General features: G+C 61.6%; 434 protein-coding genes, 3 tRNA genes and 7 pseudogenes (2 of these 444 cut by a window edge). 201 read left to right on the top strand and 243 right to left on the bottom strand.

Annotation, left to right across the window (positions count from 1 at the left end; translation table 11 throughout):
* The 3 genes from BUA38_RS33790 to BUA38_RS37330 all read right to left on the bottom strand — a co-directional run.
* Positions 1 to 211: the 5' portion of a hypothetical protein gene (locus BUA38_RS33790; RefSeq protein ID WP_072824960.1), read on the bottom strand. 122 nt of this gene lie to the left of the window's left edge; the window shows 211 of its 333 coding nt (coding positions 1-211); its start codon is at positions 209 to 211; the stop codon falls past the left edge of the window.
* 361 nt (positions 212 to 572) lie between these two features.
* Positions 573 to 926, bottom strand: a complete 354-nt coding sequence (locus tag BUA38_RS33795; protein ID WP_156898854.1) for a hypothetical protein — start codon at positions 924 to 926, stop codon at positions 573 to 575.
* Positions 927 to 1143: 217 nt separating this feature from the next.
* On the bottom strand, positions 1144 to 2142 hold the full coding sequence (locus BUA38_RS37330; protein WP_156898855.1) for a hypothetical protein: 999 nt from the start codon (positions 2140 to 2142) through the stop codon (positions 1144 to 1146).
* Between the two features lie 234 nt (positions 2143 to 2376).
* On the opposite strand from BUA38_RS37330, the pseudogene BUA38_RS38385 reads away from it, so the two are divergent.
* Positions 2377 to 2788 (top strand): annotated as a pseudogene (locus BUA38_RS38385) (hypothetical protein).
* Positions 2789 to 3011: 223 nt separating this feature from the next.
* Here the strand turns inward: BUA38_RS38385 and BUA38_RS33810 are convergent.
* Positions 3012 to 3290, bottom strand: a complete 279-nt coding sequence (locus BUA38_RS33810) for a hypothetical protein (RefSeq protein WP_172806133.1) — start codon at positions 3288 to 3290, stop codon at positions 3012 to 3014.
* Between the two features lie 901 nt (positions 3291 to 4191).
* On the opposite strand from BUA38_RS33810, the gene BUA38_RS33825 reads away from it, so the two are divergent.
* Positions 4192 to 4743, top strand: a complete 552-nt coding sequence (locus BUA38_RS33825; protein ID WP_338076305.1) for a hypothetical protein — start codon at positions 4192 to 4194, stop codon at positions 4741 to 4743.
* A 165-nt stretch (positions 4744 to 4908) separates the two neighbouring features.
* Here BUA38_RS33825 and BUA38_RS33830 read toward each other — a convergent pair whose 3' ends face one another.
* The 10 genes from BUA38_RS33830 to BUA38_RS33875 all read right to left on the bottom strand — a co-directional run bounded on the left by BUA38_RS33830 (position 4909) and on the right by BUA38_RS33875 (position 16101).
* On the bottom strand, positions 4909 to 6144 hold the full coding sequence (locus tag BUA38_RS33830; RefSeq protein ID WP_072824970.1) for an ABC transporter substrate-binding protein: 1236 nt from the start codon (positions 6142 to 6144) through the stop codon (positions 4909 to 4911).
* Between the two features lie 17 nt (positions 6145 to 6161).
* Positions 6162 to 6713 carry a carboxymuconolactone decarboxylase family protein gene (locus tag BUA38_RS33835; RefSeq protein WP_072824973.1) on the bottom strand — a complete coding sequence of 184 codons (552 nt, stop codon included), beginning with the start codon at positions 6711 to 6713 and terminating at the stop codon, positions 6162 to 6164.
* A 15-nt stretch (positions 6714 to 6728) separates the two neighbouring features.
* Positions 6729 to 7649, bottom strand: a complete 921-nt coding sequence (locus BUA38_RS33840) for a branched-chain amino acid ABC transporter permease (RefSeq protein WP_072824975.1) — start codon at positions 7647 to 7649, stop codon at positions 6729 to 6731.
* Positions 7646 to 8503, bottom strand: a complete 858-nt coding sequence (locus BUA38_RS33845; RefSeq protein ID WP_197685892.1) for a branched-chain amino acid ABC transporter permease — start codon at positions 8501 to 8503, stop codon at positions 7646 to 7648. The genes BUA38_RS33840 and BUA38_RS33845 overlap by 4 nt, the downstream gene beginning before the upstream one ends.
* A complete protein-coding gene (locus BUA38_RS33850) occupies positions 8487 to 9278 on the bottom strand; it encodes an ABC transporter ATP-binding protein (RefSeq protein WP_072824979.1) in 792 nt (263 codons plus the stop codon). Before BUA38_RS33850 ends, BUA38_RS33845 begins: the two co-directional genes overlap by 17 nt.
* Complete coding sequence (locus BUA38_RS33855) at positions 9275 to 10150, bottom strand: ABC transporter ATP-binding protein (RefSeq protein WP_083587873.1); 876 nt, start codon at positions 10148 to 10150, stop codon at positions 9275 to 9277. Before BUA38_RS33855 ends, BUA38_RS33850 begins: the two co-directional genes overlap by 4 nt.
* Before the next feature lie 195 nt (positions 10151 to 10345).
* Positions 10346 to 11659 carry an LLM class flavin-dependent oxidoreductase gene (locus tag BUA38_RS33860; protein ID WP_197685893.1) on the bottom strand — a complete coding sequence of 438 codons (1314 nt, stop codon included), beginning with the start codon at positions 11657 to 11659 and terminating at the stop codon, positions 10346 to 10348.
* A gap of 249 nt (positions 11660 to 11908) precedes the next feature.
* Complete coding sequence (locus BUA38_RS33865) at positions 11909 to 12883, bottom strand: Bug family tripartite tricarboxylate transporter substrate binding protein (RefSeq protein ID WP_072824983.1); 975 nt, start codon at positions 12881 to 12883, stop codon at positions 11909 to 11911.
* A 25-nt stretch (positions 12884 to 12908) separates the two neighbouring features.
* The gene (locus BUA38_RS33870) at positions 12909 to 13688 is read right to left on the bottom strand and encodes an SDR family oxidoreductase (protein WP_072824984.1); all 780 of its coding nucleotides are present in this window, start codon (positions 13686 to 13688) and stop codon (positions 12909 to 12911) included.
* A gap of 118 nt (positions 13689 to 13806) precedes the next feature.
* Complete coding sequence (locus tag BUA38_RS33875) at positions 13807 to 16101, bottom strand: molybdopterin guanine dinucleotide-containing S/N-oxide reductase (RefSeq protein WP_072824986.1); 2295 nt, start codon at positions 16099 to 16101, stop codon at positions 13807 to 13809.
* A gap of 850 nt (positions 16102 to 16951) precedes the next feature.
* Between BUA38_RS33875 and BUA38_RS37335 the strand changes: the two genes are divergently transcribed.
* Entirely contained in the window at positions 16952 to 17113 is a 162-nt protein-coding gene (locus BUA38_RS37335) for a hypothetical protein (RefSeq protein ID WP_156898857.1), read from the top strand.
* A 443-nt stretch (positions 17114 to 17556) separates the two neighbouring features.
* Here the strand turns inward: BUA38_RS37335 and BUA38_RS33890 are convergent, their stop codons facing one another.
* Complete coding sequence (locus BUA38_RS33890; RefSeq protein WP_072824991.1) at positions 17557 to 17784, bottom strand: pentapeptide MXKDX repeat protein; 228 nt, start codon at positions 17782 to 17784, stop codon at positions 17557 to 17559.
* Between the two features lie 343 nt (positions 17785 to 18127).
* On the opposite strand from BUA38_RS33890, the gene dctP reads away from it, so the two are divergent.
* Genes dctP through BUA38_RS33905 form a run of 3 tightly spaced genes read left to right on the top strand, consistent with a single transcriptional unit; the run spans position 18128 to position 21056 of the window.
* On the top strand, positions 18128 to 19150 hold the full coding sequence (gene dctP / locus BUA38_RS33895) for a TRAP transporter substrate-binding protein DctP (protein WP_072824993.1): 1023 nt from the start codon (positions 18128 to 18130) through the stop codon (positions 19148 to 19150).
* Positions 19147 to 19701 (top strand): TRAP transporter small permease, encoded by a 555-nt coding sequence (locus BUA38_RS33900; RefSeq protein WP_072824995.1) that lies wholly within the window; start codon positions 19147 to 19149, stop codon positions 19699 to 19701. The genes dctP and BUA38_RS33900 overlap by 4 nt, the downstream gene beginning before the upstream one ends.
* Positions 19698 to 21056 (top strand): TRAP transporter large permease, encoded by a 1359-nt coding sequence (locus BUA38_RS33905; protein ID WP_072824997.1) that lies wholly within the window; start codon positions 19698 to 19700, stop codon positions 21054 to 21056. The genes BUA38_RS33900 and BUA38_RS33905 overlap by 4 nt, the downstream gene beginning before the upstream one ends.
* A gap of 14 nt (positions 21057 to 21070) precedes the next feature.
* Here the strand turns inward: BUA38_RS33905 and BUA38_RS33910 are convergent, their stop codons facing one another.
* The 5 genes from BUA38_RS33910 to BUA38_RS33930 all read right to left on the bottom strand — a co-directional run bounded on the left by BUA38_RS33910 (position 21071) and on the right by BUA38_RS33930 (position 26516).
* Complete coding sequence (locus tag BUA38_RS33910) at positions 21071 to 21442, bottom strand: hypothetical protein (protein ID WP_072824999.1); 372 nt, start codon at positions 21440 to 21442, stop codon at positions 21071 to 21073.
* A gap of 28 nt (positions 21443 to 21470) precedes the next feature.
* Entirely contained in the window at positions 21471 to 22376 is a 906-nt protein-coding gene (locus BUA38_RS33915; protein ID WP_072825001.1) for a hydroxymethylglutaryl-CoA lyase, read from the bottom strand.
* The gene (locus BUA38_RS33920; protein WP_072825003.1) at positions 22373 to 24385 is read right to left on the bottom strand and encodes an acetyl-CoA carboxylase biotin carboxylase subunit; all 2013 of its coding nucleotides are present in this window, start codon (positions 24383 to 24385) and stop codon (positions 22373 to 22375) included. The genes BUA38_RS33915 and BUA38_RS33920 overlap by 4 nt, the downstream gene beginning before the upstream one ends.
* A 2-nt stretch (positions 24386 to 24387) precedes the next feature.
* Positions 24388 to 25992 (bottom strand): carboxyl transferase domain-containing protein, encoded by a 1605-nt coding sequence (locus tag BUA38_RS33925; protein ID WP_072825005.1) that lies wholly within the window; start codon positions 25990 to 25992, stop codon positions 24388 to 24390.
* 218 nt (positions 25993 to 26210) lie between these two features.
* Entirely contained in the window at positions 26211 to 26516 is a 306-nt protein-coding gene (locus BUA38_RS33930) for an ETC complex I subunit (protein WP_072825007.1), read from the bottom strand.
* Positions 26517 to 26702: 186 nt separating this feature from the next.
* Between BUA38_RS33930 and BUA38_RS33935 the strand changes: the two genes are divergently transcribed.
* Positions 26703 to 27854: an OpgC domain-containing protein gene (locus BUA38_RS33935; RefSeq protein WP_072825010.1), complete on the top strand. Its 1152-nt coding sequence runs from the start codon at positions 26703 to 26705 to the stop codon at positions 27852 to 27854.
* A 19-nt stretch (positions 27855 to 27873) separates the two neighbouring features.
* On the opposite strand, the gene BUA38_RS33940 is transcribed toward BUA38_RS33935, so the two are convergent.
* Complete coding sequence (locus BUA38_RS33940) at positions 27874 to 28725, bottom strand: VOC family protein (protein ID WP_072825012.1); 852 nt, start codon at positions 28723 to 28725, stop codon at positions 27874 to 27876.
* Between the two features lie 359 nt (positions 28726 to 29084).
* Here BUA38_RS33940 and BUA38_RS37750 point away from each other — a divergent pair, with 359 nt between their 5' ends.
* The 9 genes from BUA38_RS37750 to garD all read left to right on the top strand — a co-directional run bounded on the left by BUA38_RS37750 (position 29085) and on the right by garD (position 40145).
* Positions 29085 to 29477 (top strand): hypothetical protein, encoded by a 393-nt coding sequence (locus BUA38_RS37750; RefSeq protein WP_072825014.1) that lies wholly within the window; start codon positions 29085 to 29087, stop codon positions 29475 to 29477.
* A 243-nt stretch (positions 29478 to 29720) separates the two neighbouring features.
* A complete protein-coding gene (locus tag BUA38_RS33950) occupies positions 29721 to 32012 on the top strand; it encodes a TOMM precursor leader peptide-binding protein (protein WP_072825016.1) in 2292 nt (763 codons plus the stop codon).
* A gap of 15 nt (positions 32013 to 32027) precedes the next feature.
* Complete coding sequence (locus BUA38_RS33955; RefSeq protein ID WP_156898858.1) at positions 32028 to 33512, top strand: SagB/ThcOx family dehydrogenase; 1485 nt, start codon at positions 32028 to 32030, stop codon at positions 33510 to 33512.
* Positions 33513 to 33666: 154 nt separating this feature from the next.
* Positions 33667 to 34659, top strand: coding sequence for an ABC transporter substrate-binding protein (locus tag BUA38_RS33960; RefSeq protein ID WP_072825018.1), 993 nt, complete (start codon positions 33667 to 33669; stop codon positions 34657 to 34659).
* A gap of 162 nt (positions 34660 to 34821) precedes the next feature.
* The gene (locus BUA38_RS33965) at positions 34822 to 35625 is read left to right on the top strand and encodes an ABC transporter ATP-binding protein (RefSeq protein ID WP_244553131.1); all 804 of its coding nucleotides are present in this window, start codon (positions 34822 to 34824) and stop codon (positions 35623 to 35625) included.
* Position 35626: 1 nt separating this feature from the next.
* Positions 35627 to 36376: an ABC transporter permease gene (locus BUA38_RS33970; RefSeq protein WP_072825022.1), complete on the top strand. Its 750-nt coding sequence runs from the start codon at positions 35627 to 35629 to the stop codon at positions 36374 to 36376.
* A complete protein-coding gene (locus tag BUA38_RS33975) occupies positions 36376 to 37122 on the top strand; it encodes an ABC transporter permease (RefSeq protein ID WP_072826642.1) in 747 nt (248 codons plus the stop codon). The genes BUA38_RS33970 and BUA38_RS33975 overlap by 1 nt, the downstream gene beginning before the upstream one ends.
* A gap of 72 nt (positions 37123 to 37194) precedes the next feature.
* The gene (locus BUA38_RS33980; RefSeq protein ID WP_072825024.1) at positions 37195 to 38535 is read left to right on the top strand and encodes an MFS transporter; all 1341 of its coding nucleotides are present in this window, start codon (positions 37195 to 37197) and stop codon (positions 38533 to 38535) included.
* Positions 38536 to 38603: 68 nt separating this feature from the next.
* Positions 38604 to 40145, top strand: a complete 1542-nt coding sequence (gene garD, locus BUA38_RS33985; protein ID WP_072825025.1) for a galactarate dehydratase — start codon at positions 38604 to 38606, stop codon at positions 40143 to 40145.
* Positions 40146 to 40155: 10 nt separating this feature from the next.
* Here garD and BUA38_RS33990 read toward each other — a convergent pair whose 3' ends face one another.
* The 5 genes from BUA38_RS33990 to BUA38_RS34010 are packed head-to-tail and all read right to left on the bottom strand — an operon-like array spanning position 40156 to position 44668.
* On the bottom strand, positions 40156 to 41106 hold the full coding sequence (locus BUA38_RS33990; RefSeq protein WP_072825027.1) for an arginase family protein: 951 nt from the start codon (positions 41104 to 41106) through the stop codon (positions 40156 to 40158).
* 17 nt (positions 41107 to 41123) lie between these two features.
* Positions 41124 to 42389, bottom strand: a complete 1266-nt coding sequence (locus tag BUA38_RS33995; protein ID WP_244553132.1) for a M20/M25/M40 family metallo-hydrolase — start codon at positions 42387 to 42389, stop codon at positions 41124 to 41126.
* Positions 42376 to 43041 carry an amino acid ABC transporter permease gene (locus BUA38_RS34000; RefSeq protein WP_083587876.1) on the bottom strand — a complete coding sequence of 222 codons (666 nt, stop codon included), beginning with the start codon at positions 43039 to 43041 and terminating at the stop codon, positions 42376 to 42378. The genes BUA38_RS33995 and BUA38_RS34000 overlap by 14 nt, the downstream gene beginning before the upstream one ends.
* Before the next feature lie 16 nt (positions 43042 to 43057).
* Positions 43058 to 43873: an ABC transporter substrate-binding protein gene (locus tag BUA38_RS34005; RefSeq protein WP_072825029.1), complete on the bottom strand. Its 816-nt coding sequence runs from the start codon at positions 43871 to 43873 to the stop codon at positions 43058 to 43060.
* A gap of 39 nt (positions 43874 to 43912) precedes the next feature.
* Entirely contained in the window at positions 43913 to 44668 is a 756-nt protein-coding gene (locus tag BUA38_RS34010) for an amino acid ABC transporter ATP-binding protein (protein WP_276328151.1), read from the bottom strand.
* A 112-nt stretch (positions 44669 to 44780) separates the two neighbouring features.
* Here BUA38_RS34010 and BUA38_RS34015 point away from each other — a divergent pair, with 112 nt between their 5' ends.
* Both BUA38_RS34015 and BUA38_RS34020 read left to right on the top strand, forming a co-directional pair.
* Complete coding sequence (locus BUA38_RS34015) at positions 44781 to 45689, top strand: LysR family transcriptional regulator (protein WP_072825031.1); 909 nt, start codon at positions 44781 to 44783, stop codon at positions 45687 to 45689.
* Entirely contained in the window at positions 45689 to 46966 is a 1278-nt protein-coding gene (locus BUA38_RS34020) for a M28 family metallopeptidase (RefSeq protein ID WP_083587877.1), read from the top strand. Before BUA38_RS34015 ends, BUA38_RS34020 begins: the two co-directional genes overlap by 1 nt.
* 15 nt (positions 46967 to 46981) lie before the next feature.
* Here BUA38_RS34020 and BUA38_RS34025 read toward each other — a convergent pair whose 3' ends face one another.
* The 10 genes from BUA38_RS34025 to BUA38_RS34070 form a co-directional block, all read right to left on the bottom strand.
* Positions 46982 to 47728 (bottom strand): SGNH/GDSL hydrolase family protein, encoded by a 747-nt coding sequence (locus BUA38_RS34025; protein WP_072825034.1) that lies wholly within the window; start codon positions 47726 to 47728, stop codon positions 46982 to 46984.
* 119 nt (positions 47729 to 47847) lie between these two features.
* Positions 47848 to 48636, bottom strand: a complete 789-nt coding sequence (locus tag BUA38_RS34030; protein ID WP_072825036.1) for an SDR family oxidoreductase — start codon at positions 48634 to 48636, stop codon at positions 47848 to 47850.
* A 7-nt stretch (positions 48637 to 48643) separates the two neighbouring features.
* Positions 48644 to 49108: a RidA family protein gene (locus tag BUA38_RS34035; RefSeq protein ID WP_072825038.1), complete on the bottom strand. Its 465-nt coding sequence runs from the start codon at positions 49106 to 49108 to the stop codon at positions 48644 to 48646.
* Positions 49109 to 49123: 15 nt separating this feature from the next.
* The gene (locus BUA38_RS34040) at positions 49124 to 49684 is read right to left on the bottom strand and encodes an amino acid synthesis family protein (RefSeq protein WP_072825040.1); all 561 of its coding nucleotides are present in this window, start codon (positions 49682 to 49684) and stop codon (positions 49124 to 49126) included.
* A 1-nt stretch (position 49685) separates the two neighbouring features.
* On the bottom strand, positions 49686 to 50663 hold the full coding sequence (locus BUA38_RS34045) for an amidohydrolase family protein (RefSeq protein ID WP_072825042.1): 978 nt from the start codon (positions 50661 to 50663) through the stop codon (positions 49686 to 49688).
* A 169-nt stretch (positions 50664 to 50832) separates the two neighbouring features.
* Positions 50833 to 51537, bottom strand: coding sequence for an ABC transporter ATP-binding protein (locus BUA38_RS34050; protein ID WP_197685894.1), 705 nt, complete (start codon positions 51535 to 51537; stop codon positions 50833 to 50835).
* On the bottom strand, positions 51530 to 52258 hold the full coding sequence (locus tag BUA38_RS34055) for an ABC transporter ATP-binding protein (RefSeq protein ID WP_072825044.1): 729 nt from the start codon (positions 52256 to 52258) through the stop codon (positions 51530 to 51532). The genes BUA38_RS34050 and BUA38_RS34055 overlap by 8 nt, the downstream gene beginning before the upstream one ends.
* Entirely contained in the window at positions 52255 to 53268 is a 1014-nt protein-coding gene (locus BUA38_RS34060; RefSeq protein ID WP_072825046.1) for a branched-chain amino acid ABC transporter permease, read from the bottom strand. Before BUA38_RS34060 ends, BUA38_RS34055 begins: the two co-directional genes overlap by 4 nt.
* Positions 53269 to 53274: 6 nt before the next feature.
* Entirely contained in the window at positions 53275 to 54159 is an 885-nt protein-coding gene (locus BUA38_RS34065; RefSeq protein ID WP_072825048.1) for a branched-chain amino acid ABC transporter permease, read from the bottom strand.
* Between the two features lie 49 nt (positions 54160 to 54208).
* Entirely contained in the window at positions 54209 to 55480 is a 1272-nt protein-coding gene (locus tag BUA38_RS34070; protein ID WP_072826647.1) for an ABC transporter substrate-binding protein, read from the bottom strand.
* A gap of 125 nt (positions 55481 to 55605) precedes the next feature.
* On the opposite strand from BUA38_RS34070, the gene BUA38_RS34075 reads away from it, so the two are divergent.
* On the top strand, positions 55606 to 56517 hold the full coding sequence (locus tag BUA38_RS34075; protein ID WP_072825050.1) for a LysR family transcriptional regulator: 912 nt from the start codon (positions 55606 to 55608) through the stop codon (positions 56515 to 56517).
* A gap of 9 nt (positions 56518 to 56526) precedes the next feature.
* On the opposite strand, the gene BUA38_RS34080 is transcribed toward BUA38_RS34075, so the two are convergent.
* The 3 genes from BUA38_RS34080 to BUA38_RS37345 form a co-directional block, all read right to left on the bottom strand.
* Positions 56527 to 57450, bottom strand: a complete 924-nt coding sequence (locus BUA38_RS34080) for an SMP-30/gluconolactonase/LRE family protein (RefSeq protein WP_072826648.1) — start codon at positions 57448 to 57450, stop codon at positions 56527 to 56529.
* A 10-nt stretch (positions 57451 to 57460) separates the two neighbouring features.
* Positions 57461 to 58753, bottom strand: coding sequence for an MFS transporter (locus BUA38_RS34085; protein ID WP_072825052.1), 1293 nt, complete (start codon positions 58751 to 58753; stop codon positions 57461 to 57463).
* A gap of 402 nt (positions 58754 to 59155) precedes the next feature.
* Entirely contained in the window at positions 59156 to 59308 is a 153-nt protein-coding gene (locus BUA38_RS37345) for a hypothetical protein (RefSeq protein ID WP_156898860.1), read from the bottom strand.
* A gap of 297 nt (positions 59309 to 59605) precedes the next feature.
* Between BUA38_RS37345 and BUA38_RS34090 the strand changes: the two genes are divergently transcribed.
* Complete coding sequence (locus tag BUA38_RS34090) at positions 59606 to 59848, top strand: hypothetical protein (protein WP_072825054.1); 243 nt, start codon at positions 59606 to 59608, stop codon at positions 59846 to 59848.
* 131 nt (positions 59849 to 59979) lie between these two features.
* Complete coding sequence (locus BUA38_RS34095) at positions 59980 to 60615, top strand: hypothetical protein (protein WP_072825056.1); 636 nt, start codon at positions 59980 to 59982, stop codon at positions 60613 to 60615.
* A gap of 38 nt (positions 60616 to 60653) precedes the next feature.
* Here the strand turns inward: BUA38_RS34095 and BUA38_RS34100 are convergent.
* From BUA38_RS34100 to BUA38_RS34115, 4 genes are all read right to left on the bottom strand, one after another.
* A tRNA-Pro gene (locus BUA38_RS34100) sits at positions 60654 to 60730 on the bottom strand.
* Between the two features lie 317 nt (positions 60731 to 61047).
* Positions 61048 to 61548: a DUF192 domain-containing protein gene (locus tag BUA38_RS34105; RefSeq protein WP_083587879.1), complete on the bottom strand. Its 501-nt coding sequence runs from the start codon at positions 61546 to 61548 to the stop codon at positions 61048 to 61050.
* A gap of 191 nt (positions 61549 to 61739) precedes the next feature.
* Positions 61740 to 62405, bottom strand: coding sequence for a cold-shock protein (locus tag BUA38_RS34110; protein ID WP_072825058.1), 666 nt, complete (start codon positions 62403 to 62405; stop codon positions 61740 to 61742).
* A 197-nt stretch (positions 62406 to 62602) separates the two neighbouring features.
* Positions 62603 to 63364 (bottom strand): SIR2 family NAD-dependent protein deacylase, encoded by a 762-nt coding sequence (locus tag BUA38_RS34115; protein ID WP_072825060.1) that lies wholly within the window; start codon positions 63362 to 63364, stop codon positions 62603 to 62605.
* 264 nt (positions 63365 to 63628) lie between these two features.
* On the opposite strand from BUA38_RS34115, the gene BUA38_RS34120 reads away from it, so the two are divergent.
* The gene (locus BUA38_RS34120) at positions 63629 to 63814 is read left to right on the top strand and encodes a hypothetical protein (RefSeq protein ID WP_072826650.1); all 186 of its coding nucleotides are present in this window, start codon (positions 63629 to 63631) and stop codon (positions 63812 to 63814) included.
* A gap of 102 nt (positions 63815 to 63916) precedes the next feature.
* Here BUA38_RS34120 and BUA38_RS34125 read toward each other — a convergent pair whose 3' ends face one another.
* From BUA38_RS34125 to BUA38_RS37350, 3 genes are all read right to left on the bottom strand, one after another.
* Positions 63917 to 64219, bottom strand: coding sequence for a hypothetical protein (locus BUA38_RS34125; RefSeq protein WP_072826651.1), 303 nt, complete (start codon positions 64217 to 64219; stop codon positions 63917 to 63919).
* A gap of 149 nt (positions 64220 to 64368) precedes the next feature.
* A complete protein-coding gene (locus BUA38_RS34130; RefSeq protein ID WP_072825062.1) occupies positions 64369 to 65007 on the bottom strand; it encodes a BA14K family protein in 639 nt (212 codons plus the stop codon).
* A 91-nt stretch (positions 65008 to 65098) separates the two neighbouring features.
* A complete protein-coding gene (locus BUA38_RS37350) occupies positions 65099 to 65221 on the bottom strand; it encodes a peptide ABC transporter permease (RefSeq protein ID WP_156898862.1) in 123 nt (40 codons plus the stop codon).
* Between the two features lie 116 nt (positions 65222 to 65337).
* On the opposite strand from BUA38_RS37350, the gene BUA38_RS34135 reads away from it, so the two are divergent.
* Complete coding sequence (locus BUA38_RS34135) at positions 65338 to 65787, top strand: VOC family protein (RefSeq protein ID WP_072825064.1); 450 nt, start codon at positions 65338 to 65340, stop codon at positions 65785 to 65787.
* Between the two features lie 349 nt (positions 65788 to 66136).
* A complete protein-coding gene (locus BUA38_RS34140) occupies positions 66137 to 66784 on the top strand; it encodes a glutathione S-transferase family protein (RefSeq protein ID WP_072825066.1) in 648 nt (215 codons plus the stop codon).
* A gap of 27 nt (positions 66785 to 66811) precedes the next feature.
* Here the strand turns inward: BUA38_RS34140 and BUA38_RS34145 are convergent, their stop codons facing one another.
* Positions 66812 to 67066 carry a PilZ domain-containing protein gene (locus BUA38_RS34145; protein ID WP_072825068.1) on the bottom strand — a complete coding sequence of 85 codons (255 nt, stop codon included), beginning with the start codon at positions 67064 to 67066 and terminating at the stop codon, positions 66812 to 66814.
* A gap of 339 nt (positions 67067 to 67405) precedes the next feature.
* Here BUA38_RS34145 and BUA38_RS34150 point away from each other — a divergent pair.
* Positions 67406 to 67480: transfer RNA gene (locus tag BUA38_RS34150), tRNA-Glu, on the top strand.
* Between the two features lie 117 nt (positions 67481 to 67597).
* Positions 67598 to 68923 (top strand): hypothetical protein, encoded by a 1326-nt coding sequence (locus BUA38_RS34155; RefSeq protein ID WP_072825070.1) that lies wholly within the window; start codon positions 67598 to 67600, stop codon positions 68921 to 68923.
* Here BUA38_RS34155 and BUA38_RS34160 read toward each other — a convergent pair.
* Together BUA38_RS34160 and BUA38_RS34165 are read right to left on the bottom strand one after the other, a co-directional pair.
* The gene (locus BUA38_RS34160; RefSeq protein ID WP_072825072.1) at positions 68881 to 69120 is read right to left on the bottom strand and encodes a hypothetical protein; all 240 of its coding nucleotides are present in this window, start codon (positions 69118 to 69120) and stop codon (positions 68881 to 68883) included. The genes BUA38_RS34155 and BUA38_RS34160 overlap by 43 nt on opposite strands.
* A 216-nt stretch (positions 69121 to 69336) precedes the next feature.
* Positions 69337 to 69555 (bottom strand): hypothetical protein, encoded by a 219-nt coding sequence (locus BUA38_RS34165; RefSeq protein ID WP_172806134.1) that lies wholly within the window; start codon positions 69553 to 69555, stop codon positions 69337 to 69339.
* 415 nt (positions 69556 to 69970) lie between these two features.
* Here BUA38_RS34165 and BUA38_RS37360 point away from each other — a divergent pair, with 415 nt between their 5' ends.
* Positions 69971 to 70147 carry a hypothetical protein gene (locus BUA38_RS37360; protein WP_156898864.1) on the top strand — a complete coding sequence of 59 codons (177 nt, stop codon included), beginning with the start codon at positions 69971 to 69973 and terminating at the stop codon, positions 70145 to 70147.
* A 212-nt stretch (positions 70148 to 70359) separates the two neighbouring features.
* Here the strand turns inward: BUA38_RS37360 and BUA38_RS34170 are convergent, their stop codons facing one another.
* The 4 genes from BUA38_RS34170 to BUA38_RS34185 all read right to left on the bottom strand — a co-directional run bounded on the left by BUA38_RS34170 (position 70360) and on the right by BUA38_RS34185 (position 75331).
* On the bottom strand, positions 70360 to 71121 hold the full coding sequence (locus BUA38_RS34170; protein WP_072825076.1) for a DUF4239 domain-containing protein: 762 nt from the start codon (positions 71119 to 71121) through the stop codon (positions 70360 to 70362).
* A 35-nt stretch (positions 71122 to 71156) separates the two neighbouring features.
* Positions 71157 to 72482, bottom strand: a complete 1326-nt coding sequence (locus BUA38_RS34175) for a TAXI family TRAP transporter solute-binding subunit (protein ID WP_072826652.1) — start codon at positions 72480 to 72482, stop codon at positions 71157 to 71159.
* 181 nt (positions 72483 to 72663) lie between these two features.
* The gene (locus tag BUA38_RS34180; protein ID WP_172806176.1) at positions 72664 to 74349 is read right to left on the bottom strand and encodes an arylsulfatase; all 1686 of its coding nucleotides are present in this window, start codon (positions 74347 to 74349) and stop codon (positions 72664 to 72666) included.
* The gene (locus BUA38_RS34185) at positions 74333 to 75331 is read right to left on the bottom strand and encodes a formylglycine-generating enzyme family protein (RefSeq protein WP_072825078.1); all 999 of its coding nucleotides are present in this window, start codon (positions 75329 to 75331) and stop codon (positions 74333 to 74335) included. The genes BUA38_RS34180 and BUA38_RS34185 overlap by 17 nt, the downstream gene beginning before the upstream one ends.
* A gap of 447 nt (positions 75332 to 75778) precedes the next feature.
* On the opposite strand from BUA38_RS34185, the gene BUA38_RS34195 reads away from it, so the two are divergent.
* On the top strand, positions 75779 to 76315 hold the full coding sequence (locus BUA38_RS34195) for a hypothetical protein (RefSeq protein ID WP_244553134.1): 537 nt from the start codon (positions 75779 to 75781) through the stop codon (positions 76313 to 76315).
* Positions 76316 to 76452: 137 nt separating this feature from the next.
* Here BUA38_RS34195 and BUA38_RS34200 read toward each other — a convergent pair whose 3' ends face one another.
* The 8 genes and pseudogenes from BUA38_RS34200 to BUA38_RS34230 all read right to left on the bottom strand — a co-directional run bounded on the left by BUA38_RS34200 (position 76453) and on the right by BUA38_RS34230 (position 85927).
* A complete protein-coding gene (locus BUA38_RS34200; protein WP_156898866.1) occupies positions 76453 to 77265 on the bottom strand; it encodes a hypothetical protein in 813 nt (270 codons plus the stop codon).
* 38 nt (positions 77266 to 77303) lie between these two features.
* Positions 77304 to 78539: a PAS domain-containing sensor histidine kinase gene (locus BUA38_RS34205; RefSeq protein WP_072826654.1), complete on the bottom strand. Its 1236-nt coding sequence runs from the start codon at positions 78537 to 78539 to the stop codon at positions 77304 to 77306.
* 113 nt (positions 78540 to 78652) lie between these two features.
* Positions 78653 to 78760: pseudogene (locus BUA38_RS37370) on the bottom strand (efflux transporter periplasmic adaptor subunit); the annotation flags it as partial.
* A gap of 26 nt (positions 78761 to 78786) precedes the next feature.
* Positions 78787 to 80274, bottom strand: coding sequence for an arylsulfatase (locus BUA38_RS34210; RefSeq protein ID WP_244553135.1), 1488 nt, complete (start codon positions 80272 to 80274; stop codon positions 78787 to 78789).
* A gap of 15 nt (positions 80275 to 80289) precedes the next feature.
* The gene (locus BUA38_RS34215; protein WP_083587881.1) at positions 80290 to 81807 is read right to left on the bottom strand and encodes a DUF1254 domain-containing protein; all 1518 of its coding nucleotides are present in this window, start codon (positions 81805 to 81807) and stop codon (positions 80290 to 80292) included.
* Between the two features lie 10 nt (positions 81808 to 81817).
* Positions 81818 to 83230 (bottom strand): DUF1254 domain-containing protein, encoded by a 1413-nt coding sequence (locus BUA38_RS34220; protein ID WP_072825086.1) that lies wholly within the window; start codon positions 83228 to 83230, stop codon positions 81818 to 81820.
* Between the two features lie 24 nt (positions 83231 to 83254).
* Entirely contained in the window at positions 83255 to 84970 is a 1716-nt protein-coding gene (locus BUA38_RS34225) for an arylsulfatase (RefSeq protein WP_083587882.1), read from the bottom strand.
* Between the two features lie 33 nt (positions 84971 to 85003).
* Positions 85004 to 85927: a formylglycine-generating enzyme family protein gene (locus BUA38_RS34230; RefSeq protein ID WP_072825090.1), complete on the bottom strand. Its 924-nt coding sequence runs from the start codon at positions 85925 to 85927 to the stop codon at positions 85004 to 85006.
* Positions 85928 to 86495: 568 nt separating this feature from the next.
* On the opposite strand from BUA38_RS34230, the gene BUA38_RS34235 reads away from it, so the two are divergent.
* Positions 86496 to 87566 carry a SphA family protein gene (locus BUA38_RS34235; protein ID WP_072825092.1) on the top strand — a complete coding sequence of 357 codons (1071 nt, stop codon included), beginning with the start codon at positions 86496 to 86498 and terminating at the stop codon, positions 87564 to 87566.
* 155 nt (positions 87567 to 87721) lie between these two features.
* On the opposite strand, the gene BUA38_RS34240 is transcribed toward BUA38_RS34235, so the two are convergent.
* The 4 genes from BUA38_RS34240 to BUA38_RS34255 form a co-directional block, all read right to left on the bottom strand.
* Positions 87722 to 88738 (bottom strand): HupE/UreJ family protein, encoded by a 1017-nt coding sequence (locus BUA38_RS34240; protein WP_072825094.1) that lies wholly within the window; start codon positions 88736 to 88738, stop codon positions 87722 to 87724.
* An 11-nt stretch (positions 88739 to 88749) separates the two neighbouring features.
* Complete coding sequence (locus tag BUA38_RS34245; protein WP_338076307.1) at positions 88750 to 89643, bottom strand: peptidylprolyl isomerase; 894 nt, start codon at positions 89641 to 89643, stop codon at positions 88750 to 88752.
* Positions 89644 to 89773: 130 nt separating this feature from the next.
* Positions 89774 to 90781, bottom strand: a complete 1008-nt coding sequence (locus BUA38_RS34250; protein WP_156898868.1) for a hypothetical protein — start codon at positions 90779 to 90781, stop codon at positions 89774 to 89776.
* A 136-nt stretch (positions 90782 to 90917) separates the two neighbouring features.
* The gene (locus BUA38_RS34255; RefSeq protein WP_425304994.1) at positions 90918 to 93251 is read right to left on the bottom strand and encodes a DUF3604 domain-containing protein; all 2334 of its coding nucleotides are present in this window, start codon (positions 93249 to 93251) and stop codon (positions 90918 to 90920) included.
* Between the two features lie 1095 nt (positions 93252 to 94346).
* Here BUA38_RS34255 and BUA38_RS34260 point away from each other — a divergent pair.
* Positions 94347 to 95792 (top strand): DUF1254 domain-containing protein, encoded by a 1446-nt coding sequence (locus tag BUA38_RS34260; protein ID WP_072825098.1) that lies wholly within the window; start codon positions 94347 to 94349, stop codon positions 95790 to 95792.
* A gap of 1530 nt (positions 95793 to 97322) precedes the next feature.
* Positions 97323 to 97478, top strand: coding sequence for a hypothetical protein (locus BUA38_RS37375; protein ID WP_156898869.1), 156 nt, complete (start codon positions 97323 to 97325; stop codon positions 97476 to 97478).
* 238 nt (positions 97479 to 97716) lie between these two features.
* Here BUA38_RS37375 and BUA38_RS34265 read toward each other — a convergent pair whose 3' ends face one another.
* The 10 genes from BUA38_RS34265 to BUA38_RS34310 all read right to left on the bottom strand — a co-directional run bounded on the left by BUA38_RS34265 (position 97717) and on the right by BUA38_RS34310 (position 102531).
* Entirely contained in the window at positions 97717 to 98382 is a 666-nt protein-coding gene (locus BUA38_RS34265) for a recombinase family protein (protein WP_244553136.1), read from the bottom strand.
* Positions 98383 to 98478: 96 nt separating this feature from the next.
* Positions 98479 to 98778: a hypothetical protein gene (locus tag BUA38_RS34270; RefSeq protein ID WP_072825102.1), complete on the bottom strand. Its 300-nt coding sequence runs from the start codon at positions 98776 to 98778 to the stop codon at positions 98479 to 98481.
* Positions 98768 to 99145, bottom strand: coding sequence for a DUF5681 domain-containing protein (locus BUA38_RS34275; protein WP_156898870.1), 378 nt, complete (start codon positions 99143 to 99145; stop codon positions 98768 to 98770). The genes BUA38_RS34270 and BUA38_RS34275 overlap by 11 nt, the downstream gene beginning before the upstream one ends.
* Positions 99146 to 99225: 80 nt before the next feature.
* Positions 99226 to 100005 (bottom strand): hypothetical protein, encoded by a 780-nt coding sequence (locus tag BUA38_RS34280; protein ID WP_156898871.1) that lies wholly within the window; start codon positions 100003 to 100005, stop codon positions 99226 to 99228.
* 328 nt (positions 100006 to 100333) lie between these two features.
* On the bottom strand, positions 100334 to 100642 hold the full coding sequence (locus tag BUA38_RS34290) for a hypothetical protein (RefSeq protein ID WP_072825110.1): 309 nt from the start codon (positions 100640 to 100642) through the stop codon (positions 100334 to 100336).
* Positions 100643 to 100847: 205 nt separating this feature from the next.
* A complete protein-coding gene (locus BUA38_RS34295; protein WP_156898872.1) occupies positions 100848 to 101087 on the bottom strand; it encodes a hypothetical protein in 240 nt (79 codons plus the stop codon).
* Positions 101088 to 101133: 46 nt separating this feature from the next.
* On the bottom strand, positions 101134 to 101394 hold the full coding sequence (locus BUA38_RS34300) for a hypothetical protein (protein WP_156898873.1): 261 nt from the start codon (positions 101392 to 101394) through the stop codon (positions 101134 to 101136).
* A gap of 10 nt (positions 101395 to 101404) precedes the next feature.
* A complete protein-coding gene (locus BUA38_RS38570; protein WP_276328152.1) occupies positions 101405 to 101536 on the bottom strand; it encodes a hypothetical protein in 132 nt (43 codons plus the stop codon).
* Between the two features lie 114 nt (positions 101537 to 101650).
* A complete protein-coding gene (locus BUA38_RS34305) occupies positions 101651 to 102229 on the bottom strand; it encodes a hypothetical protein (RefSeq protein ID WP_072825116.1) in 579 nt (192 codons plus the stop codon).
* Complete coding sequence (locus BUA38_RS34310) at positions 102220 to 102531, bottom strand: PadR family transcriptional regulator (protein ID WP_072825118.1); 312 nt, start codon at positions 102529 to 102531, stop codon at positions 102220 to 102222. The genes BUA38_RS34305 and BUA38_RS34310 overlap by 10 nt, the downstream gene beginning before the upstream one ends.
* Positions 102532 to 102924: 393 nt before the next feature.
* Between BUA38_RS34310 and BUA38_RS34315 the strand changes: the two genes are divergently transcribed.
* Positions 102925 to 104040, top strand: coding sequence for a molybdopterin-binding protein (locus BUA38_RS34315; protein WP_072826659.1), 1116 nt, complete (start codon positions 102925 to 102927; stop codon positions 104038 to 104040).
* A 16-nt stretch (positions 104041 to 104056) separates the two neighbouring features.
* Positions 104057 to 106006: a molybdopterin biosynthesis protein gene (locus BUA38_RS34320; protein WP_072825121.1), complete on the top strand. Its 1950-nt coding sequence runs from the start codon at positions 104057 to 104059 to the stop codon at positions 106004 to 106006.
* A 33-nt stretch (positions 106007 to 106039) separates the two neighbouring features.
* Here the strand turns inward: BUA38_RS34320 and BUA38_RS34325 are convergent, their stop codons facing one another.
* Complete coding sequence (locus tag BUA38_RS34325; protein ID WP_072825123.1) at positions 106040 to 108331, bottom strand: TonB-dependent receptor; 2292 nt, start codon at positions 108329 to 108331, stop codon at positions 106040 to 106042.
* Between the two features lie 102 nt (positions 108332 to 108433).
* Here BUA38_RS34325 and BUA38_RS34330 point away from each other — a divergent pair, with 102 nt between their 5' ends.
* Complete coding sequence (locus tag BUA38_RS34330) at positions 108434 to 109348, top strand: substrate-binding domain-containing protein (protein ID WP_083587885.1); 915 nt, start codon at positions 108434 to 108436, stop codon at positions 109346 to 109348.
* Positions 109349 to 109450: 102 nt separating this feature from the next.
* Here the strand turns inward: BUA38_RS34330 and fdhF are convergent, their stop codons facing one another.
* The 4 genes from fdhF to glp form a co-directional block, all read right to left on the bottom strand.
* Positions 109451 to 112216 carry a formate dehydrogenase subunit alpha gene (gene fdhF, locus BUA38_RS34335; protein ID WP_072825127.1) on the bottom strand — a complete coding sequence of 922 codons (2766 nt, stop codon included), beginning with the start codon at positions 112214 to 112216 and terminating at the stop codon, positions 109451 to 109453.
* A complete protein-coding gene (locus BUA38_RS34340) occupies positions 112213 to 113922 on the bottom strand; it encodes an NAD(P)H-dependent oxidoreductase subunit E (protein WP_072825129.1) in 1710 nt (569 codons plus the stop codon). The genes fdhF and BUA38_RS34340 overlap by 4 nt, the downstream gene beginning before the upstream one ends.
* A 140-nt stretch (positions 113923 to 114062) precedes the next feature.
* Positions 114063 to 114308: a sulfurtransferase TusA family protein gene (locus BUA38_RS34345; protein WP_072825130.1), complete on the bottom strand. Its 246-nt coding sequence runs from the start codon at positions 114306 to 114308 to the stop codon at positions 114063 to 114065.
* Positions 114309 to 114318: 10 nt separating this feature from the next.
* Entirely contained in the window at positions 114319 to 115572 is a 1254-nt protein-coding gene (glp, locus tag BUA38_RS34350; protein WP_072825132.1) for a gephyrin-like molybdotransferase Glp, read from the bottom strand.
* Positions 115573 to 115831: 259 nt separating this feature from the next.
* On the opposite strand from glp, the gene fdhD reads away from it, so the two are divergent.
* The 6 genes from fdhD (at position 115832) to BUA38_RS34380 (ending at position 121256) form a co-directional block, all read left to right on the top strand.
* Positions 115832 to 116716: a formate dehydrogenase accessory sulfurtransferase FdhD gene (fdhD, locus tag BUA38_RS34355; RefSeq protein ID WP_425304936.1), complete on the top strand. Its 885-nt coding sequence runs from the start codon at positions 115832 to 115834 to the stop codon at positions 116714 to 116716.
* Positions 116709 to 117326 (top strand): molybdenum cofactor guanylyltransferase MobA, encoded by a 618-nt coding sequence (mobA, locus tag BUA38_RS34360; protein ID WP_072825136.1) that lies wholly within the window; start codon positions 116709 to 116711, stop codon positions 117324 to 117326. The genes fdhD and mobA overlap by 8 nt, the downstream gene beginning before the upstream one ends.
* Before the next feature lie 96 nt (positions 117327 to 117422).
* Positions 117423 to 118142: a DUF2061 domain-containing protein gene (locus BUA38_RS34365; RefSeq protein ID WP_072825137.1), complete on the top strand. Its 720-nt coding sequence runs from the start codon at positions 117423 to 117425 to the stop codon at positions 118140 to 118142.
* Positions 118143 to 118247: 105 nt separating this feature from the next.
* A complete protein-coding gene (locus tag BUA38_RS34370) occupies positions 118248 to 119567 on the top strand; it encodes an SAM-dependent methyltransferase (RefSeq protein WP_072825139.1) in 1320 nt (439 codons plus the stop codon).
* Positions 119568 to 119668: 101 nt separating this feature from the next.
* A complete protein-coding gene (locus BUA38_RS34375; RefSeq protein ID WP_072825141.1) occupies positions 119669 to 120004 on the top strand; it encodes a hypothetical protein in 336 nt (111 codons plus the stop codon).
* A gap of 19 nt (positions 120005 to 120023) precedes the next feature.
* A complete protein-coding gene (locus tag BUA38_RS34380) occupies positions 120024 to 121256 on the top strand; it encodes a Zn-dependent hydrolase (RefSeq protein WP_072825143.1) in 1233 nt (410 codons plus the stop codon).
* Between the two features lie 37 nt (positions 121257 to 121293).
* Here the strand turns inward: BUA38_RS34380 and BUA38_RS34385 are convergent, their stop codons facing one another.
* From BUA38_RS34385 to BUA38_RS34395, 3 genes are all read right to left on the bottom strand, one after another.
* Positions 121294 to 122073, bottom strand: coding sequence for an enoyl-CoA hydratase-related protein (locus BUA38_RS34385; protein ID WP_072825145.1), 780 nt, complete (start codon positions 122071 to 122073; stop codon positions 121294 to 121296).
* A gap of 108 nt (positions 122074 to 122181) precedes the next feature.
* The gene (locus tag BUA38_RS34390) at positions 122182 to 122442 is read right to left on the bottom strand and encodes a hypothetical protein (protein WP_072825147.1); all 261 of its coding nucleotides are present in this window, start codon (positions 122440 to 122442) and stop codon (positions 122182 to 122184) included.
* 31 nt (positions 122443 to 122473) lie between these two features.
* Positions 122474 to 122701 carry a DUF2061 domain-containing protein gene (locus tag BUA38_RS34395; RefSeq protein WP_072825149.1) on the bottom strand — a complete coding sequence of 76 codons (228 nt, stop codon included), beginning with the start codon at positions 122699 to 122701 and terminating at the stop codon, positions 122474 to 122476.
* Positions 122702 to 123150: 449 nt separating this feature from the next.
* On the opposite strand from BUA38_RS34395, the gene BUA38_RS34400 reads away from it, so the two are divergent.
* Together BUA38_RS34400 and BUA38_RS34405 are read left to right on the top strand one after the other, a co-directional pair.
* Entirely contained in the window at positions 123151 to 124158 is a 1008-nt protein-coding gene (locus BUA38_RS34400) for a PrsW family glutamic-type intramembrane protease (protein WP_072825151.1), read from the top strand.
* 142 nt (positions 124159 to 124300) lie between these two features.
* Positions 124301 to 124867 (top strand): HdeD family acid-resistance protein, encoded by a 567-nt coding sequence (locus tag BUA38_RS34405; protein WP_072825153.1) that lies wholly within the window; start codon positions 124301 to 124303, stop codon positions 124865 to 124867.
* A 5-nt stretch (positions 124868 to 124872) separates the two neighbouring features.
* Here BUA38_RS34405 and BUA38_RS34410 read toward each other — a convergent pair whose 3' ends face one another.
* Genes BUA38_RS34410 through epmA form a run of 3 tightly spaced genes read right to left on the bottom strand, consistent with a single transcriptional unit; the run spans position 124873 to position 127307 of the window.
* Positions 124873 to 125100: a hypothetical protein gene (locus tag BUA38_RS34410; RefSeq protein ID WP_072825155.1), complete on the bottom strand. Its 228-nt coding sequence runs from the start codon at positions 125098 to 125100 to the stop codon at positions 124873 to 124875.
* A gap of 57 nt (positions 125101 to 125157) precedes the next feature.
* Entirely contained in the window at positions 125158 to 126258 is a 1101-nt protein-coding gene (locus BUA38_RS34415; protein ID WP_072825157.1) for a lysine-2,3-aminomutase-like protein, read from the bottom strand.
* Between the two features lie 5 nt (positions 126259 to 126263).
* Complete coding sequence (epmA, locus tag BUA38_RS34420; protein ID WP_072825159.1) at positions 126264 to 127307, bottom strand: EF-P lysine aminoacylase EpmA; 1044 nt, start codon at positions 127305 to 127307, stop codon at positions 126264 to 126266.
* A 142-nt stretch (positions 127308 to 127449) separates the two neighbouring features.
* On the opposite strand from epmA, the gene efp reads away from it, so the two are divergent.
* Positions 127450 to 128016 (top strand): elongation factor P, encoded by a 567-nt coding sequence (efp, locus tag BUA38_RS34425; RefSeq protein ID WP_072825161.1) that lies wholly within the window; start codon positions 127450 to 127452, stop codon positions 128014 to 128016.
* A gap of 38 nt (positions 128017 to 128054) precedes the next feature.
* Positions 128055 to 129668 (top strand): peptidoglycan DD-metalloendopeptidase family protein, encoded by a 1614-nt coding sequence (locus BUA38_RS34430; RefSeq protein ID WP_072825163.1) that lies wholly within the window; start codon positions 128055 to 128057, stop codon positions 129666 to 129668.
* 19 nt (positions 129669 to 129687) lie between these two features.
* Here the strand turns inward: BUA38_RS34430 and BUA38_RS38915 are convergent.
* Positions 129688 to 129792 (bottom strand): annotated as a pseudogene (locus tag BUA38_RS38915) (cupin domain-containing protein); the annotation flags it as partial.
* A 107-nt stretch (positions 129793 to 129899) separates the two neighbouring features.
* On the opposite strand from BUA38_RS38915, the gene BUA38_RS34435 reads away from it, so the two are divergent.
* Together BUA38_RS34435 and pcaB are read left to right on the top strand one after the other, a co-directional pair.
* Complete coding sequence (locus BUA38_RS34435) at positions 129900 to 131144, top strand: lytic murein transglycosylase (RefSeq protein WP_072825165.1); 1245 nt, start codon at positions 129900 to 129902, stop codon at positions 131142 to 131144.
* A 63-nt stretch (positions 131145 to 131207) separates the two neighbouring features.
* Positions 131208 to 132572, top strand: a complete 1365-nt coding sequence (gene pcaB / locus BUA38_RS34440) for a 3-carboxy-cis,cis-muconate cycloisomerase (RefSeq protein WP_156898875.1) — start codon at positions 131208 to 131210, stop codon at positions 132570 to 132572.
* A gap of 5 nt (positions 132573 to 132577) precedes the next feature.
* On the opposite strand, the gene recJ is transcribed toward pcaB, so the two are convergent.
* Complete coding sequence (recJ, locus tag BUA38_RS34445) at positions 132578 to 134419, bottom strand: single-stranded-DNA-specific exonuclease RecJ (RefSeq protein ID WP_072825169.1); 1842 nt, start codon at positions 134417 to 134419, stop codon at positions 132578 to 132580.
* Between the two features lie 691 nt (positions 134420 to 135110).
* Entirely contained in the window at positions 135111 to 136022 is a 912-nt protein-coding gene (locus BUA38_RS34450; protein WP_072825171.1) for a LysR family transcriptional regulator, read from the bottom strand.
* A gap of 160 nt (positions 136023 to 136182) precedes the next feature.
* Here BUA38_RS34450 and BUA38_RS34455 point away from each other — a divergent pair, with 160 nt between their 5' ends.
* From BUA38_RS34455 to guaD, 5 genes are all read left to right on the top strand, one after another.
* Positions 136183 to 137133 carry a dihydrodipicolinate synthase family protein gene (locus BUA38_RS34455; protein ID WP_072825173.1) on the top strand — a complete coding sequence of 317 codons (951 nt, stop codon included), beginning with the start codon at positions 136183 to 136185 and terminating at the stop codon, positions 137131 to 137133.
* 90 nt (positions 137134 to 137223) lie between these two features.
* The gene (locus BUA38_RS34460) at positions 137224 to 138606 is read left to right on the top strand and encodes an MFS transporter (RefSeq protein WP_072826660.1); all 1383 of its coding nucleotides are present in this window, start codon (positions 137224 to 137226) and stop codon (positions 138604 to 138606) included.
* 207 nt (positions 138607 to 138813) lie between these two features.
* Positions 138814 to 140250 carry a xanthine dehydrogenase small subunit gene (xdhA, locus tag BUA38_RS34465; protein WP_072826661.1) on the top strand — a complete coding sequence of 479 codons (1437 nt, stop codon included), beginning with the start codon at positions 138814 to 138816 and terminating at the stop codon, positions 140248 to 140250.
* Positions 140247 to 142571 carry a xanthine dehydrogenase molybdopterin binding subunit gene (gene xdhB / locus BUA38_RS34470; RefSeq protein WP_072825175.1) on the top strand — a complete coding sequence of 775 codons (2325 nt, stop codon included), beginning with the start codon at positions 140247 to 140249 and terminating at the stop codon, positions 142569 to 142571. The genes xdhA and xdhB overlap by 4 nt, the downstream gene beginning before the upstream one ends.
* An 18-nt stretch (positions 142572 to 142589) precedes the next feature.
* Positions 142590 to 143942, top strand: coding sequence for a guanine deaminase (gene guaD, locus BUA38_RS34475; RefSeq protein ID WP_072825177.1), 1353 nt, complete (start codon positions 142590 to 142592; stop codon positions 143940 to 143942).
* A 34-nt stretch (positions 143943 to 143976) separates the two neighbouring features.
* Here the strand turns inward: guaD and BUA38_RS34480 are convergent, their stop codons facing one another.
* The 5 genes from BUA38_RS34480 to BUA38_RS38395 form a co-directional block, all read right to left on the bottom strand.
* A complete protein-coding gene (locus tag BUA38_RS34480) occupies positions 143977 to 144696 on the bottom strand; it encodes a haloacid dehalogenase type II (RefSeq protein ID WP_072825179.1) in 720 nt (239 codons plus the stop codon).
* 123 nt (positions 144697 to 144819) lie between these two features.
* Positions 144820 to 145818, bottom strand: a complete 999-nt coding sequence (glpX, locus tag BUA38_RS34485) for a class II fructose-bisphosphatase (RefSeq protein ID WP_072825181.1) — start codon at positions 145816 to 145818, stop codon at positions 144820 to 144822.
* A gap of 80 nt (positions 145819 to 145898) precedes the next feature.
* A complete protein-coding gene (locus BUA38_RS34490) occupies positions 145899 to 147218 on the bottom strand; it encodes a homoserine dehydrogenase (protein ID WP_072825183.1) in 1320 nt (439 codons plus the stop codon).
* A gap of 79 nt (positions 147219 to 147297) precedes the next feature.
* Complete coding sequence (locus tag BUA38_RS34495) at positions 147298 to 148518, bottom strand: LL-diaminopimelate aminotransferase (protein ID WP_072826662.1); 1221 nt, start codon at positions 148516 to 148518, stop codon at positions 147298 to 147300.
* 225 nt (positions 148519 to 148743) lie between these two features.
* Positions 148744 to 149259: a hypothetical protein gene (locus BUA38_RS38395; protein ID WP_244553138.1), complete on the bottom strand. Its 516-nt coding sequence runs from the start codon at positions 149257 to 149259 to the stop codon at positions 148744 to 148746.
* 53 nt (positions 149260 to 149312) lie between these two features.
* Here BUA38_RS38395 and BUA38_RS34505 point away from each other — a divergent pair, with 53 nt between their 5' ends.
* Complete coding sequence (locus BUA38_RS34505) at positions 149313 to 151118, top strand: PHA/PHB synthase family protein (RefSeq protein WP_072825185.1); 1806 nt, start codon at positions 149313 to 149315, stop codon at positions 151116 to 151118.
* 115 nt (positions 151119 to 151233) lie between these two features.
* Entirely contained in the window at positions 151234 to 151632 is a 399-nt protein-coding gene (locus tag BUA38_RS34510) for an MAPEG family protein (RefSeq protein WP_072826664.1), read from the top strand.
* Between the two features lie 40 nt (positions 151633 to 151672).
* Here BUA38_RS34510 and BUA38_RS34515 read toward each other — a convergent pair whose 3' ends face one another.
* The 5 genes from BUA38_RS34515 to BUA38_RS34535 all read right to left on the bottom strand — a co-directional run bounded on the left by BUA38_RS34515 (position 151673) and on the right by BUA38_RS34535 (position 155880).
* A complete protein-coding gene (locus BUA38_RS34515; protein WP_083588147.1) occupies positions 151673 to 152260 on the bottom strand; it encodes a class I SAM-dependent methyltransferase in 588 nt (195 codons plus the stop codon).
* A gap of 11 nt (positions 152261 to 152271) precedes the next feature.
* Positions 152272 to 153321 carry an N-acetyl-gamma-glutamyl-phosphate reductase gene (gene argC, locus BUA38_RS34520; protein WP_172806136.1) on the bottom strand — a complete coding sequence of 350 codons (1050 nt, stop codon included), beginning with the start codon at positions 153319 to 153321 and terminating at the stop codon, positions 152272 to 152274.
* A 144-nt stretch (positions 153322 to 153465) separates the two neighbouring features.
* Entirely contained in the window at positions 153466 to 154446 is a 981-nt protein-coding gene (argC, locus tag BUA38_RS34525; protein WP_072825189.1) for an N-acetyl-gamma-glutamyl-phosphate reductase, read from the bottom strand.
* On the bottom strand, positions 154443 to 155111 hold the full coding sequence (locus BUA38_RS34530) for an FMN-binding negative transcriptional regulator (RefSeq protein ID WP_072825191.1): 669 nt from the start codon (positions 155109 to 155111) through the stop codon (positions 154443 to 154445). Before BUA38_RS34530 ends, argC (BUA38_RS34525) begins: the two co-directional genes overlap by 4 nt.
* A 238-nt stretch (positions 155112 to 155349) precedes the next feature.
* Positions 155350 to 155880 carry a DedA family protein gene (locus BUA38_RS34535; protein WP_072825193.1) on the bottom strand — a complete coding sequence of 177 codons (531 nt, stop codon included), beginning with the start codon at positions 155878 to 155880 and terminating at the stop codon, positions 155350 to 155352.
* Positions 155881 to 156014: 134 nt separating this feature from the next.
* Between BUA38_RS34535 and BUA38_RS34540 the strand changes: the two genes are divergently transcribed.
* From BUA38_RS34540 to BUA38_RS34560, 5 genes are all read left to right on the top strand, one after another.
* Positions 156015 to 156383, top strand: a complete 369-nt coding sequence (locus tag BUA38_RS34540; RefSeq protein ID WP_072825195.1) for a hypothetical protein — start codon at positions 156015 to 156017, stop codon at positions 156381 to 156383.
* A 106-nt stretch (positions 156384 to 156489) separates the two neighbouring features.
* Positions 156490 to 158544 carry a DNA topoisomerase IV subunit B gene (gene parE, locus BUA38_RS34545; protein WP_072825197.1) on the top strand — a complete coding sequence of 685 codons (2055 nt, stop codon included), beginning with the start codon at positions 156490 to 156492 and terminating at the stop codon, positions 158542 to 158544.
* Between the two features lie 224 nt (positions 158545 to 158768).
* On the top strand, positions 158769 to 159563 hold the full coding sequence (locus BUA38_RS34550; RefSeq protein ID WP_072825199.1) for an outer membrane protein: 795 nt from the start codon (positions 158769 to 158771) through the stop codon (positions 159561 to 159563).
* A 151-nt stretch (positions 159564 to 159714) separates the two neighbouring features.
* Positions 159715 to 159900 carry a hypothetical protein gene (locus tag BUA38_RS34555; protein WP_072826666.1) on the top strand — a complete coding sequence of 62 codons (186 nt, stop codon included), beginning with the start codon at positions 159715 to 159717 and terminating at the stop codon, positions 159898 to 159900.
* Positions 159901 to 159934: 34 nt separating this feature from the next.
* Positions 159935 to 160705, top strand: coding sequence for an SDR family NAD(P)-dependent oxidoreductase (locus tag BUA38_RS34560; RefSeq protein WP_072825201.1), 771 nt, complete (start codon positions 159935 to 159937; stop codon positions 160703 to 160705).
* Positions 160706 to 160836: 131 nt separating this feature from the next.
* On the opposite strand, the gene BUA38_RS34565 is transcribed toward BUA38_RS34560, so the two are convergent.
* Positions 160837 to 162072 carry an FAD-dependent oxidoreductase gene (locus tag BUA38_RS34565; protein ID WP_072825202.1) on the bottom strand — a complete coding sequence of 412 codons (1236 nt, stop codon included), beginning with the start codon at positions 162070 to 162072 and terminating at the stop codon, positions 160837 to 160839.
* Positions 162073 to 162123: 51 nt separating this feature from the next.
* The gene (locus tag BUA38_RS34570) at positions 162124 to 163590 is read right to left on the bottom strand and encodes a caspase family protein (RefSeq protein WP_425304995.1); all 1467 of its coding nucleotides are present in this window, start codon (positions 163588 to 163590) and stop codon (positions 162124 to 162126) included.
* 405 nt (positions 163591 to 163995) lie between these two features.
* On the opposite strand from BUA38_RS34570, the gene BUA38_RS34575 reads away from it, so the two are divergent.
* Positions 163996 to 165438 (top strand): DEAD/DEAH box helicase, encoded by a 1443-nt coding sequence (locus tag BUA38_RS34575; RefSeq protein WP_072825207.1) that lies wholly within the window; start codon positions 163996 to 163998, stop codon positions 165436 to 165438.
* Between the two features lie 160 nt (positions 165439 to 165598).
* Complete coding sequence (locus BUA38_RS34580; protein WP_072825209.1) at positions 165599 to 166633, top strand: GGDEF domain-containing protein; 1035 nt, start codon at positions 165599 to 165601, stop codon at positions 166631 to 166633.
* Here BUA38_RS34580 and BUA38_RS34585 read toward each other — a convergent pair.
* The 8 genes from BUA38_RS34585 to BUA38_RS34620 form a co-directional block, all read right to left on the bottom strand.
* Positions 166630 to 167094, bottom strand: a complete 465-nt coding sequence (locus BUA38_RS34585; RefSeq protein ID WP_072825211.1) for a TfoX/Sxy family protein — start codon at positions 167092 to 167094, stop codon at positions 166630 to 166632. The genes BUA38_RS34580 and BUA38_RS34585 overlap by 4 nt on opposite strands.
* Positions 167095 to 167220: 126 nt before the next feature.
* Positions 167221 to 167622, bottom strand: a complete 402-nt coding sequence (locus tag BUA38_RS34590) for a HesB/IscA family protein (protein ID WP_072825213.1) — start codon at positions 167620 to 167622, stop codon at positions 167221 to 167223.
* 51 nt (positions 167623 to 167673) lie between these two features.
* Positions 167674 to 168075: an SUF system Fe-S cluster assembly protein gene (locus BUA38_RS34595; RefSeq protein WP_072825215.1), complete on the bottom strand. Its 402-nt coding sequence runs from the start codon at positions 168073 to 168075 to the stop codon at positions 167674 to 167676.
* Positions 168072 to 169313 carry a cysteine desulfurase gene (locus tag BUA38_RS34600; protein WP_425304996.1) on the bottom strand — a complete coding sequence of 414 codons (1242 nt, stop codon included), beginning with the start codon at positions 169311 to 169313 and terminating at the stop codon, positions 168072 to 168074. Before BUA38_RS34600 ends, BUA38_RS34595 begins: the two co-directional genes overlap by 4 nt.
* A 2-nt stretch (positions 169314 to 169315) precedes the next feature.
* On the bottom strand, positions 169316 to 170641 hold the full coding sequence (sufD, locus tag BUA38_RS34605) for a Fe-S cluster assembly protein SufD (RefSeq protein ID WP_072825218.1): 1326 nt from the start codon (positions 170639 to 170641) through the stop codon (positions 169316 to 169318).
* 28 nt (positions 170642 to 170669) lie between these two features.
* Positions 170670 to 171422: a Fe-S cluster assembly ATPase SufC gene (gene sufC, locus BUA38_RS34610; RefSeq protein WP_072825220.1), complete on the bottom strand. Its 753-nt coding sequence runs from the start codon at positions 171420 to 171422 to the stop codon at positions 170670 to 170672.
* Between the two features lie 132 nt (positions 171423 to 171554).
* Positions 171555 to 173051: a Fe-S cluster assembly protein SufB gene (gene sufB / locus BUA38_RS34615; protein WP_072825222.1), complete on the bottom strand. Its 1497-nt coding sequence runs from the start codon at positions 173049 to 173051 to the stop codon at positions 171555 to 171557.
* 96 nt (positions 173052 to 173147) lie between these two features.
* Positions 173148 to 174305: a cysteine desulfurase family protein gene (locus tag BUA38_RS34620; protein ID WP_072825224.1), complete on the bottom strand. Its 1158-nt coding sequence runs from the start codon at positions 174303 to 174305 to the stop codon at positions 173148 to 173150.
* A gap of 308 nt (positions 174306 to 174613) precedes the next feature.
* Here BUA38_RS34620 and BUA38_RS34625 point away from each other — a divergent pair, with 308 nt between their 5' ends.
* Both BUA38_RS34625 and BUA38_RS34630 read left to right on the top strand, forming a co-directional pair.
* Positions 174614 to 175261 (top strand): alpha/beta hydrolase, encoded by a 648-nt coding sequence (locus BUA38_RS34625; RefSeq protein ID WP_072825226.1) that lies wholly within the window; start codon positions 174614 to 174616, stop codon positions 175259 to 175261.
* Between the two features lie 70 nt (positions 175262 to 175331).
* Positions 175332 to 175844: a DUF1697 domain-containing protein gene (locus tag BUA38_RS34630; protein WP_072825227.1), complete on the top strand. Its 513-nt coding sequence runs from the start codon at positions 175332 to 175334 to the stop codon at positions 175842 to 175844.
* 6 nt (positions 175845 to 175850) lie between these two features.
* On the opposite strand, the gene BUA38_RS34635 is transcribed toward BUA38_RS34630, so the two are convergent.
* Positions 175851 to 176525 (bottom strand): glutathione S-transferase family protein, encoded by a 675-nt coding sequence (locus tag BUA38_RS34635; protein ID WP_072826667.1) that lies wholly within the window; start codon positions 176523 to 176525, stop codon positions 175851 to 175853.
* A gap of 82 nt (positions 176526 to 176607) precedes the next feature.
* A complete protein-coding gene (locus tag BUA38_RS34640) occupies positions 176608 to 177708 on the bottom strand; it encodes an anhydro-N-acetylmuramic acid kinase (protein WP_072825229.1) in 1101 nt (366 codons plus the stop codon).
* Between the two features lie 170 nt (positions 177709 to 177878).
* Here BUA38_RS34640 and tyrS point away from each other — a divergent pair, with 170 nt between their 5' ends.
* Together tyrS and BUA38_RS34650 are read left to right on the top strand one after the other, a co-directional pair.
* Positions 177879 to 179132: a tyrosine--tRNA ligase gene (gene tyrS / locus BUA38_RS34645; protein ID WP_072825231.1), complete on the top strand. Its 1254-nt coding sequence runs from the start codon at positions 177879 to 177881 to the stop codon at positions 179130 to 179132.
* 57 nt (positions 179133 to 179189) lie between these two features.
* Positions 179190 to 180437 (top strand): MFS transporter, encoded by a 1248-nt coding sequence (locus BUA38_RS34650; RefSeq protein ID WP_072825233.1) that lies wholly within the window; start codon positions 179190 to 179192, stop codon positions 180435 to 180437.
* Positions 180438 to 180452: 15 nt separating this feature from the next.
* On the opposite strand, the gene BUA38_RS34655 is transcribed toward BUA38_RS34650, so the two are convergent.
* Positions 180453 to 184070, bottom strand: a complete 3618-nt coding sequence (locus tag BUA38_RS34655) for a DUF3971 domain-containing protein (protein WP_072825235.1) — start codon at positions 184068 to 184070, stop codon at positions 180453 to 180455.
* 376 nt (positions 184071 to 184446) lie between these two features.
* Between BUA38_RS34655 and BUA38_RS38920 the strand changes: the two genes are divergently transcribed.
* Together BUA38_RS38920 and BUA38_RS34665 are read left to right on the top strand one after the other, a co-directional pair.
* Entirely contained in the window at positions 184447 to 185145 is a 699-nt protein-coding gene (locus BUA38_RS38920) for a peroxiredoxin (protein WP_072826668.1), read from the top strand.
* Positions 185146 to 185239: 94 nt separating this feature from the next.
* A complete protein-coding gene (locus tag BUA38_RS34665) occupies positions 185240 to 186586 on the top strand; it encodes a M23 family metallopeptidase (protein ID WP_083587887.1) in 1347 nt (448 codons plus the stop codon).
* A 14-nt stretch (positions 186587 to 186600) separates the two neighbouring features.
* Here BUA38_RS34665 and prfB read toward each other — a convergent pair.
* The 3 genes from prfB to BUA38_RS34680 all read right to left on the bottom strand — a co-directional run bounded on the left by prfB (position 186601) and on the right by BUA38_RS34680 (position 191853).
* Positions 186601 to 187732 (bottom strand): peptide chain release factor 2 gene (gene prfB / locus BUA38_RS34670; RefSeq protein ID WP_156898877.1). Its coding sequence is split into 2 segments (ribosomal slippage): positions 186601 to 187662 and positions 187664 to 187732, totalling 1131 coding nucleotides; the frame shifts between segments, so codons are not numbered across the junction.
* Between the two features lie 102 nt (positions 187733 to 187834).
* Positions 187835 to 190333 carry a penicillin-binding protein 1A gene (locus BUA38_RS34675; RefSeq protein ID WP_072825241.1) on the bottom strand — a complete coding sequence of 833 codons (2499 nt, stop codon included), beginning with the start codon at positions 190331 to 190333 and terminating at the stop codon, positions 187835 to 187837.
* Positions 190334 to 190539: 206 nt separating this feature from the next.
* A complete protein-coding gene (locus BUA38_RS34680) occupies positions 190540 to 191853 on the bottom strand; it encodes an N-acetylmuramoyl-L-alanine amidase (protein WP_072825243.1) in 1314 nt (437 codons plus the stop codon).
* Positions 191854 to 192550: 697 nt separating this feature from the next.
* On the opposite strand from BUA38_RS34680, the gene BUA38_RS34685 reads away from it, so the two are divergent.
* On the top strand, positions 192551 to 195613 hold the full coding sequence (locus BUA38_RS34685; protein ID WP_072826669.1) for an Rne/Rng family ribonuclease: 3063 nt from the start codon (positions 192551 to 192553) through the stop codon (positions 195611 to 195613).
* A gap of 78 nt (positions 195614 to 195691) precedes the next feature.
* On the opposite strand, the gene BUA38_RS34690 is transcribed toward BUA38_RS34685, so the two are convergent.
* Entirely contained in the window at positions 195692 to 197023 is a 1332-nt protein-coding gene (locus BUA38_RS34690; protein ID WP_072825245.1) for a dicarboxylate/amino acid:cation symporter, read from the bottom strand.
* A 253-nt stretch (positions 197024 to 197276) separates the two neighbouring features.
* Positions 197277 to 198467: a pyridoxal phosphate-dependent aminotransferase gene (locus tag BUA38_RS34695; RefSeq protein WP_072825247.1), complete on the bottom strand. Its 1191-nt coding sequence runs from the start codon at positions 198465 to 198467 to the stop codon at positions 197277 to 197279.
* A gap of 115 nt (positions 198468 to 198582) precedes the next feature.
* Here BUA38_RS34695 and BUA38_RS34700 point away from each other — a divergent pair, with 115 nt between their 5' ends.
* The 10 genes from BUA38_RS34700 (at position 198583) to aat (ending at position 208540) form a co-directional block, all read left to right on the top strand.
* On the top strand, positions 198583 to 200073 hold the full coding sequence (locus BUA38_RS34700; protein ID WP_083587888.1) for a M48 family metalloprotease: 1491 nt from the start codon (positions 198583 to 198585) through the stop codon (positions 200071 to 200073).
* A 34-nt stretch (positions 200074 to 200107) separates the two neighbouring features.
* Positions 200108 to 200869 carry a DsbA family protein gene (locus BUA38_RS34705; protein ID WP_072825249.1) on the top strand — a complete coding sequence of 254 codons (762 nt, stop codon included), beginning with the start codon at positions 200108 to 200110 and terminating at the stop codon, positions 200867 to 200869.
* Between the two features lie 230 nt (positions 200870 to 201099).
* Positions 201100 to 201879, top strand: a complete 780-nt coding sequence (locus BUA38_RS34710; protein WP_072825251.1) for a DUF1236 domain-containing protein — start codon at positions 201100 to 201102, stop codon at positions 201877 to 201879.
* A gap of 254 nt (positions 201880 to 202133) precedes the next feature.
* Positions 202134 to 202601 (top strand): type II 3-dehydroquinate dehydratase, encoded by a 468-nt coding sequence (aroQ, locus tag BUA38_RS34715; RefSeq protein ID WP_072826670.1) that lies wholly within the window; start codon positions 202134 to 202136, stop codon positions 202599 to 202601.
* A gap of 71 nt (positions 202602 to 202672) precedes the next feature.
* Positions 202673 to 203164 carry an acetyl-CoA carboxylase biotin carboxyl carrier protein gene (gene accB, locus BUA38_RS34720; protein ID WP_072825253.1) on the top strand — a complete coding sequence of 164 codons (492 nt, stop codon included), beginning with the start codon at positions 202673 to 202675 and terminating at the stop codon, positions 203162 to 203164.
* Positions 203165 to 203241: 77 nt separating this feature from the next.
* Complete coding sequence (accC, locus tag BUA38_RS34725; protein WP_072825255.1) at positions 203242 to 204591, top strand: acetyl-CoA carboxylase biotin carboxylase subunit; 1350 nt, start codon at positions 203242 to 203244, stop codon at positions 204589 to 204591.
* Positions 204592 to 204780: 189 nt separating this feature from the next.
* Positions 204781 to 206268 carry a sensor histidine kinase gene (locus tag BUA38_RS34730; RefSeq protein ID WP_244553139.1) on the top strand — a complete coding sequence of 496 codons (1488 nt, stop codon included), beginning with the start codon at positions 204781 to 204783 and terminating at the stop codon, positions 206266 to 206268.
* A complete protein-coding gene (locus BUA38_RS34735; protein WP_072825257.1) occupies positions 206265 to 206705 on the top strand; it encodes a response regulator in 441 nt (146 codons plus the stop codon). The genes BUA38_RS34730 and BUA38_RS34735 overlap by 4 nt, the downstream gene beginning before the upstream one ends.
* Entirely contained in the window at positions 206702 to 207805 is a 1104-nt protein-coding gene (locus tag BUA38_RS34740) for a sensor histidine kinase (protein WP_072825259.1), read from the top strand. The genes BUA38_RS34735 and BUA38_RS34740 overlap by 4 nt, the downstream gene beginning before the upstream one ends.
* Before the next feature lie 57 nt (positions 207806 to 207862).
* Complete coding sequence (gene aat, locus BUA38_RS34745; protein WP_072825261.1) at positions 207863 to 208540, top strand: leucyl/phenylalanyl-tRNA--protein transferase; 678 nt, start codon at positions 207863 to 207865, stop codon at positions 208538 to 208540.
* Between the two features lie 172 nt (positions 208541 to 208712).
* On the opposite strand, the gene BUA38_RS34750 is transcribed toward aat, so the two are convergent.
* Positions 208713 to 209702 carry a DUF2155 domain-containing protein gene (locus tag BUA38_RS34750; RefSeq protein WP_072826672.1) on the bottom strand — a complete coding sequence of 330 codons (990 nt, stop codon included), beginning with the start codon at positions 209700 to 209702 and terminating at the stop codon, positions 208713 to 208715.
* A gap of 194 nt (positions 209703 to 209896) precedes the next feature.
* Here BUA38_RS34750 and BUA38_RS34755 point away from each other — a divergent pair, with 194 nt between their 5' ends.
* A complete protein-coding gene (locus BUA38_RS34755; RefSeq protein WP_072825263.1) occupies positions 209897 to 210844 on the top strand; it encodes an alpha/beta hydrolase in 948 nt (315 codons plus the stop codon).
* Positions 210845 to 211026: 182 nt separating this feature from the next.
* Positions 211027 to 211431, top strand: a complete 405-nt coding sequence (locus BUA38_RS34760) for a hypothetical protein (RefSeq protein WP_072825265.1) — start codon at positions 211027 to 211029, stop codon at positions 211429 to 211431.
* Here the strand turns inward: BUA38_RS34760 and BUA38_RS34765 are convergent.
* A complete protein-coding gene (locus tag BUA38_RS34765) occupies positions 211373 to 212029 on the bottom strand; it encodes a TetR/AcrR family transcriptional regulator (RefSeq protein ID WP_244553140.1) in 657 nt (218 codons plus the stop codon). The genes BUA38_RS34760 and BUA38_RS34765 overlap by 59 nt on opposite strands.
* A gap of 492 nt (positions 212030 to 212521) precedes the next feature.
* Between BUA38_RS34765 and BUA38_RS34770 the strand changes: the two genes are divergently transcribed.
* The 5 genes from BUA38_RS34770 (at position 212522) to BUA38_RS34790 (ending at position 217957) form a co-directional block, all read left to right on the top strand.
* Entirely contained in the window at positions 212522 to 213325 is an 804-nt protein-coding gene (locus BUA38_RS34770; RefSeq protein WP_072825269.1) for an SDR family NAD(P)-dependent oxidoreductase, read from the top strand.
* A 38-nt stretch (positions 213326 to 213363) separates the two neighbouring features.
* Positions 213364 to 214494, top strand: a complete 1131-nt coding sequence (locus BUA38_RS34775; protein WP_072825271.1) for a DUF5938 domain-containing protein — start codon at positions 213364 to 213366, stop codon at positions 214492 to 214494.
* A gap of 58 nt (positions 214495 to 214552) precedes the next feature.
* Positions 214553 to 216079: an acyl-CoA synthetase gene (locus tag BUA38_RS34780; protein WP_072825273.1), complete on the top strand. Its 1527-nt coding sequence runs from the start codon at positions 214553 to 214555 to the stop codon at positions 216077 to 216079.
* A 195-nt stretch (positions 216080 to 216274) separates the two neighbouring features.
* Positions 216275 to 216946 carry a hypothetical protein gene (locus BUA38_RS34785; protein ID WP_072825275.1) on the top strand — a complete coding sequence of 224 codons (672 nt, stop codon included), beginning with the start codon at positions 216275 to 216277 and terminating at the stop codon, positions 216944 to 216946.
* Positions 216947 to 217267: 321 nt separating this feature from the next.
* Positions 217268 to 217957 (top strand): DJ-1/PfpI family protein, encoded by a 690-nt coding sequence (locus BUA38_RS34790; RefSeq protein WP_072825277.1) that lies wholly within the window; start codon positions 217268 to 217270, stop codon positions 217955 to 217957.
* A 41-nt stretch (positions 217958 to 217998) separates the two neighbouring features.
* On the opposite strand, the gene BUA38_RS34795 is transcribed toward BUA38_RS34790, so the two are convergent.
* Positions 217999 to 219417, bottom strand: a complete 1419-nt coding sequence (locus BUA38_RS34795) for a DHA2 family efflux MFS transporter permease subunit (protein WP_072825278.1) — start codon at positions 219415 to 219417, stop codon at positions 217999 to 218001.
* A 146-nt stretch (positions 219418 to 219563) separates the two neighbouring features.
* Between BUA38_RS34795 and BUA38_RS37380 the strand changes: the two genes are divergently transcribed.
* Positions 219564 to 220622: a medium chain dehydrogenase/reductase family protein gene (locus tag BUA38_RS37380; protein WP_072825280.1), complete on the top strand. Its 1059-nt coding sequence runs from the start codon at positions 219564 to 219566 to the stop codon at positions 220620 to 220622.
* A 92-nt stretch (positions 220623 to 220714) separates the two neighbouring features.
* On the opposite strand, the gene BUA38_RS34805 is transcribed toward BUA38_RS37380, so the two are convergent.
* Positions 220715 to 221611: a LysR family transcriptional regulator gene (locus BUA38_RS34805; RefSeq protein WP_072825281.1), complete on the bottom strand. Its 897-nt coding sequence runs from the start codon at positions 221609 to 221611 to the stop codon at positions 220715 to 220717.
* 262 nt (positions 221612 to 221873) lie between these two features.
* Here BUA38_RS34805 and BUA38_RS34810 point away from each other — a divergent pair, with 262 nt between their 5' ends.
* From BUA38_RS34810 to BUA38_RS34835, 6 genes and pseudogenes are all read left to right on the top strand, one after another.
* Complete coding sequence (locus BUA38_RS34810) at positions 221874 to 222608, top strand: SDR family NAD(P)-dependent oxidoreductase (RefSeq protein ID WP_072825282.1); 735 nt, start codon at positions 221874 to 221876, stop codon at positions 222606 to 222608.
* A 133-nt stretch (positions 222609 to 222741) separates the two neighbouring features.
* A complete protein-coding gene (locus BUA38_RS34815) occupies positions 222742 to 223350 on the top strand; it encodes an NADPH-dependent F420 reductase (protein WP_072825283.1) in 609 nt (202 codons plus the stop codon).
* A gap of 52 nt (positions 223351 to 223402) precedes the next feature.
* Entirely contained in the window at positions 223403 to 223996 is a 594-nt protein-coding gene (locus tag BUA38_RS34820; RefSeq protein ID WP_072825284.1) for a malonic semialdehyde reductase, read from the top strand.
* Positions 223997 to 224003: 7 nt separating this feature from the next.
* Positions 224004 to 224219, top strand: a pseudogene (locus BUA38_RS34825) (SDR family oxidoreductase); the annotation flags it as partial.
* Positions 224215 to 224364 (top strand): annotated as a pseudogene (locus BUA38_RS38400) (nuclear transport factor 2 family protein); the annotation flags it as partial. The pseudogenes BUA38_RS34825 and BUA38_RS38400, both read left to right, overlap by 5 nt.
* A 124-nt stretch (positions 224365 to 224488) precedes the next feature.
* Positions 224489 to 224779 carry a hypothetical protein gene (locus BUA38_RS34835; protein ID WP_072825285.1) on the top strand — a complete coding sequence of 97 codons (291 nt, stop codon included), beginning with the start codon at positions 224489 to 224491 and terminating at the stop codon, positions 224777 to 224779.
* Positions 224780 to 224874: 95 nt separating this feature from the next.
* Here BUA38_RS34835 and BUA38_RS34840 read toward each other — a convergent pair whose 3' ends face one another.
* Positions 224875 to 226287: an IS1182 family transposase gene (locus BUA38_RS34840; RefSeq protein WP_072816060.1), complete on the bottom strand. Its 1413-nt coding sequence runs from the start codon at positions 226285 to 226287 to the stop codon at positions 224875 to 224877.
* Here BUA38_RS34840 and BUA38_RS37385 point away from each other — a divergent pair.
* Together BUA38_RS37385 and BUA38_RS34845 are read left to right on the top strand one after the other, a co-directional pair.
* Positions 226286 to 226495, top strand: a complete 210-nt coding sequence (locus tag BUA38_RS37385; protein ID WP_156898879.1) for a hypothetical protein — start codon at positions 226286 to 226288, stop codon at positions 226493 to 226495. The two genes, BUA38_RS34840 and BUA38_RS37385, sit on opposite strands and share 2 nt — an antisense overlap.
* 114 nt (positions 226496 to 226609) lie before the next feature.
* Complete coding sequence (locus BUA38_RS34845) at positions 226610 to 227074, top strand: DUF992 domain-containing protein (RefSeq protein WP_244553349.1); 465 nt, start codon at positions 226610 to 226612, stop codon at positions 227072 to 227074.
* Positions 227075 to 227384: 310 nt separating this feature from the next.
* Here the strand turns inward: BUA38_RS34845 and BUA38_RS34850 are convergent, their stop codons facing one another.
* The 4 genes from BUA38_RS34850 to BUA38_RS34865 all read right to left on the bottom strand — a co-directional run bounded on the left by BUA38_RS34850 (position 227385) and on the right by BUA38_RS34865 (position 230878).
* On the bottom strand, positions 227385 to 228089 hold the full coding sequence (locus BUA38_RS34850; RefSeq protein WP_276328176.1) for an HAD family hydrolase: 705 nt from the start codon (positions 228087 to 228089) through the stop codon (positions 227385 to 227387).
* Positions 228071 to 228481: an NADH:ubiquinone oxidoreductase subunit NDUFA12 gene (locus tag BUA38_RS34855; RefSeq protein ID WP_072825286.1), complete on the bottom strand. Its 411-nt coding sequence runs from the start codon at positions 228479 to 228481 to the stop codon at positions 228071 to 228073. Before BUA38_RS34855 ends, BUA38_RS34850 begins: the two co-directional genes overlap by 19 nt.
* A gap of 106 nt (positions 228482 to 228587) precedes the next feature.
* The gene (locus BUA38_RS34860) at positions 228588 to 229430 is read right to left on the bottom strand and encodes a helix-turn-helix domain-containing protein (RefSeq protein WP_072825287.1); all 843 of its coding nucleotides are present in this window, start codon (positions 229428 to 229430) and stop codon (positions 228588 to 228590) included.
* 548 nt (positions 229431 to 229978) lie between these two features.
* Positions 229979 to 230878, bottom strand: a complete 900-nt coding sequence (locus tag BUA38_RS34865; RefSeq protein WP_072825288.1) for a DMT family transporter — start codon at positions 230876 to 230878, stop codon at positions 229979 to 229981.
* A 797-nt stretch (positions 230879 to 231675) separates the two neighbouring features.
* On the opposite strand from BUA38_RS34865, the gene BUA38_RS34870 reads away from it, so the two are divergent.
* Together BUA38_RS34870 and BUA38_RS34875 are read left to right on the top strand one after the other, a co-directional pair.
* A complete protein-coding gene (locus BUA38_RS34870; protein WP_072825289.1) occupies positions 231676 to 235446 on the top strand; it encodes a vitamin B12-dependent ribonucleotide reductase in 3771 nt (1256 codons plus the stop codon).
* A gap of 127 nt (positions 235447 to 235573) precedes the next feature.
* Positions 235574 to 235825, top strand: a complete 252-nt coding sequence (locus BUA38_RS34875; protein WP_072825290.1) for a DUF4062 domain-containing protein — start codon at positions 235574 to 235576, stop codon at positions 235823 to 235825.
* A 39-nt stretch (positions 235826 to 235864) separates the two neighbouring features.
* Here the strand turns inward: BUA38_RS34875 and BUA38_RS34880 are convergent, their stop codons facing one another.
* On the bottom strand, positions 235865 to 236299 hold the full coding sequence (locus BUA38_RS34880; RefSeq protein ID WP_072825291.1) for a nucleoside 2-deoxyribosyltransferase: 435 nt from the start codon (positions 236297 to 236299) through the stop codon (positions 235865 to 235867).
* A 67-nt stretch (positions 236300 to 236366) separates the two neighbouring features.
* On the opposite strand from BUA38_RS34880, the gene BUA38_RS34885 reads away from it, so the two are divergent.
* The 4 genes from BUA38_RS34885 (at position 236367) to BUA38_RS34900 (ending at position 239182) form a co-directional block, all read left to right on the top strand.
* On the top strand, positions 236367 to 237164 hold the full coding sequence (locus BUA38_RS34885; protein ID WP_072825292.1) for a transglycosylase SLT domain-containing protein: 798 nt from the start codon (positions 236367 to 236369) through the stop codon (positions 237162 to 237164).
* A 252-nt stretch (positions 237165 to 237416) separates the two neighbouring features.
* A complete protein-coding gene (locus BUA38_RS34890) occupies positions 237417 to 238055 on the top strand; it encodes a hypothetical protein (RefSeq protein WP_244553141.1) in 639 nt (212 codons plus the stop codon).
* Between the two features lie 283 nt (positions 238056 to 238338).
* Positions 238339 to 238527, top strand: coding sequence for a hypothetical protein (locus BUA38_RS34895; protein WP_083587890.1), 189 nt, complete (start codon positions 238339 to 238341; stop codon positions 238525 to 238527).
* A 19-nt stretch (positions 238528 to 238546) separates the two neighbouring features.
* Entirely contained in the window at positions 238547 to 239182 is a 636-nt protein-coding gene (locus BUA38_RS34900; protein WP_072825295.1) for a hypothetical protein, read from the top strand.
* Between the two features lie 191 nt (positions 239183 to 239373).
* Here the strand turns inward: BUA38_RS34900 and BUA38_RS34905 are convergent, their stop codons facing one another.
* Positions 239374 to 239934, bottom strand: coding sequence for a dihydrofolate reductase family protein (locus BUA38_RS34905; RefSeq protein WP_072825296.1), 561 nt, complete (start codon positions 239932 to 239934; stop codon positions 239374 to 239376).
* Between the two features lie 343 nt (positions 239935 to 240277).
* Between BUA38_RS34905 and BUA38_RS34910 the strand changes: the two genes are divergently transcribed.
* The 11 genes from BUA38_RS34910 (at position 240278) to upp (ending at position 247815) form a co-directional block, all read left to right on the top strand.
* On the top strand, positions 240278 to 240874 hold the full coding sequence (locus BUA38_RS34910) for a hypothetical protein (protein ID WP_072825297.1): 597 nt from the start codon (positions 240278 to 240280) through the stop codon (positions 240872 to 240874).
* A gap of 15 nt (positions 240875 to 240889) precedes the next feature.
* Positions 240890 to 241159 carry a hypothetical protein gene (locus tag BUA38_RS34915; protein ID WP_072825298.1) on the top strand — a complete coding sequence of 90 codons (270 nt, stop codon included), beginning with the start codon at positions 240890 to 240892 and terminating at the stop codon, positions 241157 to 241159.
* A gap of 990 nt (positions 241160 to 242149) precedes the next feature.
* Positions 242150 to 242917, top strand: coding sequence for a hypothetical protein (locus tag BUA38_RS34920; RefSeq protein ID WP_244553143.1), 768 nt, complete (start codon positions 242150 to 242152; stop codon positions 242915 to 242917).
* Between the two features lie 117 nt (positions 242918 to 243034).
* On the top strand, positions 243035 to 243232 hold the full coding sequence (locus BUA38_RS34925) for a hypothetical protein (RefSeq protein ID WP_072825299.1): 198 nt from the start codon (positions 243035 to 243037) through the stop codon (positions 243230 to 243232).
* Positions 243233 to 243341: 109 nt separating this feature from the next.
* Positions 243342 to 243770 (top strand): COG4315 family predicted lipoprotein, encoded by a 429-nt coding sequence (locus tag BUA38_RS34930; protein WP_072825300.1) that lies wholly within the window; start codon positions 243342 to 243344, stop codon positions 243768 to 243770.
* A gap of 217 nt (positions 243771 to 243987) precedes the next feature.
* Entirely contained in the window at positions 243988 to 244431 is a 444-nt protein-coding gene (locus BUA38_RS37845; RefSeq protein WP_197685895.1) for a hypothetical protein, read from the top strand.
* Complete coding sequence (locus BUA38_RS34935) at positions 244377 to 245321, top strand: alkaline phosphatase family protein (protein ID WP_197685896.1); 945 nt, start codon at positions 244377 to 244379, stop codon at positions 245319 to 245321. The genes BUA38_RS37845 and BUA38_RS34935 overlap by 55 nt, the downstream gene beginning before the upstream one ends.
* 658 nt (positions 245322 to 245979) lie before the next feature.
* The gene (locus BUA38_RS34940; protein WP_072825302.1) at positions 245980 to 246213 is read left to right on the top strand and encodes a DUF6894 family protein; all 234 of its coding nucleotides are present in this window, start codon (positions 245980 to 245982) and stop codon (positions 246211 to 246213) included.
* An 8-nt stretch (positions 246214 to 246221) separates the two neighbouring features.
* Positions 246222 to 246395: a hypothetical protein gene (locus BUA38_RS37760; RefSeq protein WP_172806138.1), complete on the top strand. Its 174-nt coding sequence runs from the start codon at positions 246222 to 246224 to the stop codon at positions 246393 to 246395.
* Positions 246396 to 246578: 183 nt separating this feature from the next.
* On the top strand, positions 246579 to 246863 hold the full coding sequence (locus tag BUA38_RS34945) for a hypothetical protein (protein WP_072825303.1): 285 nt from the start codon (positions 246579 to 246581) through the stop codon (positions 246861 to 246863).
* A gap of 313 nt (positions 246864 to 247176) precedes the next feature.
* On the top strand, positions 247177 to 247815 hold the full coding sequence (gene upp, locus BUA38_RS34950) for a uracil phosphoribosyltransferase (protein WP_072825304.1): 639 nt from the start codon (positions 247177 to 247179) through the stop codon (positions 247813 to 247815).
* A 9-nt stretch (positions 247816 to 247824) separates the two neighbouring features.
* Here upp and BUA38_RS34955 read toward each other — a convergent pair whose 3' ends face one another.
* A complete protein-coding gene (locus BUA38_RS34955) occupies positions 247825 to 248517 on the bottom strand; it encodes a substrate-binding domain-containing protein (RefSeq protein ID WP_072825305.1) in 693 nt (230 codons plus the stop codon).
* A 147-nt stretch (positions 248518 to 248664) separates the two neighbouring features.
* Positions 248665 to 249702, bottom strand: a complete 1038-nt coding sequence (locus BUA38_RS34960; RefSeq protein ID WP_072825306.1) for a glutamine synthetase beta-grasp domain-containing protein — start codon at positions 249700 to 249702, stop codon at positions 248665 to 248667.
* A 548-nt stretch (positions 249703 to 250250) separates the two neighbouring features.
* Between BUA38_RS34960 and BUA38_RS34965 the strand changes: the two genes are divergently transcribed.
* Positions 250251 to 250457, top strand: coding sequence for a DUF2735 domain-containing protein (locus BUA38_RS34965; RefSeq protein ID WP_072826676.1), 207 nt, complete (start codon positions 250251 to 250253; stop codon positions 250455 to 250457).
* A gap of 55 nt (positions 250458 to 250512) precedes the next feature.
* Here the strand turns inward: BUA38_RS34965 and BUA38_RS34970 are convergent, their stop codons facing one another.
* Entirely contained in the window at positions 250513 to 250821 is a 309-nt protein-coding gene (locus tag BUA38_RS34970; protein WP_072825307.1) for an MliC family protein, read from the bottom strand.
* Between the two features lie 88 nt (positions 250822 to 250909).
* Positions 250910 to 251116, bottom strand: coding sequence for a hypothetical protein (locus tag BUA38_RS34975; RefSeq protein ID WP_072825308.1), 207 nt, complete (start codon positions 251114 to 251116; stop codon positions 250910 to 250912).
* A gap of 217 nt (positions 251117 to 251333) precedes the next feature.
* On the opposite strand from BUA38_RS34975, the gene fabG (BUA38_RS34980) reads away from it, so the two are divergent.
* The 3 genes from fabG (BUA38_RS34980) (at position 251334) to BUA38_RS34990 (ending at position 253216) form a co-directional block, all read left to right on the top strand.
* Entirely contained in the window at positions 251334 to 252014 is a 681-nt protein-coding gene (gene fabG / locus BUA38_RS34980; protein WP_072825309.1) for a 3-oxoacyl-ACP reductase FabG, read from the top strand.
* A 102-nt stretch (positions 252015 to 252116) separates the two neighbouring features.
* Positions 252117 to 252833, top strand: a complete 717-nt coding sequence (locus tag BUA38_RS34985) for a DUF2161 domain-containing phosphodiesterase (protein WP_072825310.1) — start codon at positions 252117 to 252119, stop codon at positions 252831 to 252833.
* 80 nt (positions 252834 to 252913) lie between these two features.
* Entirely contained in the window at positions 252914 to 253216 is a 303-nt protein-coding gene (locus BUA38_RS34990) for a hypothetical protein (RefSeq protein WP_072825311.1), read from the top strand.
* Between the two features lie 32 nt (positions 253217 to 253248).
* Here the strand turns inward: BUA38_RS34990 and BUA38_RS34995 are convergent, their stop codons facing one another.
* Positions 253249 to 253872: a GNAT family N-acetyltransferase gene (locus BUA38_RS34995; protein ID WP_072825312.1), complete on the bottom strand. Its 624-nt coding sequence runs from the start codon at positions 253870 to 253872 to the stop codon at positions 253249 to 253251.
* Between the two features lie 136 nt (positions 253873 to 254008).
* Positions 254009 to 254407 carry a PaaI family thioesterase gene (locus BUA38_RS35000; protein WP_072826677.1) on the bottom strand — a complete coding sequence of 133 codons (399 nt, stop codon included), beginning with the start codon at positions 254405 to 254407 and terminating at the stop codon, positions 254009 to 254011.
* A 92-nt stretch (positions 254408 to 254499) separates the two neighbouring features.
* On the opposite strand from BUA38_RS35000, the gene BUA38_RS35005 reads away from it, so the two are divergent.
* A complete protein-coding gene (locus BUA38_RS35005) occupies positions 254500 to 255285 on the top strand; it encodes a cobalamin-binding protein (protein ID WP_072825313.1) in 786 nt (261 codons plus the stop codon).
* A 57-nt stretch (positions 255286 to 255342) separates the two neighbouring features.
* On the top strand, positions 255343 to 255639 hold the full coding sequence (locus BUA38_RS35010; RefSeq protein WP_244553144.1) for a DUF6719 family protein: 297 nt from the start codon (positions 255343 to 255345) through the stop codon (positions 255637 to 255639).
* 552 nt (positions 255640 to 256191) lie between these two features.
* Here BUA38_RS35010 and BUA38_RS35020 read toward each other — a convergent pair.
* Positions 256192 to 256707 (bottom strand): CreA family protein, encoded by a 516-nt coding sequence (locus BUA38_RS35020; protein ID WP_172806178.1) that lies wholly within the window; start codon positions 256705 to 256707, stop codon positions 256192 to 256194.
* 388 nt (positions 256708 to 257095) lie between these two features.
* On the opposite strand from BUA38_RS35020, the gene BUA38_RS35025 reads away from it, so the two are divergent.
* From BUA38_RS35025 to BUA38_RS35040, 4 genes are all read left to right on the top strand, one after another.
* A complete protein-coding gene (locus tag BUA38_RS35025) occupies positions 257096 to 258868 on the top strand; it encodes a L,D-transpeptidase (protein WP_338076311.1) in 1773 nt (590 codons plus the stop codon).
* Between the two features lie 70 nt (positions 258869 to 258938).
* Positions 258939 to 260567, top strand: a complete 1629-nt coding sequence (locus BUA38_RS35030; protein WP_072825317.1) for a hypothetical protein — start codon at positions 258939 to 258941, stop codon at positions 260565 to 260567.
* A 164-nt stretch (positions 260568 to 260731) separates the two neighbouring features.
* Complete coding sequence (locus BUA38_RS35035) at positions 260732 to 261670, top strand: polysaccharide deacetylase family protein (protein ID WP_072825318.1); 939 nt, start codon at positions 260732 to 260734, stop codon at positions 261668 to 261670.
* A gap of 70 nt (positions 261671 to 261740) precedes the next feature.
* Positions 261741 to 262253 (top strand): dihydrofolate reductase, encoded by a 513-nt coding sequence (locus BUA38_RS35040; protein WP_072826679.1) that lies wholly within the window; start codon positions 261741 to 261743, stop codon positions 262251 to 262253.
* Here BUA38_RS35040 and BUA38_RS35045 read toward each other — a convergent pair.
* From BUA38_RS35045 to aspS, 3 genes are all read right to left on the bottom strand, one after another.
* A complete protein-coding gene (locus BUA38_RS35045; protein WP_072825319.1) occupies positions 262250 to 262696 on the bottom strand; it encodes a DoxX family protein in 447 nt (148 codons plus the stop codon). The two genes, BUA38_RS35040 and BUA38_RS35045, sit on opposite strands and share 4 nt — an antisense overlap.
* 119 nt (positions 262697 to 262815) lie before the next feature.
* A complete protein-coding gene (locus BUA38_RS35050; RefSeq protein ID WP_072825320.1) occupies positions 262816 to 265122 on the bottom strand; it encodes an NADP-dependent malic enzyme in 2307 nt (768 codons plus the stop codon).
* 59 nt (positions 265123 to 265181) lie between these two features.
* Positions 265182 to 266972 (bottom strand): aspartate--tRNA ligase, encoded by a 1791-nt coding sequence (gene aspS / locus BUA38_RS35055; RefSeq protein ID WP_072825321.1) that lies wholly within the window; start codon positions 266970 to 266972, stop codon positions 265182 to 265184.
* Between the two features lie 196 nt (positions 266973 to 267168).
* Between aspS and BUA38_RS35060 the strand changes: the two genes are divergently transcribed.
* Both BUA38_RS35060 and rnd read left to right on the top strand, forming a co-directional pair.
* Complete coding sequence (locus BUA38_RS35060; RefSeq protein WP_072825322.1) at positions 267169 to 268647, top strand: protein adenylyltransferase SelO; 1479 nt, start codon at positions 267169 to 267171, stop codon at positions 268645 to 268647.
* A gap of 392 nt (positions 268648 to 269039) precedes the next feature.
* Positions 269040 to 270188: a ribonuclease D gene (rnd, locus tag BUA38_RS35065; protein WP_072825323.1), complete on the top strand. Its 1149-nt coding sequence runs from the start codon at positions 269040 to 269042 to the stop codon at positions 270186 to 270188.
* 18 nt (positions 270189 to 270206) lie between these two features.
* On the opposite strand, the gene BUA38_RS37765 is transcribed toward rnd, so the two are convergent.
* Positions 270207 to 270383: a hypothetical protein gene (locus BUA38_RS37765; RefSeq protein WP_172806139.1), complete on the bottom strand. Its 177-nt coding sequence runs from the start codon at positions 270381 to 270383 to the stop codon at positions 270207 to 270209.
* 26 nt (positions 270384 to 270409) lie between these two features.
* On the opposite strand from BUA38_RS37765, the gene BUA38_RS37770 reads away from it, so the two are divergent.
* Positions 270410 to 270583: a hypothetical protein gene (locus BUA38_RS37770; protein ID WP_172806140.1), complete on the top strand. Its 174-nt coding sequence runs from the start codon at positions 270410 to 270412 to the stop codon at positions 270581 to 270583.
* Between the two features lie 257 nt (positions 270584 to 270840).
* On the opposite strand, the gene BUA38_RS35070 is transcribed toward BUA38_RS37770, so the two are convergent.
* On the bottom strand, positions 270841 to 271881 hold the full coding sequence (locus tag BUA38_RS35070) for an autotransporter outer membrane beta-barrel domain-containing protein (RefSeq protein WP_244553145.1): 1041 nt from the start codon (positions 271879 to 271881) through the stop codon (positions 270841 to 270843).
* A 422-nt stretch (positions 271882 to 272303) separates the two neighbouring features.
* Here BUA38_RS35070 and BUA38_RS35075 point away from each other — a divergent pair, with 422 nt between their 5' ends.
* Positions 272304 to 272507 carry a cold-shock protein gene (locus BUA38_RS35075; protein ID WP_072825325.1) on the top strand — a complete coding sequence of 68 codons (204 nt, stop codon included), beginning with the start codon at positions 272304 to 272306 and terminating at the stop codon, positions 272505 to 272507.
* Positions 272508 to 272744: 237 nt separating this feature from the next.
* On the opposite strand, the gene purN is transcribed toward BUA38_RS35075, so the two are convergent.
* Positions 272745 to 273431: a phosphoribosylglycinamide formyltransferase gene (gene purN, locus BUA38_RS35080; RefSeq protein WP_072825326.1), complete on the bottom strand. Its 687-nt coding sequence runs from the start codon at positions 273429 to 273431 to the stop codon at positions 272745 to 272747.
* Positions 273425 to 274498 carry a phosphoribosylformylglycinamidine cyclo-ligase gene (gene purM, locus BUA38_RS35085; RefSeq protein ID WP_072825327.1) on the bottom strand — a complete coding sequence of 358 codons (1074 nt, stop codon included), beginning with the start codon at positions 274496 to 274498 and terminating at the stop codon, positions 273425 to 273427. The genes purN and purM overlap by 7 nt, the downstream gene beginning before the upstream one ends.
* Before the next feature lie 181 nt (positions 274499 to 274679).
* Here purM and BUA38_RS35090 point away from each other — a divergent pair, with 181 nt between their 5' ends.
* From BUA38_RS35090 to ppx, 4 genes are all read left to right on the top strand, one after another.
* Positions 274680 to 275222 carry a CDP-alcohol phosphatidyltransferase family protein gene (locus tag BUA38_RS35090; RefSeq protein WP_072825328.1) on the top strand — a complete coding sequence of 181 codons (543 nt, stop codon included), beginning with the start codon at positions 274680 to 274682 and terminating at the stop codon, positions 275220 to 275222.
* A 69-nt stretch (positions 275223 to 275291) separates the two neighbouring features.
* The gene (locus BUA38_RS35095; RefSeq protein WP_072826680.1) at positions 275292 to 275966 is read left to right on the top strand and encodes a DnaA ATPase domain-containing protein; all 675 of its coding nucleotides are present in this window, start codon (positions 275292 to 275294) and stop codon (positions 275964 to 275966) included.
* Between the two features lie 126 nt (positions 275967 to 276092).
* Positions 276093 to 278291: an RNA degradosome polyphosphate kinase gene (locus tag BUA38_RS35100; RefSeq protein ID WP_072826681.1), complete on the top strand. Its 2199-nt coding sequence runs from the start codon at positions 276093 to 276095 to the stop codon at positions 278289 to 278291.
* Positions 278292 to 278303: 12 nt separating this feature from the next.
* Entirely contained in the window at positions 278304 to 279806 is a 1503-nt protein-coding gene (gene ppx / locus BUA38_RS35105; RefSeq protein WP_072825329.1) for an exopolyphosphatase, read from the top strand.
* On the opposite strand, the gene BUA38_RS35110 is transcribed toward ppx, so the two are convergent.
* Positions 279807 to 280640: a YjbE family putative metal transport protein gene (locus BUA38_RS35110; protein ID WP_072825330.1), complete on the bottom strand. Its 834-nt coding sequence runs from the start codon at positions 280638 to 280640 to the stop codon at positions 279807 to 279809. It abuts the gene before it with no gap.
* Between the two features lie 62 nt (positions 280641 to 280702).
* On the bottom strand, positions 280703 to 281125 hold the full coding sequence (ndk, locus tag BUA38_RS35115; RefSeq protein ID WP_072825331.1) for a nucleoside-diphosphate kinase: 423 nt from the start codon (positions 281123 to 281125) through the stop codon (positions 280703 to 280705).
* Between the two features lie 249 nt (positions 281126 to 281374).
* Here ndk and BUA38_RS35120 point away from each other — a divergent pair, with 249 nt between their 5' ends.
* The 3 genes from BUA38_RS35120 (at position 281375) to BUA38_RS35130 (ending at position 284310) form a co-directional block, all read left to right on the top strand.
* Positions 281375 to 281638 carry a sulfur globule protein precursor gene (locus BUA38_RS35120; RefSeq protein ID WP_072825332.1) on the top strand — a complete coding sequence of 88 codons (264 nt, stop codon included), beginning with the start codon at positions 281375 to 281377 and terminating at the stop codon, positions 281636 to 281638.
* A gap of 349 nt (positions 281639 to 281987) precedes the next feature.
* Complete coding sequence (locus BUA38_RS35125; RefSeq protein WP_072825333.1) at positions 281988 to 282167, top strand: hypothetical protein; 180 nt, start codon at positions 281988 to 281990, stop codon at positions 282165 to 282167.
* A 262-nt stretch (positions 282168 to 282429) separates the two neighbouring features.
* On the top strand, positions 282430 to 284310 hold the full coding sequence (locus tag BUA38_RS35130) for an ABC-F family ATP-binding cassette domain-containing protein (RefSeq protein WP_072825334.1): 1881 nt from the start codon (positions 282430 to 282432) through the stop codon (positions 284308 to 284310).
* A 181-nt stretch (positions 284311 to 284491) separates the two neighbouring features.
* Here the strand turns inward: BUA38_RS35130 and BUA38_RS35135 are convergent, their stop codons facing one another.
* The 3 genes from BUA38_RS35135 to BUA38_RS35145 form a co-directional block, all read right to left on the bottom strand.
* Positions 284492 to 285028 (bottom strand): hypothetical protein, encoded by a 537-nt coding sequence (locus BUA38_RS35135; RefSeq protein WP_156899026.1) that lies wholly within the window; start codon positions 285026 to 285028, stop codon positions 284492 to 284494.
* A 152-nt stretch (positions 285029 to 285180) separates the two neighbouring features.
* Positions 285181 to 285633 (bottom strand): DNA polymerase III subunit chi, encoded by a 453-nt coding sequence (locus BUA38_RS35140; RefSeq protein WP_072825335.1) that lies wholly within the window; start codon positions 285631 to 285633, stop codon positions 285181 to 285183.
* Positions 285630 to 287132 carry a leucyl aminopeptidase gene (locus BUA38_RS35145; RefSeq protein ID WP_072825336.1) on the bottom strand — a complete coding sequence of 501 codons (1503 nt, stop codon included), beginning with the start codon at positions 287130 to 287132 and terminating at the stop codon, positions 285630 to 285632. Before BUA38_RS35145 ends, BUA38_RS35140 begins: the two co-directional genes overlap by 4 nt.
* A 735-nt stretch (positions 287133 to 287867) precedes the next feature.
* Between BUA38_RS35145 and lptF the strand changes: the two genes are divergently transcribed.
* From lptF to BUA38_RS35185, 8 genes are all read left to right on the top strand, one after another.
* Positions 287868 to 289034: an LPS export ABC transporter permease LptF gene (lptF, locus tag BUA38_RS35150; RefSeq protein ID WP_072825337.1), complete on the top strand. Its 1167-nt coding sequence runs from the start codon at positions 287868 to 287870 to the stop codon at positions 289032 to 289034.
* Positions 289031 to 290128 (top strand): LPS export ABC transporter permease LptG, encoded by a 1098-nt coding sequence (lptG, locus tag BUA38_RS35155; RefSeq protein ID WP_072825338.1) that lies wholly within the window; start codon positions 289031 to 289033, stop codon positions 290126 to 290128. The genes lptF and lptG overlap by 4 nt, the downstream gene beginning before the upstream one ends.
* A complete protein-coding gene (locus BUA38_RS35160) occupies positions 290074 to 292581 on the top strand; it encodes an LPS-assembly protein LptD (RefSeq protein ID WP_083587892.1) in 2508 nt (835 codons plus the stop codon). Before lptG ends, BUA38_RS35160 begins: the two co-directional genes overlap by 55 nt.
* A 208-nt stretch (positions 292582 to 292789) precedes the next feature.
* Positions 292790 to 293728 carry a peptidylprolyl isomerase gene (locus tag BUA38_RS35165; protein ID WP_072826683.1) on the top strand — a complete coding sequence of 313 codons (939 nt, stop codon included), beginning with the start codon at positions 292790 to 292792 and terminating at the stop codon, positions 293726 to 293728.
* Positions 293729 to 293745: 17 nt separating this feature from the next.
* The gene (gene pdxA, locus BUA38_RS35170) at positions 293746 to 294741 is read left to right on the top strand and encodes a 4-hydroxythreonine-4-phosphate dehydrogenase PdxA (RefSeq protein WP_072825340.1); all 996 of its coding nucleotides are present in this window, start codon (positions 293746 to 293748) and stop codon (positions 294739 to 294741) included.
* Between the two features lie 171 nt (positions 294742 to 294912).
* Positions 294913 to 295764 (top strand): 16S rRNA (adenine(1518)-N(6)/adenine(1519)-N(6))-dimethyltransferase RsmA, encoded by an 852-nt coding sequence (rsmA, locus tag BUA38_RS35175; RefSeq protein ID WP_072825341.1) that lies wholly within the window; start codon positions 294913 to 294915, stop codon positions 295762 to 295764.
* A 25-nt stretch (positions 295765 to 295789) separates the two neighbouring features.
* Entirely contained in the window at positions 295790 to 296848 is a 1059-nt protein-coding gene (locus BUA38_RS35180; RefSeq protein ID WP_072825342.1) for an alcohol dehydrogenase, read from the top strand.
* Between the two features lie 179 nt (positions 296849 to 297027).
* The gene (locus BUA38_RS35185; RefSeq protein ID WP_156898881.1) at positions 297028 to 297924 is read left to right on the top strand and encodes a hypothetical protein; all 897 of its coding nucleotides are present in this window, start codon (positions 297028 to 297030) and stop codon (positions 297922 to 297924) included.
* A gap of 5 nt (positions 297925 to 297929) precedes the next feature.
* On the opposite strand, the gene gmk is transcribed toward BUA38_RS35185, so the two are convergent.
* The 7 genes from gmk to fabD form a co-directional block, all read right to left on the bottom strand.
* A complete protein-coding gene (gene gmk / locus BUA38_RS35190) occupies positions 297930 to 298565 on the bottom strand; it encodes a guanylate kinase (RefSeq protein ID WP_072825344.1) in 636 nt (211 codons plus the stop codon).
* Positions 298566 to 298590: 25 nt separating this feature from the next.
* Complete coding sequence (locus BUA38_RS35195; protein WP_072826684.1) at positions 298591 to 299478, bottom strand: YicC/YloC family endoribonuclease; 888 nt, start codon at positions 299476 to 299478, stop codon at positions 298591 to 298593.
* Positions 299479 to 299618: 140 nt separating this feature from the next.
* Positions 299619 to 300881: an endolytic transglycosylase MltG gene (mltG, locus tag BUA38_RS35200; protein WP_072825345.1), complete on the bottom strand. Its 1263-nt coding sequence runs from the start codon at positions 300879 to 300881 to the stop codon at positions 299619 to 299621.
* A 176-nt stretch (positions 300882 to 301057) separates the two neighbouring features.
* Complete coding sequence (gene fabF, locus BUA38_RS35205; RefSeq protein ID WP_072825346.1) at positions 301058 to 302326, bottom strand: beta-ketoacyl-ACP synthase II; 1269 nt, start codon at positions 302324 to 302326, stop codon at positions 301058 to 301060.
* Between the two features lie 98 nt (positions 302327 to 302424).
* A complete protein-coding gene (locus BUA38_RS35210) occupies positions 302425 to 302664 on the bottom strand; it encodes an acyl carrier protein (RefSeq protein WP_006610957.1) in 240 nt (79 codons plus the stop codon).
* Between the two features lie 417 nt (positions 302665 to 303081).
* On the bottom strand, positions 303082 to 303819 hold the full coding sequence (gene fabG / locus BUA38_RS35215) for a 3-oxoacyl-[acyl-carrier-protein] reductase (protein ID WP_072826685.1): 738 nt from the start codon (positions 303817 to 303819) through the stop codon (positions 303082 to 303084).
* 187 nt (positions 303820 to 304006) lie between these two features.
* The gene (gene fabD, locus BUA38_RS35220; protein ID WP_072825348.1) at positions 304007 to 304954 is read right to left on the bottom strand and encodes an ACP S-malonyltransferase; all 948 of its coding nucleotides are present in this window, start codon (positions 304952 to 304954) and stop codon (positions 304007 to 304009) included.
* Positions 304955 to 305394: 440 nt separating this feature from the next.
* Between fabD and rpsF the strand changes: the two genes are divergently transcribed.
* The 4 genes from rpsF to rplI all read left to right on the top strand — a co-directional run bounded on the left by rpsF (position 305395) and on the right by rplI (position 307833).
* Entirely contained in the window at positions 305395 to 305862 is a 468-nt protein-coding gene (rpsF, locus tag BUA38_RS35225) for a 30S ribosomal protein S6 (RefSeq protein WP_072825350.1), read from the top strand.
* Positions 305863 to 305867: 5 nt separating this feature from the next.
* Positions 305868 to 306107: a 30S ribosomal protein S18 gene (gene rpsR / locus BUA38_RS35230; protein WP_002711478.1), complete on the top strand. Its 240-nt coding sequence runs from the start codon at positions 305868 to 305870 to the stop codon at positions 306105 to 306107.
* A gap of 130 nt (positions 306108 to 306237) precedes the next feature.
* On the top strand, positions 306238 to 307188 hold the full coding sequence (locus BUA38_RS35235) for a hypothetical protein (protein WP_072826687.1): 951 nt from the start codon (positions 306238 to 306240) through the stop codon (positions 307186 to 307188).
* 42 nt (positions 307189 to 307230) lie between these two features.
* Positions 307231 to 307833: a 50S ribosomal protein L9 gene (gene rplI / locus BUA38_RS35240; RefSeq protein ID WP_072825352.1), complete on the top strand. Its 603-nt coding sequence runs from the start codon at positions 307231 to 307233 to the stop codon at positions 307831 to 307833.
* A gap of 104 nt (positions 307834 to 307937) precedes the next feature.
* On the opposite strand, the gene BUA38_RS35245 is transcribed toward rplI, so the two are convergent.
* A complete protein-coding gene (locus BUA38_RS35245) occupies positions 307938 to 309350 on the bottom strand; it encodes an IS1182 family transposase (protein WP_072816799.1) in 1413 nt (470 codons plus the stop codon).
* Positions 309351 to 309455: 105 nt separating this feature from the next.
* Positions 309456 to 310469: a hypothetical protein gene (locus tag BUA38_RS35250; RefSeq protein ID WP_072825354.1), complete on the bottom strand. Its 1014-nt coding sequence runs from the start codon at positions 310467 to 310469 to the stop codon at positions 309456 to 309458.
* Positions 310470 to 310737: 268 nt separating this feature from the next.
* On the opposite strand from BUA38_RS35250, the gene BUA38_RS35255 reads away from it, so the two are divergent.
* Positions 310738 to 311988 (top strand): SAM-dependent methyltransferase, encoded by a 1251-nt coding sequence (locus BUA38_RS35255; protein ID WP_072825356.1) that lies wholly within the window; start codon positions 310738 to 310740, stop codon positions 311986 to 311988.
* Between the two features lie 36 nt (positions 311989 to 312024).
* Here BUA38_RS35255 and BUA38_RS37390 read toward each other — a convergent pair whose 3' ends face one another.
* The gene (locus BUA38_RS37390; RefSeq protein WP_244553146.1) at positions 312025 to 312342 is read right to left on the bottom strand and encodes a hypothetical protein; all 318 of its coding nucleotides are present in this window, start codon (positions 312340 to 312342) and stop codon (positions 312025 to 312027) included.
* Positions 312343 to 312376: 34 nt separating this feature from the next.
* On the opposite strand from BUA38_RS37390, the gene BUA38_RS38575 reads away from it, so the two are divergent.
* The 5 genes from BUA38_RS38575 to BUA38_RS35275 all read left to right on the top strand — a co-directional run bounded on the left by BUA38_RS38575 (position 312377) and on the right by BUA38_RS35275 (position 317587).
* The gene (locus BUA38_RS38575) at positions 312377 to 312499 is read left to right on the top strand and encodes a hypothetical protein (RefSeq protein WP_276328153.1); all 123 of its coding nucleotides are present in this window, start codon (positions 312377 to 312379) and stop codon (positions 312497 to 312499) included.
* Between the two features lie 264 nt (positions 312500 to 312763).
* The gene (locus tag BUA38_RS35260) at positions 312764 to 314263 is read left to right on the top strand and encodes a replicative DNA helicase (protein WP_072825358.1); all 1500 of its coding nucleotides are present in this window, start codon (positions 312764 to 312766) and stop codon (positions 314261 to 314263) included.
* 51 nt (positions 314264 to 314314) lie between these two features.
* Complete coding sequence (alr, locus tag BUA38_RS35265) at positions 314315 to 315505, top strand: alanine racemase (RefSeq protein ID WP_072825360.1); 1191 nt, start codon at positions 314315 to 314317, stop codon at positions 315503 to 315505.
* 102 nt (positions 315506 to 315607) lie between these two features.
* The gene (locus tag BUA38_RS35270) at positions 315608 to 316378 is read left to right on the top strand and encodes an exodeoxyribonuclease III (protein ID WP_072825362.1); all 771 of its coding nucleotides are present in this window, start codon (positions 315608 to 315610) and stop codon (positions 316376 to 316378) included.
* Positions 316379 to 316594: 216 nt separating this feature from the next.
* Positions 316595 to 317587 carry an HD-GYP domain-containing protein gene (locus BUA38_RS35275; RefSeq protein WP_172806141.1) on the top strand — a complete coding sequence of 331 codons (993 nt, stop codon included), beginning with the start codon at positions 316595 to 316597 and terminating at the stop codon, positions 317585 to 317587.
* A 24-nt stretch (positions 317588 to 317611) separates the two neighbouring features.
* On the opposite strand, the gene BUA38_RS35280 is transcribed toward BUA38_RS35275, so the two are convergent.
* Together BUA38_RS35280 and soxC are read right to left on the bottom strand one after the other, a co-directional pair.
* Positions 317612 to 318148 carry a c-type cytochrome gene (locus BUA38_RS35280; RefSeq protein ID WP_072825365.1) on the bottom strand — a complete coding sequence of 179 codons (537 nt, stop codon included), beginning with the start codon at positions 318146 to 318148 and terminating at the stop codon, positions 317612 to 317614.
* On the bottom strand, positions 318135 to 319460 hold the full coding sequence (gene soxC / locus BUA38_RS35285; RefSeq protein ID WP_083587893.1) for a sulfite dehydrogenase: 1326 nt from the start codon (positions 319458 to 319460) through the stop codon (positions 318135 to 318137). Before soxC ends, BUA38_RS35280 begins: the two co-directional genes overlap by 14 nt.
* 155 nt (positions 319461 to 319615) lie before the next feature.
* Here soxC and BUA38_RS35290 point away from each other — a divergent pair, with 155 nt between their 5' ends.
* The 6 genes from BUA38_RS35290 to BUA38_RS35315 all read left to right on the top strand — a co-directional run bounded on the left by BUA38_RS35290 (position 319616) and on the right by BUA38_RS35315 (position 326290).
* Positions 319616 to 320338, top strand: a complete 723-nt coding sequence (locus BUA38_RS35290; RefSeq protein WP_072825367.1) for a sulfite exporter TauE/SafE family protein — start codon at positions 319616 to 319618, stop codon at positions 320336 to 320338.
* A gap of 82 nt (positions 320339 to 320420) precedes the next feature.
* Positions 320421 to 321875 (top strand): DNA repair protein RadA, encoded by a 1455-nt coding sequence (radA, locus tag BUA38_RS35295; protein WP_072825369.1) that lies wholly within the window; start codon positions 320421 to 320423, stop codon positions 321873 to 321875.
* A gap of 150 nt (positions 321876 to 322025) precedes the next feature.
* Positions 322026 to 322655, top strand: a complete 630-nt coding sequence (locus BUA38_RS35300) for a CvpA family protein (RefSeq protein ID WP_072825371.1) — start codon at positions 322026 to 322028, stop codon at positions 322653 to 322655.
* Between the two features lie 23 nt (positions 322656 to 322678).
* Positions 322679 to 324199: an amidophosphoribosyltransferase gene (purF, locus tag BUA38_RS35305; protein ID WP_072825373.1), complete on the top strand. Its 1521-nt coding sequence runs from the start codon at positions 322679 to 322681 to the stop codon at positions 324197 to 324199.
* 115 nt (positions 324200 to 324314) lie between these two features.
* Positions 324315 to 325055, top strand: a complete 741-nt coding sequence (locus BUA38_RS35310; RefSeq protein WP_072825375.1) for an SDR family NAD(P)-dependent oxidoreductase — start codon at positions 324315 to 324317, stop codon at positions 325053 to 325055.
* Between the two features lie 182 nt (positions 325056 to 325237).
* Positions 325238 to 326290, top strand: a complete 1053-nt coding sequence (locus tag BUA38_RS35315; RefSeq protein ID WP_244553350.1) for a hypothetical protein — start codon at positions 325238 to 325240, stop codon at positions 326288 to 326290.
* Here the strand turns inward: BUA38_RS35315 and BUA38_RS35320 are convergent.
* The 15 genes from BUA38_RS35320 to BUA38_RS35390 form a co-directional block, all read right to left on the bottom strand.
* Positions 326282 to 327541: a TCR/Tet family MFS transporter gene (locus BUA38_RS35320; protein ID WP_244553147.1), complete on the bottom strand. Its 1260-nt coding sequence runs from the start codon at positions 327539 to 327541 to the stop codon at positions 326282 to 326284. The genes BUA38_RS35315 and BUA38_RS35320 overlap by 9 nt on opposite strands.
* 157 nt (positions 327542 to 327698) lie before the next feature.
* On the bottom strand, positions 327699 to 329081 hold the full coding sequence (der, locus tag BUA38_RS35325) for a ribosome biogenesis GTPase Der (protein WP_072825380.1): 1383 nt from the start codon (positions 329079 to 329081) through the stop codon (positions 327699 to 327701).
* An 84-nt stretch (positions 329082 to 329165) separates the two neighbouring features.
* The gene (locus BUA38_RS35330) at positions 329166 to 329699 is read right to left on the bottom strand and encodes a hypothetical protein (protein ID WP_072825382.1); all 534 of its coding nucleotides are present in this window, start codon (positions 329697 to 329699) and stop codon (positions 329166 to 329168) included.
* Positions 329700 to 329730: 31 nt separating this feature from the next.
* Positions 329731 to 330384 carry a tetratricopeptide repeat protein gene (locus BUA38_RS35335; RefSeq protein ID WP_072825384.1) on the bottom strand — a complete coding sequence of 218 codons (654 nt, stop codon included), beginning with the start codon at positions 330382 to 330384 and terminating at the stop codon, positions 329731 to 329733.
* 189 nt (positions 330385 to 330573) lie between these two features.
* Positions 330574 to 331398, bottom strand: a complete 825-nt coding sequence (panB, locus tag BUA38_RS35340) for a 3-methyl-2-oxobutanoate hydroxymethyltransferase (RefSeq protein WP_072825386.1) — start codon at positions 331396 to 331398, stop codon at positions 330574 to 330576.
* Between the two features lie 4 nt (positions 331399 to 331402).
* Positions 331403 to 332005: an NnrU family protein gene (locus tag BUA38_RS35345; protein ID WP_072825388.1), complete on the bottom strand. Its 603-nt coding sequence runs from the start codon at positions 332003 to 332005 to the stop codon at positions 331403 to 331405.
* A gap of 109 nt (positions 332006 to 332114) precedes the next feature.
* Positions 332115 to 332726, bottom strand: a complete 612-nt coding sequence (locus tag BUA38_RS35350) for a hypothetical protein (protein ID WP_072825390.1) — start codon at positions 332724 to 332726, stop codon at positions 332115 to 332117.
* Between the two features lie 119 nt (positions 332727 to 332845).
* Positions 332846 to 334465, bottom strand: a complete 1620-nt coding sequence (locus BUA38_RS35355) for a peptide chain release factor 3 (RefSeq protein WP_072825392.1) — start codon at positions 334463 to 334465, stop codon at positions 332846 to 332848.
* A gap of 113 nt (positions 334466 to 334578) precedes the next feature.
* Complete coding sequence (locus BUA38_RS35360; protein ID WP_072825394.1) at positions 334579 to 335583, bottom strand: inorganic phosphate transporter; 1005 nt, start codon at positions 335581 to 335583, stop codon at positions 334579 to 334581.
* Between the two features lie 16 nt (positions 335584 to 335599).
* Positions 335600 to 336244 carry a DUF47 domain-containing protein gene (locus tag BUA38_RS35365; RefSeq protein ID WP_072826691.1) on the bottom strand — a complete coding sequence of 215 codons (645 nt, stop codon included), beginning with the start codon at positions 336242 to 336244 and terminating at the stop codon, positions 335600 to 335602.
* Between the two features lie 155 nt (positions 336245 to 336399).
* Positions 336400 to 337368, bottom strand: coding sequence for a branched-chain amino acid ABC transporter permease (locus tag BUA38_RS35370; protein WP_072825396.1), 969 nt, complete (start codon positions 337366 to 337368; stop codon positions 336400 to 336402).
* A 45-nt stretch (positions 337369 to 337413) separates the two neighbouring features.
* Positions 337414 to 338277, bottom strand: a complete 864-nt coding sequence (locus tag BUA38_RS35375; RefSeq protein ID WP_072825398.1) for a branched-chain amino acid ABC transporter permease — start codon at positions 338275 to 338277, stop codon at positions 337414 to 337416.
* Between the two features lie 64 nt (positions 338278 to 338341).
* A complete protein-coding gene (locus tag BUA38_RS35380; RefSeq protein WP_072825400.1) occupies positions 338342 to 339565 on the bottom strand; it encodes an ABC transporter substrate-binding protein in 1224 nt (407 codons plus the stop codon).
* Between the two features lie 30 nt (positions 339566 to 339595).
* Entirely contained in the window at positions 339596 to 340330 is a 735-nt protein-coding gene (locus BUA38_RS35385) for an ABC transporter ATP-binding protein (protein ID WP_425304997.1), read from the bottom strand.
* Positions 340331 to 340337: 7 nt separating this feature from the next.
* Positions 340338 to 341093, bottom strand: a complete 756-nt coding sequence (locus BUA38_RS35390) for an ABC transporter ATP-binding protein (RefSeq protein WP_072825404.1) — start codon at positions 341091 to 341093, stop codon at positions 340338 to 340340.
* A 370-nt stretch (positions 341094 to 341463) separates the two neighbouring features.
* On the opposite strand from BUA38_RS35390, the gene BUA38_RS35395 reads away from it, so the two are divergent.
* Positions 341464 to 342063 carry a PAS domain-containing protein gene (locus BUA38_RS35395; RefSeq protein WP_072826693.1) on the top strand — a complete coding sequence of 200 codons (600 nt, stop codon included), beginning with the start codon at positions 341464 to 341466 and terminating at the stop codon, positions 342061 to 342063.
* A gap of 19 nt (positions 342064 to 342082) precedes the next feature.
* Here BUA38_RS35395 and BUA38_RS35400 read toward each other — a convergent pair whose 3' ends face one another.
* A complete protein-coding gene (locus BUA38_RS35400) occupies positions 342083 to 342460 on the bottom strand; it encodes an ArsC family reductase (RefSeq protein ID WP_072825406.1) in 378 nt (125 codons plus the stop codon).
* Positions 342457 to 343809 carry an amidohydrolase gene (locus tag BUA38_RS35405; RefSeq protein ID WP_072825408.1) on the bottom strand — a complete coding sequence of 451 codons (1353 nt, stop codon included), beginning with the start codon at positions 343807 to 343809 and terminating at the stop codon, positions 342457 to 342459. Before BUA38_RS35405 ends, BUA38_RS35400 begins: the two co-directional genes overlap by 4 nt.
* 367 nt (positions 343810 to 344176) lie before the next feature.
* On the opposite strand from BUA38_RS35405, the gene BUA38_RS35410 reads away from it, so the two are divergent.
* On the top strand, positions 344177 to 346093 hold the full coding sequence (locus BUA38_RS35410) for a right-handed parallel beta-helix repeat-containing protein (protein WP_072825410.1): 1917 nt from the start codon (positions 344177 to 344179) through the stop codon (positions 346091 to 346093).
* A gap of 65 nt (positions 346094 to 346158) precedes the next feature.
* On the opposite strand, the gene BUA38_RS35415 is transcribed toward BUA38_RS35410, so the two are convergent.
* From BUA38_RS35415 to BUA38_RS35475, 13 genes and pseudogenes are all read right to left on the bottom strand, one after another.
* Positions 346159 to 346863: a glutathione S-transferase family protein gene (locus BUA38_RS35415; protein WP_072825413.1), complete on the bottom strand. Its 705-nt coding sequence runs from the start codon at positions 346861 to 346863 to the stop codon at positions 346159 to 346161.
* Positions 346864 to 346865: 2 nt separating this feature from the next.
* On the bottom strand, positions 346866 to 347210 hold the full coding sequence (locus tag BUA38_RS35420; protein WP_072825415.1) for a Lin0512 family protein: 345 nt from the start codon (positions 347208 to 347210) through the stop codon (positions 346866 to 346868).
* A gap of 85 nt (positions 347211 to 347295) precedes the next feature.
* Positions 347296 to 348231 carry a sigma-70 family RNA polymerase sigma factor gene (locus BUA38_RS35425; protein ID WP_425304937.1) on the bottom strand — a complete coding sequence of 312 codons (936 nt, stop codon included), beginning with the start codon at positions 348229 to 348231 and terminating at the stop codon, positions 347296 to 347298.
* Positions 348228 to 348986: an SDR family NAD(P)-dependent oxidoreductase gene (locus BUA38_RS35430; RefSeq protein ID WP_072825419.1), complete on the bottom strand. Its 759-nt coding sequence runs from the start codon at positions 348984 to 348986 to the stop codon at positions 348228 to 348230. The genes BUA38_RS35425 and BUA38_RS35430 overlap by 4 nt, the downstream gene beginning before the upstream one ends.
* A gap of 70 nt (positions 348987 to 349056) precedes the next feature.
* Complete coding sequence (locus tag BUA38_RS35435; protein WP_072825420.1) at positions 349057 to 349326, bottom strand: hypothetical protein; 270 nt, start codon at positions 349324 to 349326, stop codon at positions 349057 to 349059.
* On the bottom strand, positions 349323 to 350108 hold the full coding sequence (locus BUA38_RS35440; RefSeq protein WP_425304998.1) for a DUF899 domain-containing protein: 786 nt from the start codon (positions 350106 to 350108) through the stop codon (positions 349323 to 349325). Before BUA38_RS35440 ends, BUA38_RS35435 begins: the two co-directional genes overlap by 4 nt.
* Before the next feature lie 126 nt (positions 350109 to 350234).
* A pseudogene (locus BUA38_RS35445) lies at positions 350235 to 351448 on the bottom strand (MFS transporter).
* 150 nt (positions 351449 to 351598) lie between these two features.
* Positions 351599 to 352027, bottom strand: a complete 429-nt coding sequence (locus BUA38_RS35450) for a DUF1801 domain-containing protein (protein WP_072825424.1) — start codon at positions 352025 to 352027, stop codon at positions 351599 to 351601.
* Positions 352024 to 352236: a hypothetical protein gene (locus tag BUA38_RS35455; protein WP_072825425.1), complete on the bottom strand. Its 213-nt coding sequence runs from the start codon at positions 352234 to 352236 to the stop codon at positions 352024 to 352026. Before BUA38_RS35455 ends, BUA38_RS35450 begins: the two co-directional genes overlap by 4 nt.
* A 49-nt stretch (positions 352237 to 352285) precedes the next feature.
* On the bottom strand, positions 352286 to 352714 hold the full coding sequence (locus BUA38_RS35460) for an SRPBCC family protein (RefSeq protein ID WP_072825427.1): 429 nt from the start codon (positions 352712 to 352714) through the stop codon (positions 352286 to 352288).
* Positions 352711 to 353034, bottom strand: a complete 324-nt coding sequence (locus BUA38_RS35465; RefSeq protein ID WP_072825429.1) for an ArsR/SmtB family transcription factor — start codon at positions 353032 to 353034, stop codon at positions 352711 to 352713. The genes BUA38_RS35460 and BUA38_RS35465 overlap by 4 nt, the downstream gene beginning before the upstream one ends.
* Positions 353035 to 353172: 138 nt before the next feature.
* Positions 353173 to 353784 carry a glutathione S-transferase family protein gene (locus BUA38_RS35470; RefSeq protein ID WP_072825431.1) on the bottom strand — a complete coding sequence of 204 codons (612 nt, stop codon included), beginning with the start codon at positions 353782 to 353784 and terminating at the stop codon, positions 353173 to 353175.
* Positions 353785 to 354015: 231 nt separating this feature from the next.
* The gene (locus BUA38_RS35475; RefSeq protein WP_072825433.1) at positions 354016 to 354813 is read right to left on the bottom strand and encodes a CPBP family glutamic-type intramembrane protease; all 798 of its coding nucleotides are present in this window, start codon (positions 354811 to 354813) and stop codon (positions 354016 to 354018) included.
* Positions 354814 to 354903: 90 nt separating this feature from the next.
* On the opposite strand from BUA38_RS35475, the gene BUA38_RS35480 reads away from it, so the two are divergent.
* The gene (locus tag BUA38_RS35480) at positions 354904 to 355308 is read left to right on the top strand and encodes a GFA family protein (protein WP_072825435.1); all 405 of its coding nucleotides are present in this window, start codon (positions 354904 to 354906) and stop codon (positions 355306 to 355308) included.
* A gap of 595 nt (positions 355309 to 355903) precedes the next feature.
* On the opposite strand, the gene BUA38_RS35485 is transcribed toward BUA38_RS35480, so the two are convergent.
* The 4 genes from BUA38_RS35485 to BUA38_RS35495 all read right to left on the bottom strand — a co-directional run bounded on the left by BUA38_RS35485 (position 355904) and on the right by BUA38_RS35495 (position 357978).
* Complete coding sequence (locus BUA38_RS35485) at positions 355904 to 356341, bottom strand: hypothetical protein (RefSeq protein WP_072825437.1); 438 nt, start codon at positions 356339 to 356341, stop codon at positions 355904 to 355906.
* Between the two features lie 115 nt (positions 356342 to 356456).
* Entirely contained in the window at positions 356457 to 356681 is a 225-nt protein-coding gene (locus tag BUA38_RS38405) for an alpha/beta fold hydrolase (RefSeq protein WP_244553148.1), read from the bottom strand.
* Positions 356651 to 357565: an alpha/beta fold hydrolase gene (locus BUA38_RS35490; protein WP_244553149.1), complete on the bottom strand. Its 915-nt coding sequence runs from the start codon at positions 357563 to 357565 to the stop codon at positions 356651 to 356653. The genes BUA38_RS38405 and BUA38_RS35490 overlap by 31 nt, the downstream gene beginning before the upstream one ends.
* A 44-nt stretch (positions 357566 to 357609) precedes the next feature.
* A complete protein-coding gene (locus tag BUA38_RS35495; RefSeq protein ID WP_244553150.1) occupies positions 357610 to 357978 on the bottom strand; it encodes a hypothetical protein in 369 nt (122 codons plus the stop codon).
* Positions 357979 to 358207: 229 nt separating this feature from the next.
* Between BUA38_RS35495 and BUA38_RS35500 the strand changes: the two genes are divergently transcribed.
* On the top strand, positions 358208 to 359161 hold the full coding sequence (locus BUA38_RS35500) for a LysR family transcriptional regulator (RefSeq protein ID WP_072825439.1): 954 nt from the start codon (positions 358208 to 358210) through the stop codon (positions 359159 to 359161).
* A gap of 92 nt (positions 359162 to 359253) precedes the next feature.
* Here the strand turns inward: BUA38_RS35500 and BUA38_RS35505 are convergent, their stop codons facing one another.
* From BUA38_RS35505 to BUA38_RS35515, 3 genes are read right to left on the bottom strand one after another with little or no spacing between them, the layout of a single operon-like run.
* Positions 359254 to 359634 carry a VOC family protein gene (locus BUA38_RS35505; RefSeq protein WP_072825441.1) on the bottom strand — a complete coding sequence of 127 codons (381 nt, stop codon included), beginning with the start codon at positions 359632 to 359634 and terminating at the stop codon, positions 359254 to 359256.
* 45 nt (positions 359635 to 359679) lie between these two features.
* Positions 359680 to 360177, bottom strand: coding sequence for an SRPBCC family protein (locus tag BUA38_RS35510; RefSeq protein ID WP_072825443.1), 498 nt, complete (start codon positions 360175 to 360177; stop codon positions 359680 to 359682).
* Complete coding sequence (locus BUA38_RS35515) at positions 360174 to 360524, bottom strand: ArsR/SmtB family transcription factor (RefSeq protein WP_172806142.1); 351 nt, start codon at positions 360522 to 360524, stop codon at positions 360174 to 360176. Before BUA38_RS35515 ends, BUA38_RS35510 begins: the two co-directional genes overlap by 4 nt.
* 328 nt (positions 360525 to 360852) lie before the next feature.
* On the opposite strand from BUA38_RS35515, the gene BUA38_RS35520 reads away from it, so the two are divergent.
* On the top strand, positions 360853 to 362052 hold the full coding sequence (locus BUA38_RS35520; RefSeq protein WP_072825445.1) for an adenylate/guanylate cyclase domain-containing protein: 1200 nt from the start codon (positions 360853 to 360855) through the stop codon (positions 362050 to 362052).
* 52 nt (positions 362053 to 362104) lie between these two features.
* Here BUA38_RS35520 and BUA38_RS35525 read toward each other — a convergent pair whose 3' ends face one another.
* Entirely contained in the window at positions 362105 to 362347 is a 243-nt protein-coding gene (locus BUA38_RS35525; RefSeq protein WP_072825447.1) for a hypothetical protein, read from the bottom strand.
* 166 nt (positions 362348 to 362513) lie between these two features.
* Between BUA38_RS35525 and BUA38_RS35530 the strand changes: the two genes are divergently transcribed.
* Both BUA38_RS35530 and BUA38_RS35535 read left to right on the top strand, forming a co-directional pair.
* Positions 362514 to 363323, top strand: coding sequence for an MBL fold metallo-hydrolase (locus BUA38_RS35530; protein ID WP_072825449.1), 810 nt, complete (start codon positions 362514 to 362516; stop codon positions 363321 to 363323).
* A gap of 780 nt (positions 363324 to 364103) precedes the next feature.
* Positions 364104 to 365075 (top strand): zinc-dependent alcohol dehydrogenase family protein, encoded by a 972-nt coding sequence (locus BUA38_RS35535; RefSeq protein ID WP_072825451.1) that lies wholly within the window; start codon positions 364104 to 364106, stop codon positions 365073 to 365075.
* Between the two features lie 106 nt (positions 365076 to 365181).
* Here BUA38_RS35535 and BUA38_RS38580 read toward each other — a convergent pair.
* From BUA38_RS38580 to guaA, 5 genes and pseudogenes are all read right to left on the bottom strand, one after another.
* Positions 365182 to 365268, bottom strand: a pseudogene (locus tag BUA38_RS38580) (hypothetical protein); the annotation flags it as partial.
* Positions 365269 to 365301: 33 nt separating this feature from the next.
* Complete coding sequence (locus tag BUA38_RS35545; RefSeq protein ID WP_072825453.1) at positions 365302 to 365595, bottom strand: BrnA antitoxin family protein; 294 nt, start codon at positions 365593 to 365595, stop codon at positions 365302 to 365304.
* Positions 365582 to 365842, bottom strand: a complete 261-nt coding sequence (locus BUA38_RS35550) for a BrnT family toxin (protein WP_156898882.1) — start codon at positions 365840 to 365842, stop codon at positions 365582 to 365584. The genes BUA38_RS35545 and BUA38_RS35550 overlap by 14 nt, the downstream gene beginning before the upstream one ends.
* A 314-nt stretch (positions 365843 to 366156) precedes the next feature.
* The gene (locus tag BUA38_RS37395) at positions 366157 to 366630 is read right to left on the bottom strand and encodes an HNH endonuclease (protein ID WP_156898883.1); all 474 of its coding nucleotides are present in this window, start codon (positions 366628 to 366630) and stop codon (positions 366157 to 366159) included.
* Between the two features lie 3 nt (positions 366631 to 366633).
* The gene (gene guaA / locus BUA38_RS35560) at positions 366634 to 368229 is read right to left on the bottom strand and encodes a glutamine-hydrolyzing GMP synthase (protein WP_072825458.1); all 1596 of its coding nucleotides are present in this window, start codon (positions 368227 to 368229) and stop codon (positions 366634 to 366636) included.
* Between the two features lie 276 nt (positions 368230 to 368505).
* On the opposite strand from guaA, the gene BUA38_RS35565 reads away from it, so the two are divergent.
* Positions 368506 to 368880 carry a nuclear transport factor 2 family protein gene (locus BUA38_RS35565; protein ID WP_072825460.1) on the top strand — a complete coding sequence of 125 codons (375 nt, stop codon included), beginning with the start codon at positions 368506 to 368508 and terminating at the stop codon, positions 368878 to 368880.
* An 82-nt stretch (positions 368881 to 368962) separates the two neighbouring features.
* Positions 368963 to 369166, top strand: coding sequence for a hypothetical protein (locus BUA38_RS35570; RefSeq protein WP_083587896.1), 204 nt, complete (start codon positions 368963 to 368965; stop codon positions 369164 to 369166).
* A 124-nt stretch (positions 369167 to 369290) separates the two neighbouring features.
* On the opposite strand, the gene BUA38_RS35575 is transcribed toward BUA38_RS35570, so the two are convergent.
* Together BUA38_RS35575 and BUA38_RS35580 are read right to left on the bottom strand one after the other, a co-directional pair.
* Positions 369291 to 370589, bottom strand: a complete 1299-nt coding sequence (locus BUA38_RS35575) for an RsmB/NOP family class I SAM-dependent RNA methyltransferase (RefSeq protein ID WP_072825462.1) — start codon at positions 370587 to 370589, stop codon at positions 369291 to 369293.
* 30 nt (positions 370590 to 370619) lie between these two features.
* Positions 370620 to 371042 (bottom strand): MAPEG family protein, encoded by a 423-nt coding sequence (locus BUA38_RS35580; protein WP_072825464.1) that lies wholly within the window; start codon positions 371040 to 371042, stop codon positions 370620 to 370622.
* 145 nt (positions 371043 to 371187) lie between these two features.
* On the opposite strand from BUA38_RS35580, the gene BUA38_RS35585 reads away from it, so the two are divergent.
* The 3 genes from BUA38_RS35585 (at position 371188) to BUA38_RS35595 (ending at position 373529) form a co-directional block, all read left to right on the top strand.
* Complete coding sequence (locus tag BUA38_RS35585) at positions 371188 to 371583, top strand: hypothetical protein (protein ID WP_072825466.1); 396 nt, start codon at positions 371188 to 371190, stop codon at positions 371581 to 371583.
* Between the two features lie 75 nt (positions 371584 to 371658).
* The gene (locus BUA38_RS35590; protein WP_072825468.1) at positions 371659 to 372459 is read left to right on the top strand and encodes an SDR family NAD(P)-dependent oxidoreductase; all 801 of its coding nucleotides are present in this window, start codon (positions 371659 to 371661) and stop codon (positions 372457 to 372459) included.
* Between the two features lie 242 nt (positions 372460 to 372701).
* Complete coding sequence (locus BUA38_RS35595) at positions 372702 to 373529, top strand: metallophosphoesterase family protein (protein WP_072825470.1); 828 nt, start codon at positions 372702 to 372704, stop codon at positions 373527 to 373529.
* 15 nt (positions 373530 to 373544) lie between these two features.
* On the opposite strand, the gene BUA38_RS35600 is transcribed toward BUA38_RS35595, so the two are convergent.
* The 3 genes from BUA38_RS35600 to BUA38_RS35610 all read right to left on the bottom strand — a co-directional run bounded on the left by BUA38_RS35600 (position 373545) and on the right by BUA38_RS35610 (position 377207).
* Positions 373545 to 374939, bottom strand: coding sequence for an MFS transporter (locus tag BUA38_RS35600; RefSeq protein WP_072825472.1), 1395 nt, complete (start codon positions 374937 to 374939; stop codon positions 373545 to 373547).
* A 271-nt stretch (positions 374940 to 375210) separates the two neighbouring features.
* Positions 375211 to 376707 carry an IMP dehydrogenase gene (gene guaB / locus BUA38_RS35605; RefSeq protein WP_072825474.1) on the bottom strand — a complete coding sequence of 499 codons (1497 nt, stop codon included), beginning with the start codon at positions 376705 to 376707 and terminating at the stop codon, positions 375211 to 375213.
* Between the two features lie 254 nt (positions 376708 to 376961).
* Positions 376962 to 377207: a hypothetical protein gene (locus BUA38_RS35610; protein WP_156898884.1), complete on the bottom strand. Its 246-nt coding sequence runs from the start codon at positions 377205 to 377207 to the stop codon at positions 376962 to 376964.
* Positions 377208 to 377526: 319 nt separating this feature from the next.
* Here BUA38_RS35610 and BUA38_RS35615 point away from each other — a divergent pair, with 319 nt between their 5' ends.
* The gene (locus BUA38_RS35615; RefSeq protein WP_072825476.1) at positions 377527 to 379002 is read left to right on the top strand and encodes an MFS transporter; all 1476 of its coding nucleotides are present in this window, start codon (positions 377527 to 377529) and stop codon (positions 379000 to 379002) included.
* Between the two features lie 90 nt (positions 379003 to 379092).
* On the opposite strand, the gene BUA38_RS35620 is transcribed toward BUA38_RS35615, so the two are convergent.
* Together BUA38_RS35620 and BUA38_RS35625 are read right to left on the bottom strand one after the other, a co-directional pair.
* Positions 379093 to 379776: an RlmE family RNA methyltransferase gene (locus BUA38_RS35620; protein ID WP_072825478.1), complete on the bottom strand. Its 684-nt coding sequence runs from the start codon at positions 379774 to 379776 to the stop codon at positions 379093 to 379095.
* A 17-nt stretch (positions 379777 to 379793) separates the two neighbouring features.
* Positions 379794 to 380867: a Ppx/GppA phosphatase family protein gene (locus tag BUA38_RS35625; RefSeq protein ID WP_072825480.1), complete on the bottom strand. Its 1074-nt coding sequence runs from the start codon at positions 380865 to 380867 to the stop codon at positions 379794 to 379796.
* Positions 380868 to 381072: 205 nt separating this feature from the next.
* Here BUA38_RS35625 and BUA38_RS35630 point away from each other — a divergent pair, with 205 nt between their 5' ends.
* A complete protein-coding gene (locus tag BUA38_RS35630) occupies positions 381073 to 383448 on the top strand; it encodes a xanthine dehydrogenase family protein molybdopterin-binding subunit (RefSeq protein ID WP_072825482.1) in 2376 nt (791 codons plus the stop codon).
* A gap of 159 nt (positions 383449 to 383607) precedes the next feature.
* Here the strand turns inward: BUA38_RS35630 and BUA38_RS35635 are convergent, their stop codons facing one another.
* On the bottom strand, positions 383608 to 384408 hold the full coding sequence (locus tag BUA38_RS35635) for a MaoC family dehydratase N-terminal domain-containing protein (RefSeq protein WP_072825484.1): 801 nt from the start codon (positions 384406 to 384408) through the stop codon (positions 383608 to 383610).
* Positions 384409 to 384550: 142 nt separating this feature from the next.
* Between BUA38_RS35635 and BUA38_RS35640 the strand changes: the two genes are divergently transcribed.
* From BUA38_RS35640 to bfr, 5 genes are all read left to right on the top strand, one after another.
* Positions 384551 to 385048 (top strand): YaiI/YqxD family protein, encoded by a 498-nt coding sequence (locus tag BUA38_RS35640; protein ID WP_072825486.1) that lies wholly within the window; start codon positions 384551 to 384553, stop codon positions 385046 to 385048.
* 8 nt (positions 385049 to 385056) lie between these two features.
* A complete protein-coding gene (locus BUA38_RS35645) occupies positions 385057 to 386880 on the top strand; it encodes an ABC-F family ATP-binding cassette domain-containing protein (protein ID WP_072825488.1) in 1824 nt (607 codons plus the stop codon).
* A gap of 19 nt (positions 386881 to 386899) precedes the next feature.
* Positions 386900 to 387982, top strand: a complete 1083-nt coding sequence (locus tag BUA38_RS35650) for a D-TA family PLP-dependent enzyme (RefSeq protein WP_072825490.1) — start codon at positions 386900 to 386902, stop codon at positions 387980 to 387982.
* A gap of 232 nt (positions 387983 to 388214) precedes the next feature.
* Complete coding sequence (locus BUA38_RS35655; protein ID WP_072825492.1) at positions 388215 to 388442, top strand: dodecin; 228 nt, start codon at positions 388215 to 388217, stop codon at positions 388440 to 388442.
* 142 nt (positions 388443 to 388584) lie between these two features.
* Positions 388585 to 389064 (top strand): bacterioferritin, encoded by a 480-nt coding sequence (gene bfr / locus BUA38_RS35660; RefSeq protein ID WP_072825494.1) that lies wholly within the window; start codon positions 388585 to 388587, stop codon positions 389062 to 389064.
* Between the two features lie 68 nt (positions 389065 to 389132).
* Here bfr and BUA38_RS35665 read toward each other — a convergent pair whose 3' ends face one another.
* Together BUA38_RS35665 and BUA38_RS35670 are read right to left on the bottom strand one after the other, a co-directional pair.
* Positions 389133 to 389399, bottom strand: coding sequence for a cupin domain-containing protein (locus BUA38_RS35665; protein ID WP_072825496.1), 267 nt, complete (start codon positions 389397 to 389399; stop codon positions 389133 to 389135).
* 148 nt (positions 389400 to 389547) lie between these two features.
* Positions 389548 to 389946 (bottom strand): hypothetical protein, encoded by a 399-nt coding sequence (locus BUA38_RS35670; RefSeq protein WP_156898885.1) that lies wholly within the window; start codon positions 389944 to 389946, stop codon positions 389548 to 389550.
* A gap of 138 nt (positions 389947 to 390084) precedes the next feature.
* Here BUA38_RS35670 and BUA38_RS35675 point away from each other — a divergent pair, with 138 nt between their 5' ends.
* Positions 390085 to 390957 carry a LysR substrate-binding domain-containing protein gene (locus BUA38_RS35675; RefSeq protein WP_072825500.1) on the top strand — a complete coding sequence of 291 codons (873 nt, stop codon included), beginning with the start codon at positions 390085 to 390087 and terminating at the stop codon, positions 390955 to 390957.
* Positions 390958 to 391070: 113 nt separating this feature from the next.
* On the opposite strand, the gene BUA38_RS35680 is transcribed toward BUA38_RS35675, so the two are convergent.
* Positions 391071 to 391976, bottom strand: coding sequence for a LysR family transcriptional regulator (locus BUA38_RS35680; RefSeq protein WP_072825502.1), 906 nt, complete (start codon positions 391974 to 391976; stop codon positions 391071 to 391073).
* A gap of 94 nt (positions 391977 to 392070) precedes the next feature.
* Here BUA38_RS35680 and BUA38_RS35685 point away from each other — a divergent pair, with 94 nt between their 5' ends.
* Positions 392071 to 393288: an MFS transporter gene (locus tag BUA38_RS35685; RefSeq protein ID WP_072825505.1), complete on the top strand. Its 1218-nt coding sequence runs from the start codon at positions 392071 to 392073 to the stop codon at positions 393286 to 393288.
* On the opposite strand, the gene BUA38_RS35690 is transcribed toward BUA38_RS35685, so the two are convergent.
* From BUA38_RS35690 to BUA38_RS35735, 10 genes are all read right to left on the bottom strand, one after another.
* The gene (locus tag BUA38_RS35690) at positions 393283 to 394518 is read right to left on the bottom strand and encodes an NAD(P)/FAD-dependent oxidoreductase (RefSeq protein WP_072825507.1); all 1236 of its coding nucleotides are present in this window, start codon (positions 394516 to 394518) and stop codon (positions 393283 to 393285) included. The genes BUA38_RS35685 and BUA38_RS35690 overlap by 6 nt on opposite strands.
* Complete coding sequence (locus tag BUA38_RS35695) at positions 394518 to 395435, bottom strand: SDR family NAD(P)-dependent oxidoreductase (protein ID WP_072825509.1); 918 nt, start codon at positions 395433 to 395435, stop codon at positions 394518 to 394520. Before BUA38_RS35695 ends, BUA38_RS35690 begins: the two co-directional genes overlap by 1 nt.
* An 18-nt stretch (positions 395436 to 395453) precedes the next feature.
* Positions 395454 to 395933, bottom strand: coding sequence for a MaoC family dehydratase (locus tag BUA38_RS35700; RefSeq protein ID WP_072825511.1), 480 nt, complete (start codon positions 395931 to 395933; stop codon positions 395454 to 395456).
* 3 nt (positions 395934 to 395936) lie between these two features.
* Positions 395937 to 397661, bottom strand: coding sequence for an AMP-binding protein (locus tag BUA38_RS35705; protein ID WP_072825513.1), 1725 nt, complete (start codon positions 397659 to 397661; stop codon positions 395937 to 395939).
* 7 nt (positions 397662 to 397668) lie between these two features.
* Entirely contained in the window at positions 397669 to 398556 is an 888-nt protein-coding gene (gene mmsB, locus BUA38_RS35710) for a 3-hydroxyisobutyrate dehydrogenase (RefSeq protein ID WP_072825515.1), read from the bottom strand.
* Positions 398557 to 398585: 29 nt separating this feature from the next.
* Complete coding sequence (locus BUA38_RS35715; protein WP_072825517.1) at positions 398586 to 399665, bottom strand: enoyl-CoA hydratase/isomerase family protein; 1080 nt, start codon at positions 399663 to 399665, stop codon at positions 398586 to 398588.
* Complete coding sequence (locus tag BUA38_RS35720) at positions 399662 to 400033, bottom strand: endonuclease domain-containing protein (RefSeq protein ID WP_244553151.1); 372 nt, start codon at positions 400031 to 400033, stop codon at positions 399662 to 399664. Before BUA38_RS35720 ends, BUA38_RS35715 begins: the two co-directional genes overlap by 4 nt.
* A gap of 116 nt (positions 400034 to 400149) precedes the next feature.
* On the bottom strand, positions 400150 to 401295 hold the full coding sequence (locus BUA38_RS35725) for an isobutyryl-CoA dehydrogenase (protein ID WP_072825521.1): 1146 nt from the start codon (positions 401293 to 401295) through the stop codon (positions 400150 to 400152).
* A gap of 37 nt (positions 401296 to 401332) precedes the next feature.
* Positions 401333 to 402829: a CoA-acylating methylmalonate-semialdehyde dehydrogenase gene (locus BUA38_RS35730; RefSeq protein WP_072825523.1), complete on the bottom strand. Its 1497-nt coding sequence runs from the start codon at positions 402827 to 402829 to the stop codon at positions 401333 to 401335.
* Positions 402830 to 403212: 383 nt separating this feature from the next.
* A complete protein-coding gene (locus BUA38_RS35735) occupies positions 403213 to 403827 on the bottom strand; it encodes a TetR/AcrR family transcriptional regulator (protein ID WP_072825525.1) in 615 nt (204 codons plus the stop codon).
* A 158-nt stretch (positions 403828 to 403985) separates the two neighbouring features.
* Here BUA38_RS35735 and BUA38_RS35740 point away from each other — a divergent pair, with 158 nt between their 5' ends.
* From BUA38_RS35740 to BUA38_RS35750, 3 genes are all read left to right on the top strand, one after another.
* Entirely contained in the window at positions 403986 to 404756 is a 771-nt protein-coding gene (locus BUA38_RS35740) for an enoyl-CoA hydratase (RefSeq protein WP_072826699.1), read from the top strand.
* Positions 404757 to 404892: 136 nt separating this feature from the next.
* Positions 404893 to 406089, top strand: coding sequence for an acetyl-CoA C-acyltransferase (locus BUA38_RS35745; protein WP_072825528.1), 1197 nt, complete (start codon positions 404893 to 404895; stop codon positions 406087 to 406089).
* Positions 406090 to 406188: 99 nt separating this feature from the next.
* Positions 406189 to 407478, top strand: coding sequence for an MFS transporter (locus tag BUA38_RS35750; protein WP_072825529.1), 1290 nt, complete (start codon positions 406189 to 406191; stop codon positions 407476 to 407478).
* An 88-nt stretch (positions 407479 to 407566) separates the two neighbouring features.
* Here the strand turns inward: BUA38_RS35750 and BUA38_RS35755 are convergent, their stop codons facing one another.
* From BUA38_RS35755 to BUA38_RS35780, 6 genes are all read right to left on the bottom strand, one after another.
* Entirely contained in the window at positions 407567 to 409126 is a 1560-nt protein-coding gene (locus tag BUA38_RS35755; RefSeq protein ID WP_072825531.1) for an acyl-CoA carboxylase subunit beta, read from the bottom strand.
* 12 nt (positions 409127 to 409138) lie between these two features.
* Positions 409139 to 409999: an IclR family transcriptional regulator gene (locus tag BUA38_RS35760; protein WP_172806143.1), complete on the bottom strand. Its 861-nt coding sequence runs from the start codon at positions 409997 to 409999 to the stop codon at positions 409139 to 409141.
* 189 nt (positions 410000 to 410188) lie between these two features.
* A complete protein-coding gene (locus BUA38_RS35765) occupies positions 410189 to 410713 on the bottom strand; it encodes a carboxymuconolactone decarboxylase family protein (protein WP_072825533.1) in 525 nt (174 codons plus the stop codon).
* Between the two features lie 549 nt (positions 410714 to 411262).
* Positions 411263 to 413353, bottom strand: a complete 2091-nt coding sequence (locus BUA38_RS35770; RefSeq protein WP_072825534.1) for an acetate--CoA ligase family protein — start codon at positions 413351 to 413353, stop codon at positions 411263 to 411265.
* 46 nt (positions 413354 to 413399) lie between these two features.
* Positions 413400 to 414566: an acyl-CoA dehydrogenase family protein gene (locus BUA38_RS35775; protein ID WP_072825536.1), complete on the bottom strand. Its 1167-nt coding sequence runs from the start codon at positions 414564 to 414566 to the stop codon at positions 413400 to 413402.
* Positions 414567 to 414570: 4 nt separating this feature from the next.
* Complete coding sequence (locus BUA38_RS35780) at positions 414571 to 415782, bottom strand: CaiB/BaiF CoA transferase family protein (protein ID WP_072825538.1); 1212 nt, start codon at positions 415780 to 415782, stop codon at positions 414571 to 414573.
* Here BUA38_RS35780 and BUA38_RS37400 point away from each other — a divergent pair.
* Together BUA38_RS37400 and BUA38_RS35785 are read left to right on the top strand one after the other, a co-directional pair.
* Positions 415781 to 416053, top strand: coding sequence for a hypothetical protein (locus BUA38_RS37400; RefSeq protein ID WP_156898886.1), 273 nt, complete (start codon positions 415781 to 415783; stop codon positions 416051 to 416053). The genes BUA38_RS35780 and BUA38_RS37400 overlap by 2 nt on opposite strands.
* 480 nt (positions 416054 to 416533) lie before the next feature.
* Complete coding sequence (locus tag BUA38_RS35785; RefSeq protein WP_156898887.1) at positions 416534 to 418720, top strand: hypothetical protein; 2187 nt, start codon at positions 416534 to 416536, stop codon at positions 418718 to 418720.
* A gap of 403 nt (positions 418721 to 419123) precedes the next feature.
* On the opposite strand, the gene BUA38_RS35790 is transcribed toward BUA38_RS35785, so the two are convergent.
* The 7 genes from BUA38_RS35790 to BUA38_RS35820 all read right to left on the bottom strand — a co-directional run bounded on the left by BUA38_RS35790 (position 419124) and on the right by BUA38_RS35820 (position 427460).
* Complete coding sequence (locus BUA38_RS35790; RefSeq protein ID WP_072825540.1) at positions 419124 to 420653, bottom strand: class I adenylate-forming enzyme family protein; 1530 nt, start codon at positions 420651 to 420653, stop codon at positions 419124 to 419126.
* 179 nt (positions 420654 to 420832) lie between these two features.
* A complete protein-coding gene (locus tag BUA38_RS35795) occupies positions 420833 to 422002 on the bottom strand; it encodes an acetyl-CoA acetyltransferase (RefSeq protein ID WP_072825543.1) in 1170 nt (389 codons plus the stop codon).
* 28 nt (positions 422003 to 422030) lie between these two features.
* Positions 422031 to 423017, bottom strand: a complete 987-nt coding sequence (gene denD / locus BUA38_RS35800; protein WP_072825545.1) for a D-erythronate dehydrogenase — start codon at positions 423015 to 423017, stop codon at positions 422031 to 422033.
* 61 nt (positions 423018 to 423078) lie between these two features.
* Positions 423079 to 423984, bottom strand: coding sequence for a carbohydrate ABC transporter permease (locus BUA38_RS35805; RefSeq protein ID WP_072825547.1), 906 nt, complete (start codon positions 423982 to 423984; stop codon positions 423079 to 423081).
* The gene (locus tag BUA38_RS35810; RefSeq protein WP_072825549.1) at positions 423977 to 424936 is read right to left on the bottom strand and encodes a carbohydrate ABC transporter permease; all 960 of its coding nucleotides are present in this window, start codon (positions 424934 to 424936) and stop codon (positions 423977 to 423979) included. Before BUA38_RS35810 ends, BUA38_RS35805 begins: the two co-directional genes overlap by 8 nt.
* 89 nt (positions 424937 to 425025) lie before the next feature.
* Entirely contained in the window at positions 425026 to 426348 is a 1323-nt protein-coding gene (locus BUA38_RS35815) for an ABC transporter substrate-binding protein (RefSeq protein ID WP_072825551.1), read from the bottom strand.
* Positions 426349 to 426398: 50 nt separating this feature from the next.
* Entirely contained in the window at positions 426399 to 427460 is a 1062-nt protein-coding gene (locus tag BUA38_RS35820; protein ID WP_072825553.1) for an ABC transporter ATP-binding protein, read from the bottom strand.
* A 217-nt stretch (positions 427461 to 427677) separates the two neighbouring features.
* Between BUA38_RS35820 and BUA38_RS35825 the strand changes: the two genes are divergently transcribed.
* The 6 genes from BUA38_RS35825 (at position 427678) to BUA38_RS35850 (ending at position 432725) form a co-directional block, all read left to right on the top strand.
* On the top strand, positions 427678 to 429486 hold the full coding sequence (locus BUA38_RS35825) for an IlvD/Edd family dehydratase (RefSeq protein WP_072825555.1): 1809 nt from the start codon (positions 427678 to 427680) through the stop codon (positions 429484 to 429486).
* A 111-nt stretch (positions 429487 to 429597) separates the two neighbouring features.
* On the top strand, positions 429598 to 430332 hold the full coding sequence (locus BUA38_RS35830; protein WP_072825556.1) for an SDR family oxidoreductase: 735 nt from the start codon (positions 429598 to 429600) through the stop codon (positions 430330 to 430332).
* Positions 430333 to 430347: 15 nt separating this feature from the next.
* Positions 430348 to 431094 carry an SDR family NAD(P)-dependent oxidoreductase gene (locus tag BUA38_RS35835; RefSeq protein ID WP_072825558.1) on the top strand — a complete coding sequence of 249 codons (747 nt, stop codon included), beginning with the start codon at positions 430348 to 430350 and terminating at the stop codon, positions 431092 to 431094.
* A gap of 8 nt (positions 431095 to 431102) precedes the next feature.
* Positions 431103 to 431492, top strand: a complete 390-nt coding sequence (locus tag BUA38_RS35840) for a GFA family protein (protein WP_072825560.1) — start codon at positions 431103 to 431105, stop codon at positions 431490 to 431492.
* Positions 431493 to 431569: 77 nt separating this feature from the next.
* Entirely contained in the window at positions 431570 to 432250 is a 681-nt protein-coding gene (locus BUA38_RS35845; protein WP_072825562.1) for a site-2 protease family protein, read from the top strand.
* A gap of 49 nt (positions 432251 to 432299) precedes the next feature.
* Positions 432300 to 432725, top strand: a complete 426-nt coding sequence (locus BUA38_RS35850; RefSeq protein ID WP_072825564.1) for a hypothetical protein — start codon at positions 432300 to 432302, stop codon at positions 432723 to 432725.
* A gap of 45 nt (positions 432726 to 432770) precedes the next feature.
* On the opposite strand, the gene BUA38_RS35855 is transcribed toward BUA38_RS35850, so the two are convergent.
* The 4 genes from BUA38_RS35855 to BUA38_RS35870 form a co-directional block, all read right to left on the bottom strand.
* Positions 432771 to 433559 (bottom strand): TonB family protein, encoded by a 789-nt coding sequence (locus tag BUA38_RS35855; protein ID WP_072825566.1) that lies wholly within the window; start codon positions 433557 to 433559, stop codon positions 432771 to 432773.
* A gap of 4 nt (positions 433560 to 433563) precedes the next feature.
* On the bottom strand, positions 433564 to 434028 hold the full coding sequence (gene exbD / locus BUA38_RS35860; protein ID WP_072825568.1) for a TonB system transport protein ExbD: 465 nt from the start codon (positions 434026 to 434028) through the stop codon (positions 433564 to 433566).
* 3 nt (positions 434029 to 434031) lie between these two features.
* A complete protein-coding gene (exbB, locus tag BUA38_RS35865; protein ID WP_083587897.1) occupies positions 434032 to 434937 on the bottom strand; it encodes a tonB-system energizer ExbB in 906 nt (301 codons plus the stop codon).
* A 185-nt stretch (positions 434938 to 435122) separates the two neighbouring features.
* Entirely contained in the window at positions 435123 to 435584 is a 462-nt protein-coding gene (locus tag BUA38_RS35870) for a MarR family winged helix-turn-helix transcriptional regulator (RefSeq protein ID WP_072825570.1), read from the bottom strand.
* Between the two features lie 153 nt (positions 435585 to 435737).
* On the opposite strand from BUA38_RS35870, the gene BUA38_RS35875 reads away from it, so the two are divergent.
* From BUA38_RS35875 to BUA38_RS35890, 4 genes are all read left to right on the top strand, one after another.
* Positions 435738 to 436910, top strand: a complete 1173-nt coding sequence (locus BUA38_RS35875; RefSeq protein ID WP_072826701.1) for an efflux RND transporter periplasmic adaptor subunit — start codon at positions 435738 to 435740, stop codon at positions 436908 to 436910.
* A complete protein-coding gene (locus tag BUA38_RS35880) occupies positions 436907 to 440065 on the top strand; it encodes a multidrug efflux RND transporter permease subunit (protein ID WP_072825572.1) in 3159 nt (1052 codons plus the stop codon). The genes BUA38_RS35875 and BUA38_RS35880 overlap by 4 nt, the downstream gene beginning before the upstream one ends.
* Before the next feature lie 77 nt (positions 440066 to 440142).
* On the top strand, positions 440143 to 440685 hold the full coding sequence (locus BUA38_RS35885) for an invasion associated locus B family protein (RefSeq protein ID WP_072826702.1): 543 nt from the start codon (positions 440143 to 440145) through the stop codon (positions 440683 to 440685).
* A 157-nt stretch (positions 440686 to 440842) separates the two neighbouring features.
* Positions 440843 to 440916 (top strand) — tRNA-Gln (locus BUA38_RS35890).
* A gap of 187 nt (positions 440917 to 441103) precedes the next feature.
* Here the strand turns inward: BUA38_RS35890 and BUA38_RS35895 are convergent.
* A complete protein-coding gene (locus BUA38_RS35895) occupies positions 441104 to 441355 on the bottom strand; it encodes a hypothetical protein (protein ID WP_072825575.1) in 252 nt (83 codons plus the stop codon).
* A gap of 1505 nt (positions 441356 to 442860) precedes the next feature.
* Here BUA38_RS35895 and BUA38_RS37775 point away from each other — a divergent pair.
* Together BUA38_RS37775 and BUA38_RS35905 are read left to right on the top strand one after the other, a co-directional pair.
* A complete protein-coding gene (locus BUA38_RS37775) occupies positions 442861 to 443172 on the top strand; it encodes a hypothetical protein (RefSeq protein ID WP_172806144.1) in 312 nt (103 codons plus the stop codon).
* 61 nt (positions 443173 to 443233) lie between these two features.
* Positions 443234 to 443476 (top strand): hypothetical protein, encoded by a 243-nt coding sequence (locus BUA38_RS35905; protein WP_156898888.1) that lies wholly within the window; start codon positions 443234 to 443236, stop codon positions 443474 to 443476.
* A gap of 62 nt (positions 443477 to 443538) precedes the next feature.
* Here BUA38_RS35905 and BUA38_RS35910 read toward each other — a convergent pair whose 3' ends face one another.
* On the bottom strand, positions 443539 to 443859 hold the full coding sequence (locus BUA38_RS35910; RefSeq protein WP_072825581.1) for a DUF1488 family protein: 321 nt from the start codon (positions 443857 to 443859) through the stop codon (positions 443539 to 443541).
* A gap of 678 nt (positions 443860 to 444537) precedes the next feature.
* Between BUA38_RS35910 and BUA38_RS35915 the strand changes: the two genes are divergently transcribed.
* The 8 genes from BUA38_RS35915 (at position 444538) to BUA38_RS37415 (ending at position 452630) form a co-directional block, all read left to right on the top strand.
* On the top strand, positions 444538 to 446001 hold the full coding sequence (locus tag BUA38_RS35915) for a site-specific DNA-methyltransferase (RefSeq protein ID WP_083587898.1): 1464 nt from the start codon (positions 444538 to 444540) through the stop codon (positions 445999 to 446001).
* A gap of 18 nt (positions 446002 to 446019) precedes the next feature.
* A complete protein-coding gene (locus tag BUA38_RS37405) occupies positions 446020 to 446484 on the top strand; it encodes a DUF5681 domain-containing protein (protein WP_156898889.1) in 465 nt (154 codons plus the stop codon).
* A 620-nt stretch (positions 446485 to 447104) separates the two neighbouring features.
* Positions 447105 to 447908, top strand: a complete 804-nt coding sequence (locus BUA38_RS35925; RefSeq protein ID WP_072826704.1) for a YqaJ viral recombinase family protein — start codon at positions 447105 to 447107, stop codon at positions 447906 to 447908.
* The gene (locus tag BUA38_RS35930) at positions 447901 to 449142 is read left to right on the top strand and encodes an ERF family protein (RefSeq protein ID WP_072825585.1); all 1242 of its coding nucleotides are present in this window, start codon (positions 447901 to 447903) and stop codon (positions 449140 to 449142) included. Before BUA38_RS35925 ends, BUA38_RS35930 begins: the two co-directional genes overlap by 8 nt.
* The gene (locus tag BUA38_RS35935; RefSeq protein ID WP_072825587.1) at positions 449139 to 449780 is read left to right on the top strand and encodes a hypothetical protein; all 642 of its coding nucleotides are present in this window, start codon (positions 449139 to 449141) and stop codon (positions 449778 to 449780) included. The genes BUA38_RS35930 and BUA38_RS35935 overlap by 4 nt, the downstream gene beginning before the upstream one ends.
* Before the next feature lie 482 nt (positions 449781 to 450262).
* The gene (locus tag BUA38_RS37410; RefSeq protein WP_156898890.1) at positions 450263 to 450550 is read left to right on the top strand and encodes a hypothetical protein; all 288 of its coding nucleotides are present in this window, start codon (positions 450263 to 450265) and stop codon (positions 450548 to 450550) included.
* Between the two features lie 175 nt (positions 450551 to 450725).
* Positions 450726 to 451373 (top strand): hypothetical protein, encoded by a 648-nt coding sequence (locus BUA38_RS35945; RefSeq protein ID WP_156898891.1) that lies wholly within the window; start codon positions 450726 to 450728, stop codon positions 451371 to 451373.
* Positions 451374 to 452171: 798 nt separating this feature from the next.
* The gene (locus BUA38_RS37415) at positions 452172 to 452630 is read left to right on the top strand and encodes a hypothetical protein (protein WP_156898892.1); all 459 of its coding nucleotides are present in this window, start codon (positions 452172 to 452174) and stop codon (positions 452628 to 452630) included.
* A gap of 641 nt (positions 452631 to 453271) precedes the next feature.
* Here the strand turns inward: BUA38_RS37415 and BUA38_RS35955 are convergent.
* Positions 453272 to 453744, bottom strand: partial view of a methyltransferase family protein gene (locus BUA38_RS35955; RefSeq protein WP_072825595.1) — the 3' portion only. It continues 244 nt past the right edge of the window; the window shows 473 of its 717 coding nt (coding positions 245-717); the start codon falls outside the window, past its right edge; it ends in the stop codon at positions 453272 to 453274.

The raw sequence follows: 453744 nt of genomic DNA on the forward strand, positions 1-453744 counted from the left end.
ACATCACCCATTGCTCATACAGAGCGTTTGCGGTCATGCCTGGCTTCAACATATGAGTTAGGCATCCATCGACGATCTGCTTGCACGCCGCGACAGCCTCATCAGCGGTGCCGAACGCGCCATGTTCGTACCGATGTTCTTCGTCCATATAGTGGAAATTGTCGTCGATTAAGACCTTGTATCTATTTCCAGTCGTCGTTTCCTTCGTCATCGTCCTCCTTGATCCGAGGCCCTTTGGCCTCCCCCCATTCATTATAGCACACTGCTATTTCCAGCCGGCCAACTTCGCCAATCGTTGAGTTGAAAGACAGGCAAGCCCGTAGCGAGGCTCAGGACTCGTCTGCCGGCCGCCCTACCTTGCCCCTGCCCATAGGAAACAAGCGCACCACGGATTCGCGCTAGGTCATGAGGGACATAGCGAGCCGCGACGATAGGATTGAAAAACCTGTCACACCAATGCAGATCGGCCGATCCATGCAACGCTGGTGGTTGATGAAGCCGTCAAACATGCTCTCGCCAAGGTGGCGATATTACACCTATACGAAAGGTGCCAGTGATGCGGCTGGACATTATTACGGCGTGACGGATGGCGCCTTTATTTCTGGAAGCAAAAACAGTGGCGCCGTTGCAATCTGATAAGCCAAATTGGCGGCGTGCTCAAAATTGGCTGCCTGCGCCTGCGTTAATACCTCGCACCGTTCCTTGGCATAGTCCAAAGCAGAGAATTTGTGGGTGGGAATAAACGGCTCATCATCTCCGACTATCGCATATAGATCAAAATCGTCCTCGCACATCGCATATAGGTTAAACAGAGCCTCTGCGGTCATGCCGGGTTTCAACAGACGTTCTAGACGTTCATCGACGATCAGCTTGCCGACCGCGACATTGGGGTCGTCCAACCCACCATTCGTACCAACCTTCGCCATGTCCCTCCTTGATCCGAGGCCCTTGGCCTCAACCCATACATTGTAGCACACTGCCATTTCCAGCCGGCCGGCTTCGCCAGATGATGGAGTTGAATGACGAGCAAGCCCCTAGCAAGGCTCAGGATTCGTCGGCTGGCCCGGGGCTACCTGGATAAGGGATAAGGAAATGAATGCACCACGGATTCGCGCTAGGTCATGGCGGCCCGTTGGCGCAGACTTAGAAGAATAAGTCCTTGATCGCTTCAAACACAGATTGAAGGGCAGAAAAAACAGACTGAACCCACGAAGCGTGCAGGAGTTGTTGAGCGATTTCCTTGCCGGCCTGAATTGCAGCACCTTTTATAACGTTCGTCACGAACGTATCGACTCGTTCTTGCCATTTGTTGATGCTTGGATCAGCAACCTTGGCAGCCTCGGCGAGTTTTTCCAAATCAGATGGCGCGGTCGCGCGTGGCGCTTTCAACAAGGCGATCAGGTTTTGAATACTCGCTTCGTCAACGTTCAGATCTTCGTCGAGATAGATTCCACTATTATGACCTATGCCAGGTGGTCGCGGCGCTAGAGCCACGCCAGCGGGTCGAGCGGTAAGCGTTGCTTCCAAGACAGCAACACGCGCCTCTAGTGTTTCGAATTTTGATCGCTCGGCAATCAGATCGGCTGGTTCACCACCGTTAACGAATGCGCCCTCCCTCGCATTGATCGCGGCGCGGCCCGTCGCCATAGCCATCGATCTGGCCGAGAGCGCAACGTGGTTGGGAGGGGCTTTCAGTGGAAGAGGTGTAGAGCCGGCCACTGCTGCCGTGAATTCGAGGGGGGCGCCAAAGTCGGCAACCACTTTTGTCGTCGGAACCACTCCGGGGTTAAACGGCGGCGGTTGTCGCAGCGGTTGCGGTACATCCCACCATTGCGAAAGGTACGTTGCGGGATCAACTGTGCGCAGCGGGAGCGGCGTGCTTGAGACTTGGGTCACAGCACCATCGGTCATAGACCGAAGCGACGGATTTCCATTGAGAATGGTATGAGAGCTGACCACCGGCGGTAGCTCATCCGACTTGGTGGTGCCGGCTGCCTCATCGAGCTGAAATTGCTCCGGCGGAGACGTTGGAGGCTGAACGATTGGACGTGAATCCAACACACCAACGCTCGGTCCCGCTGGGGCGAGCGGAGTTGGGATTATTGGCGGATTAGGCGAACTCGGATCATCGATAGAAGACATCGCTCTGTCCCTCGCATGACAACACGCACTTGGGTGACTATGAGCGCGTTTTCCAGAGCCTCTCGCCAGGAACGCACAGGTATTTATCTTATATCGGATTCGCTGAATGTTCTTATCGGTCGGTACAACCGTACACGCGGGTGATTTCGTGAACATGCGGTGGCGCGGTACTGCTTTCCGCCCAACATCTAGGGCGATTGCACAACGCCGCGCGCCGCGCTCAAATGCCACCCCATGGCCCGCAAATCTCACCACATGCCGCTATCCGGCGGCGACCGAAAGGCGCTGACGAAAGAACTCGGCAAGAGCCGGGCCATGACGCGCATCTTTTGCCGAGCGGTCGGCGGAGAAGCGACGCGAGGGCGAGGCTCTGATTCGCGAGGCAGACAGCTTTGCCTGCCAGTCCTGGAATGAACGCATGTGGAGCGACGGCGGTCCTATCGATCCCAGCCAGACCGTCGATCAGGCCATTAACGGGTCCTACCCATGGCTTGAGATCGAATGCTCGCGATGCAAGGCCCGGCGGGATGTCGATCTAGCCGCCCTGCCCCACGTTTCGACTACGTTCGTTCATGACCTCGCGTCCCGGCTGGTTTGTCAGAAGTGCAGGAAGGCCGGCAAACGTCCGGCTGCGATTTTGCAGTGAGGCGCCCTTACTTCATCGGCTGGAGTGCATGGCTTGCTCAACTTCGTCGGCGAGCCGATTGAGATGCTCATGCAATCTGCCGAACATTTCACGTTTGGTCTCATCTGTAGCTTGGTCGCGGATTGACGCGGCCTCAATGGCATCCCTTCGAAGCTTTTCAATTGAGGCTTGACAGTCTTGCACCGCCGTCCACCTAGATTTTAGGCCACCCACCCAGGCGGCCTTACTGCGATTCCTCAACAGTATGAGTGCTTAGCCACGCCTTGTTTTTATAAAGCCTGCGCAGTGAATTGGCTGTTTGGCGGCGGTCATTCCGCTTTGGGCCACGCGGTAATGACCGGGCGAACAGGAGCATCTGGCGGCGCAGGTCGATAAGCTCCTGAATGGTGTAAAGGCCCGATGAGGCGATCTTTCGGTTGGCTTGGGGCATGATGCTCCCCCCGAATTGAGATACAGCCATCATGCGCGTCGCATCACCGATGAGATGGTCAATTTTGCTCACTTCACAAAAATTTAACAAATAGGACCGCTCAGGCCGCCTTGCTTTGTCAACTCGCGGACTTCGCTGGGTTTGAGATTTAGAATTGCCTCTTGTTCTGGCGTCAAGCTTTCGGCCGCGACTGTGGCCGTCCAGCCTACTGGTACAGCGCAGAGTACCAGAGTTACTGCTTGGTCTGGTTTGGCTGCGGCGACCCAAAGCTGCCTTTTCGGAAGGCCCCTTATGGAGCTATCCGTCGAGACTTCAACCAAAGTGGTTTGGTTTCCGTACGACTGGGCCATCAGGCGCCTATAAGGAGCCGACGCTAAACCGGCGCTCGCAGACCGGAGGCCATCCATTTCGTTGACGCGGTCGCAGTTTCTAATTTGTAGACGTGATCACAGTTGATGCCCTGAAAGGTGCGTACCTCGAATCCGATCTGCGAAGGCTTGATTTGTGTGAGGACCAACCGTTCCAGGCATTTCGGACAGGGATGGGATTGAGTTGCTGTGCGGCTGTGGTCGAACAAGACTGCTAATGAGGGCATGATGTAGTCCCTTACATCAGGCGGGAGCACAACACTCTCGGTCACCGATAGATGCCGTTACTGGGGCGGTGATCGAGACACCTTGCGGCAGAATGAACCTCCGCCACTGGTCAATATTGCTCACTTCATAAATAATTCACGAATGGGGCAACTGAGGCGGCATTACCCCTTATCCTCGGACCAAGTTTGCTCCCCGCACCCGCACTTGAACCTGCGAACGGTGCGGCCGTTTCGTGGATTGAGCATTTTCAGAATGAGCTTCGGCTTCTCGCCACAAAGGCTGCACCTTTGGACCGGGTTGGGATCAAAGCTGGAAAAGACTTCGTTTTTGAAGTCGTTATTCATCGGATCACTCGCCGTTGAGGGCGAGCTTCTAAGTTGCAAAGTGAACATTCGTTCCAAATTACCTTACCAGCCCTGCATTTGGGCATGGAACAACGGTCAGATGTTCCGCACCGTTTGCAGCGCCCCTTCTGCGGCTTGCACAAATGTTCTCCTTTTGTTCTAATTGCTGATCACCTTGCCATTCAGGCCAGCACCATGACCAACGACCACCCCGCATCCTGGCGAATGCCAACCCGTGAACAGATGGAGAAGCTGGCATCTCAGCGCCCTCTCACAACGCCAGAGCCGGCACCTGACGAGTCGCCGGCTGGTTGGTGGGATGCGGTCCTCTCCGACCCGCGCGCCGCTGGCAAGCCTTGGTTGCCAATCCAGCAGCGTCGGCTGTCCGAGATCGCCCGGCACCTGCTTCGCGTGGAGTGCCGGCGCTGCTTGCGCATCGTCGAAATTCAGAAGGTCGATGCTCTCCGGCTCTATGGCCCGCACGCTGTATGGAAAGACGTAGGCGTGCGCCTGTTGGACAATACTTGCCAGTACCGCACCGGGCGGCACGAGGAAGATGGTTGCTGGCCGGGTTGGGATAGCTGAGAGGCGTGGTTGGCAGTGACGGGTTCGAACCGCCGACATCCTGCGTTTACGTTAGTCACTCTATCGAGAAGCCCTAGAAACACGTAATAGGCTTTAAGCGCCGTTAGTCACTCTAACTGATTGACCTTCTTGGGTTGTAGCTCTCCTGCTGGGATCGCCATGCCGTCAGGCCGCTCCCCCGACAGTTCCCAGGATCACGTCTTTTCCGTCACGAATGACCTGGTGCAGAAACGGGCGGCCAATCAGTTCACCGCGTTCATCGAATTTGATGTCCTGGCCGGCGCCGGTGAAATCGACCGCCTCACCCTTACGCACGAGGGCAAGCGCCTCGACGCCGGTCGCCACCTTCGTGCCGGGTCCGTTGGTGATTTGGATGACCTGCTTGGCGAAGTCGACCGGATTCGCCGACTTGGCCTTCTCGATCGAAGCGGCAAGAACGTTGATGGCATCGAACTGAAGCGCGGCGAATGGAAACACCGTGCCTTCGGGCGCGCCCATCGCCTTGACGAACGCCTTGTACTCCGGCCGATCCAGCGGACTGATCGGTTGGACATGTTCAATTCCCTCGGCGACTTCCTTGCCGACATTCTTGATGAAGGGGCTGCTGCCATCGATACCCGCCGCGGCCGCGATCGTCAGCGAGACCACCTTGCCCTTGTAGCCGCCGCGATAGATCTCCTTGGCAATCGATGTGAACTGATTGACGTAGCCGGGCACGAAGACGGCCTCGGGCCCGGCGGCATAGACCTTTTCGATTTCCGCTCGGTAAGATGGCTGATCGGGCTTGAACTCAACGTTTGAAATGACCTTCGCACCACCCTTCTCGATGGTCTCGACGAAAGACGGGATCATGGCGGCGACAAACGGGTTTTGTAGCTGAAGCAGGCCTATTTTCTTGTATCGACCTTTCAGGATGGCGAGCGCGGCCGGTTCACCCCAACTCGACGCACGCGCCTGAAAACGCCAGACGAGGCCTTTGGTGTCGCCTTCCGTCACTTCGTCGGCAGACCCGAGCGCTGTCAGCACGACGTTCTTTTCCAGCGTCAGCGGGCGAACGGCCAGAATCGGTGCCGAGCCCCAAACCGCCGTGATGGCCACGACCTTGTCGATATCGAGCAGCTTCCGCGCGGCCTTGACCGCGGCGGTCGCATTGGTCTCGTCGTCCTCGACGAACAGCTCGATCTTGCGGCCGCCCAGCACGCCTCCAGCAGCGTTGATCTGGTCTGCCGCAAGCTTTGAAGCCTTGACGATGTCGGCGCCATAGGGGCCACCGCCGCCGGTGAGCGGCGCCAGCACACCGATGCGGACCGGTTCGCTCGTCTGTGCAAACGCAAGGCGGCTTGCGAACGGTAGACCACTGATACCTGCCAGCAGCGAACGGCGCGAAATAACGGAAATCATCGTCTGTCCTCTTTGTACTATTCGGCCGCGTCGCGAACGACCACGCCCTGCTCGATGTCAAACTGCAATATGTCGTTGAAGCGATTGAACGCGCCGCAAAGCGCAGTTCGCCAGGTCAGTTCCACGATTTGCGCTTCCGAAAAATGCTCGCGCAGCCGCACGAAGATCTCGTCGCGGGTCCTGTTCCAGTTATTGGTGACGGCGATGGCGTATTCGACGACGAGTTTGTCGTCGTCGGTCAGTTCGGGATGGTCCTTGTAGTCGAGGAGCCGTTCCGCGCCCTCTTCGGAAACGCCCTGTATCGCGAGCTTTGGCGCGTGGTGCGAAACGCAATAGGTGCATTTGTTCAGAAGCGACACCGTGACCAGCGCCAGCTCCAGATAGCGCTTCGACAAAACAGCTTCATCTGAAAGATCGACCAGCATCGACCAGATGTGCTTGAAGATCGGCGGCCGATGCGCCATGACGCCCGCCTGATTTTCGAACGCGCCATAGGTCGTCATCTTGTCCCATAGCGGCTGAAGTTCTGCAGGCAAGTCCTCTCTGGTTTTGACACTGACGCGGGACACGAGTTTCTCCTTGAATTACGAATTCACATCGGGACGCGGCGATTGACCGATCGAGAGCCGGTATTCCGATGCGATGCCTTGGGGACGGAAAATCAATATTGCAACGAGGCCTGCCCCGATCAAGGCAAGACGTAGAGACGCCGACTGCTGCGCCGAAAGGACCGGCACGAAATCCTTCAGGAATCTCGTCCCCTCCAGGAGGACCATCACTGTGCAAGCGCCGAGCAGAAGGCCGCGATTGGAACCCCTTCCACCGACAATCACCGCCATGAACGCGTAGACGGTCACGAAGCCGGCAAACTCGGTCGGATCGATGTAGGTGAAGTAATATGCATGAAGTGCGCCCGCGAGGCCGATGACGGCTCCGCCGATCGCAAACGCCTGCACCCGTAGCGCGAGCACATTCTTTCCAAGCGTCGCGGCAACAACATCATCCTCCCGGACGGCGCGAAGCGCCCGGCCGAACGGTGAACGGATGATCCGGTCCAGCAGAAGATAGCTAACTGTTACGAGCGCCAGACACAGCAGCAGGAAAAACAACTCGTAGCGTTCACCGCCGACGAGGCCGATCAAAGGTCGCGGAATATCACGAATGCCATTGGTGCCTCCCGTCAGCCACGTTTCATTCGTGAGCACGAGCCGAACGAGCTCGGCAAAAGCCAGCGTGGTGATCGCAAGATAATCCTCGCGCAGCTTGAGCGTCGCCAGCGATACCAGCGCCGAAAGCGCCGCCGTCACCGCGATGGCCGCGACCGTCGCCGTCAGCCCGTCGACGCCCCCCTTCGACAAGATGGCGGCGGTATAGGCGCCGACCCCATAGAAGCCGGCGAGCCCAAAATTAAGCATTCCCGCCTGGCCCCACTGCATATTGAGCGCGAAGCCAAGCAGCACGGCGAGAGACACGAAGGTCAGGATCGCGATGAAATAGCCGATCATCGGCGGATCCTCGCGACGCCAAAGAGCCCTTGCGGACGCAGCAGGAGCACCAGCACGAGCACCACGAAGCTGACGCCCTGGCGATAGGTCGTGGATATGGCCAGAGCCGAGGTTTCCTCCACCAGGCCAATGATCAGCGCGCCAGCGACCGCGCCAAATGGGTTCCCGATGCCGCCGATCACGGCGGCTGCAAAAACCGACACGAGATAGTTCATGCCAATCGTTGGATCGACGACCCCATCCAGCGCAATCATGACCCCGGCGAGCGCCGTCAGCACGCCCGAGATCGCCCAGGTCCAGTCAACGGTGCGATTGCGGCGGATGCCTCGCACCTCCGCCAAGTCGGGATCATCGGAAATGGCCCGCATCGCGCGGCCGAGCCGCGTGGCTCTCAGGATGAAAGCGACGACCGCCATCGCCGAGAGTGCTACGATGGCAATTGTCAGCTGTTCATGGTTCAGCCGCAGACCGTTCCACAGCAGGGGGCGCGCCACTGGAACGTCCAACGTTCGGACGTCCGCGCCATAGAAGAAGCGAAGGACGTTCTCCAGCACGAAGGCGACGCCCATCGACGCCACCAGCAGCGTGACGTGGTCGGCATTTCGAACCCGCCGATACACGCCGTGCTGGATGACGATGGCCAAGAGCGCCAGAACGATCGCGGCTACCGGCGCCGCGATCGCGATGGGCGCGCCGAAGGAAGCGTTCGCGATATAAGCGAGATAGGCCCCGGTCGTGATCATCGCGCCGATCGAGAAGTTGGCGAAGTTCAGGATCCCGTAGGTCAGCGACAGGGCGATCGCCGGAAGCGCGATCAAAAGCCCCGAGACGAGCCCGTTAAGCAGCGCTTGCATCATCTGTCATCCTGCGATGATCCGCCTTCGTCGACGCGGCCTTGGCGCCGCCCAGAAACAGCTCCCTGACAAGCGGGTCGGACAGGAACGCGTCGGAAACCCATCTGCCCTTGATCTCGCCGGCAACCAGCAAGATGGCATCGTGGGTAATCCGCATGGCCTCGATCAGATTCTGCTCGATCATCGCGACGGTCACGCCGGACCGGTTCACCGCGGCCACAGCGTCCAGCATGGTCGTGACATAGCGGGGTGAAAGCCCTGCCGACGGCTCATCCAGCAAGAGCGTCGTTGGCCCGGGAGCCAGGGCACACCCCATCGCGAGCATCTGGCGCTGGCCGCCGCTTAGCGTACCGGCGACGTGTTTTAATCGTCCGGACAAATCAGGAAAAAGATCGATGATCCGGTCACGCGCGGCAGTGTATTCGCTCGTGGACGCCTTCCGACGAATGAATTCGAATCCAATGCGCAAGTTTTCGTCGACCGTCAGATTTCGGAAAACATTGCGTTCCTGCGGAACGTAGCCGAGCCCGGCCAACGCCCGCTGCGGCGGCGGCAACCGTGTCACGTCGCGGCCATCGATCAATATCTGGCCCACGCGCGGACGCAGCAGGCCTGCGAGCGTCTTCATCAATGTCGACTTGCCGGCGCCGTTGGGACCCGCAATAGTCGTAATGCGGCCTCTGGCTGCGGCAAGCGTCACGGACCTGATAATATCGGACGCGTTGTAGCCGGCCGATACGGCGCGCAGTTCGAGCGGATCAGGCAACGCCGTCATGTCTTCAGCCCAAGATAGGCTTCAACCACGCGCGCATCACTGACGACTTCCGCGAACGGCCCTTCGGTCAGAACCTTTCCAGCCGCCATCACGTAGACATGGTCACACAGCGCCGCGACGACATCGAGATCGTGTTCGACGATCAGAAAATTCACGCCCTCGCCCGCGAGCCTGCGGATCGTCGCGACGAGCACCTCTTCCATCGCCGGCGCGACACCCGCCGCAGGTTCATCCAGCAGGATGAGCCTTGGCTTGAGCATCAACGCGCGGCTCAGTTCGAGCAGTTTCTTTTGCCCGCCGGAAAGATTGGCGGCCGGCTCGTCGGCGAGCCGCCACATATTGACTCTTTGCAACGCTGAACGGGCGACCTCGATCGCCGCCTCTTCCTCGCGCCGGATCCTTCCCGGTCGCGCGAATACGCTGATCAGGCCCTCGCCGGTTTGCGAAGCGCGGGCAAGCAGCAGGTTCTCAAGGACCGTGAGTTGGCCCAACTCACGCGATATCTGAAACGTCCTTACCAGACCTCGTGCTGCAAGGCGGTGTTGCGGCAGAGAGCCAATTTCATCGCCAAGGAATTGAATTCGTCCAGCCGTCGCCCGCTCGACGCCCGAGATGACATTCAGCAGCGTCGTCTTGCCGGCACCGTTAGGCCCAATGAGGCCGGTGATCCGCCCCTCGATCAGGCCGAGGTCGACTCCCGAAACGGCCTCGAGGCCGCCATAGGCCTTGCGGACTCCCTGTACCTGGAGGAGCGGCGCGTCCTGTCCGTTGGTCACAACGGCAGCCGGCGATGCGGCGGACTGGAATTGCGGGGGATCCGACACAATGCGAAATTCAACGCTGTCTTGGAGGGTGATGGCGGATGAATTCATTAGCGGTACTTTGCAAGCTTCAGGCCACGCGCGAGGCGGCCGAGCACCGGATGATGCGGTAGGAGCGCTACATTAGTTTGCCCTGCAACATATTGGTCAACCTTGAAAAAATAAGAAAATCGTTCTTCTTGGTGATCGACTGGTAGATCAAATGACCTAAGACCGCTCCGGCTGCGACACCGGCGTTTCGTGAATTCAGGTGTGGAGGTGGCCGCGCAGCGTGGCGGCGGTGTAGTCCTTCCGGAACACACCGAGCCGTTGCAGTTCCGGGACCACACCGTCGGCAAACTCGGCAAAGGAATCCGGCAGGAACGCCGGGGATACGACAAAACCGTCCGCATCGCCCGAGGTAAAGATATCGGCAAGTTCATCGGCGATTTGCCCGGCGGTGCCGCAGAGTTGCGGCACCAGCACGCTCTCGCCGTACTTGCGGCCGATCTCGCGCAAGCTCAGCGAGTTGTCCTTGGCGATCCGGGACGCCATTGCAATCAGGCTCTGCGTGCCGCTGCTCTGCAATTGCTCGACCGGCGCGTCGAGATCGAGCATTGAGAGATCCACGTTGGAATGTGCCGCGAGCGTCGATAGCCCGACCATTGGATCAACGAGCGAGTTGGCAAGATCGCGCTTCTCTTGCGCCTCCTCCCGTGTGCGGCCGACAAAAGGCATGATCGCCGTCAACGACTTGCAGCTGCCGGCCGGCCGCTTGAGCCGCTCCGTCTCTTCGCGAACTCCCAGCGTCGAACGCTTCATGTGTTCGCGGGTCGGCGAGATGTTGAAAATGACCTCCGCCCATTTCACCGCGAAAGCACGTCCGCGGTCAGACGCACCCGCCTGGATAATGACCGGCCGTCCCTGCGGCCCCGCGGGAATATTGAGTGGCCCGCGCGATTTGAAATAAGCGCCGTCGTGATTGACGTAATGAACCTTCGCCGGATCGGCATAGATGCCTTTGCCGCGATCGAGGCGAAGCGCCCCCTCTTCCCAGCTGTCCCACAGCTTGAAAATCAGCTCCATGAATTCCTCGGCACGATCGTAGCGCTGATCATGGCTGAGATGACTTTCGACACCGAAATTCATGGCCTCGCCGTCATTCATTGAGGTCACGACATTCCAGGCGGCGCGACCGTTCGATAAATGATCGATCGTCCGAAATTCCCGCGCCAGATGATAGGGCTGGTCGTAGGTGGTGGAACGCGTCGCACCAAGGCCGATATGCCGCGTCGTCGCCGCCAGCGCACCGAGAATCGGCACCGGATCCATGCGCGTGGAATCCTGATCGCCATGGCGTATTCCGACTTCCTTGTCGTTGCCATATCGGTCGGCGATCGCTAGGCGATCCGCGAAAAAGATGAGATCGAACTTCCCCTGCTCGAGCTTGCGCGCAACCTCGACGTAATACTCCGTCGTCAGGAAAGGCACCTCGTGGGAGGGATTTCGCCAGAGCGCGTGGCTATGCGCCACGGGGCCTGCAATCAGGAAGCCGGCGAGATTCATGTGACGGGACGACAATGGCGCGCTCCCCAAGGGCGGTTTCATGCAGGCCGATATGAGGGAGAAATTCCAGCCGAGGCAACCTCAGAACGTTCCTTTAATGGCAAAACCACGAAAACCATCTTCTCGGTTCAAGGCTCACGAGAGAAATAATGACTATCTCAACGCGAGAACCCGCAATTTTGCCTACAAAACTCGCACCACCGGCGCGCATCTTATGCGTGGTCTCGCGCAACAAGACCGTAAGGCAGGTAATAGCCGCCACTGTCATTCGGCCTGGATATTTGCGTCCTTGATGATCCGCTCGTATTTCGTCATCTCTTCTCCGATATAATTCGCGAAATAATCCGGGGTCGAGCCGATTGGCTCAAAGCCGAGCAGCGCAAACTGTTCCTTGACGTCCGGACGCTCCGCGATCTTGGTGACTTCGGTCTGGATCTTCGTCACGAGATCCGCCGGCAGTCCCTTCGGCGCCCAAATCCCGTACCAGGAGGCAAAATCGAGAGCCTTCATGCCGGATTCGGCGACGGTCGGAATTTCGGGTGCGATGGCGATGCGCTTCAGGCTCGTGATAGCGAGCGCCTTGATATTTCCGGCCTTCGCCAACGGCAACGAAGACACCATGGGGTCGGCAATTAGCTGCACCGTGCCACTCATCAGATCAGTCAGTGCGGGCCCCCCACCCTTGTAAGCGACAACCAGGGTCTTGACGCCGGCATCGCGCTTGAGCAATTCGATCGCCAGATGGCCGGCCGAACCGAAACTCGAGGTCGCGAACGTATATTTTTCCGGATTCTTGCGTACCAGATCGAAGAACTCCCCGAGTGTCTTCGCGGGTACCGTCGGCGTTGTGCTGACGAGAAGCGGTCCAGAGGCAACGAGCGTGATCGGCGTAAAATCCGCAACGACATCATAGGGCACCGTCTTGTGCAGAAACGGCGTCACCACGTGGATCGAAGCTGTCAGCATCAAGGTGTAACCGTCGGGATTGGCCCTGGCCACGTAGCTTGCGCCGACGATGCCGCCGACGCCACCGGCGCGATTTTCGACGATGAAGCTTTGGCCCAACGATTCCGTCAGCTTCTGCGCGACGATACGCGCCACGCCATCGACAGAGCCACCGGCGGGATACGGTACGACAATCGTGACCGTACGGTTTGGATAGCTCTCCGCGATGGCCGACGCCGATCCGAATCCGAAAAAAACGACGCACAGCGCCACCAGGACACGCAAACACTTCATTGAAGGATCCTCATCCGCTCTCGCATTAGAAGGTCCCTGGATAGCTTCCCCCGTCGATTAGAAGATTTTGGCCGGTGATGTAACCAGCATGTGCAGAACAAAGAAACGCGAAATATGCCCCGAACTCGGCCGGGTGGCCAAAGCGCTTGGCCGGATTGGCGGCCGCACGTTCGTGCCAGATTTCGTCGAATGACTTGCCGCCCGGTTCAAGCATCCCCCTGATATGCCGGACCTGTGCATCGCTATCAAAAATGCCAGGTAGCAGGTTGTTGATGGTGACGTTTCGCGCCACCGTCTGCCGTGACAGTCCGGCGACAAAGCCGACCAGGCCCGTGCGTGCGCCGTTCGACAGACCAAGTTCTACTTGCGGATTTTTCACGCTGCGCGAGACAATGTTGACGATCCGGCCAAAACCCCGCGCCATCATGCCGTCGACCGTTAGCCGCATCATTTCGATCGGGCTCAGCATCATGGCATCGAGCGCAGCGATCCAGTCCTCGCGTGTCCAGTGCCGGAAATCGCCTGGAAGCGGACCATCGGCATTGTTGAGCAGAATATCCGGCTCCGGACAGGCCGCAAGCGCATCAGCCCGGCCTTTCGCGGTGGTGATATCGCCCAACACAGGCGTCGCATTGACGCCGGTCGCCGCGCGAACTTCTGCGCAAGTATTTTCCAAAACTTCGCGGGTTCGCGCGATAATCGTAACGTCGACGCCCTCTCTGGCGAGAGCCATCGCACACGCTTTACCCAGACCACGGCTGGCGCCGCTCAGAAGAGCTTTCCGGCCGCGGATGTCGAGGTCCATATCTCTCGCTTTTCAGCACGCGGTACAGGCCGCAATTGCCGATTACGATTGAGCTTGTAGCCGCATCACTTGTCAAGACCACGGTCTTGACCGATGCGTGCGAGCTATAGCGGTTCGACTATCTATCCGCGCAGAACGCCGGCGGCGTCCACGCATTGACCGGTGGCAGCGGACCGCTCCAGCGTTCGATATCCACGAGAGCACTGAGGGCGCTCGGGCCCTGGGTCAGCCGGGACGTGCCAATATCGAGCGTCAGCACATTCGGATTGCCATGCCGTTCGAGATCGTCTGGCGCGTTGGCCGGGTCATACCATGCGCCAGTCGCCATCATCACGACGTGCGACGAGAGTGCGGCATCGACATGCGCGGCGGCAAGACAGGCCCCGCGATCGTTGAATACACGAACCACATCGCCTGTTTTGATGTTGCGCTGTTCGGCATCCCTCGGATGGATTCGGATCTGCTCGCGACCATGCACTTTATGGCCACGCGACACGGATGCCGGGTCCATCTGGCTATGCAACCGGTCCCCGGGCTGGTGCGTGACCAGATGCAGCGGCCAGCGCGCCGCCGACGCTCCGCCGAGCCACTCCGCTGGCGCAAGCCATGCTGGGTGCGGCGGGCAGTCCGCATAGCCGAAGCCGGCGATCGTCTCGGAGGCGATCTCGATCCTGCCCGACGGGGTCCCTAATCGATGACGCACTGGGTCGCGCCGAAACTCGTCAAACAGGACGAAGTCGTCGGCAGGTAGCGGCAAGTCGGCAAAGCCTTCGGCCCAGAATGAATCGAAGTCCGGCAGCGCCACGTTCTTTTCGGCGCCTGCCGAGCGCATGCGGTGATAGATCGAGCGGCACCAGGCCATCTCGTCACGGCCCTCGGTGAAAGCTTCCTCATAGCCGCAACGAGAAGCGAGATCGCGAAAGATATCGAAATCGTTGCGGGATTGGCCGACGGGCGCGATCGCGCGATGCATCGCGAACACGAAGGGATCGCGCGACGATCCACCGACATCGTTGCGTTCCAGCGACGTCGTTGCAGGCAGTACGATATCGGCATGCCGTGCGGTCGGTGTCCACCAACTATCATGGACGATAATTGTTTCCGGCCTCTGCCAAGCCCGGCGCAGACGATTAAGATCCTGATGATGATGGAACGGATTGCCGCCGGCCCAGTACACCAGCCGGATATCCGGATAAGCCGCCGTGCGACCATTGAACTCGTAGGAGCCGCCGGGATCCAGCAGCATGTCCGCAACACGCGCGACCGGGATAGCGCTGTTTGCCGGATTGCGGGGAGTAGAGATTTCGGGACCGGGCAAATCCATCCGCGGGACACCAACACCGTTGAGCGAACCGTGGCCGAAAGCAAATCCACCACCCGGCAAACCGATGCCGCCGAGCATCGCCGCGAGCGCGATCGCAGCCCAATAAGGCTGTTCGCCGTGATGCGCCCGCTGCAGCGACCAGCTACAGGTAATCAGGCTGCGCGTTCCGGAGGCGCGCCGCGCGAGATCGCGGATTGTTCCAGCATCGATGTTGCAAATAGCGGCGGCCCAGTCCGCGCTCTTTGGCGTTCCGTCGTTATCGCCCATGAGATAGCGGCGTAGCACATCAAATCCGGTGCAGTAGCGATCGAGAAACGCTGTATGGTGGCGGCCTTCGACGACAAGCGTATGAGCCATTGCGAGCATGAGCGCCGTATCGGTATTTGGACGAATCGAAAGCCACTGAGCGCCAAGAAAGGCGGGTGCGTCGGAACGGGTCGGACTGACGACGACGAATTCGACCCCCGCCGCCTTGGCCCGATCGAGCCACGCCTTGAGAACGTGCGAACCAGTGCCTCCTGACGTGACCTGGCTGTTTTCAAGGCGTAGCCCGCCAAATGCGAGGACCAGCCGGGTATGTTTGACGACTGAATTCCAGTCAGTCACCCGGCCCGTCACCGGCTGATACGTGCCGATGACATGAGGCAGCAGAAACTGGGCCGCGCCCCAGCTATAGTTTCCGACCTGATCGACACAACCGCCGCCCTGAAACAGAAAGCGGCGAACCAGCGTGCGGGCATGATGCACCCTGCCCGCAGACGACCAGCCGTAAGAGCCGCCGAAAATGGCGGTGTCGCCAAAGGCACCGCGCACCCGCGTCAATTCACCAGCAACAAGATCGAGAGCCTCGTCCCAGTCCACCTCCCGAAAACGATCCGCCCCGCTGCGCGGCCGTCCCTCTCGCCAGCCTTCGCGGATCGCCGGGCGGGAAATTCTCAAGGGAGAGTGAACCATCTCAGGGATGGCGGCGAGCATGGGAGACGGCGCAGCGTCGCGCGCGAAAGGCTCACACTTGATGACGCGCCCGTTCTCCACCAGGGCGCTGAATGCGCCCCAATGAGCCAACGAGGGGTATCGGGTGATCGTCATCGGTCGGTGTTCCACGATAGCGAATTAGGTTGGTGCCGGAAATACCCTGGCTGCGCCAGGCCGGCTATTCTGAACGTTCGACAACAACCATTTCGTTCCCCTTAAAATCTGTTTTTCTGGTCTGGCGTTCCGGCCTGTTGAGCACAAGCTGTTAGCCAACAGCGCGCGGCCCGACACTTCAATCGCCATGGCTTCCATCACTGATGGGTCCGCCGGTTGCGTGCTCACTCAACTCAAACAGGGAGTAGCGCAATGGCAGAACGACGTCGCGCGAAACAAACATTGTCCCTGAAAGATCGCCTCGCGGTGTTCGCGCATGAAGCCCGTAGCAAGGCCTCGCAGCTTGGCCCGGGTCGCGAGAGGGACGATCTGCTGAAGAGGGCCCGGCAGGCGGATACTGCCGCACACCTCGACGATTGGGCCAATTCGCCGGGATTACGGCCGCCCGAATAGGCCGACCTGACCGCCAAACGAATTTTGCATATATAAAGGAGGATCTGATGCCAAAACCGATTGCAATTGCCTTCTGGTCGATGGTGGCCGCATGCGTGTTTTCGTTCGGCATGGCCGCTTTTGTCGCACACTTCGCCACCTGAGCGCGGGGAACGACCGTCGTTCGCCGGTGTTATCCCGGCGTATTAGTCCCCCCTGATACACCCCACAATGGCCCCGGCGTTCCCCCCACGCTGGGGCCAGTTCCTTGTCGGAACTCGCATCGATCTCGGATTTCGTTGCCTTGCCTGCAGCGGAAACAAGCCGGAAAATAGCCGCTCGCCTGCCACGAACTTGCCCAGCGACTCGGTGACGCAGTTAGTCGCTGCCCTGGGGAGGATCACAGCGTGAGCGTTCTATGTACAAAGCGTCGAAAACTTACCTCGCGGCAAGCGTCAGCGCATTGGCCCTTGCAACCCTGCTGATGATAGTCGTGATAGCGGCCTGGAGCGTCGCGCCAGAAGTTGTGGCCGACACCTCCGGGATCAAGCTGGAATTGAAGAAGTCGCTGCCCCCTTGAGGCTGCCTCAACGAGAGCGTGACGACCGGTTTCGCGAGGACCGCGAATTGATCAGTCGCGCCTTGCTCACGTCTCGGTCTCGCTCTTGTTGATACGCCGCCTGTCCGTCGGATGCTGGTTTGCGCAGCAACGAGTCCCTGAACGCCGTGTCGAGCTGCATCGCGTCTTGCGCCGATGCGGGTACCGGCCCCAGCAAAAGGACGGTCGCGAAAAGCTGTAGCGCGAAAGGCAAGCGCACGGTCATTGCTCCGAAGATCATTTCGGGGAATCAGGCCATCCATGCATTGGACGCTCTCGGGCCGATCGCCGTTACGGCGCCCCCGCGAGATAGACCGGTGGTGCGTCATCGGGCCACACGGACGCGTGCGCAGCGGCGGGCTTTCAGGAAACGCGGCAGGCCCACCCTGCTCGGGCGAGCCTGCCGGCAGGCGAGACGCCCGAAGTTACTTGTCCTTCTTCATCATGCCGTCATCTTTCTTCATGCCGTCCTTGGACATCGTGTCCTTTTTCATCATGCCGTCATCTTTCTTCATGCCGTCCTTGGACATCGTGTCCTTCTTCATGCCGTCGTCCTTCTTCATGTCGTCCGCGGCGAAGGCGGGGGCAAGCGCCAGGCTGAGCGACAGCGCCGCAGCGGAAAGTCCAAGCGCAATACGGGTGTTGATGGTCATAGTGGGATTCCTTCTTGGAAGACCTGGAAAACGGTTAATCGGCGACATAGGCCGCCATTGTAACGACGCTGCCGTACCGGCCTTCGTTACGCGGCATTGAAAAAAGTTTTGCGCTGTGACACGCATTCGGGCGTGGCGTCGGCTGTTTCTTTCGTAAAATTTGAAATAAGCAGACGGCCCCAGCAATTTTGCCACAGTTTGCAGCGCACCAATATGCACGCCTGCTCTTCTCATACTTTTCGACAAGATTCGCCGGGAAAGAGACGAGTTAGGATGCCCTACGCCTCAGCTCCGTCCGAAAGATTCCGAGAAATCGCCCCAGCACCGCCCAGGGAGGGTTAACATGTACACGCGTCGCCACATCCTTGCATCCACGCTTGCAGCGCCTGCCGTCCTGCGCTTCGGGATCGGCACGGCACACGCCGCCACGACCTTGAAGATTTCGCATCAGTTTCCGGGCGGCTCCATCGACAGTGGCGACTTCCGCGACCGGCTTTGCCGCAAATTTGGTGCCGAACTGGCTAAGCGGACTGGTGGCGAGATTACCGCCGAGGTCTATCCGAATTCCTCGCTGATAAAGACCAACGCGCAGTTCTCCGCTATGCGCAAGGGCGCGCTCGACATCAGCCTTTACCCCTTGCCCTATGCCGGCGGCGAACTGCCGGAGACCAATATCGCGCTGATGCCGGGCCTGGTCTCAACCTATGACCAGGGCATGAACTGGAAGAAGAACGCGGTCGGCAAGGCGCTTTCGGATTTCCTCGCCGACAAGGGCATCATCATCCTGAGTTGGGTCTGGCAGGCCGGCGGTGTAGCCAGCCGTTCGCGGGCGATCGTGGCGCCGGAAGACGCCAAGGGCCTCAAGGTCCGCGGTGGCTCGCGCGAGATGGACATGGTGTTGCAGACGGCGGGCGCCGCGGTGCTATCGGTGCCCTCGAACGAACTCTACGCCGCGATGCAGACCGGCGCCTGCGACGCCGGCATCACATCCTCCACCAGCCTGATTTCGTTCCGGCTCGAAGAGGTCGCGAAATCACTGACCTCGGGCGCGAAGGCTTCCTACTGGTTCATGCTTGAGCCGCTCTTGATGTCGAAGTCGATTTTCGATGGCCTGCCGAAAAACCATCAGGATACTATCGTGGCGCTGGGCCAGGAGATGGAAGTCTTCGGCCGCAATGGCGCGCAGGAGGACGATACGGAGGTGGCCAAGGTCTACGCCAAGGCCGGAGCCAAGGTCAGCGAGCTCGACGCCGCCACGGTGAACAAGTGGCGCGACATTGCCCGCGACACCGCGTGGAAGGACTACGGCGCCAAGACCGCGACCGCCGCCAAGCTGCTGAAACTCGCTTCCGACGTCTCAGCATGATGCACGGTCCGCTACCGGATCGAACCAGTCCGATCGCCGCCGCGACCAGCGCTCCGCTGGTTGCGGCGCTCGAATATGCGCTCGCCTTGTGCAACCGCATCATTCTCGTTCTCGCCTCTCTTGCGCTGATCGGGGCCTGCGGCGTCCTCAGCTACAGCGTGCTTGGGCGCGCGCTGTTTCAATCTCCGAATTACTGGCAGGACGAGGCCGCCGTCTTCCTTTTGGTGGGCGCCACCTTCATGACCTCGGCCTGGGTCCAGCACCAGCGCGGCCATATCGGCATCGAGGCCTTTGTCGGGCTGATGTCGCCATTCGCCAACCGCATCCGGCTGTGGCTGGTCGATCTCGCAAGCCTGGCTTTCTGCGCGTTCTTTGCCTGGAAGTCGTGGACGCTGACCTATGAGGCCTGGGACGATGGTCAGGTTTCGAATTCGATGTGGTCGCCGCCGCTCGACATTCCCTATGGTCTGATGGCCCTCGGCATGACGCTTCTGTGCGTGCAAATCCTGTTGCAGCTCATCGCACCGATTGCGGGAGCCGCCCGCCGATGACGGTTTTCGGAATTGGTATTTCCTACGGCCTCGCGACGCTGTTTGCGATGTTTTCCGGCATGCCGATCGCTTTCGCGCTCGGCGCCGTGGCGCTGGTGTTCATGGGTATCTACATGCCCGCCGCCTCGCTCGATACCGTAACGCAGAACGTGTACGAGGAAATGGCTTCGATTACGCTGTTGTCGATCCCGCTGTTCATCCTCAAGGGCGCTGCGATCGGCAAGTCCCGCGCGGGTCAAGACCTCTATTCGGCGCTCCATGCCTGGCTGCATCGCGTCCCCGGTGGCCTCGGCGTCGCCAACGTATTTGCCTGCGCCTTGTTCGCTGCCATGGCCGGCTCCTCGCCCGCGACCTGTTCGGCGATCGGCTCGGCCGGCATTCCCGAAATGCGCAAGCGCGGTTATTCCGGCGGCTTCGCGGCCGGAATCATCGCCGCCGGCGGCACGCTCGGGATTCTGCTGCCGCCCTCGATCACCATGATCCTGTTTGCGGTCGCTTCGGAAAAATCGCTCGGGCGGCTGTTCCTGGCCGGTATCGGGCCCGGCCTGCTCCTGGTGAGCCTGTTCGGCGTCTATGCGGTGATGCGCTTCCGCAAGGAATACGCTGCTGCCAGCGCAGCCTACGACAAGAGCGGCGTGGAATCTGCAATCCTGGTCCATGACGAATTCACCATGGCAGAACGCTTCAGCTCATTGCCGCGCGTTCTGCCGTTTGTGCTGCTGCTGACCGGCGTGATGATCGCGCTTTACGGCGGCTATGCCACGCCGTCGGAAACCGCCGGCCTCGGCGGCCTGCTCGCGCTGGGGCTGATCGCCGTCATCTATAGCGTGTGGCGGCCTTCGGATCTCGCGCCGATCCTGACCTCGACGATCCGCGAATCCACCATGCTGATGATGATCATCGGCATGTCGTTGCTCTATTCCTACGTGATGAGCTATCTTCACATCTCGCAGTCGGCGGCCGAATCCATCGTCGCGATGCATCTGCCGCGTTGGGAGTTGCTGTTGGCGATCCTGGTCATGGTCGTCGTACTCGGCTTCTTCCTGCCGCCGGTGTCGATCATCCTGATGACGGCGCCGATCATCCTGCCACCGCTTCGTGCCGCCAATTTCGACATCATCTGGTTCGGCATCATCATGACCATCGTGATGGAGATGGGGCTCATTCACCCGCCGGTCGGGCTGAATATTTTCGTCATCCGCAACGTTGCACCCGACATTCCGCTGCGCGACGTCATTTTCGGCACGCTGCCTTTCGTGCTATTGATGATGCTGGCGGTCCTGATCCTGTGCTTCGTGCCGGGAATCTCGACCTGGCTGCCCGATCTTGTGATGGGGCCGGACGGAAGCAAGTGACGACGATCTGAGCCTTACCCGACTTGCCAGGTCGCCGCGTCGTATCGCGCACCATTGTTGACGAAGAAGTACGCGATAGCCTTGTAGCATTGCTCCAAGCTGATGCACAGCGATAGGGGATACTCGTCGATCTGTCCGTTCGAGAGCTTGTACGTGCAGGTCCCCTGCCCGCCCTGACTACCCTTCGTCACCAGACCCCGGTCGCCGCAAAAGTGAAGGTACATGAGCCAACCATGCTCTCCGTTGCGGAGCATGCACATCGATGGGCCAGCCTCGGCCCAGATCCAAAATTCGAACTGCGCTTCGCGATCAAGGCAATCAAGAGCGCTATTGAGCTCTTCTACCGAGCCGATCGACAAGTTAGCCCCATTGAATGTGATTTTCATCGAACACCAACGAAAATCGGTCCTAGCCCTATCGGCCGCGCTTCCTCGCATTCAGCGCAGCCGCGACCCGGCTTAGCGGCGGCCGGCCAATTAACTTGCTGATCTCGTTGGTCGCTTCCACCAGCTTCGCCATATCGACGCCGGTAGCGATACCCATGCCTTCCAGCATGTAGACGACGTCCTCGGTCGCAACGTTGCCGGTGGCGCCCGGCGCATAGGGGCACCCGCCAAGACCGCCGGCCGCGGAATCGATCACGCGCGCACCCTCTTCCATCCCGGCGTAAAGATTGGCGAGCGCCTGGCCGTAGGTGTCGTGAAAGTGCATCGCGAGGCTCGCCATCGGCACATGGCCAGCTACGGCACGCAGCAGTTCGCGCGCCTTCATCGGCGTACCGACGCCGATGGTGTCGCCGAGCGAAATCTCATAGCAGCCGAGATCCCAGAGGATTTTTGCGACGTCGATCACCGCCTGCGGCTTGATCTCGCCGTCATAGGGACAGCCGAGAACGCAGGAGACATAGCCGCGCACCTCGATGCCGTCCGACTTCGCGCGCGCCACGACCGGCTTGAAGCGCTCGATCGATTCGGCAACCGAGCAATTGATATTGGCGCGTGAAAAGCCTTCGGAGGCCGAAGCGAACACCGCAATGACCTTGGCGCTAGCGGCGCGCGCGGCCTCATAACCCTTCTCGTTGGGCACCAACACGTGAAATTCGCCATCGGTGCGGGAACTGAAGCGCCGCAGCACCTCGTCCGAGCCGACCATTTGCGGAATCGCCTTCGGCGAAACGAAGGCCCCGATCTCGACCGTGTGAAGGCCCGCGGCAAGCAGCGCCTCGATAAAGGCGACGCGCTCTTCCACGCCGACCGGCGTCTTCTCGTTCTGAAGGCCGTCACGCGGGCCGACTTCGACGATGCGCACCTGCTCGCTCATGGCCGTTCACCCGCCGGCTCGATCTCGGCCAGTTCGACGCCCTCTCCGACGATATCGCCGACCTTGCACTTGATCGCTTTCAGAACGCCCGCAAACGGCGCGCGCAACGTCTGCTCCATCTTCATGACTTCCAGCGTCAGGATTGGCGCGCCCTTCTCGAGTTTCGCGCCGACCTCCGCCAGGATCGCCACGACCGTTCCCGGCAACGGCGCCACGATCCGGTCCTCGCCGACCTGTTCCTCGTCGTCACCGCCAAATGGATCGACCCAATGTAGCTCAAACCGACCGTTGCGTGTTCGAACGTAGAGTTCGTGACCCTCCACGATCGCCTGAACGTGGGATTTGATCCCGTCCAGCGTGACATCGATCCCCCGAGTCAGGCCGGGCGCGACAGCAAAGCCGATCTCGCGACCGCCAACCGAGAGCGTCACGGGCCCCTTGCCGTAGTGCAAACCGACCTTTTGCTCGCCTCCCTGGCCTTGCCGGAACGTAAACACCCGCTGACGGCGGCCAACCGGCATCCAGCCAGCCGCTCCCCAGGGAGATCTTGCAACACCACCGGCGGCTGTGGCTTCCTGTTGAAGGACCGCGGCAACGGCCGCCGCGAATTCGAGATCGCCCGGCGGTTTCGGGGCGGCCGTGAGATGATCGAGTTCTCGCTCGATAAAGCCGGTATCGATTACGTTGGCGCGCACCGCGGGATGGCCGACCAGCGCGGTCAAGAACGGGATGTTGGTGACGACACCCCGCACGTCGGATTCGGAAAGCGCATGCGTAAGCCGGTCGATCGCGCCATCACGCGTCGGCGCCCACGCGATCAACTTGGCCAGCATGGCATCGTAATGCGGCGAGACGGTATCGCCCGCGCGATAGCCGGCATCGATCCGCAAGCCCGCGGCTTGTTCGGGGATGTTCCAGCTCCGGATCGTGCCGACCGACGGCATGAAATTCTTGCCCGGATTTTCCGCATAAACCCGCGCCTCGATAGCGTGGCCGTGAAGCGTGATTTGATCTTGGGTCATCGGCAGCTTTTCGCCCGAGGCGATCAGCAACTGCCATTCGACCAGGTCGACACCCGTGATCAGTTCGGTCACGGGATGTTCGACTTGCAGCCGCGTGTTCATTTCGATGAAGAACACGTCCTTGCCGTCGGAGACAAACTCGATCGTGCCCGCGCCGACATAACTGACGGCGCCTGCCGCCTTGCGTGCGGCCGCGCAGACCGCATCACGCTGGGCTGCGTTCAGCGTCGGCGACGGCGCCTCCTCGATCACCTTCTGGTGCCGGCGCTGAAGCGTACATTCGCGCTCGAACAGCGACAGCAGATTACCGTGGCTGTCACCAATCACCTGGACCTCGATGTGGCGCGGATTCTGGACCAGTTTTTCGATCAACAGGCGGTCGTCGCCGAAGGCTGCCTTGGCCTCCCGCTTGGCGCTTTCGACCGATGCCGGGAGTTCATCGGCCTTGCGCACGATGCGCATCCCGCGCCCGCCGCCGCCGGCCGATGCCTTCACCAGAACCGGGAAGCCAATTTTTGCCGCCGCCTTGGCGAGCGTCGCATCGTCCTGCGCCTCGCCGTGATAGCCGGGTACCAGCGGCACGCCGGCTTTTTCCATCAGCAGCTTTGAACCCGACTTCGAGCCCATTGCCTGCATCATCTCGGCAGTGGGTCCGACAAAAATCAACCCGGCATCGAGGCACGCCTTGGCGAAATCGGCATTCTCCGACAGAAACCCATAGCCGGGATGGATGGCTTCCGCGCCGCTTCGGCGCGCGGCTTCAATTACCCGCTCGATGTTGAGATAGCTGTCGCGCGCCCGCGACGGCCCGAGCAGCACCGCTTCGTCCGCCATCGCGACATGCAACGCACCACGGTCGGCTTCCGAATAGACAGCGACGGTGCGCAGACCCATTGCCTTGGCGGTGCGGATCACGCGCACCGCAATCTCGCCGCGATTGGCGATCAGAAGCGTATGAAATCGCCGGTAAAGCTTCGACCGGTCCATCATCACATCCTGAACAGGCCGAACTTCGTCGGCTCGATCGGCGCGTTGGTCGAGGCTGAAAGGCCGAGCCCCAGCACCAGCCTGGTATCGGCGGGATCGATCACGCCGTCGTCCCAAAGGCGCGCGGTCGCGTAATACGGGCTACCCTGCTTCTCATATTGCGCGCGGATCGGCGCCTGAAATTTCGCCTCTTCCTCCGCCGACCAGCTCTCGCCCTTGGCCTCGATATTGTCGCGCCGGACCTGGCTCAGGACCATTGAGGCCTGCTCGCCGCCCATGACCGAGATGCGCGCATTGGGCCACATCCAGAGGAAGCGCGGGCTATAGGCGCGGCCGCACATGCCGTAATTTCCTGCGCCATAAGAACCGCCGATGACAACGGTGAATTTCGGAACGCCCGCTGTAGCAACCGCCGTCACCAGCTTGGCGCCGTCACGCGCGATGCCGCCAGCCTCGTACTTCTTGCCGACCATGAATCCTGTGATGTTTTGCAGGAACACCAGCGGAATGTTTCGCTGGCAACACAGCTCGATGAAGTGCGCGCCCTTCAGCGAACTCTCGCTAAAGAGGATGCCGTTATTGGCGATGATGCCGACCGGATAACCCCAGATATGCGCGAAGCCGCAAACCAATGTCTGGCCATAGAGCTTCTTGAACTCGTCGAATTCTGAACCATCGACCAGCCTGGCAATGATGTCGCGCACGTCGAATGGCTTGCGGCCGTCGGCGGAGACCACGCCGTAAATCTCCTCTGCCGCAAACAGCGGCTCGCGCGCCTCACGCATGTTGAGTTGCGCCCTCGCCGGCGGCTTCAGTGTGGCGACGATCCGACGCGCGATCCCGATCGCATGTGAGTCGTTCTGGGCGTAGTGATCGGTCACACCCGATTGGCGCGAATGAACATCCGCACCGCCGAGTTCTTCCGCCGTCACGACCTCGCCGGTGGCGGCCTTCACCAGTGGCGGGCCGCCGAGGAAAATCGTGCCTTGGTTGCGCACGATGATGCTCTCATCCGACATCGCCGGAACGTAGGCGCCGCCGGCCGTGCACGAACCCATCACGATCGCGATCTGCGGAATACCGAGCGACGACATTTGCGCCTGGTTGTAGAAGATGCGGCCGAAATGCCGTTCGTCGGGAAAAATCTCGTCCTGCTGCGGCAGAAACGCGCCACCGGAATCGACCATGTAGACGCAGGGAAGATTGTTCTGCCGGGCGACATCCTGCGCCCGCAGGTGCTTCTTCACGGTCATTGGATAGTAGGTGCCGCCCTTGATGGTGGCATCGTTGGCGACAACGACACATTCGCGCCCCGAGATCCGCCCCACCCCCGTGACGATGCTCGCCGAATGCACGTCACCGCCGTAGAGATCGTGGGCCGCCAGCGGCGACAGTTCGAGAAAGGCCGTGCCGGGATCGATCAGGAGATCGACGCGCTCACGTGCCAGCATCTTGCCGCGGGCCGTGTGGCGCTTTCGCGCAGCCTCACCGCCGCCACCGGCCACAGAAGCGAGCTTGTCGCGAAGCTCGGCGACCAGCGTCCGCATCACCTCGGTATTGCGAGCAAAGTCGGATGAGGCGGGATCGATACTGGAATGGAGCGGCATGGCTTTCGGTCAAGTGAGGGCGCCGCGATCTGCGCCGCAGGAGCCTGACATCGTGTCATCGTGCTGGCGGCTTGTGCAACCAGCAAAACGGCCTATTCGCACGATTTACCAGAAATTATCGCCAAATCAGGTAGTTAACATGCCACATTGATGCGCTTGTTGATGCGCGGCGATGGCAGGGCCGCGCCTCTCTGTTTTTGCCTGCCGATCCGATGTCTCTAGTGAGTCCAAGGCTCGCCGCGGCGGAACGCAAAATTGTCCGCGTAGGCCACCTGCCGATGCATCGACTCCTTCGGTTCGAGCACCTGGTACGGGATGCCCTCGCGCTCGCAGTAGGCCACCGCCTCTTCCTTGGTCTCAAAGCGCAGCGTGACCTGCTGCTTCATATCGCCCGAGCTGGTCCAGCCCATCAAAGGCTCGACGACACGCGGCTGCTCCGGCTCGTAGTCGAGCTGCCAATCCCTGGTCTTGGCCTTGCCGGATTGCATCGCATTTTTGGCGGGCTTAAAAATGTGGGCGGTCATTGACGGTCGGACCCTTTCGCGAAGTAGATTGAGCAATCGGAACAGCCGGGAGTCGCTGATTCTCCGGCCTTTGATGTAAAGATCTGCCGGAATGGTATATTCATTATGTCGTCCGGTGACAATCTAGCCGCGCTATAGATCGATTTCCCGCCACCCCTTTGAACCGATGCACCGAAGACGGCACCCATGAAAATCAACGCCACCTTGCCGGAAAAAGGACGCGACCTTCGTCTCGATCTGTTCCGCGGAGTCGCCAACTGGGCGATTTTTCTCGATCACATTCCGGACAATGTCGTGAATTGGGTCACGACGCGGAATTACGGCTTCAGCGATGCCGCCGACCTCTTCGTCTTCATTTCGGGTTACACGGCTTCGTTCGTCTACGCACGGATGATGCTGGAGCGCGGCTTTATCGTCGGCGCCACCCGTTTGACCAAGCGGGTCTGGCAGCTCTACGTCGCCCACATCATTTTGTTCGTCATCTACATCGCCGCGATCAGCTATCTGGCGCTGCGCTTCGGCGATTCCGAGATCATCAATGAGTTCAACGTCGCGGGCCTTGTCGACCAGGCGACCGAGACGCTGCGCCAGGGGTTGATCCTCAAGTTCAAGCCGGTGAATCTGGACGTGCTGCCGCTCTACATCGTCCTGATGGGATTCTTTCCGCCGGTTCTCTGGATGATGTTGAGGCAGCCGAACCTGACGATGATCGCCTCGATCGTGCTGTGGCTGGTCGCCCGCCATTTCAGCTGGAATTTTCAGGCCTATCCCGCCGGGACATGGTACTTCAATCCGTATTGCTGGCAGGTGCTTTTCGTGTTCGGCTCGTGGTGCGCACTCGGCGGGACCAGGACCGAACGAGCGCGCTGGCTGATCAATTCCAGCATCGCGCTCTATCTGTGCATCGCCTATTTGCTGTTTGCACTCGTGATGACCATGGCCGGAAAATTTCCAGACTTTGGCGCGGTGCTTCCTGACTGGCTCTATTCCGCTTTCAACCCCAACGACAAGACTAACCTCGCGCCCTACCGCTTCGTGCATTTCATCGTCATCGTTGTCCTCGTGGTCCGCTTTCTGCCCAAGGATTGGCCCGGGCTGGAGTGGAAGGTATTTGATCCGGTGATCGTGTGCGGACAACAATCGCTCGCGGTATTCTGCGTCGGGGTCTTCCTGTCCTTTGTCGGACATTTCGAGCTGATGATGAGTTCGGGGTCGTTCTTCGCGCAGCTCTTCGTCAGCGTGACCGGCATCGCGATCATGACGGTGGTCGCCTATTACATCTCCTGGTCGAAACGGCAGGACAAGCCGATCAAGGCGCCGGCGCCGAAACCGGCCTGATGGCTGGTCGCCCCGCGCCCTACTTTTTCGCAGGCGACTTCGGCGCGACCAGCTGGCCGCGCGAAGAAAATTCCTGCCATTCCGTGGTCCAGCCGACCTGTTGCTTGTGGCTTCGTTTGCCCTGAAGGGCAAATGTCGCGCCTTGCGGATCGCTGCAATAGGCGATCCTTACCCCGCCGGGTAACTCCGCGTCGTTGTATCCAGCCCGGCCGCCTGCCGCGCTCACACGCTCGACCGCGGCATCGATGTCCTCAACGTTAACGTAGAACAGCCAGAACGGAGGCGTTGGGTCGCTGTTCTTGAGTGCGCCGGCGACGATTTGTCCGCCCGCCGAGAAAGTCAGATAGGCGTTGGCGAAACGATCCTCGGTGTCGTCTCGCTGCCAGGCTAAAACCTCGCGGTAGAAAGTGCTTTGCTTCTGCAAATCGGTTGCGAAAAGCTCGTTCCAGCCGAAGCGGCCTGGCTTTGCTGAATCCTCCGGTTGTTGCACTGCGACCTGCGGCTGACCAATCACCGCAAACAAAGCGCCTTCTGAGTCAGTGACAACCGAAATGCGGCCGATATTACTGTCGGTGGGCGGCACGTAGACCGCACCGCCGAGCCGCCTGATTTGATCGGCCGCGGCATCGACGTGCTTTACGCCGACATAGCCCATCCATCTTGGCCGCGCGCCCATTTTCAGGCCCTCCGGCGGCAGCTCCAGCAGACCTGCCGTGGCGTGATCACCGGCCTTGAACAGCGTGTAGGGCACCCGCGACGTCGACGAGGGCAGCGCACTCCAGCCGACCACATCGCGGTAGAATTTAGTAGCCGCGGCCATATCGGTGGTGAGCAGCTCGTACCAGGTGAAATATGCAGGATCGATGTTCAAATCGGCGTCTCCTTCGCTCCTGCAAAAACCATAACAGTTCAGCCCTACCGGCCCCTCGACGTCGATGCAAGATCAGGGATGACCAACGTCCGATTGTGGACATAACGCAGCGAGGAGGCGCTGATGTTGCTCTGCACGCAGCTCGGGTTTTCTGAAAGCCGGAGAAGGTTTTTCCAACATTGCAGATGATGAACGAAGCCTGAATAAACAGCCATTCAAGCACGGTTCATAAACGTGAAATCTTTGCAAGAACAGGGACTCTGAGGTTCTCGTGAACCTTCCTCAGCTTGCGGGCGACCAACCCATGCAGTAAAGTTATTCTACTCGAACCGCTAGCGAGAAAATGGAGGATTTGAATAATGGCAACGAAGAAGCGTGTTAAGGCCGCTTTGCCCGCGCTGGGCGCAGCTGGCTTGACGTTTTCGATGGTGGGCGGTGCGTCGGCGGCAGCAGTGCCCGCCAACGATGCGACGCAAGCAACAAACTATTCTCCCAATCAACAGATCACGCTCGGCGAAGAAGAAATCGCCGATGTGAGCCTCGCCACGTTCTACGTCTTCGACAAGGAAAGCACTGCTGCCGCAAAGGACGGTAACATTCAGCTCGCGCGCGGCTGCGGATGCGGTCGTGGTTGCGGTGGTCGTGGTTGCGGTGGTCGTGGTTGCGGTCGTGGATGCCGTGGATGCGGCGGCTGCGGCGGCTGCGGCGGCGGCTGGTGTCTCTCCTGGGGCGGTTGCCGGCCCTGGTGCTAACCGAGGTCACTCTCGTCGCGTGATCAACGCGAATAATCGTGGCCGGGTTCGACAATGTCGACCCGGCCTATTCATGTGTACGTCAGGTGAGCGTCGCCGCGCCCGTGCTCGCTCACAAATGACGATGACGCCGAATTCCCGCCTCGCTAAAAGACCTCCTGACGCCGGCTGGATCAAGGGATGCTCCCGATCCGCGAGAAACTCCGCAGGCCGGCCTGGCAGGCAAGCTCCGTGTGCTGATTCATGAAAGCCAAACGCAAGACCGTTCCATCCAAGCCAAAGCGCAAGGCCGCTTCCAGCCGCCGCGCCGCGAAAGACATCGCGCAGTTCGCTCCCAATTTCACGGTCTACGTACTACCGCCCGATCAGGTTTGCTTCTATTCCGAAGACCGCAAATTCTTCCTGCATGGTGAGCTTTATTGCGAGCTGGCCACGGCGATCGGCAAGGGTGGAAAAAGCCTGCAACAGCTTGCGGTCGAGTTCGGAAAACGTTTTCCGCCCGAGAAGGTCGAAGAAGCCCTCAAGCGCCTGATCGAACGCCGCTATATCGTCGAAGCTTCTCCCACATCGAACACGGTTCAGGCCGCCTATTGGGCGAGCCTTGGCCTGCCGCCGGGCATGGCCGAACAGAACCTCGCCAACTGCCGCGTGCGCGTCGAGGCCGTCGACGTTCAGGGCGCCAAGGAATTCACCAAGGCACTTGCCGAATTGGGAGTCCATGTCGTTATCGGCCGCGGCGCGGCCGACCTGACGATCACACTCGCCAACGATTATCTCGAACCAAGACTTGCCGAACTGAACAAGCAGCATGTGTCGGACGGCACGCCATGGCTGCTGGCTCAGCCGTCCGGCGCCTTTCCCCTGGTCGGACCGGCCTTCAATCCGGGCAAGGGTCCGTGCTGGACATGTTTGTTCGACCGCATGATCCGAAATCGCGAGATCAAGGGATTCCTCGACCGCACCGACGCACAAGCTGTCGCCTCGTCGCCGCTGATGCACAGTCCGCTCGGTCAGGGTGCGATTCCGTTCGCTGCGCTCGAAGTCGCCAAGGCGATCGCCAGCGGTTTTCGCACCGACCTGAACAACCACATCATCAGTCACGATTTGCTGGGTTCGACTACGGTCAAACACTACGTCGCGCATCGCCCGCAGTGCCCGACCTGCGGCAACAAGAAGCTGCGGGATCCGCGACGCCGGCCGACCCCGATCGAACTTGGCGCCGGGCTCAAGCTGACGATGACCAGTGGCGGATTCCGCTCGGTGTCGCCGCGCGCGACGGTAGCGCGCTTTCGCAAGCATGTCAGTCCGCTGACCGGCGTCGTCAAAAAACTGGAGCGGATCGAGGCCGACCTTCCTCTGAATACGAATTTTTTTGCGAACCACAACTTCTCCGGACCGGCGATGAATGTCGACATGCTCAGGGAGGGACTCGCCGGCGGAAGCTTCGGCAAGGGTTCGACCGCCGAGCAGGCGGAGGCCAGCGCGCTGATGGAGGCGATCGAACGCTATTCCGGTATTTTCCAGAGCGACGAAGTCCGGATCAGCAAACGCTTCACCGATTTTGAAGCCGGGGAAGCCCTTAATCCCGAAGATGTGCTGCTCTTCAGCGACGCGCAATATCGATCGCCCGAGGCAGAGCCTGACGACTCTCATCCTGTCCCTGACCGCTTTGACCCGTCGGCTAAGATGGAGTGGTCACCCGCCTGGTCGCTGCGCGACCAGCGTTTCCGCTATCTGCCGACTAGCATGCTGTACTTTTTCTACGGTGGCGGTCCGGGGCACTACGCCGCGGATTCTAACGGCTGCGCCGCCGGCAACACCCTTCAGGAGGCGATCGTCCAGGGCTTCCTCGAGCTCGTGGAGCGCGATGCCTATGCTATCTGGTGGTACAACCGCTCGCCGCGCGAGGAACTGGACCTCAGCCAGTTCGACGATTCCTACGTTCAGGACTTGCGAAGCCAGTTGAACGACCGCGGCCGCAAGCTTTGGGTGCTCGATATCACCAGCGATCTCGGCGTCCCGACCTACGTCGCGATGGTGCACTGGATGCAGGACGGGCACGAAAACATCGAGTTCGGCTCCGGCGCGCATTTCGACAGCCGTATCGCATTGTTGCGTACCTTGACTGAACTCAACCAGTTTCTTTCGATTGGGCTGATGAACGGTGGGACAGGCGAAAAGCCGAGCCTCGACAACGTCACGCCGCTGGAGTTGAAAAATTATCCGTTCCTGGTGCCAAACGGTCGTCCTGCCGCGCCGATCATCAAGGGTTCTAAATTCGGGCTTCTCGACGACACCCGCAAACAGGTCGATGCTTGTGTCGAGATCGCCCGGCGCGCGGGCCTCGATTTTCTCGTCCTCGACCAGACGAGGCCGGACGTCGAAACATCCGTCGTACGTGTGATCGTTCCCGGCTTACGACACTTCTATCGCCGCTTTGGGCCGGGGCGCCTCTATGATGTTCCCGTCAAGCTCGGCCTGCGCGACACGCCGATAACGGAAAGTGAACTGACGCAATACCTGCCTCACAGCTAGCGGGACGCATTCGCCTTGGCCACGCCGAAGAAAAAAGCCAGCGGCCGCAAGACGGCGACGCCGGTCCTCACCGCCCACGTGGTTAAACACGTCGTGCTAGAGGCACAGGCGGACGGCAACGTCGTTGTGCGTTTTGAAGGGTATACGCAAGGTCTGGGCAAGTTCGCGCCGGCTATTTCGAAGCGTATCGCCGAGCTCCGTACCGGGCTGCCGCTGGCTTCGATTGCGAGCAGCCGCGCCGCCGACACGGAGATCAACCTCCTGGTCCGGCGATTGGCACGAAGCGGTCTTCTGGAATACCGCCTCGGACCAGCGCGCTGCGGTCAGGCCAGCGTCGTGATCGAGCCGCAGATTGCAGATTACCGGCCGCAAATCTCGAAAGTCGCCAACACCGATACGATCGCGCTGTCGCGATTTGCCTATCTGCGACGGCGCGGCAAGGAGATGGTGCTGGAATCGCCGCGAGCCAGCGCCCTGTTCAGGATTGCCGATCCGAAAATAGCTGCGGCGCTTGCCGCACTCTCGCAACCGCAGAAGATCGGCCAGTATCGAAAGGAACGCGACTTTCCGGGGCTGGAGGTTTTGGGACTGCTTGTAGACTGCCAGATCCTGTTCAAGCTGAAGGCCGCCGATATCGATGGCGCACGCCCATCGGAAGGCGATCCGAACCTCGTGCTGTGGGATTTTCACGATCTTCTGTTTCACACCCGCAGCACCGAGGGACGTCAGGCCAATCCGTTGGGAGGCCTCTACACTTATTCCCGTCTCATGACGCCGCTGCCCGCCGTGCGGCCGCCATGGCCGGGACAGGCGATCGAACTGAATAGCCCGGGCTCGCCGCCGCCCTCTCCCTTTGCAGCGCTGCTCAACGCCCGACAATCTGTGCGCGACTTTGACGACGAGCATCCTATCACCTTGGCCGAACTGGGAGCTTTTCTGCAGTCCGCTGGGCGGGTTCGCGGCAAGTGGACGGCGCCCGCCGATATAGAAGACGGGCAAGGCCCGGACGTTTCGTACGCTTCCCGCCCCTATCCTTCGGCGGGCGCAGCCTATGAGTTGGAGCTCTATCTTGCGGTCCACAAATGCGAGGGACTATCTCGCGGATTCTACCACTACGACGCGGATCGACATGCATTGACGCCGATCGAAGCCCGCCCAGCCGACCTTGAGGCGCAGCTTTACGACGCGGAATTTGCCATTGGCGCCTCAAACGCACCGCAAGTCTTGATCGTCATTGCGGCGCGGTTCGGCCGCGTCACCTGGAAATACAGTTCGGTCGCCTATTCGCTGATCCTCAAGGACGTCGGCGTGCTGACGCAAACCCTCTATCTGGCGGCGACGGACCTCGGCCTCGGCGGCTGCGCGATCGGCACCAACAATATCGACCGGTTCGCGCGGATGACCGGATTGGACTTCGCCATCGAAGGGCCCGTTGGTCAATTTGCCCTCGGCCGCGCCGCCGGGCGGCGCCCGGATGGCGATTCATTCGAGCCAAAGTAGATATCCGGAAATTGAGGTCTGCGCCTCGTCAGCCCTTGCAGTTCCGGTTACGCGTGACGAAAATGCCCTGAAATAACGGACGGACGGGCGCGGACAACAACCGCGCCCGTCACAAAGATAAGGCCGCCATAGACGGCCAGCAGGGAGGCGCGCCATGATGAGGATGCGACGAGGCCTGACGTTTGGCGCGGCCTTTGCCGCCCTCGTTTTCGCAAGTAATGTCCGGGCAGAGCAGATCGTCGTCAGCAATTATGGCGTCGCCGCCAACGGCATGCCGTATGCGGTCGCCATGGAGAAAGGATTCTTCAAGGAGGAAGGCGCCGACGTCACCGGCATTCTCTCGTCCAATGGCGGCGGCACCACGATCCGCAACCTGCTAGGTGGCAATTTGAGCTATGGCGAGGTCGACCTCGCCGGTACAGTGACGGCGATCGAGCAAGGCAACGACCTTCATATCATCAGCGACAACGTGCTGACCGTCGGCGAATTCGTCTGGGCGGTGAAACCGAAATCGCCGATCAAGGCGCTTGCGGACTTCAAGGGCCACAAGATCGGCTACACCAATCCACGCTCGACCAGCCAAGCGCTCAATGTGCTGCTCATGCAGACCATTGGTCTCACCCAGGCCGACGTGACCCCGACCAAGGTCGGCGGCTTTGGCGAACAGGTCGTCGCCCTCGATATCGGCGCCATCGACGTTGCAACGCTTGCCGATCCAGTCTGGTCGAAGAACAGCGCCAAGCTACGCATCGTCGTTCGCGCGACCGACACGCTGCCTCCGCTATGCAACGTGATCGGGGTTGCGACCGGCAAAGCCATTGCCGAACACGGTGACTTCCTGCGCGCGGTGTTGCGGGCCCGGCGCAAGGCTGTCGAATTCATGTATTCCCATCCCGACGAGGCCGGTGACATCGTCGCCAAGGTCTACGACCTCGACCCGACCATCGCACGCCAGGCCGTGCACAACCTCACCGCCATGGCACCCGGCACCACCATTCCATATTGGGGAACCGGTCGCTTCGACATCAAGGGGATGGACGGCATGATCGCGGCCCAGCGCAGTGTCGGCGCCTATTCGGGTGCACCGAATTGGGAAAAGATGATCGACCGCAGTTTCCTCGCCGACGATCTGAGGAAAGACTACTAGTGCGGCAAATTTGAAGTTCCTATCGGGATCGCGGCAATTACGTCATAGGAACTTCAAATTTACGGCCGCACTAGAATCAGTAAGTTGCTAGAGCTCCTTTGATTCTGAAGTTCGCATCAGAGGTCGCCGCAATCGCTTGCGAACTTCAGAATCGGAGCTCTAGTGGCCGATCCGCATCCGATCCACGTCGCGTTGCGTGACGTCACCAAGACCTTCCAATCCAAGCTCGGGTCGATCGATGCGCTCGGTCCTGTCGACCTCGAACTTCGTCAGGGTGAGTTCTTTGCCGTGGTAGGCCCATCGGGCTGCGGCAAGTCAACCCTGCTCGACATCATGGCCGCGCTTGCCCCGCCTTCCAGTGGCACGGTGATCTTCGAAAATCGGCCGATCGGGGCCAGCGTCCCCGATGGCATCGGCGTCGTGTTTCAGGAGAATGCCTGCTTTCCCTGGCTCAATGTGGCCGACAACATCACGTTCGGCCTTCGCCGGCAGCCGATCGAGCAGACGGAGATCGAACGGCGATTGCAATACGCGCTGCAACTGATGGGCCTGAACGATTTCGCGCGCGCATTTCCGGCTCAATTGTCCGGCGGCATGCGCCAGCGCGTTTGCATCGCGCGGACGCTGGTGATGCAGCCGCGCCTGATCCTGCTCGATGAACCCTTCGGCGCATTGGATCAACAGACCCGGCTCTTGATGGGGGATGAACTACTCCGCATCTGGCGGGCGACCAATGCAACGGTTCTATTGATCACCCACGCGCTGGATGAAGCGGCCATGCTGGCGGACCGTGTCGCCGTGATGTCGGCGCGGCCAGGCCGGATCATGGAAGTCATTGAAACCGGTTGGGCGCGCGACCGCGACAGCCGAATCGTATCTGCCCCCGAATTCGGCGCGATCACCGGCCGCTTGTGGGCTCTGTTGCGCACGCAATCGCTGCAGGCGCTGCGGCCGGATCCGGCCTGACATGCGCATTCTCTTCTACAGGTGTCTCGCGATCACGCTGCCCATGGCATCGCTCGAAATACTTTGCCGAAGCCATGTTATTCCGCCGCTGACCTTGCCGGCCCCAAGCCTGATCGCGCTGGGTCTATGGGGAGTTCTTACGCACGGGACTTTCAACGCGGCGATCGTCAAGACGCTGACCAATGTCGGCCTCGCAATCGCGCTGGCGGTAACGGTCGGAACCATCGCCGGCGCTGCGCTTCATCGCGCCGGCACGCTACGCACGCTGCTGGAGCCCCTGTTCTCCACCTACTACGCCATTCCGATCTATGCGTTCTACCCGCTGTTTATCGTGGTGTTCGGCCTCGGTGACGCGCCGCAGGTGACCATCGGCTTCATGCTGGCAGTGGTATCGATGATCGTCAGCACGTTGGCCGGGCTCGACAGCGTTCCTCCCGTGCTCGGCAAGACCGCCCGCGTCTTGCAGCTCGGGCCAATCGCAACCGTCCGCAGCGTCACGCTGCCCTACGCCGCGCCTTATTTATTCACCGGCGTCAAACTGGCGATCGCCTATGCCTTTATCGGCGTCATCGGTGCCGAGTTCATCATGTCCAACACCGGCCTCGGCTACGAGATCCGCTTCGCCTACGACAACCTCGACAACAACGTCATGTATCCGCTGATCTTGTTGATCCTTCTGATCGCCGTTGTCGTCAACATGAGCCTGGACCATTGGGAGCGCGTCTTGCGGTCGCGCCGGGAGCGCGCCTGATGCGCCGCGCCATCGCTCGCTATCCATCCTTGTCTCTGGTCGTGGCGCTGCTCATCCTCTGGCAGATCGTCTTCTGGCTGGTTGGCCGCAATGCGCTATTGCCGCCTGTCGAAACCGGCCTGTACCTCGCCAGGCTGCTCCAGACCACCCGCTTCTGGGGTCATATCGCGGAAACCGGCATAGCCTTCATCATCGCGCTCTCGATAGCCATCGTGGCAGGGCTCGCAATCGGCCTGATACTCGGGATGAATCGGACGGCCGCCGAAGTGTTCGAACCGTTTCTGCTGGCGGGCAATTCCATACCCAAAATCGCGCTATACCCGATCGTGCTGTTGATTTTCGGCATCGGCATGCCGTCCAAGATCGCGTTTGGCGCCATTCATGGCGTGGTGCCGATCGCGATCTTCACGCTCACCGCGTGCGGGAACGTCCCGCCGATCCTCATCCGCACAGCAAACGCGATGCGGCTGACGCGCTGGGATACCGTCCGCTCGGTGCTGTTACCAGCCGCTTTGCCGGACATCTTCTCCGGGATTCGCATCGGCTTTTCGCTGACCCTGATCGGCACCATTCTCGGTGAAATGTTCGGCTCCCAGCGTGGCCTCGGCTATCTCCTGATGACAGCCATCGGCTTGCAAAATATCGAGGTCATCATGTCCGTCACGCTGCTGCTGGTGTTGGTCGCCGCAACGGTAAATACGCTATTGCTGATACAGGACCGCCGGCTGCGCGATCCGGCTGGCTAAGGTCCTCGGGACCGGCTAACACGGGCCGCAAAGGTCCTACGATCCGACTAGAAGAAACGCCGGGAGGTAAACATGAGCAGCACGACAGCGTCGGCGGTCGACGCCAAGAGGTCTCGCGTCAGGCTCTTGATCGTGACCATGCTGTTCCTGGTGACGACCGTGAACTATGCGGATCGCGCCACGCTTTCGATCGCGGGCACGGCGCTCTCAAAGGAATTGAACCTCGATCCCGTCGCCATGGGCTATATCTTCTCGGCCTTCGGCTGGTCCTACGTGGCGGCCCAGGTCCCCGGCGGTTGGCTCCTCGATCGTTTCGGCTCGAAGTGGGTCTATGCCTTCAGCATCCTGATCTGGTCGTTGTTCACGCTGATGCAGGGACTGGTCGGGTTCCTTACCGGCGCTACCGCAGTCACGGTACTGTTTCTGCTGCGGCTCCTGGTCGGGCTTGCCGAGGCCCCGTCCTTCCCCGCCAACGCGCGTATCGTGGCGGCGTGGTTTCCCGGCAACGAGCGCGGCACCGCGTCTGCATTCTTCAATTCCGGCCAATATTTCGCAACCGTGATCTTTGCGCCGCTGATGGGTTGGATCGCGCATGATTTCGGCTGGCGTTATGTCTTTTACGTCATGGGTTCACTCGGCATTCTCGTCGGATTCGTCTGGATCAAGACGATGTATGGACCGAAGGATCACCCCGGCGTCAACGAAGCTGAACTCGACTACATCCGGCAAGGCGGCGCGCTCGTTGAGCTTGACGCGCCAAAAGACGAACGCGTGCCCGACAGCGGACCGAAATGGAGTTATATCAGTCAGCTTCTGTGCAATCGCATGATGCTGGGTGTCTATATCGGTCAGTTCTGCATCAACACGCTGACTTATTTCTTCCTGACCTGGTTTCCGGTCTATCTGGTCAAGGAACGCGGGCTGAACATCCTGCAAGCCGGTTTCGTCGCCACCCTGCCCGCGCTGTGCGGCTTTATCGGCGGCGTGCTTGGCGGCGTCATCTCTGACGCCATCCTGCACAAGACCAATTCGCTGACGCTGGCCCGCAAGATTCCGATCGTCGGCGGCATGCTGCTGTCGATGACGATCATCGCCTGCAACTACGTCGACGGACAGGCGCTTGTGATCGGATTCATGGCGCTCGCCTTCTTCGGAAAAGGTATCGGCGCGCTGGGCTGGGCCGTCGTTTCCGATACCTCGCCGAAAGAAGCCGGTGGCGTTTCCGGCGGCCTGTTCAACACCTTCGGCAACCTGTCGAGCATTACGACCCCGATCATCATCGGCTATATCCTGGCGGCAACCGGCTCTTTTGCCGGCGCGCTGGTTTTCGTCGGCGCCAATGCCCTGGTGGCGGCCTTCGCCTATCTCGTGATCGTCGGCAAGATCGAACGCGTGAAGCTGCGGACGGCGTGAAAACGGGATAAAACGGCGTCTGCACACCACCTATGGTACCGGCCAAATTGGCCCGGCAGGAGTTGACGATGGGCAAGAGAGAACTCGTTACCGAACAGCCCCGTTACATCAAGCTCAACGAGCGCGACAACGTCGCAATCGTCGTCAACGATTTTGGCCTTCCGGCCGGCTCCCGTTTTGCCTGCGGCCTCGAGCTTCGCGTCTTTGTCCCGCAAGGGCACAAGACCGCGCTGGTCGATATCGCGGAAGGCGCGCCTATCCTGCGCTATGGCGAAGTCATCGGCTATGCCGTTTCTCCCATCCTTGCCGGCGAATGGGTCGACGAAGCGCGCATTCACATGCCCGACGCGCCCGCGCTCGATAAACTCGAAATCTCGACCGCCGTGCCTGAGCCGTTGCCGCCGCTCGAAGGCTACACCTTCGAAGGTTATCGCAACCCGGACGGCTCGGTCGGCACCAAGAACATTCTCGGCATCTCGACCTCGGTCCAGTGCGTCAAGGGAACGCTGGAATATGCCGTCAAGCGCATCCGTGCCGAACTGCTGCCGAAATACGCGAACGTCGATGACGTCATCCCGGTGACCCACGCCTATGGCTGCGGGGTTGCGATCTCGGCGCCCGACGCCGTGGTACCGATCCGGACATTGCAAAACATCGCGCTGAACCCGAATTTCGGCGGCGAGGTGATGGTCGTCGGCCTCGGCTGCGAAAAGCTCGCGCCAGAGCGGCTGGTCCCCGAAGGCCTCGGCGATGCCATCGTGCGGATGCAGGACGAAGCCTTCGACAGTTTTGGCGCGATCGTCGAGCGCATCGTGACCATGGCCGAGGCACGATTGGCCGTGCTGAACCAGCGCCGCCGCGAGACCTGCCCGGCGTCAGACCTCGTCATCGGCTTGCAATGCGGCGGCAGCGACGCTTTCTCAGGCGTCACCGCCAATCCGGCCGTCGGCTTCGCCGCCGATCTGCTGGTGCGTGCGGGCGCAACCGTGATGTTCTCCGAAGTCACGGAGGTGCGTGACGCTATCCAGTTGCTCACGCGCCGCGCCGTGAACAAAGACGTGGGCCAGGCGCTGATCCGCGAGATGGCCTGGTACGACGACTATCTGGCCCGCGGCGGCGCCGATCGCAGCGCCAATACCACCCCCGGCAACAAGAAGGGTGGGCTCGCCAATATCGTCGAAAAATCACTCGGCTCGATCGTCAAATCAGGTTCAAGCCCGATCGCGGGCGTGCTCGCACCGGGCGAGAAGGCGCGCCAGAAGGGCATGTTGTTTGCGGCCACACCGGCGTCCGATTTCATCTGCGGCACGCTCCAGCTCGCCTCCGGCATGACCTTGCAGGTTTTCACGACCGGCCGCGGCACACCCTACGGGCTTGCGGCAGCGCCCGTCATCAAGGTCGCAACCCGCAGCGAACTGGCGCGGCGCTGGAAAGACCTGATCGATTTCGATGCCGGCCGCATTGCCACCGGCGAGATGACGATCGAAGAGACCGGCTGGGAGCTGTTCCGCCTCATCCTCGATGTCGCCAGCGGCCGCACCAAGGTCTGGTCGGACCATTGGGGCATCCACAACGATCTCACGCTGTTCAATCCCGCACCGGTGACCTGACGCGGCCCGCTCAAGACGGCCGCGTGCCACCTTTTTCGTTGATCAACAGCAGCGATTCATAGGCCATGTAAGCGGCGAGATGCGCCGACATGCCTTGAACATCGTGTGGCGGGCTCACCGTATTGATATCGACCGCGACAATGTCGAGCCCTTCCAGCCCGCGCAGCAGTTGCAGACCCTCGCGGGCGGTAAAGCCACCCCAGGTCGGCGTGCAGACGCCCGGCGCCACGGACGGGTCGAAAGAATCCATGTCCCACGACAGATAGACCGGACGCCCCTTCATGGCGGCGTGTAGCTCGGCCAGCACATCCGCCTCCCCCCGGCGCATGTAGTCGCGCATGGTGATGACATTATAGCCGAGGCTCTTGGTGTGGGCCGCAACGCCCTCACGATAGGTCGGGCCACGGATTCCCACATGGTACGATGCGCCCGCCGACACCCGCTGCTCCAGCGCCACATGACTGAACTGACTGGCGGCGTCGTAGGGGTGGTCGGGATTGACCGGATGACAATCGGTATGGCTGTCGACGTGAAGCACACAAAGGTTCGGCCATTTGCGCGAGGCGGCGCGGACCAGCGGCACGGAGATCGATCCGTCGCCGCCGAACCCCACCACCGTCGCGCCGTCAGACGCAATGCGCCAGGCGGCCTCTTCTATCCGATCGAACGCCACCTCGATACGACTCGGCGTAACCTCGACATCACCACAATCGACGAGCTTCAGCGCAGCACGAATGTCGTAGTCGGCACGTTCAGACTCAAAAGCGCGCACCAGACGCGACTGTTCGCGGATCGAGCGCGGCCCGTCACGCGAGCCGATGCGGAACGCATGTGTCCCGCAATCAAAGGGCACGCCAAGGATCGCGGCTTTCGAACCCTTGGCGGAGGAAGCCCAGGGCACGCCCATGAAGCCCACACCGGTGCGATAAAGATCCACTGTTGAGAGTTCCGAAGCTTTCATTGTTCGTCTTTCCGAATTCACGCTTCGCTCAAAAATCCGAAAGCCGCGAGCGTGTGGACTTTCGCAACCGCGATCAACTCCTCGACGAGGATGTATTCGTCCGGCGCGCCCATGTTGAAGGGCGTGCAGCCGAACACGACGCTCGGCACGCCGAACATCCGATAGAGCCGCGCATCGGAGGCGCCAACGCGCATATTGGAAACCGGCGCCTTGCCGAACACCTTTGTGGCCGCCGCAACCGTGCGCTGGACAATTTCATGGTCCGGTGGCGTGAAGGTCGGCGGATAGGCACGGATGATGCGCCAGGTTACGCCCTCGCAAACATCGAGCTCGCGATGCAGGGCCGCCTCTATTGTTTCCAAGTTCACCCCGACCGGAAGCCGGATGTCGGCAGCGGCGCGCGCCTGAGCCGGCACAAGATTGGGCGATATTCCGCCTTCGATCGTGCCGATATTGACCGTCACCCGCTGAAGCGTCTCGGCCTCGCCCTCGCCTGACAGGGGTTCCGAGACCGTCTTCGCCGCGGCGACGGCGGACGAAACCGACGCTGGTGCCTCGACCGGAAGGTCCTCCAGCCGTTTCAGGCCGTCCAGGGCACGGCGGAGGCGGTCGATGGCGTTGTGCCCCTTGTGGACATGCGCGCCATGGGCCGGCTGCCCTACGGCTTCGAGTTCGACCCAGCACAGCCCTTTCTCACCGAAGCGCACAACCATGGGCGAACCGACGTCGCCGCAAAGCATGGCATCGCCCTTGGCTTCAGGAACATTCTCAAGAAGCCAGCGCGAACCCAGTGAACCCATGTTCTCCTCGTCGCCGGCCAGCGTCACCACCAGTTCGCCACGCCAGCGATCACGCAACCGAGCCAAAATTCGCACAGCCGTGAGCGTCGCCGCAATGCCTGCCTTCATGTCGGAAACGCCGCGGCCATAAATCCGCCCGTCCTTTAACGTCCCGCCCAACGGCGGCACCGTCCATTGCCCCTCGCCGACCGGAAACGTATCGAGATGGCCGTTGAAGACGAGCCTGCGTCCGGGCCCCGCACCCGGAATGACCGCCACCAGATTGACGATGCCAGGCGCGGTCTCGTAGCGCGCGATGCGAATGCCCTCGATCGTTTGCAAAAGGCCCGCCGCCATTTCCGCAACCGCCGTCACGTCGCCGGGCGGGTTGGGCGATGCGACTGCGACCAGCTTTTGCGTGGTCTCGATCAGAAACGCGCGTTGCGCCTCGACTTCGGCTTCAAGCGCAGCGGACAAGGGCATGGTGTCATCAGCGACGGGCAAGGCGGGATTCCCAGATACGGATCGCCATCGCGAGCGGCCAACAGATGAAGAAATAGACCACCGCGATGAAGGTGAAGATTTCCAGCGGCCTGAACGTGGACGAGGATAATTCCATACCTCGCCGGGTGATCTCGCTGACCGAGATCACTGCACCAAGCGAGGAAAACTTGATGAGCTGGACGAAATTCGAAGCCAGCGGCGGCAACGTCATGCGGATGGCCTGCGGCAGTACGATCCGCATGAAGCTCTGCGCCGGCGTCAGGCCGAGTACCTGCGCCGCCTCTCGATGGCCCTTGGGGACAGCCTGGATGCCGGCCCGATATACCTCGGAGATGAAGGCCGCCATATAGAGCGAAAGCCCGATCACGATGCCGGCCAGTGCGGAGACGCGGATGCTGAAGACGATGGGCAGCACGTAGTACACCCACAACAGCTGCACCAGGATCGGCGTATTGCGGATGATTTCGCCGAGCGCAAGGCTGAAACCACGCAGCACGGCGAACTTCGAGAGATCGAACAGCGCCAGGATCAGGCCGCCGACGAGCGCAAACACCAGCGATATTGCCGAGATGAACAACGTCATCTGGAACCCCGACATCAGGAAGTCGAGATTGTTCCAAATGACGTCCCATCGGAATGAATAGGTGACCACAGCGCCTCACCAGCCGTTAGGGCGCGACAATCGGCCCGAGCTTGTTCTTCTCGGCATATTTCTTCAGGCGGCCGTCGAGCTTGATGGTGTCGATGAACAGGTTGATGAAGTTGAGCCAGACCTGATCGCCCTGCGGCACGGCATAGGCGTAAGGGGTCACGGCAAGCTTCTCCGGCGGCTCGATGCTCTTGGCCCAATCGAACTCGTCCGTCACTTTCACCGCAGTCGGGAAGTCCGTCATGATGACATCGACGCGGCCGGCCACCAGTTCGCCTTCGCGCGTATTCGGCGGTGCGACCGATATCAATTCGGCTTTCTTCAGGTAGCCCTTCATGAAAGGCTCGATGTAGCTGCCAAGCGTCACGGCTGCCTTGATGCCGGGCTTGTCGACGTCCTCCCAGCTCTTGATCGGCCCATCCTTGCGGGTCACGGCGTAGACATTGGTGATGAGATACGGTTTTGAGAACTCCACCGCCTGCGCACGCTGGAGCGAGGCACCAAGCGCAAACATCCCGATATCGCACTTGTTGGCCTGAAGATCGGCGATGAAGGTACCAAAACTGCTTTCGACGATCTCGAGCTGCGCACCCAGATCCTTGGCGAGTTCCTTGGCGAGATCAGCATCGATGCCTTCGATCACGCCGGTCTTCGGATTGCGGAAGGAGATCGAGTAGTACAACGGGAACTGGCAGACGCGGAGCTTCTTGGATCTAGTAATCTCGTTCAGCCGGGAATTCACTTCAGCGGCGCCCGCTGGCGCGGATGCAAATAGGATGGCGGCGAAGCCAAAGACGGCCGCGTGAAGCAAGAATGGGCGCAGATTGAGTTTCATCCTGATGTCCTCTCGCTGGCGTTGGTCCTGATCGCTGAACTAATTCTGGAGCTGGGAGATAAATCGCTTCGCGCGCTCACTCGACGGCGCGGTAAAAAACGTCTTAGGTGCCGCTTCCTCGACGATTTCGCCCGCATCCATAAACACGACACGCGTGCCGACCTGGCGCGCGAAACCCATTTCGTGGGTGACGACGAGCATGGTCATGCCCTCGCCCGCCAGTTGGCGCATCACCATCAGGACTTCCTGACGCAACTCCGGATCGAGCGCGGAGGTCGGCTCGTCGAACAACAACACCTTGGGCGACATCGCGAGCGCCCGCGCGATCGCAACGCGCTGCTGCTGTCCGCCGGACAACCGGTTCGGGTAGACGTCGCGCTTGTCGGAAAGCCCCACCTTGGCAAGCAACGCCTCAGCCTTCTGGATGGCTTCAGAGCGCGCCGTGCCTTTCACCCGTAATGGCGCCTCGATCACGTTGCCGAGCACCGTCATGTGCGGCCACAGATTGAAATGCTGGAACACCATGCCGATGTCCGGCCGCACCTCGCGCGCGGCGCGGCGCTGTTCCGAACTATCGCGCGCGGAAGCGATGGTGACGCCGTTCATTGTCACCGCCCCAGCCGAAGGCTGCTCGAGAAGCGCGAGACAGCGCAGCAAGGTAGTCTTGCCCGAACCGGACGGGCCGATGACGCAAACCACATCCTTGGCCGCAACAGCCAGGCTGACATGCCGGAGCACTTCGGTCAGGCCGAAGCTCTTGGACACCCCGTCCGCGGCAATCAACGGCACAGCCAAGCACCCTCCATTGCGGCACCACTACAAAAAATACTGATGCTACTTTTTGCCAAACCCCATAATGTCACTTAAGCTAAAGCAACTACAGCCGAAATAGCAATAACCAAATTTTATGCAGATTGACCCTCGTCTCCTCGAAGCGTTCCGCAGCGTTCTGGATAGCGGCTCCATCACGCAGGCTGCGGCATCGCTTGGCCTGACCCAGCCGGCCGTAAGCGCGCAGATCGCACGCCTGGAGTCGGATGTCGGCTTCGCGCTCTTTGTGCGTTCGGGCAACCGCGTGCGGCCTACGGCGGAAGCGATGGCGTTCCGCGAAGAGGTCGAGCAGACGCTGACGAAAATCAGCGATCTCAGCCGCGTAGCCGAGCAAATCCGCGCTGGCGAAGTCGGTTCTTTGACCATCGCGAGCCACCCAATGGCCGGGGTAACGTTGTTGCCTCCCGTCGTGTCGGCGTTCGCGAGAGAGCGACCGAACATCAAGGTCGAGCTGTTCGTTCGCAATTCCGACATGGTGCGCGGGATGTTTCCGTCACGCAGCTACGACATCGGAATCGCGGAGTTACCCGTCGACCCCTCCGGGCTGACGATCACGCGATACCGGATCGGCTGCGTAGCGATCATGCCCAAAAATGACCCGCTCGCTGCTTACGACATCATCACGCCAGAACTGATGTCAGGTCGGCCATTTGTCAGCATGTCGCGGCTATGGACGGCCTATCATCTGGTCGAAAAGGTATTTTCGGACGCGCACGCCCATCTGAACGTCGTTGCGAGTTCCGAACTCTTTGCTGCCATCTGCGCGATGGTCGCAAGCGGGCTCGGCGTTTCCATCGTCGATCGCGCCTCCGCACTTCAGTTCGGCGCCGCGGGACTCGAGATCCGCCCGTTCCAGCCGGCGGTTCTCTATGACATCGCGGTGTTCCATAGCGCCGATCCGAACCTCTCGACGATCGCGCGCGGCTTCCTGGATGCGTTCGACGCCCACATGCGCACCTTCCTCGCACCATCAGGAGAAAGCTGATGCGCCTGCCACCGGACCTACCCGGAACAATAGCCACCGACCCTCTACTCCCGGAAGAGTTCGCCGCGATTTGTGATTTCGGTGGACGCCTCGCCGGGACCGAAAGCGAACGTCGAGCGATGGCCTATGTCGCTGATCGTGGCAGCCTCGCAAGCAGCGCGCCTTGCGTAAAAGTCCCGGTCAGCTATGGCGGCTGGCGGGCACGGAAGGCCGAGTTACGCCTGTCGGACGGAACATCCGTTCCCTGTCACCCGCTGGTCCGCTCGATGCCGACGCCGGCGGATGGTCTCACGGCCGAGGTGATCGATCTTGGCCGAGGCACGCCGGAGGAGTTCGAAGCCCATCGTCTGGAGATCGCCGGCCGCATCGTGCTGGTGCGTCATGAGCTGATGTTCGTTGCCGGCACCATCCACCGCCGCCGCAAATACAACATGGCGCTTGAGGCAGGCGCTCTTGGCTTTTTGATCGCAGGCCCCATGGCGGGCGAGTTAGTCGCGGGCTCTTCCGGCCGCAACGAAGGCGATGCCGGCATTCCTGCCGCCGGTATCACGCCTGAAACCGTCTCGCTACTGGCTCGAACGGCCGCGGGATGGCCGCGCGTGAAACTCGTCGTCGCTGCAGAAGAATATCCGGCGCAAACCTCGACGCTGCTGTTCGACTTACCCGGCCAAACCGGCGAGGTGGTCGTCCTCAGCGCCCATGTCGACGGCCACGACGTCAACGAAAGCGCCATGGACAATGCCTCGGGCGTTGCAACCGCGCTTGCGGTGATCCGCGCCGTCGCACCGCATGTACACAGCTGGCGGCGCGGCGTGCGATTGGCGTTCTTCAGCGCCGAGGAATGGGCGCTCACAGGTTCAGCGCGGTATGTCGCCGGTCTGTCCGACGACGAGCGAAAGCGTATCGCGCTCAACATCAATCTCGATACGGTAGCGGGCGGCAAGCGCCTGACCGCGCTGACCAGCGGTTTTGCCGGCGTCGAATCTTTCCTGCTGCATGCCACCGAAGCCAACGGACAGAAACTGCGTTGCGTGCGTCCGCTGCAAACCAATTCCGACCATGCGAACTTTGCGCTGGCCGGCATCCCCGCCTTTCGGCTGGTGGCGGGCTATGACGATCCCGATGCGAATGTCCGGTTCGTTCTGACGCCCGGCGACCGCAGGGACAAGGTCGCGTTGACTGAACTTGTCGCCGCCGCACAGCTCACGGCAGGCCTTCTGGCAGCCGCATGCAACGCCTCCTTTCCCGAAGCCGCGCAATGGCGACGTCAGGCATAAAGGTCGTCCCGTTCGCTACATGACGGTTTTGTCAACGGCCTTGAAAATGAGCTGGCTCAGGTTCCACGCCAGTCTTTGCGTCGACCAATCGCTGTCGTGAAGACGGTCGGTGTCGGTTGGATCAACCATTGTGTCGAAGGAAACGTCCTCGAGTTCATGCCATGCCTTCATGAACTCAAAGCGCCTAAACAGGTCAACCTTCATTCCCGACGCGACGTCAGCGATAGCCGACACCATCGCTTCCGTCTGCTTGAGGGTCGCCGGCGTCAACACTGCCGGAACGTACTGCAGATCCATCAGAATAATGTCGATACTGCCCGCGTTGCGAACCTGTTCGATGCCGTCGCGGAGCGCATTGATCGTCTGTTCAAGCGTGGGCGGATTGTCCTTGGGCTCCTGCCAGACGGAATTGGTGCCGATCTGCCAGACCACGAGTTGAGGGTTTTCCGCGATCACGTCGTCCTGCATCCGGTCGCGTTCCTTCGGAGCCTCCTGGCCTCCGAGGCCGCGATTGATGACATCGATCATGCGCTTTTGGTCTTTCGGATCCTTCAGATCCTTGTGCCGCTCGAAATATTCCTGCCGTAGCGCTGCTTCCAGCCGATAGGGGAAGGCGACGATGCCGCCCTCGCCTTCCATGGTCGACGACCCCAGCGCGACGATCTTGACCGCGGCGGTGCCGGCAAGGCGTCTTGCGAAGTTAGGCAGGCCGTATTGGAGTGCGGCCGGCTGAGCAGGAATTTGCCGAGGCGAGCTGTTCATCGGGGTCTCATTCCGCAGAGCGTATCGGGAGAGATCGCGGGCGATCGAAAGCGAAGGGTCAGGCAGGGTTACTTTCCATTACACTACAGAGGGCAACTTATCTACCTCTGGTAGAGCCTTCAGACTGCCGACCATCCGCCGTCAATCGGGACCACCGTGCCGGTGATGTCGCGGCCAGCCGGGCTGCACAGAAAGGCGACCATCGCGCCGACGTCCTCGGGGCGAACAAAACGGCCGCTCGGCTGGCGCTCTTTCATATATTGCCGGGTCGCCTCCTCCCGCGAGATGCCGTGCGAGGATGCCATCGCATCGATCCGGCCCATGATTGCGGGCGTCGGCAGCGTGCCGGGGCCAACCGCATTGCAGGTAATGCCGGTGCCGACGGTCTCCATCGCCACCGCACGGGTCAGGCCGATAATGCCGGTTTTGGTCGTTACGTAGTCGACCCGATTAAGCGCGCCGCGCTGGCCGTAGTGCGAGGTCAGGTTGATGATGCGGCCGAAGTCTTTCGCCCGCATCGCTGGCAACACCGTTCGAATGATACGAAACGGCGCCGTCAGGTTGACGGCCAGCGACCGCTGCCAGTCGGCGTCCGAAAATTGCTCGACCGGCGCAAAATGCCTGACCACAGCGTTATTGACGACAACGTCCGGATCGCCGGCCGCCTCACGCGCAAACGTCGTCAACCGCTCGACGCCCGCGAGTTCGGACAAGTCCGCCTGGCAATACGCCACCTTGCCGCCGTGGCGGCCTTGCAGCGCAGCTCGCGCTGGCTCGACCTGTTCCGGCTCGTCAATGCCGTGCAGCACGATATCGTGGCCAGCCGCCGCAAGACTCTCGGCGATGGCATAGCCGAGGCCGCCGCTAGACCCGGTGATGAGTGCCGAACAGCGCGGTGGGGCCGGCATCAAATGCTCATTTCCCAGGCGGATAGGCGGCGATCATGTCGAGTTCGATGCGGGCGCCGGGTGTCGAGAGCTGATTGATGCAGATCGTCGTGCTCGCCGGCGTCCATGATCCGAAATATTCCTTCATCACGGCCACCATGCCGTCCTGGTCGCGAATATCCGTCAGGTATTTTGTCACTTTGACCACGTCGGTCCAGGTCAGGCCCTCGTGCTCCAGAATCGTCTTGATGGTCTCCATGGCTCGCCGGGTCTGATCCTCGATCCGGTTCGGATGATCATGCTCGGCAATCACATGCGGATGCTTGTGATAGAGCGGCGACGGTGTCGCGCCGGAGATAAACAACAGTCCGCAGGGGCTTTCGACCCGCATCGCCGGCGCATAGGGCATATCGACCCGCCGTTCCGGCTCGGTCTGGATTTCCTGGATGTTGGGATTGCTGGGCGACGCCTGATAGGCGGGTTTTTTGTTCATGAGAGCTCCATCACATCAAACGGCCGTCGCCGGCGGCACGGCGCCCGATTTCGCAACGCGCGGACGCGGCCGGCCGCCATCCGCAAGCGCCACGATCACCACGATCTCGTCGGGCCGCGGCGCATTGGGAACCATCACGCCGAGCGTGTCAATTTGATCGAACGACCAGACATCGTCCTTATGGCCGAGAGGCACATCGATCGCCGAGCCGACGGCGCCGATCTTCACGTTCGACGGGATAATCGCTTGTCCGCCGCCGATCGCGTCCCGCATCGGCTTGCCCATGCGGGGATGCAGGATCGCAGCCGCATGCTCGATATCGCCAGACGTGCCCACGATGGCCGCTTTGCCGTAGGAGATGGCCGGCCCCGGCAGCAGCGCCTTGGCTTCCTTGACCAGGAGCTCGCCGAGTTCGGCGCCAAAGCCGATGAGCTCGGAAAGATCGTCCTGCGCCTCGCCAGCAAACGGATTCGCGATGACCGCGCAGGCCGCAACCCGCGTCACCGGCTTCAGAGCTGGCAGGCCGCCTTCGGCGAACACAACGTCCTTGCAAGTCCAAACGCGCTTGATTTCCATCTCACCCTCCGAACAACCGCTCGAAATTGCTTTCGAGCACAAGTTTTGCCTGCATCGCCGGCAGCGCGCTTTGCACAAACGTCACCGGGTGCGGCTCGCCGAGCGGGAACGGCGCGTCACTTCCGAGCAGGATCTGTTCAACCGGTATCACGTCGGCGACGTATCGCAACATCGCGGGTTCGAAGCAGATGGAATCGACATAGAGCTGGCGCAGATAATCGCCGACCGGTTTGGTCAGCGTGCGCTTGAGCTGCGGATTGGTATCGACTTCGCGCTGCATGCGGGCGCGCAGCGCCGGGCTGAACGCACCGCCATGGGCGCAAACCAGCTTAAGCGTGGGCCAACGGTCGAGAAAGCCCGAACAGATCATCTTCAGGATGTTGATGGTGCTGTCAAACAGATAACCCGCGACGATCGTGAGCTCATAGTCGCTGGTCCTGTCTTTCCCTAACGGATCAGCCGGATGCACGAACAGGGGAACATCGAGATCGATGGCGGCCTGAACGATTGGCTCGAAGCTGGCATCGTTCAGATAGAGGCCGCGGACGTTGGAGGCGATATGTCCCCCGATAAAGCGATGATCGCGGACACAGCGGCGCAATTCTTTCGCCGCCGCTTCGGGATCCTGCATCGGCAACAACGCCCAGCCGCCAAATCGCTTCCGATCCGGCGCAATCGCCGCCGCCAATCCGTCGTTGAAGACGGTGGCGGCTTCCACGGCGAGCGAGGCTTCGAGATGATAGTCGATAAAGGGCGTCGCCTGCGACAGCATGGCGCGCTCGACGCCGTCACGATGCATCCGCTCGAGCTGCTTTTCCATCTGGAAGAAGGTTGTGTTCAGGCCGAAATGCATGCCGCGAATATCGAGGTCGACCGCGTCGCCTTGCTGCCGCTTCGTGACAATCGCAAATTCCGGACGCGAGCGCGCGAACTTGAAGAACTGCTCCGGAACGTAATGGCAGTGAATATCGGTGATCATGACTAGTGGTCCGATTCTAACATTCGCATCCCTTCTCAGCGGTCCCTTTTGCGAATGTTAGAATCAAAAAGGACCACTAGCGAAATATATGTTTCTAGTGGAGTTTGGGATTTGACATTCGCTTTCGGAGTTCGCGGCTTGGGGGGCAGCGAATGTCAAATCCACTCCACTAGAGTCCCAAATAGGCCGTTTTCAGCCGCTCGTCGTTGAGCAGTGCGGGGCCTTCGCCTTCCATGACGATCCGCCCGTTTTCGAGCACGTAGGCGCGGTCCGCCGTCCGCAGCACGTGGTGGACATTTTGCTCGACGATCAGAATGGTGAGACCCTTCCGGCGCAGGTCGGCGATCAGGTCGAACAGAAGCTTGACGTAGATCGGCGCAAGCCCTTCGGTCGGCTCATCCAGTAACAGCACCTGCGGCCGCGCCATCAGCGCCCGGCCGATCGCGAGCATCTGTTGTTCGCCGCCGCTCATCGAGCCCGCGACCTGGCTGCGCCGCTCCGACAACGTCGGCAGCAAAGCGAAGACCTCGTCGAGCGATTGCGAAATCACCGCGCGCGCCGCCGGCGCATAGGCCCCGACTTCGAGATTTTCGAGCACCGTCATGAATGGAAACAGCCGCCGCCGTTCCGGTACCAGCACCAGACCCCTGGATGGACGCTCCCAAGGGGCCAGGTCCTGGATGGGCGCGCCATCCAGCAGCACCTCGCCGCGGCATTCGGCCCGCAGGCCTGCCAGCGAGAACATCAGCGAGCTCTTGCCGGCGGCGTTAGCCCCGACAAGGCCGACAATCTCGCCGGCGCCCACGGCGATGTTGACGCCGTGCAACACCTGCATGGCCCCATAGAATGCGTCGAGGTTTTTGACCTCAAGCAAGCTGCATCTCCTCGCCGAGATAGGCCTTGACCACCAGAGGATCGCGGGCGACGACGGCCGGAGCGCCTTCTGCGATCACGTGACCGCGATTGATCACGACCATCCGCGTCGCTGTTTTCATGATCGCGTAGAGCACGTGCTCGACCCAGATCACCGTGACGCCGCGTGCCGGCAGCCCAGCAACGATCTCCGTCATCGCGCCGACCTCCGTCGGCGTCAGTCCCGCCATGATTTCGTCAAACAACACGAGCTTCGGCCGCATCGCCAGCGCACGGGCAACCTCCAGCCGCTTCAGCAAGCCAACCGTCAGCTCGCTGGCGGGCCGATCGCGATACGGCGCAAGCCCAAGATCGGTCAGCGTGGCGTCGGCGAGGTCCCGCGCCGCCGTCACCGACCGCTCGCGCAGGAACGCGCTGATCATCACGTTTTCGATGACGGACAATTGCCGATAGGGTTTTGGGATCTGAAAGGTGCGGGCGACGCCGGCGCGAGCCATCTCATGGGATTTCCACCCCGTCACGTCCGCTCCATCAAGCCTGATCTGTCCCCCCGACGGCCGCATCACCCCCGCGACCAGATTGAACAGCGTGCTCTTGCCAGCACCATTCGGCCCGATCAGCCCGAGCAACTCGCCCGGCTGCACTTTGAATGAGACGTTATCGACGGCGCGGGTGGCCCCGAACGTCCGGCTGACGTCTTGCACCTCGAGGAGCGTGCTCATGGCTGCGGCCCTCGCGACTTGAGCTTATCGAGTGCGCCTGCAATGCCCGACGGAAAATACAGCATCACGACGATCAGGCCGACGCTGTAGATCACAAGATGCAAACCGGCCGCGGCGTTGCCGAGATTGGCGCGCAGAAGTTCCGACAGGGGCGTGATCAGAAACGAGCCGAAGATCGGACCGATGGCGGTCCCGAGGCCACCGACCGCAGGCAACAACGCAAACTGGAACGACAGTTCGGGGGAGATCACGTAAGTCGGATCGAGGTAGAGAAAATACTGCGCGAACAGCGTGCCCCCTGCTCCCGTCAACGCCGCGCTCAGCGCCATCGCCGCAGATCGGACCATCAACGGATTGATGCCAGCCGCCGCGGCAGCCTCGTCATTGTCACGGACCGCAAACAGATAGAATCCGAAGCGTGACGCCTCCAGCCAGCGCGTGATCACGTAAGCTGCCAACAGATAAACCAGCATCAGGGCCTCGTAGGCTGCCTTGGAGCCCAGCACCATATTGGCCAGATCGGGCACCGGCGGGATCGACAGGCCTTCGGCACCGCCGGTGACCGACGACCAGTTCAGGGCGATGATCCGCACCACTTCGGCGAAGGCGAGCGAGGACAGGATGAAAAACGGCCCCTTGAGCCGCGCGCAGATCAAGGACAGAACCGCGCCGGCGACAGCTGCGGCAATCGCGCCGGCGAAAATACCAAGCCACGGCGTGACGTTGTAGTTCAGGAACAAAAACGTCGAGGTGTATGCGCCGATGCCGAAAAACGCGGCGTGTCCAAACGAGATCAATCCGGCGCAACCGCCCGCAATGTTCCAGGCGAGCGCCAGGCCCGCAAAGAGAAACGAGAGCACGACGACGTCCTGTAACGTCGGCGCGATACCCAGGGCTACCCAGGCGATGCAGCTGACAAGCAGGATGATTTCAGACCAGGAGATGCGCCCGCGCTGCGGCAGTGCAGAAATCTGCTTTAGGACGCCTCGCCTTGCTGTCGCTACCGTCATCCGGCGCTACTCGTTCATTCCAAGTGTCGCCGCGCCCTTCTGGCCGAACAGTCCGTTAGGCCGGAAGATCATGACCAGCAGGAACAGCAGAAAGAAGAACAGCTGCCCGAAGGCTGGCGCGACATAATAGGAACTGACGGATTGCACCACGCCGACGCAAAAACCACCAAGCAACGCGCCCTCGATGCTGCCCATACCGCCGAGCACCACGATCACGAAAGCGATCAGAACGAAGTTGAGCCCAACCGTCGGGAACACCGAGAACAGCGGCAGCATCACGCAAGCAGCTAGCCCGACCAGCGCGGAACCGGCGGCAAAAGTAATCAGAAAGATTTTGGGAACCGCGATCCCCATTAGCTTGGCGGCTTCGCCATCCTGCACCGTGGCGCGGATCGCCTTGCCGAGGAAGGTGCGCTTGATCACCCATTGCAGGATGACGGTGCACAGAAGTGTAACGATAAAGCCGAGCAGAAGCTCGCCCTTGATGTAGATGCCGCCGATCGAGATCGAGCGCGCGAAGATCGGTGGCACATCGCGAAGGTCCGCGGTCATGGCCATCAAGGCAATGTTCTGAAGAAAGATCGACAGCCCCATGGTGGCGAACACCACCACCAGATGCGGCTTCGCCAGCGCCGAACCGATGACAAGCCGATAGACCAGCGCGCCGAACAGAAACATCGCGGGCACGACCGCAATCGCCGCGAAATAGGGATTGAGGCCCAAAAGCCGGCTGAACGCCCAGGCGCCGTACATGGCGATCATCAGGAATTCGCCATGCGCGAAGTTGACCACCCGCAGGACACCAAAGATCAGCGTCAGCCCGATGCTCATCAACGCATAGACACTGCCGATCAAAAGGCCGGAGATCACAAGCTGGCCGATCGTGTTCACGCGCGTCTTTCGCCGAGCGGGTGAGCTACCTCAGCGGCGGGATACGAAATCAACGCTTGCTCCAGTCCGGCAACGGCACCATCGCCGGCGGTTGGGTTGCCAGTTCCGGCGGATAGACTTCTTCGTTGCCGGCTTTGGTCCACTGCCAGACGCCGATCGAGGCGCGCAGATTCTGGCCGGCGTCCTTGGGATCGTCCGCCCAGTCGAAATTGGTGAACTTGACGCCGCTGCCGTTGACAAGCGATCCCTCGGGCAGATCGAGCTTCAGCGCGACCTCGCGTAACTCGTCCGGCTCGAAGGTCTTGGCCTTCGGCAACACCTCGGTGAACAGGGCCCAGACTGCAGAGAACCCGGCCGCCGCGTGCCCGGCCGGCGGTCGCTTCAGCTTGGCCTCATAGCGCTTGTAGAATTCTTCCGCGACCTTCTTTGTCTCCGGGGTCAGCACCGCGGCATTCACCTTCGGCGGAAAATCGGCGACGCAAATGCCGACGACGGCATCACCAATCGAATCCCGCAAGTCGGGCGACGAGTACCCGGCGCTGACGCCGATGAAGGCTGCGACGTTGAAATCGAGCTCCTTGGCCTTGCGCTGGAACAGGATCGCATCGTTAGGGAACGAGATCGCAATCACGATATCGGGCGCGACGTCCTTCAGCTTCTGCACGATCGGCGTCATGTCAGTCGCGGTCTGGTCGTAACCTTCGTCGTAGGCAAGCTTGACACCCTTGCTCTGCGTATAGGCGCGGATGCCGTCGCCGACCGATTTTCCAAACGCGCGATTTTCCCACAGCAGCGCGATCTTCAGCGCATCAACCGGCTTGTTCAGCCGCTTGGCGAGGTCGTTGAGGATGAAGTCGACAGCCGCCTGGCCGTATTTGCGTGCGGGCGCGCCGACCTGGAACGTGTGTTTGAAGCCGCGGCGGGTAATGACTTCGGCAGCGCCAGTGGTTTCCCAGTGGAAAACGCCGTGACGCTCGGCGGCCTGGCTCACGGCGATCGCGATCGGCGATGCGAACGAGCCGGTCGTGATCTTGATGCCGTCCTTGGTAATCAGCCGCTCGGTTTCGCTGATCGCCGCGTTCGGCGTGTTGGCGTCGCCCTGGAGGTATTCGATCTTGCGGCCCTGGACGCCGCCGCGCTCGTTGATCATGTCGCGGGCGATCTGCATGGCCTCCCAGTTCTCAAGGCCGTTTTTGGCGAGCGGGCCCGTCAACGGCAGCAGAACACCGATCCGGATGTTCTCTTGCGCCTTCACAGGCAATGGCGACGCCGCCAGCAGCAGAGACGCCAGGATAATGCCGATACGCTCGATGCCCCTCATGATCAGCTCCGCTTCGCGCCATTGCGAATACAAAAGCCTAACAACGCGACTTGCATGCAGCAATCGAATTTTTGCGATATGATCTATTCAAAGATCGTATACGTTGTCGCAGTTAGGCGCGCGTCATGGACCAGCGGAAAATCAGATATTTCTTCTCGGTGATCGAACACGGCAATCTTTCGAGCGCCGCGCAATCGTTGCGTGTGTCGCAGCCGACCTTGAGCCGGCAAATCCAGGCCATCGAGCACGAATTCCAGACGCCGCTGTTCGTGCGCGGCGGCCGCGGCATGCTCCTCACCGAAGCCGGCCGGCAACTTCATGAAGGCTTGCAGAGCATCGAGCGCCAGTTGCGCCTACTCAAGACCGACGTTGCCGCCGTGTCAGTCGAACCTTCAGGCGAAGTTGCTTTCGGCATTCCGCCCTCCCCGCGTGGATTGATCGCGGTGCCGTTGGTCAAGCAGTATCACCGCTCCTATGCACGCATCGCCATCCGCCTCGTCGAAGAGACCAGCGGCCAGTTGCGCGATCTCGTCGCGAACGGTGTCCTCGACCTTGCGATCACCAATACGACCGAGCCGTCGCACGGGACGGTCTCACAGATTCTCGGCCGCGAGCGCCTGGTGCTGGTGGGTCCGACCGACGCAAAACTCTCGATGCGCAAGGACACGCATATCGGGAAGCTCGGCGACCTGCCGCTGATCCTGACCATGCGTCCGAACAGCTTGCGCCTGATGGTGGAAGACCGGCTCGGGGTGCACGGGCTGACCGCCAATGTGCGCGTCGAAGCCAACACGCTTCCCCTGACGACCGACCTCGTGATCGCCGGCCTCGGCTACACCGTACTGCCGATGTGCGGCGTGGGCGATTTGTTGAAGCAGGGACGCGTATCCGCAAGTCCGGTCTCGGACCTGTTCGTCACCTGGCTGGTGGCGCGACCCAAATCGCGACCGCTCGGCGTGGCGGCCGAACGCTTTCACGACATTCTTTGCGAGTTCAGCCGCAAGTTGATTGCCAAAGGCGTCTGGCAGGAAGTCTGACGGCCGCGGTCAGAGGTGCGAGAACATCGGCTTGCCCGGTACATCCAGTTGCGCCTTCAGGATCGAACCGCTGCCGGATTCCGTGATGAACAATGTTTTGTTGTCTGCGCCGCCGAACGCCATGTTCGTCGTATGAGGTTCGGCGCAGCTCCGGATGCGATAGACCGGCTCGCCGAGCGCATCGACTGCCCACACCGCGGCCATGCCGACATGCGCTATGAACAACCGTCCCTCGGCGTCGAGCGCCAGACCGTCCGGCCCGCCCCAACCGCCTGAAAGCTGGATGTAGACTCCGACCTTGGCGACGCCGCCGTCGGGATTGAGCGGCACGCGCCAGACGCAATTGCCGCGTGTCACCGCCAGATAGATCATGTTCTCGGCAAGGTTCATGACCAGGCCGTTCGGGCTTGGCACGTTGTCGAGCAGACATTCGAGCTTGCCGCTTGCGGTCAGACGAAACAGCCGGCCGGTTGGATCGTGCAGACCGGTGAGGCCTTGGTCGGTGAAATAGAGATCGCCATTGGCGGCGAAGAACAGGTCGTTGCAGCCCTTGAAGGGCGCAAGGTTGGCGCGCAGCAGATGCGGCTTCACCTTGCCGTTGACGGGATCCATTTCCATGATCCCGTTTTTGTAGTCGGCAATGAAGATACGGCCGTCGCGGTGGAATTTCAGTCCGTTCGGCCAACCGTCATACTCGGCGGCGACATGAAACTGACCATCCGATGCAATCTTGTAAATTCGGCCGTTCGGAAGATCGACGCACCACAGATTGCCATCGCGGTCGAAGGATGGTCCTTCGAGCAGCGAGCGCGCGGGGCTGCCCTTCGGCTGGTAGCGTGCCCATTCGTTGTTCGGGTCGGCTTTGCGAAATTCGTCGGGCAGGCGCGCGAACACGCTGGTGGCGAGGTCCTTGGGAGGATGGAAAAACAAGATCGTATCCCCCTTACGCGGTACGGACCGACAGGGTAGCGTCGCTCTCGCTGGGGCCGATCGGTGTCCGCACCACCAGGAAAACCGTGAGCGCACCAAACGCGAGTAGCGCGCCGGCAACGACGAACGCCATATTGAAGCTGCCGGTCGATTGCACGACATAGCCCGTGACGATTGGCGCCAGAATGCCGAAGATGTTGCCGCCGAGAATGAGCAGACCGGTGGCCCGGCCGGAATCCGCTGGCGTCCGCAGCAGGTCCCCGATCATCGCGATGTTGAGCGCAACCGCCGACGCCACGCCGCCAAGCGCCAGCGTGATCAGCACCAGGATCAGATAGACATTCTCGACCAGCGGCGTCAGCAGGATCACCGAGCCCATCAGCAGCAACAGCGCGCCCAATCGCCTGCGGCCGCCGGCGCGGGCGCTTTCCTCGGTCAAGAGGCTGTCGCTCAGCTTGCCGAGCAGCACCGTAAGGACCACCGCCCCGAGGAACGGCAGCGACATCAGCGCACCGCTCTTGAGCAGCGACATGCCGCGCTCGGTCTGAAGATAGTTCGGCAGCCAGGTCAGGAAGAAATACTGCGTATAGACGGCGCAGCCCTGGGTCACCATCAGGCCCAGCATCGACGACGAACTCAACAGCCCGCGCAGGCCGATCGAATGCCCGTCGGGTGCTGTATTCTTCGCACTGCCGTTACGCTCGCGCAGGATAAAAGCTCGCTCTTCATCGGTAAGCCAGCTCACCTCTTCCGGCTTGCGGAACCAGATCATCCAGGCGAGCAGCCAGACGAAGCCGATGGCGGCGCAGATCAGAAACGTGGTGCGCCAGCCGACCGCGCTGACGAGCCAGGCCAGGACGAGCCCGCCGATCGCCGGCCCGAAATAGGCGCCACCGTTGAAGATGGCCGCGAACAGCGCGCGCTCCTTCAGCGGAATCCATTCACGGATGACGCGGCCTGAGGCCGGATAGGTCGTGGACTCACCGACGCCCATCAGCACGCGCGTCCCGATCAGCATGCCGAAGCCGGTTGCCAATCCCGTCAAGGCGGTCGCGATCGACCAAAGACCGATCCCCGCAGCGTTGACCGTGCGGGTCCCGAGTTTGTCGACAATCATGCCCATCGGAACCAGGCAGACGACGTAAAGCCAAAGGAAGGAAGAAAAGAGATAGCCGAGCTGGACCTTGTCGATACCGAACTCTTGCGCGATGGGCGTACTGGAGACCGACAGCACGATGCGGTCGACGTAGTTGATCGTCGCCAGCAGGAACATGAAAACGAAGATCCAGTAGCGACGATGCCCCATATTCTCCCCCCAATTTTTCGCGCCTACTGCCGAGGCGCTCGATTTCTTGTTGATCAAGCAGTACGTCACGGCCCGCAGGCAGGCAAGCTGCGCGACAGTAAACTGATACTCTCGGGCATGATCAGGCCACAGCGCTGGACTGCGCCGTTCTTCGGCAAAGCAACAACGAGAGCGAGAACCGGATCGCTGTTGCGATCTTTGGAGTAGATCGGGCCTATCCGACGGGAAGCACCAGCCGATCTGGCGCAAGCTCACGGCATGCGGATACGTGTTGGCCGACCGCTACCCCGGTCCGTTTCAAGCGGTGGCGATTTTGAAGCGTCACCCGTTGAAAATACGTTCTGGCCAAGGGTCCAGCTTTGCTGGCGCCGTGATAAAACGGCCACGGCCAAACCGAAGCAATCAGAAGAAGCCGGGACTGAGATCAAGGCCATAGGTCGCAAACAGCAGAGAAACGAACAGGCAGGCGCCACAAAACATCGCGACCAGCTTCAGCACACTGGTCTCGGTTTCGGTATGCGAAGCGCGGTAAAAAGCCTGAACCAGTGCAGTCATGACGACCTCCAAAATCCGCCTCGGCTGAGGCAGGTTGCAGTGTCGCAGGGCGGTATTTCCGGCGGTTTTCGCGCCTCAGGGAAAATGGTTTCGGGATTGTTTCGTCCGGCGCCCGGCGGAACAATCAGCGGCGGGCCGGTAACGCCCCGGATCAAATCGCCAGGCGTGCGTGATAAGGCCGCGAGACGGCACCTACCGGGCGGTTGAAGCGTTGATGAGCAGCGCGCGACGCCACGGTTCCGCGCCCGTCCGAGACGATGGAGCGGCCAGATGTCGAGAAATGAAAGAGTCATTCGATTGGCTGCACTGGCGCTTGGCCTAGCGCTTACGCACAGCGGGGCGTTTGCGGCTGAACCGTCGAAGAATGCGTATCCCGGGGCATTCGACCGACCTCCCGTCAACGAGGAGCCCGCGCTGACAAAGGACGAACAATCGAAGCTCAAGGACGATCTGACCAAAGCACGCGATCGCCAAAACTCTCAAGTGAAAACCAAGGAAGCCACGCCGGCGCTCAAAACGAAAAGCCCTAGCGGCAAATAACTGGCGACGGAACCCGCGCTAACCGGGAATTAATCTCATAAGCCCATAATCCAGAAGAGTTCAGTGTGTAACGCGTAAGGAGCCGTCGTGTGGACGATCCCGCGGCGGCTTCATTTTTTTAAGAGGTTGCAGTGACCAGTACATCGGAATCCCAGAGCCAAACCCAGCAGCTCAAGTCCGCAACCCGCAGCACGTCATCCGCCCGAAAGTCGATCCTGGCACTGTCGGTGTTCGCTGTAGGCCTGAATGCCGCGGCGGCCGTCTATACGAAGTCGCCCGCCGACTTTGCCCTGCCTGATGTCAGCAGGTTAGCTGCACTGATTCCGTTGCCGCAAGAGAAGGCTGTCACTCCAGTTCCGGAGCCGGTTGTGGCCGCGTTGAAGGACGTTCAGTCAGTTCAGCAGCAACACGCTGCCTCGCTGCAAGAGAGCAACGCGCTATCGCAACAAAACGCGGCCCTGCTTGAGCAGGACTCCACCCTGCTCGTGTCTCTGAGACAGAGCCTGTCGGAAGAGCAGTCGGATGTGAAGAAGATATCGGGTCAACTTTCGACGCTGATAGCGAAAGTCGACTCTCTGCAAAACGCAATTGCACCGGAGTTCACCTCTTCCATTCCGAAAGGACGCGCTCGCAACCGTCTATCGGGCCTGGCACGCAAGAGGGTCGCCAAGCCACTAAAGCCGGCTGGACCAATTTCGGTTGGAGGCGCTCCGCTGACCGCAGCGCCCGCGCAAGTCTGGACCCCCGCGCAGAGCCCGGAAGGCTAAAGCTGTAGGGAAGAACACCGGGCGCCGATCGAAATGATTGGTCGGGGCAGCTGGATTCGAACCAACGACCTGCAGTACCCAAAACTGCCGCGCTACCAGGCTGCGCTATACCCCGATCCTAGTGGTCCGATTCTAACATTTGCATCCCGGTCTGGCTGGCACTTTTGCAAATGTTAGAATCAAAGGACCACTAGCAAATATAGGTTTCTAGTGGAGTTTTGGATTTGACATTCGCATTGCGCATTCCGGGCAACTGGCTCCGAATGTCAAATCCACTCCACTAGGGAAGACCTCGTCGATACACGCTTAAGGACCCGCCAGCAAGGCGGAAGGGCGGTGGAAATAGCCATTGGCCTTCTCCAGGAAATGGCAATCAGAACAACGCCCTAAAGCCTTGATCAAAGGCTGAACGAAGCTGTGCGGTTGCGCGATCTACTTGCCATTGAATAGCGGATGGCCCACCCGATCGCCCGGGGCAATTCCGTATTTCTGCGCCGTGCCGGCGATCACTTCGAGCACCCCTTTCGCCAGCCCCCGCGACGGGATGATCTTGGTCGACATGGGTTCGGTATTTTCCGCGATACGAAGAATCCGGCCGTCGGCCCGGATGAAAATCATGTCGAGCGAGATGTAGGTATTCTTCATCCACATCGACACTTCCTGTTCGGGCGTGAAGTCGAACAGCATGCCTTTGCCCTCGGGGAGTTCCTTCCGGTACATCAGCCCCGTGGTCTTCTCTTCTTCGGTCGTCGCCATCTCGACCGAAAACACGTGCACGCCGGTCTTGGTCACGATCTCGAGCGGCTGGATCGAGGCTGCATGTGCGGCTTCGCCTGCGAACGTCCAGAGCGCGGATATAAAGGCAAACGCCACCCAGAACCGGAATTGCGGCCCGCAGCCCCAGACCGCCTGACCAGACTTCGTCGACACCATCCGCCTCACCACGCCTCGTTGATCGCCCGCCATCCGGGACCGAAACGGCGCGGTTTTAGCATTCGCGGTGTCCCGCGGCAGTCACATTTACGATTTTACCAGACCTTGCCGCTGCTCCTGGGATGCCAGGTCAGCCGCGAGAGCACACGGAATCGCCACAAGCCGCGGCAGATTGCTGCAAGATGGCAGGCTTAGTGCGAGGAAAGTCCGGGCGAGCCGGTTTCGGGCTGGATCTCGGCCGCCATCATCCCCTTGGAACCAGGCCCGAAACGGACCAGCACATACTGGCCTGGCCGAAGCTCGGTCATGCCATAACGCCGAAGCGTTTCCATGTGGACGAAGATATCCGGCGTACCCTCCCCGCAAGTCAGGAATCCGAAGCCGCGAAGCCGGTTGAACCACTTCACCTGCGCTCGCTCCAGACCGCTGGTCGGCGTGACGCTGACGTGAGTCCGGGGCGGCAACATCTGGGCGGGGTGGATCGCGGTCGATTCATCCATCGAGACGATGCGGAACGCCTGATAACCTTTGGCGCGCTGCACGCATTCGCAAACCACGCGCGCGCCCTCATAGGCGGTCTGGTAGCCGTCGCGGCGGAGGACCGTGACGTGCAGCAGCACATCCGGCCAGCCATTGTCAGGAACAATGAAGCCGTAGCCCTTTGATGCGTCGAACCATTTGATGACGCCGGTGATTTCGACGAGATTGGCCGCGGCATCGCCCAGCCCCTGCATCGCATCAAGCGCTGGATCTCTCGGACCGGCGGCCGAAAATCCAGAACCGAGCCTTCCCGGTGTAGTCGCCGCCCCTGGCGATTGCCCACCGAGCTTCTTGGACTCAAATCCGTCCGACCCCATGACCCCGGACCCCACACTGATCAACGTCCCGCCGACTATTGCAGCGGCGATCCTCTCGCGTCTGTCTCTGCAATGTTCAGGAAGACGACCGCGAATCTCTCGAATCAAAGATAACACTCCCGGTCGCGGCGCATAGATAAAAAACGATTCTTCCGGAACCTATGAACAGGCTTGCGTGGCGGCGAATCAATTGGGCATCAGTTGCCCACAAACGGACCGAGCGTGTCGCCGATATCATGCCGAATGACGAGATCGGCGATATCGTCCTGCTCGGTCGGTTCGTTATTGATAATAACGAGTTGCGCGCCCGAGCGTTTCGCCATCAACGGAAAACCTGCGGCCGGCCAGACGACCAGCGAGGAACCGATGGCAATGAACAGATCACACTGCGCCGCGAGTTCCGTCGCACGGCGCATGGCCTCTTCGGGCATCGCCTGACCGAAGGATATCGTGGCCGTCTTTACCGGCTCGTGGCACGTCGCACAGTCCGGCGCATGACCCGATGCCTCAAAACGCTGCCTTACCCAGCCAAGATCGTAGGTCAGGCCGCATCCGATGCAGCGCGCATAGGTCGTATTGCCGTGCAGCTCGACCACGTGATCATCTGCGAAGCCTGACGCTTGATGTAAATTGTCAATATTCTGAGTGACGATCGCCGGTATTTTGCCCGCACGATAGAGCGCCGCCAGCGCGCGATGACCGCGGCCGGGAGCCGCAGCCTTGAACGTCGCGTCTATGGCAAAGCGCCGCCGCCACGACTCATCGCGCGCCTCGCGGCTTGCGATGAATTCATCGAAGGGGATCGGCCGATTACGGCTCCATAGTCCGCCCGGCGACCGGAAATCCGGAATCCCGCACTCCGTCGAGATCCCGGCGCCGGTAAACGGCACGATGACGGAGGCTCTAGCGATCATCTCGCCGAGTTGCTCCACACCGTTACTGATATCCGAAGCAATCACTGCCAGCAGCCCAAGGGTTTGTCCGTATCGAATACAATACGGAGGCAGCTCTGGCTATTTCGAACTAGTGTGGCGGTTCAGAAGTCCGCATCATTGCTGCCGTCGTCTTGTCATGTGCGCGCTCTCGCTACCGGCAACGATCGCGCGTCACAAGAAGCCGCACCCCTTATCCACAATCACAATCTTGCAGCGGCTTTATCCCATTCGCGCCTCAATTGCGGACGCCAATGATGACGGGACGCGAATCAAGTTCAAGGGATGGGCATGAGCGAACGATACGATCGGCTCGCGCGCGAGCGTGAAGAAATCGCAGCACGCGTGGCGAATTTCAAAGCCACTCAGGAGAAATTCAAACGCGAGCGCGAGGAATATTTTACGACCACGCTGGACAACGCGCGCCATGGAGAGCCGTCAAAACGCGCCCTTGAATTCGCCCACGCCTGGCCGTGACGCGCGCAGGATCGTCGGTTGTCGACCGAAACCGCGAACAAAAACGTGGACAGAAAAAGCCCGGAGATCGCTCCGGGCTTTTCCTTTATTTATCAGGTCAGGTTACCAATCGTAACGGTGGTAATACCGGTGGCGCCAGTATGGTCCACCGTAAGGCCCGCCGTAATAAGCGTAACCTGGTCCGTAAGCGGGTCCGTAATACGGATCGTATCCATAGTAGCCGTAGCCTGGACCGTAATAGCCGTAGGCACCGTAGGCGCCGGCCGCGATCGCACCGGCCGCCAGACCAAAGGCGAGGCCAGGTCCAATACCGCGGAAACCACGCGCCTCAGCCGGCGCTGTCGCCGTGACGGTGGTCGCGCCAATTGCTGCGACCGTCGCCAATACCACGAGTGTTTTTTTCATGCGCGTTCCTCCATTCGCACTCATGTATCAACGCAGGTCGGTTGTGATGGTTGCTTTGGAACCGCTGATCAAATTTGAGCCTTGCGGGAACCAAAAGAAAAGAGCGGCCCGGTCAGGCCGCTCTTCTCTGGTTCAGCACAGCAAACGCCTTACGGGCAGGGGTGCCGCAAGCCATCGAAGCCAAGATACGTCCCGCTCGCCGGATCCCAGGAACGGTAACGCTGCGCGCAATATGACGCGTCGCCGCCAACGGCCACGGGGCCCTCGACCGGCACCGCCTGATCGAAGGTGACGAGCGGAATGCCGGCGTCGTACGTCGCGCCGGTATCATAGGCGTAGCTGTCGCCGTAATAGCCGGAGTCATAAGCGTAGTTGTCGCCATAGTATGGGTCATAGCCGCCCGCCGCGATCGCAGCGCCGGTAGCTACACCTACGGCCGCCGCGCCGACGGCAAAGCCGGCATCGCGCCGGAAGCCACGGTCGCGATCACCGCGGAATTCACCGCGCTGCGCGAACTGCGGATTGCCGCGATTGAACTGCGCCGCGTTACCGCGAGCAGCAAAGTTCGCATTACCGCTGGCAGCAACATTTGCGCGGCCAACATTGGCCTGAGCGCCCATGTTGGGCTGCATGCGCGGGCCACCCATCCGTGCGCCACCCACGTTTCCACCTGCCGCGTGCGCACCACCGCCCGGCCGGCCGCCATGGGCTTCTTGCGCCAATACCGGGGTTGCGATCGCGAGTGAAAGCGAAAGAGCCGAAGCTCCCAAAACACCTAACCTGGTCATACCGTCTCTCCTGGACTGTGAAGAGAAGGAAACAGCGTGGCGGGGTGATCGTTCCGGTGCATCGCAAAATGCCGCACTTATCGGACCAGCATCAGATGCTGGCGAGAACGATGGCTCCGATCAGGCCGCTCAGAAAAACGGCGCGACGAAACGGCGTGTTGAGAATGATCTCACCGCCGCGGGCCTTTTCAGCCGGATATGGCTTTTGATCCATCCTGCGGCTCCTTCGGGAGTCAAGATTTGAACGCCGCATTGGTTCCGAAAGGCGCGGCTGCCTGCTATTGAAGTTCCCGAGAACCGAAGTAACGGTCCATCCTGGGAGAACAGAACATGCGTTACCTTCACACCATGCTGCGCGTCCGCAATCTCGATACCGCGCTGAAATTCTATCGCGACGCGCTCGGATTGAAGGAAGTTCGCCGCGTCGACAACGACAAAGCCAAATTCACCCTGGTATTCCTCTGCGCGCCCGAGGATGAAGGAATCCTGGCGGCGTCGAAGGGGCGCGGGGCGCCGCTCGTTGAACTCACCTATAACTGGGACGAAGAAAAATACGGCGAGGACCGCTACTTCGGCCACCTTGCCTATGAGGTCGACGACATCTACGCGACGTGTGATCGGCTGATGAAGCTCGGCATCACCATCAACCGCCCGCCGCGCGACGGCCAGATGGCGTTCGTGCGCTCGCCGGATTTGCATTCGATCGAGCTTCTGCAAAAGGGCGATGCAAAGCCAGCGGCAGAGCCGTGGTCGTCGATGCCCAATACCGGTCACTGGTAGACACAAGCAGTCGGCATTCTTCAGCGGACTTGCGGCCTCGCTATCACCGGAACTCCGCTTTGCCCCACGCGTTGCTCATCCATCGAGGAACGAGGAGGCAATGATGGGACGAGGAATATTGCTTTGGCTATTAGGTGTACCGATTCCGGTGATCATTCTGTTGTGGCTGTTCTTCGGCCACTAGCAAAGACGATCAACATCCCGAGTATGAGATCAGGCTTCGCCGACCGCGAAGCCTGATTTTTTACCTTCACATCTCGTAAGCAGCATTGCATCGAGACAACAAGATACCTGCTTTTGTCCGGATTTTGCGCTATCACCCACAAATTCTTAGTGGGAGCGAAAAATCGTGTCGAACGATAACAACAATCAGATCACCATCTGGGGCCGTCCAAACTCCGTCAACGTGCAGAAAGTGCTGTGGTGCCTACACGAGCTTGACCTGCCCTACGCGCGCATCGACGCTGGCATGGCGTTCGGCAAGAATCGCGAACCCGAATATCTGGCGATGAACCCCAACGGCCGCGTGCCGACGCTTGTGGACGGCGACTTCGTGCTGTGGGAATCCAATTCCATCATGCGCTACTTCGTTCTCGCCTATCGGCCGCAATCCTCGCTCTATCCGCAAGCCCCGAAACTGCGCGCGAGTGCTGACCGATGGCTGGACTGGACACTTTCGACGCTGCAACCGGTCGATCGTCCCGTGTTCTGGGCGCTGGTGCGCACCCCGGCCGAACAACGCGACATGGTCGCGATCCAGAAAGATGCCGACGCCGAAGCGGTGCAATGGCAGATCGTCGATGCCTATCTCAAGACGCGCCGCTTCATCACGGGGGATGAATTCACGCTAGCCGACATTGCGCTTGGCGCTTATGCGCGGCGCTGGTTCGGCGTCGAGGGAATTACCAAGCCGAGCTTTCCGCATCTGGAGCGCTGGTTCGCAGAACTCGGCGCCCGGCCCGGTTTCGTGCGGCACATCGCGCCGCCGATGTCGTGAAATCACGCGCTTTAAGGCCGCCGCTGTCTACTTGACGAACTTGACGCCGAAGGAACGGCCCCGCCGCCAGACCACCTGGCATTTGCGGCCTTTGCTGGCGTCGCGCGAAAACGCCAGCCGTACCCTTCCCGAAAGTACGCTCGAATCCGAGACCGTCAGCTTCGCGCCGGTGGTGGACAGGTCATGCACGACACACTCCCGCGCGGCAAAGCCGCCCTCGAGGGTGACCCAGCCCGTCTGCTGCACGGACCTGCGGACGTCGCGTTTGGTAGGTGCGGGCACTGTCGGCGATTCCCAGTTTGAAAACGGTCTCGCACCCTTCCTATCCGAACCGGCTTTAGAAACTGTTGCAAATTGCCGGGGGACAAGAACCGGGGCGGTATCCGCGAGGGGGCGCCAAAACAGGCGGGCCAAGCCCTGTGGGTAAAGCGGTCTACGCACGGCTTGCCGGGGAACGCAAACGCCACTATACGTTCGCGCGCCGGTCTTCGCTGCGTTTCGCGGCCGGGCCGACAAGGTAAACAAATCCTTCCAAGGCTTTGATTTACTGTGAGTATTTCGCTAGTTCAAAGCGAGGTGCGGCGCGGCCTCCGGGTTTGGCTGTGTCGCAGCAGGCGCCTTGCTCCCTTCGTCTATCGGTTAGGACGCCACCCTTTCACGGTGGAGAGAGCGGTTCGATTCCGCTAGGGAGCGCCAAAACTCCTTCGTCAAATCGCAGTAAAATCAATTACATAACAAAGGTAGTTGACGGTTCGGGGCTCCCCGTGGGACAAAAACGTCCTACAAAACGTCCTACATCGATGAGCCTAACCGATGAGCGAGAACGGCCAGTACCTCACCATCCGCGACGGCACATGGCATTACTATAGGCGCGTGCCGAGCAACTACGCTCACCTCGACAAGCGCGGCAGCATCAAGCTCTCCACCAAGATCAAAGTCGCCAATGATCGCGCAGGCACGAAGGCCGGTCGCATCGCCGCTCGCATGAATGAGACCCACGAGGCTTACTGGCGCAGCCTTGTCGAGCAGAAGGCAGGTGAAGCGCGGCGATCCTACGAGGACGCCGTGAAGCTCGCGCGCTCCCTTGGTCTCGATTACCTGCCGCCGCCGGTCTGGGCGCAGCAGCCGATCAGCGACGTCGTTACGCGTATCGAGACGGCGATGGTCGACGGCAGGATGGACGACGCTGCCCTACGAAAGGCCATTCTCGGCGGCGTCGAAAAGCCGAAGATCATGTTGTCGAACCTGTTCACTGAGTACGAAGCGACGCAGCGCACCAAGATTGCGAAGATGTCGCCCGACCAGCTTCGCAAGTGGACGAGCGCGAAGAAGCGTGCCGTCGATATCCTGATCGAACAGCGCGACGACAAGGCGCTCGACGCGCTGACCCGTGAAGACGCCCTCGCCTTCGCCGATTTCTGGGAGAGCCGCGTGATCGAAGATGGGATCAGCGCCGCCACGGCGAACAAGAACATCACGCATATCGGCGGCATGATCCGGGCAGTCAACAAGCGCCTGCAACTACGTCTGGACAACGTGTTTGCCGGTACTCGCATTGAAGGCGGCAGGGATGGCAACCGTAAGCCGTTCGCGGTCGAGCACATCCGCGACGTCATCCTTGCCCACGGTCAACTCGCCGCCTTGAACGAGGAAGCGCGCGACGTGGTGTACATCGTCATGGAAACCGGTGCGCGGCCGAGCGAGATCATCAACCTCTCGGCGGCGCGGATCGTCCTCGACGCACCGATCCCATACATCAGGATCGAGGCCGAAGGTCGCCTCCTGAAGACCGAACACAGCGAGCGCGATGTCCCGCTCGCGGGCATGGCACTGGACGCGATGCGTCGTCACCCTCAAGGCTTCCCCCGCTACCACGACAAGGGCAGCAACTTGAGCGCAACGCTGATGAAACACTTCAAAGCGCGCGAGCTGTTGCCGACGCCCAAGCACAGCATCTACAGCTTCCGGCACAGCTTCAAGGATCGGCTAAAGGCGGTCGAGTGCCCCGAGGAGATGGTCGACGAGATGATGGGCCACGCTGTTGGCAAGCCGAAGTACGGCGACGGCTATGGGTTGAAGCTCAAGCTGAAATATCTTCAGGCAATAGCCTTCACTGTGCCGCTGCTCGTCGCAGCCTGATCCCAAACCTGTTCGAGATAATGCCGGGCGCGCGACACGGTGTCTTCCTTGGCGCGCATCGCCGCGATCTCACGCTCCAGCCGCTCCAACACAGGCGCGTAGACCGAGCCATCCAACTGGATCGCATATGAGATCGCCAAAAGCGCCCGCTCCAAGCGCTCAATCGTTACCTCATCGGGCACTTTTCGCTTGGTCATTGTACGCAACACACGCAGCGGGCCATGATCGCTCCCGTATGCGAGGGGGCAGAACTGCGTCAACGATCTTGAGGTGTCTACTTGTTGCACGACGGGCATTTTCCGTTTTGCGCTCAAGCCTTTCCAACTATTCGCGCACGCCCCGATTTTGGCGCGCAAAACATACGCAACTGTTCAAAAACGGACAGCGTTGCCACATTCATTCGCCGATGAGCTTCAGGGAACCCGCAGGTCGAACTGCTCGACGACGGCGAGACCCGCGTTCGTGACGGTCATAGACGTCGGCCGCGTGCTGCCCTCGGTCGGTGGCACGAGCGTGCCGTCCGGCGCGATCTCGAACTTCTGCCGGATCGCATGCGGCAGGATGCGTTCGGTCGTGCCGGTCTTCATGACGGCGTAGCCGAGCGCGGCGAGTTGATCCGGCAATGGTCTCAACGCAATGTTGCACCGGACCGAGCGTCAAAGAATACCGTCCGGGTGATAGAGCACCGCCGAGGTAACCGCCATCTGCAGCGAGAACAAGCTCATCGAGCTGCTTCTCCGCAGACACTGCAGCGATGCGCTTTACCCCAACGAACAGATCTCGTCAGCGTGGCTGGTCATGTCGGTCTAACTGCCATTAGCGAAAGTCGTCGGGCATCATTCAATCACCTGATCCGCGCATGTCCGACGGCCTCGAATCGCCTACTGTTCCACTTTGGTAAACTGCACCCTGGAACGCGAAGACCGAGACATTATAACAACAGTCGTCGTGCGAAATTCCAAAATGCTGACCCGGACGCGTGGTTAAGAAAGCGTTAACTGATTTGTGGGGATATAAGCGGACCGATGATTCCAGAAGGAGTTCTCGATGGCGAAGTTCGCGATTGGCGAGACGGTCGATAACGCAGCCGACGACCATGAGGTGGGTAAGGTCATCGCCGTGTTCCCAACAGATGACGGTAACTTTAGATACGCGGTTGACATGGAAGGGTACGGCGCGCTCCAGTTTTTCAACGAAGAAAAGCTAGTCGTTCACCCCTGCTAGACTGGAATGGCGCATGATGGGCCGCTTTGCGCGGCCCGTGGTGCCGTCAATTTGGCAAGATCAAACTCAATCGTTTGTACGCGTAACCGTGGGGCCGCTTCCACCCGAACAGCGGACATCGCGAGCACAGCCGGGACATGTCGGCTAAGTGCCCCAACAACCGACATCCGTTTGATGCCTAACCGCCCATCGGCGTGCGTGCGATCACGGCCTCACGGACTTAGCGGCAAAAGCGCATTGCGCAGCGTCGCACTTGAAATCCCCATTAGCCCCGTGAAGGGGCTATCCAGTTCCAGGACCAGAAAAATCGCCCCGGCAAATGATAGCGCGCAGACAAATAACGAGGCCACCACGACCGGATTGGTTGGCGCAAACAAAGTGAAACTAACGAAAATCGCGCTCAGCCAGAAAACCAGCACGATCAGAAACGGCGCCGGGATTGAACCGCCAGCCTGCGTAAACAGAAGCAGCCGGGTCTGCGCGCCTTCCGTAAAGGCCGCAATGGCGCGCGACTGCAGCGGGCGTTGCGCGTCATTGGCCGGCGACAGGCCTTCCAGTTCATTTTCGAAGGCCGACGACTGAGCGCTCGCCTCGAAACGGACGGGCTTGCTGGCCGGAAGTCCTCCTTCATGCCAAATGCCGTTGGCCAGTGGCTCAATGCTTTGCCGCAGGCGAGTTCGGACAGGAATTGCTTCCGGACCATATTGTGCGAGCAACTCGTCGAGAAGAATGATTTTGGCGGTCATCTGCCTGACTTGACCGGTTTTCTGGTCGAACGAGCTTTTCGCGGATGCGATCAACAGGCCCAATACAAGAGCGGCCAGTGTACCGATCAGGCCGGTTGCCATTTTGACAACGTCCTTTGAGTCCGGCTGCAGATGTCTTTCCGACAAGCGAGGTCGAACCACGACGCCGACTAGGGCGCCGCCTGATATCACCGCGAAGACAAGGAGCGAGATCAACAGGTCATTCATGGGTATTCTCACCATCTACACCGGTCGAGGGTCGCTCAGGCTGCCGAGACGATCGCCGGCTTCCTCGCAAGCATGTTTCGTCGATCGTGTATCAAACCCTCCAGCCGATGCGCGGCCACGTTGAGCGTCGCGTCATCTACCGCGTTCTCATCCCCGCCGGCGGATTTGGTGCGCTGCGCGTTGAGGATGCCGTCGATTTCCTCTTCGACATCGGCAAGCTCAGCCTCGGTCGCGGCCTTGCGGATCAGGCGTCCCAGGGCGTAGAGAGAATCCAGCGGGCCTTGTCCGGTTGCGGGCTGGCCTAGCCCAAGGAATTTCCAGGCCGCGGCGAGTAAGGTGGCCGCGCCCCCGAGCGCCATCGGCGTCAGGTAAATCCAGTTGCCGTATTCATCCATGAAGCTTTGCTGGGTGCTGTTATAGACGGCTGCCGCGCCAGGATGCAGCGGAAGATAGGCATCCTGATCGGTGCTGGGCGCGGTGATCTGTGCGAAAATCGGGTCCTCGGCGAGAAGCTCCCTGCGCACTTTCATGATCGTTACCGTAAGGCTGGTGATCAAATCAGCGCTGAGCTTCTTGTGCGCAACCAGATACAATGAAGCCCTCAAGGTCGTCAGATCATCTTCAGGAACCGGCGGCGATCCTCGTAGCGTGCCCTTGGGAACGTCGAAGCTCTCATAAGCGCGCTCGGCCTGTGCGATTGCCCCGGCGGACTCGATCGGGACCAGCACCGGCAATGCTTTGGAGCCTCCCTGTTGAAAGAAGTCCCGCACCAGTGACAGATATTTTCCAGCCAGTGGAATCACGACCAGCAGCGCACTCACCTCTTTGGATTGAATGGCGCGCCGGGCATCCGGCAACGCAATGTCCTTGAAGACCTTGGCGCGGTCGAGGCCGAATTCCCTGCTCAGCACGTCGACAATTTTGCTATTGGCGTCCCCGCCAATCACGCCGACGCGGCGGCCCTTCAACTTGTCGATACTGTCGATGGGAGAGCCCGGCGGCGCGATGATGAGCACGACCACATGGCTCACGACGACGACGGCTTGCGCTTGCGACAGATCGCCGGCGTCGCCGCGAACCACCGCGAGGTCCGCCTTGCCCGCCGAAAACGCACTGGCCGCTTCAAGCGCGGTGCCGCTGTCGATAACCTTGAGCCGCACCGGCGCGTTGGTCGAGACCAGCCGGCTCGCAATAGCCGACATCGCCTTGGCGGCTTCGCCGTCGATCGACCCCACCGCCACGCTCAGCGTTACCGGACGGGTATAGTACCGATAGGCAAGAAGGCTTGCGCCCGACGCAAGACCGATCACGCCGACAAGCAGGACAAAACGAAGCCAGAGTGGCCAATTTTGCGAAGCCATGCTCATTGCTCCTAACGGGTCGACTAATCGCCGCCAGTGTTCGGCTGGCTTTCTTCGTGATATCACTTGAAGCCGCTTTTTACGACCATCCACGGTCAACGGACAACGATTAGCGCGAGCCGTTATGCTTCGTCCGACGGGTGCCCCGGGTTGTGAGGCACCCGCCGCATACCTTGGCGGGCTACTTGGCGATCGAGTTCCTGGCCGCCTCGATCTTTGCCTTCACGGCATCGAGGTTGAAGCTGGCCCCTCGCTGCATCGGTGGAAACTCGATCGCCGTCATCGCCAGCTTTTCGACCTGCTGCTGAACAAATACGAAGCGCCAGAATTCGTATTTGAACCAATCGAAATATTGCTGCGCGCCGTCCTTTGTGCCGTTATTCGGCCACCCCGTGCGTTCGAAGGGATCGAGGCGAAGATTGATCAGATACGGCACGTCGGGCTTGGTCTTGTCACCAAGCCAGCCTCCGGGCTGGTCGATGAAGCGATATTTGTAGTCGTCGATGCGCACGGCACCCAATTCGCTTTCACCGAAGTACCAGATTTCGTGCCGGTTCGACGGGCCCTTGCCAGTGATCATGTCCATCTGGTTATAGCCGTCCAGATAACACTTGTAGGTCGTGTCGCCGATCTGCTTGCCCTTCTTCAGTTCGTCGGCAATGTTCGGGTTGCCAGCCGCCGCAACGAAGGTCGGAAACCAGTCCAGCCCGGAGATGATGCCGTTCTCGACCTTGCCCGCCGGCACCTTGCCTGGCCAGCGGATCATGCAGGGTACGCGGAAGCCGCCCTCAAAAACCGTCCCTTTGCTCTGCGCGAATGGCGTCTGTCCGCCATCAGGCCAGGTGAAGACCTCGGTGCCGTTGTCGGTGGTGAAGACGACGATGGTGTTGTCGTCGACGCCCATGTCCTTGAGTTTCTGCATCACGATGCCGACGTCGTCGTCGAGCTGCGCCATGCCCGCCTCGTGGATGGTCCAGCCGTTCTTGGAGTTGCGCAGCGCCTCGTACTTCGGCGACAGATGCGTGACGATATGCATGCGGGTCGGATTGAGCCAAAGGAAGAACGGCTTGTTGTCGGCCTTGGCCTTCTCGATGAACTTCAGGGCGAAGTCGCGGATTTCGTCATCCACGGTTTCCATCCGCTTGGGATAGAGCGTTCCAGCATCCTCGATTCTCTGCTTGCCAACCTTGCCCCAGCGCGGATCTACGGTAGCGTCGTCGACATTGGTCGCATACGAATGGACCATGTTGCGCGGCCCGACCGTATTCAGCAACTCCTGCGGATAGCCGGGATGCGCCGGATCTTCCATCGCGTCGAGATGATAGAGGTAGCCGAAGAACTCATCGAAGCCGTGCACTGTCGGCAGAAATTCGTTCTTGTCGCCGAGATGATTTTTGCCGAACTGGCCGGTGGCGTAGCCCATTCCCTTTAGTGCGGTAGCGATCGTCGCCGCCTGCGCCGGTATACCGGTCGGTGCGCCGGCCTGCCCGACCGTGGTCATGCCCGTGCGAATCGGCAGTTCGCCGGTGATGAAGTTGGCACGGCCCGCCGTGCAGCTCGCCTCCGCGTAGTAATCGGTGAACAGCATGCCTTCGGCGGCGAGCTTGTCGAGGTTGGGCGTTCGACCGGCCATCATGCCGCGGTGATAGGCACCGATATTCCACATGCCGATGTCGTCGCCCATGATGACAACGATGTTGGGCTTTTGCCCAGCGGTGGCCGGCGCTGGCTGTTGCGCTTCTGCCGGACTTGTCAGCCCAACAGCCGAGAGTGCCGAAGCGGCGACGAGAGAACTGCCGCTCAATAACAGATCACGGCGTTTCAATGCTCCGCCGGCCAGGCTCGTATCGCTATCCAGTTTTTTCATCTCGCTCATCGCGTACTCCTCCTGTTCTTGTTATGCACCGAAAGCCGACATGGCTCATGGACGTGTCGACCGGCTGCGGGTGACGCGCTGCCGGCCGATAGCGGCGGCAGTAGTTCGGCGCGCACAGATGCGAGCCGCCCTTGACGACCTTGCGGGGAATTCTGATTTGCGGTTGGCATGGGTCGTAGCTTCCCGCCTCGATGCCGCCGCGCGGATTTTCTGGAACGCAGCAAACTTTCGGCGCGTCGCCGGCATGCCGGGTCGAATACCAGTCGGTAGTCCACTCCCAGACATTGCCGATCATATCGAAGAGACCGAAAGGGTTCGGCGGAAACGCACCGACCGGCGAGGTACGTGCGTATCCATCGCTGGCGAGATTCTCGTGCGGAAATGCGCCCTGCCACGTGTTGGCCATATGCCGGCCGTCCAGGGTGAACTCGTTGCCCCACGCAAACTCGGCCTGATCAAGTCCGCCGCGTGCCGCATATTCCCACTCGGCTTCGGTCGGTAGTTGCTTGCCGGCCCAGGCGGCGTAGGCCTCGGCATCCCGGTACGAAATATGCACGACGGGATGGTCGTCGAGGCCGCGGATCGAACTGCCCTTGCCGTAAGGACGACGCCAGTTCGCGCGGAACTTGAAGCGCCACCAGTTTGCAAAGTTGTTCAGATCGACCGAGTGATCGGGCGGATCGAAGACCAGCGAACCCGCGTTCAGCATGTGAGGCAGCGCGCCGGGATAGTCCTCAGGTTTCGGCGCGATCTCGGCAAAGGTGACGTAACCGGTCGCCGCGACGAATTCGCGGAATTGCCGGTTCGTGACCGGCGTGCGATCCATCCAGAACCCGTCGACCGTGACGCGATGGACCGGCGCTTCTTCCGGATAATGCTTGTCCGATCCCATGCGGAATGTGCCGCCGGGAACAAGCCGCATCCCGGCTTGCTCCTGGTGTCGTGCAGCAGAGTCTGCGTCGGCAAGACTCATGGTGACCTGACTTGATCTTGTGAAGGTATGCCCTTCGGCCCATCAACAGCGCTGCCGGATGTTTAAGGTCGATCAATTTCAGAGCAGAAATTTTCGATAATTGCCGCATGACGCGGATTGGAATCGATATGGCGCGAGCCGTCATGCGAAACGTGTCAGGTGCCCTGACATTTATCGACGCCAAACCCTGCGATGAACCCCGTACCTTGGCGCCACGGCAACGCGACGTACGCCGGGATGAACAACACCAACGCCGCCGACGCAGCCTGCCCGGTACAGTCCGCGCGCACAAACTATGGCGTTTGCTTCTGTCGTGGTCAGGACAACGAAGCCCAAAGCGAAGCTTCCAACCAGCAAGGCGGGGATAATCAGATGTTTCACCATCGCGCTCTCCTTGAGTTTGTTGCGTCTATGATAGGCGGCCGCCTTTGGCGTGTCTGAGCAATATTGCTCATCCTGGACGGGTTTTTGGTGCTACCGACTGAGGACGCCAAGCGCGGGGCTCATGCCTGCGGCATACCGGGAAACCGAGACGTTCCTGATCCCATTGAAGGAGCTGAAGCCATGTTGAACTTGAGCCGATCGACTGGATTGTGCGCCTTGCTCGCTTGCAGCTGTTTTCTTCTATCTTCGCAGGCGCTGGCCTTCGATTTAACCGGCGCTTGGGCGACGAGCGCCGATCAGTGCAGCAAAGTCTTCGTCAAGAAAGGCGATCAAATCAGTTTTGCTCAATTTTCCGAAGAGTTCGGCGGCGGCTTTGTCGCGGCCGGAAACGAGATCAAAGGCAAAGCCGCCCGATGCACCATCAAATCGAGGAAAGAAACTGGTGACACCATCGACCTTCATGCGGCGTGCGCCTCGGAAATCATGGCGTCGAGCATTCATCTGCAAATAAAAATACTCGATGACAACAGCGTGTCGCGAATTTTCCAGGATCCGGATTTTGAGGGAATGCAACTGACCTTCCACCGTTGCGCGATGTAATTGCCGGCGCGGCGACTGCGCGCGATGTCGGTTGTCGGTCAAAAGCCGACGTAGCGACGTAGACCACAGAATGTCCTCTTCGCCCCGAGAAGCCGACATCGTCATCGCGACCTCAGAACAGCTCTGCCGCTGAACCATTAGTAGGTCACATTAAGCCTGACCTGCGTCTTCAAATTATAGACCGGATAATCCTTGATGATGGGCACGCCAAACTCAAACGACACCGCGATATTGTTCGAGAATTGACGCCCAACCCTGACGTCAAACGGCAGGAACAGCCGGCCGGTCTGACCCGTGATAGGATCGCCGTAGTTGATCCTGATGTCCGGGCTTGGATAGAAGGTGAGAAACCATCGGTCGGGAAGGCCGACATTAAGTGTCGGCGCAAATTGAAGGTTGCTGATATTTCTCTTGGTTGGATCGCCGGCGAAACTGACATCGTAGCGGATCACCGGCTCGAAATAGCTCGACGGGCTGATCTCCCATAACGCGTAGCGAAAGCCGCCGGCCGGCATGATCTGCCATTTTCCGGAACCGAGCGTGTCGCCACCCGTGGGGGTGATGAGGCGCGCACCGAAACCGACCGTCCAGCGCAGGTCCAAATTGTGAATGATAACGGCTTGAACGTCGGTATCCCCGACGCCTCCGACGTAATCGCCATTGGGGTTGTCTGATGTGATCGGGTTTTTTGCAACCAAAGGCAGATCTGCCCGTAATGCTAGGATCCACATCGGCGCGAGATCCAGCGAGTGGTCCATCCGCAGGTTGAGCGTCTCCGTCGTGACGTCGCGCGTGGTTCCCGGCGCACTGCCGCTGCCGGGAGCCGTCTTGTAATCATACATCATCTGGAAAAGGTTGGCCGGAGGACGAAAGAGATCGTTGCCAGTATTGGCATTTTGATCCTGGTAAGATGCGCTCTGTGCCACCGCGCCATCGGGGCGCAGGATCACGACTGCGAGCAAGCAACCACCGATCAGTGCGCGGGCCATCATAGCGGCGGGGTCGCTATAGGGGCCACCCGCGGCAGGGTGATCCTGATTTTCGTTCCCTCGTCAGGTTCGCTAGCAAGGCTGATCTGGCCGCCCAGGCAGTTGGTGGCGATGGTGTGGACGATGTGCAAGCCAAGACCCGTACAACCCTGATCGCGCCGCGTCGTAAAAAATGGGTCGAAGGCCTTATGCCTGATGTCGGCGGTCATACCACAACCGTTGTCAGCAAATCGGATTTCGACCTCCTTGTCACCCGACGCCTGCACCTCGATGCCAATGGTACCCCCCTTTCCGTCTGGAAAGCCATGCGTCATCGAGTTGAGAAAGAGATTGCTCAACATCTGTCCATACGGCCCGGGATAACTGTTCATGGTCAGATCCGGTGGGCAGTCGAGGCAAACGGTCAGCCCCTGATCTCTGAAACCCGCCTGTAGGCTCTTGATGGCCTGCCTGGTGATATCGCCCAAATCAAAGATACGCCGATTCGACGAACTCCGGTCGATTGCCACCTGTTTGAAGGACTGAACCAGTTCGGCCGCGTGATTAAGGTTGGCGACAAGTTGCGTCGATGCCGCCCGGCTAACCTCGAGAAAATTGTTGAGGCTTGATCGCCTGAGATTGCCTTGCGCCACTCGCGCGGCAAATTGAGCCGTCTTGCTCTCCAGTGACGAGGCGATGGTGAGGCTGGTACCAACGGGACCATTCACCTCGTGTGCGACCCCCGCGACCAGCCGCCCGAGAGCGGCGAGCTTTTCGGATTCGATCAGCGATTCCTGCGTCTCCTGCAAATGTCGCAACGCAGCCTGAGCCGCGTCTCTGGCGCTGCGCAGCTCCCTTTCGTGGGCTTGCAATGCTGCCGCGGCTCGTTTGCGCTCGGTAACTTCCTCGGCGGCAACATTAATCCCGACAATGTCGCCCGCGTCGTTCCGTAGTGGATGCCAATAGGTCACCCACCAGCGTTCATCGGTTTGATCGGCACGCTGGCCGGCGACCTCGATGCCGGTTACCGGCTCGCCCGTTTCCATGATCGAGCGGACAATATCCTCGACCGCGTCGGCCAGCCCCGGCACGCAGTCCCGGACCGATCGTCCTAGATGATCCTCGACGGAGATGCCGCATATCTCGGTGAGGCGCTGATTGATGTGCAAGTAGCGGCAATCCGGAGAAAGAACGGCAAGTCCTATCGGCGCCGTATCATAGATGAGCCGCAGGGCCGGCTGCTCTGGAACCGGCACGTTGAGCGTCGGCGGCGACCGCGCGGAAGTTACCCCATGTTCCCCACTCGTTGACAACAAACGCCCCTCTACGAGAACCAGCCTTTGCTCAACAACATCGCAGTATACCACCGTCAAAACGGGTTGACGTAATTCGTGATCGCGATCTGGCGCAGCAATACCTCGCGGATGACGTGGGCAGCCGTCACGCGGACGGTGAAAATCGCCGCCATGCTGCCTGCCCGAAAATTTCCGGCCAACATAACCGTCATGGCCTTGCTCCCGGCGGCACATATGGATCGGGCGTTCCCATCGCGATCAGAGGGTATTTCTTCGTGCTCGCCTCGAATTCTCCGACCATCTTCAGCACCGGCCCGAAAATCCAGCTATCGGTAATCTGCTTATCCTGATCCTCCCGCGGGTTGGTGTAGAGGTTGAACAGTAGCGGTATCGCTAGCTTGACCGGTGGCGAGACCATGGTCTCCTGCTGGTAGAAGTGAACCTTGAAATTTTTCCACTTCACCGCCTGCAAACGATCCGCGCACCAGATCAGGATTCCATCGCGAGCGGACTTCTCTGTTTTTCCGGTGAAGAAGTCGGATTGGTCGACGCCATCGATGGGCCGATCCTTTGGCACCTCGGCCCCAGCGAACTTGGCCAATGTGGGGAACAGATCGACGGCATGGACGATCTCGTCGCTCACGCGGCCGGCCGGGACCTTCCCGGGCCAGCGGATCAGGAAGGGCACACGAATGCCGCCCTCCCAGGCCGTGAAGTATTGGCCCTTCCAGGGTCCAGCCCAACCTTCCCAGTCCCTTAGAAACTCCGGCCCGTTGTCGCTCGCAAAGATAACGATGGTCTCGTCGCGGATTCCGAGCCGGTCGACCGCATCGAGCATCTCACCGACGTTGTGATCCATCTCGGCCAGCATGTCGGCCCAGTCGCCGTTGCCGGTCTTGCCGACGAATGCGGGGTTAGGCAAGGTCGGCAGGTGCGGCTGTGTCAGGGTCGCATAGGCGAAGAAAGGCTTTTTCGTTCTCGCCTGCCGTTCCATGAACGCGATCGACCGCCGCGTGATTTCCGCGTCGATCAGTCGCCGTTGTTCGAGGTCGTAAATCTTGACGTCACGGCTAGGCTCGCCCTTGCGTCCCTCCATGATCTGTTCCGGCGGCATGATGTTGGGCGAATAGCCGGGCGAGCCCGGCCACATAGCCTCGTCCGTGATGCGCGGGATGCCGTACCACTCATCGAATCCCTGATCGTTCGGCAGGCGGCCGTTGTGGCTGCCGAGGTGCCACTTTCCGTTGAGCGCTGTTGCGTAACCAGCCGCCGACAGCGACTCGGCAAGCGTTACTTCCCACTGCGTAAGCCCGTCGGCGACGCCGCCGAATGGCACCGAATGGGTGCCCGACCGAATCGCGTAGCGCCCGGTTAGGATCGCGGACCGGCTTGGCGTGCACTGCGCCTCCATGTTCATGTTGGTGAGGCGAAGGCCTTCGCTCGCGAGCCGGTCGATGCGCGGTGTCGGCGCGCCGCGCGTCGCACCGCCGCCATAGACGCCAAGTTCGCCGTAGCCGAGATTGTCGACGAGCATGAACAGGATGTTGGGCGGTCGTTGCCTTGCCGGCTGCTGTGCCTGCGCGCGATGCGTGCGCTCGGCCACGCCCACCGCGGCCGCTGCCACCGCCGAGCCGCCGAGCAAGATGCTGCGGCGACTAAACGAACGATCTCCAGACATCTCGCCTACGTTCGCCACGCTTGCTCCTTCGATCTAGACCTGCTCGAAGTCCGGCAACGGCCAGGACCGGTCGAAATAAGCCTCGGTCGGCTGGTAGAAGCGGAAATACGCAAACCAGTTCTTGCCGGGGACGGTCGGAATCCAGTTTTGTACGAACCCGGCCGGCGCCTGCGGTCCGCAATGGATGTCCACCGAGCCGTCCGCGTTCCGCCGCAGGTCCATGCGCGAGGAGCGATCGGCAATCTTCTGCTGGTTCAGGATCAGCGCGCGCGTATCGACGTCGTACAGCGTCACTGACCAGAACAGCTTGATCGGCGGATTGGGCGGAACGCGCAGGCGATACGATCTGCCGCCGTCCAGCCACTCCCCGGCCTTGTCCTTGTATGCGCCGAGGTACGCCGACGAAGGTCCTGGCCGCTTGGGCGCCATGTCCGGCCCAGCGCCGATTGCTTCGTAGAACCAGGAGGCGCGCTCGTCGAGCAGGTTCCAGAATGCATCGGGATCGTCGGCGTCCAGTTGCAACGCGAAGTCCCAGTGGGCGTCGGACCGATATTGCGAACCCGCGAAGCGGCGCTCCGCGGTATTGGCTTTCGCCATGGCCTCGCCGATCAACGCGGCATCGGTCAGGATCCTCGTCTGCCGCGCGTCCGGCTTGAAGGGTAGGCCCTTTTCCAAGCCGAGCGGCCGCAGCATCGCGTGGTAGAAGATGTCGCGCGGCTCGATAGGCTCACTCTGAATCACGTCATCGAGCCGCTCCCAATACGCCATCCCGCGCGGCGGCAGACCGCTCCATGCTTTCGTGCCCGCGTCCAGGACCTCCATCTTAGGCGGATTGTCGCGCTGCGCGTAGGGATACATCCGCAGTTGCGCCAGCGCCGCCTTCACACTTTCCGGATCGGGATCGGTCAGTCGCACGCCGAGGAAGATGTTGACGGTTGGCGAGCGACGCACGATGAAGCCGTCGACGTTGTCCGGCGCGTTCTGCCCCGGCCCCAACACGAGATACTTGCCGGGCGCTCCGGTCCCCGGAATGGCGTGCTGCAATGAGTCGTTCATCGCACCCTGGACGCCGCGCGTCGGCATTTCCAATACCAGCGGTCCCGCGGAAAGATCGGCGAACCCGAGATAGTACGGCGTCGTGGCATTGGCGGTCAGGACGCTGCGCTTTGCCTCATAAGACAGCAGGGACACGATCTGTCCGTTCCTGGCGCCGAGCTCCTTCGTGAGTCCGTGCTGAAACGAAGTGAACGCGACCGCCGGAAGGGACCAGAGATAGGCCTGGCAGGCGCGTTGAAAATCGCGCTCGTCGTAGAGCTTGTCGATCGTCGCGTCGGTCGGGTAGCCGTTGGCGAAGTCGTGGGTAAATTCAAGCGGGCCGATGCGCGTTTCTATTGTCTGAGGCCCGTTCACGCCCGCCGCCGCCCCCGCTTTGCCTGGCTTCGCGCCCTGGGCATTGGCCGGGACTACCGTTCCGGTGGCAGCAAATGCGCCGAGTGCCGCAGGCGCAGCGCCGGCGAGCAGCGAGATCGCTTCTCGACGATTGGGCCTCATCGCACTCTCCTTACTGAGCAGAAACCCGCTCGATATCCGGCAGCTTCCAGGTCTTCTCGACGTAAGCCTTTTCGGGGCCATACAAGCGAAACAGCACTTCGAATTGCCCACTCGAATTCGTCGGCACCCAGTTCGTCTCCCGGCCAGTTGGCGCCTTCGGTCCGAAATAGATGTCCACCGAGCCATCCGCGTTCTTTTGCAGCCCAGGGCTTTGCGATCCGCGACCCGAACGGGTCATGTTGCGAATAAGGCCGTGTGTGGCACGATCGTAGACCGTCGCCGACCAATACTGGCTCACCGGCGCGTTTGGGGGCACGGTAAGGCGATAGCTCTTGTCGCCGTCCAAATTCTGTCCTTCCTTGTCCTTGAGGGTCATCAGATAGGACTGGCCCTGCCCGAGATGCTTCGGCGTGAAGAAGGCAAAGGTGAACGCAAGGCCGCGACTGTCGACGGGATATGCGTTGGGATCCGAGAAGCCGTTTGATGACGCCTTGAGATAGTCAGGCATCGCCGGGAGCGACCAGCGGCTGATATCGAAATAGGGTCTGAACATGCCTTCGTACCTGATTTCCAGCAGCGCGCGGGCCTCGCGCACGGCCGAATCCAGGACGTCTTCCGTTTGGGCATCCGGATTGAACGGCTTGCCCTTCTCGATGCCGATCGACTTGAGCATGTCGATCATCATCTTGTCGCGCGCGAGCCACGGCTCCATCTGCACAACGCGGTCGAGCGACCGAAAGAACCTTGCATCGTAAGGTATCGTGGAGTCGTAGACGACGTCGATCGCATCAACGAATGTGGTCGGCGGCGGGTTGGCCGCCTGCGCGAGCGGATAGACCTTGATCCGCTTGGCATAGGCAACCGCCTTGGCGACATCCGCATCGCTGCCGCTCTGGAGAATTGAACGCAACAGTGCGTAGCCCTGGTAGTTCGGCGAGGGCAGAGCGATGTAGCCGTCCGGAACGACGGCCGCATAGCCGGGCGGCAAGATCAGATATTTGCCGCCTTTGCCCTTGTCGACGCCAGCCGGCCCCACATCCTCAAGAGGCACTTGCCAAGCGTCCATGACGGTACCGTTGATCACACCATCATCGGCCGGCGGGATTTCCAACACCATGGGACCGACGTCCTTGGTATTGAAGAACGGCATGAGATAGACCACGTCAGGATTAGGGGTCAGAGTCTGGTTTTTCCAATCCGGAAGTCGGGACCAATAGACAATCTGATTGGGCTTACCTTTGGTGCTGCCGATCATCGCTTGAAGCATCAGGTCCAGATTAACCGCCGGCATGCCCCAGATCACAGCCTCAACCGCGCGTCGTTCGATGGCGCTGCGGTTCAGCTTGTCACCCGATGAATTTTGCCCGACCGCGGAGACGATCGTTAACAACATCATCATTACTGAAAGTATCGATCTCTTCATCGGTCTGCCTCCGCGTCCAGCGATCTAATGAGCAGCCTCTAGGCTCCTCTGCATTTTCTCGACGATTTGATCGATGGTGAAGCTCTGGGCGCGCTGACTTGGAGGATAGTCCTTGAACGACGCAAGGAATTGTCCGACGACAGCCTGGGCCGCGACGATCACGTAGCCTTGGGACAGCAGCCAGTCATAGTAAGTGTTCGACGTAATATCGGCTCGTTCGTATGGATCGGCCCGCAAATCGAACAGCTTCGGCAGGCGTAGCTTAGTGAACGGCTCGGCCCACACCAGCAACGTGCCGGGAGCGCGCTGCTCCTCGAAGACGAACTTCCAATTCTCATAGCGCAGGGAAACTAGATCGCCATCGTCGTTGAAATAGATGAATTCCTTGCGCGCACCCCGCTCCTGCTGGCCCGTGAGGTGCGGAAGTTGATTGTATCCATCTAGATGCACCTTAAAGGTCCTGCCCGCGGCGCCATATCCGGCCAGCAACTTGTTCTTAATATCGGGCTCGCCCGCTGCGGCCATTAACGTCGGGACCCAGTCAAGCGAGCTGACGATGTCGTTTGAAACCGACCCGGGCGCGATCTTTCCCGGCCATCGGATCATACAGGGGACGCGGTAACCGCCCTCCCAATTGGTGGTCTTCTCGCTACGGAATGGCGATGTGCCGCCGTCCGGCCAGGAGTTCTCGTGCGGACCGTTGTCCGTTGTATAGATGACGATGGTGTCATTCGCGATACCCAGATCGTCAAGCGTCTTGAGCAACAATCCGATATGGCCGTCGTGCTCGACCATGCCGTCCGCATATTCCGTCTTTGCGGCCAACCCTGCCGGACTGCGGTGCTCTTCGCGCACGTGCGTCCGAAAATGCATGCGCGTCGAGTTGAACCAGCAGAAAAAGGGCTGGTTTGCACGGGCTTGGCGCTGCATATAGTCGATCGCCGCGGCGGAGGTCTCGTCGTCAATCGTCTCCATGCGCTTGCGCGTCAGCGGGCCGGTATCCTCGACAGTCTGCTTGCCGACCCTGCCAAAGCGAGGGTCGACGGTCGCGTCATCGCGGTCGGAAGCTTTACAGCGCAAGACGCCGCGGGGACCGAATTTTGCGCGGAATGCCGGATCGCGCGGATAGGTCCGCTGCTCCGGCTCCTCCTCCGCATTGAGGTGATAGAGATTGCCGAAAAACTCATCGAAGCCGTGGACGGTGGGCAAAAACTCATTGCGGTCGCCGAGATGGTTCTTACCGAACTGGCCAGTCGCATATCCGAGGAGCTTGAGTAATTCCGCGAGGGTGGCGTCACGTGGCTGTATGCCGATTGTCGCGCCGGGAATACCGACTTTCGAAAGACCCGTGCGCAGCGTCGCCTGTCCCGTGATGAAGGACGATCGGCCGGCTGTACAACTCTGGTCGGCGTAGTAGTCGGTAAACATCATGCCTTCGCGAGCAATGCGGTCGATGTTCGGCGTTTTGTAACCCATGAGTCCGAACGTATAGGAGCTGATGTTTGACTGGCCGATATCATCGCCGAAGATGACCAGGATGTTCGGCTTGCGCCCCGATAACGAGGTCGCCGCCACCGCTGGAGCAGCCTTCTGAGCCTGCGCCAGCGCGCCTGATGTCAACGTCGTCGCTGCCACCAGTGCCGATGAACCCAAGAGGATATTCCGGCGGCTGAGCACGCTGTCGTCAGTCTCGTGCGATGACGCTTGGTGTCGGTCTCGGCCTTGAGTGTCGTCGGACATCTTAGGCTCCTTCTTCACTATGAGGACTGCGAACTATCCGGCGGCTCTGGTCCTCTTCACGCAGCGAAATCCGACATGGCTGGTCGATGTATCGATTGGCTCTGCGTGGCGCGCCGCAGGGCGGTAGCGGCGGCAATAGTTCGGCGCGCACAGATGCGACCCGCCCTTCAGCACCTTGCGCGGAATCCTGATGTTCGGCTGGCAGGGGTCGTAACTGCCGTCTTCGCGGCCGCCGCGCGGATTTTCGGGAATGCAGCACACCTTCGGCGCATCGGCTTCATGCTTCGGCGTGTACCAATCGGACGTCCATTCCCAGACATTGCCGATCATGTCGAAAACGCCATACCCGTGGGGCGGAAACGACGTTACAGGCGAAGTCCGCTCGTAGCCGTCGCCGTTGTCGTTATGCAATGGAAAATCGCCCTGCCAGGTGTTGGCCATGTGCACGCCACCCGGCGTCAACTCGTCGCCCCAGGCGAACTCGGCACCATCAAGCCCGCCGCGCGCGGCGAACTCCCACTCGGCTTCGGTCGGCAGGTCCTTGCCCGCCCATCTAGCGTATGCCAGCGCGTCGGAATAGGAGATGTGCACGACCGGATGGTTTTCCGAGGTGTTGATATTGCTCTTCGGACCGTAGGGATGCCGCCAGTCGGCGCCTTTCGTGAAGGTCCACCATTGGCTCCAGTCGCGAAGGTCTAAGGTTGATCGCGGGGCGATGAAGACGAGCGACCCGGCATAAAGCATATGCGGCAGCGCGCCGGGATAATCTTTCGGATCGGGTGGTATCTCGGCGTAGGTCTTGTGACCGGTCGCTTTCACGAACTGCTTGAACTGCCGGTTGGTCACAGGCGTCAGGTCAATCCAGAAGCCGTCGACAGACACCCGATGCGCCGGCGCCTCCTCAGAATAATGATGGTCCGATCCCATGCGGAATATGCCGCCTGGAATCCAGACCATGTTGTCAGTTCGGCGACCCTCGGCTCGTCGATCGATCGGTTCGACGTCGGTCGTCCTCTGCAACGTCATGACGCCCGGTCCTTAACGTGCGTTGCTAGGGACGGGGGTCCCGCCACGTCACCGACGCGAGGCGACGAACCCGTCAGCACCTCTTACCTATCTATAGTTGCATCTTCAGTACGATCTTCCCAGAGACCTTGATCGTCAACCGTGTAATTCGCTGTTCTTTGCTAGCCGTGACAACAAGCCACGCCGACGAAAAGTGTGGTTCTTGCGTTAATCCTCGAAGCGTGTCGTGGACTGATCAATTTGCATCTAGCGAATGCGGCATTGTCCGACAATTCGATTCAAACGATGTTGGAGCGAGTTCCGTCGCCTCTTCGATCAGCGCGACGCAATGGAATGTTTTCGGCTGTTACCGATCTGTCACGGACATCCGGCGTGGTCTGTGGCCTACTATAGTAGCGTGAGAGCCCGTAGTTGTTCGTCTGGTAAGGCTGTGGGTTCGCGCAATGCGGCCCCGGTGCGTCGGCCGCCACTGCTTGCAAGTTTCGAGTGGGGGTTTGCAATGACAGTCTTTGCGTTAGCGGAGAAGAACTCAAAAATTCGACGACAGATCGGCTGCGCGGCAGCGATCATCGCTGGTCTTGCTTGTGCCGACGTCGCACGCGCCGACGAAGGCGGCGTTTCATTCTGGCTTCCGGGCCAGTATGCCAGCTTCGCCGCCACTCCACAGGTCCCGGGGTGGGCGCTCGGCGTGGTTTACTACCACACCAACGTCGAAGCGTTCGGGAGTGTGGCTGCGTCAAAGGAGATCACCATCGGCAGAATTCCCGCAAACCTGAACGTCAACTTGAATCTGAGTCTGGCCGGCCAAGGCGATCTTGTCGTTCTCGCGCCGAACTATACATTCGCCCAACCGGTACTTGGCGGGCAATTGTCCGTGGGCGTGTCGAGCTGGTTCGGCCAAAACGCCGCCAGTATATCCGGAATGCTAACGGCGTCCGTCGGATCGGTATTTGCTCAGCGCACCGGAATGATTTCGGATTCTCTGACTTCCTATGGAGACATCGTGCCGACAGCGACGCTGCGCTGGCACCAGGGTGTCAACAACTTCATGGCCTACGTGACCGGCGATATTCCAGTCGGCGACTACGACCCGATGCGGCTCGCTAATCTAGGCATCGGCCATGGCGCGATCGACTCGGGAGGTTCCTACACCTATCTCAATCCGGCAACGGGCAACGAATTATCGGCCACTGCCGGCTTCACCTACAACTTCAAGAATCCCGATACGCAATATCGCAGCGGCATCGACTTTCACCTCGACTGGGGCGCATCGCATTTCCTATCGAAGCAGCTTTACGTCGGCATCGCGGGATACGCCTATCAGCAGGTCACGGACGATTCCGGTCAAAACCCCATTCTGGGCGGCTTCAGGTCGCGCGTTCTTGGTGTCGGACCGCAGATTGGATATCTCTTTCCAGTCGGCGGTATGCAGGGCCTCTTGAGCTTCAGGGCCTATGGCGAGTTCGATTCAGCAAATCGTCCGCAAGGTTGGAATACCTGGCTGACATTTGCGATTTCGCCCGAAGCGCCGACAGCGGCTTCGCCGGCCCAGCGCCTGATAACGAAATAGTCGCTATTACTCTACGGATATTGGCGCAGCCAAGCCCAATGTCCGTGCTGGGTCATGAGCGTCGCTTTGAGCGGCGGCCCATCACTTCCGGTCTACCCCAACAATCGGACAGTGGGTGCGCGCGCATCCGGTCGTTGCGCGTTACGGCAGCTTCCTCATGCCCAAAATGCTGTCAGTCGTTCAACGAACCAGAACGCTGCCACGACGCCGACCCCATAGGCCGTGACGGTCCGCAGCCGACGTTCGACGATATCGGGGATACGAAATTGCCTGGCCAACTGCATCACGCCGAGAACGGCGGCGAAGAAAGCAAGCTGTCCCACCTCGACGCCGATGTTGAAGGCGAGCAGCGCTATCGGAACGTCGCCTTGTGGAAGGCCGATATCGATCAATGCGCTGGCGAAGCCGAGGCCGTGCAGAAGCCCGAATGTAAAAGCGACCGCCCATGGCCAGGAGGCGGTCAGGCTGGGTTCCCCTCGCTGCCGCCGCAGGATCTCGCTCGCCAGAAGCAGAATGCTGAGAGCAATACACGCCTCGACCGGCGGTCCCGGCACGTGGATAACGCCCAAGGTCGCAAGCGAGAGCGTGATCGAATGTGCGAGGGTGAAGCCCGTCACCGTCCACAACAGCATCCGCGTGTTGCGCACGATGAGAATAAGCCCGAGCACGAACAGAAGATGGTCGAAGCCGAACAGGATGTGCTCAATGCCGTGCGACAGATAGGCGCCGGCGACCGCGAGAGGCCCGAGCGACGTCGCGATGTCGACCCACGGCTGCGACGGCCGCACCAGGGTGGTCGAATGCGTGCCATCCAGCATCTGCACGCGCACCAGAACATCCGTGACCGTCGCCTGAAGCCCCACGAACTCAATGCGCTTCCCCGCCAGTCCCTGGGCGCCCACGTCAATGACCTGGCGTTCGACAAGGGAATCTGAGAGCTCTTGCGCGACAGGCGCGACGACATTGTGAATCTCGTCCGGGAGGCGCAGCACAACCGGCAAGCGCATGCCGGCAAGCATCGGCGTTCGCCAAAGCAGTTGGTAGCGGCCGGGCCCGACTTCATCGATCTGCAGATAGGCCGGCCGGACCTCGTGAGCGTGCGCGGGCTGCATCGGCACCATCAACGCCGCCAGCAGACCGGCCAACGCGACCCGGAGCCGCCGCCATTGCATCGATCGCGCCCTCACTGCGGCAACACGCCTGTCGACGCGATTGGCGCCTGAGGATTCCGCAGGCTCCCGAAGTCGACCGATTCGATGGGCGGGACCACGACCGTGTAGCGCGCACGCATCGCCTCGTATGCAATCCGTTTGATCTCGCTCTGCTTTTGATCCAGCCAGGCGGATTTGACGTCGGGCTCGACTTCCTCGAACAAAGGCACCCGGTCCGGCTCGATAGCGTCGACGAAGACGAGATGCCAGCCATAGCCCGACTGGATCGGCCCCTGCCATGCACCGGGCTTGAGCTGAAACACCGCTTTCGCGAAACCCGGGCCAAACTCCTTGGCGATCTGGTCGGGAGCGCGTTCGGCGTAGTAGTCCTGGAACATGAAGGGGTCGGCAACCGTAGCGACCTCAGGTGTATCGGCCGGCTTACCGGAGATCTTGTCGAGTATTCCAGCAGCCCTGTCGCGAGCACCAGGTCGATCGAAGGAGAAGTACAGGTGGCGAAAGCTCGCGCGCGGCGGAAGCGCAAAGCGACCCGAATTCTGCGTGTACCAGGCCCTGAGTTCGGCCTCGCCGGGATCCTGCAAAGTGGCAATATCTGCTGCGAGAAAATCCATCTTCTGAGCCAACCGGCGCTTGATGATCTCGTCGTCCTTGTCGAGCCCAAGCGCCACGGCTTCACGGGAGAGAATCTCCTCGCTTACCCGCTGCTCGATCAGAGCGTGCATCTGATCAGCCGTCGGCAGTGGCCGACCTTGCGCGAGCCATTGCACCGCCAATTGGCGGAGATCGTCCTTGGTGAGCGCGATCTGATTGGTTCGGTCTGTCCGGTTGGCGGTCGGGTTCAACAATTGATAGATCGCGAAGATCAGCGCACCGGCAAAAAGGAAATGCAGCAGGGGTTCCCGCAACCACCTGCGCACAGGCGTTGGCGGTTTCGGCCCAGTCTGTGACTCATCCAGCGCTGACTCGGACAGTTCCGAGGTCGGTTGCGGTCGGGCAAGCTGCGATGCCATGGGTTGGCCTGTCAGGATGGGGGATCTATTCAACAGCGGCGTTGGCGGACGCGGCGCGCTGCAGATAGTTGACGACGGCAAATTCGGAGGCCGGATCCTTTATTGCATTGGACTTGAGCAGCGCCGCGTATTCCGTCGCGGCGTCCCAATAGTCCCAGTCAGCCAGCTGCTGCGCCACGAACCCGGCCATCGGCGCGCGCTCCCTGATGAAAGCTCGATACGCCTGGATCACACGCTGGCGGGGCACGGTGCGATTCGCGTCGCCGTGAACATCGAGTGCAAGCAGGGCCGCCTCGATCTCCGGCATCGTCCGGCTGTGATCGGCAAAATACTTCGCCTCGACCCAGCCAACGCGGGATGGCCCGCGCAATTCCAGGTCCGCACCAATCATCGCGGCGAGGTTCGTGTCGTCGTGAGCGCTCCATGCGGCCTCGATGTGCTGCTCGAGCCGCGCGGCATCGGCCGGACCGCCGACGAAGCCAAGCAGGAGAGTATAGGCGGCATGGCGTGAGGCGAGTCTTGGATCGTCCAGCCAGATCCCAACCGTTGCCGCATCGATCCGCGATCTCACAACGTCCATGATCGCATATGGGGCGCGTGCCAGCTCGCCCCATGCGATCTGGGCAGCCAGCGGATCGGGGTTTTCGAGGTAGGGCAGAACGAGCGCAACACGTTGCCGCCAGCCGGCGTAGCTGAGCGTGGACGACGTCTGCATGTTCGACGGCCAGGTAGGCCTTGGACGGTCGCCTTTGACGAAAGCGGTCGCAACCAGTTGCCGCAGCCAATCCGCATATTCAGCCCGGATGGTGCCGAGATCGGTCCATTGCGAAGCAAACGGGTCACGAACGAGCAGGCATGGATCAGAGCCCGGTGCCATTGCCTCGCCGAGGCCCGTCGGCGGGTCCGCGATGATATCGCCGACGGTATCCTTCCCCTTTACGACCTCGACAATCCGGAATCGAGTCGCGCCCGCGAAAGGCACGGCCAGCACCGCTCGATCTGCCATATCCAGGCGCTGGCCGATGGTCACCATTTGGCGAGCAGCTTCATAGCAGAGCTGGCATGCCACTGCGGCCGCTGCAGAGATCAGGAGGAAGAAGGCGGCCAGCGTACACTTCAGCCGCCTCGGAGCGGGAGACCGCGGCAGTTGAATCAACATCGATGCCTCCTCAGCGCAGCACCGGCTTACCCGGCAACGGACTGAGTTCGGGCACTGCCGGGATGATCTCGTAATTCGCGAAGCCGAACTCGTTGCTGCGGGCGCCGTAATACTTGTCTCCCAGCTTGTAGGCGGTGACTTCGATCGGCGTGCCGGCGATCACGGTGACGATCTTGCCATTGTTGACGTAATAGGGCGAGGGCGTGCCGAGATAGCTGGCCCCCGCCGGATCGCCGACGGCGCTTGGCTGGACAACGCCACGGCCGGCGTGATCGATCAGGCTCTGACCCTGATTTTGGGCGAGTTTTGACGTCACATACGTCGGATCGATCGGCGTGAGCGTTTGCGTCGCATTGGCCGCCCCCGACGCGCTATAGGTGATCTTGAACTTCGTGCCGGTGACGTTGTTCTGCAGCCACGGGGACTTGTCGACGATCAGCGCCTTCAGCTGAGCATCGTTGAGCGCGACTGCCCCCTGCTTCATGAGATCGTCGACGGTGAGACCAGCCTTGGCGATTTTCTGCGCCTCGGCGGTCGGGCTGTACCAGATTGGGGAACTCCACGCCCGCTCTTGTACGGTTGCCGCCACCACGTCGGGCGGCGCGATGCCGAGTTTCGCGGCCTGGATCGTCGTCCAGCGCGGCGTCGGAACCTCGAGCACACGCGCATAGTAGAACGCCGGAACGCCCGGATCGAACTCAGGATCGGTCCACACGGTCTTCAGTTCGACCGCGCCGCTGCTGTTCGTGTATGTGGCTTTTTCGACGTCGACGGTGCTTGCGATCGGCGGCACGCGACCTGTCCACTTGTCGGGCTCACGGTCACCCGCCCAGGCGACGTCGAAGACCTTCTCGAAGCTTTGACCGCTCTTGGTCCAGCCCTTGATGACCTGGATGCGGTCGAGATTGCCAGACGTGGGATCCTTGACTGCCCACACCGCGAATGACGGTGTCTTGTCGCCAGCGGGCATGGGGGTGAGGTCCCCGCCCATGGCCACACCCTGCGCATAGGCAGCCTTGACCCAATCGCGATCCTTGATCCAGTCCGGCACGGACTTCCAGAACGCCCGCCGCTGCTCGGCCGTCGCAGTCTCGGCATAATTCCAGCCGCCGAAGAAGCGAACCTTGATGTGCGGGCCGCTGACCGCGAAGGTCTCCTTGCGCTTCATGGCGTTGAAGATCGACTCGCGCGTGTTCTCCTCCGCCCACACCCCGGTGAGCCCGGCGGGGCCTTCCATGCGCACATCGAGGCCGGCGAACAGATGTCCCGACATCCGCGTCTCGATGGTTGCGTCGGCGATTCCATGGGCCCCGAAGAAGTTGTCCTGGCGATAAGGCACCCCGGTGTCGTGCGAGTCGGAAGCGGCGCCGAAACCGAACCTGTAGGGGTTGAAGCCCTTGGTGTCTTCGAGTGCGAGCCCATCCTTTAGAGCCTGGCGGGCATAGCTGCCGATGACATGCGGAATGCGGCCGGAGGGATCGCCGAGGAGATAAGTAAGGATCTCGAAATTGGCGAATTCGTCATTGGGCGAGAGCAGAGGGTGGGTCTCCGATTGCCCCTTGATCTGCTTGAGCTCGATCAGAGGTTCATTGCGCATCCGGGATTCAGCGTAGACTTTGTCGATCGGTCGCCCCTTTAGGTCGACGTCGGTTGGATACATGCGCCCATCCGACAGGTTGGCGTTGTGCGAGATTGCGAGAAGTTCGTTGCCCGCCTTGCGCTGTCCGTCCATCCAGGTCCACAGGTCGGTCGGGTCAGGCGAATCGAGCGAACTGAACGGCATCGCCGGCACATGGGCGCAATCCTTGAAGAAGACATTGCGGTGGAGGTTCATGTTGTTCGGCATGGATGTCCACTCATAGCTGCAGAAGGCGGTGAACTTGCCGGGTTCATTGGCCTTGTCCGCGAGTTGGACGTTCTGTTCCCAGATCGTGTGCGCGATCTCGGGACTCGCGAGCGCCTTGACCGGGGCGCCACCGAGCAAATTGGCGCCGTAGAGATAAACTCTTTGCACCTCTTCTGGGCTGTTGTTCTTGAGGATCAGCGGCGCCGCGGCTGGCAGCTTGCTAATCGGCGAACCGGGATCATTGGCCAACTTCATCACACCGACATATTCGGAGTGATCGGTGACGCCCGCGAAGTCGAGCGGCGTCTCGATCTTGATGTCGTAGCCGAGCGGATGCTTGATGGTCTCGCCCTTGAAATATTTGTAGGCATCGCCGGGATCCGTCACGCGATTGCCGAACAACCACGCATCCAGCGACCAGCTGGTGTGGACATGCAGCTCGCCGAAATACGCATCGCGGAGCGGGTTGACCTGAGCTAACGCGGGTGAAGCGATCAGACCGATCAGACCGCCGGCGCCCAGTATGAACGTTGCGAGATAGCGTTGCTTGGACGTCCGTTTCATCGTCGCCTCCCATCTTTGATTATTTTCGCTCGGTCAGGCTCCCTAATTTCAACACTGTTTCGTCACCGCCTGCTTCGTCACCGCACTGCGGCTTGCGTGGCATCGGTTGCAAGCTTCCAGCGCTCAACAATGAGTATAGCGCGAATTTCTGCGCTGGCGCATGAAGAAATAATGGCGATGAGCGCCGCTGGCCTTAGGTCTTCGGCAACACCATTGGTGTGCTGCCTCGGGGCTCAATATCGATCGCAAACTAGAAACTTAGTAGCGACGGAAGCCACGACGGTAAGCATAGCCTCTACGCACACCATAGCCATATCGATGGACACCGTAGCCGTACCGATAGACGGGGGCGGTACGAATACAGTGCCATCCCAAACCAGGGTCGCGCCAGACAACGAAAACGATCGGACCAACAACGAGGGGCTCATGACATATTATCTTAGCGGCGGACAATTGCAGCGCGCTCACGGAAACGGGTCAACTCAAACTCCATTTCGTGTCAAAAGCGTCGGTTCCCGTTGAAGGCGAGTGCGAAAAGCACGGAGACGACGGCAAATGACCGCTTGCCACGTTTCATGGCCCAGCCTCCTAAGGTCGAAAAACACGGCGAGTTTGGAGTGACGGCGCAGTTCGTCATTGAGGTACAGCCTTTATTCATCCGCAACAGCTTCCAACAGTTTTTTGCCTGCGTGCCTTCGTATCAACCAAAAAACCCTTTTGTTCAAACCGAAGTGGATCTGGAACAAGATTCCCGATGTCATCCGCGACAGGACCGCTCAGTAACCAGACCTGTCGCATTACGGACTCAAGTCGGACATCGAGCCATGTCCGAAAAGGGGGTTAGAAGCTGACATGGCGACGGGGATCACGGGATGTCGGCTGTACCTCGAAAGGCGGACATTGTGCCAACAAGGGACATCCAACCTGACGCATTGCTTGATTTGGCATAGACGCGCGCGCAGAGCGAGCCTAGCCTTGCCGTGCCAGTCTACGTTGAGCCCAAGCCGCAAATCGGGAAGGAGTGTTCAAATGTTGACGAAACGCGATCTTCTTCGTTCCGCCGCCTTGGCTGCAATCATTGCCTCAACAGCGAAGTCCTTCCCGTTGCACGCACAGACGAGCGCCGACCGCCCCGGCTTTTTCAAGGCAAAAGACATCGCGGAAGCAGGTTTCATCTATGGTTTGCCGATCGTGATGAATTACGGCGTCATGTATGAATACGCCGTCGATCGCAATTCGGGGCAGTTCAAGGCCCCGTTCAATCAGCTCAAGAACGAGCCCAACGTCTTCACCTACAAAGACACAGCCATTCCCACGCCGAACAGCGATACTCCCTATTCGTTCGTCTGGATGGATTTGCGGGCAGAGCCCGTCGTCTTGTCGGTCCCGGCGGTAGACCCGAGGCGCTACTACTCGGTCATGCTCTGCGACGGCAATACCTACAACTACGGCTATATCGGCAGCCGGGCCACTGGAAGCGAAGCCGGCGACTACATGGTGGTCGGGCCGAATTGGAAGGGCGCAACGCCACCCGGGATCAAGAAGGTGTTTCGGTCAAGCACACAATTTTCGGTGGCCGGGTATCGCACCCAGCTTTTCAACCTGGACGACCTCGACAACGTCAAGAAGGTCCAGGCCGGCTACAAGGTGCAGACACTTTCCACCTATCTCAAGCAGCCGGGTACGGTAGCTGCCGCGGCGGGCATCGACTTTCCGAAGATCGACAAGGAGCTCGTGAAGACGAATTTCTTCGAATACCTCGACTTTGCGTTGCAGTTTGCGCCCGCGCAAGAAAATGAAAAGGAGATGCGCGCCCAGCTTGCACGCATCGGCGTTGGGCCGGGCAAGACCATGAATTTCAAGGACCTCTCAATTGAGGACAAGCTTGAGATTGGCTTGGGTATGAAAGAAGGCGATCGAAAGGTTGACGGGGCTGTCGCCAATGCCGGCAAGGCGGTCAATGGCTGGCGGGTAAGTGGACTACCGGGCGACAGTACCCACTACAATGGCGACTGGTTGATGCGCGCTGCCGCCGCGAAGGCCGGGATCTACGGCAACGATCCCGCGGAAGCGACCTATCCAATCACACGCATCGATAGCGACGGCCAGACGCTCGACGGTAGCAAACGTAATTACACGCTGACGTTCCCGCCCGGTCAGCAGCCGCCCGTGAACGCTTTTTGGTCGTTGACCATGTACGACGGCAAAACGCAGCTCCTGATCGAGAACCCAATCAATCGCTACCTGATAAATTCGCCCATGCTGCCGAACATGAAGACGAACGCGGATGGGTCGCTAACACTTTACATCCAGAACAAATCGCCCGGTGCCGATAAGGAAGCCAACTGGCTGCCGGCTCCAAACGGCACGATCTATCTGGTCATGCGGCTCTACTGGCCGAAGGCCGAAGCGCCTTCGATCTTGCCCCCGGGTGAAGGGACTTGGCAGCCACCTGCGATCGCACGGGCGACATAGCAACCATCGCGTCGTCTCCGTATGCGGCGCACCTACAAGCGCGCCCCATACGAGGAAACTCGTCGCGACCTCCGGTTCGGGTCATTGACGGAAGTCACAGCCCCGGCGTCGTCATGTCTGCTTCGCCCCCAACAGCAGACATTCAACTCATGGTACCAAACGCAAGTGAGCCGCAGGTGGCGACCCTGCGGCTCTTTGTCTTGTGTCGTGTTGTGGACGCACGACGATTGCATCGCCGAGCCACGCCATGCCTTGCCTCGAGGCCACTGGACGGCGGATCGTCTGGACACTGATCGCTCTGGTCGCTGGTCCGCGTGGGACACTGGACGCTCTGGATACTGGTCGCTTGATTGCGGTCTCTGGGCCTTGTGTCGATCATAACCTAATCGACAGGCCGATCATGATCCCGTCAGCGCGGAATGCAAATCACGAAAAAATAACCCCTTCAAAGAGAGCTACCGCGAAAACGCAAGCTGCCGTTTAGCGTGAGCAAGCTTTCACACCTTGCAATGATGCCAATCATCTCATCGTCTGCTAACGCTGCGATAACAATTTAGAAGGTCGAGCCCGCAGGAAGCCCGCTCATGCGTTCGACCTGTCGGCCGGTCAGTGAGAGCGGCGAGATCGTTCAACGAACCGGCAGCGCCTCCGCCGCGCGGCGCGGGCCATCGTGGCGCGCATCGAACCTTGCGTGTCGCGGCTTTTTTATTCGCACCTGAGTTCGGGGTGGAGTCCTGCTTTTTCGTCCGTCATCTGTTTCACCAAACCGGCGATGGCGTCCAAGGTACGTTGGTCGCTGACCTGCTTTGCTAATCTGTTGTATTGAGCAATTTTGTCGGTCAATGGGGTGCACTTTGCACACATGGCTTCACCGCGAGATTTGGGCGGGAGCCTGAAGAACTCTCAGTCACCGATGATTGCCGGAACCGGGCGGTGATGTCAGCGGCCTAAACCTCAAGTCAGGTTCCCGACACAGAAATCTGCGGGCGAGCGCGGCCCTGCTGGGGCACCGGGTGCAGGACCGCGCAGCCGTCCTCCTCCTCGAACCTTCGATTGGACGACCACAGAAAAAATTCGCGAAGTACCCACGCCGTTCCCGCGCCGTCGAGTTTCAAAAAGGGACCCATGGGTCGGGTTCCCAAATACTGCAACTGAGCGCGGCTGTTCCCGGCAGGAGAACTACGGGGCACGGAGCTTTGTTCTCCGGCCGGAGAACTACGGGGCCGCCAACCGAGGCGGCCTTAGCTAAGGCGCTTACGTAGCCGCTCAATGATTTTCCGCAGATCATTCGCGTAATCTTTGATAACCCGCAGACGTTCATCCGAGGGTGGGGGCTCGGGGTCGGGCGCTTGCTCATCTCGCAGTTGTTCGCCGTTGCGCATCGTAGAGAACTTTAGACATCCAAGCTGACGCACACCTTACGGCCGCTGGCCGAAGCCAAGGCCGAACCGGAACAGGTGATCGAGCCTGTCGCAGTGACGCGTGATCCGGGCGAGACGCTGCAATAACCCAGTCCAATAGGGACGCGGTTTGTCCCTTGTCCAACGTCTTATCCCACGTTATGAGCCCGCCGCGCTGAAGCGCATCGAGGTCGGAGCCTACAACCCGCCGGAAGTGAAGAAGACCAACATCGGCGGCACCGTCGATGTTCACCGGCGCGACGCCGTACTTCGTGTTGTCGTGTGACAAGGTGTTCGGAAAATTTTTCCAAAAATTGGAACCGGATTCCTCCAACAGCTCTCGAAATAGAACTGCCGCCGAAAACAGGTCCCTCTGCGAAAAGCGGCGCGCATGTGAACGAAGGGGGGATAAAAATTAAGAGACGTCGCTTTCACCTGCGGCCCCCACCGGCCCGGACGGCTCCCCTTGGGATTTGGCTATGTCGACGGTGGCGTGGTGTCAGGCCGGTGGTGGCGGTGGTGTCCTATTCGAGCATCCGTGCGACGGACGATGCGGAGAACATCGCGCCGCTGGAGTTGCGGTAGCCGTGCTCGGCAAGCGCGACCGAGACCTTGCGGAGCGAGATCGGCCGCTTGTTCGGATCAGGCCGGTGCAGTTGCCGGGCCAGCTTCACCATCTCGGGATCGCGTTCAGCCAATGTCTTGCGACCTTGAGCCCTACCGACGCCGGACGCCCGCTTGCGATCCCGCGCGCCCTTCAGCTTCGCGACCAGCCGGGCCTTTTCGTATTGGTGAAATGCGCCTGCGATCTGCCGCATCATCGTGCGTGACGGATCGCTGTCGTCGGTGAGATCGTCGCCCGATGCGGTGAGCACACGAACACCGCGTGTGATGAGAGCGATGAGACCGAGTTCCTGCGTCATGAGCTGGCGCGCGAACCTGCTGCCGTCCTCGATGATGACGACGCGGACCCCGTTGGACTCGATGCGATCCAATAGGGCAGAGAAGCCCGGCCGCGTCTCGATGGGATCGGCACCGCGCACAGCTTGATCGGTGAACTCGCCGACCAGGGCGAACCCTGCGCGCTTGGCAAAGCCCGCAATCGCCACGCGCTGCCTCGGCTCGCTGTCCTTGTCCGCGCCGATGTTGGCGGCCGACGATGTACGGATGTACGAAACCGCCTCGACCAATTTCCCCTTGCGCGCCATCTGCTTGCCTCCATTTTGTACAAATCTCTCAGGAGATTTGTACAGAACAGGCGGATTCGCGTCAACGAGATGGCGCGATTACAGCGGCCGGAGATCGCGCCGCCGTCTGCCAGCGATCAGCCGCAGCCGATCTGATGCTGTCCGATAGCCGAGCCGACGCAAGGTGGCGGCAATGCTTCGCACCTCGGACGATGTCGCGCCGCTGTGCCGAGCCAGCAACTCGCAGGCGTCGCCTTCGTCGTCATGATCGGCACGAGCACAGGCGATCAGATAGGCATACACGGCCGGGATCGTTTCAAGGACCGACAGGTCGGTGCCGGTGTCCGGCGTCGCGTCCAGCCTCGTTAGCTCGGCAAGATCACCTGCCCTAACCGCCATGTTCGATCACCTTCGGCGGTTGGTTCGGCAAAGCCTTGCGGGGTTTCGGCGTGTCGATGTTGCCCAGCAACTCAGCCGCCCTCGCAAACCGATCAGCGAACGCGACGACATCGACCGCGATGTTGAGATCGAGCGTTCGCGGCATCAGATCGGCGACGACGCGAACGAACTTTTCCGGGTGTTCCAGCGCACATGCCTTCAGCGCGGCCTCGCCATGCTCGTTCCAGGCCGCAGCCAAGTCGGCGACAAAGCTGTCGGCCAAACGGTTGCGGCTTCCGCGCTGACGTCCGGCAGGGTTTCCGCTTTGCCCCGGCTTGAACCAGTGCGCGGGCCGCTGCTTCTCGTCTGCTGATGCAGTGTCGCTCATGCCGGGCATCATAGCAGCTTACGAATTTCGCTGCACCCCTGTCTTAGGTAGCTCGGCATCGGTGGTGTTGATGCCGATCTTCACGATGATGCATGCGTCAGTTTCGGATTGTTGTCTGTAAGGTAGGCAAGGAACTTGACGCAGTCTTCCGGTCTTTTCTCAAAGGTGCAGGCTTCGTCGATGATGTGGTCGATGTCGGTTATCTTGAGAAGCGCGCCGAAGGCGGCGCGCGCTGTTACTTCTTGGTTCGGACTAGAAAGAGGTCTCAGCTCGACGAGCTGTCGAAATGCTTGCTCCTCTCTATCCGCGAGTCCGGTAGCGCGCGGCGAAGCCGCGCTTCTATCTCTGTTCCTCTGTTCATATGTTCCGCCACACTGTGTGTCAGGTATGGATGGCGTTTTTGTCGGGTATGGAGCTGCATCCATAGGCGACAGAATCTTGGCAGGTATGAGGTCGTCGTTTTCTGCAACCGGATGCTCTTCTACATCGGGTTCCGCAGCCTGCGGGATGCAGAGCGTGATGTTGACCTTGTCGGTGCTGCCGCCGCGTTTGCCTGCGATCCAGCCGAGGGCTTTGAGCGCGGCGATCCCGCGTTGCACCTTGCGCTCCGAAACGTGCATCTCCTTCGCCAGCAAGTCTTCGCCGGGATCGCAGCGATGGGGTGGTTTGCAGCGGTGGTGAAGCGCGATGCGGTTGCCGAGGCGGACGACGAACTCAAGCGACACGTCGAATGCGGTTAGGTCGAAGGCACCCGCTGCTTCGTTGAACGCGATCATGTATCGGTCGCGACTTCGCAGATCGGTGACGATGTTCCTGGATGAAGTCTGTTGCGCTTTTTGTGCGCCGGGCTTATGGATCATACGCCTGCTCCTCTTCGCGGTGGACCGGCGCTCGTTGCTCTTTCAGGGAGCACAATTCGCCGCTCTCGGTTTTCACCAGCCGAGGGCGGCCCCTCTTTACTCCCGAACAATTTCGCAGGTCAAAGCGCGCACGCCGGAAACGGCGCTGTTACGCGGCCTTCGTTTTTTTTGTTACAACGGCTCGTGCTTGCTATCGCACGATGACGCCGAATGAATCCGGCGCGCGGCTTTTGCGATAAACGAGTTCGGAATTATTTTAACGAAGCGGTGGTCGGCACGTCGTTGTCCGTCTCGCGCGAGCTTCCGGCGAGGCGACGGCCTGTGGCTATCACCAGTCGTTGAGTTCGAGGATCAGATCAGCATTGGGACCCTCATCGGGATCAGCTCTGCCGCTAAGTGCATTCAGTTGATCGTTCATGCCTGCAAGTCGTATCTGGATCGTTTTCAATCGCATTTCGAGTTCGCTGGCCATCGACACCGTGAACGCGCCGAGAAAACAGATCAGCGTGTCAGTCTGACCCAGACTGAAAAACCATGGTGCGGTCAACGCTCCGAGTACCACGATCACCATTCCAGCGCGTCGCCACGACCGCATCCGACGATACTTTTTCAGCGCGCCCTTAAGCTCGAATTCCATCTCGCCCCTCTCCGAACACTCAATAATCGTAGACCTGTTCGCTAGCTGGGGGCAGGTAGTTTGCCGGTATCCACAGCCGAAAACATAGTTGGACGGGCAAACCAACTCGCCCGTTACCGACCTACCATGTTCCAGATCAGCGCGAGCGCCACGATGATCGCCATGCAGATCAGGGTGCGGCGGCCGATGCGGTTCAAGTGGTCTATCAGGCTTTCTTGATAACTATGATGTCGTAGAGCCCAACACTGAACCCAGTGCTCTTGTGATCATGCACAACTTCGTAGCTGCCATCATTGCGTTCGAGTGCATCTAAGGCAACGCGCTGAAATCGGCGGACAGAGTCCTCGCTATCTTGGTCGACGGCCATGATCGAGAATGTATCCTCGCTGTTGATCATCACTGTGTGCAACGGAGAGCCTTGTTTCAACCGGTGATAAGCGTCCATTTGTTACCCCTTATCTAGTAGTCCTGTCACGCGGTGTCGCAATCGATTATTTGCCGAATACCGCTACAAGAACTGCGACGATGATCCCGACCAGGCCAATCAACGCTGCTGCTTTTGCCCACCACAACGTGTCGGCTTGAAGCTTTGACGCCTCACTATCCTTCTTCGCGAGCCAACCCTCCACATCGCTGTGCGATACTTCCGGCAAAACTGAGGTGCCACCGACACGAGCGTATTGTAAGCGCTCTCTGACATTCGACGGACCGAGTTTATCGAGCATGTCGATCTGTTCTGCTGTGAGTGGCAACACTTCACCTCTAGCTGTCGAACTGATGCGCGGCGATGGCGTCGCGCTTGGTCGGGTTCTCCTCAGCAAAGTAGTCCCGCATGGCCTCGACGAAGCCGCGCGCAACCTGCGGCGGGAGATCGAGCGGCGGCTTGCGGATCATGTGCTCTCGTCTTCGACAAATCCGGGGGGCATCTTCGGCGGATCAACTCCATCGCTGATCTCATTGTCGCTGACGGCGACGCTGGACCGGATTCGTTCTGCGACTGGATTTTTTCTACTCAGAACTGGTTTTTGTAGCTGCCAACCGCTTTTGTGCGTCTCGGGTTAAACCCCGCAAAATCCAACGATAATGACCATAAGTAAGCAGAGCAACGATAGAGATAAAAAGCCCATTTAGGGCAAACAACGTCAACAGGCGAAAGTCACCCGATAGCAAAGGGCACAGCCATGTTGACGAAATCGGGCACAGCCACGCTGAAAGTTTGATTTCGATGAAATCAGGAAGGTGTCCGGGAATAAGCTTCGCTCCGACTAGGCCCAAAATGGCACCCAACAGCGTCAATTTCAAAGCCCGCGATCTTGGCGTCTCGCCTTGCATCTCATAGCGAATGCGCATTGCGAGAAAAGCAAAACTCAATGAGTGCAAAGTCTGAGCGGTCGGGCTTCGCAGATCATCGATGATGGCAAGCCATTCGCTCTCGGCGACGACGCGCTCATCTTCGGGTAGCCGTGCTGCTGCGAACTTTACGAGCCAAGTGCAGAACGGCTTATGCTGTGCGCCGATTTCCGCTCCCAGCCATCGGCCAGTGATGGCCAAGACGATCTTTGCGAGAATGCCAAGGATTACGCCCACGCGAGGCCCCCATTCGGCGCAACGGTGGGCGCATTCTCGCGGTAGGCCGTCTGACCGGCCGCAGTTAGCTTGTAATACCTACGTTTCGGGCGTCCGAGTTCGACTGGGTCATCGTCCTCCCATCGATCTTTCAGCCACCCGGCGGACTTAAACCTGATCAAGAGCGGATAGAGCGTGCCGGACAGGATGCCGGTGCGCTCCGCAATATCAGCGCCGGACAGCTCGCGGTTCCCGGCATCGAAAAACGTGTGAAGCACTTTCAGTCCCTTTGCGCTGAGGCGCGGTTCTTTCGCTTTGGCCATAGCTCCGTCTTTCACACTCCATCCCCTTACTAGAAACTCTACATAGGGTGAGTCGGGGCCGCCATTCAAGCGGGAACAACGTCACACAAAACGTCCTACAATGCCCTGCCCCAGCCTACTTAAGCTATTGAACTGATTTGTGGAAATGGTACCCAAAAGCCGGATCGGCCCCGCTAGGGAGCGCCACCCTTAATTTCCAACCATCCCGATGTCCTTTTTTCCGCGCCGCCGGTTCGCTTCGCGGGTGTATTTATCGGCTCGCGCCAGCGCGGTGTGATCGTGTGCTGCAATGATGTCGTGAGCCGACGATCTGGCTAGCAATCGACCGGCCACATCGGGCACCATCGGCAACCGCAGTTGCCCGCCCCTGCAATCCGTGATCCAGAAATGGCCATGAAAACCGCCCAACGCTTGCCGGCTTCGCTCACGGCGCTCGATGCGGCTCTCGCCGCGCTCCTCGACGGTCTCGAACCGATCGCGGCCGCAGAACTGCCGTTGGCTGAAGCGCTCGGCTGTGTGGCGGCCGATATGGCGCCGGTCGGGGCGTATCCATCGCGAAACGTCGCCCTGGCTGACGGTTGGGCGTTGCGCGCCAGCGATCTGGTGGGTGCGTTCGCCTATGCGCCGCTCCCATTGACCTCGGCGGCCCATTGGGTCGATGCCGGCGATCCAATTCCCGATGGCTGCGATTGCGTGATCGATGCCGACGGCGTCGACCAACAAGGCCCGATTCCGCAGGTCGTGACTGAAGCCCTGCCGGGGTACGGTGTGCGTCGATGCGGCGCCGATTTTCCGGACGGCTTCACGATCGTCCCGGGCATGCCGCTTCACCCACTTGACATCCTGTTTGCCCGCGCGTCCGGGCTTGAGAAAATGAAGGTGCGTCGGCCGAGGTTGCGCGTGGTCAATGTACCCGCAACCAGCGGAGACATCGGAACGGCGCAGCTCATTCAGGAAGTCGCGCGACGCGACGGCGCCGACGTGACTTCCGCCACTGCAAAATCGCGCGACGCCGCCTCGATCGCTGCCGAACTGGAGCCGATGGGCTTCGATCTTTTGATTACGATCGGCGGCTCCGGCGTCGGCCGCACCGACGCGAGCGTCCTCGCAATCGGCCAACGCGGTGATGTTGTTGCTCATGGTCTTGCTCTGAGACCCGGCGCGACGTCAGCGATCGGCAGGATCGAAAGAACCCCGGTCATCGCGCTGTCCGGTTCGGCCGCTGACGCGATGGCAGCGTGGTGGACACTGGGACTTCCTGTGCTGGATCGACTGTCCGGACGGAAGCCCCGGGAAACCACGACCCTGCCGTTGGCGCGCAAACTTGCTTCCAGCGTTGGAATTACCGAAATCGCCCTTCTCGAGCGAGACGGCGGCAGTTGGCTGCCGCTGGCGCTGGCGGATCTTCCGTTCAGGGCTATCCTGCAGGCCAGTGCATGGCTGGCGGTCCCAGGAAACAGCGAAGGATTTGCGGCGGGAACACCGGTCAGCGCCTATATCCTGCGTTAACGCCGCGAGTGCCGACATGACCGAGACATCGTTGCCGAAGGGCCGCAACAGCATCGATCAGGATCAGTTCCTGACGATCTTGTCGCGTGAGGAAGCGATGGCGCGTTTTGAAGCCGCGTTGTTTCCACGGGAATTATCCATCGAGCAAAGGAAGCTTGCGGAGACGTTGGGTTGCACGCTGGCGAGAGATATTTTCTCACCGATCGACGTACCGCCGTTCGACCGTTCAAACGTTGACGGATTTGCGGTCCGCTCGACTGATCTCGCTTCGGCGGCGGAATTCGCGCCGGTGCAACTGACCTTGAACGAAGAAGTCATTGCGTGCGGCACGGCTCCGACCCATCCGGTCCTGCCTAAAACAGCGACGCCGATCGCAACCGGGGGGCCAATTCCGCGCGGCGCCGATGCTGTTGTGATGGTGGAGCATACCCAGCTCTTGGGGGTTCGCGCGATCGAAGTGCGCCGCGCCGCTTCACCGGGACAGTTCGTGTCATTTGCAGGGTCCGATATCGCTCGCGGCGAAGCGCTTTTGCGGGCTGGCACAGCGATCGGGTCGCGGGAGATCGGTATGCTTGCGGCCTGCGGAATTGCCGAGGTCCCGGTTGCGCGGAGCGTGCGCGTCGCGGTGATCTCGACCGGCGACGAGTTGGTCCAGCCCGGAGAGGCATTGCGACCCGCAGCGATCTACGACAGCAATGGAGCCATTGTAGCCGCGGCGATCGACGAGAATGGTGGCAACGCGGTGTTTTGGGGCGCCGTACCCGACGACGAACAACAGCTCGAAGCGACGATGCAGCGGGCGCTCGCCGAAAGCGACATGGTCGTGCTGTCGGGCGGGACCTCGAAAGGAGCAGGCGATGTCACTCACCGCATTATCGCGCGCCTTGGCCAGCCCGGGATTATCTGCCACGGGGTTGCGCTCAAACCGGGCAAGCCCCTTTGCCTGGCCGTGTGTAAGGATAAGCCGGTGGTGATCCTGCCGGGCTTTCCGACCTCGGCCATGTTCACCTTCCACGACATGATCGTGCCGATACTTCGGCGCATGGCCGCCCTCCCGCCGCGCGCGGACGCGACGGTTACGGCAAAAGTGCCGGTGCGGATTGCCTCCGAACTCGGGCGCACCGAATTTGTCATGGTCTCGCTAGTCGACGGCGCTGACGGCCTGATTGCCTATCCGTCCGGCAAGGGATCAGGAGCCATTACATCCTTCTCGCAGGCTGACGGCTTCTTACGGATCGACGCACTGGCTGACCAAATGCCGGCCGGCAGCGAGGCTGAAGTGACCCTGTTCACCCCGCATGTACGAGTACCCGACCTCGTCATTGTGGGCAGCCACTGCACGGGCCTCGATCTCGTCACGGCGCCGTTGGCGCATGCCGGTCTTACGGTGCGTTCGATTGCGGTTGGCAGCCTCGGCGGGCTGGCGGCGGCGAAACGCGGCGAGTGCGATCTTGCGCCAATCCACCTGCTCGACGACAAGACCGGAACCTACAACACGCCTTTTCTGAGCGCGGGGCTCGAGCTGGTGCCGGGCTGGCGGCGGATGCAGGGGATCGTGTTTAAAAAAGGCGATCAGCGTTTTGAAGGTTTGAGCGCCGAACAGGCCGTGCGAGCCGCGATCGCCGACCCCAGCTGCATCATGGTCAATCGCAACCACGGCGCTGGCACGCGCATCCTGATTGACCGCCTGCTCGGCGAAGCGCGCCCGGATGGGTACTGGAACCAGCCGCGATCGCATAATGCAGTCGCGGCCGCGGTGGCGCAGGGACGCGCCGATTGGGGCATGACCATCGCGCCGGTCGCTCGCGCATCGGATCTTGGCTTTATCCCTTTCGCCGAGGAACATTATGATTTTGCGGTTGTCACGGCGCGCAAACACCGACCAGCGGTACAGGCCTTCCTCAGCGCCCTCGCCTCGCACCAAACTCGTGCAGCACTCGAGAGCGCCGGCTTCAGACCGGCATGAACGCTTTCGCGGATCACGGCACGCAAGCCTCCCTCACAACGTCATCTGAAGGCTGAGCAGATATGTCCGCGGTGTCCCGAGGTAAGCAGTGTTGGCGCCGGGACTTCCCACAATGTTGCCGTCGGCAATCGACGAATAATAGAACGTATTGCCGATGTTCAGCACCTGAAAGCGCGTGGTTACAATGTGTTTGTCGACGGTTTTGGAAAAGCGAATTCCGGCGTCGAACGTCGCGTAAGACGGCGCAAATGAATTGTTCAAATTGGTTGCCGCGCGTTCGCCCTCCGCGTGAACGCCGCCTGTCAGCGCGAAGCCTAGCCAAGCCGCCGGGTGATAGTCGAGGGCGACGTCGGTTTTGAAGAGCGGCACACCCACGACCAATCGGCCGTCAGTCGAAGCTACCCCTGTATTCAACAGCCTGGCGTCAATGTAGCTGATACCGCCAAATACCGAGAGGTCTTGAACTACCTCACCTTGGAGGAACAGTTCGGCGCCGTTATTCCGTTGAGTACCCACGACCTGAAATACGTTTGTGGCCGCTACCGTTTCCGCCAGCGGGCGCGTCATGTGGAACAGCGCAAAGGTTGCGAGCAGTCTCGGCGTAACGGCGTATTTCACGCCAACCTCGTATTCCTCATCGTGGTATGGCGCGAGGAATGCGTTTGCATTGGCAGTACCGGCCGGCGCCTGGTCGCTCTGTTCGACGCTGTTTGCCCAAGTGGCATAAGTGGTGATCTTTTCAGTCGGCTTGTAGATCAAGCTTACCGTCGGGCTAACGACACCGTCCGCCGAATTATTACTCGTCACACCACCAGCGGCGTTCCAGCTTTGCGAATGCAGGAAGGATGTGCTGAGCACGCTCTGTACGGCCCACTGATCGTTGAAATGGAATGTGTCGCCAGTGATGATCGTCTGGTTCTGAAGAATTGCGGATTTGAACTGGCCGCCGTTGTTTGGAACGGGCGGCAGGTTTGTGAATACAATAGGATCCGCCAGATTTGACACCCCGGAGAGATTCTGCGCTATCGAATTTACATAGGAATACTGGCCGTTGAAGAATCCGTTGGTCCCGATGGTCAGTTCGTTCCGGAAGCCAAACAGGTCGAATTTTCCATTCAACGATGCTGTGTTGCTGGCGATGGTGAAGTGCGGAACGGCGTTGAAATTCTTGGTGACCGTAAAATTCCCGTTATTGTCGACAAACGTATTGGTGATACCGAAGAGATTCCGGACGGCATCCTGATAGAGGCCGCCAATCTCGAAGTTCCAGTCATTGTTGAACTCGTGCTTGAGCTTGACGAGACCGGTGTTGGTGATGAGGTCGGTACCCGCGCCCGGCTGTCCCAAGCCCAACTTGGTCGGATCGACCGCCGCCGGAAGGACGATGTTCGGCTTACCGAAATAAACGATACTACCAGGCAGTCCGGTGATGTTGGTTTCGTAGTGGCTGAAATTGGTTTCGACAACGGTTCGATTGCCCAAATAGAAATCGAGCGCTCCGCTTGCCAGCGTCCGATTGGTCGAACTCTCCGGCGCCCAGCTTTCGCCTTCGCCATGGACCACGTTGAAGCGGTAGCCCACCTTGCCGTCGGGCGTGCGTCCGCCAACGTCGACGCTCTCGGTGAAGACCGAAGTGGAATCGAACCCCTGCGTGTAGCTTGCATACGGCGTGTCGGTCGGCCGCTTCAAGACGTAATTGAACACGCCCGCGGGAGTGGCGGGACCGTAGAGCGATCCTGCGAGCCCATTCAGGACCTGAATGCCGGCCAGATTTTCGGCCGGAATTGCGGTCGTGCCGATGATGCTGAGCCCATCCATCCTCGTATTTTGCACGACGGTGCCTTGAAAGCCCCGCGCTTGCGGACGAGAAACCTCAAAACCCTGCTGATTCCGGATCTCTACGGAGGGCAGGTATCGAAGTGTGTCGTTGACGGTCTTTAGTTGCAGGTTCTCCATCATGTCCTGTGGGACCGACGTGATCGAGAACGGCGTGTCGAGCACGTTGCGATTGCCGAGCGGCCCAACGCTCACGCTGCGAACGTCGTAGTTCGGGTTCGTCGCGGCGTTGTGGACGCCGCCCGCATCAGCTTGCGCCGGTGCGGCGGCCGGAACCGGCGGCTGCGTCGGCCGGTTCGCCGATCGCTTCTTTTTCTTCGGGGCGCCGCTCTGTCGCGTAGCCTGCTGGCCCTGCTGCTGACCAGATGCGGGTTTCGAGGGATCCACCGTCACAGGTGGCAGACCCGGCGCTTGCTGAGCCCGCGCGACTTCAAACGTCTCGCACGTTAATCCCACCAGCAAAATGCTGGTTGTCAGCGCATATTTCATCTCTTTAGCCCCCGCCAATTTCCCTCTAGGATCGCGGCCGATCGCTGAGAGATTTTATCGTTATATTTCTAGGGATATAACGCTCTGTTCGGAAGTACTTTTATGCAACGCAGGCAAACAGACTATAGCCGCCAGGACACGATTGAAAAAACAAATGAAGCGATCCGAATGACCGATCGACGAAGCGCTCGACGAACCTTTACGCTCCCTGCCCTCGTCAGCCTGTCAATCGCCAGTTCCATCCTTTGGACGCCGGCGCGGGCAGACACGTTGAAGGTGATGGCCGCCGGCAGTCTTCGCGCAGCCATGACCGATCTGCTGCAGCGCTTTCCACGACAGTCGGATGAGGTCGACACGCCAGAGTTCGGCGCCTCAGGTCTGATGCGTCAGAAGATCGAAGGCGGCGCGGCCGTCGATGTTTTCGCGTCTGCGGATCTGGAGCAGCCGCACAAGCTCGCCGCGGGTCACCCCGAACGCCTGGTGATCCTCTTTGCGCGAAATAGCCTGTGCGCGCTGGCTCGCCCCGGCCTCGCGCTCAACGAAACCAGCTTTCTCGATCGCCTACTTGACCCCGCAGTGAGGATCGCGACCTCGACTCCTGGCTCGGATCCGCTGGGGACTTACAGTTGGGAGGTGTTCGCACGCGCTGATGCAGTCAGACCAGGAGCGCGCGCGACGTTAGAGGCAAAGGCAAAAAAGCTGGTCGGTGGTGGCGAGAAAACGCCACCGCTGGTGCCAGGAAAGGGAGCTATCGAAGGCATCTTTCTTTCCGACCAGGCGGATGTCATGCTGATTTATTGCAGCGCCGTCTCAGCGGTGCAAAAAGAAGTTCCGTCGTTGACCTCGGTTAAACTTCCACCGACGCTTTCCGTCGAGCCTGCGGACGGGTTGATCATCATCAACAGCAAGCCTGTGGCCCTGCGCTTTGTTGCATTTGTGATGTCCGAAGAAGGACAGGCGACGCTGCAGAAGCACGGCCTGGAACCAATAGCATCGGTGGGACCACGCAACCCCTAGCGAGGCACGGCACGCCAGAACCAGCCCCACCGACGTTCCGATCGGGCGCGCCTGCTCTGAGAGGTGCTGACGCGCCCACCGCTTGATCCGGGCTATCGTGGTTTATTCCGCCGCCGTTCGTATCTCGATCTTCTCCGCGCGGGCAGCGCAGAATTTGAACTCCGGAATCTTGCCGAAAGGATCGAGCGCCGGATTGGTCAGAAGGTTCGCGGCCGCTTCGGCATAGCAGAATGGCATGAAGACCATATTTTCCGGTACGTCGCGGTCAGAACGCACCTTCACCTCGATAGCACCCCGCCTCGTTTCCAGACGAATGAAGTCGCCGGGCCACAAGTTCATTCGCCGCATATCCTTGGGCGACATGAAGGCGACCGCCTCGGGCTCGATCTGATCAAGCACCTGGGCACGACGGGTCATGGAGCCGGTATGCCAGTGCTCGAGAACGCGGCCGGTCGAGAGCACCATCGGGTACTCATCGTCAGGCAATTCGTCGGGCGGGATGACCTTCGCCGGCACGATCTTGCCTCGACCGCTCTCGGTCGGGAAACCGGTGGTGAAGATGATTTCGTTGCCGGGCTTGTTCGGGTCATCAACCGGATAGGTCACCGCGCCTTCACGCACCAATCGATCCCAGGTGATGTTCTTCAGCGATGGCATGAGTTCGGCCATCTCGGTGAAGACCTCGCCCGGACCCGAGTAATTCCAAGGCAGCCCCATGCGCTTGCCGATCTCCTGGATGATCCAGAGGTCCTGGCGCGCATCGCCCGGCGGTTTGACGACCTCGCGGGCCAGCTGCACGCGGCGATCGGTATTGGTGAAGGAGCCGGATTTTTCCGCAAACGCAGAGGCCGGAAGGATCACGTCGGCGTGGAACGCAGTCTCGGTGACGAACAGATCCTGCACGACGAGATGATCCAGCTTGGCCAACGCTTCGCGCGCGTGCTGCAAGTCGGGATCGGACATCGCGGGATTTTCGCCCTCGACATACATGCCGTGAATCTGACCGGCATGGATCGCATTCATGATCTCGACGACCGTGAGCCCGCGCACGGGATCGAGTTCCTGTCCCCAGAGCTTCTCGAACGCACCTCGCATGTCGTCGCGACCGACCGGCTGATAGTCCGGCAGGAACATCGGGATAAGACCGGCGTCGGAGGCGCCCTGCACATTGTTCTGACCGCGCAGCGGATGCAGTCCCGTCCCCGGCCGCCCGATCTGGCCCGTGATCAGCGACAGCGCGATCAGGCAGCGCGCATTGTCGGTGCCGTGCACATGCTGGCTGATGCCCATGCCCCAAAAGATGATGGAAGATTTCGCGCGCGCGTAGGTCCGGGCGACCTCGCGCAGGGTCTCGGCGGGAATGCCACAGATCGGCGCCATCTTCTCCGGCGTGAACTCGGTGATCTTGGCCTTCAGGTCGTCATAGCCTTCGGTGTAGCCGGCAATGTATTGCTCATCGGTCAAGCCTTCAGTGATGATCGTGTTGATCATCGCGTTCAGCATCGCGACGTCACTGCCGGGCTTGAAAGCGAGATGCTCGGTCGCGTGGCGCGACAGCGTCTGGCGCCGCGGGTCCATCACATACAGCTTGGCGCCGCGCTTGGCGGCATTCTTGATGAACGTAGCAGCGACGGGGTGGTTGATGGTCGGATTGGCACCGATCACCCAGATCACGTCGGCATCCGCGGCGGCCGCGAACGGTGCCGACACCGCACCCGAGCTTAGTCCTTCGAACAACGCCGCGACCGACGAGGCATGGCAAAGCCGCGTACAGTGGTCGACATTGTTGGAGCCGAAACCTGTCCGAACGAGCTTCTGGAACAGATAGGCTTCTTCGTTCGATCCCTTGGCAGAGCCGAAGCCGGCCAGCGCCTTGGGACCCTTCTCGTCTCGAATCTTGACGAGGCCCTTTGCGGCGAGGTCGAGCGCCTCTTCCCATGACGCTTCGCGGAAGTGGGTAAAGGGATTTGCGGGATCGACCTGGTCGTTGGCGTCCTTCTTGACGCCTGGCAGCCGCACCAGCGGCTTGGTCAGGCGATTGGGGTGGTGGATGTAGTCAAAGCCGAAACGGCCTTTGACACAAAGTCTATTGTGATTGGCCGGACCGTCGCGGCCTTCCGCGTAGATGACCTTCTCGTCCTTGACTTCGTAGGTGACCTGACAGCCGACCCCACAGTAAGGGCACAGGGAATCAACCTTCCGATCGGGATAGGTGACGCGGGTCTGGTTCTCGTCGAGCATCACGGCGGGCATCAGCGCGCCGGTCGGACAAGCCTGGACGCATTCGCCGCAAGCCACGCAGGTCGACTCCCCCATCGGATCGTCAAAGTCGAACACGATCTTGGCGTCGTGGTTACGATAGGCCATGCCGATAACGTCGTTGACCTGCACCTCGCGACAGGCACGAACGCAGAGGCCGCACTGGATACAGGCGTCAAGATTGACGCGCATGGCAGGATGGCTGGCGTCGCCCTGCCAGCGCTCGGCCGCCGGGAAGCGGCTTTCGGTAACTTCGATCTTTTCCGCCCAGTGCCAGAATTTCGAGTCCGGGTCGTGAGAGGTCGCCCGCGGCGGCTGGTCGGCAACCAACAGTTCCATCACCATTTTCTGTGCGGCGATGGCGCGGTCGCTCGCGGATTTCACCTTCATGCCGACGGACGGCGTCCGCTTGCACGAAGCCGCCAGCACGCGCTCACCCTCGATCTCGACCATGCAGGCACGGCAGTTGCCGTCGGGTCGGTAGTCCGGCGCGGGCGAATAGCACAAATGCGGAATCTCTCGACCCTGGCGTTTGGCGACCTGCCAGATGGTTTCGCCCGCATTGGCCTCGACTTGCTTGCCGTCGAGCTCGAACTGGATCTTGGTCATTCCGCGGCCTCTTTCGGCACGAATTCTTCCGGAAAATATTTAATGACGGACGTCAGCGGATTCGAGGCCGCCTGCCCCAGCCCGCAGATCGAGGCGTCACGCATGGCCTGGCTCAATTGACCAAGCAACTCCTGGTTCCAAACGGGCCGCTGCATCAGTAAGGCAGCCTTTTCGGTGCCTGCACGACAAGGCGTGCACTGTCCGCAGCTTTCGTCCTCGAAGAACTTCATCAGATTGAGGGCGGCTTCCCTGACGCTGTCGGCCTGCGAAAGAATGATGACCGCGGCGGAGCCGATGAAGCAGCCGTATTTCTCCAGCGTGCCGAAATCGAGAGGGATGTCGTCCATGTCAGCCGGCAGGATGCCGCCTGAGGCGCCGCCCGGAAGGTAGGCGTGGAACGTGTGACCGTCCGCCATACCGCCACAGAATTCGTCGATCAATTCACGCACGGTAACGCCTGCGGGCGCGAGTTTCATGCCGGGATTCTTGACCCGACCCGAAACCGAATAGCTGCGCAGGCCGTGACGGTCGTTGCGGCCATGGCCTTTCCACCAGTCGGCCCCCTTCTCGACGATGTCCCGCACCCACCACAAGGTCTCGATATTGTTGATGAGCGTCGGCAGGCCGAATAATCCGACTTGAAACGGATACGGCGGTTTGTGGCGCGGAAGTCCACGTTTGCCTTCAAGACTTTCCAGAAGCGAGGATTCTTCACCGCAAATGTAGGCGCCGGCGCCGCGTCGCATATGAATCGTGGGTCCGCCGGGCGGCAGCTTTGCAATTTCGGTTTCGAGGATTTGGCGCGAGGCCGGATATTCGTCGCGAAGATAGATATAGACGTCAGTCGCTTCGACCACATGCGCGCCGATCAGCATGCCCTCCAGAAAGCGGTGCGGGTCGGTTTCGAGGTAGTAGCGATCCTTGAACGTGCCAGGCTCGCCCTCATCGCCATTAACGGCCATCAGCCGCGGGCCAGGCTCGCCCAGCACCGAACGCCATTTGCGTCCGGTCGGAAAACCCGCGCCGCCAAGGCCGCGCAAACTCGCATCGTCGAGCGATTTCAGTAGATCTTCTTTCGGAAGAGCGCCGGATCGCAGGCGCGAGAGCAGCTTGTATCCGCCATCCGCTATGTAGGCGTCATACCCGACGTAATCTGGAACATGGGTATGCGTATCGCCGCTCTTCGCTGCCGCAAGCACCTTGGAGACGGTCGCATGATCCACGAAGTTGTGGCCGACCTCGGCAGCCGGAGCAGTGTCGCAACGGCCGACGCAGGGCGCGCGCACCACGCGAACGCCTACGCCGGCTTTGCTCTGTAGTTCCTGCAACAGTCTTTCGCCACCGAGCATCGCGCAGGTCAGCGAATCGCAGACGCGAATGGTCAGCGGCGGGACGTTCGGTTCGCCCTCCTTCACGATGTCGAAATGCGCGTAAAAAGTTGCGGTCTCGAACACCTCGGCGAAGGAGAGCTTCATCTCGTCGGCCAGGGCGGCCAGGTGCGCGGCCGAGATCTGATGATACGTGTCCTGGATCAGGTGCAGGTATTCGATCAACAGGTCGCGTTGTCTGGGCCGGTTGCCGAGCAAAGCTTCAACTTCGTGCGCGGCCGCCGGATCGACCTGACGCCCTTTGGGGGTCGATTTGGCTCGTTTTCGCCCCTCGCCGGGGTGCTCAAAGGCGCGAACTTTGTGGACGTCTTCGCTCATGCAAACCAGTTTCCACCCAATATCGACTTAGTAGACATTAGCCTCTGGTATACCAGAGGCAAGGTGTTTTAGAACACGTCTAGATGAAGAGAAATTATCCTTTCCGCCAACGGCTTGCATAATCGGTCTCCAGCGCTGCGTTAGGCTTTGGCAATTGTCGGCTTGGCTTTTTCGATCAGAAAAACGATTCTTCGGTCGCCGCGTTCGGTGATCTCGACCTTATCGCCGGTCTCTCGAATGAGGTTCGGGATATCGATGACGGACAAAGGGTCGGTGCAATGCACTTCGAGAACGTCGCCGGGCGACACCGACGTGAGCGCCTTGCGGGTCTTGAGCGCGGGTATCGGGCATCGAAGACCGGTGAGATCGAGCTTGATGGTGGCCATGCGCTGGAACCTACAACAGGTCGGCGTAGCCGAGGAACCCAACGCTGTCTCCCGGAGCGACCTTGATGACGTCTTCCCTGAGTTCGACGAGGCCATCGGTTTCGACCAGCGATGACAAAAGGCCAGCTCCTTCGCGCGGGAATTTTATCGCCTCCAGCGGGCCGTCCTCGGCTTTTCGAAGGGTAACGCGAACGTATTCGCGGCGGCCGATCTTTTTCCTGTAAGTGAACGCCGCACGGACCGGTAACGCTACCAGCGGTGCGGGCACCGATCCCAGAAGCGCCAGCACGGTCGGCCGCACCACATGGACAAATGTAACAAAGCTCGCCACGGGATTTCCGGGTAAACCAATCAAGGGCGTTCCATCGATAACCCCCATGGCCACGGGACGGCCAGGCTTTATGGCCATGCGCCACAGAACAAGCGATCCCGCTTTTTCAACCCCGGCTTTGACGTAGTCCTCTTCACCCGTCGAAACACCGCCCGTGGTCAGAATCAAGTCATGCTGCGCTGCTGCTCGCTTGAGCGCGCTCGACAGCGACGTAGGCTCGTCTCGCAGAATCCCGAGGTCGCTGACCTCACAGCTGAGCCTGCGCAGCATCGCCATCAACATGTAGCGATTGGAGTCGAAGAGTTGAGAGGCCGCCCGCGTCGTGCCGGGCGAGGCTAACTCGTCTCCGGTCGAAAATACTGCAATGCGAAGGCGTCGCACGACGTCCAGGTGCGTCAATCCGAATGCGGCGGCAAGCGCGACGTCCTGAGGACGCAGCCGGTGACCAGACCTCAGGGCGATATGACCCTGAGGTATGTCCTCGCCCGCCGGCCGAACATTGGCGCCGGGCTTGAGGCCCGCAGGCAAGACCACATGGCCGGCGTCATCAATCCGCACGTCTTCCTGCATAAAAACCGTGTCGGCGCCTTGCGGCATCGGAGCGCCCGTGAAGATGCGAACCGCATGGCCGGGCGTTGCAGCTTCGGCGCTGGCCCCCGCCTGCACACGCCCGCTCAGCGGGAACGCGCGCTCCTCGCCGCTCGGCAACTCCCGACTTCGAACGGCGTAACCATCGACGGCGGAATTGGTGAACGGGGGAAGCGGCAGAGGCGCGGCAAGATCGTCGGCGAGGGTGCGGCCATCGGCTTCCACCAATGGAACCGCTTGGCTCTCGCCGATCGCCCTGACGCGTGACGTGATGATGCCGACGGCCTCGTCGACCGAAAGCATCGGTCCACCGAACGCAAAGCAGTCGTCCGACAGCTGCGCCATTAATTCTCGAATCCTTCGCCGCCGAGGCTACTAGTGGTCCAATTCTAACATTCGCACCCTGCTCGATCTGCCACTTTTGCGGATGTTAGAATTGGACCACTAGCAAATATGTGTTTCTAGTGGAGTTTAGGATTTGACATTCGCTTTAGGAACCCGCGGCCGGCTGGGTAGCGAATGTCAAATCCACTCCACTAGGTAAGTATCCGTGATCCCTATATGCTGCGTAAGGCAGTATCATACAACCCTTGGCGAGTTGACCGTGCTTGAGAAGACCCCCGCTCCGCTGATCTTTCCGAATCCGGCTGATCCGCGTCTGACGGAAAGCGTCACGGGCATTGACCAGACCGGCGCCAAGACCGAAACCAAAGTGCCGGTCGAGCGTCCACTGACGCTGTATCTCAACGCGCAAGAGATCGTCACCATGATGACGATCAACGATTATCCGGAATATCTCGCGCTTGGGTACCTGCTCAATCAGAACATGCTCAAATACGACGATGCCGTCACCGACGTCGAATATCATGACGATCTGCAGGTCGTCGTGGTACGCACCGAGCATCACACCAATTTCGAAGCCAAACTGAAGAAGCGCACTCAAACGTCAGGGTGCGCTCAGGGCACTGCGTTCGGCGAATTGCTGGACGCGTTCGGGAGCGTGGCGCTGCCGCGAGCCACGCTACGCACGTCTTGGCTGTACCAAATGACCCACGAGATAAACACCGTGCCGTCGCTTTATCTGGAAGCCGGCGCTATTCACGGCTGCGCGTTATGCAAGGAGGGATCGCCGGTCTGCTACACGGAGGATGTCGGCCGTCACAACGCGGTCGACAAGATCGCAGGGTGGATCTATCGCCACGGCGTCGATCCCTCCGACAAGATCCTCTACACCACCGGCCGGCTCACCTCGGAGATGGTGATCAAGACGGTACGAATGGGCATTCCCATCCTCGTGTCTCGTTCCGGATTTACCGCCTGGGGTGTCGAGCTCGCGCGACAAGTGGGGTTGACGCTGGTTGGTCGCGCGCGGGGGAAACGTTTTATCGCTTTGTCAGGCGAGGAGCGCATCGTCTACGACCAGAACCTCCAATACATCGAAGAGGAATCTGCGCGTCACAAGCGCAAGGGTGAAGGTAGCGATGACTGAAATCCCCGGCGTCATTTTGGCTGGGGGACTTGCGCGCCGGATGGGTGGCGGCGACAAGCCGATGCGAACCATCGCCGGCAAGACCATTCTAGAACGCGTGATAACGCGTCTCGGCGCGCAATGCGACGGGCTGATCTTGAACGCGAATGGCGACCCTGCCCGCTTCGCGCAGTTCGGCTTACCGGTCATTGCGGACAGCGTTTCAGATTTTCCTGGTCCGCTCGCCGGCATATTGGCGGGACTCGATTGGATGGCGATAAACCGTCCCGACACCAACTGGATGTTGAGCACAGCGGGCGACTGCCCTTTCCTGCCCCGCGATCTGGTGGTCCGGCTCGATCAAGAGCGAAGGCGGCAAAATGCGGAACTCGCGGTCGCGGTCTCCGACGGCCAGACGCACCCGGTAGTGGGGCTTTGGAACGTTCGCCTTCGAGAGGACCTTCGCCAGGCATTGGTCGTCGAAGGCATCAGGAAGATTGACCGCTGGACCTCGCGCTACCCGATTGTCGCCGTCTCCTGGCCAACCGAGCCGTTCGACCCCTTTTTCAATGCGAACACGGTCGAGGATATTGCCGAGGCGGATAGGCTTGCGGCGCTTGATTCCCCGTAGTGGCCGCGAATATCTCCTTCCATTGTTGCATTTCCGTCTTGGTTTTCGGCGAAGCTTCGAGCTTCGGCCCTGCCCCCAAAGCTCACCGGTGTTCGCATGAGACGCGAGATCACAATCGGAATTGCGGTCGTCGCGGGCGCCGCCGTGCTCGAAGCCGCGCTGGTGCCGGGTCTAATTCTCGGAGGCGCAGCGTGGCTCGCGCCGCGCCTTCTCGGCGGAGGGCGCGGCCAGACGGGCCGAAAAAAGGTCAAGCCCGCAGCGACCGCCACCTCTTCACGCGAAGTCACCATAAAGCAGCCATCCGAGCTACTCGCCAGATCGCAACTTGGCCGAGCGATTGCAAAAACCATCACGTTTCGCGTGGTGGTCACGACGCTCGATTTCACTACGAACTATATCGTTATCGGAGAGCTCGCGACCGCGGCGGGCCTGTCGACCTTCAATCTGATTGCCGGCCCCATCTTCTATTTCGCCCATGAGGCCGTCTGGAACCATCTCGGTCCCGCCGATGGCGATGCCGGCGTCCGCGTGCAATTGCCGACATCAAGCCCCGACGACGAAGCAACCGCGCTGACGATCAGCCCGGCCCTCGCCAAGACGATCACCTACCGCACGATCGCAACCATCGTCGACTTCACCACCAATTACGTTGTTGTCGGCAATGTAGCCGAAGCGACGATCCTGTCGGCAACCGGCTTCTTCCTCGGACCATTCGTCTATTTCGGCCATGAAAAGGCCTGGGAATATCTGGCTGGCGATCCCAAAACGAAAGCGCCCCCGACAAACGAAATTGCCCTGCTTCCAGCACTGGGCTAGCTGCTTCCGGCACAGGGCCAGGCCATTCCGTTAAACTATTGATTTGCCTCGAAAGTGATGTTCCTTTAGCGAGCGAACGTCAGTACTCACACGAGGGATCACAGCTTGCCGGGGGCCTCAGCAGCGGCGCGCCGCCTCGATAGCTTCAAGCGCCTGCTTACTCATATTAACGAGCTTGTCCTGCCCGACCTCGGCTTCGTGTTGTGGGACGGCTCGACGATACCTGCGGACCTTCGTCCCGATGCGCTGGCCTTCGTCATCGCCGACGAAGGCGCTATCGCTGCAATGATCCGGCGGCCGAACATCGATACCTTTCTCAATCTCTGGGTCACGTCGCGGTTCGACCTGCGCAATGGCTCGTTTTTTGATCTCGCGGCGCGCCGGCCGAAAATGCGCAGCCGCGCATTGATCAGATCCTTCAACAAGCCGCTGACGCTTGCGACACTCGCCCGGTTCCTGTTCCTGCCGCGCGGCGGACCGTGGCCGCTTGAGGCCGTTCGCAACGCCGAGACGCGCTCCGACGGTTCGGAGGCAACCAACAAGACCAACATTCACTACCATTACGACCTCTCCAATCGTTTCTACGAACTCTTTCTCGATCCGGAGATGGTCTACTCCTGCGCCTATTTCAAAGACTGGGACAACGATCTTGCGACCGCGCAGGCCGACAAGCTCGACATGGTCTGCCGCAAGCTGCGCCTGAAGCCGGGAGAAAACTTCCTCGACATCGGCTGCGGCTGGGGCGCGCTGGTTTGTCACGCCGCCAAACATTACGGCGTTCGCGCGCATGGCGTGACGCTTGCGGAAGAGCAATTCGCCTATGCCAAGGAGAAAGTCGCTCGCCTTGGCCTCGAGGACAAGGTGGTACTCGAACTAAAGGATTATTCGCTGCTCGATGGCGGCTTCGACAAGATCGCCTCAATCGGCATGTTCGAGCATGTCGGCATCGCCAATCATCCGACCTACTTTCAGACCATCAATCGCCTGCTCAAGCCGGGCGGCCTATATCTTCACCACGCCATCGCGTTGCGCTCGAAGAGCTTTGAACGCTTCCGCCGCAGCCGTGGACGGGAAGCTGCGGCAGCCACCGCTATCGGCCGTTACATCTTCCCGGGCGGCGAGCTCGATCATGTCGGCATGTCGGTTGCCAATCTGGAGATGCATAACTTCGAAGTGCATGACGTCGAAGGCTGGCGCGAGCACTATATGCACACCACCCGGCACTGGCACGACCGGCTGTCGGCGAGCCGCGACGAGGCCGAGCGCGAGGTCGGCCGCGAAAAGACGAGATTATGGATTGCCTACCTCGCCGTTGTCTCGATCGCGTTCATGCAGGGCACGGTCGGCATCTTCCAGACGCTGGCCTCTCGGCGTGTCCGCGGCCCGTCCGGCCTGCCGCCGACCCGCGCGGACCTCTACCGCTGAGGCGGATCCGGCCACGATCACAAATCCTCTAGTCTATTGACTTCGCATGGCCTCGCCCTGTTAGAGAAGTCGACTGGAATTGCAGGGCGCGGCACACATCAATGGCAGTTCAACGGAACCTCGTGATCTTCGCGGCTTTGGCGCTTGCGGGATGCGGCGCGATGCCGAACCTTTCCTTGCCCGATGTGAAGGCAAGAAACGATTTCAAGGGCAAGCCCCTCAGCGTGGTCACTGCCCAACTCGGCAATCCCGATGGTCAGCAAACCGTCAACAGGCAAAAGATCTACACCTGGCGCAGAGGCCAGGCTTTGCAGGACTGCCTGATTTCGGTGGTCATGACGCCGGCCGGCGACGTCGTCGAGTCCTACGGTACGTCAGGCGACGCGGCGATCTGTTCTCCCTATCTCGCTCCCGCCGAACCCGTTTCTGCCCAGTAGCGACAGGCTTATCTGAATCATGAAAGACCATCATTCCAAAGCCAACCGCGCCCGCGTGCTTGCCGATCTCAACGCGCTTCGGGCGATCGGCGCCTACAAGACCGGCGTGCACCGGCCGACTTTTTCCGAGCCGCACATCCATTCGCTGCAATGGCTGTTGCAGAAATTGCCGGAAGCAGAGCTTGCAGGCGAGATCGACGGTATCGGCAATGTGCTCGGCACCAGCGCGAAAGCGGGACCGAAATTGCTGGCGGGTTCGCATCTGGAGAGCCAGAACTTTGCCGGCTGGCTCGATGGGCCGCTCGGCGTCATCTATGCGCTTGAAGCTGCGCGCGTGATCAATCCGGATCCGAGTGCCAAAGGCGCGGTCGAAGTCGCCTCCTGGTGCGATGAGGAGGGCCATTTCGGTCAATTTCTCGGCAGCCGATCCTACGTCAGCGACGTGACAGAGCAGGAGATCGACGCGGCGCGCGATCGCACCAATGCACGGCCAATGCGGGAGGCGTTGCAGGCGGCCGGCTTCGCGGGCCGTCCGCGGCGGACCGCCGCGCGCGGCCGACACCTCGGATATCTCGAGGCCCATATCGAACAGGGGCGAACGCTCGAAGGCGCCAACCTCGCTGTCGGCGTCGTCACCTCGATCGTCGGCATCTGGCAATATCGGATCACGTTCACGGGCGAGCAAAATCACGCCGGCACGACGCGGATGAAGGATCGAAAGGACGCTGGCCTTGCGGCTGCAAGGCTGTGCGTTGCCATCGACGGTGGCTTTCCAAGCGCGTGCGGACCGCGGACGGTGTGGACCACCGGCCGCATCACGCTCGATCCCGGCGCGCCGAGCATCATTCCCGGCCGCGCCGAAATGCTGTTTCAGGTTCGCGACGATAGCCCTGCGATCGTCGAACGTCTCGAAGCGTGCTTGCGTGAACTCGCCGCCGAAACCGGCACAGCGAGCGGATGCGGCGTCGAAGTCGAGCGTATCCGCACCGGCAAGCCCGCGATGATGGATGAAAAATTCCAGCGCACCATCGAAGAGGCAGCCTCGACATTCGCCGACGGCAAATCCGTTCGCATGCCGAGCGGCGCCGGCCACGACGCCCAGGTGCTCGCCACGATCATGCCGGCCGGCATGCTGTTTGTGCCCTCAATCGACGGCATCAGCCATCACTGGAACGAGAACACCACCGACGCCGACATCGTCAGGGGCGCGGACGTGTTCGTCGAGACCTGCCGGCTTTTGCTCGCAAGCTGAACTTGCCGAGAGCATCGCGCCAGCGACCGTACAGGCTCTATTTTCCCTGCCAGCGCGGCGGCCGTTTCTCGGCGAAGGCTTTCGGACCTTCGATATAGTCCGCCGATGCCAACATCTCGCGCACAGCCGGATATTCGCGCTGCGCGATCATCGCTTCCGGCAATGGCACATTCAGTCCTTCCAGCACCGCCTGCTTCGATGCGCGGATCGACATTGGGCTGTTCTGGCAAATCTGGTTCGCCCAGCGCTGGGCTGCACCGAGCGCTTCGCCCACCGGCACCACTTCGTTGACGAAGCCGAGTTCAAAGCCCTCCCGCGCGGAAACATGCCGGCCGGTGAGGATCATACCCATCGCCCGCTTCAAGCCGATCTGGCGCGGCAGCCGTTGCAGGCCACCGGCCAGCGCCGCGAGGCCAACGCGCGGTTCGGGCAACGCGAAGGTCGCATTCTCCGACGCAACAATGAGATCGCACGCCAGCGCGACTTCGAAGCCACCGCCCATCGCCACGCCGTTGACCGCCGCGATGATCGGCTTGTCGCAATGGAAGCGCAGCGTCAGTCCGCCAAATCCGCTCGAATTCCAGCCACGTTCACCGCCTGCGGCCTGCCACTTCAGGTCATTGCCGGCGCAGAAGGCCTTCTCGCCCGCCCCGGTCACGATCGCGACCCATTGATCGGGATCGGCGGCAAAGGCGTTGAACACCTCGTGCAGCTCGAAATGCGCGGGCTTGTGCAGGGCGTTCATCACGGCAGGACGGTTGAGCGTCACGATCGTGATGTGGCCGATGACCTTTACGTCCACAAATTCAAAACTCATTTTGAACCTCCCCTGAAAACGTTTCCTCTTGTTCTTATATGTTGTGTGACGACCGCTCTTTTTCAGATGGCGGTACGCAAGTTTGCATTCCCTTCCGGCACGCGACGGTTAGGGCTGGATCTCGTTGCAGTTGGTGCGCCCGGACAGCACGCAGTCCTGCATCTTGCTGGCTGCTCTCAGCTCATGCGCCAGCCACAGCCCGACCACCAAAAGCACCGCCGCAATCGCAAGCCCAGCTACGGCCGGCGTGTTGCTTTCCCGGGATTGCGGACTTTGCGGCCTGGGGTTGGCGGGCTTCGGGTTTTCAGCCTTTGGATTTTCAGGCTTCGAATTCTCATGCTTCGAATTCGCAGACTTGGGGTCGCTCATGACCTTCTTCTCGATTTTTTTCGGCGCGGGATCAACTCATCCGGCGGCGTCCCCAGGGAATTGCTGCCCAAACCCGTTCGTGGAGATAGTACCACGCGATCTTGGTCACGATCTCAAATCCCGCGATCGAGCCCGCGATTTCGACGCGTCCGGTAAAGAACCAGCTGATCGCAAATGTGTCGAGGGTTCCAAGGGTACGCCAGCTGATGGCCTTGAAAACCGACCTTGCGTGCGTTTCTGCCCCGCGGAATAAAACCACCGGCGCGCTCCCTCGATATTGTTGGCCTTGAGCCTACCATGTAGGGGCTCGCGATCCGCTCTACGTTGTCATGCAGCGGAGGCAAAGGCCTCGGCTTCGAACATGCGTTGGCAATTTCGCAACCAATTGATTTGGATAATATAATTTCCTTCGGCTGGAACATCGTCACCCGTTCGCTTTGGCTGCGCATGGCCGGCAGGCGTTGAATGGCCAGCACCAAAAACGACATCGGGGGATCAAGCCGCCAAGCGGATGCGGCGAAATGCGCACCATTGCTTATAGCGAACGCGGGAAAATAACTTATTTTGCCTTCCTTACGCCCAATCGCTCGTGATTTGACGTGACGGGAACTTGACCCTGTGATGCGCCTTTGCTTCTAACCGCGACTTTAGCAAACAGGGAGCCGCCGGTGCCGGCGGCAAAGCGAGTGTTAGAACAGGCGTAAGCAGATGTTGCTCCTCGAATCCCTCCCGACAGTCATCGGAACGGCCGCGGTGGCGCCCGCGCTTCTTATCCTGTGGCTCGTGGTTGCCGCCGATGAACGGCCGGGACCGCCGGCCAAGGTGTGGACAGCCTTTTTCCTTGGTGCGGCGAGCATTTCCCTGCTCGGGTTGATACGTGCGCCCTTCGCGGCGCTCTTGTCCGCACCCGACAATCCCTGGCTCGCCCAAGGACTGCATTCGCTGTTCGGCGTCGCATTGCCGGAAGAAAGTGTGAAGATCTTCGTCATTGCGATCGTCTCGGTATGGCGAAGGCGGTTCAGCGACCCCATGGACACGGTCGTCTATGGCGCGGCCGCGGGTCTCGGCTTCGCGGCTTATGAAAACCTCGCTTACCTCGTTCAGCATGCCGATATGTGGCAATCGCTGGCCGCGTTGCGCAGCGTTCTCACCGTTCCGTTCCACGGTGCGCTGGGGATCATCGCTGGCGCTTACCTTGCGATCGCACGATCCGGTACGGCGCTCGGCGCCCACCGCCATCATCGCGACTGGGCCCGTATCGTGAGCCGCATTCTGGTGCTGGCGGGACCAGTGGGGCTGCATGCCGCGTTCGACTTTCCGCTGCTGACCTTGCAGAAGAATCCCGACATCGACAGCACCACCCGTCTCGTCCTGGGCGCGTCCAGCGTGCTGATCGGCTTCTCCTCGATCGCCTTTGCGGCGCGCCTGGTGCGACGGGTCGGCCGCCACCACGCGCCCCGAACCGCGCTGGCGCGCGAGCGGCTCAGCCAGCTTCGGCGAATGTGGGCCCTGCTGGTGGTAGGCGGCGGGGCGGGCTTTGCGGGCGTCGTTTTTGTCCTCTCGTCGGTCCACCACTGGCTGTCCAATCCGGATCGCAACGTCACGCTCGTGCTCATTCCGATCGGATTTCTCTCGATCCTGATCGGCTTTGCGTTGTTGGTGGTGACGACGGCGATCTATTTTCTCGGCCGTGAGCGCATCCGCGCCCAGGCGTAAAATCTCCGATCCCTGCCGGGTCAAGGCTGACGCGGGTGTTAGAATCGGACCACAAGCCCGCCGGATGCGCTATATTTGCGTCGTCACAGAACCGCGTCATTCTGATTGAGGCTGGATCGCTTAACCGGTACGGGAGATTGCGATGACCCACGACAATGCGGAGCTACCGACGAAAATGCGCGATGCCGTTCGTGAGCACTGGAAAGCGCTGCTGATCGAGGGCATTCTGTTGTCGATTTTCGGACTGGCCGCCATCGTCGTGCCACCAGCCGCCAGCCTTGCCGTGACGATCCTCCTCGGCTGGCTATTTCTGATCAGCGGCATCGCCGGGCTCGCTTTGACCTTCTGGGCCCGTGAATTGCCGGGCTTCTGGTGGTCACTGATCTCGGCTGCACTTGCGGTCCTCGCGGGCCTCATTCTTCTGGCCCAGCCGGCACAAGGCACGCTCACGCTGACGATCGTGGTCGGAGCCTATTTCCTGGCCGAAGGCGTCGCCACCATCATGTATGCGCTGGAGCACCGCCGCGAGCTCTCGGGCCGCTGGTCGTGGATGCTGATCGCAGGCCTCATGGACATCCTGATCGCAGCGATCATCATCACGGGGTTGCCAGGATCGGCCCTGTGGGCGATCGGCCTTCTGGTCGGCATCAACCTGCTGTTTGGCGGCGCGACCTTGATCGGCGTGGCGCTCGCGGCGCGCAACGCCTGAAAACATCAGCAGCCGCGGCAAATGCTCTTGATCTTGCGATCGAGCTCGGCGTCTTCGCGCTTCTCGGCATCAGTCGCGGCGGGATTATTCTTGCCTTCCGGCACCTGGTCCGCCCGGGGCTGGCGGTGACCGACAGGCGCAGGCAACGGCCCGTCCCGCTTGGTGGTTTGCGCCATCGCCGCCGACCCGATCGTCAGCATCAGAACTGTTGCCGTCATCGCTAGTTTTTGCATCTGTCTGTTCCGTCTTCGACGCTTACCCCTGAAATCCACACCTTTCCAGAAAAGTGTTCACGGAGCCGGGGGGTAGAGGTGAACGTCACCGCAATAATCCACGATACGATAGCGGGTTTCGGCGGACTGTTCACGATCTGCGGAGAAAGATTTTTCGACCGAAAGGTAGTTCGGCCCCGCCGGCACCTTGCCGTGGCCGCCCGGGATATCGACCACAAAATCGGGCTGACACAGCCCGGACACCCGACCGCGCAGCGCACGCATGATGTCCTGGCCTCGTGCCAGCGTCGTTCGCAGATGCGAAGTCCCCGGCGCGAGATCGCCGTGATGCAGATAATAGGGCTTGATCCGGCACTCGACGAAACCGCGCATCAAGGCCTCGAGCGTCTCGGGATCGTCATTGACGCCGCGCAAGAGCACGGTTTGGCTTACCATCGGAATCCCGGCATCGATGAGGGCCGCGCACGCAGCGCGCGCGTTCGGCGTCAGTTCGCGAACGTGATTGGCGTGGAGCGACACCCATGTCGCCACCCCCTCGATTTTCAATGCAGCAATCATCTTGACACTGATGCGCTGAGGTTCGGCGACCGGCACGCGGCTGTGGATGCGAACGACCTTCACGTGATCGATTTGCGCCAGATCCGCCATCACTTCGGAAAGGCGGCGCGGCGACAGCATCAGGGGATCGCCGCCGGTCAGGATGACTTCCCATATTTCCGAATGCGCTCGGATATAGGCGAGCGCGTTGTTGTAGGCGCCTTCCGAAAGCGTGGTCGCCTTGCCGGGACCAACCATCTCACGGCGAAAACAAAACCGGCAATAGACCGCGCAGACATGTACCAGCTTGAACAGGACGCGGTCGGGATAGCGATGCACGATGCCGGCGACCGGCGAACGCGCGTCGTCGCCGATCGGATCGGGCTTCTCGTTGGCTTGCGCCACCAGCTCATCGGCGCTCGGAATGTACTGGCGTGCAATCGGATCGAGCGGATCGTCGGGATCGATCAGCGCCGCCACCTCGGGGGTCACCGCGATCGCATAGCGTGATGCGACTTTTTCCAGCGCCGGAAGATCCTCGACCGGCGCAAGCCCGCGCGCGACCAGTTCAGCCGGTTCGCGCAGGGTCGTGGTGGGTTGAATGGTTATACTACTTCTCATGTCTCTCATTCTGGCGGCGTCCAAACCACCTGATCGACCGACGTGGCACCGCTTGCAAGCATCACCAGCCTGTCAAAACCAAGCGCAACGCCGCTTGCCTCCGGCATGCAGGCGACCGCGGCGAGGAAATCTTCGTCCAGCGGATAGCGCTCGCCGTACCGCCGCTGCTTTTCATCCATGGCAAGGGTAAAGCGGCGACGTTGTTCGGAAGCATCAGTCAGTTCACCAAATCCATTCGCCAATTCCACACCGCAGGCATAGACCTCGAAACGCTCGGCGACGCGTGGATCGGTTGAAGCGACACGCGCGAGCGCGGCCTCCGGTATCGGATATTCGTAGAGTAAGGTAAGGCGTCCTTGCCCCAGATTTGGTTCAACGAACTCGACCAGTATCTTACTGAAGATATCGGACCATGTGTCGTCAGTAGTAATACGGACCTTGGTGCCCGTTGCCGTTGCGAGCTTCGTGCGGTCGCCTTCGCCGTCGACGACGGTGGCCAACATATCGATACCAGCGAAGCGCTCGAATGCCTGCGCAACTGTCAGCAGCTCCGGCTCCGCGAAAGGATCAGCGGCCCGTCCCCGAAACGTGAACTGTCCGATTCCCGTTGCTTGGGCTGCGTGAGCAATCAGCACGACAGCATCCGCCATGATGGCATCGTAGGCGGCGTTCGCGCGGTACCACTCCAGCATGGTGAATTCCGGCAAATGCAGCCGGCCGCGCTCGCGGTCACGAAACACCCGGGCAAACTCGAATATTTTGGCCTCGCCCGCCGCAAGCAGCTTCTTGCAGGCGAATTCGGGCGAAGTCCGCAAATATCTGGGGACATCGCCGCCGTCAGAACCGGTCAATTCGACGCGTGGCGCGTGCAAATGGGTCTCGTTGCCCGGCGAGACTTGCAGAATCGCCGTTTCCACCTCCGTGAAGCCCTGTTCATCGAACCAGGCCCGGGCGGCCCGGGTGATGGCACTTCTGGCGGCTAAAAACGGCTTGATATCGGCGCGCCGGGCGGAGGACCACCATGGCGAAGGGCTCTTGTCCGCAGTCATCAACCAATCGCCTTATCGGGTCCGCAAAATGCTAGCTTCCAAGCACAAAATCAGTATGTTGCAGCCCGAAACCGCCCCCACCGGCCCCCAGGGAAGCCCCTGCCAGGCCCGACCCCGGGCCAGAATATCAGGAAAAACAGCTTTGAAAGTCATCGCCAGCTCTATTCGCAAAGGCAACATTATTGAGCAAGACGGCAAGCTCTATGTGGTGCTTACGGCCGAAAACATCCACCCCGGCAAGGGAACCCCCGTCAGCCAGATCGAAATGCGTCGTATCGGCGACGGAGTGAAGATTTCGGAGCGTTACAAGACCACCGATCAGGTCGAAAAAGCCACCGTCGAGGACCATAACTTCAACTATCTCTATGAAGACGGCGACGGCTTCCACTTCATGAACGCCGAGAACTACGACCAGGTCCAGGTTTCCAAGGAAATCGTCGGTTCGTCGGCACCTTATTTGCAAGAGAACATGACTGTGAAGCTGTCGCTTCACGACGGTAATCCGGTGGCGATCCAGTTGCCGCAGCGCGCGACGCTGGAAGTCGTGGAAACCGAACCGGTCACCAAGGGGCAGACGGCGTCGTCCTCCTACAAGCCTGCCGTGTTGTCCAATGGCGTCCGCACCGCTGTGCCGCCGCACGTTGCCACCGGCACGCGGATTGTGGTGATGACCGAAGACGGGTCTTACGTCGAACGCGCAAAGGATTAAGATAAGACGACGGGTTTCATGCGCCGGGGGGCGTTACTGTGGGATCGGGGGCCAGCAAGTTTGCTACTTATCTTCAGCTAGCCTTCTTTTTGTTCGTTGCCGGCTCTGGCACGCTGGCCGCAGACGAATTCAGAAGTCCGGCTGTGTCTGTCGCGCGCGCGGACTGGCGTGCGGCGCTCGATCAACTCCGTTCAGAGATCAGCACCGAGCCTTCGGTCGTCCCGGCCTTTACGTTCGCTGGCCGCCGACGCCTTGCCGCGTCGGATCCGCGCTCGCTGCCGGCCTTCATGCAGCTCAACGCGACGACGTCCCGGATCTTCACCGGTATCGGTCGCAGCACGGTGCCGGTGCTTCTACCATTCGACGCCGCGGCCTATCTCGACGCACGATGGACAGGGACGCTTGAGGGCATCCCGCTGTCGCGCTTTCAGGCCGACTTCCGTCCTGTTGACATGTTCGATGCGGGCCCCGCCGGCTACGACGCGGTGTTCTCGCTCGAGCCCGGCGTCGGCCTGCCGCAGCGCATTTTTGCCAAGCCGGTGGAAGTTCAGATCACCGGCTCGCTCCTGACCTACGATCTCAATGATCCCCTTGGCGGCAAGGGCGAACCGGTCAAGTCGCTGGCGGCGCAATATCCGGACATGCGCCGTTTCATACGCGAAGGTTACGTGCGCTATGCGTTCACGCGCTTCGGCGTCCCCTATGTCGTTTCGATCCAGTGCCTCGACAGCGCGCCAAGGCCGAAGCGGCTTGCCTGCCGCGAAGCCTATCCTGTCGCCGAGCGGTTTCTGAAGGCGTTACATGTCGCAGGTGGGCTGCCGTCCCGGAAGCGCATGGACGTCACGCCGGAAACCGTGGAACGGCCTTTCGATCTCTCGGCGGATTTCAGCTACCGCGCGCCCGGCGACATCATTGCCAAGAGCGGGTCGCGCAAGCAGGGCGGCCGGGCGGATTTCACCGCCTATTCGCAAATTCGCTTTCCTCTGGAGAAAGCCCCCGCCTTCGCCCACTCCCAATCCTTCGGCAAGCACCGGCCGGCGGCGAGCTTGGACGAATTGTCGGGCGGGCCGACCAGTTATCCCTGGCAGGATAATTTTTGCGAGGCCCGCAGTTTTGGCGTCGGGCAATGCCCAAGCGGATTTGGCCATCAGGGCCAGGATATGCGGCCTGCGCCCTGCCCTGCCCATGACGACGGAGGCGAACATTGCGACCCAAAGCAGCAACCGGTAGTCGCCGTCCGCGATGCCGTGCTGATCCGTTCACCGAAACAGCAGGCAGCCACGCTTCAGGTCAACAGCCGCAACGAGCATATTCGCTTCCGCTACATGCACATGAATCCGGCCGCGATGGATGAGGATGACATCCTGAATGGCCGCCATGTTGCGGAAGGCGAGAAGATCGGCGTCGTGTCCAACTATCTCGATCATCCCAACGGCACCACGCGCCACCTCCACTTCGACATGCAGGTTTTTACGCGTGACGGCTGGTTGTGGGTCAGTCCTTACGTCACGCTGGTCTCGGCCTATGAGCGCCTGATTCACGGACGTGGACGCGAGGTCGGCCCCCGCAGCCTGCCGGCCGCCGCCAACGTGGCTCACGCCCTCCCTGAAGACATGAGCCACCGCGAGCCGGAAGAAGGCGGCGAGAATTAATGGCGGGAGCCGATCGGCGCTACTCGATCAGCGTCGTCAGCTGCGCTCCTTCGTCCGCCACGAACACCGCGATCAACTCAGCAGGTTCGGTATTGCTGGCATTGGCCGAAACCAGGGAAGAGGTCATCATCCGGCGCTGGCTGTCCAAAATTGCCCTCGATTTGCAACAGGATATCTAACGCGCCCTGCCCGTTTTTGCCGGACGGCGCCCGGCGCGGTTAAACTCACGCAATGACGCAGGCTGATTCCCAACAATCGCCTTCACGCCGGACACTGCTCCACGCCGGCCTCGTGGCCGGCCTTGGCGCAGGCGCCCTGCTCGTCAGTCCCCTCACCGCGTTGGCCGCCCCGCCGGGTTTCGAACAATGGCGCAACGGCTTCCGTAGCCGCGCGCTGGCGAAAGGAATTTCGGAAACGACCTGGGCGCGCGTGATGGGCCACATCGAGCCGGACATGTCCGTGTTCGCAGAGCTCCGGAGCCAGCCGGAATTCAAGGAGGAACTCTGGCAATACATCAATCGCCGCGTCTCGGACTGGCGCATCATTCACGGGAAAGAGGCGCTCAGAAAGAACGCGGCGCTGTTCGCCCGCATCGAGAAGGATTTCGGCGTCGAGCGCGGCACATTGTTGGCACTGTGGGGTGTCGAATCCGCCTATGGCGATCCACTGGTGCAGCAGAATCACATGCGGCCGGTATTCCCCGCGCTCACGGCGCTGGCCTGGAACGAACCGCGCCGCCGGGCCTATTGGGAAACCGAACTGATCAACGCGCTGCGCATCGTCGATCGCGGCTGGAGCACCCCGGAGGAAATGCAGGGTTCGTGGGCTGGCGCGATGGGTCACACCCAGTGGATGCCCGAGGTCTGGCTCAACGTCGGCATGGACTACGACCATGACGGCCGGGTGTCGCCGTTCGGCAAGCCCGACGATGCGCTGGGTTCGACCGCCCGTTACCTCGTCGACCGCGGCAAGTATCACCCCGGTGAACACTGGGGCTATGAAGTCCGCGCGAACGGCGCATCGGCCCATGGAAATCGCACCTATGCCGCGTGGACCGGCGCCGGTGTGACGCGCGCCGATGGCGCGCCCTTTCCGCAACCGAATGCTTCGGCGCAACTGTGGACGCCCGTGCCGGGCGGACCGAGTTTCCTGCTGGGGCCAAATTTCTATTCGGTGCGAAGCTACAATCCCGCCATGAGCTACGCGCTTGCGATCTGCCATCTCGGCGATCGCGTCCTTGGCGCGCCGCCATTTATCCAACCCTTCCCTGATTCCGAACGCGCACTGACGCTCGCCGAAGTGCAGGAGATGCAGACCCGCCTGACCAAGGCCGGCTTCGACACCGGCGGCACCGACGGCCGCGTCGGCAATGATACGATGCAGGCCGTCAAGGACTATCAAAACAAAATGGGGCTTCTGCCGGCCGACGGCTACGGCGGACTGAAGGTGCTGGCGAGCTTGCGGCAGAAGTCGTGAGATCGACAACGCCGCCAAAACGCGGCAAGAGTCTCCTCCCATTTCCCCCCGCTGGAGATCCCCATGTCTTTCGCGCCGGCGACCACCGTTCTTGACTCCGTTCTGTTTCGCGACGCCTTCGGCACGCAGGCCATGCGCGAGGTATTTTCCGATTCGGCCCTGATCGGCCGCTATGTCGAGGTCGAGATCGCGCTGGCAAAGGCCGAGGCGAAATGCGGCGTCATTCCCGTCGACGCGGCCGAGGCGATCGCGAAACTGGCCGATGCCTCGACGCTCGACCTCGATCTGTTGCGCGAAGAGACCGACAATGTCGGTTATCCAATTCTGCCGCTGGTGCATCAACTCGCAAAACAATGCGGCGAGGCCGGCCGCTACGTGCATTGGGGCGCGACCACGCAGGACATCATGGACACGGCCGTGGTCTTGCAGCTCCGCGAGGGCCTGAGCCTTATCGAGCAGGATATCTCGGCCTTGCGCCGGATTCTCGCCGACCTGTCGCGGCGTCACCGCGATACGCCGATGGCCGGACGCACCCATCTGCAACAGGCGCTGCCGATCACCTTCGGCTACAAGACCTCGATCTGGCTTACGATGTTCGACCGTCACGCCGAACGCCTGCAACAATTGAAACCGCGCGTTCTCGTCGGTCAGTTTGCTGGCGCCGCCGGCACGCTGGCCTCGCTCGGCGACAAAGGTCTTGAGGTGCAAGAAACACTTTGCGAGGAGCTCGGCCTCGGCGCGCCCGTGTCGACCTGGCATGTCGCCCGCGACGGTTTTGCCGAAGCCGTCAACTTTCTGGCGCTGGTGACGGGATCGCTCGGCAAGATCGCGCTCGACATCATGATCATGGCTTCGACGGAATTCGCCGAGGCCTACGAGCCATTCGTGAAGGGACGCGGCGCGTCGTCGACCATGCCGCAAAAGCGCAATCCGATCTCCAGCGAGTTGATGCTCGCGGCCTCCAAGGCCGTTCGCCAGCATGCAGGCCTCATGCTCGATGCCATGATCCAGGATTTTGAGCGCGCCACCGGTCCGTGGCATGCCGAATGGATCGCGGTCCCCGAAAGTTTCGTGTTGACCTCGGGCGCGCTGCATCAGGCCAAATTCGCCCTTGGAGGGTTGATCGTGGACGAGGCGCAGATGGCCAGGAATCTCGACATTAGCCGCGGGCTGATCGTCGCGGAGGCCGTGATGATGGGGCTGGCGCCGCAGCTCGGCCGCCAGGAGGCCCATGACGTCGTCTATGACGCTTGCCGGCGCGCCAACGAGGCAAGCATCTCGCTTCAGGAGGCCTTGCTGTCCGATCCGAAGGTCACCGCGCGGATCGATCGCGCCACGATCGAGCGGCTGACCTCGCCCCGCAACTATCTCGGCCTCGCGCCACAAATGGTCGACCGGGTGCTCGCCTCTGTGTCGCGCCAAAGCTAAGTGACCTACCTGATCATCGCCGGCCCCTGATCGGGTACGGCAACATCCAGCACGCGCAACTGCACGCGCTCGGTGCCCTGCCAGCGATCGACCGCGAGCGATCCCGCCACATGCAGCACCTGACCGCGATGGGCCGTGAGCGCGTTACCCAGTTTCTGGCCGATCGAGCGAAACGCCACGCCGTTGACGATGGCGCCGTCGCCCGACTTGAAGCGCAGGCGCAGATGGGCCTGGCCGATTTCATCGGCATAGACCAATTGATGCGACGGCAGCGCCAGCACCGGCTCCGGGTTGCCGCTGCCGAACGGACCGGCGCGATTGAGCGTGGCGGCGAGCTCCGTGGTCACGCCACGCGCGCTAACCGCGCCATCGACGAAGATCTCGTTGACATGGCGCGACTGCGCGACATCAGCGGCAAGGGCATTCTCCATATAGGCGCGAAACTCGGCGAGGCGCTCCTTGCGCAAGGTCACGCCGGCGGCCATCGCATGCCCGCCGCCCTTGATCAGGAGGCCGTCGTGCACGGCCTGCCGCACCGCCTTGCCGAGATCGACGCCGCCGATCGAGCGGCCCGATCCGGTCCCGAGGCCGCCGGGCTCCAGTGCAATGGCAAAGGTCGGGCGCGAGAACTTGTCTTTCAGCCGCGAGGCTACGAGACCGACGATGCCGGGATGCCAGCCTTCGGAGGCCGTCACGATGACGGCTCCCTTGTCCTCGAGTCCGAGCGCGGCCAGTGCCTCGGCTTCGGCCTGCGCTTCGGCCGCCTGTTCGATGACGCGGCGTTCGGTGTTGAGGCGGTCGAGCTCGGCGGCAATCCGTGCCGCTTCGGAAATATCGCCTTCGAGCAGCAGCCGCACGCCGAGATCGGCGCGCCCGATGCGTCCGCCCGCATTGATGCGCGGTCCCAGCATGAAGCCGAGATGCCAGGCTTCCGGCGGGCCGTTGAGCCGCGCGACATCCATCAGCGCGGTGTGGCCGACATGGTCGCGCCGGCGCATCGCGATCAATCCCTTGGCGACGAAGGCGCGATTTAACCCGATCAGCGGAGCGACGTCGGCGACGGTGCCGAGCGCCACGTGATGCAGCATGCCGAGCAGATCCGGCTCCGGCATCTCCGACTTCCAGAAGCCACGCGCACGCAGTTCGCGATTGAGCGCAACCAGCGTGACGAGAACGAGGCCGACGGCCGCGAGATGACCGAGCCCGGAGAGATCGTCCGGCCGGTTCGGATTCACCAGCGCGTCGACCTCGGGCAACTCGTCGCCGCATTGGTGGTGATCGATCACGACGACCGACATGCCGAGCTTGCGCGCCTCACTGAGCGGCTCGAGGCTGGTGGTGCCGCAATCGACCGTCACCAGCAACGTGGCGCCCTTCCCGGCCAGCGCACGCACCGCCTCGGTATTGGGCCCGTAGCCTTCGAAAATCCGGTCGGGAATGTGGATCAGCGGATCGAGGCCGCAATGGCGCAGGTGCCAGGCAAGCAGCGCGGCGGATGTTGCGCCATCGACGTCGTAGTCGCCAAAGATCGCGACCTTCTCGCTGCACATGGCGGCATCGGCGATGCGCTTGGCCGCCGCCTCCATCTGGGTCACGGTGAAGGGGTCAGGCATCAGCTTGCGGATGGTCGGATCGAGGAAGTCTTCGACCGCATCGATCTCGACCTCGCGCCCCGCGAGCACGCGCGCCAGCATTTCCGGCAATTGATAGCGTTGCGTTATCGCCAGCGCCTTCGCAGCTCCGCGTGCATCCAGGCGGTCACGCCACAGCTTTCCGGTCAGGGAATGGGCGACGCCGAGAAAAGCGTGCGGGGCCTCGACTGGCAATGCGGATGCGGGAAGCGTCATATGTCTGCGAAAGATAGGCGAAAGTGCTGGTTCTTCAATGATTCGGGCCACGGTTTATCGCTCTCGCGGCCGGAAATGCCCGAGTTATACGCCTTATTCTCGTCGCCCAAAAAGCAGAGGGCGCAGGGAAAGCCGGATGCCCAGACGCACCCGCAGCCTCGTATGCAAAAGTGAAAAGCATACGAGATAGTCACCACAGGTTCGCCGGAGCACCCGGCCTTCCCTGCGCAATGGTTTTAACGGTTTCCTTCGCGCTCTCCCTGGTGAGCCGGGCTTTCTTGCCACCATCCCCAGTCACGATGCGCACGCATCGTCACCAGGTTGATACCAGCGTCGGGATATCAGGACCACGCGACTTCGCCGTCCGCTTTCGTGCCACTCGTCTTGCGACACTGCCGCGTCCACCGCATCCCGCCCAACGTTCGTGACGATGGCCAACGCCCCTCTTGTGAGGGCGGGACAGCGCGAAAGTGAGGTGTGTCTATTGCGTTCGGCAAGCTTGCGCCCGTGCGACACATTGGCACGACGGGCAAATCACTTCGCTCGCAAAAATCCCGTCAAGAATTTTCGTCGTGACCAAGTGCACAGCAATTGCTTGGCCACGTCGCCATTGCGAGCACCGACCCAATGTACGCCCTGCGCTGAATCGAGTTGAAAATACCTTGTTATCGATACACGGATGTTGGGACAGCTATATTCGACGAAGTCCTGCTGCCCCGGACTTCACGATCTCTTTTGCCACCTCCATGACGGTTCGGCACGCGAGCGTCGTATTTCCCTGACGTGACATCGCCAGGGCAATGTGGCGTGTGATAACGGGATCAACCAGCTTGGACGATCGTAAGCGCCCATCTCGGGATGCAGCTGCGATCGCATAGGGCCCGAGCAGCGTATAGATGCCGCCCTCTGCCACAATACTGGTTTGCAGGCTCAGCGAATCTGCCTCCAGGGCCACATTGAGAGAAATGTTGCGCTCCGTGCTGATCTGCTCGAGATAATTGCGCCAGCTGCTGGGGCGACAGAACAGAACGAGTGGCAGATTGTGCAGGGCTGAAAAGCGTACTGTCCGCCGTGAAGTCAGTGGATCGCCGGCCGCGCTGACGAGGTAGGTCGACGTTTCGACCAAGTATGTGTCGCCGTTTCGTGGCGTTTCGCTCGTACGAAATAGTAGGGCAAGATCGACACTGCCATCCTCAAGCCACGTCTCGATCTGTGCGCCTTGTCCTTCTCGCACCGTTAGTTGAATGAGCGGGTATCGTTGCTTCAGTCGCTTGTATAGCGTGCTCACCAGCGGGTGGGCCGTCGATGGCAGGCTGCCGATCCGAACCTTGCCGATCGGCGTGCCTGCGGACGTCCGCACGTCGTTCGTGAGCTGTTCGGTACCGGCCAGCCAGGCCCGGACCTTCGGCTCAATCCGCTGTCCCAGTTGTGTCAGGATCACCCCTCTACCCGTTCGCTCGAACAATCGCCCACCGCATTCCTGCTCAAGCTCGCTGATCTGGCGGCTGATGTAGGGCTGGCTGGTCCCGTAGGCCAGCGCAACCTTGCTCAGGCTTCCGTGTTCGGCTGCGTCGATGAAGAGCTTCCATGCGGCGTAATCCATACGCGGCCCTTCCCATATCAGATAAGTTATATCTGAAATATATGATCTAAGTCTTCAGCTATGGGAAGAGGCTGCATAGGGTTCTCTCACGTGATCGACGGCGCTTCATCAGGCTCCGCAGACGATCCGGTGACATTTATCGCAAATGGAGGAAACTCACATGGAAGCCCTAGATCTCAGAGGTCTCGTCCCCGCCCCGGTTACCCCCTTCACCCGCGAAGGCGAGGTTAACCATGCGGCCATCCAGCGGCTCGGCGGCTGGCTGGCCGGCTTCAAGGAAGTCAAAGGTCTGGTGGTTCTGGGCCATGCCGGCGAAGGCACGTTCCTGACAGCTGACGAGCAGGCCGCGGTCATCGAAAGCTTCGTCAAGGCGGTCGACCGCAAAATTCCCATTATCGCCGGCATTACGCTGGAAGGCACCGCGGTTGCCGCGGCCGAAGCCAAGCGCGCGGTAAAGGCCGGCGCGGAAGCCGGACTGGTCTATCCGTCACATGGCTGGCTGCGCTTTGGCTATCAGAAGGGCGCGCCGCAAGACCGCTATCGGGCGATCTATCAGGAAAGCGGCCTGCCGCTGATCCTGTTCCAGTATCCCGACGCGACCAAGGCGACTTACAACCTCGACACCCAGCTCGAGATTGCGGCGTTGCCGGGGGTCTTCGCGATGAAAAACGGCGTGCGCAACATGCGCAGGTGGGACACCGAAATTCCGGTGGTACGCCGCGAGCGGCCGAACTTGCAGATCCTGACCTGTCACGACGAATATCTTCTGCACACGATGTTCGACGTCGACGGCGCCCTGGTCGGTTACGGTGGGCTCACGCCGGAGCCCTTGATCGAGCTCATAGCTGCAGGCAAGGCCAAGGACTACGCCAAGGCCCGCGCGATCCACGACCGCCTGCTGCCGGTGACGCGCACGGTCTATCACCGCGGGTCGCACATGGAAGGGACCGTTGCGCTGAAACACGGCCTTGTCGCACGTGGCATCCTGGACCACGCGACGGTTCGCTCTCCGTTGCTGCCGCTTGAACCTGGCGCCGACGTCGAGATTGCAGACGCCTTGCGTTCGGCGGGGCTCGTCGGGCCGACATCCGCAAAATCCCGCGCGGCATGACGCGGTGACGACGGCGGAGCGGCTTACGCTCCGCCGATCATACAGAACACAGGGAGGAGAACCATGTCTGCGCTTGCCGCGGAGGGCGCGATGCTGCACACGGCCGACGTCACCCCACTCAATGCCGCCGCTAATGCTCAGCTGATCGCCCGGCTTGAACGGCTTCCAATCACGCCGCGACTGACGCTGCTGCGCGTAATCGTCGGGATCGCGACGTTCTTCGATGCCTATACCGTGCTTGCCATCGCCTTTGCGATGCCGCAACTGGTATCGGAGTGGGCGCTCACGCCCGCAGAAGTCGGCGCAATCATCTCGGCCGGATATGTCGGGCAACTGCTTGGGGCAGTCCTCTTCGGATCGCTCGCCGAGAAGATCGGCCGGCTGAGGACCCTTTTCATCACCATCGCACTATTCGTTTCGATGGACGCCGCCTGTCTATTTGCCTGGAGCGGCGTCTCCATGATCGCCTTCCGCTTCCTCCAGGGCATTGGCACCGGAGGCGAAGTGCCGGTCGCAAGCGCCTATATCAGCGAGTTCATTGGAGCCGAGAAACGCGGCCGCTTCTTTCTGTTGTACGAAGTGATCTTTCCCATCGGCCTGATGTTCGCCGGCACAGCAGGATATTTTCTGGTTCCGCTCTACGGCTGGAAGATGATGTTCGTCGTCGGCCTGATTCCGTCGATGCTGACGATACCTCTGCGCTGGTTCATGCCGGAATCGCCGCGATGGCTCGCGTCGAAGGGACGGATCGTCGAGGCAAATGCTGTCGTGAAGATCCTCGAGGACAGCGCGACCGCACGCGGTGTCACCTTGAAGTCGCCGGTAGCGCGCACTGTCGATCTGAACGCCAAAGTCAGCTCGGACTGGCGCGAACTTTTTAGCGGAATCTACCTGAAGAGAACCCTGACCATCTGGGGCTTGTCGCTTTGCGTGTACATGATCAATAATGGTCTGGTCACCTGGCTCCCGACGCTCTACTCGCAACTGTTCCAGCTGCCGCTGAAAACGAGCCTTGCCTATGGCTGGATTACCTCCGCCGTCGGCGTCATCGCCTCGATCATTTGCGCCCTCCTGATCGACAAGGTCGGTCGGAAAGCCTGGTATGCGTCGGCATTTCTCGCGGCCATCGTGCCGCTACTGGCGCTTTGCTGGCTCGGCGCGACGTCGGCTACGGAAGTCCTGATCTTCGCGACCGCAGCCTATGCGATTCTGCAAACCGTCGCGTTTTCGCTCTATCTCTATTCGGCCGAGCTCTATCCGACACGGCTACGGGCTGTCGGCGTCGGCTTCGGCAGTGCTTGGCTGAGAGCCGGTTCTTCGATGGGGCCGATGATCGTAGGCTCCATCGTCGCTGGCCCAGGCATCCGCTATGTCTTCGCCGCCTTCGCGGCGACCGCCCTGATCGGCGGGCTGGTGACATTGCGGTCCGCAATCGAGACAAAAGGAAAATCCCTGGAGGAGCTGTCGCCCTGAACCAACCGAGTGGCGCAGCGTCGCTCCAGGTTCGGAACCGTTTCGGCTTTGGGCCTGTCTACGGCGCGTGAATCTAACCCCCATCCAGTTTGCCGATTCGCCGAACTTCCTGACCCGGTTTCTTGCGCGACTTTCACCAGTGCGCCGGCTGAGCGCATCGCGTGAAAATTGCTGTCCTGTAGCCGCCCATTGTGCCATGATTTCAGCATGACCGGCGTTATTCAGTTCCTCCTCAACGGCGCCATGCGTCGCGTTACCGAGGTAACGCCCGCCATGACCGTCCTGCAATATCTTCGCGAACGCGAAAGCATGATCGGCACCAAGGAAGGGTGCGCGGAGGGCGACTGCGGCGCCTGCACGGTCGTTGTTTGCCGGCTGGAAGACGGGCGGCCCGTTTATAATGCGGTCAACTCCTGCCTGGTGCTGCTGCCTCAACTTGACGGCGCCGCCGTGTTCACGGTCGAAGGACTGGCCGATCAGCGTGGCGAACTGCATCCGGTGCAGCAGGCGCTTCTGGAAAACGACGGCACCCAGTGCGGATTCTGCACGCCGGGAATCGTGATGTCGATGGCTGCGTTCCAGCAAAGCGGCGAGCCTGCGACCGATGATCATATCCACGAGATGCTGTCGGGCAATCTTTGTCGCTGCACGGGCTACCGATCGATCGTCGCCGCCTGCCATCGTCTCGCCGCCGACACCACCGATGCCGCTCGCGCGCCGTTGCTGAAATCACCCTCCGTGCTCGAGACGCTGCCGTCCTGTGCGGATTACAGGGACGACAGCCTGATTTTCCTCACCCCGCGCTCGCTCGCGGAACTCGCCGAGGTCGCAGCGCAGTATCCGCAGGCCCAGTTCCTCGCCGGCGGCACCGATCTCGGGCTGCTCTTCAGCAAGTATAAGAAGCAGCCGACGGCGCTGATTTCTACCGCGCGCGTGACCGAACTGAAGCGGATTACCGTTGAGGCGGACGCGATCGAGTTCGGCGGCGCGGTGACCTATACGGAGGCGCTGCCCCATCTCGACGAGCATCTGCCGCAGTTCGCAGACCTGGTACGGCGCATCGGGTCACGGCAGATCCGCAACCTCGGCACCATCGCCGGCAATCTGGCGAACGCCTCGCCGATCGGCGATACCCCACCCTGCTTGATCGCGCTGGAGGCGGTTGTGACATTGCGGTCGGCGGCCGGCACGCGCACTGTCCCGGCCGAAAGCTTCATCACGGGTTATCGCAAGACCGTCTTGCAGCCGGGTGAATTCATCGAAGCCGTCCGCGTGCCGCGCCTGCTGCCCAACCAGCAGTTCTTCGCCTACAAGATCTCGAAGCGCTTCGACCAGGACATCTCGACGACGATCGGCGCGTTCCGCATCGAGGTGCAGAACTCCGTCGTTCGCGATTTGCGGGCCGTGTTCGGAGGGATGGCCGCGCAGCCGGCCCGCGCGGCCTGCGTCGAGAAGGCGTTAAGCGGACGTCCGTGGACGGCTGAGACGCTTGCCGGCATCGATACGGAGGTCGCGCGCGACTTCTCGCCCATTGACGATCATCGCGGCACCGCGGCCTATCGGCTGCGAGCCGCGGCAAATCTGTTCCGCCGGCTTCAGCTGGAAACCACGACCGCAAACCCAGTCCGCCTGGAGTTGCTATGAACGAGCCGATCCTGCGATCCATCCGGGGCGGCGCCCATGCGCCGGTTCGCCACGATAGCGCCGTCGGCCATTTGACCGGCCGGGCGCTTTACATCGACGACCTGCCGGTCGTGCCGGGCACGCTGCACGCTGCGCTGGTGCTCAGTCCGCACCCCCATGCGCGCATCAGCCGGATCGACCTGGCGCGCGCCCTCGCCTCGCCCGGCGTCGTGGCCGCGATCGTAGCTAACGACATTCCCGGCAAGAACGATATCGGCCCGATCCGACCCGACGAACCCCTGCTGCCGAGAGAAGTCGTCGAATACGAGGGCCAGCCCGTTGTGGCTGTCGCGGCCGACACCCTGGACAATGCGCGCGAGGCGGCGAAGCTCGTTGCGATCGACTACGAAATCCTCCCGGCCGTTCTATCGCTGAGCGAAGCGGTCGCGCGCGAACTCTATGTTTCGCCTGTACAGACCATGAAACGCGGCGACGTCGATGCGGAACTCGCCCGTGCCCCGCACCGGCTGTCCGGCGAATTCGCATGCGGCGGCCAGGACCACTTCTACCTCGAGGGACAGGTTGCCTTGGCGGTGCCCGGTGAGGGGACCGATATGGCGGTCTATTCGTCGACCCAGCACCCGACCGAGGTGCAGCATGGCGTGGCCCACCTGCTCGGCCTGCCCTTCAACATGGTCACGGTGGAAGTCAGGCGCATGGGCGGCGGCTTCGGCGGCAAGGAGAGCCAGGCGACGCTGATCGCCGGCATCGCAGCCGTACTCGCCCGCAAAGCCGGCCGGCCGGTCAAGCTCCGGCTTCCGCGCGACGACGACATGCGCGCCACCGGCAAGCGCCATCCGTTCCTGTTCCGCTATGACATCGGCTTCGACGGCGACGGGCGTATCCTGGGGCTAGACTTGATGCTCGCCGCCAATGGCGGCAATGTCGCCGATCACACGCCAGCGGTGGTCACCCGCGCGCTTTGCCACGCCGACAATTGTTACTGGCTGCCGAGCCTGCGGTTCACAGGCCTGCCGTGCAAGACCAACACCGTCTCGAATACGGCGTTTCGCGGCTATGGCGGACCGCAGGGCATGTTCGCGATCGAGACCATCCTCGATATCGTGGCCCGCCATCTCGGATTGCCGCTGGAAGAGCTGCGGCGGCGGAATTTCTACGGCATCGGCCGCAACGACGTGACGCCTTACAGCATGAAGGTCGAGGACAACATCCTCACGCACGTTACGGACGAACTCGAGCAAAGCGTCGATCTTGCAGGCTGGCGCGAAGAAATCTCGGCCTTCAACCGTACGAGCCCGGTGATCAAGAAGGGGCTCGCGACCCTGCCGATCAAGTTCGGCATCTCCTTCAACCGTCCGGCACTCAACCAGGCTGGTGCGCTGGTCAGCGTCTATACCGACGGCAGCGTGACGCTGAACCACGGTGGCACCGAGATGGGACAAGGCCTGTTCATCAAGGTGGCGCAGGTCGTCGCGGAAGCCTTTCAGGTCGATCTCGAAAATATTCGTGTTTCGGCCACCACGACCGGCAAGGTCCCGAATACGTCGCCGACCGCCGCCTCATGCGGGTCCGATCTCAACGGCATGGCGGCCCTCAATGCGGCCCAGGAAATCAAGGGACGGATGACCGATATCGCGGCGAAGCATTTCGACGTGCCGCCCAACGATATCCTGTTTGCGGCGAACCGGATCTATGCTGGCAACCGCAGCGTCTCGTTCAGTGAACTCGCACTTCTGTGCTGGGATCAGCGCGTGTCGTTGTCGGCGACGGGCTACTACCGGACGCCGAAGATCAACTGGGACCCCAAGACCAACACCGGACGTCCCTTCTATTACTTCGTCTATGGCGCCGCGGCTTCGGAAGTGGCGATCGACACGCTGACCGGCGAGATGCGGGTGTTGCGCGCCGAGCTGTTGCAGGATTGCGGCAAGTCGCTCAATCCGGCGCTCGATCTCGGCCAGATCGAGGGCGCCTTTGTGCAGGGCATGGGCTGGCTCACCACCGAGGAGTTGTGGTGGGACGAGAGCGGACGGCTCAAGACGCACGGTCCCTCCACCTACAAGATTCCCGGCAGCAGGGACGTGCCGCCCCGCTTCAACGTCCGCTTGTTGAGCGATGCGCCGAACAAGGAAGCGACGGTCTTCCGTTCCAAGGCGGTGGGCGAGCCGCCGCTGATGCTGGCGATTTCTGTATGGCTTGCGGTCCGTGACGCGATCGCCAGTCTTGCCGACTACAAGCTCTCCCCCGTTCTCGATGCGCCGACAACTCCGGAGCGGATTCTTTCGGCTATCGACGATATCCTCTCGCGGGCCGCCCACTAGCGGAGTGGATTTTCCGAATTGAGAAACCGCGAGACACACCAGCGTCCGACCGTCATCCGCGGTCCCGTCCTGACCTTCACGGGTAACCCCTTCACACATGGGCTCGAACGCACCGCGGTCTATGAACCGGACGCCATCGTTACGATGGCGAACGGCCTGATTACCGACTTCGGTCCGGCCCAGCGTGTCCTGCCGCGACTGCCGGCCAATGCCGAGATCAAAAACTACAGCAAGGATTCGCTGATCTCGGCCGGCTTCATCGATAGCCACGTGCATTTTCCGCAGACGCCGATGATAGCTGCCCATGGCGAGCAACTGCTGGATTGGCTGACGAACTATACCTATCCGACCGAATTGAAATATTCCGACAAGGATTTCGCCCGCTCCGTCGCGCAGGTGTTCCTGCGGGAAAACCTGCGCAACGGAATCACCAGCGCCTGCGTCTATTGCACGGTATACCCGCAGTCGGTCGATGCGCTGTTCGAGGAAGCTGAAAGGCTCGGCATGCGCATTGCCGCCGGCAAGGTGCTGATGGATCGCAACGCGCCGGCCGCGCTGCTCGATACGCCGAAGAGCGGCTACGACCACTCCAAAGCGCTGATCGCGAAGTGGCACAATCGCGGGCGGCTGTCGTACGCCATCACGCCGCGGTTTGCGCCAACCAGCTCGCACGAACAACTGGAAGCCGCAGGAGCCCTCTGCCGGGAACATCCCGACTGCTATTTGCAGACCCATGTTTCAGAGAACAAAAGCGAGATCGCTTGGGTTAAAGAGCTGTTTCCCGAACGTGACGGCTATCTCGACGTCTACGATCACTACGCGTTATGCCGGCCGCGTGCGATTTTCGGCCACGGCATTCACCTCACGGACGACGAGTTGCAGGTGATGCACCGGACCGGTTCGGCGATCGCCCACTGTCCGACGTCCAATTTCTTTCTCGGCAGTGGTGCGTTCAATATCGCCCGCACCCTGCGCGAGGATCGACTAGTGCGCACCGGTATAGGCACCGATCTCGGCGCGGGCACCTCATTTTCGATGCTGACCACCCTCAATTCAGCCTACAAGGCGGCCCAGCTCAACGGCTATTCGCTTTCCGCCCGTCATGCGTATTATCTGGCCACGCGCGGGACAGCGCATGCCATGTACCTCGAAGACAAGATCGGCAGTATTGCACCGGGCATGGAAGGCGACATTGTCGTGCTCGACATGAAATCGACGCCGCTCATCAAGTACCGGATGCAGTTCGTCGAGGATTTCGAAGAGGCCCTGTTCGTCCAGATGACGCTTGGCGACGACCGGGCCGTGCAGGCGACCTACATTGGCGGCGAATTGAAATATAGCCGCGATCCCGCGGAGGTCCGTGCTTCCTGATCGGGGTTGCACGGCACAGGTTACCCAAACAAAATCAGCATCCCATCCGGCCGGCCAGTTCGCCGAAATCCTTGGCGACGATGTCCCAGTCGCCTTTGGCCTCGAGATCGTATTTCTGCAACGGCCCGTATTCGGTCGGGCGGGCAACGAAGGCGGTTTTCAGGCCCAGATTTTGGGCGGCCTTGAGGTCGTGATTGTGCGCCGCCACCATCATCACCTGCTCGGGCGGCAGGCACAAAAGGCGCGCGGCGCCGAGATAGGTCTCGGGATCGGGCTTGTAGTGCTCGAACAGTTCGGCCGACATGATCAGGTCCCACGGCAGGCCCGCGAACTTCGCCATCTCCGTCAACAGCGCGACATTGCCGTTCGACAACGGGCTGAGGATGTATCTGGTTTTCAGCCGCGTCAGCCCGCCAACGCTGTCGGGCCATGGATAGAGCCGGTGCCAGCCCATCGTGAGGTGGTGCAGGTCGGCGTCATCAAGTCCGGTGATCCCGAGCTGCTCGACCAGTTTCTCCAGCGAGCGTCGGTGCAGCACGTCGAGAATGACGTAGCCCCGCTCCGGGTGCTTTCGCACGTCATCCATCGAGGCCGCATAGACCGCGCGCCAGCCGTCGACCAGTGCGGTCCAGTCCCCGTCGATGCCTCGCTTCTTGCCCCAGGCGGTGAAGTCGTTGATCAGGCTGGTACGCCAATCCACCACCGTGCCGAAGACGTCGAATATCAGCGCTTTGACTTGCGAAAGATCGGACATGGTCGCCTCACTCTGTCATTCCGGGGCGCCCGCAGGGCGAAACCGGAATCCATTTCTCCGAGTATTCATGTCGCACCATGGATTCCGGACAGCCGCTGGCGCGGCTTCCGGAATGACGGAGCGCTAGTCGAGATGAAATTTGTCGAGCTGGCGGTGCTCGGCCTTGATGTAGCGCACGGTACCGGTCACCGAACGCATGACCACCGTTTCGGTCTGGATCACATCGCCGCGGAATTTGACGCCTGACAGCAGCGAGCCGTCGGTGACGCCGGTTGCCGCAAACAGGCAGTCGCCCTTGGCCATGTCCTCGATGCCGTAGATCATCTTCGGATCGGTCACGCCCATCTTGCGCGCGCGCTCGCGCTTCTCTTCGCTGTCGAGGATGAGCCGGCATTGCATCTGGCCGCCGATACAACGCAACGCCACGGCCGCCAGCACGCCCTCGGGCGCACCGCCGGTGCCCATATACATGTCGACGCCGGTATCTTCCGGATCGGCGCAGTGAATGACGCCCGCCACGTCACCGTCGGTGATCAGACGCACCGCAGCCCCGGTGGAGCGGACGCTGTTGATGATGTCGGCATGACGCGGTCGATCCAGCACCAGAACCGTAATGGCGGAAGGGTCGACGCCCTTGGCCTTGGCGAGCCGGCAGACGTTGTCGGCCGGCGGCGCATCGAGCTCGACGACGCCTTTGGCATAACCGGGTCCGATCGCGAGCTTCTGCATGTAGACGTCGGGTGCGTGAAGCAACGTACCGCCGTCCGCCATCGCCATGGTCGCGATCGCGCCCGGCATGTTCTTGGCGCACAACGTGGTGCCCTCAAGCGGGTCGACGGCGATATCGACCTTCGGTCCGGCCTTGAGCCCGACCGACTCGCCGATGAACAGCATCGGCGCCTCATCGCGCTCGCCCTCGCCGATCACGACCGTGCCTTCGATCGGCAGCTTGTTGAGCTCGCGGCGCATGGCGTCCACCGCCGCCTGGTCGGCCGCCTTCTCGTTGCCGTGGCCGCGCAGGCGTGCCGCCGAAACCGCCGCGCGTTCCGTTACCCGCACGAGTTCGAGCGTCAGGATGCGCTCGAGCAGCAGCTGGGGCGGAACGGAAATATGGGTCGACATCGGCGAGCTCCTCTCAGGACTTAAATCGCAGGCTTTGAGGCCCGCCTATCATCTTTTTTCGCGGCGCAGGTTCCCGCATCTCAATTCTTTTCGATCCGGATCACCTGCGGACGTCCGCTGATCACCTTGTCGCGCTGCACGGCGTCAAGCGCGCGGTGGACGGCGTCCTCGCTGGTGGCGTAGGTGATCAGGATCACCGGCACCGGCGCAGCTTTCCCCGCCGTCTGTACGACGTCAACGCCGTTGGCATGACGCTGGACGATCGATTCGATGGAAATTTTCTGGTCGGCCAGCCGCGTGGCAATCGTGGCGGCGGTGCCAGCAAGATCCCGCGCCATCAGGCGGATGTAATAGCCGCCCTCATGGCGTTCCATCGGCGCCTTCGCAATCGCACGCAAGCGTTCCACGGGACGGCCAAAGGGCAGCGCGCGGATGCCGCGCGCGACGTCGGCGATATCGGCAACGACGGCGGAGGCCGTTGCCGCGCCGCCCGCGCCTGGACCAACCAGCGTGATCGGCGGAATGCCCTCCCCGTCGATGGTCACGGCATTGGTGACACCCATGACCTGCGCGATCGAAGACGTTTTTGGAACCATGGTCGGATGCACGCGCTGCTCGATGCCCTTGGCGGTTCGCACCGCAACGCCGAGCAGCTTCACGCGAAAGCCGAGGTCGGCAGCGGCGCGCAAATCCTCCGGTGCGATCGACGAGATACCTTCGACATAGACCGCGCTTTGCGAAACCTTCGTACCGAAAGCCAGACTCGCCAGAATGGCGAGCTTCTGCGCGGTATCATGGCCGTCGACGTCGAACGACGGATTGGCTTCGGCATAACCGAGCCGCTGCGCATCCTTCAGACATTCCGCGAAAGACAGTCCCTCCTGCTCCATCCGCGTCAGGATGTAATTGCAGGTGCCGTTGAGAATTCCATAGACGCGATTGACCGAGGTTCCGGCGAGCCCCTCGCGCAGCGTCTTGACGATCGGGATTGCCGCACCGACCGCGGCCTCGAAATTCAGGGCGCCGCCGAATTGTTCCGCGGCCTTCGCCAGCTTGAGGCCGTGTTTGGCGATCAGCGCCTTGTTGGCGGTCACGACGGACTTGCCGGCCTTGAGCGCGGTATCGATCGCGGACAACGCTGGCTCGCCCGCGCCGCCCATCAGCTCGACGAAGCAATCGATCCTGGGATCGCTCGCAAGCTCAAGCGGGTTCTTCGACCAGTCGATGCCTTGCAGGTCGAGCCCGCGCTTCTTGGCTTTCGAACGCGCGGTCACCGCGACCACGCGCACCGGGCGGCCGCAGCGCGACGACAGCGTCCGGCTCTGCTGCTCGATCAGGCGGACCACTTCGGCACCGACGGTGCCGAGGCCCGCGATACCCACTTTCAGGGGTGCGACCATAACTTCGAAAGACCTACAGGAGAAATTTCTTAGGCATGATCTGGTCCGAAAACCGGAAGTCCACTTTTCGGGATCATGCCTAGCGCCGGTTGGCGAGAGGAACCACGTTGTGCAACGTTTCGATGCCGCTTTCAAGGAAGCGGCGCACGCCGCGGGCGGCCTGCCGGATGCGTTGCTCGTTTTCCACCATGGCGATGCGCACGTAGCCGTCGCCGTGCTCGCCGAAACCGACGCCCGGCGAGACGACCACGCCTGATTTCTCGACCAGTAACGTCGCGAACTGCATGCTGCCGAGGCTGCGGAACGCTTCCGGCAACGGCACCCAGGCAAACATCGAGGCCTCGGGCGGCGGAATCTCCCAGCCTGCCCGGCCAAACGACTCCACCAGAGCATCCCGGCGCTTGCGATAGGTGTCGCGCATCTCGCGGATGCAATCCTCCGGGCCGTTGAGGGCCGCAGTGGCAGCCACCTGGATCGGCGTAAAGGCGCCGTAGTCGAGATAGGATTTGACCCGCGCCAGCGCTGCGATGATGCGCTCGTTGCCGACCGCGAATCCCATGCGCCAGCCCGCCATCGAAAATGTCTTCGACATCGAGGTGAACTCGACCGTGACATCGATCGCGCCCGGCACCTGCAACACCGACGGCGGCGGGTTCTTGTCGTCGAAATAGACCTCGGCGTAAGCGAGGTCGGACAGAACGAAGATGTCGTGCTTTTTGGCGAAGGCGACGAGGTCCCGGTAGAAATCGAGGCTCGCGACGTAGGCGGTCGGATTGGAGGGATAGCAGACAACCAAAGCGAGCGGCTTGGGGATTGAATGGGTGATCGCCCGCTCGCAGGCTTCGAAAAACTGCGGCGTCGGTTCCGAGGGGACCGACCGAATCACGCCACCCGCCATCAGGAAGCCGAAGGCATGGATCGGGTAGCTCGGGTTCGGACACAGCACCACATCGCCCGGTGCGGTGATCGCCTGGGCGACGTTGGCAAAGCCCTCCTTCGAGCCCAGCGTGGCGACGATCTGGGTCTCCGGATTGAGCTTCACGCCGAAACGCCGATCGTAATAGGCGGCCTGCGCGCGCCGAAGCCCGGGAATGCCGCGCGATGCCGAGTAACGATCGGTGCGCGGCTTGCCCAGCGTCTCCTTCAGCTTGTCCAGGACGTGCTGAGGCGTCGGCAGGTCCGGATTTCCCATGCCGAGATCGATGATATCGGCACCGGCATTGCGCGCGGCCGCCTTGGCCCGGTTGACCTGCTCGAACACGTAAGGCGGCAGACGGCGAATGCGGTAAAACTCTTCCATGGGACCCTTCAGCTCCGGCAACCCTCGATCAACGCAGATTTTGAGGGACAGATTCGCCGACGTACCCCCGCAGGCACTTTCGCTTTCGCCCATAATCATCACAAAATCAGATAGTTAGTGAGATTTCAGGCTGAAATGATTTAGCGCTCGCACAAACCGGCGGGGTTCAGCAGGATAATTCTAGCACGCCAAGCGCAGTCCGCTAGTGGACCATTAGCAGCGAGATTATTTCCCGGCCTGGACCTGGTTTTGGTCCTTGGACTGGGCCTGATCCTTGCCGGCACCGGCCGAGGCCTGACGTTCCCGCGCCGCGATCAATTCCTTCTGGACCTTGGCGCGCTCGGCCGGATCCATCGCGGCCTCGTCGCGCGCGGGCGGCGTATCGTTAACGGGCAGATAGGTGCCGGTATCTTTGGGCCGCGTGTCGGACGCGGCGCTGCCGATCGGAATCTCCGAGATCGACGTGGAGCAGCCGCCCAGAGCCAGCGCCGCAAGCAGCAGCGCTGCCCCGGCCAATGCTCCGCCTGACCGATTCTCCGGCATCATCGTCCCCGCGCCCACCCAGGCCATGACACACACTGACACAATTTCGACCAAAGGGTATCCGGCCATCAACCATTGTTGCCCCGAAACCCTTAAAGGCCAACCAAGAAAACGGGCGTCTGGGGCCTGAATAAGACCGAGCCGGGCGAAAATATCGCAGTGCAACAGCAACTTTTCGAGAGCGGATCGTTCATTCAACTAGCGTCGATCTGCGCGATGACGAATTTGAAACGAAGCTGTAGTGTTGCGCCATGACTGATGTGACGACACAAGCCCCGACCGCACCGAAATTCAACGCCGAAGCGTTCGCGATGAACATCGCCAAGGCGATGGAGAGCGGTGGACAGGCGCTTGCGGCCTACCTCAAGCCGGCCGCCAATGGCGAGGTACAGGACAAGCCGCCGAACGAACTTACCGAACTCGTCAAGACCTTGAGCTCCGTCGCAGAGTATTGGCTGTCGGATCCCGATCGCGCCAACGACATTCAGACCAAGATCGGCAAGGCCTATCTTGACCTCTGGGGCAGCTCGGTGCGGCGCCTCGCCGGTCAAGAAACCGCCTCCGTGATTTCGCCCGCGCCGCGCGACAAGCGCTTTGCCGATCCCGAGTGGAAATCGAACCAGTTTTACGATTTCGTCCTTCAGCTCTATCTGCTGACGACGCAGTGGGCCAACGACCTCGTCCGCGATGCGGAAGGACTGGATCCACATACCCGAAAGAAGGCCGCGTTCTACGTCCAGCAGATCACCAACGCGATCGCTCCCACCAATTTCGTTTTGACCAACCCGGAGGTGCTGCGCGAGACGGTGACCTCGAATGGCGACAATCTGGTGCGCGGCATGAAAATGCTGGCGGAAGACATCGAAGCCGGGCATGGCACGCTTCGCATCCGCCAGTCCGACCCGTCCAACCTGCAAGTCGGCGTCAACATGGCGACCACGCCGGGCAAGGTGATCTATCAGAACGACTTGATGCAACTGATCCAGTATTCGCCGACGACCGAAAGCGTGCTGCGGACGCCGCTTCTGATCGTGCCGCCCTGGATCAACAAGTTCTACATTCTCGATCTCAAGCCGGAGAAATCCTTCGTCAAGTGGTGCGTCGATCAGGGCATCACCGTGTTCGTGATCTCCTGGGTCAATCCGGACAAGAGTCTCGGAGCCAAGACCTGGGAAGATTACATGAAGGAAGGTCCGCTGGCGGCGATGGACGCGATCGAACGCGTCACCGGCGAAATGAAAGTCCACACCATGGGCTATTGCGTCGGCGGCACGTTGCTCGCGACGACGCTGGCCTGGCTCGCGGAAAAACGCCGCGTCCGCGTGACGTCGGCGACGTTCCTGGCGGCCCAGGTCGACTTCACCCATGCCGGCGATCTCCTGGTGTTTGTCGACGAAGATCAGATCTCGGCCATCGAACGCGACATGAGGGCCTCAGGCGTGCTCGAAGGCGCCAAGATGGCGATGGCGTTCAACATGCTGCGATCGAACGACCTGATCTGGTCCTATGTCGTGAGCAATTACCTGAAGGGAAAGGCGCCGTCGTCGTTCGATCTGTTGCACTGGAATTCCGACGCGACGCGGATGCCGGCCGCAAACCATTCCTATTATTTGCGCAATTGCTACCTGGAAAACCGGCTCTCGTCGGGCAGCATGGTGCTCGACAACACCCTGCTCGATCTGTCGAAGGTCAAGGTTCCCATCTACAACCTCGCCACCCGCGAGGACCACATCGCGCCCGCCGATTCCGTGCTTTACGGCTCGCAATTCTTCGGTGGCCCCGTGAAATATGTGCTGTCCGGCTCGGGACACATCGCAGGCGTGGTCAATCCGCCCAGCTCCGGAAAATACCAGTACTGGACCAACGACAATATCAAGGACGTGACGCTGGCCGACTGGATCAAGAACGCCCAGGAACACAAGGGCTCCTGGTGGCCGGACTGGCGGCAATGGCTGGAGACGATCGACCCCGAGCAGGTTACGGCCCGCGAAGCCGGCGCGGCCGCATTGCCACCGATCGAGGACGCACCCGGCAGCTACGTGCGAGTACGTGCATAAAGCCGTAACGTCTCGCGCTCGCATGGCGTAATGTCATCGCCTGATGTATAGACTGCGATCCCGAAGGGAATTCACGTTTTAAATCTGGCAGGGGGAAACCATGACGCCTGGACTGATGACGGCTGAACTGTTCTGGCTGACCTTGACGGTCATTCTGACCGGATTTTTGTGGGTCCCCTACACCCTCAATCGCATCATGGTTCGGGGCCTGGTCGGCTCGATGGCCAATCCGTCGCGCAACGACAAGCCGCATGCGGAATGGGCGACGCGGCTGATGTTCGCGCATGACAACGCGGTCGAAAACCTCATCGTTTTTGCGCCGCTGATTCTGATCCTCAGCGAACTCGACTATTCGACCAAATGGACGGTCTATGCCGCTGCGGTCTACTTCTGGGCGCGCGTCGCGCATCTCATCGTCTATACGCTCGGCCTGCCGGTGTTCCGTACGCTGGCGTTCACCATCGGCTTCTTTGCGCAGGTTGTGTTGGCGCTCGCGATCTTCAAGATCGTCTAAATGCGCGAGGCCGCGGCGCCGCCAACGCGCTCGCCTGACTTCAATCTTTGCGCATGACGAGATGCAACAGAGTGTCTGGCGTCCCGTCAAAACTCTTGATCTCGCTTGTATCGAAGCTGATCGTTTGCCAGGGCCCGGCCGCGGCGTAGGTCGCGAGAAGCCAGTCCGCTGAGACATAGTTGTAATATCGGCCGAGCGAATCCCGCCCGTCGCCCTCGCCCGCCTTGTAGCTCGCATAGAACACGCCGCCGGCTTTCAGCGCGCGGTGAATGCGCGCGAGAATTCCGGCGAGCTCTTCTTTCGGCACATGCAACAGACAGGCGCTGGCCCAGACGCCATCGAACACTTCACTTTCTTCCAATTCGTCGAAGCGCATGGTCGCGACGGGATGATGGAGCCGTCGCGAGGCGATCTCGGCCATTTCGGGCGAGCCGTCGGTGGCGCGCAGGGCAAAGCCGCGTGCCAGCATTTCGGCGGCATGACTGCCGGCGCCGCAACCAAGTTCGAGAATGGAAGCACCCGCAGGTAACAATCCGAGAAAGCCGATTAGCCGCGTCGACGGCGCTTTCGCCCAATCGGCATAGGCTCTGGCGTTGCTTCGGTAGAATTGCAACGTCTCATCGTCCACGGTCGGCCTCATTATGGAAACAGCGCGATCTGCTCAAGCCCTGTCGCCTCGGGCCAACCGAACATCAGGTTCATGTTCTGGATCGCTTGCCCCGCCGAACCTTTCACCAGATTGTCGAGCGTTGCAATGACAATGGCGCGGCCGTTGATGCGATCAGGAAACACGCCGATCTGAACATAGTTCGAGCCACGCACATTCAGGGTCTGCGGTATCACGCCCTCTTTCGCGATATGCACGAATATCTCATCCCGATAGGCCCGCTCCAACGTTGCGCGCAGATCGTCCACCGTGGCCCCGCTGAGCCTGACGTAGCAGGTGCAGAGCTCGCCCCGCGCCATCGGAATCAGATGCGGCGTGAAGTTCACCGTGATGGGGGCGCCCGCGGCGACACCAAGCTCCTGCTCGATCTCCGCTGCATGCCGGTGCGTGCCGACGGCGTAAGGCGACAAGCCCTCGCCCGACTCGCTGAACAGCGTGTTCTGCTTCAACCCGCGCCCCGCTCCCGTCATGCCCGACTTGGCATCGATGACGATATCGCCTGCGTCGATCAGTCGAGCCTTGACCAGCGGCATCAGCGCGAGCAAGGCCGCGGTCGGATAGCAGCCCGGACAGGCCACGAGGCGCGCTGCGGCGATTGTCTCACGATAGAATTCGGTCAGCCCGTAGACGGCCTCTTGCTGCAGATGCGGTGCGCGATGCTCGTGGCCGTACCATTGCGCATAGGCCGCGTTGTCGCGGAGGCGAAAATCCGCCGACATGTCGAGGATCTTGATGCCGGGATTGGCTTTCAGCACCGCGGCGATGACGTCCTGCGTCGTGCCGTGCGGCAGGCCGCAGACGACCGCATCGAGCCTGGTCCAGTCGACCTTCTCCCATTCCACCAGTGTCGGCAGGTCGAGCACGAAGAAATGCGGAAACACCTCGTTCATCGGCTTGCCAGCGTGACTATTGGCGGTGACCGCGGATATTTCGACATTCGGATGCCGCGCAAGCAACCGTATGGCGTCCGAGCCGGTGTAGCCGGACGCGCCCAGGACTGCGACCTTCCTCTTGATACTCACGGCTCGTTCCCTTTGGTCTTGATTTGCGTTCACGAATGCCTGCCGCCCGCCGGGAGGCAGCGTCGTGCCGAGCAGCGAGCGCGTGTGCGCCCACCGTTCGGTGGATTTCGGATTATGCCGGTTGGGCTTGCGGCGCCTGCCGCCTCAGCTATCGGAAAGGCCCAGCATCAGCCGCATGTTCTGGACGGCGGCTCCCGAGGCACCCTTGCCGAGATTGTCGAGGCGCGCAACCAGGACGGCCTGGCGATGCTTGTCGCTGGCAAAGACGTAGAGCTCGAGCTTATTGGTATCGTTAAGGGCTTCGGGCTCCAACTTGCCGCTCCTGGCGGCTTCGTTGTCGAGCGGAAGCACCGAAACGTAGCGGCTGCCGGCATAACGCTGGCTCAACGCTGCGTGCAGCTCTGCGCCGCCGACTTTTCCCGGCAGTGCATCGAGCTGCAGCGGCACCGAGACCAGCATGCCCTGCCGGAAATTGCCGACCGACGGCACAAAGATCGGCCGATGCGTGAGCTTCGAATAAAGCTGCATCTCCGGCAAATGCTTGTGCTCGAAGCCGAGCCCGTAGAGCTCGAAGGACGGCGCGCTGCCATCCTCAAAGCTAGCGATCATCGATTTGCCGCCACCGGAATAGCCGCTCACCGCGTTCACGGTGACAGGATAGTCCGGAGGCATCAGTCCGGCATCGACGAGCGGCCGCAACAGCGCGATGCCGCCGGTCGGGTAGCAGCCGGGATTGGCAACTTTCTTGACGTTTCGAATCTTGTCGGCCTGGTCGGCAGCGAGTTCAGGAAAGCCGTAAGCCCAGTCCGGCGCGACGCGAAAAGCGGTCGACGCATCGAGAATCTTCGGCGCAGCCGCGCCCATGCCGTCGATCAGCGCCACGGTCTCTTTCGCTGCCGCATCCGGCAGGCAGAGAATCACGAGGTCGACCTCTTCCATCAGCGCGCGCTTGGCGGAGGCGTCCTTGCGCTTGTCTTCCGCGATTGCCTTCACCACGACGTCGTTCTGCAACCGCAGCCGCTCGTTGATGCCAAGGCCGGTCGTTCCCGATGCGCCATCAACGAACACGGCCGACTTCGTGGCCGCACCGGCGGTCTGGCTTTCTTTGGTGTCGGAAACGCTCATGGCACGTTCCTTTCGAGCTCGTCTGTTTCGCCGGCGAAGGCCTCTGGTCTTGCTTTGCGCATCAAATCAGCAATCTGTTGCGAACCTGTGTCGGGGCGCTGTTCCAGCGCACCCGCCACGGCCGCGTAATCGGCTTCGGACTTGTGCTGGTTGAGCTTGAAGCTGCCTTCCACTTCTTCCACCGTCATGACCAGTCCGACAATCGCCTTCTTCATCACCTCCAGCCGCGCCGGCGTCATCTTCGCCGACGTCCACGGCTTTTTCGGCAACAGCCAGTTCTCGAACTTCGCACTAAGCGTGTCGATTTGAACCGCGAGCTCGTCGTCCGACAGGACCCGTACCGTCCCGGTCAGATGGACCGACTGATAGAGCCAGGTCGGCACCTGGTCCGGCGAGACGTACCAGTCGGCCGATACATAGGCATCTGGACCGTTGACCGCGAGTAGCCAGGGGGTCGCGCCGTCCGCGAACTTCAGCAGCGGATTGTGGCGAGCGACGTGAAACAGGGCCTGAGGCGTACCGTCCCCGGCATGGTTCAAATAGAACGGCAAGAGCGAGGCAACCGGCCGCGCGCCATTCCAGGCGCAGATGGTGCCGAATCCGCGCTCTTGCGCAAACGCGAGGCTTGCGGCGCGATCCTGCTTGAACATCGGGGGCGTATACATCTCAAACTCCTGCGTGGCTGAACCCTTGAGTGAGGCCGCCGGGATCAGATGCGCTGACAGGAGAGAATGCCGCGGATCGGATCCGGCGGCAAAGGCGATGATCTAAACGCGAACAACCGCCCTAACCGCTGAAATGCGGCGGCGGCGACGGGCGACAAAATGGGTCACGGCGTTGATCATGGTGCGCCGCTATAAGGCCGGCGCCGCCCGCCGTCAAGGTTTTGAACGCAAATCCTGCTCAAACCACCCGCCACAGCCATTCGGCGATCACGGCAATTACGTCGCCGAACACGAGCAGCGCCCCGGACCAGACAAACGCCGACACGAAATTGGCGATCTGGAATTGCCAGTATGGCATTTCGAAAATCCCGGCCGCGAGCGGCACCGAGGCACGAAGGGGTCCGAAAAACCGCCCGATGAAAATGCTCGGCACGCCCCAGGATTTCACGAAGGCCTCGCCGCGCGGCAATATTTCGGGATAGCGCGACAGCGGCCACATCTGCGCGACCTGTTCTTTGTACTTGTAGCCGAACCAGTAGGAGACCCAGTCGCCGAGTGCAGCGCCAATTCCGCCGGCAACGCAGAGCGGCCAGAAACTGATGCCGCTGACACCTATCAGGGCGCCAATGGCCACCAGTGCTCCCCAAGCCGGGATGAGCAGTGAAATGAACGCAAGCGATTCGCCGAATGCCAGCAGCAAGACGATCGGTGCGGCCCACGCCTGATGATCGCGCACGAAATCAGCCAGCGCGCGGGTATATTCTTCCATCCCAAAAGGCCTTTCCCGGCAATCGATCTGTTTAAGCTGGCTCAATCGGGAACATCAAGTCACAATGGCTGCGCAGGGCACGGCACTTCCGCCGATTCCCGATTACCAAAAAAGTTAATATGAGGACGCAGCACATGATTGGCTCGTTGATGATTCGCACCGCGACCGTGCTTCTGGTGGTCGGCATGATCTGGGGAATCGAAATGGGCATTCGGCAAAGCTTTTCGCTGGCTCCCGCGCATGCGCATCTCAACCTGGTCGGCGGCGTTCTCTTGTTCGCGTTCGGGCTTTACTATCGGTTGGTTCCGGCCGCCGGTCAAAGCGCACTGGCGAGGTGGCAGGGCTGGTTGCACATCGCAGGCGCCATCCTGTTTCCCGTCGGCGTGGCCGTCGTCATTGCCAAAGGCGAGGCCTTCATCGTCCTGCCGATCATCGGCTCTTTGGTCGTGCTGACTGCGACGGCGCTCTTTGCGCTGATCGTTTTCCGTACCTCGCGCGCTTAGAGGCGGCCCGGACGGCCCCCTTACGGCCGTCACTTTTAGAGCTCATCCGTGGCATAGTCGTCGAAAGCGATTCGTCGCGCCACCCCTTCGCATCACCTGAAGAGCTATGCCCAAGCCACTGAAATCAAACGCTAAAGCCAAGCCATCCGACGACCTCTTCGAGGCCACGCCGAAAGCCCGTCCGGCCGCCAAGGCGGCGTCGCGTCCGAATAATGCCGAGGCCGGCTACACCGCGCGCGACATCGAGGTGCTCGAGGGGCTCGAGCCGGTCCGCCGCCGGCCAGGCATGTATATCGGTGGCACCGACGAGAAGGCGCTCCATCATCTGTTCGCGGAAGTGATCGACAACTCGATGGACGAGGCGCTCGCGGGCCACGCAACGTTCATCGAAGTCGAACTCGAAGCCGACGGATATTTGACCGTCACCGACAATGGCCGCGGCATTCCCGTCGATCCGCATCCGAAATTTCCGAAAAAGTCCGCCCTCGAAATCATCATGTGCACTCTGCATGCCGGCGGCAAATTCGACTCGAAAGTTTACGAGACATCCGGCGGTCTGCACGGTGTCGGCATTTCCGTCGTCAACGCGCTGTCGTCGCGGCTCGAAGTCGAGGTCGCGCGCAGCCAGAAACTCTATCGAATGGTGTTCGAACGCGGCCACCCGAAAGGCAAGCTCGAGGATCTCGGCAAGATCAATAACCGTCGCGGCACCAGAACCCGATTCAAGCCGGACACCGAGATTTTCGGCGCCAAGGCGATGTTCAAGCCGCAGCGGCTGTTCAAGATGGCGCGCTCGAAAGCCTATCTGTTCGGCGGCGTCGAAATTCGCTGGCGCTGCGATCCTTCGCTGCTCAAGGGCGTCGAGGATGTGCCTGCCGAGGACAGCTTTCACTTTCCCGGCGGCTTGAAGGATTATCTCGCCGCCGCAATCCACGCCGACACGCTGGTGCATCCGGATATTTTCTCCGGCAAATCGGGCCGTACCGGCGCGCAGGGCGCCTGCGAATGGGCAGTGGCCTGGACCGCGGATGCCGACGGCTTTCTCTCCTCCTACTGCAACACGATCCCGACGCAGGATGGCGGCACGCATGAATCCGGCATGCGCAGCGCGTTGCTGCGCGGCTTGAAGGATCACGCCGAGCGCGTCGGCCAGGGCAAGCGCGCAGCCTCCATCACCTCGGAAGACGTGATGGTCGGTGCAGCCGTGATGTTGTCGGTGTTCGTTCGCGAGCCGGAGTTTCAGGGCCAGACCAAGGATCGTCTCGCTACCGCCGAAGCCCAGCGCATCGTCGAACAGGCGATCAAGGACCCGTTCGACCATTGGCTCTCCGGCAATCCGGTGCAGGCCAACAAGCTCTTGGATTTCGTCGTCGAGCGTGCCGAGGAGCGGCTGCGCCGCCGCGCCGAGAAAGAGATTTCACGCAAGACGGCGGTAAAGAAGCTGCGCTTGCCGGGCAAGCTCGCTGACTGCACCGACACGGCGGCAGACGGCTCCGAACTGTTCATCGTCGAGGGCGACTCGGCCGGCGGCAGCGCCAAGCAGGCGCGCGACCGCAAGACGCAGGCGATTCTCCCGCTTCGCGGCAAGATCCTCAATGTCGCCTCGGCCACCAAGGACAAGCTGGTGGCCAACGCGCAACTCGCTGACCTGATCCAGGCGATCGGGTCCGGCACCGGCGCGCATTATCGCGAAGAGGATCTGCGCTATTCGCGCATCATCATCATGACCGACGCCGACGTCGACGGCGCTCATATCGCCTCGCTGCTGATCACGTTCTTCTACCGGCAGATGCCGCGGCTGATCGACGAGGGTCACTTGTACCTCGCAGTCCCGCCGCTGTTTCGCCTGAGCCATGGCAGCAAGACGTTCTATGCCCGCGACGAAGCGCACCGCGACGCCCTGCTCAAGAGCGAGTTCAACGCCAACGCCAAGGTCGACGTCAGCCGCTTCAAAGGCCTCGGCGAGATGATGCCGGCGCAGCTCAAGGAAACCACCATGGACCCGTCGAAGCGCACCCTGCTGAGGGTGGTGCTTCTGGCCGACGACCGCGAAGGCACCGCCGATTCGGTGGAGCGGCTCATGGGCACCAAGGCGGAGGCACGTTTTGCCTTCATCTCCGACAAGGCCGAATTCGCCAGCGAGGAGCTTTTGGACGTCTGAGAACGCGATTCTCTGGCGTCCTACCGCCGGAACCGGGCCGGGAGGTAAAATCCTCCCCTTTCCCGCTGATTTTTAAGGATTTTTTACCCTCGAGACGCCGGTGGATTTTGTCGTTTTCGGCCAGGTGTGCCTCGCCGGCCACAGCTTTTTGGACGGAAACGTTTATAAATGGGGGCAGAATCGAGACGCGTCGACGGCGGCGCTTAGCTTTGAGGGACTGAAAAATGAAGAAGTTGGTGTTGGCTTTGACCGCGGTTGCGGCGTTCACTGGATCGGCTTTCGCGGCCGACCTTCCCGCGCGCACCTACACCAAGGCTCCCGTGATGCCCGAGCCCGTGTACAACTGGACCGGCTTCTACATCTTCGGCGGCGCCGGCGGCGGCGTCTGGGATGCAGACAGCCTCAGCGTGAACGCGGCTGGCAACGCAAACACCATCACCCAGCGTACCGGTGGCGACGGCTGGTTCGGCACGGTCGGTGCCGGCTACGACTGGCAGTTCAACCACTCGTGGGTCGCCGGTATCTTCGCTGACGGTCAGTTCGGTAGCCTCCGTGGCTCGCTCAACGATGCCGCGCTCAACTTGACCGGTACCGAAAAGCTTCGTGATACCTGGGCGGTCGGTGGCCGGATTGGCTACCTCGTCGCTCCGAACGTCTACTCTTACGTCAATGCCGGTTACACGCAGTCTTATTGGTCGGGCGCTTCACTTGGTCCGGTCAGCGGCGTGCCGCTCACCGCTGCGAATGCCGTCTCGACGGCTTCGTTCAACAAGGGTGGCTGGTTCGTCGGCGGCGGCGTCGAGAACAACCTGAACATCTTCGGCATCACGGCGCCGGGCTGGTTCATGAAGACCGAATATCGCGCGGCCTACTACGACAAAGCGACGTTGGCCGAATCTTTCTATGGGACCGGTGTGCTGACTGGCACCTCCACGACCTTCCACCCGCTCGTGCAGACGATCTCGACCTCGCTGGTCTATCGCTTCAACTGGGGTGGCCCGGTCGTCGCCAAGTACTGATCGCCTCTAAAATCGACGTTCAAAAGCCCCGGCATCGTCCGGGGCTTTTTTGCATCTTGATGCCAAAGCCCATTGTGACGATGCGGCTGGCCGTCTTTAAATGCCGCCGGGCCATAACAACCCTAAAAAGAACGCCGCCAGAGGAAACCCCATGCGTAACTTGCTGCTTGTGCTCGGCCTCATCGCGCTGGCCATCGGCGTCCTGTGGATCGGACAGGGCACCGGTATGATCACCTGGCCCGCGTCGAGCTTCATGATCCGGCAAATCCAATGGGCGGGCTACGGTGCGGCGCTATCCGGCCTTGGCCTGGTGCTGATCTGGCAGAGCAAGCGTTAGACTCAGAACAAAGAGTGCCAGCAGGAGCATCCATATGACGGCAGGACTGTTTGACCTCAACGGCAAGGTCGCGATCGTTACCGGCGGCAATGGCGGCATCGGCCTTGGCATGGCGCGCGGGCTGGCGGCCGCGGGTGCGGCCATCGCTATCGTCGGCCGTAACGAAGCCAAATCAGCCGATGCGGTCGCTGTCCTCGTAAAAGCCGGTCCAAAGGCCCTTGCGGTTGCGGCCGATGTCACCGACGAGGCGGCGGTCGACGCCATGGTGATGCGCGTTCGCGGCGAGCTCGGCCGGATCGATATTCTCGTCAACAATGCCGGCATCAACATCCGCAAGCCGCCGGAATCGCTTGATCCCAAGGAGTGGGACAGCGTGATCTCGACCAATCTCACGAGCGCATTCCTGTGCTCGCGCGCGGTTCATGCGGCGATGAAGGCTGCCGGGGGCGGCAAGATCATCAACATCGGTTCGATGATGTCGATCTTCGGCGCGAGCTTCGCGCCCGCCTATGCGGCGAGCAAAGGCGGCATCGTGCAGTTCACCCGCTCCTGCGCGGTGGCCTGGGCCACGGACAACATCCAGGTCAACGCGGTGCTGCCGGGATGGATCGACACCGAGCTGACCAAACGCGCGCGCGAACAGATCGAAGGCCTCCATGACAAGGTCCTGGCGCGCACGCCGGCGGCGCGCTGGGGCGTCGCCGACGATTTTGCCGGGATCGCGACATTCCTTGCGTCAGGCGCGTCGGACTTCGTCACCGGCACGGCGATCCCGGTCGATGGCGGCTACTCAATCATGGGTTAAGCAGAGCGTTTTCGAGCGAAGCATGCCCTCGGACTTGATCCGGGGGTGGGTACCGGTTCGCGTGAAGAAAACGCGTCAAACCGAAAACCTTCAGGCCCGTCTGCTTCAATCCAATCCGGTCTGAAGGACGCCTACGCGGCCGGCGAATGCACGTGTTCGGGACGCACCCCGACCGCCATCAGGCGGCCGGCCAGCGCCTGTAGCCACGGCACAGAGCTGACGATGCGCAGGAACATCGGGACCCGAAGCGGCTCATCGCCGGGCTTGATGACGCGGCTGATGAGATTGTTCTGAACCGCCACCTGCATGGCCTGCGTCATCCGCACCGGAAAAGTGCGCCGTTCCCGCACGGCATCGAGTTCTTGTTCGGAAGGGCAGCCGCGGCTGTCTTTCAGCGCCACGAGTTTCGCCGCCAGCAGGTTGGCGGTTGCGACTGCGTCCTGAATCGCGAGGTTGACGCCGACACCGCCGATCGGCGACATCGCATGCGCGGCATCGCCGATGCACAGCAGTCCCGGCCGGGTCCATCGCTTCAGGCGGTTGATTGCAACTGTCAGCAATTTGACGTCGTCCCACGTCTTCACATCCGACATGCCGGCATCGAGAACCGGCGCCATGCCGGCGATGTCGCTGCGAAAGGCATCAAGCCCCCTCGCCTTCACGGCATCGAACTGGCCCTTGGCGATCACATAGGCGCACTGCCAGTAGTCGCCGCGATCGAAGGTCACGAGCATCTTGCCGGTCTGAATGCGCGCAAATAGGTTTTCGGTTTCATTCGGCCGCCGGCCGGCGCGAAACCACAGCACGTCCATCGGCGCGCCGATTTCTTCCACGTCAAGCCGCGCACGCTCGCGCACTACCGAGTGTCGTCCGTCACATCCGACGGTAAGGCCCGCGCGAATCTCGACCGGCCCTTCCGGCGTATCGGCATGGACTCCGACGACACGATCGCCGGACCAGATCAGGTCGGTGGCGCTGGCGTTCATCATCACCTGAAGCGACGCAAACCGCTTGCCGCTCTCGCGCAGAAAATTGAGGAAATCCCATTGCGGCATCATCGCGATGAAGGGGTATTTGACGTGCAGGCGGCCAAGATCGGCTACGCGGATGGATTGGTCGCCGAACTTGCCGTCCATCTTCTGCAACTGCTGATGCGGCACTTTCAGAAAGCCGTCGATCAGCCCCAGTTCATCCATGACCTGCAAGGTCGAGGGGTGGACGGTGTCGCCACGAAAGTCCCGAAAGAAATCGGCATGCTTTTCCAGCACCAGCGTTTCGATGCCGGCGCGGCCCAACAGATAACCCAGCATCATGCCGGCCGGGCCGCCTCCGACGATGCAACAATGGGTCTGAATGGTTCGGGGCATCGGCCACGCCTAACAAGCTATGCCGGAGTTTCGCATATTCCGGCGAAGGATTTAACGCCGGAAGCTCTTGATCTCCGACACGCTGCCGTCGCGATAGGTCAATTCCACCGAGACGAATTTGTTCGAAGGCGAGAGCTTCACATAGGGTTTGACGTCGTAGGGAATGGCAATGGGATCCTTCATGTCGCAGGGCGGCATCTTCAGCACCTGATCCGGCACCGACGTGTCAATGCCGATTCTCACCTCGCGAATGGCGCAGCGATACGACACCAGATGGGTGTAATAGACCAGCAGTCCGTTGAATTCGCGATATGACAGCCAGCTCGTCGCGGTCATGTCGAGGATCTTCCGCTGGTCGCGGATCAGCGCAGCCTCCGGATCGAACTTGATCGGAAACGGTCCCTGCATGTTGCCGGACGCGTCGATGTAACGTACCTCGATCGTCGCCGCCGGCGTGTCCGCGGCCAGTTCGACCGACGGGTTGGGCATCCGCTTGCGCGTTCGTTGATCGAGGCTGTCGAGGAATCCGGTTTCGCGGAAATCGCCGCTGTTTCCCATCCGCCAGGAAATGCCGAGCGTCGGATCGGCGATCGAAAATACCACGCTCCAGCCGCCATTGTGGCGGGAGAACATCGCGATCGGCGCGTTGACGGCGTCGTCCTGCGGCGGCCGCGGAATTGCCGCTGGAGAAAGTGCAGCGACCTGCTTGGCCGGATCGGCAGATTTGTCGGCAGGCTTCGCGGCTTCGCTGGTTTGCGCCTTCTCATTGCCGTTCAAAAAGACGTCGTCGACCATCTGGTCGAAATAGACGGGAATCTGCTTGTGGTTCACCGTCTCCGCCATTTCGCTGACGATACGGCGGGTGTGCTGGGCGACCTGCACGAGATTTTCACCCGGTTGCAGCAATTCCTTGGCGAAGGTGCGCGTGAACACCGAGTTCGGATTGCTGTCGTTGTTGGAGAGGCGATCGAGCGCGGTCTGGCGAGGACCTGCCGAAAACACCGAAAACACGCCTTCCGGCAATTGCGTCATTGGCGCAAGGCCGCCGCCACCCGCCACCGCGCGGGTTCCCGCACGTTCGAACGGGTTGTTGCGGCAAGCGTCGAACACCATAATGGCGGTACGCACCTTCCGGTTTTGCAAGCGCTCAATCACGCGGTCCGCGAGCACCGACGCATCGCGCACCAGTTCTTCCTGGCCTTCTGTCGCGGCCGGCACGTCGGTCGGCAGCAGGAAATTCTGACCGGCGATTTCAAAGCCGTGGCCGGCGTAGAAGAAAAACGCGGTGTCGCCGGGCTCCACTGCCCTGTCGAAGGCAAGCAGCGTTTCGCTGAACGCCTGCCTGGTCTGGTTCTCCGCCAGCATCACCGAAAAGCCGAGTTGCTTCAGCGTCTCGCCCATGACGCGGGCGTCGTTGACCGCCTTCTGTAGCTTCGGGACGTTCTTGTAGTCGTTGTTGCCGACGACGAGCGCGACGCGCTTGGCGGCCTCTGCCGGAACGACCAGCATAAGGGGCATCGCGAGGCCTAGCACCGCCGTCGCAAATCTCAGCCAAGACCGGCCATTCATGTTCATTCCCCTGCACTCTCAGGCGGCCTTGGAGCTCCGGCCATCTAGCGGATAGTCGGCGAGCTGAAACCACAGGTTCAACTGCCAGTCATACAAACCGCCGAGGCGCCTGATTAATCCGTTTTTGTGTCAAAAGATTAAGCTTTTTCAACGCTTGCAGCCTCGTTTCCATTGACTTTGGCGGATGCGCGCCTATGTTCCGGGCTCGAAGCGGCCCGGTATCGAAACGCGATACCTTGATCAAACCGCTTTCCCGCGTATCCGAAAATCCCGTGCAAATCTGCGTGCCGTTCCGGGGTTGAGCGCGACGGTCTTTTTTCAAGATTCCAGACGGCGGTATCTGCCAGAGGCTCAATGTCTTTTTCTCATCTCGGCTTGTCCGACAAGGTGCTCGCTGCCGTTGCGGCCACCGGTTACACGACCCCTACCCCCATTCAGGAACAGGCGATTCCTCACGTTCTGGCCCGCCGCGATGTTCTCGGCATTGCCCAGACCGGCACCGGCAAGACCGCTGCCTTCGTCCTTCCGATGCTCACGATTCTGGAAAAGGGCCGCGCCCGCGCCAGAATGCCCCGTACCCTGATTCTGGAACCGACGCGCGAACTCGCCGCCCAGGTGAAGGAAAACTTCGACCGCTACGGCGCAGGCCAGAAACTCAACGTCGCGCTTCTGATCGGCGGCGTTTCCTTCGGCGATCAGGACTCCAAGCTGACGCGCGGCGTCGACGTCCTGATTGCAACGCCAGGCCGGCTCTTGGATCACACCGAACGCGGTGGCCTGCTGCTCACCGGCGTCGAATTGCTGGTGATCGATGAAGCCGACCGCATGCTCGACATGGGCTTCATTCCCGACATCGAGCGTATCTGCAAGCTCGTGCCGTTCACCCGCCAGACGCTGTTCTTCACTGCAACGATGCCGCCGGAGATCCGGCGCATAACCGAGACCTTCCTGCACAACCCCGAAAAGGTGGAAGTCTCGAAGCCGGCGACAACCGTCGCCACCATCACCCAGTTGCATGTGCCCTCGGGCCGCGAGGCGCACCAAAAGCGTGAAATCCTGCGTCGCCTGCTCCGCGAAGCCAAGGATCTCAACAACGCGATCATCTTCTGCAACCGCAAGCGTGAAGTCGCCGTCGTCTATAAGTCGCTGCAAAAGCATGGCTTCAGCGTCGGTGCGCTGCATGGCGACATGGATCAGACGGCGCGTATGGCGGCGCTCGATCAGTTCCGAAAAGGCGACATTCCGCTTCTGGTCGCCTCCGACGTCGCTGCCCGCGGCCTCGATATTCCGGCCGTCAGCCACGTCTTCAATTTCGATATTCCCCACCACGCCGACGACTATGTTCACCGGATCGGCCGCACCGGCCGCGCCGGCCGCACCGGAACCGCGGTTTCCATTGTTACGTCGCTCGATCACAAATCGTTGGCGGCGATTGAAAAGCTGATCGGACAGAACATTCCGCGTGCCGAAGGCAGCCCGGACGCCGAATTGCCGGAACAGGCGGATGCACGCGAACACGGACGTTCACGTGGTGACGAACGCGAGGGTTCGCGCCGCGGCGGCCGCAAGCGGCGCCGCGATCGTGAGGGCGGCAATAGCGCCGGCCGCAACCCCGCGCCGTCAACACAATCTCCGATTGCGGACGTGGCAGCGGCGCCGGTAACGCCGTCCTCCCCCGGACGCGGTGCTTCGAACAGACCTCGCCCGCCTTCGCAAGGTCATTCGTCATCGTCAGAACCAGCGGATCATTCGCATCTTCCGGCATTTTTGCTGCGGCCGGTTCGCGCCCGCGTCTGATCGGCACAAAATCCCTATATCGGTACGGTTCCCCGTTTAACGGCTCGTTCATCGACCTCCAGTAGCTTGAACACCATTGTTTAAGAGATTGGCGCGATCAGCGAGCCGCCGCTGACCGTCGCGGGGGCTTATTTCAGTGCTGGACGAATTCGAGAGAACGATGGCCTTTGCCGAATTGGCGCTGGGCCAGATCAGGTCGCTGCGGCAAACCGCAATCCCTCGCAATTACGAAATCTGGTACGTCTATGCGACGGGCTACAACCCGCAGCTCAACAAGGTCATCAACGAGACGCTGGCCCGCAACGGCAAGCTGACCGAGGCCGATCTCGAGCAGATCTACGAAACCTACCTTTCCCACATCAAGACCACCGATCGCATCGACAAGGTCGGCGCCCGCGTTATCGGCGAAATCGACGACGTGATGCTCCTGATCGACGAAGCGCTCGATATGTCGACCACATACAGCGAGAGCCTTTCCGGCGTCAGCAAAAAGCTTGCCGCGGCCATCGACCGCGACCAGCTCAAGAAAGTGGTCGATACGCTCGTCACGACGACGCGTGACATGCGCGAGACGACCAAGGCCCTGGAAGCGCGGCTGGCGCTCTCAAAGGCTGAAATCAGCAATCTTCAGCACAGCCTCGAGGCGATCAGGGCCGAAAGCCTCACCGATCCCCTGACCGGTCTCGGCAACCGCAAATATTTCGATCGGTCGCTCGAGGCTGCGGTTGCGAATGCGCTGGAAACAGGAGAACCGCTCTCGCTCCTGATGTTCGACATCGACTACTTCAAGTCGTTCAACGATTCCTATGGCCACCTCACCGGCGATCAGGTGTTGCGGCTGGTCGGGATGTCGTTGAAGCAATCGATCAAGGGACAGGACATCACCGCCCGCTACGGCGGCGAGGAATTCGCCGTGGTGCTGCCGAACACAGCGCTGCGACAGGCCCTGACGGTCGCTGATCATATCCGCCGCGCCGTGATGTCGAAGGAATTGAAGAAGAAGTCCACCGGCGAGATCCTGGGCCGCGTCACCATCTCGGTTGGTGTCTCGATGCTCAAGCCCGGCGACGATATGGATTCCCTGATCGAACGGGCCGATGCGTGCCTCTACGCCGCCAAGCGCGCCGGACGCAATCGTGTGGTCTGCGAGGCAGACCCCGAATATGCCGCGGAAACCCGCGGCCAGGTGGCCTAGGCTCTCTTCCGCCGCGCTTTCTTAGTTGCAGCAGGCTTTTTCTTTTTCGACGCCGTTTTCTTCGCCGAAGTTTTTTTGGCAACGGCCTTTGTCGCCGACGTCTTGCCCTTGGCAGCCTTCCGGCGTGGACGCTTGCTCAGTGCAGCTCGCTGCGCCGCGGCCAGGGCGGCTTTCGCCCAGCCCGTCAGCTCTTCCGAATCGTCAAACAAGCGCGCTGGCAGCTCCCAGTACGAATTGACTATGACGACCTTCCCGGACTTTCTTTGCTGATACTGAAACGGCTTCGACCCCTCCGCCTCGAATTGCGGAATGGTTGTTTCGTCGGCACGGAAATAGAGACCTGCGCGCAACGCGAGCGCAAAATTAGTACCGTCGGCGGAAATGCCGTAACCGGAGAACATCCGGCGGATGGTCACCGGACCAAAGTTCGAAAACAGATCGATCAGGAAATCGCGATCCATCGGCAAGCGTCTCGTGCCCCGGACGCGGCGCAGCGTCACGATGCGCCGCAGAGCCGGGGTCCGGTCTAAGTCTGGGTCCCGGTTCTGCGCAGCAGCTCAAGCGCCGCAGCGCGCCCGGGACAGGGATCAGCCTTCGACGTCGGCCGGCTTGAGCTGCACCGATTCACCGCAGCCGCAGGCGCCGATCTGGTTCGGATTGTTGAAGATGAACTGGGCCTGCATCCTGTCGGCCTTGTAGTCCATTTCGGTGCCGAGCAGAAACAGCACCGCCTTGGGATCGACCAGGATCTTCACGCCCTTGTCCTCGACGACTTCATCGGTCGGGCGAACCTCGTGGGCATATTCGACCGTGTAGGACTGACCGGCGCAGCCGCCGTTCTTGACGCCGACCCGCAGGCCGACGATTTCGGAATCGGCGCGCTTGGTCAGTTCCACGATGCGCGTCGCGGCCGCTTCCGTCAGCTTCATGACTTGCGGACGGGGACGCTTAGCCTTGGGCGTTGATGAGGTCGGGGTCATGTCAATCATGTGGTCAATCCCAAAGCCAATTCAATAAGGCGCTGTATCCTCGATGGGCACTCACCACATGTTGAGGACGAGACGCGCCTCATCCGACATGCGGTCCGGCGTCCAGGCCGGATCCCACACCAGGTTGACGTTGACGACGCCGACGCCGGGCACGCTCGCGACCGCATTCTCCACCATCTGCGGCAGCTCGCCCGCCGCCGGACAGTTCGGCGTGGTGAGCGTCATCATCAGATCGACGGAACGATCGTCCTTGAGCTCGACCTTGTAGATCAGGCCAAGTTCGTAGATGTCCGCCGGGATTTCCGGATCGAACACGGTCTTCAAGGCGGCCACGATGTCGCCGCTCAGCCGCTCGGTTTCCTCGGGCGGCAGAGCCGACTGGGTTTCCATGTTGGAAGTCCTGGCTTCCTGTCCCTTGGCTTCCATGTCCTTGGCTTCAACAGTGTCGGTCATGCGAACAATTCCCGCGCCTTGATCAGCGCACTCGCTAGATGGTCGACTTCCTCGCGCGTATTATACATCCCGAACGAAGCCCGGCACGTCGCGGTTACGTTGAACCGCTCTAAAAGAGGCATCACGCAATGGGTGCCGGCGCGCACCGCAATTCCCTGCCGGTCGATGACGGTGGCGACATCGTGCGGATGGGCGCCCTTCATCTCGAAGGAGATCACCGGCCCCTTGCCTTTGGCGGTGCCGATCATGCGCAACGAGTTGATTTCGCGCAAGCGCGCCTCCGCATAGGTCAGGAGGTCGTGCTCGTGCGCGGCGATGCGCTCCTTGCCGATCGAATTGACGTAGTCGATGGCGGCACCGAGCCCGATCGCCTCGACGATCGGCGGTGTGCCGGCTTCGAACTTGTGCGGCGGATCGCCATAGGTAACCCAGTCCTGCGCCACTTCGCGGATCATCTCACCGCCGCCGTTGAACGGGCGCATCGCGACGAGGTGCTCATGCTTGGCATAAAGCACGCCGATCCCGGTCGGGCCGTAGAGCTTGTGGCCGGTGAAGGCATAGAAATCGCAATCGATGTCCTGCACGTCGACCGGCAGATGCACCGCGCCCTGTGCCCCGTCGACCAAAACCTTAATGCCGCGGGCATGCGCGAGCTGAACCACGTCCTTGACCGGCACGACGGTGCCGAGCGCATTCGACATCTGGGTGATCGCCACCAGCCTGGTGCGGGGGTTAAGAAGCTTCTCGAACTCCTCAATGAGGAAATTGCCGTCATCGTCGACCGGCGCCCACTTGATCACCGCGCCATGACGCTCCCTGAGGAAATGCCAGGGCACGATATTGGAATGGTGCTCCATGATCGAGAGCACGATCTCGTCGCCCTCGCCAATGGCCGGCTCGCCGTAAGAGGACGCCACGAGGTTGATCGCCTCGGTGACATTGCGGGTGAAGATGATCTCCTCAGTCCGGGGCGCGTTGAGGAATTTTGCGACCTTCTCGCGAGCGCCTTCGTAGGCCTCCGTGGCCGCATTGGCGAGATAATGCAGACCGCGATGCACGTTGGCGTATTCTCTCTTGTAGGCTTCCGTCATGCGATCGAGCACGGCGAACGGCTTCTGCGCGGAAGCGGCATTGTCGAGATAGACGAGCGGCTTGCCATAGACCTTGGTCGCCAGCGCCGGGAAATCCTCGCGCAGGCGGGCGACGTCATAAGAGCCATTTGAGACGGCCGGGTGCATGGTCATCCCCGCATCTCCAGCCAGCGCTGCGCTATCGTGATCGCGACCTCGCGAAGTTCATCGCTGGCAATCGATTCGATCGCTTCACCGACGAAGGCCTGAATCAGCAGCGCCTGGGCCTCCTTCTCGGAGAGGCCGCGGGCCCGCAGATAGAACAGCAGGCTTTCGTCGAGCGCGCCGGTAGTGGCGCCGTGACCGCAAGTCACGTCGTCGGCAAAGATTTCCAGTTCGGGCTTGTTGTCGGCCTCGGCCTCGTCCGAGAGCAACAGCGCCCGCGTCATCATCTTGGCGTCGGTCTTCTGCGCCTTGGGCTGAACGATGATGCGGCCCTGAAACACCGAATGGGCGCGATCGTCGACCACCGCGCGGAAGATTTCGCGGCTGGCGCAATTCGGCACCGCATGATCGAGGAATAGCGTGGTGTCGGCGTGCTGCCGCTCGTTCAAGAGGTTCACGCCGTTGACGCTGGCCTCGGCGCCCTCGCCCGCGAACGTCAGGTACCCCTGATAACGGCTCAGGCCGCCGCCGCTCGTCATGTTGAAGCTGGTGAGGCGTGACTTGGCGCCGATCGTAAAGACGGCCGTGGTGATGTTGCTGGCATCGGCGCTATCGGCCATCAGCCGCACATGCTGCAAATGGGCGTCATCGCCGAGCCAGACGATGACGGCGTCGTTCGCCTGATAAGATTTGGCGCCGTCGGCCGCGACAAAGCTCTCCACGAGCGTCGCGTGCGCCGCCTGACCGAGCTTCAGGCACGAACGGGTATAGGTTGAAGCCGATGAGCGCGTTGCGACATGCACAATGTGAATCGGCTTGGCGAGTACCGCGCCGTTCGCTACCGTGACCACGGCGCCATCGGTCGCCATTGCGGCATTCAGCGCAATCATGGCGCCGGATGCCACGCCGTTTTCGAGCAGATCGGCGCGTGCGGCATTGGAATTGTCTTGCAGAATTTCGCTTAAGCTCTGCACGCGAACGCCGGCTTCCAGCGCGTCGAGATTCGAGAGCGGCGGCGCCAGGACACCATCCACCAGCACCAGGCGATGGGCGTCAACGGCCGGGAGCGAGGCCAGCGCGGCCTTGGCGCGTTCGAGCGCGCTTGCATCGGGAGCAGCCGCAAGCGGCAGCACCTCGCGCATCAAGGCGCGCAGGTCGGTATATTTCCAGTCTTCCAGCCGGCGATGCGGCAGGCCGGCCCGCGCATAGGCTTCAAACGCCTGCGCGCGCAGTTCGGCGACCTTGCGGGTGCCGGGCAACCGATCACGCGCAGCCTCGAAAATATCGTCCGGCTCCCGCATGGTCTTGGTCTTTGCCAAAGCAATGTTCATCACAAGATCCGTATTCCCGTATCCGTCGTCAGGCCGCGTCTTCGAACTGCGCGTAGCCGGACGCTTCCAGTTCCAGCGCAAGTTCCTTGCCGCCGCTTTTGACGACCTTGCCCTTCGACATCACGTGTACGAAATCGGGCACGATGTAGTTCAGAAGCCGCTGATAGTGCGTGATAACGACCATCGCCCGATCGGGCGAACGCAGCGCGTTGACGCCGTCGGCCGCAATCCGCAACGCGTCGATGTCGAGGCCGGAATCCATTTCGTCCAGGATGCACAGGCTCGGCTCGAACAGCGCCATCTGAAGAATTTCGTTGCGCTTCTTTTCGCCGCCGGAGAATCCGACATTGACGCCGCGCTTGAGCATGTCCTGCGGGATGCTGAGATTTTTGGCAACCTCGCGCACCTTTTTCAGGAATTCTGGCGCCATCAATTCGCTCTCGCCCCGCGCCTTGCGCTGGGCGTTGTAGGCCGTGCGCAGGAAATTCATGGTAATCACGCCGGGGATCTCGACCGGATACTGGAAGGCGAGAAACACGCCCTTGGCGGCACGCTCGTTCGGATCCATCTCGAGCAGGTCTTCGCCCTTGAACAGGATCTCGCCGCCGGTGACTTCATAGCCCGGCTTGCCGGCGATGACGTGCGAGAGCGTCGATTTGCCGGAGCCGTTCGGTCCCATGATGGCGTGAACCTCGCCCCGGTTCACAATGAGCGACAGCCCGTGGAGGATTTCACGATCCTCGACACGCACCTGCAAATTCCTGACTTCAAGCAGTGACATCACGTTGTTCCGTCTTTTCCATTCATCCCTCGTCCGCGGGAGCGCCGAAGGCGCGTCTCGAAGGACGTGGCCGACCATCTTTGCTCTCATCCTTCGAGACGGCCGCTCAGGCGACCTCCTCAGGATGAGGAATTACCCGACCGATCCTTCCAGCGAGATCGAGATCAGCTTCTGCGCTTCCACCGCGAATTCCATCGGCAGTTGCTGAAGCACGTCCTTGACGAAGCCGTTGACGACGAGGCCAACCGCTTCTTCCTGGCTCAGGCCGCGCTGCACGCAGTAAAACAGCACGTCCTCGGAAATCTTCGAGGTCGTCGCTTCGTGCTCGAACAGCGCCGACGAGTTCTTTGCTTCGACATAGGGCACGGTGTGCGCGCCGCATTTGTCGCCGATCAGGAGCGAGTCGCAGGCGGTGAAGTTGCGTGCGCCGGTCGCCTTGCGATGCGCCGTGACGAGGCCGCGATAGGTGTTCTGCGACACGCCAGCGGCGATGCCCTTGGAGATGATCCGGCTCGTCGTGTTCTTGCCGAGATGGATCATCTTGGTGCCGGAATCGACCTGCTGATGACCGTTCGAAATCGCGATCGAATAGAACTCGCCGCGTGAATTGTCTCCGCGCAGGATGCAGCTCGGATATTTCCAGGTGATGGCCGAGCCGGTCTCGACCTGGGTCCACGAAATCTTCGAGTGATGGCCTCGGCAGTCGCCGCGCTTGGTGACGAAGTTGTAGATGCCGCCCTTGCCCTCGGAGTTGCCGGGGTACCAGTTCTGCACCGTCGAATACTTGATCTCGGCATCGTCAAGCGTGACGAGCTCGACCACGGCGGCGTGCAACTGGTTTTCATCGCGCTGCGGCGCGGTGCAGCCCTCGAGATAGCTGACGTAAGACCCCTTGTCGGCAATGATCAGCGTGCGCTCGAACTGGCCGGTGTTGCGCTCGTTGATGCGGAAATACGTCGACAGCTCCATCGGGCAGCGCACGCCTGGCGGCACGTAGACGAACGAGCCGTCGGAGAACACCGCCGAGTTCAGCGTGGCGAAGAAATTGTCGGAGGTCGGCACCACCGTGCCGAGATACTTCTTCACGAGCTCCGGATGCTCGCGGATCGCTTCCGAAATCGGCATGAAGATCACGCCGGCCTTCTTCAGCTCTTCCTTGAAGGTGGTCGCAACCGACACCGAATCGAACACCGCATCGACCGCGATCTTGCGGCTTGGGGACGGCTGGCCACCGGGCGGCGGTTCGACGCCCTCGAGAATCGCAACTTCGCGAAGGGGAATGCCGAGCTTCTCGTAGGTCTTGAGAATTTCCGGATCGATCTCGTCGATCGACGAAAGCGTCTTCTTCGGCTTCGGCGCAGAATAGTAATAGAGGTCCTGGTAATCGATCTTGGGATAGTCGACGCGCGCCCAGGTCGGCTCGGTCATGGTCAGCCAGCGGCGATAGGCCTCCAGGCGCCATTCCAGCATCCAGGCCGGTTCGTTCTTCTTTGCAGAGATGAAGCGGACAGTATCTTCCGACAACCCCTTTGGGGCCTTCTCGGACTCGATGAGCGTCTCAAACCCATATCGATACTGGTCGACGTCGATCTGGCGAACCCGATCGACCGTCTCTTGTACGGCAGCCATTCAGTCCTCCGCTCGCGGTTTCAAGGACCGCGGTGGAACCCAATTTGGGTGGTCTCTTACGATGTTTCCGCGACGAAATCACCTGCTTAGAATGGTTCAAGCTGTGTTTCGTCGCTGATCCTTAAGTAAGGCACCGGAGAGCCTTCGCCAAGCCTCTAGGCACCGATCTATGTCGGCATCTTGCGTGGACCAGCCCATACTGAGCCGCACCGCCCCTTGCGCAATATCAGGGTCAAACCCCATGGCCTCCAGCACATGGGACGGCTGCACCTTGCCCGATGAGCAAGCCGAGCCCGATGACACCGCGATCCCGGCGAGATCGAAGCCGATGACGGCAGTTTCAGCCTTCAGGCCGGGAACCGTGAACAGAGTGGTATTTGGCAACCGTTCGGCAGAATCCGAAAATATGATGGCGTCATTCGTCTGCCGGAGGCCCTTTTCGAGACGCTCCTGCAAATCCACGAGGCGGCGGCTGCCGACCGCGATATCTGTCATGGCCGCGGTGGCGGCTGCGCCGAAGGCGGCAATGCCGACAACATTTTCGGTTCCGGCACGGCGGCTCAGTTCCTGTCCGCCGCCCCGCAACAACGGCTCAAGCCCACTCAGTCCTTCGGCGAGAACCAGCGCCCCGACGCCCTTGGGCCCACCGATCTTGTGCGCGGACAACGTCAGGAGGTCGGCGCCCAGCGCCGCCATATCCAGCGGAATTTTGCCAAATGCCTGGATCGCATCGACATGCAGAAGCCCACCCGCCGCGTGCACGATCTCCGCGGCGGCAGCCACCGGCTGGATGGCGCCGGTCTCGTTGTTGGCGAGCATGATTGACGCCAGCGCCGGCGGACGGTCGCGAAGCAATTGGCGCAAATGATCGAGATCGATGACGCCTGCCGGCGTCACACACACCGTCTCGATCTGACTTTGCGAAAACCGTCCGCCTGCGAGCACAGAAGTGTGCTCGATCGCAGATACCACGAGGCGCTCGACCGCCGCCCCCGACCCGCGCCTCAGGTTTGGCGCCAGCCCGAGCGCATTCGCTTCGGTCCCGCCCGAGGTGAAGATGACGTTCCTCGGCGCAGCCCCGATGGCTGAAGCTACCGCAGCCCGCGCGCGTTCGATCCATTTCCGCGCTTCGCGTCCCTCCGCATGAACCGACGACGCGTTGCCCGGCAGATCGAGCGCAGACGCGATGGCGCGTCGCGCTTCGTCACGAAGCGGCGTGGTCGCATTCCAGTCGAGATAGACCCGGTTCGACATCAGCGTAATATAATACCTTCACCTTCACAGGTGAGCCCTTGATGCGGTGCCTTATGGCAGTTGGCAAGCCACGCGCGCCTCCGCAATTGCCGAATGCTGCCTAACATCCTGAACACACGAGCGGATGTTGAAAACCCTTGCTTTTCGCCCCTCGCCCCATGTTAGAACGCGGCCTCCGTCACCAGCCGTCGTCGCGCACTCACGCGCTTGAGACGTCTGCTTCCGATTTTCCGTACGCAAGGTCTCGTCGGCGATAAGCGCCGGATGAAGCCAGCGACAAACCGGTCGAATTCGCCCAAGGACCGTCCATGCCCGAAGTTATTTTCACCGGCCCCGCGGGCCGTCTCGAAGGCCGCTATCACCCGGCCAAGCAGAAGAACGCGCCGATCGCGATGATCCTGCATCCACACCCGCAGTTTCACGGGACGATGAACCATCAGATCGTCTACCAGTGCTACTACGCGTTTGCCCATCGCGGCTTTTCGGTGCTGCGTTTCAACTTCCGCGGCGTCGGCCGCAGCCAAGGCTCGTTCGATCACGGCACCGGCGAGTTGTCGGACGCGGCGTCTGCGCTTGATTGGGCGCAAACGATCAATCCCGAAGCGCGCGCCTGCTGGGTTGCAGGCTTTTCGTTCGGCGCCTGGATCGGCATGCAGCTGTTGATGCGCCGGCCGGAGGTCGAAGGCTTTATCTCGATCGCGCCGCCCGCCAATCTCTACGACTTCTCGTTCCTGGCGCCCTGCCCGTCGTCGGGCCTGATCGTACATGGCGAAAAGGACGCGGTGGTGCCGCCGAAGGACGTCAACACGCTGGTCGAGAAGCTCAAGACCCAAAAAGGCATCGTGATCGATCAGCAGGTCATTCCCGGCGCCAACCACTTCTTCGACGGCAAGCTCGAGCCCTTGATGCAGTCGGTGACCGCCTATCTCGACATGCGTCTCGCCAACGTGCGCTAGCATAGCGTTTTCAAGCGAAGTGCACTGCGGTTCGCGTGAAGAAAACGCGTTCAAATAAGGAGTTCATCGCGTGGCAAGCTGGATCGCATTGCTGCGTGCGGTCAATGTCGGCGGCACCGGCAAGCTTCCGATGAGCGAGCTGAAGGCGACGTGCGAGGCGTTGGGTTTTGCCTCGGTCAAAACCTATATCGCCAGCGGCAACGTCGTTTTTCAAAGCGGCAAGTCGGAAGCTGCGATCAAGGCTGCGCTTGAGAAGCGGCTTGAGGCCTATGCCGGCAAGCCGGTCGGCGTGCTGATCCGCACCGCCTCCGAAATGGCTCAGGTCGCCGCGGAAAATCCATTTCCAAAACTGGCGCCGAACCGCACCATGGCGCTGTTTCTCGACCGCGCGCCGGCAGCCGACGCCCTCAAGGACGTTCGCGGCCAGAAGGACGAGAAGATGTACCTCGGGCGGCGCGAGATCTATATCCACTACGGCGAAGGAATGGGGACATCAAAGCTCGTCATTCCCGCCGCAAAAGCCGGCACCGCGCGCAACATGAATACGGTTGCGACGCTCGCCAAAATGGCCACCGAGCTTTAGGGAAACTCAGGCAGCGGCGCGCAGCTGAAGCTGCGATATCCACGAATTCCGCCGCTTCAGGAAATCGCGCAGCAGAGCCGGATATTCGGTGCTGGCGGCCGAGCGCACCGATGGCCGCGCGGCCAGTGACTGACGCCAGCGCGCAAGCTTCGGCTTGTGCGAAAGAATGCCGAAATCGCCGATGTCGTCGAACACATCGAAATAGCGAAACACCGGTCCGAACACCGCATCGACAAGCGAAAAACTTTCGCCATCGAACCACGGCGATGCCACGACGCGCGCCTCGAGCCGCGAAAACCGCGCCTCCAGCTGCGCCGCCTTGGCTTTGAAAGCAGCTTCATCCGCCGCCGAATAGAGGCCGGCGATATCGTTGAGCACGGCCGAACCGAATTCGATCCAGCCGCGATGATCGGCGCGCCGCAGCGGATCGGCCGGATGCAACGGCCTCAGTTGGGTTTCCTCGAGATATTCGAGAATCACCGCAGATTCGAAAATCGCGGTATCGCCGACCTGAAGCACCGGCGTACGGCCGAGCGGCGATATCGCCAGAAACCAGTCCGGCTTGTTGGCGAGGTCGACGTCAAGGCGTTCGAAGGGAACGCCCTTTTCCGTCAGCGCGATGACCGCCCGCTGCACGTAGGGGCAAAGTTTGTGGCTGATCAGTTTGAGGGGGGCGGACATCGGCCACTCCGGGATCAATGCAAGTGCATCCATTTAGATGCGATTGCATTAAACCGTCAAGGGCCCGCCCGACGCGTGCCGTTCACGGTCGCGCGACGATGCCGCCGGTCATCGGGATCGGCACGCCGGTCGTGGCGGGATAGCTCAGCGGCAGCCCTTTCAGGCCCCGCGCAGCGAGAAAGCCGAACGCCTGCGCCTCGATCGCATCCGTCGACCAGCCGAGCGCATCGGCCGATTCGACCCTCGCCGGCTGTAACTTCTCCCGAAGCATCCGCATCATGGTGTGATTGCGCGCGCCGCCTCCGGCGACGACCCAGCTCTTCGGGCGCTGTGGCAACAGCGGCACGATCTGGGCAATCGCCGACACGGTGAAGGCGGTCAGTGTCGCCGCACCATCGGTCGGAGATGCATTGCGGAGGATGCGCTTGGCGAAATCATTGCGGTCGAGCGATTTCGGCGGCGGCAGCGCAAAGAACGGATCCTTCAAGGCTTCCGCGATCCAGGCCGCATCCGCCGTGCCTTGCGCGGCCATGCGGCCATCCGTGTCGAAGCGCTGGCCGGTGGTGCGATTCATGAAGTCGTCGAGCAGCGCATTGCCGGGCCCGGTGTCGCAGGCAATCAGCGTATCGCCGTCGATATAGGTGACGTTGGCAACGCCGCCGATATTGAGCACCACAATCGGCCCCTCGCGCTCGAGCGACTGCGCCAGCGCCCGATGATAGACCGGAACCAGCGGCGCACCCTGGCCGCCGGCGGCGACGTCGGCGGCGCGGAAGTCGTGCATCACGGGAATACGGATTGCCCTCGCGAGCGCACAGGCGTCGCCGATCTGCACGGTCATCTTTTCGGCCGGACGGTGCAGCACCGTCTGGCCATGAAAACCGACAATGTCGATGTCCTCGCTGGCAATGCGATTCTGGGCCTTGAAGCTGGCGATGGCTTCGGCATGCGCCGTGGTGACGATCCGCTCGGCCTCGAGCAGGATTCCCGGCCGGGCCTCACGCGCCTCGAGGTGAACGGCTTCCGTCAGGGCCTGGAGCAACAGTCGGCGTTCGAAATCGGTATAGGGTCGATAGCCGGACGGGCCAAAGGCCTTGACCTTCTTGCCGTCGGTTTCGATCAAAGCGACATCGACCCCATCCAGGGAGGTCCCGCTCATCAGACCTATGGCCGTCAACATCATGGTATTCTAGCCTCAGCCCTGCCCCGGGGATCAGCCTGCGCGTTAACCTTGTGCCTCGCGCACACATCTTATAATGCCACAGCGCCCGCGTTCGAAGCAGCCCAACATAGTTAAGTTCCAGCAATTTGCTGCAAATACCGTAAAACAAGAATGATCAGGTTCGACGAAAGATGACCGCATTCAAGTCCGATTTCCTAAACGTACTCCAGGAACGCGGCTTCATTCACCAGGCCTCCGACTTCGAGGGCCTGGACGCGCTCGCCGCCAAAGGCGAAGCGACCGCCTATGTCGGCTACGACTGCACGGCGCCCTCGCTCCACATCGGCAACTTCCTGACCATGATGATGCTGCACTGGTTGCAGCAGAGCGGCAACAAACCGATCACCCTGATGGGCGGCGGCACCACGATGGTCGGCGACCCCTCCGGCAAGGACGAGACGCGCGCCATCCGCACCGTCGCAGAGATCGAAGCTAACAAGGCCTCGATTCGTGGCGTTTTTGCGAAGGTGCTGCGCTACGGATCGGGCGCGAGCGATGCGGTCATGCTCGACAACGCCGAATGGCTGACCAGGCTCAACTGGATCGAGATGCTGCGCGACATCGGCAAGCATTTTTCGGTCAACCGCATGCTGACCATGGACTCGGTGCGGCTGCGGCTCGAACGCGAGCAGGAGATGAGCTTCATCGAATTCAACTACATGGTCTGCCAGGCCTACGATTTCGTTGAGCTCGCACGGCGCACCGGCTGCCGCCTGCAGATGGGCGGCTCGGACCAGTGGGGTAACATCATCATGGGCGTCGATCTCGGACGCCGCATGGGTACGCCGCAACTATTCGCGCTGACGACGCCGCTGCTCACCACCGCCTCCGGCGCCAAGATGGGCAAGACGGCGCAAGGCGCGGTCTGGCTCAACGCCGACCAGTTCTCGCCTTACGACTTCTGGCAGTACTGGCGTAACACCGAAGACGCCGACGTCGTCCGGTTCCTGAAGCTGTTCACTATTCTGCCGATGAGCGAGATCGACAAACTCGCCCAGCTCAAAGGCGCGGAAATCAACGAGGCCAAGAAAGCGCTGGCAGACGCCGCTACCACGCTGCTGCATGGCGCGGAAGCAGCGCAACAGGCCGCGGATACCGCGCGGCGGACTTTCGAGGAAGGCACGATTGCGGAAAACCTTCCGACCGTGGAAATTCCGCACAGCGAACTCGAGGCCGGCATCGGCGTGCTTGCTTCGTTCGTCAAGGCCGGCCTCGTGGCCTCGAACGGCGAAGCGCGGCGTCAAATCAAGGGTGGCGGCTTGCGCGTGAACGACGTCGCGGTCACCGATGAAAAGATGCTGCTCAAGCCTTCCGAATTGACGCCGGAGGGCGTGATCAAGCTTTCCTTCGGCAGGAAACGCCACGTGCTGCTCAAGCCTGCATAAGCGCATTCCGGAAAGCGCGCTTGTGCTTCGGGATTAAAACGGGCTCCCATCCTTCCAATGGATCAAAAGACGCCACGGGAAGGAACAGCCGCCGCATCGGTCAAACCGGTGCGAACCGCGCTTGGCGTTTTGGCGATCTGCTTTGCACTTTCGGTGCTCGGGCGCGGCCTCGGCGAGAGTTTCTCGGTCTTCCTGCTGCCGATCTCGGAAAACTTCGGCTGGGATCGCGCGGACGTCGTCTCGGTCTATTCGCTGAGTGCGCTGGCGGGCGGCCTCGCCTCGCCTCTGATCGGCCGCCTGTTCGACTATTCCGGGCCGCGCAGCGTCTATTCGCTCGGGCTATTGCTGTTTGGCGGCGCATTTCTGTTCGCCGCCAATGCAGATCGGCTGTGGCAGATCCAGTTCAGCATCGGCATCTGCGTCGGCCTCGGCATTGCGCTGATTGGCAACGTGCCGAATTCGATCCTGCTCGGCCGCTGGTTTGGCCCGAAGCTGCCGACCGCGATGGCCGTGGTCTATTCGGCAACCGGCGCCGGCGTACTGGCGCTGCTGCCGGCTTCGCAGGTCCTGATCGACCACTTCGGCTGGCGCGGGGCCTATCAGATCTTCGGCACATCGGCGCTGGTGTTGCTTCTCCCGCTTCTGGTCCTGCCGTGGCGGCTGTTCTCCGAAGGTCAGCCGCACCTGACCAAAACCGCAACGACAGATATCGCCGACGAAGGCTGGACGGTCGGCCGCGCCGTTCGCCACCACGCCTTCTGGGCGCTGTTCTGGACTTTCTTTTTCACCGCGATCGGCATGTATGCGATCACGCCGCAGGTCGTTGCCTATCTAATCGAAGCCGGATTTCCGCCATTGCAGGCCGCGACCGCGTGGGGATTCTCCGGCGTCGTGCTGCTGTTCGGCATGCTGGGTGTCTCCTGGCTCGACGGCATCATCGGGCGAAGGCCGTCGGTGCTCGTGTCCTACGCCCTGTCGATCGTCGGCATTTTTCTGCTATGGCTATTGCAGTGGTATCCGAATATCTGGGTGCTGACCGGCTTTGTGGTTTGCTTCGGCAGCATGATCGGCTCCCGCGGTCCGTTGCTGACGGCGACCGCCATGAAGCTGTTCAAGGGCAAACGCGTCGGCACGATCTACGGCAGCATTTCGATCGGCAGCGGGCTCGGATCGGCATTCGGATCATGGAGCGGCGGCCTGATCCACGACTTCAGCCACAGTTATAATCCACTGATCCTCTACGCCTTGATCGCCGTCATCCTCGGCATGATTCCGTTTCTGGTGGTGCCGGCGCTGCGGCGCTGATGCCGAATCGAGAGTTCAGTTCGCCGGGAATTCGGCGCCACCGTTCTGCTTGCCGGTGTTGAAGTCCATGATCTTGCGGGTAATGCCGGGGAAGAGCGGCGAAATCGGATTAACGCGCAGCGTCGGTTTGTCCGGCGTGCCAACCACTTCATAGGTGAGGCCGAATACGCCCTCATTGCTGCCGCCGAAGAACAGTCCGACAACGGGGACATTATTGAGAAGGTTGTTCAACCCGTAGAGCGGCACAAAGGTGCCGCTCATGCGAACCTGATTGCCGGGATAGTCGATGCTGCCCTCGATCGTGCCGCCGATGCTCGGCCCCTTGAGCACGCCTTCCTTGATCGTGAGCTGCCCGTTCTGCCGCACGAATTCCGCACGCAGCCGCGTAAAGCCGATGCCGCCCGGCGCGCCCGGCGCGCCACCCGCAGCGAGCTTGTCCAGCGAGGCCTCGCCCTTGACCGTGAAGTCGCGGACGTTGAGAAGTCCCTCCTTCGCCGCCGGCTCCGATGTTGGCGGGTCCAGCGCCAGTTGAAGCTGGCCGCCGGAGACCTTGGAATAGGTATCGCTAAATTTAAGCAGCGCGCCCGCATCGTTGGTTTCGAGATAGATCACATCGCGGCCCTGTCCGCGGCGCAAGTCGGCCGTGACTGGCGTGTCGCGGCCGAGCTTGCTCGTGAAGCTGAAGCTTCTCAGCGTTCCGTTGCGGCGGGACATTTTCGTATCGACGCTGCGCAAGGTCTCGCCGCCAAAACCTGCGACCGCGCCGAGCTTCACGTCGACGTCGAAGTCAAGGGTCTTGGCCTTGATCTTTGGATCGCTCTCCCTGCCGGAAATCGCGGTCTTGAGAAAACCGCGGCCGTCAAATACATCGCCGCGCATGGTGACCTTGATCACACCGTCCGGTCCGCGATCGGCCCGCAACGAGGTCTTGTCGCCGTCGGAAGGTGAGTAGGTCGGGAAGTTCGCGTTCACGAGGTCGCCGTTCGGATCAACCTCGAGCGATCCCTTGATCGAGACGCCGCCGCCTTCGATCACGATGTCTTCGAGACGCGTCGATTGCGGCTTTTGAACCACGTTGAAAGTGGCGCGGGTCGACTTGCCCGACGTCTTGACCCAGCCGGGAAGGATATTGTCGAGCTTGAGCTGGGTGAGATCAGCATCGACGCCCAGGCGGGTATTGTCGCCGCCAATTTTGCCACTCAGCTTGACCGGGATATTGCCGGATACGGCCGGACCGAGGTCGAAGCCAAAACGGGCCCGGCTTGCCTCGTCGAGCGTGGCCTGCAACTTGATGTCGGCATCGCCGTCATTCTGTTTGCGGTAGTCGAGCGAAGCCGCCTGCCCGTTGATCTTGACGTCGCCCCTGACCTGATAGCCCTGGTTGTTGGCGACCACCTTCAGCGAATTGGCCTCCAGCTTCTGATTCATCACCAGACGATCGGCGGCAAACCCGCCGAGATCGGCGCTGACGGTGTAGCTGACGTCGGCCCGCGTAATGTCGTGCTTGATCGGCAGCGCAAGGTTGACCACCGCAGAAGCCGTTCCCTTGCTGGAGTTGGGATCGATCAGGGTTGCGGAGAAATCGCTCAGCTTGTCGGACGCCAGTATCTCCGCGGCCGCCGGCACCGGACCTTCGATGCGGAACTTCACCTTGGCCTGCACGGGTTTCGGGAAGGTGTCCGGCACTTCGAATGCGGCATCGGCTACCGTGAGCTTGCGGCCAGCCGGCGTATCGGCGGCGCCCTGGCCGACGGTGACACTGGCGGTTCGGCCGGTGATATGCGCTTTCAGATCGGCGTCCCGAATGGACGGCAGACCATCCACCGGCCGCAGCGTCACCGCATTGGCAACGATGTTGACGTTGAGGCCGTCGTCGGGAATCGGCGGCCCTTTTCGCGAGAGATTCCGAACCGGCGAATTGACCCCGATCTCGACGCGCTGAACGGCGCCGCGTTCGACCCGATCGACCACCCACTGCCGCACGTCGGCAACGACCAAAGACGGCCAGATCCGCTTGAGCGCGGATGCCGACATCGGCGTGCCCGCAAAGCCGAGCATCAGCCGGGGCTCGCCGGAATAGTCGATGGTGCCGGTGCCGGCGACGCCGATTTCGCCATTGCTGAAATCGGCCTGCGTCAGCACCACGCGTTTCTTGACGGTGTCAAACCGCACGCCGATGGCGACGCGGTTGAAGATGACCGGCGGATCGCCGTCGTTGCCGGCGAGCAGGATGGTGCCGCCCGAAAGCCCCAGCTGCCAGTCATTCACATTGCCATTGGGAGGCTCGAGATGGGCAAGCAGCGTGATCCGGTTTTCACCGGAAACGATCTTGAATGGCGCCACGAGCACCCGCTTGTTGGCGTCCCATTCGAGATTCACTTCGGCCGAATCGATCGCCATCGGAAATTCGGGCGTGTCGCTGTCGACGACCTCTCCGGCGCCGGAAGTGATCTTGCCGCGGAAATAGGTGGGAATGCCATCGCGACCGAGTTCGCCTTTGAGCTCGCCGCTCAGCGGCAGGTTGGCGCTGTAGTTCAGGTCCTTCAACCGCAGCGCCAGAAGGATGTTGGTCGTCGAGACCTTGTCGGCCTTGATATCGACCGATCGCACGCCGTTGGCAGGCGGCCCCACCGTCACGCGCAGCGACCAGCCGGGTGCGCTGTCCTCGGCAACGCTGAGCACCACGCCGCCGCTGCTTGGCCGGCGCAGACTGAGAGAGATGTTCTGGAAATTCCATTTGTTGCCGCGCTGCTGGTCATCAACGATGAGGCTGCCGTTTTTCAAGCCGATCTCGTTGAGATTTTGCCCGTCAAGACCGGTCAGGCTGAGGCTGTCGAGCCAGTCGAGGCCAGCCAGCAGTCCCGCCTGCGCGCTGTCGGCCGGCACTGCCGGTTGGTCCGGCGATGGCTGCATCTGTGCTTGGGCGGACGGACGGGGGAACGTCGGAGGAAGTCCCGCTTCTTTTTTCGAGGCAACGCCGGTGGCAAGCGGCCGCGCATTGTCGCCGGTCGATACCGTGACATAACCATCCGGCGTGATGCGCACGCTGAGTTCGGCATCGACCAGGTTCAGGCTTTCAGCCCGCAGGCGTCCCGTCAACAGCGCATAGCCTGAAAGTCTCACTTCGGCCTTTGGCGCGCTCGCAACGATCGCGTGGTCGCGATCCCGCACGATGATGTCGCGGATGCGCACGGCGATACGGATCCGCCCGGCCCGCTCGATCTGCGTGCCGCCGACCTCGACCGTGTTGCCGTGGCCGATATTGTCTTCGATCGCGGCGGCGAGCCAGGGCGTTGCCATGTCCAGATTGATCGGACCTGCGCCAAGCCGCCACCACAGGCCGCCGAAACAGCCGGCAAAGATGACGAACAGAGACACGCAGACGATGGCGATCCGCCAGAACCAGCGCCCGCCGGTGAGCCGGCGCCCTAACGACCCGACGCGATCGGTCACCAGATAAAAGCGGGAATTCGACCGCGACAGCAGCCGGCGTGCACGGCGCCGTGCCGCTTCGTCGTGCTCCCCATGCCAGTCGGCGCCGTCCCATTGCTGGGCCTGGGCGTCAACCGACGGATTGGGGTTCTGGGTCGACTTTTGTCCTACCATTGCCTCTCGTTGCCGGCGCGGATGGATGGATCTGGATGGGCAACAAAGGCTACGCCTGCCAACATTCTACCCCTCCTCTTCCCAGTGGGACCGATCCGACGTCCGCCGCCCATTTTACAACAGGCCTCAAAGCGAACTTCAAATCCCCCAAACCACTAAACCCTATATTTGCAAATAGTCCCTCGATTCCCGCTTCGAAAAGCGTCCGCGCCCCCAACATCGAGGCGGACCGAATGGCTCCGCCTGTCATCCGGCTGAAGCCACACCAGCGAGCGGGTGGCGTGTCGAAATCCTTTTGAGCATAATCGTGTAAAGACCAAATTGACCGGCCGAAAATCGACCTGATCCATCTTGCCTCAATACCTCAATGATTGATCCGCGGAAAGCGACGAAAGGAAGGCGTATGTCCAAGAAAACGCGCAAGAAATCCAGTGGTCATTCCGCCCGCAAGACGAAGTCCGCGGCATCGAAGGCATCGGCTAAACGGGGGACCTCGAAGTCGGGGCAATCGGTGGCAACCAAATCCGGCAAGAACCCAAAAGAGAGGCAAACCAAGACGTTGCCCGGCTCTTCGCCCAAATCATCAAAACCGGCTGCGTCAAAGCCTGCTGCGACAAAGGCGAATCGGAAGACACGGTCGACGCTGGCGGAAGGCGCCAAGGCGCCTTCGTTCCATTTGCCAGGGGACGGCGGTAACGCGGTCTCGCTTGCGGACTATGCCGGCCAGAAGCTTGTCGTGTTTTTCTACCCCCGTGCCGACACGCCGGGATGCACGCGGGAGGCCATCGACTTCACCCGCCTCAAGGATGCCTTCGCCGCCAGCGGGACCGCCGTCATCGGGGTATCAGGCGACACGCCCAAGGCGCAGGAGGCGTTTCGAAACAAGCATCAGCTCTCGGTTCCTCTCGCGTCGGATGAGAAACATGAGATGCTCGAGGCCTATGGCGCGTGGGGCGAAAAATCCATGTATGGCAGGACGTTCGAAGGCATCCTTCGCACCACCGTTCTGATCGGTGCGGACGGCCGAATCGTCAAAATCTGGCGCAATGTCAGGGTCGACGGGCACGCGGACGACGTGCTCGCTGCGGCCAAAGCCACCTGACGCCACATTCGCGAAAAATTAACCATGATCGGGCCACATTCGCCTCGAAATTTGCGCCGCAAGGAACCTTTCTCCGACCGGCACGGGAGTGTCGATGTCGTACCGTTCCGGTCATCAGTCCGAGTTTCGCCAGCCGCATGATTCTTCCCGGCAGCAACTCGCCCGCCAGCCGGCCAACCCATCGCCCGCCACGCACGAAGAAAACAGCTACACGCTGGTTCACGCCGGCAAGCAGGTCCGTGTTGGACCGGTGGTGTTCTGGATTGTGGTCGGCACCGTCACGGCGCTCGGAATGTGGTCGGCGGCGACCGCGACCTATTTCGCATTTCGTGACGACGTGCTGACGCGGCTGATCGCACGGCAAGCGGAAATGCAATACGCCTACGAGGACCGGATCGCGGAACTTCGCGCCAAGGTCGATCGTGCCACCAGCCGGCAGTTGCTGGATCAGGAACAGTTCGACCAGAAACTCGAACAGGTCATGCGCCGCCAGACGACACTCGAATCGCGCGCGGCTGCGATCGGCGGCATGTCAGACGTGACGGGATCGATCCGCTCGCCATCGCGCGGCGCGGCTGCTGCCGATCCCGCCCCCTCCGCCACGCCGAAACCTTCTCCGATCAGTGACACGGCCGTGTTCGTCGCGCCGCCCGACCGCGAGGCCCGGCTGGAATCGCGCGCGCCGGTTCTCAGCCTTGCGCCGGTGACGAAAGCTGCCAAGATCCAGGGCGTCGACAACGTGATCGTGCGTTTGCAGAATTCGCTCGATCAGGTCGAGCGACGTCAGCTCTCGTCCCTCACTTCGCTTGAAGACAGCCTTGAATCGCGGGCGCGACGCATGCGCGGCGTGTTCACGGATCTCGGGCTCGACGTCGGCCAGCTCGAAGCTGCAACGCCGCGCGCCGGCATGGGCGGGCCCTATGTGCCGGTGAAATTGTCCGGAGATGCCGGCGCCTTCGAACGTCAGCTTTATCGTATCAATATCAGCCGAGCCCAGGTCGATCGCCTCAACCGCACGCTGGCGCTGGTGCCGTACCGGAAGCCCGTGATCGGCGAAGTCGAATTCACTTCGGGATTTGGCGTGCGCTCCGATCCGTTCCTCGGCCGCCCTGCGATGCATACGGGTCTCGATTTCCGCGCCGCCATGGGTGACCCCGTGCGCGTAACCGCCAACGGCAAGGTCGCGTCCTCAGGATGGGCCGGCGGATACGGACGGATGGTAGAGATCGATCACGGCAACGGCTTGTCGACACGCTACGGACATCTCTCCGAGATCAACGTGAAGGTCGGCGACGTCGTCAAAATCGGTCAGGTGATCGGCGCCGTCGGCTCGACCGGCCGTTCGACCGGACCGCATCTGCACTACGAAACCCGCATCGATGGCGAGGCCGTCGATCCGCAGAAATTCCTGCGCGCCGGTGTGCGTCTGAGCGCGGGCTAACCTCTTCGCTACCGCTAGTCAACGTCCTCGACCGCGCCGGCATCCGTGCCGAAGGCGCGCTGCGCCAGGGTCGCGGCCATGAATTCGTCGAGGTCGCCGTCGAGCACGCCTGACGTGTCCGACGTCAGCACCCCGGTGCGCAGGTCCTTGACCATCTGATAGGGCTGCAACACGTAGGACCGGATTTGATGGCCCCAGCCGATGTCGGTCTTGGCGGCCTGATCGGCGGCCGCCTGTTCCTCGCGTTTCTTCAATTCGATTTCGTAAAGGCGAGCACGCAGCATGTCCCACGCCTGCGCGCGGTTCTTGTGCTGCGAACGGCCGGCCTGGCAGACCACCGCAACGCCGGTCGGAATATGCGTGAGCCGCACCGCGGATTCGGTCTTGTTGACGTGCTGGCCACCCGCGCCGCCTGAACGCATCGTATCGGTGCGCACGTCGGATTCCTTGATGTCGATCTTGATGCTGTCGTCGATGACCGGAAAGATCGCAACGCTCGAAAAAGAGGTGTGGCGCCGCGCGTTGGAATCGAACGGCGATATCCGCACCAGCCGATGCACGCCCGCTTCGGTCTTGAGCCAGCCGTAGGCGTTGTGACCCGAGATCTGGATGGTGGCCGATTTGATGCCGGCTTCTTCGCCCTGGGATTCCTCGAGATATTCGATCTTGAAGCCGTGCTTTTCGGCCCAGCGCGTGTACATCCGGAGCAGCATCTGCGCCCAGTCCTGGCTCTCGGTGCCGCCGGCGCCGGCGTGAACCTCCAGATAGGAATCGAAGCGATCGGCCTCACCGGACAACAGCGCTTCAAGCTCGCGGCGCGCGACCTCTTTCTTCAGCTCTTTCAGCGCGGCCTCGGCCTCGCCGACCACACCGGCATCGTTCTCGGCTTCGCCGAGCTCGATCATGCCGATATTGTCTTCCAGCTCTTGCTCGACCTTGCCGATGCCCGACAGCGAATCCTCCAGCGAGGTCCGCTCCTGCATCAGCTTCTGCGCCTTTTGTGGATCGTTCCAGAGATTGGGGTCTTCGGCGAGCTGGTTCAGCTCCGCCAGCCGCGCAGTGGATTTTTCGACGTCAAAGATGCCTCCTCAGCAGCCCGACTGACTGCTTGATCTCTTCGACAAGACGTTCGACTTCGGCGCGCATGACGTTCTCTGATCTCTGGCTCTGAAAGGTTCGGCTCAGCGCAAAACCTCCGCCTCAAGTAGCGGCGGAAGTCGCAAAGTGCAAGCAAGGTTAGATCAAGCTCTAATACAGGCCGCCGGTACCGGGCCGGAAGAAGTTTCGATCGGAATCGGGCGGAGGCTGCTGCGGATAGACCTGCCGGCCGTCGGCGTCGGCAACGCCGATGACGGCGTCGGGTGGTGCCGTTCCCGGCTTGAAGGCTTCCAGAATGGTCCGTCCGCCGTCGCCCGGACCGACGCGCATGCCGGATTTGGCGTCGACACGGACGAGCTTGATGCCAGCGGGAATCTTGAACGGCACCGCCGGCTTGTCGGCGAGCGCCAGCTTGAGGAAGTCGCGCGCGATCGGCGCGGCCAGATGGCCGCCGGTCGCGGCATTGCCTTTACCCAGCGGACGCGGCTTGTCGTAGCCGAGGTAGATACCGACCACGACGTCCGGCGAGAAGCCGATGAACCAGGCGTCCTTGGCCTCGTTGGTCGTACCGGTCTTGCCGGCGATCGGCTTGCCGACTTCCTTGACCGCGATCGCGGTACCGCCCTGCACCACACCCTCCAGCATCGAAGTCATCTGATAGGCGGTCATGGTGTCGAGCACCTGCTCGCGGCGGTCGATCAGCTGCGGCTCGGTCTGATTCTTCCAGCCGGTCGGCGCATCGCAGCCGCGGCATTCGCGGGCGTCGTGCTTGAAGATGGTGTGGCCGTAGCGATCCTGGATGCGGTCGATCAAGGTCGGCTTCACGCGGCGGCCGCCGTTCGCAATCATCGAATAGGCCGTGACCATGCGCATGACCGTGGTTTCGCCGGCGCCGAGCGCATAGGACAGGTAGTTCGGCAATTCGTCATAGACGCCGAAACGTCGCGCATATTCGCCGATCAGCGGCATGCCGATATCCTGCGCCAGCCGCACCGTGACGGTGTTCAGCGACAGACGCAGCGCGTTCCGCAGCGTCGTTGGACCGTTGTACTTGCCGGAGGAGAAGTTCTCCGGACGCCAGACGCCGGCCCCCTGCCCCTGGTCGATTTCGATCGGCGCGTCGACCACCTGGGTCGAGGGCGTATAACCGTTGTCGAGCGCGGCGGAATAAACGATCGGCTTGAACGACGAACCCGGCTGCCGGTAGGCCTGCGTCGCGCGGTTGAACTGGCTCTGGTCGAACGAGAAGCCGCCGACCATCGCGAGCACGCGGCCGGTCCAGGGATCCATCACGACCATCGCACCGGACACTTCGGGCAATTGCCGCAGCCGGTACTGACCTTCGACGGCATTGCCGTCCTTAAACAGCGGATCGGCATAAATGATGTCGCCCGGCGACAGCACCTGGGACATCGACGTCGGCGTACGGCCCTTCGCCGGACCCGTGGTTGGCTTCGCCCATCTGACGCCGTCCAGCGTGATGATCCCGGTCTGCCGCTCCTTGCTCACGGCGCCGCCGAGTTCACGGCCGGGCTGAAAGCCGATGCGCGCCGACTGGTCGCTGATTTCCAGAACTACCCCAAGCCGCCACGGCGAAACGTCCGACAGCGATTTCACGTCGGCGAGCTTGACGCCCCAGTCGCCGGAAATATCGAGCTTGCTGGAAGCGCCGCGCCAGCCCTGCGCCTCGTCGTAATTGACGATGCCGGCGGCCATGGTCTTGCGCGCCATCACCTGGATTTTCGGATCGAGCGTGGCGCGAACCGACAGACCGCCTTCGTAGAGCTTCTTCTCGCCGTATCGCTCGAAGATGTCGCGGCGGACTTCCTCGGCGAAATACTCGCCTGCGAACGTGTGCGCGGCGTTGGAACGATTGGTGACGATCAGCTGATCCTTGCGGGCCTTGTCGGCATCGGCCTGCTTGATCCAGCCGTTTTCGAGCAGACGATCGATCACGTAGTTGCGGCGCTCGATGGCGCGATCGCGGTTGCGCACGGGGTGCAGCGCGGCCGGCGCCTTCGGTAGCGCAGCGAGGTAAGAGGCCTCCGCGACCGTGAGTTCGTTGACCGATTTGTCGAAATAGACGAGCGAGGCCGCCGCGACGCCATAGGCGCCGAGGCCGAGATAGATTTCATTGAGATAGAGCTCGAGAATCTTGTCCTTCGAATAGGTGCGCTCGATTCGCATCGCGAGCAGTGCTTCCTTGATCTTGCGGGTGAAGGAGACCTCGTTGGTCAGCAGGAAGTTCTTGGCGACCTGTTGGGTGATCGTCGAGGCGCCCTGCGGCCTGCGGTTCGAACCGATGTTCTGCGCATACAGCACCGCTGCACGCGCCATGCCCGAAAAGTCGATGCCGCCGTGCTCGTAGAAATTCTTGTCTTCGGCGGCCAGGAACGCGTTGATGACGAGCTTCGGCACCGCCTGGATCGGCAGATAGAGCCGCCGTTCCTTGGAATACTCGCCAAGCAGCGCGCCGTCGGCGGCGTGAACGCGCGTCATCACCGGCGGCTCGTAATCCTGAAGCTGCGAATAGTCAGGCAAATCCTTGGAGAAGTGCCAGATCGCGCCAGCGACGCCAGCGACGCCCACAAGGAACACGACGGTTCCCGCGGCGAACAAGAAACCCAAGAACCGCACCAGCAAGCGCATAATGATGAATTCCGTTTAGTCCCCGCGCCGAATGACCAGCGCTCCTGTAGAGGTATTTTCCGCACCCCGGTCATCGCTGGCCGTTGCTGGATTATACCACACGCCACCGCAACGCGAACAACGCCGATTCCTCAAGGTTCCGTGGCGTTTATAAGGCCTCCGCTGTGGCCAAACTAGGGCCTCGCCGAGTACCGCCTCATACGCCTTTAATTCCCGTTTCCTGCCGTCGCCAGCCGCTTGGCGAAGAACGCGTCGATCGCGTGCGCCACCGATCCTACCGTGCGGGAACGCCAGTTGTCCGATTGCAGATGTTCGAGATCATCCTTGTTGGAGACGTAGCCGAGCTCGACCAGGACCGACGGTACGTCCGGCGCCTTGAGCACCCGGAAGCCAGCCGACTTGAGCGGGTGCTTGTGCATTCGCGTGACCGTCTTCATCTCCCCCATCAAGAGCCGCGCGAAACGGTTGGAAAATGTGCGGGTTTCGCGCTGGGCAAGATCGATCAGGATATCGGCAACCTCGGTGGGTTCTTCGGTCAGGTTGACGCCGCCGATGGCATCAGCCCTGTTTTCGGCCTCCGCGAGTTTTTCGGCCTGCGCGTCCGAGGCACGGTCGGACAGCGTATAGATCGTGGCGCCCTGCGCGTCGCCTTCGTGACGCGGCAAGGCATCGGCGTGAATGGACACGAACAGCGAGGCCGACTGGCCGCGCGCGAACTTCACGCGGTCGTCGAGCGGGATGAATGTATCGTCGGTGCGCGTCATTACGACGCGGTATTTCCCGTTCTTCTCGATACGCTCACGCAAGGAGAGCGCAAAGGCCAGCACGATCGCCTTTTCACTCGCGCCGTCCCATTGCGTGCCGTTGTCCGGGCCGCCATGACCGGGATCGATCACGATCACCGGACGCGTGTCGGACGGTGAGGCCTGAGAGCCAGACGCCTCGGGCTTCGCCGGCCCGGTCGATACCGGAAGCGTTGTATCCTTGGCGTCAGCGATCGCGGGCCGAAGCTCGGGCCGGTTTTCGGGCGCCAGCAGTTGGACGAAGGTGGTCCGATCGACCTCCTCCAGGTCGAGCACAAGCCGCGCCGGTTGACCGTTGACGGCCTGGAGCACCGACGCATTGGTGATTTTGGCAGGTCCGGCGAGATCGATGACGATCCGCGAACCGCCGGGCATCACGAGGCCATAGCGGAATGCCTTGATCAGGCCCCGGCCCGTCGCGCCGATCCCTGGCGGGAGCTGAAACGTGACCTGCGGCAGGTCCACGACGACGCGGTAGGGGTCGGCCAGCGCGAAGGCGTGCACCGAAATCGGCTGGTCGATATCGAGGATCAAGCGGGTCTGTTTGCCGTCGCCGGCCAGACGAGCGTCGGAAGCGATCGGGAACCGGACGGTGGCGACCGGCTTCGGCGGCTGCGCTTCGACGGCGGAGGCCTCGCCAAGCGCAAACCATAGCAATGCTGCGGCGCACACTGACGCAAAACCCGATAATACAAGGTGATTTGGGCGGCCCGCCACCTGATCCGTGCCTCCGAGCCAGTCTATTACCGCAATAGGGCCACAGGGTTAATCGTGCCTTAAACATTATCCGCCGAAAAGACGGGAGTGTTACTGTCCGGCTACGGCTCCCTTGCACGGAGAGGCCGATCCACGTATGTATGTGGTGCTGACGGTCAAAATTCCCGGTTGTGTCGCGATCAGCCTCTCGGTGCAGCGCAGGAACCTCCCACAACGGAGATTTCAGCGTCTTTCCAGCCTCTTCGGAGCCAGCGCGAGCCGCGCGGCTGACAGGAGGGGCGGTTTCAGGCCCGAGCGGCGTCCGCTCCCAGGTCACAGCTTGTTCCAGGGACGGTTGATATTCGACCTAACCGATTATCGGGCCTCAAGACCCCGATTTGGCGATTGTGGCGTGCGCTTTGGCGCAAGGCCAAGCCTTCAGCGATCGACAAGGCGGCGCTTTTGCCGCCCAAAATTACTCAGACGGGCCGACGCTTAATGCGCCAGACTGTGTTGCCGGCACTCCAGGGAAAGATATCGCCGATGCGGGGCGCAAGCCGCGCACGTCGTTGTCGCTCCCCGGAAACGTGTTCGGCGAGGCGCTCGACGACGCGTTTCGGCCTTCCCCTCACCCCCGAATCAGGTGGACCGTCGCGTCATCCGGCCGTGCAATTTGCGCGTGCCGCTCTGCGCGCCCGCCGCCGTCAAGAGTTACAAAATGCCCAACAAGATGCTTATCGATGCCACCCACCCGGAGGAGACCCGGGTCGTCGTGGTCCGCGGCAATCGCGTCGAAGAATTTGATTTCGAAACCGCGCAACGCAAACAACTGCGCGGCAACATTTATCTGGCGAAGGTCACCCGCGTCGAACCGTCGCTGCAAGCCGCGTTTATCGAATATGGCGGCAACCGCCACGGCTTTCTCGCTTTCAGCGAAATTCATCCCGACTATTACCAGATACCGGTCGCCGACCGTCAGGCGCTGATCGAGGCGGATGAACGCGCCCATCGCGAGGCGGAAGAAGAATCCGAAAACCGCGCCAGCCGCCGCCGTTCGCGCCATCGCTCATCGCGACGCCGCGGCCACGGCGAGCGGGTTCAGAGCGAGGTCGTCGACTCCTCCAGCTTCGACCGCTCGGCTGAAGGATCGGCCGGCGAGGCTCACGCCGAGGGAGGCCACCACGACGAGCACCTCCACGAGGGTGAACATCACGCCGAACACCACGAAGAAGCTGCGCATGATCACGACCACCATGATCATGACCACCACCACGACGATCACGAACATGCGTCGGACCACGAGCATCACGACGATGAACATCATCACGACGATGCCCATGCCGAAGCACCCGCGCTTTCCGCCGACTCGCGCGTAAGCGAGGCGGAAGCCGCTGTCGATATTTCGGAGGCCCTGCGGGAGGCTCCCGAAGAAGGCGCGCACGATGACGACGCGCCCGAAGGCCATGCCAGCGACGAGGCCACGGCGGACGAGGTTGCGGCGGAAAACGCCGCTCATGCCGGGTATGCGAGCGAACAGCGCGCCTCTCATGAAGAACATGCCGCATCGTCCGGCGAGGCGCATCCCGCCGCCGATGGCGAAGAAGCGCACGAAGAGGAAGGCGACGAGGTCGAGGAAGAGCTTGTCGAATCCGTCGGCGGCGACGACGTGCTGGAAGAGGTGCCGGAGCGCGCGTTCCGTCCGCGCCGTCAGTACAAGATCCAGGAAGTCATCAAGCGGCGCCAGGTCATGCTGGTGCAGGTCGTCAAGGAGGAGCGCGGCAGCAAGGGTGCGGCGCTCACGACCTACCTTTCGCTCGCAGGCCGCTACGCGGTCTTGATGCCCAATACCGCCCGCGGCGGCGGCATCAGCCGCAAGATCACCTCCGCCCAGGACCGCTCGCGGCTGAAAGAAGTGGTGCAGGACCTCGACGTGCCGGAGGGCATGGGGATCATCCTGCGCACCGCCGGCGCTTCCCGCACCAAGCCCGAAATCAAGCGCGACTTCGAATACCTGATCCGGATGTGGGAGACGGTGCGCGACATGACGCTGAAGTCGCAAGCGCCGACGCTGGTCTACGAGGAAGGCTCGCTGATCAAGCGTTCGCTGCGCGATCTCTACAACAAGGAAATCGACGAGATTCTGGTGGCGGGCGAGGCCGGCTACCACGAAGCGCGCGACTTCATGAAAATGCTGATGCCCTCCAACGTGCGCGCCGTGAAGCAATATCGCGACGGCCAGCCGCTGTTCTCACGCATGGGCGTGGAGAGCCAGCTGGACGCGATGTTCTCGCCGACTGTGCAGCTGCGATCGGGGGGCTACATCGTCATCAACCAAACCGAGGCGCTGGTTTCGATCGACGTCAACTCCGGACGCTCGACACGCGAACATCACATCGAGGACACCGCGCTCAAGACCAACCTCGAGGCGGCGGAAGAGGTCGCAAGACAACTCCGCCTGCGCGATCTCGCCGGCCTTATCGTCATCGACTTCATCGACATGGACGAGAAGCGCAACAACCGGTCGGTCGAGCGCAAGCTGTCCGATTGCCTGCGCCAGGACCGGGCGCGAATTCAGGTCGGGCGCATCTCGCATTTCGGCCTGCTCGAAATGTCGCGCCAGCGCATCCGCGCCAGCGTGCTTGAAAGCTCCACCGAACCCTGCTCGCAATGCGGTGGCAGCGGCCACGTTCGTTCGGTCTCCTCGGTTGCGCTGCAATTGCTGCGCGGCCTCGAGGAAGTTCTGATGAAGGGCGCGACCCACAATCTGGTGGTGCGCACCCGCACCGACGTCGCGCTTTATGTTCTCAACCACAAGCGCGGCCATCTGCGCGATCTCGAAAACTCCTTCAAGGTGACGCTTGCCGTGATCGCCGACCCGACCGTGAGCGGTCAGCAGTCGTATGTGATCGATCGCGGCGAACAGGTGCACACGCTGGAAGCCGCCAAGGCGCTGCTGGTGGCACAAGCCTCCGCCGCTCCGGCGGTGGTGGAAGAAGCCTTCGACGACGAGGAGTTTCTCGACGCCGAGTCCGAATCGGAGGTGGAAACCGAAGAGAGCGAGGGGCTTTCCGACGAGTTCGCCGGCGGCGAAGCAGGTTCGGAGGCCGCAAGCGACGGTCCGCGTCGGCGGCGGCGCCGGCGGCGGCGTGGTCGCGGCGGCGAGCCCCGCGAAAACGGCGCGCCGCGCGACGACAATGCGTTCGCGGAAGCCTCCACATCGCCCGAGGCCGAACTGGCCGACGACGAAGCCGACAACGACGAAGGTGACGAACAGCCGAACCAGGCCCGTGCCGATCAAGGATCAGGCGAGCGGCGGCCGAGACGCCGCGGCCGTCGTGGCGGACGCCGCCGGCGTGGCGGGACTGAAGAAGGCCTTGCCGGATCGATTACCGACGAGCTCGGACCCGTTTCCGCGCCGGAGGCCGCGAACGCGGTGGCCGACTTCGATGAAGTGACATCGCACCTGTCGCCTTCGTCGGACCAGTACGCACCCGAACCGCACCCCGTGGAGCCGTTACCTGTTCAAGCCTCGGCGCCTGTTCAAGCCGCGGCCGAGGCGGATGCGCACGAGTCCGAGAAGGCTGCGCGGCGCCGTTCGACGGTGCGCGAAAAGGTGAGCTTTGGCTCGCATGCCGCGCCGGAGCCCGCCCCAGCCGGTTACAGTCAAGCTGAACCGCCGCCGGCGGCCGAAACACCGACTGAGCCGGCTCCCGAAGCAACGTCAGACACTTCGCCGCGTCGCGCGGGATGGTGGTCGCGGCGCTTCGGCGGCGGCGAATAGGTTCTTCGACGCGAGATACAAAAAACCGCCCGGCAAAACCGGGCGGTTTTTCCCTGGAAGATCTGCTGGATCTGCTGGCTAGCTGGTCGTGACTGCGGTCTCGATATCGGTCGGATCGACCTGCTTGTTGAGATTGGCTTCCAGGCGGCCGCGATCGAGTTCGCCCTCCCACCACGACACCACGACACAGGCGACGCCGTTGCCGCACAGATTGGTCAGCGCACGGCACTCGCTCATGAACTTGTCGATGCCAAGCACGATCGCCATGCCCGGCACGAGACGGGGATCGACCACGGCAAGCGTTGCAGCCAGCGTGATGAATCCCGCCCCTGTAATTCCCGAAGCGCCCTTCGAGGTGAGCATGGCAACGACCAGGATCGTGATCTGCTGCCCGAGCGTCAGATCGAAACCAAGCGCCTGCGCGATGAAGAGCGTCGCCAGCGTCATGTAGATGTTGGTGCCGTCGAGATTGAAGGAATATCCGGTCGGCACCACAAGGCCGACGACCGACTTCGAGCAGCCGAGCCGTTCGAGCTTTTCCATCAATGACGGCAGCGCGCTTTCCGATGAAGAGGTGCCGAGCACGATCAGGAGTTCGTCCTTGATATAGGCGAGGAACTTGAAGATCGAGAAGCCGACGACGCGCGCGATGATGCCGAGCACCACGATCACGAACAGCCCGGCGGTGAGATAGAATGTGGCGATCAGGCCGACCAGATTGAGGATCGCGCCGGTGCCGAACTTGCCGATGGTATAGGCCATGGCACCGAAGGCGCCGACCGGCGCAGCCCGCATGACGATCGAAATGACGCCGAACACGCCCTGCGCGGCATCATCGATGAAGGAGCGCAGCGTGTGGCCGCGCTCGCCGAGCGCCATCAGCGAAAAGCCGAACAGGATCGAAAACAGCAGGACCTGCAAGATCTCGCCGTTGGCGAACGCGCCGACCACCGTGTCCGGAATGATGTGCAGGAAGAAGTCGACGCTCTTTTGCGCTTTGGCCTGCTCGGCATACGTGGCCACCTTGTCGGCGCTCGCCATCGCGCCGCCGAAGCCCGCGCCGGGGCGGACCAGGTTGCCGACCACAAGCCCGATCACCAGCGCGAAGGTCGAGACGACCTCGAAATACACCAGCGCCTTGATGCCGATACGGCCGACCTTCTTGGCATCCTGGATGTGCGAAATGCCCGACACCACCGTGCAGAAGATGATCGGCGCGATCACCATCTTGATCAGCTTGATGAAGCCGTCTCCGAGCGCCTTGACCCAGTCGCTGGTGGCGAAATCCTGGAACTTCCAACCCACGAGGGCGCCAAGCACGATGGCGATCAGCACCTGGATGTAGAGAATCTTGTACCAGGGTTTGGCCGGGCGGACCGCCGCTGGTGTGGTTACAGTTGTGGGCGCCATCGCACTCCCCTCCCCAGATTTTCTTGATTTCAAGCCAAAATCGATTGGCCGAGCCGTGTCAATGCCGACTAGTGGTCCGATTCTAACATTCGCATCCCGTTTCAGCGGCCACTTTTGCGAATGTTAGAATCAAAGGACCACTAGCAAATATAGGCTTATAGTGGAGTTTTGGATTTGACATTCGCTTGCCGAACTCGCGGCTAGGTTGGTAGCGAATGTCAAATCCACTCCACTAGCCTTCGTTTTGGCCGCGTCACTTCAGCCATTGGCCAATGCGCTCCACCGCCTCACGCATTTCCTGCGCCGACCGCGCATAGGAAAAGCGGATGAACTGCCGCCCGTGAATGGGATCGAAGTCGACCCCTGGAGTGGCTGCGACATTCGCCTTTTCCAGCATTTCGCTCGCGAATTTGAAGCTGTCGGATGTGAAGTCCGAAACGTCGGCATAAAGATAGAACGCGCCGTCGGCGGGCAGAAATTTGGTCAGGCCGGCGCGTGGCAGGCCCTCGATAAGGATGCGCCGGTTCTCCAGATAGCCGCGCTTCACCTCCTCCATCTCCGCCGAGCCGTCAAAGGCGGCTTCGGCCGCGATCTGTGACAATGTCGGCACGGAAATCGAGAGGTTCTGCTGCAATCGCTCGATCGGCCGCACCAGCGGTTCGGGCACGACCATCCAGCCGACGCGCCAGCCGGTCATGCAGAAATACTTCGAGAAGGAATTGATCACGAGCGCGTCGGGAGAGAGTTCCGCCGCCGTCACCGCCGGGAACGCGTAATCGAGGCCGTGATATATCTCGTCCGAGATGAACCGGATGCCGGCGGCTTCGGCCGCCGAAATCAGGCTGTTCAACGCCTCCCGCGACATCATCGTACCGGTCGGATTGGCGGGGCTTGCGACCAGGACACCCTTGAGCGGCGCCTTGCGGTGTGCGGCGAGCAAAGCTTCTCCCGTCAGCGCGTGGCGGGTCTCGCTCGATGTCTCGATCAATACCGGCTCGCAACCCAGCGCGGTGAGAATATGCCGGTACGGCGGATAGCCGGGAACGGTCACCGCGACCCGGTCACCCGGCTCAAACATCGCCATGAAGGCCAGGATGAAGGCGGCCGAGGAGCCAGTGGTAATCACGACCCGGCTGGAATCGACGGCAAAGCCGTAACTTTCGCGATAGTGGCGCGCAATTCGTTCCCGCAAGCTCGGGGTTCCCAGCGCTGCGGTGTAGTCGATCCGCATCGAATCAAGCGCGGCATGGGCCGCCCGGATGGCTGTTTTTGGCGCCGAGGCAGCGGGCTGCCCCACCTCCATATGGATCACGTGGCCGCCCGCGGCCTCGATCCGGGCCGCCGCCGCCATCACGTCCATCACCATGAACGCCGGCACATCGCTGCGGCCGGAGGCTGCGGTCAGGACGGTTTTGGCTCGTTCGCTCAATGTCGCTTCAAGCATCGATATCTGCTACAGGTTTCATGTTCCGGTTCTGACGCCCCAGACTAGCCTTATTCCACGGATTGTTAGGGCATATCGCGGATCAAACCCGCCGCCAATCGATAAAGACTTGTTGATGCTGTTGCGACTAGCCCTTCTCCGCAAAACGACCAGATTGACAGCGATCGCCACCGCGATCGCCCTTGTCGCGGCCCCGACGGCCGCCTTCGCCCAGGAAGAAAAGCTCGCGATCCTGCGTGACACCGAGACCGAGCAGCTCCTGCGCGACTATACGAAGCCGGTCCTTCGTGTCGCCGGCCTCGAGAGGCAGAATATCCAGGTCACGATCATCAATCAGCCCGTGTTCAACGCATTTGTCGCCGATGGCCGTCGCATTTTCGTGAACAGCGGCGCATTGATGCAGTCGGAGACGCCGAACCAGATCATCGGGGTGCTGGCGCACGAAACCGGCCACTTGGCCGGCGGTCACCTCTCGCGCCTGCGCGAGCAACTGGCCGCGGCGCAGACACAGATGATCATTGCGATGCTGCTTGGCGCCGGTGCGTTGGCCGCGGGCGCGCGCAGCAACAGCAATGTCGGTCTGGCGGACGCAGGTGCTGCCGTGCTCGCAGGACCGCAGAACATGATCCTGCGCAACCTGCTTTCCTACCAGCGCCAGCAGGAGGAGAGCGCCGACCGCGCCGGGGTCAAGTTCCTGACCGCGACCGGTCAATCCGCGAAGGGCATGTACGAGACCTTCAAGCGCTTCACCAACGACAGCCTGTTCTCCGCTCACGGCGCCGACCCCTATTATCAGTCGCATCCGATGCCGGCCGAACGCGTCGCCGCGCTGGAAGAACTCGCCCGCTCCAGCCCCTATTGGGACAAGAAGGATGATCCTGCGCTGCAAATGCGCCATGACATGGTGCGCGCCAAGATTTCCGGCTTTCTTGAACGCTCCGATACCGTCTACCGCCGCTACCCGCTGTCCAATACCAGCCTGCCCGCGCGCTATGCCCATGCGATCGCGACCTACCTTCATGGCGATTTGAACAACGCGCTCGGCCAGATTGACTCGCTGATCCAGGTCCAGCCCAACAATCCCTATTTCTACGAGCTGCGCGGCCAGGCGCTGCTTGAAGGCGGCAAGCCGACGGAAGCCATTCCCTCGCTGCGCAAGGCGGTCACGCTGTCCAATAACGCGCCGCTCATCGAGATTTTACTTGGACAGGCGCTCGTGGGGGCCGACAACAAGGCCTACACTGAGGAAGCGATCAATATCTTGCGCAACGCGATGGCCCGCGAGACCGAACAGCCGCTCGGTTATACCCAGCTTGCGATGGCGTTTGCGCGAAAGGGCGATCTGGCGGAAGCCGATCTCGCATCGGCCCAGGCGGCGTTCCTGCGCGGTGACAACAAGACCGCGCGTGATCTCGCCTCTCGCGCCAAGACCCGGTTTGCTATCGGGACGCCCGGATGGGTCAAGGCCGACGATATCGTGCAGGCCAAGCTTGCCGGCGGAAAGAAAGACGGACCCAAATTTCAGTTTCAGACAGGATCATCTCAGGATCGAACAGGTCGCTTTTTAGGCCCCGCGCGCCAACCCGATTCTGATGCGAACCAGTAACGCCCCGAATTAGAGAAAACCGAGGAACCATCCGATGTCCCCGCTCCGCCTACTCTCTCCCGCTTTGCTTGCGCTCGCGCTCTGCGCGGCGCCCGCCTCGGCCCAGACCTTTTCCGACGGTCAGCGCGGCGAGATCGAGACGATCGTGAAGAACTATCTCATCGCCCATCCGGAAGTGCTCGAAGAGGCGATGAACGAATTGAACAAGCGCCAGGCCGCCGACGAGGCTGCAAAGCACGAAGCGAGCATCACGGAGAATTCGCAGGCGATCTTCAATTCGCCCCGCAACGTGACGCTCGGCAACAAGAGCGGCGACGTCACCTTCGTCGAGTTCTTCGATTACAATTGCGGCTACTGCAAGCGCGCGATGACCGACATGATGGACCTCATGAAAGCCGATCCGAAGCTCAAGGTGGTGCTGAAGGAATTTCCGGTGCTGAGCGAAGGCTCGGTGGAAGCTGCGAAGGTCGCAGTCGCGGTGCGGATGCAGGATCCCGGCGGCGCCAAATATCTGGACTTCCATCAGAGGCTGCTCGGCGGCCGCGGCCCGGCCGACAAGGCGCGGGCGCTGGCAGCGGCGAAGGAAGCCGGCCTTGACGTCGCCCGCCTCGAAAAGGACATGGCAAGCCCCGAGGCGAAAGCTACGATCGACGAGAACTTCAAGCTCGCCGAATCGATGGGCATGAACGGCACGCCGAGCTACGTCATCGGCAAGCAGGTCGTCGTCGGCGCCATCGGCGTCGAGGGACTGAAAGAGAAGATCGGCATCGCCCGCTGCGGCAAGGTGACCTGTTAACCGCTCAGCGGCACTGAGTCGCACATCGCGCGAACTTCTTTGGTGAGAGGCCGGCGATATCGCCGGCCTCTTTGTTTTGCGGACATTGCCGCGTTGTGACTCCGCGTAGCACTCCGCGTTTATCGGCGGTTCATCAAACAAAAGCGATGGAACCATCAAAATGGAGGAACATCGCCACCCCCCTTTCGTTGTCGCGCGGGCAGTGCAAACTTCGTGAGGAGGAATTTTCGATGAATAATCGCTTGATGATGTCAGTCGCAACTGCGGCATTGATCGCCGGGACCGGTTTCGCCAATGCACAAGGCATGGGTGGCGGCCGTGAAGGCGGAGCCGCCGGAGGCGCAGCGACGCAGCAGAGCGCACCGTCGTCACCGTCGGGCGGCGCAGCGAGCCATGAGACTGCGCCGGGTGGCATGAAGTCCGGCCAGGCCGAACCAAAGGGCGGTCCGGCCAGTCATAGCGCGCAGCAGGAGAAGTCCGGCTCGATGGGCGCGAGCGAGAAGTCCGCTCAGTCCGGGGAGAAGTCACAGGCTCAGGAGAAGTCGGCCCAAGATACCAAGGGCGACATCAAGGGCGGCGAGCGCTCCAAGAGCTCGCAAAACGACAAGGCCGCCCCCGGCAAGGACATGAAGGCCGAGAGCCGCGAAGACCGCAGCGGAAACCGTGCGGAGGAAGGCCGTCAGGATCGCAACAACACGACCATGGGCGCGAAGGAAGGCGAGCGTTCGCAAACGACCGGCCAGGCTGGTGCGGGCGCGAAGCTGACCACCGAGCAGCGCACCAAGGTCACGACGGTCATCCGCGACCAGCACATCGCGCCCGTGACCAACGTCAACTTCGCGATTTCGATCGGCACCCGCGTGCCGCGTGAGGTTGGCTTCCACCCGCTGCCGGCGGAAATCGTGACCATCTATCCGGACTGGCGAGGCTATGAGTTCTTCCTCGTCCGCGACCAAATCGTGGTGGTAGATCCGCGAACCCTTGAGATCGTGGCCGTGCTTGACGCCTGATCCTAAGTTCTGACATCGCGAATCCGGGGCGGGTCCTAGCGGCCCGCCCTGTTCGTTTGGCCGTTTGCGCTACCGCTGCGTCGGCCGCATCCATCGACCAACCATCATGGTAAATGAATGGTTTACGTCGGTTTTGTCAGGGTTTTTCCCAACTGGATGAGGCATTTGGGAGCGGCCCCCTCCAGGCTAAAGGCTTCCCTCCCGCCGGTTTGTTACCTATAACCCGCCTTCACCGCCACATGACCGGTACCTGGATGGCCAAAACCGCTGCCGATACGATCTATGTGCTCAACGGTCCGAACCTCAACCTGTTGGGGACCCGCGAGCCCGAAACCTACGGCCACGCCACGCTCGCCGATGTCGAGAAGCTGTGCGCGGAAGCCTGCGCCAAATACGGCTTCAAGGCCGACTGCCGGCAATCCAACCGCGAGGGCGAGCTGATCGACTTCATTCACGACGCGTTTGCCAAAAAAGCGGCGGGCATCGTCATCAACCCCGGCGGTTATTCGCACACCTCGATCGCGCTCCACGACGCACTGGTCGCGGTGAAAATCCCGACGGTCGAGGTCCACATCAGCAACATCCACGCCCGCGAGAGCTTCCGTCATCACTCGTTCACGGCGAAGGCCGCCTTCGCGACGCTTGCAGGTTTCGGCATTGACGGCTACCGCCTCGCGATCAACGGTCTTGCAGCCAAGCTCGGCGTCAAAGCCAAGCCTTGAAAGACAAGCCTTGAACGACAAGACCCGACGGTCTCCTTAAAACCACGAGATAGAAAGTTCTGGATTAGATCATGGCGCGCCAGCCTGAGGACAAAGCAGCCGCAAAGTTCGCAACCAGCGACGGAGCGCTCATTCGCGAACTCGCCTTGTTGCTGGACGAGACCAGTCTGACCGAGATCGAGATCGAGCGCGCCGGCCTTCGCGTGCGTGTGGCGCGCAACGTCAGCATAGCCGCTTCGCTGCCGGCCGCAGCCCCCCTCGCCGCTGCAGCGGCGCCCGCGCCAGCGGCTGCAAGCGCGCCGGCTGCCGCCGCCGATTTCAGCAAGCACCCGGGCGCTGTTCCCTCGCCGATGGTCGGCACCGCCTATTGGTCGCCTGAACCCGGCGCCAAACCGTTCATCGAGGTTGGCAGCAAGGTATCGGCCGGACAGACGCTCCTGATCATCGAAGCCATGAAGACGATGAATCAGATTCCCTCCCCGCGCGCCGGCACCGTCACACAGATTCTGGTCGAGGACGGCCAGCCCGTGGAGTTCGGCGAGCCGCTGGTGATCATTGAATAGAGGCCGCGCAACGAACCGCAGGCAGCGTCAGATAGGCTGCGCTCGATGCCGGCTCACCATTCGCTTCTTGGGACGCCATGTTTGACAAGATCCTGATAGCCAACCGTGGTGAAATCGCGCTGCGCATCCTGCGCGCGTGCAAGGAGCTTGGCATCTCGACGGTCGCGGTGCATTCGACCGCAGACGCCGACGCCATGCATGTGCGGCTTGCGGACGAGAGCGTCTGCATCGGTCCGCCGCCGTCAAAGGACAGCTATCTCAACGTGCCGGCGCTGCTGGCGGCCTGCGAAATCACCGGCGCCGACGCCGTGCATCCCGGCTACGGCTTCCTGTCGGAAAATGCGCGCTTTGCCGAAATTCTCGGCGAGCACAATCTGCATTTCATCGGTCCGAAGGCCGAGCACATCCGCCTGATGGGCGACAAGATCGAGGCCAAGAAAACCGCCAGACGCCTCGGTATTCCCGTGGTGCCCGGTTCGGACGGCGCTGTCGCTCCCGGAGATGACGCCATGGCCATCGCGAAGGAGATCGGCTTTCCGGTACTGGTAAAGGCGGCCGCGGGCGGCGGAGGCCGCGGCATGAAGGTGGCGCAGACTGCGCAGGATCTCGCGCTCGCGCTCTCGACCGCCGCGAACGAAGCCAAATCCGCCTTCGGCGACGCCTCCGTCTATCTCGAAAAATATCTTCAGAAGCCCCGCCATATCGAAATCCAGGTGCTGGGCGATGGCCGCGGCGGCGCCATCCATCTCGGCGAGCGCGATTGCTCGCTGCAACGGCGGCATCAGAAGGTGTGGGAAGAAGGCCCCTCGCCTGCGCTCGATGCGGCCCAACGCAACCGGATCGGCGGCATCGTCGCCAAGGCGATGCAGGAGATGAAATATCTCGGCGTCGGCACCGTCGAATTTCTGTACGAGGACGGCGAGTTCTACTTCATCGAGATGAACACCCGCATCCAGGTCGAGCATCCCGTGACCGAGATGATCACGGGGATCGACCTCGTGCTGGAGCAAATCCGCATCGCCGCCGGCGGCGATCTGCCGGCCACGCAGGACCAGGTCCAGATCAACGGCCACGCCATCGAATGCCGGGTCAATGCCGAGAACCCCGTGACCTTCCGTCCCTCGCCCGGCAAGATCCTGCAATACCATCCGCCCGGTGGCCTCGGCGTGCGGATCGATTCCGCCGTGTACCAGGGCTATGTGATCCCGCCCTATTACGATTCACTCGTCGGCAAACTGATCGTGCACGGCAAGACCCGGGCCGAATGCCTGATGCGGCTGCGCCGCGCACTCGATGAAATGGTGGTGGAGGGAATCGAAACCACGCTGCCGCTGTTCCGCGCTTTGGTGCGGGAGACCGATATTATCGACGGCGATTATCATATTCACTGGCTCGAGCAGTACCTGGCCGGCCAGACGGCGAACTGAAGGCCATCGGCGTACCAGCCGGGTGGTTCCAATCGCGGAACCAAAGCAACGCTCGCACGTTTTGATCGAGCGGAGTATTTCCGTCAGGATCTTTATTGTCCCGATTATCCCGCCAGGGGGTTTTTGATTTCGTCTAGCGAGACAATTGGCAACCCGGGCGCGCCGGTTGGGCGCGCCATTTGGCAAACCTTGCTGCTTGCAGCGGGATTTCTCGTGCTGGTCGCCGTCAGCGCGCTCTCGGTCATCCTCGTCGACCGCGCCCGTGAAGACAACGACTGGGTCGTGCATACGGTCGAGGTAGAGAACCAGATTTCGACCCTGCTCTTGCGCATTCGCACCACCGAGAGCGCCGCGCGCGGCTACCTTCTCACGGAAGAACAGCGCTTTCTTGCGGAATACTCGGCCTCGGCCTCCAACGTCCATTCCGATATCGATGAGCTGATCAAGCTGGCGGGCGACAATCCGGTCCAGATCGCCAATTCCAACCGACTGCGGGAACCGGTCCAGGCGCGGCTCGACGAATTCGAACGGGCCATCGGCTATGCCAAGCGGCATGATACCGCGGGCGGCATCGCTATGCTGCGCTCGTCGGACACCGGCGAAGCGGTCCGGCGCATCGAGGACGTTGCCGGGCAGCTGCGGGCCGAAGAAGAGCGGCTGTTTGCGCTGCGTACCGAGACCGCCGACCGCACCGAACGCCTGGCCTCCATCGTGACGGTGGTGGGGTCGGGCCTCGTCATCCTGCTGGCCGGCATCTCCGTGTTCCTGGTGCGGCGCTCGACCCGCGCACGCGATGAAGCCGAAGCGGCATTGCGCGACAGCAACCTCAATCTCGAGGCCACCGTGGACGAGCGCACCACCGACCTGCGCGAGGCCAATAACGAAATCCAGCGCTTCGCCTATATCGTGAGCCACGACCTTCGTTCGCCGCTCGTCAACATCATGGGATTTACCAGCGAGCTCGAGGAATTGCGCACCGATATCTTCAAGCGGATCGCGGGGCTTCATCTTGCGGCGACAGCGGAGGCGGCTTTGCCGGAAACAGGAAGCGACGCCGAGCCCGCGCTGGAGTCCCAGGACAAGCAGTTGCTTTCGAACTTTTCCGAAGCGCTCGAATTCATCAAATCGTCGATTGCAAAAATGGACCGGCTGATTTCGGCCATCCTCAACCTGACGCGCGAGGGACGGCGCGAATTCGATCCGGTCCGGATTGACGTGAGAGAACTGATCGAGGCGATCGTGACTACGGTGGCGCATCAGTCAGCGGAGGCTGAGGCGCAGATTCATATTGAGCCGTTGCCGGACATCACCAGCGACCGCCTCGCATTGGAGCAGATATTCTCCAACCTGATCGATAACGCACTCAAATACCTCAAGCCCGGCGTTCCCGGCGAAATTTCGGTGCGGGGCCGCACCAAACTCGGCTATGCGATCTTCGACGTCACCGACAACGGCCGCGGCATCGACCCGAAAGACCATCAGCGCATTTTCGATCTTTTCCGGCGGGCCGGCCTCCAGGACAAGCCCGGGCAAGGCATTGGCCTTGCCCATGTCCGCACCCTTGTGCGGCGGCTCGGCGGCACCATGTCGGTGGCATCGGAACTTGATAAAGGCAGCACGTTCACAGTAACCCTTCCTGTCAAGTGGAACGCCAATCAACGGAACAGGGATTCATGAGCAAACCGGTTTCCATCATCATGATCGAGGATGACGAGGGCCACGCCCGTCTGATCGAACGGAATATCAGGCGTTCCGGCGTCAATAACGAAATCGTTCCGTTCAGCGACGGCACCACGGCGGTACGTTATCTGTTCGGAAACGATGGCTCCGGTCTCGATCACAAGGGAGAAGCCCTGCTGATCCTGCTCGATCTGAACCTGCCCGACATGGGCGGCATCGAGATCCTGCAACGGGTCAAGGAAAACAAGCATCTCAAGTCGACGCCGGTCGTGGTGCTGACGACGACTGACGACTCGCAAGAGATCAAGCGCTGCTATGAACTCGGCTGCAACGTCTACATCACCAAGCCGGTCAATTACGAAAGCTTCGCCAACGCCATTCGTCAGCTCGGCTTGTTCTTCTCGGTCATTCAGGTGCCCCCTGCCGCCATATGAACTCTGAGACGCCCACCCTGCTCTATATCGACGACGACAAGGCCTTGGCACGTCTTGTCGATCGCGGTCTGACGCGGCTTGGGCTGAAGGTCGTGCATGCGAACGGCGGAACGGAAGGGTTGGAGCGTCTGGCCCAGGGTGGCATCGACGTCATCGCGCTCGATCAGTACATGCCGGGTCTCGATGGACTGGAAACGCTTGAGCGGATCATGGCGATCCCGAGTGCCCCGCCAGTGGTGTTCGTCACCGCCTCGCAGGATTCCAAGATTGCGGTCACCGCGCTCAAGGCCGGCGCGGCCGACTATCTGGTCAAGGATGTGCATGGCGACTTCGTTCCCCTGCTCCAGGTCGCCGTAGACGGCGCGCTGCGGCAGGCGCGCCTGCAAAAGGCCCGCGACGACGCCGAGGCCGAGGTGCACGCCTCGCGCGACCGCTTTGCGGCGCTTGCCGCCGAGCGCGAGGTGCTGTTGCGCGAAGTCAATCACCGCGTCGGCAACAGCTTGCAGATCATCGCCTCGCTGTTGCATCTGCAAGCAAGTTCGGCCGCGGAGGACGACGTCAAGGCCGCGCTCACCAACGCCATGGGCCGCGTCGCCGCCGTGGCCCAGGTTCATCGGCGACTCTATACCTCGCACGACCTGAAAAGCGTGGTGCTGAACCAGTATCTCGACGCCTTGCTCGAAGATCTCCGGCGATCGGCCGAAGGCAACAAGATGTCGCGCCTGACCGTGAAGTCTGAACCGATCGAGATCGATCCCGATCGCGCGGTTGCGATCGGAATCATCGTCAACGAGCTGGTGATGAACGCGGTGAAATACGCCTATCCCGATGGCGCCGGTCCCATTCATGTCGACCTAGTGGCCCGCGGCCCCGATCTCGAACTGTCGATCGCCGACAACGGCGTCGGCCTCAACGCCAAGACCGATCCGCGCTCGACCGGCATGGGCCAGCGCATCGTCAGCGCGATGGCGACAAAGCTTTCCGCCAGCGTCGAGCGTGACCCGGCCCATTCCGGCACAAGGATCGTGCTTCGCTTTCCGCGGACCGCCAGCAAGCCGCCCGCCAAGGCCGCCCCCGAGACGGCGAACCAGCACTCGTAACGTTTTGCCGCAAATGTTTTGCCGCACAGGTCGCGGAAGCCTGCTAACCTTTACATCGTGATGTCGCGCGACGCTGCCAATTCAGAAATCACGCCCGAAGTGCTGCTGCGCGCCTATGCCTGCGGCATCTTCCCGATGGCCGAGAGCGCCGATGATCCCAGCCTGTTCTGGGTCGAACCGGAAATGCGCGGCGTGATTCCGCTCGACGGCTTTCGTATCGCCTCGCGCCTCGCCCGCACCGTGCGCTCCGATGCCTTTACGGTGACGGCCGACCGCGCCTTCAAGGCGGTGATCGCCGGCTGTGCCGCGCCCCAGGCGGGCCGCGACGATACCTGGATCAACAAGCGGATCCGCGATCTCTACGTCGGACTGCACGGATTGGGACACGCGCATAGCGTCGAGGTCTGGAAAGACGATGATCTCGTCGGCGGGCTTTACGGCGTCAATCTCGGCCGCGCGTTCTTCGGCGAGAGCATGTTTCACCGCGCCCGCGACGCCTCGAAGGTCGCGCTCGTGCATCTGGTCGCACGCCTGATCGCCGGCGGCTTTGAATTGCTCGACACACAATATGTGACCGAGCATTTGCGCAGTTTTGGCGCGGTCGAAATCCCCCGCCGCCGTTACACTGCGCTTCTCGACAAGGCGCTCAAGGGCGAAGCTGATTTTTACAAGCTGCCGGCTGATGTGCCACTCGGCGGCGCGCATGCGCTGGAAATCATCGCCACACGCGGCTAAAGCGTTTTCAAGCGAAGCCGCCTTTGCCAAAGCTTCGGCGGCCGGGTGAGCTAGTGGCCCGGCGAAGTCGTGGTGGAGACGGGTGGGTGCCGGTTCGCGTGAAGAAAACGCGCCAAAAAATCAAATCCCCGGCTTGATTGAATCAAACCGGATAGCCCCAGGCGATCAAGAATTACTGCCGGAAGATCCCGCCGAACAGGCCGCCCGATTGCGGCGGAGGTTGCGGCTGCGGCGGCGGTGGCGGCTGATATTGCGCCTGAGGCGGCGGCAGCGGCCGCGGCTGTTGCTGCACCTGTTTCGGCGCCGGTTGCCGTTTTGGCGCGGGCGGCGGCGGTGGCTTCGGCGCATCCGGTTGCACGCTGACGACCGTGGTGTCCGGCAGTTTGCAGTCGGTCAGCCAGATATCATAGATCGGATGCTCGACGCCGTGCAGGCCCGGGCTTGCCGCAAACATCCAGCCTGAAAAAATCCGCTTCACCTCGCCCTGCAAGGTGATTTCGTCGACCTCGACAAAGGCGTCGGTGTTGGCCGCTTCGGTCGCCGGCCGCGTGTAACAGGCGTCGGTCTTGACGCGCAGCGCGCCGAACTGAACGGTCTCGCCGATGTCTTCATCGAAGTTGATGATGCGGCCGGTGATCTTGTCCAGGCCTGAGAAACTCGCCTTCTTGTTGACGATCTTCTGCGCCGGCGGCTCGGTCACGACCTCGTCGCCCGGCTGCAAGGTCGCAGGTGCCGGCGGCACACCCTTTTGTCCCGGACGCAGGCCCGGTTGAACGTTGGCGCCGGGTGGTGCAACCGCGACATTCTGATTGGGCTGCGGCACGCCCGCAGCAGCAGGAGCTTGCGGGTTTTGCGGAACGACCGTCGTGCCGGGCGGCGGAGCCAAAGGCTGCGACGTCACCGCTCCCGGCGCCGGCACACCCTGGCCCGGCAGCGGCCGGTTAGGCGCCGGCAACAAACGGCCGCGCGGCAGTTCCGGCACCTCTTCTTCGTCGTCGGGTATTGCCTGCTGCTGCTGTTGGCCGCCACGGGGAACGCTGCCCGGCGGTCGCGGCTGATCCGAAAAGATATTGCCAATCTGCGCGTGCGCCGGCGGCGCAAGCGAGACCGTCAAGCCCGCGACAAGGGCTACAAATATCGTCAGGAACAGGGTTCGGATCATCTCGCGGATATAACAAGCGAATCGGGCATCCGACACTGAAAAGCTTACCGTCGCGCCCATGCCGTTCCGGTTAACACGCCGAATACGGCGGGGAAAGGGCGGCTATAGGCCGCGTCGGATGGGAGGCTGGCCAGCTCCCCCGGTCGATGGAATAGTCGCGTCCGCCAAGGCCGCCCGCCCCGGGGTACCGTCTTATGTCCGTCACCCTCGATCCCGACGCCGCCCTCGTCTACAAGGCGTTCCAGGATGCCGGTCGACCGGCCTATGAGACACTCACGCCTTCCGAGGCGCGCGAATATTACCGCCAGGCCCGCCTCGTCACCAATCCCGATCCGCCGCTTCTGAAATCGGTCGAGCCGCTGGCGATCACCGCGCCCGGCGGCACGATCCCCGCGCGGATCTACCGGCCGGGAACGCTGCGGCAATCGAACGGCCTGTCGCCATGTCTGGTGTTCTTTCACGGCGGCGGCTGGGTCATCGGCGATCTCGACACCCATGATGTGGTGTGCCGAAAGCTGGCCGACGAAGGCCAGCTTATCGTCATCTCCGTCGATTACCGCCGCGCCCCCGAACACAAGTTTCCCGCCGCCGTCGATGATGCCATTGCCGCGACTGCATGGGTTGGGGATCATGCCGACCAACTCGGCATCGACACCGCGCGGCTGATCGTCGGCGGTGACAGCGCCGGCGGCAATCTGGCTGCGGTGGTTGCGATCGCAGCGCGCGACGGCAACGGCCCTTCGATTTCAGGACAGGTCCTGATCTATCCCGCGACAGATTTTGCGATGACGCATCCCTCGCATCGCGAGCTTGAAGCCAGCATCCTGTTGACGCACAGCGTGATCCGCTGGTTTGCCGATCATTATCTCAACGACACCAGCGATATCGAGAACTGGCGCGCCTCGCCTGCCCGCGCCAAAACCCTCGCCGGCCTGCCTCCCGCTTATGTCGTGACCGCGGGCGCCGATCCCCTGCGCGACGAAGGCGAGGAATACGCCAAACGGTTGACCGATGCGGGCGTCGCTGTGACCTATCAAACCTTTCCCGGCCAATTCCATGGCTTCTTCACCATGGGCAAACTGCTCGATCAGGCCAACGTCGCCGCGCGCGACATCGGCGCGTGGCTGCGCACGCTGAGCTAGGGTATGTACTCGTAAAGGCCAGGCGTCGGCTTTCGGAGCTTTGGTGGAAACCTTAGGCGCGCGAACGACGGGTTGGTCTGCTTTGCCCCTCTGGATTCGGACGCCAACCTGTTCGGCTATGGCGAGCACATCATCGACCTCGATGCCGGGGTATCTCACAGTGCTAGACCGGGAGACGTCTCATGCAAGCGGCAAAATGGGTGGCCAGAATCGGCGCCGGCTTTTACGTACTCTGGGGCATCTTCCATTTGGTGGCAGCGAATTCGGTCTTTGCTCTCGCTGAGCAGTCGACCGGGATGGTTCGCGGCCGGCTCCAGCAGGACGCCTTCTATCTTCTCTTCTTCGCGATAGCGGGTGTCCTGATAGCGGTGATCCTGAATTGGCGGAACGGCAAACAGGGCTATTGGATGAACGGTGCCCTTTTGGCGGTTGCCGATATCCCATTCATACTATTCGTGCTGGTTCCCGGCCTCATTCCTTGGTGGCCCGGCTTGGCAGGGCCACTACTCTGGCTGGCGGCGTTCATATTCACGTCCGTGGGCCGCTTCTCGCCGCTCCGCCCGCGATACGCGTCATCACGAGTCTGACGTCAGCCTGCATATTATGGATCGCGCCTGGATCGCCGCAGAGATGTTTCAGGAGATAGTTCTGGAACAGTCCGTCGATGGCGGCATAGGCCGCCGAGGGCGTCACTCCAAGTGTCACCCCGCCGAGTTCAGCCAACCGAGACACGATCCGCCAGATCATATCCTCGAGGCTCTTGTCGATCTCCGCGACGTCGGTCCGAAAAGCGACCTCGAACATCGCCTGGGCACGGATGTCGTACCACAGGCGGTGCAGGTGGCCCTCTTCGCGCAAGGTGATCGCGAGCGCGGAGAGAAAGCCTTCCAGCAACTCGTCGGCTGACGTCGCGCGTGCCGTCACCTCGTCATAGCGCGTGACGCAATGGGCCTTGTATTGCCGGACGCTGCACAAGATCAGATCGAACTTGTCGGTGAAGTAGTAATGGAGAACGCCGTGCGTGAACGCGGAATTCTGGGCGATCTCGCGCAAGCTCGTCCGCGCATAACCCAGCTCTGACAACGTCTGCAACGTGGCTTCTGCAAGTTCGGCGCGGCGTTCGGCGAACTTGTCGACCGGTTGCCGCGGCAGTCGCGCCAGTTTCGTCACGGTTCGGGAACTCATCATATCCTGCTGTTGCATCTCGGTTTATCGACGCACCATACGCGAGTCCATCCGCCCAGGCGAGCGCGCCTGGACGAGTGTATAAAAATAATCTTGACACTCGTATAGAAAATTCTTGACGATTGTCAAATTTTTGGCATCCTCTCTTTCACCACGACAAAAGTCGGGTTTCGGGAGGAGACGATGGGTCAGTTGACGGGCAAATCCGCCCCGGTGACGGCTTGCGCGCACCCGCAGGATCTCGCGGCCGCCAAAGGTCAGTCAGATGACCCGCCCAGGTCTCGTTGTGGACGGCGGCACGACCGCCTGATTGCATTTCTCAGCCAGCGCCCCACACACAGTTTCAAGCAGTCCGGACAGTCGCGGGCTCCGATCAGGAGCAGCACTTCGGCGCGCCCTGCCCCTCACATCTTTTGGAAGGCCAAGTTCGACGGCTCGTAAGGCGCCGATCAACAATCAGAACAACAATCACAAGCAACGGAGGAGGACGTCATGAGTGGGAAGACCCTGGAAGGCCGCAAAGCCCTGGTCACCGGCGGCGCGAGAGGAATCGGCGCGGCCATCGCGCAGGCACTGGCGCACTCCGGCGCCTCGGTCATGATTGGCGATATCCTGGAGGATGCCGGCCGCGCCAGCGCCGAGGCCATCGCCAAGGAAGGCGTGAAGACAGGCTTCGTACAACTCGACGTCACTGACGACGCGCAATGGGAGCGGGCTGTCGCTGCCACCGTCGCAAGGCTCGGCGGCTACGACATCCTCATCAACAATGCCGGCATCGAGATCACCTCGCTGGTCAGCGAGATCAGGGCCGAGGACGCGCGGCGGATGTGCGACGTCAACATCGTCGGCACCGTGCTCGGCATGAAGCACGCACTTCGTGCGATGAGGCCGGGCGGACCGGCCGGCAAGGGCGGCGCGATCGTCAACATCGCCTCGGTGGCTGCAACAATCGCCTTCCCGAGCATCGCGGTCTATTCCGGCACCAAATCCGCAGTCGATCGCATGACGAAAGTCGCGGCAATGGAAGCCGGCAAGCTCGGCTTCGGCGTGCGCGTCAACTGCATCTATCCCGGCCTGATCCCGACCGACATGGGCCTGCAGCTCGCCAATGACATTGTGAAGATCGGCCTTGCGGCTGACGTCAACGCCGCGGTCGGCTCGGTGGTGGAGCAGACACCGCTCGGCAAGCTCGCCGAGGTCGGCGATATCGCGGATGCCGCGGTGTTCCTCTGCTCGAACGAGGCCCGCTTCATCACCGGCATCGGCCTGCCGGTCGACGGCGGCATGGGCATGTAGCAACGCGCTTCACACAATCATCATTTGGGAGGATCGCAATGAGCGAGAAGAAACCTGTCGTCGTCTATGGCGCTTCCGGCTACACCGGCCGGCTGGTGTGCGAATATTTGCGTGAGTACAACATCCCCTTCATCGCCGCCGGCCGTAGCACCGGGAAGCTCGACGCCGCGATGAAGGCGAACGTGGCCGGCATCGAGACCGCCGACTACGAGGTGGTGGAGGTACCGCACACCGTGGCCGTGCTGACCGAATTGTTCAATGGCGCCTCGGTGGTGCTCAACACAGTGGGTCCCTTCGCCAAGTTCGGCGGCGAAGTGGTGCAAGCCTGTTGGGCTTCCAGATGCCACTACACCGACACCACCGGCGAGCAGGACTGGCTGATCACGCTCGATCAAGAGTGGGGCACGAAGTTCGCCAATGCCGGCCTGCTGCTGGCGCCGGGCATTGCGCAAATGTACACCACCGGCGAGATCGCCGCGCAGCTATGCCTGGAGACGCCCGGCCTCGACACGCTGGATATCGCCGTGTTCTGGGGCGGCAGCCCGACCATCGCCTCGACGCAGACCATCCTGGTCAACGCTGCCATGGCCAAGGCCTACTACCTCGAGCAGAACAAGTATGTCGAGCATCAGCCCGACGCCGGCCTCTACAATCTCGCCATTCCCGGCCAGCACGAGCTGGCGCTGGCGCTGCCCTGGGGCGGCACCTCACACCCGGTGTGGTTCAAGCGCGATCCGCGCGTGGCCAACGTGAAGGTACTGGGCGGCGTCTTCAATCGCGCGCTGATGCTGGGCGTGCCGCAGATCGTCGCTGCCGCGCTAGAGGCGACCAAGGACATGAAGCCCGACGAGCGCTACGCGGCGTTGGCGCAGACCGCCGCCGGCGTGATGAACACGATGCCGCCGCGCGAGAACCCGCGCGTCAACAAGTCGTTGGATTCGGTGCATGCCTCCGGCCCGTTGGGGCGCGCGCACTGCATCATCTACGGCAACAGCAACTACAAGCAGACCGGCATGCTGCAAGCCTATGCCGCGTTTGCGCTGCTGCAGCAGCCGCCGAAGCGCACCGGCTTCGCCTCCGGATGCCAGGCGTTCGGTCATCGCGAGCTGCTCGGGCAGTTGCGCAGCTTCGGCCTCGTCAGCAAGCCGATCCTGACCGTGCAAGACTGAACCATAACGGGTGACGCGGCAGCCGCGTCACCCGCTTTTGCTTATGTTGGGGTTGGCCATGCGTTTCATCGATTACCTCGACAAGGGCGCATCGCTTGGCATCGAGGCGCCCTGCCTCACCATGGACGGACGCGATCTCAGCTATGGCGACGTCCAGAAGCTGAGTTACCGGATCGCGCGCGCGTTTGAACGATCGGGCATCGCCCCGGGCGAGAAGGTTGCGATCCTGTCCGGCAACGATCCACTCGCTTTCAGTTGCGTATTCGGCATTTCGCGCGCCGGCGCCGTCTGGTGCCCGATCAATCCGCGCAACGAGGCGGCCGAAAACAAGTTCATCCTCGACGGGTTCGATTGCAGCCTGTTGCTGTTTCATTCGAGCTTTGCCGCAATGGTCGAGACCGTGCGGCAGGATCTGCCCAAGCTGCGCACGCTGGTGTGCCTTGATCAGGAAATGCCGTTCACGCCGTCGTTCGAGCGCTGGCTCAGCGGTCTCTCCGATGATCCATATCAGCGCGAGGTGGTCGACGATCTCGCGATGATCCCGGGCACCGGCGGCACCACCGGCAAGCCGAAGGGCGTCATGCTGTCGGGCCGCAACATCGAAACGATGACCGCGCTGACCCTGATGGGCTATCCGTTCAAGGGCCGCCCGGTCTATCTCGCCTTGGCGCCGCTGACGCACGCGGCCGGCGTGCTCTGTTTCCCGATCATGACGCTCGGCGGCCGCATCGTGATCATGCACCATCCCGATATCGGCGAATTCCTCGATTTGATCGAGCGCTATCGCGTCACGCACACCTTCCTGCCACCGACCGTGATTTACATGCTGCTCGATCATCCGAAGCTCGATCGCTCAAGGCTCGGCTCGCTGCAATGCTTCTGGTACGGCGCGGCGCCGATCTCGGCCACGCGGCTTGCGGAGGCGTTGCAGCGGATCGGACCGATGGCGCAGCTGTTCGGCCAGACCGAAGCGCCGATGATGATCTCGATGATGGCGCCCGAGGAGCACTACAATCCCGACGGCACGATTGCGATGCGGCGGCTGTCCTCGGCGGGCAGAGTAAGCCCGCTGGTCCAGGTTGCCATCATGGACGCGGACGGCAAAATCCTGCCGACGGGGGAACGCGGCGAGATCGTGGTGCGCGGCCCGCTGGTGATGGAGGGCTACTACAAGAATCCGCAAGCGACCGCGGAGGCCTCGGCGCATGGCTGGCACCATACGGGCGATATCGGCCACATCGACGGCGATGGCTATCTCTACATTGTCGATCGCGCCAAGGACATGATCATCACCGGCGGCTTCAACGTCTACTCGATCGAGGTGGAGAACGCGCTGCGCGCGCACGACTCGGTGCAGGATTGCGCGGTGGTCGGCCTGCCTGACGACAAATGGGGCGAGAGAATCGTCGCGGTGGTGCAGCCGCGTGCGGGCCAGAGCGTCGATCCGACGGCGCTCCTAGCCTTCGTCAAGCAGCAGATCGGCAGCGTCAAGACACCAAAGCAAATCGAGGTGTGGGACAGCCTGCCTCGCTCGAAGGTGGGCAAGGTGCTGAAGCCCGACATTCGCGAGCGGCTGACGCGCTGATCGCGACTCCTTTTCGTGTCTGCTTGTAAACGTCGGTCAGCCCTCCGCGGCGATACGGATCGCCCAAACTTTTTGATGGCGTGACGTTGCCGGAACGTCGTCAGAAGTCGCCAGCAACAAATCTCCCGCCGGCGAGTGAGGATTCATTAACCACGTACATTCGAGGATCGCCTCGGGCCTTTTGGGGGATATTGGATGTCTTCAATCTCGGGACTTGGATCGAGTCAGTACACCTACAGCAGCCCGCTTCAGCAACTGGAAGCGGAGCTTCAATCTGAAGTTTCGGCTGGCACCGTCAGCTCAACCGACCAGTCCGCGCTCTCCTCGGCGCTGACGAGCATCGACAGTTCACTGTCGGCTGGTCAATCTTCGTCCGGTTCGCAGGCCGCGGGTTCTGCGGGCAGCGGAGACACCGGTCCCGGCGACATCAAGTCGAAGATCAACAGCCTCATCCAGGCCCAGGTCTCCAGCGGCGCGTTGACAAGCGATCAGGCCACCGAGTTGCAAAATCTCTTCGCCAACACGTTCGGCAATGGCCACGGAGGTCAGGGCGGGCCCGGCGGACCCGGTGGTGGACCAGGTGGCCCGCAGGGTGGCCCTCCTCCCGGACCGCCTCCGTCCGGAGGCGGTTCAAGCTCTTCGTCTTCGAGCGCAACGTCAGCACTCCAACAACTGCTCGATAGTTCGTCGTCCAGCTCGACCGACGGTTCCAGCGACAGTTCGTCGAGCAACAGCTCCTCACTCGGCAACGTCTTGCAGGACTTCCTCAAGCTGCTTCAGGACGCGCAATCCCTTTCATATGGCGCCAACGGCACGACAACCGCGTCGAGCACAGCTGCATCAACGCTGATCAACTATCAGGCCTGAGCAAGAGCTCGAGGATACGAGTACCAAACGAAGAAGCCCCGCCAGCGACTAGTGGTCCAATTCTAACATTCGCATCCCTTCTCAGCGCGCACTTTTGCGAATGTTAGAATTAAAGGACCACTAGGAATATAAGTTTCTAGTGGAGTGGATTTGACATTCGCTCGACGAACTCGCGGCCAGGCGGGAAGCGAATGTCAAATCCACTCCACTAGCGGGGCTTTTTATTTGATCGCTCATGTCCAGAATGAGGGAAATACGCCGTTGTCATGCGAGGCTATCGTGCGAGACTTGTCGCTCCCATGAACTTCAAGGCGCCCCCTCATGCCGCTTCAGATCGGAATTGTCGTCTTCCCGAAAGTGACGCAGCTCGACTTCACCGGCCCGCTACAGGTGTTCTCGAGCCTAGCCGATACCAACGTGCATCTGATCTGGAAGCGGATCGAGCCGGTGGCGAGCGACACCGCGCTCACGGTCCTGCCGACCACAAGCTTTGCCGATTGCCCACCACTCGACGTGATCTGCGTCCCCGGCGGTGCGGGCACCGACGACATGGTTGTTGACGCGGAGATGCTCGACTTCCTGCGCGCGCAAGCCAAGACCGCCAAGTACGTCACGTCGGTCTGCACGGGATCGCTGGTGCTTGGCGCCGCCGGACTGCTTGACGGATACAAGGCCACCACGCACTGGACCGCGGTCGGCTATCTCGAGGGTTACGGCGCGCTGCCGACCAAGACGCGGGTGTGCGTCGACCGTAACCGCGTGACGGGCGGCGGCGTGACCGCCGGAATTGATTTTGCGTTGACGCTGGTTTCGATTTTGGTCGACCGCCCGACCGCGGAAATGATCCAGCTTCGGCTCGAATATAATCCGGCACCTCCGTTCACGTCAGGCTCGCCCGACACGGCGCCACCGGAAGTCATCACGCGCCTGCGGCAGACGAATCCGGCGGGCCAGGCGCGCCGCAAGGCCAACAATCAGCAAGCGGCCGCGGCGCTACGTGCTCACGGCTAGGGAACAATCTCGTCGCAGGCTCGTCATCGTTGTGTCGATGGTCAGGCTTTCCCCGCCGGCGCAATCAATATCGCAGCGCTCGCCGCTGCTGCCGCGCAGATGACTGCGCCCATCGTTGCGGCTACTCCAAAAGCTGAAAGCAGAGCAGGTCCGGATGCCGCTACCACGGGTCCAATAAGGGCTGTCGCTACGAGTCCGCCGGTACGCGCCACCGCGCTGTTCAGCCCGGATGCCGCACCCGTGTGGCCGCTGTCGACGGACATCAGCACCGCTGTCGTGAGCGGGGCGACCGCACAGGCCATTCCCAAGGCAATCACGATCATCGCGGGAAACACCCCAAGCCAATAGCTTGTGGCCGAGCCGATCCGCAGCATCATGAGAAGGCCGGCCGCAACGATGACCGGTCCTGTGATCAACAGCCATCGCGGACCCACCTTTGCCGCCAACGCACCGGCGGCAGGCGATGCTACAGCGATAACCAGCGGCAGGGGCAGTAGCGCAGCGCCGGCCTGCGTCGCGGCGTACCCGTTGGCTTGAATCAATACATAGGGCACCAGCACGAACATGCCGCCGAGCGCGCCGTACAGCAGGAACGTCAAGAGCGTGAGGCCGATAAAGCTGCGGGACCCGAACAGCGAGAGCGGCATCATGGCCATATCGCCCAGCCGTCGCTCCGCAGACAGGAACAGGAGCGAGATGATCAAGCCCACCCCGAGGACGACGAAGGCGGAAAGCGACCAGGCCCGACCGGATCCTTCAGTCAACGCCCAGGTCGCAAGGCCCAAAGCAGCCGTGATCAGTGCTCCACCCAACCAGTCGAGACTGCCGGCGGTATCGTCGACGTCCGTGTCGACATAACGCGACGCTAGCGCGACCGCAGCTATGGACAACGGAACGTTGATCAGAAAGGCAAGGCGCCAACTGCCGGCATCGATGAGCCAGCCGCCGAGAACGGGTCCGACCGCAGCCGCAGCCGCTCCAGTCGCCGCCCATATGCCGATCGCGCGGCCTTTCGCCTCGCCAGCGAAACTCTGGCCTAGGATCGCGAGACTGTTTGGCATCAGCATGGCGGCGCTCGCACCCTGCACGAAGCGAGCAAGCAGCAACAAGATAAGGCTCGGCGCCATCGCGCAAGCCAGAGAAGCGATGCCGAACAAAAGAACGCCCGCGATCAAGAGGCGACGGCGCCCGTACCGGTCTCCCGCTGCTCCTCCCAGCAAAAGCAGCGCGCTCAAGGGAAGCAAATAGGCATTGACGACCCACTGCAGGCCGCTGGCGTCCGCGTGGAAACTCCGACCAATCGCCGGTAGCCCAACATTCACGACCGAACTATCGATGAACGCCAAACTCGATGCCAGGATCGTCGTCGCGATTACGAGGCGAGGATACGCGGGCGATCGCGTCCCTTCGGCTGCTCGCGCGGTCGCAGCGTCGAAGGGGACGTGAATGGCGTTGCTCATTTGCGGTCAATGTAGGGCGCACATGCTGGGAGAACCAGCGGGAACAGGCGGAGCCGCTTTGGCTCTTACGGTTGGACGACTTAGCGAGGCAGCCCCGGCGACCAATTAAGCTCGCTGACGAGCATCGGACATGCCAAGCTGGTCCCATGTCCTGGCAGCATGTTCGCATATCCCGGTTCGGTGGCCCCGAGGTCCTGGAGCTCGCGGAAGAGACTACGATTCCCGATCCCGGCCCGGGCGAGGTGCGGATCAAGGTTCTCGCAGCCGGGACCGGCTTCACCGACAGCTTTATCCGGCGCGGCCGCTATCTGGATTTCAAGGGACCGCTGCCATTCACGCCGGGCTACGATCTGGTGGGCGTTGTCGAGAAGGCCGGCCCGGGCGTGAGCGCGCCACTTGAAGGCGAGATGGTTGCCGATCTCTGCGTCGTCGGCGGCTACACGCAATATGCCATCCGGCCCGCGCGCTTCCTCGTGCCCGTTCCGGATGGCGTCGATTTGTCGGAAGCGGTTTGCATCCCGCTCGCCTACCTGACCGCCTTCCAGATGCTCACGCGCTATCGCAGCTTTTCGCCCGGCGAGACGATCCTCGTCATCGGCGCGTCGGGCACGGTCGGCACCGCCCTGCTCGATCTGGCGCGTCATTTCGGCCTGAAGGCGATCGGCACCTGCTCGGCAGCTAACGTTGCCGTCGTCGAGAAATTCGGTGCTGTTGCAATCGACTATCGCGCCGGGGACTTCGTTGCTGCCGTGCGCAAACTCACGGCGGAACGAACGGGCGGCGCCGGCGTCGATGCGGCATTCGATGCGATGGGTGGCTCACACTTCGCGCGATCGTTCGCCTGTCTTGCGCCGGGCGGCATGCTCATTGGCTACGGCGCGCAGACGATGGCAATCGGGCACGAAAACCTCATCGCCGCCGGACTTGGAATGGCGCGGTTGAAGCTATGGGGCGCGTTGAGTTTCCTGTTCCGCGGCCGTCGTGCTCTTTTCTACAGCATCACCGATCGCCGCCAGTCGCACCCCGACGAGTTCAAGGCCGATATGCTCGCCTTGTTCGAGTTACTGCGCAGCGGCGCGATTCATCCCGTTGTCGTCGCTCGCGAACCGTTGTCCGCGGCAAAAGATGTTCACACGCGCATCGACGCGGGCGGGTTCGGCGGCAAGATCGTGCTGCTGCCATGGCAAGGGGAACCATCCCGCTAACGTGGAACACTCGTGCGGCGAATTTGAAATTCCTATCAGTTCGCCGCGAGTTCGATAGGAACTTCAAATTCAAAGCCGCACCTAGCCGCGTGTCAGTCGCGCGATACGGACAGTCCCGCGAGAAGCGGCGCGTACGCGGCGAGCCTGTGGGATACGAACTCCGAGAAGAGCCGCACGCGCTTCGTCTTGCGTGTCTCCCCCTGTGTGAGAAGCCAGACCGTTCCGTACATGTGCAGGTCGGTGCCCGGCACTCTCACCAGCAGCGGGTCGGCATCGCCGACGAAGCAAGGCAGTGTCGTGATCCCGAGCCCTTGCCGTACAGCAACGATCTGCGCCCCGGCGTCACTGGTCCTGAATGGAACCCCCGTGGTGCGAACCTCACCCTCGCTGGCCCAATCCGGAATTCCATGAATGCTGATGACGATCCAGCGGATGGGATCAGGCGCGCCCGCACGCCACGCGGCAAGTCGATCGCGGGACATGTAGACGCCGCCGAACAGCTCCGGTCCCTTCAGGCCGTGAAGATTGAGCGGCAGGGTTTTGCGGTCGTAGACGACGCGGATCGCCACGTCGGCCTCCCGGTTGGTCAGATTTGCCAGCTCGCCGAACGACAGGATTTCCATCTCGATGTCCGGATGCTGACGCGCAAAATCCGCGAAGTCCGGCATGAGCAGGTGTGTCGCGAGCGGCGGCGCCAGCGTCACCCGCAGACGCCCGCGCACGCTCTGGTCGCGCCCGAAGACCCGCGTCTCCAGCTGGTGCGACGACGCTTCCATCTGGTCCGCGAACTCGAGGACCTCCTCGCCTGCAGCCGTCAGGCGGTAGCCCGAAGGCAGTTTTTCGAACATGTGCCCCCCGAGGCGTTCCTCGAGCTGGGCGATGCGCCGCAGCACTGTCGCGTGGTTCACACCGAGGCGCTCGGCGGCGGCCCGCACCGAGCCTCCGCGAGCGACGGCAAGAAAGAAGCGAACGTCATCCCAGTCGATCATGGTGCAATCCCGCACCACACGGGTGCTTTTTTGAAGCTGTATCCGGCACATCGTGCGACGATATAAGCGATTTTTCCCACTCTTCCATAGGAAGGTAACCCGATGTCGAACGGCATGCCGATCGGTGTCGGGTGCTCAACTGGATGATTTTCGCACCACCGATGTGCGTTTTTCCGCACTGAATTGCGGACGGTGGCGGTCCCATGTCGAGGTCCTCGGGAATGTCCCCGAACGATCAAGGCGGAGCCTCGAAGGACAGATCATGGGTAAGCTCGAAGGTAAGGTTGCAGTCATCACGGGTGGATCGAGCGGCATGGCGCTGGAGGGCGCCAAGCGGTTCGTGGAAGAAGGCGCTTACGTTTTCATAACGGGCCGGAAGCAGGAGAAGCTCGACGAGGCCGTCAAGCTGATCGGCCGCAACGTGACCGGCGTGCGCGGCGACGCTGCTAATCTCGACGACCTCGACCGCCTGTTCGAAACCGTTAAGCGGGAGAAGGGCAAGATCGACGTCCTGTACGCGAGCGCCGGCATGGGCGACGCCGCCCCGTTGGGCCAGATCACCGAGCAACATTTCGATTCGACCTTCGGCTTGAATGCGCGCGGCACCTTGTTCACGGTCCAGAAGGCGCTGCCGCTGCTCAAGGATGGCGGCTCAATCTTCATGACCGGATCGGTCGCCTCGCTCAAAGGTTTTCCCGGCTACAGCGTCTATGCGGCGAGCAAGGCGACGCTGCATGCGTTCGCCCGCGGGTGGCTCAACGAATTGAAGGGCCGGAATATCCGGGTGAACGTGCTGCACCCGGGGCCGGTCGCCACGCCGATGCAGGACGAGGTGCTCACCGAGGACGCGAAGCGGATGTTCGAATCCTTGATCCCGCGGGGCACGATGGGGCGTCCCGAGGAAATCGCCGCGGTCGCGGTCTTCCTGGCTTCCGACGATTCCAGCTTCGTGAACGGGTTGGAGTTGTCCGTCGACGGCGGCTTTTCGGCCATCTGAAATCGCGCCCGATCGCGGCAACGCGCATCTCTCGAACGGCGGCCTGACTCGCGAGTGCCGCCACGCAGCCGAACGGACGATCGGCGTCATCGCAGATCGGGCGATCCACATCGAAACGGATCGGAGAATTACCATGAGCTACGCAATCATCGGCTTCGGCAAGATCGGCCAGGCGCTCGCCAAGGCGTTCGCGCGCAACGGCATCGAAGTGTCCGTCGCGACCACCCGCGATCCCGAAAGCTTCGCATCCGACACGGCCGCGATCGGCCCCACCATCATCCCCAAGAAGCTCGCGGAAGCGGTCGAGGCGGATGTCGTCTTCTTGGCCGTTCGTTTCGAGCAGTACCCGGATGTCGCGAAAGCGCTGCCTACCTGGCAGGGCAAGACCATCGTCGACGTGACCAACGCCTACGGCGTGCCTCCCGAGAAACTGGAGGGACAGCTCTCTGCCAAGGTCGTCGCGCAGGCTTTCGCCGGGGCGCGGCTCGTCAAGGGCTTCAACCACCTGAGCGCGACGGTCCTCGGCCAGGATCCGGCGGTCCACGGCGGCAGGAGGGTCGTGTTCCTGGCGAGCGACGATGACGGCGCCACGACCGACATCGGCGCGCTCGCGAAAGATCTCGGGTTCGCGCCGATCGACCTCGGCAGGCTTTCGGAGGGCGGAATGCTCGTCCATGGGCGCGGCAACAGTTGGGGCCGGCTGATCTTCAAGGACCTGGTCAAGTTCGACGACAAGTCCTGATCGCACGGCCCGACGATCGCACCATCTTCAACGATTTCGAAGGAATACATCCATGACCGCAGTTCTTTCCGACGATTCACTCGATCTGATCTTTCGCTCCGCCCGCACCTTCAACGGCTGGCTCGATCGTCCCGTCGATGACGCGACTGTCCGAGATGTCTACGACCTCATGAAGTGGGGACCGACGTCCGCGAACAGCAGCCCGGCGCGTTTCGTCTGGGTGCGCAGCACCGACGGCAAGGCGAAGCTCGCCGGACTGGCCGCCGACCTGAACAAGCCGAAGATTCTGGCGGCTCCCATCACGGTGATCGTCGGGCATGATTTGAATTTCGCCGGCGAATTGCCGAAGCTCATGCCGCACGCCGCCGAGATGATGCAGAAGTATTTCGCTCCGCCCGACGTGGCCGGGGCGACGGCGATGCGCAACGGGACGCTGCAGGGCGCCTATCTCATCGTCGCCGCGCGGGCGCTGGGACTGGATTGCGGCCCCATGTCCGGCTTCGACAACGTGGGCGTGGACAAGGCGTTCTTCGCGGGCACGCGGATCAAGTCGAACTTCATCTGCAGCATCGGACACGGCGATCCGGCTTCCGTCTTCCCCCGCAATCCCCGCCTGAGCTTCGAGGAAGCCGGTCGCTGGGCGTAGGCGCAGGTTTAGCGCCTACGCCGCGAGTAAGGCGGCTGTGCACAACTTCTCGCGCGCTTGGACGGTGGAGCTGAAAGACCGCAAAATCCGCGTGAATACGATGAGCCCCGGACCAACCGAGACCCCTGCCTTAGAGACAACGACGGGCCTTACGCCTGAGCAAGCCGAGCAAGCGGCCGGCCAATTCGCTTCACAGATCCCAATGGGTCGCAGGGGCAAGCCTGGTCGCCGAGGACATCGAGTGGATCATCCCGGGCGAGGAGTGGCCGCTGGCCGGAACGCACCGCGGACACGCAGGGCTGGCGGATTTGCTTGAGACGGCATCCAAGTCAATAGAAGCGTCCACGGAACCCCGGGAGTTCGTGGCGATATCATGCGAACCTCGGAATCGGAACTCTAGATAGTTTCGCGAAAACTCAAAAAGAATCTCCTGTTGTTCCCGCAACGACGTCGCTCCACGCAGGTTGGTTCTGCGAGGAAAGGAGCGAACTCATGCGAAAAATCATCCTGACTCTTGCGGCCGTTGCGGCTGTTGGAACGGCGGCCATTGCGCCGGCAGAAGCCCGCGGCTTTGGCAGAGGCGCCGGGATCGGTCTTGGCATCGGCGCAGCCGCAGTAGGCGCCGCAGTAGCAGCGGGTGCCTATAACAACGGCTACTACGGCCCAGGTTATGGCTACGGCTATGCCCCTGATTACGGGTACTACGATAACCCCGGCTATTATTACGATGATAGCCCGCGGGTCTATCATCGGCGCGTCTACCGCAGCTACGATGCCTGGTAGAACGAACAATCGGTAACACTGGAAAGCCCGGCTTCGCAGGCTGTGTGGAAACGAGAGGCTGCGGTGATCCGGGGCCTCTTTTTTAATTTTTAGGGTCAGGCGAGCCTAATCTTGAGGCTTTGCGAGCCGATGAGATTGATGACCCGCATGATGTTGTAGACAAGAACGCTGAGGGCGGCTTCAGTCTTGACGTTGGTAAGGCCTCGGGTGAGGAACCTGCCGCCAGCCGTCATCCGCTTGATGGTTCCGAACGGGTGTTCAGCCGCGCATCGCCGCTGCCGCATGAGGTGTGGATCGGCTTCGACGCGGGCATTCATGCGTTGAAGCGCGTCCTCGTAAAGGTGTCTTTGAACGAAGCGGCGCTCGACGCGGGTGCATCTCGGCTTGAGCGCGCAACCCGAACAATCGTCGGCGATATACAAGACGCTCTGCTTTCTGGTGAGGATTTGCTTGCGCACCAGTGTTCGGCCCGCCGGACAACGAAAACTGTCGGTTTGCGGCTCATAGATGAAGGCCGTGCGGTCGAAGAAGTCGCCTTGATTGTTGACGGCCCGGTTCGCTGGCACACAAGGCGTGATGCCATCGTTCTCGCAGGCTGCCGCGTCTGCTCCGTTCGAATAGCCAGCGTCCGCCACCACCGTGAGCGTATCGGCCGCCACCGCATCCTTCGTCGCCTTGGCCATCGGATGGAGCAGCCGGTTGTCGGTGGGTTCGGTTGTAACCTCATGGTGGACGATCAGCCCCGTCGCAGCATCGACCGCCGTCTGGACATTGTAGGAAGGAGGCTTGGAGCCTGCCCCTTTACCCATCGGCCGCGCATCGAGCTCACCTTCTACAAGACTAGTCCGATCTTCCGCCTTAAGTCGCGCCGCCAGAGCATCAAGGTCGGTGCGGCGTGCCCTGAGAGCCTGGAGAGCCGCAGCCGTTTGTTCCGCATCGCTATCGGCCCGCTCGCCCGCATCGATGCTGTCGAGGTTGGCAAGATAAGCCGCGATCTGTTGATCGATCCGGCCGGCCTCTTCGGCGACCTTGCGTTCGCCCATAATCCGCTTGGCGCTCGCCACCGCCCGGAACTTCGAACCGTCGAGGGCCACCAGACGGGCCGCAAATAGTCCCTGCTCGCGGCAGAACAGCACGAAGGCCCGGCATGCCCCTACGATCCCGGCTGCATTGTCCCGCCGAAAGTCCGCAATTGTTTTGAAGTCGGGGGCAAGCCGCCCCAACAGCCACATCAGTTCGACATTGCGCCGGCACTCGCGTTCCAGCTTGCGGCTCGAACGAACCTCGTTGAGGTACCCGTAGATATAGAGCTTCAGAAGATCGCGCGGGTCATAGCCGGGCCGCCCGGTCGCCGCCGGTGTCGCTCGAACCAAGCCGAGCCCGAACATATCGAGACCTTCAACAAAGGCATCGATTACCCGCACCGCCGCATCAGCGGCAACGTAATCATCGATCCGTGCCGGCAAAAAACTCGCCTGGTTACGGTCCCCACCTCGAATGTAGCGCATGAAAAAGGCCGCATCATTAATGATGCGGCCTCTCTATCTGATTTGCCCCAGTTCTCACACAGCCTGGAAATGGCCGGGCTTTTTCTTTATTGGCGAATTCTTTATTGGCGAAGCAACACGTTGGCGCATTCAATCATTACGTCGCGCCAAGCTTCTCTCGACCTCTTATGCCATTGAGGCAGGGCTTCAGCCGTGGCCCCCACGCTGAGGCCCTTTTCAATGACGACGGGAGATGGTCATAACGCAACGCTAGATCGAATCCCCGCGGCCAGAGAAACAGCGGGATCAACGGAGCAAGATGATGAAATCGAAACTCGGGCGTATGGTTGCTGTCCTTGTATTTGCCTCAACCGTTTCTGTCGCCAGCCAGGCGTCAGCGCAACAGCGGACAAAAGTCGGAACCTTGCGGTGTAATTTGGCGCCGTCGGTCGGCCTTATCGTGATCGAGCGTCAGAGACTGTCCTGCTCCTACACTCCGGACGGACCCTGGCCGCCGGAACGATACTTTGGAAGCGTCACCACAGTGGGCCTCGATCTCGGAATTAATCAGGGCGGGCGGATGGCGTGGGCGGTGCTTGCGCCGGTTGCCGGGCCCATTCGCGGCGGCCTCGCCGGCTCCTATGTCGGCGTCAGCGCGGATGCGGCCGTCGGCGTCGGACTTGGTGCAAACGCGCTTATCGGTGGTTCAAGGCGCTCATTTGCACTCCAACCGGTATCGGTGGAAGCCAACACGGGCCTGGACATCACCGCCGGTGTGTCGAAGCTTCGTCTGCGCTACGCGCCGTAATTCTCGCAACGAAAAAGGCCGCCCGGTTTCCCGAGCGGCCTTCCTGTCTTACGGTAGCCTCACATTTAACGGGCGATCTCAGGACGTCGTCATCCGGGGGCCTATCTCCCGGCTCATCCTGATCGGAAGCCGCTGCTTATCGGGTCAGTCGCGATCTGTTGCCCGATCCGTCCGCGGTGGTTTCCCATCTCCGTAAGATGACCCTACTAAGCCATCGCCCTCCGCGGGGCGCAACAGCGCTCTCTTCGTCGTCCCCGTTGATCCCGTTGTTCACAGGCACGCGGGCAGCGCACAACGGCATTTCAATATCTTAGTTGCGCAGGAGCGGACGAATGATGCGATCGAGTTCGGCGAAAGACTGCACAACATGATCGGCGCCGGCTTCTCTCAGCCGCGTATCGTGACCTGGCTGAACATGGCTCGCCGCCGTCAGCCCGATCGCGGTAGCGCCCGCGGCACGCGCACCCGTGATGCCACTGAGGCTGTCCTCGATCACGATGCAATCGGCGGGCGCGATGCCGAGTTGTTCGGCCGCGTACAGGAAAATGTCCGGATGCGGTTTGCCGCGCGCGACATTCGAGGCGCTGAATACGCGGCCTTCGAACAACGCCGCCATGTCGAGCACCTCGAGACTCAACGCCAACCGTTCGGGCGAGGATGACGAGGCGATGCAGTTCGGCACGTCGCGCCAGGCCGCGAGAAACGCGCGCGCGCCGTCGACCGGCTCTAGCCGCGCACGGAAGACGTCGAAGGTGCGGCGCTGATAGCTGTCGGCAAAGTCCGCCGGCAGCCTGCGGCCGGTCACGCGCTCGATGGTTTCGATCACCTCAACCAGCCGCTTGCCCATATAGGTGCGGTAGGCGTCGTCGACTGTTGTCGGCACGCCGAGTTCGCTGACAACATCGGCAATGACGGAATTGGACAGCACCTCGCTGTCCGCGAGCACGCCGTCGAAGTCATAGATGATGGCGCGGTGGGAAGCGCTCAGCTGCGAAGTCAGTTTCCTGGCGTCCAGGGCTGGTAGTCGCCGGTGGCCTTGGGCCGGCGGCCGCTGGCGAGCGTCGAGCCGGACGGGCGATAGGCGTTGGGCGTGCCGGTCATGTTCGGCACATGCGGCTTTTCCCACTCGCGGGCGACGTAGTTTTCCTCGGTCGGGGCGACGTCGACGGTGTGATGCATCCAGCCGTGCCATTCCGGCGGGATGCGGCTTGCTTCGGCATAGCCGTTATAGACGACCCAGCGGCGTTGGAAGTGGAGCGTCGGATCGATCTTGCCGCCCTTGGTGCGGTAGTAGCGGTTGCCCTGCTCGTCCTCGCCGACCAGCTCGCCGAACCGCCAGGTCCACAGCTGCGTGCCGAAGGTCTGGCCGTTCCACCAGGTGAACACTTTGAGGAAGAACTGCTTCATAGAGGCGAGCCGTTTCAAAGGGACGATTGAAGGCCCTGATGCCAGTTGCGGGCCGAATTGTCCAGTTGAGTAAGGGACAAAAGGCCGTGCAAAGGCCGGCCGCCGCTCACGACAGGCGCGACGAACGTCCGGTCCCCTGGCAATATTCGCGCGGCGTCACCCGCATGATCCGCTTGAAGTGACGGCTGAAATGCGCCTGGTCGACAAACCCCAGTTCGCCGGCCACGAATGCCGGCGCTATGCCTTGCCGCAACAACTGGCGTGCCCGTCCAATGCGAACCTGGAGGTGATAGGCATGCGGCGGCAGCCCGACCGTCCGCGAAAACGCCCGCACCAGCCAGAAGCGACTGACCCCGGCCGCGGCCGCCAGCTCCTTTAAGGTCACGGCGGCATCGCAATGCGCATGAAGATAGGATCGGGCACGCGCAACGGCGCGATTATGGTGGGCATCCGCGGATGGCTGCGGGGCGCGCTCGGCATGATCGAGCAACAGCCTGACGATGGCGGCCTGCAAGGTGTCGCGTTCAAGCGCCGGAGCATCGTCACGCTCCACCACCTCGCCGAGCCGCAGCACCGCCGCGGCGAGCCTCGGATCGTCCGCGCCCAGCGTGCGGAAGTGCGGGATGCCGGAAACGCCAAGTTCGTGGGCCGCTGCTGTCACCTCGCCAGCGGGGACCAGCACGACGCTGAAGGCATAGACCGGCGGAACCTCGAGCGTGTGATGCATCTCGCCGGGCTCCATCAGCATCACCACGGTCGGGCTGCGCACCGTCTCGACGCGTCCGCGATATTTCCAGACGTTGCCGTAGCCGCGGCAGGCACACAGCGTGTAGGTTTCGTGGCGAACGACCCACAGATGACACGACTGGCGGGCGATCAGATATTCCCAACCCTTCGGGCCCTCCGGCTGAAGCCAGACCACGCGTTCTCTGGGATCGTCGGGTAGCATGCCGCCGTCACTCCACGATCATGGCACGGTGCGTGGAAGACAATTCTATACAATATCGCCGCCTCCGGGAAAGTTACGGTTGCTGTCGAGACACGCAGAGGCTGCGTGGTCGCAACAGCCGAAAGGAACGACACCGTGAGGGAAAATGAGACGAAGACCAGGATCAACCGCCTCGCAACGTTAGCCGTTGCGCTCGGCTCGCTCGTGGCGATGACCGCACTGGCCAACGCGGGTGACGGCGCGCGGGAAGCCGCCGTGCAGTTGGCCCAGACGACACAACAGCGCCCGCCACAACAGCAGCCGGCGCCGCAACCGAGCTATTTCCAGAATCTAAGACACCAATTGACGACGCCGAGCGTTGCTCCCCCTCCTCCTTCTCGAAATCAGCCTCCCGCTGTTGCCGGAGTGCGCGGCTAGGAGAGCAGCGCTACGATTGGCGGATCAGGTCTGGAGCGCGACGACGATTTTCCAAAACGCGTCGCGTTCCGGATTTCCCATGGCGCGCGACGTTTGATGGCTCGCGCTCTTGGAAAATCGTCCGGCGCAGTTCACGACTGCGTTGCGAGTGCGACGCCTGCGAGCGTGAACAGAAGGGCCGCGATCTGGCCGATACCGAGCGGCTCGTGCAGGGCGACCGCCGAGGTGATCACGCCGATCACCGGAACGGCCATGGTGCCGATCGCCGCCACTGACGCCGGCAGCCGCGCCAGCGCGGCAAACCAGGCGACATAGGCAATGCAGAACTGGCCGACGGTCGAATAGCCGAACAGCAGCCAGCCGCCGCCCGACAGTCCGGCGAAGTTCGACTTGTCGACGAAAAAACCCACGATCGAGATCGGAAAGCAGCCGACGCCGATCTGCCACGCCGCGGCGGAGACCGGCGGCAAATGCAGCGGCCATTTCTTGGCGAGCACCGTGCCGAGCGCAAAGCCGAGCGCGCCGCCCAGCGCCATCAGGATTCCCGGCAGCTTGGAAAAGCTCGCCGCAAACCCGTGACTACCCAGAATCGCGGTCAAGCCGGCAAAGGCCATCAGCAGCGACAGCACGCGCAACAGATTCGGCCGCTCGCCGAGGATCGGCCAGGCCAAGAGCGATGCCCAGACCGGCATGGTGTAGGCAACGACGGTTGCTTCGCTCGCCGGAAGATAGAGCAGCGCAAAGCCCATCAGCACCATCCAGCACCCGACATTGAGGATGGCGGCGAGCACCAGGCGTGGCCAGAGCGCCAGCGGCACCCGCAAGGTCTGGCCCCACAACAAGGCGATAATGGCGAGCAGGATCGAGCCGATCACCCCGGTCGTGCCGCGCAGCGTCAGCGGCGGCAGGTAGCCGACCAGGTACTTGGTGATGGGCCAGTTGAATCCCCAGCCGAGCGAGGTGATGGCGAGGAAGGCAAGCCCTGCGGGCGCGATGCGCGCTTTCGCGCCCGGCTGGTTGTCGGATGTCATGGGAGGATTGGAACTCTAGTCGGTCCGATTCTAGCACCACTGGTAGAATCGAGGCGACATTGCCGCCAATTCCGCGCGCAAACCATGGTCAGGAACGTATACCTGACCGGCTAGGTGCGGCCGGGTTCCCGTAGGCCTACGTGAGTCTCCGATACGCAAGCGGAAGCTCGCAAAAATACTTCGCCTGTGAACAGCGGGGTGAAGCCGGCTGCCGCTTTACCATCACAAATTTTTTCCCTTGGGAATCCCTGAGGACTCACTGATACTTGGGCCAACCGGGTGCGGGCGGTGTCCCCTGGTTTTCCCCTCTTTCCACCATATTTAGTATTTGATTCAGGAACTCGTACTAGTTCTTGACGTGCGCGTTGGAGTCGTCCTAGCTTTCTCCTGTTCGGCGCGAGTGTGTTTGGGTCCCGCCGGTCGCTCCCTAAAGGGTTCCAAAATAACCACTCCGCCATGCCGGTTGAGGCAGCGGATACGGGCTGTTTTGTCCCTCGTCCAGTACCTCTCGGAAGCGCAAAAAAGCAGGCCGAATGGCCGCAAGTTTGTGCTGGGGCGTTGAGTACATGGGTTTGAGACGGCGCGGGGGTGCGCTCGTCTTGGGAACATGAGCCGGCTTGGGCCACGGTGTTCGCACCGCGACTTGAGCCGTCAGAGAACAAGGGCCGGATCCACCGGCTTGAACTGCGGGACTTCAAGGCGCCTTCCCTGTCGGAAGGTGGGGAGAGGGATCGCTTAAGCGCAATAACATCCGGCAGCCGCGGCGGCGGCCGGCTCAAGAAGAACGGGGCACGACCATGCGAATCGAACGGCGCCACACCAAGACCGGCCAGTCACCCTACGCACAGATTGATTTCAGATTGACGACATCTGAGATCCGCAATCCCGACGGCTCGGTGGTGTTCCGCCTGGAAAACGTCGAGGTGCCCGACTTCTGGTCGCAGGTCGCCTCCGACGTTCTGGCGCAGAAGTATTTCCGCAAAGCCGGCGTCGCCGCGCGATTGAAGAAGGTCGAGGAAGAGACCGTTCCGTCCTGGCTGTGGCGTTCGGTGCCGGACACCGAGGCGCTTGCGTTGCTGCCGGAGAACGAGCGCTTTGTCAGCGAACTCTCGGCGAAGCAGGTGTTCGATCGGCTCAGTGGCTGCTGGACCTATTGGGGCTGGAAGGGCAAGTATTTCTCGAGCGAAGAAGACGCCCTCGCCTTCTATGACGAGCTGCGCTTCATGCTCGCCAAGCAGATGGTCGCGCCGAACTCGCCGCAATGGTTCAACACCGGGCTTCATTGGGCCTATGGCGTCGATGGTCCCGGCCAGGGCCACTATTACGTCGATCCCTTCACCGGCAAGCTGACCAAGTCGAAATCCGCTTACGAACATCCGCAGCCGCACGCCTGCTTCATTCAGGGCGTGGGCGACGACCTCGTCAACGAGGGCGGCATTATGGATCTGTGGGTGCGCGAGGCGCGCCTGTTCAAATATGGCTCCGGCACCGGCTCGAACTTCTCGCGGCTGCGCGGCGAAGGCGAGAAACTTTCCGGCGGCGGCCGCTCGTCGGGCCTGATGAGCTTCCTGAAGATCGGCGACCGGGCGGCCGGAGCGATCAAATCAGGCGGCACCACGCGCCGCGCCGCCAAGATGGTCGTCGTCGACGTCGACCATCCCGATATCGAGACCTATATCGACTGGAAGGTGAAGGAAGAGCAGAAGGTTGCAGCGCTCGTCACCGGCTCCAAGATCAACCAGAAGCACCTCAAGGCCGTGATGAAGGCCTGCGTGAACTGCGAAGGTTCAGGCGACGACTGCTTTGATCCCGAGAAGAACCCGGCGCTGCGCCGCGAGATCAAGCTCGCGCGCCGCAGCCTCGTGCCTGACAACTACATCAAGCGCGTGATCCAGTTCGCCAAGCAAGGCTACAAGGAAATCTCGTTCGACACCTACGACACCGACTGGGATTCGGAAGCCTACCTCACGGTGTCCGGCCAGAACTCCAACAACTCGGTATCGCTGAAGGACGATTTTCTCCGCGCGGTCGAGACCGACGGCAGCTGGAATCTCGTGGGACGCACGACCAAGAAGATCACCAAGACACTCAAGGCGCGCGATCTCTGGGAAAAAATCGGCTACGCCGCCTGGGCGTCGGCCGATCCGGGCCTGCACTTCAACACCACGATGAACGACTGGCACACCTGCAAGGCGTCCGGCGACATCCGCGCGTCCAATCCGTGCTCGGAATACATGTTCCTGGACGACACCGCGTGCAACCTTGCGTCTGCCAACCTGCTGACGTTCTTCAACACCGCGACCAACACCTTCGACACGCAATCCTACGAGCACCTCTGCCGGCTCTGGACCATCGTGCTCGAAATCTCCGTGATGATGGCGCAATTCCCGTCGAAGGCGATCGCCGAACTCTCCTACGAGTTCCGCACGCTGGGCCTGGGCTTTGCCAATATCGGCGGTCTCTTGATGACCATGGGACTTCCTTACGACTCCAAGGAAGGACGTTCGCTCTGCGGCGCGCTGACCGCGGTCATGACCGGCATTGCGTACAAGACCTCGGCCGAGATGGCGGGCGAGCTCGGCACCTTCCCCGGCTACAAGAAGAACGCCGCCCACATGCTGCGGGTGATCCGCAACCACCGCCGCGCCGCCCACGGCGAAGCGTCCGGTTACGAAGCGCTCTCGGTCAACCCGGTGCCGCTCGACCACGCCTCCTGCCCGCAAGCCGACATCATCGCGCATGCGACCAAGGCCTGGGATGATGCGCTGGCGCTGGGCGAAGCCAACGGCTATCGCAACGCGCAGACCACCGTGGTGGCGCCGACCGGCACCATTGGTCTCGTCATGGATTGCGACACCACCGGCATCGAGCCGGACTTTGCGCTGGTGAAATTCAAGAAGCTCGCCGGCGGCGGCTACTTCAAGATCATCAACCAGGCAGTGCCCGCCGCACTTCGCGCGCTCGGCTATCGCGAAAGCGAGATCGCCGAGATCGAGGCCTATGCGGTCGGTCATGGTTCTCTGTCCAATGCGCCCGGCATCAACGCCTCGACCCTGCGCTCCAAGGGTTTTACCGACGAAGCCATCGCGAAGGTGGAAAAGGCGCTGCCGACCGCGTTCGACATCAAGTTCGCCTTCAACAAGTGGACCTTTGGCGAGGACTTCATCCGCGACCAGCTCGGCATCGGCCTTGAAGCCATCGCCGCGCCGAACTTCGACCTGCTGGCCGCGCTCGGCTTCACCAAGCGCGAGATCGAGGCTGCCAACGTCCACATCTGCGGCGCGATGACGGTGGAAGGTGCGCCGCATTTGAAGGCCGAGCACTACCCCGTGTTCGACTGCGCCAATCCCTGCGGCAAGATCGGCAAGCGCTATTTGTCGGTCGAGAGCCACATCCGCATGATGGCGGCGTCGCAGCCTTTCATCTCCGGCGCGATCTCGAAAACCATCAACATGCCGAACGACGCCACCGTCGAGGATTGCAAGTCGGCGTATCTGTTGTCCTGGAAACTGGCGCTGAAGGCCAACGCGCTCTACCGCGACGGCTCGAAACTGTCGCAGCCGCTCAACTCGCAGCTCATCTCGGACGATGAGGACGAGGACGATGCGGTCGAGGCGCTCTACGAGAAGCCGATGGCGGCGCGTGCAGCTCAAGTCTCGGAAAAGATCGTCGAGAAGCTCGTCGAACGCATCATCGTGATGCGCGAGCGCGAGAAGATGCCGGATCGCCGCAAGGGCTACACCCAGAAGGCGGTCGTCGGCGGACATAAGGTTTATCTCCGCACCGGCGAATACGACGACGGCCGTATCGGCGAGATCTTCATCGACATGCACAAGGAAGGCGCCGCGCTTCGCTCCTTCATCAACAATTTTGCGATCGCGGTTTCACTGGGACTTCAGTACGGCGTGCCGCTGGAAGAATATGTCGATGCCTTCACCTTCACCCGCTTCGAGCCGGCGGGCCCCGTGCAGGGCAACGACTCGATCAAGTATGCGACCTCGATCCTCGACTATGTCTTCCGCGAACTCGCGGTGAGCTACATGGGCCGCTTCGACCTCGCCCATGTCGATCCCAACGAATCCAACTTCGACGCGCTCGGCAAGGGCGTCGAGGAAGGCAAGGAGCCCAGCGACGCCCATCACCAGCAGGCAACCAAGTATCTCTCCAAGGGGCTTACACGTTCGCGCACCGACAACCTCGTCGTCATGCGTGGCGGCTCGGCTGCGGTCAGCCAGGGTTCGGACTCGGCGCCATCAGGCGGCTCCAAGGTGACGGCGCTGTCTCCGGGCGGTGGCCACGGCCGCGTCGCCGATACACTCGAGGGCGCGGTCGCGCTCAAGCAGGAGACGCAGCACGACCTCTCGCCGACGGAAAAGCTCGAGGCGATGCAATGGAGCAAGGCGGGCGCGGCTCAAGCCGCTCATCCCTCCAAGGCCGAGCGTCGGGCTGAAGCGAAAGCCAAGGGCTACGAGGGCGAGATGTGCTCGGAGTGCGGCAACTTCACGCTCGTGCGTAACGGCACCTGCATGAAGTGCGACACCTGCGGGTCCACGACGGGGTGTTCGTGAGGTAGCTCAAACGTCGTCATGGCCGGGCCGAAAGCGCGAAGCGCATCTTCAAGCTAAAAGACCCGGCCATCCATCCAAAGAAACAAAGGGCGGCCGAGAGGCCGCCTTGGGTCTATTGGAGAGATCGATGGAGAAGGTGTATCAAGTCTTCGTAAGCTCCACGTTTTCCGATCTCGAAGACGAACGCAAAAAAGTTAGCGACACATTGGCTAACCGGCCTAATACGTCGCAGGAAGAAGCAGCAAGAGCCCCTTCATTCAGTGCCCTCCTCCTTGCCTGCTTCCTGGCACTCACCCCCGCCTCCGCATGCCAACAAAACCCCACCACCTCCTCCCTCGCCTACGCTGCTGGCGACGGCACGCGCGCCGGGCACGGCTGAAATTCGCAAGCGCCCCGCGCACGGGACGCTCCACCCGCCTTAACCCTGCTTATGAGGCGCAAGCTGGTCGAGCCGCTTTGCAATCTCGCCTGCGAGATCGACGACATCAGCAATCGGCATGATGATCACATGGTCGGCGCTTTCACTCATCATCAGGTTGATGGGATCGGTCCCCTCGAACAAGCGGAAATCGGTGCGATACACGACCTGCGGCTTACCCTTCGCGTAGGCATAGCCCAGCTCCCAGCACGTTCCCGAATCCGGGTCCGGTCCGTCCAGGCACGCCACCACCACCTCGGCCCAGTCAAGGCCTCTGACGTCGCTCTCGAAGATCGCGCGCGGCAGGTCCTTCCGCTGCTCGTGCTCCTGCGGCAAAAACACTTCATGCCCACGCCCGCGAAGTTCGCTTGCGAGCGCGGCGTTGAACGCAAGCTCGGCGCTCGAAAACAGCGGGCCGGCCATATAGATTTTCATGGCGATTCCTTCATTGGTCCTGACAGATTATACGGGCGAAATCGCGAACCTGTAGCCCACCCACCGCATGCCAACAAAATCCAACCGCCTCCTCCCTCGCCTGCGCCGCTGGCGACGTGGACTCCGCCGGGCGCGGCTGAAGTTCGCGGGCGCGCCGCGGACTATCAGGATCGCGGCTGGCGTGGTGATCCTGCTCGTCATCGTCATGCTGGCGAACCTCATCTCCGCCGTGATCCACAAGCCGACTGAACTGTTCGCCTTCGTCGGTCACCGGCTCGACAAGGAGCCGGCGGAGACGTGGCGCAGCTATGGACCGCTGTTTCGCACCTACTCCACCAGCGCGATCGCGTCGGAATTGCTGGCCGCGTTGGCGCAGGTCGAGAGTTCAGGAAACCCAGTCGACCGCACCTATTGGCGCTGGCGATGGAGCTTCAATCCTTTCGCGATCTACCAGCCTGCGTCGAGCGCCGTCGGCCTCTTCCAGATGATCGATGGCGCATACGCTGAGGCCGCAAAGTTCTGCATCCGGGATCATGCGGTCACAGATAGCGGCTGCGGCTTCACGAGCCTCTACATCCGCACGATCCCGAGCCATTCGATCGAGCTGGCGTCGATCTATCTCGACCGCAACGTCTCTGACGTTCTCGCCCGCGCGGGCGGCGTGAAGCCAAGCGCCAGCCAAACACAAGACCTCGCCGCCTTCATCCATCTCTGCGGCGGAGGCCCCGCCACCGCCTTCGCCCGCCGCCATTTTCAGATGAACGCGACCGAACGCTGCGGCGATCATCTCGTCGCGGCCTATGTCGCTCGCGTCAACGCGATGAAGCGGCAATTCCTTCGGCTGGCGGCCGACGGAGCGGATTAGAGCGCAGATCTGCTCGCGCGCGGAAATCCCCTTTATTGCACCCGCAAGTTAGTTGTAACATACTTTCGATACAATCGCTGCCTGTTCGCCGGTGGCCTCATTTAACTGGATGTAGCGGGCACTAAAGCCATGAATGCAGGACCTGCACGCGCACTCATTCTCGGCGCCCTCCTCGCCCTCACAATCACGAGCCCAATCTCCGCTCAAATCACCGCACCTCCAATCGGCGACTTCGGCGCGCCGCCAGGCGCCATGATCTTCTATATTGCGCATGGCGCAGAAAATTCCTGCGGGCCTGGCTGCTCCGAGTGGATCGCCGCCGAAGGCGGCGCTCAGTGGGATACAGGCCGGCGCCTGATGGCGATCCTCGACCGGTATCGGGGGCGCAAGTTACCGCTCGTCATCAATGCCTTTGGTCCCGCCGATCTCAAGGGAGCCGCGGGCGTGGGCCGCATCCTGCATGATCGCGGCCTCGATGCCATGGTCGGTGCTACGGAAGTGGCCGCCTGCGCCGACAAACCGGAAGCAGAGTGCTTCCTGCTCAAGCGTCCCGGTGGCCCGCTCGACGCCAGGCTCGCCACGGCCAGGACATGCAGCACCGCCTGCGTGCTGATCCTTGCCGGCGGCATCCATCGGACCATCCCGCCTGACACGCGCGTTGTCATGTCCGGCATGGAAGTCCGTAGCCGGCGAGCGCCCAATATTTCCGACGTGCGCCGCTCGGCCCTGACCCTGGGCATCGATAACGAACTTCGTACCTATCTACGCGACATGGGGGTCGAGACCGAAGTGATGGATATCGTCGACCAGAACAGTGGGTTTAAGCGCAACACTGAAATGCCTCCTGCCGACTGGAAGCGGCTGCATCTGATCACGTCGACACCGCAGTAGAGTCGCTACTTCGGGACCGTTCAAACCTCGCAATTGATCTTGCATAAATCACACACCCGGAACCGGCCACGACAGCAATCTTTGGAAACAACCTCCACGCAAAAAACTGCGGCCCAGACGACACACCCCGGCGATATTGTGACGACGTCGCCCCGTTGTGATTGTCCATGCCGCGAGTCGGCCGCATTGTGACCCCATTCCGACGCTTCACCGTAACGCGCAACTATCGGAAAGAGTCGGCAATACGCAGTCGATTTCTACCAAACTCTGAAGGAGAACTTCCGTGGTGAAAGTGCTGATTGCTACCGGTGCCGTGTTTGCCCTGATGACTGCGGCCTCCGCAGCCGACCTTCCGCAGCGCCAGCCCGCGCCGCGCTATGCCGAGGCTCCCGTCGTCGGCAAGATGCCGATCGGCAAGTCCCCGATCGGCAAGTCGCCGTGGGGCAAGGGTCCGGTCGCCGCCCGCTACTGAGTCTACCGAGCCTCCTCGTATGACCAGCAGGCTGGGCTATGTGGCGCTGTGCGCGCTGACGATCGCTTTGACGGGCGCGGTTCACGCCGCGCCCGCCGGCGACAGCGCGCGCAACTCTGACGCCAAAGTCGTCGCCTCGATCGAGACGCCGGCTGACGCTGCGTCAGCGCGGCCGGCGCGCAAGCCACAGGCGTCATCCGCCAAAGGCCCCTACTACGTCGACTTCCGCGCGCGCACGGCGGCAAGCTGGGGACACTCATTCGTCTGGTACGGCAAGTCCAGCGAACGCGCCGTCGAGGTGGCAGGGCTGACACCGAAGGGCGATGTTGCGGAGTATATGCTCGGCTATATCACCTGGGTGCCGTCGGAAACCGGCGCCAGCTACGGCGATCTCGATCCGGACTACCTCCTCGCGCACTACAAGGTCTATCTGAACGAAGCCGACGCCAAGCGGGTGTTCGCCTACATCGAGAAGCTCAAGAAGTCTTCGCCGGTGTGGAGCGCCGAGATCTCCAACTGCAACAGCTTCATCGGCGACATCGCCGAGTTCATGGGCTTGAAGACGCCGTCGCGCTGGATCCGGCCCGAGAACTACGTCAACGAACTCAAGTCGCTCAACAGCGGCAAGCAGGTCGTGCGGCTGTTGGAGCAATAGCGGCGCACGTTCCCCGGATGCTGCGCAGCGCGCCGCTATGTCCAAGACGGGCGTAAACGCGCTTATGGCGATGCGCTGCTGATCCGGGGTCCATCATTCCGATACGCGCAATAGGTCCCGGATCTGCGACGCATCATTTCATGCCGCGTCGCGTCCGGGACACGCCGTACTGGCCGAGGCAATCCCAACAGCTACGCTTTCGGCACATACCGCATCGCGACCGCCCCCGAGCCGAGCTCGAGCCGGCCGACGAGCTTGAGGTCGACAAGCTTCGATAACCCGGCGAACAGCGTCGGCCCGTGGCCCGCGAGCCTCGGGTGCACCACGAATTCGTATTCGTCGATCAAACCGAGCTCCGCCAATACCAGCGGCAGCTTTACGCCCGCCACAAACAGTCCCGTGCCCGGCTCCCGCTTGAGCTCCCGGACGGCGTCCGCCAGATCGCCGCGCAGTAGTTCTGCGTTCCAATCGACCCGCTCCAGCGTGCTCGACACCACGTACTTCTTCGCGGCGTGGATCGTCCGGGCAAAGGGTTCCATCCAATCCGGCATCCAGTCGGGCCTTGCTCCCGTCTCGGCCACCGGCCGCCAGCCCGCCTCCATCATCTCGTAGGTGACCCGGCCAAAGATCAGGCCATCGGCCCGCGCGATGTTCTCGGCCGCGTGACGATGCAGGTCTTCGTCGGCGATCATGACACGATGATCGCAACACCCATCCAGCGTGACGTTGATGGAATACCGAAGCGGTCGCATCGGTAAGACCTACCATCGATCAAGGCTGGATTGGAAATTTTTCCGAGAAAGCCTGAGGCGGTTGCTGCTTGCTGCGACTGAAAATCGTTCGGCTTTCGGAGCAATGGCGGCACTGCGTTCCCCGGATGCTGCGCAGCGCGTCGCTATGTCCAAGACGCGCGTAAACGCGCTTATGGCGATGCTCTGCTGATCCGGGGTCCATTTCTGCGATTAAAGATAAAGGTCCCGAATCTGCGTCGCGTCATTTCATGCCGCGGCGCGTCCGGGACACGAGCTATATCGCCTCGCGCGAGATGCGCCTGCGGCGGTTGCCGTCCCCAGCGATCGGTGCCAGTTTGGCCCCATGCATACCGCCTTCGCCATTCTCGGCTCCGTCGTCAATTTTGTCGCCTGCCTCGGTTACGTCCGCGCCATCCTGAGGCGCGAGGCGACGCCGAACCGCGTCACCTGGTTCCTCTGGGCATTCGTGCCGCTGATCGGAGGCCTCGCGCAGTGGCAATCCGGCGTCGGCATTTCGACACTGGTGGTGCTGTCGGTCGGCGCGGGTCCCGCCTGCGTCGTGCTCGCCTCCTTCATCGCCGGAACAGGCTCGTGGCAGCTCGGGCCGTTCGACTATGCCTGCGGCGCCTGCTCGCTGGCGGCGCTCGCGCTGTGGGCCTTAACCGGCGATCCCGTCACCGCCATCGTGCTGTCGATCCTGGGCGATGCGACCGCGGCCCTTCCGACCTTGCGCAAGGCGTGGGTCGCGCCCGCGACCGAGGCGCGCTCCACCTATCTGATCTCGTTCGTCGGAATGGTGCTCGGCATCTTCTCGGTGCAGGAAACGACGTTTGCCGCCTACGCCTTCAACGCCTATCTGGTGCTGGCGAGCAGCACGCTGGTCCTGATTCTTTATTGGCCGCGCAAGCGTCCCCTGGCTGAAACGCATCCGGCGGAATAGTTCGAGAGCTTTGCCATGAGTGAACGTGAAACCGCCCAGCAAGTGCTCGATGCGCTAAAACTCGCCGGACAGAAGCCGGCGCAGGAGGCTTTGCCGATCCTGAGCGGCCTCATTCCGCTGGTTCAGGGCGGCGGCGCGCAGGAGCTGGAAGCGGAGGAAGCGCGCGCCAGCGCGTTCCTCGCGATCTGCGAAGTCGGCAAGGCGCTGCATCGCGGACAGCCGGCCGATGGTCCCTACGCCGCGGCGATCAGCGCGGCCGAACGCTGGGTCGCGCTGGCGCGGTGATTACGGGACTTGCGTTCCCCGGACGCTGCGCAATGCCATAGGTGCGTCCACAGACGCGCCAATGGTGTTGCGCTGCTGATCCGGGGCCCATTGATTTCGAGCCATAGGTCCCGGCTCTGCGTCGCGTCATTTATGCCGCGCCGCGTCCGGGACACGAGAAGTCGCGCCCCGGATGACATTTCACCAAAACTCCAATTTTCCAAATCCGATCAACGCTGAGTCTACTGTCCAGTCTCGCGCGTGAAAATTTTTTGCTTTCGCCGACGGGCAAATCATCTCTAGAAGCTCGCCCCATCCCGCACCCACCAGGAGGGGCGTATCGCGATCGTCACGGACGTTGGATGCGGGATGCGATGGACGCTCTCGATGGGCTAAGACGAAGCCCATTGAAGCGGACGGCGAAGTCGTGTGGTCCTGATGCCTCGAAGCTGGCATTTGGCGATAATGCTTTCGCATTACGCTTGCGGTGACAACAAAGCCCGATCACCGGGGAGAGCACGAAGGAAACCGTTAAAACCTTCGCGCAGGGAAAGCCGGATCGCTCCGGCGTACCTGTGGTGACCAACTCGTGTGCTTTTACCTTTTGCACGCGAGGCTGCGGGTGTGTCGAGCACCCGGCTTTCCCTGCGCCCTCTGTGATGGAGGGATGAAGTTCGAACATGACTCGGGCGCGGGAGCGTCGCGGGGATGTAACGCTGTGACCACTGCGAACGCAACCATCCTTCGAGACGCCGCTGCGCGGCTCCTCAGGATGAGGACGAGGCAAGCGGAAGCTTAAACCTCATGGTGAGGAGGCGCTCTCGCGCCGTCTCGAACCATGAGGCCCGGAGCGGCCGTTTGACATGCGAACCCGGCCCCGCGAACCGGCTTGCGCGACAGTGCCCGGCAGCGGAATATGGCAGGCGCCGGATTGAGGAAGCGGGACTTTAGAGAAGCAGGACTTTAAAGAAGCAAGACTTTAAAGAAGCAAGATTTGGGAGCCTTACGGACATGGTTGGTTGCGCGCTTCGCACATGGCTTCTCGGCATTCTCATGACCATCGCGGCCTCTCACACCGCCTCCGCCCAGACCGCCACGCGCCCGCCGGCCGGCGGCGTCAACTCCTCGCCGGATGCGATGATCTTCTATGTCGCGCACGGCGCGGACGGCGCCTGCGGCCGCGGTTGCTCCGACTGGATCGCCGCCGAAGGCACCGTGCAGTGGGACACCTACAAGCGGCTGATCAACATTCTCGACCGCCAGAACGGGCGCAGACTTCCGATCGTGATTCATTCCTGGGGCGAGTCCAATCTCAACGTCGCCGTGGGCCTCGGGCGCATCCTGCATGAGCGCGGCATCGACACCACGGAAGGCACGACGGAAGTCGCCGCCTGCGCCGGCAAGGCCGACGCCGATTGCTTCGCGCTCAAGCGGACGGGCGGACCGCTGGACGCCGCGCTCAATACGAAAGATGCCCGCTGCGATATCGCCTGCGTGCTGATCCTCGCCGGCGGAATCCACCGCACGCTGCCGCCGGGCACGCGCGTGATCCTGACCGGCATGGAGATCCGCAACCGCGTGGCGCCGAACGTCTCCGACGAACATCGCGACAACCTGACCACGATCTATGGCGAGCAATTCCGCGTCTACCTGCGCGAGATGGGGGTCGACACCGAACTGCTCGACATCGTCGACCGCAACAGCGAACAGCGCCATGCGACCGAAGTGCCGCAAGGAGACTGGGCGCGGCTGCATCTCGTGACATCCGCACCGCAATAGCGCCGTTCGGCCCGGCCAGGTTCCGGTCCGATCGGGGTCGAGGCGCATCGGCGGGCTATGGATGGCGCTGTCCGCTTCGGCTAGGATGGCTAGTGCCGCGTCAGGGGGCCATTCCGCATGACCGATTACCGCCAGCTTTCCGATCCCGAGATCAGCAACCGCATCGCCATACTGCGCGACAACCTGCGCCAGCTCACCGAACAGGCGGCGGCGCAATCGGGGGCTGCGAACGAAGAGCGGCTGGCGAACCGGATCGAGGATCAGAGCACGGAGTTAGAGGATCTCCTGAAGGAGCAGGAGCGGCGCGGGAAATAGAAATAGCGCCCGGCTCTCGCGTTTGCGAAACCCACCGCTAACCTTCGCGCCGTATGATTCCCGCTTATTGCGCGCGTTAACGCGCGATTTACTTTATTGCGGGGCCAGGATGCTCAGACTTGCAGTGTTGGCAGCCGTTTTGTTGCTGTCGGCCGGTGACGCGTTCGCGCATGGCGAAGAGCCCGCGCCGCCGCCGAAGAAGGAAGCGCCGCTGTTTCCGGTAAAGGTGGTGCAGACCCGAAAGGGCATGATCTTCGTCAATCTCGACGGCATGACGCTCTACACGTTCGACCGCGACACCTCCGGCAACAAGTCGACCTGCGACGGCAAATGCACTGAACGCTGGAGGCCGCTCGCCGCCGCCGACGATGCCGAGGCCAAGGGCGATTTCACCGTGATCACCCGCAGCGACGGCAGCAAGATGTGGGCCTATCGCTATCGCCCGCTCTATACGTTCCAATCGGATCACGCGCCCGGCGACACCTTCGGATCGTTTGACGCGACCAATCTCTGGCACGTCGCCCGCCCCGCGTTCTGAGCCGGCCGCTTCGCCTCGATACGGCGCATCGCTGCGGCGACTTCACGCGCGCCCGGTTTATTCCCTGCTTGCGGCTCATTCCGCGCAAGCGTGGCAATTTTCCGCACCCCAAACAGGCGTCGCCCACCTGTAACAATCGCTGGCTACGACCGTCCCCCGGCGCGCTCGGAGAACCCATCGCGCCGCTCATTAACCCATCAGCCTCTGGGGATCGTCCATGCTCAAATTCATCAAATGGTCGCTTGCGGCCCTGCTCGTCGGAGCCTTGGCGGCCTCCGCCGCAGCGCGCGCCGAAAATCCATTCCGCGGTTTCCCTGATTTCGATGGCCGCAAGATCGGCCATGTCTGGATCATCGTGCTCGAAAACGAGAGCTTCAACGATACCTTCGGGCCGAATTCGCTCGCGCCCTTCCTGTCGAAGACCTTGCCGAGCCAGGGCGTCATGCTCAACCAGTATTACGCCACCGGCCATGTCAGCCTCGACAACTACATCTCGATGGTCAGCGGCCAGGGGCCGACAGTGCAGACCCGCGTCGATTGCACCTTCTACGACGACTTCCAGCTCACCGGCATCACGCCGGACGGCCAGGCCATCGGCACCGGCTGGTGTACCCGCCGCAGATCAAGACCATCGGCGACCAGCTCACTGCCGCGCGCCTGAGCTGGAAGGGCTACATGGAAGACATGGGCAAGAATCCGGCCCGCGAGCAGGCGACCTGCGGCCAGCCGCTGATCACCGTCAACGGCGTGACCAAGGTTGCGCTCAACCAGGTTGACGGCACACAGGCGGCCGAGGCGTTTCCGGGCGGCGACCAGTACGCCGCTCGCCATAATCCGTTCGTCTACTTCCATTCGCTGATCGACAGCGGCCAGTGCGCACGCCACGTGGTCAATTTCAATCAGTTCCAGCAGGATCTGGCGCACGAGTCCACCACGCCGCATTTCTCCTTCATCACTCCCAACCTCTGCCATGACGGCCATGATGGCAATGGTACCACGACGAAGTGCAAGAACACGGTCGAACCCGGCGGCCTCGTTTCTATCGACGCCTTCCTGAAGCAAACCGTGCCGCTGATCATGAACTCGCCAGCCTACAAGGAAGACGGGCTGATCATCGTCACCTTCGACGAAGGCGGTCTTACTTTCGATGGTGCGAACAGCCAGATCACGGCGGAAGGCATCAGCTGCTGCGGTCAGCAACCGGGGCCAAATATTGAGCCGCTGCTGGTTCCCGGCCAGCCGCTGAAGCTTGGCTTCGAGAACATCCCGCGCGGCACGCCGCCGAACTTCTTCACCACCACCACCGGCTTTGGCGGTGATCGCATTGGCGGAGTGCTGCTCTCGCCGTTCCTCAAGCCTGGCACCGTGTCCAACGTTCCTTTCAACCACTATTCGATGCTGAAGACGGTTGAGGACATTTTCGGGCTCGACCACCTCGGCTATGCTGGCCAGCCCGGCCTGCAGGGCTTCTTCGGCTGCACCAACTCGGACATTCGCGTCGGCTGGGACGACGACGACCAGTTCCGTCATTGCCAGCGAGATCGCGACTGATCCGCCAATACGACTTGCGGCCTCCGGTGCTCATCGGAGGTCGCTTGCGTTCTGAACGAAGAATGCAATACGGAGAATATCGACAAAACACCTGTTTCGGTGTTGTAGCCGTGGCCGGCTTGCCGATGTGCAAAAATCAGCTTCTAGAAGTGAACGCGAGGCCCGGTGAGCCTAGGAGACCGGGCCTCGCTAGCTATCCCCCCACCCCCAATGGCCTCCAGCCGACAGGGTTAGTGACGCTTCGATACGGAAAATCACCATCGCCCGCCAGACCGTAGCACTACGGTGGGGGAATCGCCGTCATTCCGCGGCGACCTGAAGTGTCGAACAACCTCCACCGTCATTCCGGGATGCGCCGAACGCGCTGGCCCCGGAATCCGTTGCTCCCGACGTTCTCGCTACCAGATAGATTCAGGACTCGCTCGTTCCGCTCGCGCCCCGGAATGACGAACGCGAAAGCCCGACTCGGGTCCTTTCGAAATTCCTGAGTCAATCGAATCGGATACCCGTTGTCCGAGATGTCACACGCAAGCGAGTTTGACTAAAATTGTTTGCATTCCCCGTAGTTTCACTCACCGCGTTGAACCGGATTCTCCGACTCAGCGACTGCTGTTATGTAGAACCACGCATCACGTTTCTCTCTTCGAGGAGACGGACCATGGCTCATCTCTTCTTCCACTGTTCCAACGACGCGGGCATCTGGATCGATCGGCGGTCAGCCCCTCTCAGCAGCCTGAGCGAAGCCATGGCGCAGGCGGCGGGCGTTGTGCGCGAGCTGGTGATGGCGCCTTCCAATGAAGACTGGCGCGGCTGGACGTTGCACGCGAGCGACGATTTCGGCCACGAGGTCTTCGCGGTGCCTTTCACGTCCGTCCTCGGCAAGTCTCACTGAGAAGTCCCATGCTGGTCTCACTCGCCTCCTCGATTCCGTTCCGTCATCGCCTGATCGCGCTCGTCGAGGGTTGGCAGCGCCTGTTCCAGATGGCGAGCGATCCCTATCGGCCCGAGCGTCACTACATGCGCGGCCCTGGTCCCGCATGCCGTGCCAAACAGCGTGGCGTGGGCGGGCTCTGACGTTTCTCCCAGGCTGGTAAAGCCCACCTCGGGCGCCGTTAGCGAGAATGCGACGGCGCCGTTTTCTTTTTGTTAGGCATGGGGCTTAGCCAAAAGACGTACTGGCCCGGCTCTGGCCAAAAATCGCCAAACTTTTTCTTTTTTTGAGTGTGGTCATCATGATCCATTTCTCGGAGAGCTCCTATGCGGATCGCACAATCGATCTTCGTTGGTTCGGTCGCCGTTGTGGCAGCCCTCGCCTCGCCCGCCCCGGCGAAAGATACGAGCCCGAATTCCCACGCCAATGCCAACGCCCAAGCCGTCGAGGAAGCGCCGGCGTCGTCGGGTTGTCACGCCTATCAGAAAGGCCCTGACGGCACCTGGGTCGAGATGGCCTGCCACGAAGGCGTTGGCAGTGACGCCGCGCCGACGCCGGTACATCACAAGTCCGCCAGCCATCATCACGCCGATCAAGGCACCGCGCGCTAGCGCGATCAACTTTCAGTTGCGGCGCCTGATTTGGTCCAGACGCGCAGCAAATCGCGGTCCAGCGCCAGCGGTCCGGAGCCGCCGAGCACCAGCGCAGCGATGCCGCAGAGATACAGCAGGTCGGTCTCGTAGCCAGGCGTTTTGACGGGCGGCTGTGAACGGTCGCGTTGATAGCGTTCGCTTCGCAGGGGCGGTTGTTACGCCGACCCGCTCCCGAGCGACTTCGGCTGCCCGGTGAACGGCAACGGGCGGGTCTCGACATCGCGCGAAAAACCGGGATTATCTCGGGGGAAATAAGCCGCCAGGAGACTGCATGCTTTCCAACAGCGACGTTCATCTCGTCAGCCATCCCCTCGTCCAGCACAAGCTGTCGCTGATGCGCGAGGCTGACCGCTCCACCAAGGGCTTTCGGGAGCTGCTGAACGAAATCGGCATGCTGCTCTGCTACGAGGTGACGCGCGACCTGCCGCTGGAGATGGTCGATATCGAAACGCCGCTGATGGCGATGAAGGCCCCGAAAATCGCCGGCAAGAAACTGACTTTTGCGCCGATCCTGCGCGCGGGCGTCGGCTTTCTCGACGGCATGCTGGCGCTGGTGCCGTCTGCTCGCGTCGCCCATATCGGGCTTTACCGCGATCCACAGACCTTGCAGGCGGTCGAATATTACTTCAAGGCACCGCACGATCTGTCGGACCGCACCGTGATCCTGATGGATCCGATGCTCGCCACCGGCAATTCGGCCTCGGCGGCGGCTTCGCTGCTCCGGACCCGTGGCGCGCAGGATATGCGCTTTGTGTGCCTGCTGGCTGCGCCCGAAGGCATCAATCATTTCCAGGCCGAGCATCCCGACATTCCGATCTGGACGGCGGCGATCGACGAGAAGCTGAACGATCACGGCTATATCTTGCCGGGCCTCGGCGATGCCGGCGACCGGATGTACGGCACGAAGTAGCGGCTGTGGCTATGCCGGCCGCTCGAGGCCCGACTCGATCAGCGCGGGCGTCGCAGCCGGCGACGCAAGAAACTTCAACAGCTGGTCGGCTGCGGCGGCCTGCTTTGAGCCCGTCGTCCGCCCTGCGGAAAACACCGCTGGCGTCTGCAAGTGATGCGGCAGGGGGCCGACGACCTCGATACCCTTGACCTGCTTCAGTTCGCTGAGCTGCTGGATTGCGACGTCTGCTTCGCCAGCGACGATGCGTTCGGCCGTGAATCCCATCGGCGATATGGTGGCGCGCGCGTTGATTTCTTTCTCGATGCCCATCTTCGCAATCAGTTGCGCAAAGAAAATCCCGCTGGCGCCAAGCCGTGAATAGGCGACCGAACGCGCGCTAAGCAGCGCCGACCGCAAGCCAGCTTCAGTGGAGATGTCCGGATGCGGCGCGCCGGCCTTGACCGCAAGCCCCACCCATGATCGCGCAAGATCGACGCGGCTTTCCGCAACCACGCGGCCCACCGCAATCAGGCCCGCAAGTCCCTCGTCGGTCAGAATGAGAACGTCGGCGGTTTCGCCTTCCTTGAGGCGTTCGAGCACCCTCACCGTCGGCGCAAAGTCGGCATTGATGCGCGCGCAGCTCTTCAATTCGAATTTTTCAGCCAGAGCACGTACCGCACCCGCCAGAGCGAGCGTCGACAACACGCGTACCGAACTTTCCATCCACCGCACTCCGCTTTGACAGCGGCCGCTTCTAGCACGTGGATCGCGCTCTCAAAACGCAATGATCCGCCGGAGCAGGCACCCCGGCCGATCATATGGGAGGTCGAGCCTGGCGGCGCCAAGCGCCGCGGGCGCGTCCTACGTGACTTAAGCGGCTGCCGCTTTGGAAGACGTCGGAACGGAGGCGATTGTCTTCAGAATCTGCGAAGCGATCTGGTAGGGGTCGCCTTGCGAATTCGGACGGCGGTCTTCGAGATAGCCCTTGTAGTCGTTCTTGATGAACGAGTGCGGCACGCGAACCGAGGCGCCGCGATCAGCCACGCCATAGCTGAACTTGTTCCAGGGCGCGGTCTCGTGCTTGCCGGTCAGGCGCTTGTCGTTGTCCGGCCCGTAGACAGCAATGTGTTCCATGAGATTCTTCTCAAAGGCCGCCATAAGCGCCTCGAAATAGGCCTTGCCGCCGGTCTCGCGCAGATAGGTCGTCGAGAAATTGGCGTGCATGCCCGAGCCGTTCCAGTCGGTGTCGCCGAGCGGCTTGCAGTGATACTCGATGTCGATGCCGTAGGTTTCGGTCAGCCGCTGCAACAGGTAGCGAGCCATCCACATCTCGTCGGCGGCCTTTTTGGAGCCCTTGCCGAAGATCTGGAATTCCCACTGCCCCTTCGCCACTTCGGCGTTGATACCTTCATGGTTGATGCCGGCGAACAGGCAGAGATCGAGATGCTTCTCGACAATTTCGCGCGCGACCGGGCCGACGTTCGAATAGCCGACGCCGGTGTAATACGGGCCCTGCGGCGCCGGATAACCTGTCGTGGGGAAGCCGAGCGGACGGCCGTCCTTGTAGAAGAAATATTCCTGCTCGAAGCCGAACCACGCGCCGGAGTCATCGAGAATGGTGGCGCGCTTGTTCGTCGCGTGTGGGGTGACGCCGTCCGGCATCATGACTTCGCACATCACCAACACGCCGTTGGTACGCGCACCGTCGGGATACACCGCGACAGGCTTGAGCACGCAGTCTGAGCTTCTGCCTTCGGCTTGCATGGTCGATGAGCCGTCGAAACCCCACAGCGGCAACTGCTCCAGCGTCGGGAACGACGCGAATTCCTTGATCTGCGTTTTGCCGCGCAGATTCGGCGTCGGCGTATAGCCGTCGAGCCAAATATACTCGAGCTTGTATTTGGTCATTGAGCCTCTCTTGAGTTGAGAATGAAAGGCGTGAGATCGAACCGCGGAGGATCCTACCCACACACGTACCCGGCCACGGTTGGGCCAGTCATGAATAAGCAATAAAAGTGCCAATTATTGCAGCGCGGTACCGTGGTGTCGAAGCCCGCGCCTGGATGCTTCTGCACAGGAGATGGTGCGGCAAAGGCGCGCGGCCGAATCAGCGTGTGCTGTCAAGCCGAACCACGCCCGCACGGCGCTGACGCCTGTTTCTACAGCATTCGCTGCAAAGCACATCGGGAGGGGCCAACGATGCGGCAGCGCCACGCAACAATCGCCAAGAAAAGACGGCGCCGCCCGCAACCCGGCGTCTGGTCTTAGGTTCTGTCAGCCCGGACCTGCTCTGCACGATGCAAAGGCAAAACTGCATAGTTTTTGATCATCAAATGAATTCATTTTAATCAGGTTGCGCCGAAGGCGAGCAGGACCGATATCGGCTTTCCAGTAACCGCACACGAACGAGTCGGGCGCAGCATGCGTTGAAGGCGTCTCGACCAATGGAGATATCGATGAATACGAACGGTAGTCAGGAGTCCGCGCGCATCTACCAATTTCCTGCCGGGGGCCGTGCAGCTCTCGGCGGAAAGCGTTGGGACGAATTCAACTCTGCGCCCGCTCAGACGTTTGAGCGCGTCAACGAAGCCGTTTGCAGCGGCAGCTGGTACCACGACGACGCCATTCGTGAAGCCGCCGCCGAGCGCGGCCGCGATCACTAAGGCAGCCGCAGCGGCATGATGCGCACATGCCGGTCTATTCGGCTTGCAGGGTTCGTCAGAGCTCGCACGCCGTTGCCGGCCGCCGTGCATGTCTGAGACGAATACCGGTTGCGGTCATGACGAGGCTCACGCCGCCACCGGAATAGCGTTTGCCTGGCAAGGCAAAACTCTTCTTCAGCGTGACCGGATGGCCATCGATTTGCAGATAGGCGCGCTTATCGCCGGGGTAAAATGCCAGAATAAAATGCGTGCCATCGGCGCAACGATAGGAATCGAACGTTTGTGCCGATGCTGGTGACGCCTGGGCAATAAACCCGGCTGCGAACACCGCCGCCCCACCGATTGCGGCCTTGTGCCATTTCATCGTCGCCCCCGAAGCTATCCTGTTGAAGGATGGGGGTTGCAATAGCGCCGGGAGCGACAGCTGTACAGCGTCAGGAAGAGGACGGCGCTTACGCCGCCGCTTCGATTTCCATTTCGGCGTCGAGGTCGGCGATGACGTCCTCGAATGCAGAAATCGCCTGCTGAACGGCTGCAATCTGCATCAATTCCCAGCCGTTGACCGGGCCGTTACGGTTCTGCAAGGCGACCACGAGGTCACGCCGTTGCTCCTTGAGCTGCACGAGCGGCAAACCGTGGTCAGGCAAATGCTTCAACATCTTCCACCCCCTCTATCGAGCGAACCTCACCCCTACCGCAACGGTTCTGCGTTTCGCTTACAAAACCCCGGCAAATTTTAGCGATCGCGAATAAGTGCTGGAATTTCAGGGCCGGCCACGTGTTTTTGCGGGGAGTATTGCGACTGCATTTCCGGCGGATTTACCGGGCGATAATGTCGTTTGATTCCGCTTTCCATCCCCACTTTGGAGACTTCTCATGCAAGGCAAGATCCTCATCGTCACCGGCGCTTCCGGGGCGCTCGGCAAAGTGGTCGTCGCCTCCGCACTGGCGAAGGGCGCCAAGGTCGCCGCCATCGACCATGCCGCGTCGGCCGCACAGCCGACAGCCGAACGGATCGAACTTGGTGGCGTCGATCTGACCGATGCAACGCAAGCCAGAAAAGCAATCGATGCGGCGGCGGCGCATTTCGGCCGGCTCGACGCATTGGTCAACATCGCGGGCGGGTTTGCCTTTGAGACGGCGATCGAAGGCGATCCGAAGACCTGGCAGCGACTCTATGCGCTCAATGTCCTGACAGCACTGAACGCCTCGCGATCGGCCATTCCCCATCTCACGGCTTCCAGCGCGGGCCGGATCGTCAATGTCGGTGCGATGGGTGCGATTCAGGCCGGCGCCGGCATGGGCCCTTACGCGGCGTCGAAGGCTGGTGTGCATCGGCTGACCGAGGCACTCGCGGCCGAATGGAAAGGCAAGATCACGGTGAATGCCGTGCTGCCATCAACGATCGATACCGCGGCCAACCGCACCAGCATGCCAAACGCAGACTTCTCGAAATGGGTACGGCCGGAAGAACTGGCGGAGGTCATCCTGTTTTTGGCAAGCGATGCGGCAAGCGCAGTCACCGGCGCGCTGCTCCCGGTCCTGGGGCGGGTCTAGCGCATGGCTTGCGGAGCGGCCGCTTTATCGCCACACGCAGATTGCGATCGGCGGTAGACTGACGCGCGTTGAGTCGTTTGGCGATAACTCCAGGATGAATTGTTGGAAACCGCGCTTTATCTGCCCGTCAAAAAATTTCTCGAAAAGCTCGGCTTTACGGTCAAGGGCGAGATTGGCGGCTGCGATCTCGTGGCGCTTTCCGGCGACGACCCGCCGATTGTGGTCATCGGCGAATTGAAGCTTGCATTCAATCTCGAACTGGTTTTGCAGGCGGTCGATCGCGCCGGCGCGTGCGACGAAGTCTGGCTTGCCGCGAAATTCTCCGAGCGCGGCAAGGGACGGGAGAGCGACGCGCGCTACCGCAATCTTTGCCGCCGTCTCGGCTTTGGCATGCTCGCGGTCACGAAATCAGGCACGGTAGAAGTAATCGTCTCGCCGACAACGGTTCCGCGCCGGGACCCGAAGCGCCGCTCGCGCCTGATTGCCGAGCATCGCAAGCGCCAGGGCGACCCGGCGCTCGGTGGCAGCACGCGCGCGCCGATTATGACCGCTTACCGCCAGCAGGCATTGGCCTGCGCCTCGGCCTTGTCGCAAGGCCCCCGCAAGGTGCGCGAGCTCAAGCCGGCCATTCCGGATGCACCGAAAATCCTGCTGCACAACGTCTATGGCTGGTTCGACCGCGTCGAGCGCGGTGTCTACACCCTGACCGACTCAGGACATGCCGCGCTCAAGCGATGGCCTCAACCGGCGATCGAACTCACCGGTATTGATCGCGCTGCTGTGAACGAAACGATGCGCGGGCAGTTGGAGAGTGCATAGCTGGCCTGCCACACCAGTTTCATATTGCAATGCAACATACTCATCCCTAGATATCGGCCGCGAGAACGATGGGGTCGGCGATGAGCCAGGATTGGAATACGAAATATGGACCGCGGCGCGTTCGGCGTGATCCGCCCACGCTCGAAGAGGCGATCTTCGCTGCGGCTGGTATCACCGAGGACCTGAATGAGCAGGCGGAAATTGCGGCGTCGCTCATGGGCATGCCGCTCGAAGCCGTGACCGCCGAGGTGAAGAAGACGAGCCGCATCCAGGCGCGCTCAGCCACCCGCGTGATCGCCGGCGAACAGGGCGCGCAGCGCTCGGTGGTGGTCGAACGTCGCGTGGTGCGGAGGTTCGGCAACGACAAGCGGATCGGCACCTGAGGCGCCGGCGACGCTGAAGCCAGTCGCGTTGTTTAAACGGCCTGCTTCCAGCCGTAGAAGCCCAACCAGAACTTCCAGTAGGCGCGATTGAAGTGGATGATCGCACGCGCGGCATCTGTCGGCGTGGCGACGGCAGGCCGTGCAGGCTCAAGCCGCGGCTGTTCCTCCACATCGATCGTTCCCGTGGATTCGCCGTGACGGAATCTCAGATGCGCGCCAAATTTGCTGGCGAGCGCACGCATGGCGTCGTTTTGCGCGCCGGTCGTGATCCGCAAACGGCGGTAGCCCTTGGCGCGCGCTTCCTCGATCAGCTTCTGGAAAAGCAGGCTTCCGACGCCGTGGCGGCGCAGGCCGGCCTCCACACTGAAAGCGATCTCCGGCAGCAAATCCGACGACGTCTCCGGCGGATGCAGCTCTGCCGCGCCCCGCACCAGGCCATCTTCGAGATAGGCAATGATAACGGTGCCGTCGTTCGCGCATTTTTCCGCGTAACGCTCGATGAAGCTGTCGTCCATGAAGCCGTGGAAACGGTCATGTCGGCTTTCGTGATCGAGCCGAAGCAGATGATCGCGCAGCAGCGGTAACTCTTCCTGCTGGCGAAGCGTCCGAACGATGCCCCTGCCGACGGCCGAAACCGGAAGGTTCTGGTAGCTCAAGTCAAATCTCCTCTTAGGTCACCCTCGAGGAGGCGTCGAATCCCTAGATCACTTCATATTGTGCATCGCAACATGGAATTCAAGAGCTATTTTCGCTGTAAATTTCGCTGGTTAACGCCGAAAACCCTTTCGCCACTCAAAGCACCATCTGCGTTTGAATCACGATGGCAACCAGTTTGCCCTCCTCTGTTTCAAGCCGGGTTTGCCAGACCTGCGTACGCCGTCCCCGATGGACGGGCGTAGCGGTCGCGACGACAGTGGCACCCTCCTTCGCGCCGCCCACGAAATTGGTCTTGCTCTCAATTGTCGTGGTGCCCTTGGCGTCCTCCGGCAGATTGATCACCGTTGCCGCGGCGCCGACCGAATCCGCAAAAGCCATCACGGCGCCGCCATGAATGCTCTGACTGACCGTGCAAAGATCGGGACGGACCAGCATCTTCGCCACGACGCGATCCTTGTCGGCTTCGACGAAAGTCACTCCCTTCAATTCCGCAAAGGGCATCTTCATCGCACGTATTTTTTCGAGCGGCGTCATGGTGCTTTCCTCCCGCACGCGCATTCCGGAAAACGAGATTTTCAATTGAGGCGGGCCGTGACAAGCGATCTTTTGTTCTGCTTATGAGGTCGATGCGCCAGTTCCCGCCTCGCCGCATTGTTTGCCTGACCGAGGAAACGGTCGAGACGCTTTATCTGCTGGGCGAGCAGGACCGGATCGTCGGCGTTTCCGGCTACGCCGTGCGGCCACCGCAGGTCAGGCGCGAGAAGCCGCGCGTCTCGGCCTTCATCACGGCCGACATCCCGAAGATCCTGGATCTCAAGCCCGATCTCGTTCTCGCCTTCTCCGACCTGCAAGCCGACATCGTCGCCGAACTGGTTCGCGCCGGCGTCTCGATACACGTCTTCAACCAGCGCGACATTGCCGGCATTTTCGCGATGATCCGCACCCTTGGCGCGCTGGTCGGCGCAAGCGAACGCGCGGAACAGCTGGCGAGCGGCTACGAGCGGCGATTAGCCGACATCGCCTCGATCGCGCGCCCCTTTCCCAGACCGAAAGTCTATTTCGAGGAGTGGGACGAGCCTCTGATCAGCGGCATCGGCTGGGTGTCCGAATTGATCGAGATCGCGGGCGGTGCGGATATTTTGCCCGATTTGCGATTTCGCCCATCGGCGAAAGACCGGATCATTTCGCCGGACCTGGTTCGCGCCGCGGCTCCCGACGTGATCCTGGCGTCCTGGTGCGGCAAGAAAGTCGTCCGGGACAAGATCAAGCGGCGAGCTGGATGGGAGGATATTCCGGCGGTGCGTCACGATCGGGTTGTCGAGATCAAATCGCCCTTGATCTTGCAGCCCGGCCCCGCAGCACTCACCGATGGATTGGACGCCATCATAGCCGCGCTATGGCGCAATGCTTGAGAATCGACGATGTCTCAATGAGACCGCGCCAGAGCTGCCTCGACATGGAAATCTCCAATGAAGCGCAACACTTCTTTCTCGAACGAGATTTTCGGCAAGCCTTTTGCGCTGAAGTTTCTTTGTGTTCTGGCCGTGTCTGGCTGGCTTGTGTCTGGCCTGGCGCCAGGTGCGCAGGCGACGACGTTTGGCCGCGAGCAGGATGTCCCCGATCTGAAACTCGGGCAGCGGATCAGGATCGATGACGGAACCTGCCCGCCGGGGCAGGTCAAGGAATTGTCGGGCGCAAAAATGACAGACGGCGGCGTAGCGCGCGCGCGAAAGTGTGTCCCCCGCCTCGGCATCAAGTCGAAGTAAAAGCCAGCGATTTCAATCGTCTTGTCGGCCGCTAGTGCCCACTTTCCGAAGTTCGTGTTACGTCTCAGCACCCACCTTTCGCGAACTTCGGAAAGTTATGGGCACTAGCAAACTCATGATTCTAGTGCCACTTTGCTATTTGAAGTTCCTGGATCGAATTCGCCGCTTGTGCTGCAGGAACTTCAAATAGCAAAGTGGCACTAGACGAGCACAACTCGTTCATTGAACGATTGCGAAGTGCGCCATCCAGATTTTCCGCAACTTTGTCTGTGGTTGCGCGTTACCCCAAAAATGCAACAGGGAAACGTCATGGGCAACGGCGGCACTGCCGATCTCGGCCACGTCACGATTCCGAGCGTGGACACCAGCAAGAACTGTGGCGTCATGGCGGAACAGCGCCGGCCTGACGGCTGCAACGAAAATGAGTCAGTACCGCAACAGTTCGTGCATCTGGTCGGCTGCCGTGATCCCAACAGCCGCAGGGCGCCATATCCCATGACGCAATCGGTGCGCCCACGGCCGGCCCCTCCAAAACCCTGAGTGCCTTTCCCGCTATTCGATGAAGTCACCGCATTTCTGGACCGTCGCATCAGTCGGCCCCCACGGCATGACAGGCACCGACGAGGTCGAGTTTTTTGGCGAACCTTCGATCAGCTTGTCCGAGTACACCATATAGACCAGCACATTTCGCTTGGCGTCACAGCCGCGCACGATCTGCATCTTCTTGAAGAAAACCGATCGTCGCTGACGAAACATGTCCTCGCCTTGCGCCGTCTTGCCCTTGAAATGAATCGGGCCGATCTGCCGGCATGCGAGCGAAATGTCCGAGACCTCCTCGGCTATTCCGAGCCAACCCTTGACGCCACCCCGCTCGGGCACCGTGAAATGGCAAGCGACGCCCTCAACCACGGGATCGTCGATGCCGTAGGTCGCAAGCTTGTCATTGGGACTGAGCAACTTGAACACCGTGGAACGGCGAAAGATCAGATCCGGCTCGTCGCCGGCCCATGCGGGTGATCCGGCCCATGTGAGTGTGACGAGAACCAGCAGCCTGATTCTCCACCTCATGCCATGAGATTGGCGTGCAGCACGTGCCATGAAGGTCTCCAGATACCTGATTGCGAAATTGTGGTGCGGAAAGGTCCTTCGCGCCCGATGACCGGGAACCAAGGAGCGGCGGCAAGCCTTTGATCTCACATAGCTTTGACTCAAGGCCCGTCGTGGACGCCAGGTGATGACACCAGATGTGGAATTCGAACTGGCAGCGCTAGCGAATTTCCACGATGTAGGTGTCGGCCGCAGCGATGGAAAGGCTCGCGGGCGCCGCTCGTTAATATTGGGTGAGGCTTTTTTGTTACTCTTGCAGCCAAAAGCGCAGGCTTTCGAAGCGTTAGGCTGGTGAACGAGAATCGCGTCTGCAACACTTATCAGAAGCTGAAAGATGGAAGGCACTCGCGTGAGCCGACAAGGATTTGGTTTGGGAAGCGGACGGTTCTGGCGATTTGCCGTTCTCGCGGCAACCGCAACGGTTGGTGTCTCGTCGCAGGCGGAAGCCGCGATTTATTACTGGCAGGACTCCTCGCCCGCCGCCACCGAGCCCGCGCCCGCACCGCGGAAACCGCCGGCACGAAGCGCCAAAACCCAACGCCGTGGCGACAAGAAACCCGCGATCGTCGAAAAGGAATCCAAGCCGCAGGGGCCGCTGATCATCTCGGTTTCCATCGCCCAGCAGAAGCTGCGGATTTATGATGCCAACGGGCTGTACGCGGAATCGCCGGTTTCTACCGGCATGCCCGGTCATTCGACGCCGATGGGCGTTTTCAGCGTCATCCAAAAGCAGAAATTCCACCAATCCAACATCTATAGCGGCGCGCCGATGCCGTTCATGCAGCGGATCACCTGGTCCGGTATCGCCATGCATGCCGGCGTACTGCCAGGTCACCCGGCCTCGCACGGATGCATTCGTCTGCCGATGGCGTTCGCCGTCAAGATGTACGGTTGGACCAGGATGGGCGCGCGCGTCATCGTCACGCCGGGAGAGATTACGCCGGAGAGCTTCTCGCATCCGCTGCTTGCATCGGTGAAAGTCGCGCCGCAACCGGTCGCTGCACAAGAAACGAAGGCGGATGCGGCTCCGGTTCCAACAACCGAAAAGCTCGAAATCAAAACCACCGAGATCAAGACGCCGGCGGCCGATCCTGCGATCGAACTGCGCCCGACGGTCGGTCACACCGATGATGTCAGGACCGCGAGCGAGGCGGCGTCAAAGGTGAAGACCGCCGACGCCAGTGGGGCGCTGCCCGCAGCACTCGCAACAAACACGATGTCGGACGCTGCACCCGGTAGCGAACAACCGACGCAGCAGACGACTGCGGTTTCTGACGCGACCGATTCCGGCAAACAGGCTGCCTCAAGGATCGCGGCCGAAACGGACACTCCGAAACCGGAAACGGATCCGTCCGCCACTAAAAAAGACGAAACGGCGTCGAGCGAAGCAAAGCCTTCGAGTGATGGCCCGGCCGAAACGCCACCGGCCAAGGTAGCGGACGGCGAGACCAAGCCGGCCGACGCCGCGCCTGCTCCGCCGGCAAAGTCCGAAGCAGCATCGGGCAAAACGGCCAGGCCCACCGACAATGCCGCAGTCAGCCCGGCGCCGGCCACTGAGGCGGCCAAAGCCGCAATCGCGCCGCCTGCGGCGACGAACGAAATGCCGCTCAAGGGAGACCTCAAGAGCGATACCGCAAAGGCCTATCTGGGCCCTCCGCTCAAGAAGACAGAACAGATCGCGGTTTTCGTCAGCCGCAAGGATTCCAAACTCTACATTCGCCAGAATTTCGCACCGCTATTCGATGTACCAGTGACGATCGCCACCGATGAACGTCCGCTCGGTACCCACATTTTCACCGCGCAGGTCGACAAGAACGACGCCAACACCCTGCGCTGGTCGGTGGTGTCCTTGCCGGTGCCGGCCAAAGCGGCCGCCCGGCACGTGGAAGAGGTGCGCGTTTCACGCGGCCGCAAGATCGCAAGTCCCGCTGCCACCGAGGCCAAGCCTGCGCCCGCACCCGACAGCCCGGCCGAGGCACTCGACCGCCTCAACCTGCCTGCCGACGTGATGGCAAAAATCTACGAGGCCGTCTCGACCGGTGGATCGATCATCGTCTCGGATCAGGGGATCGCCGGCGGCGAAACCGGCGAAGGCACGGACTTCATCGTTTCGCTGCGTTAAGCGGCGTCGTCGAGCGGCCTCCGAGAAACCGGTTCCCAATCCTCCCGGCCGTGCTTAAAAGACGGCCGGCATGGATCCTTCCGCGAACTCAACGCTCAAGCGCGCTCGTTTTGATGCCCTCGGGCCGCTGACCTTTCTCGGCTGGCGATGGGGACTGACAGCGATCATCCTGGGCCTTGCGGCCTCGTTCTTCTTCTGCGGGTACGCCGTGGCCTTTTGGCGCAACGCCGATATGGACTTCATGGTGATCTACAACGCGTTCCTGCTCAACGACGGCAAACCGCAACAGTTCTTCGACCATACCGGCTACCTCACCATCGTCTCGGTCAAGACCTGGTTCGAGACGCTGCATCGGCTGGGCCTGCTCGATTCCTGGTCGCTGTCGAGCATGCCTCCGGCTTCCAACCCTGAGGCCTTCAACGCCGCGATGACGAGTGCGGTTCGCGCCGGCCGCCTCCTCGCCTGGCTGATCGCAACCGGCACCGTGCTGATCTTTGCAGGCCTCATGCGCGCCATCGCCCGCGACTGGCCTCTCGCGCTCATCGCAACCTTCGCATTTGCGTTCTCTGGCGGACTGGCCGTGCACGCCCGTATCCTGCGCACCGAGCTCGTCGCGGCCTGCCCGGTCCTGTTCGCGCTGATGATCCTGATCGTAATCGGACGCCGCGCGAGCCTTGCACGCCCGCTTTTGATCGCGCTCGCGGCCGCGCTTTGCATGCTCGGTCTGGAAAACAAGGTGCAGGCATTCCTTCTGGTCGCGGCGTTGCCTGTGCTCATCTTGCCGTTTGGCGGCGCCGAGAGCGCGAGCGTTGCCTTCTGGCGCAGTCGCCGATCGGCGCTTCCGGTTGCCGTTGCCTCGCTCGTCGCGGCGGCGGCAGCGGCTTACGCGGCCTGGCCGCTGATCGCGACCGGCTTTGATCGCACGCTTCTCGATGCGGCAGGCTTCCGTCCGCTCCTGCTCGGCCGCTTTGGAATCTATCAGGCGGCGGTGCTGTTCCTGATCGGCGGCTGCATGCTGATCTATGCCGCGATCTGGCGTATCAGTGCGGCAGAGACGATCGTATCGATGGCTGCGGCGGCCGCAGGTGCTACGTTGGCGCTGCTCGCGCTCAATCTCGACTACAATGCGAACAACGTGATCGCCGTGTTCAACCCGCTGGAAAAGATGCTGATGTTCGTCGACGCGGGAACGGCGGAAGCGGCAAACAAACCCGGGTTTGCAGATATTTTCCGGCTGTTGCTCGACGGCATCGTTTCGGTCGCCGCCCGCTACTCATTCGTCCTTCATTCATCGCCCCGCCCCACCGTTTTCCTGACCTGGCTGATCGTGCCCGGCATCGCCTATGCGTGGAGCCGGGGCGAAAGGCAGGCCGCGATCCAGGCGTTGCTTCTCCTGGCGGTCTCGATCGGGATCGACGCCCTGGGCGTAAGGCGCGCATTGAAATCCGAATATTTCATCATCACCGACCCGTTGATCGTTCTGGCGGGCGCCCTGCTACTCGATCGCCTTGCGGATCTGCGCTTCCATCGGTGGGCATTCCCGATCGCCGCGGTGCTATTCGGTTTGCATATCGTGGTCAGTCAGGCTGAACCGGTCAAATACGCGCTGCAGCGCCGCGGGCCGGAATCGGTGTGCGAGTGGAACCAGCACTATATGCCGCTGATGCCGCTACCCTGGTGCCCCGCCACGCGATCCTGAAGATCTCATCGTCTCCTTTCGGAACACCGGAGAATCCCGGACTGTGCCAAAGCCGATATAGCGTTACGCCGCAACTCGGCTATGATGATCTCCAGGCGGGGAAATCGCGCGGCAGGCACGGGAAAACCGAGGCACGGCGCGGTGAGTAAAACAAGGAAGCCAACATGCGGATTGCGGCGGGACTGATCTTTGCAGGCGCGATTTCACTCTACACGACCGGAGCGGCATGGTCGCAAACGCCGCCCGTCAAAGCCGATGCCGCACCGGCCGCCGCCGCAACTCCTGCTCAGGCCGCCAAGCCTGCGTCGGCCAAGATGCCTTGCGCCAATCCCGATGCGCTCGGGATCGGCCGCGTCGTCGAGATCGACACGACGGGCGGACCGGGATTCGGTTTCGAACATTTCAAGCAACTGGATTTTCTGCGCGACAAGGAAGTCGTACTGACCTTTGACGACGGCCCGTGGCCGGAGAACACGCCCAACGTCCTAAAAGCGCTGGCCAACGAGTGCACGACCGGCATCTTCTTTTCGATCGGCAAGCACGCGACCTACTATCCCGAAATCCTCAAGCAGGTTGCGGCGGCCGGCCATACCATCGGCGCTCACACCTGGTCGCACGCGACCCTCACCAACAAGAAGCTGACCGAAGACCAACGCAAGGAAGAAATCGAAAAGGGCTTCTCCGCCGTCAAGTGGGCGCTCGGCGCGCCGCCTGCCCCGTTCATGCGCTTCCCGGCGCTGCAACATCCGCCGGAAATGGTGACCTATCTCGGCACGCGGAATATCGGGATTTTCTCCTGCGACCTCGATTCCTTCGATTTCAAGGCGCGTAATGCGCAGCAGGTCATCGACGACACGATGAAGAAGCTCGACAAGCTCGGCAAGGGCATCATCCTGATGCACGATTTTCACAAGCACACCGCGGAAGCCTTGCCGGAACTGCTGCGGAAGCTGAAGGCCGGTGGCTACAAGGTGGTGCAGGTGAAAGCCAAGGCGCCCGTGCAAACCATCGCGCAATATGACGAGGAAGTCCTGAAGGACGCCAAGCTGCCGACGGTCAGTTCGCGGCCGGTATCGAGCGTGGTGCAGACGATCTCGGAATAATCTTTCCGATCGCCACGACGCCGTGCCGGCGTTCCGCATCGACGGCTATGTCATCGTGTCCGCCGACGGCATGTTGGCGGACGCAAGCGGGGTAATGCCGGAAGCGCTGAAATTCGAAGGCGACAAGCAGTTCTTTATCGCGGCGCTCGATCATGCCGATCTGATCGTCCACGGCCGGCATTCGCATGAAGGCCATCCGAACTCGGACCGGCGCAAGCGGATCGTCGTGACGCGGAAAATCGCGGGCATTGCGGAAGATCCGGCCAGCCCCAAAACGACATTATGGAATCCGTCCGGCGCCCCCTTCGAGGCGGCGCGCGACCACACCGGTGTCCACTCAGGCACCATTGCGATCATCGGCGGGCCCGACGTGTTCGACATGTTCATGGATCGCTACGACACGTTCTGGCTGTCGCAGGCACCGAAAGTAAGACTTCCCGACGGAGAACCTGTGTTCTCCGGCGTACCGCGCCAGACACCGCAGGAAGTTCTCTCAGACCACGGCCTTGCACCCGGCGACAGCCGATTGCTCGACGCCATCAACGGCGTGACCGTCACGCCGTGGCGGCGAATAGAGCCTTAGACGTCGTAAGCGGGTTCCTGAACCTTCGCAGAACGGCTGGACCCCGCGATCATGAACAAGGCACCGATCAGCGACAGATTTTTCAAGGCGTGGACCAGATTGCCTCGCGCCTCGGGACCCGTTTGATTCCAGAAGTCGTGGAAATAGAAGGTCGCCGCGGCCACGAACAGGATCAGGATGATCGCAAAGAAGCGTGCGCCGAAGTTCAGTGCGATCATCAGACCGCAGACCACCTCAATCACGCCGGATGCAATCGCAAGCAACTGCGCCAGCGGCATGCCGGTGATGGTCTCAAGCTGAGCGGTATAGGGCGCCACGATGGCCGGAATGACGATCTTTTCCGTCATCTGGGCTGTCGCCTGCAGATCCAGGAGCTTGGAAGCCCCGGAGAAAACGAAAAGCACAACGAACAGAATTCGTCCAAGGGTAACAAACGCTGGCATTATCGGCCTCTTTAGGTCGCAAGCTCAGGAATGGCGGAGCGATTATGGGCGTTCCGCGCGGGCTTTTCAAACCGTCCTTCGACTTCCGGCTGATCGCCAGCCGGTCTTCGCTATCCTTTCTAGCCAAACAGCGACGGCTGCTGGCGGCCGGTCGGCTCCTGTGCCTCGACAGCAGCAATCGCCGTCATATTGAGGATGCCGCGCGCGGTCACCGACGGCGTCAAGATATGGGCAGGTCGTGACGTTCCTATGAGGATTGGACCAACCGGCAGCGCGTCGGCCAATGCCTTGATCATCTGATAGGCCACGTTGGCGGTATCGAGGTTGGGCATGATCAGAACGTTTGCCACGCCTTCGAGGTGCGAATGCGGCAGGACCAGCTTGCGCGCTGCCTCCAGAAGGGCAGTATCGGCCTGCATTTCGCCGTCCGCCTCGATCTCCGGGTGTTTCTCGCGCAACAACGCGGTGGCGCGGCGCATTTTCCGTGACGAATCCGTGTCATAACTGCCGAAATCGGAGTGCGACACGAAGGCGATTTTCGGTTTGATGTTGAAGCGCTGGACGTGAACGGCGGCCAGCGCCGCCATTTCCGCGATCTCTTCGGCGGTCGGATTCGGGCGCACCTGGGTGTCGGCAATGAAATAGGCACCCTTGGTCGTGATCATCAGCGCAAGTGCCGAAAAGTCACTGGCCCCCGGCCGGAAGCCGATGATTTCGCGGACGTGACGCAAGTGGCTCATGAAGCCGCCTTCGACGCCGCAGATCATGGCGTCGGCCTCGCCCCGGCTGACCGCCAATGCCGCAATCACGGTGGCGTTGGTCCGCACCACCGTCCGCGCGGCATCCGGCGTCACGCCGTGCCGGCCGGCAATGTCGATGTAGGACTGGACGTAAGAGCGATAGCGAGGATCGTCCTCGGGATTGATGAGGTCGAAATCCTTGCCGGCCTTGATGGCAAGGCCGAACCGCTTGATGCGCGCCTCGACCACGGACGGACGTCCGACCAGGATCGGCCTGGCCACGTCTTCCTCGAGCACGACCTGCGTTGCGTGCAGCACGCGCTCGTCTTCGCCCTCGGCGTAGATGACCCTCACCGGCTGCGTCTTCGCCTTGGCGAAGAGCGGCTTCATGATCAGGCCGGAGCGGAACGCAAAGCGCTGAAGCTCAGTGCAATAATCCTCGAACTTCGCGATGGGGCGTGTCGCCACGCCGGACTCCATTGCGGCCTTCGCCACCGCCGGTGCGATACGCAGGATCAGCCGCGGATCGAACGGACCCGGGATCAGCGAACCCGGTCCGAACCCTTGCGCCTGGCCGCTATCGAATCCGGGTGCCAGCGCGTCGACCGGCGGATCGCGCGCGAGTTGCGCGATGGCGTCGACGGCCGCCTTCTTCATCTCCTCGTTGATTGCGGTCGCGCCGACATCGAGCGCGCCGCGGAAGATGAACGGAAAACAGAGAACGTTGTTGACCTGGTTCGGGAAGTCGGACCGGCCGGTGCAGATCATGGCGTCGGGGCGAGCTTTGCGCGCCTCGTCCGGCATGATCTCCGGATCCGGATTAGCGAGCGCCATCACCAGCGGATGGTCCGCCATCTGCTTGACCATCTCCGGCTTCAGCACGTTCGGCGCGGACAGGCCCAGGAATATGTCAGCGCCGGGAATAACATCAGCCAGCACGCGCTTGTCGGTCTTTTGCGCATAGACCTGTTTCCAGCGGTCCATCAATTTCGCGCGGCCTTCGTAGACCACGCCCTCGATGTCGCAGACCCAGACGTTCTCGCGCTTGGCGCCCATGGACACCAGGAGATTGAGGCAGGCGAGCGCCGCCGCACCGGCGCCCGAGCACACGATCTTGACGTCGGACAGCTTCTTACCGTTCAGGAACAGCGCATTGGTGATGGCCGCGCCGACGATGATGGCCGTGCCATGCTGGTCGTCGTGAAATACCGGGATTTTCATCCGCGCTTTGAGCTGCGCCTCGATCTCGAAGCAATCAGGGCCCTTGATGTCTTCCAGGTTGATGCCGCCGAACGTCGGCTCGAGCGCGGACACGGTTTCGACCACACGTTCGATGGTGTCGGCGGCAATCTCGATATCGAAGACGTCGATACCGGCGAACTTCTTGAAGAGAACGGCCTTGCCTTCCATCACCGGCTTGGATGCCAGAGGCCCGATATTGCCGAGGCCAAGCACGGCAGTGCCGTTGCTGACCACCGCAACCAGATTGGCGCGCGAGGTCAGCGTGGCGGCTTCGGCCGGGTTATTGGCGATCTCCGTGCAGGCGGAGGCGACGCCCGGCGAATAGGCCAAAGCGAGGTCGCGCTGGTTGGCGAGCGGCTTGGTCGCCTGGATCTCGAGTTTGCCAGGCCGCGGCAGGCGGTGATAGGCGAGCGCCGCGGCATGAAGGTCATCTGAATAGGACATTCGCTTCCCCACAGGGGGCTCATCCCGCCCCCAAACATTCGACCCCGAGGTATTGGCTTTTAATTTTGCGGCAGATTGAGCCGGATGTGAAGCTCGCGCAACTGTTTGGGCGTGACCTCCGATGGGGCCCCCATCATCAGATCCTCGGCCCGCTGGTTCATCGGGAATAGAACCACCTCGCGCAGGTTTTCCTCACCGCACAACAGCATGACGATCCGGTCGATGCCCGGTGCAATGCCACCGTGCGGCGGGGCGCCAAGCGAGAGCGCTCGCAGCATACCGCCGAACTTGGCCTCCAGAACATCTTCGGGATAACCCGCGATCGCAAAGGCCTTCTTCATCACGTCGGGGCGGTGATTTCGGATCGCGCCCGACGACAATTCGGTACCATTGCATACGATGTCGTACTGGATCGCCTTCAGGCTCAGCAGCTTTTCGTGGTCGTTCGGATCGAGCTTCAGGAATTCCTCGGGCTCGATGTTCGGCATCGAGAACGGGTTGTGCGAGAAGTCGATCTTCTTTTCTTCCTCGTTCCACTCGAACATCGGGAAATCGACGATCCAGCAGAATTTGAACTGGCCCTTTTCGATCAGGTTCAATTCCTCGCCGAGCCTCGTGCGCGCCAATCCTGCGAACTTCCAGAACTTGTCGGGGTCACCGGCCACGAAGAAGGCCGCATCGCCCTCCTTCAGCCCGAGTTGCGCGCGGATCGCCTCGGTCCGCTCCGGCCCGATATTGTTGGCGAGCGGACCTGCTCCCTCGCCGCCTTCGCGCCACATGATGTAGCCGAGGCCGGGCTGGCCCTCGCCTTGCGCCCAGGAATTCATCCGGTCGCAAAAGGCGCGCGAACCACCCCTGGGTCCCGGAATGGCCCAGACCTGGTTCTTCGGATCTTCCAGCATCCGCGCGAATACCTTGAAGCCCGAGCCGCGGAAGTGCTCGGAGACCAGCTGCATCTCGATCGGGTTGCGCAGGTCCGGCTTGTCGGTGCCGTATTTGCTCACCGCCGTTGCGTACGGGATCATCGGGAATTTGGCGGTGACGGGCTTGCCTTCGGCAAACTCCTCGAACACGCCGCGCATCACGGGCTCAACGGCGTTGAAGACGTCTTCCTGGGTGACGAAGCTCATTTCGACATCGAGCTGGTAGAATTCCCCAGGCGAACGGTCGGCGCGCGCGTCTTCGTCGCGGAAGCACGGCGCGATCTGGAAATAACGGTCGAAGCCGGCCACCATCGTGAGCTGCTTGAACTGCTGTGGCGCCTGCGGCAGCGCGTAGAACTTGCCGGGATGCAGCCGCGATGGCACCAGGAAGTCGCGCGCGCCTTCCGGCGAGGACGCGGTCAGGATCGGGGTCTGGAATTCGAAGAATCCCTGCTCTTTCATCCGCCTGCGGATGGAATCGATGATCTGGCCGCGCTTGATGATGTTCTGATGCAGCTTGTCGCGGCGAAGGTCGAGGAAACGGTACTTAAGCCTGATGTCTTCAGGATATTCCTGCTCGCCGAATACCGGCATCGGTAGTTCCGCCGCAGGTCCCAGCACCTCGATCTCGGTGGCATAGATTTCGACGAGGCCAGTGGCGAGTTCCAGGTTGTCAGTCCCCTCCGGCCGACGCCGTACCTTGCCGTCGATCCGGACCACCCATTCCGAGCGCAGCTTTTCAGCCACCTTGAACGCGGGCGAATCCGGGTCGGCGACGCATTGCGTCAGGCCGTAATGGTCGCGCAGATCGATGAACAGGACACCGCCATGGTCGCGGATGCGATGGCACCAGCCAGACAGACGAACGCTCTGGCCGATATCGCTCTCCCGGAGCGCGCCGCAGGTATGGGACCGGTAACGATGCATCGAATTTCCATCAGTCAAATGTCGGAGGGTCGAATCGAGCGACCGAACAGGCCTGCCCGAAGAGGTTGAGGGTTTACCCGAGGCCGTCAGGCCCGGCAACCGACCAAAGCCGCTGCGGGAGCCTCGAAAGGCGCGAAACTTTGCCTTCTCCAGCCGGACGGATTGTCTAACAGCCACATATGCCTATCTTGATGGCATGACGGTGCATTTCCCCTTCCAGAACACCTATACGGCGCTGCCGGACGGCTTTTTCGCACGGGTGGCGCCGACGCCGGTGGCCGCGCCCCGGCTGATCAAATTAAATCGACCGCTTGCGGTCAGGCTGGGGCTCGATCCCGACCTCCTGGAGAGCCCGGAGGGCGCCGAAATCCTCTCCGGCAAACGCCTGCCGGACGGAGCCGAGCCGATCGCCATGGCTTATGCCGGCCACCAGTTCGGCCACTTCGTGCCGCAGCTCGGTGATGGCCGCGCCATTCTGCTGGGCGAAGTCATGGATATCGACGGGGTTCGCCGCGACATCCAGCTCAAGGGCTCCGGACCGACGCCATTTTCCCGCCGCGGCGATGGCCGCGCGGCCTTGGGGCCGGTGTTGCGCGAATACATCGTCAGCGAGGCGATGGCGGCGCTTGGAATTCCGACCACCCGATCGCTCGCCGCAGTCATCACCGGCGAAAGCGTCATGCGTGAGACCGCGCTGCCCGGCGCGGTGCTGACCCGCGTCGCCTCCAGCCACATTCGCGTCGGCACGTTCCAGTATTTTGCGGCCCGCGGCGATACTGACGGCGTCAGGCGCCTCGCCGATCATGCGATCGGGCGGCACTACCCGAAAGCCGCAGAGGCCGAACGCCCCTATCACGCTCTGCTCGAGGGCGTGATCGCCCGTCAGGCTGAGCTGGTGGCGCGCTGGCTTCTGGTCGGCTTCATCCACGGCGTCATGAATACCGACAACACCTCGATCTCGGGCGAGACGATCGACTATGGCCCCTGCGCCTTCCTCGACCATTACGATCCCGCGGCCGTGTTCTCCTCGATCGATGAGCAGGGCCGCTATGCCTACGCCAATCAGCCGCGGATCATGCTCTGGAATCTGACACGCCTCGCCGAATGCCTGCTGCCGCTGTTTGCCGACGACAAGGACAAGGCCATCGAGCAGGCGCAGGTCATTCTGGGCGAGTTTCCGAACCAGTTCACGACCGCCTATCAATCCGGCCTGCGCCGGAAGATCGGCCTCTTCACGTCGCGCGACGGCGACGAGGCGCTGGTGCAAGACCTCCTCGATGCCATGGCTAAAAACCAGGCCGACTTCACATTGACCTTCCGCCGCCTCGGCGATGCGGCCGAGGACGAGGCGAACGATGGCGACGTGCGTTCGTTGTTTGCCGACCCCGCAGCCTACGACGAATGGGCGGCGCGGTGGCGGCAGCGCCTCGCCGACGAACCGCAAACGCCGGCCGAGCGCGCCGGCCTGATGCGGACCGTCAATCCCGCTTTCATCCCTCGCAACCACCGGATCGAGGCCGTGATCCAGGCTGCGGTTATCAGCGACGACTATGCGCCGTTTGAGGAACTCGTTGCCGTGCTGGCGAAGCCTTACGAAGACCAGCCCGCGTTCGCAGATTATGCCAACCCGCCCGAGCCGGATCAGCGCGTGCTCCAGACCTTCTGCGGAACATGAATTGTTAACCCTCCGCTGCACATTGCGCGGCGCGAGGAACCGGAACTGCCCGAAATTAAGAGGCGTTCAATTGCTTCCCAGCAAACCTGCCGGTTTGTTTGGGGGGATTTTTCGTGGACGCTTTGGTTTTCGAATTCATGGGTCTCGCCATCGTCGGGCTCTGCGTCATCGTGCTGATGGTGCCTTGCGCTCGGCGGCCGTCGGGACGGCCCGCCCGCGACGTCTGACCGGCTCGCACCCCTGAGAACGGCGAGGGCGGCGCTGCAAATAGCGGCCGTTTGCCTTGAATCATGACCTAAGCGTAAGATTGCGGTCTCGAATTGGCCGCAAGGCCCTTGACATATCAGCGCTTTCGGCCGAACGCCCTTCGGGTAAAGCGTCATGGACCGTTCATGGATCTGATTACCACTACGGCGGACCTCTCCGCCCTCTGCGACCGCCTCGCCAAACACCGGGTCATCACCGTCGATACCGAATTCCTTCGCGAGACCACCTATTACCCGCTGCTGTGCGTGGTGCAGATGGCGAGCGCGGAGGAAGCCGCCGTGATCGATGCGCTCGCCGAGGGCATCGATCTCAGGCCCTTCTTCGAATTGATGGCCAACGAAAAGGTGCTCAAGGTCTTCCATGCGGCGCGCCAGGACATCGAGATTGTCTGGCACCGCGCCGGCATCGTTCCGCACCCGATCTTCGACACCCAGGTCGCCGCCATGGCGCTCGGTTATGGCGATTCAATCGCCTACGATCAGTTGGTCGAACGCGTCACCGGCCACCGGCCGGACAAGACCCATCGGTTCACCGACTGGTCGCGCCGCCCGTTGACAGAAGACCAGATGCACTACGCGCTGGCGGACGTGACCCACTTGCGCGACGTGTTCGCAGCGCTCGATGCCGATCTCAAGCAGCGCGGCCGCAGCGACTGGGTCAGCGAGGAAATGGAGGTTCTGACCAGCCCGCGAACCTATGATTTCCATCCCGAGCGGGCGTGGGAGCGCCTGAAAACCCGGGTCCGCAAGCCCAAGGAATTGGCCGTACTGATAGAGGTCGCAGCCTGGCGCGAACAGGAAGCACAAAGCCGCGACGTGCCGCGCGGCCGCATCCTAAAGGACGACGTCGTCGGCGACATCGCGACCCACGCGCCGACGAGTCCCGAAAGACTCGCCAATCTGCGCTCGCTGCCGAAAGGTTTCGACCGATCGAAATGGGGCTCCGACATCGTCGCCGCCGTGCAGCGCGGGCTGGCGCGCGATCCTGCGACCCTGCCGAAACTCGAAAGGCCCCGCAACAACAGCAACGGCGCGGCCATCGTCGAACTGCTCAAGGTGTTGCTGCGCATGACCTCGGAACGCCACGCGGTCGCAAGCAAGGTGATCGCGACGGTCGATGATCTCGAACAGATCGCAGCCGACGACAATGCCGATGTCGGCGCGCTGCACGGCTGGCGCCGCGAATTGTTCGGCGAGGCCGCGCTGGCGTTGAAGCATGGTCAGCTCGCGCTCGCGATCGAGAAAGGCAGAGTTGTAAAAGTGGAGCGAAACTGACCAACGCGCTCGGCTGAACTAACTCGTTTTGCCGCCATTGGGCCTGTTGGGAGCCGCTTTCGCGGCCTTCGATACTTCCGCCAGGGCCATCGATAGAATATAAGCGCTGGTGTGCATCTTTAGCTGGCGTGCTTTCTCGATCGCAGCCGAGATCATGTCGGCCAGTTCGTCGAGATCATTTTTAGGACTCGCCATTTTTACGGTCTTCCGGAGCGCGAACGGTGAACATCGACGATCCCGATCACCCCGGGGATAAATTGTTGCAATTGCTTCGCGACAATGAGATCGACCTGAACGTCGTCGAAGGGTTGCGGCTTGTCGTCGCCTTCCGAAAAATCAAGGATCCAGCCGATCGGCGTATTTTGATTGAACTCGCCGAGCGTCTCGTAAAGTAGACGGCGACCGTCGCCGATATCGCTTTGCCGGGATCGGTGCGTCGGGACTGCGCTAGGCGCGAAAGCTCGCGCGGGCCGCTCATTAACTCCGCGCGCTGCGAACGCCCACCATCCGACGGGCGCTGCGCGTCAACCCAATCCCGCATCGAAAGTTACCCCATGCCGCCGGCAACTACTTTAGCGGGCATCTCATTTCATTTTCAACTTTTTTTGCTAATCAGTCCGGCATGGATGCCGTGCGCGCGCGGCAACGCAAATTACCATTTCACCTCGACACCAGCCGTCGCCTGATGTGACTGCAAGTTGGAGCGAAACTTGCCGTCATAGTTGAGGTAGAGGCGCACTGTGTTGGTCAAGCTCACTGAAAGCGCGGCGCCCGCGTCCGCGCCGTACCTGCTTTCACCGATCCCCTGCACCATGATGCTCTCGGGCCCAAGGGTGACGGCGACCTGACTGAGGTTTTGCTCGAAGTTGTCGACGAACTTGCCGTAGGCCGAGACGTCGAGGATCTTTTGATCCACGATCCAGTAGTGCCCAACTTCCGCGCCAAGCAATATTCGCGCGCGTTCGAGTGTCGCACCGCTTACCGAAACCGGATCGAGGCCTCCCATCTCCTGGAACGATCCCGTCGACGCGCGGACATATTCGAGCGCAGCTTTCGGCACGAAGCGGCTCTGATCCGCCGTCCAGTAATAGCTGAGTTCGGTCAATGCACCGTCGATCTGTCCGTGGTAGCCGGCGGTCGCAAACCCGAATCCCGTATCGCGGCTTGAGTTGATCTTGCCAAAGCCGTGAACTAGCGCCATCGCCCAGGTCCACGGCCCCCTGTCGACCGAGGCGTTGAAGCCGAGCTGGGTCAGATCAAGGTTCGCCGACTGCATGGCCAGCGGCACGTCGATGCCGGTCCGGCTCTGGTCGATCGAGAATCCGACGTTCACGCCCGGCGCGATCCGGGCGCCGAACCCGGCGACACCGCCCGTCGTTGAGCGCTTGTCACCGAAGAAAGGACCTTGGGCTGCGGTCGTGCTCGAGATGCCATAGAGCTCGCCCCAGCTCCGGAAGGCTTGGCCGTCGAGGGCTTCCGATGCGCCACCGCCGCCGGGATTGCTGCGCGAGGCACGGCCGAAGCCGCCGGTCGCCTGGTCGCCGAGTCGCTCCAGGAAGTTGCTGCCAAGATTGGCGATACCTGCGCCGGCGGACAGGTCGGTCGCTGTCGTCGAAGACGCCGGCACTGGAGGGGGCGGCGGAGGCCCCGCGAAGATTTGGGCTTGAGCCTCAATCGGCGCTGAAAACGCCATCGCGAGTGCGAAAGCGATAAAAAAAGACCTAGCCGGCCAAAAGCCCATCTGTGCCGTTCCAAAAGATGGGCGCGCCAGCCCGAAAGTACCAAATTGCCTTTAATTGAAGGATTTGTTCGCAGTTCTGTATCGGCGTCAATTGCTCCCAGCGGAGCCTTGAGGGCGATTGGCGAGCCTTGTTGTTCCCCGGCCACAGGCCGTTGGCGCCGTTCCAGAGCACCTCCTGAGATTTAGCAAGCCCGCCCGAGGCTTGCTAACACGCAATTTTCGTGTTGCAATCCTTGTCACAATCGGAATTAGGCCGATCGGCTGTGCGTTTCGCGACTAGGAAATTCAGCAGACATCCTCAGAGCCCGCTTGTGGCGCGGCACGCAATTTGCGCGTGGCCGCGTCTTTGTTACGTCTAGACCAGGAGACAGGCGATGCAAAAAGGCACCGTCAAGTGGTTCAACCCGACGAAGGGTTATGGGTTCATCAAGCCGATGGTCGGCGATAAGGACGTGTTCGTCCATATCTCTGCCGTTGAGCGCGCTGGGCTCACCACCCTTAACGAGAATCAGGTTATCGAATACGACCTTGTCGAGAATCGCGGAAAAACTTCCGCCGAAAATCTCAAGGTTTCCTAAGCCTCGTCACGATCCGCGCAAGCAATCCTGATGTAACCCCCGGCCTCGCCGGGGGATTTGTTTTTGATCTACGCCTCGTGGTCCGATTCTAACATTCGCATCCCTTCTCAGCGTCGACTTTTGCGAATGTTAGAATCAAAGGACCACTAGCAGATATCGGTTCTAGTGGAGTTTTGGATTTGACATTCGCTGTGCGAGCTCGCGGCTAGGCGGGGAGCGAATGTCAAATCCACTCCACTAGCCCGCAGGCCGCGGCGATATCAGCGTGCCGCACACGCCCGCGCCGCCGGCGAGCCGGCAAATTTCCCCGTCGAGACCAAGCTTGCCGCTCGCCAAGAGGCGCAGGGCCTCCGGATAGATCTGATGCTCGATTTCAAGAATCCGCGCCGACAGCGTCTGCGGCGTGTCGTCATCGCGAACCTCCACCACCCCCTGCATCACGATCGGTCCCGCATCCGTTTCCGGCGTGACGAAATGGACGGTCGCCCCTGATACCTTCACGCCGGCATTCAACGCCTGTGCATGGGGATCGAGGCCCGGGAAAGACGGCAGCAGCGAGGGATGGATATTGAGCATCTTCCCGTACCACGCTTGCACGAACTCCGCCGTGAACAGCCGCATGAAGCCGCCCAGGCAAATCAGATCGATCCGGTGATCGTCGAGCGTCGCCTGCAACCTTGCTTCAAAGGCAGCACGGTCTTTTCCGAACGGCTTGCTTTCGATCGTGACGGTCGGGACGTTTTCCGCCTCGGCCGACGCAAGGCCGCCGGCATCCGCCCGATTTGAAATCACGACCGCGATCTCGGCGGGAAAGCCATCCACCTTGGCCGCCTTGATCAGGGCGGCCATGTTGGAGCCGCGCCCCGAGATCAGGATCGCCACGCGGGGCTTTCCGGCGCCCTCATGTGGAGCGGACTTCACCATGAAAGGTCGAGGTGGCCGTTATAGACGACGCGATGTTCGCCCTCGGCCGGGATCACTTCACCGAGCGACGTCACCGTCTCGCCGGCCTCGGCGAGGACGGCGGTCACGGCTTCAACGGCATCCGCCTCGACGACGGCGATCATGCCGATTCCGCAATTGAACGTGCGCAGCAGCTCAAGCTCTGCGATGTTGCCTTGCTTGGCGAGCCACTTGAAGACCGGCAACACCGGCAGCCGCGCGAGATCGATCCCCACACCCAACTGTTTCGGCAGCACACGCGGGATATTGTCGGTGAATCCGCCGCCAGTGATATGCGCAAGCGCCTTGACCGCGCCGGTCTCGCGGATCGCGCGCAGACAGGAACGAACATAAAGCTTGGTCGGGGCCAGCAATGCGCCGCCCAGCGTCATGACCGGCGAAAACGGCGCCGGCGCGTCGAGTGCGAGGCCCGAGGCTTCGACAATCCTTCGCACCAGGGAAAAGCCGTTGGAGTGGACGCCCGACGAGGCGAGGCCGATCACGGCGTCGCCGGCGCGAATATCCGCACGCGGCAACAGCGTGCCGCGCTCGGCGGCGCCGACCGCAAATCCCGCAAGGTCGTAGTCGCCATCCTTGTAGAGGCCGGGCATTTCGGCGGTCTCGCCGCCGATCAGCGCGCAGCCGGACTCGCGGCAGCCTTCGGCGATACCGGCCACGATGGCGGCGGTCGCCTCGGGCTCGAGCTTGCCGCAGGCAAAATAATCGAGAAAGAAAAGCGGCTCGGCGCCCTGCACCACGAGGTCGTTGACCGACATCGCCACGAGGTCGATCCCGATCCCGCCATGCAGTCCAGTGTCGATGGCGATCTTGACCTTGGTGCCGACCCCGTCGGTGGCGGCCACCAGAACCGGGTCCTTGAAGCCGGCCGCCTTCAGATCGAACAGCCCGCCGAAACCACCGATTTCGGCCTCGGTACCAGGGCGCGCCGTGGCGCGGACCATCGGCTTGATCAGGTCGACCAGGCGGTTGCCTGCATCGATATCGACGCCCGAATCCGCGTAAGTGAGCCCGTTCTTGCGCTCGCCCATGACCTGTTCCAAATGCCGTTGCTGCGGCCTTTTGCCTGCGTCGGCGACTTGCCGGCTGGTTACGTCGGATTTCGCCTATGTGCAATGGTGACAGGCGCTTACTATGTAGACAACAGCCGGTCCGCCCCGCAAAAAGGGGATAACTTTGGAGAAAAGGGCTGAGAGTCAGGAAACGACCGAGTTGAGTATTCCCAACATCATTACGCTGGCGCGCATCATCCTCGTGCCGGTCATTATCTGGGCGATTGCCTCCAACGAGATGGAGATTGCGTTTGCGATCTTCGTGATCGCGGGCGTCAGTGACGCCGTAGACGGGTTTCTGGCGAAGCGCTTCAACATGGCGAGCGAACTGGGCGCCCTGCTCGATCCGCTCGCCGACAAGGCACTTCTGGTCTCGATTTATGTGGCTCTCGGCATCTGGGGCGCGATGCCGCGCTGGATCGTCATCCTCGTCGTCTCCCGCGACATCATGATCGTGTCGGCCGTGATCGTGTCATGGCTGTTCGACAAGCCGGTCGAGATGAAGCCGCTGATGGTTTCCAAGCTCAATACCGCAGCCCAGGTCGCGCTCGCGGCATTGATCCTCGCCTCGCTCGGTTTCGGTTTCAAACCGATGCCCTATGATGCCGTGCTGATGGGATTGGTAACCGTCTTTACTTTGGTTTCCGTATCGCTCTATCTCGTCGAATGGATACGGCATATGAGCACGATCGAGGCAAACTAGACCCGATCGTTCGTGTATAATGCGGCGAGCTATCCGCATTCGCATGCGAACTTCGAAATCGGAGCTCTAGTGGCAGGCCGCGTCCACCCCCGTCAGCTGGCATTTGCGCTTCCGCATGCCGAAAGCCTGACGCGAGATAACTTTCTCGAAGGACCGGCCAACGCGGCCGGGCTGGCTCTGATCGACAGCTGGCCCGACTGGCCGAACCGCGTGATGTTTCTGTCCGGCCCCGAAGGATCCGGCAAAAGTCATCTAGCCGCGATCTGGGCCGAAGAGTCCGGCGCGCGCTCGACCTCGGCGCACGCTTTGACATCTGACGAAGTCCCCGGCGCGCTGGCGACGGGTGCGCTCGTGATCGAGGATTTGAAATCCGCCGATCTCGACGAGCGCGCGCTGTTCCATCTGCTGAACCTGGCCCGCGAAGACGGCGCATTTGTCCTGATGACGGCGCGCGAGCCGCCGACAGAAGTGGAGCTTCGCGATCTGCGGTCGCGGTTACGCGCAATACCGACAGTGCAGCTGCTGCCGCCCGACGATCACCTATTTCGCGCCTTGATCGTGAAGTTCTGCGCCGATCGCCAACTCGTCGTCGATGAGGCCGTGGTCAGTTACCTCACCACCCGCCTGGAGCGCTCCTATGCCGCCGTGCGGCAGGCCGTGGAGCTGCTGGACGCCGAAGCCCTCCGGCTGGGCCGGCCGGTTACCCGGGCGCTGGCGGCCGAATTGCTGCGCAGTAACACCTGATCACGGGCGAGCCTGCCATCTTGACGGAACTGACGGCGGGAACATCAATGTCATTGAAACGTCACCGCGAAATCCCATGCTTGATGCTATCGCCTCGCGGCTTGACATGAAATGGATCAAAACTTCATGGAATCCGCACAAGCCATTGCTACAAAAGAAGAAAATATAGACACCGGCCTTCCCGCAATCAGTGCCCTTCCCGAGCGCTTCATTAACCGGGAACTTTCCTGGCTGCATTTCAATCGCCGTGTGCTGGAGGAATCGGTCAATCCGAGCCACCCCGCCCTGGAGCGGGTCCGGTTCCTGTCGATTTCGGCGAATAACCTTGATGAGTTCTTCATGGTCCGCGTCGCCGGTCTCAAGGCGCAGGTGCGTGAAGGCATCACCGAGCGCAGCCCTGACGGGCTGACGCCCGCCGAGCAGCTGGTGCGGATCAACGAGACGGTCTCCGGGCTCGCGAAAGACCAGCAGGCGATCTGGCGTGACCTGCACAAGATTCTCGCCGATGTCGGTATCGTGCTCGTCGAAGGCCGCGACGTCACCAAATCCGAGCGCACCTGGATCGAGGATCATTTCCTCCACAATATTTTCCCGCTGCTGACGCCGCTGGCGATCGACCCTGCCCACCCCTTCCCGTTCATTCCGAGCCTCGGCTTTACCGTTGCGCTTCAGTTGGCGCGGACTGCCGACGGCAAGGCGATGAATGCGCTCATCCGCATGCCCGGCAAGATCGATCGCTTCATCCGGCTGCCCGCAGGCAAGGATGGCACCGTGCGGCTGATCACGCTTGAACAGGCTACGGGCCTGTTCATCGGCCGGCTATTTCCCGGTTACACCGTCAAGGGCCAGGGCGCATTCCGCATCATCCGCGACTCCGAACTCGAAATCGAGGAAGAAGCCGAAGACCTCGTTCGCCTGTTCGAGACCGCGCTGAAGCGGCGGCGCCGCGGATCGGTGATCCATCTCGAAATGGAAGCCAAGATGCCGGAAGAGCTGCGCGCCTTCGTGCAGCGCGCGCTTTCGACCGCCGACGACGAAGTGCTCCTCGTCGACGGCGTGCTCGCCATGAACGAGCTGTCGCAATTGACACGGCTCGATCGGCCCGACCTCGAATTCACCCCTTACGTGCCGCGCTATCCCGAACGCGTGCGCGACCACGGCGGCGACATCTTTGCCGCCATCCGGCAGAAAGACCTGATCGTCCACCATCCGTACGAATCCTTCGACGTCGTCGTCCAGTTCCTGCAACAGGCCGCGCGCGATCCCGACGTCGTCGCCATCAAGCAGACCCTCTATCGCACCTCGAACAACTCGCCGATCGTGCGGGCGCTGGCGGAAGCCGCCGAAGCCGGAAAATCGGTCACCGCGCTTATCGAACTCAAGGCGCGCTTCGACGAAGAGGCCAATATCCGCTGGGCGCGCGATCTCGAACGCGCCGGCGTGCAGGTCGTCTACGGATTTATCGAGCTCAAGACCCACGCCAAGCTGTCGATGGTCGTCCGGCGCGAAGGCGGAAACCTCACCACCTACGTCCACACCGGTACCGGCAACTACCATCCGGTAACTGCGCGCATCTACACCGACCTCTCCTACTTCACGTCGGATCCGATCATCGGACGCGACGCCGCACGGGTGTTCAACTACATCACCGGCTACGCCGAGCCGAGCGATATCGAGAAGATGGCGGTGTCGCCGCTCACCCTGCGCAAGCGGATGATCGAGCACATTCGCGGCGAAACCAATTTTGCCAAGCACGGCAAGCCCGCGGCGATCTGGCTGAAAATGAATTCGCTGGTCGACCCCGACATCATCGATGCGCTTTACGAGGCTTCGCAGGCCGGCGTTTCGATTGAGCTTGTGGTGCGCGGCATCTGCTGCCTGCGTCCTGGCATTCCCGGCCTTTCGGAGAACATTCGCGTCAAATCAATCATCGGCCGCTTCCTCGAGCACGGCCGAATCTACTGCTTCGGGATGGGCCAGGGCCTGCCGGGCGCAAAAGCGGCTGTGTATATCTCCTCTGCCGACATGATGCCGCGCAACCTCGACCGCCGCGTCGAGATCCTGTGTCCATTGCAAAATCCTACGGTGCATCAGCAGGTTCTCGAACAGATCATGGTGGCCAATCTGAAGGACACCGAGCAGAGCTGGCAGTTATTGCCGGACGGTTCTTCAACGCGTATGAAGGCCGCGAAGGGCGAGGAATCCTTCAATCTGCATAATTACTTCATGACAAATCCGAGTCTGTCCGGCCGTGGAAAGTCTCTTCAGGAATCATCGCCGCGCCGGCTTACCCGACGCACCGAACGTCAGCCGTCGTCATCATAAGAGGACCGGGCTGTGAAGCGAGCGCGCAAGCGCGCCTCAAGCGTCGCAGTCATCGATATCGGCTCGAACTCGGTACGTCTCGTCGTCTACGAGGCGATGGCCCGCAGCCTGATCACGATCTTCAACGAGAAGGCGCTGTGCGGCCTCGGCCGCGAGGTGCAATCAACAGGCCTGCTCGCGCCCGACGCTGTCACCAAGGCCCTCACCGCCCTCAGGCGTTTTCGCGCGCTCTGCAAGGTGATGCAGGTTCGCCGCGTCCACGCGATCGCGACTGCGGCCTGCCGCGACGCCAGCAATGGTCCCGATTTCATCACCAAGGCCGAACGCATTTGCGGAACGCAAATCGAAATCCTCTCGGGCCCGCGCGAGGCGAAATTATCGGCGCTCGGCGTGGTCTCGGGCGTGCACCGGCCCGACGGTATCGTCGGCGACCTCGGTGGCGGTTCGCTGGAACTGATCGATGTTCGTGGCAACCGCGTCCGCGGCGGACTGACGCTGCCGCTTGGAAGCCTGGCGCTGCAGGATCTGTCGCACAAGTCGCTGAAGCGCGCCGAACGCATCGTCAAGGCCGCGCTTACCGATGTCGCGCAGATCAAGAACGGGCGCGGCCGCACGTTCTATGCGGTCGGCGGCACGTGGCGCGCCCTGGCGCGCATCCACATCATTCAGAGCGAGTATCCGCTCGGCGTGATGCACGGCTATTCGATTCCGGCCCCGGATGCGCTCGACTTCGTGCAACGGCTTCGCCGTCTGGTCGCAACCAACACACTGGCCAATATCGAAGCGATCGCCGATGCCCGGCGACCGTTGCTTGCTTACGCTGCGCTCGTGCTCGAATACATCATCCGGGTCGTGCGGCCGAAAACCATCGTGTTCTCGACTTTCGGCGTGCGCGAAGGGCTGCTCTACGAAATGCTTCCCGAGAGCGAGCGCGCCAAAGACGGTTTTCTGTGCGCCGCCCAGACGCTCAACGAACTGCTGTCGCGATCGGCGCGCCACGCCCTGGAATTGAGTGAATGGACCGATCGCTTTGTGCGGGTCGTGAAGCTGCGCGAGACGGATGAAGACCGTCGCCTGCGTCACGCCGCGTGCCTGTTGTCGGATATCGGATGGCGGGTACATCCGGATCACCGCGGCGAGGAAACGCTCAACCTCATCACCAACGGCAATTTCGGCTCGATCAGCCATCAGGGCCGCGCCTTTGTGGCGCTGTCGGTGTTCTATCGATATGCGGGCCTGAGCGAGGAGAACGAGCCGCCGCTGGCCATGCGGGAATTGATACCGCCCGCGATGCTCGAGCGCGCGCGTATGCTGGGGGCCGCGCTTCGCGTCGCCCACCTGATATCGGCGGCGCGGCCCGGCGTATTGCCGGCGACGCATTTCCGCAGCAACGGCCGCAAGCTGACGCTGGTGTTCGAGCACAAGCTTGTCGATCTCGTTGCCGACCGCGTCGGCAGCCGCTTCAAGCAGCTCGCACGGCTTGCGGGCCGCACCGGATCGATCGTGAGGCGCTAGTTAAGCGTCGGCTGGTTCCTCGAGCTGCCGCAGCCTTCGGCTCCGCCAAATCGACCCGATCACCAATACGAGGATCGCGCCGAGAACCGACGCCAGATATTCGTCGAGTTCACCCTCCAGGTTGAACTGCGGCGTCACGCCGAAGGCGAGCGATTTCGCGTCGAGATGCAGGGAGATCGTGCCGTCCAGCAGGTGGTGCAGCCACGGCTGCACGGCCGGATCGGTTTCGATGACGTCGCCTGCGATCCAGCCGAGCAGAACCGCGCCCAGCCATATCAGAACAGGGAAGCGATCGAGCACCATCATGATGAGCGCCGCGCCCGCGATGATCATGGGAATGCTGATCGCGAGCCCCAGGATCAGGAGCGACAGCTGTCCGTTGGCGGCGGCCGCGACCGCAATCACGTTGTCGAGGCTCATGATGATGTCGGCGATGACGACGATGCGGATCGCCTGCCAGAGCGTGGCGCCGGCGGCGACCTCGTTATTCTCGTCTTCCGGCACCAGCAGTTTCGCCGCGATCACGAGCAGCGCGAGGCCGCCGGCGAGCTTCAGATAAGGCAGCGCCATCAGCGTGGCGACGATGCCGGTGAAGGCAATCAGCAGCACCACCGCAATGCCGGCGCCGATGATCATGCCCCACAGCCGATGGCGGCCGTGCAGGCCTCGACAGGCCATGGCGATGACGAGCGCGTTGTCGCCGGACAACAGAACGTTGATCCAGATGATCTTGCCGACCGCGATCCAGAATGCGGTCGTGTGCATATCGGTTTGAATTTGCGCGAAGAACGCGCCGATATTGGCGGGATCGATCGCCAGCAACAGCGAACTCACAGCCTGCCCCCCTTAAACCGCGGGCCGCTGCGTCCCCGGTTACCCTTCAGACAGCGCGCCAATCAGCCGACAATTTCGTTGCCGGAAAAGAACTGGGCGATCTCGATCGCCGCGGTTTCCTGGGCATCCGAACCGTGCACCGAGTTCTCGCCAATCGATTTCGCATGAACCTTGCGGATGGTGCCATCGGCTGCCTTCGACGGGTCGGTCGCGCCCATGATTTCGCGGTATTTGAGAACGGCGTTTTCGCCCTCAAGCACCTGAACGACCACCGGACCCGAAGTCATGAACTCTACGAGTTCGCCGAAGAACGGACGCGCCTTGTGGACGGCATAGAAGGTCTCGGCCTGTTCGCGCGTCATGCGGATGCGCTTCTGGCCGACGATACGAAGGCCGGCTTTCTCGATCAGCGCGTTGACGGCGCCGGTCAGATTGCGGGCCGTTGCGTCCGGCTTGATGATGGAGAAGGTGCGTTCGATCGCCATGATTTTTACCCTTGAGAAGCGCCGATGGAAGTTTGCGGGCTTATATCGGGGTGGCTCGTGCACGGCAAGCGACGCGATGCCCCGAAAATGGGCCGAACAGGTAACGGCGGGCATTAAGGATTACGACGATTTCACCAAAATGAACCCTGTCTGAAACGGTCGTGCCGCTTCCGTTCAGGCGTGCGGGCCTAGGTTTGTCATCGTCCGAACCGATGGCGCATCTAGCGCCTGAGCCTTGAGGAGACGACGATGTTTCGCAAACTTTCGCTTGGCTTGATTGCCGCGGTGTCACTGAGCGCAGCGGCGCTCGCCCCCACCTCCGCCTCGGCGTGGGGTTGGCACGGTGGATGGCATGGCGGCTGGCACCATGGCTGGGGCGGCCCGCGCTTCTTTGTCGGCGGTCCCGTCTATTACGGCCCCGGCTACTACGACGGATACGGCGGCTGCTATGTGCGGCGGCTGGTCCCGACCCCATTTGGGCCCCGCTGGCGCCTGATCAATCGCTGCTACTAGACTTGACGCATTCGGAGGCCCCGATCTAGAGCTCCGATTCCGAAGTTCGAGAACGACCGCGGCGATCTCTGATGCGAACTTCGGAATCAAAGGAGCTCTAGCAACTTGTTGTTTCTAGTGCGGCTTTGAATTTGAAGTTCCTGTCTCGAACTTGCCGTGACACTGATAGGAACTTCAAATTCGCCGCACTAGTGGTCGGGGCCTTCGATTGTTCCCGGCGGGAGCTTCAATTTTAATCGGAAATTTGCCAAAACCTTCCGGAACCCACAACCTGGCGGAAACAAATTTCAGTTCAGCGACTTGGTATGCCGTCGCCTGACCCAACAATCGTCAGGGCACGGAACTGGTCATGAAAAGTCTAACCGCAGATCACATTGAACCGCTCGATCACAAGTCCAACCGATCGATCCGCGATGCCATCGGCGAGCGCTTCCAGCAGATTCTTCGTCCAGACCCGACGAACCATTCGTCTCGTTTGCAGCATCTCATCGACGAATTGCGAAGACGCGACGAGGTCGATGGCCGCTAGTGGTCCGATTCTAACATTTGCATCCCTTCGCAGCCGGCGCTCTTGCGAATGTTAGAATCAAAGGACCACGAGCAAATATTAAGCACTAGTGGAGTTTAGGATTTGACATTCGCTGGACGAACCCGCGGCCGGGCCGGCAGCGAATGTCAAATCCACCCCACTAGTCGCATCGGGATGATACGCGGCCTGCCCTGGTGATTTTTCCAGGCTGCGGGATCAATATACAGGTTGCGTTTTGGAACGGCTGCGGTGAAAAGCCCGCATGCTTTCCCTGACCGACATTTCGCTCCGGATCGCGGGGCGTCTTTTGATCGACCGCTGTTCGGTACAAATTGTACCCGGCTCACGCGTCGGCTTCGTCGGCCGCAACGGCGTCGGCAAGTCGACGCTGTTTCACGCGATCCGCGGCGACCTGCCGACCGAAACCGGCACCATCGCTGTCCCGCCGCGCTGGAGAATCGGCAGCCTCGCGCAGGAAGCGCCAGACGGACCGGACCGGCTGATTGAAGTCGTCCTGAAAGCCGATCGCGAGCGCGAGGCATTGCTGCACGAGGCGGAAGTCGCGAGCGATCCTACCCGCATTGCCGAAATTCAAACCCGGCTCGTCGATATCGAGGCGCATTCGGCGCCGGCGCGTGCGGCTGCGATTCTGAGCGGTCTCGGCTTTTCCGCTGACGATCAGAACCGGCCATGCTCGGAATTTTCCGGCGGCTGGCGGATGCGCGTGGCGCTGGCGGCGACGTTGTTTGCCGCGCCCGACCTGTTGCTGCTCGACGAGCCGACAAACTATCTCGACCTCGAGGGAACGCTGTGGCTCGAGGACCATCTCGCCAACTATCCGCGCACTGTCATCGTCATCAGCCACGATCGCGATCTGCTCGATACGTCGGTCGATCAGATCCTCCATCTCGATCGCGGCAAGCTCACGCTCTACAAAGGCAGCTATTCCTCCTTCGAGGAACAGCGCGCCACGCGCGAAATGCTCGATGCCAAACACGCCAGGCGGCAGGCCGATGAACGCAAGCGCCTGCAAGCCTTTGTCGATCGCTTCAAGGCCAAGGCCTCGAAAGCCCGCCAGGCACAATCCCGCGTCAAGATGCTGGAGCGAATGAAGCCGGTGACCGCGCTCGTCACGCAAGACGTTCACGAGATCAGCTTTCCGCAGCCGGAAAAAATGCTGTCACCGCCGATCGTCGCCGTCGATGAAGTCTCGGTGGGCTACGATCCGAAACAGCCGGTCCTCAGTCGCGTGACACTACGGGTCGACACCGACGATCGCATCGCGCTGTTGGGGGCCAACGGCAACGGAAAATCGACGCTGGTCAAACTGCTGGCCCGCAGGCTTTCGCCGTTCTCCGGAAAGGTGACCCGGGCTGACAAACTTTCAGTCGGGTACTTCGCCCAGCATCAGGTCGACGAGCTCAACGTCGACGCTTCGCCCTACGATCATATCCGCCGGCTGATGCCGGATGCTCCCGAGAGCAAGGTGCGCGGCCGTACCGGCGCGATCGGTTTCTCCGGCAAGGCCGGGGATACGCTGGTGAAGAATCTCTCGGGCGGCGAGAAGGCCCGGCTGCTGTTGGGGCTTGCGACGTTCTTCGGCCCGAACATGATCATTCTGGACGAACCGACCAACCACCTCGACATCGACAGCCGCGCAGCTCTTGCCGAAGCCATCAACGATTTTCCCGGCGCCGTCATCATGGTTTCCCATGATCGCTACCTGATCGAGGCCTGCGCTGACCAGCTATGGGTCGTCGCCGATCGCGCTGTCACGAACTATGACGGCGATCTCGACGACTACCGGCGGACAGTTCTGTCGACGCGCGGTGCCAGGGTCGCGCCGCGTGAACGCGAGCCGGAACGCGGCGCTCAGGCCGATGCCAATTCACGCCGGCCGAAGGAAAAGCGCATTCCGGTGAAGCAGCGAATTTCAGAAGCCGAAACGGAAATGGCGAGGATCAACGGCATTATCGAAAAGATCGATGCGGCGCTTGCTCTGCCCGATCTGTTCACACGCGATCCAAAGCAGGCCGCCCAACTCGGCAAGGCCCGCGCCAGCGCTGGTGAGGCCCTGTCAAGGGTCGAGGAAGAATGGCTCGCGGCGAGTTCGGAATTGGATGAAACCGCCCGACAGGCGTAGCGGGATCAAGTGCCCACTTTCCGAAGTTCGTATTACGTCTCAGCACCCACCTTTCACGAACTTCGGAAAGTAATGGGCACTAGCAAACTCATGATTTCTAGTGCCGCTTTTCTATTTGAAGTTCCCGAATCGAGTTCGCCGCTTGTGGTGCAGGGACTTTAAATAGGCGGCACTAGCGCGATCAGGTCGGCGCCTGCGCCGGCTTTTTCTTCTTCGGCTTGGCGGCTTTCGGCTCTGCCAGCGGCTCTGCCCCACGCTCGACCGCGCTCAACCGCCCAGCGGTGAACGTATAGATGCCGGCGCGCGCGCCCTGCGAGAAGTTGATCACCGTGAGGCGTTCGCCACGTTCGTTATTCGAGATATTCACATTCGTGGGCGCGCCGATCCCGCGCACAACGTCACACTCCGTATGGCCGAGCGCTACCGTACCGCCGCCCGCAGGTGCGGGTGCCGGCGCACCGTCTGACAAGGCGTTGGCATTCGTCGGCATATTGGCGGCCGCCATGCCCGGGCAGCCGCCGTCCGAACTGACGAGGTCTTCAGCGGTGACCGGCTTATCCGGCGTGAGCGGCGGCGTCTCGATCGAGACATTCTTGATGAAGAGGCGGCCGCTGCGCGAAAACCATTCAGCGTCCTTCGACATCAGGTCGGACGAGAAAATATCGGAAGCGGTCGCACCGCAACCCGACAGCACAGGAGCGAGCAGCAAGAGCGCCAGCAATGGTTTTCGATGAAGGTATTGGTTGCGCACGACGAACTAGATCTCACCCCTCGCTCTAAGCGATTGTCCGACCATCACTTTGCGGCATGACCATGGCCTTATACAGGGCCACGGTTGAAAACCATAGATTATCATTAATCGTGGAACTGTTAATCGCGCTTTTGCCAACGGCCGCGTTCATCGGCTTGCCAATAGGTTACGTCGAATCCCCGCGCCTTGCAGTCGGTCCAGGCCTGCCGCGCTGCGGCAAGCGCGTCCGCATCCTCGCCATTGAACAGTAAAACTACGCGGTCGTAGATCTCCGTGTTTGCCGGCAAAGGCGCATTGTCGACCAGAAATCTCACATTGGCCCGATTCGGATTGCCGTCTTCGACAACGAGGATGACCGGGTGGTCCTCAACGTCGGTGGCGCGCCAGGTCGCGTGAGGCAGAAACGAGTCTTCGCGATAGGTCCACAGATGGGCGTCCAGTGCCTCGGTGCGTTCTTCCGATGTCGACTGCACGACCACGCGCCAGCCGCGCTCAAGGGATTTCTCGAGCAGCGGCGGCAGCACGTTTTCCAGTGACACGTCCTGCAGATGATAGAACAGAACTTCCGTCATCGCTTCGCTTCGTAGTGCTCCGCGACCAGCCGGTCGAGCAGCCGAACGCCAAACCCGGAACCCCAGCTCTGGTTGATTTCGGTCTTCGGTGCACCCATTGCGGTGCCCGCGATGTCGAGGTGAGCCCAGGGTGTGCCGTCAACGAAGCGCTGCAGGAATTGCGCCGCGGTAATCGAGCCGCCGTTGCGCGTGCCCGTATTCTTCATGTCCGCGAATTGCGAATCGATCTGCTTGTCGTATTCGGGACCGAGCGGCATGCGCCAGACCCGCTCGCCGGTTTCGCGTCCCACGTCGATGAGACGCTCGGCCAGTTCGTCATTGTTGGAGAACAGGCCGGCATATTCGGTGCCAAGCGCCACCATGATGGCGCCCGTCAGCGTGGCGAGATCGACCATGAATTTCGGCTTGAACTTCTTGGCGACGTACCAAAGCACGTCCGCGAGCACCAATCGGCCCTCGGCATCGGTGTTGATGATTTCGATGGTCTGGCCGGACATCGACGTCACGATATCGCCGGGACGCTGGGCATTGCCATCCGGCATGTTTTCGACGAGGCCGATCGCACCGATCACATTGGCCTTGGCCTTGCGCGCTGCCAGGGCCTGCATCAGTCCGACGACACAGGCAGCGCCGCCCATGTCGCCCTTCATGTCTTCCATACTGCCGGCCGGCTTGATCGAAATGCCGCCGGTGTCGAAGCAGACGCCCTTGCCGATGAAGGCCACCGGTTGATCGCCGCGCTTGCCACCATTCCAGCGCATGATCACGGTGCGACCGGGTTGTGAGGAGCCCTGCGCCACGCCAAGCAGCGCGCCCATCCCGAGCTTTTTCATGGCGTTGACGTCGAGAACGTCGACGGCAACGCCAAGCTTGCGCAACTGACCGGCACGGCGCGCGAATTCGACCGGAAACAGCACGTTCGGCGGCTCGTTGACGAGGTCGCGGGCCGTGATGACGCCATCGACGACGTGCGCGCCCGGAGCAAAAGCCTTTCGCGCGGCGGCAACGTCGCCGACGGCGATCGACACATCGGCCCGCAACTTCGTCTCCTCGCCGTCCTTTTTCTTCGTCTTGTAACGATCGAAGGTATAGGCGCGCAGCCGAATGCCCGAGGCGACCGCGGCGGCCTGTTCGGCGGTCATGGCGCCTTTGGGCAGTTCGGCGAGGACGCCGACGCCTTCGCGGCCCGGCTTCAGTTTGCCGGCAATGATGCCGCCGAGTTTGAGAAAATCCTGGCCCTTGAGCTCGGAGGGCTTGCCGACGCCGACCACGACCAGACGCTTCGACTTGAGGCCTTGCGGGGCCAGAATATCAAGAACAGAGCCGTTTTTGCCTTTGAATCGATTGGTTTCCGCGGCTTGCTTGATCAAGTTGGCCGCGCTCCCCAGCACCTTTCGGGTTGAGGGGCCAAACTCGAGCGCATCGTCGCAAAAAACCGTCAGAATTCCGCTCGGAGCGCCAGAAAACGAGACAAAGCCGACCTTGACGGCGTCGGTCATAAGATAATCCTCCAGAAATCGGGGCTGTCGCTGGTGACAGGCGGCCCGCCCGCCAGCGAAATTCTCTTCCCGGCTGCCTCACACATCCGTCAAGAGCGTGCATCTACCCACTATGGCCCGCGAGACGCCGCGCTGCCAAGCACGAGTGGGCCGATTCTAACCTTCGCATCCCGTCTCAGCAGGCACATTTGCGAATGTTAGAATCGCAGGACCACTCGCAAGTATAAGCTTCTAGTGGAGTTTCGGATTTGACATTCGCTTGTCGAGTGTGCGGCCAATAAGGCAGCGAATGTCAAATCCGCTCCACTAGCGTACCCATTTGAGTCCCCTCCACCGCACGTGAAGCGCAGGTCAGACTTGGCGCGGCCTGATTGTGCCCTCTGATTCTGACTTCGTCCGCCCATCCGCCACTGCTCCGGCGCACCATGCGGTCTTGAGACCACCTAAAATTGCAGGATTTTAATTCGGCCCGGGATTGACTTTTCGGGCATGATCGAAGCGCCCTCACGTGCTGCCCGAATCCACCTAAATACCGTGGCGGCCACGCCACATAGGGCAAATTATTAACCATATCTCAAGCCCGCCACGGCTCAGCCATTTTGTTGATGGATCAAAGGGATGGTAGTGAGAGAATAGTGCCTGCCTGAACAACGGCGGACCGGCCAAGGGGACCCCCTTCAGGGGTTGGTCGGAAACCGCTTTCTGGGCGCGCCAAGGTGGGATCGTGCGATAACGATGGGGTCGATCGACAGGTATATCTTCCGCACGACGCTTGCGTCGTTTGCGCTGGTCCTGGTCAGCCTCACCGGCGTGATCTGGATTACGCAGGCGTTGCGCGGCATCGACCTGATGACCAGCCAGGGCCAGACCATCCTGACCTTCCTCGGCATCACCAGCCTCGTGATTCCGGCGCTGGTGCTGATCATCTCCCCGATCGCCCTGATGATCTCGATCTCGCACACGCTGAACAAGCTCGCGACCGATTCGGAAATCATCGTGATGAACGCGGCCGGACTCTCCCCGATCCGCCTGTTCCGTCCTTTCCTCTACGCCACCTGCGTCGTCGCGGCGCTGGTTGCCTTTATCGCCGCTTATCTCGCTCCGGATGGCCTGCGCCGAATCAAGCAATGGGACGCCGAGATCACCGCCGACGTGCTGACCAACGTCCTGCAGCCCGGCCGCTTCGCCCAGCTCGATCAGAATTTGACCATCCGAATCCGCGAACGGCAGCCGGGTGGCCTGCTCAAGGGCATTTTCATCGATGACCGCCGCGATCCGAAAGAGCGCGTCAGCATCGTCGCCGACCACGGCACCGTCGTGAAAAACGAAGGCGGCTCATTTTTGATTCTCGAAGATGGAAATCTCGAACGTTTCGAGGCCGGCAAGCGCGACCCGGCGCTGGTCGCGTTCGGCCGCTACGGCTTCGACATGTCGAAATTCAACAAAGGCCACGACGTCACGCTCGGCATTCGCGAGCGGTATCTCTGGGAATTGCTCGCCCCCGAAGAATCGGATCAGACCTATCAGCAACTACAGGGACAATTCCGCGCCGAACTGCATGATCGCTTCATGTCGCCGATCTATCCGTTTGCGTTTGCCGCGCTCACCTTTGCCTTTCTCGGCGCACCGCGCACGACGCGTCAGAGCCGAAACTTTTCGATGGGGGGCGCGATCCTTGCGGTGTTCGGATTGCGCATGGCCGGCTTCGCCTGCTCGGTTCTGACGGTGAAATCGCCGCTTGCCGCCGTCATTCAGTACCTGATGCTCGCGGGCGCCATCGGCATCAGCTTCTGGATCATCATCGGCGGCGTTGTCATCGAACCGCCGGCGGGATTGATCGAAGCGATCAACCGGTCGAACGAGCGAATCCTGCGGCTCTTCGGACGTCCGGCCGCCGCATGAGCATGGTCACCAACACACTCGGGCGTTACTTCGCCGGCCGCTTCGTGGTGGCGGCGCTCGGTGTCTTTGCCGCCATCTTCGTGCTGCTCGTGCTCGTCGACTACATCGAGATGGTACGGAAAACCTCGGGCCTCACCGACGTCTCCGCGATCGCGGTCGCGGAAACCTCGCTGTTCCGGGTGCCGCAACTGCTCGAAAAGATGATGCCGTTCTGCATCCTGATCGGCGCCATGACCTGCTATCTAGCCCTGTCCCGCCGGCTCGAGCTTGTGGTGGCGCGGGCTGCGGGGGTTTCGGCCTGGCAATTCATCGCGCCGGCGTTGGCGAGCGCGATCATCCTCGGCTTGCTTGCGACCACTGCCTACAACCCGATGTCGGCCAACCTGCGCGAACTCTCCAAACGAATGGAAGCCGAACTGTTCGGCAACGCGCCCGGTGGCGGCGTGCAAGACGCCGCCGGATTCTGGATCAACCAGATCAACAGCGACGGACAGGCCATCATCAACGCCGCGCGCAGCGAGCAGCAAGGCGCGCGGCTGACGGGTTTGACGGTGTTCCGCTTCGATAACAACGATCAGTTCAAGGAACGAATCGAGGCCCAGCAGGCCACCCTCGAGGAAGGGCAGTGGTTGTTCAAATCGGTCCGCCGATACACGCTGAACGGCCCCCCGGTCGATCAGGACACCTTCACGCTGGCGACTAGTCTGACGGCGGCCCAGGTCCGGAACAGCTTTTCGACCCCTGAAACTGTGTCCTTTTGGCAACTGCCGGGCTACATCCGCTCTTCCGAGAGCTCCGGATTCGCCACGGCGGGCTACCGCTTGCAGTACCACAAGCTGATCGCACAGCCTTTTTTGCTGGCCGCCATGGTTATGCTCGCTGCCAGTGTAAGCCTGCGTTTCTTCCGTTTCGGCGGTGTCCAGAAGATGGTTTTGAGTGGCGTGGGCGCGGGCTTTCTGCTCTACGTTTTATCCAAAGTAACCGAGGACTTGAGCAAGGCTGAGTTGATGCATCCGATCGCTTCGGCGTGGCTGCCCGTATGCGTTGGCGGCCTCACCGGCTTTTTGGCCTTGTTGTACCTGGAGGACGGGTAGTGGCTGTGGTTGCCGCCCTCCATAAACGGCTGTTTGCGTTGCGGCAGGGTGCTGCCGTACGCCGTAATGGCGCACGTCTCGCCGCAATCGCGTTCGGCCTGCTGTTGTCGGGCCTCCTGGGCCTCGCCACCTCCTCCACCGCATCCGCGCAGGGCTTCACCTACAATCCGCGGCCGCCCAAACCCGTGACGCAGCGTCCGGCCAATGACGGGCAGATGCTCGTTCAGGCCAACGAGGTGGATTACGACTACAATAACTCGCGCGTTTCGGCGGTCGGCAACGTGCAGCTGTTCTACAACGGCACGAGCGTCGAGGCCGACAAGGTCATCTACGATCAGAAGACCAAGCGGCTGCACGCCGAGGGCAACATCCGCATGACCGATGTGGATGGCAAGATCACCTATGCCAATGTCCTCGACCTGAGCGACGACTACCGCGACGGTTTCGTGGATTCGCTCCACGTCGATACTGCCGATGCCACACACATGGCTGCGACCCGCGCCGACCGCTCCAGCGGCAACTACACGGTTTTCGAAAACGGCGTCTATACCGCGTGCGCGCCGTGTAAGGACGATCCGAGGAAGCCGCCTCTGTGGCAGGTCAAGGGGATGCGCATCATCCACGACCAGATCGACAAGATGCTCTACTTCGAGAACGCGCAGCTCGAGTTCTTCGGCGTTCCGATGGCGTATCTGCCGTATTTCTCGACGCCCGATCCGACCGTGAAGCGCAAGAGCGGCTTCCTGATGCCCGCTTACTCGACGAATTCGACCTACGGATTCGGCATCGAGACTCCCTACTACTGGGCGATTGCGCCGGACTACGACGCCACCTTCACGCCGCGCTTCACGACCGACCAGGGCGTGTTGCTTCAAGGTGAATTCCGTCAGCGCCTGATGGATGGCGCCTATCAAATCCGCGCCTACGGAATCGATCAGCTCGATCAGGGCGCCTTCGCCGGTCAGGCCGGCGATCGCCAGTTCCGCGGCGGCATCGAGACCAAGGGTGAGTTCGCGCTGAACGACAAGTGGGTCTGGGGTTGGGAAGGCATCGCGCTGACCGACTACATGGTGCTGTCGGATTATCGGCTTTCGGCCTACAGGGACCAGTTCAATTCGTTCCTCGCGCTGCCGACAGAAGCACCCTCGCAGCTTTACCTGACCGGCATCGGCAACCGCAGCTACTTCGACGCACGAACGATCTACTACCTCAGCCTTTCGGGCAATCAGTCGCAGGTTCCTGTCGTCTGGCCCGTGATCGACTATGCGAACGTGATCAACCACCCGGTGTTAGGCGGCGAGGTCAGTTACAAGACGAACTTCGTCAACCTGACGCGCGACAGCGGGGTGTTCGACGCCATCAACCCGGCGGCGGCCGCCGCCGGGGCGTGCCTGAACGCGACTGCCGATACGGCGCAGAGCATCACCCGCCAGAACTGTCTGCTTCGGGGCATGCCGGGGACCTACACTCGCTTCTCGGGCGAAGTTGACTGGCGGCGCTCGTTTACCGACTCGGCTGGTGAAATCTGGACGCCATTCGCGAGCCTTCGCGCCGACGCCATCAACGCCGACATTTCGAATCAGCCTGGTGTCTCGAGCTTCCTGCCCACCGGCGACACGCAGGCGCTACGCGTGATGCCTACCATCGGGCTTGAGTACCGCTACCCCTTCATCAACGTTCAGCCATGGGGCTCCACCACCATCGAGCCGATTGCCCAGGTTATTATCCGCCCGAACGAGACCTACGCAGGCAAGTTACCCAACGAAGACTCGCAGAGCATGACGTTCGACACCTCGAACCTGTTCAGTGTCGACAAATTCTCAGGCTATGACCGGGTCGAAGGCGGCGGACGCGCCAATGCCGGCGTGCAGGCGACCACGCAGTTTGACCGCGGCGGCACTGTTACCGCCGTGTTCGGACAGTCCTACCAGTTGTTCGGGCTGAACTCCTACGCGGTGCAGGACGTCACCAATACCGGAGTTGATTCGGGCCTGCAGACTCCGAAATCCGATTATGTCGCGAGCCTGAGCTATTCGCCCAACCGAACCTACACGATCGCAACGCGCGCGCGCTTTGATCAGGCGACCGGTGAAGTGGAGCGCTTTGAGGCTGAAGCCAAGGCCAACTTCGACCGCTGGTCGGTCAGCGTTCTCTACGGCGATTACGCCGCACAACCCGATATCGGTTATCTGACGCGCCGCGAGGGCGTTCTGGTCTCCGGCTCGGTCAAGCTGGCAACCAACTGGGTCGCGACGGGCGCTGCCCGTTGGGATCTGGTTGCCAACCAGATCAACCAATACGTCGTCGGCGCGGGTTATGTCGACGACTGCTTCGTGCTTGCCGCCAACTACATCACCTCGTATTCCTATGCGACAACGACTTCGCCACCGATCCTTGGCCACGGCTTCATGTTCACGCTCGGTTTGCGGACCATTGCTACGACGTCGAATTAAGTAGGCTCCGTGAGGCCTCGCGGACGACATTGCCGACGCGGTATGATCCTGGGCAAAGCCCCGCCTCGCTTTGCGACAAAGGTCTTCTTGACCGGGATCAAGGGCGACCGGCAAATAGGATTTCAGCGTCGTTTTGGGTTTTCGCCTGAGGAGCGAAATGACGTCAGAACTGCTTCACCGGATTGGAACTGACATAGCCAAGATGACCATGACCGTTGCCCTCCCTAACCGGCTTTCAACGCTCATTCTGGGCTGCGGCGTGGCCCTTGCCCTGGCCCTGGGATCGTCATCGCCGGCCTGCGCGCAGGTCGTCGTGATGGTCAACGGCGAGCCGATCACCAACTTCGACATCGAACAGCGTTCAAAGCTATTGATGCTGAGCACCCACAAGCAGCCGGACCGCAAGGACGTCATCAACGAGCTGATCGACGAGAAGGTGAAGCTCAGGGAAGGAAAGAAGTTCAGCATCGACCCTTCGGTGAGTGATGTCGATCAATCCTACAACGCCATGGCCGGCCGGATGCGCATCAGCCCGGACGCGCTGACGAAGTCGCTGGAGAGCCAGGGCATCCGCCCCGATACGCTCAAGGCCCGCATCAAGACCGACATGGTCTGGAGCAACCTGATCCGCGGCCGGTACAAGGAAAGCCTTCAGATCGGCGAAAAGGAAGTTGCAGCCGCTGCGGGAGAAGACGAAAAATCGAACACGCAGGGCGTCGAATACAAGATGCAGCCGATCGTGCTGATCGTTCCGCGCGGCTCGGGGCCCGAAGTGACGGAGGCCCGCAAGAAGGAGGCCGAGGCGTTGCGCGCGCGCATTCAGTCGTGCACCGAGGCGAACGCGTTCTTCAAGGCGATGCCGAACGCCGCGATCCGCGAGTCCGTCAGCAAGACGTCGGCCGACATCCCGCCTTCGCTTCGCGAGATCCTCGACGGAATGCAAATCGGCCACCTGACGCCGCCCGAGGTGACCAAACAGGGCGTCGAGATGGTCGTGCTGTGCGCGAGAGAACCGACCAAGGTGGATACGCCCAAAAAGAAAGAAATCCGGGAAAAGATGTTCAACGAGAAATACACTGCGAAGTCCAACTCGTATTTGCGAGAAGCCCGCGGAGCCGCAATGATTGAATACCCGAAGTCGCAATAATCGAATATTTTGAACATATGGCAAAGCCTCTCGCGCTGACATCGGGCGAACCCGCCGGGATCGGCGCAGACATTACGCTCAAGGCCTGGCTTCGCCGCGCCGACATCAAATTACCCGCCTTCTATTGGCTCGGCGACGCCGCTTCGCTCGACCGCCGGGCAAAGGCGCTCGGACTTGCCGTCCCCGTCGCCGAAGTAGCTCCTGAAGAGGCAAGCGAGGCCTTCGCGCGCGCACTGCCCGTCGTTGCGACCGGTCACGCTGCAACCGCCCGGCCCGGCCAGCCCGACGATAACAGTGCGGGCACAGCGCTCGCCTCGATCCGTCAGGCGGTGAAGGACGTCACAGCCGGCCGCGCGAGCGCCGTCGTGACCAATCCGATCGCCAAGAACGTGCTTTACCGGACCGGCTTCCGCCATCCTGGTCACACCGAATATCTCGCCGAGCTTGCGGCTACGAAGAATTCGACGCCACAACCGGTCATGCTGTTGTGGTCACCCGCGCTGGCTGTTGTTCCCGTCACGATCCACGTTTCTTTGCGCGAGGCGCTGGCGCAGCTTTCAAGCGAGTTGATCGCTTCGACAGCGCGCATCGTGGCGTCGGGCCTGAAATCCCATTTCGGAATTGCGCGTCCACGTCTGGCGGTGTCCGGCCTCAACCCGCATGCGGGCGAGGATGGCTCGCTGGGGACCGAGGAAAAGACCATTGTCGCGCCGGCGGTCGAACTCCTGCGCAGCGAGGGTCTGGATGTCCGCGGACCTCTGCCAGCCGATACGATGTTTCACGAGGCGGCGCGGCGGAGCTATGACTGCGCCATCTGCATGTATCACGACCAGGCGCTGATCCCGGTCAAGACACTGGCGTTCGAAGACGCCGTCAATGTCACCTTGGGGCTGCCGTTCATCCGCACCTCGCCGGATCACGGCACGGCATTCGACATTGCCGGGACCGGCAAGGCAAACCCGTCGAGTCTGATTGCGGCGCTGCAACTGGCGGCTCGCATGGCGGCCGCCTAGTGCGGCGAATTTGAAGTTCCTATCAGTTTCGCCACGAGTTCGTTATAGGAACTTCAAATTCAAGGCCGCACTTGAAGAATCGATAAATTGCTCGAGCTCCTTTGATTCCGAAGTTCGCATCAGAGGCTGCCCCGATATCAGGCGAACTTCGGAATCGGAGCTCTAGCCCATATGAGCGCGATCGACGATCTCCCACCGCTACGCGAGGTTATTCGCCGGCATTCGCTCTCCGCACGCAAATCGCTCGGACAAAACTTTCTCCTGGACCTTAATCTCACTGCCAGGATCGCGCGTGCAGCAGGCCCGCTCGAAAATGCCACCGTGATCGAGATCGGTCCCGGCCCCGGCGGCTTGACGCGCGCCTTGCTCGCGATGGGCGCACGCCACGTGATCGCGGTGGAACGCGATGAACGCGTCCTGCCTGCGCTCGAAGAAATCGCGCAACGATATCCTGGACGTCTTGAAGTCGTCTGCGCCGATGCGCAGGATTTCGATCCGCGTCCGTGGCTTGGATCGACGCAGGCAAAAATCGTTGCCAACCTGCCCTATAATATCGCAACCGCGCTTCTGATCGATTGGCTTTCGATCGAGCCGTGGCCGCCCTGGTACGACATGATGGTGCTGATGTTTCAGCGCGAGGTCGCCGAGCGCATTGTTGCGCATGCGAACGACGAAGCCTATGGGCGGCTCGGCGTGCTTGCGAATTGGCGCGCCGAGACGAAAATTCTCTTCGACATCTCGCCGGCGGCCTTCGTACCGCAGCCCAAGGTGACTTCGTCCGTTGTACGGCTGATCCCGCGACCGGCTCCGGAAGTTTGCGACCGCCGCACCCTGGAACAGGTAGCTGCGGCCGCCTTCGGCCAGCGCCGCAAGATGCTGCGTCAAAGCCTGAAATCGTTAGGCGTCGATCCGGCGCGCCTGGTCGCGGCTGCCGAGATCGACGAAACGCGGCGTCCCGAAACCGTCCCTGTCGGCGGCTTTGTTGCCATGGCGCGGGAATTGACCCATATACGAAATCCATAGCCGAATATCCGCTCGGAGAGATTTCATGCCGCTCATGCGCCGCCAGTCGCTGGTCAAGTTTGATGCGCCGCTGTGCGAAACCGTCGTCGAGACGCCAAAGCCTTTGGGGCGGGAAGTTCTGGTCCGGATCGAGTGCTGCGGACTTTGTCACTCCGATCTCCACATCCAGGACGGTTACGCCGATCTCGGCGGCGGCAAGAAGCTCGACACCACGCGCGGCATGACGTTACCCTTCACGCTTGGCCACGAGATTGCGGGCGTCGTCGAAGAGACCGGCCCCGATGTGCCGAAAGATCTGATCGGCAAACGGCGCGCTGTCTTCCCGTGGATCGGCTGCGGTCAATGCCGCGAATGCCTGGCCGGCGACGAAAATCTCTGCGCCAAGCAGCGGTTTCTCGGCGTCAGCATCGATGGCGGTTTCGCCAGCCATGTGCTGGTGCCCGACGCAAAATATCTGCTGGAATACGATCCGCTGCCGGTCAACCAGGCTGCGACGCTGATGTGCTCTGGCGTCACCGCCTACGGCGCCTTGAAGCGGCTCGTCAATCGCCCGCGGCAGCGCAATCTCCTGCTGATCGGTCTCGGCGGCGTCGGCATGATGGGACTTTCCTTTGCGCAGGCCATGTTCAAGCAGCCGATTACGGTCGCGGATCTGAGCGCGTCGGCGCGCGAAACTGCGCTCACGAACGGCGCGGCCCTCGCCTACGATCCGTCGGAGCCGGAGATCAGCCGGCGCATTCTCAAGGAAACCGACGGTGGCTTCGACGAGATCGTCGATTTCGCCGGCAACGAAAAGTCGATGGCGTTTGCGGTCTCGGTGCTGGCGCGTGGCGGCAAGATCGTGGTGTCAGGGCTGATGGGCGGCAATTTCAGCCTGCCTATGGTGCAGTGGGTCTACAAGCGCATGACGATCGAGGGCTTTATGGTCGGCACGCTCGCCGAAGGGCATGAATTGATGGCGCTCGCGCGCGCCGGCAAGATCAAGCCGCCCCCAATGCGCGAAGAACCGATGGCGGATGTCCAGAAATGGATCGACGCACTGCGCGCGGGCCAGGTTGTCGGCCGCATCATGCTGAAAAACTAGCTCTCAACCAAAGAACTAGAGCCTAAAAACCCCTCATCCGCAGCGTGTCTTGGAGGCCGCTTGGTGCCCCGAACCGCAGCCCGAATTAAGCCCAATGCTGTCCGGATTTGTGGCGTATTGCGACCCCATTTTTTGGTGAGTTTGGCTGGTGAAAAGTGTTGCGTTCACCGGAGTTGCGTATGTCAAGACGAGCCGCAAGAATTGCGTCCGCCATTTTTGTCAACATTCTAGCGGGCAGCCCGCTTGTCATGTTGGCGCAGGCCGAACCGGTAACGGCCGATAATTGTCTTGCCAGTCCGAAAGCCGAAACGCCTGCCGGCAGCCATTGGTTTTATCGCACCGATCACGTCAACAAGCGCAGTTGCTGGTATCTGCGACGCGAGGACGGCAGTGTCGCGCAGGCCGTACCGCAACCGAGCCAGCCTCTGCCAGCGCCGCAGCCTGCTGCAAAGCCATCCATAGCCGATGCCCGCGCCGAGCTCCGGCCACGGGCCGCCGTCCGCGAGGATAGCCCAACACCCCTTCCAACTGATGCCGCAACGCCAGTCGGCGCTGCCGGCAACAACGCCGGTTCGGCAAACACATCCGTATGGAATGCGACCGCGGCCGTGGCGACGCGTTGGCCGGAAGTGCCACCGGCAAGCGACGTTGCCAAACCGGCAGCCGCCGCGCCTGATCCGGCCGTCAATGTCGCGCAAGCTGACGCCGCCGCACCGGCAACCGCCTCTCCCGCGGCCGCCGCCTCACCCGCGGCATCTGGCGTTGATCTGCCGGTTCGTCCCGAAATGGTTCCGTTCGTGATCGCCGCGACGACCGGCGCACTCATGTTTGCCGGCCTCGCTGCATTTTTCACGAAGCGTTTCCGCGGACGCGTACGCCGCCGCAAGGCGTCAACTGCGCGAGGGCCGATCTGGGAGACGACCGACGACGACCGTATCGTGCTGTCGGATTATCCGGCCGCGAACGATCGCGACTATCGGCCGCGATTTGCCCGTGGCGTTGCCAGCGCGGCATCCTGGTATCGTGCGCCGGAAGTGGTCCAGCGCACGCCCCGGCGCGCGCCCGCCCCGAGATAAAGCGGCTACTTTTCCAGTTGGAGCTGCAATTCCCGCACGAACGTCGTCAATCCGGTCCGGCGTTCGCGCTTGAGCCGCTCCGCCTTCAGGATTGACTGAACCTCGGCGAAGGCCTCGTCGATGTCATGGTTGATGACGATGTAGTCGTATTCCGCCCAGTGGCTCAGTTCGTGCGTGGCACGGCTCATGCGGGAGCGGATAACGGCATCGCTGTCCTGAGCCCGGCTATGCAGCCGCTTTTCCAGATCGGCGGCCGAGGGCGGCAGGATGAACACGCTGACCACATCCGCTCGCGCTTTCTCGCGCAATTGCTGCGTGCCCTGCCAGTCGATGTCGAACATCACGTCCTGTCCCGCCGATAGCGCCGCTTCGACCGGCGCACGCGGCGTGCCATAGCTGTTGTCGAACACAGTGGCCCATTCCAGAAGCTCGTTGTGCTGAACCATTTCCTTGAAGCGCGGCTGATCGACGAACCAGTAGTCGCGGCCGTCGACCTCGCCCGGCCGCATCGGCCGGGTCGTCGCCGATACCGACATCCGCAAGCCCGGCATTCGTTCGATCAAGAGGCGCGACAGCGTGGTCTTGCCTGCGCCCGACGGCGAGGACAACACGAACATCAATCCGCGCCGCTCAACCGACATCGCCTTGCCCTCCGTCTGCCATGCCTCACTCCAGATTCTGGACCTGCTCGCGGAATTGCTCCACCACGTTCTTCATCTCAAGGCCGGTATTGGTCAATTCGATATCGTTGGACTTGGAACAGCAGGTGTTGACCTCGCGATTGAATTCCTGCGCGAGAAAATCGAGACGCCGTCCGATCGGACCGCCCTTGGCGATCATGTTCCGCGTCTGCGCGATATGGGAGGCGATGCGATCGAGCTCTTCGCGTATATCGGCCTTGGTCGCGATCAGCAGCGCTTCCTGGCTGAGACGGTCGGGGTCGAAACGATCGGATGTCTCCATCAACAACGCGATCTGTTCGGCAAGCCGCGCCTTGATCGCGTCGGGCTTGCGTCCCGGCGCGGTCTCGGCTTTCTTCGCCAACCGCTCGATCTCGTCCATTCGCTGCAACAGGATCTGGCCGAGCGCATTCCCTTCGCGCTGGCGCATGTCGACAAGATTGACAAGCGCCTGATCGAAAGCCGCCGCCGCGGCATCTTTCGCCGCCTTGTCTTCCATCTCGTCGGCTTCCGGCTCGACCACCTCGATCACGCCCTTGATGGCGAGGAGCCCGTCGATGCTGGGCGCGACGGCGTCGATCTTGCTGGCGAGCGATGCCGCCACGCGCAGGATCGATGCCAGGACGTCTTCATTCACGCGGACCGTCGATTGGGCGTTGGTGCGCCTGACGTTGAAATTGGCGTATACCGTACCCCGCGACAGCACCTCGGCCGCGCGCTTTTTGGCAAGCGCTTCCAGTTCTTCCCATCCTGGCGGCAGGCGCAGGCGCAGATCGAACCCCTTGGCATTGACGGACTTCAACTCCCATTCGAACGCGTAGGGCCCGCTGGCGCCGTGGCTGCGGGCAAAGCCGGTCATGCTCGACAGGACCATCGCGCGGGGTTCTCCGGATGGGATGACGGCCTGAGATTCGCCGAATGCCGGCAAGTCTAGCGCGTCTCAGGCCAAAGTGGAATTTGCGCCCTGCCAGCGTCGTTTCCGATCGCCAACAGGATCGGCGGTCAGCGCCTAAACTACTGCTGGACCACCGGAGCGGAGGCTGCTGCCCCTTGCCGGGGCGGAGGCGCCGCCGGGCGCGTCGGCTTCTTGGCGGGCGCCGGCTTCGCCGCCGCTGCAGGCGCGCCCGTATCCGACGCGGATGCATTCGCCGCGGCCGGCGGCGCCGGATCGTCGGCAGGCTCGACCGTATCGTTCTGGGTCTGCTTTTCCATCGCTCTCAGCTTGGCGACGTTCTTCGAGTGCTGGTCGTAGGAGTCGCTGAACGCATGACCGCCGGTGCCGTCAGCCACGAAAAACAGGTCCCGCGTCCTCGCCGGATTGGCGGCGGCCTCAAGCGAGGCGCGGCCGGGATTGGCGATCGGCCCCGGCGGCAATCCGTCCACCACGTAAGTGTTGTAGGGCGAAGGTTGCTGAATTTCGCTGCGCTTGATCGGCCGGCCCAATGTGCCCTTGCCGCCAACCAGTCCGTAGATAATCGTCGGATCCGACTGCAACTTGATCTTCTGCCGCAGGCGATTGACGAACACCGCGGCAACCCGGCTCCGCTCGTCGGCCCGTCCGGTTTCCTTCTCGACAATCGAGGCCAGCGTAACCAGCTGCTCCGGCGTCTTGATCGGAATGTCCGGGTTGCGGCGGTCCCAAATCTCGGCCAGCACGCGCTTCTGCGCCTGCTGCATCCGCGCGATCACCTGATCTCGCGGAGTGCCGCGCGGAAATTTGTAGGTTTCAGGCAGCAGCGTGCCTTCCCGCGGCAACTCGCGCACGGAACCCGAGAAGATGTCGTTCTCCGAAAGCCGCGCCACGATCTGTTCGGAGGTCAAACCTTCAGGGACGGTGACGGAGTGCTGAACCACCTTGCCTTCGACAATCGTGCCGATGACATCCCTCAAACTGGCATTTTTCTGGAACTGGTATTCGCCAGGCTTGAGTTCGGAACGCGCTTTCAGCGCGAACACGCTGCCGATAAACGCCCAGCGATTGTTGTCGATGACCCCTTCGCGTTGCAAGACATCGGCAATATCGGTCACGCCCGCCCGAGACGGAATGTTGACGATCTTGTCCTCCTGCAAGGGACCAGCCGCCTCAATCTTCTGCTTGCCGTAGATGTAGATGCCGCCGACCGCGATCATCACGAACAAAATGAAGGTGATGATGGCGTTGCCGACCACGATGAAGGGGTTGCGGGCGCGCTCGGAACGCTTGGGCGGCGGCGGAACCTGCTCGGGCTCCAGCGCGGCGCGCGGGCTCCTTGGCGAAATGGGCGGCCTCTCACTCATCGATGCAACCTGAATCCTGTCGGTTCAATCGGGGCCACCCACATCTAGAGATCGTCACCGAATGCGGCGAAACGGTGAACTTCCATACCACTGGACGCTCGCTGCCGGGCCAATTCTGACATTCGCATAGGATTGCGCGGATGTGGTGGCCGGATAGATTAACAACTGTCAATCCGCTAATCGGCGGACGCGCGACGCAGAATCACAGACGCGTTTGTACCTCCGAAACCGAACGAATTCGACAGTACGACATTAATTTCGCGTTCGCGTGAAACTTTCGGCACCAGATCGATCGCGGTTTCGACAGACGGGTTGTCGAGATTGATCGTAGGCGGGGCGATGTTGTCGCGAATCGCGAGAATGCTGAAAATCGCCTCGATCGCGCCTGCCGCGCCGAGCAGATGACCGGTGCATGATTTGGTCGAGGACATCGACACCCGCGAAGCGGCATTTCCCAGCAGGCGCTCCACGGCGCCCAGCTCGATTTCGTCGCCGACCTGCGTCGATGTGCCGTGGGCGTTGATATAGTCGATATCGGACGCGGAAATTTCCGCGCGTTTCAGCGCCGCGCTCATGCTTCGGAAGGCGCCATCACCATCCGGCGACGGCGAGGTGATGTGATAGGCGTCGCCCGACAATCCGTAACCGACCACCTCGGCGTAGATCTTCGCGCCGCGCTTTTTCGCATGCTCAAACTCCTCGAGCACCACGATGCCGGCCCCCTCGCCCATCACGAAGCCGTCGCGATCCTTGTCGTAGGGGCGCGAAGCCTTTTCCGGCGTTTCGTTGAAGCCGGTCGACAGGGCGCGTGCGGCACAGAAGCCCGCCATGCCGATGCGGCAAATCGGCGACTCGGTGCCACCGGCAACCATGACGTCCGCATCGCCCAGCGCAATCAGCCGGCTGCCATCGCCGATCGCATGCGCGCCGGTCGAGCAGGCCGTGACCACGGCGTGGTTGGGACCCTTGAGGCCGTGCTCGATCGACACATAACCAGAGGCGAGATTGATGAGACGGCCGGGAATGAAGAACGGCGACACCTTGCGTGGCCCGCGCTCCTTCAGGAGAATCGAGGTATCGGCAATTCCCGATAGCCCGCCGATGCCGGAACCGATCATGGTTCCGGTCGCGCATTTTTCTTCCTCGCTTTCAGGATGCCAATTGGCGTCATCCAGCGCCTGCTTTGCCGCGCACATGGCGAAAATAATGAAGTCATCGACCTTGCGCTGGTCTTTTGGCTCCATCCACTGGTCGGCATTGAAGGTGCCATTGCTGCCGTCGCCGCGGGGCACCACACAGGCGATCTGGCTGGTGAGATCGGAGACATCGAAGGTCTCGATTTTTCGCGCACCGCTTTGGCCGCTTAGCAGACGTTTCCAGATCGGCTCGATGCCACAGCCGAGCGGCGAGACCATGCCCAGGCCAGTGACGACAACCCGCCTCATCTAGATCACTCCAGCCCGCGATTCGCGCTCTCCGACAAAAAACGGCGGGACCGCGAGGCCGCGATCCCCTCCGCCTTTGCCAGCTTCGCGCGAGCGCGTCAGCTCTTCGCGTTCTTTTCCAGAAATTTAGTCGCGTCGCCGACGGTCAAAATGGTTTCCGCGGCATCGTCGGGAATTTCACAACCGAATTCTTCTTCGAAAGCCATCACGAGCTCGACCGTATCGAGACTGTCGGCGCCGAGGTCATCAATAAAGCTCGCGTTGTCGACCACCTTCTCGGGCTCGACACCAAGGTGCTCGACCACGATCTTCTTAACCCGCTCGCCAATCTCACTCATCGCTCAACCTCGTGCTGTTCCCATTGGACCGACCCAAGACGTACGAGCCATCGTGGTCGTGAATTTCTCTTCGCGCATAGTCTGGATGAGGCCTGTCACGGCCGACACGGACCCGACGCACGATGACCGGCTCCGTACCGCCAATTATACAGGGTTTCAACATCCTGCAATGGTGTTCTTTTGCGCCCCATCCGGGGTCCGGTTATCATACTTCCCAGGCCTTGACTATAAGCCCCGCCGCCCGCAGCCGGGGCCCGCGAGCAGCGGTCCTATTCCGGCAGCTGCATCGCATCGCGGCAAGCCGTTTTGCAAAATGCTGGAATCAAAAGACCACTGGCAAATTCCGGTTTCCGGGGGATTTTGCACTGACATTGATCTTGCAGTTGGCCGCCTAACGTCAAATCCGATCCACCATCTTCAGATCATCGCCATCCCGCCGTTCACGTGAATGGTCTGCCCGGTCACATAGGCCGCTTCGTTCGAGCTGAGATAGACCGCGGCTGCCGCGATGTCGTCAGGCGTCCCGAGACGCGCCGCCGGAACCTTCGACAGGATGGCCTCGCGTTGCTTGTCGTTCAATGCATCGGTCATGGGCGTGGCAATGAAGCCCGGCGCGATGCAGTTGGCGGTGACGTTGCGCTTGGCGTATTCCGCGCCCAGCGTTTTGATCATGCCGATCAGACCGGCCTTTGAAGCCGCGTAATTGCCCTGCCCCGGATTGCCGGTAACGCCGACCACCGACGTGATCGCGATAATCCGGCCAAAGCGTTTGCGCATCATCAGCTTGGTCGCGGCGCGGGCGAGACGGAAGGTCGCAGTCAGGTTGACGTTGATCACCTGCTCCCAATCCTCATCCCGCAGTTGCACAAAAAGATTGTCGCGCGTGATGCCGGCGTTGGCGACGAGAATATCGAGCTGTCCCATCGCCGCCTCGGCGGATGGCACCAACGCCTCGACGTCGGCTGCGTCGGAGAGATTGCAGGGCAGCACATGGACGCGCCCGCCAAGCGTGGAGGCCAGGGCATCCAAAGCCTCGCGCCTCGTGCCCGAAATGGCCACGGTCGCGCCTTGCTTGTGCAGGGCTTGCGCGATCGCACCGCCGATGCCCCCGCTTGCGCCTGTGATCAGCGCGGTCCTGCCGGTGAGATCGAACATCATTTTCCCCTTAAACTATGACTGTGCAGCACCAGTGCAGTGGATTTGACATCCGCCACCCATCCAGCTGCGAACTCGTCTAGCGAATGTCAAATCCGAAACTCCACTAGAAACCCATATTTGCTGGTGGTCTTTTGATTCTAACATTCGCAAAAGTGCCCGCTGAGAAGGGATGCGAATGTTAGAATCAGACCACTAGCGCGTCTTTCGCCGCACCGATATCGCCGGGCCCGCCGACGGGAACGCCGACGGCGCCTTCTGCAATGCGCTTGACGAGGCCGCTCAGCACCTTGCCAGCGCCGATTTCGAAAAACCTGTTAACACCGTGGCCAGCCATATACGCAACCGACTCGCGCCAGCGCACCGTGCCGGTGACCTGCTCGACCAGCCGGCGGCGGATCTCATCGGGATCGGTGATCGGCGAGGCCAACACGTTCGACACCACGGGCGCTGCGGGCGGTTTGATGGCGACGCCGGCTAGTGCCTGCGCCATCGCATCCGCTGCCGGCTGCATCAGACGGCAATGAAACGGCGCGGAAACCGGCAGGAGCATCGCGCGCTTGGCGCCTTTCGTCTTGGCGATTTCAACCGCCCGCTCGACCGCCCCCTTGTCGCCGGAAACAACCACCTGACCGCCGCCATTGTCGTTGGCAGCCTGGCAAACCAGCCCTTGCGCGGCTTCCTCGGCAACGGCGACCGCGGTCTCGTAGTCGAGGCCCAGCAAAGCGGCCATGGCGCCGACGCCGACCGGCACCGCCTTCTGCATCGCAAGCCCACGCGTGCGCAGCAGACGCGCGGTATCGCCGATGGCAAGGCTTCCGGCTGCGGCAAGCGCCGAATATTCGCCGAGCGAATGGCCCGCGACGAAGGCTGCGTGCTTGGCAACCGAGAAGCCGGCCTCGCTTTCCAGCACACGCATGGTGGCGAGCGAGACCGCCATCAGCGCCGGCTGGGCATTTTCCGTCAGCTGCAAGGTCTCGCCTGGACCGTCCCAGATGATGTTCGTCAGCTTCTCACCAAGCGCCGCATCGACCTCGTCGAATACCGCACGCGCCGCCGGAAAAGCCTCCGCCAGCGCCTTGCCCATACCGACCGCCTGGGAACCCTGACCCGGAAAGGTGAATGCTGTCGTCATACGTGTCCTCGAACGTTCCTCCCGTCGCCCCCACTCAAAGGCGGGTATCGCGGAATATATTTATTTTTCAATATCTTACGAGAGATTTTGAAACCACCATGGTGCGCCAAGCCGCCGCTTGCGCCCGCAAGACCGCCGAAAGACACCGCGGGAGCCTTCCCTGTCAAGCAGAGAGGCTTGATCCGACTCGGCGCCAAGGACAGCTCTGTGGCGGCTTTCCCTTGCCAGCGCGCCCAAAATGCTTATAACGCGGCGATCCGTGGATCCCGGCCGGGAGCTGAACGGACGGTCTCAGCAATATCACCTCCGGTGTTTTGATGTGGCAGGGCCAGTCGGCCCGTCGTCCCGTGCTTCCGCCTTCTGAGCTTATCCCGAGTCCTTTCCGAAGGTCTCGAAGGGCTTGCCGCCGGGACCTGCGCTAACACAAGGAAAGGACATCCATGCCTCTTTATGAGCATGTTTTTCTCGCGCGTCAGGATGCGAGCACCCAGCAGGTCGAAGAACTGACCGCCCAGATGACCGGCATCGTCGAACAGGCCGGCGGCAAGGTCTCCAAGACCGAGAACTGGGGCGTGCGGTCGCTGACCTATCGCATGAACAAGAATCGCAAGGCGCACTTCGTGCTGCTCAACATCGACGCGCCCTCGGCGGCCGTCTCCGAGATCGAGCGCCAGGAGCGGATCAGCGAAGACGTGATCCGTTACCTCACCGTTCGCGTCGAAGAGCTTGAGGAAGGCCCCTCGGCCATGATGCGCAAGGCCGATCGCGACCGTGAACGCGACGACCGTGGCGGCGGTTTCCGCGGCGAGCGCGACGGTGGATTCCGGGGCGATCGCGACGGTGGTTTCCGGGGTGATCGCGGCCCGCGCCGCCCCCGCGACGATGCTGAAACTGCGGACGAGGAGTAAGAACAATGGCTGAAGCTGGTGCACGCCGTCCGTTTTTCCGCCGCCGCAAGACCTGCCCGTTCACGGGTCCGAATGCGCCGAAGATCGACTACAAGGATTCCAAGCTGCTGATGCGTTACGTTTCCGAGCGCGGCAAGATCGTGCCGAGCCGCATCACCGCGGTTTCCGCCAAGAAGCAGCGCGAACTCGCGCGCGCCATCAAGCGCTCGCGTTTCCTCGGTCTGCTTCCGTACGTCATTCGCTAAGACGACTTTCGATCCGCGGCCGCACAGGCCGCGGATCTTTACTTTTCACTCATAAGGCTTCCGGGTCGTCCGGTCGCCGATGGTTGGGGTCGAAGAGACCTCTAACCGCTCGAAGGGGGCGGGACAGCTGATGATCGCAGCCATGGCAATAGCGCTGGCAGCCGGCCTTGCGTCGGCCTTGATGTTCGCCTCGATCACCTCTGGTGCGGCGATCTCGCTGCTGTTGATCATTCTCGCTCCGCTGCCGCTGATGGTGGTAGGACTGGGCTGGGGCGCCGCCACCGCGGCTATCGGCGGCGGTGCCGCGACAGTCCTTATCGCCGCTTTGTTCGGTCTTCCCTACTCTATTGCGTTCGTATTGGTGAACGTGCTGCCGGCCTGGTGGCTGGCTCATCTCATCCTGCTGGCGCGTCCGCACCACAACGCTGCCGGCGATCCGGATGACGCGCTGGAATGGTATCCGGTCGGACGCATTCTGATTTGGATCGTGATCTTTGCAACCATTGTCACGGCCGCCACGCTGCTCACGATGGGCGGCGATGCCGCGACCATCCAAAAGACGCTCCGCACCGGCTGGGTCGAACTTGTGGAAGCTACCGGTCTTGTGCTGAACGATTCCACGCTCGATGCGCTGGTGCTGATCGCGCCCATCGGCGCGGAGATTACCGCGGTCGCGATGTTGACCATCAACCTGTGGCTTGCTGCGAAAATTGCCGCGACGTCGGGACGATTGCATCGGCCGTGGCCGGATCTGAAAAGCACCACGCTGCCGATGACGGCGATCGCCGTGCTCTTTGCGGCGATCGTCTGCAGTTTTGCCGGCGGCTTGCTCGCCATCATGGCGCAGGTGCTGACGTCCGGTCTGTCGATGGCCTATGCAATGACGGGCTTTGCCGTGCTGCACACGCTTACGCTTGCCATGAAAAGCCGCGCGTTGTGGCTCGGTTGCGTCTACGCAGTGGTGGCAGGCTTCGCCTGGGCTCTGCTGGCGATCGCCTTGCTCGGATTGGCCGACGCCGTGTTCGGATTTCGCGAACGCTACTTGCGCAGCCGGTCACCGCCGCCGCTTCCCAAATCCTGAAAACTGAAACTTGAATCCCGAACAACTTGAAAGGAAACCAATATGGAAGTCATTTTGCTGGAACGTGTTGCCAAGCTCGGCCAGATGGGCGAGGTCGTTCGCGTCAAGGACGGATTTGCCCGCAACTTCTTGCTCAAGCGCGGCAAGGCGCTGCGCGCCACTGCGGACAATCGCGCCAAGTACGACGGCATGAAGGCTGAACTCGAGGCCAACAACGTTCAGGCCAAGGGCGAAGCGAGCAAGATCGCCGCCAAGGTCGAGGGACGCGATGTCGTCATCATCCGCCAGGCGTCCGAATCCGGCCAATTGTTCGGCTCGGTGTCAGTGCGTGACATCGTCGCCGCGCTCGCCGCCGACGGCATCACCGTGTCCAAGCCGCAGGTCTGGCTCGATGCGCCGATCAAGACGATCGGTCAGCAGAAGGTGACGATCGCGGTACACCCCGAAGTCGAAGCCACGATCTCGGTGACGGTGGCGCGCAATGCCGATGAGGCCGCTCGCATCAAGCGCGGTGAGGATATCTCCACGCGCCAGGAAGATCGGGATGCGGCCGCCGAAGCCATCGCGGCCGCCGGCGAATTCTTCGATCCCGAAGCCCTTCCGACCGAACTGGCGCCGGAGGCGGCTCCTGCGGCGGAAGAGTAAGCTTTCCGCTTGGTCTTTGCAGATACGACAAAGCCCGGCCGAAATCAGGCTGTGTGGAAACGAGAGGCTGCGGTGATCCGGGGCCTCTTTTTTAATTTTTAGGGTCAGGCGAGCCTAATCTTGAGGCTTTGCGAGCCGATGAGATTGATGACCCGCATGATGTTGTAGACAAGAACGCTGAGGGCGGCTTCAGTCTTGACGTTGGTAAGGCCTCGGGTGAGGAACCTGCCGCCAGCCGTCATCCGCTTGATGGTTCCGAACGGGTGTTCAGCCGCGCATCGCCGCTGCCGCATGAGGTGTGGATCGGCTTCGACGCGGGCATTCATGCGTTGAAGCGCGTCCTCGTAAAGGTGTCTTTGAACGAAGCGGCGCTCGACGCGGGTGCATCTCGGCTTGAGCGCGCAACCCGAACAATCGTCGGCGATATACAAGACGCTCTGCTTTCTGGTGAGGATTTGCTTGCGCACCAGTGTTCGGGCCGCCGGACAACGAAAACTGTCGGTTTGCGGCTCATAGATGAAGGCCGTGCGGTCGAAGAAGTCGCCTTGATTGTTGACGGCCCGGTTCGCTGGCACACAAGGCGTGATGCCATCGTTCTCGCAGGCTGCCGCGTCTGCTCCGTTCGAATAGCCAGCGTCCGCCACCACCGTGAGCGTATCGGCCGCCACCGCATCCTTCGTCGCCTTGGCCATCGGATGGAGCAGCCGGTTGTCGGTGGGTTCGGTTGTAACCTCATGGTGGACGATCAGCCCCGTCGCAGCATCGACCGCCGTCTGGACATTGTAGGAAGGAGGCTTGGAGCCTGCCCCTTTACCCATCGGCCGCGCATCGAGCTCACCTTCTACAAGACTAGTCCGATCTTCCGCCTTAAGTCGCGCCGCCAGAGCATCAAGGTCGGTGCGGCGTGCCCTGAGAGCCTGGAGAGCCGCAGCCGTTTGTTCCGCATCGCTATCGGCCCGCTCGCCCGCATCGATGCTGTCGAGGTTGGCAAGATAAGCCGCGATCTGTTGATCGATCCGGCCGGCCTCTTCGGCGACCTTGCGTTCGCCCATAATCCGCTTGGCGCTCGCCACCGCCCGGAACTTCGAACCGTCGAGGGCCACCAGACGGGCCGCAAATAGTCCTTGCTCGCGGCAGAACAGCACGAAGGCCCGGCATGCCCCTACGATCCCGGCTGCATTGTCCCGCCGAAAGTCCGCAATTGTTTTGAAGTCGGGGGCAAGCCGCCCCAACAGCCACATCAGTTCGACATTGCGCCGGCACTCGCGTTCCAGCTTGCGGCTCGAACGAACCTCGTTGAGGTACCCGTAGATATAGAGCTTCAGAAGATCGCGCGGGTCATAGCCGGGCCGCCCGGTCGCCGCCGGTGTCGCTCGAACCAAGCCGAGCCCGAACATATCGAGACCTTCAACAAAGGCATCGATTACCCGCACCGCCGCATCAGCGGCAACGTAATCATCGATCCGTGCCGGCAAAAAACTCGCCTGGTTACGGTCCCCACCTCGAATGTAGCGCATGAAAAAGGCCGCATCATTAATGATGCGGCCTCTCTATCTGATTTGCCCCAGTTCTCACACAGCCTGGCTCGGCCGGGCTTTTATCTTGGTGAATTCTTCTGACAGCTAGCGGGAGATCGGCGGCGCTGGCGGTCCCGATGGCGGAGACGGCGGCGCCGAAGCCGTCACGGCCGGTGGTTCGGAAACAACCGGGGCTTTCGGTTGGGCCAACGTCGGCTGCGGCGCGGCCGGTTCAGATGAACCGCCGGAGCCGGCAACCGGCGCAGGAGGCGGGGCAGGCGTGGAGGCCGCAGCCGGTTGCGTTGATGGTGCGGCCGGTGCCGGTTCGCGGCGTACCACGGGCTTGTCGCTCGCGCCCGGGTCCTTTGGCGTCTCGATCTTGACCTCGTTGGATTTGGCGTCGGCGTCGGGTTTGGCACGCTCCGCCGTGCCCGTTTCGACACGGGGTGCCTCAAGCCGTGCCTTGTCCTCGGCAGTCGGCTCGGACTTGGCCGATTCTGCCTTGGGCGGCTCCATCCTGGCGGGTTCATTGGCCATCGGTGGCTCGTCGGCGCCGGGCTGACCTGGCCTGCCGGACCGCTTGAGCCTGCGGCCATCGGGGCCGCGTTCTACCGCCGCCTGGGGCGGCGGGGTCCTCGCCTCGTCTGAAGGCTCTCCCTGACGGCCCAAGCGCTTGCGGGACTGTCGCCCGCCTTCGCCTGGCGCGGCGGCATCATCCGGCCGCGCGACTTCCTGGGGTGGTGCGTTGCGATTCTTGCGGCCCTGGCGATCGGCCTGGTCGCTGCCGCCCTGCCCTTGCTTGTCCGCGCCCGGTTTGTCCGAGCCCTGCTTGGCCTGTTTGGCGTCGCTGGCGCCATTGGAAATCAGGTAGGAGGAGAGCTGCGAAGCCATGTCGCCGCTGGTCGTATAGTGCTCGCGCAGGAAACCCGGCAGCGATCCGGGCGAAACCGTCTTCAGGAGGCCCCGCGGAGACTTGTGGCAGGCGGTACAGGTGCCCGCGAAGAGTTGGGAAGCGCTTTTGCCGGCCTCGAGATTGGTGGCCTGCGCCAAGGCGGACGAACCCGCAAGGCAACCGGCCAAAAACGTGACCGCCGCAAATAAACGCGCTCGGCTCAACATCCCCTAAATCTCCATGCGGAAAGCGCTCAGTGCTCGTTCGAGGGCACCGGAGGCGTCACCTTTTAGCCGATTATCCCGCGAATGGAAGCGCACTTTAGGCCAAACCACAGGGGCGTCTGTTCCCGGAATATCTGCTTTGTATACAGCGCATTAGCGCTCCGGCCCTGACCTCTTATATCCTCCATAGGACGGAGGAACCGTTTGGTTCCCAGCACGTCGAATGTGACGAACCAGGTTTGGTTTGCGGGATCGCTCGTTGGTGGTTTCGATGGACCGTTTGCTGCGTTACTTTCTTCAGGGCTTCATCCGCCGCGGCGCGATAACTTTTACCGCCGCCAACGGAGAGAAATTCACCTGCGGCGATGGCACCGGGCCGCACGTCTTCGCTCGCTTTCGGACCGCTAATGCGGAGCGACGGGTTTTGCTCAACCCCGAACTCGCGCTTGGCGAGATCTACATGGAAGGCGACTTCATCGTCGAAAACGGCACGATTGCGGACGCACTCGCCATCTTGATGGATCAGCCTCAGGTTTTGCCCGGCTGGGCAAAACCGCAATGGTGGCTTCGCTATCTGGCAAGGCATCTGCGCCAGTTCAATCCGCGCCGCCGTGCCCGGAACAATGTCGCCCATCACTACGATCTGGACGGCAGGCTGTATTCGCTCTTTCTCGATTCCGACAAGCAATATAGCTGCGCCTATTTCGAGCAGCCGGGCATGTCGCTTGACGATGCCCAGCTTGCCAAGAAGCGCCATATCGCCGCCAAGCTTCTGGTGCGGCCGCGCGACCGCGTGCTCGACATCGGGTCGGGCTGGGGTGGCCTCGGGCTCTATCTGGCCGGGACGGCTGGCGCCAATGTGACCGGGGTAACGCTATCGACCGAACAATTGCAGGTTTCGAATGCCCGCGCCGCAGAGCGAGACCTGACCCGGTCCGCGAAATTCCTGCTTGAAGATTACCGCGACGTTCCGGGCCCCTTCGAACGTATTGTCTCCGTCGGCATGTTCGAACATGTCGGGGTCGACTTCTACGACACCTACTTCAAGCGCTGCGCCGAACTGCTGACCGACGACGGCATCATGCTGCTTCACTCGATCGGCCGCTCGGAAGGTCCCGACGTCACCAATCCCTGGATTGCGAAGTACATCTTCCCGGGCGGCTATATCCCGGCGCTGTCGGAGGTACTGCCCTCGATCGAGCGCGCCGGGATGCTCGTGTGCGACATCGAGATCCTGCGGCTGCATTACGCGGAAACACTCAAAGCCTGGCGCGAACGCTTCATGGCGCGCCGCGAGGAAGCGGTCCAGCTCTATGACGAACGCTTCGCGCGCATGTGGGAGTTCTATCTTGCCTGTTCGGAAATGGCCTTCCGCAAGCAGAACCTGATGAACTTCCATGTCCAGCTCACCAAGCGCCAGGGCGTCGTGCCGATCACGCGCGACTACATAACGCGCGAAGAAGCCAGGCTGCGCCGCTCAGAAATGGGAGACAAGCCGCGTCTGAAAATTGCCGGCGAATAGCCCGCTCGAATTGGCCGGGCGAGGCAAGCCCGACTACTAATTTTTCAGGCTGAAGCGGGAGCCATAGGCGGGATGAAGCATCGCGGGCTGAGCCAGCCGGGCACGCACGGCATGAAGTTCCAGAGGATCAACTGGACGCGTCCGCCATTCGGGACGGGAAAACTTTTCCATGGCGACGATCAGCCGCGACAACCATGCCGTCTGGCCATTTGCAGTTCGCCATGTTGGAAGTTGTTGGCTCATGACTTTCCCTGACCGCATCCCGAAAATCCGTTGCAAAACAACTCCCGACGCCACGCGCTCGTTCCCGGCGATCATGCCAGAAAGAAAATCCCGGGATGTGATCTGCTTCACAAAGGACTTCGGCGCCCTGCCCTAAATCATCCAAATGGCTGAGAAAACCGTTCCATCATCGCCGGCAGCGCATTCGGACCTCCGTACCGATTATGCCGTGATCGCCATGGCCATCGGCGCCGCGTTCCTCGCGTTCGTCTATCTCATCCTGATCTGACGGCCTTTTTCGGCCGGACGCCTACCCGTAAGCATTACGTATCGGCCACGCCTTTAGAGGTTCATCCAAATCCCGAAGTTTTTGAGGCGCCGCCCGAACCTGCGGCAAGAAACCGCGTCAAGCGCCGGCACGACACACTTCGATGATTCCCCAACGCAGATTGTGTGAATCGTGCATAAGGCGGTTTGCCGCTTCCGCTTACCTTAAGAGAGGCGCTTTATCGCTGCCCCTTATCTGCCAAACTTTCGCGAACACTGACCGCTCATGCCTCCAATTGATTCGAACGTTCTGAAACTCGCCCCTGAGGCGGGAACTCCCGCTTTCCGCACGGCTCCCCACAATATCGAGGCCGAGCAGAGCCTTTTGGGCGCGATTCTGGTCAACAATGACGCGTTCTACCGGGTTTCGGACTTCCTGGAACCCAAGCACTTCTTCGAGCCGATCCACCAAACGATCTTCGAGACCGCAAGCAGCCTGATCCGGATGGGCAAGGTTGCGACGCCCGTGACGCTGAAGACCTTCCTGCCGGCCGACACCGACCTCGGCGGCATGACCGTCAGCCAGTATCTGGCCCGGCTGGCGGCCGAGGCTACGACCATCATCAACGCGCAGGACTACGGGCGCACCATCTATGAGTTGTCGCTGCGCCGCGATCTGATCCGGATCGGCGAAGACATGGTCAACGTCGCGTTTGACGCGCCCGTCGACTTCGCCCCGCGCAATCAGATCGAGGATGCCGAACGGCGGCTCTACGAATTGGCGGAATCCGGCCGCTATGAGGGCGGGTTCCAGCGCTTTTCGCAAGCGCTTGCCGTCGCCGTCGACATGGCGGCGAAAGCCTTCCAGCGCGACGGCAAATTGTCCGGCATCGCCACCGGCTTGCGCGACCTCGATACCAAGATGGGCGGCTTGCAGCCCTCCGACTTGATCGTCCTGGCCGGGCGTCCGGGCATGGGCAAGACCGCGCTCGCCACCAACATCGCCTACAACATTGCTAAAGCACACCGCGCCGAACTTCAGGCCGACGGCACCCAGAAGACCGTCAATGGCGGCATCGTTGGCTTCTTCTCCTGCGAAATGTCGGCCGAGCAATTGGCCACGCGTATCATCGCCGAGCGCACCGGCATTCCCTCGAGTCACATCCGCCGCGGCGGCATTACCGAAGGCGATTTCGAGAAGATCCGCGATTATTCGATCGAGCTGCAGTCGCTGCCGTTTTATGTCGACGAAACCGGCGGCCTTTCAATCGCGCAACTGACGGCGCGGGCGCGGCGGCTGAAGCGACAGCGCGGCCTTGACCTGATTGTGGTCGACTACATTCAGCTCTTGTCAGGCTCGAGCAAGCGCTCCGACAACCGTGTTCAAGAAGTCACGGAAATCACGACCAGCCTCAAGGCTCTGGCGAAAGAGCTCAACGTACCCGTCATTGCGCTGTCGCAGCTGTCGCGACAGGTGGAAAGCCGCGACGACAAGCGCCCGCAACTGTCCGACCTGCGTGAATCCGGCTCGATCGAGCAGGACGCCGACGTCGTGATGTTCGTGTATCGCGAGGAATATTATCTGGCCAACAAGGAGCCGCGCCCGGGCACGCCCGAACACGTGAAATGGACCACCGAAATGGAGCTGGCGCATGGCAAGGCCGAAGTCATCATCGGCAAGCAGCGCCACGGCCCGACCGGCACGGTCGACCTCCAGTTCGAGGGCAGCGTAACCCGCTTCGGCGACCTGACATCTGACCATCAGTTGCCCGAGCGGGCCTATTGAAGCGGCCGCTCTCGGGTTGAACGGCGGCTGATGCGCGCGTAAAATTGCATCATGAACATCGCCCCCGATCCAAGATCGCTTCCGGCCGATTCCATTCTTTCGGCGGAAGCCAACAAGGCGGCGGCGCTGGCCGCCGCCAGTGGCATTTTGACGGTCGATCTCGACGCCCTGGTCGCCAACTGGCGCAAGCTCGAGAAGACCGCAGTTCCCGCCGAATGCTCCGCCGTCATCAAGGCCAACGCCTACGGCTCCGGCATCGAACCGGTCGCGCGAGCGCTCGCCAAGGCCGGCTGCAAGACCTTCTTTGTTGCGACCCTTGAGGAAGCGGCCATCGCGCGGGCCGCGGTACCCTCGGCCACGCTGTATGTCCTCAACGGCTTCATCCAGAACACCGGCGACAGCTACGCCAAGATCGACGCGCGGCCCGTGATCGGTGAGCTCAACGAACTCGCCGAATGGGACGTCTTTTGCCGCCGCACCGGCTGGGCCGGCGGCGCCGCCATCCATGTCGACACCGGCATGCAACGGCTCGGCCTCACCATCGCGGAGGCGCAGGGTCTCATTCCCAGAATCCATGCCGGCGATCACGGCGTCTCGCTTGTAATGAGCCACCTCGCCTGCGCCGAAAGCCTGAATCATCCGATGAACGCCAGACAGCTCGCAACGTTTCGCGAGGTTGCCAGCGCATTTTCCGGCGTCCCCGCGTCGCTTTCGAACTCGTCCGGCATCTTCCTGGGCGGCGCGTTCCAGTTCGACATGGTGCGGCCCGGGGCGGCCCTCTATGGCGTCAATCCGACACCAGAGGCTGACAATCCGATGCAGCCGGTCGTCGAGCTGAAGGCCCGCATCGTGCAGATCCGCGACGTCGAGCGCGGCGAAAGCGTCGGTTACGGCGGAAACTGGACGGCCCGGCGGCCCACCAGGGTAGCGATCGTTTCCGCCGGTTATGCCGACGGCTATTTCCGTGCCGGCAGCAGCAACGATGGCACCCGCGGCGCTGAAGTGGTCGTAGCCGGCAAGCGCTGTGCGGTCGCAGGCCGCATCTCGATGGATTTGATGGCCGTTGACATCACCGATCTCGACAAGAACGCGGTGCGGCGCGGCCACCTCGTGACATTGATCGGCGAAGGCATCACCGTCGACGAACTGGCCCATCACTTCGGCACGATCGGCTACGAGGTGCTCACGAGCCTTGGTTCGCGCTACGCACGCCTCTACAAAGGCGAGGTGGCCGACGGTTAGCAGCCCGGTCTCCTCTTCGCTACCGTTTCGTTCGAGCAACAAGCAAAATGGCCGCCGCGAAGGGATGCAAACGTTAGAATCACACCACTGGCGACACGGGCCATGAAAGTCGCCACCTTCAACATCAACAACATCAACCGTCGCCTACCGAACCTTTTGGCGTGGCTCAGCCGCGCCAAACCCGACATCGTCGCATTGCAGGAGTTGAAGGCAACCGACAACGACTTCCCGCAAGGCGCGCTCGCGAAGGCCGGTTATGGCGCAGTTTGGCGCGGACAAAAAACCTGGAACGGGGTGGCGCTGTTGGCGCGAAACGCCGATCCCGTTTTGATCCGCAACTCACTGCCCGGCAACAGCAAGGACGATGAAGCGCGCTACATCGAAGCCGCGATCAAGGGCGTTATTGTGACGAGCATCTACTTGCCGAACGGCAATCCGCAACCTGGACCGAAATTCGATTACAAACTCGATTGGTTCAGAAAACTCCGGACACATGCAGCCACACTGATCAAACAAGATGTGCCTGTCGTTCTCGCCGGCGACTACAACGTCGCGCCAACCGCACTCGATATCTATCCGACCAAATCCTGGGACAAGGATGCGCTGATACAGCCGAAGAGCCGCGCGGCATTCCACTCATTGATCGGGCAAGGCTGGACGGACTCAATCCGCAAGCTTCATCCGTCAACGCCGATGTTCACGTTCTGGGATTACAAGCGCAATCGCTGGCCGCGCGATGCCGGTCTCAGGCTCGATCACCTCTTGCTCAGTCCTGCGCTTGCACCGCGCCTGAAGAAAGCAGGCGTCGACCGCCTGGTGCGTGGCGAGGAAGGCGCCAGCGACCATGCGCCCGCATGGATTACCATCAGCTAGTGGGGTGGATTGGACCACTAGCCAGGTTCCATGCACTCAGTGGTCTGAGACTGCCCAACTCGTTTAATCTTTACTAATTAAGTCGGCATAGCTTGTAACGCTAAGATAATTTTTTTGAATTCGAATTGAACGCTCGCCGCCTCGTTATATTAGCGAGAATACATGCGCGTTTGTTACCTTACTGATGAGCCATCCAAGATTCCGGCGATACGCGCGATGCTGGAACCTCATCATCTTGTGGTGCCCAGATTGTTGGGCGACAAGGCGTCGTTCGGTTCGGACGGCGTGCTCATGGTCGATGCCGACCTGCGCGTCATGGCCCGCGTCGAGCAGATCAAGGTGACCTTGAGCGAACTGCGGGCGGTGACGGAAAAGCTGTTCGTCGTTCAGAAGCATCTCCACCACATGGTCGCGCAAGCCTACGCGCTCGGGGCGACATCGATTGTTCGCAGCAACCGCGAAATCGGCCCCAAGCTCGCGCAGATCGAGGCTGCCGCAAAAGCCTCGGCGGCCCCGGAGGCCAACTCCGGAACGGCGCGACCGGAAATCGTCGATTGCGCGAGAGCCTTCGCAACGATGTTTTCCGCGATCAACCATGACCAGTCGATCGACCTTTCGGATGCTGAACGCGCGACCGCGCGTGTCATTGCCGGCATCGAGCGCGACGGCCTCGGCGCATGGCTCGACGACGTTCGGCGCTATCACGAGGGAACGTTCCAGCACTGCATGCTGGTGACCGGAATCGCGGTGGGCTTTGCGATCGAAATCGGATTTACCGATTTTGACATCAAGCGGCTAGGGATGGCCGCGACGCTGCACGACATCGGAAAGGCGCGGATTCCACTGTCCATTCTCGACAAGCCGGGTCGGCTCGATCCGAAAGAGAATGAGATCATGAGGCAGCATCCGGCGATCGGTCATGAGCTGTTGAAGGCCCTGCCCGACATCAGCCAAGAGATACTGGATGGCGTCCGGCACCATCACGAATATCTCGATGGCACCGGCTATCCCGATGGGCTCAGCGCGGGAAAGATTTCCGACCTGGTGAGATTGCTCACCATTTCGGATATCTTCGCTGCGCTCATTGAATCCAGGCCGTACCGGCCGCCGATGCCGAGGCAGGACGCCTACAAGATCTTGAGCGACATGGACGGCAAGCTGGAAACGCCGCTTGTGAAAGCGTTTCGCAACGTGGCGCTGGTGGCCTGACGCAAAGACCGTTCGCGACGCAACTTAAATTCGGTCAGGGAAACGGATGATGAAGTTGTCGCGGTTCGGCATCTTCACCTTCGGCAGCGTTTCCGCATTCATGGTGTCCTTGGCGTCAATCAGCTTGTTCTCCGCCAGGATATAGGCCGTCAGCGCATAGACCTCGTCATCGCTGAGCGAGCGCGGCGCGGTGAACGGCATCGCGCGGCGGATGAAGTCGAAGATCGTCGTGGCATAGGGCCAGAAGTTCTTGATGGTCTTCTGCGACGCCGAAATGCCGACGATCTTGTGCTCCTCCACGAGTGCCGCCGCAGGCCCGCCGCCCCTGCCGTTGTCGCCGTGGCAGGCCGCACACTTCTCGGCGAAAATCGCGGCGCCCTGCGCCGACGTGCCGCTGCCCTTTGGCAACCCGGTCCCGTCGGGCAGGATGCTGATGTCCCAATTGGCGATCGCGGCTTCGTCGAGCGGCTTGCCGAGATGTGGCGTCTCGGCCTTCGACAGGCTGGCTGTGGTTGCAAGCAAAAACGCTGCAGCAAGGACAATAGGCCTAGGCGTAGACATGCTTGACCTCGCCGCTCGTTGCAACGCCCCAGCTGGTGATCGAGTTGTAGTGCTGGTTGGGGAAACCCAATATCGGCGGCGGCTTGGTGAGCTCGCCGCGCACGGCGACAAATTCGGCACGCGTCGGCTGCACGTTGCCGGCCTCGTCCCACGCCCGGCTCTGCAAAGTCGCCGGACCGCCATCCCAGCGCCATGGCATGCGGAACCGCGTGAAGGCCTTGCTCAGGACCGGCTCCTGAAGCGCGGCCTGGCCCCAGCTTTTTCCGCCATCGGCCGAAACCATGACCTTCTCGATCCGCCCGGTGCCCGAATAGGCGACCCCGGAAATCTCATAGAGTCCGGGGCCCTTCAGCGCCATGCCGTGCGACGGGCTGGTGATGAAGGATTTGACCTCCTGGAGAAAATAGAAGCGGTAGGCTTTGCCGTCGGGCAGGATCTGCGAATAGGTCCGCGATTCATACATGGTCATCGCCGGCTGTTCGATCAGCTTGATGCGGCGCAGGAACTTGACGTTCATGTTGCCCTCGTAGCCGGGCAGCAGCAGGCGCATCGGATAGCCGTTTCCGGGCATCAGGCGCTCGCCGTTCTGGTAAAGCGCGATCATCGCGTCATCCAGCGCCTTCTTCACGGGCACGCTACGGGTCAAATGCGGCGAGTCAGCGCCTTCGGCGACCAGCCATTTCGCCTTGGGATCGATGCCGGTTTCCTCCAGCAGCGTCGAAAGCTTCACGCCGCTCCACTCCGCGCAGGAGACGAGGCCGTGCAGCGCCTGCACCGTTTCCTGCATCGGCTCGGGAGAGAACATCGGCGCGCTGTTGCCGCCGCATTCGAGAAAGGTGACCCTGGAGACCTGCGGATAGCGCGACAACGCCTCGAGCGAGAACTCCAGTGGCTGCTTTACCAGACCGTGGATCACGAGGCGGTGCTTGTCCGGATCGATGACCGGGATGCCACCGTGATTGATGGTGAAATGAAATCCGTTCGGCGTCGTCGTTCCCGCGAGCATATGGTGCGGCGTGCGCGCATGCGAATTGCGCGGCTCGTTGTCGGGATTGCTCAGCGTGCGAACGACCTTGGCTTCGAATTTCGAGCGGGTCTGATAGGGCGGCGTTGGTTCGCCGATCTCCAGACTCCATGGATCATCCACGAGCGGCTCGGCGCCGGCGGCAGATGGGGCAATGCCGGTTCCGACAGCCCCTGCCAGTATCACGCCACGTCCAAGCAGAGCGCGGCGGTCGATCAATCCATTTCCGGCAACGATCGGCAAATCCTGATTGCGTTTGCCTTTGTTGCGATCGGCGGACTTGTCCATCACATAGTCCTCCCTGGTCGTTGGGCGTTTTCAACCACCCATTGCTTGATCGACACGGTAGCTCCTCGCCGCGCAGCCGTCTATATCCGGCCGTTCATGGCGCGACGCAAAACGTGCTGGCGCCAAATCGACACCACGGGCAGGAGTACGGATCGTTGAGTCTTGTTTTCGTCCTTACGGTCGGGCTCGTCGCCGGCACGATCTCCGGCATTGTCGGCACCGGATCGTCGATCATGCTGATGCCGGTCCTGATCTACCAATACGGGCCGAAACAGGCCGTCCCGATCATGGCGGTCGCAGCCGTCATGTCCAATTTCTCGCGCATCCTCGCCTGGTATCGCGAGGTCGATTGGCGCGCTTGCGCGGCCTACTCCATTCCGGCCATTCCAGCCGCATCTCTCGGCGCCCGCACGCTGTTGGTGCTGCCGTCGCGCGTTGTCGACATTTCGATCGGATTGTTTCTGATTGCGATGGTGCCGGCCCGGCATTGGCTTGCAAGCCATCAGCTCAAGTTTTCGCTGTGGCACCTTGCCCTCGGCGGCGCGGTGGTCGGCTATCTCACCGGCATTGTCGTCTCGACCGGCCCGCTCAGTGTGCCCTTGTTTCTGTTCTACGGCCTCACCAAAGGTGCGTTTCTCGCCACCGAAGCGGCGAGCTCGCTTGGCATGTATGTGAGCAAATCCGTGACCTTCCAGCGTTTTGGCGCGCTGACGGCGGAGATCGCGTTACAAGGGCTGATCGCCGGCTCATCGCTGATGTTTGGCGCCTTCATCGCCAAGCGCTTCGTGTTGCATATGAAACCGGACGCGTTTCGGCTGCTGATGGACGGCATCATGATCGCAGCCGGTCTCTCGATGCTGTGGACGGCATTTTCGTAAATCTTTCGGCACTCTGAAGGGCGGGCGTCATTCCATGCTATGGGAATGCCGAAGCTCTCGAATCTGCCGCCAAACGAGGCCCATGGCCAAATCATCTCTCTCCTTCGTCTGCCAGAACTGCGGCGCGGCCTATAACCGCTGGCAGGGCAAGTGCGATTCCTGCGGCGAGTGGAACACGCTGGCGGAGGAGGACGTCACCGGCGCCACCTCTGTGCCGGTCTCGATCCGCTCCAAACGCAAGGGCCGGCAGTTCGCGCTGGAAAGCCTCACCGGCAAGAGCCAGGATGCCCCTCGCCTGTCATCGGGCATGGCCGAGCTCGACCGCGTTACCGGCGGCGGCTTTGTGCGCGGCTCGGTGCTTCTGGTCGGCGGCGACCCCGGCATCGGCAAATCGACGTTGCTTACGCAGGCCACCAGCATGATGGCCCGCGCGGGCCATCGCGCGGTCTATATTTCCGGCGAAGAGGCCGTGGCCCAGGTGCGGCTGCGCGCCGAACGGCTCGGACTTGCCGACGCGCCCGTGCAACTCGCCGCCGAGACTTCGGTTGAGGATATCGTCTCAACCCTTTCGGAAGGCGCGACCCCGCGCCTGATCGTGATCGATTCGATCCAGACCATGTGGACCGACACGGTCGAATCCGCGCCGGGCACCGTGACCCAGGTGCGCGCCTCCGCGCAGGCGCTCATTCGTTTTGCCAAGAAGTCCGGCGCCGCCATCATTCTGGTCGGCCATGTCACCAAGGACGGCCAGATCGCCGGGCCTCGCGTTGTCGAGCACATGGTGGATGCGGTGCTGTCGTTCGAGGGGGAAGGCTCGCAGCATTTCCGGATCCTGCGCTCGATGAAAAACCGTTTTGGGCCCACCGACGAAATCGGCGTGTTCGAAATGACGGGCCTCGGCCTTCGCGAAGTCGCCAACCCGTCTGAACTCTTTTTATCCGAGCGCGACCTCGGCAGTCCGGGAACGGCGGTCTTCGCCGGCATCGAGGGCACGCGTCCGGTGCTGGTCGAATTGCAGGCGCTGGTGGCGCCGACCTCGCTCGGCACGCCGCGTCGCGCGGTGGTCGGCTGGGACCCCAGCCGGCTCTCGATGGTGCTGGCGGTGCTGGAGGCCCATTGCGGGGTCAAGCTGTCCGGCCACGACGTCTATCTCAATGTCGCCGGCGGGTTGCGTATCCAGGAGCCCGCCGCCGATCTTGCCGCCGCGGCAGCATTGGTGTCCTCGCTAGTCAATGCACCGTTGCCGGCGGATGCGGTCTATTTCGGGGAAATTTCCTTGTCGGGCGCGATCCGTCCAGTGGCGCAGACCTCGGCCAGGCTCAAGGAAGCCGCCAAACTCGGCTTTGGCCGCGCGGTCTTGCCCGAATCAGCCCGCGGCGAGGCCGGAGGTGATTCGGGCCTTGCGTTGAACCCGGTCGGCGGATTGACCAGCTTGGTGGCCGAAATTGCCGCGCGAGGAACCCCAAGAGGCAACAGGGAAAATTCACCTGCGGAAAAAAATGCAACACCCACGAGATTCCGCCGTCAGGAAGGCTAGGCAGGCGTGACGCCACCCGCCCCTGCCGCTATACATCGCGCGCGCAAGCCGGGATCGTGCGATTTCCGCCTTGCGGAGCCAGCTACGTGGCTGCCAGCCTGAGGCGGTCCCGATTCGCGGTTTGAACCTTGATGCGGACCTAACCAGCCGATGCCAGTTACCATTCTCGATCTCGTCCTGCTCGCTGTGATGCTGATCTCCGGCCTGCTTGCGATGGTTCGCGGCTTCATGCGCGAAATCCTCTCGATCGCCGCCTGGGGCACGGCCGCGCTGGTGACGCTCTATTCGTTTTCCAAGCTGCTGCCGACCGCCAAGACCTATGTCAGCAACGATACGGTGGCGAGCCTGGTCGTGGTCGGCGGCGTATTTGTCGGCACTCTGATCGTGGTTTCGGTCATCACGGTGCGCATCTCCGACATGATCCTGGATTCCCGGATCGGGGCGCTCGACCGGACCCTCGGCTTCCTGTTCGGACTGGCACGGGGCCTGCTAATCGTAGTGGTGGCCTTCCTGTTCTTCACCTGGCTGGTTCCGGACAAGCAGCGGCCGGACTGGGTGACGGGCGCCAAATCCCGGGTGGTCCTGCAGGGAACCGGGGATTGGCTGATGGCGCTCTTGCCGGATGACCCCGAGAACACCATCTTGAAGAGATTCAAGAAGAATAAACCGGAAGATGACCAAACTGACGCCGACCAGGCGGCCCCGGCATCAGGCGACGGGTATAGTAAACCTGCCCGAGACAGCCTTAAAAAGCTGATCGAAAAGCCAGCAGCGAAGTGAGAGCCGGTCAAAAGAGAGGCGCGATGGACGACCAACAAAGCCCTTCCGATGACGCCAAAGCTCAGGGGCTGACGACCGGCCCGCTCTACCTGGAAGACCCCGATCTGGAAGGCGATACGCTCCGCGAAGAATGCGGTGTATTCGGTATCTTCGGCCATCCCGAAGCGGCAGCCATTACGGCCCTCGGATTGCACGCACTTCAGCACCGTGGTCAGGAGGCCGCCGGCATCGTCTCGTTTGATGGCAGCCGGTTCCATTCCGAACGGCGGCTTGGGCTGGTCGGCGATACCTTTTCCCGCCGCGAGGTCATCGAACGCCTGCCCGGCAATGCCGCGATCGGCCATGTGCGCTATTCGACCACCGGCGAGACCATCCTGCGTAACGTGCAGCCGCTGTTTGCCGAGCTCAACGCCGGCGGATTTGCAGTTGGCCACAATGGCAATCTCACCAACGGCCTGACGCTGCGCCGCGAACTCGTGCGCGGCGGCGCGATGATGCAGTCCACTACCGACACCGAAGTGATCCTGCACCTCGTCGCCCAGTCAAAGCGCAACCATTTCATCGATCGTTTCATCGAAGCGCTGCGGACGATCGAAGGCGCCTACTCGCTGGTGTCGCTGACCAACAAGAAGCTCGTCGGCGCACGCGATCCGCTCGGCATCCGCCCGCTGGTGCTCGGCGAATTCGAGGGCTGCCCGATCCTGGCGTCGGAGACCTGCGCGCTCGATATCATCGGCGCCAAATATGTCCGCGACGTGGAGCCCGGCGAGATCGTCGTATTTGACGAGCGCGGCGCACAAAGCCACAAGCCATTCCCGCCGAAACCGCCGCGGCCCTGCATCTTCGAATACATCTATTTCTCGCGGCCGGATTCCATCGTCGGCGGACGATCGGTTTATGACGTGCGCAAGGCCTTTGGTGCCCAGCTGGCGCGTGAAAGCCACGTGCCGGTCGATGTCGTGGTGCCGGTGCCGGACTCCGGCGTTCCTGCCGCCGTCGGCTACAGCCAGCACTCCGGCGTGCCGTTCGAGCTTGGCATCATCCGCAACCACTATGTCGGCCGCACCTTCATCCAGCCGACCCAGAGCATTCGCGAGTCCGGCGTGAAGATGAAGCACAACGCCAACCGCGCTGCGATCGAGGGCAAGCGCATCATCCTGATCGACGATTCACTCGTGCGCGGCACCACCTCGAGAAAGATCGTCCGCATGATGCGCGATGCCGGCGCGCGCGAGGTTCACTTCCGCCTAGCTTCGCCGCCGATCCTCTACCCCGACTATTACGGCATCGACCTGCCGGATCGCGGCGGCCTGCTGGCGGCGACACACAATCTGGAAGAAATGCGCGAACTGATCGGCGCCGACACGCTCGCTTTCCTGTCCGTCGACGGCATGTACCGCGCCATGGGCTATCCCGGGCGCGATCCCGCCAATCCGAAATTCTCCGACCATTGCTTTACCGGGGCTTATCCAACGAACCTCACCGACCAGGATCAGGTCGAGCCGACGCCGCGGCAGCTATCCCTGCTCGCGGAAGCGAGCTGAGATTCGTCGTTGCCGGGCTTGACCCGGCAATCCATCTGACATCTAGAAGCGCTTACGATGGATCCGCGGGCTTGATCCGCGTATCCGACTGCCTATTGACGCTGGAGTTGTACCCATGTCCCTCCCCCTCGCCGACCGTATCGCTCTCGTCACCGGCGCCTCGCGCGGCATCGGCTATGCCGCCGCACGCGCACTCGCGAAGGCCGGCGCGCACATTGTTGCGGTCGCGCGCACCCAGGGCGGGTTGGAAGAACTCGACGACGAGATAAGAAAGGATGGCGGCAAGGCGACGCTGGTACCGCTCAGCCTGACCGATTTTGACGGCATCGCGCGGCTCGGCGCAGCCCTGCACGAGCGTCACGGCAAGCTCGATATTCTCGTCGGCAATGCCGGCGTCGCCGGCCCCTCTTCGCCGCTCGGCCATATCGACATGAAGCCGTGGAACGACGTGCTTGCGGTCAACCTGTCGGCCAATTTCCAGTTGATCCGCTGCCTGGAGCCGCTGTTGAAGAAATCCGAGGCCGGCCGCGCGGTGTTCATCACCTCGGGCGTGGCCAACAAGGCGACCGGTTACCTCGGCCCCTATGCGGCCTCCAAGGCCGCGCTCGAGGCGCTGGCGCGCGTCTGGGCCCATGAGACGGCATCGACGCCGCTTCGGATCAATCTGTTCAATCCCGGCCCGATCCGCACCCGCATGCGCGCCGCTGTCTTTCCCGGCGAAGATCCGACGACGCTCGATACGCCGGAGCAGGCAGCCGAACTGATCGTGCCGATGTGCCTGCCGACGTGGGACGAGAGCGGCAAGTTCTTCGACTATCCGACACGGAGCCTTTTGAGCTTTCAGCCACCGGCCTAGCCGGTTGGGTCCATCAACGACCCGCGCCGTTGACTAGCCTTTGACGGGGCTATTCACTGACGGCCAAAGAAGCAGAAAGGACGTCCGTGACGCCGATCGAGAACCGCGGCCAGCTGCTCCGCGCCGTCGCGAACCTTTCGGCGGCAGCGGTAGTCGCCGTCGCCACCCTGCTGGTCGGTACGATGGGCCCTTCGCGGGCCGGCGAAATTCCAACTTTCACCGTCGATGCGGCGTGGCCGAAGCCGCTGCCGAACAACTGGATTCTCGGTCAGGTCGGCGGCATCACCGTCGATGGGCAAGGGCACATCTGGATGATTCATCGCCCGCGCTCGCTGACCGATGACGAGAAGGGCGCAACTCTGACGCCGCCCCGCTCGAAATGCTGCATCCCGGCGCCACCGGTTTTGGAATTCGATGCCGACGGCAATCTCCTGCGCGCCTGGGGTGGCCCCGGCGAGGGCTACGAATGGGTCGGGCGCGAGCACGGTATTGAAGTTGACGAACGCGGATTCGTCTGGGTCGGCGGCAACGCCGAGAACGACAATGCCATTCTGAAGTTCACACTCGACGGCAAGTTCGTGATGCAGATCGGCAAGATTGCGCCAAGCAAGGGCAGCAATGACATCGGCCAGCTAGGCAAGCCCGCGGAGACAGCGATCGACAAGGATGCGGACGAGATCTATGTCGCCGACGGCTACGGCAACCACCGTGTCATCGTGTTCGACGCCACGACCGGCGCCTACAAGCGGCACTGGGGTGCCTATGGAAACACGCCTAGCGATGACAAGCAGCCGCCCTACGATCCCAAGGCACCGGCCTCGCAGCAGTTTGCCAATCCCGTGCACTGCGTAAAGATCGCCCATGACGGGCTTGTCTATGTCTGCGACCGCATCAACAACCGCATCCAGGTGTTCCGCAAGGACGGCACGTTCGTGAAGGAATGGTTCTTCGAAAGAAATACGCTTGGCAATGGTGCGGTTTGGGACGTCGCGATCTGGCCCGATGCACAACAGCGTTTTCTGCTCAGTGCGGATGGCGAGAACAATGAAATCAGGATCATCAACCGCCAGGATGGAACGGTCGCCGGCAGTTTCGGACGAGGGGGCCGCAACGCTGGCCAGTTTCACTGGGTCCACGCCATCGCCGTCGATGCCAAGGGCAACGTCTATACGGCCGAGGTCGATAACGCCAAGCGAATCCAAAAATTCCGTCTGACCTCGGACGCCCTACGCTGAGCGCGACGACCCACGGTTGGCGAGCGTCACGGCGGCGACCGCAAGCGCCAACAGCACCAGCGCCGAGGCCAGAAAGAACGGCGCGCCGGGCAGATGAAACGGCGTCTGCGGGCTGATGAAATGGGCAAAGGTCAGCGTAAACAGGAACGGCCCCAGCAATTGCGAAATGCTCTGCACGCTGGCCGTCGCGCCTTGCAGCTGGCCTTGCTGGTCGGGTGCGACGCGTTTCGTCATGAACGACTGGATCGCCGCGCCTGAAACGCCCCACAGCGACATCACGGGAATGCCGAGCCACGATAGCGGCCCGGTAGGCGCGATCGCAAAAATCAGAAAGCCGGCGGCGCCGAAAGCGAGCCCCAGCAGCAACGCCCGGCGTTCGCCAAATATCCGCACGATCGGCCCGATGCCCGCCCCCTGCACCAGCATGGCGCAGATGCCGACCATTGCCAGCGTCACGCCAACCGTCTTCGAGTCCCAGCCATATCGATAGGTCGCATAGAGCACGAAGATCGAAGGCAGCACCGCATGCGCGAGCTGGGCAAAGAAGTTCGTCACCGACAGGCCCGTCAGGACGCGGTCGGACCGCAGCAGACCTAGCGCGCCGATCGGATTGGCGCTTTTCCAGCGAAACGGTGCGCGGCGGTCGCGCAGCAGCGACTCCGGCAGGATCAACAGGCCATAGATCGTGTTGGCAAAGCTCAGGCCCGCCGCAACCCAGAACGGCAGTCGCGGATCGGCATCGCCGAGCAGCCCGCCGACCGCAGGACCGATGATGAATCCGGCGCCGAAGGCGGCGCCTACCTTGCCGAACACGGCGGCTCGCCGCTCGGCCGGCGTGATGTCGGCGATATAGGCAAAGGCGGTCGAAATACTGGCTGACGTAATGCCGGAAATAACCCGGCCGACAAACAGCCACGCCAGCGACGGCGCGAGCGCCATCAGCACATAGTCCAGCCCCAGCCCGAAATTCGACAGCAGCACCACCGGCCGACGGCCGAACCGGTCTGACAGGCTGCCCAAAATCGGCGAGAAGAAAAACTGCATCAGCGCCCAGGCCGTCCCGAACACGCCAAAGATGCGGGCCGCGCGCACGGTATCGTTGTTGACGAAGCTTTCGACGAGCTTCGGCAGGATCGGCATGATCAGGCCAAGCGCCAGCATGTCGAGCAGGATCGTGACGAAGATGAAGGCAACCGCTGCGCCGCGCGCGGGAGATGTTGCGGGCGGCGTGCCGACGGCACTAGTGCCCACTTTCCGAAGTTCGTGTTCCATTGCAGCGCCCACCGTCACGAACTTCGGAAAGTCATGGGCACTAGCAAACCCGTTGATCCAGTACCGCTTTGTCGATCCGAAGTCCCTGATCGAACTCGTCGCTTCCAGGACTTCAGATCGGCGGTACTAGTGTCGCTCATGAGGGCCGCTTTCGTTTGTGCGCGAAAGGATTGGCTTTCTCGCGCAACGCAATCCGCATCGGCGTCCCGGGCAATTCGAATTCGCCGCGCATGGAGTTGACGAGATACCTCAGATAGGATTGCGGCACGGCATCGGCGCGGGAGCAGAACAACACGAAGCTCGGCGGCCGCGCCTTGGCCTGGGTGATGTAATTCAGTTTCAACCGGCGGCCGGAAACCGCCGGCGGCGGGTTGGCATGCACCGCCTGCTCGAACCAGCGATTGAGCGCTGCCGTCGGCACCCGCCGGTTCCACACTGCATACGCCTCCTCGATTGCACGCATCAGCCGATCGATACCCTCGCCCATCAGCCCCGATACGGCCACCAAAGGCGCTCCCTTGACCTGCGGCAGCCAGTGATCGGCCTCGGTGCGCAAAGCGGAAATCGCACCGGGCTTGGTCTCCGTCAGGTCCCATTTGTTGACCGCGATCACGAGCGCCCGGCCCTCGCGTTCGATCAGATCGGCGATGCGCAGATCCTGTTCTTCGAACTTGTTCTGCGCATCCAACATCAGCACCACGACTTCAGCGAAGCGCACCGCGCGCAAAGCGTCCGCAACCGAGAGCTTTTCCAGCTTCTCCTCGATCCGCGAACGCCGCCGCAGTCCCGCGGTGTCGAACACGCGAAAATCCCGGCCGTTCCAGTTGATCTCCACGGCGATGGAATCGCGCGTCGTACCGGCTTCGGCGCTGGTCAGAAGCCGCTCCTCGCCAAGCAGGCGATTGATCAGCGTCGACTTGCCGGCGTTGGGACGGCCGACGACGGCGACGCGGATTGGCCTGCGCGCCAGCTCCTCGTCGCTCTCAGCGATATCCTCATCGCCATCTTCGTCTTCCTCCGCAGGTTCCGGCATCAGGTCGCGCAGCGCGTCGTAGAGGTCACCCATGCCCTCGCCATGTTCGGCAGAGATCATGATCGGCTCGCCCAGGCCCAATGCGTAGGATTCCATCGCGCCGAGCTCGCCGTGCTTGCCTTCGCTCTTGTTGGCGAGAAGGACCACCGGCTTGTTGGCGCGGCGCGCATGGTCGGCGAAGCTGCGGTCACTCGGCGTCAGTCCGGCGCGCCCGTCGATCACGAACATCAGCGCATCCGCAAGCCCGATCGCAGTCTCGGTCTGCTCCTGCATCCGCGCGGTGAGCGACCCCTTCGCGCCTTCGTCGAGCCCCGCCGTGTCGATGATGGTAAAGCGAAGATCGCCGAGCCGCGCTTCGCCTTCGCGCCGGTCACGCGTCACCCCGGGTGCGTCGTCGACCAGCGCGAGCTTCTGTCCAACCAGACGGTTGAACAGCGTCGACTTCCCGACATTGGGCCGGCCGATAATGGCGATCGTAAAGGACATCAGGGATCCGGGCGCGCGGGAAAATCGAACAAGGGCTTGCGGCTAGCCACCGAACCGGTGCCAGCCGAAGGACTGCATCAAGCGTTAGCGCGTAAACGTGCCGCCCGGAAGTGGCGCCGGGAATGCCGCGCCCGATTGTTGGGTGGGTTGCGCCTGCGGTGCGCCGGACTGCGCGTCGGCCGGCTGATCGGGCGGTGGCGCGGTGGTGCGCTGACGCACGATCTTCTTCTTCGGCGCGGGTGGAGCCGCCGCAGTCGCGTCTTCCTCGGGCGTGGCCGAAGGATCGGCGTTCGCCGTCGCTGCCGCAGGCTGCTTGCTCTTGCCAGTTTTCTTCGGCTTGGTCTCCGGAGGCGGAGGCGGCGGGACGGCCGCCTGCTGCGCATTCTGATCGGCGTCCTGCTGAGCGCCCTTGTACAGCGACTTCGGAACGCCCTGTTCGAGACCAGGCACGCCTTCCGGGAATACCGGCTTACGATCGCCCTGCAACTTCTTCTTAGTGTCGAGCCAGTCGAGCCATTCCATCGGATCGAAGCTGTTGATCTGGCTGGCGCAGCCGCCCACCGCGCCCGACAGCGCGACGAGGACGGAAGCGGCGATCAGACGTTTCAGGCGACGCATGGTCGATTTCTCATTCAACGGTTTGCCGTCGTCAGCTCTTGGCGACCGGCGGAAGCAAGGCTTGAAGCGCCTCGGCCCGCTGACGCATGGCCGACGGCGTCTCGCCGTCATTGGCAATCAGATCCAGCCACTGCCGCGCCGCGGTGTTGTCGTTGGCCCGCCACGCCGACAGAGCCAGCAATTCACGCGCAGTATGACGGAAGGTCGCGTCCGGCTTGGCGGCAGTTTCAAGCCGTTGCAGCATGTTGGGATAGCCTTCAGTATCCAGCAACAGTCCGGCCGCTCGAATCCGCGCCAGGTCCTGCTGCTCAGTGCCAATGCTGCGATCGGAGGCAAGCTCATCGTACATTTTCGCGCCCGCTTTCGGATCACGGGCTGCAACCTCGCCGGCCGCACGCAAACGCGCCAGCATGCGGTATCCGGAGGGAGCCGTCGTCGCGAGCTTGTCGAAGGCCGCTTCCGCCTCCGCGTTCTTGTTTTGCTCGACGAGCTCGATCGCGGCCTCAAAAGCAGCGCCCGCCTCGGCGGCCTTCTGGGCTTCCAGATATTGGTAGCCTCGCCAGCCGGCGACGGCGGCAACGATCAGGACGGCAGCCGCGATGATATAGAGCGAGTATTGGTCCCAGAGCTTTTTGAGTTGCTCCCGGCGGACTTCCTCGTCGACTTCATCAAATAATTCAGACACTTAAGTGTACCCCATCCCGGCCTCGCACGCCTGGAACCGTCAGGTGCGATTCATCTGCCCCTTGATGGCGGCCGCGTTACCCTAGCGATATGGCGGTGGCAAGGCAAAGCTAGACCACCAGCCCGATCAAAGCGTTAACAGTGCTGCCCCAACGGGTTTTCCAGCCTCTGTCACCGGCCAGAGCCGTGCTTACGCCTTTGCCTTCATGCCGTAAACATGTTCCGGCCCCGGGAAAGCCCGGGAGCGGACGTCGGCCGCATAGCCCTGGATCGCGGCCTCGATCATCGGGCCGAGGTTGCCATAGCGTCGAACAAATTTCGGAGCCCGCGGCGACAATCCCAGCATGTCCTCCAGCACCAGCACCTGGCCGTCGCAGGCCGCGCTGGCGCCGATGCCGATGGTCGGAATGTCGATCGTCCCGGTTATCTTGCGCGCCAAGGGCTCGGCCACGGCTTCAACCACGACCGAAAAGGCGCCGGCCTGTGCCACGGCGAGCGCATCGTTTTCGATCGGCGCCCAGCTTTCTTCCTCGCGCCCCTGGGCGCGGAACGAACCCAGCGCGTTGATCGACTGCGGCGTCAGGCCGATATGGCCCATCACGGGTATGCCGCGTTCGACCAGAAATGCGATCGTCTCCGCCATCCGCGCGCCGCCTTCGAGCTTGACCGCGCCGCAATGGGTTTCTTTCAAAATTCTCACGGCCGAGTGAAAGGCCTGCTCCTTGGAGGCCTCGTAGGAGCCAAAGGGCATGTCGACGACGACGAGTGCGTGCTGCGAGCCGCGCATCACGGCATGGCCTTGCAGGATCATCATGTCGAGCGTCACCGGCACCGTGGTCTCGAATCCGTGCATGACGTTGCCGAGGGAGTCGCCGACCAGGATGACGTCGCAATAGCGGTCGACGAGCGCTGCCGTATGGGCGTGGTACGACGTCAACATCACGATGGGCTCGCCGTTCTTGCGCGAGCGGATATCGGGTGCCGTTTTGCGTCTGATAGCTGCCTGGACCGACATATTGCTATGCTCCTACGACGGGGACGCCGATCACGACCGGATGGAACGCGAAGGCAAGTGCGAGATAGACGACAATTCCAACGGCAACCGCAATCCCGTCGTTACCCCAGCCGCCGACCGGAATCGGCGGACCGCCGGCATCGGCACGGCGCTTGAGCGAGATGCGATCGACCACCGCCCAAGCCAGAAACGAGCCGAACAGGATGATCGAGCCGAGATCGCCATTGGCAAGCAAATGCGCGGCCGCCCATAGCTTGACGCTCACGAGCATCGGGTGCTTGAGCGTCGCATAGATGTGACCACGCAGATACGACGCCACGAACAGGATCACCGCAGGCAGCATCAAGGCGACCGTCACGTGCCTGAGAACGACCAGCGTCTTCGGAGAAACCGAGCCCTCCCATACGTCGATCATCCCGGCTGCGCGGTAGTGCGCAAAGCCCCAGGCGATCAGCGCAATCCCGAGCACGGAGAGAACCGCGTAAACGAGCTTGTAGCTGCCCTCGCCCATCGCCGAGACAATGCGGCCGCGCAAATCACGCTGGGCCGGCAGCAAATGGATGCCGAGAAACAGGGCCAGGCCCAGGATCATCACCGCCAGTCCCATCGCATCCCCTCCGCGTCCTCTTTATTCGGGCTATCGGGTACACTTTCGCGCACGACACGGCAATGCAGGAGATGGTACCGCGGGGGTCGGAACGACAAACCAAGGCACGCTAAGGGGTGGCTTTCTGCTTCTCGATGTCGCGGTTATCGACGTAGCGGATGGCAATGGGCCGCCCCGCCAGGGCTCCGCCGAGATTGCCGGTGAATTTGAGCGGCACGCAGGCCCCGATGGAATCGTTGATCGCCTTGAGATAGGTCTCGCGGACCTCGGAAGGCACGCCGGCCGTGGCAAACGTCAGGCGCGGCGGCCCGATCAAATCGCCGGATCGCTTGAAGCTGAAGCGCACCGTCATCTGCATGCCCTCTTTCGCCGCATCCGCCTGCGGTGGCGTCCAGCAGGAGCGCAAGGCTGCAAAGAGATCGCCGATATTATCGAGATCGTGATCGGGCTTCTGGTATTTCGGCGCGTCTTCCTCTGATGGTTTGGTCTCGACCGTCAACTGGAGGTTCTCGCCATAGGGATAGTCGATCTCGGGAATGCAGGGACCATGACCAAGCACGCTGCAAAAATACGGCGTGCACGGGTGGTGGGACAACACGCTGCACGGCTCATGGGAAAACGGGATTGGATTGATGCGGTGCCAGCGTCTGGCATCCGCGTTACCCGCGAAGGCCAGTCCGGTAACAGCAACGACGAAACCGATAGCAATACGAGGGAGCATGCGCTTTGCATCCTCGGCGGCAGAACTTGCAGAGAGTATAACGCGAAAATGCAAGGAAGGATCGGGGCTGTTAACGGCCAGCCGTTCACATCCTCGCGTGTGCGGGCACGGCGAAAGCGCTACGCCTTCTTCTTTACGTCCTTGACACTTGCGAAGACGATGCCCTCGGCGCGCTCCTTGGTGTAGCCGAGATAGAACTCATTCTTGGCGAGGAATACCGGATCGCCGTCGACGTCATCGGCCACACCGGAGCCGTTGGCCGCGATAAACGCATCAAGCTTCTTGCGGTCTTCGGACGAAATCCAGCGTGCGAGCTGAAATTCGGAAACCTCGAATTCGACGGGAAGCGAATATTCCGCATCGAGGCGCGCCTTGAGCACGTCGAGTTGGAGCGGACCGACCACGCCGACCAGCGCCGGCGCACCGTCGCGGGGCCGAAACACCTGAACGACCCCCTCCTCCGACATCTGCTGCAAGGCTTCCTTGAGCTTCTTCGCCTTCATCGCGTCGGTCAACCGAACACGGCGGACGATTTCCGGCGCAAAGCTCGGCACACCGACGAAGGTGATGTCTTCGCCCTCGGTCAGGGTGTCGCCGATGCGCAGAGAGCCGTGATTGGGAATACCGACGACATCGCCGGCAAAGGCCTCGTCCGCAACCGAACGATCCTGGGCAAAGAAGAATTGCGGAGACGACAGTGGCATGGTCTTGCCCGTGCGCACGAGCTTTGCCTTCATGCCCCTGGTCAGTTTCCCGGAGCACAACCGCGCGAACGCGATGCGGTCGCGATGATTGGGGTCCATGTTGGCCTGGATCTTGAACACGAAGGCGCTCATGCGCGGCTCCGCCGCCTCGACCTTTCGCAGATTACCCTCCTGCGCCCGTGGCGGCGGCGCAAAGCGGCCGAGGCCTTCAAGCAGATCACCAACGCCGAAATTGCGCAGCGCGCTGCCGAAATAGACCGGCGTCAAATGGCCTTCGCGAAACGCCTCGAGTTCGAACGGCTTGCAGGCTTCCGAGACCAGTTCGAGTTCTTCCTTGACCGCACCGACATCGAGATTGGCGTTGTGGCTCGCCAGTTCAGCGATATCGATCTGCTGCGCCGCGCCGGTCTTGGCGCCGCCGCCTTCCAGAAGGCGAACGCCGCCGGTGGCCAGATCGTAGGTCCCGAGAAAATCGCGGCCGCGGCCGACCGGCCAGGTCATCGGCGTGGTGTCGAGTGCCAGTGTCTTTTCGATCTCATCGAGGAGCTCGAACGTATCCCGGCTCTCGCGGTCCATCTTATTGATGAAGGTGATGATGGGGATGTCGCGAAGACGGCAGACCTCGAATAGCTTGCGGGTGCGCGCCTCGATGCCCTTGGCGGCGTCGATCACCATGACCGCGGAGTCGACCGCCGTCAGCGTGCGATAGGTGTCTTCCGAAAAGTCCTCGTGGCCCGGCGTGTCGAGCAGATTAAAGACGAGACCATCGAATTCGAACGTCATCACCGAAGTGACCACGGAAATTCCGCGCTCGCGTTCGATCTTCATCCAGTCGGAACGGGTATTGCGCCGTTCGCCCTTGGCCTTGACCTGGCCGGCGAGATTGATGGCGCCACCGAACAGAAGCAGCTTTTCGGTCAGCGTGGTTTTGCCGGCGTCCGGGTGAGAGATGATGGCAAAGGTACGCCGGCGCGCCACTTCGCTTGCGAGCGGCGATGAGGGTGACGAATCGGTGGCGAGGGCCAGATCGGACATGGACGAAGCGTTTGGCAGGGAAACCGGGCTGGATCAAGGAAGGCTGGTTCGGGACACCAGCGGCCCCCTCCATATAGGCGTTGCGCCAACCGCCTCCAACCGACCTCGTCTGTCTACCTCAACAATATTACCAGCCAATAGGCCATGGCTGCGACGCCGGCCGCGGCCGGAATGGTGATCACCCAGGCATAGACGATCGAACTCGCCACGTTCCAACGCACGGCCGAGACCCGCCGTGCGGCGCCTACGCCGACGATCGCCCCCGTAATCGTGTGCGTGGTGGAAACCGGAACCCCGAGGAACGTCGCCAGGAACAGGGTCGCCGCGCCGCCCGTCTCGGCACAGAATCCCTGCATCGGCGTCAGCTTGGTAATTCTCAGACCCATGGTGCGGACGATCCGCCAGCCGCCCATCAGCGTGCCGAGCGCCATCGCCATCTGGCAGGCGATCACGACCCAGAACGGCACGTGAAATTCCGCACCCAACTTGCCTTGCGAAAACAGGAGAACGGCGATGATGCCCATGGTCTTTTGCGCGTCGTTGCCGCCATGGCCGAGTGAATAGAGCGAAGCGGAGATGAACTGCAAAATCCGGAAGGCGCGGTCGACCGCAAACGGCGTCGAACGAACCGACGCCCATGACACGATCGCGACCAGCGCGAGCGCCAACAAGAACCCGATCAGCGGCGACAGCACGATTGCCAGCAATGTCTTGGTCAGTCCGCTCCAGACCGCGGCCGAAAGCCCGGCCTTCGCCATCCCCGCTCCGACCAGCCCGCCGATCAGCGCATGCGAACTCGATGACGGGATACCCAGGGCCCAGGTGATCAGATTCCATACGATCGCGCCGACAAGCGCGGCAAAGATCACGGTCACGTCGATGATGCTGGGCTCGATGATGCCGGTGCCGATGGTTTGCGCGACGTTCAGCCCGAACACCAGGAACGCGACGAAGTTGAAAAATGCCGCCCAGAACACCGCGTATTGCGGCCGCAGCACACGGGTCGATACGATGGTTGCGATCGAATTGGCGGCGTCGTGCAGTCCGTTGAGAAAATCAAACAGCAACGCGACGGCAATCAGCCCGACCAGAACAGGAAAACCAAGTGCGGCGTCCACTATCGTTGGCCCTGCCCTATACCTGTTCGATCACGATGCTGCTGATCTCGTTAGCCACATCGTCGAAACGATCGGCCACCTTCTCAAGGTGATCGTAGATTTCGGCCCCGACGATGAAATCCATCGCGCTGGCGTCGCGGTGCTTCAGGAACAGCTCTTTCAGACCGATGTCGTGGAGGTCGTCGACGCGCCCCTCCAGCTTGGTGAGCTCTTCCGTGATCGTTGTCAGCAATGCCACGTTACTTCCGATCGCTTGCAACAATGGCAGTGCGCGGCCGACGAGTTCGGAGCATTGCACAAGAAGTGTTCCAATTTCGCGCATCGGCGGCTCGAACGTGCGCACCTCGAACAGCATCACGGCCTTCGCCGTTTGCTGCATCTGGTCGATGGCGTCATCCATGGCCGTGATCAGGTTCTTGATGTCACCGCGGTCGAACGGCGTGATGAAGGTGCGCCGCACCGCCGTCAGCACCTCGCGCGTGACGTTGTCGGCATCGTTCTCGAACTGATTGACCCGTTGGCAAAAAACCGGCGTTTCCTCGCCGCCCTGAAGCATGCCTTGCAGCGCCAGCGCGCCCTCGCGAACAGCCTGGGAATGTTTGGCGAAGAGGTCGAAAAATCGCTCTTCCTTGGGAAGGAAGGCGCGAAACCAACGCAGCAGCATAGCTATGTCCAATTGCAGAAAGGCCGGGCCAGAACGGCTCGTCACATACCTGTCATAAAGCAATTTGGGCAAGATGCCATGCCGCGCCGCCGGCCAAATCGGGCCTCATCCACGGCTTTATGGCCGAAAAACCGCTGCGAGCCTCGCCTTGTCTACAGCGAACGGCGGAAAAGGTGGGCTATTTCACCGACGATTCCGCGGCGGAACGTCAGCACGCAGGCCACGAAAATCGAGCCCTGGATCACGGTCACCCAGGAGCCAAATCCGGCCAGATATTGCTGCGTGGCGACGATGATGAAGGCGCCGATCACCGGGCCGAAGACGGTGCCGAGCCCGCCGACCAGCGTCATCAGCACGATCAGACCGGACATGCCGACCTCGACATCCGAAAGCGAGGCGTTCTGAACCACGAACACCTTCAGCGAGCCGGCAAAGCCCGCCAGTGTTCCTGACAGGATGAAGGCCAGCAGCTTGTACTGATCGGTCTTGTAACCCAGCGAGATTGCGCGCTGCTCGTTTTCACGGATCGATTTCAGCACCTCACCGAACGGCGAGTTGATGGCGCGGAAGATCACGAGGAAGCCGAACAGAAAGCCGGCGACGATGACGTAATAGAGCACCGTCGGCTTCGAGAGGTCGAGGATTCCGAGCAAGTGTCCCTGCGGAATACCCTGGATGCCGTCTTCACCATGGGTGAACGGCGCTTGCAGGTAGATGAAATAGATCAGTTGCGACAGCGCCAGCGTGATCATCGCGAAATAGATGCCCTGACGCCGGATCGCGACAACACCGGTAATGATGCCAAGTGCCGCAGATGCTGCGACCCCGATCAGAATGCCAAGCTCAGGCGGCACACCCCACACTTTCGCGGCATGGGCGGTGACATATCCGCCCGTCCCCAAGAACATCGCATGGCCGAACGACAACAAGCCGCCATATCCGATCAAGAGATTGAAGGCACAGGCGAGCAGCGCAAAACACAATCCTTGCATGACGAAGAAGGGATAGAGACTCGTAAACGGCACGAGCAGGAGCAGAACGGTCATGATCGCGAACGCGATCATCTCGTCGCGGATCGCGCGCGGGGTTACCGGTACGGTGTCGTCCGTCATCGCCGTCATGGCTAGTGCCCACTTTTCTACTTCAGGAACTTCAAATAGACGGCGCTAGGCCGCCCGTCCCGTCAATCCCGTTGGTTTCACCAGCAGTACCAGCACCATCAGAACGAACACGACGGTGTTGGAAGCTTCCGGATAGAAGTACTTCGTCAGGCCCTCGATCAGGCCAAGCGCAAAGCCGGTAATGATCGATCCCATGATCGATCCCATGCCGCCGATCACCACCACCGCGAACACGACGATGATGATGTTCTCGCCCATGAGCGGCCGGACCTGGTTGATCGGCGCCGACAACACGCCGGCGAGTGCAGCGAGACCGACGCCGAGGCCGTAGGTCAGCGTGATCATTCGCGGCACGTTGATGCCGAAGGCGCGTACCAGCGTCGGGTTTTCCGTCGCGGCGCGCAAATAGGCGCCAAGCCGCGTCCGCTCGATCAGGTACCAGGTCGCCAGACACACGACGAGCGAGAACACCACGACCCAGCCGCGATAGATCGGCAGGAACATGAAGCCGAGATTCATGCCGCCCTTCAGTTCGTCGGGGATGGCGTAGGGCAGACCGGATGAACCGAAATAGTTCTGGAAGACGCCCTGGATGATCAGCGCAAGCCCGAACGTCAGGAGCAGACCATAGAGGTGATCGAGGCCGGAGAGCCATTGCAGCATGGTCCGTTCCAGGATCATGCCGAAGATGCCGACCGTGATCGGCGCGATCAGCAGCGCCCACCAATATCCGATGCCCAAGAGACTGAGCAGGAAATAGGCGCAGAACGCGCCCATCATATAAAGCGCGCCGTGCGCGAAATTGATGATGTTGAGCATGCCGAAGATGACGGCAAGCCCGAGGCTGAGAAGTGCGTAGAACGAGCCGTTGATCAATCCAACGAGGAGCTGGGCGTAGAGAGCTTGCATATCCGTCGATCTTTCAACTCATGCTGCCGGTGACGTCGGGCGGTCCCGCCGATTGCGAGGCCGCCTACTTCTTCAGGAGCGCACACTTGCTTTCGGCAAGCGGCGTGAAGGCCTGGTCCGCAGAAACCGTGCCGACTAGCTTGTAGAAATCCCAAGGCGCCTTCGATTCCGACGGCTTCTTGACCTCGAACAGATAGGCCGGGTGGATGGCGCGGCCGTTGGGCTGAACCTCGCCCTTGCCGAACAAGGGATCGTCGGTCGGGATCGACTTCATCTTCTCCACGACCTTGACACCGTCGTGCGGATTGCCGCCAAGCGCCTCAAGCGCCTTGAAGTAATGCATCAGTCCCGCATAGACGCCGGCCTGCACCATGGACGGCGGCGCGCCGGTCTTCATCCGTGCGGCGAACTTCTTGGAAAACTCGCGGGTCTTGTCGTTCATGTCCCAATAGAAAGTCTCGGTGAAGTTCAACCCCTGCGCCGTCTCGAGACCGATCGCCTTGACGTCGGTGATGAACAGAAGCAGCGCGGCGAGCTTTTGTCCGCCCTTCACGATACCGAATTCGGCGGCCTGCTTGATCGTGTTGGTGGTGTCGCCGCCGGCATTGGCAAGGCCGATGACCTTGGCCTTCGAAGCCTGCGCCTGCAGCAGGAAGGACGAGAAGTCCGCGGTGTTCAGGGGGTGCTTGACCCCGCCGAGCACCTTGCCGCCATTGGCGAGGATCACGGCCGTGGTGTCGCGCTCAAGCGCTGCGCCAAACGCGTAGTCTGCGGTCAGGAAAAACCAGGTATCGCCGCCGGCCTTCACCAGCGCCTGGCCGGTGCCATGGGCCAGCGTGTAGGTGTCGTAGGTCCAGTGCACAGTGTTGGGAGAGCACTGCGCGTTGGTGAGGTCCGAGGTCGCCGCGCCGGAGTTGATGAAAACGCCGTTCTTCTCCTTGACGACGTTGTTGACGGCCAGCGCCACGCCGGAGTTCGGAACGTCGACGATGACGTCGACCTTCTCGACATCGAACCACTGCCGTGCGATGGCGGTGCCAATATCCGGCTTGTTCTGATGATCACCGGAGATGATGTCGATCTTCCAGCCCTTGGCGGTCAGGCCGGAATCCTCGATCGCCATCTGCGCGGCGAGCGTCGAGCCGGGGCCACCGAGATCGGCATAAAGGCCGGATTGATCGGACAGCGCACCGACCTTGACGGTCTTGTCCTGGGCGTTAGCGAGGCTCGCAACTGAAAGGCTCAAGGCCGTACCGAGCAACAGGCTGGCGAAAATTTTGGTCCTCATGGCGGTCCCTCTGAAATAGGCGTGTCGTTTTTAGACACCGAGATAGGTGTGAAGCTTGTCCATGTTGGCTTGCAGCTCCGCATTGGCGAAGCCGTCGATGATCTTGCCGTGTTCGACGATGTAGTAGCGATCAGCAACCGTGGCGGCGAAGCGGAAGTTCTGCTCGACGAGCAGGATGGTGAAGCCCTCGCTCTTCAGACGTTTGATGGTCTGGCCGATCTGCTGGATGATGACGGGCGCAAGCCCTTCGGTCGGTTCGTCCAGCATCAGGAAGCGCGCGCCGGTACGCAGGATGCGCCCGATCGCCAGCATCTGCTGCTCGCCGCCGGACAACTTGGTGCCCTGGCTACCCAGCCTTTCCTTCAGATTGGGGAACAGTTCGAAAATCTGGTCCATCGTCAGGCCGCCGCTGCGAACGGTCGGCGGCAACAGCAGGTTTTCGCGAACATCGAGGCTGGCGAAAATCCCGCGTTCCTCCGGACAGAATGCGATGCCCGAACGCGCGATCCTGTCCGAGGAGGCGCGGATGATTTCCTTGCCGTCGAAACGGATCGACCCGGTGCGCTTGCCGATAATACCCATGACCGACTTCAGCGTGGTCGTCTTGCCGGCGCCGTTACGTCCGAGCAGCGTGACGACCTCGCCCGGATTCACATCGAAGTTGATGCCATGCAGGATGTGGGACTCGCCGTACCAGGCTTCGAGATTCCGGACCGCCAGGATGGGCGCGTGGGATGCTGCCGGCGCGGTGGTGGCATCGGCCATTTTTACGTCAACCATGGCCGGCTCCCAGATAGGCTTCCTTCACGCGCTCATCTTTCGAAAGCTCGGAGTAATTGCCTTCCGCAAGCACGTGGCCGCGCGTCAGCACGGTGATGATGTCGGACAGGTTGGCGACGACGGAAAGATTATGTTCGACCATCAGGATCGTGTACTTGGCGGAAATGCGCTTGATCAGCGCGGCGATCTTGTCGATGTCCTCATGACCCATCCCGGCCATCGGTTCGTCGAGCAGCATCATCTCGGGATCGAGCGCAAGCGTGGTTGCGATCTCGAGCGCGCGCTTACGGCCGTAGGGCATCTCGACGGCGGACGTATTGGCAAACTCGCTCAGACCGACATCGTTCAACAGTTCGAGCGCGCGGCCGTTGAAGCGGTCGAGCACCGTCTTGGAACGCCAGAAGTCAAAGGAATGCCCGTGCTGACGTTGCAGGGCGACGCGCACGTTTTCCAGTGCGGTCAGGTGCGGAAAAACCGCCGAAATCTGAAAGGAGCGAACCAGGCCGAGCCGGGCGACGTCGGCCGGCGCCATCGCCGTGATGTCCTGGCCCTTGTAGAGGATCTGGCCTGCCGAGGGCTTCAGAAACTTGGTGAGGAGATTGAAGCAAGTCGTCTTGCCGGCGCCGTTCGGGCCGATCAACGCATGAATGCTGCCGCGCCGGATCTTGAGGGAGACGTCGCGTACGGCAAAGAATCCCGCGAATTCCTTGGTCAATCCGTGGGTTTCGAGAATGAACTCATCCGACAATCAAATTCCCCCGCAGGCCATCGCCGCGGCGTGCTCGGCCGCGCGTGGCTCGTCCTTTTCCTTACAGCGGGTTCCCCCAGGGCGCCTGAATTACCGCGTTGGTTTCGCGTGTTGAAATTCGTCCCGGGACCCGCCGCCTCCGGGGCGGAATATGCCGTCATCGGCCCTCCCAGTGCAAGGCGGAAAGCGGCTCGGGGGCCGCTTGGCCATTAGTCTTATGGCCATTTCGGCTGCTCTGGGTCGAGGGCTTGCGCGCCTGCTCAATTGGAAAGCAGTCGTTAACGTTGTTCTCCGCGAGCAAGTCTCCTTCACCAAATCTTTCCGCCTTGGCGTGAAAACTTGGTGTTTTAGCGGGACGGACATCAGCATCTTGGAATTTGTCAGCGCCAATCCGACGGTCATCAAATCGATCAAGCAGCGTGATCTCCTGAACACGTGGCTGCGGCTTTTTGCCCCCGCGCAGCGCCTGCCGCGCCTGGTGGAATTTCAGCCGGACAGAATCGAGGAGGAGCTTCCCGATCTCGTCTTCATGTCAGTCGAGAAGGCCGACCCGTTGCAGATCGTTATCGACAGCGACGGCACCCGGATGTCGATCGCTTATGGCTACACCGGCAGGGGCCGCTATCTCGATGAATATCTCGGCCTCCGGCTGGCGCCGCTGGTCATGCCGATCTATCAGCAATGCGTCAGCCGTGCCCTCCCCGCTTATTCCATTTCGCACGTCGACGACGCCCACGGCCGCATCGTCGCCTATGAGCGGCTGCTGTTGCCGTTCTCCGACGGTAACGGCGTGACCCACATCATCGCCTCGCTGAAGACCATCAGCGAAGACGGCAGCTTCGAGATCATCAACCTGATGCGTGGCAACGACACGCTGCCGACGTTCAAGCTTCGCGCGATGATCGATCGCGAGCTGTTCCACCGCATGCCCGGCCGCATCCCCTCCGCCGACCCGATCGAATTCGGCTGAGCGAAGTTTTCGTGTCGCACTACGCCTTGGCGCGCGCTCCTCCGACCTTCACTTCCTTCGCATAGATTTCCGGTTTGAAGCCGACCAGCAATTTGCCGCCGACTTCGAGCACCGGCCGCTTGATCATCGAGGGTTGATCGAGCATCAGCGCCAGCGCCTTGCGTTCGTTCAAGCCTTCCTTGTCAGCCTCGGGCAACTTCTTGAACGTCGTTCCGGCGCGGTTGAGCAGTGTCTCCCAGCCGAGTTCGTCGCTCCAGGCTTTCAGCTTTTCCTTCGGCGCGCCTGCGGTCTTGTAGTCGTGGAATTCATACTTCACGCTGTGGCCGTCGAGCCAGGCGCGCGCCTTCTTCATGGTATCGCAGTTCTTGATGCCGTAGATCGTCGTCGCTTTGGTCATTTCTCCCTCGCATATTGGTCGAAAGCGCTCAGCACCGCGAGCGTCATCGCCTCGATACCGGTCTCGATCGTCGGCTTCGGCACCGGCGCAAACTGCGGCGAATGATTGGGCGGCAGTTGCGGGCCCGTTCCATTGAGCGCCGCAGCCACCCGCTCCGGCTCGTAAACCCCGATATTGAAGAACATCGAGGGCACTCCGGCCTCGATGAATTCGGAAAAGTCTTCGCTCGCGGTCACCGGCGGCGACGTCCCAACCTTGTCGCCGAACGCCGCTTTCAACACTTTCGCCGCCGTCTCGACCACGGCGGTGTCATTCATGACCGCTTTGGCGCCGTCGCTGAAGGTGATCTCGGGTTCCGCCGCACCCGACATCGCGGCCGCCGCCTTTGCCGTCCGCTCGATCCCTGCCAGCATTTTAGCGCGAACCTCCGGCTTGAAGGTGCGGATGGTCCCGCGCAGCACCACAGAATCGGGAATGATGTTGTGGGCCGTGCCGGCGTGAATGGCGCCGACGCTGAAGACACCGAACTCGGTCGGGTCCTTTTCGCGGCTGATGACGCTTTGCACGTCGACAATGAAGCGCGCGGCGATCATCACGGTATCGACGGTTCGCTGCGGCGCTGCGCCATGACCGCCCTTGCCATGAAAGGTCAGATCGAGGCTGTCCGAATTCGACGATCCGACGCCGGTGCGATAGGTCAGCGTTCCGTAAGCGAAGGGGCCATCGTGTAACGCAAAGCCGAAATCGGGCTTCTTGAAGCGCGTGAACAACCCGTCGGCGATCATCGCCTTCGCGCCCGACACGGTTTCTTCGGCCGGCTGAGCGATGAACATCAATGTGCCGTGCCATTGATCTTTCATGCCGACCAGCGTTTTGGCCGTGCCGACCCAGCTCGCCATATGAATATCGTGGCCGCAGCTATGATCGACAAAGGTCTCCTGCCCATTCCAGTCGGTTTTGTCGCGGCTGGCATAGGGCAGTCCCGTCTTTTCCTCCATCGGCAAGGCGTCGAGCTCGGTCCGCACCAGGATGGTCGGCCCCTCGCCATTCTTGTAGATCGCGACCAGCCCGGTCTTTCCGACCTTTTCCGTCACCTCGAAACCGAGCGCACGCATCTCGGCGGCGAGTTTGGCCGCGGTCTTTACTTCCTGGAACGCGACTTCCGGATGGGCGTGAATGTCCTTGTAGAGCGTCTCGAGTTTTGGGTAGTCGGCTTCGACGGAGGTCTCGATCGAGGCTTTGAGTTTCGCGACATCAAGCTCGGCCCGCGCCGGAGCAAGCGCGGCCACGAGGCAGACGCCTGCGGACATCAGCAGTGGTTTGAGCACGATCCTGGCAATTCCAGTCATGATGGCAGGGCTCCCTTGTTCTTATGGGCGGCCGAAGCAAGGCCGCGATCGGGAAAAGCTCGGGGAAAGAGGCCGCGCGAGTATGCGCATTCGTTTCCGCAGCGCAAGACGCCGGGGTCGGATGGCAGCGTTGTCCCTCGAAACGTCAGAGGGCGGAGGAAAAGCCGGCGCTTTCCGCAGCGCGATGTCGTTCGTCTCTCGACACGGCCAGCGTCCATCGCCTCCCAGCTCAACGACGATCGCGAAATGCACCTCTGATGCTAACGTGACGCCTTCGGCCTTTCAAATCTCCGCGAGCGGCCGGCTGTTTTCGCTTGAGTTCACATTGCTTGATCTAACATCGGAGGCGAAATCTGGGAAAAATTGCATGAAACCCCTCAGCCGGCGGCGGGTGCTGACACTCGCCTCTTCGTTCCTGACGACGCCCCTGATGTCTGGCGCGGGCCGCGCCCAGCCGGCGTCTGCTTCCGGCGCAACCACCTTTGAAATGACGAATTTTTTGACGGCCGGCGTCGATGCCGATGCAGCCTTCGCCAAAGCACTCGCCGCGATCGCCAAGGTAGCTAACGATGCGGCCAAGTCCGGCGGCCCGGTTCATATCGCTTTGAATCTCGGCAAGAACACTACTTACCGGATCAGCCACCCCCTCGCCTTCAAAGCGCTTCATGACTTTGAACTCAACGGCAACGGCGCGCGGCTGATCAACACCAGCCGCGAAGCGTCAATGACGATCAGTGGCTCCAGCCGTGTCACCATTCGCGATCTCACCATCGACTATGACCCCCTGCCGTTTACACAAGGAACCATCACGACGTTCGATAAGACAGCCACCCAAATCACCGTCAAGGTCGATGCCGGCTATCCCGACGATCCCGCGCTTCTCGCCAGCATTACCGATGGCTTCTTCAAAGTCATGGATCGCGGCACCAAGGCACTCAAAGTGGGTGCGCGAGATTTCGTCTCGGCCACCAAGGTTCAGCGGATTTCAGATGGCGTGATCAAGGTTCAACTCGGTTGGAGCGCGAACGATCGTTTTCCCAGCCAGCTTCCGATCGCCGTCGGCGATTGTGTCACGATCTGCGGTAGCGGTTCCCATGCGATCCAAGTGGACAGTAGCCAGGCGACTAGCCTGATCGATGTCAGGCTGCTGGCCTCGCCGGGCATGGGAATCCTGGAAAATGGCGGCGCAGGTTCGATGATGTTGCAGAAGGTGTCCGTAGTTCCCGGGCCCCGGCCCAAGGGCGCGACGGCTGACCGGCTGGTGTCCACCAACTCGGACGGCTCGCATTTTATCACTGTCGAGCGCGGGCCGACGATGGACGACTGCACGTTCGCCAATACGTCCGATGACGCCGTCAACGTGCACGGTTTTTATTATTACGTGGTGCAGAAATCGGGGCCGCGGCGCTATCTGCTCACGCCCAAATGGGACATCGGCCTCGCCGCCGGCGACCAGATCGAAAGCTGCGACCGCGCGACATCCCGTTCGCTCGGACGAACCAGGATCGAACAGTTGACCAAATCCCACGCCCCCAACCTGAAGGGCCAGATTGCCGCGCTCTGGAAGAACAAAAGCCCGACCACCCAGCCGGATCTGATTTACGACGTTGTTCTTCAGCAGGACCTTCCTCTCAAGGTCGGTGATTCCATCACCTCGCTGAGCCGGATTGGCGCCGGCACCACAATCCGGCGGAGTTCCTTTCACGCCTGCGGCCGTGTCCTCATCAAAGGAACGAACGCGCTCGTCGAAGACTGCCAGTTCACTTATTCTTCGGGAGTTGCACTACAGGCCGGCAGTGATATCGGCTTCTGGTCGGAATCTGGCTTTGCCGAGAACCTCGTATTCCGGAATAATCGGTTTACCCACAGTATTGCCGGCGCCAATGAGATGACGGCCGGTAACGACGCAATCGGCACCATCTATATCGGCATGACCTGCCCCGCAGGCGCGAAAGGTTTTCAGAACAATCTTCAGAACCGCAACGTCACCATCGAAGGCAACCATATAAACGATTCCAACATCTACGCGATTTTTGTCGCCAACGCCGACGGCGTCAAAATCATCGGCAACTCCATCGGCCAGACGTTCCTTCGCGGCACCGCTTACGATGCCGGTCAATTCTACGGCCTCAAACCCAACAGCTCGATCTTAATCGGAAAGTCGAGAAACGCCGATATCAACAACAACACGGCAGCGTCCGGAAAAGTGACGAAAGCCGCCGTCACGGTCGATGCAAGCTGCGAAAAAGCAACGGTGCGTGTCGCGAATAATAGATTAACGTGAGCGCGCTCGTAAATCGCAAGTACACTCGATGGGCCGCCAGCGCCGCCTAGCATCGGACCACAGCCTCAGGGGCGCTTTGGAACGTCCAGCCCGCGCTTGACTGCCGGCCGCGCCAGGCCACGATCGAGCCAGGCCGATACATTGACGAAGCCATCGAACGCGACCAGCTCTCTGGCGCCGTAAAAGCCGATCAGGTTGCGCACCCAGCCGAGCATCGAAATATCGGCGATGGTGTATTCGTCGTCCATGATCCACTGCCGTCCGGCAAGGCCGGAGTCGATGACGCCCAGCAGCCGCTTCGATTCATTCACGTAGCGTTCGAGCAGCCGCTTGTCGGCGATCTCCTTGCCGGCGAATTTATGAAAGAAGCCGACCTGGCCGAACATCGGTCCGATGCCGCCCATCTGGAAATGCAGCCATTGAATGGTCTGATAGCGGCGCGCGGCATCGGCCGGCAGCAGCTGGCCGGTCTTGTCGGCGAGATATTGCAGGATCGCGCCGGACTCGAACAGGCCAAGCGGTTTGCCGCCGGGGCCATTCGGATCAATGATCGCCGGAATCTTGCCATTTGGGTTGAGCGAGAGAAATTCCGGAGTCTTCTGATCGTCCTTGTTGAAGTCGACGAGGTGCACCTCGTACGGCAAGGCGATCTCCTCCAGCATGATCGAGACCTTGACGCCGTTCGGAGTCGGCAGCGAATAAAGCTGAAGCAGCTCGGGATGTTGCGCGGGCCAGCGCTTGGTGATCGGAAAGGCGGAAAGATCCGACATGGCTACTTTCCGTCGTCGAAACTGACGATCACGGCGGCGTTCGCAATCAGAATGGGGTCGTTGCCGATGTCAGAGGGAATCTCGAGGCCGCCTTTGACCGCGGTGACCTTCTTCGTTCCGTAAGGCAATTCCTTTGCGACCGCCTCGGTATCGACGGCTTCGGGATTCGGTACAGCGATCGTGACGTCGACGAACATGTCGTTAGCGGTCTTGCCGAGCATCCGGAAGAAGCCGAGGCTGGAATGGCGGATCGCGTCCGATACCGCGCGCTTTGCCGCCTTGGTCGCGTCCCGGCCATGGACGTCTACGCCCATTCCCATCTCAGTCACACAGCGCACGCGCGTCATCGGTTCCTGCCTTTGGTTCGATCTGTTCACCGCTGGATATTGTGCATGCGGAGAATGTCAACCGTCGGGAACCAGCAAATGTTCGTTAGTGCGCGTTCTTATTCGGCGCGGTGTCGCCATCCGGCGCCAGCAGGAGTTTTGCGTCGTCGACGATATAGCGCGCATAGCGATAGTCGCGGATCAAGCTGATGCGGCCATCCTTCCATTCGATCCACATGAAGTAGCTGGGGGTGGCGCCTGCGCCCGGCTCGAACACGGCGATCACTTCCCTGCCCTCGACCCAGGCCGGCTGAAGCCGCACCCCCCCGAGTGTGGCGTAGATCGTGAAGAACCTGCCAACCTCGGCCGATCCGAGGCGCACTGGATAAGTCGACTGATGCAGCTTCACATCATCGGCCAGCAGCGCCCTTAAGCCATCCCAGTTCTGGGTATTGAACATCGCGACATATCGCGCGACGGCCTCGGAAACCGGCCTCGCGGCCGCATGCGTCGCGGCCAGCGCATTGATCTCGGCAAGCCGCGCTCGCCCCCGCGCCAGATGCGCCTTCACGGCATCGACCGTGAGGTCAAGCAGATCGGCGATATCTTTCAGCGATTCATCGAGCACGTCCTTGAGGATGACGACGCTGCGCTGCATGAGCGGAAGCTCCGCAAAGCGCGATACCGCCGTCTCGACCGCTTCCTGACGCATCAAGGTCTCCATCGGATCCGCGCTTGCCTCGTCGGCGACGTCGGAAGCCGCTTCGATCGGCTCGGCCCTGCGCACGGCGCGGCTACGCAACAGATCGAGCGCGCGGTTGTGCGCGATCCGAAACAGCCACGGACGAAGCCGTGGCATGTCCTTGATCTCGTCGAGCGCCACAAGCGCGCGCGCCAGCGTATCCTGGACCACGTCCTCGCCATCGATCACCGACCCCATCAGCCGCGCGCAGTAGCGGTGCAGTTCGGGGCGAAGCTCGGCGGTTAGCGCCATGAGCTCCGCCCTCGGATCGCGATGCGGCGAAGATGGGCCTTCCTTCAAGCCGTTGCTCCCTCGATCATGGTCACTCCTGTGTCGCCCTTGAGCCCGAAGACCACGCCGTCAGCGTATTTCGCGTCTTCGAGCACGGAAACGACTTTCTCGCCGAAATCCCGTGGCGGCATCGGCGCTCCGAACCGCGCCAGAAGCGCCTCGCGTCCGATCCCTGCGGCGCGCGCATAGGCAGCCGCGCCGACATCACCGACCCCGGTATCGCCGATGATCTGTTGCGGCACGATCGCCTGAAAATGGATTCCGAGCTTGTTCTGCATCGAGACGCCGTTGGCGTATTTCGCCATCAGCCACAGCATGCGCTTGGCGCCGGCATAGCCGCCCGACAACGGCGAGCCGTTTTGGGCCGCGCCACTCGATCCAACCAGCACGCGGCTGCCGGGCTTCAGCGGCGTCTTCAGCGCTGCCTGCATCCAGTAGAGACCCGCCTTGACGTCGGTCTCCCAGGTCGCGCTGAAATCCTGCCAGCTCAATTGATCGAGCCGGCCCATCGGCGGCTTGGCGCCGGCGTTCAGCACCAGCACCTCGGGCTTGATCTCGGACAGAATACGGTAGGCTTCGGGCTCGTCCGTGATGTCAGCCGAGATCACGGCGACGTCGAACTTGGCCCGCACCGCGGCCAGCGCATCGCCGTCGCGGGCAATAACCGTCACTTTAGCCCCGCGCGCGGCCAGCACCTCGACCAGTCCCAATCCGAGCCCGCGGCTTCCGCCGGTCACGACGACGTTTGTGTCTTTCAGGTTCATGGTGTCTCTCCGTTGTTCCGATGTACCCAGAACGATCGAGACCTGCGAAAAGAGTCACGGCGGCATTCGCCTACGCGTGCTGCCGCGACATCAGCTTCAGCCATGGCGTCAGATGAAAGACCGCCATCAAGAGATACATCGGTGCCATGCCGTTGAAGCCGGAGCCGCCGACGGCGGCGCAAAGCGCGCCCGGCCCACCGCTGTCGAGAATAAACGTCGATAGCGCCATCAGTGCGAAGGTCGGCGACGCCGCGAGATGAAGAAATCTTGCGACGGCAGGCGCGGCGACGGTGCTTTCGCCGGCACCGCGCGTGGTGCCGCTCGCGCTCGTTGCGGTCATGTTTTCGCCCTGGCGTCGCGGTTGCGAAATGCGGCTTCGCCGGCGTCCGACACGGCGACCCACTTCGGGTCCGGCGCGGCATTGGCGACGTAGCTGTCGTTCCAGTTCCACCACTTGTAGGGGCGTTCTTGCGGATAGCCCTCCGGCGATTTCTCCCAAACCTCCTGACGCCCGAGCGCGGTCATGTCGAGATAGCTCCAGACCGTGCCCATCGCTTCGTCGCCGCGGCTGTTGATCAGATAGGTGCGGAAGATGCGCTCGCCGTCGCGGATGAAGGCGTTGTGGCCGTGCCATTCATCGACGCCAAAGTCCGCGTCGAAGCTGTCGGTGATCGTGACCCAGGGAATTTGCTCCCAACCCATGCGCGCCTTCAGCCGCGCGATGTCGGCCTGCGGTGCACGCGAGGCGTAAACCAACGTGGTGTCGCGCGCGTTCAGGTGCATCAGATTTGAGACCTGATCGGCACCCAGCGAACAGCCGATGCAGGCATGGTCCGGCCAGCCATGGACGCCAGGCTCGAAGAATGCGCGGTAGACGATCAACTGATGGCGGCCTTCGAACAGGTCGCGCAGGCTCACCTTTCCCGCCGGCCCGTCGAATGTGTAGGACTTCTCGACCGCCATCCACGGCATCCGACGGCGTTCGGCCGCCAGCTCGTCGCGGGCACGCAGCACGGTCTTTTCCTTGACGAGCATGGCTTGCCAGGCGGCCTGCCACTCCTTTTGGGAGACGATCGGTGGGGTGTTGGCGGGCAGCGCGGCACTTTTCTGGTCGGATGACATCGACATGTCTGATCTCCTGTTGATGGAGCAAGGACGTCTGAGGAGCCGAAAAGGAGTCACGCTCCATGAAAAAATGCGGCCGGTCGATCAGACCGGCGGCGTGTTGCGGTAAAGTTCCCGGCCCAGTTATGCCGGTACGGCAACAGGTTGCGCCTGCTCTCTCGGAAACGGCCTGAAGGTCAGGATGATGAAGAACGCACCGAGGCCGACGGCCCAAGAACCGACGTAGAGCCCGGCGTAGCTGCCATAGGTATCGTAGATCAGGCCGCCGGCGATCGGGCCCGTCGCCATGCCGAGGCTTCCCGCCATCGACAGGCCACCGATCACGGTACCCAGCATCTTCAGCGGGAAATTTTCGCGCACCAGCACCGAAAAAGCGGCATGGTGCCGGCATAGATGAAGCCGAACAACGCGCCAGCGGCGTAGAACTCGGCGAGATGCTGCGCAAAAACGTAACCCAGCGCGCCGAACGCCTGCAGCAACAGGCCCGTCACCAGCACGCGCTTGGCGCCGAAGCGGTCGCCAAGCAGACCGAAGGCGAGCCGCCCGCCCATGCCGGCAAGGCCTTCGACGCTATAGATCGTGACCGCCGCGATCATCGGAATGCCGCAGGAGACAGCGTAACTCACGGTATGGATGATCGGGCCGGAATGCGTCGCGCAGCAGAAGAAGTTGGTCGCGAGCAGAATGATGAATTGCGGCGAGCGCAGCGCTTCGGTGAGCGAAATATTCGGCGGCGCTTCGCCTGACGACGGCGCGGCGGGCGCATCGAACGCCGGCGGGCGGCGAACCAACAGCGAGACCGGAATCATGATCGCGGCCACGACCACGGCCAGGATCTGCATCGAGGTGCGCCAGTCGTGATTAGAGACGAGCCAGGCGGCGAGCGGCGCCATCGTCATCGGCGCCATGCCCATGCCGGCCGATACCAGCGACACCGCGAGGCTGCGATGGGTGTCGAACCAGCCGGTGACGGTCGCCATCATCGGCGCGAAGATCGCAGCCGTGGCCCCGCCGATCATCACGCCGAAAAGGATTTGAAACGCGATCAGCGAGGTCGCGAGGCTTGCGAGCGCGAGAGACGCCGCAATCACGATCGAACCCGTCAGCACCACGGGCAGCGGTCCGAACCGGTCGGACAACGTGCCCCAGATCACGCTGGTGAGCGCCATCGCCAGAAAGCCGATGGTCATGGCGCTGGAGACGCCGGTCACGGACCAGCCGGTGTCACGCGCGATCGGCTGAAGCAGGACCGGCAGCGAAAACATGCCGCCGATCGCGACACAGCCGAGCAGCCCTCCGGCCGCGACAATCACCCAGCGATAGCGAGAACTTTCCATTTTTGGCTCCATGACGCGTCTTGCTGGATAAAAGACGAACAGAATGGACCGGAGCCGACAGCCCTGCCAAATTTTTTTGACGCAGTTCCACGATCGCTGAACCGCTTCCGCGGGCCATTGTGGCCTTTCCGCCACGCCCGCACAGCAAGCCTATCGCTTGCCGGCCTTTTTCGCCGTTGCGGCCTTCTTTGCCTTTGCCGCAGGCGCCTTCGTCGGCTTCCTGGCCTGATTATATTCGACGGCGGCGCGGATGAGGTCCTTCAGTGCCCGCGCATTGACCTTGTCACCTTCGAAAAAATCGATCGCGCGGCGCTCGTTGCCTTCGAAGCCGGCGTTGAACAGCTTGTCGGGATCGGCGAGCTTGGCGCCGTACATGAAGGTGAGTTTCACCTTGCCCTTGTGCGGATTGCCGACCGCAATGATGCCGTCGCGCGACCACACCGGGCTTCCCATCCATTTCCATTCCTCGACGATCTCCTTGTCCGCCTCGAGAATGATCTTGCGGACGCTGGCAAGAGTCTTGCCGCGCCAGTCCGCCGTCCGCTCGATCAGTTGATCGATCTGTTCGGATGCATTCATGTGAAGCTGCCTTCAGCCGGCTTTCCGGACATCATCCGGCGAACAAGATGTCCCTTCCACATCCATAGCCCCGACAGCAGCATGACCGGAAAGAACACGAACCGCGTCGGCGGGGCATAATCCGGAAGGTTGACGAACGGACTATAGATATAGCCGATGATCGGGATCGCACAGATAATATGAATCCAGCGAATAACCGTCCGCATCATTTGATCCCCCTGTGTAATTGGTTGTCCGTGACGAGGGCTCGCCGCCCCTTCAATCGTTCCGCGCCACGACTTGATCGAGGTTCTCGAGGAATTTCTGCCAGCCGAACCGTGCGCCGCCAAAGGCCTGCGGCTGATCCTTGCGGAAACCCGCTTGCTCAACGCGCAGATGGGTGCCGCCGCCGGTCGGCGTGAGCATGAATGTCACGACGCTCATCAAATTGTAAGCGGCGTCGGGATGCGCATGATTCCAGGTGTAAGTTAGGGTCTTGTGCGGCTCGATGGCGAGGACCTCGCAGTCGAGCACGCCGCCCCAGTCGCCGCGCAGACTGAACTTGTGCCCGACGTCAGGCTTGAAATCGTTCTTCATCAGCCACTCCTCCATCAAATGAGGCTGGGTGAGCGCGCGCCACAGCCGTTCCGGCGGAAACGGAAACTCGCGTTCGACAACGACGGAAAGCGTCTCAGTTTGCTGGCTCATTGATCCATCCTTTTCAGCAAATCCTCGAGTTGATCGAACCGGCTCTGCCAGAAGCCGGTCATCCGGCTGGTCCAGTCGATCAGGGGGGCCAGCGCGTTCAGCTGCGCGCTGTAATGCGTCTGGCGGCCTTCGTGGCGGTCGCGCACGAGCTTGGCTCGCTTCAAGAGGCCGAGGTGTTTCGAGACCGCCGGTTGTGAAACACCGGAACGCGCGGTGAGTGCCGCAACCGTCTGTTCCCCTTCCCGGCACAACCGTTCGAAGATGGCCCGCCGGGTCGGATCGGCCAGTGTTCGAAACAGCACGTCGTGAGCGTTGGGCATCGTAAATCAATAACTCAGTGGTTATTGATGGACGTATAACCATGCAGCTATGGATTGGTCAAGCCCCGGGCTGGGAAAATCGGTCAAGGCCGCTTCGCCCGCGACGATTCCAACTCGGCTGTCAGTCCAACCTCGCCGTCACTGCAAGCCGCCGAACGGATCGCGCCACGCGTCAATCTCGCATAGTTGCCGGTGCCACCGGCTCACATTTGGAAACTCTGGCAATGGCAGGCCGGCGGCTTCGGCGAACGGCAGCGGCGTGGCGACCCTGAAGTCGGCGTAGGATATCTGATCTCCCAGAATCCAGGTTCGATTCCCAAGGTGACCTTCAAGGACAGCCGCGTGCTGCCGAAAGTCACGAAGCGCTTCGTTCAGGACGGCCGGATCGGGCTTTTCGTCCGAGAACGTCGGCGCGACAACGCGGTAAAAATAGAGAGGATCGGCGGCTCTCGTCAGATGATAGGCGCTCCAGCTGATCCACATCACCATCTCGGACAACGCCCCGCCGCCTCTCCAGAACGTTGAGCCCGATATCTCCGAGAGCCGGCAGGCGATCGCGTCGGTCTCCCAGAGAACGCGTTCTCCTTCGGCCAGCACCGGCACCAGGGCGTTTGGGTTGATGGCGCGGAACGAGGCGATCTGATCCGGATGGCGGGGGTTGACGCGGACATACTCGACCGGGCTTTGGAGATAACGGGCAACGGCCACGGCAACGCGCGGATTGAGGTTGTGGGAGTAATAGAGCTTCATGAAGCCACCTTGCATATCCGGACGGTCGCCCGTGACGCGCTACCGGCGGCCCGGAGCGCCGCCTCGGTTCGGGAATCCCTTCCCATACGACGAACAGGGAACGCCGGGACCGACACGGGATACGAAGAAATTGCCGTGGACACAGCCCGCTTCCGCCATTCTCCGATGTGCAACCGCAGGTGCCATCAGCGATGCCGGCGCGAGGCGAACGCGCCGGCGCTTGTTGGCTCCCTAGCCGATGACGTGCAGCACGATATCGGCGCCGAAGTGCGACAGCATCGCCCATTCCAGGCCGTAACGGCGGAACAATACGCCGAAGACGATTCCGGCCACACCATTCAACACGATAGCGCGCAGCACCACTGCGGCCGTAAGCGGCACCAGCGCTGCGGTCGCCGGAAGATGCCCGAGACCAAACAGCAGCGCGGCCAGAATATTGGCGATCCAGAAGACGGCGGGCGGAAGATCGGCGTCGCGCCTCCGCCATACCGCGCGTAACGCCAGCGCCAGCACCGACATCAGGCCGAACCGCAACAGGATCTCCTCGTCGATCCCGCCGTAAAACGAGGCCAGCAGCCCCTGCCAGGCGCCTGGCCCTACACCGCCGGGCGTCGACTTCACGAGGCCGGCTACCGACGGCATGTGCGCAAATACGAAAGTGTCGAGCAGGATCAGGACGGCGCCCACGGCGAGGCCGATCGCGAATGCCCAGAGCAGCGTGCGGCCGGCATCGCGAGGCAATGGCTGCCGCGTCAACCACGCTGAGACCAGCGGGACCGCAAGACCCAGCCGGCGCGAGGCCCAGAGACCTGCGAGCACCGCGATCAGGAGCAACACCGCCGTTTGAACAGTGGAGATCAGCAGAAGCTGGACGGCGCTCATATGCGTGCGCGCGACGGCGGCTGCGAGCGCAGCCTGTTGCAGCGTGAGCACGTAAGGCAGGACGAGGACAGCGCCTGCCAACGAAGCCAGCCACAACGTCGTTGCAAGTTTCCAGAACGGCGCCGGGAGCGGCGGCGGCTCGGACATCGGTGTTCCCCTGCTGATGCATGCTGACAGAATGGTGGCAGCAGCGCCTAGTTATGCTTCCTCCGAACGTTATGGAGGGTGAAAACAGCGATGTTGAAGACATATTCCGGCAGCTGCCACTGCGGCGCCGTCCGCTTCGAGGCCGATCTTGATCTCTCCGCCGGCACCGGCCGATGCAACTGTTCGATCTGCACCAAGACCCGCAATTGGGGCGTGACCGTCAAGCCCGATGCCTTCCGCCTGCTCGCAGGCAAGGACGCGCTCACCGATTACCAGTTCGGGACCAACACCACGCATCATCCGTTTTGCCGAACCTGCGGCGTACAGAGCTTCGGCTACGGTCATGTCGAGGCGATCGGCGGCGACTATGTGTCCGTCCGCCTATCGGCGCTTGACGATGTCGATCCGGCCGAACTCGCCAATGCGCCAGTCCGATACTTCAACGGCCGCGATAACAAATGGCTGGAGGAGCCAGGCGAGACCCGCCATCTGTGATGGCGTGATCTCGGTCTCATCATCACGATTTCAAACAGCCGAGCAGACAGCCGCAATCGGTCTCGCGGCGCGAGAGGCGCGCCCGAGTGATCCTCAGACCTTGCCTCTCCAACAGGAGGGCGCAGGGAAGACCGGGCGCTCGGCGAGCACCCGCAGTCTCATGCGCGAAATAAAAAGCACATGAGTTAGCCACCACAGGTTCGCCGGATCGATCCGGCCTTCCCTGCGCAATGGTTTTAACGGGTTCCTCCGTGCTCTCCCCGGTGATCGGGCTTTCTTGTCACCGTCATCGACGTGACGCGCAAGCGTCATCGTCAATTTGACTTCAGCGTCGAGAAGTCAGGACCACACGGCTTCGCCGTCCGCATCGATGCACGTCGTCTACGCACAACAAAGCGGCCACCGCATCCCGCTCCACGTTCGTGACGATCGCGATACGCCCCTCTTGACGAGGCGGGACTGTTGGAATCACTAAGGCTGCTTCTACCAAATGGCGAAGAGATTTATTTTTCGCCGAGGGGATGGACTTTGGTTTGCGCGAGGTGCGCGTTGATTTGCCCGTCGGGCAGTTTGCTCGGAAAGGTCGTTCGGAAGTTCACGATTTTTTTGGATCCAATTGCGCCCTCGACAGGATTATGAAAGCAAGCGTGTGGCTGACGAGCAGTATCGGAACATAAAGGGTCGGAATGTAGATGCCGGCGCCGAACAGGCCCGGGTCAGGAATTCGCGTGACGCCATTGAAGTAGGCGTTCAATAGATCGGCCGTTCCCTCCAGATTGAAGATCCAGACGATCGGAAGGGCGAAAGTCCAGCGCCATGTGAGTGCCGCCATGGAAAGAAGCGCCAGCACCGCCGCTGCGAAGTCGCCCCATCCGACTTGGCTACCGAACCAAGAGGGCAATTGGGGAGACACGAATCCAACCACCATAAAGTTCATGCCTTCAAACCGAAACGCACTCACGGCGGCAAGGACTCTCAGCGCGTCGTATCGCGGCATTGAACGAAGCACTGGCCAGACATAGAGCCTCGCCATGACAGTGCTGGCGACGAAGCCGCCGAGAACGCTTAGAACGAAGGGAAAGTTAAAATCTGGGGGCACTTGGCAGATCCTTATCCTGGCCTTTAGGTGGTTGTCGCGGCTTCCTTGCTTACAGGCTTCGAAGGAAGTCGATCATGGCGGCGCTGACTTCTGGAGCGCGTTCCTGCTGGGTCCAATGTCCGCAACCCGGCAGCGTGATCGCCGGCCGGAGCCTGGGGACGAGTACCGACTGCTTCGCGATGTCCTCAGAGAAAACGGCGGCGACAAAATCGCGGTCGCCCGCCATGTAGAGCGCGGGAACGGTCACCGCCGCGCCGGCGAAGGCAGCCAGCACCCCCAGCTGCGATCGATATTGCGCCACCAGGCAAGCGCTCCATGGAATCCGCTCCGCGTGAATTCCGCGACGTAAACATCGATGTCGGACTCGGTGACCCAGGCCGGCAAGGACGGCGGTTCGGCCAGGAGAGCCCCCTTCCGGGGCACCATCCCGGCAGCGAACCCTCCACCCGCGGACGGCGGCCTGTCCCCCGAGAGCGCGAAGAACTGGGAACGGAACACGCGACGGATGTCGCGCCCGAGCCCCGCCTCCGCCTCAGGTGTCTGAAAGTAAAGTTGGTAAAACACTGCATTTTCGTTCCGCGGCATCAGCGTCGTCGGCGGCCCTTGATCGCCAAACCCCCGCGAGCGGAACGGCGGGCTGAGTGCGATGACGGCCCGGAAAATGTCGGGGCGCAGAAGCGCCGACTGCCATGCGATCGCAGCGCCGATGTCGTGTCCGGCGATCACCGCCTGCTTGGCACCTAGAGCATCGATGAGACCCACGATGTCGCCGATGTCATGGAGAATCGTATATGTCTCCACGTCCTCCGGACGGTCGCTTCGCCCATAGCCGCGCAAGTCGGGTGCCACCGCTCGGAAGCCAGCCTTCGCGAGTGCCCGCAACTGATGCCGCCAGGAATACCAGCACTCGGGAAAGCCGTGACAGAGGATGACGAGCGGGCCTTCGCCCTGCTCGGCCACATGCAGGCGGATGCCGTTCGTTGCGATCATCCGATGCGTCACCTCGGGCATCGCCGGATCGACCCAGGATGTCGGCTCTGGGCCTGCCCCTCTGGGTTCGGCAGCAGCAGCCTTGGACGGCGCAGCGAAGGCCGCGCCGATGGTCAGCGCGCTGACCGCCGAGAGCATGTGGCGCCGGGAAAGCGTCGCGTCTTGCATTGTGGTGCTCCGTTGATCATCGTGCGTCCGAAAGTCCCTCCACGTCACCGCGACGGATTGGCCATGAGCAGGCGCAGTGGAAAGAGAGGACCGACGGCGATGTACTCGTGGTCGATAATTTTTTCCTTGGCCAGCGGAAGGGCTTCCATGATCGCCTCTGCCTCGGCGACATCCCTGGTATCCAGCAGGAAGACGGCTCCGCGACCATCGCCACGCGAGTACCATTCCCGAATCTTCCCATTCAGATAGAGCTGCACGGTCTCCCGAATTTCGGCTGGCATGACCGCCATGACCTGTTCACGCGTGACGCCGGTTTTCGGGGTCAGGATGACCAACACGCCGGTGGTTATGGGCGAGAGGGCCTGGGCTTGGACTTGGGGGGCTTGGGTTTGGGCAACGGATGAACTGGTCATGGAAGTAGCTCCTGTCAGGGTGAAGGCGAGCGCCAAGGCGACGTTACGGATTGCGTTCATTGGTCTGGTTGCTCCGTCACGGTGATCGCCTCCGTTCTTCGAGATGGCCCCGATGCCGCGAACACTCGATGTCGCGAACGCCCGCTCGACATCGGCGACGCGTCTGTTTTGCAAACCCGATGTAAAGCGGCTTTCCGCGAGTAACTATCCGCGATAATATGGACGGGCTATGAAGCAGAACTTCACAGTCAGGCAGGGCGCGCTCGACGGCGTCGAGGCATTCCTCAGCGTTGCCCAGCACCGCAGTTTTCGGAAAGCCGCCGCGGAACTCGGGGTGACACCGTCGGCGATGAGCCAGGCGGTGCGCGCGCTTGAGACGCGCGTCGGCGCGGCGCTCTTCATGCGCACCACGCGCAGCGTCGGCTTGACCGAAGCCGGCGAGCGATTCCTTTCGCGTGCAAAGCCCGCTTTCGAGGAACTCGTCGCCGCCAGCGCGGTCGCGCGCGACCTCGGGCAGCGGCCGACCGGGCTGTTGCGCCTCACGGCGCCGCGGGCGGTGGTGCCGACCCTGCTGGAGACGCTGATCGCGCCGTTCTGCCAGGCCTATCCCGATATCGAGGTCGAAATCGCCGCAAGCCCGGATCTGGTCGATATCGCCGCCGAAGGATTTGACGCCGGCATCCGGCAAGGCCAGTTCATCGAGGCCGACATGATCGCGGTGCGTCTGAAGCCGTCGCATCCGCTGGCCGTGGTCGGCAGCCCCGACTATCTGCGTCGGCGGCAGCGGCCGGAACTCATCGACGATCTGCGCCAGCACGCCTGCCTGCGGATGCGCCGCGCGAACGGGTCGATCGCGCCATGGTCCTTTGTCAACGGCAACGAGGCGGTCGAAGTCATCGTTTCAGGACCTTTCATCGCCAACGACGTGCCCACGGTGCTTGGCGCGGCCGTCGAAGGATTGGGCCTGGCGCAAGTGCCCGGGCCGATCGCTGCCGGAGCGGTGAAAGCGGGGAAACTCGTGCGCGTGCTGGAACGCTTCGCGCCCATGGCGCCGGGTTTGTTCCTCTACTACCCTGGCAACCGCCAAATGATGCCGAAGCTGCGCGCCTTCATCGATCACGTGAAGCGCCGCTCGGGCGCTGCCGGCAAAGCCCGAAAGCCGCGTGCGGCGGGCTCGTCATAGGAACTTCAAGTTCAAAGCCGGACCAGAATTGATGAGTTACTAGGAATCGGAGCGCTAGTCGGGCAATTTGCGAAAGCCGCGAGCGCCGGCTTCTAGGCCGGTGCCGGCTCCGCCTTCCGCTTCAGTTGATGCAATACGATCTTGTTGCCCTCGGAATCGATGCACACGGCCATGCGGCAAACCGGACTCTGGATGTCCGTCGCCGGCAGCGTGACATTCTTGGCTTTGAGTTCCTGCACAAGGCCGTCGAGGTCGGACACCTCCAACGCGATCGTTCCGCCAGCACCGGCGCTCGGCTTGGAGCCGGAATGTGTCGTCAAGGCCAGACACCCGCCACCCGGCAGATCGAACTCGACCCAGCCGTGCTCGACCGATCCCGAACCTGGACCGAGACCCAACGTCTCCCGATAGAAAAGCTCGGCACGCGCCATGTCATTGACCGGATACATGGTGAAGGCGACTTTCTTGAACATGCCTGGGCTCTCCTCGTGCAAACACGGACTTTAAGCGTGCGGGACCTAATCTCTGCCGACGAGAAGCGCATCGAGTTTGCGCAGCTGGCTCTCGTGACCGGCACGGGCGCGTTCCGTCCAGACATCGTCATGCATCGCATCGAAGGTGATGACGAGCTTGACGCCATCGTCCGCGGCCTTCAACTCGACGACCGTGGCGACTTCGTACGGCGTCACGTCGGGAATGAAATCGGCGAGGGTTTTATAGGCCAGCCGGCTCGGTGGAACGATCTCGGTATAAGTGACCCGGCACTCGGTCGAGAGCGGCATGCCGGCCCGCTTCATGAACGCCACCTGATCCGGCGCCATGGCGGTCATCACGTATACCAACTCGCCGCCGGGGCGCAGGTCCAGCGACGTCACGGTGACTTCAAATCCTTCCGGCCCCCACCAGGATTCAATGCCGGGCTTTGTCGTCCATAGCGCCCAGGCCTCCTCGATCGAGGCGGCATAGGACCGCTGGATCGAAAATCGCGCTCTCGCGGTTGCGGGTGCCGTTGTCATGAGGATTTCTCCCGAGAGCTGGTTTTTGAGCCAGGCCGGCCCCGTTGCAGCGCCGCGCCAAATCGATCGAGCCTCGCTTCCCAGTGGCGGCGATAGGCGGCGACCCATGCTTCAAGCTGGTCGAACGCCTCCTTCCGCAGCGAATAGAGACGCTTTTGCCCATCGGGGCGCATCTGCACGATGCCGGCCTCGGCGAGGATCCGCAGGTGTCGCGACACGCCGGATTGCTCGATGTCCATGCGCGCGACAATGTCGCCGACGGCGCACTCGCCCGCTTTCATCGTTTGCACGATGCGAAGGCGGGCCGGATCGGCCAGGGCGTGAAACAGCTTTAACTGCATTTCCATGTATATACACTATTGTATATATTTTTGGATGTCAACGCTTGTCATTCCGGGATGGTCCGAAGGACCAGACCCGGAATCCATGGTGCCGCACGAATGCTTGGAGGAATGGATTCCGGGCCTGCGCCTTCCGGCGCATCTACGATGTGCAGTTGCACATCGGAGAATGACGGTTGGCGTTGTGAATTGGACCCCGGATCAGCAGCGCACCGCTAACGCGCTGCGCAGCGTCCGGGGAACGTAGCCCAGCCGGATCTCCAGGTGTCCATTGACGTCATCGGGGCGAGACACGACATACCTTGCACCGCCCCGCCCGCCTCCGGAGCCAGACATGAACGCGCCGCCAAAGATCGATCCCGCCACCGCGTATTCCGACAACGACGTCCTGCACTGGCTGACCAACGATGCGCGCGATGAGCGCTTTATCGACAACATCTTTGCCGAAATGTGCCTCCGGTTGCAGCGTGCCGACATCCCCCTCAAGCGCGCGACGCTCCATGTGGTGATCCAGCATCCGCAATGGCTCGGCGCCAAGATCATGTGGGCCGACGGCGTGCCCGGCACCGAGATGACGCGAGCGGACCACGATGTCAGGGAGCGCCCCTCATACATTGGCAGTCCGGTCTCCGAAATCCATGACGGTGCGACCGAAGTGCGCGAAAATCTCGAAACCGACCCCGCGCTCGGCCGCAAGCACGCCGTCTATGACGAGATGCGGGGAAAAGGCCTGACCGACTATGTGGCGTGGCCGCTCTACCATACGCTCGGTAAGCGGCACGTCGTGACCTTTGCGACCGACCGTGCGGGCGGTTTCGACGATGCGCATATCGCCAGCCTGCAAAAACTGTTGCCGATCCTGGCGCTGGTCAGCGAGATCCGGGTCAAGAACCGCCTGGCGCGCACGCTGCTGGAAACCTATGTCGGATCGCATGCCGGCGAACTCATTCTGGCGGGCGCGACCCGGCGCGGAACCGGCACGACAGTGCGCGCCGCGATCATGATCTGCGACCTCAGAGATTTCACGCATATCTCGGACAACTGGCCGCGCGACGACGTGATCGATCTGCTCAACGGCTATTTTGACGCCATATCGGAACCGATTGCGCGGCATGGCGGGGAGATCCTGAAATTCATGGGCGACGGCCTGCTCGCGATCTTTCCGCTCAGCGAGCCAAATGCCTGCGCCAATCTGCTGCGCACCGTGAGCGAGGCGCGTCAGGCCATGATGGCCCTGAACAAAGAGAACGGCGAAACCGGACGTGCGCCGCTCAATTTCGGTATTGGCGTCCATGTCGGGGACGTCATGTACGGCAATATCGGGTCGCGCGCCCGTCTCGACTTCACCGTCATCGGTCCCGCGGTCAACATGGCTTCACGCTTAGAGGCGCTCACCAAGCAAGTGGGAAAGAAGGTGATCCTGTCCCAGGCGTTCGCCGATCTCGTCAAAAGCGATTTCGAGCTCGAGCGCCTCGGCGAATTTCCCGTGCGCGGCTTCAACGAGCCCGTCGAGCTGTTTGCGTATCAAGGCTGAGCCGGCCCGGGGTCCGGCGCCGACCTGCCCTGATGCTGAGCGCCGCCAGAGCTTATTTCGACGCCTTGGCGATCTTGTGCTCCAGATGGCGGGTCTCATGATCGCGTCGGAGCTGGCTCAGCGACGTCTCGTTCAACTGAATCATGACTTCGCTCAATTTCTCGGTCGCGGGATAGCCGGCAGCAAAACCTGGTCCGTAAATCTTGCGCAAGGTACCGACGAGGGTGTTGCCATGCTTGTGGCTGATTTCACCATCGTGGTTGCGGTGGCGGTTGTCGAGACCGGCTTTGCTCATGCTGCTCTCCGTGGTGCCTACCCGGCGACAGCATCCTCCTGACCAGACCAAATGGCAATCTTGCGCTGCAACCGGGCGCAACCCGTCGCGAACGCGACGCGGCAAGATATAATGCATCGCGCCCGCACCTCATCCGCCCCACGAGTGGCTTCCACGGAGACATCCAATGCCGGTTCACCTTTGCAAGACCTGCGGCACATCGTTTTCGGAGGCGCCAAACCCTCCGGCGCATTGTCCAATCTGCGAGGACGAGCGGCAATTCGTTCCCCGTCAGGGTCAGCAATGGACGACTCTGCGAGCGCTTACAGAAACCCACGTGAACGGCTGGGCCCGGCTGGAGCCGGACTTGTTTCAGATCCAGACCCATCCCGGTTTCGGCATCGGGCAGCGTGCGCTCTTGGTGCGCACACCGCACGGCAACTTCCTGTGGGACTGCGTGGCGCTGATCGATGAGGCGACCATTGAGCTGGTGCGGGGCTTGGGCGGGCTCAAGGCGATTGCGATCTCGCATCCGCACTACTACACGACCTGCCAGGACTGGGCCGCTGCGTTCAACTGCCCGGTCCATCTTCATGCCGCCGACCGGGAATGGCTGATGCGGCCCGATCCGCACGTGCGCTTTTGGGAGGGTGAATCGCTGGCGTTGGCGGACGGCGTGACGCTGGTCCGCCTCGGCGGCCATTATCCCGGCGGCACGGTGCTGCACTGGGCTAACGGCGCCGACGGCCGCGGCGCGCTGCTCAGCGGCGATATCCTCCAGGTCGCGATGGACACCAGGCGCGTGTCGTTCATGTGGAGCTATCCCAACATGATGCCGCTCTCGGAACGTGTCGTGCAGCGAATAGCCGACACCGCGGCCGCATGGCGCTTCGACCGCATCTACGGCGCCTTTCCTGGCCGCAACGTGATGGCGGACGGTAACGCCGTGGTTGAGCGATCGGCGAGGCGGTATATTGAGCTACTGAATGATCGGTGAGTAATGCCTGACAGGCAGACGCGCCGCCGGCCGCATGTCAGCGCACAGCCTCACGAATTTACCCCTTCATCTTTCACATTTCAAACAGCCGGATAAGCACGCGCATTCGTTCCCGCGGCGCGGATAGCGCCCGAGTGATGCGTGAACCTTGCCCTTCGAGAAGAGAGGGCGCAGGGAAGACCGGGCGCCGGATGCACCCGCAGCCTCGTATGCAAAAGTGAAAAGCATACGAGTAGTCACCACAGGTTCACCGGATCGATCCGGCCTCCCTGCGCAATGGTTTTAACGGCTTCCCACCGTTGCAGTTGCAGTCGTGAAGATACTGAATAGTGTCTCAAATGGGAGCTGCGGATTGTCTTTGACCTGCTCGCTCCAAATTCGAAGCGTCTTCCAAAGTTCGACGCTCGTGTCAGTTAAATTGCCGGGCTTTATGCTGTGTTTTAGCTGATATTGCGCAATTGGAACGTCCGCGTCTTCAACCGCGATATCATCAAACCGTTCAACGGAAATAGATAAGCCGAGTGATGCCCTTAACCCCGTTGATGATGCGGGTCGCGGTCTCGCCTGGAACGCTTATTCATCCATGATTACCTGGAGCGTTGGAGCCGTGTTCGAGATGCCGATAAATATCTCGCCCGCGAGTTCTCAGGGCGCGCGCGATGGTATCCTGCGATGGAAAGCGATGATTGCCCGGCATTGCGGCGATCGCTCCGGGCTTGACTTTAAAGATTACGTTCGTCATATAAAAAAAGGGGCGGCCGGCGAAAGAAGGAAGCTCCCATGCGTGCCGTTCACCTCACCGCCTTCGGCAATCCGGTCGAGTGTCTCGAATTCGTCCAGATCCCGGAACCCCCGCCGCCAGGCCCCGGCCAAGTCCTGATCGGCGTCGAGTTCTCCCCGATCAATCTCAACGACCTGCTGGTGGTCCGTGGCACCTACCCGCTTCGCCCGAGCCTGCCGAGCATCATTGGCAACGAGGGTGTGGGCCGAATCCTGGCCGTCGGTCCAGGCGTGCAGAATGTCACGGTCGGCGATCGCGTCCTGACCCCGCTCTATGGCTTTGCCTGGGCCGAGCGGATCGTGGTACCGGCGGAAGGGCTGTTCGCATTGCCCGTCGATGTCGATCCGCGGCAACTCGCCATGCTGACCATCAATCCGCCGACCGCTGCGTTGCTGCTGAGTGAGTTCGTCGAACTCGCACCTGGCGACTGGGTCGTCCAAAATGCCGCCAATTCGGGCGTGGGTCGCGCGGTTATCGCCTTTGCCAAAGCGCGTGGCTTCAAGACGATCAATCTGGTCCGTCGACCGGAACTGATCGACGAGTTGAAAGCGCTGGGCGGCGATCTGGTGATCGTGGATACACCGGAAGGTCTGAACCTGGTGAAGGACGCTCTCGGAACGGCCGCCCCTCGCCTCGCGATCGACGGCGTCGGCGGCCCGTCCGCTGCGACCCAGATCAATCTGCTCGGCCGCGACAGTATGCTCGTAGCCTATTCCGCGCTGGGCAAGGCGCCCATTCCGGTTAGCAGCATAGCGCTGATCTTCAAACGGATTACAGTGCGCGGGTTCTTCCTGAGCGACCCGGAGCACGCGGCGAAGATTCGGCCATTCGTGGTCGAGGCAGCCGAATTAGTCCGATCGGGTCGGCTTTATGCCCCGGTGGCCGCGACCTATCCCTTATCGGCCATCAAGGACGCCGTGGCTCACGTCGAACGCGGCGGCAAGGTGCTGCTCGACGTCGGCGCTGGCTGAGCACGGGCTCGGACGGGAGGGAGACCGTCACGTGTTGAGTGCCTAAAGAATAAAATGCGGATTCGACGGGAGCGCGCGAAAGCATGAACTTCGCCGTCGTTTCCTCTCACTCCCACTCGGTCGTGCCGGGCGGTTTTGACGTGACGTCATAGACCACGCGGTTGACGCCCTTCACCTCGTTGATGATGCGGGACAGATCTTAGCGGCCCTTCCCTATCACCGGCGCTCACGAGGCTTTACGCTTGACGGCCTTCTGCAAGGTCTCATCGATCCGCGTCTGCCAGCCATCGCCCTCCTTCTTGAAATACTCGATGACGTTCCTGCTCAGGCGTATCGAGACCAGTTCCTTGGTAGGCGCCTTGTTCGGCCCACGTCCTTTGCGGATCGAAGCGGAAAGGCCTGGGAACACTTCCGAGAACGGTTTGGCTTTGGCGAAGTCGGCCTTGCTGAGTTCAGGACTGTCGCTGACCTCCTTCAAATCCTTAGCGGTAAAACCGCGACGTTTCTTAGAGGCTTTCATGGTATAGGTCCCTTTCGTTCTTGCTAGCGGGACGCATGCTGATAATGCTGATACCTTCGCGGCCGAGACGGACGAACACAACCACAATGACGCCACCCGCATTCACGCCGATAGCGCGCCAGCGCTTTGGCTTGTTTCCTGAAGCTACGAGTGCATTTTCGAAAAATGCTTCGTCGAGATCAGCAAAATCCAACCCGTGCTTTTCCAGGTTGGCGAGGCGCTTCGGCTCGTCCCAAACGATCTTCACGATTTAATTGTAACTACAATTTGGGCGGCCATCAAGTATTTTGTACATACGAAATGGATTGATGAACCCGCTATTTTATCCGGACGATCAAATCCGCGTTTGCTTGTAGCCACATTACTGAGTTTCCAAGCCGCGAAAACAGCATGAGCGTTTCGCCGCATTCGTTCTTTTGTGCATTGCCTATCAGCAAGGTGACGGTCCAATTGGTCCATTGAAATGTTTGGCCCTCAAATAGTGAGCTACCAAGCCAACCATTGTAGAAGCTGTAAGGCGGCACGATGTCGAAGGATAATTTGATTGCGGCCGATGCAAGCCTATTTTGCCATCGATCCAAGCCTCGAACTGCGGGGATTCCAGGACTTGGTTGAATTTTCGATGCTGGTCTTGGCCAATTCCGAAACACCGCAACGCTTCTTCCACTTTTGCAGACTCTCGCCTCCAATATGGCTTTGCGCACGGACCCATTCAAAAAAGATATCGGGAAATGGCGTGTTAGGCTGCAAGTCATGACATTCACGACACATCAGGAAACGATTGGACGGTCCATCGCTGCCTCCAAGCGAGCGGGGGACGATATGACATCTTTGAAGCGGAATTTTCTGCCAGCAACCGAGTATGGTTTTCCAACTCGCATCCGCCGATTTGACGTCGTACTTGGTGCCGTAGTGAAAACCGCAGGCCCAGCAGCTCGGTTCTCCCCAATCGATGAAGATGCCAATATCCCGGAAGCTGTCCTTCCAATAGGAGAATATTTCCGCCCTGGAAGGACCCATATCGATGTAGGGCACCCGCTACTCCCACTCAATCGTTCCCGGCGGCTTTGACGTCACGTCATAGACCACGCGGTTGACGCCCTTGACCTCGTTGATGATGCGGGTCGCGGTTTCCCCTAAGAATTTCATGTCGAACTGGTAGAAGTCGGCGGTCATGCCGTCGGTCGAGGTCACCGCGCGCAGGCCAACGACGTATTCGTAAGTTCTGCCGTCGCCCATCACGCCGACGGTCTTCACCGGCAGCAGCACCGCAAAGGCCTGCCAGATCTTGTCGTACAGCCCGGCTTTGCGGATCTGATCGATATAGACCGCGTCCGCGTTGCGCAGGATGTCGAGTTTTTCCTTCGTGATGTCGCCAGGGCAGCGGATCGCAAGGCCCGGTCCCGGGAACGGATGCCGGCCGACGAAAATATCCGGCAGGCCGAGCTCCTTGCCCAGCACGCGTACCTCGTCCTTGAACAGTTCGCGCAACGGCTCGACCAGCTTCATGTTCATGCGCGCCGGGAGACCACCGACATTGTGGTGGCTCTTGATGGTGACGGAAGGTCCGCCGGTGAACGAGACGCTCTCGATCACGTCGGGATAGAGCGTGCCCTGCGCGAGAAATTCCGCGCCGCCGATCTTTTTGGCCTCGGCCTCGAACACATCGATGAAGAGCCTGCCGATGGTCTTGCGCTTCACTTCCGGGTCGGTGACGCCGTCGAGTTCGCCCAAAAACTGCTTCGAGGCGTCCACGTGAACCAGCGGGATGTTGTAGTGATGCCGGAACAGGTCGACGACGGTCTCGGCTTCCTTCAGGCGCAGCAGCCCGTGATCGACGAACACGCAGGTGAGCTGGTCGCCGATCGCTTCATGGATCAGCACGGCCGCGACCGCGGAGTCGACGCCGCCGGAGAGGCCGCAGATCACCTTGCCGCGGCCGACTGAGCTGCGGATCTTCTCGATCGCTTCCTCGCGGAAGGCGCGCATGGTCCAGTCGCCGGTGAGACCAGCGACCTTGCGCACGAAGTTGCGCAAAAGCTTCGCGCCATCAGGCGTGTGCACCACCTCGGGGTGGAACATCAGACCGTAATATTTGCGCTTCTCGTCCTGGATCACCGCAAACGGCGCATTCGGCGAAACACCGGCAACGGTGAAGCCCGGCGGCATTTTCGTGATGCGGTCGCCATGGCTCATCCACACCTGATGCTTCTCGCCGGCGCCCCAGACCTCGTTGAAGAGCTGGCTTTGGGCTTTCACCTCGACATCGGCGCGGCCGAATTCGCGGTGATGCCCGCCCTCGACCTCGCCACCGAGCTGGGCGGCCATCGTCATCTGGCCATAGCAGATGCCGAGCACCGGCACGCCGGAATCGAAAATCGCCTGCGGCGCGCGCGGCGACCCCCTCTCGTGCACCGATTCCGGTCCGCCGGAGAGGATCACCGCCTTCGGCTGCATCTCGCGGAAAGCGGTTTCCGCCTTCTGGAACGGCACGATTTCGGAATAGACGCCCTCCTCGCGGACGCGGCGGGCAATCAGTTGCGTCACCTGACTGCCGAAATCGACAATCAGAATCTTGTCATGCGCCGCTGCCGGTTCGGGCATCGACTCAGCGGTTTTGGGTGCGGAGGTCATCTGAAGCAAATACGCGACGGGCGACAGCGTCGCAACCCTGCCGAACCGCCTGTCCCCACGGTCTTGTCCGGACGCGGGGCAGCGCTTCGGGCGCTGCTCCGCAGAGCCGGGACCCAGCTTGACCTTAATGGACCCCGGATCAGCAACGCACCTCGCCGCAAAGGCGGCGCGCTGCGCAGCATCCGGGGAACGTCGGCATCGCCCCGAAATGGCGAAGGGGGTAGACAAAGCATATAGGTCAGTAATACTGACCTATATAGACCCAGGGAGGAACCGATGCAGGGCGACGCCGGCAAGGGCGCGGAGGCGAACATAGCCGCACTCGGCCACGAGTGGATCGCGGCCTGGAATGCGCACGATCTCGACCGCGTGCTGGCGCTTTATACCGACGAGTTCGAGATGAGCTCGAAGCACATCGTCGCGTTCGGCTTCGACGCCAGCGGGAAGCTGCGGGGAAAGAGCAAGGTGCGGGAATACTGGGCGTTCGCGCTGGCGCACGTGCCCGATCTGCATTTCGAGCTGATCGATCTCTACACAAGCCCCGACAGCCTGATCGTATTTTACCAGAACGAACGCGGCGGGAAGGTCTGCGAATATCTGCGCTTCGACGCATCGGGCAAGATCGTCCAGGCCTCGGGCAACTATCAGTAGGGCCGCCGCCGCAAAGCCGCCCACGCGCATTCACAGTTTCGCCGCGACTCGACACCAGCCTCGCGCATGGGGAGAAGCCTTAATGCGCCTGCCGGTCTATGACGTCTATCAGATGAAGGTGAGGCATTTGCCCGATGGCGTGAAGTCGGCGTGGCTTCGCACCTTGCCGGGCGAACGGCCCGACCTCGAGCGATGGATGTTCTTTGGACGCGAGCGGCACCCGAGCAAACTGACGGTCAAGCAGATGGATGCCCACGGCATCTCCTACAGCGAAACCTCGATGTAGCCCTCACTCCCCGTCATTCCGGGATGCGCCGTCAGGCGCAGGCCCGGAATCCATCGAGCCACAAAATGCGCGGATAAATGGATTCCGGGTTCGCTCGTCTCACTCGCGCCCCGGAATGACGGCGCTACCCTTTCCGCAACACCGACACGTAGAACCCGTCCGTTCCCGTGCGCCGCGGCGTCATCAAAAGCCCCTCGGCCGATCGCAGCGTGGCGGCGGCAAAGTCGTCGGCCTTGTCCCACAGCGCAGCCGTGACCTCCGCCGGCGGGATAATCGAAAAGCCCGGATGGCGCGCGAGAAATCCGCGGATCTGCTCGCCGTTCTCGGCATCGAGCACCGAGCAGGTCACGTAGACGATGCGGCCACCCGGCTTGACGAGGTGGCTTGCGCGATCGAGCACCTCAGCTTGCGTCTTCAAGCGAACTTCGAGCGCGCCCGGCCGTATCCGCCATTTGGCGTCCGGGTTGCGCCGCCAGGTGCCGGTGCCGCTGCAGGGCGCATCGATCATAACGAGATCGGCTGACGCCTTGATATCGGAGAGAATCTCTCCCTCGCCTTTCGGCGTCCGCACGTCGCAATTGTGCACGCCGGCGCGCGACAGCCGCTCGTGGATCGGTGCGAGCTGGCGCTTGTCGCTGTCGGTCGCAATCAGCCGCCCCTTGCCCTGCATCATCGCGGCCAGCGCCAGCGTCTTGCCGCCGGCACCGGCGCAGAGATCGATCACCTGCTCGCCGGGTTTTGCCGCCGACAACAGCGCCGCCAGTTGCGAGCCCTCGTCCTGAACCTCGATCTGGCCCTTGATGAAGGCTTCCTCGGCCTGGATGCCGGGATTCCTTGCATCAGCCGAGATGTCGATGCGGAGCCCGTTCGGCGACCATTTCGTGGGCGTGGTGCCGAGATGCGCGGTCGAAGCCTGCACCTTCTCGCGCTTGGCTTTCAACGTATTGACCCGCAGGTCGAGCGGCGCGCGGCTCGCCATCGCGGCGGCCTCGAGCACGCGGTTCTCGCCGAAGACCTGCGCCAGATGCGGATCAAGCCATTCCGGATAGTCGCCGGCGATATGCGCGGGCGCGCCGTCCAGCGTGTTCGACGACAGCGCGTTGCGCTCGGCGGCAGAGAGCGGCGATGGCGCAAAGCGGCTGCCGTCGCACAGCGCGGCGATGGCGTCGGCATTGAGCCCGCGCTCGAGCTTCAACATGCCGAGCAGACGCGCACGCGCGCTGTCCTCGCCCATGATCCAGGCGCTCGAGGCGCGCCGGCGCAGCACGTCCCAGACGAGGCCAGCGATCGCGGCGCGGTCGCCGGAACCTGCAAAGCGGTGCGCGGTGCCCCATTCTTTCAGAGCGCCGGCGGCGGGAACACGATTGCTGTCGATGGTCTCGATCAGCTCAATGGCTGCCGAGAGGCGCGCTGCGGGGGTCATTCAAATCTTTCGCTGGGGGTCTGACCTGCGTCAGATGAGAAGCAGGATCCTGAGCGCGAAATAGACCCACATCACCAGGAGCACAAGGGCGCCGACGAGCCAGGCCATCGAGCGCCGGCCGAGGTTGTTGGAACTGACGAAGACGCCGGCATGGATCAGGCGGGTGATCACGAACACCCAGGACAGGACCACGATGATGAGGTCCGCATGGCGGATCGGCAGCGCGATCGCGATCAGCACGTAAAACAGCACCGGAAGCTCGAACTGGTTCCGGTAGCAATTGCCGACCTGGGTGGCGCGTTCAGGCCAGTTTGGCTGCCCCAAAGCGATATCCTTGATCCTGGTCTCCCGGCTCACCAGCGCGGAACGACGGGCACCGACCATGCCGATCAACAGCGCAAAGGTGAGCCCGATCATCACGAAGACCGGCAGCAGAACCGATTGAACCGACATCGCTATCCCCCCAAACACCGGACGGTGTGTCCCCGCTATAGCGGTGCCCCGCCAACCTGACAATAAATCGGAACCGAACCAATGAACCCGGCGTTTGGCCGAGGCGACCAACGGTCAGTCTCCTTCACCGATCCGAGAGGCTACGATGAACCCCGAATCGCTCCACAACGCCATCACCACAGCGACAAGCCTGCTTTCAGGCATAGCGGGGATCTGGCCCGATTTCGGCGCCGATGACGGCAGCACCCTGGTAATGCCGGCGCTGGCCGGGATCGCGGCCGCGACGACGGTGGCGCTGACTGTCACCATCTACTTCCAGACCGGCTATCGCAGCTACCGCGACATGATCCGCCATGGCCTCGTGGCCGCGATCGCACTGGCGCTGCTCGCCTTCGCGATCTTCGACATGCGCAATGCGGCGATTGCCCATCTCGCCGCGCGGACGGCCGAACCGGCCCAATTCGAATTGCAGTGGAAGCAGACGACCGACCGTGCCAGGGCGCTCGCCGCCGAGATGGATGGCCACGCACACCGGGGCTGAGCCACCGAAATAGCCCAATCCTCGCGCTTCCGATAAACTCCCGGAAACAATCAATTCTCGCGGGAGTGAAACGACATGCGGCTGAAAGATCGGATCGCCATCGTAGTTGGAGCGGGCCAGAGCCCTGGCGAAGGCATGGGTAACGGGCGAGCGACCGCGATCACCTTTGCACGCGAAGGCGCATCGGTTTTGTGCGTCGACCGTAACCTCGCCTCCGCCCAGGAAACCGTCGGCCTGATCGAAGCAAGAGGCGGCAAAGCTGCGGCCTTCGAGGCCGACGTTACGAAAGAGCGCGACCTCAAAGCGATGGTGGAGGAAGCCCCAAGGCGCTGGGGCCGGCTCGACATCCTCCACAACAATGTCGGCGTCAGCCTCGCCGGCGGCGATTCCGAATTGCTTCAGCTGAAGGAAGAAGCGATCGACAACTGCGTCGCAATCAATCTCAAGAGCTGCATCCTGGCCGCGAAATACGCGATCCCGATCATGCGGAACCAAAAGAGCGGCGCGATCATCAACATCTCCTCGATGGCGGCTATCACCGTCTATCCCTACGTCGCCTACAAGGCGACCAAGGCGGCGATGATCGCCTTCACCGAACAGCTCGCCTACCAGAATGCCGAATACGGCATCCGCGCCAACGTGATCCTGCCGGGGCTGATGGACACGCCGATGGCGGTCGATACCCGCGCCAAGGCCTTCGGTAAAAGCCGCGCGGAAGTCGCCGCCGCGCGCGACGCCCAGGTGCCGCTGCGCCACAAGATGGGCACCGCCTGGGACGTCGCCAATGCCGCGCTGTTTCTGGCGTCCGATGAAGCCTCTTTCATCACCGGCGTGACACTGCCGGTCGATGGCGGCGCCAGCGTGCAGCGGGGGTAGTGGAGTGGATTTGACATTCGCTACCCGCCTAGCCGCGAACTCGCCAAGCGAATGTCAAATCCTAAGCTCCACTAGAAACCTATATTTGCTAGTGGTCCTTTGATTCTAACATTCGCAAAAGTGCCTGCTGAGAAGGGATGCGAATGTTAGAATCGGACCACTAGTTCCGTCGCGCCGCCAACCAAACTGACAAAGAGCCGCGCTACACTCCGTGGGATCATCCGACCGAGGATATGTCCCAAATGGCCGAGTTTCGTCTGACCCAGATTTCGGATACCCACCTCACCCGCAATTTCACCAAACTGACCGAGAATTTTCGCAGCGTCAGCGAACACATCGACGCCAGCCGTCCCGATCTCGTCGTCAACACCGGCGATGTGTCATGGGATGGCCCGACGAGCCGCGCTGATCTCGAATTCGCCAGGGAACTACACGCCGCGCTGCCGGTCGATTGCCGCTATTTGCCCGGCAACCACGACATCGGCGACAACCCGACCGCCTTCGGCGCTGGATCGCCGTGTCCTGCGACGGAGGAACTCCGCGACACCTTTGTTTCGGTGTTCAGCGAAGATCGCTGGCAATTCGAGGCCGCGAACTGGCGTTTCATCGGGTTGAACTCGGTGATCATGAATACGGGAATTCCGAGCGAACTCGAACAGGAAGAGTGGCTGACGGCCCAGCTCGAGGGCGCGCGGGGAAAACCGATCGCGCTGTTTCTGCATAAGCCGCTATTCCTGAACACGCCGGGCGATCCCGAGGAGGCCGCGACCGCAATCCGCTTTGTTCCCCAACCGGACCGCGCGCGATTGGTCACATTGCTCGGCGCATATAACGTCCGGCTTGTCGCAAGCGGGCACGTGCATCAGCGCCGCGACTTCACCTACGCGCAAACGCGGCACATCTGGGCGCCGTCGGTCGGATTCATCGTCCCGGATCACCGGCAGGACGTGATCGGCGTCAAGGAGACCGGGCTCGTCGAGTACCGGTTTCGCCCGGAGAGTTTCGAGGTCCGGCACGTTCGCGCAGCAGGTCAGATCAATATCAGCCTGGGCGAACTCATCCCCAGTTGACGCCGCGGCCCCTTCTCAGGGCTTAGGCGACTGAACGGTGAGCCGCAGAAAGCTCATGACGCTGCCGACGGCGGCAAATCCCGCACCCAGCGCCAGCGCCACGGTCGCGCCCTCACGCCCGGCCAACGCAAAACATAATGCGGCAAGGGCTGCGCCCGTCGTCTGTCCGGTCAGGCGCGCGGTCGCGACAATGCCGCTGGCGCCGCCGCTTCGGCCGGGCGGCGCGCTCGACATGATCGCGCGCAGGTTCGGCGTCTGGAAGAAGCCGAAGCCGACCCCGCAGATCGCCATGCGCCAGACGATGTTGAGGATGCCCGGCGAAGGCGGCAACGTTGCCAGCAGCATCATGCCGATCCCGAGCAGGACGAGGCCGATGCCGCCGAGCAGGCCCACCGGATAACGGTCGCTCAAGCGGCCGGCGACGGGTGCCATGATCGCCACCACCAGCGGCCACGGCGTCATGAAGAAGCCGGTCTCGACCTGCGTCCGCAGCAGAATGTCCTCGAAATAAAACGGCAGTGAAACGAAGGCGAGGCCCTGGATCGCAAACGAACACACCGACGTCGCCGCCGAAAGCGCAAACATCGGCCGGCGAAACAGATCGATCGGCAGCATTGGCGCCGGATGATCGGCTTGCCGGCGGATCACCGCCAGACCGAGCACGATTCCGACGACAAGTTCGGCCGCAACCACGCCCGTCGCAGCCTTGTGCGCCGCGCTGCCGATGCCGAGAACCACAAGGCCGACGCACATCGCCGCCAGCAACGCGCCGAGAAAATCGAAGCCGTGTCCGGCGCGCGGCGTCGCCGGCAGCGTCCGCATGCCGATCGCGATCGCCAGGATTCCGAAGGGAATATTGACCGCAAACAGCCACGGCCAGGGCTCGAAGGCGAGAATGGCGGACGCCACCGTCGGCCCCAGCGTGAAGGCGGTGCCGACCACCATCGCGTTGTAGCCGAAACCGCGGCCGAGCATCCGGTTCGGATAGGCAAACCGGATCAGCGCCGAATTCACAGCCATGAGGCCGCTGGCGCCGAGGCCTTGCAACGCGCGCGCAATCAACAGCGTTTCCAGCGACCAGGCGCAGGCGCATCCGAGCGAGGCAATCGTGAACAGCAAGAGACCGCCGAGATAAATCCGCTTGTAACCGACGATCTCGCCAAGCGCGCCGAGCGGCAGCAGCGTGGCCACCAGCGCGATCTGATAGACGTTGACGACCCAGACGACGTCCGCCGGGCTGACCTTCAGGTCAGCGGCGATCGACGGCAGCGCGATGTTGGCAATCGCGGTGTCGAGCGAGGCCAATCCCACCGCGAGCGAAATCGCAACGACCGCCCAGATCCGGCGTTCGGGCGGCAAGCCGTCGCTGACGGGTGGCGATGACGCGCTGGTTTGCGATCGATCCAACATCCGGCCGAATTCTTAGTCGCGGACAAAAGCGCCCGCATCCCGGCTGGATGTACACTGGATGGTCCGCCCACCCCATACGCCATGTTGCATGATGCGTATGCAAGCGTGTCCCGGACGCGGTGCGGCGCCAAGAGCGCGTTTACGCGCGTCTTACACGCACTACGGCGACGCTCCGCAGAGCCGGGACCCAGCCAGTTGGAATGTGGACCCCGGATCAGCGACGCAACGCTTCGCTTCCGCTGCGCATTGCGCCGCGTCCGGGGAATGAGACTTACGCCCCGCCCGGATAATTCGGCGCCTCGCGCGTGATCGTCACGTCGTGGACATGGCTTTCGCGCAAGCCCGCGCCGGTGATGCGGACGAACTGTGCCTTCTGGTGGAATTCGCCGATGTCGCGCGCACCGACATAACCCATCGCGGCGCGCAGGCCGCCGGCGAGCTGATGCATGACATTGGCGACCGGTCCCTTGTAAGGCACCTGGCCCTCGATGCCCTCGGGCACCAGCTTCAGCGTGTCCTTGATGTCCTGCTGGAAGTAGCGGTCCGCCGAGCCGCGGGCCATCGCACCGACCGAGCCCATACCGCGATAGGCTTTGTAGGAGCGGCCCTGCCACAGGAACACTTCGCCCGGCGTCTCGTCGGTGCCGGCCAACAGCGAACCGACCATGGCAATGTCGGCGCCCGCAGCAAGCGCTTTCGCCAGATCACCGGAGAACTTGATGCCGCCGTCGGCAATGACAGGCACGTCGGCCTTTTTCGCGGCTTCCACCGCGTCCATGATCGCGGTGAGCTGCGGCACACCGACACCGGCGACGATGCGCGTGGTGCAGATCGAGCCCGGACCGATGCCGACCTTGATCGAGTCGGCGCCCGCATCGATCAGCGCCTGCGCGCCTTCCCTGGTGGCGATATTGCCCGCGATCACCTGAACCGCATTCGACAGCCGCTTGATCCGGCTGACCGATTCGAGCACCCGCGCGGAGTGACCATGCGCGGTATCGACCACGATCAGATCAACGCCGGCATCGATCAACCGCTCGGTGCGTTCGAAACCGCCCTCGCCGACGGTCGTCGCCGCCGCCACGCGCAGGCGGCCCTGTGCGTCCTTGCAGGCGAGCGGATGCGCAACCGCCTTTTCCATGTCCTTCACGGTGATCAGGCCGACGCAGCGATATTGATCGTCGACGACCAGCAGCTTTTCGATGCGGTGCTGGTGCAGCATCCGCTTGGCTTCGTCCTGGCTGACGCCCTCGCGCACGGTCACGAGGTTCTCGTGCGTCATCAGTTCGGAAATCTTCTGCCTCGGATCGGTCGCGAAACGCACGTCGCGGTTGGTGAGAATGCCGACGAGTTTTCCCGGGCGTCCGTCACCGCCGCCGGTGACGACGGGAATGCCGGAAAAACCGTGCGCGCTCATCAGCGCCTGCGCATCCGAAAGCATCGCGTCGGGGCCGATGGTGAGCGGATTGACCACCATTCCGGATTCATACTTCTTGACCTGGCGGACCTGCGCCGCCTGCGCCTCGGGATCGAAATTGCGGTGGAGGACGCCAATGCCGCCCGCCTGCGCCATCGCAATCGCCATGCGCGCTTCGGTGACGGTGTCCATGGCGGATGCCATGATCGGAATGTTGAGCGGGATCGAGCGGGTCACGCGGGAGCGGATATCGGCGTCGGAGGGCAGGATGTCGGAAAGGCCAGGCTTGAGCAGCACGTCGTCGAACGTGAAGGCTTCGCTGATGGCCTGAATTCCCTGCGGCTGCGCCATTACCAACTCCATCCGGCGGCCCTTTGGCCGCGTAAAATTGAAATGAGCCAAATCGCCGGCGAAGCGGACTTCGTCGTCGAATCAGGCCCATTAAGTAGGGTTGGCGGTGGTCGATAGCACGCCACCGTGACGAATCAAAGGGGACAATCCGGCTTTAGGCGGCCGTCCCACAAGCATTGGCGTCACGGGCATGAAAAAGCCGCGGACGCGTCCATGACGCAGCCCGCGGCTTCATATCTGGTTATTAGGCGAGTTTATTCAGCGTTTTTCTGAGCGGTGCGAACGCGCGATCCGCCGTCAAGGCAACGACGCGCGGCTTCGATTTCCGCATCGGTTGCACCCTTGCTGCGGGCATAGGCTTCCGCCATCGACGCGCTGTATTTGGCGACGTAATAACGGACAACGGAGCACGACGCGCGATGAAGAATGCCTTCAGCGGAAGCACTGACAGGAGCGAGACCGAAAACGATCGCGACAACAAAAAGCAAACGGAGCCCCATTCCGGGTTTTCCTTCTCTCTAAAAAATTTGGACAGGGAAATGAGCACCACGGCTCGGCTGTCATCTAGCTCTCACAATGTGCACCGCAGCGCAACCCCATATCAATCATGTTGCGCAGATTAGCTATGCACACGTGGGCGCGTTAAGGTTTCCGCACAATCTCGCCACAAATAAAGCACGCACTCACCTCGCAACATGTTGCGAGAAACCCTTGAAAATAAAGGCTATCTGATGGTGAATCCGCAAGCCTCGCACCATTCACCATGCCACAAATGCGGCAGTCGCCTCTCGAGTTCCCCGCTCATCACAAAAAATCACAATGGATAAACAGCGTCTCATTCCGCTCATCGTGGCCACTGCTCTGTTCATGGAGAACATGGATTCGACCGTTATTGCGACCTCGCTGCCGGCCATCGCAGGCGATATCGGCACGTCACCGCTGACGCTCAAGCTCGCGATCACCTCTTATCTTCTCTCGCTCGCTGTCTTCATCCCGGCGAGCGGATGGACCGCCGACCGCTTCGGCGCACGATTGGTGTTTTCGGCCGCGATCGCGGTCTTCATGGCGGGCTCGATCGGCTGCGCGCTGTCGGGATCGGTGACGGACTTCGTGATCGCGCGCACGCTGCAGGGCATCGGCGGCGCGATGATGACGCCGGTCGGCCGCCTCGTATTGTTGCGCACGATCGACAAGAGCGCGCTGGTGAACGCCATGGCCTGGGTCACCGTGCCGGCGCTGGTCGGCCCCGTGATCGGGCCGCCGCTCGGCGGCTTCATCACCACCTACTTTTCCTGGCACTGGATCTTCCTGATCAATATCCCGATCGGCCTGCTCGGCATCTTCATGGCCCAGCGCTTCATCGACCCGATTCGAAGCGAAAACCCCGAACGGTTCGATCTCACCGGCATGATGCTGGCCGGCATCGGGTTGGCCGGCATCGCCTTCGGCCTTTCGGTCGCCGGCCTCAATCTCCTGCCCTGGAGCGTGGTCGCCTCGCTCGTCGCCATCGGTTCGATCTCGATGACGCTCTATGTCATCCACGCCCGGCGCACCGCTTCGCCCGTGCTCGACTTCGGACTGCTTCGGTTGCCGACGATGCGCGCCAGCATTCTCGGCGGGTTTCTGTTCCGGCTCGGCATCGGCTCGATGCCGTTCCTGCTGCCGCTGTTGATGCAGATCGGCTTCGGCCTGTCGCCGTTCTCTTCCGGGCTTGTCACCTTCGGCACCGCCGCCGGCGCCATGGGCATGAAGACGCTGGCCGCGCGCATCATCCGCACCTTCGGCTTCCGCAACCTGATGACGATCAATGCCGTCATCAGTTCGGTCTTCCTCGGCGCCTGCGCACTGTTCACGGTCACGACGCCATTGCTGCTGATCGTGATCATCCTCGTGGTCGGCGGTTTCTTCCGCTCGCTGGAATTCACCGCGATCAACACGGTGGCCTATGCCGAGGTCGAGCCGCCGCAGATGAGCCGCGCCACCACGCTCGTGAGCGTCAACCAGCAACTGGCGGTTTCGGCCGGCGTCGCGGTCGGCGCCTTCTGCGTCGAGACCACGCTATGGGCGCGTCACATGACCGAACTCACCGCCGACGCGTTCGCGCCTGCCTTCGTCGTGGTGAGCGTGATCTCGATGGTGTCGGCGTTCTTGTTCTGGCGGATGCCCGACGATGCCGGCCACGAAATATCCGGCCGCAAGGCGGTCGAGATTTCGAGCCGCAAGGGCGCAGCGATCGCCGCAACCAAGGTCGCAAGCGAGAGCACGCAGGACGCGCGGGATCAAAGGTTGGGGTAGTTGTGAGCCGTCATTACGAGCGAAGCGAAGCAATCCAGAGAAGTAAAGGAGCTGGATTGCGTCGTCGCTAACGCTCCTCGCAATGACGAATTACGCTTGGCTACCCCGAAACCCCGTCGCCAGCACATAACGCTCGGACGAATCCTGCCGGCTCGCGGCCGGCTTCACATGGCGAACGCTGGCATAGTCGCGTTTCAACTGAACCATCAGTTCGGCATCGGCGCCGCTCTGAAAGGCTTTCGCGAGAAACGTGCCGCCCGGCTTCAACACCTCGGCGGCAAAAGCCGCCGCCGTCTCCAATAGCCCCACCATGCGCAACTGGTCGGTCTTGCGATGGCCCGTGGTGTTGGCGGCCATGTCCGACATCACGATGTCGGCGCGGCCTTCCATCATCGCGATCAGGCGCTTTGGCGCATCGGGGCTAAGAAAATCGAGCTGTGCGAACGCGACGCCGGCGATCTCGGGCATCTCCAGGAGATCGATCGCGACCACCCGGCCCTTGCCGTTGGCAAGGCCGATCCGCTTGGCGGCGACCTGGCTCCAGCCGCCGGGCGCCGCGCCGAGATCGACCACCGTCATGCCGGACTTGAGCACATGATATTTGTCATCGATCTCGGTGAGCTTGAAAGCCGCGCGCGAACGAAAGCCCTCGCGTTTGGCCCGCGCGACATAGGGATCGTTGAGCTGGCGTTCCAGCCACAGTTTTGAGGACAGCTTGCGCTTGCCGCCGCTCTTGACGGTGACATGCAGCCGTCCAGTCGTATCCTTGGCCATGTTGTGATGCCTGACGGTTATCGGCTGCCGCTCAGTGCGCCGTCTTCGCGCATCATCTCCACCAGCATGCCCTCGCGCAAACCGCGGTCGGCGACGCGCAGCCGCGGCAGCGGGAAGGCGTTGCGGATCGCATCGAGAATGGCGCAGCCGGCGAGCACGAGATCGGCGCGCTCGACGCTGATGCACTGGTTGGCGGCGCGCTCCCTGTAGCTCATGCGCAAGAGCCGCGCGATGGTCGTGGTGATTTCCGCATCGTTCATCCAGATGCCGTCGACCCGGCGGCGGTCGTAACGATGCAGGTTGAGATGGATGCCGGCGAGCGTGGTCACCGTGCCGGAGGTGCCGAGCAGATGCATCCTGTCGAGATCGCGGCTGTGTTCGGCCGCGAACGGCTCGACGTGCTTGGCGACTTCGGCGGTCATCGCGGCATAGGACTGCGGAGTGACGTCGCGGCCGCCGAAATGCTCGGCGAGCGTGACCACGCCAAGCGGGATCGACATCCAGGCCTTGATGCGCGGTGTCGCCTCCGTTCCTTGCGGATCGCGCTCGATCCGGACCAGTTCGGTGGAACCGCCGCCGATATCGAACAGGATGGCGCCGCGGCCGTGCGGATCGACCAGCGGCGAGCAGCCGATGACCGCGAGTGCCGCCTCGGTCTCGCGGTCGATGACTTCAAGGCGGATGCCGGTCTCGGCGGCGACACGATTGCGAAAGCCTTCGGCGTTCGAGGCGGCGCGGCAGGCTTCGGTTGCGATCAGCCGCAGGCGCCGCGCCTTGCGCGATTTGATCTTGTCGCGGCAAACGCTCAAAGCGGCGATCGCGCGTTCGGTTGCCGCCTCGCTGATGCAGCCGGTGGCCGAAATGCCTTCGCCGAGGCGAACGATCCGCGAAAACGAATCGACCACCCGGAAGCCGCCTTCGGTGGGGCACGCGATCAGCAGGCGACAATTATTGGTGCCGAGATCCAGCGCGGCATAGACCTCGGCGCTGGGAACCAACTTCGCCTCCGCGGCATCCGCCGCGACCGGTATTATCGAGCCTCCGCGCGACGCCGACGCGGCGTCGTCGCGAGCCCGCGTATCGTCCTTCATTCAATGTCTTTCCCCGGGCTTTCGACCGCCCGACGAGGAATTTCTGTTTCGACGGCGACTCTAGCAGTGACGGGGCGAGTGGCAAGGGCGGTGCAGCAACTGACAGGCGACCATGCCCAATCAGACATTGTGGCCGGGGATACCGTGGTCTATCTGGGATAGAACGGCAAAACCTCCAAAAAACGGGCGATTTCGGGAAATTTCGATGCAAGATCACACGTCCCCCACCTCCCTGGAAAACGCTATCGCACTGCAAAAATTCGGTGTCGGCCAGCCGGTCCGCCGGAAGGAGGACGACACGCTGGTCCGGGGCAAGGGCAAATATACCGACGATTTCCAGCTTCCCCGGCAGGTCTATGCCTGGATCGTCCGGTCCAGCCACGCCCACGGCACGATCCGGGGCATCGATACCTCGGCCGCCAAGACCATGCCCGGCGTGCTCGGGGTGTGGACCGGCGCCGATCTGGTGGCAGCCGGGTATGGCCCCTTCACCTGCGCGCTGCCGCTGAAGAGCCGCGACGGCACACCGCTGCACCAGACCAACCGCACCGCCCTGATGACCGACAAGGTGCGCTATGTCGGCGACGCGATCGCCTTCGTGGTTGCCGAGACGCTGGTGCAGGCCCGCGACGCCGCCGAGGCCGTGGAAGTCGACATCGATCCCCTGCCCTCGGTCACCGACCCCGAGGAAGCGGCGCAACCCGGCGCGCCGCAGCTTTACGATCACATCCCCAACAATGTCGCGCTCGACTACCACTTCGGCGACGCCCAGAAGGTGGAAGAGGCGTTCAAGCGCGCCGCGCACATCACCAGGCTCGACATTCTGAACAACCGCGTGGCGGTGGTGGCGATGGAGCCGCGCGCGGCACTCGCCTCCTACGACAAGGCGACCGAGCGTTTTACGATTCAGGTGCCGACGCAGGGCGTCGCCGCCAACCGCGTCAATCTCGCCAAGAACGTTCTGAAAGTGCCGAACGACAAGGTGCATCTGCTGACCGCGAATGTCGGCGGTTCGTTCGGCATGAAGAACACCAGCTATCCCGAATATGTCTGCATCCTGCACGCGGCGAAGGCTCTGGGACGGCCGGTGAAGTGGACCGACGAACGCTCGACCAGCTTCCTGTCGGACAGCCACGGCCGCGCACAGAAAATCCATTGCGAGCTCGCGCTCGATGCCGACGGCAAATTCCTGGCGGTGAAGGTTTCCGGTTATGGCAACCTAGGCTCCTACATCACCGGTGTCGCGCCGCAACCGTTGTCGCTGAACATCGGCAAGAACCTTTCCAGCGTCTACCAGACGCCGCTGATGACCATCGATATCAAGACGGTGCTGACCAATACCTCGCACATGGGCGCCTATCGCGGCGCCGGACGGCCCGAGGCCAACTATTTCATGGAGCGGCTGATCGATCGCGCCGCCGACGAGATGGGCATCAATCGCCTGACCCTGCGCAAGCGCAACTTCATCAAGACGTCGCAGATCCCGTTCAACGCCTCGTCCGGCATGGTCTATGACAGCGGCGATTTCCAGGGCGTGTTCAACAAGGCGCTCGAGATTTCCGATCACGCCAATTTCGCCAAACGCAAGAAAGAAAGCCGCAAGCGCGGCAAGCTTCGCGGCATCGCCGTCGGCTCCTATCTCGAAGTCACCGCGCCCCCCAGCGTCGAGCTCGGCAGGATCGTGTTCGAGAACGACGGCTCGGTGAAGATCATTACCGGCACGCTCGACTACGGCCAGGGCCACGCGAGCGCCTTCGCGCAAGTGCTGTCGGACCAGCTCGGCGTTCCCTTCGACCGCATCAAACTCGAACAGGGCGACAGCGACCTCGTGCATACCGGCAACGGCACCGGCGGCTCGCGCTCGATTACGGCCAGTGGCATGGCGATCGTCGAAGCGTCCAGGCTTGTCATCGAAAAAGGCAAGCGCGCCGCTGCGCACCTGATGGAAGCCGCCGAAGCCGACATCGAATTTGCCGACGGCCAGTTCACCATCGCCGGCACCGACCGATCGATCGACATCATGGAGCTGTCGCAGCGCCTGCGCGACGGCAAGATGCCGGAAGACGTGCCCTCCTCGCTGGACGTCGACCACACGTCTGGGCCGGTGCCCTCCACCTTCCCCAATGGCTGCCACGTCGCCGAAGTCGAGGTCGATCCGGACACCGGCATCGTCGAGATCGTGCGCTATACCGGCGTCAACGATTTCGGCACCGTCGTCAATCCGATGCTGGTCGCCGGTCAGTTGCACGGCGGCGTCGCGCAGGGCATCGGACAGGCGTTCATGGAGCACGTCAGCTACGACGGCAACGGCCAGCCGATCACCGGCTCGTTCATGGATTATGCGCTGCCGCGCGCCGAGGACATTCCCTTGATGCAGATCGGCGATCATCCGTCGCCGGCCACGTCCAATCCGCTGGGCACCAAGGGCTGTGGCGAAGCCGGCTGCGCCGGCTCGCTCTCGACCCTGATCAACGCGGTGCTGGATGCGCTGTCGGAACTTGGCATCACTGCGATCGATATGCCGCTGACGCCCGAGCGGGTCTGGCGCGCGATCCATGATGCCAAGGCGAAGGTGGCGTAAGCGTTTACTCGCGATTATCGCGGCTCGTTCCCCGGATGCTGCGCAGCGCGGCGCTCAAGCGGCGTGGTGCGCTGCTGATCCGGGGTCCATAAATCTGTGGCTTGGGTCCCGGTTCTGCGGAGCAGCGTTGCACGCTGCGCCGCGTCCGGGACACGAAGACTACGCCGCCGCCTGCTCGCGCGGCTGATAGATCGCCACATGCCGGCAATGGGCGAGCGGCGTCGTGTCGTTGCCGACGACCAGCGCATCGAGTTCGACGAAGCGATGGCCCTTCTTCTCATAGACGTCGGTAACTTTCGCGCGTGCGGTCAGTTCGTCGCCGCGGCGTGCGGCGGCTAGCAACTGCATCTGGCTGCCGACGTGAATCCACGGGCCCAAGATCGCGTTGTCGACCAGCACCTTGTTCATCACCCGCTGCAACAGGCCGGGATGACCGAGGCCTTCGCGAACGTAAATGCCATCGCACTCCCGCACGTCGTCGAGATATTCGTCCGCCGCGTCGCCTGCCCAGGTACGCGGCATCGAGCCGAGCCATTGGCCGAGGCGGTAAGAAGCCGGGCTGACCGGCAGGCGCTCGGCAACCGGCGCGGTGGCCGGATAGTCGCGAAGCGAGAAGGAAGGCACGCCTGAAGGAAGCGAAGCGGTTCCGGTGGCGCAAAGCTCGCCACGGCTCTCGACCTCGATCGAAATCACTCCGTCTGTCTCATGGCCCCTGATCTCGGTGATCTCGCCGTCATAGACCGGTTTGACGAAGCGCGCCTCGATCAGGCCACGGTCGAGAAAGGCACGGCCCCATCTCGCGACCGGCACATGCATCATGTAGGCCATGACATCGACACCGGGCACCAGACCGCCGCTGAAGCCGAACCGGCGCGCCACAGAGTCGTCATGCATCTTGTTTTCGGACTGTTTGGCGGTGTTGTAGGCCTCGACGCGGTAGGTTTCGATCAGGCCTGTCATCGTCCCGTCCCTGTTTGTCCATGATTTCGCGTCCGATGGTACGCCAAGGGAATGCCGTGGCAAGGGTCGCATTTTGGTGACCGATGGGGTACCACGCGCAATCGCAAATGCCCGGAGCGGTTCCTATCTATTCGATGGATCGATGACAGCGCCCTCAAATCCGACCCGTATCTATGTCGATGCCGACGCCTGCCCGGTAAAGGACGATATTTACCGGGTCGCGGCGCGGCACGCTCTCCCCGTGAGCGTGGTTGCAGGCCAGTTCATCCGGGTGCCGGCGGATCCGATGATCGAGCGGATTGCGGCGGGCTCCGCCATGGATGCCGCCGACGACTGGATTGCGGAGCGAGCCGGCCCCGGCGACATCGTGATCACCTCAGATATTCCGTTGGCGAGCCGCTGCGTGAAATCGGGCGCGGAGGTGATCGCGCCCAACGGCAAGCCGTTCACGGAGCAATCGATCGGGATGACGCTTGCGGTGCGCAATCTCATGACCGATCTGCGCTCGTCGGGCGAAGTCACCGGCGGCCCGCGGGGCTTCTCGCCGCGTGATCGCTCGGCCTTTCTGTCGGCGCTGGATCAAGCCATTCGCCGCATCCAGCGCCGGCGCGCTGATGCGCCCGCATCTTCGCAAGGCTGAACCGAACGATGGCGCCGCCGCTGATCCAGCTCAAAGACATCCGCCTTGCCTTTGGCGGCACGCCATTGCTGGCGGGCGTCGAACTGTCGGTATCGGCGGAAGAGCGCGTATGCCTGATCGGCCGCAACGGCTCCGGCAAGTCGACGCTCCTGAAGATTGCGGCCGGCCTTGTCGAGCCCGACCAGGGCAGCCGCTTCGTTCAGCCCGGCGCGACCATTCGCTATCTGCCGCAGGAGCCGGATTTTTCGGGCCACGCCTCCACGCTCGCTTATGTCGAGGCGGGATTGGGTCCCGGCGACGACCGTTACCCCGCGCGCTATGTGCTGGAGCAGCTCGGCCTTCACGGCGACGAAGACCCCGCAAACCTTTCCGGCGGCGAAGCGCGCCGCGCGGCGCTCGCCCGCGTGCTGGCGCCCTCGCCCGACATCCTGCTGCTCGACGAGCCGACCAACCATCTCGATCTCACCACCATCGAGTGGCTGGAAAGCGAGCTTGACGGCCGGCGCAGCGCGCTCGTCATGATCAGCCACGACCGCCGCTTTCTTTCCAACCTGTCGCGTTCAACCGCCTGGCTCGACCGCGGCAGAATCAAACAGATCGATCGCGGCTTTGCGGCTTTCGAGTCCTGGCGTGACGAGGTGCTGGCCGAGGAAGAGCGCGAGCAGCACAAGCTGGACCGCAGAATCGTCGACGAGGAGCATTGGTTGCGTTATGGCGTCTCCGGGCGCCGCAAACGCAACGTCAAGCGGCTCGGCAATCTGCACGCCTTGCGGCAGCAACGACGCGATTACCGCGGCACCGCCGGCAACGCCAATCTCGCCGCAGCAGAATCGGAAAAATCCGGGCGGCTGGTCATCGAGGCCAAGAACATCAGCCGCACCTATGGCGAGCGCAAGATCGTCGACAACTTCTCGATCCGCATCCAGCGTGGCGATCGCGTCGGTATCGTCGGTCCCAACGGCGCCGGCAAGACGACCCTGATCGAAATGCTGACCGGCGCCAATCCGCCGGACAGCGGCAGCATCCGGTTCGGCGCCAATATCGAGATGGCGACGCTGGACCAGCATCGCGAAAGCCTCGATCCGAAATCGACGCTCGCCGAAGCGCTGACCGGCGGCCGCGGCGACCACGTCATGGTCGGCGGCAAGCCGAAGCACGTCATCGGCTACATGAAAGACTTCCTGTTCGGCGAAGAGCAGCGGCGTACGCCGCTGGAAGCGCTGTCCGGCGGCGAGCGTGGCCGGCTGATGCTGGCGCGCGCATTGGCAAAACCCTCGAACCTGCTGGTGCTCGACGAGCCGACCAACGATCTGGATCTGGAGACGCTGGACGTGCTCGAGGAGATGCTTGGCGACTATGAGGGCACGGTGATCCTGATCAGCCATGATCGCGACTTCCTCGACCGCGTCGTCACATCCGTGATCGTGCCCGAAGGCCAGGGGCGCTGGATCGAATATGCCGGCGGTTATACCGACATGCTGGCGCAGCGCGGCGCGGACCTGAAGCGCGAGGCGACGAAGTCGCCCACGGCTGCCGAGAAGAAAGAAGGGGAGACAGAAACCAGAGTCGCCCCGCCATCAGCCGCGTCAAAGCGCCGGCTCTCGTTCAACGAGAAGCATGCGCTGGAAACGCTCCCGAAAACGATTGCAAAATTGCAGGCCGAGATCGAAAAACAGCGCCTCGCGCTTGACGATCCCGATCTCTATGCCAAGGATCGCAAGAAATTCGACCAGGCCTCCGCGGCCATGACCAAGGCGCAGGAAGAATTGCAGGCGGCCGAGGACAAGTGGCTGGAACTTGAAGTGTTACGCGAAGAAATAGAACAAGCCTGAACAAAAAGAGAAACGCACCATGACCACGCCCCTCGCCGCCAGGATCGCCCGCGAATACGGCACGCCCGTTGCAGTCATCGACATGGACAAGGTCGAACGCAACATCGCACGCGTGCAGAAGGCTTGCGACGAGGCCGGCGTCGCCAATCGTCCACACATCAAGACGCACAAGAGCCCGATGCTGGCGAAAATGCAAATCGCGGCCGGCGCCCGAGGCATCACCTGCCAGAAGATCGGCGAAGCCGAGGTGATGGCGGAGGCCGGCATCGACAACATCCTGATCAGCTACAACCTGCTCGGCGAAGAAAAGATGGCGCGGCTCGGCGCGCTACAAAGCAAGGCGCACATGACGGTTGCCGCCGACAATCCGACCGTGGTGGCAAGCCTCACGCAGGCGGCCGCCGCCTCCGGGCGTCCGCTGTCGGTCGTGGTCGAATGCGATACCGGGCGCAAGCGCGCCGGGGTCGAGACACCGGCGGAGGCGATCGCGCTGGCGCGCAAGATTGCGGACTCGAAGGGTCTCGTCTTTGCCGGCTTCATGCTCTACCCCACCGAGACCGGCTGGGTGGAGGCACAGAAATTCTATGACGAGGCACTGGCCGGTGTGCGCGCGCACGGGCTCGATGCGACGATGGTCTCGACCGGCGGCTCGCCCAATCTGAAGAATCTAGGCAAGCTTAAGGGCGCGACCGAACACCGGCCCGGCACCTACATCTATAACGACCGCATGCAGGTCGGCGCAGGCGTGGCGAGCTGGGACGACTGCGCGCTCAATATCTATTCGACGGTCGTGAGCCGCGCGGGCGCCGATCGCGGCATTCTCGACGCCGGGTCGAAAACGCTGACCTCCGATACCGGCGGCGGGCTCGACGGCCACGGGCTGATCCTCGAACATCCCGAAGCGCGAATTGCAAAATTCGCCGAGGAGCACGGCTTCCTCGACCTCGCCCGCAGCAATACGCGGCCGGAGGTCGGCGACGTCGTGCGGATCGTACCCAATCACGTTTGCGTCGTCGTCAACATGATGGATGAAGTCGTGATGGTGCGCGGCGAGGAAATCGTAGGCCTGCTGCCGGTCGCGGCGCGGGGCAAGCTGCGCTGATGCTCTGAAGCTGCTTCTGCTTTCAGCGTCATAACGGATCTGGTCAGATTTGCCGCTGGCTAAACCGGTCGCAGCAGCAATTGCTGCAGTGCATGAGTCTCTTCATGGCGCTTCCCGGATATTGCGCGGGGAAGCTCGTTCAGAATGGACTTGGCTCGCGATGGGATTAAAACTCTGGACAGGAGGAGATTAAGTCAGGGTTGCCCCACCGACATTACAACGGAGGTTCGTCATGCCAGTTGCTCCTGAAATGAAGGATCACGTCTACAAGATCCTGGAACTCGTAGGATCTTCCGAAAAGAGTATCGATGATGCCATTCGGAATGCCTTGACCCGCGCATCGAAGACCATTCGCGATATGAAATGGTTCGAAGTTGTGCAAACGAGAGGCCACATCGAAAATGGGTCTGTTGGCCATTATCAGGTGACCTTGCGAGTTGGATTTACATTGGAGGGGTGAAGTCGCAAGGCTGAAAACCTCTCGGGTGGATTCCCGAGCAACTCAGCGAGCCGGAACGCGGGCGGAGCCCGACCGGGCGATCAAAATGAAACGGCACTGTCGGCGCTACGCATCGGCGGCGATCGGCAACAGGGAGTGATTCATGAAAGGTAACCCCAAAGTTATCGACTACCTGAACAAGGCGCTGCGCCACGAGCTCACCGCAGTGAATCAATACTGGCTGCATTATCGCCTGCTGGACAATTGGGGCTACAAGGTGCTTGCCAAGCAATGGCGCAAGGAGTCTATCGAGGAAATGCAGCATGCGGACAAACTCATCGAGCGGATCATATTCCTCGAGGGCAATCCCAACATGCAGACCCTCGATTCCCTTCGTATCGGTCGAACGGTGAAGGAGGTGCTTGACCGCGATTTAAAGGCCGAAACGGAAGCGCGCAAGCTTTACGAAGAAGCGGCAACCCACTGTCACGGTGTGAAGGACTATGTGACGCGCGGCCTGTTCGAGCAACTGATGCACGACGAGGAACATCATATCGATTTCCTCGAAACCCAAATCGACCTCGTCGCCACGCTTGGCCTTGAGCTCTACGCCCAACATCATATGGGCGAGCTCGAGAGCTGAAGACGATTGCATCGCAATCGCCGGAGCGATGGATCGGAGACCGGCAGGTCTTCCGCCGGCCTGTGACGTCATGGAGAAACGGTGCCGGGCTCGCCGGGCCGGTTCACTGAAAAGACCAGGAATCGGCGAACGGCCTGCGCATCGGGGTTTCTCGCCACGCGATGGGCGACATCGGCGGGCTCCGTCCAATGATCCCCGGCCCGAAAGCGCTTGACCGCTTCGTCGCCGTAAGCGCTTTCAGCCGTTCCCTCCAGCATGTAGACGAAGCCCTGCCCTGGATGATGGTGCAAAGGCGCGGAATAGCCCGGAGGCTGCGTAACCAGACTGAGCCGCATCTCGAAATCTGTCCCCGGGATAGGGCGACGTTCGAGTTCTACGTCGTCGCGTTGCCGCGCGCTGTTGCGGCTTCCGCCGCATGACAGCCGGCGACGACAAAAATGGAAGCGGCAAGCAACGCGGTGAGCCGCGCTCGCGTGCACATGGCTATTTCTGACCCAGCATTTCGATCAGCGGCCGGTCTTTTGTATCGGCGAGGAAGAAGGCAACGATCTCCGCAGGCTCGGTATCGGACGCATTGTCGAACCGCTCGGTAGCGACCCCTGCCGCCTCGAAGAAAGGTTCGCCAGCCTTGACCACTTTCTCCGGCTCACCTTCTTTTTTGATGATAAAGCTGCCCGCGGTCACCACGCCGACCACCGAAATCGGATGCCGATGAAGACCGGTCGGTTGCCGCGGAGCAAACCGGATGCGCGCACCCCGAACCAGCTTGACGGCCGGATTGGCCGACGGAACCGCCTCCTCCAACACCCGAACACGCTGCAAGGGCGGAAAGGCTTCGGCGATAGCTGCCGTCGAAATGACTGACAATGCCGCGACGGCCATCAACGTCTGGTTCATCTATTCGTCTCCCGTTTCGTCAACAGTCAGTGAGTGCTGCTCCGCAATCTTCTTCGCCCGTGGATCGGGCGGTGTAAAACGAGTAATTCTGTAGCCGTTACTTGAGCAAAACCGAGGGATCACATGCAGACGCTGGATCTGGCCATTATGCGCACCCTGCTTGCGGTGGTCGAAAGCGGAAGTTTCGCCGGCGCAGCCCGGAGGATCGGACGATCCGAATCTGCCGTCAGCCTGCAACTGAAGCGGCTCGAGGAGCAGGTCGGCACGGCTCTCTTCCTGCGTACCGGCAAGCAGATGACGCTCACGAGCAGCGGCACCACATTGGTCGGATATGCCAGGCGGCTGCTTGAATTGAACGACGAAGCACTGTCTGCGACATCGCAAGGATCGATCGACGGGACAGTGACACTCGGCGTGCCGCACGATATCGCGGAGACATGGCTACCGGCGGTGATGGCGGGATTTCGCCGCAGCCATCCCGCGGCGAACCTGAAAGTTGTCGAAAGCAGAAGTGCAATTCTTTTGAGCCGCCTCGCCGACGATCAGATCGACCTTGCGGTCGTCTTTTCAGCCACCAAGCCCGAAAGCGCGCTGTGGTCTGCCGCTCTTCCCATGGTTTGGATCGGCCGCAACGACTTTGCCCTGAAGAACAACGAGCCGCTCCGGCTGGCCGCGTTCGATCCGCCGTGTTTCTTCCGCGCTGCTGCCATCGCCTCGCTGGACGGCGCGGACATCGATTGGTCGATCGGCCATGCCAGCAGCACCCTCCCCGACCTCTGGAGCGCGGTGAATCTCGGCCTCGGCATCGCGGTCCGCACGCCCGCCGCGGTGCCGGCTGGCCTTGCCGTTCTGGACGGTGCTTGCGGCCTCCCAGATCTTCCTCCCTTGATCGTCTCGCTCTGCGGCCGCGCGGCTGGGTCGAAAAGGCCGATCATCGATCGCCTGCGAGCCATTCTGGAGGATTGCCTCAGCGTCTCGATCCACGCCGCGACGTAGCATCACGCCGCGATGCATCTGCGTCCTCGTCAACACGATGGACAAAGTCGTGATCATACGCGGCGAGGAAATTCTCGGTACGCCGCCGGTGGTGGCGCACGGGGCAAATTACGCTAACCCTGCGCAAACGCTTGCAGCTCCTGGTCCAGCCGATCGCGAAACGCCTTGATCGGCTTCGCGAGCCGGCCTGCGGGCGCGCGATGCACCAGCCAGGCCCGAACCTTGGGCTTGAAATCCCGCACCTTGACCGGCTTGAGCTGGCCGCGGAATGCACTGCGCTTCAATCCAACCGGCGTCACCAGGCTGATGCCGGCACCGCGCGCCACCAGCGACAGCCGAAGCTCGCTGTCCAGTGCTTCAATCGCGACATTGAATGGCAGGTGTGCCGCTTCGAAACGACGCCGCAGCGTGTCGCGAAATCCGCAGCCATCCTGGTTCAGGACCCAGGACAGATGAGAAAGACACTCCAAATTCACCGTGCCCGCGATCTTCATGCTTCGAGCCACCACGAAGACGGCGGGCTGGAGACCAAGATCGTCGGCGACGAGATCGGCTGGTGGCAGGAGGCCGTCCGGCATGCAAATCGCAGCCGCATCGAGTTCGTTGCGGCCGATGCGCTCAAGCTGATGGGGCGACCAGCCGGAAACGAGGACCCGGACGGCCAGTTCAGGAAACTCGGCGCGAAGGGCATCGAGCGGCGCTGAGAGGCCGACGTCCGACAGAAATGGCGTGAAGCCGAGCCTGAACTCGCCGCGCACGGTGCCGTCGTCGGCGACGCCGGATTTGAGATCGTCGATCATCCGGAGCACGCGCCGGCCGTGCTCATAGGCGGCGTGCCCTGCCGAAGTCGGCTTCAGCGGTTTGGACAAGCGGTCGAGTAGTTGAGCCCCCAACAACTCCTCGAGATTCTGGACACGCCGGGTCACGCCGGGCTGCGTCAGATTGAGCCGCGCCGAGGCCGCGACGATCGAGCCGGTCTCCACCACCGCGACAAACGCCACAAGATCATGGGTATTCATGACTATCTCGCATATTTCTGATCAGCTTTATTCAATTGTAGCATATTATCCCCCGCGGTTAAAGGGACCCCGGCAATCCAACCCCCGAGGTTCCATGACCATCTCCGAAGCCGCCAAATTCACGCCCGCCAAACCGATCCCGGAACGGGCGCTGATCTGGCTCGGCGCCATCACCACCGGCGTTGTTGTCACCAATCTCTTTGCGCCTCAGATTCTCGTTGGCCTGATCGGCCGGTCGCTCGAGATGAGCGCCTCCCAAGCCGGCATGATCAGCACGCTGACGCTGTTCGGCTACGCACTCGGGATGTTGTTGCTGATGCCGCTGGTCGACCTCCTGGAAAACAAGCGCCTGATCCTGCGCACGCTGGCTTGCGCGATTATGGCCGCGCTCGGCACTGCGCTCGCACCGACACCTGCCCTGCTTCTTGTCGCGACCTTCATTCTCGGCATCTCCTGCGCCGCCATCCAAATGACGGTGCCGCTCGTCGCCTCGATGATCCCGCCGGCGCGGCGCGGGCAAGCGATCGGAGAAGTCGTCAGCGGCTTGATGTTCGGCATTCTGCTGTCGCGCCCCCTGGCGAGCCTGGTCGCCGACGCCTGGAACTGGCGCGCCTTCTATTTCCTGTCGGCCATCCTGATGACGGTGCTTCTCGGCGCGCTCGCCCGCTATCTGCCGACGTTGCAGCCGCAAGCCAAAACCAGCTATGGCGAGCTGCTGCTCTCGTTCCCGAAATTGCTGCGGGAAGAGCCTGTGTTGCGGGTTCGTAGCTGGACCGCGGCGCTGGCGATGGCGTCCTTCAGCGCGTTCTGGGCTGCGGTCGCGCTGCGGCTGCCCGATGCGCCGTTCAATCTCGACGCCAGAGGCATCGCCATCTTCGCGCTCATCGGCGTTGCGGGTGCGGCGGCGGCATCGCTCGCGGGCCGATGGGGCGATCGCGGCTGGACGAGGCGGCTACTCATCGCCGCGCATCTGTTGATCATCGCCTCCCTTGCGCTGTGTGCCTGGGGGGCCCTGTTGGATTCCCGTCTCGCGGCGCTGTTGATGCTCACGCTCGGCGCCATCGGCGTCGATTTCGGCATCACCACCGACCAGACACTCGGACGTCGCGCCATCAACCTCTTGCGCCCCGAGGCGCGCGGCCGCCTCAACGGCCTGTTCGTGGCGCTGTTCTTCCTTGGCGGCACGGTCGGTTCGGCGGCCGCTTCGTTTGCCTGGAGCCATAACGGCTGGCTCGCGGTCTGCGCCGTCGGGGCATTCTTTGGCGTGCTCGGTCTCATCACGGATATCGTGACCAGGACCGGCACGTCATGAAGAAGCCTGGACGAGCCATTTGGCCGCCCCCTGGCCTGCGGCAACACCGGTCGCAAAGCAGGCTTGTAACAGGTAGCCGCCGGTCGGCGCCTCCCAATCCAGCATCTCGCCGGCGACAAACACCCCCGGCAATCGACGCAGCATGAAGTCGGCGTCGATCTCGTCGAACGCGACGCCACCGGCAGTCGAGATGGCGCGGGCGATCGGGGCGATGCCGGCGAGTTGAAGCGGCACGGCATTGATCAATTCAGCGAGCTTTTCCGCTGAACACGACGCGAGCGAGATCGAAGACGCGTGGGCCGCTTCCTGCAACAGGCCGATCGCCGCTGGCGGCAGTTGCGCGGCCTTGCGCAGCCAGTTCGAAAAGCTCTGCTTTGCGCGTGGCGAAGCCAAGCGTTTGACCAGATCGCCGTGAGAAATATCCGGCCGCAGCGCGACGTGCAGTGTTGCTGGCGGCGAGGTCAATATCGCGTCACGCAGCTCCGCCGACAGCGCGTAGACCGCGCCGCCTTCGAGACCAGCGCGCGTGATCACGGCCTCGCCGCGAACGCTGCGATCGGCAAACGACAGCGCGATCCCCTTGAGCGGTTCGCCTTCAAAGCGATCGCGGAAGATGTCGGACCAGTTGACGGCAAACCCGCAATTGGCTGATTTGAGCGGGTTGATGCCTACTTCGCGAGAGCGAAGCGTTTCGACCCAACCGCCATCCGATCCGAGGCGCGGCCAGCTCGCACCGCCGAGCGCTAGCACCGTGGCGTGCGCTTCGATGGCGCATCGTCCGTCCGGCGTCTCGAACAACAACCGCCCGTTATCGTCCCAACCGGTCCAGCGATGACGCAAGGAAAATGAAACACCCGACGCGTCGAGCCGGCGCAGCCAGGCGCGCAACAATGGTGAAGCCTTCAAAGCCTTCGGAAATATGCGCCCGCTGGAACCCACGAAGGTCGGCTGTCCCAACGCCTCGCACCATGCCCGCAGCCGATCCGGCGGAAAGGCTTCGATTGCAGAGGCGAGCTTTGGCGTAGCTTCACGATACCGCGCCACAAACGCATCCAGCGGTTCGCTGTGGGTGAGGTTGAGCCCACCGCGCCCCGCCATCAGGAATTTGCGCCCGGCGGACGGCATGGCGTCGAAAACGGTGACGCGAACGCCGGCTTGCGCCAGTGTCTCCGCCGCCATCAATCCGGCGGGACCGGCGCCGATGACGGCGACATGGCGCTGTGGTGCCACTAAAGCTTTACGCCCGCCCGCTTGGCGGCCTGGCCGACATATTTGTTGGTCTGCTGAAACGCGTTTTCCAGCGCCTTGGCCGTGGACATATCGCCGATCTCGGCAAAACGCGACGCGATCGCCTCAGGCGTCCAGTCGGATGGCGCGAAATTGACGCCTTCGGTCTCCATGACCTTGATCACCGCGAAAGAACCGGCGCCGGCGCCCATGATCGTGCGGGTCGGCGCATCCTCGGCCAGAAGATAAAGAACAGCCGGCGTGATCGCTTCCGGCTTCATCAGCGCCAGCGCCTGCGGCGGCAGCAACTCTTCCGTCATTCGCGTTGCCGCGGTCGGCGAGATCGTATTGACGCGAATATCGTTCTTGCGTCCCTCCTCCGCCAGCACGTTCATCAGGCCGACAATGCCGGCTTTTGCCGCCCCGTAATTGGCCTGGCCGAAATTGCCGAACAGACCGGACGACGAGGTCGTGACGACGATACGGCCGTAGTTGCGCTCGCGCATGCCGTTCCACACAGCCTTGCAGCAGTAGAACGTACCGTTGAGATGCACGTCGATCACCTTGGCGAAATCGGCGACTTCCATCTTGGAAAAGGATTTGTCGCGCAGGATGCCGGCATTGGCGCACAGCAAATCGACGCTGCCCCATTCCCTGGTGGCGCGGTCGACCATCGCCTGGACCTGTTCGAAGTTGGAGACATCGGCGCCATCGGCCATCGCCACGCCGCCGGCTTTTCGAATCTCCTCGACCACCGCCTCCGCCGGCGTCAACGAACCGCCGGTGCCGTCGCGTGCGCCACCGAAATCGTTGACCACGACCCTGGCGCCGCGGGCAGCTAACCCCAGCGCATGCGCGCGGCCAAGACCATTGCCCGCCCCGGTAACGATGGCGACGCGTCCGTCAAACCTGGTTGTCATGCATGCATTTCCTGAAGTTCAAGCAAAATAGATCAAGCCGATCCAGTCGGCCACCAGCGCGGGCTTTTCCTCGCCCTCGATTTCCACCGTGACATTGGTGCGCGACTGCAATTCTTTCGGCTTGCGCAGCTTGGCCTCCATCAGCGTGAACCGCCCGCGCACGCGCGAGCCCGATTTGACCGGCGAAATGAAGCGAAGCTTGTCGAAGCCGTAGTTGACGCCCATCGTGGTCCCTTCGATCACCGGCATGACCTCGTAGGACATGATGCTGAGCAGCGACATGGTCAGAAAGCCATGTGCGACCGTTGCGCCGAAAGCGGTTTCGCGCTTGGCCCGTTCGGGATCGACGTGAATGAACTGATGGTCCTCGATGACATCGGCGTAGAGGTTAATCCGGCCCTGATCGACCAGATGCCAGGACGAAACACCGATCTCCTGCCCGACCATCGCCTGATACGCTTCGAGCGAAACCGGCGGCTTTTTCCAGACCTCGTTCATGGGCTAATGGTCCGATTTCGTCTTCTGTAGTTCCGGAAAGTCTTCTTCGCGGAATTCCGCGCCGCGCAGCGAATCGCCTCTGTTATTATCATGTTCGAGGCGGCGCAATTGCACACGGCGGATCTTGCCGGAAATTGTCTTCGGCAACTCGGTCACGAGTTCGATCCGGCGGATGCGCTTGAACGGCGCCAGGCGTTCGTGCAGATGCAGGAAAATCGAGCGCGCGGTGTCCGCAGATCGATCCGTGCCGGCGACTAGCAGCACATAAGCCTTGGGGATCGCGAGCCTGATCGGGTCGGGGCTTGGGACGACCGCTGCTTCGGCGACGAGTTCGTGTTCGAGCAGAACGCTTTCGAGCTCAAACGGGCTGATGCGATAATCAGATGACTTGAACACGTCGTCGGAACGGCCGACGAACGTGAAATAGCCGTCCTCATCGACGAACACGACGTCGCCGCTGCGGTAGAAATCACCATCTGCGCCGGAAAGCTTGCCGTCGTCGCTCTGATAGCCCTGCATCAGCCCCGCGGGGCGATCAATGCCGAGCCGAAGCGTGATCTCGCCCTCACGAGTGGCGTTGCCGTCGGCGTCGGTGACCTCGACGCGATAGCCGGGCAGCGGCCGTCCCATCGATCCGACCTTGACCTTCTGGCCTGGCGAATTGCCGGCCAGCGCCGCGGTCTCGGTCTGGCCGTAGCCGTCGCGGATCGTCAGCCCCCAGGCGGCGCGCACCTGGTCGATCACTTCGGGGTTCAGCGGCTCGCCCGCGCCGCAGGCTTCGCGCAAGCGTACCTTGAAGTCGGCGAGCCGTTCCTGAATGAACAGCCGCCACACCGTCGGCGGCGCGCAGAGCGTGGTGACGCCGCAGCGGCCGATGGTGGCGAGCAGTCCCTTGGCATCGAACCGCGGCTGGTTGACCACGAACACGGTCGCGCCCGCATTCCATGGCGCAAAAAAGCAGCTCCAGGCGTGCTTGGCCCAGCCCGGCGAAGAAATGTTCAGGTGAACGTCGCCCGGCTGCAAACCCAGCCAATACATGGTCGAGAGATGGCCGACGGGATAGCTGCGCTGGCTGTGCCGCACCAGTTTCGGCTTTGCCGTGGTGCCGGAGGTGAAATAGAGCAGCATCGGATCGTTAGCCTGCGTCGGCCCGTCCGGCGTAAAGGTTTCCGGAAAATCCGCTGATGTTTCGAACGGAAGCCAGCCTTCCTGCGGCGAAGACGCATTGACGACCATGCGCACCAGTTTTTCGGCCCCAAGGCCAGCGAACTTGCCGATCTGATCTGGCGTCGAAACCACGGCGCGGGCGCGGCCGCGGTCGAGCCGGTCGCGCAATTCGTCCGGCGTCAGCAACGTCGTGGCCGGGATCACGACCACGCCGAGCTTCATCGCCGCCAGCATGGTTTCCCAAAGCGGGACCACGTTGCCGAGCAGGAGCAGCAGGTGATCGCCACGCTTCAGGCCTTGCGCGCGTAAAAAGTTCGCAACCTGGTTGGAGCGCCGCGACAGCGCCGCAAAAGACAGCTTGGTCTCGCGGTGATTGCCGGCATCGACGATCCAGAGCGCCGGACGATCGCGGCTTTGCGGATCACGCGCCAATTCCGCATCGAACCAGTCGAGCGCCCAGTTGAACGGAGCGGCGTCGGGCCAGCGAAAACCGGCGACGGCTTTGTCGTAATCCGTCCGATGCTTCAGGAGAAAGGCGCGCGCTTCCTGAAAGGTGGTCATCGTTACTCTATTTACCCGCCAGTTTGCGGACGTGCTGGATGATGCCTGAGAAATCGACCGCGCCGTTTCCGGCCGCGTCGAACGCCTTGTAGATTTCCTGTGCGTGCTTACCGAGCGGCGTGGCCGCGCCGGCAGCATTCGCCGCGTCCTGCGCCAGGGTCAGATCTTTCACCATCAACACCGAGGCGAAGCCCGGCTTGTAATCGTTGTTGGCTGGAGACGCCGGCACCGGACCGGGCACCGGACAATAGGTCGTCAACGACCAGCATTGCCCCGACGAGGTCGAGGCGACGTCAAACAACGCCTGATGGGACAATCCCAATTTTTCACCAAGCGCAAATGCTTCGCTGACCGCGATCATGGAAATGCCAAGGATCATGTTGTTGCAGATCTTGGCCGCCTGCCCCGCGCCGCCGCCGCCGCAATGAACGATCTTCTTGCCCATTTTTTCCAGGACCGGCTTGCCGGCCGCGAACGCCTTGTCGTCGCCGCCGCACATGAAAGTGAGCGTCGCCCCCTTCGCGCCGCCAGTGCCGCCGGAGACCGGCGCATCGATCGAGCCGACGCCATGCTTTGCGGCGAGCGCATGCGCCTGCTTGGCGCTTTCGACATCGATCGTCGAGCAATCGATGATGAGCGTCCCCCTGGCCATGGCCGGCAACACTTCCTGCCAGACCGAGAGCACGTGCCTGCCCGCCGGCAACATCGTGATCACGACGTCGGCGCCCTTGACCGAAGCGACCGAGCTCTCGGCGATATCGGCCCCATCCGCCCTGGCCTGATCGCGCGAGGCGGCGACAAGGTCGAAGGCGATCACCTTGTGGCCAGCCTTGACGAGATTGGCCGCCATCGGACCGCCCATATTGCCGAGACCAATGAATGCGATGCTGGCCATCTGAATCTCCTCCGCTCCGTTTCTTGTGTCTAGAATGTCAGTTCGTCGGCGCCGATCTCCTTGAAATACGGCGCCAGCATTTCCGCCGTCACGTCCTCGACGCGTGGCGGCGACCATTTCGGGTTGCGGTCCTTGTCGATCACGGCCGCGCGCACGCCTTCGCGGAAATCGTCGCTGCGGAAGACCTCGAGCGCTGCGCGATATTCCCGCACCAGGCATTCTTCCAGCGACGCAGCGTTGCGTGCCAGTCGCAATAGTTTCAGCGTCACGACCATGCCGCGCGGCGATTTTTCGTTCAGCGTCTTGAGCGCTGCCTTCGCGAACTCCGAATCGTCGCGCGCGAGGCTTGCAAAAATATCTTCCATGCGATCATGCGCGAACCAGCGATCGATCGAAGCTTTCAGGGCCGCGACGGGACCTGCGCGCTCGCCGGTCGCAAAGCCCGCAGTGATCTTGTCAACTTCGCCTGAGGTGATGCCGGGCCGAACCGCCGTCAATGCTTCCCGCAATGCGGGCAATCTTGCCGAGGGCACGACCGCATCGGCAAAGCGCGCGAAGATCGCGTCCGGCCCGTTCATGGTCAGCCCAGTCAAGCCGAAGAACGCTCCGATATCGCCGGGCGATCGCGTTAGCAACCAGGTGCCGCCGACGTCGGGAAAAAACCCGAGCCCGACCTCGGGCATTGCAAGCTTGGTCTTCTCGGTGACGACGCGGTGGCGCGCGTGGCCGGAGAGCCCGACGCCGCCGCCCATCACCAGGCCATCCATGAACGCGATATACGGTTTCGGATATTTTGATATCCGCGCATTCATGACGTATTCCTGCCGCCAGAATCGCTTGCCGAGATCGCCGCCGGCTTTTGAGCTCTCATAGAGCCCGCGGATGTCGCCGCCGGCACACAGGCCACGCTCGCCCGCGCCTTCCAGAATCACCACCGCAATGGCCGCGTCTTTCTCGAACCGATCGAGCGCCGCATCGATGCCCTGCGACATCTCATAGGTCATCGCGTTGATCGCCTTCGGCCGGTTCAGCCGGATGATTCCGGCCGCACCTTCGCGCCGCACGATCAAATCACCTTCGGTCTCCGCAACCGCCGCCTGCGCCGTCATCGCGCACCCTCCGCTTTCTTCCCCTCTCCCCATGCGGGAGAGGGTGGCGTCGAGCGTGAGCGAGACGCCGGGTGAGGGGTATTCGCGAGTTCGGCCGCCAGGACGGTGAGAACTCCCTCCAGATTCGAAAGCACCTCATTGTTCCAGAAACGAACGACCCGAAAATCGTTTTCCGCGAGCCAATGATCTCGCTTCATATCGCGCACGGAGTCGGCGTGCTGACCGCCATCCACTTCCACCACCAGCCGAGACCCATAGCTGAGAAAGTCCGCGACGTAAGGCCCAATTGGAACCTGACGCCGAAACTTGAATGACTGAAATCGGCGGTCCTTCAAGGCAAACCAGAGCTTCCTCTCGGCGTCGGTCATTTGCGACCGCAATTTACGCGCTGTCGTCGTGAGGGACCGAGCCCCCTCACCCGCCTCGCGCCTTTGGCGCTCGGCACCCTCTCCCGCAGGGGGAGAGGGAAAAGTAGAATGCGAGATCATCGCGCACCCTCGATCATCTTGCGCGCCACGATCAGCCGCATGATTTCGTTGGTGCCTTCGAGAATCTGGTGCACACGCAGGTCGCGCACGATTTTCTCGATGCCGTATTCGCTTAAGTAGCCGTAGCCGCCATGGAGTTGCAGCGCCTGGTTGGCGACCTCGAACCCGACATCGGTGCCGAAGCGCTTGGCCATGGCGCAGAGCATGGTCGCGTCAGCGTCCTTGCGATCAAGCGCCGCAGCCGCGCGCCAGACAAAGGTGCGTGCCGCCTCGAGTTCGGTCGCCATGTCGGCGATACGGAACTGGAGCGCCTGGAACTCGTCGAGCCGCTTACCAAACGCCTTGCGATCCCTCATGTAGGCCAGCGCGCGGTCGAGCGCGTTCTGTGCCCCGCCGAGCGAACAGGCCGCGATGTTGATGCGCCCGCCGTCGAGGCCTGCCATCGCGATCTTGAAGCCGATGCCTTCGTCGCCGAGGCGGTTCGCGACCGGCACCCGCGCATTCTCGAAAATCACCGCGCGGGTCGGCTGTGCGTTCCAGCCCATCTTGCGCTCGTTGGCGCCGAGCGACAGACCCGGCGTGTTGCCTTCGACCACGAGCGTGGAGATGCCGGCAGGCCCGCCTTCGCCGGTGCGCACCATGACGACGTAGAGATCGCCGCTCCCCGCACCGGAGATGAACTGCTTCTGGCCGTTGAGGACGTAATGGTCGCCGTCGCGCACCGCGCGCGTCCGCAGCGCGGCCGCATCCGATCCCGAACCCGGCTCGGTCAGGCAATAGCTCGCCAGATAGTCCATCGTGCAGAGTTTCGGCAGCCACTGCTTGCGCTGGGTGTCGTTGCCATAGGCATCGATCATCCAGGCCGCCATGTTGTGGATCGAGATGAAGGCCGCGACCGTCGGGCAACCCTGCGCCAGCGCCTCAAAGATCAGCGCAGCGTCGAACCGCGTCAGCCCGGTGCCGCCGACATCGTCGCGGATATAGACGCCGCCAATGCCGAGCTTGGCGGCTTCGCGCATCACGTCGACCGGGAAATACTTCTCCTCATCCCATCGGATCGCGTGCGGCGCGATCTGCTCCGCGGCGAAATCCCGCGCCATGTCGCGAACCGCAATCTGGTCCTCGGTGAGTGCGAATTGCATTTCTTCCCGGCGCCCTCCTCGAAGAGATCGTTTGGCGTCAGTTCATGGTCGGGATCGAGAACTCCGCGCCTTCCTTGACACCGGACGGCCAGCGCGAGGTGACCGTCTTGGTCTTGGTGTAGAAGCGGATCGAATCCGGCCCGTGTTGGTTCAGATCGCCGAAGCCCGACTTCTTCCAGCCGCCGAAAGTGTAGTACGCAATCGGCACCGGGATCGGCACGTTGATGCCGACCATGCCGACATTGACCTTGGCGGCAAAATCGCGCGCGGCGTCGCCGTCGCGGGTGAAGATCGCAACGCCGTTGCCGTAATCATGATCCGACGGCAGCGCGAGCGCTTCCGCATAATCCTTGGCGCGGACCACCGACAACACCGGGCCAAAGATCTCTTCCTTGTAGATGCGCATGTCCTTGGTGACGTTGTCGAATAGACAGCCGCCCATGTAGAAGCCTTTTTCGTAGCCCTGCATCTTGAAGCCACGGCCGTCGACGGCCAGCGTTGCGCCTTCCTTGATGCCGATCTCGACGTAATTCTTGACGCGCTCGACCGCTTCCCTCGTCACCAGCGGGCCGTAATCGGCCGACGGATCGATTGACGTGCCGATCTTCAGGCTTTCCACGCGCGGGATCAGTTTTTCCATCAGCCGGTCGGCCGTGGTCTTGCCAACGGGAACCGCGACCGAGACCGCCATGCAGCGCTCGCCGGCCGAACCGTAGCCGGCGCCGATCAGGGCATCGACCGCCTGATCCATGTCGGCGTCGGGCATCACGATGGCGTGGTTCTTGGCACCGCCAAAGCATTGCGCGCGTTTTCCAGTCGCGGCCGAACGCTCATAGATATATTGCGCGATCGGCGAGGAGCCGACAAAGCCGACGGCCTTGATGTCGGGATCATCGAGGATCGCGTCCACCGCTTCCTTGTCGCCGTTGACGACATTGAGAATGCCTGCCGGCAGGCCCGCCTCGATCATCAGTTGCGCCAGCATCATCGGCACGCCGGGATCGCGCTCGGAAGGCTTCAGGATGAAGGCGTTGCCACAGGCGATTGCAGGCGCAAACTTCCACATCGGAATCATCGCCGGGAAATTGAACGGCGTGATGCCAGCGACCACTCCGAGCGGCTGGCGGAGCGAATAGATGTCGATGCCGGGACCGGCGCCCTCGGTATATTCGCCCTTCATCAGGTGCGGAATGCCGCAGGCAAATTCCACGACCTCAAGGCCGCGCTGAATGTCGCCCTTGGCGTCCGGAATGGTCTTGCCGTGTTCGCGCGCCAGCACGTCAGCGAGCTTGTCGTAATCGCGCTGGGCGAGTTCGAGGAACTTCATCATCACGCGCGCCCGGCGCTGCGGATTGGTCGCGGCCCATTCGCCCTGGGCGGCGCGGGCGTTTTCGACGGCGGCGCGAACCTCGGGTTTTGAGGCCAGCGCGACCTTGGCCTGGACGTCACCGGTCATCGGCTCAAAAACATCAGCAGACCTGCCCGATTTGCCCGCGACCTCACGGCCGCCGATGAAGTGCCCGATCGTACGCATGCGTTCCTCCGGAAATCCTTAAGAGTTGGCCCGCTTTTAGCACCCGTTTTGGGGCTCGGCGAGGACGTGGGCCTGCGCGCCGATTTTCGTCATCATGTTGCAGGCTTTACGCTGTTTGAAAAGGTGTTTTCAGCTTACGAGGAATGCGCGAAAACAACGACATGGCTGCCCTCCCACCGCCACTACGACGAACGTCGAATGCGGTAATCGGGTTCAGCGTAGTGGAGTGGATTTGACATTCGCTAGCTATTTGGCAGCGGGCGCGTCAAGCGAATGTCAAATCCAAAAACTCCACTAGAAACCTATATTTGCTAGTGGTCCTTTGATTCTAACATTCGCAAAAGCGACCGCCGCGAAGGGATGCGAATGTTAGAATCGGACCACTAGGTGGCTGTCCGCTTGGCCGGCTTTTTCGCCGACGACCCCGCCCGCTCCAGCACGGCATCGCGGCCCGACTTCAGGATTTCATGGGACAGGTCGCTGTTGCCGCTCACGCGAGCCATCACCAGCGAGCCCATCATGGTGGCGAGCGCCGCCATGGCCTGCTTCCGCGCCGCCTTGCGCGGCAAGCCCTCGTACTGGTCGGCAAGCAGGTCGATCAGCTGCTCCATCCGGCCAGCAAATACCCGCCGCGTCTTCGTGCTCTCGCGGGCAATTTCCGCCGCCAGCGCCGGCACCGCACAACCCTGGCCGGGATTGTCGCGATGATCGGTCCCGAGATAGCTGTTCACGATCTTTGACAGGCGCTTGTCGGGCGACGTTTCCGCCGACAGCTTGCGCCATTTCTCGGTCGAGCGGTCCATGGCATGCGTGACGGCCTCGATCACCAGCGAATCGCGCGAATCGAAATGCGCGTAGAACCCGCCATGCGTGAGCCCGGCTTCCTTCATGAGATCGGCAACCCCGATACCATGGGCTCCCTTTTCGCGGAGCTTGACCGCAGCCCGTTTTACAATCCGGGCGTGCGTCTGAACTTTGTGCTCTTTGGAATAGCGCATGCGAGTCCTATGATATGTTCGAAATCATATAATGACGCCGGGCTCCTTTTATCATCGGTCACCGCGAATTGCTGCAACTTATTTGTCTCTTGTTCGGGACTTGACAAAAACGACGTTTGCCCCGGAACTTGGCATTCTATCCCGGCTCGGAGGCTTCCATGCAGCTGCTCAATTCGCATTGCGGCATCGATCGTGATTCTCGCGGCGTGGTTCGTCTGACAATCTGCCAGGCCGGCCCGTTGAACATTCTGGGATCCGAAGCGATCAAGGCCGTCCGTGAAGGATTGGAAGCATTGGCGCCGGACAAACAAATCCGCGCCCTGATCCTCGCCGGCGAAAGCCAGAAAAGCATGATCGGCGGCGCCGACATCAAGGAGATGGCGCGGCTCGACCAGAAGTCAGCCGAGAAATTCATCACGGGATTGCGCGACCTCTGCGAGGCGGTCAGAATCTTCCCCGCGCCTGTCATTGCACGACTGCCCGGCTGGTGCCTCGGCGGCGGGCTCGAAGTCGCCGCCGCCTGCGATTTCCGCGTCGCGGCAAACGATTCGAAATTCGGCATGCCGGAGGTGCGCGTCGGCATTCCGAGCGTGATTCACGCCGCTCTTCTGCCGCGCCTGATCGGCTTTGCTCGAACGCGCTGGCTGGTGATGACGGCGGAAAATATCGACGCCGCGACCGCTCTATCCTGGGGATTGGTCGATGTCGTCGCGCCCGAAGGCGGCCTCGATGCCGCGGTCGAAAAGCTGGTCGATGTGCTGTTGAAGTGCGGCCCGGAGGCGCTACGCGCGCAAAAAACCCTGCTCCGACAATGGGAAGAACTGCCGCTGACGGAGGCGATCAACGCGAGCGTCGGCGTTTTCGGACGCTCGTTCCAGACCGACGAGCCGACACGGCTGATGCAGGCCTTCATCGACCGGAAGCGCTGAAAACCCGCGGGCCTGCGCGTCGCATCCCGACATTTTGTCATTGGAAGCATGCGCAGTTGTCATCCGTTGCAATTTGCGCACTGCATCATATGATATCTGTAATCCAACTAATCCCACTCCATGATGGAGGCCTCCCATGGCCACGACCTCCGACCCCGTCGTCATCGTTTCCGCCGCCCGGACCCCGCTCGGCCGCTTCATGGGCGAGTTGTCTCCGTTCAGTGCCCATCAGCTCGGCTCCCATGTGATCGCAGCCTCCCTTGAACGCGCGAAACTTTCGCCGGAACGCATCGATGAAGTCTTCATGGGCTGCGTGTTGCCGGCGGGACAAGGCCAGGCCCCGGCACGACAGGCCGCGCGCGGCGCAGGCCTGCCGGACGCCACCGGCGCCACCACCATCAACAAGGTCTGCGGCTCCGGCATGAAAGCGACCATGCTCGCCCATGACATCATTCATGCCGGCTCTGCCAACATCGTCGTATCCGGCGGCATGGAGAGCATGAGCAATGCACCCTATCTGCTGGCAAAAGCGCGCGGCGGATACCGCGCCGGTCATGACCGCATCATCGATCACATGCTGCTCGATGGCCTTGAAGACGCCTATGAGGCCGGCCGCTCGATGGGCGATTTCGGCGAAGCCACCGCCGAGGCCTATCAGTTCACGAGGCAAGACCAGGACACCTATGCTATGGAGACGCTGACGCGCGCCCGCAAGGCGGTCGAAGGCGGCGCGTTCAAGGCGGAGATCGTTCCGCTCACCGTCAAGGAAAAGGCGGGCCCGCGCACCGTCGCTAACGACGAAATCCCGATGAAGGTCGATCCCGCCAAGATCCCCGGACTGAAGGCGGCGTTCCGTGCCAACGGCACGATCACCCCGGCGGCCTCCTCCGCCAACGCGGACGGCGCCGCTGCACTCGTGCTCGCCAAGCGGTCGCTCGCCGATCGGGACGGCCTGCCGTCACTCGCCGAGATCAAGGCCCATGCCACCCACAGCCAGGAACCGCAATGGTTCACGACGGCGCCGATCCCGGCGATCCGCAAGGTGCTCGACAAGGCCGGCTGGAGCGTTGGCGATGTCGACCTGTTCGAGATCAATGAAGCGTTTGCCGTGGTGGCGATGGCCGCGCAACGCGACCTCGGAATTCCCCGTGACAAATTGAACATCAATGGCGGCGCCTGCGCACTCGGTCATCCCATCGGCGCGACCGGCGCGCGACTGATCGTCACGCTGCTGCATGCGCTTGAAGCGCGTAATCTCAAACGCGGCGTTGCCGCGCTGTGTATCGGCGGAGGCGAGGCAACGGCTGTGGCGATCGAGCGCCTCGCTCACTGATTTTCGACGCGATTTTTGACTATATTCTTTGCGCGATGATCGCGCCTTCCTCAGGCGCGATCATATTGTTCTCCGTACAGACACCAAAGGAAGCTGCCCGTGATCTCGAATTGGCTGTCGTCTGCGCTTGCCCGCCATAATATTCACTACGGCTGGGTGATGGTCGGCGTCACCTTTTTCACCGCGCTGGTCACCGCCGGCGCCGTCGGAGCCCCCGGCGTCTTCATCGTGCCGTTGCAACGCGAATTCGGCTGGAGCACCGCGGAGATTTCCTCGGCGCTATCGATCCGCTTCATCCTGTTCGGGTTGATGGCGCCGTTCGCAGCGGCGCTGATGAACCGATACGGCCTGCGCAACGTCGCGCTGTCGGCGCTGCTCATCGTGGCGTCTGCCCTGCTGGCTTCGCTCGCCATGACGAAAGTTTGGCATTTGCTGCTGTTGTGGGGCGTGGTGATCGGCATCGGCACCGGAATGACGGCGCTGGTGCTCGGCGCAACCGTCGCGGCGCGCTGGTTCAACGCCCGGCGCGGCCTCGTGGTCGGAATTCTCACCGCCAGCGTCGCCACCGGGCAACTGGTGTTCCTGCCGATGCTCGCCAGCGTTACCGAGCGTCTGGGCTGGCGCGTCGCGCTGTCGATCGTCTGTATCATGCTCGCCGTTGCCGCCTTCGCCGTGCTGATGGTGATGCGCGACCGGCCGAGCGATGTGAGCTTGCGTCCATTTGGCGATCAAGGCACCGAGCCGTTGCCGGCGCCGCCGCCGAATAACGCGCCGATCATGGCGGCGGCGCTCGGCACGCTGCGTGATGCCGCCCAGACACGCGCATTCTGGATCCTGTTTGCGACCTTCTTCATCTGCGGCGCCTCGACCAATGGCCTGATCCAGGTGCATTTGATCCCGATGTGCCTCGATTTCGGCATTCCGCAGGTCCAGGCGGCGAGCCTGCTCGCCGCGATGGGTATCTTCGATTTCTTCGGCACCATCGTCTCGGGCTGGCTGTCGGACCGCTACGACAATCGCTGGCTGTTGTTCTGGTATTACGGCCTGCGCGGACTGTCGCTCTTGATGCTGCCGTTTACCGACTTCTCGTTCTACGGCCTGTCGCTGTTTGCGATGTTCTACGGCCTCGACTGGATCGCCACCGTGCCGCCGACCGTGCGCCTGACCGCGCAGCGCTTCGGCGCCGAGCGGGCCAATCTCGTGTTCGGCTGGATTTTCGCGGGCCACCAGGCCGGCGCGGCCTTTGCGGCGTTCGGCGCCGGATTGTCACGCACGGTGCTTGCGACCTATCTGCCGGCCTTCTTCTTTGCCGGCGCGCTCTGCGTCGTGGCCTCGCTGATCGTGCTTTTGATCTCGCGCGCGCCAAAGCCTGTCCTCGCTCGAGCGTAAGGCGCGTAACGCTAGGCAGTATCGTCGCTTGTCGTTTTGCGGATGATCTTGCCGGAAAACCGCTTCACACTTTTCCGGATCATGCGGCTCACGGCCTGATCGCCATATTCGTCACCGGGCCCGGCCTGCGCAGGGGCTCGGCAAGTCGCGCGAACTCGCACAACAACGAGCGGGTCTTGCGCGGGTCGATGATCTCCTCGACCCAGAACTTCTCCGCGGTACGGAACGGCGAGCGCAGCCGGTTGAGCCGATCCTCGATCTCTTCGAGCTTGGCCTGCGGATCCTCGGCCGCGTCGATGTCGGCGCGATAGGCGGCCTCGATCCCGCCTTCCAGCGGCAGCGAACCCCAATAGGCCGAGGGCCACGCATAGCGCATCGAGAAGCGCCCCGCTGGCTGATGCACGACGCCGGCTACTCCAAACGAGTTGCGCACGATGACGGTGCACCAGGGAACGGTGGTCTGGTTGACCGCGGCCATCGCGCGCACGCCATGGCGAATCGTGGCGGCCTTTTCTGCTTCAAGCCCGATCATGAAGCCCGGGCAATCCATCAGGTAGACCACCGGCAAATGGAAGGTCTCGGCGAAGTCGACCCAACGGACGATCTTCTGGCAGGCGTCCGCTGTCCACGATCCACCGTAGTGGAAGGGATCGCTCGCCAGGATGAGCACCGCCCTGCCTTCCAGCCTCGCAAGTCCCGTGATCACCGGACGGCCGAAATTCGCGGCGACTTCGAAGAAGGAATCCTTGTCGACGACGGCGTTGATGATCGGACGCATCTTGTAGACCTGGCGGCGGTCGCGCGGCACGGCCTTCAGCAGGGATTCCTCGGACCGTTCCGGATCGTCGTCGCATTTGACCGTCGGCGGCAGTTCGTAGACCGATTGCGGCAGGTACGACAGGAATCGCCGCGCACAGGCAAACGCCTCTTCCTCGGTCTCTACCGCCTGATCGATGCTGCCGGCGCGGGTCTGAATATCCGCACCACCGAGTTCCTGCTTGCCGAGGTCCTGACCCAGCCGCTTGACCACCGGAGGACCTGCAACGAACATCGCGGAAGTTTTGGTCATGACCGAATAGTGGCTGGCGGCGAGCCGCGCCGCGCCGAGCCCCGCGACCGAGCCGAGCCCGAGCCCGATCACGGGCACACAAGCCAGGTTTGCAGTCGTGTACTCGTACCAGCGGGTGCCACCGATGCCGCCCGGCAGATTGGCGGCGCCCTTGGTCTCGATGGTCTTCACCGAGCCGCCGCCACCGGAACCTTCGATCAGGCGGATGATCGGCAAGCGAAAATCATGCGCCATTTCCTCGGCCATCAACGGCTTGGCCGAGATCGAGGCGTCGGCGGAGCCGCCGCGCACCGTAAAGTCATCGCCAACCACGACCACGGTGCGGCCGTCGATCTTGCCGCGGCCAAAGACGCAATTGGCCGGCGTGAGGTTCTTCAGCTCGCCCTTGTCATCGTATTCGGCGGTGCCGGACACCGCGCCGATTTCGTGGAAGCTGTCACGATCGAGCAGACGGTCGATGCGCTCGCGAACGGTCAACCGGCCCTGTTCGCGCTGACGTTTGATCTTGTCGGCGCCGCCCATCTGGCGGGCGAAGGCTTCGCGCCGGGCCAGTTCGTCGAGCTCCGGCTTCCAGTTCATTGAGCGGGTCTCCTAATGGACCTCTGTTGGCACGCGCTGGGCAAACAGCGCGGTTTCACCATCCTGCAGCATAGCCCGAATGGAGACGCTCAATTCCAGAATTTTTGGCGCGACATCCCTGTGCAGCCGCATCTCGTCGTAGATGTTGGAAAGTAGCCCGATGGTGACGACCACGAAGGTCTGGTATTGCGGCGACCAGAGCGGGACGGCCAGCCCGTTGATGTGCGGGCTCCAGAGACCACACACCGTGACATAGCCGCGCTCGCGCAGGGAATGGCGGTCGGCGTCGAGGCGCGGCCGCAGCAGTTTGGCGCTTTCCGGAATTTCCCGCTCCATGTCCGCAAGCAGGGATTCCGCGGCTTCCGGCGCCAGCGCCGCCGCATAGGCATGGCCCGCGGCGGTACTCGCGATCGATATCCGAGTCCCCGACGTCGACGACAGGCCGATGGCATTGGCGGCGCGGCCGACCTCGAGATAGACGAGATGGAAGCGATCCGGGATCACGAAACCGACCGTGCCCGGCAGTACTTCGGCGACCTCCTGCAAGCGCATGCGAATGAGGTGACGCAGTTGCAAACCGCGCATCATCGAGGTGCTCATCGCCACCGCGCTTGGACCGATGCGATATTTCTGATCGCGCGGCAAATAAACGAGTTGCCCCATGCGCGTCAGCGTGTGCGTCAGGCGGGAGACGGTCGAGCGGGGCAGACCGCAACGGCTCGAGATTTCCAGATTTCCCAATCTTGCTTCGTGGCCTTCGAAGCAGCGCAGAATGTCGAAGGCACGCGACACCACCTGGATGACATCGCCCTCGCCGGCAGCTTCGTGCGCAAGCGCTCCCTGCCTGCTCAGCCGCTCTGAGCGTCGCCCCATGCCGTCCCTCCCGTATTCCGCATAGCGGAACTAAATTTCACTTTGTACGGGAGGCTAGCTCAGGGAATTTGAAGCGACAACTGCGCGCCGGCAACACCGGTCCTTTTAAAACGCGCACGTCGTTCGCACAGCGAAACATGGAACCCGTCATCGCGAGCCGATGATCGCGACCTGGGACGCGCTTCGCGGCTACACCACCTGCTCGACCGGCTGCATGTCGATGTCGAAGGTTTCGAGAAACTTCGACGTCATAATGTAGAAGCCCACTGCCAGCTGCAATTCGACGAGCGCCGCCGGAGTAAGTTTTGCCGCGATCGCCTTGAACGTCGCATCGCTCGGGCGGCGAAGCCGGATAATCTCGTCGGTGAAGGCGAGCGCTGCTCGCTGCACCTCGTTGAAGCAGGCCGCCGCTTCCCAATTCTCCAGCGCTTCGTTCTGCTCGTCGGTGACGCCGATATTTTTGCCGATGCGCTTGTGCGCCACGATCTCATACGGCGCCTCGCAAAGAATCCCGGTTCGGATGATCGCGAGTTCGCGCACCACGGGATCGAGTTCGCCACGATGCCGGATCGCGCCGCCGAGCCGGCAGTACTGTTCGAAATAGCTCGGCGAGTGCGCCATCATGCGAAAGAGGTTGGCGTTGCGATTCTTGCCGAGAATTTCCTTCGTGCGCTCGTTGGATTTCGATGTATCGCAATAGTCGATGCGGGCCATGGCTCACCTCGGGTGTTGCCTCAGGCCGCCCTTTCGAGATGGCGGCTTCGCAAAAGCGTAAAGCCGCTGTCTTGCGACCGCAACAAGCCGGCTCGCAAAATTCCTCAGCTTCCGCACAAACCCGCTACAGGCGGGCCAAAAAGCCGCCTCAATGCTAAACGACCTTACACCTGTCGATGTTCGCTGAGTGGGGACTCAATCAAAGCGAATACTCGTCGTGGGGTGTTCCGAGTAAATCCAGTCGGTCATCGGGCCTTTCCGGGCCCCGATGAAACGCGCCCATATCCGGGTCACCCAGGCCCGAGTCTAGGGAGAACGGCATGAAGGACGCCACTAAAAGGGCGACCTCGGAGGCACTTGCGCAAATGATGGCAGTGACGGCCATGCTCGTCATCGCCAGCGTTGTCCTCTACGTGCGGTGAAATCACCTAACCGCTAAGCGTGCGGGTGAGCGAATGCGACGAAGCAATCCGGGGCACTAGTTCCGCGTCGCCTGGGGGATTGCTTCGTTGCGTTCGCGATCGCCGATCACGTCATCGGCAAAACGCGCTATCCCTGAAACACCACGGCATCCACCACCACGCAGCCCTTGCCAGCGCTGTCGAGCAGCACCGGATTGAGATCGAGGCTCACCACTTTGGCCGTGGGGTCCATCATCAGGTCGCCGATTCGCATTACCGCATCGCACAGCGCCTCGATGTCCATCGGCGGTTCGCCGCGCACGCCCGCAAACAGCGGCGCAATCCTGAGTTTGTGAAGCGCCGCCTTCGCCTCCTCTTTCGAGAAAGGCGGCAACAGCAGCGCGGTATCGCGGAAGATCTCGACATATTTGCCGCCGTCGCCGACCGCGACCACGGGACCGAATACGGGATCGCGATGCGCGCCGATCATGATCTCGCGCCGGCCGCCGGCCATCGCCGCCACGATGACGCCATCGAACCGCGAGCCATGCTTGCGGATGATCGCTTCCATCTGGGCCCAGACTTCACCCGCCTCCTCGCGGCTCGAAACGCCGAGCTTGACCAGCCCGAGTTCGGACTTGTGGGCGATATCGGCCGAGCAGCCCTTGACCACGACCGGGCCGCCGATGGTCTCAAAAGCTGCAATTGCTTCGGCGCGGGACCGGCACAGCCGATACGGCACCACGGGGATGCCGCGTTCGGCCAACAAAGCCAGGCTATCGGCTTCATTGAGCATCGTGGTTGTCGCCGCCGGCACCCAGGGCGCGCGCGCGGCTTTCGCCTGACGTGCCTTGATGTGCGCCATCAATTCGCGATGCGCCAAAAACTGATGCAGCGCAGTCACCGCCTCGGTCTCGGTCGGGAAGACGGAGGAGCCCTCCGCGGCGAACTGATCGGCGACGCTCTTTTGCGTTGCGGCAATGACCAGCGGCTTGCCCGTCTGCTTGCCGAAGGCGGCCGCATCACGTGCAAAGGCCTCGACATCGTAGCCGGGACCGGCGACGGGGACACCGATCAGGAACGCGTCGGCGGCGGGGTCCTCGGCGATGACGGGAAGGATGTCGCCGAACAGGCGGCTGTTCGACAACAACGCCGCGGTCAGATCGATCGGATTGGTGGTGGTGGCAAAGCTCGGCAGGATGCCTTTTAGCTTCTTGTCGGTTTCGGCGGAGAGTTTGGCCATCGGCATGCCCACATTCGTGGCCGCATCCGCCGTCATGACGCAGACCGCGCCGGAATTGGAGATGGCGACCAACCGCCTGCCTTTCGGCTTCCAGCCTTTCAGATAAAGCTCGGTCGCCTCCACGAGGCCGCGCATGTCGGGCGCACGCCAGATGCCGTGTTGTTCGAAGAAGGCATCGACGACGCGGTCTTCATTGGCGAGCGCGCCGGTGTGCGATTGTGCGGCCTGACGGCCGGCTTCCGAGCGGCCGGACTTCAGCGCGACGATCGGCAGATCCCGCTTCAGCGCGACCGACGCAAGCTCCTCCAGGTATTTCGTGTCGGGAATGCTTTCGAGATACAGCAACAGCAGCTTGACTTCGGGGTCTTCGGCGACCGCAACCGCCAGTTCGCCGACCGTGATATCGGCATCGTTGCCGGTCGCATGGGTATGGCGCACGCCGATGCCGCGCTGGCGCAGGAATCCGACCGGGACCGAGGACAACGCGCCGCTCTGGCTCAGCATCGCGACAAGGCCCTGCCCTTCGGACGGCTCCATCTCCATGAACATGGTGGAAAAGCTTGCGATGGTCCCGGTGCCAAAATTGGCAAGCCCCTGCGAATTCGGCCCGACGATGCGCATGCCGGCCTTATGCGCGGCCTCGACCATGCGCCGCTCTTTCGCCTTGCCGGCGACCGCGTCGACTTCACCGAAGCCCGACGCCATCACCACCGCGACCTTGACGCCGTGTGCAGCGCAATCTTCCACGGTGCCGATGGCGTTGTCGCCGGCAACCGCGACGATCGTCATGTCTGGCGCCTCGGGAAGGTCGGCGAGGCTCTTGTAGCATTTGTGGCCCTGCACCTCGGACCGGGACGGATTGATCGGGAAAATCTTGCCCTTGAACCCGAACTTGTCGAGGTAATGCACTGGCCGGCCGCCAACCTTGTTGGGGTTTTCCGAAGCGCCGATGATGGCGACGGAGCGCGGGTCGAGCGCGGCCTTGAGACGGGTCATGGTCTATCCTTAGCGTGCACAGTGTTTTCCAGGGGAGATAGCCGCCTCAATACGACTTCGGCAAGCCCAGCACCTTTTCGGCAATGAAACTGAGGATGAGCTGCGGGCTGATCGGGGCGATGCGCGGGATCAAGGATTCGCGCAGGTAACGCTCGACGTGAAACTCCTTGGCATAGCCAAAGCCGCCATGGGTCATGACGGCCTGTTCGCAGGCGTGAAACCCGGCTTCTCCGGCCAGATATTTCGCGGCATTGGCCGCCGGTCCACAAGCCTGTCCTTCATCGTATTGCCAGGCGGCCTTGAGCGTCATCAGCCACGCTGCCTCCAGTTCCATCCAGTTTTCCGCCAGCGGATGCTGGATGGCCTGGTTCTTGCCGATCGGCCGGTTGAAGACGTTGCGTTCCTTGGCATAGGCCGCGGCGCGCGACAGCGCGAGCTGGCCGAGGCCGACCGCTTCGGCCGCAATCAGGATGCGCTCCGGATTCATGCCGTGCAGGATATATTCGAAACCCCGCCCCTCCTCGCCCAGGCGATCCGCCACCGGGATTTCGAAATCGGTAATGAAGAGCTCGTTGGAATCGACCGCCTTGCGGCCCATCTTCTCGATTTCCCGCGCTGAAATCCGGCTGCGGTCGAAATCCGTATAGAACAGGCTTAAGCCGTGGGTCGGGCTTTGGACCTCCTCAAGCGGCGTGGTGCGCGCCAGCAGCAGAATTTTCTCGGCGACCTGTGCGGTCGAAATCCAGACCTTCTGTCCGTTGACGATATATTTGTCGCCTGAACGCACGGCCCGGGTCTTCAACTGCGTGGTGTTGAGGCCGGTATTGGGCTCGGTGACGGCAAAACAGGACCGGTGCTCGCCCGAGACGATCGGCGGCAGCATCCTCTCGCATTGTTCCTTGGTGCCGAACACGACGACCGGGTTGAGCCCGAACACATTCATATGCACCGCGGATGCGCCCGACATACCGGCGCCGGATCTCGCGATCGTATGCATCATGATCGCGGCATCCATAATGCCAAGACCCGAGCCGCCATATTCTTCGGGGATGCAGATGCCGAGCCAGCCGGCATCCGCCAGCGCACGGTGGAAATCCGAAGGGTAGCCGCCTTCCTTGTCCTTCTTCAGCCAATAGGCGTCGTCAAAGCGCGCGCAGGTTTTTGCAACGGCGTCGCGGATCGATTCCTGGTTGGCTGTCAGCGCAAAATCCATGGCGTTACCTCGTGGCCGGGCCTTGCGCGCCGAGCGTTGCGCCCTCGCGCACCAGGCTCGCAATCTCTGCTTCCGAGAAACCGGCCGCTTGGAGGATTTCGCTGCCGTGCTCGTTCAGACGCGGCGCCAGCCGCGAGGGTTCGACCGGCGTTTCCGACCATCGCGCCGACGCCTTCATGCTGCGGATCTTGCCCTCGCTCGGATGATCGACCACCGGAAAGAAACCGGTCGCGGCAAGGTGCGGGTCCTGCAAGATGCTTTCGAGATCGTGCATCGGCATGACGGGAATATCGGCCCTGGTCAGCAGTTCAATCCATTCGGCCGTGGTTTTCGTCTCGAAGATGCGGGCAAGCTCGGCATAGACCGTGTCGATATTGGTGGCGCGGCCCGCAAAGGTCGAAAACACGGGATCGGCGCGCAGGTCGTCGCGGCCGGTGGCTTCAAAGAAGCTCGCCCACTGCTTGTCGTTATAGACGATCACGCAGATATGGCCGTCAGCGGTCTTGTAGGGACGGCGGTCGCGCGACAGGTGCCGCGCATAGCCGCCCTTGTCGAGCGGCGGCTCATAGGTGAGACCGCCCATGTGGTCGCCCATGACGAAGCCTGCCATGGTCTCGAACATCGGAATATCCAGCCGCTGACCTTGGCCGGTGCGGTCGCGGTGCACGAGGCTTGCACAGATGGCCCCGACCGCGGTCAAGCCCACGATGCGGTCGACCAACGCGTTTGGCACATAGCGCGGCACGCCGTCGCCGGTCTGCGCCATCAGCGCCGGCAACGCGGTCGCGCCCTGGATCAGGTCGTCATAGGCAGGCTTGGTCGCATACGGGCCGTCCTGACCGAAACCGAACACGCCGGCATAGATCAGCCGCGGATTAACCTTGGAGACGACGTCGTAGCCGAGTTGCAGGCGGCTCATCGCCTGCGGCCGCACGTTGTAGATCAGGACATCGGCTGTCTTGAGCAGCCGCAGCACCGCGTCGCGGCCGCCCGGCTTTTTCAGATCGAGCGCGATCGAGCGCTTGCTGCGGTTGGTGTTGAGGAATACCGGCCCCATACCGGGATGCCGCGCAGGTCCGATCAACCGCGTGACGTCGCCCTCGAGGCTCTCGACCTTGATGACATCGGCGCCGTAATCGCCGAGCATCTGGGCGGCATAAGGTCCCATCAGCACGGTCGTCATGTCGATGACCTTGACGCCCTGAAGCGGCCCCATGGCTAGTGCCCTCTTTCCGAAGTTCGTTCCCGCCCCAGCGCCCACCTTTCACGAACTTCGGAAAGTTATGGGCACTAGCAAACTCTTTGATTCCAGTGCCGCTTTTCTATTTGAAGTTCCTGAGTCGGATTCGCCGCTTGTGGCGCAGGAACTTCAAATAGGCGGCACTGCCGTTTCTCCCGAAAACCAAGAAATTTATGCTTGTGACGACCTAGTAACGACAGGCCGTCCGCAAGATCAAGGCTTGCCGCCGTATGGCCGCATGCGCTAGCCGATCCAAATCGGATTGAAATCCCTCGCGATTTTGCGACTGCGGCAAGTTCCTGCAACCGGCGGGCGAAGCGGCCTTGCCTGTCCGCCAATCGGTTGGTGGCGTGTGTTTGGAAGATGTCGCCGCGCGCGGCTGCGCATCAGAACGTTGTCCAAATCTCCCATCCGCCGCGCGATCAAGCTTCATCCTTGCCGGGATCAAAAATGCGCAGCGAAGCTGTGTCATGGCGCGTCATCGCGCCACAAGATTTCGACAGCTGTTGAAAAACAAAAAACGCGCACACTCCTTCGTTCGAATGAGAGCAGTTGTCAGGCGATTGAAATTCTTCCCGAAAGTTGAATCACGCGTGAGTTGCATCATCGCCGCATTCATATTCATGACTTGCAAACGTCACCGCGCCGTCAAGCCACCGAAACACGACGCAACATAAATCCCGCAGTCGGCAAACTTCGTTCATGCACCGACATCGGGAGATAGAGAATGGAAAGATTGAAAGCCTGGTTGAGGGGAACCTCGATCGCATTTGTGCCGCAGCTGAAAAAGCCGCTGGCGACGACGCTCATTGCTGCCGCTGCCGCAGCTTTCGCCGCTAGCCCCGCGAAGGCCGACAAACCCGCCCCGGTTCAGGCGTCCTGCCATTTCCAATCGGCAGGTAACAAGATCAAGCGCGTTGTCTTTCTGACCTTTGATAACGTCCATTTGCGCCGTGACAATCCGAACGTGCCGTCGGATCTCGAGCAGATGCCGAATCTGCTCAACTTCCTGCAGGAGAACGGCACCGTGAGCGGCAATCACTTCACGCCGCTGATTTCGCACACCGCGCAGGACATCGTTTCGGTGCTGACCGGTCTCTATGGTGACCGCTTCGGCTGGACCGTCGCCAACAGCTACGGCTTCTTCCATGCTGACGGCTCCGTCGGCTTCCAGACCTCGTTCCTGTACTGGACCGGACTGAGCGCGGACGGCCTGCCGCAAATGATCAACGAAAAGGGCAAAACGGCTCCCGCGCCATGGGTCCCGTTCACCCGCGCCGGCTGCGACGTCGGCGGCTTCTCCACGGCCAATATCGAGTTCGAAAGCATCCCGGCCGACGTCAATACGGTGTTCGGCGCGACTTCTCCGGAAGGGATCGAAGCCAACACGGCGGCCACGAAAGCCCAGGCAATCGCGGACTTCGAAGGCATTGCGATCCACTGCGCGCAAAACAGCCCGCTTTGCGCCGGCAGCGCCCACGCCAAGCCCGACCTGCTGCCGGACGAACCGGGTGGCTATAACGGCTTCAACGCCCTCTACGGCAACAAGTACGTCGCGCCCGCGATCGTGGGCGGTCCGGTTGTGATGGATATGGATGGCAAGCCGATTACCGACAGCAGCACGCCTCCCAATCCCGGCTTCCCCGGCTTCGATCCGACCGCCTCGCAATCGCTTGGCTATGTCGCGTCCATGCTGGAAGCCGGCGTGCCCGTCGTCTACTTCTATATCTCCGACGTTCACGACAACCAGCTCGGCAAGTCGTTCAGCACCGAAAGCACGTTCGGTCCGGGCGAAGCCGGCTACGTCGCGCAGGTCAAGACCTATGACGCGGCGTTCGGAAAGTTCTTTGCGCGGCTCAAGGCAGACGGCATCACCAAGGAAAATACCCTGTTCGTCGTCACCGCTGACGAAAACGATCATTTCGTCGGCAGTGCGCCAAGCCCGGCGAATTGCGATGGCATTCATGTGCCCTGCACCTACAGCCACGTCGGCGAAATCGACACCTCGATCGACCGTTTGTTGCTGACACAGCGGGGGAACAAGACGCTGTTCTCGGTTCACTCCGACGACGCGCCGACGGTCTACATCGCCGGCAACCCCGGTCCGACCGACACCGTGACGCGGACGATGGAGCATGACGTCGATGCCCTCACCGTCCTCAACCCGATCACCAACACCAACGACAAGCTGTCGGAGCTGCTCGCCGACCGGGCGGAAATGAAGCTTCTGCACATGGTTCCGAACGCTGCCGACCGCGTGCCGACCTTCACCATCTTCGCCAACGACAACTACTTCATCTCGGCGACGAGTGCCACTTCGGCTGCGCACGGCAAGGACTGCACGCAGCCGCCCGCCTGTACCTCCGAGGAAACGGGCTTTGCCTGGAACCACGGCGACTTCCAGAAGGACATCACCCAGACCTGGTTCGGTTTGGCCGGCCCCGGCGTCGCGAAGCAAGGCCGGTTTGACGGCGTGTTCTCCGACCACACCGACCTGCGTCCGACCGTCATGGCCCTTCTTGGCCTGAAGGACTCCTATGTGCATGACGGCCGCGTGCTGGTCGAAAATCTCGAAGCCCATGCGTTGCCTGACTCACTGCGCGACAGTTCGTTCGCCTACACGGCTCTCGCTCAGTCCTACAAGGAGATCAACGCCACCAAGGGACCGCTCGGGGTCAAAAGTCTCGTCGCTGCCAATCACGCGATCACCGGCGACGATGCGACCTACGGCAAGTTCCTGACCAAGATCGGTTCGATCACCGACGAGCGAAACGCGCTGGCCGGGCAGATGATCGAGCTGCTCGACGGCGCGGCGTTCAAGAACCAGCCGATCCGCTTCGACGGCACGACGCTGGAGCTGATCATCAAGGCGCAGCTGCTGAACGCGAAGGTTCAGAATCTGGCAGGCAACTAAGCTCAGCCACTACTGAAACATCCGAAGCCCGGCGATCGTATCGCCGGGCTTCTTTCTATTTCCGCGTCATGGACCCGGCGCGCGTCCCCACACCAACTCAACAGCGCTGATGATCACCGCAGGTATTCCAACGGGTGCCGAGAAAAATGGGAGCATCCAGACGTCTAGGCTTGGACCGTGACACTGGTGTCCAAACCAAGGCACAATCGAGCAGATCAGTTGGGCATAAACGATCGAAAGGATATAGAGGCTGGCTAAGATGAAGAAGAGTGTCTTCACGATTTCTCTCTGCCCAAAGTGACGACGGTCAATAAAATCGACTTAGAGGCGATATTCGCCAATTAGTTGTAAATTATCCTTATCGCTAGCGAACTGTTTCGCTTTTGGCAAAAGGGTGCTCTCTTTATTTCCGCATCATCTGCCGCAATTCGGTCTTGAGCACCTTGCCGTAGTTGTTCTTCGGCAAGGCATCCAGATAGACATAGCGCTTGGGCCGCTTGAAGCGCGCGATCGACGCCAGACAATGTGCATCCAGTTTGGCGTCATCCCGTGTCGCGCCGTCTTCCAGCACCACGCAGGCCACGACGATCTCGCCCCAGTCGGGATCTGGTACCCCGATCGCCGAAACCTCGCGCACATCCGCATGCGTCAGCAGTGCTTCTTCCACCTCGCGCGGATAGATATTGGTGCCGCCGGAAATGATCACGTCCTTGGAGCGGTCGGACAGCGTCAGGAAACCGTCCTCATCGAGGCGGCCGACGTCGCCAGTGCGCAACCAGCCGTCCTTCAGCGTTTCGGCATTGGCCTTCGGATTGTTCCAGTAGCCGAGCATGACAGCGGTGCCCTTGGCTTCGACTTCACCGGTCTCGCCTGTGGGCAACGGCCGGCCGTCTTTGTCCGTGATACGGACCGACATCACGCTCTGCGCGGTGCCGACGGAAGCCAGCCGCTCCAGATATCGCGGGTGATCGGTCTTCGTATGCCATTCGCGGGTCAGCGACGTGATCGTCATCGGCGATTCACCCTGGCCGTAAATCTGCACGAAGCGCTGACCCATGACCGCAATCGCCTCGCGGATATCGGCGAGATACATCGGGCCGCCGCCATAGATGATGGTGCGGATGCCCTCGCCGTTCTCGCCGCGCCGCTTGGCGGCATCGACCAGCCGGCGGACCATGGTCGGCGCGCCGAACATCACGACGTTTTCGAGATTGCGCGCAAGATTGAGCACTTCGTCCGGATCGAACCCGCCGGATTCAGGCACCACATGCCGTCCACCCATGCGGGTGTGCGGGAAGTTATAAAGCCCCGCGCCATGCGAGATCGGCGCGGCATAGAGCGAGGCATCCTTCGGCGTCGCCGGGTCGACATCGATGAGATAGCACGTCGAGGCCGCGACCAGATTGCCGTGGCTGAGCATCACGCCTTTCGGCCGGCCGGTGGTGCCGGAGGTATAAAACAGCCAGGCGAGGTCATCGACATCGCGTGCCAGCGGTGCAGGTGTCCCTTCGCCTTCGCGCATCGCCCGGAAGGCATCGCTATCGAGCGACAGCATCGCCATCGCAGACGGCACGTCGCCCTTGGCCTCCAGCAGCGCCGCGGTCGTATCGTCGGAAACGAAGATAAGTTTTGCGCCGGCGTCGCTGCAAATCCAGGCGGCCTCGCGCCCGTGAAGCTTGGCATTGATCGGGATGGCCGCCGCGCCCATCCACCAGATGCCGTAAAGGCATTCGAGATATTGCGTGCAGTTGGAGGCAAACACCGCGACCCGATCGCCGGGCGCGATGGAGTGGTCACGCGCCAGCGCCGCGCCAATGGCCGAGGCGCGGCGTGCAAAGGTCCTGTAGTCCGCGTCGAGATCGAAGCCGGTGAGTAACGCCGGCGCATTCGGGCGAAGCCTGGCGGTCGAAGCGAGCCATTCGGCGATGTTCATCGCTAGTGGTCCGATTCTAACATTTGCATCCCTTCTCAGCAGTCACTTTTGCAAATGTTAGAATCAAAGGACCACCAGCAAATATAAGTTTCCAGTGGCGTTTTTGGATTTGACATTCGCTTTGAGAGTCTGCGGCGAGGCGGGGAGCGAATGTCAAATCCACTCCACTAGCGCCTCGCTTACTTCGCAGGCTCCAGGATCGAGACATAGTTGGCGACCGCAGCACCTCCCATGTTGAAGATGCCGCCGAGCTTGGCGTTGGCCAGTTGCATGCCTTCCGGCGCCTGGCCGGTCAACTGCATCGCGGTCATCACATGCATGGACACGCCAGTCGCGCCGATCGGATGGCCCTTGGCCTTCAACCCACCGGACGGGTTGACCGGCAGCTTGCCGTCCTTTTGCGTCCAGCCTTCTTTGATGGCGCGCGCGCCCTGCCCGCGCGGCGTCAGGCCCATCGCCTCGTACTCGATCAATTCGGCGACCGTGAAGCAGTCATGCGTCTCGACAAAGGAAAGATCGGAAAGCTTGATACCTGCCCTCTGCAGCGCACGAGCCCAGGCCACGCTACAGCCCTCGAATTGCAGGATATCGCGCTTACTCATCGGCAGGAAATCCTGCGCGTGCGCGACGCTGCGGAAGTTCACCGCCTTGCCCATCTTCGTGGCGGTCTCGGCATCGGTGAGGACCAGCGCGGCCGCGCCGTCCGAGACCAGCGAGCAGTCGGTGCGCTTCAAAGGACCCGCGACATAGGGATTCTTTTCGCTTTCGGAGCGGCAGAATTCAAAGCCGAGATCCTTGCGCATCTGCGCGTAGGGGTTGGCGACGCCGTTCTTGTGATTCTTGGCCGCGATCATGGCGAGCGCATCGGACTGATCGCCGTATTTCTGGAAGTAGCCTTGCGCGATCTTGCCGAACACGCCGGCGAAGCCGCCGGGGGTGTCGCCATCTTCCGGCAAATAGGACGCGCGCAACAGGTTGCGGCCGATCTCGGGACCGGGCGTGCGCGTCATCTGCTCGACGCCGACAACGAGCACGATTTTGGCCGCGCCCGAAGCGATAGCTCGAATGCCCTGATGCACCGCGGCCGATCCCGTGGCGCAGGCGTTCTCGACCCGGGTGGCCGGCTTGAAACGCAGATTCGGATCAGCCTGCAGAACCAACGCCGCGGTGAATTCCTGGGGCGAGAAGCCGGAGCCGAAATGCCCGAGCACGATTTCATCGACATCGGCCGCGGCAACGCCGGCATCGCTAAGGGCCTCATTGGCGACCTTGACCACCAGGCTCTCGACGGTCTCGGCGTCGAATTTGCCAAAGGGCGTATGCGCCCATCCGATGATGCTGGCTGTCATGGTCGTCCTCCCGCAGATTTCGAAAAACTCAGGCGACGAACTTACCACCCAATTCGTCGTCGATGTGAATCCGGATGATATCGTCGAACGATTTTTCGGCCGTGGTGAAGCCGAGTTCAAGCGATCGCTTGGGATCAAAATTGCGCGGCCATCCCGCGACAATGCCGACAATGAACGGATCCGGCTCACGCTTGATGCGCGCGGCGACCTTCTCGCCCGCCACGCGTTTGAGGGCTGCGATCTGTTCGCCGACGGTTGCGGAAATGCCGGGCATGGTCAGGTTGCGCCGCGGACCGATCTTAGCTGTGTCCATGCTGCCGGCATGGACCAGGAAGCCGACCGCAGAGCGCGGCGAGGCATGCCAGTGCCGCACATCCTCCGATACCGGCAAAATGGCTTCCTTGCCCGCGAGCGGCTCACGCAAGATGCCGGAGAAGAAGCCGGACGCCGCCTTGTTCGGAAGTCCGGGACGAATGTTGATGGTCGGCAGGCGAATGCCGACGCCGTCCATGAAGCCGCGGCGGGTGTAGTCGGCGAGCAGAAGTTCGCCGATCGTCTTCTGGGTGCCGTAGCTCAATAGCGGCGTGTTGAAGAATTCGTCGCCGATGGCGTCCGGGAATGGCGCGCCGAACACCGCGATCGACGAGGTGAACACCACGCGCGGCTTGTAGCTGCCGCCGACCAGGCGGATGGCGTCGAACAGCATCCGCGTGCCGTCGAGGTTGATGCGATAGCCCTTGTCAAAGTCGAGCTCGGCTTCACCCGACACGATTGCCGCGAGATGAAAGACCACGTCGGGGCGGCCGGCGATCAGCTTCTCAGGCACGCCAGCTATCGCGAAGTCGCCGGACAACACCTCGACGGGAAAGCCGGCCTTTTCGGGCTGCTTCGGTGCCACCACGTCATGCAGCGTCATTTTGGTGATTTCGGCCTTGCCCAACCGGCCATCAGCGACGAGGCCATCCACCAATTTGCGGCCGACCATGCCGGCCGCACCCAGAACCAGAATATGCAAGATTCCACTCCCGTTTTTTCTAGAGCGTTGTGGAGCGATTATAGGACGAACCGCTGGGCCGTCACTCTTTGACGGCGCCCGTCATCGCCGACACATAGTGCTCGACGAAGAAAGCATAGAGGATCACGAGCGGCAGCGAACCGACCAAGGCGCCCGCCATCAGCGAGCCCCATTTGTAGATGTCGCCGTCGACGAATTCGTTGACGATCGCGACCGGCACGGTCTTGTTCGGCGTCGATTGCAGGAACGTCAGCGCGTAGATGAACTCGTTCCAGCACAGCGTGAACGAGAAGATGAAGGCCGAGATCAGGCCGGGAACGGCGAGCGGCACCACGATGCGGGTCAGGATCTGCCAGCGCGAGGCGCCGTCGATCAGCGCGCATTCCTCAAGCTCAAAGGGAATGGTCTTGAAGTATCCCATCAAGAGCCAGGTCGAGAACGGAATGAGCAGCGTCGGGTAGACCAAAATCAGCGACAGCGGCGAGTCGAACAGGCCGTAGGCCTGGATCACCGAGGCCAGCGGAATGAACAGGATCGACGGCGGCACCAGATAGGCAAAGAAGATCAGGACGCCGACGGTGTCCGCGCCCTTGAAGCGCAGGCGCACGATGGCATAGGCCGCCAGCACGCTTGCGATGATCGAGAGCATGGTGGCGCCGACCGCGACATACATCGTGTTCCAGAGCCAGCGCGGATACTGCGTCTCGAACAGGAGCTTGTTGATGTGCTTGAGCGTCGGATGAACCACCCAGAACGGATTGTAGGTGTTCATGTCGATGAGCTGCTCGTCGGGCTTGATCGACGTCAGCGCCATCCAGTAGAACGGAAACAGCAGGATGATCAGGATCAACCCGAGCGGAATATAGAGCGTCACCACGCGCCGCGGCAGCGACTCCAGATAGCTCATGCCCTCGCTGTCATCGCTGGCGGTAACGGGAGCTTTGGACGGAAGCGCGGAATCAGTCATTGGTCGATCCTTGCTGCCATTTGCGGCGCTGCATGCCGAACCACGAGATCGCGATCGCGGCCAGCAGGAACGGGATCATGGCGGTCGCAATCGCCGCGCCTTCGCCGAGACGCCCCGAAATGATGCCGCGTTGATAGCTCAAGGTCGCCATCAGGTGCGTGGCGTTGACCGGACCGCCGCGGGTCAGCGCCCAGATCAGCTGGAAGTCGGTGAAGGTGAACAGCACAGAGAAAGTCATCACCACCGCGATGATCGGCGTCAGCAACGGATAAGTGATGAAGCGGAAGCGCTGCCAGTTGGTGGCACCGTCGAGTGTCGCCGCCTCATAGAGCGAGGGCGACACGGTTTGCAGGCCGGCCAGCAGCGTGATCGCGACGAAAGGCACGCCGCGCCAGATATTGGCGAAAATCACGCTGAAGCGCGCCCAACTGGAATCGCCGAGGAAGTTGATGTTGTGTTCGATCAGGCCAAGCTTGATCAGCGACCAGGAGATGATCGAGAACTGGGAATCGTAGATCCACCAGAACGCGATTGCGGAGAGCACCGTCGGCACGATGAAGGGAATCAGCACGATGGAGCGGATCATCGCCTTGAACGGCATGTTGCGGTTCAAGAGCAGCGCCAGATAAAGCCCGATTGCGAATTTGATGGCGCTCGCCACGATCGTATAGAGCAGCGTGTTGAACACCGAGAGCCAGAAGATGGTGTCATCCCACAGCCATTCGTAGTTCTCGAGGCCGACGAAAATGCCGCCGCGGCCGATGCGCTCGTCGGTGAAGCTCATCCAGACGCCGAGGCCGAGCGGATAGGCCAAAAACAGAATCAGGAACGCGGCCGCAGGCAGCATGAACCACAGTGCCATGAAGTTGCGGTTGAACTTCAACCGCGACCATAGCGACGGGGTCTCGATGCGCGCCGCCCTGATGGGGGCAGATGTCTGAAGGGTCGTCATCTCGCTCCAATTCCGTGCCGGACGAAATCCGGACCGTCAACAAAGAGTAAGGCCGGCGCCGCAGCTTCCGCGACACCGGCCTCGATATCCTAGCGGAAGATGCGCTTGGCGGAACGCTCCGCCGACGCCATCGCGGTCTTCACGTCCTCGCGACCGGTGCAGTAGTTCGCGAACATGTCGACCACGACGAAGTCGGCAATCGCAGCCGCCGCGTTCTCGCCCATCTTGCCGATGCCGGCCGGAGTCAGCGAAACCTCGGCCACGTTGCGATACGGCGTGTTCTTGGGGTCGGCGGTCCAGATCGGATTTTTGGCAAAGCCGGCCAGGAATGGCGACAGATAGCCTTGCGCCGCCTCGACCCAGGGATTGAACTGCTCCGGTTCCATCATGAAGGCGGTGAACGCCTTGCAGGCCTGCGGGAACTTGGTGAAGTTGAACACCAGGATCGGGAAACCGAGGTTCATTTCCCGGACCTTGCCGTCAACACCCGCCGGCAGATCGGCGTGGTTCATGTCCTCGGCGATCTGCGGATTTTCCTTCTTCGCCGTGACGTAGATCGAGATGCCGTTGACGGTCAGATAAAGCTGGCCGGCCAGGAAGGCCTTGTTGTTGGAGCTGTCGTTCCAGGACGCGGTGCCCGGAATGAAGTTGTCATAGAGGCCCTTGACGTATTCGAGCGATTTCGCGGTCTCCGGCGAGTTGATGACGACCTTGTTGTTGGCGTCGATCAGGTTGCCGCCGTGCGCCCACAGCGCCCAGTGCAGCCAGGTGTTGGCATCGCCAGAGGCGTGTCCGACCGCCATGCCGGCCGGCGTGCCGTTCTTGTTGAGGCCCTTAACGAGATCGGCAAAGCTGGCGAGGTCCTTCGGAAACTCCTTGTGACCGGCCTTTTCCATCGCGGCGACGCGATAGTTCATCAGCGCGCCGGTGGCGGCGACGGGAATGCCGATCCATTTGCCGTCATATTTACCGTAGGCCTCACCCGACTTGGTCCAGCCGCCGCCCTTCTGCGCCAGATAGTCGGCGACATCGGTCATGTCGGTGCATTTGTTCGGGAACAGGAACGGCAGCGAATAAAGGCCCCACACGATGTCGAGGCCCTGCCCCGTGTTGGCGGCGACCGAAGCCTTCGGCTGAAGGTCGTCGTAGGATTCGTTGGAGACGTTGACGGTGACGCCGGTCGCCTTCTGGAAGGCGTCGACAATCTTCATGAACGCAACATCTTCGGATTCGACAAAACGCTTCCAGCGCAACAGGTTGATCTTGGCGCCGGCTTCCGGCTTCCACTGCGAGGCCTGCGCCCACGCCTTGGCGTAGCCGAGCAATTGTTCGGCCGACATGGTGGCCGCGGCCGCCAGCAGGCCGCCGCCCGCCTTCAGCAGCGAACGCCGATCCGGTGTGAAACTATTCATTGCCCTCTTCTCCCTCTTTATTTGGCTCTTTTGGCCAAGTTGCGCCGGCCTCAAAGTCGCTTACCGGTAGCCTCGTCAAACAAGTGGACCAGCGACGGGTTCGGTTTCAGCCGGACCTTGTCGCCCGGGCTGAATTGATGCCGCTCGCGGAACACGGCAACGATCTGCTCGCCACCGAGTTTGGCGAACACCTGCGTTTCCGATCCCGTCGGTTCGACCACGACGATTTCGGCTTCCGCGCCGTCGTCGGCGATCGTGAAATGCTCCGGCCGCACGCCGTAGACGGCCGGCCGGCCGTCGGAATTGGCGGGCGCCGCCGCTAGGGGCAGCTTGACGCCGTTCGGTCCTTCGAAGCCGGCGCTGCCGTTGGCCTTGACCTTGCCTTTAAGGAAATTCATCGCCGGCGAGCCGATGAAGCTCGCGACGAACTGATTGTCCGGCCGGTCGTAGAGTTCGAGCGGCGAGCCGATCTGCTCGACAATGCCGTCGTGCATCACCACGATCTTGTCGGCCATGGTCATGGCCTCGATCTGGTCGTGGGTCACGTAGACGGTCGTGGTCTTCAGCCGTTGATGCAGTTCCTTGATTTCGGTGCGCATCGCCACGCGCAGCTTGGCGTCAAGGTTCGACAACGGTTCGTCGAACAGAAACACCTGAGGATCGCGCACGATGGCGCGGCCCATCGCCACGCGCTGGCGCTGGCCGCCGGACAATTGCCGCGGATAACGGTCGAGCAACGGCGTCAACGCCAGAATTTCGGCGGCGCGCGCCACCCCCTTCTTGATCTCGTCCGGATTGGCGCCGCGGAGCTTCAGCGAGAAACCCATATTGTCGGCGACCGTCATATGCGGATAGAGCGCATAGTTCTGAAACACCATCGCGATGTCGCGCTCTTTGGGCTGGACGTTGTTGACGACGCGATCGCCGATCGAGATCGTGCCGGAGGTGATGTTTTCGAGGCCGGCGAGCATCCGCAGCAAGGTCGATTTGCCACAGCCGGAAGGGCCGACCAGCACGACAAAAGCACCGTCCTCGATCGGGATCGTGACGCCGTGCAAGACCTCAAAGCCACCAAAGGATTTCCGCACGTCGCGGATCTGCACAGACGACATCAATTTCCTCCCAGACAGGCTATCAGACCACGGTACATACCCGATGGGTCCGGATTTAAGGGCGTCATATCAGACTTTTGCTGACGTGTCCTTGGATCAAAGTCGTAGACGAATGCCCTGGCGACCCGCCGTTGCGAAGCTCACCTCGACATGCGAAATTGCGAACCCACCTCAAGATAACGCACAAAAATAAGGCGTGTGCGCTGCGGGAGAAACCATGAACAAGCCGCTAACCGGCGTCACCAGGCGCAAGCTCCGTTCCAGCGAATGGTTCAACAACCCCCATAACCCCGGGATGACCGCGCTCTACCTCGAGCGCTATCTCAATTACGGGCTGACGCGGGAAGAATTGCAGTCCGGCAAGCCGATTATCGGCATTGCCCAGACCGGTAACGATCTGTCGCCCTGCAACCGTCATCACATCGAATTGGCACATCGGGTCCGCGAAGGCATTCGCGCGGCCGGCGGCATCGCGATGGAATTCCCGATGCACCCGATCCAGGAAACCGGCAAGCGTCCGACTGCGGCATTGGACCGCAACCTTGCTTACCTCGGCCTGGTCGAAGTCCTGTTCGGCTACCCGCTGGACGGGGTGGCGCTGACCACCGGCTGCGACAAAACCACGCCGGCCTGCTTGATGGCGGCCGCCACCGTGAACCTGCCCGCGATCGTGCTGTCGGGCGGACCGATGCTCAACGGCTGGCACAACGGCCAGCGCACCGGCTCGGGAACCGTGGTCTGGAAGGCGCGCGAGCAATTGGCCGCCGGCGAGATCGACTACGAGGAGTTCATGACCATCGTGGCGTCGTCGGCGCCGTCGGTCGGCCACTGCAACACCATGGGCACGGCGTCGACGATGAATGCGCTCGCCGAAGCGCTCGGCATGTCCCTGCCCGGCTGCGCCGCCATCCCCGCGCCGTATCGCGAGCGCGGCCAGATCGCCTATGAAACGGGAAAGCGCATCGTCGGCATGGTCTGGGAGGATCTCAAGCCGTCCGACATCCTGACCCGACAGGCATTCGAGAACTGCATCGTCGTCAATTCGGCGATCGGCGGCTCGACCAATGCGCCGATCCACATCAACGCACTCGCCCGCCACATCGGCGTGGAACTGTCGATCGACGATTGGCAAAAGGTCGGTCACGACGTCCCGCTGCTCGTCAACATGCAGCCGGCCGGCTTCTATCTCGGCGAGGAATTCCACCGCGCCGGCGGCGTGCCGGCGGTGGTGCGCGAATTGATGAAAGCCAAGCGAATTCACGAAGACGCCGTAACCGTCAACGGTCACAGCATGGGCGACAATTGCCGCGAGGCCGCCAAGCCCGATGGCGACGTGATCTACGCTTACGAAAAGCCGCTGGTGAAGGACGCAGGCTTCCTCGTGCTGCGCGGCAACCTCTTCGATTCAGCGATCATGAAGACCAGCGTCATCTCAAAGGAATTCCGCGAACGCTATCTGGACAATCCGGAGGACCCGAACGCCTTCGAAGGCCGCGCCATCGTGTTCGAGGGGCCGGAGGACTATCACGAGCGGATCGACGATCCCTCGCTCAACATCGACGAGCATTGCATCCTGTTCGTGCGCGGCACCGGCCCGATCGGTTATCCCGGCGGCGCGGAGGTCGTGAACATGCAGCCGCCGGCGGCGCTGATCAAACGCGGCATCCTGTCCCTGCCCTGCATCGGCGACGGCCGGCAGTCCGGCACCTCAGGCTCGCCGTCGATCCTCAACGCCTCGCCGGAAGCCGCCGCCGACGGCGGCCTTGCGATCCTCAAGACCGGCGACAAGGTCCGCATCGACCTCAACAAGGGCAGCGCCAATATTCTGATCTCGGATGACGACGTGAAAAAGCGGCGCGCGGAATTGAAAGCCAAGGGCGGCTTCCCCTATCCGCCGAACCAGACCCCGTGGCAGGAAATCTACCGCTCGACGGTCGGCCAGCAGTCGACCGGCGCGTGCATGGAGCTTGCCACGCGCTATCACAACGTCGCCGGCACGTTCGGCGTCGCGAGAGATAATCACTGAAGCGCTCGTCATTGCGAGGAACGAAATGACGAAGTAATCCAGTCTTTCACTGACTCTGGATTGCTTCGCTTGCGCTCGCAATGACGGACAAACAAGAAAAGGGAGAAAACCATGTCTGACCGCCTGAAAGGCAAGCGCGCATTCGTCACCGCGGCCGCTGCCGGTATCGGCCGCGCCTCGGCGATTGCCTTTGCGCGTGAAGGTGCAAGCGTCTTTGCCACCGATATCGATGAAAAGGCATTGGCAGCGCTTGCCGCCGAGGGCGTGAAGGACGTTGCCCGCCTCGATGCGCGCGACAGTGCGGCGGTGGCCGCGATGGCCAAGCGCGTCGGAGGCGTCGATATCCTGCTGAATGCGGCCGGCTTCGTGCATCACGGCACCGTGCTCGAATGCTCGGATGAGGACTGGGACTTTTCCTTCGACCTCAACGTCAAATCGATGCACCGGACGATCCGCAATTTCCTGCCGCTGATGCTGGAGCGCGGCGGCGGCTCGATCGTCAACATCTCGTCTGCTGCCGGCGTCTTCAAGGCCGCGCCCAACCGCTATGTCTATGGCGCGACCAAGGCCGCCGTGGCCGCGCTGACGCGTGCGGTCGCCGCCGATTTCATCACCAAGGGCATCCGCTGCAACTGTATTTGTCCTGGCACCATCGAAACTCCCTCGATGCTCGGCCGCGCCGCGGCAGCAGGGCCCAGCGGACGCGAGATGTTTATCGCGCGGCAGCCGATGGGACGGCTCGGCACCGCGGAAGAGATCGCTCTGCTCGCGCTTTATCTTGCGAGCGACGAGAGCGCGTTCACCACCGGCGTCGCGCACATCATCGATGGCGGCTGGACTCTGTAATCAAGGAAAATTGCCATGAACAAGATCGATCTGAATGGCCGTTGCGCGGTCGTCACCGGCGGCGCGCAAGGCTTTGGCCGCGCGATTACCGAACGCTTTGCAGCTTCCGGCGCCAAGGTCGCGATCTGGGATCACGATCAGCCGTTGGCCGAGAGGACCGCGAAGGAAGTCGGCAGCGGCACGATCGCCATCAAGGTCGATGTATCCGACCTTGCTGCGGCAGAGAAAGCACGCGAGGAAACGCTGAAAGCCTTCGGCAAGATCGACATTTTCGTCAACAATGCCGGCATTGCCGGCGTCAACAAGACGGTCTGGGAGACCGATTTCGACGAATGGCGCAAGGTGCTGCGCATCAATCTCGACGGCCCCTTCGTCTGCTGCAAGGCGATCGCGCCGGTCATGATCAAGCAGAACTACGGGCGGATCGTGAACATTGCTTCCATTGCCGGCAAGGAAGGCAATCCGAACGCCGCGCACTACTCGGCCTCGAAAGCCGGCCTGATCGCGCTGACGAAGTCGCTCGGCAAGGAGCTTGCGCAGTACAACATCATGGTCAATGCGGTGACGCCGGCCGCGGCGAAGACCGCGATCTTCGACCAGATGACGCAGCAGCATATCGACTTCATGCTGTCGAAGATTCCGAAGAACCGCTTCGTGCTGGTCGAGGAACTCGCCGCGCTCGCATCCTGGCTCGCCTCTGAAGACTGCTCGTTCTCGACCGGAGCCGTGTTCGACATTTCCGGCGGCCGGGCAACTTACTAGGACACGCTATGACTCGCGAAGGTGGATGCCTCTGCGGCGCGGTTCGTTTCACTTGCGAGGGCGAGCCGATCAACGTGCGTATCTGCCACTGCCGCAATTGCCAGAAGGCGATGGGATCGCCGTTCTTTGCACGTGCGCTCTACGAGCAGCGCGCGATCACGGTCAACGGCGACACCGGCCGTTATCCGTCTTCCGATCACCTTGAGCGGGTTTTCTGCAAGCAGTGCGGAACGCGCGTATTTTCGTGGCGCCGCAATGGCACGGCGGCCGGCATCGCGCTTGCGACCTTCGACGACCGTAACGCGTTTGCGCCGACCGAGCACATCTGGGTTTCGGAAAAGATCGCCTGGGTCAGGCTGGACGACGGTCTGCCGCAATACCCGGAAGGCCCGGTTTAGGTTCCGGTTAGGAACTTGTTTACTTCGGAACGTGGTAGCGTGAAGGCGGAATCAGTCCGCCTCCCGGAAGCGCGCCCGTGAACATTACCCTCTACGACTTCTCCGTCTGGGTCTTGCCGCTCGTGATCGCCATCACCTTTCACGAGGCCGCGCATGGTTTCGTCGCCCATCGCCTTGGCGACGACACGGCCTACAATCTTGGCCGCGTCAGCTTCAATCCGATCCGGCACATCGACCCCTTCGGCACGCTAATGATGCCGGCGATCCTCCTGATGGCGCATTCGCCGTTCCTTTTCGGTTATGCGAAGCCGGTGCCGGTAAATTTCCGCCTCCTTCGAAACCCGCGGATCGGCATGGTGTTGGTCGCGCTGGCGGGGCCTGCCACCAACATCGCGCTGGCGCTGGTCGCGGCCGCGGCGCTGCATTTCCTAGGTCTCTTGCCCGCCAATGCCGCGCAATGGACGTTCGACAACTTGAAAAATGCGCTTGTGATCAACGTGATCCTGGCGATTTTCAACATGATGCCGATCCCGCCGCTGGACGGCGGCCGGGTCGCGGTCGGGCTGTTGCCAAGAGCGCTGGCGGCGCCGCTGTCGCGGCTGGAACCGTTCGGGATGTTGATCCTGATCGGCGTGTTGATCCTGCTCCCGCTGATCGGTTCCCAGTTCGGTCTAAATCTTGATGTTATTTCGGCGATCTTACGAACCGCGACCAGTTATGTGATCTGGCTGATTCTCGTCGTCACCGGAAACGGATAACCTGGTGGAGTGGGATGCGAGTAACCCGCCGCAAAGACCAGAGGCCATTTTGATCAAAGCAGCCGACATGATGATCGCGCGACGCGCCGATACCAGGGCAAGAGCCGATTTCGCGACCTGGACCATGATGGCAAAGCTGAACGGTGCCTCTTCCCTGCCCCCGGCGGCGCAAGCCTTCCTCGAGCGCTACAAGGCATTGCGGAAGGAAAAGAGCGATGCGGACGCATCGGAGGCCATCATCCAGCTCATCTACCAGAGCTACTATGAGGAGATGGGCGGCGCGGGCCAGGCCCCGGAAGTCAAACCCCGATCGACCGCAGATCAATCGAGCGGCAACGTTACGGCCTTCAAACGACCGCCGGCGCCGCGGCCGAAGGCGGCTGGCGGCTCGCAGCAGAAATCGAAACTGCCGGTTGCATTGATCTTTGCCTGCCTGGTCGTGGTCTACACGGCGTTTCGGTATTTCTGGCGCTAGAGGCTTGCGGCAAACAAGCGCCGGCGGGATTACCGGCCGGCAGATCTACTTCTTGCCGTTGAAATTCACATCCAGATTGTAGGCAAAGGTGTCGTCTGTCAGCGTCGCCGGCGGACGCGGCACGGGATCGGAGCGGCGGATCATATCGAGCGCGGCTTCGTCGAACAGCGGATCGCCCGACGTTTCCGCAACCGCCAGCGACACCACGTGGCCAAGCCGGTTGAGCACGAGGCTCACCTTGACCTTGGCGGCCTTGATCTTGTCGGTCTTCGGATAACGCTTGTGCAGCTCGAAATAGGCGCTGATCTGCTGCGCCCATTTCGCCGTGAGCATCATCTTGTCCTTGCCGATCCCGAGATTTGGTGCGGCCGCTGCATTGGCCTCGCGCGCACCTTCGATGTGCTGCCGCGCGCTTGCTTCCTGCGCCACCGATTCCTGCGAGGCCGATGTCTGCACGGTCTCGGTCTTCGGATCGTCGTCCGTCGGCTTCTTCTGCTCGTTCTGGGTCACGACGCGATCGGGATCGTCGCTTTCCTTTGGCGTCTCTTTCGGCAAATCGGTCGGCTTGACCTCGGCCTTCTGCTCGGCGAGCGCGGGCGAGGCCACGGAGGCATCGGCGTCGGGACCTGGCGGCAGCTCGGTTTCTTCGGCCGAGGGAGATGTCAGCTCGACGCCGATCTCGGCGACATTGGTGCCAAGTCCGTCCGAGCCCTCGTCGGGCGTGAGGTGCGCCAACGCCAGTGCAGCGCCGGCAACGTGCAGGGAGAGCGCGGCCACCGCTGCCATCGTCCAGAGCCGCCAGGGCGGCCGTTGCTCCTGCGCAAACTCGCTCATCGCATCAAGGCCTTGCCGCTCCAGCCGCAGGCGATGCCGTATCGGGCACGCCTTCCAGCGTCACCAGCTTCATCCGGTAATTTCCTCGCCGCAACAGCTCGAGCACGTCCATCAGATCGCCATAGGCGACGCCGCGGTCGGCGCGGACGAAAACCAGCCGTTCCGGATTGGACTCGGCGCCGGCATCGAGCGCCGAGATCAGCTCGGCGCGCTTGACCTGCTTTTCGCCGATCGCCAGCGTCAGGTCAGGCTTGATGCTGACGTAAGTCGGCTTGTCCGGCTTTTTCTGCGGCGTCGCGGTCGACGACGGCAGATCGATCGGAAGATCCACGGTCGATAGCGGCGCCGCCACCATGAAGATGATCAAGAGAACGAGCATGACGTCGATGAACGGCGTGACGTTGATTTCATGCGTCTCCGCGAAATCGGCGTCGTCATCCAAATCGTTGTCGGCGAGCGAGATACTCATGCCCTACTCCGCAGCGTGCGAGCCGACGCGGCCCACCGAACTGACATGGGTGCGGTCGAGATCGCGCGACAACAACCGGCCTGCCGCGCCCGATGAACGGCCAACCAGCTCGAGATAGGCCTTCGTCACCCGCGCGAAGTGATTGTAGATGATGACCGCCGGAATGGCCGCGACGAGACCGATCGCGGTCGCCAGCAGTGCTTCGGCGATACCGGGGGCGACAACCGCCAGATTGGTCGTCTGCGACTTCGAAATGCCGATGAAGCTGTTCATGATGCCCCATACCGTGCCGAACAGCCCGACGAAGGGCGAGGTCGCACCGATGGTGGCAAGCACGCCCATGCCGAGCCGGATGCGGCGAGATTCCGCCCGCACGATTTCGGCAAAGCTCGATGCCGCGCGTTCCTTCACGCCCGCGTCGCTGGAAATGCCGGCCGACAGCCGCGCCTCGCGCATCGCCGCCGCCAGGAAGCGGGACAGGATGGTGCCGCTCGAACCGAGCGCGAACTGCGCTTCCGCCAGCGACCTTGAATCCGCGATCTTGCTTAGCGCGCCACGCAGCCGGCTTTGCACGACCGTCAACTCGACCATCTTTGCGATGAAGACCGTCCACGTCACCAGCGAGGCAAACGCAAGGCCGATCATGACGGCTTTGACGATGATGTCGGCCGAGAGGAACATCGACCAGGGCGACAACTCGCGCAGGACGGGCTTCGACGCCTTCGCGTCAGTCGCCGCATTATCAGCGGGCGCCCACGTGGTCGCCACGGCAGCCGGCTGAACGGTCGACGCCACCGGCGCGGCTGACACTTTCGGATCGGATCCCGCGGTCGTCTGCTGGGCGATCGCAATCGTCCCCATCGACACGAATGTCAGCACAACTGCGATTTTAAGAACGGTTTTGAACATTTGTGCGACTTCCCGGATTTCGCTGGTAGCATGCATCAAAAAGCATTTCCGACGCGGCGACGTCGAGTAGCTAACGCGTGAGTTAGACGAATTCCATTTGGGTTTGGCCTTCTCGCATGCCGCGAGGACGCGGGATCATCCCGAAAAAACCGGGAAAAATCCCGCCACAATGGCAGCTATTGCCATCACTTGGCGGCGATGCCGCCCGCCGGTTCGGCCAGCGTCTTGATCCGCTCCTTGACGTCGCGCAACGCCTTGAGGCTGGTCTCGACGGTGGCGGCCGGCACCCCCTGCAACACGTCGGTTGCAATGGCGTCGCGCAGGCTATCGAGGTCGTCGGCGAGCTGACGCCCGGCCGCCGTCAGGAACAGGCGGTTGGCCCGCCGGTCCCTGGGGTCACTGCGGCGCTCGACCAATCCATGTTCGACCAGCCGGTCGAGCAGGCGCACCAGCGAGATCGGCTGCAGCTCCAGCACGTCGGCAAGGTCGACCTGTGACAGCCCCTCCTGCTCGCGCAGGCGAAACAGCACAATCCATTGCGCGCGCGTCGTGCCACGGGACTTCGCGCGATGATCGACGTAGTTGCGCAAAAACCGCGAACTTTCGATCAACTGGGTAATGAACTGCTTTTTGAGGTCGAGCGACATTAGGGTGTGGAGCGGTCCCCGGATTGCCAATAGTTTAGGATTCTCAAGCTATAGTGTGTTTACACATTAAGTGCACGCATACTATATATATGATCTCTCTATGAACCCTAGGGAAGACTCGCTACTTATATTTTTTTGAATCTGAAGGCCGACATGAAGAAATCGCGGATAACGCGTTGGATTTTGCTGGCCTTGGTAATCGCAGGGGCTGGCTACTACGGCTGGCAGCGATTCCATGGCGAAAGTCACGAAACAGCGGCAAACGGTGCGCAAAAAGGCGCCCCTCGCAACCCGGTGCGGGTAAGCATCGCCACGGTCGAAAAGGCCGACTTTCCGGTCTACCAAACCAGCCTCGGGACCGTTCAGGCCTTCAACACCGTTCAGGTCCGCTCCCGGGTCGACGGCGAGATCGTCAAGATCGCCTTCACCGAAGGCCAGTTCGTCAATCAGGGCGACTTGCTGACCAAGATCGACCCCCGGCCCTATCAGGCCGCGCTCGATCAGGCGAAGGCCAAGAAGGAACAGGACGAAGCCAACCTCGCCAATATCAATCTGGACTTGCAGCGCTACATCAAGCTCGGCGAGTTCGCGACGCGCCAGCAACTCGATACCCAGCGCTCCAGCGTGTCGCAGTTGACGGCGCAGATCGCGGCTGACGCGGCCGCCATCGACAATGCCCAGACGCAGCTCGACTACACCGACATCAAGGCGCCGATCTCAGGCGTTGTCGGCCTGCGCCAGGTCGACGTCGGCAATATCGTCAATGCTTCGGCCCAGACCGGGATCGTCTCGATTACCCAGGTTGAGCCGATTGCCGTGATCTTTACCTCGCCGGAAGACCAGCTGCCCGACATCAAGGGCGCGCAAGGCGCGACGCCATTGAAGACCATTGCGATCACGACCGACGGAAAACGACCGCTCGCGGAGGGAACGCTGGCCGTGGTGAACAACCAGGTCGATTCAACCAGCGGCACCATCCGTCTCAAGGCCGTCTTCGACAACAAGGACCACGCGCTGTGGCCCGGCCAATCCGTCTCCACCCGCCTTCTGGTCCGCACCATGAAGGGGGCGACGGTGGTTCCGGACGACGCTGTCCAGCACGGCACCGAAGGCCTCTACGCCTACACGGTCGACCAGAACAACAAGGCCGAACTTCGCAAAGTCAAAGTTATTCAGTCGATCGACGGTCGCTCCGTGATCGAAAGCGGTCTGTCGCCCGGTGAACGCGTCATCGTCGCCGGCCAGTTCAAGGTTCAACCGGGCATCACCGTCAGTATCGCCGTGGCCAGTTCGGCCTCCGAGCCATCGAAGGTGAAGCCCGAATGAGCGAGGGGATTCAGCAAGGGATTTCCGCGCCCTTTATCAGGTACCCGATCGGTACCTCGCTGATGATGGCCGGCATTCTGTTTGTCGGCCTCGTCGCCTATCCCCTGCTCCCGGTCGCCCCGCTGCCGCAGGTCGACTTCCCGACCATCCAGATCACCGCGCAATTGCCCGGCGCGAGCCCGGAGACCATGGCCTCGTCGGTGGCGCAGCCGCTGGAGCGCCAGTTCGCGCAGATTCCGGGCATCGCCCAGATGACGTCGACGAGTTACCTCGGCACGGCGTCCATCACCATCCAGTTTGACCTCAACCGCAACATCGATGGCGCGGCCAACGACGTGTTGGCCGGCATCAACGGCGCCGGCGGCCAGTTGCCGAAAAACCTTCCGACCCCGCCGACCTATCGCAAGGTCAACCCGGCGGACTCGCCGATCCTGTTGTTGTCGGCGACGTCGGACACCCTGCCGCTGACCACCGTCTCGGACTCCGTGGACGCCCAGCTCGCCCAGCAGATCAGCCAGATTTCCGGCGTGGCGCAGGTAACGATCGGCGGCCAGCAAAAGCCGTCGGTCCGCGTCCAGGTCGATCCGGCGAAGCTTGTCGCCAAGGGCCTCTCGCTCGAGGACGTGCGCAACCAGATCGCCATCACCACGGTGGACAGCCCGAAGGGCAACATCGACGGCGAGAAACGTGCGTTCACGATCTACGCCAACGACCAGATGCTGGATTCCAAGGACTGGAACGACGTCATCATTGCCTATCGCAATGGCGGTCCGTTGCGGGTTCGCGACATTGGCCAGGCGGTGACCGGCCCTGAAGACGCCAAGCAGGCAGCCTGGGCCGACGGCAAGCGCGGTGTGTTCCTGGTGGTCTACAAGCAGCCCGGCGCCAACGTCATCGATACCGTAGACAAGATCAAGGCGCTGCTGCCGCGGCTCGTTGCCGGTATTCCGGCCGCGATCAACATCGGCATCCTGAGCGATCGAACCCAGACCATTCGCGCCGCGGTCGAGGACGTTCAGTTCACGTTGCTATTGACCATCTTCCTGGTCGTCCTCGTCATCTTCGTCTTCCTGCGCAGCTTCTGGGCGACGGTGATCCCGGCCGTGACAGTTCCGCTCGGCCTGTTAGGGGCCTGCGCGCTGATGTGGGTGTTCGGTTATACCCTCGACAACCTGTCGCTGATGGCGCTCACGATTGCCGTCGGGTTCGTTGTCGACGATGCGATCGTGGTTCTGGAAAACATCACCCGCTACATCGAGGAAGGCGAAAAGCCGCTGGTCGCGGCCTACAAAGGCTCGAGCGAAATCGGCTTCACGATTCTCTCGATCAGTATTTCGCTGGTCGCGGTGTTGATCCCGCTCTTGCTGATGGGTGGTATCATCGGCCGCCTGTTCCGCGAATTCGCGGTGACGCTGGCGATGACGATTTTCGTGTCGCTGGTGGTGTCGCTGACGCTCACGCCGATGATGTGTTCCCGCTTCCTGCGGCCGCACACCGGGCATGAGGAGCACGGAAAATTCTATCAGTGGAGCGAGCGCGGCTTTGACGCGATGCTGCGTGGCTATGAGCGCGGGCTCGACCTCGCGCTAAGCTGGCGGCGGACCACGCTGGTGATCTTCTTCGTCACCCTGGGGCTGTCGGTCTATCTGTTCATGGTCATTCCGAAGGGCTTTTTTCCGCAACAGGACATCGGCCTGATCACCGGAACGACCGAAGCCTCGCAGGATATTTCCTTTGCCGAGATGCTGCGGCAGCAGGAAGCGCTGCAAGACATCGTCCGGGCCGATCCGGCCGTGGCAACGGTGGGCGCCGTGATTGGCGGCAACGGCCGGGCCGGCAACAACGGCAGCATGTTCATCACGCTGAAGCCGCTCGACGAACGCGACGCCACCGCCATGCAAGTGATCGCGCGCTTGCGTCCCCAGCTCGAGAAAGTCCAGGGCTCCCGGCTCTATATGCAGGCGGCGCAGGACGTGCGCCTCGGCGGCCGGCCGACCCGAACGCAGTTCGAGTTCACGCTTCAGGACGCCAATCTCGATGAGTTGAGCGAATGGGCACCCAAGGTGCTCGCCAAGATGCAGACGCTGCCCGAGCTGCGAGACGTCGCCACCGACCAGCAGTCAAAAGGCACGACACTGCAACTCAAGATCAATCGCGACACCGCTTCACGCTACGGCATCCAGCCGCAATTGATCGATGACACGCTGTACGATGCCTTCGGGCAGCGGCAGGTGACGCAGTATTTCACACAGCTCAATAGCTATCACGTGATCCTGGAGATCCTGCCCGAGCTGCAAGGCAACTTCGACACGCTCGACAAGCTCTACGTCAAATCGCCCACGACCGGCGATCAGGTGCCGCTGTCGGCGTTCGCAAGCTGGACCAGCGTGCCGGTTCGGCCGCTTTCGATCAGCCACCAGGGCCAGTTCCCGGCCATCACCATCAGCTTCAACCTTGCCCAGAATGCCGCGCTCGGTCAGGCGACCGATGCCGTGCAGCGGGCGATGGCCGAGCTCGGCGTGCCCTCGACGGTCAACTCGAGCTTCCAGGGCACCGCGCAGGCGTTCCAGCAGTCGCTCGGGACGGTTCCGCTGCTGATCCTGGCCGCTCTCGTGGTCGTGTACCTGATCCTCGGCATTCTCTATGAGAGCTACATCCATCCGATCACGATTCTGTCCACGCTGCCCTCGGCAGGTGTCGGTGCGCTGGCGATCCTGATGGCCTTTGGCTACGACTTCAGCCTGATCGCCCTGATCGGCATCATTCTGCTGATCGGCATCGTCAAGAAAAACGGCATCATGATGGTCGACTTCGCGATCGCGGCCGAGCGCGACGAGCACCTGTCGCCGGAGCAGTCGATCAAGAAGGCGGCTTTGCTGCGTTTCCGCCCCATCATGATGACCACGATGGCGGCCCTGCTCGGTGGCGTGCCGCTGATGCTCGGCACCGGCACGGGATCGGAAATTCGTCAGCCGCTCGGCTATGCGATGGTCGGCGGCCTCGCCGTCAGCCAGGCGCTGACGCTGTTTACGACGCCGATCGTCTATCTCTATCTCGACAAGCTTTCGAACGCGTTTTCCAACTGGGGCCGTTCGGGACGTGACGACGATCAGGACATCTCCGAGCACGGCGCCGTCAAGGAAGCAGCCGAATAGTTGCATCCCGGATAGCTCGCCGATCGGCGCGCTCAACCTTCTATGGAGACCGGTCGGTGAAATTCGCAAAGCTGGCGATGATGATTGCCGTCGCCGAGATAGCGGTCGCCGGGACTGCGGTTGCCCAGCAGACGCCCAAGACCAAGGGGCCGCCGGCGCAGGGTCAGGCAGCACCGGTGCCCGCTCCTTCCGGCAGCACTCCCGCGCCGCCCCAGGCAGGCTGGGCGGCGCGATGCAGCAGTCCCAGCCGCGACGCTCCGCTCGAATGCGCGATGGAGCAGAATGCGATCCTCACCAAGACAGGTCAGCTGGTCGTGCTGATCAACATTCGCGTGCCCGGCGACACCCGGACGCCCGTCGCACTGATCCAGTTGCCGCTCGGTTTGAATTTGCAGGCCGGCGCCAAGCTTCAGGTCGACGACGGCAAGGGCATCGATCTGCCGATCCAGACCTGCGAGAACCGCGGCTGCTACGCCAGTTTTCCGGTCGGAGTGGAAACGTTGAACGCGCTGCGGTCAGGCAAGCAGCTCAAGATCATGTTTCAGGACCTTTCGAAGGAAACCATCACGATCCCGCTGCCGCTCAACGATTTTGCGGCCTCCTACGACAAGATCAAATAGGCCGCTTACCGCTACGGCCGCCTGGGGCAGGACCAATGCTGTTGCTTGCCAAAACCAGGATGAAGCGGGTAGAAGGTCCGATATACCAGACCGGATCGCGAGGACTTCATCCGCGACCGTCGATTTATCCGATATCTAAGTGAAATATCAGGATAATTGGGGAATGGTGTAACGGTAGCACAACAGACTCTGACTCTGTTTGTCTAGGTTCGAATCCTAGTTCCCCAGCCAAGTTCTCGAGAAATAAACCGCGAGACCCGAGGCACCGGCAGCCATGATACCCGCGCGCAAACCAACCACTTCCGGCGCGGCAAGCCGAAGCTGCGAGCATCGAATTCATCGATGAAAACGGCGGCGGGTTGGTCAAGCGAGAGCCTGGCGCGATTGTGCCGCCAGGCTCCGTCAGAAGCTTTCGCGATCAATAGAATCCATAACAGCGCAGATCCATCCACGGGCCGCCCCAATAGGATCCGCCATGCCAGCCGGGCCCTACATAAGGCCCGCCGCAATACATGTCATAGGATGCCACACGGTAATGGCGGCGATGGGCGTAGCGATGCGCCCTTTGATAGGCCGGCACCTCAAGTTCGGCGGCCTTTGCGGTGTTGACCGCTACCGAAAACGAACCGCCGTTCTGCGGCGAAACAAGCCGAGGCGCATTCGCCGCCATGAATCACGAGATGGGCGGTTACTGCGCTTTTGGCAGGTGCGGACCTCGATCAGCTAGACGAGTGATAGTGTTGCAAAAGTCGAAAGTTGCAGCGGTCCAAATTTTTGGCGAAAATCTGAAGCGCAAAGAGATCGACGATTCGCATGGTCTCGGTCGCGCTACCGAAGTCGCCCACGAATTTGGCGCAAGGCGATGAGGTCCCTCAGATCATTACACGAATAACGCGCCAGCTGCCCTCAGAAATTTTGTATCTCCTGCAAAACGACTTTTGCAACACTATCCGAGTGAGAACAGACTTATCCGTTCAACTCGGACCGCCGCGATTTCCGGGTTCTGTCCGGGCCAGCTTTCTCGAGCCAGCTCTTGAGAGCGCTATCGACGTCAAAAGTGTTCTCGGCGAAAATCCGCATGACGCGCATGCGGCGCTCTCGCAAGTACTGCTCAAACAAGATCGATATGGACGACCGCGGTATCAGTCTCCGCGCAACTATCCTCTGGCATCGATGGATTAGGGAACCAAAATCAAAGAAACCCAAGATCATCATTGCCTAGGATGAAGGTTCGGCATCGGCCTTGTCAATGTGCCAGTTACGTGGACCAAGATCTTACGTGGACCAAGATCTAAGGTCTCATTTTGGAGCATGCTACCGCCTTATTAGCATTAATGGCCCTTGCTCCTTTCGGCTCCCCGCCCCGGGGCGAAGGGCTGGCGGCTCCACCTGCACTTCGCAAATGGAGCCGTTGCAAAAATTCAAAAAGCTAATGAGGCCTTCAGACGAAGCGGATCTGTTAATCACGCCGCCTGCGTCAAAACGGCATTCGATCTACGCATTTGCGTCAGGCCGCCGACAATCAAACGCTATCGACTGTGGCTCTATGACAACCTTCGCCATGGACCCAAGTTAGCTTTGGACAAACCGGTGACGTGCTCGCTCCCAAGATTCCATTCGGCCCTTCGCTTTATGAGGCAGGCATGAATGGATTATCCGCTCCTCCTTCGCCGCCATCGTCCCAAACTGCGTGAGACACTGATCACTGGGTGTTGCGAAATGCAGAAGGCGGCGCGGATTCAGACAAACAACAAGATTGGTTATGTAGGTTCGGCACCACGCTAAGTGAGCTCAAGAAGAAACGCTATTCTACAGGAGATGTCCCAGGCTTCTATTTTCGCGCTCCCAAGCGTGCTGATCCTCCAGCTCTGCGCGACCGTCGTCGACGACCGAATCGAGCCAATCTAAAGCCTGCTGGCGCTCAAAAGCTTTGCCTAATGCGAGTCTGAATAGTTTTCCTTCGCGGGACCCGGTCCGGAATCCCTCGTTCCGAGCGCGCTCCAAACAGGACGTAAAACTGTCGTCGCGTCTTGGGCTGAAGATCCCAAAATGGTACCTAGCGCCCCCGGGAGAAGCACGGCAGGTAATAAAATTAGGCCGTCGCCAGACACTCCATTGCTGTGACAAGCCAACCAATTGATATTGTTAAATTATTACCGAGACGGATATTCTCTCGTGTGGCCTGAAATTTCAAGAGAGTCTGGATTTCTCCAACGTTTGGCTGTAATTAAATTTCGATTTAATCCATTGAGCGTCACGGTTTTAAATTTAATGCGAAAACATATTATTTCGAAAGGTCATTTCATGACCGATAAGATAAAACCTCGAAGATGTGCAGAATTCCGCAAGCAATCCGCGAGCACCGAACGGCAACTGACAAACGCTGCAGCACCTGACCATGCGATCGAGTGCCCCAAGCAATCCGCCAACGACAACAGCCTTACCTGGCCGCTCATTCCATTTCCCGATGGATGGCTTAGCGACTGACTGCTGATGCTGGCATTAAGCCTGTGAGTCTGTTTTAGTAATGTTTATTTGGAGTGACATTATGAACGAACGAATTGCACGCGTGCGTGCCCACCAACGCAATATCGAGCGATACGAAGGGCTGCTCAAATCCTGTTTGACCGAGATTGAATTGCGGTTCGTCAATCAACGCTTATTGGAAGAGAGAAAGTCTCTGGCGATGTTGCAACTTATGAACCCGAGCGATCCGGTTGAGATGATTCAGCTTCCACTTCCTGATGCCGTAGCTGTCGCAGCTACTGCACGCTTCCGGTCGGAAGCCTAGAATCAAAAAAAACCGCGGGGAGGCCGCCGTGTCGCTGGTCAATGAGGATCGCAGCGCGTGAACTATTCGCTGCTTTGACCAGAAGCGCCTTCGCTGACGATGTCAGCTTTCGCTGTAAGGTGTTTAGAAAAAATCCGAATAACGGCACCACGAAGGATAGGTTTCTCGTCGAAAAGCTGTGAGGCAGCCTGTTCGATCTTTTCTCTCAATGCGAGAAACTGCTCCATACGCGCGCTACTTTCTGTTCCCTTTGCACCCGCGAGCTCATCAAGCGCGGCATCGCTAATCTGACACATAACAACCTGGTCGTCGTTCAGCATTGAAAATCTGAAAGCGTGTCGTTCCTCGTCATGGCCCTCGATTTCGTGACTGATCAGCGGCATGGGCAGCACTCCGCACAATCTAACGCCAGCAGTCTAAGGTTGCCTCAGCCCGCCAGTCGGATCAACGAATTTGCGGAGCTCCGTCCTTGAGCGTGACTTCTTCCTAAATTCCCTGCTAGCAGGGAATTTTTCAAAAAAATCTCGAAAGAAATGGCTTTAGAGAGCCCATATAACACGCCACAAGTGCCTGACGCGCGGCCAATTTTCCCAATTCAGTTACGAAGACCCGAGGGAAAACGTGGGTCGAGAACAGGGAATTTTTCGCGCTTCAGCAGCGAATTGTCGGCGCTCGAGCAGGGATTCATCGCGCGCTCTCTTCGCCACCGCCTAGGCCAGCACGAACAGCGCCACCAAGATGACTGGCGACGACGGCGGACCTTTCGTCGCTGACATCCCAAAAGCACTCTTGCGACAATGCTCGCGTGCTGCTGAGTCCAAAAGTTACAAATATTTAAGTTCCAGCGGCCGAGCCTATTTGTTAGCTTGGTCTGGAGCTTCGGGTGAGGGCCCCTGCCCTCGCCGCGCTACATCGCCTCGGGTCGCGAATTTCCCCAGGCTGGATCGCTCTATCGAGCAAGGCGCCAATATTCGCAAAGCATGACCAAGGAAGGTCTCGAGCGTCGCAGTCGATTTTAATCGACCGCGTGGGATCTTTTGTAAGCCTGAAAGGGTGCGGTCATGCCTATCAAAGTAAGCGGCGGTCTAAGTGGTTTATTCGACAAGCCAGCGAAGACTATTACCCATGTTCCTGACGACGATCCGGTCGTCGTCGAGCGGCCGCGCGCGGAGCAACCTGATCCGTTAGGGCCGCAGATACGACTTGACGCCCGCATACGGGCCGAGTGCGTCGAAGTTGTCCCGATCGAAAAACTTCAGCCAAACCCCAGAAACGCAAAGAAGCACCCGGAAAAGCAGATCGCGTTGCTCCAAGCGAACTTCGAGGAATTCGGGTTCACTACGCCTCCCTTGGTTGACGAGAACTACGTGATCCTCGCGGGGCATGGGCGCTACGAGGCAGCCAAACGTTCCGATTTCGACCATTTGCCTGTCATCAAGCTCACAGGTCTTACGGCTGCCAAGAAACGAGCTGTCGCGCTTGCTGACAACAAGCTCGCCGCGATGGGCCGGTACGATTTAGACATTCTGTCCGAGGAGCTCTCGTTCTTATTCGATGCCAGTACCGAACTCGATTTCGACCCAGGCATCATCGGCTTCGAGACCGTCGAAATCGATCAGATCATCGACAATGACACAAAGAAGGACCGCACCGATCCCGCCGACGATTTCGCTACGCTGCCTCCAGAGACGCCAGCCGTAACATCTGCGGGCGACATCTGGGAGTGCGATAAACACCGCCTGCTGTGCGGGGACGCTACAAATCCCGATGACTATGCCGCGTTAATGGGGCGTGACCAAGTGGAAATGGTCTTCACGGACCCCCCTTATAACGTGCCCAACGCCGGTCACGTGAGCAAGCGCGAAGGCGTGCGCGAATTCGCCATGGCGGCGGGTGAGATGTCGTCCAGAGAGTTTTCGGTGTTTCTGTCGATCGTGTTTGGCAACATCTTCGCCTACATGCAGGCAGGTGCGGTCGGCTTCTTTTGCATGGACTGGCGGCATCTGTCCGAGCTCTGGGCAGCCGCGCACCCAGTGTTCGGGGCGATGAGGAACCTCATCGTCTGGGTTAAACCCAACGCAGGCATGGGGAGCTTCTACCGATCGCAGCACGAGCTGATCTGCGTCTATGCCACTCCTGGCAAGCCGATCAACAACTTCGGTCTTGGTGGCAAGGGCCGACATCGGACCAACGTCTGGCAATATCCGGGCTTCAATAGTTTCGGGCGCGGGCGTGACGAGACGTTGGCCATGCATCCAACCGTCAAGCCGGTCGCCATGGTGGTGGACGCCCTAAAGGACTGCTCGGACCGCGGTGGCGTCGTGCTCGACCCGTTCGCAGGCTCGGGCACTACCGTGATCGCGGCTGAGCGCACCAAACGCCGCGCGCGTCTCATGGAGATTGATCCGCTCTATTGCGACACCATCGTGGAGCGTTGGCAGACATTCACCGGCAAGACCGCGCGTCTTGCTGAAACGAACGAGACTTTTGCTGAAGTGAAGGCCCGCAGGGGTGCGGGTCGTTAAGTGTGAGAGGGGGCTACAATGACCAAGAAAGTGAAATTTCACCACATAGAAGACGATGCTGAAAATCCGGGTGATGAAGATAAGGTCGGCTATCGCAAGCCGCCGAAGCACTCGCGGTTCAGGCGTGGGCAATCTGGTAATCCGAGGGGACGGCCGCGGGTTGCTTACGAGAAAGATGATTTTCCAGTACGTCGATTCATGATGGAGCCGGTAGAGGTAACGCGGAAAGGCAAGAAAGAGCAGGTCACAACCTATGAGGCCATTCTCATGAGGCTTGCTGCCAAAGCGCTCGCAGGAGACAGCGCAAGTGCGAAACTTTTGCTCAAGCATACCGGGGGACTCAAGGACTTCCGCGAAGAGTGGAAGCGTGTGATGACGGAAGCCGACATGAAGATGATCGAGATGGTGAGGGAAGCATCGAACGCTTGGGTTAACGATCTCGCCGATAAAAAAGCTGGGAAGAAAGACGACGAAGAAAGCTAACTCTTTTCACGAGAGATGGCCGACCGACAGACGCCGTCCATCTATGCGCTTCTCGACGAGACCCTTCGTCAAACAGCTAGCCGAGCTCCTGCCCGGGAGCTCGGCCCTTCTTTGCCGGATCTCCTCCGATCGCCGTCGCCCTGGCGGCTGCACCAGCAACGAGAATTTTCTTAGTGAAGCTCTCGATCGGTGCCGGTGGTGATGCACGACGCTGTCTCGTTAATGCACCGGCTGACCCGAAAATAGATCCTGCCAGCCCTCCCCAATTGCCCTGTCGTTCCGCGGGGATTGCGCCAGTCGCAGTCGCAGAGCAGCCAAGACCAAAGCCAAGCCCACAACGATAAAGTTGGCGGCAAAACCGACTTCCGAATTGGCTTTGTTTCGTCAATAACGGCCTGGGCCAAGGCGCGAAACGAGCAAGAATCTTGCTGCAGAAAGGACTGGCATTTCTTCGCCAAACGAGCGTTACTGATTCGTGTAAGGGGCTTTTGCCCGGGCATCTCCTCCCGCTCACATGCGGGCTCAAGGCAGTGCGGCAAGCAGTGTCGCATTCATCATCTTGAGAGGAGATTCTGGTGAGTATCAGTCCGTCGAATGGCGCAGTCGCGCCAAATCCCACAATCGTCCGTTTCAATCCTGCCGATCGGCGCCATTTTATCGGCGGATCGGACGCCCGCATCATCATGGGAGATGATCAAGCAGAACTCTTACGTCTATGGCGCGAAAAGCGGGGCGAGGCAGAACCACAGGATTTCTCTCGTAACCTGATCGTTCAGTTGGGCGTCGTAACCGAGGAGCTCAACCGCCGTTGGTACGAGAGCAACACGGGACAAACCGTAAAGGACACCCAGAAACGCTTGCGCCATCCGGTTCACAAATGGATGGCGGCGACCGTTGATGGCATCGTGGAATCGAACGGAGCGGTGTACGAAGCCAAATTCATGTTGCCCTGGTCGTTCTCGGAAGAGGCCGCGGCCGAAAAGCACATGGCCCAGCTTCAGCACAACATGTGGGTGGCGAACACCCGCAACGCCGTGCTTTCGATCATCACGGGCGGCGGAAAGTGGGTCGAGATCCAGACCGGCGCCGATCCGCTCTATCAACACTTGTTGCTGACCGCTGAGAAGAAGTTCTGGCGTTGCGTGCAATCCGGTGAAACCCCTCACCTGTTCGGCCTCGAACCGCCCAGATCCCGCCTGGAAGCGGTACGCGTTGTCGACATGAGTTCGTCGAATAGTTGGGCCGAACTTGCGGTCGTCTATCGACGCACCAAGGCGGCTTACGAAGAACACGAAGCCAGCAAGGCTGATCTCAAAAAACTCGTTCCGGAAGATGCCAGGGAGGCCCTTGGACACGGGCTTAAGGCCAAGCGCTCCAAATCCGGCGCTGTCAGCTTCGAGCTGGTCGAGGCTGCACATGCATAACTCAAGTCAAACGATTGGGGCAATCGCGACCGCGCTGGCCAAAGCCCAGGCCGAGCTTGAGAACCCCGAGAAGACGATGGTTGCCACAATTCCCGCCGCCGATGGCGGACGGAGTTTCCGCTATGCATCGCTCGCAAGCGGATTGGACCTGGTTCGCAAATGTCTGGGTCAACACGAGATCGCGGTCATGCAGACAACGGCAATTGGCCAGGCCCAGATCGTCCTTACGACCTTGCTCGTTCATGCCTCCGGTGAGTGGGTATCTTCCACGTGGCCGGTTTGCCCTGTGGCTGAACCATCCGCACACATCAAAGGGGCTGCCCTAACCTACGCCCGGCGTTATGCGCTCTTTACCCTCGTCGGTATCGCCGGCGAGGACGATCTTGATGCTCCTGACCTCTCGACGGCAGGGCCGCCCGGTGAGCCCAAAGGGCGACAACCTGACACCGGACGCGCCTTGGGCAAACCGAACCAGCCGGCCAATAAGCCCACACACCACCGACCGCCGCCGCAACAGCCCCAAAGGCCTGCTCGTGGGGAACGGACGAAAGCCCCGGCCCTGCCCCTGGATGCCTCGGAAAGACTTCAGCAGCAGTTGATCTCGGAGCTGGCGCAAATCAGCGAAGCGGAAGCGCTTGCCACCTGGGCGCATCGGGTCTTGCCACTCAAGAACCAACTTTCGGCAGCGGATGCCCAAAAGGTCGAGGCTGCATTCGCGGCCAGGCTGGACCAGGTCAGCGCTCCGACATCGGTTCAGCCCGCCGATACCCGCGAAAAAACACCCAAGAGCCGACGCCGCCAGAGCACCCAGGTGCGTCCGATCACCAAGCCGGTGCGCGAGCGGGATCGCAACCATCTCCGATTCGTCGCATCCCGGCCCTGCCTCGTCTGCGGACGGTCCCCCTCAGACCCCCATCACCTCAAATTCGCCGAGCAGCGGGCCATGGGTCGGAAAGTCAGCGACAAATTCACCGTTCCGATCTGTCGAATACACCACCGCGAGCTCCATCGCCGCGGTGATGAGCGCATCTGGTGGGAGAGCCAAGGGATCGATCCCTTGCCTGTCGCAGCAGGCCTTTGGGCTACGACGCACGAGACCATCGTGCCCGCAGCACCGGTCGATGACGTTCACCGCGCTGGCAACAATGGACGACGTTCGATCAGCGGAGCTGATGTTTCGGAGCCATTGCAAACTAACGAAACGAAGCCAATTGTCCGGCCGGAGGCAAGATGACCTCTTTTCGGCAGATCGAAGCTAACCGGCGCAATGCCCGCCTGAGCACCGGACCTACTACCGAAGATGGGAAGGAAAGATCGCGGCGAAATGCTCTGCGTCATGGGCTAACCGCCGAAACCGTCATCGATGCGCTGGAAGACGCCGAGGACTATGCTGCTTTCGAAATGGCGGTCATGACCGACTACGACGCCCGCAACGCCGTCGAAAGGGAGCTCGTTCTAAGGCTGGCGAGCCTGCTATGGCGGCTACGTCGGGCTACCGCGATCGAAAGTGGCCTGTTCAAAATCCATGCGCAGCACTTGTTACAATTCCGGCGACGCCGACAGGCTCATCAAAGGCGCCAGAATATCATCGAAACCATGTACCGAGACGCCGTCGCGACCGAGGAAGACATGCGGCAGGATGAAGACGAAATCACCGGCGGTCTAGACGCTGACCCTCGATCAGCCGCGAAGCCTGCTGATCAATCGGACGACCTCACACGCTCCTTCGTCCGCCTCTCCAACCTGCCGACCTATCCCCTCGACCGACTGAGCCGCTATGAAGCCACGCTGTGGCGCCAGGCTTGTCAGATCCTGTTCACACTGCGGTGTCTCGACCAGCGCAAGCCGTGGGAGAGACGTAGGTTGCGTTGATCTTGGCCAAGTCGAGGCCCACCGACGCTTAGAACCAGGGAGAGCGCCGTGGTCGTAAACCGCCGCAACGTCCGTCTGAGTACAGGTCCTAGAACTGAGGAAGGTAAACGAAAGTCACGCCAAAACGCGGTTCGCCATGGTCTCGTGGCGGAAACCGTCATCGGTGCCTTGGAAGATACCGACGACTAAGCAGCAATATGTCATCGGCAACATTTTTCCGAGTTCAGTCGCGATCCGAAACTTTGAAAGCTTGACCGCGATAAACGACGCGATCGAGCCGCCCGATAATCTTACCCAGAATCGAAGTGCGGCGGGAATGGTCACTTTCCGAGAATGAACCTTTGGCTGTAATATCTGTTTCTAACAAAAAAGCAGGCCAAGAGGGGAAGCGCGCTCCAAATTACTGATGACTCGCAGCTTACGCCTACCGACTTGCAATAGCGGGCAGCTAAGCTAGGCTGGAACCACATTTGGAGGAGAAGATGGAATCCAGAATAGAGTTAGCAAAAGAACCAAATTCCGGAAATTATGCGGTTGTCATCACATTTGTCTTTGGAGTGCTCGGGGTTGTCTACGGATTAGCCCAAATCGATCCGGCCGAAGCATCGAGTGCTGGAAGCACTGTATTTCTTATGGCAGGAGCACTTTGGGGGATAATCGGTTTAATATTCGGATCGATGATAAGTGCGGCAATCAACGGAGGCTTCTGGTCGATACCTATATTCCTAGTTCTATTTTTAGCTCTTCAGTCCAAGATCAACGGCCACTGAATGCGACTTATCAGTTGACGGTGTGTAGGTTGTGGTTGACCTTTGTGTTGAATTGACAATTTCTTCTACTTGCACCCCCCTATCAACCATCCATATTGGCTGAAGTCGCATGATACATCGACCGATAGGTCGTTGGCCTTATTACCGCAATAAACTGAAGTGGAAGCTCTTCCATATGCGACTGGCTGTAGAAGACAGGAGCAACCGTGCGTTTGATGAGCGCCACAGAGTTGAAACTGCGCGAGAAGAGGCTTTGGGCGAATTGGGTTTATCGCCTAACGACGCCCAACGAGGCAACGGCGTCTACCGTGTAACATGGGATTGGTTGATCGAGAAAGCTTTGGCCCGGCTCGACATCGATTTTCGCCGCTACACTTTCATTGATTATGGCTCAGGCAAAGGCAAGGCTATGTTAATAGCTGCGCGCCGCCCCTTCAAATCGATTATTGGAATTGAATTTGCAAGACACCTTCACGAGATCGCCGCTGCAAACTGCCAGACGTACCGCAATCTGGATCAAAAATGTCACTCGTTGTTACCGATCTTTGGCGATGTGTTGCACTATCCCCTCCCCCCGGGCCCGATCATCTGTTTCATGTGCAATCCCTTTGATCATAAGACGCTGCGCGCTGTGTTCAACAACTGGCGCGAACGCTATCAGAGGGGTGAACAGGAGATCCGTATACTTTATCTTAACATGCGCGACATTGCAGAGTCAGCCGAAGTTCTGGCAGAGCAGGAATGGCTAATTCCTATCGCACGCGATAGGCGCTTCGTCGTGCTAGCTCCGGCCGTTGCGCGTAACGCGAAGGAGGCTCGTTAATTCGGCTCCTCGCTCGCTCGCGCTCGCAGCGCAAACAAAGCGACTTTGTTGGCATGGCAGAGCGTGGACCGGAGGCCGACCAACGCTCTTCATGGCTCACTTCTTGCTGAAACTCTAGCAAGCGCTGCGATGCTTGTCGCCAGCATGAACGTACGGTTTTGCGCGGTGTCTTAGCTTCCATATCGGATTTATGCGTGGCAGCGTCTCGAACAGCTTTGTTTGTTACTGAATTTGCCCCTGCCAAGCCGATGGACCCGTCGGGGGCAATACTTTCTGTCCTTTCGCCAAGTGTCAGCGCCTTCGAACCTGAGCAAGCATCGACCGAAATCACCCCAGGTGAGAGATACGCAAAGGCCACGCCCTCGTCATTTCTCAGGGGCCGGTTCGCCTCGCACTAAGAAACGGCCCTGCGACAAATTGGAGCAGGTGAGTTGTGTATCGATTCACAGTCTCAAAACTGCGATTTTGGTATTTAGATAGGAGGGGGCATCGATTAGACAACCTGTATGACCGAATCCGGCATATAGTATACTAAAAGGTGCGCTGCCATGCTCGACTTGATGATCTACGCCGTCTTGATCTTTGGCTTTCCTCTGGGAATCCTAGTCGGTTACCGCTGGCGGGATCGAATTTCGCAGCAACGACGGGCACGGCATCTAGCCGAGCGAGACAGCGCCAGAACCCGATAGCCCACACGCGAGACAAGTTCCTATACCTCTGTTACGGTTTCCCGGCCGCATGGACCACTTAGCGGTGCAAAAAACTCCGCAGCGTTAAAGGTGCGGTACGGGGGACGACATGGGGATTGAATGGGTCGCAGTCGGCATCGTTCTGGTTGCCGGTGCTCTTTTTTTTGGTTTTCCTATCGGATTAGCCGTCGGTTACGCGTGGCGAGATCGAATATCGCGCGCGCGTCGGATTCGCTTCCTTGCCGAGCAGGAACAAAGGCGCTGGGAATTGAACGCTGCGAACACAGCATTCGCTGGGCCAGATGGGCGCAGCGACAATCTGGTAAGAGAAATCACGGCAAGAAGCTTAGTTTCCGACCAGGTAATCGCCGAGGAACCCGACGTTTCTCAAGCGACCATTAGCCGAGTTCGAAGGAAGGCAGCTGGGCCAAATGACCAAATTGCCAAGCCTGCTGACAAGGACGGCAAACGCCGCAACGTGCCTACGAAGTCCAAGCTCAAAGTGATGACAAGTGATGTCCCGCAAAAGTCGGCTCTGGATCGCACGAGCATGGAACGACAACCGTGAGAGCGAAACCACCGTCACCCGGTCGGCGTCCTTGCCGCGGGGTTCGGGGATGAAGTGGGACATGAAGCGACGGAGAAAAATTCAAATGAAGGTGGCCTTCAGAAGAACCGCAATCGCAAGCTTAATCGTCCCGTGTGTGACGCTACTCTCGTTCAGCGGGTCTGGACGACTCGGCGTCGAGAGGGCCCAAGGTGCGGATCGGCCCCTGACCCCATACACCGATGCTAGAGGTGCGCGTCGACCGCATCTGCGATCCGACCGCGGGTACGGTTTGTTTGCTACCGCGGTTGCCGCCACCACCTCGCCTTGGAATTACGATGACTATTATTGCTGGGGTTCTCCTCCTGGCAGCCATTACTACAGCAGCTATCCTGGTGGGTACTGCGTCCGTCGCAACTACGTCACAGGGCTCTACGGACACCCGACGCTATTTCCTCGCTACTACAGCGCCTCGGGCTGGTAAGCGATCCTAACCGCGACGAACGCATTAGTAGGTGTGCGAGTAAGGACGAGTTGGCTGCAACTTGGCATCCCCATTCGCCGAGCAGCGTGGATTCCTCACTTTACTGGAAATCGATTCAAGCCCAAGGAAAGCCGCGCCGGCTCTTGGCGCCAGCGGCGACAACCATGACCGAGCCTCGCTAGTAAATGCCTGGCAGCAAACGGGCCGTCCCCGCCATGTAGTCTCCGTACCCTGGAAAGGTTTGGAACAGCACTTGTTCCTCGTATTTCATCCGCTGAAGTTGGAATGACCATACCAATGCCAGCAGTAACAACGCCGAAACTGACATGTACTGCAGCGCAACTCCGGTGAGCGCGACGAGTTCGCCAAGATAAAGTGGATGGCGCACGAGGGCATAGGGCCCCCTGGCTACGAGTCGCCGAGCCTCTGGAAGGATGCTGATCGAACGCCCGAGAACAAGCACCGCATAAATGGCGAAACCCGTGCCGGCAATAATCAACAGAAGCGAGACCACGTAAAGTGCATACGAAAGCTCTTGCTGAGGCAGCAGCACGAAGCCGACGCTAAGGGAGGTGCCGGCCACAGCCGCAAAGCGCGGATAGAAGCCTCGCGCGTCGCTTTGCGAAACGTGACGCACCGCGAACATCACAA

It is taken from the genome of Bradyrhizobium erythrophlei (genome assembly GCF_900142985.1).
Lineage (GTDB): Bacteria > Pseudomonadota > Alphaproteobacteria > Rhizobiales > Xanthobacteraceae > Bradyrhizobium > Bradyrhizobium erythrophlei_B.

What these genes read in the sequence shown, in the direction of transcription:
- BUA38_RS34320 (WP_072825121.1), top strand. Translation starts at nt 104,057, where the DNA reads ATGACCGAGACATCGTTGCCGAAGGGCCGCAACAGCATCGATCAGGAT.
- BUA38_RS33865 (WP_072824983.1), bottom strand. Translation starts at nt 12,883, where the DNA reads ATGAAGTGTTTGCGTGTCCTGGTGGCGCTGTGCGTCGTTTTTTTCGGA.
- BUA38_RS34740 (WP_072825259.1), top strand. Translation starts at nt 206,702, where the DNA reads ATGAACTCTGAGACGCCCACCCTGCTCTATATCGACGACGACAAGGCC.
- BUA38_RS33935 (WP_072825010.1), top strand. Translation starts at nt 26,703, where the DNA reads ATGAAAATCAACGCCACCTTGCCGGAAAAAGGACGCGACCTTCGTCTC.
- garD (WP_072825025.1), top strand. Translation starts at nt 38,604, where the DNA reads ATGGGCAAGAGAGAACTCGTTACCGAACAGCCCCGTTACATCAAGCTC.
- BUA38_RS34435 (WP_072825165.1), top strand. Translation starts at nt 129,900, where the DNA reads ATGACGCAGGCTGATTCCCAACAATCGCCTTCACGCCGGACACTGCTC.
- aspS (WP_072825321.1), bottom strand. Translation starts at nt 266,972, where the DNA reads ATGCATCGTTACCGGTCCCATACCTGCGGCGCGCTCCGGGAGAGCGAT.
- BUA38_RS35380 (WP_072825400.1), bottom strand. Translation starts at nt 339,565, where the DNA reads ATGAGGACCAAAATTTTCGCCAGCCTGTTGCTCGGTACGGCCTTGAGC.
- BUA38_RS34765 (WP_244553140.1), bottom strand. Translation starts at nt 212,029, where the DNA reads ATGAGTTCCCGAACCGTGACGAAACTGGCGCGACTGCCGCGGCAACCG.
- purN (WP_072825326.1), bottom strand. Translation starts at nt 273,431, where the DNA reads ATGGTGAAGTCCGCTCCACATGAGGGCGCCGGAAAGCCCCGCGTGGCG.
- BUA38_RS34585 (WP_072825211.1), bottom strand. Translation starts at nt 167,094, where the DNA reads ATGGATCGCGATTTCCTGATCGATCTGTTTTCGAACTTTGGTCCGGTG.
- BUA38_RS35665 (WP_072825496.1), bottom strand. Translation starts at nt 389,399, where the DNA reads ATGCGGCTCAGTCTGGTTACGCAGCCTCCGGGCTATTCCGCGCCTTTG.
- epmA (WP_072825159.1), bottom strand. Translation starts at nt 127,307, where the DNA reads ATGACTGCGGACAAGAGCCCTTCGCCATGGTGGTCCTCCGCCCGGCGC.
- BUA38_RS34410 (WP_072825155.1), bottom strand. Translation starts at nt 125,100, where the DNA reads ATGCAAAAACTAGCGATGACGGCAACAGTTCTGATGCTGACGATCGGG.
- BUA38_RS35430 (WP_072825419.1), bottom strand. Translation starts at nt 348,986, where the DNA reads ATGAACCTGAAAGACACAAACGTCGTCGTGACCGGCGGAAGCCGCGGG.
- BUA38_RS34340 (WP_072825129.1), bottom strand. Translation starts at nt 113,922, where the DNA reads ATGAGCGAAGACGTCCACAAAGTTCGCGCCTTTGAGCACCCCGGCGAG.
- BUA38_RS37760 (WP_172806138.1), top strand. Translation starts at nt 246,222, where the DNA reads ATGCTGGTCTCACTCGCCTCCTCGATTCCGTTCCGTCATCGCCTGATC.
- BUA38_RS38570 (WP_276328152.1), bottom strand. Translation starts at nt 101,536, where the DNA reads ATGATCCGCAAGCCGCCGCTCGATCTCCCGCCGCAGGTTGCGCGCGGC.
- BUA38_RS34030 (WP_072825036.1), bottom strand. Translation starts at nt 48,636, where the DNA reads ATGCCGGCCCCACCGCGCTGTTCGGCACTCATCACCGGGTCTAGCGGC.
- BUA38_RS34185 (WP_072825078.1), bottom strand. Translation starts at nt 75,331, where the DNA reads ATGAGTCTTGCCGACGCAGACTCTGCTGCACGACACCAGGAGCAAGCC.
- BUA38_RS35350 (WP_072825390.1), bottom strand. Translation starts at nt 332,726, where the DNA reads ATGCTCCCTCGTATTGCTATCGGTTTCGTCGTTGCTGTTACCGGACTG.
- BUA38_RS35535 (WP_072825451.1), top strand. Translation starts at nt 364,104, where the DNA reads ATGCGTGCCGTTCACCTCACCGCCTTCGGCAATCCGGTCGAGTGTCTC.
- BUA38_RS34770 (WP_072825269.1), top strand. Translation starts at nt 212,522, where the DNA reads ATGAGTGGGAAGACCCTGGAAGGCCGCAAAGCCCTGGTCACCGGCGGC.
- BUA38_RS35565 (WP_072825460.1), top strand. Translation starts at nt 368,506, where the DNA reads ATGCAGGGCGACGCCGGCAAGGGCGCGGAGGCGAACATAGCCGCACTC.
- BUA38_RS35745 (WP_072825528.1), top strand. Translation starts at nt 404,893, where the DNA reads ATGGCCACGACCTCCGACCCCGTCGTCATCGTTTCCGCCGCCCGGACC.
- BUA38_RS35545 (WP_072825453.1), bottom strand. Translation starts at nt 365,595, where the DNA reads ATGAAAGCCTCTAAGAAACGTCGCGGTTTTACCGCTAAGGATTTGAAG.
- BUA38_RS35075 (WP_072825325.1), top strand. Translation starts at nt 272,304, where the DNA reads ATGCAAAAAGGCACCGTCAAGTGGTTCAACCCGACGAAGGGTTATGGG.
- glpX (WP_072825181.1), bottom strand. Translation starts at nt 145,818, where the DNA reads ATGTCGACCCATATTTCCGTTCCGCCCCAGCTGCTGCTCGAGCGCATC.
- exbD (WP_072825568.1), bottom strand. Translation starts at nt 434,028, where the DNA reads ATGAGTATCTCGCTCGCCGACAACGATTTGGATGACGACGCCGATTTC.
- accB (WP_072825253.1), top strand. Translation starts at nt 202,673, where the DNA reads ATGGCGCGCCAGCCTGAGGACAAAGCAGCCGCAAAGTTCGCAACCAGC.
- BUA38_RS35675 (WP_072825500.1), top strand. Translation starts at nt 390,085, where the DNA reads ATGCAGACGCTGGATCTGGCCATTATGCGCACCCTGCTTGCGGTGGTC.
- BUA38_RS35510 (WP_072825443.1), bottom strand. Translation starts at nt 360,177, where the DNA reads ATGACAACGGCACCCGCAACCGCGAGAGCGCGATTTTCGATCCAGCGG.
- BUA38_RS35280 (WP_072825365.1), bottom strand. Translation starts at nt 318,148, where the DNA reads ATGTCTACGCCTAGGCCTATTGTCCTTGCTGCAGCGTTTTTGCTTGCA.
- BUA38_RS35490 (WP_244553149.1), bottom strand. Translation starts at nt 357,565, where the DNA reads ATGCAAGACGCGACGCTTTCCCGGCGCCACATGCTCTCGGCGGTCAGC.
- BUA38_RS34270 (WP_072825102.1), bottom strand. Translation starts at nt 98,778, where the DNA reads ATGGCGGTTAGGGCAGGTGATCTTGCCGAGCTAACGAGGCTGGACGCG.
- BUA38_RS35625 (WP_072825480.1), bottom strand. Translation starts at nt 380,867, where the DNA reads ATGAAGGACGATACGCGGGCTCGCGACGACGCCGCGTCGGCGTCGCGC.
- BUA38_RS35915 (WP_083587898.1), top strand. Translation starts at nt 444,538, where the DNA reads ATGCCTATCAAAGTAAGCGGCGGTCTAAGTGGTTTATTCGACAAGCCA.
- BUA38_RS37330 (WP_156898855.1), bottom strand. Translation starts at nt 2,142, where the DNA reads ATGTCTTCTATCGATGATCCGAGTTCGCCTAATCCGCCAATAATCCCA.
- BUA38_RS33845 (WP_197685892.1), bottom strand. Translation starts at nt 8,503, where the DNA reads ATGCAAGCGCTGCTTAACGGGCTCGTCTCGGGGCTTTTGATCGCGCTT.
- BUA38_RS35720 (WP_244553151.1), bottom strand. Translation starts at nt 400,033, where the DNA reads ATGACCGACGCCGAGAGGAAGCTCTGGTTTGCCTTGAAGGACCGCCGA.
- BUA38_RS34955 (WP_072825305.1), bottom strand. Translation starts at nt 248,517, where the DNA reads ATGGAAAGTTCGGTACGCGTGTTGTCGACGCTCGCTCTGGCGGGTGCG.
- BUA38_RS34805 (WP_072825281.1), bottom strand. Translation starts at nt 221,611, where the DNA reads ATGATCGACTGGGATGACGTTCGCTTCTTTCTTGCCGTCGCTCGCGGA.
- BUA38_RS35375 (WP_072825398.1), bottom strand. Translation starts at nt 338,277, where the DNA reads ATGCAAGCTCTCTACGCCCAGCTCCTCGTTGGATTGATCAACGGCTCG.
- BUA38_RS34840 (WP_072816060.1), bottom strand. Translation starts at nt 226,287, where the DNA reads ATGCGCTACATTCGAGGTGGGGACCGTAACCAGGCGAGTTTTTTGCCG.
- BUA38_RS35330 (WP_072825382.1), bottom strand. Translation starts at nt 329,699, where the DNA reads ATGCGTCGCCTGAAACGTCTGATCGCCGCTTCCGTCCTCGTCGCGCTG.
- guaA (WP_072825458.1), bottom strand. Translation starts at nt 368,229, where the DNA reads ATGACCTCCGCACCCAAAACCGCTGAGTCGATGCCCGAACCGGCAGCG.
- BUA38_RS37765 (WP_172806139.1), bottom strand. Translation starts at nt 270,383, where the DNA reads ATGGCGAGTCCTAAAAATGATCTCGACGAACTGGCCGACATGATCTCG.
- BUA38_RS34785 (WP_072825275.1), top strand. Translation starts at nt 216,275, where the DNA reads ATGTCTTCAATCTCGGGACTTGGATCGAGTCAGTACACCTACAGCAGC.
- BUA38_RS34735 (WP_072825257.1), top strand. Translation starts at nt 206,265, where the DNA reads ATGAGCAAACCGGTTTCCATCATCATGATCGAGGATGACGAGGGCCAC.
- BUA38_RS34925 (WP_072825299.1), top strand. Translation starts at nt 243,035, where the DNA reads ATGACCGATTACCGCCAGCTTTCCGATCCCGAGATCAGCAACCGCATC.
- BUA38_RS35680 (WP_072825502.1), bottom strand. Translation starts at nt 391,976, where the DNA reads ATGAATACCCATGATCTTGTGGCGTTTGTCGCGGTGGTGGAGACCGGC.
- BUA38_RS34110 (WP_072825058.1), bottom strand. Translation starts at nt 62,405, where the DNA reads ATGGGGTCGGACGGATTTGAGTCCAAGAAGCTCGGTGGGCAATCGCCA.
- BUA38_RS34650 (WP_072825233.1), top strand. Translation starts at nt 179,190, where the DNA reads ATGGATCAAAAGACGCCACGGGAAGGAACAGCCGCCGCATCGGTCAAA.
- BUA38_RS35415 (WP_072825413.1), bottom strand. Translation starts at nt 346,863, where the DNA reads ATGTCGGATCTTTCCGCCTTTCCGATCACCAAGCGCTGGCCCGCGCAA.
- BUA38_RS33920 (WP_072825003.1), bottom strand. Translation starts at nt 24,385, where the DNA reads ATGGACCGGTCGAAGCTTTACCGGCGATTTCATACGCTTCTGATCGCC.
- BUA38_RS35270 (WP_072825362.1), top strand. Translation starts at nt 315,608, where the DNA reads ATGAAAGTCGCCACCTTCAACATCAACAACATCAACCGTCGCCTACCG.
- BUA38_RS35595 (WP_072825470.1), top strand. Translation starts at nt 372,702, where the DNA reads ATGGCCGAGTTTCGTCTGACCCAGATTTCGGATACCCACCTCACCCGC.
- BUA38_RS34130 (WP_072825062.1), bottom strand. Translation starts at nt 65,007, where the DNA reads ATGACCAGGTTAGGTGTTTTGGGAGCTTCGGCTCTTTCGCTTTCACTC.
- BUA38_RS37415 (WP_156898892.1), top strand. Translation starts at nt 452,172, where the DNA reads ATGGGGATTGAATGGGTCGCAGTCGGCATCGTTCTGGTTGCCGGTGCT.
- BUA38_RS34990 (WP_072825311.1), top strand. Translation starts at nt 252,914, where the DNA reads ATGAGCCAGGATTGGAATACGAAATATGGACCGCGGCGCGTTCGGCGT.
- exbB (WP_083587897.1), bottom strand. Translation starts at nt 434,937, where the DNA reads ATGTTCAAAACCGTTCTTAAAATCGCAGTTGTGCTGACATTCGTGTCG.
- BUA38_RS35530 (WP_072825449.1), top strand. Translation starts at nt 362,514, where the DNA reads ATGCCGGTTCACCTTTGCAAGACCTGCGGCACATCGTTTTCGGAGGCG.
- BUA38_RS35835 (WP_072825558.1), top strand. Translation starts at nt 430,348, where the DNA reads ATGAACAAGATCGATCTGAATGGCCGTTGCGCGGTCGTCACCGGCGGC.
- BUA38_RS33850 (WP_072824979.1), bottom strand. Translation starts at nt 9,278, where the DNA reads ATGACGGCGTTGCCTGATCCGCTCGAACTGCGCGCCGTATCGGCCGGC.
- BUA38_RS35670 (WP_156898885.1), bottom strand. Translation starts at nt 389,946, where the DNA reads ATGGCCGTCGCGGCATTGTCAGTCATTTCGACGGCAGCTATCGCCGAA.
- mltG (WP_072825345.1), bottom strand. Translation starts at nt 300,881, where the DNA reads ATGAGTGAGAGGCCGCCCATTTCGCCAAGGAGCCCGCGCGCCGCGCTG.
- BUA38_RS35895 (WP_072825575.1), bottom strand. Translation starts at nt 441,355, where the DNA reads ATGGCGGCGAATGCGCCTCGGCTTGTTTCGCCGCAGAACGGCGGTTCG.
- BUA38_RS35825 (WP_072825555.1), top strand. Translation starts at nt 427,678, where the DNA reads ATGAACAAGCCGCTAACCGGCGTCACCAGGCGCAAGCTCCGTTCCAGC.
- BUA38_RS35260 (WP_072825358.1), top strand. Translation starts at nt 312,764, where the DNA reads ATGCCTCCAATTGATTCGAACGTTCTGAAACTCGCCCCTGAGGCGGGA.
- sufD (WP_072825218.1), bottom strand. Translation starts at nt 170,641, where the DNA reads ATGAACATTGCTTTGGCAAAGACCAAGACCATGCGGGAGCCGGACGAT.
- BUA38_RS35635 (WP_072825484.1), bottom strand. Translation starts at nt 384,408, where the DNA reads ATGACAGGCCTGATCGAAACCTACCGCGTCGAGGCCTACAACACCGCC.
- BUA38_RS34160 (WP_072825072.1), bottom strand. Translation starts at nt 69,120, where the DNA reads ATGACCAAGCGAAAAGTGCCCGATGAGGTAACGATTGAGCGCTTGGAG.
- BUA38_RS33950 (WP_072825016.1), top strand. Translation starts at nt 29,721, where the DNA reads ATGAAAGCCAAACGCAAGACCGTTCCATCCAAGCCAAAGCGCAAGGCC.
- BUA38_RS35235 (WP_072826687.1), top strand. Translation starts at nt 306,238, where the DNA reads ATGATCGCAGCCATGGCAATAGCGCTGGCAGCCGGCCTTGCGTCGGCC.
- BUA38_RS35455 (WP_072825425.1), bottom strand. Translation starts at nt 352,236, where the DNA reads ATGATGCGGACGGTTATTCGCTGGATTCATATTATCTGTGCGATCCCG.
- BUA38_RS35020 (WP_172806178.1), bottom strand. Translation starts at nt 256,707, where the DNA reads ATGAGGTGGAGAATCAGGCTGCTGGTTCTCGTCACACTCACATGGGCC.
- BUA38_RS34550 (WP_072825199.1), top strand. Translation starts at nt 158,769, where the DNA reads ATGAAGAAGTTGGTGTTGGCTTTGACCGCGGTTGCGGCGTTCACTGGA.
- BUA38_RS35790 (WP_072825540.1), bottom strand. Translation starts at nt 420,653, where the DNA reads ATGAACATCGCCGAATGGCTCGCTTCGACCGCCAGGCTTCGCCCGAAT.
- BUA38_RS35885 (WP_072826702.1), top strand. Translation starts at nt 440,143, where the DNA reads ATGATGATTGCCGTCGCCGAGATAGCGGTCGCCGGGACTGCGGTTGCC.
- BUA38_RS34070 (WP_072826647.1), bottom strand. Translation starts at nt 55,480, where the DNA reads ATGAGGGGCATCGAGCGTATCGGCATTATCCTGGCGTCTCTGCTGCTG.
- BUA38_RS35930 (WP_072825585.1), top strand. Translation starts at nt 447,901, where the DNA reads ATGCATAACTCAAGTCAAACGATTGGGGCAATCGCGACCGCGCTGGCC.
- BUA38_RS34400 (WP_072825151.1), top strand. Translation starts at nt 123,151, where the DNA reads ATGTTGCTCCTCGAATCCCTCCCGACAGTCATCGGAACGGCCGCGGTG.
- BUA38_RS35820 (WP_072825553.1), bottom strand. Translation starts at nt 427,460, where the DNA reads ATGTCGTCTGTGCAGATCCGCGACGTGCGGAAATCCTTTGGTGGCTTT.
- BUA38_RS33975 (WP_072826642.1), top strand. Translation starts at nt 36,376, where the DNA reads ATGCGCCGCGCCATCGCTCGCTATCCATCCTTGTCTCTGGTCGTGGCG.
- BUA38_RS34665 (WP_083587887.1), top strand. Translation starts at nt 185,240, where the DNA reads ATGTCGTACCGTTCCGGTCATCAGTCCGAGTTTCGCCAGCCGCATGAT.
- BUA38_RS35005 (WP_072825313.1), top strand. Translation starts at nt 254,500, where the DNA reads ATGCGCCAGTTCCCGCCTCGCCGCATTGTTTGCCTGACCGAGGAAACG.
- BUA38_RS33905 (WP_072824997.1), top strand. Translation starts at nt 19,698, where the DNA reads ATGACGGTTTTCGGAATTGGTATTTCCTACGGCCTCGCGACGCTGTTT.
- BUA38_RS33830 (WP_072824970.1), bottom strand. Translation starts at nt 6,144, where the DNA reads ATGATTTCCGTTATTTCGCGCCGTTCGCTGCTGGCAGGTATCAGTGGT.
- lptF (WP_072825337.1), top strand. Translation starts at nt 287,868, where the DNA reads ATGGGGTCGATCGACAGGTATATCTTCCGCACGACGCTTGCGTCGTTT.
- BUA38_RS34075 (WP_072825050.1), top strand. Translation starts at nt 55,606, where the DNA reads ATGGACCAGCGGAAAATCAGATATTTCTTCTCGGTGATCGAACACGGC.
- BUA38_RS37380 (WP_072825280.1), top strand. Translation starts at nt 219,564, where the DNA reads ATGTCCTGGCAGCATGTTCGCATATCCCGGTTCGGTGGCCCCGAGGTC.
- BUA38_RS34280 (WP_156898871.1), bottom strand. Translation starts at nt 100,005, where the DNA reads ATGATCCATAAGCCCGGCGCACAAAAAGCGCAACAGACTTCATCCAGG.
- BUA38_RS34120 (WP_072826650.1), top strand. Translation starts at nt 63,629, where the DNA reads ATGAGCGAACGATACGATCGGCTCGCGCGCGAGCGTGAAGAAATCGCA.
- BUA38_RS34820 (WP_072825284.1), top strand. Translation starts at nt 223,403, where the DNA reads ATGACCGCAGTTCTTTCCGACGATTCACTCGATCTGATCTTTCGCTCC.
- parE (WP_072825197.1), top strand. Translation starts at nt 156,490, where the DNA reads ATGCCCAAGCCACTGAAATCAAACGCTAAAGCCAAGCCATCCGACGAC.
- BUA38_RS34695 (WP_072825247.1), bottom strand. Translation starts at nt 198,467, where the DNA reads ATGCTTGAAGCGACATTGAGCGAACGAGCCAAAACCGTCCTGACCGCA.
- purF (WP_072825373.1), top strand. Translation starts at nt 322,679, where the DNA reads ATGGACGACCAACAAAGCCCTTCCGATGACGCCAAAGCTCAGGGGCTG.
- BUA38_RS35610 (WP_156898884.1), bottom strand. Translation starts at nt 377,207, where the DNA reads ATGGGGCTCCGTTTGCTTTTTGTTGTCGCGATCGTTTTCGGTCTCGCT.
- glp (WP_072825132.1), bottom strand. Translation starts at nt 115,572, where the DNA reads ATGGCGCAGCTGTCGGACGACTGCTTTGCGTTCGGTGGACCGATGCTT.
- BUA38_RS35805 (WP_072825547.1), bottom strand. Translation starts at nt 423,984, where the DNA reads ATGACTGATTCCGCGCTTCCGTCCAAAGCTCCCGTTACCGCCAGCGAT.
- rsmA (WP_072825341.1), top strand. Translation starts at nt 294,913, where the DNA reads ATGAGCGCGATCGACGATCTCCCACCGCTACGCGAGGTTATTCGCCGG.
- BUA38_RS35515 (WP_172806142.1), bottom strand. Translation starts at nt 360,524, where the DNA reads ATGGAAATGCAGTTAAAGCTGTTTCACGCCCTGGCCGATCCGGCCCGC.
- BUA38_RS35735 (WP_072825525.1), bottom strand. Translation starts at nt 403,827, where the DNA reads ATGCGCTATTCCAAAGAGCACAAAGTTCAGACGCACGCCCGGATTGTA.
- BUA38_RS35315 (WP_244553350.1), top strand. Translation starts at nt 325,238, where the DNA reads ATGGGCCCTTCGCGGGCCGGCGAAATTCCAACTTTCACCGTCGATGCG.
- BUA38_RS33910 (WP_072824999.1), bottom strand. Translation starts at nt 21,442, where the DNA reads ATGAAAATCACATTCAATGGGGCTAACTTGTCGATCGGCTCGGTAGAA.
- BUA38_RS35300 (WP_072825371.1), top strand. Translation starts at nt 322,026, where the DNA reads ATGCCAGTTACCATTCTCGATCTCGTCCTGCTCGCTGTGATGCTGATC.
- BUA38_RS34775 (WP_072825271.1), top strand. Translation starts at nt 213,364, where the DNA reads ATGAGCGAGAAGAAACCTGTCGTCGTCTATGGCGCTTCCGGCTACACC.
- BUA38_RS37385 (WP_156898879.1), top strand. Translation starts at nt 226,286, where the DNA reads ATGAAAAAGGCCGCATCATTAATGATGCGGCCTCTCTATCTGATTTGC.
- BUA38_RS37750 (WP_072825014.1), top strand. Translation starts at nt 29,085, where the DNA reads ATGGCAACGAAGAAGCGTGTTAAGGCCGCTTTGCCCGCGCTGGGCGCA.
- BUA38_RS35765 (WP_072825533.1), bottom strand. Translation starts at nt 410,713, where the DNA reads ATGGCCCGCATCGACTATTGCGATACATCGAAATCCAACGAGCGCACG.
- BUA38_RS35630 (WP_072825482.1), top strand. Translation starts at nt 381,073, where the DNA reads ATGCAAGATCACACGTCCCCCACCTCCCTGGAAAACGCTATCGCACTG.
- fabG (WP_072826685.1), bottom strand. Translation starts at nt 303,819, where the DNA reads ATGTTCGATCTCACCGGCAGGACCGCGCTGATCACAGGCGCAAGCGGG.
- BUA38_RS35725 (WP_072825521.1), bottom strand. Translation starts at nt 401,295, where the DNA reads ATGCAATTCGCACTCACCGAGGACCAGATTGCGGTTCGCGACATGGCG.
- BUA38_RS34590 (WP_072825213.1), bottom strand. Translation starts at nt 167,622, where the DNA reads ATGATTGACATGACCCCGACCTCATCAACGCCCAAGGCTAAGCGTCCC.
- BUA38_RS35400 (WP_072825406.1), bottom strand. Translation starts at nt 342,460, where the DNA reads ATGACCAAAGCGACGACGATCTACGGCATCAAGAACTGCGATACCATG.
- BUA38_RS35760 (WP_172806143.1), bottom strand. Translation starts at nt 409,999, where the DNA reads ATGGGGCGACGCTCAGAGCGGCTGAGCAGGCAGGGAGCGCTTGCGCAC.
- fdhF (WP_072825127.1), bottom strand. Translation starts at nt 112,216, where the DNA reads ATGACCAAGATCCAGTTCGAGCTCGACGGCAAGCAAGTCGAGGCCAAT.
- BUA38_RS34780 (WP_072825273.1), top strand. Translation starts at nt 214,553, where the DNA reads ATGCGTTTCATCGATTACCTCGACAAGGGCGCATCGCTTGGCATCGAG.
- BUA38_RS34220 (WP_072825086.1), bottom strand. Translation starts at nt 83,230, where the DNA reads ATGAAGAGATCGATACTTTCAGTAATGATGATGTTGTTAACGATCGTC.
- BUA38_RS34035 (WP_072825038.1), bottom strand. Translation starts at nt 49,108, where the DNA reads ATGAACAAAAAACCCGCCTATCAGGCGTCGCCCAGCAATCCCAACATC.
- BUA38_RS35100 (WP_072826681.1), top strand. Translation starts at nt 276,093, where the DNA reads ATGGAATCCGCACAAGCCATTGCTACAAAAGAAGAAAATATAGACACC.
- BUA38_RS34135 (WP_072825064.1), top strand. Translation starts at nt 65,338, where the DNA reads ATGCGTTACCTTCACACCATGCTGCGCGTCCGCAATCTCGATACCGCG.
- BUA38_RS35905 (WP_156898888.1), top strand. Translation starts at nt 443,234, where the DNA reads ATGAACGAACGAATTGCACGCGTGCGTGCCCACCAACGCAATATCGAG.
- mmsB (WP_072825515.1), bottom strand. Translation starts at nt 398,556, where the DNA reads ATGGCCAGCATCGCATTCATTGGTCTCGGCAATATGGGCGGTCCGATG.
- tyrS (WP_072825231.1), top strand. Translation starts at nt 177,879, where the DNA reads ATGACCGCATTCAAGTCCGATTTCCTAAACGTACTCCAGGAACGCGGC.
- BUA38_RS33980 (WP_072825024.1), top strand. Translation starts at nt 37,195, where the DNA reads ATGAGCAGCACGACAGCGTCGGCGGTCGACGCCAAGAGGTCTCGCGTC.
- BUA38_RS35060 (WP_072825322.1), top strand. Translation starts at nt 267,169, where the DNA reads ATGACGGTGCATTTCCCCTTCCAGAACACCTATACGGCGCTGCCGGAC.
- BUA38_RS35775 (WP_072825536.1), bottom strand. Translation starts at nt 414,566, where the DNA reads ATGGATTTTGCGCTGACAGCCAACCAGGAATCGATCCGCGACGCCGTT.
- BUA38_RS34240 (WP_072825094.1), bottom strand. Translation starts at nt 88,738, where the DNA reads ATGCAATGGCGGCGGCTCCGGGTCGCGTTGGCCGGTCTGCTGGCGGCG.
- BUA38_RS37400 (WP_156898886.1), top strand. Translation starts at nt 415,781, where the DNA reads ATGGCTAGTGCCCTCTTTCCGAAGTTCGTTCCCGCCCCAGCGCCCACC.
- BUA38_RS34970 (WP_072825307.1), bottom strand. Translation starts at nt 250,821, where the DNA reads ATGAAATGGCACAAGGCCGCAATCGGTGGGGCGGCGGTGTTCGCAGCC.
- BUA38_RS33855 (WP_083587873.1), bottom strand. Translation starts at nt 10,150, where the DNA reads ATGAATTCATCCGCCATCACCCTCCAAGACAGCGTTGAATTTCGCATT.
- BUA38_RS34155 (WP_072825070.1), top strand. Translation starts at nt 67,598, where the DNA reads ATGAGCGAGAACGGCCAGTACCTCACCATCCGCGACGGCACATGGCAT.
- BUA38_RS34625 (WP_072825226.1), top strand. Translation starts at nt 174,614, where the DNA reads ATGCCCGAAGTTATTTTCACCGGCCCCGCGGGCCGTCTCGAAGGCCGC.
- BUA38_RS34390 (WP_072825147.1), bottom strand. Translation starts at nt 122,442, where the DNA reads ATGAGCGACCCCAAGTCTGCGAATTCGAAGCATGAGAATTCGAAGCCT.
- BUA38_RS35045 (WP_072825319.1), bottom strand. Translation starts at nt 262,696, where the DNA reads ATGCCAGCGTTTGTTACCCTTGGACGAATTCTGTTCGTTGTGCTTTTC.
- panB (WP_072825386.1), bottom strand. Translation starts at nt 331,398, where the DNA reads ATGTCGGTCCAGGCAGCTATCAGACGCAAAACGGCACCCGATATCCGC.
- BUA38_RS33925 (WP_072825005.1), bottom strand. Translation starts at nt 25,992, where the DNA reads ATGCCGCTCCATTCCAGTATCGATCCCGCCTCATCCGACTTTGCTCGC.
- BUA38_RS34260 (WP_072825098.1), top strand. Translation starts at nt 94,347, where the DNA reads ATGTTGACGAAACGCGATCTTCTTCGTTCCGCCGCCTTGGCTGCAATC.
- pdxA (WP_072825340.1), top strand. Translation starts at nt 293,746, where the DNA reads ATGGCAAAGCCTCTCGCGCTGACATCGGGCGAACCCGCCGGGATCGGC.
- BUA38_RS34750 (WP_072826672.1), bottom strand. Translation starts at nt 209,702, where the DNA reads ATGATCCGAACCCTGTTCCTGACGATATTTGTAGCCCTTGTCGCGGGC.
- BUA38_RS35700 (WP_072825511.1), bottom strand. Translation starts at nt 395,933, where the DNA reads ATGAACGAGGTCTGGAAAAAGCCGCCGGTTTCGCTCGAAGCGTATCAG.
- BUA38_RS35465 (WP_072825429.1), bottom strand. Translation starts at nt 353,034, where the DNA reads ATGCCCAACGCTCACGACGTGCTGTTTCGAACACTGGCCGATCCGACC.
- BUA38_RS34945 (WP_072825303.1), top strand. Translation starts at nt 246,579, where the DNA reads ATGCGGATCGCACAATCGATCTTCGTTGGTTCGGTCGCCGTTGTGGCA.
- BUA38_RS34105 (WP_083587879.1), bottom strand. Translation starts at nt 61,548, where the DNA reads ATGGTGTCGACGAAGTCTGGTCAGGCGGTCTGGGGCTGCGGGCCGCAA.
- BUA38_RS34215 (WP_083587881.1), bottom strand. Translation starts at nt 81,807, where the DNA reads ATGAGGCCCAATCGTCGAGAAGCGATCTCGCTGCTCGCCGGCGCTGCG.
- BUA38_RS34620 (WP_072825224.1), bottom strand. Translation starts at nt 174,305, where the DNA reads ATGTCGAACCGGGTCTATCTCGACTGGAATGCGACCACGCCGCTTCGT.
- rpsR (WP_002711478.1), top strand. Translation starts at nt 305,868, where the DNA reads ATGGCTGAAGCTGGTGCACGCCGTCCGTTTTTCCGCCGCCGCAAGACC.
- BUA38_RS35130 (WP_072825334.1), top strand. Translation starts at nt 282,430, where the DNA reads ATGCTTTCCCTGACCGACATTTCGCTCCGGATCGCGGGGCGTCTTTTG.
- BUA38_RS37410 (WP_156898890.1), top strand. Translation starts at nt 450,263, where the DNA reads ATGGAATCCAGAATAGAGTTAGCAAAAGAACCAAATTCCGGAAATTAT.
- BUA38_RS34875 (WP_072825290.1), top strand. Translation starts at nt 235,574, where the DNA reads ATGGAGAAGGTGTATCAAGTCTTCGTAAGCTCCACGTTTTCCGATCTC.
- BUA38_RS33970 (WP_072825022.1), top strand. Translation starts at nt 35,627, where the DNA reads ATGCGCATTCTCTTCTACAGGTGTCTCGCGATCACGCTGCCCATGGCA.
- BUA38_RS34325 (WP_072825123.1), bottom strand. Translation starts at nt 108,331, where the DNA reads ATGAAATATGCGCTGACAACCAGCATTTTGCTGGTGGGATTAACGTGC.
- BUA38_RS34385 (WP_072825145.1), bottom strand. Translation starts at nt 122,073, where the DNA reads ATGAGTTTTGAATTTGTGGACGTAAAGGTCATCGGCCACATCACGATC.
- BUA38_RS35570 (WP_083587896.1), top strand. Translation starts at nt 368,963, where the DNA reads ATGCGCCTGCCGGTCTATGACGTCTATCAGATGAAGGTGAGGCATTTG.
- BUA38_RS34230 (WP_072825090.1), bottom strand. Translation starts at nt 85,927, where the DNA reads ATGGTCTGGATTCCAGGCGGCATATTCCGCATGGGATCGGACCATCAT.
- BUA38_RS35000 (WP_072826677.1), bottom strand. Translation starts at nt 254,407, where the DNA reads ATGACGCCGCTCGAAAAAATACGTGCGATGAAGATGCCCTTTGCGGAA.
- upp (WP_072825304.1), top strand. Translation starts at nt 247,177, where the DNA reads ATGCTTTCCAACAGCGACGTTCATCTCGTCAGCCATCCCCTCGTCCAG.
- BUA38_RS35010 (WP_244553144.1), top strand. Translation starts at nt 255,343, where the DNA reads ATGAAGCGCAACACTTCTTTCTCGAACGAGATTTTCGGCAAGCCTTTT.
- BUA38_RS35210 (WP_006610957.1), bottom strand. Translation starts at nt 302,664, where the DNA reads ATGAGTGAGATTGGCGAGCGGGTTAAGAAGATCGTGGTCGAGCACCTT.
- BUA38_RS34450 (WP_072825171.1), bottom strand. Translation starts at nt 136,022, where the DNA reads ATGGATTACGCCGCATGGAAGCTCTTCATCGACGCAGCCGAACACGGA.
- BUA38_RS34755 (WP_072825263.1), top strand. Translation starts at nt 209,897, where the DNA reads ATGTCCGTCACCCTCGATCCCGACGCCGCCCTCGTCTACAAGGCGTTC.
- BUA38_RS34250 (WP_156898868.1), bottom strand. Translation starts at nt 90,781, where the DNA reads ATGGTGACCATCGGCCAGCGCCTGGATATGGCAGATCGAGCGGTGCTG.
- BUA38_RS37405 (WP_156898889.1), top strand. Translation starts at nt 446,020, where the DNA reads ATGACCAAGAAAGTGAAATTTCACCACATAGAAGACGATGCTGAAAAT.
- xdhB (WP_072825175.1), top strand. Translation starts at nt 140,247, where the DNA reads ATGAACGAGCCGATCCTGCGATCCATCCGGGGCGGCGCCCATGCGCCG.
- BUA38_RS33900 (WP_072824995.1), top strand. Translation starts at nt 19,147, where the DNA reads ATGATGCACGGTCCGCTACCGGATCGAACCAGTCCGATCGCCGCCGCG.
- BUA38_RS34855 (WP_072825286.1), bottom strand. Translation starts at nt 228,481, where the DNA reads ATGAAGCAGTTCTTCCTCAAAGTGTTCACCTGGTGGAACGGCCAGACC.
- BUA38_RS38920 (WP_072826668.1), top strand. Translation starts at nt 184,447, where the DNA reads ATGTCCAAGAAAACGCGCAAGAAATCCAGTGGTCATTCCGCCCGCAAG.
- BUA38_RS35520 (WP_072825445.1), top strand. Translation starts at nt 360,853, where the DNA reads ATGAACGCGCCGCCAAAGATCGATCCCGCCACCGCGTATTCCGACAAC.
- BUA38_RS34975 (WP_072825308.1), bottom strand. Translation starts at nt 251,116, where the DNA reads ATGTTGAAGCATTTGCCTGACCACGGTTTGCCGCTCGTGCAGCTCAAG.
- BUA38_RS34060 (WP_072825046.1), bottom strand. Translation starts at nt 53,268, where the DNA reads ATGACGGTAGCGACAGCAAGGCGAGGCGTCCTAAAGCAGATTTCTGCA.
- radA (WP_072825369.1), top strand. Translation starts at nt 320,421, where the DNA reads ATGGCCAAATCATCTCTCTCCTTCGTCTGCCAGAACTGCGGCGCGGCC.
- BUA38_RS34905 (WP_072825296.1), bottom strand. Translation starts at nt 239,934, where the DNA reads ATGCGACCGCTTCGGTATTCCATCAACGTCACGCTGGATGGGTGTTGC.
- rplI (WP_072825352.1), top strand. Translation starts at nt 307,231, where the DNA reads ATGGAAGTCATTTTGCTGGAACGTGTTGCCAAGCTCGGCCAGATGGGC.
- BUA38_RS34635 (WP_072826667.1), bottom strand. Translation starts at nt 176,525, where the DNA reads ATGTCCGCCCCCCTCAAACTGATCAGCCACAAACTTTGCCCCTACGTG.
- BUA38_RS34175 (WP_072826652.1), bottom strand. Translation starts at nt 72,482, where the DNA reads ATGGCTTCGCAAAATTGGCCACTCTGGCTTCGTTTTGTCCTGCTTGTC.
- BUA38_RS35715 (WP_072825517.1), bottom strand. Translation starts at nt 399,665, where the DNA reads ATGACGGCGCAGGCGGCGGTTGCGGAGACCGAAGGTGATTTGATCGTG.
- BUA38_RS34415 (WP_072825157.1), bottom strand. Translation starts at nt 126,258, where the DNA reads ATGAGAAGTAGTATAACCATTCAACCCACCACGACCCTGCGCGAACCG.
- BUA38_RS34555 (WP_072826666.1), top strand. Translation starts at nt 159,715, where the DNA reads ATGCGTAACTTGCTGCTTGTGCTCGGCCTCATCGCGCTGGCCATCGGC.
- sufB (WP_072825222.1), bottom strand. Translation starts at nt 173,051, where the DNA reads ATGGCTGCCGTACAAGAGACGGTCGATCGGGTTCGCCAGATCGACGTC.
- BUA38_RS35795 (WP_072825543.1), bottom strand. Translation starts at nt 422,002, where the DNA reads ATGACAGCCAGCATCATCGGATGGGCGCATACGCCCTTTGGCAAATTC.
- BUA38_RS35485 (WP_072825437.1), bottom strand. Translation starts at nt 356,341, where the DNA reads ATGGCGAGGCTCTATGTCTGGCCAGTGCTTCGTTCAATGCCGCGATAC.
- BUA38_RS33990 (WP_072825027.1), bottom strand. Translation starts at nt 41,106, where the DNA reads ATGAAAGCTTCGGAACTCTCAACAGTGGATCTTTATCGCACCGGTGTG.
- BUA38_RS34005 (WP_072825029.1), bottom strand. Translation starts at nt 43,873, where the DNA reads ATGAAACTCAATCTGCGCCCATTCTTGCTTCACGCGGCCGTCTTTGGC.
- xdhA (WP_072826661.1), top strand. Translation starts at nt 138,814, where the DNA reads ATGACCGGCGTTATTCAGTTCCTCCTCAACGGCGCCATGCGTCGCGTT.
- BUA38_RS38575 (WP_276328153.1), top strand. Translation starts at nt 312,377, where the DNA reads ATGGCTGAGAAAACCGTTCCATCATCGCCGGCAGCGCATTCGGACCTC.
- BUA38_RS34180 (WP_172806176.1), bottom strand. Translation starts at nt 74,349, where the DNA reads ATGAAAAAACTGGATAGCGATACGAGCCTGGCCGGCGGAGCATTGAAA.
- BUA38_RS35620 (WP_072825478.1), bottom strand. Translation starts at nt 379,776, where the DNA reads ATGGCCAAGGATACGACTGGACGGCTGCATGTCACCGTCAAGAGCGGC.
- BUA38_RS34600 (WP_425304996.1), bottom strand. Translation starts at nt 169,313, where the DNA reads ATGCACCCGGCCGTCTCAAATGGCTCTTATGACGTCGCCCGCCTGCGC.
- BUA38_RS35585 (WP_072825466.1), top strand. Translation starts at nt 371,188, where the DNA reads ATGAACCCCGAATCGCTCCACAACGCCATCACCACAGCGACAAGCCTG.
- BUA38_RS34865 (WP_072825288.1), bottom strand. Translation starts at nt 230,878, where the DNA reads ATGACATCCGACAACCAGCCGGGCGCGAAAGCGCGCATCGCGCCCGCA.
- BUA38_RS35040 (WP_072826679.1), top strand. Translation starts at nt 261,741, where the DNA reads ATGTTGGCGGACGCAAGCGGGGTAATGCCGGAAGCGCTGAAATTCGAA.
- BUA38_RS35180 (WP_072825342.1), top strand. Translation starts at nt 295,790, where the DNA reads ATGCCGCTCATGCGCCGCCAGTCGCTGGTCAAGTTTGATGCGCCGCTG.
- rpsF (WP_072825350.1), top strand. Translation starts at nt 305,395, where the DNA reads ATGCCTCTTTATGAGCATGTTTTTCTCGCGCGTCAGGATGCGAGCACC.
- purM (WP_072825327.1), bottom strand. Translation starts at nt 274,498, where the DNA reads ATGGGCGAGCGCAAGAACGGGCTCACTTACGCGGATTCGGGCGTCGAT.
- aroQ (WP_072826670.1), top strand. Translation starts at nt 202,134, where the DNA reads ATGGCCAAAACCGCTGCCGATACGATCTATGTGCTCAACGGTCCGAAC.
- BUA38_RS34870 (WP_072825289.1), top strand. Translation starts at nt 231,676, where the DNA reads ATGCGAATCGAACGGCGCCACACCAAGACCGGCCAGTCACCCTACGCA.
- BUA38_RS35695 (WP_072825509.1), bottom strand. Translation starts at nt 395,435, where the DNA reads ATGACAACCAGGTTTGACGGACGCGTCGCCATCGTTACCGGGGCGGGC.
- BUA38_RS35470 (WP_072825431.1), bottom strand. Translation starts at nt 353,784, where the DNA reads ATGAAGCTCTATTACTCCCACAACCTCAATCCGCGCGTTGCCGTGGCC.
- fabD (WP_072825348.1), bottom strand. Translation starts at nt 304,954, where the DNA reads ATGACGACAGCATTCACCTTTCCGGGTCAGGGTTCCCAGGCGGTCGGT.
- fabG (WP_072825309.1), top strand. Translation starts at nt 251,334, where the DNA reads ATGCAAGGCAAGATCCTCATCGTCACCGGCGCTTCCGGGGCGCTCGGC.
- BUA38_RS35450 (WP_072825424.1), bottom strand. Translation starts at nt 352,027, where the DNA reads ATGAATGCATCCGAACAGATCGATCAACTGATCGAGCGGACGGCGGAC.
- BUA38_RS34565 (WP_072825202.1), bottom strand. Translation starts at nt 162,072, where the DNA reads ATGCCCCGAACCATTCAGACCCATTGTTGCATCGTCGGAGGCGGCCCG.
- alr (WP_072825360.1), top strand. Translation starts at nt 314,315, where the DNA reads ATGAACATCGCCCCCGATCCAAGATCGCTTCCGGCCGATTCCATTCTT.
- BUA38_RS35830 (WP_072825556.1), top strand. Translation starts at nt 429,598, where the DNA reads ATGTCTGACCGCCTGAAAGGCAAGCGCGCATTCGTCACCGCGGCCGCT.
- BUA38_RS34045 (WP_072825042.1), bottom strand. Translation starts at nt 50,663, where the DNA reads ATGATCACCGATATTCACTGCCATTACGTTCCGGAGCAGTTCTTCAAG.
- BUA38_RS35910 (WP_072825581.1), bottom strand. Translation starts at nt 443,859, where the DNA reads ATGCCGCTGATCAGTCACGAAATCGAGGGCCATGACGAGGAACGACAC.
- BUA38_RS34700 (WP_083587888.1), top strand. Translation starts at nt 198,583, where the DNA reads ATGCTGTTGCGACTAGCCCTTCTCCGCAAAACGACCAGATTGACAGCG.
- BUA38_RS33890 (WP_072824991.1), bottom strand. Translation starts at nt 17,784, where the DNA reads ATGACCATCAACACCCGTATTGCGCTTGGACTTTCCGCTGCGGCGCTG.
- accC (WP_072825255.1), top strand. Translation starts at nt 203,242, where the DNA reads ATGTTTGACAAGATCCTGATAGCCAACCGTGGTGAAATCGCGCTGCGC.
- BUA38_RS33870 (WP_072824984.1), bottom strand. Translation starts at nt 13,688, where the DNA reads ATGGACCTCGACATCCGCGGCCGGAAAGCTCTTCTGAGCGGCGCCAGC.
- BUA38_RS34580 (WP_072825209.1), top strand. Translation starts at nt 165,599, where the DNA reads ATGGCCTTTGCCGAATTGGCGCTGGGCCAGATCAGGTCGCTGCGGCAA.
- BUA38_RS34085 (WP_072825052.1), bottom strand. Translation starts at nt 58,753, where the DNA reads ATGGGGCATCGTCGCTACTGGATCTTCGTTTTCATGTTCCTGCTGGCG.
- BUA38_RS33930 (WP_072825007.1), bottom strand. Translation starts at nt 26,516, where the DNA reads ATGACCGCCCACATTTTTAAGCCCGCCAAAAATGCGATGCAATCCGGC.
- BUA38_RS35250 (WP_072825354.1), bottom strand. Translation starts at nt 310,469, where the DNA reads ATGTTGAGCCGAGCGCGTTTATTTGCGGCGGTCACGTTTTTGGCCGGT.
- BUA38_RS35435 (WP_072825420.1), bottom strand. Translation starts at nt 349,326, where the DNA reads ATGACCGCAACGAGCGCGAGCGGCACCACGCGCGGTGCCGGCGAAAGC.
- BUA38_RS35875 (WP_072826701.1), top strand. Translation starts at nt 435,738, where the DNA reads ATGAAGAAATCGCGGATAACGCGTTGGATTTTGCTGGCCTTGGTAATC.
- BUA38_RS34330 (WP_083587885.1), top strand. Translation starts at nt 108,434, where the DNA reads ATGCAACGCAGGCAAACAGACTATAGCCGCCAGGACACGATTGAAAAA.
- BUA38_RS35275 (WP_172806141.1), top strand. Translation starts at nt 316,595, where the DNA reads ATGCTGGAACCTCATCATCTTGTGGTGCCCAGATTGTTGGGCGACAAG.
- dctP (WP_072824993.1), top strand. Translation starts at nt 18,128, where the DNA reads ATGTACACGCGTCGCCACATCCTTGCATCCACGCTTGCAGCGCCTGCC.
- BUA38_RS34310 (WP_072825118.1), bottom strand. Translation starts at nt 102,531, where the DNA reads ATGGCCAAAGCGAAAGAACCGCGCCTCAGCGCAAAGGGACTGAAAGTG.
- BUA38_RS34480 (WP_072825179.1), bottom strand. Translation starts at nt 144,696, where the DNA reads ATGTCCGATCTTTCGCAAGTCAAAGCGCTGATATTCGACGTCTTCGGC.
- BUA38_RS35655 (WP_072825492.1), top strand. Translation starts at nt 388,215, where the DNA reads ATGCCAGTTGCTCCTGAAATGAAGGATCACGTCTACAAGATCCTGGAA.
- BUA38_RS34275 (WP_156898870.1), bottom strand. Translation starts at nt 99,145, where the DNA reads ATGAGCGACACTGCATCAGCAGACGAGAAGCAGCGGCCCGCGCACTGG.
- BUA38_RS35310 (WP_072825375.1), top strand. Translation starts at nt 324,315, where the DNA reads ATGTCCCTCCCCCTCGCCGACCGTATCGCTCTCGTCACCGGCGCCTCG.
- BUA38_RS35440 (WP_425304998.1), bottom strand. Translation starts at nt 350,108, where the DNA reads ATGTCATCCGACCAGAAAAGTGCCGCGCTGCCCGCCAACACCCCACCG.
- BUA38_RS34505 (WP_072825185.1), top strand. Translation starts at nt 149,313, where the DNA reads ATGACTGATGTGACGACACAAGCCCCGACCGCACCGAAATTCAACGCC.
- BUA38_RS35840 (WP_072825560.1), top strand. Translation starts at nt 431,103, where the DNA reads ATGACTCGCGAAGGTGGATGCCTCTGCGGCGCGGTTCGTTTCACTTGC.
- BUA38_RS35495 (WP_244553150.1), bottom strand. Translation starts at nt 357,978, where the DNA reads ATGACCAGTTCATCCGTTGCCCAAACCCAAGCCCCCCAAGTCCAAGCC.
- BUA38_RS35410 (WP_072825410.1), top strand. Translation starts at nt 344,177, where the DNA reads ATGAAACCCCTCAGCCGGCGGCGGGTGCTGACACTCGCCTCTTCGTTC.
- BUA38_RS34225 (WP_083587882.1), bottom strand. Translation starts at nt 84,970, where the DNA reads ATGTCCGACGACACTCAAGGCCGAGACCGACACCAAGCGTCATCGCAC.
- BUA38_RS35255 (WP_072825356.1), top strand. Translation starts at nt 310,738, where the DNA reads ATGGACCGTTTGCTGCGTTACTTTCTTCAGGGCTTCATCCGCCGCGGC.
- BUA38_RS34560 (WP_072825201.1), top strand. Translation starts at nt 159,935, where the DNA reads ATGACGGCAGGACTGTTTGACCTCAACGGCAAGGTCGCGATCGTTACC.
- BUA38_RS35935 (WP_072825587.1), top strand. Translation starts at nt 449,139, where the DNA reads ATGACCTCTTTTCGGCAGATCGAAGCTAACCGGCGCAATGCCCGCCTG.
- ndk (WP_072825331.1), bottom strand. Translation starts at nt 281,125, where the DNA reads ATGGCGATCGAACGCACCTTCTCCATCATCAAGCCGGACGCAACGGCC.
- BUA38_RS35505 (WP_072825441.1), bottom strand. Translation starts at nt 359,634, where the DNA reads ATGTTCAAGAAAGTCGCCTTCACCATGTATCCGGTCAATGACATGGCG.
- BUA38_RS35050 (WP_072825320.1), bottom strand. Translation starts at nt 265,122, where the DNA reads ATGTCCTATTCAGATGACCTTCATGCCGCGGCGCTCGCCTATCACCGC.
- BUA38_RS34055 (WP_072825044.1), bottom strand. Translation starts at nt 52,258, where the DNA reads ATGAGCACGCTCCTCGAGGTGCAAGACGTCAGCCGGACGTTCGGGGCC.
- BUA38_RS35740 (WP_072826699.1), top strand. Translation starts at nt 403,986, where the DNA reads ATGCAGCTGCTCAATTCGCATTGCGGCATCGATCGTGATTCTCGCGGC.
- soxC (WP_083587893.1), bottom strand. Translation starts at nt 319,460, where the DNA reads ATGGACAAGTCCGCCGATCGCAACAAAGGCAAACGCAATCAGGATTTG.
- BUA38_RS34380 (WP_072825143.1), top strand. Translation starts at nt 120,024, where the DNA reads ATGAAAGACCATCATTCCAAAGCCAACCGCGCCCGCGTGCTTGCCGAT.
- BUA38_RS34705 (WP_072825249.1), top strand. Translation starts at nt 200,108, where the DNA reads ATGTCCCCGCTCCGCCTACTCTCTCCCGCTTTGCTTGCGCTCGCGCTC.
- BUA38_RS35385 (WP_425304997.1), bottom strand. Translation starts at nt 340,330, where the DNA reads ATGGCCGATGCCACCACCGCGCCGGCAGCATCCCACGCGCCCATCCTG.
- argC (WP_072825189.1), bottom strand. Translation starts at nt 154,446, where the DNA reads ATGAGCGTTTCCGACACCAAAGAAAGCCAGACCGCCGGTGCGGCCACG.
- BUA38_RS34040 (WP_072825040.1), bottom strand. Translation starts at nt 49,684, where the DNA reads ATGGAAATCAAGCGCGTTTGGACTTGCAAGGACGTTGTGTTCGCCGAA.
- BUA38_RS34960 (WP_072825306.1), bottom strand. Translation starts at nt 249,702, where the DNA reads ATGACCAAATACAAGCTCGAGTATATTTGGCTCGACGGCTATACGCCG.
- BUA38_RS34880 (WP_072825291.1), bottom strand. Translation starts at nt 236,299, where the DNA reads ATGAAAATCTATATGGCCGGCCCGCTGTTTTCGAGCGCCGAGCTTGCG.
- BUA38_RS35575 (WP_072825462.1), bottom strand. Translation starts at nt 370,589, where the DNA reads ATGACCCCCGCAGCGCGCCTCTCGGCAGCCATTGAGCTGATCGAGACC.
- BUA38_RS35500 (WP_072825439.1), top strand. Translation starts at nt 358,208, where the DNA reads ATGAAGCAGAACTTCACAGTCAGGCAGGGCGCGCTCGACGGCGTCGAG.
- BUA38_RS35770 (WP_072825534.1), bottom strand. Translation starts at nt 413,353, where the DNA reads ATGACCCGTCTCAAGGCCGCGCTCGACCCGCGCTCCGTCGCCATCATC.
- BUA38_RS34885 (WP_072825292.1), top strand. Translation starts at nt 236,367, where the DNA reads ATGCCAACAAAATCCAACCGCCTCCTCCCTCGCCTGCGCCGCTGGCGA.
- BUA38_RS34845 (WP_244553349.1), top strand. Translation starts at nt 226,610, where the DNA reads ATGGTTGCTGTCCTTGTATTTGCCTCAACCGTTTCTGTCGCCAGCCAG.
- BUA38_RS35120 (WP_072825332.1), top strand. Translation starts at nt 281,375, where the DNA reads ATGTTTCGCAAACTTTCGCTTGGCTTGATTGCCGCGGTGTCACTGAGC.
- BUA38_RS34690 (WP_072825245.1), bottom strand. Translation starts at nt 197,023, where the DNA reads ATGGCGCCCACAACTGTAACCACACCAGCGGCGGTCCGCCCGGCCAAA.
- BUA38_RS34920 (WP_244553143.1), top strand. Translation starts at nt 242,150, where the DNA reads ATGGTTGGTTGCGCGCTTCGCACATGGCTTCTCGGCATTCTCATGACC.
- BUA38_RS33795 (WP_156898854.1), bottom strand. Translation starts at nt 926, where the DNA reads ATGGCGAAGGTTGGTACGAATGGTGGGTTGGACGACCCCAATGTCGCG.
- BUA38_RS34495 (WP_072826662.1), bottom strand. Translation starts at nt 148,518, where the DNA reads ATGGAAGAGTTTTACCGCATTCGCCGTCTGCCGCCTTACGTGTTCGAG.
- BUA38_RS34815 (WP_072825283.1), top strand. Translation starts at nt 222,742, where the DNA reads ATGAGCTACGCAATCATCGGCTTCGGCAAGATCGGCCAGGCGCTCGCC.
- BUA38_RS35125 (WP_072825333.1), top strand. Translation starts at nt 281,988, where the DNA reads ATGAAAAGTCTAACCGCAGATCACATTGAACCGCTCGATCACAAGTCC.
- BUA38_RS34595 (WP_072825215.1), bottom strand. Translation starts at nt 168,075, where the DNA reads ATGACCGACACTGTTGAAGCCAAGGACATGGAAGCCAAGGGACAGGAA.
- BUA38_RS34790 (WP_072825277.1), top strand. Translation starts at nt 217,268, where the DNA reads ATGCCGCTTCAGATCGGAATTGTCGTCTTCCCGAAAGTGACGCAGCTC.
- BUA38_RS35615 (WP_072825476.1), top strand. Translation starts at nt 377,527, where the DNA reads ATGGATAAACAGCGTCTCATTCCGCTCATCGTGGCCACTGCTCTGTTC.
- BUA38_RS34965 (WP_072826676.1), top strand. Translation starts at nt 250,251, where the DNA reads ATGAATACGAACGGTAGTCAGGAGTCCGCGCGCATCTACCAATTTCCT.
- BUA38_RS34125 (WP_072826651.1), bottom strand. Translation starts at nt 64,219, where the DNA reads ATGAAAAAAACACTCGTGGTATTGGCGACGGTCGCAGCAATTGGCGCG.
- BUA38_RS35945 (WP_156898891.1), top strand. Translation starts at nt 450,726, where the DNA reads ATGCGACTGGCTGTAGAAGACAGGAGCAACCGTGCGTTTGATGAGCGC.
- BUA38_RS35475 (WP_072825433.1), bottom strand. Translation starts at nt 354,813, where the DNA reads ATGTCCGAGCCGCCGCCGCTCCCGGCGCCGTTCTGGAAACTTGCAACG.
- BUA38_RS35460 (WP_072825427.1), bottom strand. Translation starts at nt 352,714, where the DNA reads ATGAGCCAGCAAACTGAGACGCTTTCCGTCGTTGTCGAACGCGAGTTT.
- BUA38_RS35870 (WP_072825570.1), bottom strand. Translation starts at nt 435,584, where the DNA reads ATGTCGCTCGACCTCAAAAAGCAGTTCATTACCCAGTTGATCGAAAGT.
- BUA38_RS33875 (WP_072824986.1), bottom strand. Translation starts at nt 16,101, where the DNA reads ATGACGATCACCCGATACCCCTCGTTGGCTCATTGGGGCGCATTCAGC.
- BUA38_RS35600 (WP_072825472.1), bottom strand. Translation starts at nt 374,939, where the DNA reads ATGTTGGATCGATCGCAAACCAGCGCGTCATCGCCACCCGTCAGCGAC.
- pcaB (WP_156898875.1), top strand. Translation starts at nt 131,208, where the DNA reads ATGTCTTTCGCGCCGGCGACCACCGTTCTTGACTCCGTTCTGTTTCGC.
- BUA38_RS35815 (WP_072825551.1), bottom strand. Translation starts at nt 426,348, where the DNA reads ATGAATAGTTTCACACCGGATCGGCGTTCGCTGCTGAAGGCGGGCGGC.
- BUA38_RS35145 (WP_072825336.1), bottom strand. Translation starts at nt 287,132, where the DNA reads ATGACCGACGCCGTCAAGGTCGGCTTTGTCTCGTTTTCTGGCGCTCCG.
- BUA38_RS35855 (WP_072825566.1), bottom strand. Translation starts at nt 433,559, where the DNA reads ATGAGCGAGTTTGCGCAGGAGCAACGGCCGCCCTGGCGGCTCTGGACG.
- BUA38_RS33960 (WP_072825018.1), top strand. Translation starts at nt 33,667, where the DNA reads ATGATGAGGATGCGACGAGGCCTGACGTTTGGCGCGGCCTTTGCCGCC.
- BUA38_RS35420 (WP_072825415.1), bottom strand. Translation starts at nt 347,210, where the DNA reads ATGACGCGCGTGCGCTGTGTGACTGAGATGGGAATGGGCGTAGACGTC.
- BUA38_RS35160 (WP_083587892.1), top strand. Translation starts at nt 290,074, where the DNA reads ATGCGTTGGCGGCCTCACCGGCTTTTTGGCCTTGTTGTACCTGGAGGA.
- BUA38_RS34570 (WP_425304995.1), bottom strand. Translation starts at nt 163,590, where the DNA reads ATGCCCCTTATGCTGGTCGTTCCGGCAGAGGCCGCCAAGCGCGTCGCG.
- BUA38_RS34940 (WP_072825302.1), top strand. Translation starts at nt 245,980, where the DNA reads ATGGCTCATCTCTTCTTCCACTGTTCCAACGACGCGGGCATCTGGATC.
- BUA38_RS35785 (WP_156898887.1), top strand. Translation starts at nt 416,534, where the DNA reads ATGGAAAGATTGAAAGCCTGGTTGAGGGGAACCTCGATCGCATTTGTG.
- rnd (WP_072825323.1), top strand. Translation starts at nt 269,040, where the DNA reads ATGGATCTGATTACCACTACGGCGGACCTCTCCGCCCTCTGCGACCGC.
- BUA38_RS34365 (WP_072825137.1), top strand. Translation starts at nt 117,423, where the DNA reads ATGAGACGCGAGATCACAATCGGAATTGCGGTCGTCGCGGGCGCCGCC.
- BUA38_RS35355 (WP_072825392.1), bottom strand. Translation starts at nt 334,465, where the DNA reads ATGTCCGATCTGGCCCTCGCCACCGATTCGTCACCCTCATCGCCGCTC.
- BUA38_RS35650 (WP_072825490.1), top strand. Translation starts at nt 386,900, where the DNA reads ATGACCACGCCCCTCGCCGCCAGGATCGCCCGCGAATACGGCACGCCC.
- BUA38_RS37845 (WP_197685895.1), top strand. Translation starts at nt 243,988, where the DNA reads ATGCTCAAATTCATCAAATGGTCGCTTGCGGCCCTGCTCGTCGGAGCC.
- BUA38_RS34575 (WP_072825207.1), top strand. Translation starts at nt 163,996, where the DNA reads ATGTCTTTTTCTCATCTCGGCTTGTCCGACAAGGTGCTCGCTGCCGTT.
- BUA38_RS34235 (WP_072825092.1), top strand. Translation starts at nt 86,496, where the DNA reads ATGACAGTCTTTGCGTTAGCGGAGAAGAACTCAAAAATTCGACGACAG.
- BUA38_RS33915 (WP_072825001.1), bottom strand. Translation starts at nt 22,376, where the DNA reads ATGAGCGAGCAGGTGCGCATCGTCGAAGTCGGCCCGCGTGACGGCCTT.
- BUA38_RS34020 (WP_083587877.1), top strand. Translation starts at nt 45,689, where the DNA reads ATGCGCCTGCCACCGGACCTACCCGGAACAATAGCCACCGACCCTCTA.
- BUA38_RS34710 (WP_072825251.1), top strand. Translation starts at nt 201,100, where the DNA reads ATGAATAATCGCTTGATGATGTCAGTCGCAACTGCGGCATTGATCGCC.
- BUA38_RS35370 (WP_072825396.1), bottom strand. Translation starts at nt 337,368, where the DNA reads ATGACGGCGATGACGGACGACACCGTACCGGTAACCCCGCGCGCGATC.
- BUA38_RS35035 (WP_072825318.1), top strand. Translation starts at nt 260,732, where the DNA reads ATGCGGATTGCGGCGGGACTGATCTTTGCAGGCGCGATTTCACTCTAC.
- BUA38_RS34405 (WP_072825153.1), top strand. Translation starts at nt 124,301, where the DNA reads ATGACCCACGACAATGCGGAGCTACCGACGAAAATGCGCGATGCCGTT.
- BUA38_RS34640 (WP_072825229.1), bottom strand. Translation starts at nt 177,708, where the DNA reads ATGATGTTGACGGCCATAGGTCTGATGAGCGGGACCTCCCTGGATGGG.
- BUA38_RS35165 (WP_072826683.1), top strand. Translation starts at nt 292,790, where the DNA reads ATGACCGTTGCCCTCCCTAACCGGCTTTCAACGCTCATTCTGGGCTGC.
- BUA38_RS34930 (WP_072825300.1), top strand. Translation starts at nt 243,342, where the DNA reads ATGCTCAGACTTGCAGTGTTGGCAGCCGTTTTGTTGCTGTCGGCCGGT.
- BUA38_RS35590 (WP_072825468.1), top strand. Translation starts at nt 371,659, where the DNA reads ATGCGGCTGAAAGATCGGATCGCCATCGTAGTTGGAGCGGGCCAGAGC.
- BUA38_RS35405 (WP_072825408.1), bottom strand. Translation starts at nt 343,809, where the DNA reads ATGACTGGAATTGCCAGGATCGTGCTCAAACCACTGCTGATGTCCGCA.
- guaB (WP_072825474.1), bottom strand. Translation starts at nt 376,707, where the DNA reads ATGGCGCAGCCGCAGGGAATTCAGGCCATCAGCGAAGCCTTCACGTTC.
- BUA38_RS37350 (WP_156898862.1), bottom strand. Translation starts at nt 65,221, where the DNA reads ATGGATCAAAAGCCATATCCGGCTGAAAAGGCCCGCGGCGGTGAGATC.
- BUA38_RS34530 (WP_072825191.1), bottom strand. Translation starts at nt 155,111, where the DNA reads ATGTATACGCCCCCGATGTTCAAGCAGGATCGCGCCGCAAGCCTCGCG.
- BUA38_RS34540 (WP_072825195.1), top strand. Translation starts at nt 156,015, where the DNA reads ATGATTGGCTCGTTGATGATTCGCACCGCGACCGTGCTTCTGGTGGTC.
- BUA38_RS35705 (WP_072825513.1), bottom strand. Translation starts at nt 397,661, where the DNA reads ATGACCACCTTTCAGGAAGCGCGCGCCTTTCTCCTGAAGCATCGGACG.
- mobA (WP_072825136.1), top strand. Translation starts at nt 116,709, where the DNA reads ATGACTGAAATCCCCGGCGTCATTTTGGCTGGGGGACTTGCGCGCCGG.
- BUA38_RS34860 (WP_072825287.1), bottom strand. Translation starts at nt 229,430, where the DNA reads ATGCTACCCGACGATCCCAGAGAACGCGTGGTCTGGCTTCAGCCGGAG.
- BUA38_RS34900 (WP_072825295.1), top strand. Translation starts at nt 238,547, where the DNA reads ATGACCAGCAGGCTGGGCTATGTGGCGCTGTGCGCGCTGACGATCGCT.
- BUA38_RS35810 (WP_072825549.1), bottom strand. Translation starts at nt 424,936, where the DNA reads ATGACGACCCTTCAGACATCTGCCCCCATCAGGGCGGCGCGCATCGAG.
- BUA38_RS37345 (WP_156898860.1), bottom strand. Translation starts at nt 59,308, where the DNA reads ATGACTGCACTGGTTCAGGCTTTTTACCGCGCTTCGCATACCGAAACC.
- BUA38_RS34315 (WP_072826659.1), top strand. Translation starts at nt 102,925, where the DNA reads ATGAAAACCGCCCAACGCTTGCCGGCTTCGCTCACGGCGCTCGATGCG.
- BUA38_RS34910 (WP_072825297.1), top strand. Translation starts at nt 240,278, where the DNA reads ATGCATACCGCCTTCGCCATTCTCGGCTCCGTCGTCAATTTTGTCGCC.
- BUA38_RS35645 (WP_072825488.1), top strand. Translation starts at nt 385,057, where the DNA reads ATGGCGCCGCCGCTGATCCAGCTCAAAGACATCCGCCTTGCCTTTGGC.
- BUA38_RS34675 (WP_072825241.1), bottom strand. Translation starts at nt 190,333, where the DNA reads ATGCGCTTGCTGGTGCGGTTCTTGGGTTTCTTGTTCGCCGCGGGAACC.
- BUA38_RS37360 (WP_156898864.1), top strand. Translation starts at nt 69,971, where the DNA reads ATGGCGAAGTTCGCGATTGGCGAGACGGTCGATAACGCAGCCGACGAC.
- BUA38_RS35070 (WP_244553145.1), bottom strand. Translation starts at nt 271,881, where the DNA reads ATGGCGTTTTCAGCGCCGATTGAGGCTCAAGCCCAAATCTTCGCGGGG.
- BUA38_RS34915 (WP_072825298.1), top strand. Translation starts at nt 240,890, where the DNA reads ATGAGTGAACGTGAAACCGCCCAGCAAGTGCTCGATGCGCTAAAACTC.
- BUA38_RS35685 (WP_072825505.1), top strand. Translation starts at nt 392,071, where the DNA reads ATGACCATCTCCGAAGCCGCCAAATTCACGCCCGCCAAACCGATCCCG.
- BUA38_RS35185 (WP_156898881.1), top strand. Translation starts at nt 297,028, where the DNA reads ATGTCAAGACGAGCCGCAAGAATTGCGTCCGCCATTTTTGTCAACATT.
- BUA38_RS34685 (WP_072826669.1), top strand. Translation starts at nt 192,551, where the DNA reads ATGCCCAACAAGATGCTTATCGATGCCACCCACCCGGAGGAGACCCGG.
- BUA38_RS34510 (WP_072826664.1), top strand. Translation starts at nt 151,234, where the DNA reads ATGACGGCTGAACTGTTCTGGCTGACCTTGACGGTCATTCTGACCGGA.
- BUA38_RS35580 (WP_072825464.1), bottom strand. Translation starts at nt 371,042, where the DNA reads ATGTCGGTTCAATCGGTTCTGCTGCCGGTCTTCGTGATGATCGGGCTC.
- BUA38_RS35755 (WP_072825531.1), bottom strand. Translation starts at nt 409,126, where the DNA reads ATGAACTGGAAGCCGGAGCTCGACGAACTGGCCCGGCGCGAAGCCTTC.
- BUA38_RS34290 (WP_072825110.1), bottom strand. Translation starts at nt 100,642, where the DNA reads ATGGAATTCGAGCTTAAGGGCGCGCTGAAAAAGTATCGTCGGATGCGG.
- BUA38_RS33840 (WP_072824975.1), bottom strand. Translation starts at nt 7,649, where the DNA reads ATGATCGGCTATTTCATCGCGATCCTGACCTTCGTGTCTCTCGCCGTG.
- gmk (WP_072825344.1), bottom strand. Translation starts at nt 298,565, where the DNA reads ATGTCGGTTGAGCGGCGCGGATTGATGTTCGTGTTGTCCTCGCCGTCG.
- BUA38_RS35780 (WP_072825538.1), bottom strand. Translation starts at nt 415,782, where the DNA reads ATGGGGCCGCTTCAGGGCGTCAAGGTCATCGACATGACGACCGTGCTG.
- BUA38_RS34490 (WP_072825183.1), bottom strand. Translation starts at nt 147,218, where the DNA reads ATGGTCGCACCCCTGAAAGTGGGTATCGCGGGCCTCGGCACCGTCGGT.
- BUA38_RS34810 (WP_072825282.1), top strand. Translation starts at nt 221,874, where the DNA reads ATGGGTAAGCTCGAAGGTAAGGTTGCAGTCATCACGGGTGGATCGAGC.
- BUA38_RS34375 (WP_072825141.1), top strand. Translation starts at nt 119,669, where the DNA reads ATGGCAGTTCAACGGAACCTCGTGATCTTCGCGGCTTTGGCGCTTGCG.
- BUA38_RS34795 (WP_072825278.1), bottom strand. Translation starts at nt 219,417, where the DNA reads ATGAGCAACGCCATTCACGTCCCCTTCGACGCTGCGACCGCGCGAGCA.
- recJ (WP_072825169.1), bottom strand. Translation starts at nt 134,419, where the DNA reads ATGACGCTTCCCGCATCCGCATTGCCAGTCGAGGCCCCGCACGCTTTT.
- BUA38_RS35345 (WP_072825388.1), bottom strand. Translation starts at nt 332,005, where the DNA reads ATGGGACTGGCGGTGATGATCCTGGGCCTGGCCCTGTTTCTCGGCATC.
- BUA38_RS34025 (WP_072825034.1), bottom strand. Translation starts at nt 47,728, where the DNA reads ATGAACAGCTCGCCTCGGCAAATTCCTGCTCAGCCGGCCGCACTCCAA.
- BUA38_RS35245 (WP_072816799.1), bottom strand. Translation starts at nt 309,350, where the DNA reads ATGCGCTACATTCGAGGTGGGGACCGTAACCAGGCGAGTTTTTTGCCG.
- bfr (WP_072825494.1), top strand. Translation starts at nt 388,585, where the DNA reads ATGAAAGGTAACCCCAAAGTTATCGACTACCTGAACAAGGCGCTGCGC.
- der (WP_072825380.1), bottom strand. Translation starts at nt 329,081, where the DNA reads ATGTCCTTTACGATCGCCATTATCGGCCGGCCCAATGTCGGGAAGTCG.
- BUA38_RS34835 (WP_072825285.1), top strand. Translation starts at nt 224,489, where the DNA reads ATGCGAAAAATCATCCTGACTCTTGCGGCCGTTGCGGCTGTTGGAACG.
- BUA38_RS35640 (WP_072825486.1), top strand. Translation starts at nt 384,551, where the DNA reads ATGACAGCGCCCTCAAATCCGACCCGTATCTATGTCGATGCCGACGCC.
- BUA38_RS34455 (WP_072825173.1), top strand. Translation starts at nt 136,183, where the DNA reads ATGGAAGCCCTAGATCTCAGAGGTCTCGTCCCCGCCCCGGTTACCCCC.
- BUA38_RS34015 (WP_072825031.1), top strand. Translation starts at nt 44,781, where the DNA reads ATGCAGATTGACCCTCGTCTCCTCGAAGCGTTCCGCAGCGTTCTGGAT.
- BUA38_RS35730 (WP_072825523.1), bottom strand. Translation starts at nt 402,829, where the DNA reads ATGCGTACGATCGGGCACTTCATCGGCGGCCGTGAGGTCGCGGGCAAA.
- BUA38_RS34170 (WP_072825076.1), bottom strand. Translation starts at nt 71,121, where the DNA reads ATGAATGACCTGTTGATCTCGCTCCTTGTCTTCGCGGTGATATCAGGC.
- BUA38_RS34535 (WP_072825193.1), bottom strand. Translation starts at nt 155,880, where the DNA reads ATGGAAGAATATACCCGCGCGCTGGCTGATTTCGTGCGCGATCATCAG.
- BUA38_RS34760 (WP_072825265.1), top strand. Translation starts at nt 211,027, where the DNA reads ATGCAAGCGGCAAAATGGGTGGCCAGAATCGGCGCCGGCTTTTACGTA.
- BUA38_RS35880 (WP_072825572.1), top strand. Translation starts at nt 436,907, where the DNA reads ATGAGCGAGGGGATTCAGCAAGGGATTTCCGCGCCCTTTATCAGGTAC.
- BUA38_RS35525 (WP_072825447.1), bottom strand. Translation starts at nt 362,347, where the DNA reads ATGAGCAAAGCCGGTCTCGACAACCGCCACCGCAACCACGATGGTGAA.
- fabF (WP_072825346.1), bottom strand. Translation starts at nt 302,326, where the DNA reads ATGAGGCGGGTTGTCGTCACTGGCCTGGGCATGGTCTCGCCGCTCGGC.
- BUA38_RS35195 (WP_072826684.1), bottom strand. Translation starts at nt 299,478, where the DNA reads ATGGTCCTGTCGAGCATGACCGGCTTTGCCCGCAGCCACGGCGCCAGC.
- BUA38_RS35030 (WP_072825317.1), top strand. Translation starts at nt 258,939, where the DNA reads ATGGATCCTTCCGCGAACTCAACGCTCAAGCGCGCTCGTTTTGATGCC.
- BUA38_RS35480 (WP_072825435.1), top strand. Translation starts at nt 354,904, where the DNA reads ATGTTGAAGACATATTCCGGCAGCTGCCACTGCGGCGCCGTCCGCTTC.
- sufC (WP_072825220.1), bottom strand. Translation starts at nt 171,422, where the DNA reads ATGTCACTGCTTGAAGTCAGGAATTTGCAGGTGCGTGTCGAGGATCGT.
- BUA38_RS34345 (WP_072825130.1), bottom strand. Translation starts at nt 114,308, where the DNA reads ATGGCCACCATCAAGCTCGATCTCACCGGTCTTCGATGCCCGATACCC.
- BUA38_RS34460 (WP_072826660.1), top strand. Translation starts at nt 137,224, where the DNA reads ATGCTGCACACGGCCGACGTCACCCCACTCAATGCCGCCGCTAATGCT.
- BUA38_RS35140 (WP_072825335.1), bottom strand. Translation starts at nt 285,633, where the DNA reads ATGACGGAAGTTCTGTTCTATCATCTGCAGGACGTGTCACTGGAAAAC.
- BUA38_RS34295 (WP_156898872.1), bottom strand. Translation starts at nt 101,087, where the DNA reads ATGGACGCTTATCACCGGTTGAAACAAGGCTCTCCGTTGCACACAGTG.
- BUA38_RS34890 (WP_244553141.1), top strand. Translation starts at nt 237,417, where the DNA reads ATGATCTTCTATATTGCGCATGGCGCAGAAAATTCCTGCGGGCCTGGC.
- BUA38_RS37335 (WP_156898857.1), top strand. Translation starts at nt 16,952, where the DNA reads ATGTACAAAGCGTCGAAAACTTACCTCGCGGCAAGCGTCAGCGCATTG.
- lptG (WP_072825338.1), top strand. Translation starts at nt 289,031, where the DNA reads ATGAGCATGGTCACCAACACACTCGGGCGTTACTTCGCCGGCCGCTTC.